The organism is Nonomuraea sp. NPDC003709 (genome assembly GCF_040610775.1).
Classification (GTDB): Bacteria; Actinomycetota; Actinomycetes; order Streptosporangiales; family Streptosporangiaceae; genus Nonomuraea; species Nonomuraea angiospora_A.
The window spans coordinates 57,672-512,086 of sequence record NZ_JBEXMW010000007.1 but is presented as its reverse complement, the minus strand read 5'-3'; the positions used below and the strand labels follow the sequence as shown (position 1 = coordinate 512,086).

The window sequence follows — 454,415 nt, the reverse complement described above, 5'->3', positions numbered from 1 at the left end:
AGTTGCCCGAGTTGCCCGGTCCCGGTGACGTGGGGGACACCCGGGCCGTGGCCGAGGACGTACGGCAGGCGCTGGCGCGACTGCCTGCCAGGCAGCGGACGGCCCTGGTGCTGCGGTTCTTCGCCGACCTGCCGGAAGCCGAGGTCGCCGATCTGATGGGCTGCGCACCGGGGACGGTCAAGACCCACACGCATCGCGGCCTGCAGGCGATGCGGCGGCTGATCTCTCCCGACACGCTGGTCAACCGAACCGAGGACGAAGGGAGTGGGATCCGGTGAGACACCGACACGAGGAGCCGTCCATGAACGAGCACGAACTCCGCACGCTGCTCAGCAAAGCGACCGAGGACCGGCCGGCGGGCATCGACCTCATGCCGGCGATGCCGAGGCGCCGGCTGGCCAGGGTCCTGGTCCCGATCGCAGCGCTGGCCGTCGCCGCCGCGGTGGCCGCGGTCGCGGTGGTGCTGCCCGCGACCCAGTCGTCGGCGCAGGCCCAGGTGATCGCCGCGGTCGAGAACACCAGCCAGGAGAGCTACCGCATCCATGTCACGTCCGATACCAAGGTGTTCGACGGCGCCATCGACCCCGTCCGGCGGATGGGCGTCATCACGAGGCAGGACGGGGCCGAAACCCGGTTCGTCGGAGACCTGATGTACATCCGGGAGAGCGGCGCCGCGACGTGGCTGGTCTCGCCGCGCCCCGACACCGAGCTGGCGGGCGCGCCGCCGGTCATCGCCCTGGTCAAGCTCGCTCCCATCGACCCTCATTCGGCGCTGGAGCGGCTCCGTACGGCCACTGACGTCCGCGAGGCCGGCACAGCCTCCGGGCAGGGCTGGGCCGGGCAGCGGTTCGCGTTCTCGCTGGAGGCCGGGGGCGGTGCCGACGTGAAGGCGGGCACGGCGGAGGCGGCCACGGGCACCGTGGACGTGGACGACCAGGGCCGGATCCGGCACCTGGAAGTCGCCTTCGGCGATTCCGGCAACCGGAACGTCATGGACTTCAGCGACTTCGGCACCCCCGTCTCGGTCACCGCTCCGCCCACCGACCAGGTACGGCGGCAGCCCGCCGGCCAACCTGGCAAGCCGACCGACAGGGCGCGGCAGGAATCCGGTGACAAGCTCGGCGAGCCCACCGCCAAGACATCCTGACCGGCCACGCGCTCGGCCCGGTCACGTCGATGTCACACTCATCGGCATGGAGAGCTCTCAGGAAGCGAACACCGCCTTCCAGGGAGCTCTCTTGACCACCGCCTATGTCGTCACCGCCCTCCTGACCATCGCCGCCAACACGTTCTCGGGCTTCGCCGCCATCACCCGGCTCGAACCGATCATGCGGACGCTGGGCCCCGCCCTGAAGACGGCGGGAGTGCCCGAGTCCTGGCTGGTCTTCCCGATCGGCGCCCTCAAGGTCGCGGGCGCGCTCGGGCTGGCGCTCGGGCTCCTCGGCGTGCCGCTGATCGGCACGGCCGCCGCGGCCGGGCTCATCCTCTACTTCGTCTGCGCCCTCTACACCCACCTGCGCGTCAGCGACTTCTCGCCGATGTTCTTCCTGGCGATCGGGTTTCTCGGGCTGGCGGCGGCCACGCTGGCGCTGGACCTCCTGCGGTGAAGCGGCGGCTACGAGTCTGCCGTCGCCAGCTCGGACAGGTTCATCGCCATCGCGTGGTGGACCGCGGGGACCCAGTCCAGCGCGCGCAGGGCCGTGTTGCGCAGGGAGCGCAGCGGGCCGTTGCCGACCGTCGCGATCCTCGTCATCCGGTGGGTGAAGGCGACCACGTCCTCGGCGACGGGACGGCGCTCGGTCCCGTACGTGTCCAGGATCGTCTCGGGAGCGCCGTCGCGCAGCACGGCGGTGAGCTTCCCGGCCAGGGAGAGGGCGTCCTGGATGCCGGTGTTCATGCCCTGGCCGCCGGCCGGGCTGTGGACGTGGGCCGCGTCGCCGGCCAGGAAGATCCGGCCCGCGCGGTAGCGCTCGGCCAGGCGGTGGTGGACGCGGAACCGCGAGCTCCAGACGAGGTCCGTGACCGTGGCCGGGTTGGTACGCGGCCCGCGGGCGTCGAGGAGCGACTGGATGTCGGCGATGCCGGGACGCTCCGGAGCCTCCTCGACCGTCGCGACGATCCGGTGGCGGCCGCCCGGCAGCGGCGCGACGACGGTCACCCCTTCGGGGGCGAAGTAGAGAGCGACCTCGTCGGTGGGACCCGCCCAGTCGAGGCGGACGTCGGCGAGCACGAACGACTGGGCGTAGGTGTCGCCCGTGAACGCGATCCCGGCCTGCTCGCGCACCGTGCTGTGCATGCCGTCGGCGCCGACGGCGTACGAGGCGCGGATCTGGCGGCCGTCGGACGTCGTGGCGGTGACCCCGGCGGCGGTCTGCTCGACGGCCGTGACCGCGTACGGGCGGTGGACGGTGCCGCCCGCGGCCCGGAGCCGGTCCAGCAGCACCTGCTCGGTGATGTCCTGGGGCACCAGCAGCGTGTACGGGAAGTCGGTCGGCAGCTTGTCGAAGGCCACGGTCAGCAGGACCCGGTCGCGGTCGCGTACGGTGAAGCGGGGCACGGTGACCCCCCTCGACACCAGCTCGTCGCTGACGTCGATCGCGCGCAGCACCTCCAGGGTGCGGGCGTGCACGACCGCGGCCCGCGAGGTGTTGGCGCCGCTCGCCGCCTTGTCCACCAGGACGGCGTCCACGCCCTGCCGGGCCAGCGAGGTGGCCAGGGCCAGGCCGGCCGGGCCCGCGCCGACGATCAGGACGTCCGTGCCGGCCGGAAGTTGTGCGTTCATACCGCGAAATCCCCTTGTCTCAGTAGTAGTTGCGCATCAGTTCGGTCGCCCAGGCCGGCTGTACGGTCTCGCCCTGCGGCCCGAACTCCGCCATGTAGGGCTTGAGATCGAGGACCGGGCTGCCGTCGATGGCGTCCAGACCGCGTACGCGCACGTCGAGGCCGTCCACGGCGAGCAGGCGGCAGCGGGAGACCCCCAGCCTGTTCGGCCGGTTCTTGGCCCGCTGCGCGAAGATGCCCACCGGCGGCCAGTCCGGATTGCCCCTCGGGCGGCGGGCCGCGGTGTGCACCGACTCCGGGTCCACCAGGTGGAAGAGGAACACCACCTCCAGGTGCGAGAACGCGTCCAGCCCCGCCAGGGAGTCCGGCTGGAACTGCGTCCCGTCGAGGCGGATCACCGCTTCCTCGGTGTTCCAGTCGTCGTCGAACGCCTCGGTGCGCCCGCCCACGACGGTGCCCACCGGTTGCAGGGTGACGGCGTGCTCCACGGCTTCCTCCAATGTCGGGTTTCCGCTCACGACCGTACGGGCCGGGGCTCGCGGGTGAATAAGTCACGATGACCGGGTTGCTCGCGGGCGGCGGAGGCCGCTTAGGTAGGGTCGGGGCATCATGATCGGGCGAAACGCCGAGATCGCCCTACTCAGCGGGCTGATCGCCGAGTCCGGGACCGGCCGGGGCAATGCCGTCGTCGTGTACGGAGAGGCCGGGATCGGCAAGTCGGCGCTGCTGGCGGAGGCCGCGCGGGCGGCGGGCGACGACGTGCTGGTGCTGCGGATCACCGGCGTGGAGGCCGAGGCCGAGCTGCCCTTCGCCGCCCTGCACCTGCTGCTGCGGCCGGCCCGGCACCTCGTCGCGGGGCTCCCCGAGGCGCAGCGGGCGGCCCTGCTCGGCGCGTTCGGCGAGAGCCAGGGCGGGGCCCAGGACCGCTTCCTCGTCGGGCTCGCGGTGCTGACCCTGCTCGCCGAGCTCGCCGAGGAACGTCCCCTGCTGTGCCTGATCGACGACGTGCAGTGGCTGGACCGCGCGTCGGCGGACGCGCTGGTGTTCGCGGCGCGCAGGCTGGGGGCCGAGCGGATCACCATGATCCTGGCCGCCCGCGACGACGGTGCGCAGCCGCCCGTGCAGGGCGTCCCGGAGCTGCGGCTCGCCGGTCTCGGCCGGGCGGACTGCGAGCGGCTGCTCGCCGGGTCGGCCGCCGATCTGGTGCCCGAGGCACGGGACCGGGTGATCGAGGAGGCCGAGGGCAACCCGCTCGCGCTCCTGGAGTTCGCCGCGGCCCTCGTCCCCGAGCAGCGGGCGGGCCGGCTGGCTCCGCTGCCCCTGCAGGCGCCCAGGCTCCCTCTGCCCGGACGGCTCGAACAGTCGTTGCGTGCCGCCATCCGGCGGCTCCCCGAAGCCACGCAGCTGCTGCTCCTGGTCGCCGCGGCCGAGGGCTCGGGCAGCCTGGAGCTCGTCCTGCGGGCCGCGGAGGGCTTCGGGGCCGGGCTGCCCGACCTGGAGCCGGGCGAGCGCCACCACCTGGTACAGATCTCCGACGGCCGGCTGCGCTTCCGCCATCCCCTGGTCAAGACCGCCGCGTACCACGAGGCGCCGCTCGCCCGGCGGGTGGCCGCCCATCGCGCGCTGGCGGACGCCCTCGACGGCGACGAGCACGCCGACCGCAGGGCCTGGCACCTGTCCGCCGCCGCCGTCGGTCCCGACGAGGAGATCTCGGACGTGCTGGCGGCGGCCGGAGAGCGGGCCCGGCAGCGGGGCAGCCACGCGTCGGCCGCGACGGCGTACGAGCGGGCCGCGCAGCTCACCGTCGATCAGGGCCGGCGGGCCCGCCGGCTGGCCGCCGCCGCCGAGTCGGCGATGGGCGCCGGGCAGCTGGCCCGCGCCGGCGCCGCGGCCGACCGGGGCCGGCGGCTGACCGGGGACCCCGTGGTGCTGGCCCGGCTGGTCGCCGTGCGGGCCGCGGTCGACTCCGAGCACGGGAGCCCGACGCCGGCGGCGCTGATCGACGCGGCCGCCGGCATCGCCCGCACCGCGCCGGCCGACGCCGCGTCCCTGCTCGCGACCGCCGCCGCCGAGGCCTGGTTCGCGGGTGACCACGCCGCGCTCGGGCGGGCCGCGGAGCTGCTGGAATCCGTCGTGCCCGGCGACGACCCCGTGGCCGGAACGGTACGCGGCATGGAGCGGGTGGCAGCCGGCGACCCGGCCGCGGGGCTGCCGCTCATGCGCGCCGCCATCTCGCCGCGCGCCGCCACGGACCCGGTCGCCGGTACGTACGCGGTGTTCGGCGCGTTGATGACCGGCGACGACGAGGCGGCCTGCGAGCTGGCCGCGGCCCGCGTGGCCGCCTGCAGGGAGCAGGGCCTGATCGGCGCGCTGCCGCATGCTCTGCAGCTCCTCACCCAGGCGCAACTCCTGCGGGGAAGGCATGCGGAGGCGGCGGAGTCGGGCGCCGAGGCCTGGCGGATCGCCCACGACACCGGGCAGGCGGGGCGGCTGCGGCACCTGCACGGCATCCTGGCGTGGCTCGCCGCCGTCGAGGGCGAGGACGACACGTGCGTACGGCTCGCCGGCCAAGCCGACGGCGCCGCACGGGAACGCCACGGATCGGGGTGGGGCGGCTGCGCGCTGATCCTGCTCGACCTGGTACGAGCGCGGTACGACGCGGCGGCCGAGCGGATGGCGCGGATCCTCGACGGCCCGCTCGGTCACACCGTGATCGTCACCTTCGCCATGGCCGACCACGTCGAGGCCTGCGCCCGGCTGGGCGACCCGGGCCGGGCGGCCGAGGCGTTCGCCCGGTTCGACGCCTGGGCGGCGGCCAGCGGACGGCCGGGCGCCGCCGCCGTCGCGCATCGCTGCCGCGCTCTCCTCGCCCCGCGCGGCGAGGCCGAGGCCCACTACGGCGCGGCGCTCGAGTGGCACGCCCGGGGCGGGCGGGTGTTCGAGCACGCCAGGACGGAGCTGCTGTACGGCGAGTGGCTGCGGCGGGCCCGCCGGCGCTCCGACGCCGGGGCGCAGCTGCGATCGGCGATGGGCCGCTTCGCCGCGCTGGGCGCCGCTCCCTGGGCCGAACGGGCCCGTACGGAGCTGGCCGCGACCGGCGCCCGCGCCGACCTGCCGGAGCTCGGCGTGGCGGCGAAACCGCTCGACGCGCTGACCCCTCAGGAGCTGCAGGTCGTCCGGCTCGCCGCGACGGGCGCCACGAACCGGCAGATCGGCGCGCAGCTCTTCCTCAGCCCGCGGACGGTGGGATTCCACCTGTACAAGGCGTACCCGAAGCTGGGGATCTCCTCGCGCGCCGACCTGGCGGGCCTCGACCTGGGCCGTCCCGCCTAGGGCCGGCGCCCCGACCGTACGATCACCGTCACCAGCAGGGCCAGGGCGAACGCCGCGCCCAGCATGAAGAGGCCGAACCCGGCCAGCAGGTTCCAGTTGCCCAGGTCGGACAGGACCGGGAGAGTGGGGTCCACGTAGTACAGGACGATCCACGCGACGCCGACGAACCAGGACACGCCCATTGCCGCGGCCAGGCGGCGGGCCAAGCGATTGGTCGGCGCGACACGAGCTTGGAGATCGGACACCGGCATCACCCCTGTTCGGTGGATCCAGCGTAACGCGATCAGGAGCAGAGCAGGCGGGCGATCGTCAGGTCGGTGATGAGGACGTTGACCCAGCCGCCCTCGATCGCGGCCTTGATCGCGGAGAGCTTGCGCATGCCGCCCGCGACCCCGACCCGGCGCTCGACGGCGCGGAAGGTCGGCGCGTCGATGCCGATGACGCGCTGGTCGAAGCCCGAGTCGACGGGTTTGCCCGTGGCGTCGAAGAAGTGCAGGCAGACGTCGCCGACGGCGCCGAGCCCGCGCAGCTCCTCCTGGTCGGCCTGGCTGACCGCGTTGCCGCTGCTGAGCAGCAGGGGCGAGGGCTCCAGGCTGCCGATGCCGACCAGCACGACGGTCAGGTCGTGCCACTGCGCCTGCACGTCCTTCACGCTGGGGTCCTCCAGCAGCGCGTCGCGGATCGCGGTGGTCGCGACCACTCCGGGCAGGGGCACGAAGATCGGCCGGGCGTAGGTGAGGTTGGCCAGGCGGGCGACCAGCCGGGTGGCGTGCACCTGCGCCTCGGGGCTGCCGACCCCGCCGACCAGCTGGATGACGCGGTCGGCGACCTGGGAGTTCTTCTGCGGCAGGCGTTCGACCGTGGCCAGCAGGGTCTCGCTCCAGGAGGAGATGCCGATCACGTCGCCGCCGGTGAAGGTGACGCCGAGATAGGCCGCGGCCGCCGAGGCCAGCGGCGGGATCACGTCGTCCTGGTAGTCCTCGACGTCCACGACCACGGCGTCGCGCAGCCCGTAGCGCCGCTGCAGCTCCTCCTCCAGCTCGGTGTGCACCCCTTCGGGGAGCGTGACCACCGTGCGGACCATGCCCCGCGTGACCGCCTCCTTGAGCAGGCGGGACACGCGGGGCTGGGAGATGTTGAGCGTGGCGGCGATCTCGGGCTGGCGCATGTTCTGCTCGTGGTACATGCGCGCGACCCGGGCCAGGAGGCGCAGGTGATCCTTGGTCGTGTCGCGCCTACGTTCCGCGTTCTGGACCACCGCGTACTCCTTTCTATTCACTCCTGAATGAAGCCTATTGTCCGAACCACCGTGGCGGAGACGCCGGCGAGGTCACTTCCTGGCGAACACCCCGAACTCGTCGGCGTTGTCGGCCGTGACGAGCTCGCAGTCGATGGACTGCTTCTCGTCCTTGCCCGTCTTGCCGGTCTTGATGAACTGGTCGGCCTGGTCCACGGCGCTGGTGGCGCCGAGCGCGGCGGGCTGCAGCCCGGTGGCGTGCATCTCGCCCGCCTTGATGGCGGCGATGGCGTCGGGGCTGCCGTCGAAGCCGACGACCACGACCTTCTTCAGCAGTCCCGCGGCCTTCAGCGCCGCGACCGCGCCCAGGGCCATGGTGTCGTTGCCGGCGATGACGCCCTGGATGTCGCGGCTCTTCTGGATGATGGTCTCCATCTTGGTGAACGCCTCCTGCTGGTCCCAGTTGGCGCTCTCCTTGGCCACCGGCTTCATGTCCGGGTACTGGGAGATCACGTCGGCGAAGCCCTTGGAGCGGACGCTGGCGTTGGTGTCGGACTCCTTGCCGACCAGCTCGACGTAGTTGCCCTTGCTCTTCATGGCCTCCACGAACGACTGCGCGACCAGCTGGGCGCCCTGGGAGTTGTTGGAGACGATCTGGGCCTTGGCGACGCCGGTGGCGTTGATCTCCCGGTCGATCAGGAAGACCGGGATGCCGCCCTGCGCGGCCTTGCGGACCGGCCCGATGGAGGCATCGGCGCCCGCGTTGTCCAGGATGATCGCCTTGGCCTGGCGGGAGATGGCGGCGTCGATCAGCTCGCTCTGCTTGTTGGGGTCGTCGTCGTGGGAGGCCACGGACGTCTGGTAGCCGAGCTTTTCGGCCTGCGCCTTGGCCGCCTCGGCCTCTGCCTTGAAGAACGGGTTGTCGTGCGACGGGGTGATGATCGCGATCAGGCCGCCGGCGGCCGCGCCGCCGCTGCTCGCGGACGCGCTGGTGGCGGGTTGTTCCGCGCTGCCGCAGGCGGCCAGCGTGGTGCAACCGAGCAGGACGGAGAGTGCCAAAGTGACGATGCGGGTGGGGGGCATGGTGTCTCCTTGTCGTTCAGTCGTGCTTCTTGCTTGCGGCGACCGCCGCCGCGGCGGCTCCCCGTCGCTTGAATCGCTGCTGGCCCTGGTCGAGCATCACGGCGAGGATGATGACCGCGCCCTTGATGAGGATCTGCCAGAACGTCGACACGCCCAGGATCACCAGGCCGTCGGCGAGGAAGCCGATGACGAACGCGCCGACCAGGGTGCCGCGCACGGTTCCCCGGCCGCCGCTGAGCGCGGCGCCCCCGATGACCACCGCCGCGATGGCGTTGAGCTCGTACGTCTCCCCGGCCTGCGGGGCGGCCGAGGTGAGCTCCGAGGCGATGATGAGCCCGGCGACCGCCGCGCAGGCCCCGGAGATCACGTACACGATCGTCTTGACCCGCCGGATCGGCACGCCGGACAGGTCCGCGGCCCGCTCGTTGCCGCCGGTGGCGTACAGCCAGCGGCCGAACGGGGACTTGGCCAGCAGCAGCACGGCCGCCACGGCCAGCAGGATCATGATCCAGATGGAGGTGGGCAGGCCGAGCGGCCGCCCGCTGCCGAGCAGCTCGAAGCCGGTGTTGCCGAGCGCCGGGTTGCCGCCCAGGTTGGGGTAGGTGGCGCCGTTGGAGATGAGCATCGCCGCGCCGCGGGCCACGTACAGCATGCCGAGCGTGGCGATGAACGGCGCCACGTTGAAGCGGGTGACGAGGATCCCGTTGATCAGGCCGACCGCCATGCCGACCGCGACGCACAGCACGATCACCACCCACACCGGCGGGTAGGCGATCACGCCGCCGACGTGCAGACCCTGCAGGAGCTCGCCGGCGACCACCCCGGACAGGCCCACGATGGAGCCGACGGACAGGTCGATGCCGCCCTTGAGGATGACCAGCAGCATGCCGAGCGCGATCACGCCGTTGATGGCGACGTGCTTGGTCATCGTGATCAGGTTGGGGACGGTGAGGAAGGAGTCCGACAGCAGGCCGAAGATGACGATGAGCACGGCGAGCGCGATGAAGGCGCGCAGCTCGAAGGCCACGTTCAGCAGCGAGAGGCGGCGGGCCCGGGTGGCGGCCTGCTCCGGGGCCGCGGTGGTCGCCGTCGCCGTCATGACGAACCGTCCTGGGTTCCGCCGTCGGACACGCGCATCAGTTCCTCCCGGGTCAGCTCGCCGCGCCGAAACTCGCCGACGAGGGCGCCGCGGGCGAGCACGAGCAGCCGGTCGGGGATGTGCAGGGCCTCTTCGGCGTCGGATGTGGTGAACAGCACGGCCAGGCCCCGCCTGGCCTGGGCCGCCATCAGCTCGAAGATGTCGGCCTTGGCGCCCACGTCCACGCCGCGGGACGGCTCGTCCAGCAGCAGGACGCGCGGCCCGGTCAGCAGCGCCTTTCCGATGATCACTTTCTGCTGGTTGCCGCCGCTCAGCGACCCGATGGCCGCCTGGGCGCCGCTGGTCTTGACGGTGACGTCGGCGATGGTGCGGGTGACGGCGGCGCGCTCGCGCTCGTGGGAGACGAACAGGCCGCGGACGAACGTGCCGAGCGCGGACAGGGACAGGTTCTGCCCGACCGACATGGTCTGGACGAGGCCGTCGCGCTGGCGGTCCTCGGGCACCAGCACCACGCCCCGCTCGATGCGGTCGCGGATCCCGGCCTCGTGCAGGGGCGCGCCGTCCAGCAGGACCTCGCCGGAGGACGGCCGCAGGCGGCCGGCCAGCGTCTCCAGCAGCTCGGTGCGCCCGGAGCCCATCAGCCCGTAGACGCCGACGATCTCGCCCGCGCGCACGCTGAGCGACAGCCCGTTCACGGCCAGCCGGTCGGGGACGGCCGGGTCGGCCACGGTGAGCCGGCGCACGGCCAGCGCCTCCTCGCCGAGCACCGGCTCCCGGCTGGGGAACAGCGTGTCCTGGTCGCGGCCGACCATCTGCTCGACGATCCAGCGGATGTCGACCTCATCGGCCCGGGCCGTGGCGACCAGCCGCCCGTCGCGCAGCACCACGACGTCGTCGGCGATCTCCAGCGCCTCGTCCAGGTGGTGGGAGATGTAGACGACGGCGACGCCCGCGGCGGTCAGCTCCCTGATCACCCGGAAGAGCACGTCGACCTCGGGCGCGGTCAGGGCCGAGGTCGGCTCGTCCATGATGAGGACGCGGGCCTGCTGCAGCAGCGCGCGGGCGATCTCCACCAGCTGCTGCTGGCCGAGCCGCAGGTCGCCGACGAGCCGGTCCGGGTCGACGTCCTCCTCCAGCCGGTGCAGGACCGCGGCCGTGGCCTCGCGCTGTGCCTTGCGGTCGATGGAGCCGTACGCGGTGCGGACCTCGCGGGCCAGGAACAGGTTGTCCTGGATGCTGAGGTTGGGGCAGAGGCTGAGCTCCTGGTGGATGATGGAGATGCCCTGGTCGGCCGCGTCACGGGAGGAGTGCAGCCGCACGGGCCGCCCGTCGAGCTCGACATGGCCGGTGGTGGGCCGTTCGATCCCGGCCAGGATCTTCATCAGGGTCGACTTGCCGGCGCCGTTCTCGCCGAACAGCGCGGTCACGCGGCCGGGCGCCACGTCGAAGTCGACGCCCTTGAGCGCGTGCGTGCCGCCGTACACCTTGGTGACCTCGCCGGCCCGCAGGACCGGGCCGCTCATGAGATCGCCACCGGCGTGATCGTCACGGTCTGGGGTGTCAGCAGGGTGAACGCCCCGGTGACGGAGATCTGCTTGCCCTCCAGCCCGGCCGCGTCCAGCCCTTTGAGCAGTTTGTCGCGCAGCTGGTTGTTCAGGGCGGTGGCGGCGTCGGCGTACTCCACCTGGTTGGTGAACTGGCCGAACGTGATGAATCCCACCGCGTCGCGCAGCGCGGTGCCGTTGATGGCGGGTCCGATCTGCACGGAGACCCGGGTGCCGTCCGGCAGGCCCTTGACGGTGACGGGCAGCAGCCCGGACCTGGCCGCGCCGGCCTCGCCCGTCACCTTGACGGCGAAGGTGTAGGGGCCGGTGCCCTGGCGCTTGCCGTACTTCTGGCTCGCGGCGTCCCTGTCGGCGGCCAGGGCGTCGAGCAGGACGGGCAGGTCGACGGCGGCGCTCTTGACGGCGGGGACGATCTTGGCCTCGTAGTTCTGGGCCCCGAACGCGGCCGGGTCGAACTTCTTCGGAGCCGCCGCGGCCGCGGTCTCGGCGGTCCGGTACTCGGTGCTGACGGCCATGAGGACGACCAGCACGGCGACGGCCGCGGTGGTGATCCAGCGGATCGGGACGCGCCGACGGGGGGTCGGCGCCGTTGCTGTCATGTGCTGCTCCCTTCACCGGAGGGGCGGGATCTGCGCACGGCCTCGTGCCAGGCGGCTTTCCTGGCCGCGCGGTCCGTCTCGTCCAGGGCGGGCTCGAACCGGTCCGCGGGTCGCGGGCGCCGTTCCAGCTCGCCGAGCGTCCACAGCTTGGCCGCGAGCCCGGCGGCGTCGGCCACGCCGAGGCATGACAGGTCGTGCTCGCCGGAGCGGGCGACGGCCCGGCCGCTGACGTCGGCCTGGAACTGCATCAAGCGGGCGCTGCGGGTGAGCCCGCCGTCGGCCATGAGCACGCTCACCTGGCCGACGGCCTGATCGACGGCGGCCACCACGTCCTCGACCTGGAAGGCGACCGCCTCCAGGGCGGCGGCGACGAGCTGGGCCCGGCGGGTGGCGAGCGTCAGCCCGATGATGACGGGGCTCGCGTCCGGGTCCCACCAAGGGGCGCCGAGGCCGCCGAAGGCGGGCACGAAGTGGACGTTGCCCGGGTCTGCGGCCTCGGCCAGCAGCACGTCGGCGGGCACGTCGAACAGCTCCGCCAGCCAGCTGACGGTGCGACCGGTCGCGCGGATGTTGCCCTCGACGGCATGAACAGGACCGTCCCCGAGGTCCCAGGCGATGCTGCGGCACAGGCCGGGCGCCTCCGGAGGGCCGCCGATGGCCATCACCGAGGAGCCGGTGCCGTAGGTGGCCTTCACCACCCCGGGCCGCCAGCCGGCATGGGCGAACATCGCGGCGTGCGAGTCGCCCATGACCGCCAGCACCGGCACCCCGTCGGGCAGCGGCGCGAGGTCGCGGACGGCGGGGAAGGCGCCGCAGGAGGCGACCACCCTCGGCAGCACCTCGGCCGGCACCCCGAACAGCTCCAGCAGCCGCGGGTCCCACTCCCCGGTCCCGACGTCGAGCAGCTGGGTGCGCGAGGCGTTGCCGACCTCGATGACGTGCTCGCCGCCCAGGCGGCTGAGCAGCCAGGAGTCGACGGTGCCCAGGCACAGCTCGCCCGCCCGGGCCCGGCGCCGGTCCGGATCGTACGCGTCGAGCAGCCAGCGGGCCTTGAGCGCGGAGAACATCGGGTCCAGCGGCATCCCGCTCACCGACCGCACCAGGCCGGCGGCCCCGGTGGCGGCCAGCTCGTGGCACTGGGCGGCGGTGCGCTGGTCCTGCCAGCTGATCAGCGGCCCGACCGGCTCGCCGGTGCGGCGCTCCCACAGCACCAGCGACTCGCGCTGGTTGCTGAACCCCACGCCGGCGACCCGGGCGGCCTGGTCGGGGCCGACGCACTCGGCGACCGCCCGCCGTACGCTCTGCCACAGCTCGTCGGCGGACTGCTCGACCCAGCCGGGGCGGGGCTGGCTCTCGGCCACCGGTACGACGGCGCGGGAGACGACGCGGCCGCCCTCGTCCACGAGCAGCGCCTTGGTGGAGCTGGTGCCCTGGTCGATGGCCAGGATGAGCGGGCTAGCCATGGCGCAGCAGGTCCTTGACGGCGCTGACGATGCCGTCGGCGGACAGGCCGAAGTGGTCGAGCAGGAAGGCGGTGTCGCCGGTGGGGGCGAACACGCGGGGCACGCCGAGGATGCGCATGGGGACGGGGTGGCGGGTGACGACGGTGGCGGCGACGGCCGCGCCGAGCCCGCCGCTGACGGTGGCCTCCTCGGCCGTGACGATGCCGCGGGTCTCCCGCGCGGCGGTCACGATGGCCTCCTCGTCCAGCGGGTCGAGGAAGGGCATGTTGAGAACCCGCAGGTAGACGCCCTCCTCGCGGAGCCGGGCGGCCGCCTGCAGCGCGCGGGAGGTCAGCGAGCCGATGGCGATCACCGTGGCGTCGTCGCCGTCGGCGAGCAGCACCGCCCTGCGCGGCTCGAAGGGCGCGCCCTCCGGCGTGACCACGGGCACCTTGAACCGCGGGATGCGCACGTAGCTGGGCCTGCCGGAGGCCGCCGCCCAGCGGACGGCGGCGCGGGTCTGGACGGAGTCGGCCGGGACGATCACGTCGAGCCCGGCGACCGCGCGCATCCAGGACAGGTCCTCGATCGAGTGGTGGGTGGGGCCGAGCTCGCCGTAGGCCATGCCCGGGCTCTGCCCGCAGAGCACGACGTGCGCCTCGCTGTAGGCGACGTCGGCCTTGATCTGCTCCAGGGCGCGGCCGGTGAGGAACGGCGCCGCCGCGCACACGAACGGGATCTTGCCGGCGTTGGCCAGCCCCGCGCCGACTCCGACGAGGTCCTGCTCGGCGATGCCGACGTTGATCAGCCGGTCGGGGAAACGCTCCCGGAAGCCGACGAGGTTGCTGGAGCCCACGGAGTCGTTGCAGACGGCCACGATCCGCTCGTCCTCGGCAGCCAGGGCCAGGAGCTCCGCGGCGAAGTCCTGGCGGCAGTCGAAGGCGGTCTGCTGGTCGGTCACGGTCATCGTGCCAGCTCCGCGAGGGCCGCTTCGACCTGGTCGGGGCTCGGCACCTTGTGGTGCCACTCCACGCGGTCCTCCATGAACGACACTCCCTTCCCCTTGATCGTGTGGGCGATGACGGCGACCGGCCTGCCGGTCGACGAGCCGCTCATCGCCTGCAGGAGGGCGAGGTGGTCGTGGCCGTCGACCTCGCGTACCTCCCAGCCGAAGCTGCGCCATTTGTCGTCCAGCGCCCCCAGGGCGTTGGTGTCCTCCGTCCTGGCGCCCTGCTGCAGCCGGTTGCGGTCGATGACGGCGGTCAGCGACGACAGGCCGTGGTGGGCGGCCGCCATGGCCGCCTCCCAGTTGCTGCCTTCCTGCAGCTCCCCGTCGCCGAGCACGACGAACGTGCGCCAGTCCGCGCCGTCGAGCTTGGCGGCCAGCGCGCACCCGGTGGCCACGGGCAGACCGTGCCCGAGCGCGCCGGTGTTGGTCTCGATGCCGGGGACCTTGATGCGGTTGGGGTGACCGTTGAGCGCCGACAGCGGGGCCATGAAGGTGTCCAGCTCGGCCTCGGGGAAGAAGCCGCAGTGGGCGAGGGTCGAGTACAGGGCGGCGGCGCAGTGTCCCTTGCTCAGCACGAAACGGTCGCGCCCGCTCCACCGCGGACGTTCGGGATCGACGGACAGCACGCCGTAGAAGCAGGTGACCAGGATGTCGGTGACCGACAGGTCACCCCCGACGTGCCCCAGCTGGGCACGGTCGATCATGCGGATGATGCTCCGGCGCACCTCCGTGGCCAACTGGTCCAGCTCCGCGGCCGCGGTGTGCCGGTCGGCCCGGCGAATCCGCTCGGCCGCCTGGCGATAGACGGCCGAACGCGTCGGATCGGCAGCAAGCAACATCATCACCGGGCCACGTCTTGAATATCTATTCCAATATGACTAGGCATATTTTGAAGCTAAGGCCGCCATCGCGTTCATGTCAATGAGGTGCGGAAGCTTGCGACTCGCCTGCTTCTTGACGGCTGTATGTCGCCGACGTTACATTCCGCTCGAATAGACAGGCGGTATTGAATAGCTATTCAATCGCCTCCAGCCCTCTGGAGAGGCAATGAACATCCCAAGCAAAGCGGCAGCTCTGGCAGCGTCTGCGCTGCTCCTGACCGCCTGCAGCGGCCGAGTCCAAGACAACACCAGCGCGACCAGCGGGGGGCAGGTCAAGCTGAGCTGGTGGATGGTCACGCAGAACGCGGACACGGCGAACGCCGCGTTCAAGTCGATTATCGGCGACTTCGAGAAGCAGAACCCGAACATCAAGGTAGATCTTCAGTACCGCGCCGTAGATGCGCACAAGGACGCGCTGCGCACCACGGCCGGCAGTAGCTCCGGCCCGGACATCTACTACAACTGGGCCGGGCCCGGCCTCGGCGGCGAGCTCGTCAAGTCGGGCGTGAGCCTCGACCTGAGCAAGTACTACCAGCAGTACAAGTGGGCCGACCGGTTCAACCCGTCGACCCTGGCGGCGTACAAGCAGTACGGCGGCTACCACGGAGTGCCCTGGACGCAGCGCACCGAGGTCGTCTACTACCACAAGGACCAGTTCGCCAAGGCGGGCATCAGCGCGCCGCCCACCACGTACCAGGAGTGGGCCACGGCGGCGCAGAAGCTCAAGGACGCCGGGCTCACGCCGATCACCATGGGCGGCAAGGACAACTGGCACGTCATGCGCCTGCTGGACACGTTCATCGAGACCAACTGCGGCGCCGAGCTGGGCGACAAGCTCAACACCCGCGCGACGAGCTGGGCCGGCCAGCCGTGCGTGGACAAGTCCTTCGAGCAGCTCAAGCAGTGGTCGGGCAACTACTTCAACAAGGGTTTCGCCGGCCTGCCGGTGGCCGAGGCGGGCGCGATGTTCCACTCGGGCAAGTCGGCCATGCAGCTCGAGGGTGACTGGTTCACCCAGCAGAACATCGACGCCGGCGACGACCAGAACAACGTGGGCGTCTTCCCGATGCCCACGGGCACCGACCGGCTCTACGGCTTCTCCGAGGGCATGTACATCAGCAAGTCGAGCAAGCACCCGGACGAGGCCGCCAAGTTCCTGGACTTCTTCACCTCCGCCGCCGTGGAGGGCAAGTACCTGGGCGTCTTCTCCTCGGTCCCGGTGAACAAGGACACCAAGGGGGAGAACCCGCTCGCGCCGATCAACACGCAGATCGCCGAGCTGACCGGCAAGGCCAAGGGGTTCTTCCTCAACAACGACCAGAACTTCCCCACCGACGTGACGACCGAGTACTGGCGCATCCAGAACGGGGTCACCAGCGGCTCGATCGCCCCCAAGGAGGCGGGCGCGCTGCTGCAGAAGTTCATCGACACCCACAAGGACTGACCAGCCGTGACCGGCCGGGGGGACCGCTCCCCGGCCGGTCCGATCACCCGAGGAGGAGCGGCCTTGGCCACCGTGTCCACCGCCCCGACCACGTCACGACCCACCCACCCCTCGCACCGCCCCCGCACGCCACGCCGCGGCCTGCCCATCCTGGGCGCGCTGCCGTTCCTGGCGCCCGCGCTGGCGCTCTACGGGATCTTCCTGCTGTTCCCCATCGTCTCGGCGATCTACCTCAGCTTCGTGCGGTGGAACGGCTTCCCCACCGTGCCGCAGATCTGGGCCGGACTGGCGAACTACCAGGACATCTTCACCAACGACACGGTCTTCCACACCGCCCTGCGCAACAGCGTCATCTGGGTCGTGCTCTCGCTCGTCGTGCCCACGGTGCTCGCCCTGCTGCTCGCCCTGGCGCTCAACAACCGGCTCCTCGGCCGCAACCTGCTGCGCTCGGCGTTCTACATCCCGGCCGTGCTGGCCTCGATCGCCGTGGCGACCATGTGGACGTGGATCTACAACCCGAACTCCGGCCTGGTCAACAGCACGTTGACGTCCCTCGGCCTGTCGTCGTGGATCCAGGACTGGCTCGGCGACCCGCAGATCGCCCTCTACTCCGTCTTCGTCGCCTTCGTCTGGCAGACGACGGGCTTCTCGATGGTGCTGTTCCTGGCCGGGCTGCAGACGGTGCCGGCCGACCTGGTCGAGGCGGCCAAGCTCGACGGCGCCTCCGCCTGGCAGACCTTCCGGAACGTCACCCTCCCGGCGCTGCGGCCGACCTTCACCGTCGTCCTGGTGCTCACCGTGATCAGCTCGCTCAAGGTGTTCGACCTCATCGTCGGCATGACCAACGGCGGCCCGGCCCAGTCGAGCCAGGTGCTGGCCCTGTGGTCCTACAGCCAGTCGTTCATCAACCACAACTTCGGAGGGGGCAACGCGCTGGCCGTCGTGCTCCTCGTGATCACCCTGGCGCTCGTCCTGCCGTACCTGATGTGGACCTTGAAGGAGGACGAGCGATGAACGCGGTCCGCCGTGCCAACTACCCGCTCATCGGGCTGTGGATCGCGCTGGTCGTCTGCGCGCTCATCTGGCTCGCGCCGTTCGCCTTCATGGTGCTGACCTCGCTGAAGTCCACGGCCGACATCGGCCGCTCGTCCATCTGGGCGCTGCCGGAGGTGTGGCGGTGGGACAACTACGCCGCCGCCGCGGAGCGGGGCGAGCTGTGGACCGTGGCCAAGAACAGCGCCTACATCGCGCTCATCAAGGTGCCGCTCGGCCTGATGATCTCGGCCGCGGCGGCGTTCGCCATCGCGCGGCTGCGCTTCAAGCGGCAGCGGATCCTGCTCATCGTGATCACCCTGGGCGCGATGGTGCCGGTGCAGGTCGCCATCGCCCCGATGTTCACCACGCTGTCGAGCATGGGGCTGCTGAACTCCACCAACGGGATCATCCTGCCCTACCTGGCCTTCGGCATCCCGTCCCAGGTGTTCTTCCTGTACGGGTTCTTCCGCTCCCTGCCCCGCGAGCTCGACGAGGCCGCCCGCATCGACGGCTCGGGGAACTGGCGCCTGTTCGTACGGGTCATCCTGCCGCTGGCCAAGCCCGCGCTGGCCGCGCTGTTCATCCTGGACTTCGTCGCCACCTGGAACGAGTACGGGATGGCCCTGGTGCTGCTGCAGGACCAGGACGCGCGTACGGTGCCGCTGGCGCTGCAGGCCTTCCAGTCGCAGTTCGCCTCGAACTACGGGCAGCTCAACGCCTTCATCATCATGTCCATCCTCCCGGTCCTCATCGTCTATCTGATGTTCCAGCGCTTCTTCACACAAGGCGCCCTCGCCGGCGCGATCAAGGGATAGGAGACCATTCCGTATGGCAGCAGAACCACTGTTCGGCGCCGGGCTCTGGCACTTCGGGCAGTTCCGCGACCGTTATGCCACGGACGGGTACGGCCCGCCCGTCTCCACGCTGGAGGCGATCGACCGCGCGGGCCAGGTCGGCAGCCTCTCCGTGGTCGACATCAACTACCCGTTCAACCCCGCCGACCTCGACGTGGACCAGCTGGAAGACCGGCTGAAGGCCAACGGGCTGCGGGCCATCGCGCTGACGCCGGAGATCTACACCAGGAAGTTCGCCCGCGGCGGCTTCACCAACCCCGACCCCGAGATTCGGCGCGCGGCCATCGAGCTGGTCAGCGAGTCCGCCGACCTGGCCCGCCGCCTCGGCTGCGACTACGTCAAGCTCTGGCCCGGCCAGGACGGCTGGGACTACCCCTTCCAGGCCGACTACAAGGCGCTGTGGCAGATGTCCATCGACGCCGTCCGCGAGCTGGCCCAGCGCCACCCCGATCTGCGCTTCGCCATCGAGTACAAGCCGCGCGAGCCGCGTAACCGCATGACCTTCTCCTCGGCCGCCCGCACCCTGCTGGCCATCGAGAAGATGGACGTGCCCAACGTCGGCATCCTGCTGGACTTCGGCCACTCCCTGTACGGCCTCGAGTCCCCGGCCGACGCGGCCCAGCTCATCCTCGAACACGACCGGCTCTACGCCATCGACGTCAACGACAACTTCCGCGGCTGGGACGACGACATGGTGGTGGGCTCCATCCACCTCGTCGAGACCTTCGAGTTCTTCCACACCCTGCGCCAGGCCGGGTGGCAGGGCGTCTGGCAGCTCGACCAGTTCCCCTTCCGCGAGGACTCGGTGGAGGCCGCCCGCGCCGGCATCGAGGTCATGCGGACGATCTGGCGGGCCCTGCAGGTCCTCGACGTGGACGCCCTCGCCGAGGCGCAGGCCCGCCAGGACGCCCTGGCCGCGCAGCGCATCGCGCGCAAGGCGCTGCTCAGCGCCCAGGTGGACGGCTGATGGGCGACGTGACGCGCGTCGGGGGAGCCTGGCGCGAGGTGGAGATCACGCTCACCGCCTCGGCCGACCTCCCCGACGCCTACACCGCCGTCGAGGTGTGGGCGGACTTCACCCACGACACCGGGCTGTCCCTGCGCAGGCCGGCGTTCTACGACGGCGGCCGCACGTGGCGGATCCGGTTCAGCTCGCCGCTGGCGCACGGCCGCTGGCACTGGACCACCGACGCGTCCCTCGACGACCGCGGGCTTCGCGGGGCGGCCGGGATCATCGAGGTGGACGCCGCCGAACCGCCCGCGCACCGCTTCCGGCGGCACGGCTTCTGGACCATGTCGCCGGGCGGGCGCAGCCTCGTGCACGCCGACGGCACCCCGGCGATCATGGTCGCCGACACCGCCTGGGGTCTGCCCTGGCGGGCCACCGAGGAGCAGGTGCGCACGTACGCGGCCGACCGGCAGGCCAAGGGCTTCAACGCGGTGCTGCTGATGTCGGTCCAGCCCGACATGCGGGCCGTCGGCCCGCGCGACCGCTCCGCCGACGAGGGCTTCGACGTCGCCTTCGAGGACCTGCCCGGCGGGCACGTCAACGCGCTCAACCCCGCCTACTTCCAGTATCTGGACCGGCTCCTGGACATCCTGGTGGAGCACGAGATCGTGCCCGTGCTCCAGCCGGTCTTCCAGGGGTTCGGCTGGAAGGGGCTCGACGTGGCCGGCACGGTCGTACCTCCCGAGGAGTACGCCCGCTACTGCCGCTACCTGGTGGCCCGCTACGGCGCCCGCCCCGCGATCTACCTGGTCGGGGCCGACGGCTCCGGCCGCGAGCCGCAGATCGCGGCCGGCGGCGCCGAGGTCCACGCCTGGGACTGCTACGCCCAGCCCACCGGCATCCACTACCGCCCGCACGCCGACAACCGGGCCTGCCAGGACGCCGACTGGCTGGACTTCCAGTGGTGCCAGACCGGCCACGGCGGCGAGCACGTCCCCGAGCGGGTCGCGGTCATGCGGCGCGACACGCCCGTCAAGGCCGTCGCCAACGGCGAGCCCACCTACGAGCAGACCCGCAGCGTCACCAACGCCGCCGGCTGGTGGCAGGGCCACGAGGCGTGGAGCAACCTGTGCGCGGGCGGGGCCATGGGCGTCGTCTACGGCGCCGCGAACATCTGGCAGTGGAAGCTGCACGCCGACGAGCCCGGCCACGCGCCGTACTTCCTGGCCCCGTCGGGCGGCTGGCGCGAGTCCCTCGACTTCGAGGGCTCCACGTACGTCGGTCTGCTCGGCAAGATCCTGGACGGCCTGCCCACGACCGACATGGAGCCGGACTGGGAGACGTTCATCAGCCCGCGCTCCCTGCGCGTGCCCGGCCGAATGCACGTGGTCTACCAGGAGCACGGCGGCGCGCTGCGCCCGACGAGCGAGGACGGCCTGCCGACCGCCTACCGCGTCGTCGACCCGCGCACCGGCGACGTCGTCGCGAGCGGCCGGCGCCGGCCCGGCGAAGCCGTCGAGGACGAGCGGCAGGTGGCCCGCGTGGTCATCTTCTGCGACGAACAGGACGGATGATGACCCGCCGCCACGCCTTGGAGGGGGTGTGGCGGCGGGGATCAGGCGATCGCCTGGTAGGCGGTGGTCCAGAAGTCCTTGTGGAGGCGGGGGGTGTGGACGGAGTCCATCGCGCTCTGGGTCAGCAGGATGCCGACCAGGTCCTCGGCCGGGTCGGCGTACCCGGTGGTGCCGAGTCCGCCGTCCCAGCCGAACTGGCCCGGCGAGGCCAGGTCGCGGCGGTGGGTGCGGACCGCCAGGCCGAACCCGTATCCGCCGTGCCGGCCGAAGTGGTCGCCGAACGCGTCCTTCTCGACCTTCTGCCCCGGCGTCAGGTGGTCCGTCGTCATCAGCTCGACCGAGGCCCGCGACAGGACGCGCGCGCCACCGAAGGCGCCCTTGCCCAGGAGCATGCGGAAGAAGGCGTGGTAGTCGTCGACGGTCGAGACCAGCCCGTCGCCGCCGGCCTGGAAGAGCGGCGGGCGGCTGTATTTACCGCCGGCGGCCTCGTCCCAGACGACCGGTTCGCCGTTCTCGGGGTTGTGCGCGTAGCTGGTGGGCAGGCGGTGGATCCGGTCGGCGGGCACGTGGAAGCCGGTGTCCTTCATGCCGAGCGGCCCGAACAGCCGCTCGCGCAGGAACTCCTCCAGCGGCTGCCCGCTCACCCTGGCCACGAGCACGCCGAGCACGTCGGAGCCGACGTGGTACTGCCACAGCTCGCCCGGCTGGCGCATCAGCGGCAGCGTGCCGAGCCGGCGGATCCACTCGTCCGGCCCGAAGTCCGGCGAGGTGGTGTCCAGGCCGAGCTCGCGGATCGCGGTCTGGATCGGGTACGTGTCCGGCGCGGCCAGCACCACCCCGAACCCGAAGGTGAACGTCAGCAGGTCGCGCACGGTGATCGGCCGGGCCGCGGGGACCGTGTCGTCCAGCGGCGCGTCGATGCTCCTGAGCACCTGGCGGTCGGCCAGCTCGGGCAGCCACTCGTCGACCGGGTCGTCCAGCCGCAGCCGGCACTCCTCGACCAGGATCATCACCGCGGCGGCCGTGATCGGCTTGCTCAGCGACGCCATCCGGAAGAGCGTGTCACGCCGCATCGGCTCGGTGCCGCAGGCGTGCAGGGTCCCCAGGGCCTCGACGTGCGTCTCGTCGCCCCTGCCGACCAGCGCGACCAGCCCGGGTACGCTCCCGGACCCGACATGTCCGGCCAGCACGTGCCGCATCCGGTCCAGCCCCGCCTGTGACAGGCCGGGCCGCTCGTGCACGTCCCACCGGCCCTTGGTGTCCCAGGTGCCCTTCATGTCCCAACTGGTGTTCGTGGACATCGTCATCTCCCCGCGCTGCGTACGGCGTTCCCTCTTGCGAACACTGTACTCAGAAGGAACGGTGTGCGCAACGAGGAAACGCCGTACGGCGCGCGGGGCGGTCAGGCGATCCGGAGGCCCGCCGGGCTGAAGATCGACGCGGCGAGGCTCTGGACGAACCGAGCGAGCAGTGCCTCAAGGAGCATCATCGCGGCCTTGGCGAGCAGGGAGGCCAGGAATTCGGACAACTCTCTACCTCTTCATTGAAACTACGCTTCAAGTCACATTGGGGTAGAAAGATGTATATACGGTGAGAAACCGGATGTCCATAGGGTGAACTCCAGATGACTATCCCTGGGCGTTCGACCGTTCGATCATGGTGGTCACCCAGGCCGTGGCCCCGGCGCACCCGAGCGCGATCCCCCACGCCAGCGGCCCCACCGGCTGGCAGCCGAAGAGCTGGCTGAGACCGGGCACGGAGACGATCACGCCCAGCGCCGCCAGGGACGACACCGAGGCGAGCACCACCGTGCGATCCCCGCCGCCCAGCGCCAGCGTCTGCAGCAACTGCGCCGCCACCAGGCCGATGAGCCCCACCGTATCGGCCCGGCCCCGGGTGCCGGTCATCCGGGCCAGCACCCAGGCCGCGCCCGCCGCCACGGCCGTGGTGATGGCGCGCAGGTAGATGTCCCTGGTCAGCGCGGCTCCCAGCGACGCCTCCGGGCCCTCGGCCAGGAGTTTCTCCGGGCTCGCGGCACTCGGCGGCCGGATGGCCACCGCCATCGCGGGCAACATGTCGGTGAGCAGGTTGACCAGCAGGAGCTGGCGGGCGTTGAGCGCGCTGCGCCCGGTGAGCAGGCTGGAGCCGAGGGTGAAGGCGATCTCCCCGACGTTGCCGCCGAGCAGGATGCCCAGCGCGTCGCGCACGGAGGTCCACATCGCCCGGCCCTCCACGATCGCGTCGATGATCGTCTCGATGCGGTCGTCCACCACGACGATGTCCGCGGCGGCCCTGGTGGCCGGCGCGGCGCGCGACCCGAGGGCCACGCCCACGTCGGCGAGCCGGATCGCGGGCACGTCGTTGGCGCCGTCGCCGGTCACGGCCACGACCTTGCCGGCCTTGCGCCAGCAGGTGACGATCCGGGCCTTGTGCTCGGGCGTGACCCGGGCGAACACCGCCACCTTCGGCAGTTCCTCGGCCAGCGCCTCGTCGTCCAGCTGCTCCAGCTCCGGGCCGGTCATCACGCGCAGGCCGTTCAGGACGCCGATCTCCGCGGCGATGGCCTCCGCGGTGCTGGGGTGGTCGCCGGTGAGCATGGCGACCCGCACGCCGGCCCGCATCAGGTCCTCCACGCTGCGCTTCGCCGTCGGGCGCACCGGGTCCGCCAGGCCCAGGAACCCGAGGAAGCACAGGTTCTCGATGCGGGACTCGTCGAGGTCGGCGCGGCTCGAGGCGGGGCGCTCGGCGACGGCGAGCACGCGGTAGCCGCGCAGGGCCAGCCGGTCCACCTCCTCCTCCAGCTGCCGCCTCATCCGATCGTCCAGCGGTACGGTCTCCCCGTCGACGACGATGCTCGTGGAGCTGGTGAGCACGATCTCGGGAGCGCCCTTGACGCTCAGTAGCTGTCCCGCCTCCGACCGGCCGAGGACGGCGTGGTAGCCGCGGGCCGGCTCGAAGGGGAGCTCGTCCACGCGGTGCCACGTACGCAGGCCGTACCTCGGGGTGACGCCGAGCTTGCCGGCGCCCTCCACGATCGCGCGGTCCGTGGGGTGCGGGATGGCCCGCCCGCCCTCGAACCTGGGCCCCGCGCGCAGCGCCGCGCCCACGATGGCCCGCAGCTCCGGCGTGGCCTCCTCCACCGACTGCTCGGCCCGGCCGTCCGACACCCGCCGCAGGCTGATGTGGCCTTCGGTGAGCGTTCCCGTCTTGTCGAAGCAGAGCACGTCCACGCGGCCCAGCGCCTCGATCGTGGACGGGTTGCGCACCAGCGTGTTGTGCGCCGACAGCCGCTTGGCCGAGGCCAGCTCGGCCGCGGTGGCGACGAACGGCAGCCCTTCGGGGACCGCCGCCACCATCATGCTCACCGCCGGGGCGAGCGCCTGCGACAGCGGCGAGCCGCGTACCAGCTCGACGACCATCAGGAGCAGGCCGGAACCGAGAGCCGCCGGGAGGATCCGGCGGCTCAGCGCGCGCAGGCGCAGCTCGACCCCGCTCGGCGGCGGGCCCTCCTGGCTGAGCCTGGCCGTCCTGCCCGCCTCGGTGGCCGCTCCGGTCGCCACGACCACGGCGTACCCGTGGCCCGCCGCGACGGTCGTGCCCTCGTAGACCATCGAGGTGCGGTCCGCGACGGCGGGCGCCGCGGTCGGCGTGTCCGTCTTGGAGACGAGCTGCGACTCGCCGGTGAGGGTGGACTCGTCGATCTCCAGCCCGGCCGCCTGGATGAGCCGCCCGTCCGCCGGTACGGCGTCGCCGGCGCGCAGCTCGATCACGTCCCCGGGAGCCAGGTCGTCGGCGAAGCCCGCCACGGCGCCCGTGGGCCGGCGGATCCGTACCCGGATGGCGGTGGTCTCGGTGAGGCGATGCAGCGCCCGCGCGACGTTGCGCCGCTGCGCGCCGCCGAGGACGGCGTCCACCACCATCACGCCGCAGATGAGCACGGCGTCCAGCGCGGAGCCGAGCCCGGCCGACACGCCCGCGCCCGCTGCGAGGACCGGGCTCAGCGGGTTGGCCAGCTCGTGCAGGGTCGCGCTGAGCAGGGATTCGGGGCCCGCCGCAGCGGGCCGCGCCGGGCCCGTCCTGCGGCGTGCGGCCTCCGCCTCGCTCAGCCCCTCGGGCGAGGTGGCGAGCCGGGCCAGGACGTCGCGGGCCGCCATGGCGTGCCAGGGCGTGTGGTCGGCGAGGATCGGCGCGGGCCTGCTCCCGGCGCTGCGCCCCATCCACTCACCGACCGTGAGGGTGGCGAGCGCGGTGCAGTCGCGTGCCAGGTTGGCGCGTCCGATGGCGAGCGTGGCGGGGCCGAGGAGCGCCAGGCCGGTGCCGACGACCGAGCCGGCGGCCGCCACGAGGACCCCGCGGACGCTCGCCTTCCTGGCCGACGACAGGCACTGCAGCAGCAGGTGCACGCCTTCGAGCCCGCCCATCACGTCGGCGTCCCAGGGGACGCGCCGCGCCCCTTCGAGCACCCCGATGCCCAGGTCGGCCTGGCGCAGCCCGCTGCGCCCCCGCTGCGAGACCACGGCCACGGCGTGGCCCTCCGACTGCAGCGCCCGCACGGACGCGCCCAGCCGCGGCCCGTTCTGGACCACGCGGTCCATGCGCAGCCGCTTGGCGAGGGCGGGCTCCCCGCCGGCCAGGACCATGTCGCAGGTGCCCCGTGCCGCCGCGACCAGGGCCTCGGCGAGCGGATGCAGCTCGGGGACCAGCTGGACCAGGGCGATCGGCGTCCCGTCGCGTTTGACCATGACGGTGGTACGGTCCTGCGCCCCATGGGGCTCGACGCTCCACCCGTCGCGCTCGCGCCGGACCGAAGGGTCGGCGAGGTCGATCAGCGCGTAGAGCCGGGTGTACAGATCGTCGCCGTCCACGTCGGGGCCGAGCGAGGTCACGTCGTCGATCGCCCACGCGCCCGTGGTGAGCAGGGCGGCGTCGAGGACCACGGTGTCGATGCGATCCATGCGGACGAGGACGTCGCGGTTGAGCACGATCGTGTCGCGCCCGGCGAGGCCGCGCGCGACGGCGCTGGCGAAGGCCTCCCTGCCGAGGTTCGCGGCCTTGGGGATGCCGGCGATCAGCACGGACAGGCCCCGCTCGCGGTCGCTGCTGAGCACCGTGGTCAGGCCGAGCCCTGCCAGCGACACCGCGCTGGCGGCGTCGGCGTACCGCTCCACGGGCCCGCGGGGCAGCCGGCCCGGGCGCGGCGGCGCGGCGGCCCTGGTGTGGCGGTAGGCCCCCGTCACGGTCGCGAACTGCTCCTCGCGCTGTTCCCACGCCTTGAGCCCGGCACGCGAGTCGACGTACCGGCCGGCCGCGGCGACCGAGTCGATCAGCAGGGACATGGGCCGCATGGCCAGCGTGTGGGAGACGACCCGGGTCATCGCGATCACCGCGTCCGCGCCGGGCTTGCCGATGCGCTCCTCCAGCTCCCTGCGTACCAGGGGAGTGTGCTCGGCCAGCGAGAGGAGGCCGGGCACCGCCGCGGACAGCCGTGGGACACGGGCCAGCCGGCCGGCCAGGGCGAGCCCGGTGCCGGCCAGGTGCAGGCCGAGGCTGACTACGGAGCGGTCCTGCTGCTCCACGCCGTCCCGGGCGGGGGCCGGGGAGCCGTCCCCGTCCTCGGCCTCGTCGAGCTCCTCCACGACGGCCACGAGCTTGTCCATGTCGTCCGTCGTGACGTCGCAGGCCACGAAGACGCAGCCGAGCGCCCCGTTCACCTCGGCGCGCGGCACTCCCACCGCTTTGAGGCGGCCTTCCAGCTCGCGGGCGCGCCGCTCGGTGCGCGGGCCGCCGATGGTGCGCAGCTCGATACGAGCTCCGCCCGGGCACGGCTGAACCCGGCGGGAGCGCGGGAGGACGCTCCGCACCGGCTCCGGGAACATGTTGCGCAGCGTGCCAGCGTTGAGCAGGCCGAACAACGCCATGTGGTCTCCCGTCTACGGCGTCGTGGTCACCTGCTCGGTGCGGTGCTCTTTCGCCTGCTTGTCGAGCTCGAAGTCGAGGTGGTCTACCTGGTGGTGGTGCCGGAGGTCCCGGTCGCCTTGCGCGTGGTGCTTCTCGTGGTGCGGGTGCTCGTGGCGGCCCTGCGCCTCGTGGTGGTGCCGGTCGTCGTGGCCGGCTTGGCGGCGGCGCCTCTGGTCGTGCTCCGGGTGGTGCCGCCGGTGGCGGCGGTCGTGCCGCCGGTCGTGGCGGCCCTGCGCCTCGTGGTGGTGCCGGTCGTCGTGGCCGGCTTGGCGGCGGTGCCTCTGGTCGTGCTCCGGGTGGTGCCGCCGGTGGCGGCGGTCGTGCCGCCGGTCGTGGCGGCCCTGCGCCTCGTGGTGGTGCCGGTGGTCGTGCCGCCGGTTGTGGCGGCCCTGCGCCTCGTGGTGGTGCCGGTGGTCGTGGTCCCGGCAGCGCCGCGCCGGGTGGCGGTCGTGGCGCGCGTGGTCGTCCCGGTCGTGGCCCGCCTCCTCGGGGTCGTGGTCTCCTGGGCCGCGGGCTCCCTGGTCGGTGTGGTGGTCGCGCGCTGCCTCCCGAACGCGGCCCGCGGCAGACCCCGCCGGGCGAGGATCGTCCCGGCGCCGATGGCGGCCGCGACGGGCCATTCGAGCACCCCGACCGCGGCGAGCGCGCCGAGCGCGCCGTAATAGGCCATGCGTTCGGGCGGAGGGAGGAACGTCCGGGCGACGTCGACGTAGTGACCGAGCTCCTGCTTGCTGACACGTGGCATCGGGATGTTCGGCATCTGCATCCGTGGCATCTGCATCCGCGGCATGCGTGGCATCTCGATGTGTGGCATTTCTATGTGTGGCATCCGCATTTCGGGCTGCCGGACCTGGATGCCGAGCATCGGCAGGTCCAGGCTGAACCGCTTGGTGCCATTCCCGTCGGGTCCGGCGGTCGTGCGCCCTCGCGGCTGGGTGACGGCCATGATCCCTCCTAGCAGGACGCGAATTCCTTATATGTCCCTATCCACGGCACGGGTCCTCTAATTCCGGACGAGAGAGATTTGGGGATTTTTGCTGTCCCTTATCTGTTCCTTGGCTAAAGACCGGGTCAGGACGAGGATGATCGTGCGCCCGCGAATCCCTCGACGACGCGGCGGACCTTGCCCAAGGCCTCGTGGTCGCCGAGGCGCAGTGCTGTGTTCGCCGCCATGAGCACCGCGTCGATCTGGAAGGCCGCGAGCTCGGCGTCCAGGTCGGCGATCTCGCCGGCGGCCACGGCGCCGCGCAGCTCGCCGGCGATGAGCGCGAGCCAGTCGCGGTGGTGGCCGACGAGCGCGTCGCGCACCGGCCCCGGCCGGCTGTCGAAGTCGGGGAGGTTCGCCGCCCAGAAGCAGCCGCCCGCGAACAGGGGAGTCTCGGCGTAGGAGATCCAGCGCTCGGTGAGCGCGCGCAGCCGGGCCACGCCGTGCGGCACGTCCGAAACCGGCTGGATGACGGCGTCGCGGAACGCCTCGCGCGCCGAGGCGACGGTGGCGAGCTGCAGCTTCTCCTTCGTTCCGAAGAGCGTGGCGACCCCGCTCTTGCTGAGCCCGAGGTCGGTGGCCAGCCGGCCGATGCTGAGCCCGTTGAGCCCTTCCAGCGACGCGACGTCCACGGCGTGGCGCGTGATCGTCTGCCTGGCCCGCGCGCCGCGCAGGAGGCGCTGGTCGGAGATCCCGGCCGTCGCGGGGGCGGGTTGCTCTAGCTCGCTCATGAGCCCTCATCATGTCACTTGCTATTAAGTACGAACGATCGTACGTTTTGTTCGTGACTATGACAACAACGCCTCGCACCGTGGCCGCCACGCCATGGGGCGCCGTGTCGATCGTGCTGGTCGGCGCGTTCATGGCGCTTCTGGACTCGTACATCGTCATCGTCGCGGGACCGGCGATCCAGGCCGACCTGGGCGCCTCCGGCGGCGAGCTGCAGTGGATCCTGGTCGGCTACCAGCTCACCTACGCGGTGTTCCTCGTCACCGGTGGCCGGCTCGGCGACCTGTACGGCCGCAAGCGGACCTTCGTCGCCGGCATGGCCCTGTTCACGCTGGCGTCCGTCGCGTGCGCGCTCGCCCCGGCCGCGCTCGCCCTCATCGCGGCCCGTCTCGTGCAGGGCCTGGGGGCCGCGCTGATGCTCCCGCAGGTCTACGCGGTCATCACCGTGCTGGTCCCGGAGCAGGGCAGGCACCGCGCGTACGGGGTGCTCGGAGCCGTCATGGGGCTCGCCACCGTCGGCGGCCAGCTCGTCGGCGGCCTGCTGATCGGAGCCGACCTGCTCGGCTCCGGCTGGCGCCCCGTGTTCTGGATCAACGTCCCGATCGGCCTCGTCGCGATCCTGCTCGCGGCCAGGCTCCTGCCGGAGTCGCGGGCGCCGCTCGCGCGCCGGCTCGACCTGCCGGGGGTCGTCGTGCTCAGCGTCGCGCTGTTCCTCCTGGCCTTCCCGCTCATCCAGGGCCGGCAGGCGGGATGGCCCTGGTGGACCTGGGCCTGCCTGGCCGCGGCCGTCCCCGCTTTCGCCCTCTTCGTCCTCGTCGAGCGCAGGACCGCCACTCCGCTGGTGCGGATCTCCCTGTTCCGCGCGCGGTCGTTCGCCGTCGGCATCCCTCTCGTCCTGACGATCTACGCGCTGCTCTCGTCGTACTACCTCGTGCTGTCGATCTCCCTGCAGGACGGGCTCGGCATGCCGGCCCTCGGGGCGGGGCTGGTCTATGCCCCGGCCGCCCTCACCTTCTTCGTCTTCAGCATGGTCGCCGGACGGCTCGTGCCCAGGTACGGCCGTCGCGTCCTGGAGTTCGGGGCCGTCGTGCTCGCCATCGGGTACGCGGTCACGGCGGCCGTGCTGATCGGCGGCCTGCCGTTCACGCCGGCGGTCGTCATCCCGACGCTCATGCTGCAGAGCGTCGGGGGAGGGCTGCTCATCACGCCGTCGCTCAACGCGGTGCTGGCCCGGACGGACCCCGCGGACGTGGGCATGGCCTCCGGCGTGCTGTCCACCGCCCAGCAGGTCGGCAACGCGCTCGGCGTCGCGCTCATCGGAGTCGTGTTCTTCCACGCCTTCGACCCCGCCACCGGAGACCGGGCCGCCGCGGCGGCCCACGGCCTGGGGATGTCCTCGGTGTTCACCTTCGCCGTCGCGAGCGTGGCGGCGGTCCTGGTGTACCTGCTGCCCGCCCGGAAGGATTGACCGGCGTGCTTCAGGAGGGCCCCCGCGACCACGGCCGGCCGGGTGTCACTCCGATATCAGGCGGGCGGGGAAGCCGCCGGTCGCGATGGGGCCCCAGCGGTCGATGTGGACGCGGATCAGCGACTTGTCCTGGCGCCGCATGGCGGCCCGGTACTCGTCCCAGTCGGGGTGCTCGCCGGCGATGCACCGGTAGTACTCGACCAGGGCTTCGAGGGCGTCGGGCATGTCCAGCACCTCCGCGTGCCCGTCGACCTGGACGTACGGGCCGTTCCAGTCGTCGGACAGCACGCAGATGGACACCCGCTCGTCGCGGCGGGCGTTGCGGGCCTTGACCCGGTCGGGATAGGTGGAGACCACGATCCGGCCGTCCTCGTCGACCCCGCAGCTGACGGGTGACAGCTGCGGCCGGCCGTCCTTGCGGGTGGTCGAGAGCAGGCCGTGGTGCCTGGGGCGGAGGAACTCCAGCAGCTCGGGCAGGTCGACGTGGCGTGCGGTGGCGATGTTCGGAGCCATCTCATGTGCCTTTCGGTCATACGAAAACGCTTCGATCCTTTCATCCGAAGCGGCGGCCGCCGGGCCGGAGGTGTTCCCCGGCGTGATAACCCGCCCGGTCGGGGCATCAGGGAGGCGTCGGGGCAAATCGGGAGGAGTCGGGCATGTGCGGCATCTGCGGCTGGGTTGACTTCGAGCGGGACCTGATGGGCGAGAGGGCCACCGCGCAGGCCATGACGGACACGATGGCCTGCCGCGGTCCTGACGACCAAGGGCTCTGGATGGCGCCGCACGCCGCCATCGGCCACCGGAGGCTGGCCATCATCGACCTCCCCGGCGGCCGGCAGCCCATGGTCGCCGACGAGGACGGGCTGGGGCCGGCCGTCCTGACGTACAGCGGAGAGGTGTACAACTACCGCGAGCTGCGCGAGGAGCTGGCCGCCCGCGGGCACCGCTTCCGCACCCAGAGCGACACCGAGGTCGTCCTGCGCGCCTACGTCGAGTGGGGTGAGGACCTGGCCGCCCGCCTGAACGGCATGTACGCCTTCGCCGTCTGGGACGCCGAGCGCGAGGAACTGCTGCTGGTCCGCGACCGCATGGGGATCAAGCCGCTGTACTACTACCCGACCGCCCACGGCGTGCTGTTCGGCTCGGAGCCCAAGGCGATCCTCGCCAACCCGCTCGCCCACCGGGTGATCGACGCCGACGGGCTCCGCGAGCTGGTGGCGTACGTCAAGACGCCGGAGCACGGGATCTTCAAAGGCATGTACGAGGTGCGCCCCGGCCAGCTCATCCGGGTGAGCCGCGACGGGTGCAGCAAGCGCCGCTACTGGCAGCTGGAGTCCCACGAGCACCAGGACGACGTCGACTCCACCGTCAAGACGGTGCGCGACCTGCTGGAGGACATCGTCCACCGCCAGCTCATCAGCGACGTGCCGCTGTGCGCGCTGCTGTCGGGCGGTCTCGACTCCAGCACGATCACCGCGCTCGCGGCCAAGGGCCTGGCGGAGCAGGACCTCGGGAGGGTCCGCTCATTCGCCGTGGACTTCGCTGGCTACACCGAGCACTTCAAGCCCGACGCGACCCGTTCGACGCCCGACGCGCCGTACGTCCACGAGGTGGCCGAGCACATCGCCGCCGAGCACACCGACATCGTGCTGGACTCGCGGGAGCTGATGAACCCGGCCGTGCGGGCCGCCGTGCTGCGCGCCCGGGACCTGCCGATCGGCATCGGTGACATGGACAGCTCGCTCTACCTGCTGTTCGAGGCGATCAGGGGGCACTCCACGGTGGCGCTGTCCGGGGAGTCGGCCGACGAGGTGTTCGGCGGCTACCGGTGGTTCCACGACCCCGCGGCGGTGGCGGCCGACACCTTCCCGTGGTTCATTGGCGGCCTCACCGACCGCCTGGGGGTGGAGCAGCTGTTCAAGGAGGACCTGGAGCGCACGCTCGACGTCACCGGCTACCAGGACACGAGCTACCGCCAGGCCATGGCCGAGGTGCCCGAGCTGCCCGGCGAGACGGGGCACGAGCGGCGCATGCGCGAGATCAGCTATCTGCACCTCACCCGGTTCGTGCAGATCCTGCTCGACCGCAAGGACCGGATGAGCATGGCCGTCGGGCTGGAGGTCCGGGTGCCGTTCTGCGACCACCGGCTGGTGGAGTACGTCTTCAACGCCCCCTGGGCGATGAAGACCTTCGACGGGCGGGAGAAGAGCCTGCTGCGCGCGGCCGCCGCGGACCTGCTGCCGGAGTCGGTGCTCCAGCGCGTCAAGAGTCCTTACCCGGCCACCCAGGACCCCGCCTACGAACAGGCCCTGCGCGAGGAGGCCCGCGCCCTGCTCGAGCGTGACACGCCCTGCGCCCAGCTGCTCGACCTGGACAAGGCGCGTGCGCTCGTCGACCGCCCCGTGGGCGACTCCAGCTCCCTTGCGGCCCGCGCCTCGCTGGAGCGGCTGCTGCAGCTCGACGCGTGGCTCAGGGAGTACCGGGTCCATCTCGCGCTCTGACCGCCGGCCGAGACGCGGCACGCCGTTCGACGCCCGAGTGAGAGGGGAGCCGCTCGGGACGAAGACGGCGCTACCTGCCGATCAGGAGGTCGGCGTGGGCGTCGGGGTCGGGGTCTCGGAGACCGATGACGTCGGATCGGGGGTCGGGGTCTCGGTTACCGTCGGAGTGTCGGTCGGTGTCTCGGTCGGCGTCGTGGTCGGAGTCGGGCACGCGGTCGGGGTCTGCCACGCAGGCGTGCCTGGCCACCACTGCCATGCCTGCTTCCAGCCCTTGTACGACCAGATCCGCTTGGTGGGCCGCGACAGGTCGTAGACGGTGGCGGCCGTGGCTGTGGCTGTGGCTGTGGCAGTGGCTGTGGACGTGGCCGTGGACGTGGCAGTGGCTGTGGGCGTGGACGTCTGGTCGGCACCGATCGCGGTCACCGACACCCAGTCGTCCTGCTTGACCGCGCTGTTGCCGCGCCGTCCGGCGACGGTGTGCGTGTTGTCGTCGATCGCGTACGTGCGCTCGAAGCCGTCCTGGCTGCGCACGGTGATCGAGTCCTCCGCGACGGCGGTCGCCTGCCCGGTCTGGGCGAACAGGGTCACGGTGCCGCAGCCGTCCTTCGTCGCCACCGCGAACTCGCCGTGCATGGTTCCGACGAACGCCGACGGGTTGATCGGCGCTATGTCAGGAGGTTCCGTGGTGGGCGTATCCGTGGGAGTTTCGGTCGGAGTGTCAGTTGGTGTTTCGGTCGGTGTCGTGGTCGGTGTCTCCGTGGGCGTCTCGCTGATCGTCGGCGTGGGGGTCGGTGTGCCCGTCGGCGTCGTTCCCGACGCCGCCGAGGCGGCTCCGATCCCGCCCGTCGTCGCCAGCACGACGGCGGCGGCGACGATCAGCGGTCGTGGGACGCGCCTGCGCGGCCCGTCCGTTTCGAATGACAGTTCCTCGTGTGGTTGGTCAGTCGGTGGCACCTTGTCCTCCACATCGGGTTTGTCCGATTAGAACCCCCACGGACTAAGCCACGTGTAAGCCGGCGCCGGGGGATCCGCCCGCACAGCGCTGCCCGCATCCGTCGCCTTCATGCGCCAGATGGTGGACACCTCTTCAGATAGTTAGGTGTGAAATGCGAATATCAGAGTCGTTTGTCCCTTAAGTGATAGGCGGGAGCATGGCAGACGAACACGGCAGGAAGGCGCTCGTGGTGCGCGGCGGCTGGGAGGGTCACGTCCCGGTCGAGGCCACCGAGCTCTTCGTGCCCTTCCTCGAGAAGCAGGGGTTCGAGGTGCATCGGGCGGAGTCTCCTGCGCCGTACGCGGACTCCGCGTTCATGTCCGGCATCGACCTCATCGTGCAGTGCTACACGATGGGCACGATCGAGAGGGAGGAGCTGAGCGGGCTGGAGGCCGCGATCCGCGCGGGCACCGGGATGGCCGGCTGGCACGGCGGCATCGCCGACTCCTACCGCAACTCTTCCGACTACCTGCATCTCATCGGCGGGCAGTTCGCCTGCCATCCCGGCAAGGACCCGGCCGAGCGGGAAGGCACACAGGCCGACAACTTCGTGCCGTACACCGTCAACATGCTGCCCGAGGCGGCCACGCACCCCATCACCGAGGGCATCGCCGACTTCGACCTCGTCACCGAGCAGTACTGGGTCCTGGCCGACGACTACATCGACGTGCTGGCGACGACGACGCAGCAGGTCCGCCCGTGGGATCCCTGGCACCGGGAGGTCACCTCGCCGGCGATCTGGACCCGCCGGTGGGGGAACGGGAAGATCTTCGTCACCACCCCCGGGCACAGCCTCGACGTCCTGCAGAACGACAGCGTGCGCACCATCATCGAAAGGGGAATGTTGTGGGCCAGCCGGTGAACGTCGGCGTCGTGGGGTGCGGGGCGATCTCGGCCCAGTACTTCCAGACCATCGACCGGTTGCCGCAGCTGCGGCTGGTGGCCGTGGCCGATCTGGATCTCGACCGGGCCCGGGAGGCGGTGCGCCCCTATGAGGGGGTCGACGTGCTGAGCGTGGCGGAGCTGCTGGCGGACCCGCGCGTGGACGTCGTGCTCAACCTCACCGTCCCCGCCGCCCACGCCGAGGTCGCGCTGCAGGCCATAGCGGCCGGCAAGGACGTCTACGGCGAGAAGCCCCTTGCCGCGACGGCCGCGGACGCCACGCGCGTGCTGGAGGCGGCCGCAGCCGCTCAGGTACGCGTGGGGTGCGCGCCCGACACGGTGCTGGGCACGGGTACGCAGACCGCGCGCAAGGCGATCGACGACGGCCTGATCGGCAGGCCGATCGCGGCGACCGCGACGATGATGACGCCCGGCCACGAACGCTGGCATCCGAACCCCGACTTCTACTACGTCCCCGGCGGTGGCCCGCTCCTGGACATGGGGCCGTACTACATCACCAGCCTGGTGACGCTGCTCGGGCCGGTGGCGCGCGTCATCGGCGCGGCCAGCCGTACGCGTGCCAAGCGCACCATCGGCTCGGGCCCCCGCCAGGGCGAGGAGATCCCGGTCACGGTCGACACCCACGTCACCGGGGTGCTGGTGCACGCCTCGGGCGCGCTGTCCACGCTGGTGATGAGCTTCGACGGGGCGGCGACCAAGGCGCCCAACATCGAGGTGCACGGTGAGCAGGGCTCGCTCGTCGTACCCGACCCGAACCGTTTCGACGGCCAGGTCCTGATCTCGGGCAAAGACGGCTGGCAGGAGCTTCCGGAGTCGGCTGGCTATGTCGGGGCCGGGCGCGGCGTGGGGCTGCTCGACTTCGCGGCGGACCAGGATCTCCGCGCGGGCGGCTCGCTGGCCTTCCACGTGCTCGACGTCATGGAGTCGCTGCTGGCCGCGGCGGACTCGGGTACGGCGGTGACCATCACGAGCACCTGCGAACGTCCTCGTCCCGTGGCCCTCCATTCGAGCGTGTCGTAACCGGGAGCACCCGATCGGGCACTTACCGTTAGAACATGGACACCGTGGATCTCGCGCGCTGGCAGTTCGGGATCGTCACGGTGTACCACTTCCTGTTCGTGCCGCTCACGATCGGGCTGTCGGTGCTGGTGGCGATCCTGAACACGGCCTGGGTGCGCACCGGCAACCCGGCCTACCTGCGCGCCACCAAGTTCTGGGGCACGCTCTTCCTGATCAACTTCGCCATGGGCGTGGTGACGGGGATCGTGCAGGAGTTCCAGTTCGGGATGAACTGGAGCTCCTACTCCAGGTTCGTCGGTGACGTCTTCGGCGCCCCGCTCGCGCTGGAGGCGCTGCTGGCGTTCTTCCTGGAGTCGACGTTCCTGGGGCTGTGGATGTTCGGCTGGGACCGGCTGCCCAAACTGGTGCATCTCGCGTGCATCTGGACGGTCGCGATCGGCAGCATGGTGTCCGCCTACTTCATCCTGGCCGCCAACTCGTTCATGCAGTGGCCGGTGGGCTTCACCGTCGACCGGCGGGCGGAGCTGGCCGACTTCGGGGCCGTGCTGACCAACAAGGTCCTGCTGGCCACCTTCCCGCACACCATCCTGGGCTGCTGGCTGGCCGGCGGGGTGATCCTCATGGCCGTCTCCGCCTGGCACCTGGCCAGGAAGCGGGACGCCGACGTCTTCCGCCCGTCCCTCCGGCTCGGCGCGGTCGCGGTGCTCGTGGGCGCCGTCGGCACCCTCGGCTCCGGCGACGTCCTCGGCAAGATCATGACGCAGACGCAGCCGATGAAGATGGCCGCCGCCGAGGCGCTCTACGAAACCCGGCAGCCGGCGCCGTTCTCCCTGTTCACCATCGGGACGCTCGACGGCACGAGGCCGATCTTCGCGCTGGAGATCCCGGGCCTGCTGTCCCAGCTGGCCACCGGCTCGTTCGACGGCAAGGTGCACGGCGTCAACGACCTCCAGCGGGAGTACCAGCGCAGGTTCGGCCCGGGGGACTACCGTCCCTACATCCCGCTCGCCTACTGGTCCTTCCGGCTGATGATCGGCTTCGGCATGCTCGCGGGGCTGGTGGCGCTCGTCCTGCTCTGGCTGACCCGCGGCGGACGCGTACGCGGCAAGGGCTGGATCTGGCGGGTCGCCGTGTGGTCCGTCGTGCTGCCCTTCCTCGCGCACAGCTTCGGCTGGATCTTCACCGAGACGGCCAGGCAGCCGTGGATCGTCTTCACCCAGATGAAGACCGTTCACGGCGTCTCGCCCAGCGTCGGGGTGGGCACCGTGCTCACCTCGCTGATCGTCTTCACCCTCTTGTACGGCGTGCTGGCCGTGGTGGAGGCCGGCCTCATGATCAAGTACGGCCGGATGGCCCCGCCGTCCGGCGACAGCACCGAGCCAGGCGAGCCGTCGCCCGCCTACTAGTCGCCCGCCTACCAGGGGAGAGATCGCGGCATGGAGCTCACCGACGTCTGGTTCGTGGCGATCGCCGTGCTCTGGCTCGGCTATTTCGTCCTGGAGGGGTTCGACTTCGGCGTCGGCATGCTGCTGCCCGTCGTCGCCAGGAACGACGCGGAACGCCACGCGATGATCGAGACGATCGGCCCTGTCTGGGACGGCAACGAGGTGTGGCTGATCACCGCGGGAGCGGCCACGTTCGCCGCCTTCCCCGAGTGGTACGCCTCGCTGTTCAGCGCGTTCTACCTGCCACTGCTGGTGATCCTGGTGGCGCTGATCGTGCGCGGGGTGGCCTTCGAGTACCGCGGCAAACGCGACTCCCTGATCTGGCGGCGGCGGTGGGACGCCGGCATCGTGGCGGGCTCGTTCGTGCCCGCGCTGCTGTGGGGCGTCGCCTTCGCGAACATCGTGCGGGGCCTGCGGCTCGACTCCCGCCACGAGTACGTGGGCACGGTGGCGGACCTGCTCAACCCGTACGCGCTGTTCGGCGGGCTGACGACGCTGGCGCTGTTCGCCACGCACGGGGCCGTGTTCCTGGCGCTGAAGAGCACCGGGGAGATCAGCCGGCGCGCGGTCGCGGTGGCGGTGCGAACGGGCGTCGTCGCGGCGGTGCTCGCGGTGGTCTTCCTGGCCTGGACGCAGCTCCAGGGCGGGAGCCCCGCCACGGTCGTCCTGGCGGTCCTGGCCGTCGTCGCCTTCGCGTCCTCGCTGGTCGCCGTGGGCCGGGGCCGCCAGGGCTGGGCGTTCCTGCTGTCGGCGGTCGCCATCGGCCTGACCGTGATCAGCCTGTTCACGGTCCTCTATCCCGACGTCCTGCCCTCGACGATCAACCCGGCCTACAGCCTGACCGCCCGCAACGCGGCCGCGACCCCGAAGACGCTCGGCCTCATGACCTGGGTCGCGGCGATCTTCCTGCCTCTGGTGCTGCTGTATCAGGGCTGGACGTACTGGGTCTTCCGCCACCGGATCGGCGTCGGCTGACGTCCATCACCTGGCGGCGACCTGCGCTTGATCATCGCACGCGGCCTCGCCACGGATATCATCATCGGAGCCGGGGAGGAGAAGGAGCCCTCATGAGCGAGATCGCCGACCGCTATCGGACCCGAGCCGACATCTTCGCGGCCAAGATCGCCGCAGTCGCTCCCGGCCAGTGGTCCCACCCGTCCCCCTGCGCGGAATGGACCGCCAGAGACGTCGTCGGCCACATCGTCGACATGCACGCCGCGATGCTCAGCCCGCTCGGCAGGTCGCTCAGCCCCGCGCCGCCCGTCGAGGAAGACCCGGCCGCCGCCTTCGCCTCAGCGCGTGCGGACGTCGAGCCGCTGCTCACCGACCCGGCCGCCGCCGCGCGGGAGATCGACACCCCCGGCGGGCGCATGTCCGTCGAGCGGCACATCGACCAGGTCGTCAGCGCCGACATGGTGCTCCACGGCTGGGACCTCGCCCGCGCGACCGGCCAGGACGACACGATCGACCCGGCCGAGATCGAGGAGATGTGGCCCGCCGTCCAGCGGATCCCCGAGGAGATGCGCATCCCCGGCGCCTTCGGCCCGGGCGTCGTCGTCTTCGGCCCCGAGGTCGCGGTGCCCGGCGACGCTCCGCTCCAGCATCGCGTCCTCGGTCTGCTCGGCCGCGACCCCCACTGGTCCGCCTGACCGGAGCCCCGCGATCACCTCGCGGGCGTGTCCGGGGTGCGCGTGACCTTCGAGCCCAGCCAGGACACGAGCCCGGTCAGCGACTCGGCCGTCTGACTGATCACGTAGAACAGCTTCGGCGGCACGTGCGGGAGCAGCGCGGAGTGCCGGTGGCCGAGCAGCGTGAACATCTGCCCCGGCGGCAGGTCGATGTAGCGCGGCAGGTTCTCGTACCACTGGGCGCTGCGGTGGGCACTCTTCTGGGTGCCCTGGATCGCGGTTTTGCGGTCGCGCTCGTAGCGGGCGAGGGCGGCCGGCAGCGTCGCCTCCTCGTACAGCGCGTTGACCAGGCCGGCGGCGTCCCCGAGCGCGAGGGCGGTGCCCGCGCCGATGGAGTAGTGCGTGGTGTGCGCGGCGTCCCCGAGCAGGACGACGTTGTCGCGGTGCCACGTGCGGCAGGTCAGGGTGCGGAAGTTCAGCCAGTGCGAGTTGCCGTCGGGGTGCGCCCGGCCGATCAGCGGGTGCCCGTCCAGGATCTCGGAGAAGAGCTTCTCCAGGACGGCCAGGCTGTCGGCCTCGTCTGCCTCGTGGAACCCGAGCCCTCGCCAGGTCGCGGGGGAGCACTCGACGACGCAGGTGCTGTGCGTCTGGCTGAATCCGTAGCCGTAGCACCAGATCCAGCCGTGCGGGGTCTCCGTGAAGGCGAAGGTGAAGTCCTTGAAGATCCGGGTGGTGCCGAGCCAGGTGTAGAAGTTGTTCCCGACCGCGAACTCGGGGCCGAAGTGGTCGGTGTGGCGCCGGCGCAGCGTGCTCTTGACGCCGTCGCCGGCGACGATGAGCTCGGCCTCGGGCAGCTCGTGCTCGCCGGTGATCTCGCGCTCGAACTCGACGCGTACGCCGAGCGCGCGGGCCCGTTCGACGAGGATGTCGAGCAGGAGGTGCCGGCCGATGCCGTAGCCCTCGTCCCCGTGATCCACGCTCACCGTCGCGCGGTCGCGGATGTGCGCGACCCAGCTGTCCCAGTGGACCGAGTTCGCGCGGATGGCGCTCGCGGACTCGGGGTCGGCGGCGAGCAGGTAGCCGAGCAGCTCGTCCCAGTAGGTCACGCCCCAGCCGTACGTCGATCCGGCCGGGTTTCGCTCGTAGACGGTGATGTCGTGGGACGGGTCCACCCGCTTCATCAGGATGGAGAAGTACAGATTGGCGGGTCCGCCACCGACGCAGGCGACCTTCACAAGAGCCCCCGAATTACCCAAGGTAACCTATTTGTCGCTAAGAGTAACAGGGCTCGGTCGGTTGCCTGGGAGCGGGGGCGTTCCGGAGATCAGGACGAGCGCGTCCGCTCAGAGGATCAGCTCGTACTCGATCTGCTCGATCGGGTTGCCGTCGCCGAAGTCGTGGCCGCGGACCCCGCCGGACTCCGTGAAGCCGCTCTTGGCGTAGAAACGGCGGGACTGGGGCGTGCCACGCAGCGTCCACAGATGGATCCGCCCGAAGCCCTCCTCGCGGATCCTGTCCAGGGACGCGGTCATCAGGGCACCCGCGATGCCGGTGCCCCAGCCGTCGGGGTGGCCGTAGAAGCCGAAGATCTCCGCCGACTCCGGGTGCGCCGGTGAGGCGCCGAAGTAGGAGAACGCCAGCGGTCGCCCGTCCAGCGCGGCCAGCAGGATGATGTCCTTGTTCTCGGCGAGCACGCCGTGCCATTTGCCGCGCCGGTGGCTCACCGCCTCGTCGAAGAACTCCGTAGGGAAGAACCCGGCATAGGCGGCCTTCCATGACTCGGCGTGGATCTCGCCCACCGCGTCCCCGTCGCCGGGAGATGCCGGGAACACGTTGATTGCTCCGTTCATGGGAAAACGCTATCGCCGCGTGCGACCCTGCGGATGGCGTCGATGAGCCCGCGCCACGTCGGGGCGGTGCTGGTTGGCAGCAGAGCCCCTGATGAGCAAGGCCGAAAGCGACACGATGCCCGGCTATTCGGACAAGCCGGCCGGTCACCGCTTGCCCGGCCTCCGGCCGCCGGGCTGAACTGGCACCGGTCAAGCAGGGCGCCACAACCCCCATCGACGACGTTCAGGAGTCCGGCAATGCCTGTTCACGAGCCACCTACGGGAAAGGCGCGCCTGGCCGGGCGCTTCATCTGGCACTACATCGAGATGGTCATCGCGATGAGCCTCGGGATGCTGCTGCTCGGCCTGGTGTGGAGCGCGGTCCTGCCGGGGGACACCCGGTTCGACGTCAGCACGTTGATCATGGCCGCCGACATGACCATCGGCATGGCGGTCTGGATGCGGGTGCGCCGCCACGGCTGGGCCGCCGTCGGCGAGATGAGCCTGGCGATGTTCGCGCCGTTCCTCGTGCTGCTCGTCCCGTACTGGTTCGGCGCGTTGCCGGACCACCTGGTGATGTCGATCGGGCACACGCTGATGTTCGTCCTCATGGCCGTGGCCATGCTGTGGCGGCGCGAGGAGTACCTCCACCATCACCACCGCCTGCGCGTCCCGTGGAAGTGGGTCAGAAGGACGGCCGCGGTGCTGGCCGTGCTGCTGATCCCCGCTTCGGTCTCAGCCGTGAACACCATCGGCAAGTTCGGCGACCTGTACCGGGCGCGCTCGGACGCGGTGTCGGCCCAGCCGGTGGCCAAGGCCCATGATCCGGCCAAGCCCACGGTGGCCTTCCTGGTCGGCGGCAAGGGCTCCAACGTGGCCGACCTGCTCGGCCCGTACGAGGTGCTGGCGGGCACCGGCCGGGTGAACACCTACGTCGTCTCGGCGGGACCCCGGCTGGTGCCCCTGACCGGCGGCCTGGACATCGTGCCGGACCTGACGTTCGACGAGCTGACGCGGCTGATGAGCGAGCGGGGCGACAGCCTCGACGCCGTGGTGATCCCGGCCCTGCAGCCGCCCGATCCGGCCGAGTCCGCCTCGATCAGGGCCTGGCTGCGGCAGCAGTCGGCCGTCGGCGCGCTGACCGTCAGCGTCTGCGCCGGCGCCCGTACGTTCGCCGCGAGCGGGCTGCTGGACGGCAGGCCCGCCACCTCCCACTGGCTGCGGCTGTCCGGGCTGCGGAAGGATTTCCCCGACGTCAAGTGGACGGGCGGCACGCGGTACGTCGACGACGGGAACGTGATCACCACCGGCGGCGTGCTGTCGGGGGTGGACGGCGGTCTCCGGATCATCGAACGGCTGCTCGACGCGGACACCGCGCGTGCGGCGGCGCAGCGGGTCCACTGGCGCCACTACCTGCCCGGCAGGCCCACGCAGATCCCCCAATCCGCTCTGGAGCCGTCGGACGTGGTCGTCGCGCTCAACGCCTCCTACCAGACCGGGCCGACGACCATCGGCGTCCAGCTCACCGAGGGTGTCGGGGAGCTGGAGCTCGCCTCCGCGTTCGTCTCCTACACCGAGGAGTCCATGGTCGGGCGCACCGTCGCGGTCGGCGACGGCGTGATCCACTCCAAGCACGGACTGACGTTCGTCCCGCGTTCGACGGTCGCGGCGGCCGACCTCGACCGCCTCCTCGTGCCGGGGCTGGCCGCCGCGAGCCGCCGCGCGGCGGCCGCCACGGGGCCGCGGCCCGAGTACCTCCACGTCAACCCGGAGTTCGCGTTCGACCCGGTGCTGCGCGACCTCGCCCGCACCTACGACGTGCAGACCGCCCGGTTCACCGCCAAGACGCTGGAGTACCCGGTGCTCGACGTCAAGCTGACCGGCAGCGCCTGGCCGTGGTCCGCCACCCTCGTCCCCGTGCTGCTCGCCCTGCTGGGCGGCGCCGCCGCCGTCGCGACCGGCATGGTGTCCCGCCGGATCCGCGCCCGACGCCCGGAACCGTCCGACGCGCCGGCCCCCGAGGAGCCGCCGGTGACGACGGCTCCCGAGCGCTGACCCCCTCCGCCTGGTATCGGTTCAGGCCGAAATCCGCCTCATGGCCGGGCGAGCCGGAACAGGCGCTCGTTGATCTTGTAGTAGAGGTTGCCGGAGCGGTCGGCCGTCAGCCCTTCCATCCCCGCTTCCGTCCGCAACACGGTCACCGCCTTGGTCGACTTGTCGATCGAGAAGATCTGGTCGCCGGCCGTGCCGTACACGCGGGCCGGGTCCTGGGGCACGGTCAGCAGCACCCCGTCGCGCCAGGCCGCGCTGGGCTTGGCCGTGTAGTCGGGGTCGGCGAACAGCCGTTTGACGGTGATCGCGTCGGGCCGCGCCGGATCGAGGGTGAACAGCGAGCCGCCCGCCAGCCCCCACAGCTCGCCGTCCACCGCCACCAGGGCCGTGACGGCCTTGGGCGCCGTCAGCGGGAGCGGATGCGTGCGCACGGCGCCGGTGGCGGGGTCGTAGGAGAACAGCGTGGCCGACGCCCCCGGGGCGTAGACGGGGTCGACGCCCAGGGCGCCGCGCGTGGAGGTGCCGCCGAACACCTTGCCGCCCGCGTACGCCAGCGAGACGACGGCCTGGTCGGGCAGCACGCACAGGGTCCGCCCGGCCGTGCCCTGCTTCCAGACGGTGAGGGCGCCGCTGCGTTTGCCGTACTTCGGCACCGTGCCCATGTAGACGGTGCCGTCCGGCCCGCCGGCCAGCGCGTACGGCCGGTCCTGCGGGGGCGGGCCCTTGCCCGGCTCGCAGTCGTCGGCCTTGTCGCCCGCCTCGCCGCCCGTGTACCTGAGCGTGGGCGGCCACGGGCCTCCGGGCTGGTAGCTGTAGATCCGGGCCGAGGGATAGACGCCGATGTAGAGCAGGCCGTCGTGGGCCAGCAGGCTGTCGGTCTGGTTGAGCCCGTTGAGGGTGGGCCTGTCAGGCCGGTTGTCGTCGCCGTCGCCCCGCAGCGGGTCGTAGACGCCGGTGCCGCCGGTCAGGTAGCCGCCGGTGTAGACGCGGCCGTCGGGTCCCGCGCCGAGCGCGTTGATGGCGGCGGGCAGGACGGGGGTGCCGGTCACGAGGTTGCTGCTCCAGCGCCCGCCGGCGGGCTCGTACTTGAAGATCCTGGTGCCGTCCGTGGCCGCGCCGAGGCCGACCAGGGTGCTGCCCGACCAGGTGTAGCCGGTGACGTCGAGTCCGGGCCGCACGGAGGTCGCCTGCACGGTCCGGGCGGCGATGTCGTACGAGTGCAGCAGGCCGTCCTTGACGAACCAGACCAGGCCGTCGCGGGCCGGGGAGTGGTGCAGGTCAACGTCGGTGATCGCGGCGTCGGTGGCGGCCGAGTAGGAGCCGTCGGCGTCGCGGACGACGCGCAGGACGAGCAGGGTGCGGTCGATCCAGGCGAACAGCCTGTCGCCCGTCCAGGTGAGGCCGCCCACCATGGAGTTGTGGGCGTAGGCGGCCGGAAGGAGGCTGTCCACCCGGCCGGTGACGTTGTCGTACCTGATCAGGGCCGCATTCGTGCCGGTGCCGAGGTAGGTGGCGTTCGCGGCCGGGTCGTGGGCGAGGCTGCGCACGTACTGGGCGCCGGCCACAATGGGGACGCTGCCGATCGTGGTGAAGGCGCCGTTGTCGTACTTGAAGTAGCGGCCGTCGTTGTAGGTGCCGCCGTACACCTTCCCGCCCGCTCCCGGCTCCAGGTCCCAGATGAAGGAGTAGCCGCCCTCCGCCCGGCCGAGGTCGGTGATCGTGGACTGGCCGGGGACGTGCCGGTAGAGCTTGGAGTTGGGGTAGGTGCCGAGGTAGACGCTGCCGTCGGTGGCGGTGGCCGCCGCCCAGCCGCCGACGGTGGGCGTGGCCGCGCTGTCGGGGATGGTGAGCTTCTGGGTCACCTTCTCGGTGGCCACGTCGATCACGGCCAGCTGCGGGTTGGCCTCCGCGGTGCCGGTGTAGACGGCGTACGCGCTGCCGCCCGCGAACGTGGTGGCGTTGGGCACGCTGCTGTCGATCTGCACGCCCAGGTCGGTCACGTCCTTGGTGATCAGCACCTCGTCCCAGTAGGCGGTGCCCACGTCGGCCACGCCCGAGTAGATGAGGGCCGAGACGGTGGCCGTACCGGCGGGCGCGACGCCCGAGGCCGTGACGCGGTTCCAGCGCCTGCCCGTCGCCGGGGCGTTGCCGCCGCCGGCCAGCAGGTTGCCGGAGGCGTCACGGAAGCGCAGATACAGGTACGCGGTGCCGCTGTCGGCCCACACCTGGGCCTGCAGGGTGTAGCGGGTGCCCGCGGTGGCGGGCACCCCCGGCATGCTCTCCCTGCCGTAGGCGGCGGCCGGGTCGGCGTCGGTGACGCGCGCCGTGCTGCGCCCGTCCCAGGACACGGCCTCGACGCCGCCCGCGGTGTGCGAGCCGCTCCAGCCGGCCAGCCCTTCGTCGAAGCCGTCGTTGGCGATCCGCAGGTCGGCCGCGAACGCGGGCGTTCCTGGCGGCGCCGCGAGCAGTGCCGCCAGGAACGCCGCCGCCACCGCTCCGCGCGTGAGCCGGGGCCACCTTACGTGCCCCTCCACGGGAATCCGCACGGCACCACCTCCGGGGTCGTGTTCGTTTACGCTCAATTCCGGTCCCGACCGTAACCTTATGGGCGGGGCCCGTCAATGGCGCCGGCCATCCCCCGTGAGAGCTACCTGAATCGTCCGCTCATTGGTGATTCGCCGGACGCCATCGCGCTCATACCGTCTTCGCCAGGGCCGCCGATCGCGCGGCCGACGTCAACGGAGGTCACCATGAGCACGCCAGCCACAGTCCCCGGCGACGGTCGGATACGCAGGATCGCCCGCTTCCCCCTCACCTGGATGCTGATCGGGCTGCTCGGCCTCATCGTGGTGTCGGCGCTGACCGGGGGCGGAGCGCCGGTGCTCGCCTTGGTGGGCGCGGTCGCCGCGGTGGTCGTCTACCAGGCGGTCATGCGCTTCGTCGCGGGGCGGCCCGCTCCGGAGATCGCCAGAGACGGGGCCGGACGGGAGGCGCTGTCCGGTGCCGGGATCGGCCTGGGGTTCGTGCTCGGCTCCGTGCTCCTGATCGCGGCGGCCGGCGGCTATTCGTTCTCGTGGTCGTCGGGGAACGTCCTGCCGGTGGTGTTCACGGCGGTCGGCGCGGCGGTCACCGAGGAGCTGATGTTCCGCGGCCTGGCGTTGCAGGCCCTGGAGGCGCTGTGGGGCAGCCGGGTGGCGCTGGCGATCACCGCGTTGCTGTTCGGCGGCATGCACCTGGCCAACCCGGGAGCCAGCCTCTGGAGCTCGCTGGCGATCGCCGTCGAGGCCGGCGTCCTGCTCGGTGCCGCGTACCTCTGGCGGCGCAGCATCTGGTTCGTCGTGGGACTCCACTTCGCCTGGAACGCCACCGAGGGACTGCTGGGCATCCCGGTCTCCGGCCACGTGTCGCCCGGTCTGCTGACCGCCGAGGTCTCGGGTCCGGCGGTGCTGACCGGGGGCGAGTTCGGGCTGGAGGCGTCGATCGTGCCCGTCCTGCTGAGCTTGCTGCTCGCCGTACCCATGCTCGTCCTCGCGCACCGGCGCGGCGGATTGCTCCCTGCGCGGCGTGGGGGTCGTTAGGCTTGCCCGGTGTTCGCGAACGCCGCCCGTTCCGCCCGCTTATGGTCAGACCGGTGGCGAGCTTGCCACCTGTCCGTGAAGGACACCGCGCTCGCGGCGGCGCTCATGCTGCTGACGTCCGTGCCGACGATGTCCGCCATCGGGGCGCAGCTCGGCGACCTGCCCAAGCGCCCGCTGGACGCGCTGGCCGTGGCGCTGGCCGTGGCCCAGTCCGCGCCGCTGGTGGTACGCAGCCGATGGCCCGCGGGCTGTCTCGCGATCATCGGCGCCGCCTTCGCTGTTCATCAGGCGCTGAGCTACCCGCAGACGTTCGCCAGCATCGGGCTCTATCTGTCCCTGTACGCCGCCGGCGCCTATCAGGTCCGGTTCCGCCGCGGCCTCGTCGCGGTGTCGACCGTGGGCTATGTCCTGCTGGTCGTCGTGCTGCACGGCCTGGGGTCGCCCAACGGAGTCCCGGCGTTCCTCGTGTTCTATCTGACGTTGGCGGTGATCTGGATGACAGGTGCCGGGATGCGCCGGTGGCGGGCTGACGAGGCCGAGCGACGGCGCCTGAGCGCGGAGGTGGCCGCGGCGGCCGAACGGGCGCGCATCGCCCGCGAGCTGCACGACGTGGTCACCCATCATGTGACCGCCATGGTCGTCCAGGCCGACGCGGCGCAGTTCCTGGTCGGCAGCGCGCCGGAGCGCGCCGGGGTCGGACTCGCCGCCATCAGCGACACCGGCCGGCGGGCGCTGACGGAGCTGCGTTACCTGCTCGGAGTGCTGGAGGCCACCGGCGATTCGGCGGTCGCGGGCCGCGCGCCGGCCCTGGGCAAGATCGGCGACCTGGTCGAACAGGCCCGGCTGGCCGGCCAGCCCGTCGAGCTGACCGAACGCGGCGACCAGCGGCCGCAGTCCGTCGACGTGGAGCTGGCCGCCTACCGGGTGGTGCAGGAGACGCTCACCAACGCGATCAAATACGCGACGGGTCGGCCCACCGCGGTCACGGTCCACCACCACGACGACCACCTCGAGATCGAGGTGATCACCGACGGGCCCGCCGACGCCGCCCCGGTCGTGCCGTCGGGCGGGCGAGGTCTGGACGGGCTGCGGGAACGCGTACGCATGCTCGACGGCGAACTGGCGGCCGGGCCCCGCCCCGGCGGCGGGTTCGGCGTCCGAACCCTCATTCCGTACAGGAGCAGTCCATGACCGACACGCCGATCCGGGTGCTCATCTGCGAGGACCAGGCACTGGTGCGCGCCGGCTACATCACCATCTTCTCCGTCCAGCCGGACATGGAGGTCGTCGGGGAGGCCGCGGACGGCCGCGCGGCCGTCGAGGCCGCCCGGCTGCTGCGCCCGGACGTCATCGTGATGGACATCCGGATGCCCATCGTGGACGGCATCGAGGCCACCCGGCGGCTGGCCGGCCCCAGCACGGAGGCCCCGGCGAAAGTGCTGGTCGTCACCACCTTCAACGTCGACGAGTACGTCTACGAAGCGCTCAAGGCCGGCGCCAGCGGCTTCCTGCTCAAGGACGCGCCACCGGCGGAGCTGGTCAACGGCGTGCGGACCATCGCCCGTGGCGACTCCCTCCTGGCGCCCGCCGTCACCCGCACGCTCATCGGCCACTTCGCCGAACGGCTCCGCCCCGCCGACCCGTCCCGCCCGGCCAGGGACGAGATCGTGCGCACGCTGACCCCCCGCGAACTCGAGGTCCTCGAACAGATCGCGGGCGGCCTGTCGAACGCGGAGATCGCCGAGAAGCTGTTCATCACCGCCGAGACCGTGAAGACCTACGTGTCGCGGATCCTGGCCAAACTCGAGCTGCGCGACCGCGTGCAGGCCGTCGTCCTCGCCTACCGGGTGGGGCTGGTGTCCGGCACGGACTGAGCTGCCACTTTGATTACGCAGGGTTATTTTCGCAGCTAGGACGGGCACAACGTCAGGAGTGCCCGCCTGGAGGAGCCCAATGCCGACCGTCGTCCGGTTCACCGCCGCCGCTCTGCTGGTCGTACTCGCCGCTGCCTGCGCCGACTCGCGTACCACGCCGTCAACGCCGCTGTCGGTGGCGACGGATACGCTGCCACCCACGACGGACACCGTGTCTCCCGTGCCGACCGCCTCCGTCCGGCCCTCGTCCACCGGGCATCACCCGGCCGACGGGAGCAGCCTGGCGTCCTGCAAGGACGCCGACTGCGAGGTCGAGGTACGGGCAGGCGACCGGCTCCGGATCGACAAGCGGTTCGGCGTGCAGCGGATCACCATCAGCTCGCTCGACCCGGACGAGGCCACCATCGCGCTCCTGGGCTTCACCGGCGGGCTGCAGGCCGAGGGGGCGAACGTCAGCATCTCCAGCAGCTGCGTCAACGGGCGCTGCCGCGACGAGGGCAAGCTGTCCCTGGCTCCCGGCAGGTCCGCCCGCATCAACAACCTGCGGCTGGAAGTGCCCTACCTCTCCCGCGACCACGCCATCCTGCGCCTCACCCCCAGGTGAGGCGCCGGGCTTTCGGCTCCTCAGCTCAGAGCACGATTGACGGCCGCGACGTACTTGTAGAAGGCTTTCGTGCGGTTGGCCGGGTTCTCGATCCAGGCGCGATTCAGCTTGCCTTCCTTGAATAACCGCTCCCGCTGACCCCGGCTGATTTCCAGCTGCACCCCCATGCCCCTGCGGTTTCTGTTCGCGATGTTCCGGGGGCTGTCGCCGCCGATTTCGTCGGGTACGGACGCCGAGACGGGGAACCCGGCGGCGCGCAGCTCGGCCGTCACCTTTTTGATCAATGTCGTGTCGCGCCCGCCGACGTAGGTGGTGGCAGCGGTGCCCGCCGCGGCGTGCCAGGAGATGGTGTAGTCGACGGCGGCCACCACCGAGAGCGCCTTGGGTTCGTCGAAGTGCGTAGAGGTGATGTGCAGAGCGCTGTTGCCGCTGTCCTTGATGCCGACGAATGAGTAGTAGGCGTGCTTGCGTCCCGCGGCCTGGTCGGCGAGCTGGGACGTCGGCGCCTCAATGGCGCCGCCGTGGATGGCGATGTGCGCCACCTTCGCTCCGCCGGGGACGCGAAGGACGCGGCGATAGTCCCGGCCCTCGGTTTCATGGGCGGAGAGCTCGGCGTAGTTGGCGTAGACATCGCTCGCGGACACGGCGTGAGCGGCGGGAGCGAGGCCGATCACGAGCACGCTCGCGACGGCGACGGACACGATCTTCTCCACGTGGCACCTTTCGACGATCTTCTTGACCGCCATCATGCCGCCGTCTTCCCCGGGAGCCAGACCTTCACCACCGGATGGAACGGCACCTGGTCCGCGACCCCGCCCACGACACCCACCGGCCACCTCAGAAGAGTCCGCACGTCAGGTCGTGCTCCAGCGTGCGGGCGTAGGACTCGACGCCGGCCACGATGTCGATCGTGTCGGGGTCGAGCAGCCACTGGGTCTGCAGGCCGTCGAGAGTCGCGATGATCTCGGCGGCCTTGGCCGCGGGGTCGATGTCCTGACGGGCGAGCCCGGCGGCCTGGGCCGACCGGATGCTGTCGGCGACGATGGCGCGCATCGCGCGGTAGCGGTCGACGAAGTGCCGGTGGCCGGGCGCGCCGGGCTCCAGGCTCTCGGCGACCAGCACGGTGAACAGCTTGGCCAGCCCCGCCCGCTCCTTGTTGCGGCGCGCGAACTCCGGCATGGCCCGCAGCCGCCCGGAGGGCTCCATGCCCAGGAGCTCCATCGCGAACGCCTCGCTGTCGAGGTCGCGCCGTTCGATCACGGCCAGGAGCAGTCCCGCCTTGCTGCCGAAGTGATGCAGGAGGCCGGGCTCGCTGATGCCGGCCCGGGCCGCGACGGCGGGCAGGGAGGTGCCGCGGAAGCCGTCGCGCGCGAACATCTCCGCGGCCACGGCGATGATCTCCTCTCGCCGTAAGCGCGCGCGTTCCTGTCTGCTGGGGTCTTGCCTACTTCGGGCCACGGTGTTAAATCTAACCCATCACTTACCGAGTGCTCAGTAAGTGAATTCCCCCAGAAGTAGCGAGGTGTGACTCATGTCATCGAGGCGCCGACGCATCACAGGGTTAGTGACCGCGGGAATCCTGCTGGCCGGGCTGGGCACCTGCCAGCAGGTGCAGGCCGCGCAGCGGGAGCCGGTCATCCTGATCCACGGCTGGAACGGGTCGCCGACCGAGTTCGCTCAGATGGAGGCGGCGCTGGAGCAGGCCGGCCATCCCGCGTACACGATCGACCTCCCCGGCGAGGAGAACATCGCCAACGCGGGAGCCATCAGGGACCTGGTGGCACAGGTACGGCAGGAGAACGGCGGCGGGAAGGTCAGCCTAGTCGGGCACAGCATGGGAGGGCTGTCGGCGCGCTATTACCTGAAGTCCCTCGGCGGCGCCGATGCCACGCTGAGCTACGTCTCGATGGGCACCGGGCAGCGCGGCTACTGGCCGGCCTGCCTCCTTCCGGCGAACCAGGGCGGGCAGATGTGCCCGACCAGCACCTTCATCAGCCAGCTCAACAGCGGCGACCCGACGCCCGACCCCGTCCGCTACACGCTGCTGGTGAGCTCGCTCGACGAGACCCGCAATGACGTCATCGACGGCGTGTGGTGCAAGGCCGAGTTCCCCGGGGTGGCGCATGCCGACGAGCCGAAGTCGCAGGTGTTCATCGACGGGGTGATCAGCGCTCTGGACGGGACCTGCCCGTCCTGATCCCGGTACAGCTGGCTGTACCCCAACGCTCCAGCGCACGGGATCGATCAAGGATGCCGTGCGCCGACATGCTGGGTGATGTCCGAAGCGGACGACCCCCACCAAGAAATCAGGAGCGTTTCCCATGTCGCGTACCTCTTCCGAGTCGAAGTCCTCCCGGCGCGTGCGGGTCCTCGCCGCGGCGGCGCTGGCGGCGCTGGCGGGGCTGGTCGTGGCGGGGACGCCGGCCGCCGCGGCCACCGGGCTCGGCCGCACCGCGAACGTCGTGCGGCAGAGCCCGGACGAGAGCCTGTCCGCCGAGCTGGCCGAGGTGCGGGACGAGCTGAAGCGCAACCACCGGCCCGACGCCGTGCAGCGCAAGCTGGACGCGCTGGTGGAGAAGGACAAGTTCCCGGCGGCGCTGGCGGCGGTGCAGGACGGCAAGGGCCGGACCCGCCACTACACCGCCGGGGTCGCGGACCTGACGACCAAGGAGGAGGTCCCGGTCGACGGCCGGGTGCGGATCGCGAGCAACACCAAGATGTTCACCGCGGTGGCGGTGCTGCAGCTGGTCGGCGAGGGCAAGGTCGATCTGGACGAGCCGATCGAGGCATACCTGCCGAAGGTGGTCCGCGGCAAGGGCATCGACGGCAGGAAGATCACGGTGCGGCAGCTGCTGCAGCACACCAGCGGCCTGCCGAACTACACCCGCTGGATGCCGAGCATCTTCGAGAGCCGCAACGTCTACCGCTCGCCCCAGGACCTCCTGGACATGGCGTTCGCGCACAAGGCGTCGTTCGCGCCGGGCACGAGCTGGGAGTACAGCAACACCAACTACGTGCTGGCGGGCCTGCTGATCGAGAAGGTCACCGGCCGTCCGGTGGCCGAGGTGATCACGGATCGCATCATCGAGCCGCTCGGGCTGCGTGACACGTACTGGCCGGGCAAGGGGGACAGGACGATCCGCGGGCGTCACCCGCAGGGGTACGGGTCGGAGCAGCCCGGCGGCAAGCTGAAGGACATCACGAACCTGGACCCGTCGTGGGGATGGGCGGCCGGCCAGCTGATCGGCACCCCGAGCGACCTCAACCGCTTCATGACCGCCCTGATGGGCGGCAAGCTGCTCAAGCCGGAGCAGCTGGCGGCGATGAAGCACACGATGAAGGCGCCCGGGTTCCCGGCCGGCTGGGAGTACGGGCTGGGCCTGATGAAGATGCCGCTGAGCTGCGGCGGCGTCACCTGGGGCCACGGCGGTGACATCGACGGGTACGAGACCCGCAACGGGGTGACCGAGGACGGCCGCGCCGCCACCGTCGCCGTCACGGCGCTGCCCCCCGACGAGGAGGCCCACCAGCACGTGATCGAGGCCATGGACACCGCGCTGTGCGCCAAGCGGTAGCCGGTCCTTGACGAAAGCCGCCCGGATCCTGTCCGGGCGGCTTTCGTATGTCGGGATTTACCGTGGCCCGATCATTCGTGTCAACTCTCCCTGCAGACTTTCTTCGGTCGCTGATGAAAATTTCACGAATGCGAAACTTTATGGCCGGGAAGTTCGGGCAGGTTATGCGTATACAGCGCGTTTTGGACCGATCCTGTGAGTGGCGTGACATTGACATATGTGCTTGATCTCAAGAATCTGCTTGGGAGCGCTCCTATAACTTTCAACAGTCAGGAAAGGGCATTTGCCGTGGATCTGTTGGACAAGAATCAGGGGCTCTTCCTGGCCCTGTACCGGATCGTGCTGGGACTGCTGTTCGCCTGCCACGGCGCGGCGACGCTCTTCGACGTGCTGGGCGGGGCGCAGGGCCCGGTGCCCACCTTCGGACAATGGCCCGGCTGGTGGGCCGCGGCCATCGAACTGGTCGGCGGCATCCTCGTCCTGCTCGGACTGGGCGCCCGCGTCGCCGCCGTCCTCTGCTCGGGCACCATGGCCTACGCCTACTTCGTCGTGCACCAGCCTCAGGCGTTGTTCCCGATCGAGAACGGCGGTGAGAAGGCGGCGCTCTTCTGCTGGGGCTTCCTGCTCATCGCCGTCCTCGGGCCCGGCCGCTGGGCGCTGTCCACGCTGCTGACGCCTTCGCGGCAGCTCGCCCACGACGGGGCTGAAGTCACTCGGTGAGGAACAGCTCGACGACGGGCACGGCGACGTCGGGGCGCTGTACGGGCAGGTCGAGGGTCAGGACGTCCGGCGACGCGGCTCCCATCGTGGTGAGGCCGGCCTGCTGGCCGGGGTCGATGACCCGCGTACGGATCTCCGACGCGTCGTGCAGGAACTGGGCGTACTTCACCCGCCCGGCCAGCCCCGGCAGGTGCAGGTGGCCGAACGGCCAGGCGAACAGGTGCAGGTAGAGCCGGTCGCCACGCTGGGTGTAGCGGCAGTCGGGAGGCGCCGTGAAGCCGCTGGGACCGCAGCCGTAGATCGAGCGGGAGTTCAGCCGCATCCAGGCGCCGATGTCGGCGAGCGTCCCGCGCGCGCGGGGGTCGATCTGGCCGCGCCCGTCCGGGCCCACGTTGAGCAGCAGGTTGCCGCCCTTGGCGACGCTGTCGACCAGCATCCGTACGAGCAGGTCCGGAGACTTGTAGTCGAGGTTGTCCCGGTCGTACCCCCAGCTGCCGTTGAGCGTCTGGCACGCCTCCCACGGCACCTCGTGCCCGTCGACGACCATCGGCCCGGCGGGCTGGTACTGCTCGGGGGTGACGAAGTCGCCGGGGATGTCGAGCCGGTCGTTGACGATGACCTCCGGCTGGAGCTCCCTGACCATCGCGAGCAGCTCGTCCGAGCGCCAGTCGTCGGCGCCCTTGCCACCCCAGTTCCCCGGCCTGCCCCGGTAGGAGAAGTCGAAGAACAGGTAGTCGATCCGGCCGTAATCGGTGAGCAGCTCGCGCACCTGGGCATGCAGGTAGTCGGCGTACTTGGAGACGTCGCGGCCCGCGGCGGCGGCCTTGAACGCCTCGTCGTCACGCTGGGGATGCAGCGAGTCGACCGGGAACTCGGGATGGTGCCAGTCGATCAGGGAGTGGTAGAACCCGACCTTCAGACCCTCGGCGCGGACGGCCTCCACGAACGGCGCGATCAGGTCCTTGCCCCAGGGCGTGCGCGTCGCCTTGTAGTCGGTCTGCGCCGAGTCCCACAGGCAGAAGCCGTCGTGGTGCTTGGTCGTGAGGACGATGTAGCGCATGCCGGCCTCCTTGGCCAGCCGCGCCCATCGCGCCGGGTCGTACAGGTCGGGATCGAAGTGGTCGAAGTAGCGCTGGTAGTCCTCGTCGGTCAGGCGCTCGCGGTTCTTCACCCACTCGTGCCGGGCCGCCAGAGAGTACAGACCCCAGTGCACGAACATGCCGAACCGGGATTCGGCGAACCAGGCGTGGTGCTGCACGATGTCCCTCTTCTTCAAGTGTTCAGCGTCCGCCGAGACCGCTGGTCGCGATCCCGCGTACGAGATGTTTCTGCAGGATGATGAGCAGCGCCGTGGTCGGCGCCATGGAGATCACGGCCGCGGCCATGATGAGGTTCCACTGGGTTCCCTGCTGCCCGAAAAAGAGCTGCAGACCCAGCGGGACCGTGGCCTTCTCGTCCACCGAGTTGATGATGATCAGCGGCCACAGGAAGCTGTTCCAGTAGTTGATGAACGTGAAGACCGCCAGCACCGCGAGCGCGGGCCTGACCAGCGGCAGCATGATGCTGGTGAAGACGCGCACCGGCCCCGCGCCGTCGAGGCGGGCGCTCTCGGCGAGCTCCTCGGGGATGGTCAGGAAGAACTGGCGCAGCATGAACGTCCCGAAGGCGGTGAACGCCCAGGGGAAGATCAGCGCCTGGAACGAGTCCACCCACCCGAACCAGCGCATCAGCATGAACATCGGCACGACCAGCACTTCCTGGGGGATCATCAGGGTGGCCAGGAAGACCAGGAAGACGCCGTCGCGACCGCGCCAGCGCAGTCGCGAGAAGGCGTACGCCGACATGCTCGACGCCACCAGCACCACGAGGGTGCCGCAGACGGCGACGGCGAGCCCGTTGACCACGAAACGCGCGAACGGCAGGAACTCGAACGCCTCGCTGTAGTTCTCCCACCGGATCACCGACCCGAACAGGCTCGGCGGCGAGCCGAACACCTCGTCGGCGCGCTTCAGCGACGTGGCCACCATGTACACCAGCGGCGACACGAAGGCGGCGGCCACCAGGTAGAGGGCGGCGTGCGAGACGACCAGCCGGACCCTGTGCGCCCATGGGGAGGCCGGGGCGGCGTGCGCGTGCTCAGACATCGTAGGTGACCCATCTGCGCTGGCCGGCGAACTGCATCGCGGTCACGCCCAGGATCAGCACGAACAGGATCCAGGCCGCGGCGGAGGCGAGTCCGAACTGGTAGACGGAGAAGCCCTGGTTGTAGACGAACATCATGAGGGTCTCGGTGTCGATGCCGGGCCCGCCGCCGGTCATCAGGAACGGCTGGGTGAAGACCTGGAACGACGTGATGAGCGTCATGGTCGTGGCGAAGAACATCGCCGGGGAGATCATCGGCAGCGTGATGCGGAAGAACAGCCGCCAGGGCCCCGCCCCGTCGATCTGCGCCGCCTCCACGAGCTGCCGCGGGATGGCGTCCAGGGCGGCCGAGAAGACCAGCATGTTGTACCCGAACCCCTGCCACACGCTCATCGCGACGACGGCGAACATGGCCCAGCCCTGCTCGCCGAGGAAGTTCGGCGCGTGCACGCCGGTGGCGGCGTGCAGCGTGCCGTCGATGAACCCGTTGGGCTGGTAGATCATCCGCCAGACGATCGCGTTGGCCACCATCGGCGTGACCACGGGCAGGAAGAAAACCACCCGCAGCGCCTGGCGGCCCTTGATGCGCGGCGAGATCCACACTGCCAGCCCCACCGACACGATGAGGTTGAGCGGCAGGTAGAGCACCACGAACAGCAACGTGTTGAACAGCGTCCGCCGGAACACGGGATCGCCGAACAGCGTCGCGAAGTTCCCCAGCCCGGTGAAGACGTGCTCGCCCACCGCGGGCCATCGGAAGAAGGCGATCACCAGGGACATCACGATCGGGAAGAGCGTGAACAGCGTCAATCCGATCAGGCTGGGCCCGGCGAACAGGGCGGCGACCCTTCCGTCGCCGCGCCGGCGGCGGGCACGCTGTCCGCGTGCTACCGCCGCTCGCCCGGGTATGGCGTCGTTGTACACGTCACTCCCTGTGGATGGTTGCGCATGCTCGTTACGCCGGTGCCTGCTGCTGGACCTGCTTGAGGACGTCCGCCGCCGTGCCCTGCCCGTTGAAGACCGGCACGCCGTACTGGGCCAGCAGCTTCGACACCTGGTCCCAGCTGGACGTCGTGCGGAACGGCGTCGCCGAGGCGTTGGCGGCGTCGAGGACCTCCTTGGCGCCCTCGAAGGCGTTCTCGTACCACTTGTTCTGGACGGACTTGCGCGCCGGGTAGGCGCGCCCGATGGTGGCGAGCTGCCCGAGCACGTCGGCGCTGGTCATCACGCTGATCGCCTTGAACGCCTCGTCGGGGTACTGGCACGACTGGGAGATACCGAAACCGGAGCCGGCCGAGTAGGTCTTGGACCCGCCGGGACCGGCGGGGATGGTGGCCAGGCCCACGCCGAACTTGGCCTGCTCCTTGAGCGACAGGACGGCCCAGGGCCCGTTCACCTGCATCGCCACGTTGCCGTTGAGGAACTGGGTGTCGGGGAAGTTGTTGTCCACGCCGGGCACCTTGGGCGCGACCCCGGCCTTGGCGACCAGGTCCGCGTACCACTGGAAGCCGGTCGCCATCGGCTCGGAGGTGAGGGTGAGCTTGCCGGACGCGTCCACCGGCTCCGCGCCGGTCTGCGACAGGATCATCGAGAACATCGGCAGGTCGATGGGGTAGGCCACGAAGCCGTACTTGCCGCCGGTGGTCAGCTTCTTGGCCGTGGCCTCGAAGTCGGCCATGCTCCAGCCGACCTTCGGCGCCGCCACGCCGGCCGCCTTGAACATGTCCTTGTTGTAGGTGACGATCAGCGAGCCGACGTCGTACGGCAGGGCGTACTGCTTGCCGCCGGAGGCCAGCCCGGCCATGATCGAGGAGTCGAAGTCGCCTGTGTCCAGGCTGTTCTTCTTGATCAGCTCGTCCAGCGGAAGCATGCCGTTGACGTAGCCGCCGGTGCGCAGGCTCTGCATGGAGACGATGCACGGCGCGCTGCCGCCGGCCAGGCGGGTGCCGAGCTTGGTGAAGTAGTCGTTGAACGGAGAGGTCTCCAGTGTGATCTTGATGTTCGGGTATTTCTTGGTGACCTCGTCGGCCACCTTCTGCCAGGCGTCGCGGTCCTCCGTGCCGGAGGCCCACATCGACCAGGTGAGCGTCACCGCTCCGTTGGTCGCCTTGCTGCCGCCTGATGATTGCTGACCGCCGTTGTCCCCACAACCGGCGGTGAATCCCCCCGCGATGACCACCGCTACGGCGACTGCCAATGATCGCCGACCGCCATGCATCCGCCTGCCCATCGCAGCTCCACTCAATAAGCTCGGGGCCGAGTTAATAATTGTGAAACTTAGGCGTCGCGCTCTGTAGTGTCAATGAGATCGAGGTGGAAATATCCGATGACTGCTCCTCGAGTCGCCCCTCGCGGAGATCTGACCCGCGTCGAGATCCTGGCGCTGCTCGGCACCGCGGGCGCCCTGGACCGCCGCCAGATCGCGGCCCGCCTCCGGCTCGGCGACGCGACCGTGCACGAGCACACGCGACGTCTCCTGGCCTGCGGCTACCTGCGGACTCTCGCCCCGCAGGCCGGGGCCGTCGGCAGGCCCCGCATCCCGCTCCAGGTGGTGCCCGAGGCCGCCGCGACCATGGGTGTACGGGTGGCCACCGACCATGTCGTCACCGTCGTCGCGGGTCTGGACGGTCGCGTGATCACATCCGATGTATCACCCTTCGACTGCCGTTCCGATCCGATCCCTCAGCTGCTCGCGGTGATCAACCACCGGCTGGCCGACCCCACCTTGGGGCCCAGGTTGCGGGCCGTGGGAGTGGTCACTCCGTCCTCTGTCGATTCGGCCACCGGCTATATACGTGTATGTCCCCGATTCGGCTGGAGCGAACTTCCCCTCGGCGAACGGCTGCGCGCCGAACTGCCGATCCCGGTGCTGGTCGACAACGATCTCCGGGCGAGCACCACCGCCGAGCTCCTGTACCGGACGGGCCGCGAGCACGACGACTTCCTGGTGCTCGGCATCGGCGACGGGGTGGGGCTCGGCGCGGTCCTGCAGCGGCGGGTGCACCGCGGCCCGAGCGGGCTCTCCGGCGAGTTCGGCCACACGCCGGTCGCCACCACCGGACCGCGCTGCGCCTGCGGTGCCCGAGGCTGCCTGGAGACGCTCACCAGTGACGGCGGCATCCTGCGGGCCGCGCGCCGCGCCGGCCTCGCCGAGGCGGCCACCACCATCGAGGAACTCCGCGCGCGCTGGGTCTCCGGCGGCGAGCCGGGGCTGGCGGAGGTCCTCGCCGGGATCGGCACCGTGCTCGGGCGGGCCGTCGCCGGCGTCGTCAACCTGCTCGGCACGCCCACCATCGCGGTCATCGGCGAGAACCACGTCCTCTGGCCGGGGCTGGAGCCGGGGTTCCTCGCCGCGATGCGGACCAGCCGGGTCACCGCCGCCCACCGCGTTCAGGTGATCGTCCGTCCCTGGAGCGATGCCCAGCACGCCCTGGGCGCCGCCGGCCTGGCCCTCGCCGCCCCGGAGACCCTCGGCTGACCGTTCGCCTGACCGTTCGCCTGACCACGGCGAACGGTCAGGAATGGAGAAGCGCCGGTCACCGGGCCGCAACTAGCGTCGTCGCCATGGACTTCACCATTCACCAGACGTTCCTCCCGCACAACGACCCGGAGGCCTCCCTGGCCTTCTACCGCGACAATCTGGGCTTCGAGGTCCGCAACGACGTCGGCGACGGCACGATGCGCTGGATCACCGTCGGCCCCGCCGGCCAGCCCGGCACGTCCGTCGTCCTGCACCCGGCGGGCGCCGAACCCGGCATCACCGACGACGAGCGCCGCACCATCCTCGAGATGATGGCCAAGGGCACCTACGCCCGCATGATCGTGGCCACCGCCGACCTCGACGGCGCCTTCGCGCGGCTGCGGGACGGCGGGGCCGAGGTCGTCCAGGAGCCGACCGAGCAGCCGTGGGGGATCCGCGACTGCGCCTTCCGCGACCCCGCGGGCAACATGATCCGCGTCAACGAGCTGGGCTGAGGGGCACCGATGACACAGCAGCAGCAGCGCAGGAGCGGTACGCCCGGGCCGATGTCACGGTGGATCCAGCGGAAGATGAACGCCCGGATGAGCCGCAAGATCCGGCGTGGCCAGGGCTCGTTCATGGGCATGGACGTGCTGATCCTGAACACGGTGGGCCGCCTGAGCGGGCAGCCGCGGCAGTCGCCCCTGGCGTGGTTCGCCGACGGCGAGGACGCCTGGCTGATCGTCGCGTCGGGCGGCGGGGGCCGGCACCCGGACTGGCACGCCAACCTGATGGCGCACCCCGAGCGGGCGTCGGTCGAGCTCCCCGGCCGCGACGCCGTGCCGGTGACGCCGCACCGGCTCGACGGCGCCGAGCGCGCGCAGGCATGGCAGCGCATCACCGCCGCCCAGCCCCGCTACGCCAAGTACCAGGCCAAATCCGACCGCGAGTACCCGGTGATCCGGCTCACCCCGCGGTGACGTCACCCCTTGAGGCCGGTGGTCGAGATGCCCTCGGTGATGCGTCGCTGGAAGATCAGGAAGAAACCCAGGATGGGGATCAGCGACAGCACCGCCATCGCGAGCATCGGCCCCCAGGTGGAGCCGCCGCTGGAGTCGAGGAACGCCCTGAGCGCCAGGGGCACCGTGTACGTGGACACGTCGCTCAGATAGACGAGCTGGCTGAAGAAGTCGTCCCAGGTCCAGATGAAGGTGAAGATCGCGGTCGTGATCAGCGCCGGCCGGGACAGCGGCAGGATGATCCGCCAGTACACCAGGACGGGCCCGCACCCGTCGATGCGGGCGGCGTCGTCCAGCTCGCGCGGCAGCGACCGGATGAACTGCACCATCAGGAAGATGAAGAACCCGTCCACCGCCAGGAACTTCGGCACGATGAGCGGCAGGAACGTGTCCACCCAGCCCAGATACTTGAACAGCGTGTACTGCGGCACGATCAGCACGTGGATGGGCAGCATGATCGACCCCAGCATGATCGCGAACCAGAGCTTCCTGAACCGGAAGCTCAGCCGGGCGAAGGCGAAGGCCGCCATCGAGCACGACATCACGTTCCCGGCCACGGCCGCCGCGGCGATGACGAACGAGTTCGCGAAGAACCCGCTGAAGGGCACGCCCAGCGCGGTCCACCCGGTGGCGTAGTTGTCCGCGACCACGGTCTCCGGCACCAGCCCGGGATCGGTGAAGATCTCGTCGTTGGGCTTGAACGAGGAGCTGATCAGCCAGAACAGCGGATAGAGCATGACGAGCGCCCCCACCACGACCAGCAGGTGGAGGGCCCAGCGGCGGCTAGTCGGCATAGTGCACCCAGTACTTCGAGGAGCGGAAGGCCAGCGCGGTGAAGGCCGCGGTCACCAGCAGGAGCACCCAGGCCAGCGCGGAGGCGTAGCCCATCCGGAAGTTCCCGAACCCCTCCTGGTAGATGAAGAGCGTGTAGAAGAGCGTGGAGTCGGCCGGTCCGCCGGTGCCGCCGCTGATGATGAAGGCGGGGGTGAAGGCCTTGAAGGCGTTCACGGTCTGCAGCACGAGATTGAAGAAGATGATCGGGCTGAGCATGGGCAGCGTGATGCGGAAGAACGCGCGCACCTTCCCGGCGCCGTCCACCGCGGCGGCGTCGTAGAGCTCGGCGGGGATCTGCTTCAGCCCGGCCAGGAAGATCAGCATGGGGGAGCCGAACTGCCAGATGTGCAGCAGGACCAGCGTGTAGATCGCGTACTGGGGTGTGGAGATCCAGCTCGGCCCCACGATCCCGAAATAGCTCAGGGCGTCGTTGATCAGGCCGTCCGCGCCGAAGATCTGCCGCCACAGGATCGCCACCGCGACGCTGCCGCCCAGCAGCGACGGCAGGTAGTAGGCGGCGCGGTAGACGCCGATGCCCCGCACGGGCCTGTTCAGCAGCACGGCGACCAGGAGCGCGAAGGCGCCGGACAGCGGCACGGAGAACACGACGTAGATCAGCGTGACCCGTACGGCGTTGACGAAGTGCGGGTCGTCGGTGAGCATCCTGGCGTAGTTGTCCAGCCCCACGAAGGACGGCGCGGTGAGCAGGTCGAAGTCGGTGAACGAGAGGGCCAGCGAGGCCAGGATCGGCCCGCCGGTCAGCAGGAGCAGCCCGGCGAACCACGGCAGCAGGAACAGGTAGGCCGCGCGTCCCTCTACTTGAGCACTCGTCGAGCTTCTTCGAAGAATCGGGACACCCCCTGCTCGATCGTGAGCTTGCCGAAGCCGATCTGCTGGTTGATGTTGGTGAGCACCTTGTTGTGCAGCTCCCCGGCGCCGAGCGGTTGCGGCGGCGGCAGCGGGCCGACCTGGTCCTTGATCGAGTCGATGTAGTCGTAGACCGGCTGCTCGGACGGCGACGCCTTGGGCCGCAGCGCGGCGCGGATCGGGGTCGCGGGCGGGATGCCGCGCTCCGACCCGAGCTGGCCGGCCACGTCCGGGTCCGCGACGAGCGCGTTGACCAGGGCCACCGCGTCGTCCTTGGCCTTGCTCCCGGAGCTGACGGTCAGCAGCATGGACGGTTTGTAGTACTGGCCGGGCTTGTCGCCGGTCGGGAGGGTGTGGACGCCGACCTCGTCCTTGGTGAGCGACATGTAGGCGGTGAGCTGGTTGGACCAGGCGAAGTCCATGACCGCCTTGCGGGTGGCGACCAGGCTGTTCTGCACGTCGCCCGCCGCGGTGGCCTGGACGTCCGGCGGCGTGGCCGCGCCCGCCTTGCGCAGGCCGTCCCAGAAGGTGAACCACTCCTTGAGGTCGTCCTCGTCGTAGGCCAGCCTGCCGTCGGCGGTGAAGAACATCTTGCCCCGCTCCAGCAGCCAGTTCTCCAGCGCGCCGCCGTCCTGGGCGCCGTCCTCGGTGCCGAAGACGCCCTTCCCGGCCAGCTTCTTGACCAGCTCGCCGTACTCGGGCCAGGTGAAGGTCTCGGGGATCTCCACGCCGCGCTCGGCCGCCAGGGTCTTGTTGACGATGAGGGCCGTGGAGTTGATGCCGAAGTTCACGGCGTACTGCTTGCCGTCGATCTTGCCGGCGTTCACCACGTCGGGGTCGAAGCCGGACAGGTCCAGGCCCTTGCCGACGTACGGGCCCAGGTCCAGCAGGCTGCCGCGCCTGGCGTACTCGCCGAGGTAGGAGTAGTCCATCTGGATCACGTCGGGGGCGTTGCCGCCCGCGGTCTGGGTGGCCAGCTTCTCCCAGTAGCCCTCCCAGCCGGAGAACTGGGTCTTGATCTGGATGCCGGGCTTCTTCTTCTTGAACGCGTCGATGGCCTTCTGCGTCGCGGTGTGCCGCGTCGTACTGCCCCACCAGGCGAACTGGAGGCCGGCACCCGAGCCTCCGCCTCCGGCGCAACCGGTCAGGGCGAGGGCGGCCGCGGTGACGCCGGCCTGGAGGAATCCACGTCTGCTGAGCTCTCTCATGCGGGGGGTCCATCCGTTATCAAATATTTAACTGGGGACGTTAATTGGCGGGTAACACGACGTCAACGCCACAGGTCAATCGGTTGCGGCTTCGAGACGATCCGACCTCTGGGGGTCTTGACCTTGCCGCTTTCCGGAAATACCGTTCATTGGTGCCCGATACGTCCGATCTATTTGCGGCGAGCGAGCCGTCCAGGCGCGAACTTCTCGGCGCCGCGCTGGCCGCTCCCGCGCTCGGCGGCGGTGGCGGTCCGCTGCTCCATGACGAGATCGACTGGGAACGCTTCCTGGCCGACGCCGACCTGGTGTGGAAGCGGATGCCGCAGACCTGGTACGAAGGGCCGTTCCTGGGCAACGGCTTCCTCGGCTCCGGCGTCTACGCGCAGCAGGACGCCAACGCCGTGCGCTTCACCGTGCAGCACAGCGAGGTCCAGGACCACCGCCCCGAGTACGGCGCGCTGTTCGGCCTGGCCCGGCTGCCCGTCGGCCACCTCACGCTGGAGCCCGTCGGCGCGATCACCGGCGTCGACTGGCGGCTCGACCTGTGGAACGCCGAGCTGACCGGCGCCATCACCACCTCCTCCGGCAGCCTGGAGATCAGGGCGTTGATCCACAACGACCGCTCCGTGCTGGCCGTCGAGGTCTTACCCAGCGACGGCGAGCGCGACTTCCGGTGGACCTTCCACCCCGAGGAGGCCGTCAGCCCCCGCGCCGACCCGATCTTCAACCGGCCGCCTCCGCCCGGCTACACCGCCAACCCCGCCCCGTCCGTGACCCGCCACGACGACCTGGAGCTGATCACCCAGCCGCTGCTGTCCGGCGGCGGGCACGCGACGGCCTGGCGAGAGGTGCGGCGCGGCGCACGGCGTACCCTCTACGCCGCGGTCGCCTGGTCGTTCCCGCGGGACACGGCGGGCGACGAGGCGGTCAGATCGGTACGATCCGCGGCCCGGCTGCCCGTCGAGGCGCTGGCCGCCGACCACCGGCGCTGGTGGCACGGCTACTACCGCAAGAGCTTCCTGTCGCTGCCCGACCAGCGGACGCAGAGCTTCTACTGGATCCAGCTCTACAAGGTCGCCGCCGCCGCGCGCGGGGACGCGCCGCCGATGGCGACCACCGGCCCGTGGCTGGAGCCGACGCCGTGGCCGGCCACCTGGTGGAACCTCAACGTGCAGCTCGAATACTGGCTGATCCACGGCTCGAACCACCTGGAGCTGGACGCGGTCACCAGGAGCCTGTCGCGGTACCGGCAGAACCTCATCGACCAGGTGACGTTCCCCGAGGACTCCGCGGGCATCCCGCGTACCACGGACATGACGCTCGACAACGGCTCCGGCCTCGGCAACAGCGGCTACCCGGTGGGCGTCCCCGGCCAGGCCACCCCCGTGCCCGAGGTCGGCAACCTGACCTGGGCGCTGCACAACGTCTGGCTGTCCTACCGGCACACGATGGACACCCGGATCGTGCGGGACGTGCTGTTCCCGCTGCTGCGCCGGGCGATCAACTACTACCTGCACTTCCTGGAGCCGGGCTCCGACGGGAAGCTGCACCTGCCCGCCACGTTCTCCCCGGAGTACGGGGTCAACGCGCCGGACACGAACTACGACCTGGCGCTGATCCGCTGGGGCTGCCGGACGCTCGTCGAGTCGGCGCGCCTGCTGCGCGTGCGCGACCCGCTGCTGCCGAAGTGGCAGGACGTGCTGGCGAACCTGGCCGGCTACCCGATCGACGAGAACGGCTTCATGATCGGAGCGGGCGCCCCCTTCGCCAAGTCGCACCGGCACTACTCCCACCTCCTGATGATCTATCCCCTGTACCTGGTCACGTGGGAGCAGGAGGACCAGCGCGCGCTCATCGAGAGGTCGCTCAAGCACTGGATCAGCTTCGAGGGCGCCCTGCAGGGCTACAGCTTCACCGGCGCGGCCTCGATCTCCGCGCAGATGTCGCGCGGCGACGACGCCCACTTCTACCTCGACGAGCTGCTGCGCCGCTTCGTCCAGCCCAACACGATGTACAAGGAGAGCGGCCCCGTCATCGAGACGCCGCTGTCCGCCGCCCAGTCCGTGCACGACATGATCTGCCAGAGCTGGGACGGCGTCATCAGGGTCCTGCCCGCCATGCCGGCCGCCTGGCCCGACGTCACCGTGCACAACTTCCTGACGCAGGGGGCGTTCCTGCTGTCGGCCGCCCGCCGCGGCGGCCGTACCGACTTCGTACGGCTGGTCTCGCTGGCCGGGGCGCCGTGCCGCGTCCGCACCGGCATCGACGGCCCCTTCACCGTACGGAGCGACGGCCGCAAGGTGCCGTGGCGGACGCTGCCCGGCGGGGACCTCGAGCTCGACCTGCGCCGTGGCGAGGAGGTCCTGATCCAGGCCCGGGGCGACGCGGTCATCCGCCCGGTGACCCCGGCGAACCAGGCCCGCTGGGGCCTGCCGGCCTAGGGTCTGATCCGTCCGCATTCCGGATGGTTCGCCCGTACAATCCCCATCGGGGGTGGGCGATGGCGACACGTTCCAGGGGCACCACCGCGTTACTCGCCGTCGCGGCGGGAGGGGTTTGGCTGCTGGTCGTCAACGCCCTGGGGGCCAGCCCGGGCGCCATCTGGCGGCACAGCCCGATATTCGTGCTCGGCGCGCTGGCCGGCGTCTCCTTCCTCGCGGGCGGGATCGTGGCCTGGCGCGAGCATCCGCGTAACCAGGTCGGCCCGCTCATGGCCGTGCTCGGGGTCGCCTGGATCCCCCAGCAGGTGCTGTTCTTCCCCGGACAGCAGCTGTGGGCGCTGTCGCTGTGCGGCCTGTGGGCGGGGATGGCCTGCCACCTGTTCCTCGCCTTCCCCACCGGCCGGCTGGACCTGGTGTCGTACAAGGTGGTGACCGGCCTGGCCTACGTCCTGGCCCTCGTGCTGCCCACGGCCAAGGCCCTCATGCGCCTTCCGATGCCCGTGCCGCTCCGGAATTTCACCGACGCGCTCGACGCCTCGTCCTGGCAGCTGACCGTCCTCATGTCGGGCATGGTGCTCGCTCTCAAGGCCAAGCGCTGGCGTCAGGCCAGCATGGCGCAGCGCCGGGCGGTCGCGCCGGTCACCGGCGCGTCGATGGTCGCGACGGTCGCCTTCGCCGTGGACCGGATGGCCGAGCTCTTCGGCCCGAACCCGCTGCAGGCCCCCATCACGCTCGTCATGCTGGTGTCCTTCATGGCGGTCCCGATGGCGTACCTGGTCGGCCTCATGCGCAGCCGGATGGACCACGGCCGGGTGGCCGATCTCGTGGTACGCCTGAGCAGGCGAGAACGGCGGGGCACGCTGCGCGACGAGCTGGCCGCCACCCTGCGGGACCCCGGGCTGGTCGTGGGCTACTGGACGGCCGAGCAGGACAGGTACGTGGACGCCGACGGCCGCCCGGTCGACCTGAACCCGGGGCCGAGCAGGGTCGTCACCCGCGTCGACCAGGGCGAGGCGCCGCTCGCCGTACTCGTGCACGACGTCGCCCTCCTCGAACAGCCCCTTCTCGTCGAGGCCGCGTGCGCCGCCGCGGCGCTCGCCCTGGAGAACGAGCGGCTCACCGCGGACCTGCGGGCCCGCCTGCGGCAGCTCGCGGCCTCGCGGCGGCGGATGTTGCAGTGGGGCGAGGCCGAGCGCCGCAGGTTCGAACGCGACCTGCACGACGGCGTGCAGCAGCGGCTGCTGTCGGTGGCGATGACGCTCGGGCTGGCCGAGGCCGGCACCGACCCCGGGCGGGCCGCGCCGCTCATCGGCGAGGCCAAGACGGCGGTGCTGGCCGCGCTGGACGACCTGCGCGCGGTCAGCCACGGCATCCACCCGCCGGTGCTGACCGAGCGCGGCCTGTCCGGCGCGGTCAAGGAGCTGGCCGCGGTCGCCCCCATGGCCGTCACCTGCGACCTGGCGCTGGACGAGCCGCTCCCGCAGGCCGTGGAGAGCGCGGCCTACTACATCGTCAACGAGGCCCTGGCCAACGTGACCAAGCACGCCGCCGCGTCGAAGGCATGGGTACGGCTCGCCCTGGTCGGCCGCCGCCTCCTGGTCGAGGTGGGCGACGACGGCGTGGGCGGGGCCGATCCCGCGCTCGGCTCGGGGCTCGCCGGGCTCGCCGACCGCGCCGAGGCCAACGGCGGCAAGCTCACGATCGACAGCCCACCGGGGAAGGGAACCGTGCTGAAGGTGGTCCTGCCGTGCGCGTAGCGATCTGCGAGGACTCCACGCTGTTCCGCGAGGGCCTGGCCCGGCTGCTGACCGAGGCCGGGTTCGCGGTGGCGGCGTCAGTCGAGCACGCCGACGAGCTGCTCGCCCATGTGGCGAAGGACCCGCCCGACGTGGCCGTGCTCGACATCCGGTTGCCGCCCACGCACACCGACGAGGGCCTGCGCGCCGCGGTCACGCTGCGGGAGCGGCATCCGCAGGTGGGGGTGCTGGTGCTGTCGCAGTACGTACGGGTGAGCTACGCGGTCGAGCTGCTCGGCGGCCGCACGGAGGGTGTGGGCTACCTGCTGAAGGACCGGGTGTCGGACCTGGCCGAGTTCGCCGCGGCCATCCGCCGGGTGGGGTCGGGCGGGTCCGCGCTGGACCCGGTCGTGGTCGAGCAGCTCGTCGGCCGCCACCGGCAGCCCGGCGACCCGCTGCGCATGCTCACCGAGCGGGAGCGCGCCGTGCTGCGGTTGATGGCCGAGGGGCGTACGAACATGGCGATCGCCGAGCTGCTGGTCATCGCCGAGCGCACCGTGGAGAAGCACTGCACCAGCATCTTCGTCAAGCTCGGCCTGGAGGCGAGCCCGCACGACCACCGGCGGGTGCTCGCGGTGTTGCGCTATCTGAACGCCTGAGGGGTGCGGATAACCGTACCTACCGGTGGGTGCCAGCCGGGTTCCGCTTCCGGTGGCCATCGCGAAGGATCGGATCAACGGAAGGAGCATGCTCATGGTGGCAGTGGACGCCGGGGTCCGGCGGCTGCTGGCGGACTCCGGGGAAGCACGTACATGGGTGAGCCCTCGGGCGGACCTGGTCATGGCGTTGCTCGGAGTCTGGTACGGCGTCGGGCTGATGATCGACGCCTGGGCGCACAGCACCCTGGCCGAGTTGGAGACGTTCTTCACGCCGTGGCACGCGGCGTTCTACTCGGGGTTCGCGGCGGTGTCGGGGTGGATCATCTGGCAGGTCTACCGCAACGTGCGCACCGGCCGAAGCGGGCTGGCCGCGGTGCCGAACGGGTACCTGGCGGGGTTGCTCGCCATCCCGGGGTTCGCCGCGTTCGGGTTCGCCGACATGATGTGGCACACGTTCCTGGGCATCGAGCAGACCATCGACATCCTGTTCAGCCCGTCCCACCTGGGGCTGATCCTGACGATGATGCTCATCATCACGACCCCGCTCCGCTCGGCCTGGAGCGCCCCGGACATCGGGGAGCGGCCCCGGCTGTCGCGGCTGCTGCCGGCGCTGATCGGGCTCGGCTTCGGCGCCACGCTGGTGTCGCTGTTCGTGTCGTACGGCAACGCCATGCAGCGCAGCCCGAACGGCATCGTCCGGGACTTCTCCGCCCTGGAGGGCAACGGCGCCGACATACTGGCCGCATCGATGATCATCACGAACATCATGGTGCTCGCTCCCGTGCTGTTCCTCCTGCGGCGCTGGCAGCTGCCGTTCGGGAGCGCGACCGTGCTGTCCGCGGTCGGCATCCTGATGCCGGGCGCGCAGACGGCCTTCCGCAACCTGCCGATCCTGCTGACGTTCGTCGCCGCCGGGCTGGTGAGTGATCTGCTGATCCGGTGGCTGCGGCCCTCGCGGGAGCGCCGGGGCGCCTACTGGGCCTTCGCCGGCCTGTCGGCGTTCGCCACCTGGTCCCTGTACATCGCGGTCGCCTCCGTGTTCGCCGGGCAGCTGCCCGTCGTACCCGAGCTCTGGACCGGGGCCCCGATCGTGGCGGGTCTGGTCGGCCTGGCCCTCGGCGCCCTGTTCCTTCCGAACGCGCTGCCCGCGGAGACCGGCGAGTCCGGCGCCCGGCGGGCATGATCCGGCTTCTCTGCCTGGTCGGCCTGCTGGTGGTGCTGCTGGCTTCGCCGGCGGCGGCGCACGACGTCAAGGCGGGGTCGGACCTGCGGATCGCGCAGACGATCGCGGGCGCGGAGCTGACCCTCGTGATCAAGGCCACGACCCGGGTGCCGGGGCCGCTGCGCGTCGAGGTGATCGGGTTCCCGTCCGCCCCGACGCTGGACCTGCGGCTCCGGTCGGTGACCGACGGGCGGGTCGTGACCGGCACGGTGACGCCGGGCCGCCCCGCCCAGCTGCGGGTCGAGGAGACCGGGCCGCACGAGCTGACCGTCGGCGCCGGGGGCGAGAGCGCGGTGATCCCGTTCCGGGTCCTGGTGGACCGGGGTTCGGGGTGGGAGTTCCTGATCTACGGCGGCCTGTTCGTGGCCGGGCTGCTCCTGGTGGGCGGGCTGCTCACCGGCGCGTTCAACCGGCGCGGCCGGTCGGCGTTCGTGGTGACCGCGGTCGCCGCGGCGGGGCTCGCGGTGGCCGCGCTGATCGTGATCCTCGACCCCTGGCTGCCCGCCCGGTCGCCGGACGGCGCCGAGCCGCGTCCCACGGACTCACTGCTCGGCCGACCGTACGTGCAGCGGGTCGTCACCACGATCCCCGCCGCCCCGGCGGTAGGCGAGGAGTTCGTGGCGCGCGTGGAGCTGTTCGACGGGTCCACCGGGCGTCCCGTCGACGACCTCACCATCCACCACGAGGCCATGGCCCACCTGGTGGTCACCAGCGAGGACGGCCGTTACTTCCGCCACGTCCATCCGCTGCGCACCGCGCCCGGCCGCCTGGAGGTACGGCTGCGCGCCGACCGCCCCGGCCGCTATCTCACCTACGTCGAGCTCGAACGCACCGACTCCGGCGGCCAGCTCCTCACCGGCTCTTTCACGGTCACCGGCGCGGCGAAGCCCGCGGCCGCGTCCGACCCGGCGATCCAGGACGCCGCCGCCGGGACGGTCACGGTGACGCCCGCCGCACCGCAGGCGGGACGGGCGGCCACCGTCGAGGTGGCCACCAGCGGCACGCCGCGGCCGTGGCTCGGGATGGCGGGTCACCTCATCGTGCGTGGCGCGGACGGCGAGTTCCTCGGCCACGTCCACGAGATGGGGACGCCCGGCAGCCGGCTGCGCTTCACGTTCAGCTTCCCCGCGCCGGGCCGCTACCTCGCCTGGGCGCAGTACGCGACGGACCGCGGCATCACCACCGTGCCCTTCACCGTGGAGGTTCCCCGATGAAGCAGGTCAAGGGCCTGAGGCTGCTGATCCTCGGCGGGCTCGTGGCGGTCGTGGTGGCCGCGTTCGTCATCGCCCGCACCTCGGGCCCGGACCCGGTGACCACGACGGGAACCCGTTACGCCGTCACCGTCACGGCCGACCGGAGCGCGGTCGACATCCGGGTGGACAGGGGCGAGGCCGACACGGTCATCGTCGCCGCCGTGATGACCACCATGGGTCACGCGGTGCCCGAGGTCACCGCCAGGAAGGCCGCCCCCGGCCACTTCGTCGCCGAGGGTGACCTGTTCCTCATGAACGGCGCGTGGGAACTGTCGGTCCGCCTCGCCGGCCGCTCCGGCGAGGAGACCCTCACGCTCAACACTCTCGTCACCGACTAGCTCTCCGGGCCCTTCGGCGAGTTGTCGCAGGACGGTGACGAGGGTCACGGTTGCCCTCCGGCGAGCTGTCGCAGGACGGTGACGAGGGTCACGGTTGCCCTCCCGCGAGTTGTCGCAGGACGGTGACGAGGCCGGCCGTGTCGGGCACGGCCCGGAAGAACTCGGCGTCGGCCCGCTCCACCTCCTCGACGGCTCGCCGGGCCAGGTCGGCGCCCTGATCGGTGACCCGCAGCAGGCGGGCGCGGCTGTCGGCGGGATCCGGCTCACGGACGAGCAGGCCCTTTTCCTCCAGCTTGCGCACGACCTGGGAGGTCATCTTGACGTCGGTGTCGGCGAACGTGGCGACGGCGAGTTGATTGGGCAGCTCGCCGTGCCGGTTCAGCCACTCGGTGCTGGCCAGCAGCACGAACTGGACGTGCGTCAGATCGAAGGGCGCCAGCGCGGCGGCGATGGCCCGCTGCCAGCGCAACGTGGTCCGCCAGAGCAGCAATCCCGGGCTGTCGTCGGGCGCGAGCGCCATCTCAGGACGCCTCGGCCAGCTTGATCAGGGCGGCCATGGCGTCGGGGACGTCGGAGGTGACCATCGGGCCGATCTCCTCGGCGCCCGGGCCGGTGATCTCGACGCGGTGGGTGACGCGGGTGCCGGTACCGGTCTCCGCCAGCCGGTGGATGAAGCGCAGGGTCAGCTCTCCGACGACGGTCTCGTCGGTGAACAGCTCGCCGGTGACCAGCTCGACGATGCGGAAGCGGACGGTGTCCTGGCCTTCGGGGGTCATGGTGCCCTCGGTGCCCACCTCGAAGGGGCCCTCCAGGTCGATCTGGAGGAGGCTGGTGTCCCATGCGGTCCAGCCGTTGACGTCGGCGTAGAGGGCCCAGACGGCCGCGGCGGGGGCGGGGGTGTCCAGCGTGTGCTCGTAGGCGTACATGCCGCGTTCCTCCTGGAGGGTTTGATCCGTGCGCAGACTATCTACGCGTAGACTATATCGCCCGGAGCTGGCGGGTGATGGAGGGGTCGGTGATGGCGGTGTCGTTCGCCAGCAGGAAGGCCTTGCTGAGGATGAGCGCCAACCGGCCGTCCTCCTCGAACGGAAGGAACAGCCCGGCCTGGGGGGCTCTTGCGGCGACGATGCACAGGTAGGCGTCGTTGGGTTCCATCAGGATGTTCGCCGACCCCAGGTGGATCTTGTAGGTGCGCAGATCACCGCGTACCACCAGGAAACGGTCGGTCATGGTGCAGCGGTCGGCGATGGTCGTACGCCCGATCAACCGGGACAGCGCGTCGCGGCGCACCTCGGCGGAGGGCGGCAGGGCCGCGAACGAGCCCGTCCGCCAGTAGTCCCGCAGGTGGTCCGGCCCCTGGTCGGCCCACTGGGGATCGCTCGTGATCGAGGCGACGCCCACGAACAGGTCCACGTCCCGCATGGCCTCGCTGAACACCAGCGCGGGAACCTCGGTCAACGGCGCCTGCTGCCACCTGCCCTCGGTCAGCCGTTGGAAGTGGACCCGGCCGGTGCTCGCGTGGTGCTCGTCGTACAGGCCGTGGTCGAAGTACACCCGCCACCGTCCGCTCGCCAGCACCCGATGGGCCGCACCCTGGTAGCCGTCGTCCCACTGCCCGAGGAAGGGCGACTGCCAGCCGCGCTGTTTGAACAGCGCCCGGAGCCTGCGATAGTCCACCACGTGCCCGTCGAACCGGCAGGAGTGGATCCCGGTCTCCTCCTCGGCGGGCGTGAGCAGGTAGACCTCGCGGAAGGCCTGCTTGAACGGCTGGCGCAGCTCCTTGCCCTGCACCACCTCCCGCCAGGCGCGGACCTCCTCCACCGACGCGCGGGCCGGATGCCACAGCCGTACGGGCACGTCCGACACGCTCATCCCCAGCTCGCCGCGCCACACGCCGGGCGAGACCTCGAACTCCCAGATCAGCCGGTCGACGACCGAGCGGCCCTCCAACTGCCGGTAGGGCGCGGCCTCCTCGCCGGTGTATCCGGCTTCCAGCGCCCTGAACAGGGTCGTCTGCTGCTGCATGGTCTGCTTGGCCAGCTCGCGCAGCCGCTTGACCTCGTCCGGGTGCTCCCGCCTGACCGCCGCCGGGACCGCTTTCAGCTTCCTGTCGCCGTGCCACCACGACAGCTCGACCTCGCCGTCGGTCGAGATCACCGCCGTGTGCTCGCCGAACGCCTGCCGTACGCGCCCGTCGGGCAGCCTGAACGCCACCTCCAGCCGCTGGCCCAGGGCGGGCTCGATGCGCTTGAACATGCGATCCAGCTGCTTGGGCACCCCGGCGTGCCGGGTGAGCTGGCGGGCGGCGCGCAGCGCGGAGATCGCCTCGGGCGTCGGGTGGTCCCGCACCGCGCGGGCGATCTCGAACAGCAGTGCCTGGGAGGGCAGGGTCTTGGCCTGGGTGGGCGCCACCGCGATCCCGCGCGCCAGCGGGTCCAGCAGGCCGGGCAGCCAGGGCTCGTCCCGGTAGAGCGCCAGCCGTACGGCCCGGCCGAGGGTCGACTTCTCGTCGTCGCCGAACGCCTTCTCCGCCGTGTAGGGAATCTCGCCGGCGTGGATCGCCGCGACGCGGGCCTGGGCCGCCTCCAGCGCCGTCCGGGCGAAGTCGGGGTAGCCGGCCAGGGCGTCGAGCCATTCGATCACGCCGGGCAGCGGCTCCTCCCACCGCACCCGCGTCGCCTCGGCGAACAGCGCCCGGCGTTCGACGTCCCAGCCGAGCAGCAGGTCCGTCTCGGCGACCGCGATCGGCCCGCACCTCTCGGCGAGCCGGGCGCTCACTTCGGCGTCCATGCCCGCCAGCCCCGCCGCCACCAGCACGGGGAAGCGTCCGTACGACCATGGCCCGTCCTCCGGCAGCAGGAACTCGACCAGCTCGCGGGCCGGCGCGGCCAGCTGCTGCCTGGCGCGCTCGTCGATCGCGTACCGCCCCGGTGCCGAGCCGGCGACGCCGGTCAGCCCGACGTTCAGCTGGGAGGCGTCGGGCCAGCGCGTGGGGTCGTTCGCGGTCCCGTTGATCAGATTGAGCAGGCGCTGCGCGAGGGGGGAGAGGGGCATGCCGGTGGGTCCTGTCAGAAGTGGATCTGGCGGGTGATGGACGGGTCGGTGATGGCGGCGTCGGCGGCCAGCAGGAACGCCTTGGACAGAATGATCGACAACATGCCGCCGTCCTCCTCGAAGGGCAGGAAGACCTGGTCGCCGGTGCCGTGGGGGACGATGCACAGGTAGGCGTCGTTGGGCTCCATGAGGATGTTGCCCGAGCCGAGATGGATCTTGTACGTGCGCAGGTTGCCGCGTACCCGCAGGAACCGGTCCGCCAGGGTGCAGCGGTCCGCGATGGCCAGGCGGGGCAGCAGCCCGGCCAGGGCGTCACGCCGGACCTGCGCGCTCTCGGTCAGGTCGCCGAAGCTGTAGGACTGCCAGTAGTCCCCGTGGCCCTCGGGGTCCAGGCCGGTGGAGGTGACGCCGACGGCCAGGTCGGCATCGCGCAGCGCCTCCGACAGGGTGAGCGCCGGGACCTCGGCCGGCGGGACCGGCCAGCGGCCGGTGTCGGCCGGCGGGACCGACGAGGTGCCGGAGCGGAAACGAAGGTCGCCGCTGACGCAGATGGAGGCGGTGGTGCCGTAGCCGTCGCGTTCGTAGGAGTGCTCGTCCAGGTAAAACTCCCAGGTGGCGGTCAGGCCGCCGGGCAGCTCCTTGACGGCCTCGCACTGCTCGGACCCTCCGGCCGCGTCCCAGTGGCCCAGCGACATGCCGGTCCAGCCGCGCTCGGTGAGCAGCGCCTTGGCCTGGCCGTACCGGAGCAGATGGCCGGAGAAGCGGCGCGAGCGGTCGTGCGTCGCCTCCTCGGCGGGAGTGAGCAGGTAGACCTCGCGGAAGGCCTGCTTGAACGGCTGGCGCAGGCCGATCGCCAGCAGGTGGTCCCGCCAGGCGCGGACCTCCTCGGGAGTGTGGGAGATGGGATGCCACAGACGGACCGAGGTCTCCGGGCGGGGCCGGACGCGGCGCCCGGCCGGATCGGTCAGCTCCCACGCTCCGCCGACGCGGGCGGGAAGCCCGGCGGAGCCCTGGACGACCTCCCAGATCAGGGTACGGGCGAAGGCGCCGGTGACCGGGTGGTCGAGGTAGAACTCGCACACCTCCTGCCAGGGCCACCTCCGCCCGGCCGCCAGCATGCGCTCGACGCGGAGCCGTTCGGCGGGGACCGTCTTCTTCAGCTCCTTCGCCGTGGCCCTGAACTCGGCCAGCAACTCCCGGTCGACGCTCTTGGGGACGGTCTTGCGGCCGTTGCAGGTGATCGCGCCGGTCACGGCCAGGGTCAGCCCCTGCTCGGTCCGCGTGCCGTCGTGGCCCAGGCCGAAGGTGGGGACAGTGCGTTCGACCAACTGCTCCGGAGACAGCCCGGTCCGTACGGCTATTTCGTGGAGGATCTGCTTGACCTTGGTCAGGACGCTCTTCCTGCGCACCTTGGCCTGGATGCGGGCGAGCTGGGCGACCACCTCCATACCCCCGCGCCGGGCCAGCACGCCGAGGGCCGCGTTGGCCACTCGCTCGCTGCGGGAGTTCGGGCCCGATCCGCCCATCCCGATGCTGGTGGCCAGGGCCACGTCACCCAGGAGCCCGGTCACCCAGGGCTCGTCGATCAGCTCGCAGGTCCAGATCATCCCGCGCAGGAGCTCGGCGGTGCGCTCGTGGAGATAGGTGACGACCTCACCGTAGCCGTTGTGCCAGAGCCCTTCACGGTAGGCGGGCACGCGGCCCAGGATCTCCCGGATCAGCTCGGTGGCGTGGGGCGTGAGCAGCTCACCCGCGCGTGCCGTCCACTGCGGCGCCGGGGTGGGAGTGATCGCGGTGGCCCAGTGTCTCACGAGCGGGAGGGCATCGGGCTCGCCCAGCCGCTCGCTGTACTCCTCGCGCAGCAGCGCGGCGAAGCCGTCGCACTCGGGCAGGAGGGAACGCGTGGCCGCGGCGGGGTCGCCGGCGAGGTGCTCGGCGATGAGACCGTCCAGCAGCCGCTTGGCCGTCCAGCCGGCCGAGAGCGGGAGCGCCTCCATCTCCCGCTGCGCCTGCATGAGGAGCGGCAGGAGCGGTTCGCGCTCGCTCGCCGGCAGATCCTTGATCGAGGACATCGGAATGCGGTAGACGAGGTCCTTCCGGGGCTGCTCCGGTTGGGCGAGTGTGGTCCGCCACAGCAGCTCCCGCTCGTGCGGGGACCAGCGCAGCTTGCGCTGGGCCAGCCTGGTGAGGAGCGTCTCGCCGGCGATGCTGCCGTCGGTGGCCAGCGTGAGCAACTGCGCCCACAACGCCGCCGTCCGCCATTCGGCCTCGCCCCATCCGACGGAGAGCTCCTTCAGCAGCGCCTCATCGACGAAACGGTAGGTCTCCTGAGGGCGCAGAGTGGCGTCGAGCCCGCGGAACAACTCCAGCGCGGCCTGCCCCAATCCGCCTCCACCTCCGCCTCCGCGCTCGGCTTCGTCGAGCCGGCTGCGGACCTCGGCCGGGAGGCCGTCGAGAACGCCCACGTCAGCCTCCGACCAGCGGGACGAGCTTGACGAAGGAGACGACGGGGTCGGCGATCAGGTCGATCTCATCGTCCAGCTCCAGGATCTGCCGGTCACCGACCAGCAGCAGGAAGCCGTTGCGGGCGAACGCGGCCTCGGCGGTGTCGGCCTGCTTCTCCCAGTCCAGCCTGCGCGCGCTCCGCATCCGGTAGCCGTTCAGCTCGACCTCGGCGTCGGTCGGTCTGACCAGACCGCGGAAATGGTGGGAGGGGGAGGCGTTGTAGCGGGCCACCTCCTCGCGTACGCGCAGCCGTACCAGCTCCCGGGCCGAGATCCGCTCGGGCAGCTCGGGCACGGAGAACTCCTCCAGAGCCCGGCCGGTCGCGGTCTCGTCGCGAAACGTCACTGATGCCATCGGACACCTTGCTTCCATGAAGATCAGGCGGTGCGGCAATCTATAGCAGCGGCGAACGACAGAAACCCCGACGGCGGCGGGCTCGCTGTTCGAGACGTGCGCCGTCTTCCCTGAGGGCTGAAACCACCAGAGCCGCCCCCACAACGGGAGCCGCGCTCTCATATGGGCATGCTGGGCCGACCCCACGCGAAGAGCACCGAGCTGCTCGCAAACGCCACAGGAATAGCCAGGACCACATGGAGCAGCAGCAAGCCCGCGATCGCGGAGGAATTGTCCGCAACGCCACCCGGATAAATTAGGATCTTTCTACTTTCCCCGTGAAAGAGGTCGACCGTGCGCGTGTGGAGGCTGTTCGCGGACTGGTTCTGGCGCATGGACAGCTCCCTGGGTGGTGCTGCGGAACCGCACCGCGGTCAACGCTTCTCCGCGGCCCACCCGCTGCTCCTCGGCCTGGTCATGGGGCCCGCCTTCGGCGCGCTGATCGGCAGCCTCCTGCTGATCAGCGCCCTGGCCGGCTTCGGTGGCCCCCTCACCGCGACCACTCTGCTCTTGTCCCTCGGCCTCTCGGTTTTCATCGGGGTGTTCTTCGTAGGCATGGGTTACTTCGAACGCCTGCGCCAGCGCCATTATGGCCACTACCGGGAGCCATAGCCCTTTAGGACGTGCCAAATTGTCAACAGCCGAAGCTTTCGCGCCAAAGAACCAGTGGGCTATTGCCGCCCTGGCCCTTTCGATCCTCGGGCTGGTCACGCTCGCCGTACCAAGCGTGGCCGGGGTGATACTCGGACACATGGCCCTCTGGCGGGCGAATCATCTCAACGGAAATCGAAGAGCCGTTTCCATCACGGCACTGATCCTCGGCTACGTGGGTATCTCCATCTACGCCACGATCTTCATCCTGTGGACCATCCTCCTGTGGAACTTCTGACCCGAGCAGCCCCGGTGGTGTCTACTGGTCGTCCGAGCGCTGCCGCTTCTACGCTCCCTCCGTGGCAGACATCGGCTATCTGGACGCCCTGCAGATGTGGTTCTCGGGCAACAGCGCCTTGCAGGACTCCACCATGTACGGCCTGGGCATGCTGTGGTGGGGGCGATTCGGGAAGATCGCCGCATTCCTCGGCGGAATGACGGTCGTCCTCGACATCCTCGGCCCAGAACGGATCCGTGAATACGGCGGACGCCTCCGAGCCGTCCCCCGGTCCCGCACCCGGGGAACACTGACAGCTTTGGCCACGGCAGGGGGCGCGATCGTTGCCGGTGCCATGGGGGCCGCTGCCGAGATCGCCACAGGGCTCGGCAAAGGTCTGCTCGCCCTGGCGGTCCTGATCGCGACGATCGTCCTCGCCGTCGGCTGGGTGGCGATCTCGACCGCCAGGAGCAAGCTGTTCGAGAACACCCTCAAAGGCGTGGCCTGGGTGCTTGAGCATCCGAAGTCCCTGGTGTGGTGGCGCGTGATCAGCCTCCTCGGCCTGGTCGTCGGCTTCCACTTCGACCTGCTCGCCTCATGACGCCCGCGTCGGCTCAGCCCGCGGTGGCCTTGGCGTAGTGGAACACCTCGGGTGGAAGCGGGTGGTCCAGGCGCCAGACGAAGCGGATGGGTCGCTCGCCCTCGTGGCTCACGTACCGCATGGGCCCGGCGTAGGTGTACGGCGGAGCACCAAGCCCTTCGTCACGTTTGGACTGCCGTACCAGGAGATGGACCGTGGATTCACCCGTCAGATAACGGCGGGCAGTGGCGGCGGAGGCCCGCAGCGTGCTCTGCGACTCCCACTGGAACAGCTCCTCGCTGATCGCCCGGTCGTGGTAGAGCGTGGTGGGGGAGTAATGGTCCTCGGCCTTGTCGACGGTGACGAAGAACAGGTCCGCCCGGTGCTCCTGAACGTACTTGACCCCTTCCCGCATGTGCGCGGGCCGGTCGATGCCGAAAGCGGCCAGCACCTCGTTCTTGCTGTAGCGGGCATGGACGTGCAACGGCACGACGGCGTCCAGCCGCAGGGCGACGTGCCGGATTCCCGAGCGGAGCACGTCCGCCAGTTCCCCGAGCTCCGCGGCACGGGCACCGGTGAGCCGCGCGAAGCGGGCCTCCATGCCGGAGACGGGCTCGGTGCCGCCCCACAACATCGCATCGAGCATGGCCATGAGGCGTAGATCGCGCGGAGACCGGGGAGCCCGGCCGGTCAACACGTCGCTCACAAAGGTCAGACGCTCGACGTCGTCGATGTGCAGCATCCGGCCCAAGGCGTGCCCGAGCCCTTCGTCCGGCGCCACGGCGTCGAACCCCGCGGCGTGCCGAAGGGCGGCCCAGCCCTGGCGGCGCCGGTAGAGGTCCTCCACATCCAGCCCGGTCTCCCGCAGGAACGCGGGCATGCTGACGTCCCCCAGCTCGCGGAGCTCGCGCGCCAGATCCCGCCAGTTCAGGCTGAGCGCCTGCCGTACGTTCTCGAGGACGAGCCGCCGCACGTCACGATCCAGATCGATCACGCAGCCGGCGGGCAGCGTCGGAAACCCCCGCTCGATCTCCCGCGCGACGCCGGTACGGCTCGCGCCCGTGAGCGCCCGCCGCATCCCGATCCCGGCTCTTGGCGACGCCCAGCAGCTCCTCGGCGGCCTCCAGGAGTTCCTCGGGCGAGGCGGCCTCGGGCACCAGGTCGTCGATGAGGTCCGCGACCTTGTTGACGATCTCCACCTGCCGCGCCAGCCGTACCGCGTCGTTCTCGCCCCGTACGGAGCGCAGCGCCCGGCGGGTGAGCGCGGCCAGATGCCGGGCCAGCGTCTCGTGGGAGTCGGCGATGTCCAGCGCCCGCCGGTCGATCAGGTCGCGATCGGGTACAGCACGCAGCAGGCCGTCCAGCTCACGAGTGATCAGATGCTGGTAAACGCCCGGCTGGAGATCGCTCACTCGGTGACTATAGGGCGCGGCCGGCCACCGCGACAGGCGGATAATCGCTCTACACTGGCCGATCGTGGACTGGATCGAGCGGGTCGCTGAGATCCGGCGCTGGACCAGAGGCGGCGAGCGCGCACCGCACAAGCCGCTCCTCCTCCTGTACGCCTTGGGCCATTTCCAACGGCACGGCAACCGGCCCATCACGTTCAGCGCCGCCGAGGCCGAGCTCAAGAAGCTGCTCAAGGAGTACGGCCCGCCCCGCGACACCAGCCCCGGCTACCCCTTCCACCATCTGACGAACGACGGCCTCTGGCTGGTCGACACCCGCCACGGCCCGGGCTCCCCGGGCCCTGAGCTGGGCCGCCTTCGCGACAGCCACGCCGCCGGCCGCCTCCACCCCGACCTGGCCCGCGCCCTGTCGGAGGAGCCCGGCCTGCTGGGGCGAATCGCCCGCCACCTCCTGGACGCCAACTTCGCCCCATCCCTGCATCCGGACCTGTGCCTGCTGACCGGCCTCGACCTGGAATCCGGCGAGGAGCTCAGGACACCGCCGGTCCTGCGCCGTGACCCGGGCTTCCGCGACCGGGTGCTCATGGCGTACGAGTACTGCTGCGCGTTCTGCTCCTACGACGGCTGGCTGGACGGCGCGGCGGTGGGTTTGGACGCGGCACACGTACGCTGGTGGGCCTTCGACGGACCTGACGACCTGACCAACGGGCTGTGCCTGTGCGCCATCCACCACAAACTGTTCGACAAGGGCGTCCTCGGCCTGACCATCGACCGCACCATCGCCGTCTCCGCCAGGTTCGTGGGCCGGTCACAGGCATCCCACGACGTGGTCCTCTCCCTGTCCGGCCACCCCGCCCGAAGCCCCCAGCCCGGCCTGGACGCGGTGGAGCCTGACCACATCAGCTGGCACAGCCGCCAGGTCTTCCGCACCCCCGCCCGCGGCTGACACCACCCTGGTCTTCATGCGCAGGCACACGGCATGACGAAGCCACCGGACCCGACAGCCACCGGAGCATCAAGATCCTGCCCCACTCGTCCGGCGCCATAGACGGTTCCCTTCATCCAGCGCGGACCCAACACGCGCCCGCGCTCCCTGGCTGCCTTTCCTCCGGGTCGCGGCCGCCGGGTGCGCTTGATCCCGGGCAGCAGCAGGCACGTCACGGGGGCCTCCGAGCCTCGCCCACGCACACGCCGTTGTCGAGCACCCCACACCCCGCGACCTGCACCCCGCAACCTGCACCCGCAGCCCAGCGTCCGCAACGCCGTGATCCTCTCCCCCTGGCTGCCCATCCACGGTCACCCGGTCACCTCGGCACGTCCGATCTACGCCGGTTCATGCGAGCAGACGGTAGCGATCAGCTCGATCGCCTTCCTGCCGTCGCGGATCCGAAACAGGGCGCCACGACCGGCGCTTTCGCCCCGTCATTCCTCGCGTGAGGGCACAAGCTCGTGCTTCGATGTTGCTTTGCCAGCACATCGAATGAATCGCACGATGAGAGGTCACCCATGCCAGATCTCAACGACCCGACCGCCACGTTCCAGGAGTTCGACCGTGACGGGGACGGATACATCACGCGCGAGGAGTTCACGCTCGCCATGAACGCGCGCGGCGAGCAGGTCACCACCACCGAGCTCGACTCGATCTTCAAGGTCTCGGACGAGCACGACGGGGACGTGGACGGACGCATCTCGTTGACGGAGTTCCTGGTGGCCTGGAACAAGTAACGACACGCTCGCCGACCCCTAAACGATCAGTGTGCTGGTTCAGAACATAGGAAACTCCAGCCGGGTGTGGCTGCGGCACCACCATCAGCGGACGGTGTCGCGAGCCACGATCAGCCGCTACCTGACGCGGCATGGCCTGGTCGTCCCCAAGCCGAAGAAGCGGCCTCGCTCGTCCTACATCCGCTTGAAGCGGCGCTGCCGAACGAGACCTGGCAGGCCGACTTCACCCACTACCGGCCGGCCGACGGCAGCGACGCCGAGATCCTCAACTGGCTGGACGGCCACCCCCGCTACGCCTTGCTCGTCACCTGCCGGCGCCGGGTCACAGGGCCTATCGTGCGCGACACCTCAGCCAAGCCGTCGCCGCCCATGGCGTGCCCGTCCCCACGCTGACCGACAACGGCAAGACGATGAAGAACTGGCTGCCGTCACCTTGCACGTGGACGGCCGGCTTCACCATATCGGCGTCGCCCGAACCCACGTCATCCTCCTGGTCGCCGACCTGCACGTTCGCGTCGTCGAGGCTGTCACCGGAGAGCTTCTCCGTAAGCTGACCATCGACCCCAGCCGCGACTACCAACTCCAGGCAAACCCCAAAACGACGAAATCCCCGAACCCGCAAGTTCGAGGGTTTCCGATGTCCTGAGACACCACAACCCTGAACGATCAGAATTCGAACCTGCGGTCCCCGCTTTAGGAGAGCTCTAGCTGTACGGGGGCAGGGGTTACGTCGTTTCCATGACTCCGGCTCTCAGTTACGGGGCGATGTAGTGGTTCATGAACCGGTGTATTTGGACAGGCATACGGATCTCGACGGCGTGGGGGAGAATCATCGCGCTCTTGAACGTGTGCGCTGAGGAGGGATAGCTGAAGTGGCGGCCGCAGGGGTGCGCGGCGGCGGTTTTCACGTGCCACACACTCGCGCGCAGGGATAGCGAGTCGACTAGCCACAGTTGGTAGTCGTCGCGGTGTTCGGCCAGGTGGGTGATGTAGTGAGTGAGTACGGTTTGCGCGACCGCTTCGGCCGTGTCGGCCACGATGATTCCCTGGGAATGCTCGCTGGGAGCGGGGTGCCAGCCTTTTGCGTGCTGGTCGGTGTATTCGACCAGGTAGGCGTATTCATCGGCAGTGTCGGCCGCATCCGGCCTGCCCAGTTGTTCGGCCGCCTGGGCCGATAGTCGAGCCCAGTCAGCGATGCCGGCGTACAGCACCGCCTGCTGGTTGATTTGCGGAGCGTCTTCGCTCGCGGCGCTCTCATCCAGGCGCGGCATGTTGAGCAGGGCCGCCACCTGGTAAAGCCGGCGGAGAGGAACCAGGCGGTCCCACGCGTCGGTGAGATCGTTCGTCACGGCCTTCAGTGTGAGGGGTCGTCAAACGAACGGTCAGGAGAAGACCAAAAGATCTTCCATGGCGCCTTCCAAGAAGTCCTAACAGGATGATTTTGTTGTGCTTTGATCTCCAGCCGGAGCCGAGCGAGAGGGAGCGCGGGTGGCGAAGCTGAAGCCGTGGGGGTCAGCGACGAGCTGTGGGCGATGCCTGCGCGGCAGATGCGCTCGACCTCTCTCGGGCCGCAGTGGACTCTTCCCAGATCAGGGTGGCAGCCCGGCCCGTCCCGGTCGATCGCGGACGGGCCAGCAGCAAGCGCCACCTGATCACCGACACCACCCTTGCCGTCATCCTCACCGGTCCAACCGCAACGACGTCACCCAGCTCATCCCGCTCCTGCAGGCCATCCCGGAAGTACGCGGAAAGCGCGGCCGTCCGCGCCGGCGCCCCCGACGCCGTCCTCGCCGGCCTGGGCTCCGACCACGACAAGTATCGGCGCCTGGTGCGCGCACTACAGATCGGCCGACTGATCGCCCGCCACGACACCGCACATGGCTCCGGCCTGGGCAAACACCGCTACATCGTCGAGCGGACCTACGCCTTGCTGCACGCCTTCCGACGTCTGCGTGTTATGCCATATGGGCTGATGCGGCGACACGGGAGAGCTCGTCAAGGGCAGCACTGCGCGCTTTTGCCCCAGCGACCTCATGTCGACTGATGCGATCCTCCTTTCACGGTGGGCGTGATCGGGGTGGATTGTCGTCGGCGACGCTTCTGCGCCTGCGGGGCCAGGTTCTGCTCCGACGCTCCCGGGCGTTCGATGCGGGTGGGGTTGCCGCGTACGAGCTCATCATGGATGCGCCAGCGGGCGGTGGTGACGGCGCGTCCCGCCGCCTCGTCGCCATGCTCGATGCGCTCTCGCAGCAGCCGCATGGCGATGCGGCGGTTGAGGCTGAACTGCCGCTCGGTGTCGACCACGACGACGATCCCCGTGGGCCGGTGGGTCGCCCGTACGGCCGTGCTGGCCTTGTTCCGATGCTGACCGCCGGGGCCGCCGGTGCGGCAGGCGACGATGTCGACGTCCGTTTCCGCGAACGTCGTACGCGGGGTGTCGACCTGGCACGGCTCGGCGATGACGTACCAGTTCTTGCGGCCGGTGCTGGCCCGGTACGGGCTGGGGGCCTGCCAGCACAGAGTTCCGGTCCACGAAGCGGCGAACGCCTCGGCGCCGTCACCTGCGATCCGGACGAGAACCGATCGATAGGTGCCGGGCCGATCACCGGGAACAGTCTGGGCCCGATGGGTCTCCAGACCCTGCCGGGTGGCGTCAGTTTCCATGCGGTGCAGCAGCTGCGCCAACGCCCAGGCACACTCCTGCGGGCCGCGCCCGGCCGACAGCAGCAGGTGGACGCTCACGGCCGCCCCCGCTTGCGGCGCTGCTCCCGATGGTCCCTCTGGGGCGCCGACCCGAGGTCGGGCGTCTTGTAGGTGACCAGAGGGATCGTGGTGGCCACGGGCGTGGCCAGGCCATGGTCGACGAGGTCGGCGATCACTTGCTCAATGCGTTTGTAGGCCGTCGGCGCCTCCTCGAAGAGCAGTTGCCGGTCGCCGCACACCACCAACGACCCCATCGGCGTACGGCGCAGCTCCTCGACCGTGTGCTTGGCCCGACCCCGGCGCAGAGCGTCCGCACGCGACATCTTGCGGCCCGCGCCGTGCGCCACGGAATGGCCGGCGTCCGGCCCGGCGTGACCGGCCACCAGGTACGACGGGGTGCCTCGCGTACCGGCAATGAGCACGTCGCGGCCGTCACCCGGCGCCGCCCCCTTGCGGTGCAGGTAGATCCCGTCGCGGACCTCGACGAGGTTGTGGCACTGGTCGACGATCGGCTCGGTGGGCTCGAACCCCAGAGCATGGGCGACCCGGGCGGCCAGCAGCCGCCGATTGAGCGATCCCCAGCGTACGGCGTCGTCATGCATCGCCAGATAGGCGCCGGGATCTGGGGCGGGGCCCGCACCATGGACCTCGGTGTGCGCCCGCAGGATCCGTTCCCCCAGCCCACGGGAACCACTGTGGACGATGAGAACCAGGTCACCGGCGGCGAGTTCGAGCCGGCTCGCGTGGTCCGGCTCGAAAACGGTCCCGATGCGCGCCAGCTCGACGAAGTGGTTCCCCCGGCCGACCGTCCCGAGGCCCTCAACGTACCCAGCGGGAATATCACCCTTCACCACGGCCCAGGCCGGGTCGTCGGCATCCTGCTCAGGGTCCAGCGCGCGATCGAGATCGGGAAACCGGGCGGCAAGCTTCTCGGGTACGGCCCGCTTGAGCTTGACGGGGAACACGGCGATGCCACAACCGATGTCGGAGCCCACCAGGAACGGGTACAAGATGGTCGATGCCATAGCGGCACCGATGGGTGCGCCCTTGCCCGGGTGCAGGTCAGGCATGGCAGCGACGTGCATCATCCCGTCGAGGGCGGCCACCTGATGGCACTGCGCGACGGCATCGGACTCGATCCAGCTCGTGGGGGAGGCGAACACGGTGACGCTGGCCGACGTGGCCGTCGGCAGGAACTCCTGCCGGGAGTGTTGTTGAGACAAAGACGCTCTCTTCGCTGAACAGGTTATGGGCAGGCGGCATCACGGCGCGAGTCGGCGCCGCGGCATCTCAAATGGCGGGGTGCGTCCGTCAGAGCATCATGGACACCACATTCCCCTGAGCCCACCACGCGGGGCAAGCGATTTTCGGGTCGTACGGGCCTGTACGCCTGTGCGGGTGACACGCTGAGACCATGGTGGATGAGTAGATTCTCATGCCGCGATTCGCGCCCTCTCATCCACGTGTCAGCGCATGCCTGATATTGAGCGGGACCTTATCCAGGGCAATGGAGGACTGCCAGCGGATACGTAACCAATGTGGTTTCTGGACAAGTGTGGCTGATGAAATTGAGGAGTATGAGCCGCCTCAGGATCCTCCGCCGAAGAGGAGAAGAGATCATGGAGAGAGCAGCCCATCGGGGCCGTTCGTAGTGTCCATTCACAGGGCCCCGTGATCTGGTACCAGGCGAGCGCGGGGAGCGGCGGTAGCCAGGACTTGCCCTCGATGGCGTCGACTGCGCTGATGCCGTGGGCGGCGGCGGAGTCCAGGTAGCCTTCGAGCCTGGCGCCAGTGGGCGAAGGTAGGCAGTTCACCCTGGATGGCAGGATCAAACCATGGACGAGAAGACGGAAGGGCAACTGCGTGTTATCCGCAAAGTCATCGCGGTTCTGCAGGCAGTCGATATCTCAGCGTGGCTGTTCGGGGGCTGGGGACTCGATGCGAGGATCGGCGGGATCACGCGCGAGCACGGCGACGTTGAATTCTGGGTTGAGCGTATTCACGCCGAGCGATCGAAGGCAGTGCTCGTAGGAGCCGGCGCCACGGCGCTGACGACTCAGCCACCAGAGGAGGCCTGCGAGTTCACGCTGGACGATGTGCCGTTCAGCACCGCTTACTTTGACCGGTGGCCGGACGGATCGTTCAGTCAGCCCCTTGGGCGATGGTCCGACTGGCTGTTCCCGCCAGGATCCTTCGGCGACGAGCCCGTGATACTCGATGGCACGCCGGTGCCGGCCATGAGCGTCTCCGGCATGCTCGCCATGAAGGAGCAGTTCCCACACCTGCGCAACGGCCGGCCGTGGCGGCAGAAGGACATCGCCGATATCGAGATACTCCGGGGGCTGGCCTCCGGGGAGAGGACCAGCGGTCACATTTAAGCGGCCTGACCAGCGCAGGCCGCCATGTGGACCAGGTATAGCGGATATCCTCGGTGGACAGTTGAACCGCTCCGGGACTGATGGAGGCTCTGGTGTGCCCCGGGTTGAGTGGAGGTGGATTGATGCGACTACGCATGACCCAGGCGCTAATGGGCCTGCAGAAGAAAATTCCTCTCTCCGATGACAACCGATCCGGGGGACAAGTATCAAGGCAGGTGGAAAACGCTGCATAACCCCTGGCCACGGGCGCGACGCCGCGTCACGATCACGGCGTCAGTAGAGTGAAGGCAATGTTCGTGCGACCGCATCATTGAAGCGGTCGAGCAGTGGTTCGAGGCGCTTGCTGTGCTGTTCTGCCTCATCCATGCTCTTGGACCAGATCGAGTCCCCGGCTGCTTTTTGGAGCTCCATGGCCAGCGAGCGGATCTCTTCGTTGAAGACCCGCGCCCGGGATGACTTCAGCAGCACCAAGGCCGTGGACCATCCGACAGCCGTAGGTGTCTCCCATCGCCGGGCCGGCCACTGCCCCGTCTCTTTCGCAATGGCGATGACCCTGTCGAGCTCCTCGTACGCCGATTTGATCAGATCAGCTGCCGCGGTCTGAAGCGTGAGGATGCTGTCCCTCTGGAACGTGTCGCGTGCTGATCGGCGTTCGCGCTCGTGCTGTCGTTCGCTTTGCGCTGCCTCGCGCTTGCTCTTCTGATGCTCTGCATAGATTGTCACGATTGCCGTGATGATGGAGCCCACCAGGACTCCTATTAAGCCGGAAAGGGCCTCACTCATGTTGGCTCTCTTCTGTCGGGTGTGATCAACGGCGACTTCGGCAGGCTGACAGCAAAGCCGCCCGGCTTACTGGTCGGTCATGTGGAAGTCCAGCAGGTGCACCTCTCGCAGAATGTTGGCGTATGTATTGAAAATGTGCACGAAGCCAGCGTGATCAGGCTTCCCCGTGTACTGATCGCAGGACGGCCATTGCCTTGATGACGTCGGTGACCGCATGGTCGGCATGATGCTCTTGGCCTGACCAGGTTCCCTATTGATCCAAATAGTGCGCGGTCCTACCATCTGGGCGCCCTGGATATCAGCTATGAGGTTGTCGCCGATCATCCAGCCGCCCTTGCCTCCACAACGCTGAGCAGCTATGCGGAAAAGATCGACCTCGGGCTTGCGAATACCCTCGGCTTCTGAAACGGCATGACCGTCGATCACGTCGGCCAGCCCGGTCCGCCGTAGCTTGCCGAGTTGGCTGTCTGGCATGCCGTTCGTGGTGACGCCCACTCGCCATCCCCGCGTCCGCAACTCCGCCAGGCCGGTCGGCACGGCCGGGTAGCACTGCACGAGGTAGGGCATACGCCTCCGGCAGGCAGCCAGGAGTTCCTTGACCGGCGCGGCCAGCTTGTAGCGTTCGCGAACCCTGGCGAAGTAGATGTCTCGATGAGGATGCACGTCACGGTCCAGAGCGACGAGCCAGGCAACGTCCTCAGGTCCTAATCGCCGTTGTTCAGCGAACTCCTCGGCCCGTCGCAGGAAGCCTGCATCGAGGTCAATGAGCGTTCTGTCGAGATCGAAGAGGGCGAGGAGTTGCACGGCCTCCAGCCCAAAGACGATCACCGGTGCTGCAACAGGGCCGTCAGAGAAATCCCTAACTGACCTCGGGAAACGCCCCAAGATCATCCCATGTATATCCCGTGATCACGGTCCTACGGCTGCACACGGGGTGCCCTCGGCGACCTGTCGCAGGCCTGGAAGGCAAAAGACCTGCCGCTAAGAAGCCGCAGGTCAGAAGGCGAACCGCCTGGTGGAGAAGAGTGCCCCCGGCAGGATTCGAACCTAATGACTCTGTACGACCCCGAGTTTCGCCGACTCGGGCACTCGCCCCAGAAGCCTCGATTCGAATCGGAGCTTGACTCCTGACCGCAGGCCGTGCGGATGGGGCGAGGGTCTGGCGGGTGGCGGTCGACGGGGACCGAGTGAATGCCTGAGTCGATACCGGACCTGGAGTCCTCTGCTAAGGCCGTGCACCTTGGTCCCTCTTGACCGCCACCCGTCACTCACTTCTTTCGCCAAGATCGTGGCGTGAGCCAGCCGCAGGAGACACCACTCGTATCTACCCGGGCACCCAAGCCCTTGCGCAGAACGCGGACCTGCGGCGGGCTGGGGCCACGAACTGCTGATCGGATGTCGAGCCGTCGAGCTCTCTCATTAGGGCGTGGCGTGCCCCTGCGCGGCTCACCCGGGCCAAGGACCGAACGAAGGAGACGCCGGTGACGGTGACATGCGGAATCGACTGGAGCGAAAGACACCACGACGTCGCCCTGGTCGATGAAGGCGGCAAGCTGGTGGCCAAACGGCGCATCAGCGACGATGCCCACGGCTGGCGGGTCCTGGTCGAGTTGCTGGCCGAGCACGGCGACCGTCCCGACAACCTGATCCCCGTCGCGATCGAAACCGGGCGTGGGCTGCTGGTGTCCTGCCTGCGAGCCACCGGGCGCAAGGTGTATGCGATCAACCCGCTGGCTGTGGCCCGTTACCGCGAACGTCACACCGTCGCCCGGGCCAAGTCCGACCACGCCGACGCCATGACCTTGGCCAACATCCTGCGCGTGGACGCCGACCACCACCGGCCGCTGCCACAAGACTCCGAGCTGGTCCAGGCGATCGCCGTGCTGGCCCGGGCGCAACGAGACGCGGTCTGGAGCCGTCAGCAGCTGGCCAACCAGCTGCGATCCCTGCTGCGGGAGTACTTCCCCGCGGCGTTGCATGCCTTCCACGTCAAGAACATCGGCCTGATCTCCCGCGAGGCTCGTGCCGTCCTGCAGGCGGCGCCCACGCCCACCGCGGCCGCCAAGCTAACCGCCCGCAGATTGCACGCCCTGCTGCGCGCCTCGGGCCGGCAGCGCAACATCGCCACCTGGGCCAACAGGCTGCAGGCACTGTTTGGCGAAGAACACCTTCACCAGCTCCCGCTGGTGGAGGAAGCGCTCGGCCGCCAGGCCCAGGCGCTCCTGCTCCAGCTGGATGCAGCATGCCGCGCCGCTGACGATCTCGCCGACGCCACCAACGAGGCATTCCACCAGCACCCAGACGCGGCCGTCATCACCAGCTTCCCGGGCCTGGCCGACCTCACCGGCGCCCGGGTGCTCGCCGAACTCGGCGACGACCGCTCCCGCTTCGCCGACGCCCGCGCGCTGAAGGCCTACGCCGGCGCAGCCCCGATCACCCGCGCCTCGGGCAAGAGCCTGGCCGTCCACCACCGTAAGGTGAAGAATCAGCGCCTGGCCGCCGCCGGGTACGTGTGGGTCTTTGCCGCCCTGCGAGCACCGGGGCCCAGGGAGCACTACGACCGGCGACGCGCCGAAGGCGACCGGCACTCCAGCGCGCTACGCAACACCTTCAACCGGATGCTTGGCTGCCTGTTCCACTGCCTGCAAAAAAGCAAGACCTATGACGAGCTCACTGCCTTCCCTCCTCGTCCATCGATGCGACTCAACCAAGCGTCCTGAGCGTCGGCCAACCCCTCTACCAGCGGTAATGGGACGAAGCGGCACGCGAACTCCATACCGGCGTCCGCGCCATCACCATGAACACGGTGGTGCCATGCATCAGCGCTGTCGGGGTCGGCGGTGAGCTGGAAGAACGTCGTGTGCCGCGGATGGCCGTTATCTTCACGAGGTCTGTGGTCCACCGCAATGGGCCCGACGATGGCGACTTCGGTCAAGCCGGTCTCCTCGGCGACTTCCCGCAGGACGGCCTGTTCCAGGCTTTCATCCGGCAGGACCCCTCCCGCCGGCACTTGGGTGCCGGCTTCGGGCGCGCCGACATGATCGAAGACAAGGAGCTCCGGGGTGGACCGGTAACGGAGGACGTAGGCAGCGACGCGGATTCTTGGACCAGACATCCCTCCATAATCCCAGGCACCGATCTTGAAGGGTTCGCCAGAGCCAAGGACTTGACACTCTAGGCAGATCGGATGTCTGCGGCACCCGCTTTAGGAGTCCGATGAGCAACAGAGCCCAATCTCGCTGTCTACCTGCAGTTTTGTGCTTGACATCGGGGGACGTGGCCCTCTCTGGGAGCACATTGGGAACGATCACGCGTGCGCCCTGGGATGACGCGTTAACCCTTCCGGCCGCGGTGGGATTAGTGGCGGGTTGGAAGTGCGCCCGTCCACCAGCCGAGAGCTTGCAGGTCGGTGGCCAGCCAGTGGTAGGCGAGGTCGGTGGCGGCCAGCTCGTTCCCGGTGGGCAGTTCGCTGAGGTGGCTAGCCGGGCGATGGAAGCTGGATCGGCGGTGTCGGAATGCCGCAGCAGAGGCGTGGTCGCGCAAGGGCTGCGGCGATTGGGTGAAGGTGAAGTCCGCGCGAGGGGTCTGTGGCGAGGATGCGGGATCGGGTTTGAGGGCATACCAGATCGCGTCGTCGTCGCCCGGGTCTTGCACGTCGATGATGATGTTGCCCTCGGCACGAAGAGGCAGGCTGCTGAACAGGCCGAGCGCGGAGCCAAACGCGGGAAAGTTGGTGGTGACGAGATCGTGGTATCCGGTGAGAGCGTCCTGGAACACGTGAGTGACGATTGTGCGGGTCAGGTCGGGTGAATACTGCCGCCACCGCCAGCGCGTGGTGCCGGAGGGGGACAGGTCTGGAGCGGGGCGTGGAGATGTTAGGTCGTCGTGGTGACGGGACAGGCGGGCCTGCATCCAGCGGATGTCGTCAGAGTCCAGCCGCGCGGTGCCGCTGCTCCAGGTCGAGCGGACGGAGCCATTGACCTTGACCATCATCTCCTCGATGGCCGTGGTGAGCTCGTCAAGTGGGATGCGGCTGGGCACGGTACGGCGGTAGAAAATACGAATGATGTGCTGGGCAAGGCCCCATTCGCGTTCGGTGGCCAGCGGTGAGGTGTCGGGGACAGGGAGCCGCTGCTGCCGCACCAGACTGGCCAAGGCGTTGCGTAGGCGGTCGCGGGCCCAGTACCAGCGGCCAAGAGGACCGGTCGGCAAGCTGAACGACGTCCACCTGTTCCAGCCGTGGCGCCGGATGTCGCTGTGAATCTCGATGTTGTGGGCGACCAGATCGGGGGCTACCTTAGCGTTGGCCTCTGCGAGGATCAGGCCGGCGCCATACACCGGATCTTCGACGATCCTCGTTCCCCATTGGACGAGCAGGCCGTCGTGATGGCGGGACAGTTGCGTTCCGCAGTCTCCAAAACCCGCGAGCAGCGCTTCAACGGCGTCGCGGAGCCACCTACCAGCGCGCACCGAGGGATCAGTCTCGTTTGGGCGGGCCGGGGCTGTCTCCCACGGGCGGGGGCTGGCAGACGGCGGGGTGAGTTGGGAGCGGGCGACCTCGTCGAGGAGCCAGGAAGCGGCGCCGGGGTTCGTGCGGGCAATCCTTGCCACGACCTCGTCGCCGCCATGCGGGTCTTCGGTGAGGAACTGGGTGAGGGGGTAGCGCCAGAGCGGGAACGCCGCGCCGGATGCGGCGGTTTCGACCTCGATGATGCCGGCGCGGAGCGCTTCGGCGCCGAAGTGATGTTCGAAGACGGGCAGCGTGAACCGTAGACCGTCGTTGTCGGCGACAGCCAAGCCGCTGTCGGTGAGCGCCCACAGTTGCGGCTCCCGCGCGCCCAAAGCGGTCACCGGAACGGCGGCTTGGGTGGCGATGGCGCGGGCGGCCAGTCGGGTGAGCAGATCCCAGCTCTGTTCGAGGTCCTGAGGGCGTTCGCGCTCGAGGATGGTCGTGGCCAAGTCGGCCAGTAACCGCGAGGGCGATACCTTGGCGGTGCGGCCAGTGGCGAGGCGGGCGGCGAGGGCGAGCGCGAGCAGGGGACTGGTCAGCAGGTCGTCGATTTCCGGCGTCCAAACGCCGCGCAAGCCGTCGGTGACGATGAGGTCGACGAGCTCAGCTCCTTGGGCGGGCGGCCAGGGGGCCATGTCAACGCGCTCGTCCTCGGTCACGATGGGCCCGGGCCGGCTGGTCGCCAGGATCCGCATACGCTCCCAAATCCCCACGAGGTCTCGGGCCTCGTCCAGCAGCCGGTTGGCGTCTTTGACGGGAAGCCAGGTTACGTCTTCGAGAACGACCCGGAGGGGCCGGTGGGGGTCGCCGCCGAGCGCTTCAGTGACTGCGCCCGCCAGGCCCTTACCACCGAGGGTGCGGGCCTCCAGCCACAGCGGGATCCCCACCTCATCGCGGTCGGCGCAGATGTCCAGACCGTCCTGCCACCAGCGAGCTGCCCGCTCGCTCTTCCCCGTGCCCATCGGCGCAACCAGTACCCGCAGTTGCCCCTCTGGTACAACAACCGGTGCTGCTGGCCGTTCCTGCATCCAGTCCAGCACCGCCTCCCTCCGAGAAGGTGGGACGATAACCAGCCGGCGCTTCCTGCGCGCCTTCGCCTCCCGGAACGCCACGTCCAATGCCTGAGCCCGAGATCTCGAGCGCGCGGTGAACGGCATCAAAGGGGAGACCGCTTCAACCAGTTCCTCCAAGCCGAACGACATCTGGGAAACCTCAGCGACCTCCTCTTCGGTCAGCACCACCGCCGCAGCAGTGGACTCGGCCTCCGCGATCTGGCGGCGTTTCCAATGGCGCAACAGATCCGCAGGGAACAGGTCAGGGCTGCTGTCGATCTCCTCGTGGTGAGGCAGACACATAAGGATCAGATTGTCGAAGCTCCGGTTCTCCTCAGCCGTCATGCCGGCATCCCATCGCGCGGCGTTTTCGCTGCGGGCGTGAATGTGGGCGATCTCGACGTTCAGGTTCCGGAGGCCGGTCCCTTCGCTCGTCCGGTACAGCGGCTGTTGGCACCCCTTGTAACCGCACCGCACCGCACTCCCAAACAGTTCGCGCACGGTACGAGCGTCCGGGGCGGGGTGTTTGATCGGCTTGCGGCGCGCAGGGTTACTCACACGCCTAGTCTGCCGCTGGCGGACAGTCAAGGGCGGTCCCGATGCCGAACTACTTGCCTTTCGTTGCAAGCTGCGCCGCATGTTTCAGCCGCTCTCTTGACCATCCTCCCGGGCTGTCTCCAGCACGGCCAATACGGCCCCCAAGACCCCCGACCGCCCGACAGCCGGGCCAAAGCCTTGCGCGCCTCACTGTAAGGGCCAGCGATATGCCTAAATACACATTCAGCACAAGGCAGACAGTGGGCACCACAGCGTGCGCTACAGGCCACCTACTCGATTCTGATATGCCTCACCGGGATGACACCAGAGACTCCAGTGCAGAGCCGCTAGCCCGGTGAAGGGTCGGTGTCGATCGAGTAACACGTGTTGTCTTGAGGTCGCTGAGCGACACACGAACTGCTAGGAGCATTCATGCAGGTAATGACGGATGGTCCGGCAGAACGATTCTGGACTGGATCGTTGATCAGATAGTGCCCCTGAGTTAGCGTCGGGGTGGAACTCTGAGGAGGCTTCAATGCCCGACTTCAGGACGGTCGGTGTCGAGCCGGACAGCCTCACTTCGTTGTCCGCTGAGGCGTTGCGTCGATTAGTGATCGCCATCGCTACGGATTTCGGACTGACCTTTAAGGTAGTCGTGCCCAAGGGTGATCACGAGGACCTCGTGTTCACCAAGAGGGTCTTCCTATCCGATCGAGAGGTCCTGATTCGAGTTCTGCACGTGCCTGCACACTGGAGCCATGTTGAAGCCGTGAGCACTGATGCGGCTCGCGAGGGATGCGCGGATGCGTTACTCGTGGCAATGCGGTTGGATGATCAGACGCTTGCCGAAGACGATCGGGTGCTTTCAGTGGAGCGGCTCGCTGGCCTTCTATCGAGATCGGCCTTAGTTGTCCCCAATGCGGAAGGTGAGCCTACGGTCGACAGGACCGGCTACAAGTCGATAAAACAGCTCGCTGAAGCATTTATGCTCGATCGTATTGGGTTGTTATGGTTGCCAATTTTTGCTAAAAACCGACTACCAGCTGAATTAGAAGGGCAAGGGAAGCCTGAGGATCTGTTTGAAAGGTACTTCTTCAGGCTTGCAACCACCGCTCTCGGCTTGCAAGGCAAACGATTTGGGACAGCAAGTCGAGGACGTCGCGTCGGTGACGCGCTTCTCACCAGGCTCAGGGCTGAGCACCTTGTTCTGACTGACTGTAAGGCTGCAGCAGCAGGTTATGTCATGGATGTCGATGATGAGCGGCGTCTTCTTGAGTATGTCAAATCTCCTCAAGAATGGCTCGGGGAAACGCTGCCTGTCTCATGCGTTCTAATAATTAGCAGCGAGTTCCCGGGAGTTGATGGCCCAAGGCATCCCTTCTATGTCCGGAGAGAGAAATTCCTCCAAGTCGGATCGAACCTTGCCTACCTGCGGGCAGACGATTTGGCGGCGGTTACACGCCTGCTGCTAGAAGAAGCTAGTGACGACACCTCGATCGCGGGGCGAATTAACTGGTCCGAGATCCTTAGCGAAGGTCTGATCCAACGAAAAACGCTGCTCGATGGCATAAATCTTGCTAAGCAAGGGTTGCAGCTAGCCGAGGAGGGCTGACGACCAATGGGAACCTCAACGAGTCGCAGCTCACCCAGAGGCAGTCTTAGGTGGGGGGCCGCTCGTGCAGTTTTGGCTTCCAATGCAACCCCGGAACGGATCCTGACGGAGCTATTTCAGGCCGCTCGTGGCGATGATGAGTGGCTACTGATGTTAACGAGCCCAGCACTGAACTCTTACGCCACGGCTGCTCACCGTGCATGGTCTGAGATGGGAGATCTCCTCTCCGAAGAGGCTGGGCCGGCGCAGGCTGTACGGATATACATCGACAAAGTACGTGCGGATGGACTAGAAGCTGGAGGAGGCGGAGTAGCCCTTCCGCTTGCTGAGCGAGCGCTCTCACGAGTGTTGTTTGCAGCCGCTCGACAGGTGCCAGACGATGTAGACGCGGCGGATGCATGGCGAGCCGCAAGGAGTGTGTCCGCGGAATCTATGGTCGCAGAGTTTCTTGGAGAAGCTCTTAGACAAGTAGCTCATTACCTAGTATCACGAGATCTACCGGCTATAGCTCTGGCGCGAGATCGAGTGCAGATAACGGCAGGTGAGGCTAACGATCTAACGAATAGTGTTGGCGCTGTCGCGGTGGAGTCTGCAGCAGCAGGAAAAAATATGCTCCTTGAGCAGGGCTCGTCAGCATGGCCTCAGGCGGTAAGGGTTTCTCTGTCAGCTGCGATCCGGTCGCAGGGCGATGGACCGGACGATGCCTGATTACAAAGTTGTAGTCAACGCATGCGCGGCGCCTTCATTTACAAATCTGACTCAAGTGCGCTGTGGTACGGGGCCAGGCATCACGCATAAGTACAAATACGACCGGCTTGTAGAGGGCTTTCCTGAGAGGCTCAGCTCTCGTCAGCAGGATTGGGCAGATGTCTTAGGAGCGATATATGCGATAGATTTGAGATGTAAGCGTGGCGAAGGTGTCGACTGGCATAGAGATATTGAGGCATGGATCCCCGTGCGTGATCCCGATCTATGGAACAGTCTCACTCCCCAAATCGTGAACGTGTTTGCTGCGCTAACGTATGACCGACTAAAGCCGAACTTTGTGCTGGGCGTCGATATGGGCCAACCTCCACGACAGTCGCGAAAAGCTTTCCCTGACGCGGACGGTGTTGCACTTCTTTCTGGCGGTGTCGACAGTTTCGTGGGTGCCGCGCTTCTCCTCGACGGAGGATCAAAGCCATTACTTGTGTCGCATATGAATACCTCTTCGGCTAGTGCTGCTATCAATGCAATTATGCCGACCTTGCGTAGGATGGGGGCGCCAGCGCAGCCCGTCTCTGTGACTGCCGGTAATGTAGAGAGAGATCGTAGTGGCGAGAGCAGCCAACGCGCTCGCTCAATGCTATACATGGGCGTAGCTTGTCTGGTCGCAGACGGTATGGGTCTGCACGACGTGTGGCTGAATGAAAACGGTGTTATGGCTGTTAATGTTCCCCTCACGGCTGCACGGTCGGGTTCCCTAAGCACTAGAACTGCAAGTCCTCGTGTTCTTGCTCAATTCTCCAAGTTAGCCTCGGCCGCGCTCGGGACAGCGATTACCGTGTCGAATAAGCTGGTTGCACTCACCAAGCCCGAGGTAACCGCACTTGCGGGCGAATTGCGCATCAATCCGATGCTGATGCATACGGTAAGCTGCTGGCAGATCGGGCACAACCCCGAGCATTGCGGACGGTGCGTTCCGTGTTTAATACGCCAAATAAGTCACGAATACTGCAATACGGCAGACCGCAGCTACCTTACCCGCCCCTTTGATGCAATTCCAGAGGGCGTCCCATGGGGTGCCACTGCAAAGGACAACGTATTTCATCTCCTAATGCACGCGGTAGCTTTAGGCCGTGCAGATGAAGATGATCTAGTGCTTGATCAACCGGAGCTTTTAGATGCGGGTCCAGGCCTATCGGTGGGCCAGAGTATTGATATGCATAAGCGGTGGGCCGACCAGTGCCTGACCGTCGCCACTAGCCATCCCTACTCCCGTTCCATTCTTGAGGGGAACGTGTCATGAGGATATCGGCAAGTCAGTTGCGCGATGCGGCGACCAACCCTAAATATCGCCTTCCCAAGAAGTCTGGTGGCGGCCCTTCAACAGATTCTGCTCTGCGGAAGGTGCTTCGGATCGTCCATGAGAACGGGCCCCAGGCTGCGATAGATGCTTTAAGTCAAGCTCTGGCTGCAGATTACTGGCAGGACAAAGGAAAACCTATGGCACTTACTGCGCATGAGTGTCTTCGCAGCTATATCGATCTGGCCGAAGATGACGAGAGGATATGGGCGCCTGGTAACCGCCAAGAGGTAACTATCGATGGCGACGTGGTTGCTGCAGGGATCGATGGGCTACTTGTCTGTGATGATGGGTATTGGGGGCGAATGGTGATACCTGGCCCACTTCCTGCTCCGCTTACGGATGCCCAGCGTGCCATCTTGGCGTGTCCTGCGACACTGGCCCTCATAAACGAGTTGGAGGGCGGCCTTTTCGATGAGCGTCCGGTCCTTGGGGTGGAGGTCTGGGAACTCCGACGAGGAATAGCGGGGAAGGTGGATCGTGCTGCTGCTGAAGCTGCGCTACCTAATGTGCAAAGAATCTTGGACCGCTTACGTGAATGAAGAGCTTCTGCACTCTGATAGCCGATCCCTGCACTGAGGACCGATGGACCGGCAGCGGCGGTCCCTGACGGACGATGCCCAGGCCGTCGCCATGTGGCTGATGCTTCGGCCCTGCCAACAGGATGCTGTGAGGCTACGGTACGGCTGTCCAGGACCAGGGCCTTGGTCCACGCTCACCACGTAGACATGCCAACCTCAGCATCACTTCGTCGCGCCGAGCGGGATTCTCCGCAGCCACTTGAGCGGCCATGCAAGTCATACGAAACTCGCGGATGTCCCGCAGCGTCTCGAATCCGTCCCACGAGGTGACGTCGTGCTCGTACGTCCGGACGAAGGCGTCGTAGTCCTCGGCGGTGATGCCGGCCAAGGTGAACGCCTTCACCGCGGTGGAGGTCAGGTCCCATTCAGGCGGTCCAACTGAGCAGCGCTCCAGGTCGAGCAGCACCACCTCGCCGCCGTCGGTGCTCACCACGTTGCCGATCCACGCGTCGCCGTGCACGACGGTCTCCGGCAGGCCCTTGGGCAGCTCTGCGTACCGCGCCTCCAGCTCAGCCAAGCGGGCGCGCATCCAGTCCCGGTCCGTCTCGTTGAGGGTGACGGCACGGTCGATCCGCTCAGCCAGTCGTACGAACGGATCCAAGCGGCCGATTTCGAAGCCAGTCGGTGGCGGGAGGTCATGGAGGCGGCGCAGAGCGGTCGCGACCATCGGCGCCGTACCGTGCCGGTGGGGCGGTAGCTCTCGCCACCAGGTAACCGCTCGGCCGTCGACCTCGATGGGCTGGTCCACATCTGGCCACGCCCGGACGGCTGGTACCTGGTTGGCTTCGAGCCAGCGAGCCACCGCCACTTCGCGCGCCGCGGCGCCGAGCTGGCCGGCGCGGGAGACGCGGGCGACGATGCCGCCGGGGAACCGGTACAGGGCGTTCTCCCCGAGCCGCATCAGCTCTGCATCGGTCGGGTCGAGCCCGATGCGGCGGCTCGCCATGCCGAGCACGGCCCAGGCGGACCTCTCGGCGTCGCTGATCCGGGTCATGCGTGGAGGGCCTCCCGGATACGGTGGCGCAAGACGGCTACGGGCGTCCGGTTCCTGTGGGGGAGGGCGAGCCTGGCGAGGTCCTTCATGTCGTCCTGGGCTCGACGAGAACGCACCGTCCCCGCGTCAGTGACCGCTCGCCCTCCGATAGAGGCGGCTTCCTCGGGATCTCCTGTCGCCATGGTGAGTGAGGCCAGCTTGATTCCGCTGATCGCGCGAGAGCGAACATAGGCTGCGCTGTGCCCGGCCACCGCGCTGGCCAGCCTCGTGGACGCCTCGCCCAAGTACGTCTCGTTGACCGCTTCGCCAGGGGACGTGCCATGTGTCGCCCACTCGTCGACGACCAGGTCGAAGAGCGCGTGCCCAGTGTCGCCCGAGTGCTGCGCGGCGTCGTAGTAGCGCATCCAGGGCTTCTCTTCGCTGGGACGGATGCGGCCGAATTCCGCGTCCGCCTCCTCGACGGCCCTCCAAGCCTCCTGCGCCCGACCCAGTTTGGCGAAGGCTCGCGCCTGGGCCGACCGCAGCATCGCGCGCTCGGCTGGGGTCAGCCGGTCCGCCCGCACCATGGCGAACTCCACCAGCGTCAGCCCGTTGTCCGCGTCACCGCACCAGATGGCCTGCCGCGCCATCGAGGAGAGCACCTTGGCCCGGAGATGCCAGTCGTTCGCCTGCTCCGCGCACGTGAGTGCAAGGGTGAACATCCTGCGGGCGTCCTCGTGCGCGTAGGCGTCGAACGCCATGAACGCCGCCGCGTGTGCCAGCCAGCCGACCGCGGAGTACAGAGGATCGTGCAGCTTGGTCGGGCAGCGGGATTGCTTCAGGAGTCCTACTGCGAAGCGCAGTTGGCCGGCGACCGCTTCGCGGACCAGACAGCCGCCGTAGGTGTGATCCCAAGTGGTGAAGACGTTGGCGATGGTTCGTAGCTCGGCGATGTCGGAAGGTTGTACGACTGGAGGTGCGGTGATGGCCTGGGCAGGCATGGCCAAGTCGGCGAGGGGGACAGCGGCGGCCGCCCCCAGAGCAGTGCGAATGAAGCCTTTCCGATCCACATCTGTCACGGTAACGACCGAGCTGGTACGTCGCGATCGAGTGAATCCGAGGTCCCGGTCATGTTCGGCGCCGAGAATGGTACGGAACGCCTCCCGATAGTCGCGGTTGGGCCAGCGCACTTCGCCGCGTTCCAGCTTCCCCACGTACTCCTGTGACAGGCCGCCCTGACGTTGGCGATTTTCGAACAACCAGGCGTTGACCAGGTCTGCCAGCTCCTGGCGCGAGGCGTGCTCGCCAGGGTCGGCAGGGGACGGCAATCGTTCTCGCGCCTGCTGCAAGCGCAGATTGGGCTCGGACATTGGCTGTCTCCCTCCGTCCGCATCGTCGCACAGCAGCCTGCCTGAAGGGTCGCCAACCTGACCGCGATCTGACCGTGGCCTGACTCTTGACTGCCTGGCTATCTGGTGTTCCCGCCCGAGTCGTGCGAATCCACAGTGGAAGCAAGTCGTCACCGTACGTTAGGAGCGGCACACGATGCAGACCCTTGACGCGGAACCCCACCACGTCTTCACCCAGCCCGCCATGACGCCCGTGTTACCGGGTGAGTTGGTCCTGGTCACCCTTCTCGTGTCACTCGACCAGGGCCGGACGTGGCGGGTCAGTGGCACGCTCAAGCTCCCCACCGTCCGGTACGAGACCGCAGCACGGCTCTTCCTCATGACCGCAATGAGCATGGCGGCCGAGGATGATGCCACGAACGTGGTGTGGCAGGCACATGCGTGGGCCATTGGCGAAGGCAAGGAGATCCCTTCCGACACGCCTCCGCTCGTGTCGCTACGCAGCGATGGTCAGCCCTCGAATGCAGACCTTCCCCGTCGGCTTCCACCCCCCTGACACCTGCCCGAGGGAATCTAATGACCACCAACTCTCCGCCGATCAGGAGCGGCCTACGGTTCGTCCCGGATGAACTCGGATGGGCGTGGGCCGCCCACCTGCAGCGCCACACCTGCGGCTGGTGGCTTGTGCTCTGGGAGCCCGGCAGCCAACACTTCACCGCCTTCTACCTCGGCGACACGACCGAGGGCGGCGCCTACCGGACGGCCGACACTCCCCAAGGGCTGTGGGAACGGATTCTTGCGTTCGACCCCATGCGACCTCATCTCGACCTTGAGGGCAATGCCACGGGCGACTCCGCGTGGCAACTGCGGGTGGGCGGGCCGGCGACGAACGTGCCGAGCGGTCCCGACCCCGTGACAGCCCACGCTACGGAGGGCGCTCTTTCGCCCTCACGACCGCACCCGGTCCACCGCGCCGGCCGCACGAGCACGGACCGCGACCGAAGGATCCCCTATGACACCTGAGCACGTGCAGACCTTCCACGAGGTGTGCATAAGGGTGCTGCGGCCGACGACGACGAGTCCCGACCGCCGGATCTCCATGCGGGGCACCACCTCAACCGAGCTAGCTCAGTACTGGCTGCAGGTCCTCCTGGTGCGGGAGGCATATCGACAGATCACCCACACTGACCGGCCCTTCAGCGCAGAGGTACTCCAAGCGTTGGATCCGGGTTACCGGTGGCGAGTCGAGCGACGCTGTCCGGAGCGCCTGCTGGAGGGGGCGACGTGACCGCGCGTACGGCCGACGGGGCGCGCTTCAGGCCGCCGGGCGGGTGGGACTACTGGACGGTCGTCATGTGCAAGCCCGACGCGACCGACCGCAGGCTAGTCAGGCCGATCCTCGAATGGATCGCCGGCACCGTGACCATCGTCCAGACTCGCGAAGTGGTCGTCACTGCCCAGCAGATCTTCGCTCACTACGCCGACATGCTGGAGTTGCAGCACCGCTTCCCGTTTGACGTCCGTGCCGACCTGATCGACCACTATGTGGGCTCGACCGTGACCGTGGCACTCGCCCGTGGCTACACCAGCGACACCGCGCAGCGCGTACGGGACTTGCTTGGCCACTACGACCCGTCCCGCGCGCCATCCACCACTATCCGCGGCTACTACGGCAACGACAGCGCCGAGAAAGCCGCCGCCGAGGGCCGGTTCATCCGCAACCTCGTCCATACCAGCGACAACTCCGCCGATGCCGCAGCCGACTTCATGATCTGGTTCGACGAGGCGTACCGGCGCATCCTCTCCCAGGAGGCCCACGCACGATGAGCGAGCCCGTCTTCATCGCCGCCGACAGAAGTCGGGACAGAAACCTGGAGCAATTGGTGACGTACGTTGAGGCTCACACCGAAGAGAAAGGTGCAGCTGAATCAAGCCGTCTAGAAAACGACACATGGCCATGTCCCGGATTTGCTCCCCACCCGCCCCGCCGGACTGGCGGCCAGAAGATTCCCCTCAAGTGGGCCGCGGACGGGCCAGCTCAGAGCCGGACGCTCGAATACACCTGCTCATGCCTCACGATCTTTTACGAGTTCCTGGCGTCTGGCGGCAATTATTGGATCCGCCGTACGGACCAAACCATGGCACTGCGGGAGTCATACGCTGGTCCGTGGCGTCGCCGAGCGGCAGAACGCGTGTGGGAGAAGATTCTCGCGGGCGAGGCGAGCTTATGTTCCTCCCCCAGGTCGGGAGCAGTAAGTCAGCATGCGTGACCGTGGTAGCCCCTGCCGGGGCTCTGTCGTCCTAGCCTTGTGTCTGTTGTTGCTCGGTTAGGGAGCCCCATGAGTCAAGGCAAAGCTCAGCCCGCGTACGCCACGCTGGCCAATGATCTCCGCCAGCGGATCGCGACGGGTAAGTACCCACCGGGCGCGATGATCCCATCGGAGGCGACTCTGATGGCCGAGTTCGGCGTGGCCCGTGGGACGGTACGCCAAGCTCTCGCAGAGCTCGAACGCGAGGGCCTGGTCGTCAGCCAAATGGGCCGAGGCCGCAGGGTTCAGGGTGAGGCGACCCCGGATGCGCAGCCGAGCACCCGCTATGAAGACGTGGCCAACCAGCTCCGCGCCGCCATCAAGGCCGGCGAGTTTCCTCCTGATGCCCGTCTGCCTGGGGAACCTGTCCTCGCCGGAAGGTTCGGCACGGCACGCATCACGGTACGCAAGGCTCTGGAACTGCTTCAGCAAGAAGGCCTGATCGTCGTCGTCCCCAGCAAGGGCCGTTTCGTGGCCACGAAGCCGCCACCTCCCGATACGAACAGCGAGGGCTAGTCCATGACGGAGACCCACACCGCGAGAGGCTTCTCCCTGCAGCACGCGCATAAGGCGCTCGTCGCGGCCTGCGCGCACGTTGGGTTGGACAGCGAAGACGCGCTGCCCTTGCGTGTAGGGGAGAACAAGCTGTTCCGTCTCGCGTCGGCTCCGGTGGTGGTGAGGATCGCGAGGAGCGTGGATCTCCTGGCTGATGTCCACAAGGAGGTGGCCATCGCGCAATGGCTCGAAGCGGTCAGCTTTCCTGGTGTTCGGCTCTTTCCCGACTGTCCTCAGGCGATCATCTGCGAGGGCCGCGTGGTGACATTCTGGCTTCACGTGGACAGCGGCGGCCCGTCTCCCGACTTCGGAGACCTGACGGTGGTGCTGCGGGAGCTGCACGGCTTGTCCAAGCCGGTGAACCTCGTCTTGCCGCTCTTCGACCCGCTGGGGCGTGTAGAGGATCGCTTGGACTGCGCTCAGAGCGTCTCGGACAGGGATATCGAGTTCCTGCGTCAGCGAATAAAGGAGCTCTACGCGGAGTACAACGCGTTGGAGTTCGCCCTGCCTGCCGGCCACATCCACGGCGATGCCCATAGGGGCAACCTGATGCGCCGCACGGATGGCAGTGTGATCCTTATCGACTTCGAGAGGTTCGCGTTCGGCCCACGCGAGTGGGATCTCAGTACGGCTGTCGGAATTCCCTTCCAGGGTTTCCGGTGGATCGAGGACGAGGAGTATGCACAGGCTGTGGAGGCCTATGGCTTCGATATCGCAGGGTGGCCTGGCCTCCACACGATGCGCCGCATTCGCGAGGTCGCCATGACCACGTGGCTCATGCAAAACGTGGACCACAGCCCCGACATCCGCGCCGAATTCGACCGTCGCATGGCATCGCTGCGGCATGACGACTTGCCGCGCGTCTGGCGCCCCTTCTAAGGGCCCTCCACCAGAACGCTCTGATGGCCCGCATCATGCGATGGCGGGCGCTGCGACGGAGCCCCACGGCTATACGGCGGTGGCGGTCTCCGAGCGTGCGCGGGCTAGTCGCGCCTCGGCGTAGGTCTTGAAGTCGCGTACGAGCGGATCGTTCTGGTAGTTCATGAGCTGGCTCATGAACTCCCGCACGTAGCGCCTGGTGCGAGCCGATCGGAGATCGGCCACCGTGGTCACCACTTCACGTGCCACCGCGATGCCCTGTTCCAGGTCGCCGCCGGCTATATGACTCGTGGCGAGAATGGTCCGTACGAACGACAGACTTCGGACGTAAAGGGTCTCCGAGAGTGCCACGCTCTCCAGCACGCGATCGCGCGCCCGGTGATGATGTCCCAGGTCGCGATAGCAATGCGCGAACTCAGCCGCCAGCTCGGCCTCGTCGAAGTACTTGAGCCAGACCGGATCGTCCTCGGCATTCCGGCGCTCGAACCACCGCTCTGCCTCGCCCAGCGCGCGACTGCAACCGGCCTCGTCGCCCTGGGAGGCCAGCGCGCGAGCCTCCATCGCGTTGAACAGGGCCATGGCTGTAGGCGTGGCCGCACCCTCGGCGCCCATGCGAGCCGAACGGGCAAGGTTCGCTGCCATGCCGTAGTGGCCGAGGTAGTTCGCCTGGTGGCTCATGCCCGCCAGGATGCGGCCACCAAGCATCCGATTCCCAGCCTCGCGGGCCAGCATGAGCGCCTTGGTCATGTACTGCTGGGCCAGGCCGTGACGTCCGGTGTCATAGGCCATCCACGCGGCCAGTCGCAGCATGGCCGCCGTCTCCGAGAGGAACTGCCGGCCGAGCACCGTGTCCGGGCGGACATGCTTGAGCAGCGGCTCTATCTCCATGGCGATGTACTGGACGACCGTGGATCTGGCGTGTCCGCCGCCGAACCGATAGTCGAGCTTGGCGAACAGAGCGGTTGTTTCCCGTACGGCCTCGACGCTGCCTGCAGTGATCAGCCGCCCGCCGGCGTGTGGCCGAACCCCACTGCCAGGGGCCACCAGCCACGTGACCATGGAGTCGTTCCAGGCGTTCGAGGACACATCGCGCTCGACCACCTGGGGATTCCCCGACAGGTCGCCTGAGATCAGCACCGTCACGCCGTCAGCGAAGGAATCGGCCTGTTTCTGGGGGCTCGCTACGAATGGTGTGGCTTCGGCGTACATCATGCCGATGTCGCGCACGCTGACCCGCTCGCCGAGCTTGCGGCTGAGCGCCTCAGCTATGAAGTGCGGGGTCGTGCCGCGGGGGTGCATTCCGTCCAGCCAGCGTTTCACCGACACGTGATCACAGCGGATGTCCTCGCCGTGGCCGGCGGCCACGTCCTGTACTCGTCGTGCGAGCCCCTTGTTTGAGACGTCGGCCCTCGCCATCACCGCCGCGAGCTGGTGGTTCGGCTCTCGGAGCTTCATGGCACCCCCGGCACGACAGAGGGCTGACAACCCTGAGTGATCGCTGTATCGCTGTCAGTTTGCACCCCCTCCGCGCCGCCGTGCACCCCCCTTTGCTGAATTGCACCGCCCTTTGAACGCTGCCGCACCCTCTGACCTGCGCGGTTTCCTTGTGCCACGAACACGGCGAGCCCCGAAAGGAGCTTGACGGACTCGCCAGTCCTGTTCTATACCTGTACAGGACAGGACTTCAATAAAGGGCCTGTCACCAGGAAGAACAGGCCAGCCAAGACCAAGAAGGGATCACCACATGCCTGTTCTTCGACCCCGACGCTTCCTGCCCACGGTGCTGATGATCCTCGCGGCCTTCTTCGTGGTCACTCAGCCGCACAAGGCCGCGATAGCGGTGAACACAGCCGTGGACGGCATCCAGACGATCGCCAAAGCCATGACCACCTTCAGCAACGGTCTCGGCTGAACCACCAAACAGAAGAAGCCGGGGCGTGGCCCAAAGTCGCCAAACCTGATCCACGCCCCGGCACCCCTTAGAGAGGTGTCTCCATCATGACCTACGGGTCGAACCACGCACTGCCCAAGTCCGACCTCCAGCCGATCACCTGCCTGTACGCGCAGTGGGCCTGTCTCGTCTGCGGCGGCATCGAGGAAATCGCATCCGACGAGGAGGCGCCGGTCCCGCCGATCTGCCCCTCGTGCCACAGGCTCGCGGTCGCCGAAGCGCTGGCCGCTCTGCGGGGGGTGCGGCGATGACCAATCCAACGGCGGCCTCCCTCAGCGGTAGGGAACTTTCGAACCTCCGGGACGAGCTGCTCAACTCCAACCCAGCCTGCGAGACCAGCGACGCGGAGCTGTTCACCGGTCCCGACCTGTTTGAGGAAGAGCCGGAAGAGGAGCGGAGAGCGCGTGAGGCCAAGGCCAAGACCGTGTGTGCCAGGTGTCCTGCGCGGACTGCCTGCCTCATGTACGCGCTCGCCGTACGCCCGAAGGACGGCATCTGGGCCGGTCTGACCGCCGCCCAGATCCGTGCCGCCCGCAGGAGGGCCGCCTGATGGCGCGCTTCCAGTGCGCTGACTGCGGCGATCGCTCGCGCAGCGCCTACCGCTGCCGCCGCTGCGGGACCAGCCGCCAGGTCGAGACCTGCGCCTCATACGGCACGCGCGGACTGCCCGGCTGTCGCCTGTGCCGCATCCTCGCCCGTTCCCGGTCCGGCCTCTGAAAGGAGGAGCCATGCACCACACAACCCGCCTGTCGCCGTGGCCTGCCAAGCACTGCCCGCGCTGCACGGCGCAGCTCGACGGCGGCCCCGTGCAGTTCTACTGCGCGCTCTGCCGCCGAGCGGTGTTCGCCGCCGACATCAACAACGAAATGCACGCCCCGCTGAGGAGGGCCGCATGATCTCAGTCCTGCTCTACCTGATCACGTTCGGCGCCGGATGGCTCGGCGCCGAGCTGGTGCGCATCGCTCAAGAACGCCACCGTCTACGCCAGGTCGTACGGTCCGCGGTCCTGGTTGCGGGATCGCCTGACATGGCACTGCGCAGGTGGTCCAGCCATGTGGCGAACTGGTGCACCCGGCCCGACTGCCCGCGGTGCCGGAGGCGGTGGGGCCGATGACCGCAACCGACGCCATGAGCTACGGGCCGCGCCCGCTGAGCGAGGGCGAGCACACCGCCGTCTCGGTGACCACCGTCGCCGTAGCCGCCCTGGGCCTGCTCGGATTCGTCATCAGCTTCGCCACCGTGGCCAGAGCGGCCGCCCCGTCGTTCGGCGCGATGGCCTGGATGGTGCCGCTCGGCATCGACCTGGGCATCGCTGTCTTCTCCGCACTGGACATCGTGCTGGCCCGGCTCGGCATGCGGATACGTCTGCTCAGGCTGGTCCCATGGTCGTTGACGGGCGCGACCGTGTACCTGAATGTGGCCGGCGAGGACACCCTGTTCGGGATGGTCGCCCATGCCATGCTCCCGCTGCTGTGGGTGGTGGCCGTGGAGGTGGGCGCGTACGCCGTCCGCAAGCGCGCCGATCTGGCCAGACCTGACCGTATGGAGTCCATCCGGCTCTCCCGCTGGCTGCTGGCCTTCCCGTCCACCTTCGCCCTCTGGCGGCGGATGGTCCTGTGGGAGATCCGCTCTTACCCGAACGCCCTCAAGCGGGAGCGCGACCGTATCCTCACCCGCACCGACCTTCAGGACCAGTACGGCTGGCTGTGGCGGTTCAAGGCCACTCGTCGCGAGCGCGCCCTGTACCGGCTCGGCGAGCTCGTGCCTGAGGGAGTACTGCTCCCTCCTCCGGCCGAACGCCCCGCCCTACCTTCCCCTCAGGTGCCCAAGCCCGTCACCAGAACGACACGGAAAGGTGGACGACGTCGCCGTGCACCACGTACCGACGTGGACGACCTGATGCAACTGGGCTGGCAGGTCGCCGCCGACCACGAGGTCCAAGGCGTACAGCTCACCCGCGACCGGCTCCGCGACGCCATCAGGCAGACCGGTCGGTCGATATCCACCGACCGCGCCGGAACGCTGCTGGCCCGCCTGCGGACGGAGGTACCTCCCGAACGGTCCTCGACCGCCGGACGGACCGCCGGCACCGACCCGGACCGACCGGATGGCCCGACCGCCGTCGGGACGCCGCCTGACCGCGAATCGGTCCTGACCAACACGCAGGGCGCGGCCCCCACTCCGCCAAGAACAGTGGCCGCGCCCGGCAACCCCGCAACCGTCAAGGCACACGAGGTGTACTCATCATGACCCACGATCCGCACGAGTCCGACAGCCGTCCGGTACCCGGGCGTGAGCTGGACGGCTTCGAGTGGCCGGTCCGCCCGGAGCCAGCAGGGGATGGCGCAGCCGAGGTCGTTCCGCTCGACTCCCGGCGCCGTGTCCGTCCGCATGAGGACGCCACTCCGGCCGATGAACCGGAGGACGAGTTCTTCGACCGCGAGACGGTCGCAATCGCCGACCGCGTTCTCGGACCGCCAGTCGACCTGCCGGACGAGGACACGATCCCGCCGACCACGCGGGCCGCACGGCGCCGGGCACCGATCATCCCGGTCTGGCTGCGCACCTGGCAGTCCGTCCGTGCGATGGCCGTCTGGCAGACCCGTGACGCCGCATACATCCTCGGCTACCACGCCGCACGGTCGCCGAAGTACCTGGCCAAGATGCTGTGGTACGCCCTTCCCGGCCTGTTCACCGGTATCGGGCGCTTGCTGCACTGGGCGACGGCGGAAGAGGGCAACTGGGCACTGCGGCAGTACGCCGCCGACCGCAACGACGCCGAGACATGGCTCAAGCTCGACAAGCAGCGCCAACGCCAATCCCGCTGGCGCTGGTCGGTCCTGATCGCGTCCGGCGGACTGACTTTGGGTGGCTTGCTGGTCGTCCTGGTGGCCGGCGTGCCTGGCTGGGTGCGCCTCGCCGCCGCGGCCCTGGCCATACCGATGTTGGCGCGCGTCGGACGACCGAGCGACAAGCCGATCACCGACCGCGTGAGCGAAGCGCCGCGCTACCGCAAGCTCACCGCGGAGCTGGTACGGCGGGCGTTGCTGTCCTGCGGGATCTCCGGCATCACCCAGGCAGTGAGCAAGGATCCGAACGCCATCAGCTTCCCGCAGGAGATTCACCGCGACGGCCCTGGCCATCTCGCGATCGTGGATCTGCCCTACGGCGTGGAGGCAGCCGAGGTGGTGGCTCGCCGGGGACGGCTGGCCTCGGCGATGCGGCTCCCGCTCGATCAGGTCTGGCCTGAACCGGCCGCCGGCCATCCCGGACGGCTGGCCCTGTGGGTCGGGTACGAGCCCGCCTCGCAGATGAAGCAGCCGCCCTGGCCGCTGCTGCGCGACGGCCAGGTGGACGTCTTCAAGCCGTTCCCGTTCGCCACGACACCGCGCATGGAGACCGTCAACGCCGAGCTGGTGTTCCGCAACTGGCTCGTGGGTGGACAGCCCGGCTCCGGTAAGACGTTCGGGCTCAGGCTCGCGGTCCTGGCCGCCGCCCTCGATCCACGCGCCGAGCTGCGCATCTACGAGCTGAAGGGAGTAGGCGACTTCAAGGTCCTGGAGCCGGTCTGCACCGAGTACGGCAACGGCTTCGACGACGAGACGATCGCCCGCTGCGCCGCGATGTTCGCCTGGCTGTACAAGGAGTGCGAACGCCGCTCCAAGCGCATCGCCCACTACCACGCCCTCGGCAAGGCACCCGAGAACAAGGTCACTCCCGAACTGGCCTCGCTCAAGGGCTCTGGGCTGCATCCGCTGATCGTGGCCGTGGACGAGATCCAAGAGCTGTTCTTGCACCCGCAGTACGGCAAGGAAGCCGGAGAGATCTGCGAGAAGGTCATCAAGCTCGGCCGCGCCCTCGGCGTGATCCTGCTCCTGGGCACGCAGATCCCGGACAAGGACAGCCTGCCGACCGGTATCACCCGCAACGTCAACACCCGCTACTGCATGAGCGTCGCCGACCAGACCGCCAACGACATGATCCTCGGCACCTCCATGTACAAGCAGGGCTACCGCGCCACGGTGTTCCAGCCGGTGGTGGAGGCCGGATGGGGCATCCTCGCGGGTCTCGGCAAGCCCGCCGCCCGCCGCTCCTACTACCTCGACACCAACGACGCCGACAAGGTCATCGAACGCGCCAAGCGGCTCCGCGGCCTGGCCGGCACCCTGCCCGAGCCCGGCACCCAGGCCCGCGAGGACGCACCCGTCTTCGACGTCCTGGCCGACCTCGCCGAAATCTGGCCGGTCGGGGAGAACGCGGCCTGGAACGAAGCCCTGTGCACCCGCCTGACCGAACTCCGACCCGGCGTCTACACCGGCTGGAAGTCCGAACAGCTCACCAGTGCCCTCAAGCCGTACGGCCTGCGCGTGGGTGACATCGGCCGCCGCATCGACGGCAAGCCCGTCACCCGACGCGGTATCCGCCTGGACGACCTCACCGAGGCCATCGCCGAACGTAACCGCCAGAAGCGTTCCGGCTGACCCGTCAGGAGGCTGCTAGCGATAGCACCTGACCTTGCTATCGCTAGCAGCCCCGCTAGCACCAGAAACAAGCCTTGGCCAGGCGGTTAGCACGCTAGCGGCCTTCCTCGACCACACCCAAGAACCGGCCCAGGAGGCCATCGTGCACCCTGCCCTGCTCGCCGCTATCACCACGATCATCAGCACACTCTGTTACGCCTCACGATGCTACGTCAGCCCGTTCGGCCGCTGCCGCAAGTGCCAGGGCAAAGGCCGCATCCCGCACCGCCGAGGCACCCGCTACTGCCGCCGCTGCGACGCCACCGGCCTGCGCCTACGCCTCGGCCGCCACGCCTGGAACTACTTCCGCCGCCTCCACCAGGACGGCCGCTGACCATGAACGGCCCCGGCGCACAGCCACCAAGCACGACGCCGGGGCCCATGCCCCAACCGATCACGGGCCCCGCAGGGCCGACTCAAGGAGCAACCACCAGCATGACACCTCATCCGTCCCGCCAGACGCTGACCTACGCGCTGGCCGCCGCCGCCCGAGGCTGGCACGTCTTCCCGCTCATGCCGGGGGACAAGGTGCCGCTCAAGGGTTGGAAGTGGAAGGAACACCACACCATCGACCCCGACATCATCCGACGCTTCTGGACCGGCACCGCCTGCAACATCGGCATCGCCACCGGCCCGTCTGGCCTGGTCGTCATCGACCTCGACACCCCGAAGAACGACGAGCAGCCGCCATCACCGTGGAACCAGCCCGGCGTCAACGACGGGGCGGATGTCCTGGCCCTGCTGTGCGAGCAGGCCGACCAGCCGCTACCCCTGGAAACCTTCCAGGTCCGCACCCGGCGCGGCGGAACGCACCTGTACTTCACCGCCCCGCAGGGCCTGACACTCGGCAACACCTCCGGGGCCAAGGGCCAAGGACTCGGCTGGCTGATCGATACCCGCGCCACCGGCGGCTACGTCGTCGCGCCTGGCAGCTACGTCGATCTCCCGGACGGCACCGGTACCTACGACGCCATCCACACCGCCGCCCCCGCACCGCTGCCGTCCTGGCTGGCCGAACGACTCACCCGACCCGAACACACCTCTCACCCCGTGCAGGTCTCCGACGTTCTGGCGGCGCTGGGCGACCAGTCCACCGGCTACGCCCTGGCCGCACTCCAGAACGAGCTGCAGCACGTCCTCGACGCCAGGTCGGGCACCCGCAACCACACCCTGAACGCCGCCGCCTTCGCCCTCGGCCAGCTCATCGCCACCGGCCTGCTCCCGCACCGCCTGACCGAGGACGCTCTGCACACCGCCGCCCAGGCCACCGGCCTGTCTCCCCGAGAGGCAACCGCAACCATCCGCTCCGGCCTGAACGCCGGAGCACGCCAGCCACGCCGGGGGATCGCATGACCAACCCACTCGACGCCAACACCATCCTGGAGAACCTCGACGCCCATGCCACCATCACCCGCCTCCACCGCGACCAGTCCGGCGACCCGGCCCTCGGCCTACCGGTCCCGCCACCCGCCGCCGACCCGGCCATGTTCTACGGCCTGCCCGGCGAACTGGTGAAGGCCGCCGACCCATCCACCGAAGCCGACCCCGTAGGCGTCCTGGTCTCCGCCCTGTCCGCGTGCGGCGCGGTCATCGGCCCTGGCCCGTTCGTCCAGATCGGCAACACCCGCCACCCGCTCCTGATCTGGCCCTTGCTGTTCGGCCGCACCGGCTCCGGCCGCAAGGGCCAGGCCACCGACACCGCCGAGATCTTCCTGCATCACGCCGGGATCGGCTACGGCGACCTCTGCGTCACCGGCCTGTCCTCTGGCGAAGGGCTGATCGAGCGCATCCGCGACCCCGACAGCCCGGACGACTCCGGCGGCACCATGGACAAGCGCCTGTCGGTCACCGAGCCGGAGTTCTCCACCGTCATGGCCCGCGCCAAGCGCGAGGGATCCACCCTCGGCACGATGCTCCGCCAGGCATGGGACGGCCGCACGCTCGCCGTACTGACCCGCAACGCCTACCGCGCGACCAACCCGCACATCGCGATCATCGGCCACATCACACCCAAGGAGTTCCGCATGCGCCTGGCCGAGGCGGACATGGCCGGCGGCTCCTACAACCGCTTCCTGCCCATCTACGTCGAGCGCTCCAAGCGCCTGCCCATTCCGGAAGGCGTCGCACCCGACCTCCTTGCCAGCCTCAGCAGCCAACTGCACGACGCCGTCAAGGCCGCCCGCCAGATCAAACGCATCGCCCTGGACGAGAACGCCCGCGCCCTCTGGTCGGCCGAGCTGTACGAGGAGTTCACCGCCGCCGACGACGAAGACCACGCCTGGACCGAGTTCACCCGCCGCTCCGCTCCGTACTGCCTGCGCATCGCCGCCCTGTACGCGGCCCTGGATGCCCGAACCCACATCACCACCACCGACCTCGGAGCCGCCGCTGCGCTGGTCCGCTACTCCATCGCCTCAGCCGTGTTCGTCCTGGACAAGCAAATGCGCGACCCGAAGATCGACCGCATCCGCCGCGCCCTCGACCAAGCCGCCGACACCGGCCTGACCCGCTCGGAGCTCTCCGCCCTGTTCAGCCGCAACGTGCCCAAGCAGACCCTCGACGAGCTACTGACCAGCCTCACCGCCACCGGCCAGTACGAGACCTTCACCACGCCCACCGGGGGCCGACCATCCGTCCGCTACCGCCGCACCAGCCCCGACGAAGAAAGAAGAAACAAGCCCTCATGAGCTGCACAACCCACCACGCGGCAGCAGAGACGCGATCGCCGCAGGACCGACCTTCTTTCGTCGGCCATGAACAAAGCCGATCACCACCATCCCAGCCCCAGCACGTACCGGCCCGTTCTTTCTTCTTTCTTCGTCCTGATCACCACCCGGCCCACAGCCACCAAGCACGGGGCCGAACACACCCAACCGCCTGAACCGGCAAGGAGCCGCACTTGGCCACCGGCACCACCCAACGAGGAATGCTCACCCTCGCCGACCTCTGCACCGAACTCCAGATCTCCCGCTCCACCTTCTACGACTGGCGAGCCAAAGGCCGTGCCCCGCGCTGCCTCAAGCTGCCCAACGGCGATCTCCGCATCCGTCGCACCGACCTGGACCGCTGGCTCACCACGATGGAAGAGGCCGCCTGATGAAGGACATCACCTACAACGTCCGCGTCTACGCGATCGAGATCCGCAAGAACGCGGCCGGCAAGGTCACCTCCTACCGCGTGGCCTGGCAGACCACCACGAAGACCTGGAAGCGCTCCTTCAAGAACGCCGCCCAGGCCGACACCTTCCGCGGCTCCCTGCTCACCGCCGCCCGCAGCGGCGAAGCCTTCAGCACCCTCACGGGTGAGCCCGTCTCCTGGGGACGCACCGACCGCCCCGAGATGAGCTGGTACGACTTCGCCTGCAAGTTCGCCGACATGAAGTGGAAGAACGCCGCCGCCAAGTACCGCCAGGACATCGCCCGCGCCCTCACCGCCGCCACACCCGCCATGTACACCACCACGCGAGCCAAGCCAGATGATCGAGTCCTGCGCTCAGCGATGCATCGCTGGGGCTTCAACACCAAGCAACGTCAGGAGGCACCCGAGGAGGCCGCCGCCGCGTTGAGCTGGCTGGCCGACAACACCAAGCCGCTCTCGGCGCTCATCGACGATGCCGGTCTCGTCCGCGACCTACTGGAGTCCGCCACATCTCTGCTGGACGGTACGCGCGCCGCTCCCAGCACCGTGCGCAAGCACCGCATGCTGCTGTCCAACGCCCTCGACTACGCCGTAGAACTCAAGCTCCTGCCCGCCAACCCACTCAAGACACTGAAGTGGAAGCCGCCGGCCAACGCCTACGAGGTGGACCGGCGTAGCGTCGTCAACCACACCCAGGCCAAGGCGTTGCTCGCGGCCGTGGCTGCACAGAAGCCGAGCGGCGAACGTCTCGCGGCGTTCTTCGCCCTCATGTACTACGCGGCCCTGCGTCCGGAGGAGGCCGTCAACCTACGCCGAGACAACGTCACCCTCCCGCCTCTCTGCGAGAACGCGGAGAAGGGCGAGATGGAGGAATCGGCCAACGCCTGGGGGGAACTTCACCTCGTCAAGGCCGCACCGTACGCCGGTCGGGACTGGACGGACAGCGGCAAGGCGCGAGAGGAACGCGCGCTCAAGCACCGCGCTGTCGGGCACAGCCGTACGGTGCCCATCCCGCCACCTCTGGTGCGGATCCTGCGAGCCCATCTCGCAAAGTTCGACCAGGGACCGCAGGGCCGCCTGTTCTACGGCGTCAAGGTGAGCGAGCTGCCATTCATCACCTACCGCCGCGCCTGGAAGGCCGCCCGCAAGACAGCCCTCACAGAGAAGGAGTTCGCCTCAGCTCTGGCCGCGCGACCATACGACCTACGTCATGCCTGCGTGTCCATGTGGCTCAACGCTGGCGTTCCTGCGCCGCAGGTGGCGGAATGGGCCGGGCACAGTGTTGACGTGCTCCTGCGCATCTACGCCAAGTGCATTGTCGGTCAGGATGAGGCGGCCAGGGCCCGAATCGCTGATGCCCTTGCAGAATAAGACGGCGAGTGGGAGTCCGATGAAAGTGTCGGACTCCCCTCGCCACTCATGCCTACCCAGCTAAATCACATTGATCACGGTAGCCAGAGACCACTTCCGGTGGTCTTCATCGTAGCCAGCCATTCCCTGAGAGTGGTCGGATTGACTTCTCTCACTGGATAGCTTCTGGTTTTTGCTACTTCTCGCGCTCCAGGCAGCCATTCAGCCGTAGCTACCAGTAGCCCCTGCTTGGCGCCTTCCCACTCTACGTCTGCCGCCAACGCCTTAACGACGACTTTCTGGATCTTATGCTTCTCGCGTTTGCACTGCACAATGATTGTTGGTGTCGCGCCCTCATCTCTCGCTCCAGATTCCCATATCCTTAGGTCGACCCCATTATCATTCCTGCCCGCACCAAGTTCGACCTCAAAGCCCTGTCGATAGAAGTGTTCGGCCGTAAGAGCTTCGAACTTCCTCCAATTGATATCGCCGATCTGATCGAAATTAGCGACTAGATAATCTATGAAGCGCTGGTCAAAAAATCTACCATATGTGGCCATAGTAGATTCTGAATCGAAGAGCTCGGAAAGTTCTAGCGAATCTCCCCAAACCTTCTCGGAGGCGCCCAGTCTGATTACACTTCTGGCGTATCGAAACGCTATTTCGTCCAGAGCTACCGAGACCGCGCCTGCCAGCGCCTGTCCTGCAAGTTCTCGGGCTTCTTCGATGAGTTCGCGAGTACGATTTGGCTCGACGTGGATTGGATTGATGATCACAGCTAGTGGAGACGGGCCCAAATCTACCGGGTGGGGCTGTCTGGCGGGATAATATATGCGCCCAATCACGAACTCGGCTGCTTGGACTGCTAGGTCCAGGTCGCCGAGTCGTTCCTTGATCCCGGCGACTATTGGTTGGTCGGTTGCCCGCAGAGCGCCATGGAATCCGAACTTTTCCAGCACGGCCGCCATTAGCGTGCCGTTCACGACTTTATATTCGGCACTAGTTCCTAGGTGCCGCTCCACTCGGTGCAAGTTCTCCTTAGTCGCTAGCTGTATTTGTTCTCTAGTCGCTGCCAAGCCGAGACTGATCCCAATCACTTCTGACAGGCGCTCTATATAGGAGCGATCGTTCACCCAGTCCCAGGGTTTACCCATGGCGATCCTCCCGGATTCATCTTCGTCATGGAAGCATCTGTCGCTTATCGCTCGCCTTCCTCTGAAGGAAATCGTCTTGTTGCGACTGTTTTGCGGCATCGCAAATCGCAGTTATAGCGATCTAAGTGGAAGTGCAAGGCGGATGGCAGGTGCTTGCCTATGTTGGTGTGGGACGCGAAATCTTGAGGCCGATTGATAGCGGCGGATCGAGAGGTTTCTTGCCGATTGGTCAAGTGTCGTCATCATCTTCCGAAGCAGTGGGGGGATGTGCGGTGACGGGATGAGCGGCAGAACCCAAATAGCCGTACTTTGCATACCATGCTGCTCGACGCAACTCTGCCTCTTTACGGTCTAAGTCGCGCAGCCGGCGTTGCGCTAGGTCCGATGCGTAGGCGTACTCGCTGGTAATTGCTCTTGCTAACCATGCTCGCGATTCGACTATCCGGCCTTGATCCGCCTCTAGCCCACCAAGGTCAACCATTGCTACGGGTGAAATTTCTGCATGCCCGAATTCGGCCGCTAGCCCATACCAGTGGCGAGCTTGATCTACTCGTTGGAGGCTTGCCTCTAACGTGCCGAGGTCGAGCATAGCCTTCGGTGCTTGTTCAGAATGGCCGGTTTCGATGGCTCGCAAGAACCACTTGCGGGCCTCCTCCATCTGTCCAAGTCTCCCTTCCATGTGGCCGAGGTTGACCATCGCCTTTGGGGCTTGCTCAAGATGGCCGGACTGAACCGCCTGTTCATACCAGTGACGAGCCTGTTCCACCCGCCCCTGTTCCTCTTCCAAGTGGCCCAGGTTGAACATTGCTGTCGGCGTGTGCTCAGAGTGGCCGGAATCAATCGCCCGTACAAACCATCTGCGGGCCTCCTCGATCCGGTTTTCCCTTCTCTCTAGGATGCCAAGGTTGACCATCGCCTCTGATGCATACTCAGGATGATTGGTCTCCGCTGCGCGCACGAACCACTCGCGAGCCTGGTCTACTTGATCGTGGTCCGCCTCCAGCATTCCCAGGTGTTCCATGGCGCGGGGTGCTGAGTCGGGGTGCCCCGACTCCACCGCGTTAGCCCACCAGCGGCGAGCTTCCTCTACCCGCTCTCGCCGCGCCTCCAATAGGCCGAGATGGATCATCGCCGCTGCCGCGTGCTCGGGATGGCCAGCCTCAACTGCTCGCACCAGCCAGCGGTAGGCTTCGTCCGTTGGCCCTTGCGTTCCTTCGATGACGCCGAGGTTGACCATCGCCTTCGGTGCGTACTCAGCATGACCCGACTCCGCAGCTCGCAGGAACCACTCGCCAGCCTTTTGCGTCCGTCCCTGCTCGTTCTCCACGATGCCGAGGACCACCATGGCTTGGGGTGCAGAGTCTTGGTGGCCGGACTCCACCGCCCGCAAGAACCATTCACGGGCTTCCTCCACTTGGCCCTGCTCCTCATGCAGGATGCCCAGGTTGTACATCGCCCTCGGGGAGTCAGGATGACCAGATATAGCAGCGCGCGTCAACCACTGACGGCAATGGCCGGAGTCCTGCGTGGCGTAGAAGTGATCAGCGATGGTCATGAGTACGGGCAGGGTGATGTCATCGGCTGAGAGGCGCTCCAGTAGCTTGGCTGCAGCCTCGATTTCGCCGTGGTCGAGTGCTGTGTAGCCGAGTTTGAGCAGGTTGCCGTCGTCAAGGTGATGGAGGGCGTAGTCCCATAGGTGCGGAGCAATACGCCAACCGATCGGCTCGTCTTCTGCGGCGACTACAGCTAATAGGCAGTGCGGCCTGTACGGGGCGGTGGCACTGAGCAGTTGCGGACGGCCTGCGGAGGCGGGCGCCTTCGCCCATTCCAGTGCGCGAACGAAGTTGTCGGCTGGAAGCCGAGTGCGTGACGGTAGGCATGTCAAGTGGCGCCGGTAGTCTGCCCACAGCTTCTGAAGAACCTGTCTGGTTAGCCGCTCTGGGATCTGCGCGCGGTGCCAGTCTGTGGCTGCACGCAGCAACGCCACACGGTCGGTCGCCTGTTCGGAGTCGCCGGTTGTCAGCGCGTTGCGTAGTTGCTTCAGAGAGACCATCAGGCGACCCATCAGCACTTCGGTTGCCACGTCATCTATGGACGGCTGCAGAGCCTGGTAGCTGGATTCGGCGCGGATCAGTTCACGCTCGCCAGGTGTGATCACTCCCAGGACGAGGTGTACGGTGCGCTCGGCCAGAACATGCATCACATGGGAGGGCAGCCGGGCCGCTGGTTCCCCGTGTAGACCGGTGATCTCCTCGGTGTGCAGTGTGACCAAGATTCCGACCCGAGGCGGGAGCTTGGCCAGCAGTGTCTCAGTGAGTTGGCCTAGATGCTCCAAGCTGATGGCGTCTAGCCATACCACCACTCCGGCCTGCGGTTCCACCCACTCGGCGGCCCGCTCTAACATCGCCGCCAGCGTCAATTCCTGCTCGCGTTCGAAGGCGGCCACCTTCCATTGCGGTATGTGGATCTGTGCCGCATGAGCCAGCGCGTGCGTAGTGCCGGCGAGGCGCTCTCCCTGCACCACCACCACACGCTCTCGTCCACCGGCGAGAGCATCTAGCGCCTGACCGAGCTGTCTGTCGATCGGTCGGTTGATGTGTGGAGCCATCCGATCAGGACGGGCGAAACGCGAGTCGGCAACGCCAAGCTGAGCAAGACTGACGCGCTCCAGCGGTAATGGTCGCCCACGCGGATCCGCCAGCCGCAGCCTCCCGGCCGGTTCGGACCGGGACCTCCAGCTATCCCAGGCACCAGTTGCTAAGGCTGCGGTCAGTGCGGCCGCTCCCCATCCCCAGCTCCACCCGCTGTCGTCGAGCACCTGATTGCCCAGGATCGCGACCGCCAGCAGCAGCACAGCGCTGCCATATCCGCTCCACCGTGTCGACCGCCGAGAGAGCATCGTCAGGCCGCCTTCCTGCTTGAACCCGACCCCGAGTGCCATCTCCATTCTCTTTGCTACGCATGGGCGAAGTCCCAGAGTCTGTGAGAGCTGAAACTGCCCTGGGAAGGCATTGGGAAGGGGTGGCCGCAAGCGATCGACGGCAGTCGGACACCACCGGACACACCAAAAAGCCCTCAACCGACGTTTCCGCTGGTCAAGGGCGCTTTGCTGCTGGTCGAACCTGGTGCCCCCGGCAGGATTCGAACCTGCGGCACCCGCTTTAGGAGAGCGGTGCTCTATCCCCTGAGCTACGGAGGCGGACTCTCGTAAGCCTAGCGAAAGTCTGGCACTGCGTGGGACGTGGAGCCGGGGTGAGTTTGGTGGGGTTGGTTATGGGTGCTCTGAGCTGCGGTAAAGGCATGGCAAGTGGTTGGAATCTTGTGGATCCGGCGTGGATAGCGTCTGCCTGTGACCAGGAGGCGATGCAAGCAGGCGCGGCGGCGGCCTGTCGTGTTGTTCGGGGCGTTGTTGGCGCCGGCGATCCTTGCTGGAGGGTTGTTGGCTGGGGAGATGCGGGGGTTTGAGGGGAGTGTCCCGGCGGTGGTTCGGGAGCGGGTCGTGCGGGCGGGGTTTGGGCCGATGGTGGTTCGGGCGCCGGCGCATCCGGATCGGCTGTACGAGGGGAGCGTGCCGGCTCCCGTTCGTGTGGTGAGTCGGCCGCGGGCTGTTGTCCCGGCGGCGGTGCCGCCTGTCGGGGATGTGGAGCCTGGGGTGGAGGAGCCTGTTATGCCGGCTCCGGTGCGGACTCAGACTCAGGTGGGGTGTTCGGGGGAGTGGGTGAACACCTGGCTGTGGGATCTGTGCCGGGACGAGGAGGAAGGGGTGGGGTTGAAGGTCGGTGGGAGCTTGGTGCCTGGCATCTGATAGGCCCTGTTTCGGGTGGCGGGATCTGGCTGGTCGTGGGGGGTGGGCGGACAGAGTGCGCTTTTTGTCTCATAACAGCTCTCCCGAGTTCGGTCCGGGCACTCGGGGGGCTGTAGTAACGTGCGTGCCTGACCCAGGTAACGAGTTTGCAAACGGAGGAGTCGAACGTGCCAGCCCCTCGATCAGCGGGTCTGATCGCGGTAGTCATGGCGGTGGCTTCTCTTTTCGTGCCTTCCGGGCAGGGGCGCGCTCAGGCGCAGGTGGCGCAGAAGCAGGAGCGGCAGGCGCCGGGCGACCTGGCGGCTCTGCGCAAAGAGGCCGAGCGGTCGGCCAAGGAGCTCGAGGACGCCACCAAGGCACTGGAGAAGCGGCGGTCGGACATCGCCGCCTCCGAGAAGCAGCTGAAGACCAAGCTGGCGGCTCTGCAGGATCTGGAGCAGCGGGTCGCGGTGATGCGGCAGCCGGTGTCGCAGATGGCCGAGCTGCTGTACGAGCAGCCGATCATGGCGGACGGGATCGTGCCGTTCCTGTCCGGGACCGCGGACGAGACGACGCTACGGGCGCTCAGCGACGTGACTCAGATCGTCTCTGTACGGCAGCAGGCCGTCGAGCAGACCAGCGTGCTGTACCAGCAGGCCGAAGGGCTGGCCGCGGAAGCGCAGGAACTGCGGGCCGGCAACCTGCTGGCCGAGGCACAGCTGGCGGTTGAGGTGGACACGCTCCGGCAGCGTTCCGACAAGATCGTGAAGTCACTGACCGCCGCGCTCGTGAAGATGGGCATCAAGATCGACAAGGTTGGGCGGGCGGCGCTGGGATGCAACCCGTTGCGGGCGGCGACGGCCAACGACTATCCCAACGGGCTGATTCCGAAGAGCATGCTCTGTCCGTTGCAGCAGAAGGGTTTCAGTCTGAGGGCCGACGCCACCATCGCGTTCGTGAGCCTGAACGAGGCCTATCGGAAGCGGTTCGGGAAGAGCATATGCGTCACCGACGCCTATCGGAGCCTGGCCGAGCAGCAGTCGGTCTACTACCGGCGGCCGGGTTTCGCCGCCGTGCCGGGGCGGAGCAACCACGGGCTCGGGCTGGCCGCGGACCTGTGTGGCGGGGTGGAGAGGTCGGGGTCGGCGGAGTTCGTCTGGATGGAGAAGAACTCGAAGAGGTACGGGTGGTTCCATCCCTCCTGGGCCTACACCGGCCCGTTCGAGCCATGGCACTGGGAGTACGATCCCAAGATCGATTCGCTGCTCTAGCTCCCTAGGCGACCTGTGAGCTGCAGAAGGCGCAGCGGGACGCGGCCTTGGGGATTTCCGACAGGCATTCGGGACAGTCGCGGGTCTTCGATCCGATCTTGGCGACGCTGCGGTCTTTGAGGTGCGTGTACGGCTTCACCAGCAGGAAGTAGACCACCGCGGCGACCATCAGGAACGAGATGACCGCGTTGATGAAGTTGCCGTACATGAAGTTGGACCGGCCGACCGTGACCTTGAGTGAGGAGAAGTCGGGCAGGCCACCGAACGCCGAGATCAGCGGGGTGAGGAGGTCGGCCACGAACGACTGCACGATCGAGTTGAAGGCCGCCCCGATGACGACCGCCACGGCCAGGTCGATGACGTTCCCCTGCATGAGGAACCTCTTGAATCCGCTCATGGGGAAAATCGTAGCTGAGCGATTACGTTGAGTTAGCTTTGATGGTGATCGAAAGGTGGCCGGTCGTCTGGGCGGAGGCGAGTTCGGCGGCTTGGGTCGGGGTGGTGGCGAGCACCACTAAGGCGCCGTGAGTTTCGCTCGTCGTCTTGGGCGTCCGCGGGATCGTGATGATCCGTACGTCCTCGGCTACTGTGCGGGCCGGATGGACTTCCTCGTCGGATGCCAGGATGGTGATCGTGGCTCCTGGGGTGAGGAGGCTCGCGGTTGCGGCGTCGGCGATGCGGACCGGGGTGGCGACCATGCCCGGTGGGAGCCGGTAGGCGTGGAGAAGGCGGACATCTGTCAGCGGCTCGCCCTTGCGCATGGGGCTCGCCAGGATCTGGCCCGCCGCGGCTGCGCGTACGGCACCTGTGGGTGGATGGTTGAGGGCCACCGGGGTCAGGTCGGCTGGGCCGAGAGGGCCGGGAGACAGGTCGCGGGCCGCGACCAGGACCGTGGGGGCCGGCTCGGGGCGGGTGGCGATGAAGGCCGACATGACGGCCAGGGCGGCCAGCGCCGCCGCGACGAGGCGGCGGCGACGGCCGTAGCGGATCAGCCAGGCCCGGATCACGGCAGCTCGAAGGGGAGCTTGATGCCGTCAAGCGTCGCCCCGCACGGGCAGGTGCGCTCGTCTGGGAGGGCCTGTACGGTCTCCGCCACCAAGGTGCGCATGCGGGTGACGTTTTGCGCGAAGAACTCCAGGACCTCGTCGTGCGTGACGCCCTGGCCGGCTTCGACGCCGGCGTCATGGTCGGTCACCAGGGAGAGCGAGGTGTAGCAGAGGGCCAGCTCGCGGGCCAGGACGGCCTCGGGGAAGCCGGTCATGCCGACGATCGACCACCCGTTGCCCGCGAACCACTGGGACTCCGCTCGCGTCGAGAAACGCGGGCCCTCGATGACCAAGAGGGTGCCGCCGTCGACCGTCTCCCAGCCGGTCGAGCGGGCGGTTTCCACCGCGACGGCACGGCCTGAGGGGCAGTAGGGGTCGGCGAAGGAGACGTGGACCGCACCGTCCACGTCGTAATACGTCTGGACGCGGCCTGAAGTGCGGTCTACGAGCTGGTCGGGGATGACCATGGCGCCGGGGCCGTACTCGGCTCTCAGCGAGCCTACGGCGCTGGGGGCGAGCACCTGGCGCACGCCGAGCATGCGCAGAGCCCAGAGGTTGGCGCGGTAGGGGATGCGGTGTGGGGGGAAACGGTGATCTCGCCCGTGTCTGGGGATGAACGCCACCGAACGGGTGCCGATGCGTCCGACGGTGACGACGTCGCTCGGGGGGCCGTAGGGGGTGGAGAGCTTGATCTCTTCCGCGTCGTCGAGCAGCGAGTAGAAGCCGGAACCGCCGATGACGCCGATGTCTGCGCGAGGGACCATGGCCGAGAGAGTAGCCGGATCGGGGACTGGCCAGGGTGAGCCGAATTCCGTTCTGTGGATAACTTGATTCCTGCTGCTCGAGGGTCCCGGCTTCGGGGGGTCGGGAGCGCCGGTGGATCCGAGAGGTTCCAGCAGGGGGAGGGCGGGGTGGCTGGTGCGCGGGGATTCGGGATCCCTGGTGGGTGGAGGCCGCCTCAAATTTCTGCCGTCGGCGGCGGTGCACATGCGGGCGGGATTACTGGGGCCGTCGACGCCGATGAGGGCGAGGAGATCCGCGTGGGCTGGGCATGGGTGCGGTGGCGGCGCAAGTGTGGCCCGGCTGAGAGTGACGTGGGCCCGCGTGAGAGTTAGGTGTGGGGGCCGACGCCTGTGCCTCGCTGTGGTGGTGTGCGGCTTTGGGCCTCAGGTGAGATGCCCGTGTGAGGCGTGCATGCGGGGCCGACGCATGCACATGGCTGCGGTGATGGACGGTGTGGTCCCCGCGAGGTGCGGGTGTGAGGCCGACGTGGGCCTACACCAGGCGCACGTGCGGGGCCGATGTCGGTCCCATGTGAGATCCAGTGTGGGCCTGTGTCCCAGGTCGGTGCGCGCACGCGGAAACGTACGCGCGCGAAACCCACCCAGGTGTCCATGGCCGCGGCGGTCGGCGCTGGGCGGCCAGGTCCTGGGGGCGGCTACCGAAAAGATCCGCGGGAGGCCGCGGTCGCTGACGGGAGGGTCAGTTGGACGCTGCGGCGGGGGCGGCGGCAGGGGTGGACGTGCTCGTGTCCGCGGACTTGCTCTCCGCGGGCTTCGACGACGAGGAAGAAGAGGGCGTCGTGGAAGTCGAGTTAGACGACGAGCGGTTGTCGGTCCGGTAGAAGCCCGAGCCCTTGAACACGATGCCGACAGCCGAGAAGACCTTCCGCAGGTTCCCCTCGCAAGCAGGGCAAATCGTCAACGCGTCGTCAGTGAACTTCTGAACGACCTCGAGCTGCTCGCCGCAGTCGTTGCAGGCGTACTGGTACGTCGGCACGCGCTCCTCCTTAAGGTCTGGCACTCGAGGGATGCGACTGCTAATGGTAACCGATTAGGTCAAACGCCTATTCCAGTCCCCGCTCTCCGTACCAGCCCGCCAGCTTTCCGCTGCGGCTCACGGCGCGCAGGCGGCGTTCGACCTGGTCACGGCAGGAGGCGGTGGTGACCAGCAAGATCTGGTCCTCCACCTTGATCCTGGTATTTCCGGTGGGGACGAAGGATTTGCCGTCGCGGACGATCAGGGTCACCTGCGCCCCGGCGGGCAGGCGGAGCTCGAAGATCTCCACGCCGTGCAGCCGCGAGCCGGGAAACACCTTGACCTGCAGCAGGTCCGCCTTGAGCTCTTCGAGCGGCGCCGCCTCCACCTCCAGGTCGTGCGCCTCCCCGGGCGCCGCCACCCCGAGCAGCCTGGCCACGAAGGGCAGTGTCGGCCCCTGCAGCAGCGTGAACACGATGACGATCACGAAGACCTCGTTGAAGATCTCCTTGGACCCCTCCACGTTCGACGCCCAGGGGATGGTGGCGAGCACGATCGGGATCGCGCCGCGCAGCCCCGCCCACGACAGGAACGCCTGTTCGCGCCAGCTCACCCTGCCCGCCCGCAGCGCCCACGACAGCAGCGAGCTCACCATGACCGAGAGCGGCCGCGCCAGGAGCACCAGCACGGTGCCGGCGATCAGGCCGGGCACGATGGACGACGGCATCTCCTTGGGGCTGGCCAGCAGACCGAGCATGACGAACAGCCCGATCTGCGCCAGCCACGCGGCCCCCTCCGCGAAACCCCTGGTCGCCGCCCGGTGCGGCAGCCGCGAATTGCCCAGGATCAACGCCGTCAGGTAGACGGCCAGGAACCCCGAGCCGTGTATCAGCACGGCCCCGCCGTACGAGACGAATGTGAGCGAAAGCACGGCGAGCGGATAGAGGCCGGAGGCGGGGAGCGCGACGCGGCGCAGCGCGTACGCGCCCGCGGGGCCGACGGCCAGGCCGACCGCGGCGCCGATGATCAGCTCGACCGTGGTCTCGATGAGGAACGTTCCCGGGGACGCCGAAGAGCGCCCGGCCCCGCTGAGCAGCATCACGGCGATCACCGTGGGGGCGTCGTTGAAGCCGGACTCGGCCTCCAGCACGCCCGCCAGCCGGGGCGGGAGCGGCAGTCTGCGCAGCACGGAGAAGACGGCTGCGGCGTCCGTTGAGGCCAGCACCGCGCCGAGGATCAGCGCCGTCGTCTGGTCTATGCCGAGAAGCGCCTGTACGACCAGCGCCACCACGACGATGCTGACCGTCACGCCCACGGTCGCCATGATCACGGCCAAGGGGACAGAACGCCGTACGTGAGACCAGTTCGTGGTAAGTCCACCCTCGGCCAGGATCACCGCCAGCGCCGTGAGGCCGATCTGCTGGGCGAGCTGGGGGTTGTCGAAGGGGATCCCGAACCCGGCCTCGCCCAGGACCAGGCCGAAGCCGAGGAACACGAGCAGGCTGGGCAGGCCGGTGCGGTGCGCGACGCGTACGGACGCGATGGCCGCGATGACAATTGCGGCACCAAGAAGAAGCCAGACATCTAGTGTCATCTGGCCCCCTCTCGTACCTGCGGTCACATAAGCCTAGTGAGTCCCTCCGGGGTCGCGGCAAAACGGACGTGCCGGTCATGAGGCTCCGCCGGGATGCCGTCGATCAGCTCGCCGTCGTGCAGCAGGGCGACCGTCGGGACGTTGGGGCCCACCCTGGCCAGGGCACGATCGTACGAGCCGCCGCCGCGCCCCAGACGTACACCCGTCGCCCTGTCCACCGCCAGGGCCGGGACGATCACGAGGGCGGCGGTGCGGATGGCGTCGACGCCGCGGCGGGTGTCGACCGGCTCCATGATCCCGAAGCGGCCCGGGGTGAGCGAATCCGGCCCGTCGTACACCGCCCAATCCAGGTCATTGTCCTCAAGCAGGACGGGGAGGATAACGGTGGCTCCATGTTTCCAGAGAGCGAACACGAGCCCGTGCGTATCCGGCTCCGACCCCGTCGACCAGTAGCAGGCCACGAGACCGGCCATCTGGACCCACGGCTGGTCGAGCAGCGTTTCGCGGATCTTGATGGAGTTTGCCCGCTGTTGTTCGGGGGAGAGGGAGGTACGTGCCGAGCTCAGCTCGCGACGCAGGTTCAGCTTGTCCACAGATACCTCCACTAGGGTCTACTCATGGCTGACTTCGACCCTGTGACGAAAGCCGTCGTGCCCGCCGCGGGTCTGGGCACCCGGTTCCTTCCGGCGACCAAGGCGACACCGAAGGAGATGTTGCCCATCGTCGACAAGCCCGCGATCCAGTATGTCGTCGAGGAGGCAGCCTCCGCTGGGCTCCTCGACGTCCTCATGGTCACCGGCAAGAATAAACGCTCCATCGAGGATCACTTCGACCGCGCGTTCGAGCTGGAGGAGGCCCTTGAAGCCAAGGGCGACGAGCACCGGTTGTCCCAGGTACGCGAGCCGGCCTCGCTGGCGACGCTCCACTACGTACGTCAGGGCGAGCCCAAGGGGCTCGGCCACGCGGTGCTCTGCGCCAAGCAGCACGTCGGCGGTCACCCCTTCGCCTGTCTGCTCGGCGACGACCTGATCGACTATCGCGATCCGCTGCTCAAGCGCATGATCGAGGTGCGTGACACGTTCGGGGGGAGCGTGATCGCACTGATGGAGGTGCCCAAGGAGCAGGTCTCCCTGTACGGCGTCGCGACCATCGAGGCGACCGCCGACGACGACGTCGTACGCGTGACGGACCTGGTGGAGAAGCCGCCGGCCGACGAGGCGCCGTCCAACTGGGCGATCATCGGGCGCTACGTGATCGACCCCGCGGTGTTCGAGGTGCTGGAGAACACGCCGCCGGGGCGCGGGGGCGAGATCCAGCTCACCGACGCGCTGCGCATGCTCGCCGGACGCGGGTCCGGGGACGGCGGACCCGTGCACGGGGTGCTGTTCAGAGGGCGCAGGTACGACACCGGCGACAAGTTGGACTATTTGCGGACGGTGGTGAAGTTCGCGGCGGGCCGGGAGGACCTGGCGCCCGATTTCGTGCCGTGGCTGCGGGAGTTCCTCGATGAAATCGGTTGACGAGCATCTGGCTGAGATCCTGGCCACTGTTCGTCCGCTGGCGCCGCTGGAACTGGAGTTGGAGCAGGCGCTGGGGGCGACGCTGGCCGAGGAGGTTGTCTCACCGGTGCCGCTGCCGCCGTTCGACAACTCGGCCATGGATGGCTATGCCGTACGGTCAGCCGATATTTCGGATGTTCCGGTTACGTTGCCGGTGACGGACGATGTGGCGGCCGGGTCCGAAGAGCTGCGGGCCGTGGGGCCCGGGCACGCCGTACGGATCATGACCGGTGCTCCCATGCCCGCCGGGGCCGATGCCGTGGTGCCGGTCGAGTGGACGGACGGGGGGACGGTCACCGTACAGATCTCCCGCCCGGTGAGCGCCGGCAACGCGATCCGGCTCGCGGGCGAGGACGTGCAGGCCGGCGAGGTCGTGCTCAAGCCGGGCACGGTGATCGGGCCCTCCCAGCTCGGGATCATCGCCGGGGTGGGGCGGCGGCGGGTCTGGGCGCGGCCCCGGCCCAGGGTCGTCGTCATCTCGACGGGCGCGGAGCTGGTCGAGCCGGGTAGTCCACTGGCTCCCGGGCAGATCTGGGACTCCAACAGCTTCACGCTGACCGCCGCCGTGCGGGAGGCCGGAGGCGAGGGGTTCCGGGCGGGGTCCGTCGGGGACGATCCGCGCGTACTTCTCGATCGGCTCGACACCCACCTGATGCGGGCCGATGCGATCATCACCAGCGGTGGCGTGTCCATGGGCGCGTACGAGCCGGTCAAGGAGGCTCTGTCCCCGCTGGGAACCGTCCGGTTCGAGAAGGTGGCGATGCAGCCGGGGATGCCGCAGGGGTTCGGCGTGCTGGGGGAGGACCAGGTGCCGATCTTCGCGCTGCCCGGCAACCCGGTGTCGTCCTATGTGTCTTTCATGCTGTTCGTACGTCCGGCGCTCGACAAGATGCGCGGGCTCCCGGCGGACATGCCGGAATCGGTGACCGCCCGCCTGACCAGGCCGGTGCGCTCGCCCGCCGGACGGCGGTCGTTCCTGCGCGGCGTGCTGGCCTCGGACGGCACGGTGTCGCCGGTGCACGGGCAGGGCTCGCATCAACTCGCCGCCCTGGCCTCGGCGAACGCGCTGATCGTGGTGGCGGAGGACGTGACCGAGATGCCCGAGGGGGCGACTGTCGAGGTGATCAGGCTGTGAGCGACTCGGGGCTGACCCATGTGGATGAGACCGGGGCCGCTCGCATGGTGGACGTCTCCGCCAAGGACGTGACGGCTCGCACCGCCACGGCGACCGGGCGGGTGCTGCTGTCGGGCGAGGTCGTGGAGCTGCTGCGGTCCGGCGAGGTGCCCAAGGGCGACGCGCTGGGCGTGGCGCGGATCGCGGGGATCATGGGGGCGAAGCGGACGCCCGACCTGATCCCGCTCTGCCATCCGATCGCGGTGCACGGGGTGAAGGTCACGCTGGACGTCGAGGACTGGGGCGTGGCGATCACCTGCCGGGTGAAGACGGCCGACCGTACCGGCGTCGAGATGGAGGCGCTGACGGCGGTCTCCGTGGCCGCGCTGGCGCTGATCGACATGGTCAAGGCGGTCGATCCGGCCGCGGTGATCACCGATGTCCGGGTGGAGGAGAAGCTGGGCGGCAAGACCGGACGCTGGACCAGGGAGCCGGAATGATCCGCGCACTCGTGATCACGGTGTCGAACCGGGCGTCGGCCGGGGTTTATGCGGATAAATCCGGGCCGCTGCTCGTTGACCTGCTGCGCCGCGATGCGGGCTGCGAGGCCGTGGAGGGCCCCTTGGTGGTGCCCGACGGAGAGCCGGTCGAAGGAGCGCTCCGTGACGGGGTGGCGCAGGGGTTCGACGTCATCGTGACCACCGGGGGGACCGGGTTGACGCCTATGGACCTGACCCCGGAGATGACCGCCCGAGTAATTTCTCGAGAAATTCCCGGTATAGCCGAGGCCATTCGGCTGGCGAATCGGGAAAAGGTCCCGACCTCGATTCTGTCCAGAGGGCTGGCCGGCCAGGCGGGCGCTACCTTGATCGTTAATTTGCCCGGATCGTCGGGCGGCGTACGCGATGGCGTCGCCGTACTCGCGCCGATTCTTCAGCATGCGGTCGATCAGATCCGGGGAGGCGATCACCCGCGCTGATCGCGGTTCCCTGATGCGTGGCGACATCATGCCCGATGGGGGGATGATGAGTGGGTGGATCGACTTCGTGGCTGGCCGGTGACCCTGAACGAAGGTCCGGTAGGCCTCCGGCCGCTGCGGCTGAGCGACGTGCGCGTGTGGCGCGAGACCCGGCTGCGAAACGCCGACTGGCTACGCCCCTGGGAGCCCAGCAATCCCGAGACACCGCTGTTCAGGACCGGGCTCGGCCCGTACGTCTCCATGGTCGGCACCCTGCGCCGCGAGGCCCGGCAGGGCCTGGCGATGCCGTGGGTGATCACGTACGGAGGGCGCTTCGCGGGGCAGCTGACCGTGGGAGCGATCGTGTGGGGCGCCGCCCGTTCCGCCCAGGTCGGCTACTGGATCGACGGCGCGCTCGCCGGGAAGGGGATCACCCCCACCGCCCTCGCCATGGCCGTTGACCATTGCTTCTTCACCACGGGGCTGCACCGGCTGGAAGCGAACATCCGTCCCGAGAACCAAGCCAGCCGACGGGTGGTTGAGAAGCTCGGATTCCGGGAAGAAGGCATTCGGCGGCGCCAACTCCACATCGACGGGGCCTGGCGCGACCACATTTGCTACGCGTTGACCGCTGAGGACATTCCTGGCGGCCTGCTCGTGCAGTGGCGTCGCGCGCGTGAGTCAGCTGCTCACGGGGGGCCTTCCGTCGAAGAGGTTTGACGATCTCGCGACACACCGCACCGAATGCTCGTCAATTAGTGACACGCGGTCTTACGGTGCGTGACGTGAGCACATTGAAGGCGCGACGAGCACACTCGCGTCTTTGTGCTGCCCGGAGGTGCCCATGAGTAGCGCCTTCCTCTATCTGGTCATCGTCGTGATGTGGCTTTGCGTCCTGATCCCGATGTGGCTGCGCAAGGACAAGACGAACCTGGCCGAGCTGGCCGAGCTCGAAGAGCACTACACCGGCGAACACCAGCTTCCCGATCTCGACAACCTGGACCCATCGGACGCGGACGAGGACGACGGGTCGTCTCCTGCCGAGGTCGAGAAGGTCGATGTGCGCCAGTTCCGGCTCCGGCGCCGCGCCATCATCGTGGCCCGCCGGCGGCGGCTACTGTTCTTCACCACGCTGCTGGTGCTGGCCTCTGTCGTGACGGCCGCGGTCAAGATGATCCCGTGGTGGGGCGTGGCTCCCTCGGTCGTCATCATGTTCGCGTACATGGCGTTCCTCCGCATCGCCGTACAAGTCGATAGGGAACGCCGCGAACGGGGCCGTCAGGCGCGCGCTGAGCGCCTGCGGCGCGCACGTGAGCGGCGGCGGGCCGCGGAGGAGGCCGCCCAGGCTGAGGTCATCGATCTCGCGACGCTGCAGGCGGACGTTCTGTTCGATCAGTACGCCGAACCGCCCAGGCGGGCGGTGGGCGACTGAAACGGTGGCGCGAGGACCCCTCAGAGTTTGCTAATCTGGTCGAGTCCTTGGGGATGTAGCGCAGTCCGGTAGCGCACTTCGTTCGCATCGAAGGGGTCAGGGGTTCGAATCCCCTCATCTCCACCAGGAAGATGCAGGTGAGAAGGGCCTTCGGAGCAATCCGGAGGCCCTTTTCTCATGTCTGGAAGTCGATGGGAGCCAATCGGGGAGCCATCTCAGTCGGATTCTCTGCGGCGGTTCCGAGGCCCGGTCGCTTGGTGATCTTGCGGAATGCCGGCCCGCACGTTCGAGGCGTTCGGTGGGGCACCCGTGCAGAGGACCAGGTGATGATCTTGGCGGACGTGGTGTTGCCGGGGTGCCTCGGCGTACGACGTGGGTCTTGGGTCCCCGGTCCGCAAGGCCAGACGCATACCGCGGACGGGTGATCGGACTCCCCATCGAGGTTGCAGGGCAGGTGTCGTCAAGCCTGCCCGAAGTCGGTGCAGTGTGCGATCGTCGCATCGTCCGCCGCTACCGCGTGATGTGCCTCCGCCTGCCGGACCCGGCGAATGATTTCGTCTGCTCCGCTCGACGCCAGGACGGCCATGACCCCTGGCCAGTCGGTGAGCCCGAACCGGTCCACGATGCCGCTGGCGCCATTGCTGAGGAGCACGACGCCGGCATCGGTCAGGTCCGAGATCGGACAACTGCCGGTGATGGCCTCGTCCGCCGCCCGCGGGTCGTCCTTGGCCACCCAGAAGCCGCCCGGTTGGTTCCGGTTCGAGCGTAAGTCGTTGAGGATCCGGTGGTACTCGTCACTGCCTTTGGCGGCGGTCTCCAGCGCGGGCTCGTACGAGCGGCTGATCACGACCTCCCGGGGATCGGAGACGACGAGCGGCGCGCTGTCTGCTTTGTCGAGCACGACGTACGCGTCGCCGAGCACCAGATACTCGACGAGGCCATTGGACACGCGCAGGAGGGCTACCGCCGCCGACGGGCTTATGCGGTTGGCGACGTCGCAGGTGTCCCGATGATCGTCCGTCACCTGCTCGATGGCATCGGCGAGCACTGCCGGAAGGTCGAGGTCCTGTGCGAGTGACAGGAGACCGAGGAGACCGCCTCCCAAGCGGTTGGCATACCAGGCCACGCCGTGCCGGCAGATCGATTCCGTGCCGGGGATGCCGGCGCCGTCGACCAACACGGCCGCCGTCGGCAGGGCCCCGGTGAAGTCCTCGTTCGCGCGGTCGGCCCGCCCCGCGGCAGCGCTCGCCATGGCCACCCGCATGTCCTACCGCCGCCCTCCCGCCGATCAAAGCGTCCACCGTAACAATCGCCGGCCCGCTGAAAGATACACATCTGCTGCCGGGGAAGCTTCTGCGGGTCCGTGGAGCGGCGAGCCCGTGTGCTGGGCTCCAGCCGGCCCGCGTCCGCCGTGTGACGGACCACGGATTGCGACGCTCTTCTCCGTTTTCCACCATCCCTTGCCGAATGACGAGAAGATCACGCGCATGTACTTACGCCGTCACCGCCTTCCCTCAGGAGCAACCCTGTGACCACGACACCGATCGACCTCGAGGTCGGCGCCATCATCGATGCCTACCGGACCTGCGAGTTCGCCACCCTCGGGGCTGACGGCACCCCGCTGACCTGGCCCACTGCGGCCTGGCGCCGGGCAGATGGCACGCTGCTCGTCACCACCAGCCTGGCCTTCGCGCAGAAGGCGCTCAACGTCCGCCGGGACGGACGCGTCGCACTGCTCTTCTCCGACCCCACTGGCAGCGGCCGCGCCGATGCGCCTCCGGGGCACCGCTGCTGGTGCGGACACGGCCAAAGGCCACCACCGACGGCTTCACCATTGCGACGGACGCCGCCGATGACATCGTGCCGGGCACGGCCAGCCTGCTCGTGCACCGGCACGACGAACGACTCAACGCCATGCACAACGCGCTGATCCGCGGCGAACTTCACGCCGACGGCGACCAATGGACGATGGTCCCGCGGAAAGTGATCGAGCCGGCCGGATCCGGCCGCATCAGCGACGCGTTCCCCACCCTGCGCAACGCCCGCCGCTCCACACTCCGCTACCTGGAGCGGCGCGGCCTGGCCCGGCCTCGCGTTCGGTGGGACCAGTTCCGGCTGCTCGCCACATCCAGCAACGACGCATAACGCCGACTGGGCAGGACGGCAGGGTCACCGGCCCTGCAGTCCGCAGCCCTCGCCGGGCGTCGGTGAGGAGCCGGCGAAACGCCGGATTCGGGTCGGCGCGACGGCGTCGCAGGGCTCGAGTGCCTGCGATGAGGACGACGGAGACGGCGCGGCGGCGGGTGACCGGCGCGAGAGCAGGTATCCCGTCAGCGCGGCGAGCAGGCCGGCCAGACCGGCCGCCGCGAAGCCGCCCGCCGGCACGGACGCGTCGATCGCCATTCCCACGACCGGGGAGCCGAGCGCGAACCCCGCGCTCGCCGCCGAGGACTGCAGGCCGGTCGCCTCACCTCGTACACCGGCCGGCGTCAGCCGGCTCACCGCGTCGGAGACCGTGGAAAGGGTCGGTGCGGTGAGCAGCCCGGCACCGATGACGGCCATGCACAGCCAAGGCCAGTCATGGGCGAGTCCGGCCGGAATCGTCACCAGCCCGAGCAGGCTGAGCAGCAGCCAGGTGGGCATCGGCCGGGGCAGCGCTCCGTACACCAGACCGCCCACGACGGACGACACCCCGAGCACGGCGATGACCACGGCCGCCCACGAGACCTGGTCGGCTTCTCGAAGAGTGGCGACGATGGCCAGGTCGACGCCGCTGAGCAGCATCGCGACGCCGAACCCCATCGTCAGAACAGCGACCATGCGCGCTCCCAGCCACTCCCGGCGCCGGGGCCGGCCCGCTGCCTCGCCGTCCACCTCGTCCCCGGCCCGCAGCGGCGGGTTGAGCAGGGCGATCCCTGCCCCGCCGGCGACGATCGCGGCGCCCACTCCCCATGCCACCACGCCGGGGGACACCGTCGCCGCGCACAGGATGACCACCGCGGGCCCCACCATGTACGACAGCTCGCCCGCCACCGACTCCAGCGCGAACGCTGCCCGCCGCTGCCCTGCCGTCGTCATCGCGGCGATCGCCTGCCTGGTAACCGATTGGATTGGCACCATCAGCAGACCGGCGGCGAAGGAGGCGCCCAGCAAGATCACGTACGGCAGCACGGGCACGGTCAGCCAGAACACGAGCTGCGGCACAACCGTGGCCAGCAGCACGGTCCGCAGGCCCCGCCGGTCGATCATCCGCCCCAGCAGCGGCCCGCCCAGCGCGACACCGGCGGTGAGCGCCGCCACCACGGCTCCCGCCGCCGCGTAACTCATGTCGAGGGCAACGACGACGTACATCGTCAACGCCATCGCGTCCGCCGTGATCGCGGTACGAGCGAGCAGCGAGACGCCAAGCAGCGGCGTCATCCCCGGCACTGCGAGCACCTGGCGAAATCTGGTCACCGTTTTGACGCTAGATCACCCGTTGCGCCATAGGAAGTCGTTAATTCATTGGAACCGACATAATGAACGCTTATGGCACGCGATCTCGAGACCACACTGCTGCGATCGTTCGTCACCGCCGTACGAGCGGGCAGCATCAGCCGTGCGGCGACGGCGCTCGGCCGCACCCAGCCCGCGCTCAGCCAGCAGTTGCGCAAGCTCGAGAGGGATGTCGGCAGCCCGCTGCTGCACCGGGCGCCGTCCGGCGTCTCGCTGACCCGGGCAGGCGAGGAACTGCTGCCCTACGCCGAGCGCATTCTCGCGCTGTCGGCACAGGCACTCGCCGAAACGGGACGTACGCTCACCGGGCATTGCGGGGTGGGACTCCTCGAAGATCTCGCCGCTTCCCGCCTTCCTCAGGCACTCGCCGACCTCGCACGGCTGCACCCCGACGCGACACTGGAGGTCCTCAGCCTCTCCAACACGGCGATGCGGGAGGCCTATGACACGGGCCGTGTCCAGCTCGTGCTCGACGAGGCCGCGGTTCTTCCCTGGCCGCCGCGCTGGACGGTGCGTCTGCCGCTGGTCTGGGCGGTCGGGCAAGGTGTCGCCACCGACGCCGATCCGCTGCCGGTGGTGCTGTTCTCGAACGCGTGCGCCTGGCGAACGTCCGTGCTGGAAACGATGGAAGGCACAGGGCGCCGCTGGCGAGTGGCGTTCGAGAGCAACAGTCTCGCCGGAGTACTCGCCGCGCTACGGGCCGGGCTCGGAGTCGCGGCGCTCCTGCCCGCCAACCTCGAGCCGGCCATGGCCTGCCACGACGCGGCCGCGTTGCCTGCTCTGCCGGACGTCGAACTCGGACTTGCCCGCCACCCCGGTACCGAAGGTGATGCGCTGATCGACGCTGTGGAGACCGCCCTGCGGCGGATGCTCTGAGCCGTAAGCCTGTCCCCGCCGGCCGCCGGGAGGTCTCAAGGGACCGCATCGAGGGTGGCGCGGCGTACCGGCGGTTCCGTTACCGCTGGACGTCCGACACCCTGCACTCCGAGGGCGACTCGCCTTCCGCCCGGTCGGGGAGGACGAGGAAAGCAGGTCGGGCGCGTTCTGGGCTGAGGTGGCATGGAGACGGCCGCATGTGGAGATCGCGTGATGGCCCGCCGACGCCACTCCTGATCGCGAGGTGTCACTGGACTGCTAGGGACTAACTGATCAGGCTTCTGATCGCCGCGGCGACGGCGTCGGGCTGAGTTTCCGGTAGAAAGTGCCCACCCGGCAGCATCAGGGTGCGGACATCCGGCGCCCAGCCGTGCCAGATCGCCGAGGGGTCGAACGGCAGGACCATGCCGCCGGGGTCCTGCCAGATCGCCAGGGTAGGAGGCTTGACGCGCCGGTCGGCCTGCCGATCCTCGCTGTCGTGGGCCGCATCGACGAAGGCGCTGGCCCGGTAGTCCTGGCAAATGGCGTGGATCGTTTCCGGATTGCGCGTCGCGGCCAGGTACGCCTCACGGACGTCGGCGTCGAATGTGCCGGGCTCGGCCCAGACATCGAGGAAGTGGCCGAAGAACGTGTCGGGGTCAGCGCCGATCATCCGCTCGGGCAGGTCGTTGAGCTGCGCGAGGAAATACAGGTGGAAGCCGAAGACGCCACCCACGCCCGCCAGCGACGCCCACATGTCGACAGTGGGGATGACGTCGATCACGCCGAGGTGAGCGACGGCGTCGGGGTGATCCAACGCGGCGCGGAAGGCGACCAGCGCTCCACGGTCATGACCGACCAGGCTGAAACGGTCGTGGCCGAGCTGCCGCATCAGTGCCACCATGGTCGCCGCGGTCACACGCTTGGCGTACTGTTCGTGGCCACCCTCCGGCTTGGCGCTGGCCCCGTAGCCGGGCAGGTCGGGGCAGATGACGCGGAAGCTATCTGCCAGCGCCGGAGCGACATGCCGCCAGGTCAGATGGGTCTGTGGGAAGCCGTGAAGCAACAGCAGCGGCGGTCCCTCTCCTCCTGAAGCCACATGGAGGTCAAGGCCGTCCACCCGGACCGTGTGTTCGTCGAAGCCTGAGATCGTTGTGGGCATCGGCTCAGGCTGCCATCAGCAACCGACAATTCTTCGCCTCATCATCGCCGGCCTCCAGCCTTCGACCCAAGTCAGCTGGGTGAGCGAGTACGGCTCGCTCACGCCGCCCAGGGCGGACAGCCGACGCGTCTACGACGTCCGCTTGTAAGCCTTTGGTCACTTCCTACCAAGTATGGGGGTAGATCGACGAAGGGAGCATGGCCGGTGCGTCGTAAACAGGCGGAGTTCGCCACAGACTCTGCGGCGTTCGAGGCCTTCTACCGGCGGCACGTCGAAGGGATCACGCGATTCCTCGCCCGCCGGGTCGATGACCCCCATATGGTCGCGGACCTGGTGGCGGATGTGTTCCTGGCGGCGATGGAGTCCGCTCACACCTACCGGCCGGGACGGGGCAGCGAGGTCGCGTGGCTGTACGGAGTAGCGCGCAACACGCTCACCGTGCTCGGCAAGGCCGCGACCGGTGAGCCGTGATTCGCCTACTCCCTGCCGCAGTACGCCGGGCTGGTGCTGGTCTGCGCGGTGAGTGGCCTGGCGCGAGGACTGGCCGCCACGCGGCGAGTACGGCGCCGGGCCCTTCTGTCCGATTGAGGCAGGGAGGAAGCGGTTTTCACCGTACGGGCGTGCCCGTGGGGAACTCCTCGATGCCGAGCACCAGCAGCAGTTCCAGCCGCTCGCGGGATTCGGCGTCCGCCGGGGTGAGCACCAGCAGTTCCTGACCCTGATCGGGGGTGACCAGGGTCTCGCAGTCCATCACCAGGCGGCCCACCCGCGGGTGCAGCAGGGTTTTGCGGTCGCCGCGCCGTACGGCCACCTCGTGCTCGGCCCATAGCCGGCGGAAGTCGGCGCTCGCGGCCTGCAGCCGGTCGACGAGCCCGGCGACCACGGGGTCGCCGGAGCGGCGGCCGGCCGCCGCGCGCAGGTCGGCCACGAACTGACGGGCCCGATGCTCCTGCTCCTCGGGCGGGCAGACGGCGCGCGTGGCGGGGTCGGTGAACCAGCGGTAGACGACGTAGCGACGGTCGCCGGAGAAGCCGGTGTGGTCGCCCGTCAGCAGGACGGCCGCGCGGTTCTGGGCGAGGATCTCGCCCAGGTCGGACAGCACGAGGGCGGGGGTGTCGCCGAGCAGGTCGAGCATGCGGATCAGGCCGGCGCGGGCCAAACGGGCCACCCCGTCGGCGGGCTGCGGCCGGTGGCCGGCCAGGTGGAACAGGTGGTCGCGCTCGTCGTCGGACAGGCGCAGCGCCCGGGCCAGCGCGCCGAGCATCTGGGTCGAGGGCTGGCTGCTGCGGCCCTGCTCGAGGCGTACGACATAGTCGACCGACATGCCGGCGAGCAGCGCCACCTCTTCCCGGCGCAGGCCGGTGGTGCGGCGGCGGGGGCCGTCGGCGAGGCCCACCTCGGCCGGCCGGATCCCCTCGCGGCGGCGGCGCAGGAAGTCGGCGAGCTGGTCACGTTGCATGGCTTCATACTGCCTCGCGGCCGGCGAGCCGAGCCAGGGAGCGGCTCTCCCACGATGAACGCTCCGCTCCCGCCCGTCCCGGTTCGGGCGCATGGTTGGGGACGACATCGAGAACGAGGGAGAACGTGATGCAGAGACGAACCCTGGGCCGCACCGGACCGGCCGTTTCCGCGCTGGGCCTGGGCGCGATGGGCATGTCGGGCGCGTACGGCACGGCCGACCGGGCGGAGAGCATCGCCACCGTGCACGCCGCGCTGGAGGCCGGCGTCACGCTCATCGACACCGGCGACTTCTACGCCATGGGCCACAACGAGTTGCTGCTCGCCGAGGCGCTGCGCGGCCGGGATCGCGACAGCTACCGGCTGAGCGTCAAGTTCGGCATGCTGCGGGGGCCGGGCCACGAGTTCGGCGGGCATGACGGCCGTCCCGAGGCGGTGAAGAACTTCCTGGGCTACTCGCTGGCCCGGCTCGGCACCGACCACATCGACATCTACCGTCCCGCCCGGCTGGACCCGGCGGTCCCGATCGAGGAGACGGTGGGCGCGATCAAGGAGCTGGTCGAGGCCGGGTACGTACGGCACATCGGCCTCTCGGAGGTCAACGCGGCGACGATCCGCCGGGCCCACGCCGTCCACCCGATCGCCGACCTGCAGATCGAGTACTCGCTGATCTCCCGCGCGGTGGAGGCGGACGTCCTGCCCACACTGCGGGAGCTCGGCATCGGCCTGACCGCGTACGGCGTGCTCGGCCGCGGCCTCATCTCCGGGCACTGGACCGCAGGCCACACCGCCGGCTCCGGTGACAGCCGCGGCTTCAGCCCGCGCTTCTCCAGCGGGAACGTGGAGCACAACCTCGCCCTCGTGGACGCTCTGCGCCGGGTAGCCGAGGCGAAGGGCCGCACCGTCGCCCAGCTGGCCATCGCCTGGGTGGCCGCGCAGGGCGACGACATCGTGCCGCTGGTCGGCGCCCGCACCCGCGAGCGGCTGGCCGAGGCGCTGCCCGCGATGGACCTGAACCTCACCGCGGACGACCTCGCCGAAATCGAGAAGGCGGTGCCGCCGGGCTCGGCGCGCGGCGACCGATACCCGTCCGTGTTCATGTCCGGCCTCGGCGTGGGCAACTGATCGCGCGATCACGCCCCATCCGCTCCACAAGAGGCTTTTGCCGGAGTAGATCGCGTGCTACTTTTTGGACATACGTCCAGGGCGATCGTCCAGGGCGATTGACCAGGAGTGTGGACGAGTGGGCGCGACGGCGGCGGAACGGGGGCGGGAGGCGCGTCGGCGCCTGCTGGGGGTGGCGGCCGAGTTGATCGCCGAGCGAGGCTGGTCGGCGGTCAGTACGCGGATGCTGGCCGACCGGGCCGGAGCGGCCCCCGGTGTGGTGCACTATCACTTCTCCTCCGTCCAGGCCCTGCTCGCCGAGGCCGCGCTCGGCGTGATGCGCGCGCTGATCGAGCAGATCGGCGCGGGCCTGGAGCAGGCGCACACGCCCGGCGAAGCGCTGAAGCTGATGGTGGCTTTCCTGAAGGACTACGACGGCCGGGATCCGACCTCGCTGCTGTTCGCCGAGACGTACCTGGCCGCCGGCCGGGACGAGAGCCTGCGCCGCTCAGTGGGTGCGGTCGTCGACGAGTTCCGGCGACTGCTGGCCGGCCTGCTGGCCGAGCAGGGGGTGGCCGTGCCCGAGGCGACCGCCGCGGTGCTGGCCGCCGCGTTCGACGGCATCATGCTGCACCGCGCGCTCGGCCCGGGACCGGACGCCACGGAGCTGACAACCGTCCTGGAGCGGCTCATCACGCCCGCCGAGTAAGGAATGGTGAAATGTCGTGAAAGTGGTCATCTGTGGGGCCGGAATCGCCGGACTGGCCCTCGCCCAGTGCCTCGACAGCTTCGGGGCCGAGGTCGTGGTTCTGGAAAAGGCGCCCGGCCCTCGTACCCAGGGTTACATGATCGACTTTTTCGGCCCCGGCTACGACGCCGCCGAGGCCATGGGTGTGCTGCCGCGCATCCGGGAGCTGGGCTACCGGATCGATGAGATGACCTACCGGGATCACCACGGCCGCCGGCGCTCCGGCGTGCGGTTCGCCCGGTTCGCCAAGATCGTGAACGGCCGGCTGACCAGCATCATGCGCCCCGACCTCGAACGTGCTCTGCGCGAACACCTCTCCGACCGCGTCGATGTGCGTCACGCCACCACCCTCACCCGCATCGACAACCGCGCCGACGGCGTCACCGTCACCCTCACCGACGACAGCACCATCGAGGCCGATCTCCTGGTAGGCGCCGACGGCATCCACTCCACCGTCCGCGACCACGTCTTCGGGCCCGAACGGCAATTCCTGCGATACCTGGGATTCCACACCGCCGCGTACTCGTTCGACGACGCCGACATCCACGCCCAGGTGGCCCGGCAGTTCTGCCTGACCGACACCGTCAACCGGCAGATGGGCCTTTACGGGCTGCGAGACCGGCGCGTGGCGGTCTTCACCGTGCATCGCACCCCCGACCCCACGCTGCCGGCCGATCCACGTGCGGCGATCCGCCACGAATACGGCGCCCTCGGCTGGGTCGCGCCACGCGCTCTGGCCGCCTGCCCACCGCCGGAGCAGGTCTACTACGACCAGGTAGCCCAGATCGACATGCCGGCCTGGAGACGGGGCCGCGTGGTGCTCATCGGCGACGCCGCCTACGCGGTGTCCCTCCTCGCCGGCCAGGGCGCCTCCTTGGGCATCACCGGCGCGTACGTCCTGGCCGAGCACCTGTCCCGTACCGACACCCTTGACACCGCGCTGGAACGTTACGAGCAGGCACTGCGACCGGTGGTCACCGACAAGCAGCAGGTAGCCCGCGACGGGACACGTTGGTTCATCCCCGCCACCACCCGGCAGCTGCACCTCCGGCGAGCCGCACTCAAACTGGCCCGGCTCCCGGTCATCGACCGGTACGTTGCCGGCGCCCTCGCCGGCAAGTCCACCGCAATCATCACCAACCTGCGCGCGACCGGTGCCGTTTCGGGGGTCAGCCGGCGCTGAGGAGGGCGAACCGCTCGGCGAACGCGGACATCTCATCGCGCTGCTGTTCCGGATCCGCCGAGGTGGGGCCGACCACGACGCGGGTCACGCCTTGCGCGGCGAAGGCCTCGACCCGTTCGGCGGACATGTCGATCGACCCCCATCGGGTGTGCTCCAGCGCGCCGGGGTCACGGCCGGCCTCCGCGGCGGTGGCCCGGGCCAGCTCCCACTGGATCGCGCGTTCCTCCGGGGTGAGGGCGCCGCCGGGGAAATAACCGTCGCCGCGCCGACCGGCGCGCCGCGCGGCCGCCCGGCTCGACCCGCCGACGTGGATCGGCAGGTGGGTGCCCGAGTACGGCTTCGGGTAGCTGGTCACGTCGTCGAAGCCGAAGAACTCGCCGTGGAAGCTGACGCCCTTCTCGTCGCCTCCCCACAGCAGCCGCAGCACGTCGATGGCCTCGTCGGTACGGCGTCCGCGGGTGCCGAAGTCGACTCCCATCGCCCTGGCCTCGCCGGGCAGCGTGCCCAGCCCCACGGTGAGCAGCCGCATCCGTCCCTTGGACAGCACGTCGATGGTCGCCAGCCGCTTGGCCAGGACCACGGGGTGGTGGTACGGCAGCAGCAGCACGGCGGTGCCGAGCAGGATGCGACGGGTGGCCGCCGCGACGAAGGCCAGGCAGTCGAGCGGATCGGGGAAGGGCAGGGCCGGCGGGAGCTCGAAGGGGCCGACCGCGGCGCCGGGATACAGCACGACGTGCTCGGGCAGGTACAGCCCCTCAAAGCCGCAATCCTCGGCATGGCGGGCATACGTCACGAGCCCGTCGGGGTCGAGCCCGTCGGCCGTGGAGTAGCTGATCGCGAATTTCATCGTCATCCTCGAGGTCAGAGTCCGCGGGCACGCTACATCCTTGACGTCAGTGTCAGGGCAAATGCGTGGCCGGCGCCGTGCTCACCGGAACACGACGGCGAGGAGCCCGGGAAAGCGTTCCTCGAGATCGTCTCTGCGCAGGGTGAGGTAGTTTCTGCGTCCCGAGTGGCGCAGGCGGATCACGCCGCTCTCCCGCAGGACCCGCCAGTGATGCGTGAGGGTGGATTTCGGCGCTCCGGTCTCGATCGCCCCGCAGTATGTCTCCTCGCCGGAGGCGAGAGCACGCACGATCTTCATCCGGACCGGGTGCCCGAGTGCGGCGAGTACGTCTTCCAACTGCAACTGCTCGGTCGTCGGATGCAGAAGAGCAGCCATGGTCCGATCGTACGGTACCGCCGTAGTCGGCTAATGTACGGTACTCCCGTACATTGGGAGGATCACATGCCGAAAGCACTGTCCGACGCCGAGCTGGCACGGTCGTTGCCGGGCGGGTTCGTCAGCAGTCACGCCGACGTCAACGGGACTCGCCTGCACTACGTGACGGGCGGGCGGGGCAGGCCCTTGGTGCTGCTGGGCGGATGGCCGCAGACGTGGTGGGAGTTCCACAAGATCATGCCGCCGCTCGCCGAACGCCACCAGGTGATCGCCGTCGATCTGCGCGGCATGGGCGGCTCGGACAAGCCCGCCTCCGGCTACGACAAGAAGACGATGGCCGCTGACATCCTCGGACTCGTGCGCCGGCTGGGCCACGACCGGGTGGACATCGCCGGCCACGACATCGGCGGCATGGTCGCCTACGCCTTCGCCGCGAACCATCCCGCTCACGTCCGACGCATCGCCCTGCTGGACATCGCCCACCCTGACGAGCGCTTCCACACCTTCTCGTTGCTCCCTCGGCCCGGACGCCAGCAGGTCGACGGCGACATCCACGCCGGGCCGGGCCGCTTCCTGTGGTGGTTCGCCTTCAACCAGGTGCCCGGCCTGCCGGAACGCCTGCTCGCCGGCCGGTCCCGCGAGCTGATCGACTGGATGTGCGACTACCTGGTCGAGGATCCCGCCGCCATCGGCGACCACGACCGCGACATCTACGCCCGCGCCTACTCCACACCGGACGCGATCCGGGCGGGCAACGCCTGGTACCGGGCGTTCGGGCAGGACATCGCCGACGAGAAGACCTACGGCAGGGTGACCGTTCCGCTGCTGGGCCTGGGTGGCGGAGAGGGAGGTCACCTGCTCCTTCAGGCGGTGCTGCCGGACAAGGGCACCGACGTCGAGGTGGTGCTGGTGCCGGACAGCGGCCACTACATCCCCGAGGAGCAGCCCGAGATCGTCGTCAAGCACCTGACCCGATTCTTCAACTGAAGCCGCCCGGCGAGACTCCGCCCGATCTCGGCGGGCGACCTAGCGGCTGATCTTGAAACGTTCGGCGTGCTCTGCCACCCACTGCGCGAACGTACGCGCCGGACGGCCGATCACCCGTTCGACGGTGTCGTCCACGGTCGTGGCGGAATCGCTGGGGGTGGCATACCAGCCGATGACATACTCGGCGTCCGCACGGGAGACGCCGGTGGCCATCAGCCTGTCGACGGCCTGTTCATGGGTGATGGGCATGAAGGCGATGTCGCTGTCGACGGCCCGGGACAGGAGAGAGAGCCGCTCGCGCGGGGTCAGCGCCTCGGGACCGGTGAGGTTGTACGCGCGTCCCGCATGGCCGTCGTCGAGCAGCGCGACGGCCGCCACGGCCCCGATGTCGGCCTCGTGGACCAGCGCACTGGGAAAGTCGTACGGCTCCCGGACGACTCCCTCGGCCCGGATCGATCCGGCCCAGGTCAACGTGTTGGACATGAACTCCTGCGGCTCCAGACGCGTCCATTCCACGCCCGAGTCGGCCACGGCCTGCTCGACGGGTCCCACCCAGCCGCCCCACACCACGGTGATGCGCCGGACACCTGCGGCGACCGCCCGCTGGACCAACTCGGGACCGACCTCGGCGAGTCCCGTCGTCACCGTGAGGTGCAATCGGCCGGCGCCGTCGAGGGCGGTGTCCAACATCGCCGGTTCGTGGTGCGTGCCGGCCACCAGCTCCACCCCGGCCGGCAACTTCCCGGCCGCCGCGGCCGGATCGCGGGTCAGCGCCCGAACGGGCTCTCCGCGGCGGAGCAGCTCCGTCACCACGTGGCGGCCGGTGTTCCCGGTGGCACCCGTGACAAGTGTCGTCACAGTCGAACTCCTTTCGTCCGTCGCCGACGACGCTAGAAGCTGAATCGCACTTGAGGTCAAGGAAGTCCGGGGAGGTGATCCGCCGAGCACCGATAGGGTCAGAACGCGCAAATCGATCAGAGGGGCTTAAACGGAACCTTGATCGGCCCGCTCGCACGACAGGAGAGACATTGATGTACCCCCCGTCCGGCTCCGGGCCGGGGTTCCATCCCCCTCAGCCGCCCACCGGGCATCCCCAGCCGTACCCGCCCGGCCCCTACCAGCAGCCGCCACCGCCGACCGGGCCGGTGCGGCCCCGGCGCAGCGCCTGGCGGGTCCTCGTGGGGCTGGTCGTCGCGGGCTTCGGTCTGCTGGCCGTGCTCGGCGGTGGCGCGCTCATCGCGCACGCCTACTCCAACAGCCGGCAGGTCATCCACAACTCGGCGTACTCCAAGGAGCTGTGGCGCAACGTGCCCGTCGAGAAGCTGTTGCCGCCGCGGCTCGGCCGGGAGCACCCCGACAAGGGCTACTCCTCCCCGAACGACGAGCGCGGCTGGACCAGGGCCGCGATCTCCTCCGACACCTCCTGCCGGGCGGCGCTCTCCGGCGAGCTGGCCCGGGTCGCCACTGAGCGGGGCTGCGTCGCGGCCGTGCGCGCCACGTACGTGGACGACACCGGAGGCACGGCCGCCACCGTGGCCCTGGTCGCCTTCCGCGAGTCGCAGCCCCGCGTCGACCTGGAGGGCATCGTGCGTGAGGCGCAGCGGAAGCCGGACCACGCGGTACGCGCGCTCGCCGCGCCAGGCACCCAGTGGAAGGACTCCGCGCGCACCGGGAACGGCGGAAGGACCGTTGGGGACGTGCCCATGTTCGTGGCGGTCACCACGGGGCCGGCGGACGGCCGCAGGCCCGGACGGCTGCCCGAACCGTGGGGCAGGAGGGAGTACCCGCAGCGGGAGGACCGTGAGGCGTGGGCGTACACCGCGCAGGGGCTCGCGGAGAGCCTGGCCACCCGGCTGTACGCGGAGGCCCGGAAGGTGGGGGCATGATTCGCAGGCTGACCTGCGCGGCCGTCATGGTCGCCGGACTGGTCGCGGCCACCGCCGCGCCGGCTGTGGCCGAGGCGCCGCGGGGCTGGGAACAGCAGATCATGAAGGTGCCGGCCGCGCAGCGGCTCGGACAGGGCAAGGGGATCACCGTCGCGGTCCTGGACACCGGGGTCGTGAAGAACCATCCGGAGTTCCGCGGACGGGTGACGAACGGCCCCGACTTCATCGGCGGCGGCGCGAAGCCCGGGCAGTCGTACTGGGGCGCGCACGGCACCGCCATGGCCTCCAGCGTGCTGCGGGTCGCCCCGCAGGCCCGCGTGCTCTCGGTACGGGTGATCTGGGACCGGGAGGACCCGGCGCGCAAGCGCGCGGAGTCCGCCGCCAAGTCCGGCGGCACCGCCGCCGACAAGGAGAGCATCAAGGCGGCCACCGCGCTGGCCAAGGGCATCCGGTACGCCGTCGACAAGGGCGCCCGCGTGATCTCCATGTCCCTCGGCACCGACGAGTGGGGCCTCGGCAGCGGTTACGACGAGACCACGGCCGCGGCCGTCGACTACGCCCTCGGCAAGGGGGCCATCCTGCTGGCCAGCGCGGGCAACGGCGGATCCACCGACCCGCTGGAGGTCGACGCGAACAACGTCGTCTCCTACCCGGCCGCCTACCCGGGAGTGATCGCGGTGGCGGCGATGGGGCCGGGCGGCGCGCGGGCGGACTTCTCCCAGGTGCACACGTACAACACGATCACCGCACCCGGCGTGGACATCTACGCCGCCGACAACCGCGGCGGCTACCGGGCGGGAGACGGCACCTCCCCGGCCTGCGCGCTCGCGGCGGGCACCGCGGCGCTGATGCTGTCCCGCAATCCCGATCTGACGCCCCGGCAGGTACGCGACATCCTGGTGCGGACCGCCAGGAAGCCGCCGTCCGGCTACAACGTGTTCCTCGGCTTCGGGCTGATCGACGCGGCGGCGGCGGTGCGGGCGGCGGGCGCCGCCAAGGACACGAAGATCGAGGCGGCCCCGTACAAGGGGAAGGAGTACCTCGGCGGCGGGCCGGTCGCCGCGCCGACCACCAACCCGCCGATCGACATGACCTATGTCGTCGTGGGCGGCGCGGCCGCCGGTGTGGGGCTCCTGTTCCTGCTGGTCGCGGTGCTGCTGATGCGCCGGCCCCGCGCACGCCCCGTGCCCGGCGCCTGACCTGGCGAACCCGGTGACGGGGCGGGCCACCGCATGCCGTCATAGCGAGACGAGACGGTCCGTCTTGACGTAGAAGCGGAGTGCCTGTATACCTTGTCATCACGAGACGGACCGTATCGTCTCATGATAGTGAGGAGTCCGTGTGACGACTGCCCGAGTCTGGTTCATCACCGGCGCGTCGAGGGGCCTGGGCAGGGCCTTCGCCGAGGCGGCGCTCGCCGCCGGAGACCGCGTCGTGGCCGCCGCCCGCGACCTCGGCCCCCTCGCCGACCTCGCCGCCGCCCACCCCGACAGCCTCGTACGGCTGACGCTGGACGTCCGCGACCGCGCGGCCGTCCAGAAGGTCGTGGACGAGGCCGCGGCGGCGTTCGGCCGCCTCGACGTCGTGGTCAACAACGCCGGCACGCTGCTGTTCGGCATGGTGGAGGAGGCCACCGAGGAGCAGATCCGCGCCCAGTTCGAGGTCAACTTCTTCGGTGCGGTCTGGGTGGCCCAGGCCGTGGTGCCGCACCTGCGGGCGCAGGGGTCCGGCCACATCCTGCAGGTCACCTCGATGGGGTCCGGCGGCGGATTCGCGTCCGTCGGGTTCTACGCGGCGAGCAAGTCGGCGCTCGACTCGGTGAGCCAGGCGCTGGCGATGGAGGTGGCGCCGTTCGGGATCAAGGTGACGATCGTGCAGCCGGGCGGGTACGGCACGGACCTGTTCACGCGGGGCACCACGCTCGCGGAGCGGCGCCCGGAGAACGAGCCGCTGCACGCCCAGCTGGCCGAGATGTGGGGCGAGGACGCCGGTCCCGACCCGAGCACCGCGGCGCCGGTGATCATGGAGCTGGTCGAGCTGGCGGAGCCGCCGCTGCGGCTGATCGTCGGCGGCGCCTCGTACGACATCGTCCAGCAGATGGAGCGGGCCCGCACGGAGGAGTACCGGGCCTGGGAGCACCTCAGCCGCAAGGCGCCGGGCTGACCACCCCACCCCGTTTGTTCATGCTCGAAAAGGAGGCATGCCTTTTGCGTACCGCTGCCCAACTCGCACTCACCGAGGTCACCAAGCGTTACGGCATCCGCGTCGTCCTGGACCGGGTGTCGCTCACCGTCAGACCCGGCGAGCGGATCGGAGTGATCGGCGACAACGGGTCAGGCAAGTCCACGCTGCTCAGGCTCATGGCGAACGCCGAGCGGCCGGACAACGGCGAGCTCCTGGCCGTCGCGCCCGGCGGCGTCGGACACCTGCCGCAGTCACTCGCGCTGCCGCCGCACGCGACGGTGGCCGACGCCGTCGATCTGGCGCTGGCCGATCTGCGAGGGCTCGAGGCCCGGATGCGGGCGGCCGAACGGTCGCTCGAAGAGGCGGACGCGGAGGCGTACGCGGGGCTCGTGGCGCAGTTCGAGGCACGGGGCGGCTACGAGGCCGACGTCCGGGTGGAGATCGCGCTGCACGGGCTCGGGCTGCCCGGGCTCGACCGGAGCCGCCCGCTGGGCACACTCTCCGGCGGCGAACGCGCCAGGCTCGCCCTGGCCGCCACGCTGGCGTCCGATCCCGAGCTGCTGCTGCTCGACGAGCCGACCAACGACCTGGACGACCAGGCCGTGGCCTGGCTCGAACAGCGCCTGCGCGCCCACCGGGGCACGGTCGTGGCGATCACGCACGACCGGATGTTCCTGGAGCGGGTGACCACCGCCATCCTGGAGGTCGCCGACGGGCAGGTGCGCCGCTACGGCGACGGCTACGCCGGGTACCTCGTCGCCAAGGCCGCCGAACGCGCCGCGCAGGCGCGGGCCCACGAGGAGTGGAAGACGGAGCTGGACCGGCACGCCACGCTGGTGGCGGCCAACGCGGGCCGGCTGGCCGGGATCCCGCGCAAGGTCGCCAAGGCGGGCATGGGCACCGGCGCCTGGCGGGCGCGCTCGCGTACGCACGGGGCCGCCGGGCGCATCCGGCAGTCCCAGCAGCGGCTACGGTGGCTCGCCGAGCACCCGGCGCCGCCGCTTCCCGAGCCGCTGCGCTTCGCCGCCACCCTCGCCACCGCGGGGGCCGCTTCCGAAGCCGAGGTGGCCGCGCTCGACGGCGTGGTGGTTGCGGGCCGGCTTCGCCTCGGCTCCCTGGCCGTCGGCGCCGGTGAGCGGCTGCTCGTCACCGGACCGAACGGGGCGGGCAAGACCACGCTGATGCGGGTGCTCGCCGGGGAGCTGCGTCCGGACGCGGGCGAGGTCCGGCGGGCCGGCCGGGCCGGGTTCTTCCGGCAGGACGAGGGGGACCTCGGCCGGGTCGGGCCGGCGGACCGGACGGTGTTGCGGGCCTACGCGGACGGGCGTCCCGGGAGCCTGGACGAGCACGCGGACGCGCTGCTCGCCCTGGGGCTCTTCCGGCCGTCGGACCTCGGGCTGCGCCTGGGGGAGCTCTCCTACGGGCAACGGCGCCGGATCGAGCTCGCCCGGCTGGTGAGCGAGCCCGTGGACCTGCTCCTGCTCGACGAGCCGACCAACCACCTGTCGCCGATGCTCGTGGAGCAGTTGGAGGAGGCGCTGGCCGCCTACCGGGGCGCGCTGGTGGTCGTGACGCACGATCGGCGTCTGCGGGCCGCGTTCACCGGCTCCCACCTGGAGCTGGGCGCGGCCGATCGCGGGGTCAGCGGCGGAACGAGCCGGCGTTGAACACCATCACCTTGCCGCCGTCTCCGTCAGCGGTGCCAGACGTCGTAGCCGCGGTTCTGGTACAGGTACGCGGGCGTGAACGCCGACTTCCCGCTGATCAGGCCGAAGTGGATGCCGTACGCGGTCCCGGCGTAGTACCAGGGTCCGCCGGAGTCGCCTGCCTCGCTGATGTTCTTGTCCATGACCACCATGTGCTTCATGCCCCCGGCGGAGACGTCGCGGCGGGCGACCTTGGCGCAGCTCCCGCCGCTGGTTATGCCGAAGTGGCAGATACGCGTGCCTATGGAGGGCATGGCCGAACGGTCGTCGGCGTACCTCGTCTTGTTCCAGTCGTGGTAGAACGTGCGGCCCGCGGTCTTGGAGCCGACGGTGTAGTAGGAGAGGTCGCCCCAGTCGCCGACCGCCCACCAGACGCGCTTCACCGTGGTCGAGCCGCCGTGGGTGCTGTGGTTGGAGTACGTGCGGGTGGGGTAGTTCCGCGCGCAGTGGCCGGCGGTCCCGTGGCGCTTGGTGTTGCTGTGGATGTACTTCAGGTTGAAGCCCGAGGTGCAGTTGCTGAGCGAGCCGCCGCCCCGCATGTACCTGTCCTGCGGCTGCGACACCTTGTCGACCAGGGTGACCTGGGCCTGGATCCCGGCCTCCGACGCCTGCCGGGGCAGCAGGCCCTGGGCGGAGAGGGGCGTGCTCGACTGCGCCTCCACGACGACGGTCCCGGTGCGTACGTCGTAGGAGGTGGCGGCGTCCTGCACGGCGGGGTTGGCCAGGACGGTCGCGTGGGTGGCCGTGCCGGCGGCGGACAGCTCCTGCTCGGAGAAGCCGCGGTCGCCGACCAGGTCGACGCGTACGGGGAGGGTTCTGGCGAGTTCGACCGCCTTGGCCGGAACCTCTCCCTTGAAGCCGAACCAGGCGCTGTCGTCGTACTTGACCGCTCCGGCGAACTCGGCGGGGAAGCCGGTCTCGAGCTCCGCGGCCACCTTCTCGAACTGCGGCTGCCAGGAGATCGCGTCGATCGCGGCGGCCAGCCCGATGCCCTCGGCGGCGGCGATGCGCGTGAGGTCCTCGATCTCGCCCGCGTGCAGGTCGTCCACCATGACGTCAGGGGTGTCCACGGGACCGTCGGGCTGGGCGGCGGCCGAGAAGGTCTGCTTGGCGGCGGTGGCGCTGATGTAGTCCTTGACGGCCTGCTCCAGGGGGACCCCGTCCTGGGCGGCCTGCTGCTTGATGGCCTCCAGCGTGGGGCGGGCCGGCTTGGGCTGGTCCTGGGCGGCCAAGGTGACGCCGGTCGCGCCGGGCTCGGCGGACGCGGACCCGGCAGGTAAGCCGACGAGCGCGAAGGCTAGCACGGCACCGGTGCTGATGCGGCTGACATGGGAGAACGAGGGCATGCGCAAGCTCCTGCACTGTCGTCGGAGGAACGGGATGCATGCCCACGATACACAATTCTAGAGCGCGTGCTCCATTATTTTCCGCTGAACACCGGGAGTGGGGCGAGTACGGTGGCGTACTCGCCCCCTCTGTCACGGCGTCACCCGAAGGTCACGACGAGGCGGCCGTCCGAGGCGAAGGACCAGTGCAGGGCGCCGCTGTAGGACGAGCACCGGGACCCGTTCGAGCCGGACCAGAACTGGTTCGAACTGTCGGAGTTGCCGACGATCCGGTCGTTGGTGCCGCTGCCGCTGCGGCACGAGGTGTTGTTGCGGAACACCGAGGTCCCGGCGTCGAACGAGTAGTTGCGCTCGGTGTTGTCGATGCTGACGTTGTCCGACACCGTCATCGTGCCGGGGTTGCGGTTGTAGGTGAAGCCGTGCTTGCCGTTGCGGTACGCGATGCTGCGCCGGATGGTGTGGTTGACCGCGATGTCCTCGCCGCCGAGCTTGTAGCCGTTGCGGTCACCGTTGCCGGCCTGGCTGCCGTCGCTGAGCGTGCCGTTGTTGTACGACAGGGAGTCCTCGATGGTCACCGGGCCGATGGCGCCCGTGTCCGTCTTGGTGTAGAGGTCCCAGCCGTCGTCGATGTTGTTGCGGGACACGCAGTAGCGGAAGACGTTGCCGGAGCCGACGGTGAGCTTCGCGGCGAAGCCGTCGGCGTCCTCGCCGTCGGAGTCGGCGTTGTCGTGCGACAACGCGCTCAGGATGAGGTTGTTGGACGGCCACTGGTCGCGGGGCGTGTCGGAGGCGATCCGCGAGAGCTGCAGCCCCGTGTCCCGGTTGAACCGCGTCTCCGTGCGCTCGAAGATGTTGTTGCTGCCGCCGACGAAGATGCCGTTGTCACCGGCACGCTCGACGACGATGCCGTAGATGTGCCAGTACGACCCGTTCACGGCGAGTCCGCGGTTGGCCGGGTCCTCGCTCTGGGCGGAGAAGTTCAGGATCGGGGTCTCGCCCGGGTAGGCGGACAGTTTCTTGCGGGCGCTCGAGGTGCCGTTGTTGCCCGCCGCGATGGTGACCGTCTGGGAGAAGTTGTAGGTCCCGCCGCGTGCGTAGATCGTCCCGCCGGCGGTGATGCGGGTGATCGCCGAGGTGAGGGTCGTCGGGTCCGACTGCGTCCCGGTCGCGCCGTCCCTGCCGTTCGGCGCCACGTAGAGCGTGCTGCCCGTCGGCGGGGTCGTGCCGCCCGCGTCGACGTCGATGTAGTCGAGGTTGGCCAGGCCGTTCGAGGTGGTCGGGTTGAACTGGATGGTGTTGCTGCCCGCCCGCACCGACACGGTGAGCGTCTTGGTGACCCAGGTGTCCCACGTGCCGGTGCCCTCGTACGAGACGTTCTGGACCGTCGACCCGTTGACGATCAGGTCGGCGGGGCGGGCGGTCGTGGTCCCGTTCGCGAACCGCACGCTCAGCGTCGCCGTCCCGGCCGCGCCGGCGTTGACGGTGAACTGGGCGGAGGCGCCGGTGGCGTTGTTGCCGTTGCAGAATCCGCTGCCGGAGTAGCCGGACCAGTTGCTGTCGATGGTGCCGGTGCAGACCGCGGGCGAGCTCTCCGCCTCGTACCGCGTCGGCGCGGCCTGTGCGGCGGTCGGTGACAGTGCGACGAACGCGCCGGCTAACAGGCCGGCGCACGTGAGGATGGCTTTCAGGCGCATCATCGTTCTCCAAGGTGTCGGGTACGGAGGCGCGGGCGAAACGTCGCCACAGTAGGAAAGCGCTTTCCTCGGCGTCAATGCGCCACTGCAAACGCGTCAATCCCGAAACCATCGCCGCTGGCCAGGGATTTACCGCTGGCTCAACCGCCGGTGAAACTTTCATTCAGCCCGAGAAGCGAGGCCCCGCGGCAGGAACGGGCACTACCATGCTGCCATGCAGCACCTTTGTGCCTGACCAGCGGATGCGCCGACGACGTCATCCCTTTCCGGTCCTTCTCCGGAAGGACGCACCGCTGGAGTCACCGAGTGTTCCCTGCATGGCGCCGATCTTCCGGCGACCTCTTCACACTGCTGCGCGGCAACGCCGATTTCCGACGCCTCATCGGCGCCTGCGCGCTGAGCCTGACGGGCGACTGGTTCGCCTTCGTCGCACTGAGCGGTTTCGTCTACCACAGCACCGGCTCGCCGGGGTGGACGGCGCTGCTGTTCGCGATCAACTCCCTTCCCGGAGTGCTGCTGTTCCCGTTGATCGGCCCGCTCACCGACCGGGTCGACCGGCGACGTCTTCGGATCCTCTGCGACCTGGGCTCGGTGGTCCCGGTGGGCGGGCTGCTGGTCGCCTTCCACACCGGCTCGGTGCCGCTGGCCCTGGGATGCCTGGCCGTCCTGTCGGTGCTCGCCGCGATGGCCGGTCCCATCCCCGAGGCCGCGCTGCCCAACCTCGTCACCGGCCGGGACCTCTCACTGGCCCAGACCGTGCTCGGCAGCCTGTACTCGGCCGGCCTGCTCGTCGGAGCCGGACTGGGAGGCCTGGTCACCGCCGCCTGGGGAACCTCGGCCACGCTCCTCCTCGACGGAGCCTCGTTCATCGTCTCCGCGCTGCTCGTCGCGCGGATCAAGCGGCCCTTCTCCAGCGCCGTGTCGACGCGCCGGATCCGGATACGCGCTGACACCGCCGAACTCTGGCGGTTCCTGCGAACCACCCCCGTGGCCGCGGCCCTGCTGTGGCTGACCGCGGGGCTGCGTCTCTGCTACGGAATGGTCGGACTCCTGCCCGTCTACGCCCTCGATCGCTTCCATGTCGGCGACGCGGGAGTCGGCGTCCTGTACCTGGCGCAGGGCCTCGGCGCCGTGCTCGGCCCGTTCGCGGGCAGGCGGCTCGCCGGCGGCTCGACACGTCGGCGGCTGTACGTGGCGGCGGCGGCCCTGGCCCTCTTCGGCCTCGGATACCTGGTCCTCGCCCACGTCTCCGGACTCGGCCCGGGAATGGCCGCGGCGTTCGCCGGCCACCTCGGGGTGGGCGCGTGCGCGATCCTCGCCCTCAACGGCCTGCAACTGGCGACGCCTGACCATGTCCGGGGACGCGTGATGGTGCTGGTGTTCAGCCTCTCGGCGGCGTTCCAAGGCGTGTCGACACTCGCGGTCGCGCCCATGACCGCGGCCATCGGCATGGCCGACACCACCCGTCTCCTCGGGCTCCTGGCCGTCGCGTACGCGATCGTCTGGGCGGCACGCGTCCGGCGCTGACACCGGCGGCGCCGGTCCTGCTCAGGGCTGGGAGCCGGGTGGCAGGGCGAAGGGATCTTCGGGGAGGAAGCAGCCGTAGTCCTGCAACGGCATCGGATCCTCGAGCACGATCCGCTGGAGCTCGCCCGCCGGTGACAGGCCGTCCGGACGGTCCGGCACGCGCCGGCCCGGCCGCAGCCCGCCGCGGCCGAGCGACGTCTCCGGCGCGTCCGCCGCGAGCTGCCCGAACCGGTCCAGCAGAACGTGTACGGCGTCATAGACGTCGCGGACGTTCTCGGCGGCGTCATCCTCGCCCGCCTCGGGGCAGAGGTCGCGGTACGCGGCGCGGGCCGCGGCCAGGAAACGCTCCGGATCCACGATCACCACGTCCCGGCGCGTCCGTACGCTGATCGTCATACCCGCCGCCGGAAGCGTCTGCTCATCCACCGTCCGACGGTATCCCGCCGCCCGGTCCCTGCCGAGCCTCCGCAGCCGGCCCGGCAAACCGCATGCGGCCTTCGACGAGGCCGATCCCGGGAGGGCGCCGATCGGGGCCGGCCGGAATATCGCCGTCCGCGCCCGGGCTGACCCGGTCATGACCGAGATTCTGGTGACCGGGGCGACCGGGAACGTGGGCCGGCAGGTGGTGGCCGGGCTGGTGTCCGCCGGTGGTTCCGTGCGGGCGTTGGTGAGGGATGCGCGGGCGGCGCGGCTTCCAGGGGGAGTGGCGGCCGTGGAGGGGGACCTGGGTGTGCCCGGCACGCTGGAGCGGGCGCTGGCGGGTGTGGAGACGGTGTTCCTGGTCTGGCCCTTCCTCACCGCCGACGGCGCCTCCGCCGTCCTGGAGGTGATCAAGAGCCGGGCCCGCCGGGTCGTCTACCTCTCGTCGTCGGGGGTGGACGACGAGGCGCAGCGGCAGGGTGACCCGATCAACCAGCTGCACGCCGACATGGAGGGCCTGATCGAGAGGTCCGGGCTGCGGTGGACGATCCTGCGGTCGAACACCATCGCCTCCAACACCCGGGGATGGGCGGCGCAGATCCGTGCCACCGGCGCCGTACGCGGGCCGGAGATCGCCGCCACCGCGGTGATCGACCCGCGCGATGTCGCGGAGGTGGCGGTACGGGTGCTGGCCGGCGACGGGCACGACGGCGCAACGTACGTGCTGACCGGGCCGCAGGTGGTGGGCCGGGCCGAGCAGGTGCGCGCGATCGGGGAGGCCATCGGGCGCCCGCTCCGGTTCGAGAAGGTGGCCGTACAGGCCGCGCGTGAGCAGATGCTCGCGGACGGGAGGCCGCCGGCCCTGGTGGAGGCCCTGCTGGCCAGCGCGGAGGCGCGGCCGCGGTCGGAGCTGATCACCTCGACGGTGGAGGAGATCACGGGGGCGCCGGCGCGTACGTTCGGGCGATGGGCCGCCGACCACGCGGACGAATTCCGCTGACCGCAGGCCGCTTCAGCGGCACCCGCTGTACGCCGCGCGTGTCGGCGTACAGCATCGTGAACTCCCAGGAACGCGTCCACGGGGGACGGCTCGGCATCGATGTCCCGGCAGAGGGAAATGTTCTCCTCCTGCCAGGCGCATTCGGTTCACGCGATGCCGAGGCCGTCCGTCTTCGGTTGAGCCGGGCCGGTGCGGGGTGCTCGCCGTTCCATGTCGAAGTCCCTTCGCCCCGTCCCTCTGACGATGAGGCCAGAGGCGCGTCAGTTGCCGAGGATCTGGTTGACCAGCGACGAGACCCCGGCGGTGTCCAGGAGCGTCACGGGCTGCTCCACCGTGAGATCGCCCGGCGACTCGAACGTCCAGGTCCCGGTGGCCGGGGACCAGGTCGGGAACCAGCTGGTCGGGGACCAGCTGGTCGGGGACCAGGTGCTCGTCGTGGCGCAGGGCATCGCGCCCAGCCAGAGCGAGTCGACGACCTGCGTGAGTCCCAGGGCGGCCAGCAGCGACGAGGACGACGTGCTCGTCGTCGTCGTGCACGGCGCCGCGGGTGCGGGGCCCAGCAGCCCGTCGACCAGGCCGACGACGCCGCCGGCCTTGTACGTGGGGGTGCTCTGGCTGCACGTCGTCGTCCGGTTGACCCAGGTCAGGCCGTCGACGGGGCTCGGGCGCCCGGACCACGGCGGCCCCAGCGGCGACTCGTTGAAGACCGATTCGGCCAGGGCCTGGAAGTCCTCGGTCCAGGACGACTGCCCGTTGTAGCTGACGACGTTGTTGTTGCCGCACAGGACCGTGTCCACGGCCCCCTCTTCTGCGGCGGCCGGCCCGGCGGCCAGCAGCAGGCCGGAAGTCGCGGCGAATGCGGCAATGGCGTGCTTGTACATGGTGCTCCCTGCGGATGGTAATCCGGTTATCCGCAGAGATCATTACCCTTAGTGGTGGTTGGATTACTTCATAGTTGTATCTAGCCCTCTTTACCGGGAGGTCCTATTCTCACGTCTCGTGAAACTTCTCATGTTCGCGGCGCTTACGGGCGCCCTCATGATGCCCTTAGCGGGTACCGCTACCGCCCAGGCAGCTGCATACCCCGTCAAATCCTCCCAACTAACCGCCAATCCGCTCTATAAGGCAGGCGCACTGCCGACGACCACCTGTGCGGAGCCGTCGCTCAAGCCGAACAATCGCAAGCAGGCCCGCGCCTACCTCGACGCGGTCATCGCCTGCCTGGAAACCACCTGGGAACAGCACCTCACGAACGCCGGCCTGACCTACAGGCCGGTCAAGGTGCGGCACATGGACCGGATTCCGAAGAAGTGGTGCGGCTATGACATCGAGAAACTGAATTCCCAGAGCTGGTACTGCGACAGCACCGAGACACTGGTCTTCCAGCTCGGCAAGGACTGGCTCGACGAAGCCGACGACCTCTGGCTGTTCGAGACGGCGGCCTCCATGTACGGCTACCATGTGCAGAAATTGGTCGGTATCGCCAAGGCCTACGACAAATTGCCCTATGACAAAAAGACGGAGCTGTATGAGCAGCAGCGCCGCGTGAGTCTCCAGAACGAATGCTTCGCCGCCGCCTTCATCAAGAGCGTCTGGCCGATCGAGGGCAGGAACCTGAGCGACTGGAACGCGCTCGTCAACTTCCGGTGGAGCGAGGACCCCGCCGAGGTGCGTGAGTTCGGCAGCCGGGCCGCGGTGCGCCACTGGCTCAAGCGCGGCTTCACCGCCGGTGACCCCGGCTCGTGCAACACCTGGTCGGCCCCCTCGTCCAAGGTCGCCTGACGGTACGGCCGCGGTGGTCCACCGGGTCCACCGCGGCCGTCTCGATACGATCGTTCCATGTATCCCCCCATCGAGCCGTACGACCACGGCCTGCTCGACACCGGTGACGGCAACCTCGTCTACTGGGAGGTCTGCGGCAACCCGGAGGGGAAGCCCGCGCTCGTCGTCCACGGCGGCCCCGGATCGGGGTGCAAGACGGGGGTGCGCCGGCTCTTCGACCCGGAGCGCTACCGGATCGTCCTGTTCGACCAGCGAAACTGCGGCCGCAGCCGCCCGCACGCCAGTGACCCGTCCGTCGACCTGAGCACCAACACGACCCACCATCTCGTCGCCGACATGGAGCGGCTGCGCGAGCACCTCGGCATCGACAGCTGGCTGCTCTACGGCGGCTCGTGGGGCTCGACGCTGATGCTGGCCTACGCCGAGGCCCATCCGGCGCGGGTGTCGGAGATGGTCATCGTGGCCGTCACGACCACGCGCCGCTCCGAGATCGACTGGCTCTACCGCGGCGTCGGGCGGTTCTTCCCGGAGGAGTGGGAGCGCTTCAGGCAGGGCGTCCCCGAGGCCGACCGCGACGGTGACACCTTCGCGCTGCTGGCGGCGTACTCGCGGCTCCTGGCCGACCCCGATCCCGAGGTCCGCGCGAAGGCGGCCAGTGACTGGGTCACCTGGGAGGACGCGGTGATCTCCATGGAGCCCAACGGCAAGCCCAACGCCTACAGCGACCGCCCGGCCGAGGCGGTGATGGCGCTCGTCCGGATCTGCTCCCACTACTTCTCCAACGCCGCCTGGCTGGAGGAGGGCGTGCTGCTGCGGGAGGCGGGGCGGCTGGCCGGGATCCCCGGCGTGCTGATCCACGGCCGTCTCGATCTGGGCGGCCCGCTGGAGACGGCCTGGGAGCTGGCGAAGGCCTGGCCGGACGCCAAGCTGGTCGTCGTGGACGACTCCGGGCACACCGGCAGCGGCACGCTCTCCAAGGAGTTGTCCGCCGCGCTCGACGGCTTCGCCGGGCGGTGAGGGGGCGGGACCCGCGGCTCGCGATCGTCTGGGGCGTTAGGACGGCGCCAGTGGTGACCATCGCCTCGCCGTCGGTCGATTCCGTACGGGTGAGCCGCGGGTCCGCAGGGGACAGCGCGCTGACAACCGCGTGCCCACTCGCTGACCTGCAGCAACAGTAGCTTCGCCGACTGTCCGGACACCACCGAATTAAACGCCCGTGCGCGGAGGATTCCCCCGCCGGCCACTCTGGCGCTGTCTCGAAAACGTCTCACATAGTGTCTCAATATTATGCGGACAGGTGGCGGTAGAGGGTGGCGCGGGAGACGCCGAGGGCTCGGGCGATCTCGGCGGCGGTGTGCCGGCCCGAGGCGTGCATGCGCCTGGCCCGCTCGATGGCCTCCGGCGTCATCGCCCCCGGCCTGCCGCGCCGGCGCGCCTCCTGCGCCGGAGGCTCGGGACGGTCCTCCAGCAGGCGTTCCACCCCGGACAGCACGGCCGGGCGGAGCATCTCCGCCGGCAGGTCGGCGAACATCACGACGGGGTCGCTGAGCATGCCGAACGCCTGGGCCGCCCGGATGCGGTCCACGTGGTCGGCGAGCGGGCCGGCGATGAGGTGCTGGGCCAGGTAGGCGGCGTCTCGAAAACGGTCGAAGACCGATCCCTCCGCGGCCAGCGCGAGGTCGCGCATCTGCAGCCTCAGCAGGTCGCGGTGCGTCAGCCAGACGTCGAGCAGGCCCTCGATCACCGCCCACCGCTTCTGGCGCTCGTCGCTCCCCGGCGCGCGGTTGGCCGCGTCGATCGCCGTCTCCATGTCGGCCAGCAGCGGCTCGGCCAGGGCCGCGATGATCTCCTTCTTGCTGGGGAAGTGGTAGAGGACCGCCGTCTTGGTCAGCTCGAGCCGCTCGGCGATCTCGCGGATCGAGGTGGCGTGATAGCCCTGCGCGGCGAACAGGTCCTGCGCCACCTGGAGGATCCGCGAGCGAGTGTCGTCCGTCACGCCGCCGATTCTAGACCTTGTCTGACCGTTGGTCGGGAGCCTATAGTCCTGAACTGACCAACGGTCAGGAGAGGCGGAGGCATGACTGAGGTTCTGGTGGTCGGGGCGAGCATCGCCGGGCAGACGCTGGCGTACTGGCTGGCCCGGCACGGGATGCGGGCCACGCTGGTCGAGCGGGCGCCGCGGCTGCGCACGGGTGGCAACGGGGTGGACCTGCGGGACGAGGCGACCGAGGTGGCCGAGCGGATGGGGATCATGCCGCGGGTCAGGGCCGCGGCGGCGGACGTGCGGGGCATGAAGTTCGTCGACGCGGCGGACCGGGCCGTGGCCCGCGTGAACATGAGCCGGAACGGCGAGATCGAGATCATGCGGGGTGACCTGGTGGCGCTGCTGCACGAGGTGGCCGGGCCGGAGGTGGAGTACGTCTTCGGCGACTCCGTCCGGTCGATGGAGGAGGACGGCGGCGGCGTGACGGTGTCGTTCGAGTCAGGCGCGACGCGGCGGTTCGACCTGGTCGTCGGGGCCGACGGGCTGCACTCTTCGGTGCGGCGGCTGGCCTTCGGGCCCGAGGAGGGGGCCCTGCGGCACATGGGGCACTACTTCGCGTTCGCGAACGCGGACTCCGCGCTGGGGGAGGACCGGTGGGTGACGATGTACAACCTTCCGGGCAAGATGGCGGGGCTCTACCGGTCGGGCAACCACGCACAGGCGAAGGCGTACTTCATCTTCAGGTCGGAGCCGCTGGCCTATGACCATCGCGACGTCGAGCAGCACAGGACGCTGCTGACGGAGGCGTTCGGCGGCGAGACGTCCTGGCGGGTGCGCGAACTGCTCGACGGGGCCCTCGCCGACCCCGACTTCTACTTCGACGCGCTGAGCCAGGTGCGCCTGCCTTCATGGTCGTCGGGGCGGGTGGCGCTCGTGGGGGACGCCGCCTACTGCGCCTCCCCGGCGTCGGGAGCCGGGGCGGAGCTGGCCGTCGTGGGGGCGTACCGGCTGGCCGAGGAGCTCGCGGGCACCTCCGACCACCGGGTCGCCTTCCGGCGGTACGAGGAGGGGCACCGCGAGCTGGTCAGGCGCAAGCAGCAGATCGGGCCGAACGTCCGCATGATGGTGCCGAAGACCCACCTGGGCATGTGGGCGCGCAACGGGCTGGCCCTGGGGATGGGCCTCGTCGCCCGGAGCTCATAGGAGGGGTTACACGGGAGGCACCAGGACGAAGTAGCGATCGAGCCGGCTCTTGTCGCCACGTACGTCGAGGCCGTCGGCCGGGATGCGGTTCCAGAGGAACAGCATGAGGTTCGACGCGCTCCCGGCCAGCTCGACGTCGAAATCGCCGCCGTCCGCACCGGAGGACAGCCGTACGTCCGGGCCGTCGAAGTGGACCGCCCAGTCGCCTTCGCCGTCCGTGCGACGGAAGCGGAAGCGCTCGCCCGCTCCGGCGGGCGCCTGCGTCCACTCCCGCCGTGCGGGCACCATGACCTCGAACGTCTGCGTGACCGCGTCGGCCGCCACGTCCTCGTGGATCGGGCGTGGGACACCGAGGGCGTTCTCGGCGTCCCAGCGGTGCACGGCGGCCTCGATGGTCTGCACCCGCACCCAGAACCCGACGGCCTGCTCCTTCGACCACGTCCACGCCGGATCGCCGGGGTCGCGCTCGTCGAACAGCGCCGCCAGCCGGGCCGCCCCTTCCTCGAACCAGTCGAGCACCCCGTCCGGGATCGGCCCGAGGTTGGGCGCGTGCTGCGGATCGGGCCACCCCGTGAGGTCCTGCGGCAGCCCGGCGAAGGACAGGTCGGAGCCGTCCGGCGGTCCGTCGCGCCGGTCGTCGATGATGCTGAACACGCCCCGGTGCACGGAGCCCAGGTGGATCAGCAGATCGGCGACCGACCAGCCGGGGCAGGACGGCACCGGCGGCGCGGCGCCGGTCTCCGCCGCCTGCCGGGCGGCGTCCTGGAATGCTCGGACCTCTCGGCGAAAGCGCGAAGCGGGTTCCATTCCCCTCACTGTGCCCCAGCCGGCTGGTCCCGCTCCACCGGCTTCGCCGATGACGGCCGCCCGACGGCGTGGGCGACGGCGGCGGTGACCAGGGCGGCGGCCACCAGCAGGGCGCTCACCCACAGCGGCGAGCGCAGCCCGAGCCCGGCTCCGATGGTCAGGCCGCCCAGCCACGGGCCGAGCGTCGCGCCCACGTTGAGCGCCGCCGTGGCGAACCCGCCGGCCAGGGTGGGGGCGCCGGTGGCCGCGTACAGCACCTGCGAGATCAGCGTGGAGCCCACGGCGAACGAGAGCGTCCCCTGGACGAAGACGAGCACGAGCGCGGGCACCGGCGCGCCGGCCGTCAGCGCGAAGAGGGCCCACCCGGCGGCCAGCGCCGGCCCGCAGATCACCAGGAGGCGGGTCGGCCGCCGGTCGGCCACCCGCCCGCTGACGGTCACCCCGGCGAACGAGCCCAGCCCGAACAGGGCCAGCATCAGGGGCATCCAGGAGGACCCGATCCCGGTGTCCCCGGTGAGCAGAGGTGCGAGGTAGGTGAACGTGCAGAAGGTGCCGCCGTTCACCAGGCCGCCCAGCACGAGGAAGACCAGCAGCCGCGGCCGGCGCAGTGCCCGCAGCTCCCCGCGGGCCCGCGGACCGGCCGGGCCGGGGGCGCCGGACGGCACGGACTTGAGCACCGCGACGATGGCCGGGACCAGCGCGACGGCCACCGCCCAGAACGCCGAGCGCCACCCCCACACCTCGCCCAGCAGCGCGCCGCCCGGCACGCCCGCGACGCAGGCGATCGTGACGCCGCCGAGGAGCACGGAGGTGGCGCGCCCCTTGGCGTCGGGAGGCGCGAGCGCGACGGCGGTCGCCATGGCCACCGCCAGGAACCCGGCGTTGGCCAGCGCCGCGATCACCCGCGTGCCGAGCAGCACGCCGTAGCTGGTGGTGAGCGCGCCCACCACGTGCACGACCAGGAACGTGACCAGGAAGGCCAGCAGCGCGAACCGCCGTGACCAGCGCAGGCTGAGCACCGCCATGAGCGGCGCCCCCACCACCATCCCGACGGCGAAGGCCGAGGTGAGCAGCCCTGCGGCGGGGATGGACACCTGCAGGTCCCGCGCGATGCCCGGGATGAGCCCGGACAGCATGAACTCGGACGTCCCCTGGGCGAAAACCGCCAGTCCGAGCAGGTAGACAGCGAAAGGCATGAGAGAACTCCGCGACCGTATCGAGGATCGACAAGGAAGCGGGCAGGCCGGAAGAAGGTCCTGCCCCGCTGGGGAATCGGCCGCATCACGAAGAACCGCACGGCTCGCGGAGAGCCCGGCGTCAGCGCGAGACAGCCACCGGATGACCGGTGGCTAGCGTCTTGACGCCTCGGGGCTGGACATGAGGGCGAACGTAGCAAGGTCGCGGAGACCTACGCAAATGATTTGCTATCTTGGACTAGTCGTTCCAAGATGGGCGCGGAGGTGCCGATGCCGGACGTGAAGCATTTCGATCCCGACGCGGTGCTGGAGCAGGTGGAGCGCCTGTTCTGGCAGCGCGGCGCCGCCACCACGGGCATCGCGGAGGTGATCGCGGCGACCGGCCTCAGCCGCTCCAGCCTGTACGCGACCTACGGCGGCAAGCAGGACCTGTATGTGCGGGCGCTGCGCCGCTACGTCGAGCAACGCTCGCAGCCGATGTTCCAGACCCTGGCCGACGACGGGCGCGGCCTGCCCGCCGTCGAGGCGTTCTTCGACCGCCTGATCCGGATCAGGTGCGCGGGCGAGCATGCGCGCTGGGGCTGCATGGCGACCAACGCCAACGCCGAAGGCGCGGACCCGGCCGTGCGCCAGGTGCTGGACCAGCACCACGACCGGCTCCGCACGGCGATGCGCACGGCCCTGGAGGCGGCCAGGGCCCAGGGGCAGCTCGCCGACGGCCTCGACCTCGACGCGACCGCGGAGTCCCTGACCCTGCTGGCCTACGGGGTCAACCTCCGCTCGCGCGCCGGCGCGGACCCGGCAGCCCTGCGCAGGGGCGCGTCCGCCGCACTCGACTCTCTCAGAAGGGACCGGTCATGAAACCGCAGGTAGTGATCTTCGACGTGAACGAGACGCTGACCGACATGGAGCCGATGCGGGGCAGGTTCGAGGAGGTGGGGCTGTCCGGCGAGCAGATGGGGACGTGGTTCGCGAGCGTGCTGCGAGACGGGTTCGCGCTCACGGCGGCGGGCGGTTTCGCCGAGTTCGGCCGGATCGCCGACGACGTGCTCAGGGAGATGGGGGCCGGGGACGAGGCGGTGCGCCACGTGCTGAGGGGGTTCGCCGAGCTGCGGGTGTATCCCGACGTCCCCGAGGGCATGCGGCTGCTGCGCGAGGGCGGCATCCGCCTGTTCACCATGACGAACGGGGCGGCGGCCATGACCGAGGGGATCCTGCGCCGCGAAGGGCTGTCGGACCTGGTGGAGGCCACGCTGGACGTGAGCGGCCCCCGCGCGTGGAAGCCCGCCCGCGCGGCCTACGAGTACGCGGCCGGTCAGGCCGGGGTCCGGCCCGACCAGGCGGTCCTGGTCGCGGTGCACCCGTGGGACATCGACGGGGCCCAGCGGGCCGGGCTGTCGGGGGCCTGGCTGGAGCGGCGCGGCACGCCGTACCCGAGCGTGATGAGCGCCCCGCGCCTGTCGGCCCCTGACCTGGTCTCGCTGGCCAGGCTTGTCACTGCCTAGGGAAGAAGTCCGCGCCCTGGACGTACTCCATCGCCTTCGTGAAGACGGGGTCGGTCATGCGGTGCTCCATCTCCTCGGGAGAGAGCTCCTCGACGCGCGCCTGGATCCACCACAGGTTGCCGAACGGGTCACGCACCCGCCCGACCCGGTCGCCCCAGAACAGGTGGGTGATCTCCGTCACCGACGTCCCGCCCGCCTCGATGGCCCGGCGGTAGATGGCGTCGGCGTCGGCGTCGGGGACGTACAGGCGCAGGAAGGCAGGCGTGGGCGGCCAGCCGGGAGCCGAGTCGAACATCATCACCACGGCGTCCCCGATCCGCACCTCCGCGTGCCCGATGCGCCCCTCGTCGTCGGTCACCCGGGACAGCTCGACGGCGTCGAACGCGGCCGCGAGGTAGTCGATGAGGCCCGCGGTGTCGGCCCCGATGATCCACGGCGTGACGGTGGTGTATCCCTCCGGAATGTTCATGCCCGCAGGCTATTCGGGAAGTAGGCCAGATCATGTCCTACTTGCGTTGGCGAGCAGGAAATCCAGCACCAGAGGGCTCGCGACCTCCCTGAACTCCTCGAAGTACGCGTGCCGCGCCCCTTCGATCATCCGCAGCTCCGCCCCGGGGATGCGGCCGGCCAGCAGCGGGGCGTTGGCCGCCGGGTTGAACACGTCGTCGGTGCCGTGCACCACCAGCGTGGGCGCGGCGATGGAGGGCAGCGCGGCCCAGCTGTCGTGCCCGGCGCTGGCGGCCAGGTGGCGGCGGCGCGCGTACGCGGGCATGCCCGGGTCGCCGACCGTGTGGTGGGGGCCCGGGTGGGTGGCCAGCCAGGCGGGCGTGTACATGAGCTCCAGCAGCGCCCGCTCGGCGGCCGCCCGGTCCGGCTGGGCCAGCGACCTGCGCACGTCGTTGTCCCGTTCGAGCCCGTGGACGCCGCCCGGCGAGCTGCAGCCGAGCACCAGCGACCCGACCCGCTCGGGATGGTCGGCCGCCAGCCACTGGGCCACCCGCCCGCCCATCGACGTCCCGTAGACGTGCGCCTTCGCCACGCCGAGCTCGTCGAGGACGGCCAGCACGTCGGCGGCGAACCCGCGGGTGGTGTACGGCTCGTCGGGTTTGTCGCTGCCGCCCGTGCCGCGGTAGTCGAAGGCGACGGTGCGGAACTCCCGCTCGAAGTCCGGGCGTACGGGATCCCACCAGCGGTGCTCGTTGGCCTGCCCCTGCAGGAGGACGAGGGGTTGCCCGCCGCCGCGGACCTGGTAGGACAGCTTGACGCCGTCCACGGCTGTCGCAAATGGCATGTCTGGCATCGTAGGGGGCCGGTGAGCGGGTGCGGGTCTAGCCGGTTTTCGCCTCGACGTACCATTCGCGGCCGAGCAGCAGGCCGAAGACGGGCGCCGGGAGCCGCACGAGCACTCTCGCGACGGCGGACAGCCGGCCACCACCGCTGATCTGGGAGAGGTGGGCGGCCAGCGCCCGCTGCTTCTGCCCGGCGTAGCGGCGCACGTCGATCCTGTGGGTGATGGCCTTGCCGGGGCTGTACGCCTTCGCCAGCTCGCGTTCGTCGTAGCGGAGCGGGATCCGGAGCAGGTGGATCAGGCGTACCAGCCGGACGGCGGTGTCGCGCGGGACCGTGGCCTCCAGCACGCGGGGCACCCCGGCCAGCTCGGCGGCCCGCTTGCCGACCTCGTGCACCTTGACGTGGTCGCGGTGGCCGTACCCGCCGTTGGGGTCGTAGCTGAGCAGGAGGTCCACCTTCTCCTCGCGCAGGATCGCGGCGAGCCTGGCCGCGGCCTCCTCCGTGCTCGCGCGCACGAACCGCATCCGGTCCGGCGGGTCGGGATACAGGTCCTTGCCGTGCCCGCTGTCGGCGTAGCCCAGGTGCTCGACGCGCGCCATGCCCAGCTCGGCGGTGGCGGCGCGCAGCTCGTTCATCCTGGTCGTGCCGCCCTCCGCGACGGACTTCATGACGCCGTCGGTCGCGACCACGACGATCACGCGGTGGCCCTCGGCGGCGGCGCGGGCGAGCGTGCCGCCGGTCAGGAGCACCTCGTCGTCCGGATGCGCGTGAAAAGCCAGGAGTGTCGCCATAGCCGGTCACCCTATATTCCATTGACGGAGTGAGTACTCACTCCGTACCGTGATGGTCATGACGAACCCGACAGGCCGGCGACGCGCGCCGGCGATGAGCCCGGAACAGCGCCGCGAGATGATCGTCCGGGCGGCGCTTCCCCTGGTGGTGGAGTACGGCACCTCCGTGACCACCGCCCAGGTCGCCCGCGCCGCGGGCATCGGCGAAGGCACGATCTTCCGGGCCTTCGGCGACAAGGAGACCCTGCTCGCCGCCTGCATGGCGGCGGCGGCGCGGCCCGACGACACGCTCGCGCACGTGGCGGCGATCGCGCTGGACGTGCCGCTGGAGGAGCGGCTGATCGAGGCCGCGGAGACGCTGCGCGGCTACCTGGCCCGGATGGGCGCGGTGGCCGGTGCCCTGGCCGCCTCGGGCGGCCTCCGCCGCGACCCCCGCCTCCTGGGCGCACCCTCCGAAGCCTCCGGGCAGGGGAGCGGCGCGCCCTCCGAAGCCTCCGGAGACGCGCCCTCCGGCGCCTCCGAAAGGCCGCAGGAGGGCCCGGGGCGGGCCCTCTCGGGGCGGGAGGCGTCGATGGCGGCCACCCGCGAGGTGCTGTCCGGGCTGTTCGAGCCTGAGCGCGACGACCTCAGGCTGCCCCCGGAGCGGCTGGCCGAGGCGTTCCAGTTCCTGATCCTGGCGTCCGGGCGGGGCGGGTCGTCCCCGCTCACCTCTGAAGAACTGGTCGACCTGTTCCTGCACGGCGCGCTGAAGGGCGGCGAGGCCGGGTGACGGACCTCTACGAGGACCTCCCGGCCCGCAGTCGCACGGCGGTGACGTACGCCCTGCTCGGCTGCGCGTTCCTGAGCATGCTGGACGGCACCGTGGTCGGCACCGCCCTGCCGCGCATCGTCGAGCAATTAGGCGGGTCGGGCTCATGGTACGTGTGGCTGGTCACCGCGTACCTGCTCACCTCCTCGGTGACCGTGCCCGTCTACGGCCGCCTGTCCGACCTGTACGGCCGCCGCCGGCTCCTGCTCGCCGGCCTGGCCGTTTTCCTGGCGGGATCCCTGGCCTGCGGCGTGGCGGGCTCGATGCCGTTCCTGATCGCCAGCCGGGCGTTTCAGGGCCTGGGCGCGGGCGCGCTGCTCACCCTGGGCATGGCCATGATCCGCGACCTGCACCCGCCCTCCCGCGCGGAGGGCATGATCCGCATGCAGACCCTGCTGGCCGCCATGATGATCGTCGGACTGGTGGGCGGCCCGCTGCTCGGCGGCCTGCTGGCCGACCACGCGAGCTGGCGCTGGGCGTTCCTGATCAACCTGCCCCTCGGCGCGGCCGGAGCCGCCATGATCGCCGTGCTGCTGCCCGAGCGCCGGCTCCCCGGCGCCGCGCCCGGCAGGCTCGACGTGGCCGGGATCGTCCTGCTCACCACCGGCCTGTCGCTGGTCCTGGTGGGGCTCAGCCTCAAGGGCAACACCGCTCTGGGGTGGGCCGACCCCGCCGTGCTCGGCACCCTGCTGGCCGGTCTGGCCCTGCTGACCGCCCTCGTGCACGTCGAACGCCGGGCCGCCACCCCGGTGCTCCCGCTCCGCCTGCTGCGCCGCCGCACGTACGCCGCCCTGCTCGCCGGCGGGTTCTTCATGCAGTTCGCGGTCCTGCCCGTCGGCGTGCTCCTGCCGCTCTACCTCCAGCACGTACGCGGCTACTCGGCCACGGCCTCCGGGCTGGTCCTGCTCCCGTTCCTGATCGGGATGACCGTGGGCAACCGGATGACGGCGGTGCTGATCCTGCGTTCAGGGCATCCGAAACCAGCGCTGCTGACGGGCGCGGCGCTGGTCACGATCGGCACGGGCGCCTTCTTCGCCCTCGGGCCGGACACCTCGCCGATCCTGACCGGGGTATGGCTGCTGCTCGCCGGCCTCGGCACGGGCCCCGCCATGGGCGGGATCACGATCGCCACGCAGAGCAGCGTCCCGCACGCCGACATGGGCACCGCCACGGCCGGATCGGCGCTCACCAAGCAGCTCGGTGGCACCTTGAGCCTGGCCTGCACGCAATCCCTGCTCGCCGGGCCCAGGGTCACGGCCGGTGGGGTGGGGGCGACGGTGGCGTGGATCGGTGGGGTGGCGGGGGTGCTGGCGTTCGCGGCCCTCCTCGCCATGCGCGACACCGCCGTCACGGCCCCGGCCCGCTCGTAGCGACCCGCCGTACTTCGGCTGGGATCCTTCGGAGGGGAACGGGCTCGGCGGGGGAGAGAGGGGCGGCCATCTCCTGGTGGCCGGAAATTCGTGTCGGGGTGGGAATGTTCGGGGGGCGGGTGTGGTTACATAGATCGTGGCCGGTGTGTCCAGTGTCCCCGGGCCTCACCTATTGCCTTCGCGGAATACCGTTCGGCTGGAGCCGCGTTGTGCCTTTCGCCGAGAGGCGACCTGCACACCGGTTCGCATACGTTGAGCGCCCGCCCTCCTCGGAGGGCGGGCGCTCAATACTTTCCGCTCAATACTTTCCGCTCAGTACTTTCCGTAGTACGGGTCCGTGACGCCTCCAGGCGAGCTCAGCGCCTCCATGTCGACCCCGGTCAGCCGGGCCCCGGCCTGGTAGGCGCTGTCCAGGAACTCCAGCACGGACGCGACCGGATCACCCATCGCGCGCACGTCGTCGTACCGGAGGATGGCCAGGTGGCTGCCCCGGGCGGGCAGCCACTCGGCCTCGACGGGCCGCAGTGGCTCGAGTTCCAGGCCCTTGGGCTCCGGCGCGGTGTAGGAGTAGAACGCCGGCCACGGCCGCTCCTTGTCGCCGAACCAGAACCCCGCGCTGATGACCTCCCAGCTGTACGCCTCCCGCGTGACCGGGTCGGCGTCGGGCGAGACCCGGACCACGCGGCCGGTGAAGCGCGTCACGGCGATGTCGAACGTGTGCCAGAAGTGGTGCACCGGCGAGGTCTTGCCGGCGAAGTCGGCGGCGAAGCGGTCGAGCAGCTGCGCCACCTGCGACAGGATCCGCCAGTAGCGGTTGATCAGGACGGGGTCGTACCGGGCGTGCAGGGTGTCGTCGGCGAACGGCGTGTCGTCGCCCAGGTCGAACGGCACGGCCCAGATCTCCGGCCGGATCCCCAGCCCCGCGAGCGTCTCGAAGAGCCGGTCGTGGAACGACGCCACCGACCGCCCGATCAGGCTGAACTCCGCGCTGCGCCCGTCGAGCACGTCCACCACCAGCCGGTGGCGCACCAGGTCGAAGTCGATGCTGAACAGCGGTTGCTCGCTCAGCCCGCCCATCGGGCGCGTGGTGAGCCCGCGCCCGGTCGGGTGGAAGGGCACCTGCCACCAGTGGTTGCGCCGGTTGCTCGACGACAACCGGATCTTCCCCACGATCTGCGCGAACCTGTGAAAGGTCTCCTTGGCCTCCGCCCACTCCGCGAGCGGCATTGCTGGGAACAGCTCCATGAGACCAATGGTAACTACTGTATGTAATGGAACAGTTCCCAAGGGTCATGCGCAGAGAAGACTGTGACGCCGTGGTCGTGTACGAGCGACCTCAGGCGTTCCTGGCTCGACATGCGGCGCTCGGCGTCGACCTGGGCGCTGACCTGCACGAGGTCCATCAGCGGGTGCGGTTGGGGCTCGCGGTCCAGTTCGCCGTGGTAGAAGTACGCGTCCCCGGCGTGCAGCAGCCAGCGCTCGCCGTCGTTGACCGCCACCCCGGCGTGCCCGCGGGTGTGCCCGTCCAGCGGCACGAGCAGGAAGTCCTCGCCCAGCCCCGTCAGCGGCCGCACCCCGTCCACACCCAGCCACCGGGTGCCCGTATCCGGATAAGTCACCCATTTGGGTGAGTGGGCCCAGTGGCCCGGGCGGTAGCGGCGGTTCGGGGCCTGGGCGATGGCGTCCTCCAGCTCGACCTCCATGACGTGCACCTGGGCGTGCGGGAAGTCGGGCAGGCCGCCGCTGTGGTCCACGTCCAGGTGGGTCAGCACGATGTGCCGTACGTCGAGCGGGTCGTAACCGAGCGCGGCGACCTGCCGCACGGCGGTCTCGTCGGGCGAGAGCAGCGGCTCGACGAGCTCCGCCCACTCGCGCTCCAGCATCTCCTCGGGCTTGGCCACGTCGTCGAGGCCCAGCCCGGCCTCGACCAGGACGAGCCCGGAGGCGGGCGTCTCGATCAGCAGCGCGTGGCACACCGCGGGCGCCGCCGGCTGCCCGTCCGGGGATTCGATCTCGCGCATGGAGCCGACATTCAGGTGGTGAATTCGCATGCGCACTAGACTGCGACTTGAAGCGCGGTTCAAGTCAAGGGGCCAGGTCGTGGAAGACACGTTGATCGACATAGGCGAGGTGGCCAGGCAGAGCGGGCTGGCCGCGTCGGCGCTGCGGTTCTACGAGCGCAAGGGGCTCATCCAGGCGGAAGGACGCAACGGCCTGCGCCGCGCGTACCGACCCGAGACGCTGGAGCGCCTGGCGCTGATCACGTGCGCCCGGGACGCGGGGTTCACGCTGTCGGAGATCGCCGAGTTCCTGCGCGCCAGGCCGTCCGACGCGAGGCTGCGCGAGCGCATGGCGGCCAAGGAGCGCGAGGTGTCCGAGCGGGTCGCGCAGCTCACCCGGCTGCGCGACAGCCTGCGGCACGCGGTGACCTGCGACCACGACCCGCTTGTGGAATGTCCTGAGTTCAAGCAGGCCGTGGGCCGCGTGCCGCTGGGCTGAGCACGCTCGTCAGCTCGGGTTGACGTACTTTCTCGGTCGCAGGGCGTGGGCGCGCAGGGCCGCCAGGGCGGCGAGCTGGCCGGAGCGGTCCATCCGCACCGCCAGCTCGTCGCTGAAGGCCAGCCCCAGCGCGGTGAGCTGTGAGATCAGGTCGGCCACCGGCGCGGCGACGTCCTCCACGGTCGTGGTGGGATGCCAGCCCTCGCCGCCGACCACTTCCGCCACCCGCTCGCGCAACTCGGTGGGTGACATCAGCGTGCCGTCGGCGATCAGCATCAGCGCGGCCTCCCGCGCCGACACCTCGAACTCGTGCTTCCCCCTGGCCAGCAGCAGCCTCGTGACCGCCGACCACATGGCCGACTTGGACTTGAGCAGCCGCCGGCCGTAGTCGGTGATGGCCAGCTTCGTGCCGTCGCGGCTGATCGCGCCGAGCTCCCGCTCGGCCAGCTCGCGCAGCCTGAGCGCCTCGGGCGAGGGTGCCAGCCGCAGCGGCAGGCTCTCCTCCGAGGCGGCCAGGGTGAGGAGACGGTGCAACGGGGGCAGGGGCTGCGGGGTGATGGGCGCGTGCAGGCGCACCTCGAACGGCTGGGCCAGCTCGCGCCTGGCCGGGCCGCGGCCCAGCACCCAGCGGTTGAGGCGTTCGCCGTGCACCCGGTTGAGCCAGCTGTCGCCGCCCAGCTCGGAGCGGGGCTCGGTGAGCCAGCGGCGGGTCAGGGCGGTGCGATCGACGGTCTCACCGGCGACGATCGCCAGTTCGAGGGCGGCGGAGCAGGCGAGGTGCGCGCCCAGCTCCTCGGGCCCCATGATCATGCTCCACTGCAGTTCGGGGACGTCGGGCGGGAGCACGCCCGTGGCCTCGAGCGCCTGCTGGTAGGCGCTGGTGCCGGCGTCCTCGCCCTCGCGGGCGTAGGTACGGAGGATCTGGAGGGTCGTGGGTGACACGCACAGAGCGGCGTAGCGCTCCATCCCGCCGAGCTGGAGCAGCCGGCCCAGCGAACGTGCCAGTCGTTCGTGGTCGCCGCCCACCTTGAGCGGCAACGTGTACCAGAGGAACTCGCAGACGTCGAGCTGGGTCACCGTTTCCAGCGGCTCTCCAGCCGTCAGCCATTCGACGGCGGTCCTGGCCTCCTCGGCCAGCTCCGGCTGAGAGCGCTCCAACTCGGCGAGAAGGGCGGTGACATCCGGTGCACTCATGCCTCGAAGTTTGCCGTATCGACCCCGGGCCTGACGATGGCCGAATCCGGTGCGTATTGGGTCTTGCACAGCGATAACCCTAAGAAACCACTATGGGGCGGATGGTAAGCAGATCATATCCACCGTTTCTCGAACAACATGCGGGCCTTCCACTCGGTGTACGGGATGAGTTCGGCGGACAGGATCGGGTGCAGCCACCAGAAGTTGATGAGCGCGAGCAGCGTGAACGCGCCGACCACGGCGGCCCCGACGGTACGCCGTACCGGCATCGCCCCCGTGACCGTCGGTTTCGACGACCCGATCAGCAGCCCCGCGCACAGCGTGATGGCCAGCACCATGAACGGCACCATCGGGATGGCGTAGAACAGGAACATCGTACGGTTGTCGGCTACGGCGAAGTAGATCCACGGCACCAGGCCCATGGCGTACGACAGCAGCACGGCCCCCGCCCGCCAGTCGCGCGAGGAGACGTACCACGCGATCAGGGCCACCAGCGCGGCCACCGCCCCGAACCAGATCACCGGCGTGCCCACGCCCAGCACGGCCTCGGAGCAGTCCTTGACGCCGCACGTGTTCTGCTTGCCCTCGTAGTAGAAGGCGACCGGACGCAGCAGCAGCGGCCACTGCCAGGGCTCCGACATGTACGGGTGCGAGGTCTCCAGCCCGCTGTGGAACGTGTAGACCTGCCACTGGTACTTGATCCACGACCGCATCGAGTCGACCACGAAGAAGATCGGGTTGCCCGCGGAGGTGGCCTGGTTCCAGTCGCGCCCGTAGCCGGTCGCGTTGGCGAACCAGCCGATCCAGGTGGCCATGTAGGTGACGAACGGCACCACGGCGAACGCCAGGAACGCCTGCGGCACGTCCTTGTTGAACGCCCCGACGTACGGATGCCGCAGCCCGACGGCCCGGCGGGCGCCGAAGTCCCACATCACGGACATGATCGCGAACGCCACGGCGAACGCCAGCCCCGACCACTTGACCGACATCGCGAAGGCCAGGCAGACTCCGGCGGCGATCCGCCACCACCTGATCCCCAGCGAGGGACCGTGCGGCGAGAGCGGCGAGTTCTCGTACCAGGTCGCGAGCCGTTCGCGGGCCTGGTCGCGATCGACCACCAGGCAGGCGAACGCGGCCAGCACCCAGAACATCAGGAAGATGTCCAGCAGCGCCGTGCGCGAGAGCACGTAGTGCAGGCCGTCGAGGGCCAGCAGCAGGCCGGCGAAGCAGCCCAGCAGCGTCGACCGCGTCATCCTGCGGGCCACCCTGGCCAGGATGAGGATCGACAGCGACCCGATCAGCGCGGCGGCGAAGCGCCAGCCGAACGGATTGAGCCCGAACAGCCACTCGCCCGCGCCGATCATCCACTTGCCCAGCGGCGGGTGGACGACGTAGGAGGCGCACTTGTCGAGGGTCTCGGACGTGCACGACTGCCAGATGTCGGTGTTGCCGGCGATGATCGCCTTGTCGGCGTCCTTGATGGTGGTCCGCTCGACACCCCAGGTGATCAGCGAGAACGCGTCCTTCATGTAGTACGTCTCGTCGAACACCACGGCCTTGGGATGGCCCAGGTTGATGAAGCGCAGGACGGCGCCGAAAAGGGTGACCAGGATCGGGCCGATCCAGCCCCACAGGATGCTGCCGTGCATGGGAGGCACGAGCCGTTCGCGTACGGACATCATCTTGGCCTTGGGAAGGCTGTCGCCGACCTCCGAGCTCTCGTTGGCCTGGTATGGGGAATCGGTCACCGCCATTCGGACATCGTACGGGCCCCAAGCCGATCGCAAACGCAGAAACACGGTTATTTGGGATGCCCTGCCACAATGGTCAGGTGACTGGAGACGGCAGGTTGGTGCTGGCAGGAGCCCCCATCGGCCAGGCGGGTGATGTCTCGCCGCGGCTGCGCGAGGCGCTCGGGAGCGCCGACGTGGTGGCCGCCGAGGACACCAGGCGGCTGCGCAGGCTCGCGACCGAGCTGGGCGTGGAGATCGAGGGCCGGGTGGTGTCCTACTACGACCAGAACGAGGTGGCGCGGGCCAAGGAGCTCCTGGAGACCCTGAAAGAGGGCCGCACGGTCGTGGTCATCACGGACGCGGGCATGCCGGGCGTCTCCGACCCCGGCTACCGCCTGACGCGCCTGGCGGTCGAGGAGGGCATCACGGTCACCGCGCTGCCGGGCCCGAGCGCCGTCACGACCGCACTGGCCGTGTCCGGGCTGGCCAGCGACCGGTTCTGCTTCGAGGGCTTCCCGCCGCGCAAGCCGGGCGAGCGGGCCCGCCGCCTGGCCTCCCTGGCGGCGGAGGAGCGCACGATGGTCTTCTTCGAGTCGCCGCGCCGGCTGGCGAGCTCCCTGGAGGCCATGGCCGAGGCGTTCGGCCCCGACCGGCAGGCCGCCGTGTGCCGCGAGCTGACCAAGACGTACGAGGAGATACGGCGGGGCGGGCTCGGCGAGCTGGCCGAATGGGCGGCGAAGGACGTCAAGGGCGAGATCACGCTCGTGGTCGCCGGATATGCGCCGGGGGAGGACGAGCCGGACCTGGACGAGCTGGTCGCCGAGGTGGACCGCAGGGTCGCCGAGGGCGTCCAGCGCAAGCTCGCCGTCGCCGAGGTGGCCAGGCAGGCGGGCATCCCCAAACGCGAGCTGTATGACCTGGTTCACAGGAGATCCCCTACGCCATAGGGTGCGCATGGTGAGGAACTGGGGGGTTTCCGCTCAGCGACTGGTCCCGCCGATGCCGGGGACACCCATGCTGGGCTGGGTCGGGCCGATCCTGGTCGCGCTGTTCGGCGGCCTCCTGCGGTTCATCAGGCTCGACGAGCCCAAGGCCGTCGTCTTCGACGAGACGTACTACGCCAAGGACGCGTACTCGCTGATCACGCACGGCGTCGAGCGGACCATGCTCGGCGACGCCAAGGACCCGATCGCCGACAGACGCCTCATCACCGGCAACCTGGACATCTTCAAGCAATGTCCGCAGCCCGACGACTGCGCCTCGTTCGTGGCGCACCCGCCGCTGGGCAAGTGGATGATCGGCGTGGGCGAGTGGCTGTTCGGGATGGACCCGTTCGGCTGGCGCTTCGCGGCGGCGCTGATCGGCACGCTGTCCATCCTGATCATGGCCAGGGTGGCGCGCAGGATGACGCGGTCGACGCTGCTGGGCTGCCTGGCCGGGCTGCTGCTCTCGCTCGACGGCCTGCACCTGGTGCTGTCGCGCACGGCGCTGCTGGACATCTTCCTGATGTTCTGGGTGCTGGCCGGGTTCGCCTGCCTGGTGACCGACCGGGACTGGGCGCGGCGACGGCTGGCGGACTGGCACGAGCGCGGGCCGATCGGCGAGCTGGGGCCGCGCCTGGGGCTGCGGCCGTGGCGGCTCGCGGCCGGGCTCTGCCTGGGGGCGGCGTGCGCGGTGAAGTGGTCGGGGATCTTCTTCCTGATCGCGTTCGCGGTCATGAGCCTCATGTGGGACCTGGGGGCCAGGCGGGCGCTGGGGCTGCGGCAGCCGTACCGGGGGGCGTTCTCGTACGACCTGCCGGGCGCGTTCGCGGCCATGGCGCTCGTGCCCGCGGTCACCTTCGTGGCCTCGTGGACCGGGTGGTTCGCCACCTCCGGCGGCTGGGGGCGCAACTGGACGCAGGCCACCTCGTCCGGGCCGGTGTTCTTCGTGGTCGACTCGGTGCGGTCGTGGCTTGAGTACCAGGTGCAGGTGCTGGGCTATCACAGCAACCTGCACGAATACCACCCGTACATGTCGGAGCCGTGGCAGTGGCCGCTGCTGATCAGGCCCGTCTCGTTCCACTACCCGTCGGACATCCCGCCGTCGGCGTGTGGGGCCGACAAATGCTCACAGGCCGTGCTCGGGGTCGGCACTCCCGCCCTCTGGTACGCCGCCGTGCTGGCGCTGGTCGGCCTCGTCGCCTGGTACGTGGCCACGCGCGACTGGCGGGCGGGGGCGGCGCTGCTGGGCGTCGCGGCCGGCTGGCTGCCGTGGTTCTACTACGCCCTCGCCGACAACCGGACGATGTACCTGTTCTACATGATCCCCGTCGTGCCGTTCATGGTGCTGGCGCTCGTACTGGTGGCGGGGCTGGTGCTGGGCAGGCAGGACGCCCCCGCGCCACGGCGGGCGACCGGGGCCGCGCTGGTGGGGGCGTTCGCGCTCATCGTGGTGATCAACTTCTGGTGGCTCTATCCGGTGCTGACCGCCGAGACGATCACACACGCAGACTGGTGGGCTCGGATGCTGATGCGTTCTTGGGTGACCGCCGCGCCCAAGTGACGCCGCGGCGCAGCGTGATCGCCGCGGCGACGCAGGCCAGCGGGACGGCCGGGAGCACGTACCGGTAGTCGAACTCCGCCGTCGCCGCCGGGGCCAGCAGCAGCCCCACCGCGCCGAGCCACGGCAGCGCCACCGGGCCGCCGAACTTGCGCCACCTGACCGCGACGCCGTACAGGCCGATCAGCAGGATGCCGCCGAGCATGATGCCGCGCAGGTAGAACACCTTCTGGTAGCCGCTCATGATGTCGGCCCACGGGTGCACGATGCGGGTCTCCGGCGGGCCCTGCTCGTAGCTGAACGCGTCGGTGTCGGTGCGGCCGCCCGCGTACGACGACCACTTCGGCAGCCGCTTGGGCTGGCCGCTCTCGTCCGGCTCGACGTACGGCTTGAACTCGTACATGCCGTATGTGGACGGATCGGGGAACATCGGCCGGCCCCAGTGGAACGAGCGGAAGAAGTCACGCGTGACCACCTTGAGGTAGTCGCCGGGCTGCGACAGGATCGCCCGCGTGGCGAACGCGCTGGCCGCGTCGTTGGTGATCTCGCTCCACTTCTTGTTGATGCCCCATCGGTGCAGCACCTCGCCGGTGCCCGTGCCGTCGCCGTTGCCCTGGCCCCACAGGTACCACTGCGCGTAGTCCTTGCGCTGGCTGACCGGGTCGTTGATGCACAGCAGGAGGAGCTGGACCTCCTTGTACTTGTCGATCTTCATCTTGTTGCAGTCGGCGAAGATGGCCGTGCGCATGTAGAGGATGAGACCGTCGCTGTTGGTCATCGCGAACTTGCCGTACGCGGAGGCGAACCAGCCCATGTACGCCATCACCGGCACCGCGCAGGCCGTGATCACGGCGACGATCGGGCGCCAGCCGGTCCGCTTGACCAGCAGGTAGAGCACCACCAGCGCCAGGATCGGCAGGCCGATCGAGCGGGTCAGCCACGTCACCGCCAGCAGCAGGCCGACGACCGCGCCCGCCTGCCACGACAGCCGCCGCTTCCACAGCACCAGCGTGATGACGCCCACCACGAGCAGCGTGAACATGCTGTCGGACATCACCAGCTGCTCGAGCTGGATCTGGTACGCGTCCAGCAGCACCGGCGCCGCCGCCAGCGTGGCGCCCCACTTCGGCAGCCGGAACTTGATCCGCAGCAACGCGTAGATCAGGCAGGCCGTGGCCAGGCCCATCAGGTGCTGCGTGAAGATCACCAGTGCGAAGCTGTGGAACGGCTTGAGCAGCATGAGCCAGAAGCTGTAGCCGTCGGGCCTGATCGGGTGCGGCCGCGGGTGCAGCGCCACCGAGACGTACTCGTAGGAGTCGTTGAACCACATGGCCGGGCCGTAGCCGAGCATGGTGATGAGCCGCAGCACGGCGCCAACGCCGAAAACCGCGGCGAACACTCGATGCCGGCGCACGAACGACAGCCAACGAGCTGCCCGGCCAGGAGCGGAGTGGTCCACAGGGGTAATCTCCGCGACGCTCACCATGCTGTAAAGAATGCCAGTCGTTTTTGGGTCTTGACCCGAGCACGGTTGGGCACAGGGCATGATGGTTCACTGGAAGAGTCTTAACTGAAGGGTAGACACGTGGAACTGACGGTGGTCATGCCCTGCCTCAATGAGGCGGAGACCGTGGAAGTCTGTGTACGCAAGGCGCTGGCGTGCATGGAGGAGCACGGCATCGAGGGCGAGGTCCTGATCGCCGACAACGGCAGCACGGACGGCTCACAACAGCTTGCCCGCGACGCCGGAGCCCGCGTGGTCCACGTCGACGAGAAGGGCTATGGCAACGCCCTCATGGGCGGAATCAGGGCGGCGCGCGGCAAATACGTCATCATGGGCGACGCCGACGACTCCTATGACTTCACCGCGTTGCTGCCGTTCGTCGAGCAGCTGCGTGACGGCGCCGACCTGGTGATGGGAAACCGCTTCAAGGGCGGCATCGCCCCGGGCGCCATGCCCCCGCTCCACCGCTACCTCGGCAACCCGGTGCTGTCGTTCGTCGGCCGGCTGTTCTTCCCCTCGGCCATCGGCGACTTCCACTGCGGGCTGCGCGGGTTCCGGCGCGACTCGATCCTCAAGCTGCAGCTGCAGACGGGCGGCATGGAGTTCGCCTCCGAGATGGTGGTCCGCTCCACGCTGTCGGGTCTCGACGTGCGCGAGGTGCCCACCACGCTCTCGCCCGACGGCCGCTCCCGCCCGCCGCACCTGCGCTCGTGGCGCGACGGCTGGCGCCACCTGCGCTTCCTGATGCTCTACAGCCCGAAGTGGCTGTTCTTCTACCCCGGCGTGCTGATGATGGTCATCGGCCTCGTCGCCGGGACGGCGCTGACGTTCGGCCCGGTGGAGATCGGTGAGCTGGCCTTCGACGTCGACACCCTCGTCGGGTCGTCCGCCCTGGTCGTGATCGGCTTCCAGGCGGCCCTGTTCGCCGTGTTCACCAAGGTCTACGCGGCCGAGGAGGGCTTCCTGCCCGAGTCGCCGCGCATCCGGCGGCTGATCGACATCGTGAGCCTGGAGAAGGGGCTCGTGGTCGGCGGCCTGCTGGCGCTGGCCGGTGTGATCGGCCTGGTGATGTCGCTGTTCCACTGGCAGGTGCGCAGCTTCGGCGAGCTTGACCCGCGCGAGTCGCTGCGTATCGTCGTGCCCTCCGCGACCGCTCTGGTCATGAGCTTCCAGACGATCTTCGCGGCGCTGTTCATCAGCATCCTCGGCATCCGCCGCACGCGCGAGACCTCCATCGACGTGGCCGCCAAGGCCGCCGAGGAGGCCGCGGAGGCGGTTTCCCTGGAGGAGTCCAAGCGCTAGGCGTTCCCTACGGCGGGGTCCAGAGGGGCCCCGCCGACACGGGGGATTCGGTCCGAGACGGACAGGGAGCCCCGTAGGCTAAGGACTATGTCCCAGCACATCTTGACCGCCGTCGCGTGGCCGTACGCAAACGGCCCCCGCCACATCGGGCACGTCTCCGGGTTCGGCGTGCCGTCCGACGTCTTCAGCCGCTACCAGCGGATGGCGGGCAACAAGGTGCTGATGGTGTCAGGCACCGACGAGCACGGCACGCCCATCCAGGTGCAGGCCGACAAGGAAGGCGTGACCGCCAGGGAGCTGGCCGACCGCTACAACCGCGTCATCGCCGAGGACCTCACCGGGCTCGGGCTCTCCTACGACCTGTTCACCAGGACCACGACGAAAAACCACTACGCCGTCACACAAGAGATCTTCAAGGGCCTCTTCGACAACGGCTATATCTTCCCCAAGACCACGATGGGGGCGATCTCCCCCTCGACCGGCCGCACCCTGCCCGACCGCTACATCGAGGGCACCTGCCCCATCTGCGGCTACGACGGCGCGCGCGGCGACCAGTGCGACAACTGCGGCAACCAGCTCGACCCGATCCAGCTGATCAACCCCAAGAGCCGCATCAACGGCGAGACGCCCACGTTCGTCGAGACCGAGCACTTCATGCTCGACCTGCCCGCCTTCACCGAGGTCCTCGGCTCCTACCTGCAGTCCAAGCAGGGCGAGTGGCGGCCCAACGTGCTGAAGTTCGCGCTCAACCTGCTCGGCGACCTGCAGCCGCGCGCGATCAGCCGCGACCTCGACTGGGGCGTGCCGATCCCGCTCGACGGCTGGCGCGACCAGCCCAACAAGCGGCTCTACGTGTGGTTCGACGCGGTGATCGGCTACCTGTCGGCGTCCATCGAGTGGGCCAGGCGCTCGGGCGACCCCGACGCGTGGCGCCAGTGGTGGCAGAACCCCGACGCCCGCGGCTACTACTTCATGGGCAAGGACAACATCGTCTTCCACGCCGAGATCTGGCCGGCGATGCTGTACGGCTACAGCGGGCAGGGCGACCGCGCCGGCACGCCGGGCTCGCTCGGCGGGCTCCAGGTGCCGTCCGAGGTGGTCTCCAGCGAGTTCCTGACGATGGAGGGCAAGAAGTTCTCCTCGTCCAGGCAAGTAGTAATTTACGTAAGAGATTTCCTGGCGCGTTACGACGCCGACGCCCTTCGCTACTACATCGCGGTGGCCGGACCGGAAAACCAGGACACCGATTTCACCTGGCAGGAGTTCGTCAACCGCAACAACGGCGAGCTGGTCGCGGCCTGGGGAAACCTGGTCAACCGGTCGATCTCGATGGCGGCCAAGAACTTCGGGGCCGTGCCCGAGCCGGGCGACCTCACCGACGCCGACCGGGCCCTGCTGGAGCGCTCGCGCAAGGCGTTCGCGCCGGTGGGCGAGGAGCTGAGCAGGTCGCGCTTCAAGAACGGGATCAACGAGGCGTTCGACGTGGTCCGCGAGGCCAACAAATACCTGGCCGAGCAGGAGCCGTGGAAGCTCAAGGAGGACCCGGAGCGGCAGAAGTCGATCCTGCACGTCGCGCTCCAGGTCGTCGACGACGCCAAGACGATGCTCACGCCGTTCCTGCCCAGCTCGTCCAACAAGGTCTTCACCATGCTCGGCGGCGAGGGCGTGTGGTCGGGCATGCCGGAGATCCGCGAGGTCGACGAGGACGGCGGCACCCCCTACCCGGTGATCACCGGCGAGTATGACGGGGCGGCCCGGTGGGAGCACCGGCCGATCAAGCCGGGCACGCCGCTCGCGCCGCCCGTGCCGCTGTTCAAGAAGCTCGACCCGAAGGTCGTGGACGAGGAGCTGGCCCGGCTGGGCGAGTGACCTCGTAGGCCCCGTAGTCCTTGAGGCTGATGGCGCCGGCGGTCTTCCTGACCGACTTCGCCATCAGCCCCTTCCACGGCAGGTACGGCAGGAGCCGGTAGTTCTGGTTCATGAACCAGGCCATGAACCTGTTCTCCGGGACCATGAACTTGCTGACGCCCACGGCCGACCGCTGGCACCCCTCGGCGTAGGCGCGCACCTCCCGCTCGTAGCCGGCGAAGGCGGCGCGGTGGTCGCCGCCTGCCGCGGCCAGCTCGCCCGCCAGCACGTACGCGCTCACCATCGCCAGCCCGGTGCCCATGCCGGACAGCGGCGAGGCGCAGCACGCGGCGTCGCCCAGCAGCACCACCCGGCCGCGTGACCAGGAGTCCAGGCGGATCTGGCCGATCGAGTCGAAGTAGAAGTCGTCCGTCCGCCGCATCCTGCGCATCAGCTCCGGGACCTCCCAGCCGACGCCCTCGTACGCCCGCTCCAGGAGCTCCTGCTGGCGGGCGACGTCGTGCCGGTCGTGGTCGAGCGGCGGCGAGCCGAACCAGAACACGGCCTTGGCCTCGGCGTTCCCCCTCGCGCTGTAGATCGCGGCCATCTTGCCCGGGACGTTGTAGGCGTGACCGCTGTGGTCGAGCCCGAGATAGTTGTCGATCGTGAACACCGCCGAGTAGAGGCCCAGGTACGACAGGTAGTCCCGCTCGGGACCGAAGGCCAGGGATCGCACGTTCGAGTGCAGGCCGTCCGCGCCCACCACGAGGTCGAAGCGCCTGGCCGGGCTCCGCTCGAAGGTGACCGTCACCCCGTCCGCGTCCTGGTCGACGGCCGTGATGGAGTCGCCGAAGACGTACTCGGTGTGGGCCTGGGTGGCGTCGTACAGGATGCGGGCCAGGTCGCCGCGGAGGATCTCGATGTCGCCCGCGAACAGGTCTTCGGGCATGGCCACGAGCTTCCTGCCGGCCTCGTTGACGTTCCACATGGCGCCCATGTGGGTCTGCTCGCGTTCGACGGCGTCCAGGATGCCCATCTTGCGAAGGACGGTCAGGTGCGCCTCGCCGCGGAAGTCCACGGCGTAGCCGCCCTCACGGAGGGTGGGGGCGCGTTCGACGACGGTGGTGCGGTGGCCGTACCGGGTGAGCCAGAGGGCGAGCGCGGGGCCGGCGACGCTCGCGCCGGAGATCAGGATGTCCATGCCCCTGACCCTGCCGATCCGGTCTCACCGCGTCCTCACCGGACTCTCACCACGGGGTCGGCTGATCGGTGACGGCGGCGATGGCGCTCAGCGGTGAGCGGTCGACGACCTCGTCGGGCACCCCGGCGAGCGCCAGCGCCTCCCGGTGGGAGAGCCGCGCGCCCGCCCGCCGGGCCCGCGCGTAGGCCTGGTCGCCCAGCGCCGCCCGCACCCGCTGCGCGACCTCGGGCTCCTGGGGCAGCTCGATGCCCCGCATGGCGACGGCGGCCCCCAGCAGCGTGGCTGCCCGCTCGGCGTGGTCGTCACCGAACGCCAGCGCGGCCAGCGCCTCGAACGCCCGGGCGGTCTCGGGCAGCGCGCCCGACTCGATCGCGCCCGCCACCGCCCGCTCGTAGGACTCTCTGGCCGTCTTCCGATCCCCTTCTGCCTCGGCCACCCGGCCCAGGCCGACGTGGAGCCGGGCCAGGTTCCCCGCCGATTTGACCCATGCGGGGTCCGACTGCCGCAGCGCCCGTTCGTACAGCTCCCGCGCCCGTGCCAGGTCGCCTTTCGCGGCGGCCACGTCACCGAGCCCGCGCAGCGCCGAGGCCAGGTACGTCGGCAGGCCCACCCGCCCCGCCAGCTCGGCGGCCCGCTCGTAGTCGGCCCGCGCCCCGGCAGGGTCGGTCGCGATGCGGTGATCGCCCCGGTTGCACAGCAGGTCGGGCAGATCCTCCTCGGCCCCGAGCTGCTCGGCCAGCGCGATCGCCTCCTCCACGCGCGCCACGGCCGTCGCGTCGTCGCCGCAGGTGCCCGCCAGCCACGAGAGCCCGTCCAGGGCCAGCGCCATGCCCCAGCGGTCGCCGAGCACCCTGAACTGGTCGAGCGCCGCCGTCAGATCGGCCTCCGCCGAGGCGAACTCCCCGGCGGTCATCTGCGGATAGGCCCAGATGAACCGGGCTATCGCCCGCTCCCACGGGTCTCCGTCCCGCGCGGCCCGCCGCAGCACCGTGAGCGCCACCGTCGGATCGATCGAACCCGCCGTGATCATCGGCCACAGGAACGTGACGAGCGGGTACCGCCGCGCCCCGGAGCCGTCGGTGACCATCGTCTCGGCCAGGCTCTTGTGGCTCTCCCAGGCGTCCCTGCCGGTGCTCCCGGCCAGCGCGGACAGCAGGCACAGCACGTACGCCTCGCCCAGCTCCGGATCCGGCGCGGGACCCGCCGCCTCCAGCAGCGCCACCGCCGGGGCGGTCGCGGCGGCCCGCATGCCGCGCATCCACAGGTAGGACGACTGGGCCGCCAGCAGCCGCATGCCGAGCGCCACCTCCCCGGATTCCGCCGCCCAGCGCAGCGCCGCCTGCAGGTTGTCGTGCTCCGCGGCGAGCAGGTCGAGGTGGTGGAGCTGGTCGGCGCCGCGCAGGTGCGGGTCGGAGCGCTCGGCCAGGTGGAGGAAGTACGCGGCGTGTGCTTTCCGTACGGTGTGCGCCTCGCCGGCCAGTTGCTCGGCGCAGAACGCGCGGATGGTCTCCAGCATGCGATAACGGCCGCCGCCCGGCTGGAGGAGCGATTTGTCGGCCAGGGAAACCAGGAGGTCCTCGGCGTCCGCCAGCCCGCACACCTCGGCGGCGGCCGTGGCCGTGGCGCCGCCGGAGAAGACGGTCAGGCGCCCGGCCATGGCCTTCTCCCGGTCGGTGAGCAGCTCCCAGCTCCACGCGACGACCGCGCGCAGGGTCTGGTGCCGGGGGTCGGCCGTCCGGCTGCCGCGCGACAGCAGGCTGAACCGATCCTGGTCCGCCAGCCGGACGGCCAGCTCGTGGGCCCCGTGCGTACGCAGGCGTGCGGCGGCGAGCTCGATGGCCAGGGGGAGGCCGTCGAGTGCCGCGCAGATGCGCTCGACCGACTCGTCCGGGGTGAAACCCGGGCTCGCGGCGGCGGCCCGGTCGGTGAAGAGCCGGACGGCGTCGGCGGGGGCGAGCGGGTGCACCGGCCAGACGTGCTCGGCCGTGATGGCCAGCGGCTCGCGGCTGGTGGCGAGGACGCGGAGGTCGGGGCAGGCGGAGAGCAGGCGTTCGGCGAGCTCGGCGGCGTCGTGGACGACGTGCTCGCAGTTGTCGAGGACCAGCAGCATCGGCCGCCCGGCCAGCGCCGCGACCAGCCGGTCCGTCGGCGCTGACCGCTCTCCCGGCCCGATGGCGCGGCCGCCCAGCAGGCCGCTCTCCCGCACGCCGAGCGCGCCGAGCACGACCTGCGCGAGATCCACACCTACCCCCGCCCCCGCTGCACCCAGTCCCGCTGCGCTCGTCCCCGCTGCCCCCGGTCCCGCCGCGCTCGTCCCCGAGGTGCTTGTCCCCGACACGCCGGCGCGCGCTGAGGCCAGTTCGACCAGCACCACCTCGGCCGGCTCGCGGGTATCGCCCAGCGGCGGCTCGGCGAGCGACCGGGCGACCTCGACCGACAGCCGGGTCTTGCCCGCGCCGCCCGGCCCCAGCAGGGTCACCAGGCGCGCGGAGCCGAGCAGCGCGGACACCGCCGCCACGTCGGCCTCCCGTCCGACGAAGCTCGTCAGCCTGGCGGGCAGCGCGCGCCGCACCGGCGCGACAGGATCGGCCGCCCCGCGCAGCAGGCGGCCGTGCAGGTCGGCCAGCTCGGACGACGGATCCGCGCCCAGCTCGTCCGCCAGCAGCCGCCGGGTGTCCTCGAACACCACCAGCGCCTCCGCGGGCCGCCCGTCCGCCTGGAGGGCACGCATGAGCTGGCCGCGCAGCCGTTCCCGAAGGGGATGCCGCTCGATCAGCTCGCCCAGCTCCGCCACGACCTCCCGGTGAGTGCCGCGCCGCAGATCGGCCTCGATCCGGTCTTCGAGCGCGGCCAGCCGCCGCTCCTCCAGGAAGGCCCCGTGCTCGGGGTCCAGGTCCGCGACCGCCGAGCCCCGCCACAGCGCCAGCGCCTCACGCAGCAGCCCCGCAGCCCGGACGGGGTCCCCGCCACCCTCCAAGGCGTCCCGGCCCGCGTCGGCGAGGCGCAGGAAACGGTGGGCGTCGATGTCGTCGGGCGCGGCGAGCAGCCGGTAGCCGAGCTCGGTCAGCTCGATCGCGACCCCGTCCCGCCGCAGCCGGGACACCTGCGAGTGCAGCGCGTGCACCGCGTCGCCGTGGGCCCGGTCCCCGTAGAGGACGTCGACGAGCCGATCCCGGGTGACCACCTCCCCGGGGCGGAGCAGCAGCAGCGCCAGCAGCGCCCGCCGCGCGGGACCGCCGAGCGGCACCTCGCCCCCGTCCGCGCGCCAGGCCGTGGTGCTGCCGAGGATGCCGAACCGCATGGACGCTACTTTAGAACTCGTGACCAAGCTTCCCGCCGCTCCCGAGCCGCTTTCCGCACCGGTGTTCGACAGCCACTGCCATCTCGACATCATGGTCGGCAACAGGCAGGCGTCATCCGGCGATCCGGTGGCGCAGGCCGCGCAGGCGTCGGAGGCCAGCGTTCGGAGCATCCTGGAGGACTCCAGGGCGGTCGGCGTGACGCGGCTGGTCACCATCGGCTACGACCTGAGATCTTCCAGGTGGAACGCCGACGTGGCGGCCGAGCAGGAGGGCGTGTACGCCGGGGTGGCCATCCACCCGAACGAGGCCCACGAGGCCACGGCGGAGGTCCTGGCCGAGATCGAGAGCCTCGCGCGGCGGCCGGAGGTGCGGGCGGTGGGGGAGACCGGGCTCGACTACTTCCGTGACTGGGCGAGCAAGGAGGACCAGCACGCGAGCTTCCGCGCGCACATCGAGATCGCCAAGCGCACCGGCAAGGCGCTGGTCATCCACGACCGCGACGCGCATGACGACGTGCTGAGGGTGCTGACGGAGGAGGGTGCGCCGGACAAGGTCGTCTTCCACAGCTTCTCGGGCGACGCCGAAATGGCGAAAAAGTGTGTCGAAGCCGGATATTTCATGTCTTTTTCCGGGCCTGTGACGTACAAGAACGCCGCCTACCTCCGCGAGGCCGCCCAGACCGCCCCGCAGGAGCTCATGCTGGTCGAAACCGACGCCCCCTACCTGCCGCCGGTCCCGCACCGCGGCAAGCCCAACGCCCCCTACCTCATCCCCCTCACTTTGCGCTGCCTGGCGGAGGTCAAAGGGGTCCATCCGGATCAGTTGTGCGGGGCGATCAGTGCCAACGGAGTCATGGTCTTCGGCGAGTGGTGACCATCTTTTGCTGAACCCGCGGCTGCGGGGACGAGCGCGACGCTAACGTTCGGGCGGTCCTGACCGTTACCGGAATCGGGCGGCCCGTGGCCGCACCCGGAGGTGCTTCGTGCGAGGTAAGAGGCGCGCGCCTCGTCCCCCGATCCCGTGGCGTTCGCCGTGGACGCCGGTCGTGTGCCTGGCGGGCATGGTGGCGCTGGGGGCGCTCGTGTCGGTGTCGTCCCTGGTCAAAGAGGTCGTCGTGATCGTCGACGGCAGGCAGTCGCAGGTCCGCGCGTTCGCGGGGACCGTGCACGACGTGCTCGCGGAGGCGGGGGTCTCGGTGGGGTACGGCGACCTCGTACGACCTCCCGCCCACGAGGACGTCACCGACGGATCCACCATCGAGGTTCGCCACGCCCGCCCGATCACCCTGACCCTGGACGGCCGCACCAGCCGGCACCTGGTCACCGCCACGAACGTCGGCGACGCCCTCGCCGAACTCGACCTCACCCCGGCCGCCGGCAAGCTCTCCGCGCCGCCGGACGGCGCGGTGCCGCTGTCGGGGATGGAGTTGACCGTCTACACCCGGCGCAGGGTGTACGTGGTCGCCGGCACGAGCCGGATCGCCTCGCGCACCACCGCCAGGACGGTACGCGAGGTGCTCAGGCAGAAGCGCATCCCGCTGCGCCACGGCTACGTGGTGAACCCGCCGCTCGGCAGCTTCCCCAAGGACGGGACGGTCATCACGGTCACACCATCGCACACCGTACCGATCCGCCCGGAGGTCCTGCGGCTCAACTGGCAGGCCCTGGCCGTGTGCGCGGCTCAGGGCGACCCCCAGGCCTACAACCCGGACGGGCCGTACTACGGGATGTACCAGTTCAGCCTGCCCGTGTGGCAGGCCGCAGGCGGGATGGGGATCCCCAGCACGTGGCCGGCGGAGGAGCAGACGTACCGGGCGCAGGTCCTCTACCAGCAGATGGGCAGCCGCTGGCAGACCCAGTGGCCGAACTGCGCCGACCGCCTCTTCGACCCGGCCCAGCAGGGGTCATCCCGATAGGGACACCCCGAAATCCGCGCCCTTGGGCGGCTGGATCGGCTGGAGCGTCTCGGCGTTCCGCCCGGCCACCGCCACCCTCCCGTACGGCCGCGCGTCCGGCTGCCCCACGAACAGCTTGTTGCCGCTGAACGCCACCGACCACCCGGACAGCCCGTCGCCGGTCGCCAGCTGCCGATCCTCGGCCGCGTTCTTCCAGGAGACCACCCGGACACCGCCCCCGTACGGGGCGCCGATGGCCAGCCTGCCGTCCGTCGACGCCGCCATCGAGAACCCGAACGCCTGCTTGCCCCCCTGCGTCACCCTCCGCGTCGGTTTCCTGCCGGGGTCGAGCAGCTGTACGTACCCGGGGCCGGGGGAGCTCACCGCGTACCCGGAGCCCTCGCCGTACACCACCGAGTAGCCGTACCTGTCGCCGGAGACGTCCGTCGGCGAGTCCAGCTTGAACGAGGTGATCTTGGGTGCCAGCACGTCGTCGATGAAGACCACGGACCCCGAGTCGATCTTGCCGGTCTCGACCTGGCGGCCGGCGCCGTCGTCGTTCTCGTACGGGACGCCGACGACCAGCTCGTTCTTCGGCCCGAACGCCATCGACCAGCCGAACTGGTCGCCGACCTCGCTGTTGCCCCGCACGTCGTCGGACTCCTGGCTGATCCTGCGCAACTGGCCGGTGCCCTGGCGTACGTAGATCGCGCCCACGTCCGGGAGCCGTCCTTCGTCCTCGTACGGCGCGCTGATCGCCAGCAGGTCGCCGCGCGCGGCCAGCGACCAGCCGAAGTGCGCGAAGCGCTGGGGCTGGGCCGCCGTCAGCCGCTGGGGAGGCGTGGCGCCGCCGCCGTAGACGACGTACGCGGCGCCGGCGTCCTCGGTGCCGTCCACGTCCGCGTACGGCGCGCCGATCACCAGGTCGGCGCAGGCGTCGGCGTCGACCTTGGCCAGCCGTACGGACCAGCCGAAGGCGTCGCCCCTGGCCAGGTCGGGAACGGTGACGGGGACGACCTTGTCGCCCGACAGCACGCTCACCGAGCCCTTCTGGTCGTCCGCGAACGGGTCGCCCACGGCGACGTCGTCCACGCCGTCACCGTCGAAGTCGGCGGCTCCGGCGCAGGCCGCCGCGCCGGTGTGCATGAGCGGTGTCCCCGTCGCGAGCATGAGCGCGATGAGCGCGGATCGGATCATCACAGCGCGACCTCGATCTGCTTGCCGTTCTCGAGCATGGTCGCCGTCAGCTTCACGGGTTTGCGGTACATCGCCAGGTCGAACACGAACGCGCTGTCCACCCGCCCGCCCGGCAGGATGGCCGGGGGCAGGGTGAGGGCGGCCGGGTCGTGTTCGCCGCCCCGATCGTCGACCATGGTGACGACGGGCTGGATCAGCTGCCTGCGCTCGCCGCCGGGGTTGAGCATCGTCCAGCGGATCACGCAGAGCTGGCCCTGGGTCGCGGTCTTACCCTCGTACTCCTTCAGCCCGCACTCCGGCGCCGACGCGACGATCGCGACGGGGTCGTCGAAGTTGGCGCCCAGCGCGAAGCGGCGGCCCACGTCGTTCGGGCCGGCGGTGCCGGTCGTCTGGGACGGGGTGCCGGGGGTGGCGGTGGTGGGCGTGTTGCGGGCGGAGGTGACTATCAGTACGGCCACCGTCACGACGATGGCCAGCACGGCGGCCGCGGCGGCGATGAGCCACCGGGTGCCCTTCGTCCTGGAGCCGCCGAGGGTGTCGGGTTCGTCGTTGCCCGCCAGGGTTTCGGGCGGCCGGGTGTTGTCGCCGGGCAGGCTGCCTTGACGCGGCTGCACCTGGGCTTCCGGGCCACCCGAGCGAGCCTGCTCCTTCTTCTTGGCCAGGGCTTCGGCCTGAGCCTGCTCCCGCTGCCGCGCCTGCGCCTCCCAGCGCGCGAACTCCTCCTTGGCGGCCTCTTCCTCCCTGCGCGCCAGCTCCTCGACCGACGGCTGAGGGGGCGCGCCCGCGTTTCCGAACGAGCCCGGCACACTGGGCGCACCCGAGGCGCTGGAGGCGCCAGGGAAGCTCGGGTTGGGAGGGCTGACCGGGTTGGCCGGATTTGCCGGATTACCCGCATTGCCGGGGATGCTCGGGGTTCTACCAGTGGCATCGCTCGGCGGCGGTGTCGTGAAAGTCGCCGTGATATCCGGCTCATCCACGACATTCTGCGGCGGCTGCCATTCGTTGAGCATCTCGGTCGCGACCAAGGTGGGCGGATCGGCGGGGCGCGCCGGCGTACTGCCTCCCACCAGGGCGATCAGGAGATCCTGCGCCGACGGGCGCACTGTGGGGTCCATGGAGGTGGCCCGCCGTACTAACTCGTTGAGCGGCGCGGGCAGCACGCCCAGCTCGGGCGGGGCGTTCAGCACGCGCGTGGCCAGCGTGATGGGGTCGCCGCGGCCGAACGGGTGCCGTCCGTTGCCCGCGTATGCCACCAGGCAGCCCCAGGCGAAGATGTCGGCCGCCGGGCTGACCACCTCGCCGCGCACCTGCTCCGGGGCCCACCATCCGGGGCTGCCCAGCAGTTCGCCGGAGAGCGTGAACCCGGTCTCCCGGTCGAGCGCCCTGGCGATGCCGAAGTCGATCACCCTGGGCCCCGACAACGAAAGGATCACGTTCGCCGGTTTCAGATCTCTGTGCACGAGCCCGGCCACGTGGATCGCCGCCAGCGCCGCCGCGACCCCCAGCGCGACGCCGTGCAGCGGCCCCGGTTCGAGGGAGCCGTATTTCGCGATCTGGTCCGAGAGCGGGGTGCCCGCGATGTACTCGGTCACCATGTACGGACGTCCGTCCCCGGTGTTGCCGTTGTCCAGCACCTGGGCAGTGCAGAACGACGCCACCCGGCGAGCGTTCTCGACCTCCGCATGGAACCTGGCCGCGAAACCCTCCTGGTTGGCGAACTCCGCCTTGACGACCTTGAGCGCGACGAATCGACCCGTCGGTGCCCGCGCGAGGAACACGGTTCCCATCCCGCCCTCGCCGAGCCGGCCGAGCAGCCGGTACGGTCCGATTTCCCGCAAGTCCGTCGGGCGGAGCGGCGCGGCGCCCGTTGGCTCCATGAGGGACGTCCCTTCCTGTTCCACGCCATCCTCTCCTTTGGTCTCCCCAAGCGCCATCGATGGTTCTTCGATGCGAGAGACTGGTTGGATGATGAGGCTGTTGGGCCCTGCAGAAATACGTATTTTGGCGGACAAGCTAGATCTTCGTCCGACAAAAAAGCTAGGCCAGAACTTCGTGATCGACGCAGGAACCGTCCGGCGCATCGTCCGCGTGGCCGATCTTTCGGAGAACGACGTGGTCATCGAGGTGGGGCCGGGCCTCGGCTCGCTCACCCTCGCCCTCCTGCCCTCCGCCGCGCACGTGGTGGCGGTCGAGATCGACCCGGTGCTGGCGGGCCAGCTCCCCATCACGGTGGCAGACCGCGGCGGGCTCGACAAGCTCACGGTCGTGAACGCGGACGCCATGCGGATCACCCCGGACGATCTGTCCGGATTTGCCCCCACCGCCCTCGTCGCCAACCTCCCCTACAACGTGGCCGTCCCGGTGGTGCTCCACCTTCTCGAGGTCCTGCCGTCCCTGCGCAAGGGTCTGGTCATGGTCCAGTCGGAGGTCGCCGACCGCCTCGCCGCCGGCCCCGGCTCGAAGGTGTACGGGATTCCGTCGATCAAGGCCGCCTGGTACGCGGACGTACGCCGCGCCGGCCCGGTCGGCCGTACCGTCTTCTGGCCCGTCCCCAACGTCGATTCCGGCCTCGTCTCCATGGTGCGCCGCGAGCCGCCCACGACGAGCGCGTCGCGCAAGGAGGTGTTCGCGGTGGTGGACGCCGCCTTCGCCCAGCGCAGAAAGACCCTGCGCGCGGCCCTGGCGGGCTGGGCGGGCAGCGCGGCCCAGGCGGAGGTGGCACTGAGAGCGGCTGGCGTTGACCCCTCGGCCCGCGGGGAGCAACTGGACATCACATCCTTCGCCCGCATAGCCGAACTCAAGCCCTAACCCCCTCCCAACGTCCCCCTCCCATCCGGCACCCTGCCCACCCCCCGGGACTCTCGGGCTACCCGGGCCACGCGGGCCACCCGGGCCCTGGGCCCCCGTGCCGCCACCCCCCACCTCACCCTCCGGCCTGGCACCTCCGGCCTGGCACCTCCGGCCTGGCACCTCCGGCCTGGCACCTCCGGGCCACCATCCCCCACCTCACCCTCTCGCCCGGTACCCGGCCCGGCCCGGCACCTCACCTCACCCTTCCGCCCGGGTGCTGGTGCCCTGCCCCACCGTCCCGGCAGGTGCCTAACCAGCCGTTCTGGGATGCCCCACGGCGCCCCTTCCGTCCGGTGTCCAACCCCGCGCTTCCATCCGGCGACTCAACCGACTTTCCAGCTCGGCGTCCAACCAGCCCTCCCGACCGGTGCCCGACCCACCCCGGCCGGTACCCCCTCCCGGCCAGCACCCCATTCACCCGCCGTGCACCGATCCAACGTCGTTGTCCACAGCCCCACCCACCCAGCCTCCCGTTTTCCACAGAATCACGCTCGGCCCAACCCCACCTCCCGCCACCGAATGATCCTGGCCTCCACACCCACCACACGGTCAGGAGGCCACCATGATCACCCTCCCCACCTTCCTCAGGCTCACCCTCGGCGGCGTCCTCTTCGGCGGGCTCATCGCAGTCCTGACCCCCCTCCCGACCTCCGCCCAAGCAGCGGCGACCCGGCCCCGGCCCCAACCCAGGACCCTGACCCCCCTCCCGGCTTCGGCCCAAACCGCAGCAACTCGTCCCCAACCCAGGACCCTGACCCCCCTCCCGACCTCGGCCCAAACCGCAGCAACCCGGCCCCGACCCAGGCATCTGGCCACCGTCCCGACCTCCGCCCAAACCGCAGCGACCCCACCCCAACGCAGGATCCTGACCATCAACCCCGAAGCCGAGCCCCTTCAACGCACCTCAGGCGGGAGAGCCACGGATCCCACAACCAGGCTCGATTCACTCCTACGCACCCCCGGCGGCAGGATCACCACCCTCACAAGGGGCCAGATCGCCGTCTCAGCCGCCCTGGACCAATTGGGAGTCTCCTTCTCCTGGGGTGGCGGCTCAGCGAAAGGCCCCACCATCGGCATCGGAAGGGGCGCTGGCACAAGGGGCTTCGACTGCAGCGGCCTGACCCTCTACGCCTGGTCGAAAGCCGGCATCGCCCTCACCCACTACACCGGCGCCCAGTTCCGCCAGGGCCGCAGGATCCCGTTCCGCGCGCGACGTGCAGGCGACCTGCTCTTCTTCGGCGGCGGCACGGGCGACCCGACCCATGTGGCCCTGTTCCTCCGGGATGGCCTCATGATCCACGCCCCCAGAACCGGCGACGTGGTCAGAAAGACCAACTTCCTGGCCTCGCCGTATTTCCGCTCCGTCTACCGCGGCGTCGTACGTCCAGGCTGAGCACAGACCTTCACCAGCTCGCCGACCAACCCGGAGAGCAACTCCTGATCTTCCTGTCTGGACGGCTCGTACTCCGTGAGCCCCAACCCCGCCACCTCGAACCGCTCGGCAACGGCGGCGACGAGCGAGAGCAACTGTTCAGGCTGCAGCCCACCTGGCGTAGGACACCCCACACTTCGGAAGACCAGAGGATCGAGCACATCGAGATCGATATGAACGTAGACGACAGGCTCGCGCCCCTCAGGGCCGTCATCCCCGAGCGCCCCAGCACCACAGCCCTCGATCGTCGCGACCAGCCCCGCGCCGTCCACCACCGGAAGATGCCGGACCCCATGCTCCTCGACAAAGGCGGCCTCACCCGAATCGAGGTCCCGCACTCCCACGAGCACGATCCGCCCAGGCGCCACCGGCTCCCGAGCCACCAGCCCCTCGGGCCCTTCCCCGGTGAGCGCCCGCAGCACCATCCCGTGGTAGGCCCCGGAAGGCGACGACTCAGGCGTGTTCAGATCCCCGTGGGCATCGAACCAGACCACAACGAGCCGATCCCCATACCGCTCCCGAGCCGCCGCAACCGGCTCGAGCTCAACCCCGCAATCCCCGCCAACGGTGACCAGGAGCCCATGTTGAGCCTGCCCGACCGCCGCACGAACCTTCACAGCCGTCGAGCGAAGATCGTCATCAACTTCGACACGAACCCGCTGATCCGCCGCCCCCACCATCTCGGCCAGCAACTGCGCCCCTTCCCGCAGGCGCTCAGCCGTGGGAGCCCCGGACCCCCGCCACTGCCCCACCTCAACCACCGTCACCCCGGCCACCGCGGCCCCCTCGTCACCTCAGCCTCATTGGTCACCCACGGGAGACCAGCTGCTCAGGCCGATACCCCGCAAACCAACGCTACGCGGGAGGACGAGAGTGCCACCAGGGCGGCGTCCTGGACCGGTCCGTGGGCGCCAGCGCTACGTGGGAGGACGAGAGCCAGACCAGGGCTGCATCCAAGACCGGAGCGTGGGCGCCAACGCTATGCGAAACCGAGCACAGACCAGGGCGGCGTCCTAGACCGGGGCGTGGGCGCGGACGCTATGCGAGAGGCCGGGGGTCAGACCAAGGTGGCGCCCTGGACCGGACCGTGAGCAGCCACGGCCGTGTGTGCGGCGCCGGTGGTGGTCAGGCTGAGGGCCAGGTCGCGGGCGTGGAGGGCGTCGATGGCCAGGAAGGCGCACGTCGGGCCCGACCCCGAGACGATCGCGCCCAGGGCCCCGTGCTGACGGCCGGCGTCCAGCGTGGGCGCGAGTTCCGGCCGCAGGCTGAGCGCGGCCGGCTGGAGGTCGTTGCTCAGGTGGGCGCCCAGGGAGTACGCGTCGCCCGTGCCCAGCGCCTCCATCAGGGAGCCGTCCAGCTGAGGCCACGGCACCTCGGCCCCTTCGGCTGCCCTGAGCCGGTCGCACTCGGCGTAGACGCTGGGCGTGGAGAGCCCGCCGTCCGCCAGCGCGAACACCCAGTGGAACGTCCCCCCGGTGGGCAGCTCGCTCAGCTGCTCACCGCGACCGGTGCCGACCGCCGTGCCCCCGAGCAGGGAGAACGGGACGTCGCTGCCGAGGTCACCGGCGATCTCCATGAGGTCTTCGAACGGCAGCCCCAGACCCCACAGCTCGTTGCACGCCACCAGAGCACCGGCGGCATCGGCGCTGCCGCCCGCCATCCCGCCCGCCACGGGGATGTCCTTCTGGATGATCAGATCGACGCCGTACGTGCGACCCGCGTGCTTGGCAAGCGCCCGGGCAGCCCGGATCGCCAGGTTGCTCTCGTCGGTCGGCACCTGGTCGGACCACTTCCCGTTCACCGCCACGGTGATCGACTCGGACTCCTTGGCCACCACCTCATCGAAGATCGATACTGCGTGGAAGACGTTCACCAGGTCGTGGTAGCCATCTTCCCTGAGCGGGCCGACAGAAAGCTGTACGTTGACCTTCGCGGGCACACGTACGGTCACCGAACTCATCGATCTTCTGCCACTCTCATCACTTGCCGGGGTCAAGGACACTCGATGTTATCGAGGCCCGCCGCCCTGACATGCGGTTCTCGAAAGATGACCTCGGGAACGCCCAACTCATCAACACGCAGAGTCAAGTTCGTAGACATTTGCCCCAGATCCTCGCTGGAGCATGGGCGTTCCCGCGATGGACGTCTCCTGTGACGAGGACGGCCTACGACGCACGCTCCAGCAACGGCCGCCCGATCGCGGCCTCAGCGCCTCTTGCGATAAGCGCCTCATCGCGGCGTGGACTCCTGCGACGCACGTCTCCTTCGGTGACGGATGCTCCCTATCGGATGTGAACGCTTCCTGCGATGGCGATGCCTCATGGGATGTGGGCGTCTCCTGCGATGCGGGTGCTACGTCGTGATGTGAGCGCCTCGTGCGATGGCGATGCCTCATGGGATGTGGGCGTCTCCTGCGATGCGGGTGCTACGTCGTGACGTGAGCGCCTCCTGCGATGGCGATGCCTCATGAGACGTGGACGTCTCCTGCGATGACGGGTACCGACAGAGACGTGGACTTTCCCCGGGATGGACGTCTTCTACGACGACCGGGACGTCTTCTACGACGACCGGGACGTCTCCTACGACGTGCGTCTCGTGAGCGGGTCGTGCGTGTGTACGGCTGGCCGGAAGTGCTGCCGGGCGTTACGAGGTGCGGAGGCGGGCGAATCGTCGGGCGTCAGGTGGGCGGGGAGCCGATACCCTGGGGAGGTCATGAATCTGGTCAATCTTGAGTCGGTTTCCCATGCGTACGGGCCCAAGCCGCTCCTCAGCGACGTATCCCTGGGTGTCGAGGCAGGCGAGCGCATCGGTGTCGTCGGTCGTAACGGGGGCGGGAAGACGACCCTCCTGTCCGTGATCGCGGGAGCGGTACAGCCTGACAAGGGGCGGGTCACGCATAACCGGGGCCTGCGGGTCGGGTTCCTGTCGCAGCAGGACACGCTCGACGCCGGCACCGCCGTGCGCGAGATCGTCCTCGGCGAGCGGGCCGAGCACGAGTGGGCGGGGGATCAGCGCGTACGCGAGATCCTCGCCAACCTGATCGGCGATCTCGACCTTGACGCCAGGGCCGGCGATCTGTCCGGTGGGGAGCGCAGGCGTACGGCGCTGGCGCAGTTGCTCATCGACGACCATGACCTGATCATGCTGGACGAGCCCACGAACCACCTCGACATCGAGGCCATCGCCTGGCTGGCCGGGCATCTGGCGGCGAGCAAGAGCGCGCTGGTGGCCGTGACGCACGACCGGTGGTTCCTCGACGCCGTGTCGAGCCGTACGTGGGAGGTCGTGGACGGGCGGGTCGAGCGTTATGAGGGTGGCTATGCCGCTTACGTGCTCGCGAAGGCCGAACGGGCGCGGATCGCGCAGGCCGCCGAGGAGCGCCGCCAGAACCTCATGCGCAAGGAGATCGCCTGGCTGCGTCGTGGTCCGCCTGCCCGCACGTCCAAGCCGAAATTCCGCATCGAGGCCGCCCAGGCTCTGATCGCGAACGAGCCTCCGGCGCGCGAGACCGTCGAGCTGATGAAGTTCGCCGCGGCGCGCCTCGGCAGGACCGTTTACGATCTTGAGGACGTCACGCTGCACGCCGGCGGGCCGGACAGCGGGCCGCTGGTGCTCGACGATCTCACGTGGCAGTTCGGCCCGGGAGACCGCATCGGGCTGATCGGGGTGAACGGCTCCGGCAAGTCGTCGGTGCTGCGCCTGCTCGCCGGCACGGTGGTGCCCGACTCCGGGCGCGTGATCAAGGGCAAGACGGTACGCCTCGCGCACCTGTCCCAGGAGCTGGCCGAGGTGGATCCGGCGCGGCGGGTGCTGGAGTCGGTGGAGGAGGTACGCAAGTACCTCCAGGTCGGCAAGCGGGAGTGGACGGCCTCTCAGCTGCTCGAACGCCTGGGGTTCAAGGGCGAGGCGCAGTGGAAGGTCGTCGGCGACCTGTCCGGCGGTGAGCGGCGGCGGCTGCAGCTGCTCAGGCTCCTCATGGACGACCCCAACGTCCTGCTGCTCGACGAGCCCACCAACGACCTCGACATCGAGACGCTCAACGAGCTCGAGGACCTGCTGGACGCCTGGCCCGGCACGCTGGTCCTGGTGAGCCACGACCGCTACTTCCTGGAGCGGGTGACCGATCGCTGCGTGGCGCTGCTCGGTGACGGCAAGCTCTCGCTGCTGCCCGGCGGGGTGGACGAATACCTCGAACGCCGCGCGGCCGGCACGGCCCTGACCGCCCGCCTCGGCACCTCGGCCAATGCCACGATCGCGCAGGCGCCCAGTGCCGCCGCCGCATCGGGGGGCGTCGCGGGTACGTCCACGCCCGATGAGGGGCTGTCGGCCAAGGAGGAGCGCGAGCTGCGCAAGGAGCTCAACCGCCTGGAACGCCAGCTCGACAAGCTGAGCGACCAGGAGTCCCGCCTCCACGCGGCCATGGCCGACGCGGCCAGCGACTACGAGAAGCTGGGCTCCCTTGACGCCCAGCTGCGCGAGATCAACACCCAGAAGGACACGATCGAAGCGGAGTGGCTCGAGGTGGCCGACCGCCTGGGCGACTGAGGCTTCCCGTCACACGGGGGGCGGAGCGGCCTGGGGCTGTCGATCGTGTGGGTGGCTGGGGCTTCGTGTCGCCCGACGTGGAGTGGCTCGAGGCGGTCGATCGTGTGGGTGGCTGGGGCTTCGTGTCGCCCGAGATGGAGCGGCTTGGGTTGGTCGATTGCTCGGGTGGCTGAGGCTTCGTGTCGCACGGGGCGGAGTGGCGTGGGATGGCAGACCGCTTGGGCGACTGTCGCTTTGCGTCACCGGAGGTGGAGTGACTCGAAGGACTGATCGCTTGGGGCGGTCGATCGCTAGGGTGACTGACGCGCCGCAGCACACCCGCCCGATGGAGGGCGGGTTGGGGTCGTATGAGCAGGGATGCCTGCCGGGCGTAGAGCTGGTGGGCTAGTGGGGGGAGTCGAAGGGGGCGAGGAGGGTGCGGAGGAGGCCTGAGAGGGCGCGCTGATCGTCGGAGCCGAGGCCGGACAGGAGCTCGTGTTCCCGCCGCAACAAGTCCGCGAAGGCCGCGTCCACGCGGGCGAGGCCCGGGTCCGTCAGGGACACCAGGACGCCGCGCCGGTCCTCGGGGTCGGGCCGGCGGCGCACCAGGCCCGCCTGGGCGAGCCGGTCGATGCGATTCGTCATCGTCCCCGAGGTGACGAGCGTGGCCCGCAGCAGGGTGCCGGGGCTGAGCTCGTACGGCTTGCCGGCCCGCCGCAGCGCCGTCAGCACGTCGAACTCCCAGGGCTCCAGGTCGTGCTCGGCGAACGCCGCCCGCCTGGCCCGGTCGAGATGCTTGGCCAGCCGTGACACCCTAGAGAGAACCTGGAGCGGCTCGACGTCGAGGTCGGGACGCTCTGCGCGCCAAGCCGCGACGAGGCGGTCCACCTCGTCTCTAGCATCCTCCGTCATGACACAAGAGTGTACTGTCTTGACATCGAGATATCTCTCTCGATATCAATTATCTTCATGTCAAGAGATATTTGGGACCCGGTAACATACGCGGTCTACGCCGACGAGCGGTCGCGGCCGTTCATCGAGCTGATCTCCAGAGTGGGGGCGGTCGACCCCGATTATGTCGTGGACGCGGGCTGCGGCAGTGGTGAACTCACCGTTGAGCTGGCCAATCGCTGGCCCCGCGCGACCGTGGAGGGCTACGACTCCTCGCCCGCGATGATCACCAAGGCCCGCGGGCTGGGGTCCAGGGTGCGGTTCGCGGTGGCGGACGTGGCCACGTGGCGTCCCGACCGGCCGATGGACGTGATCGTCTCGAACGCCGTCCTGCAGTGGGTGCCGGAGCATCGCGAGGTGCTGGAGCACTGGGTCGAGGATCTGGCCCCGGGGGGCTGGCTGGCGTTCCAGGTGCCGGGCAACTTCGGCGCGCCCAGCCACGTCGCCATCCACGAGTTGTGCGCGTCCCGCGCCTGGTCCGACAGGCTCGACGGCGTCCTCAGGGCGCACCCGGTCGACGACCCGATCGACTATCTGGACCTGCTCAACCACGGCGGTGCGCAGGTGGACGCGTGGGAGACGACCTACATGCACGTGCTCCAGGGTGAGAACCCGGTGCTCGACTGGGTCTCCGGCACCGCCCTGCGCCCGGTCTTCGACCGGCTCGACCCGGGCGAGCAGCGGCGGTTCAAGCAGGACCTCGCCAGTTTGCTCGCCGAGGTGTACCCGGCCAGGAGCTACGGGACCCCCTTCCCGTTCCGGCGGATCTTCGTGGTGATGCAGAAATGATCCAAGCGCTGCACCACGTCCAGCTCGCCGCGCCCAGGGGCAGCGAACCGGAGCTGAGGCGCTTCTATGAGGGTGTGCTGGGGCTGCGGGAGGTGCCCAAGCCGCCTGAGCTGGCCAAACGCGGTGGGGTATGGTTCAAGGGCGAGGGTATGGAGGTCCACCTCGGCATCGAGGACGACTTCAGGCCCGCGCGCAAGGCACATCCTGCCTTCCTGGTGGACGACCTCGACGCGTACGCCCCCGGCATGGAGCCCGACCTTCTCTTCCCCGGCTACCGGCGGATCTATCTCTCGGACCCCGTCGGCAACAGAATCGAGCTCCTGCAGGTCGTGTGATGTTCACCTCAAAGTGGCATGATGTTCCGAAATCGGACTCTTGCGAGGTGTAGTGGGCATCGAGATCGAGGACAAATTTGACGTTCCTCCCGACTACGCGATTCCGGACCTGAGCCGTGTGGCCGAGGTCATGGGGCCGAAGAGCCATCAGCTGGTGGCTCTCTATTACGACACCGCCGACCTGCGGCTGGCCGCGCGAGGCGTCACGCTCAGGCGGCGACGAGGCGGCGACGACGCCGGCTGGCACCTGAAGCTGCCCAAAGCCAAGGGGGTACGGCAGGAGATCACCCGTCCCCTCACCCGCAGCGCCAAGGTCGTGCCCGCGGAACTGGCCGAGCTCGTCCGCGCCTACACCCGCGGCGCCCCGCTCGTGCCGGTCGCCGAGCTGGACACCCGCAGGAGCGTCACCGTCCTGCTCGACGGCGACGTCAAGCTCGTCGAGGTCGCCGACGACCGCGTCAAGGGCACGGTGTACGGGGATGAGCCCACGATCGTACGGTGGCGCGAGGTCGAGGCCGAGCTGCTCGCCCCCGATCGCCAGGGCGTTCTCGCCAAGGTCGGCAAGCGCCTCAGGAAGGCCGGCGCGACGCCCTCGGCGGCCACCAGCAAACTCGCCAAACTGCTCGAACCCGCCCCGCTCCCCAAAGCCCCCACCGAGCCGGACACGGCGGGCGAGGTCGTCGTCGCCTACCTGGCCGGGCAGGTCAACGCCCTCCTCGCGCAGGATCCGCGGGTCCGCAGGGCTGAGGACGACGCCGTGCACCAGATGCGCGTGGCCGCCCGCAGGATGCGCAGCGCGCTCAAGGCGTTCAAGAGCGTCATCGCGGACACCGCCCAGGTGCAGGACGAGCTGCGCTGGCTCGGCAACGTGCTCGGCGAGGCCCGCGACCTGGAGGTGATCAGGGCCAGGTTCGCCAAGGAGCTGGCGAGGCTGGAGCCCGAGCTGGTCCACGGCCCCATCCAGACCCGGCTCGGTACGGATCTGTACGAACGCGAGCAGGAGGCGTACGGCCGCATCAAGGAGGCGCTCAGCGGCGACCGCTACTACACCCTCCTCAACGCGCTCGATCAGCTCGTCTCCGCCCCGAAGCTGGAGAAGGCGGCGGCCAAGCCCGCCCAGAAGAAGCTCAGCGCCATCGCGGCGGCCGGCTGGAACCGGGTGACGAAGGCCTACGAAACCGCTCAGGCCATAGAAGACCCGGAACGTCGTGAAATAGCCATGCACGACGTGCGCAAGGCCGCCAAACGCGCTCGCTACACCGCCGAAGCGCTCCAACCCACTCTCGGCGCGAACATGGGCAAGCTGGCCAAACTCTCCGAGAACGTCCAGGAGATCCTGGGCACGCACCAGGACGGCGTGGTGGCGCAGGAGACGCTGGCGAAGGAAGCCGAGAGCGCCCGCCAGGCAGGCGAGGACACGTTTACGTACGGAGTGCTCATCGGCATCGAGCGCAGCGCGGCCGAGCGGGCGTACGCGGAGTTCCCCAGAGTCTGGGCAGAGACGGTCGGGGCGGTTATGAAGGTTCTATGAGGAACCTTCCCACCATCCCCTTCGAACGCGGCAACCTGCTGGAGGTGCCCGCCGCGTACCGCGACCTGCGGGCCGAAGCGGGCATCGCGAAGGTACGCACCCAGACGGGCGACGAGGTCTGGCTGGTCAGCGGCTACGAGGACGCGCGCAGTCTGTTCAACGACCCCCGGCTCGGGCGCTCGCATCCCGAGCCGGACAAGGCCGCCAGGCTGTCGGGATCGGCCATACTCGGCGGCCCCCAGGGCGACATCGCCACGGAGAAGGCCGAGCACGACCGCATGCGCAAGCTGTTCATGCCGTCCTTCTCGGCCCGCAGGATGAAGGCGCTCAGCGACCACGTCGGCTCGCTCGTGGACGAGCGGCTCGACCACCTGGCCAAGCTGACGCCGCCGGTCGACCTGCACGCCGAGCTCTCCTTCCCGCTGCCCGTGCTGGTCATCTGCCAGCTTCTCGGGGTGCCGTACGAGGACAGGGAGTACTTCGGGGGCGTGTCGTTCCGCCTGGGCGACATGCTGGACCTGGAGAAGGGCCAGGCTGCGCGCGATGAGCTGAGCGCGTACATGGCCGGGCTCATCGAGCGCAAGCGGCGCGAGCCGGCCGAGGACGTGCTGTCCGACCTGGCGAACGAGCTGGACGACGACGGGAAGATCGCCGAGCTCGCCGGCGGGCTGCTGTTCGCCGGCCACGAGACCACGGTCAACCGCATCGACTTCGGCGTGCTGCTCCTGCTCGCCAACCCCGGCCAGCGCGACCTGCTCATCGCCGACCCGGGGCTGGCGCCCGGCGCGGTCGAGGAGATCCTGCGGATGGCCACGCCGAGCCTGCACGGCCTGCCCAGGTACGCCCACGAGGACATCGAGATCGGCGGCCACACGATCCGCCGGGGCGAGGCCGTGGTGCTCACCCCGGGTGCGGCCAACCGGGATGAGCGGATCTATCCGGATCCGGATGTGTTCGATATCCGCCGTCCGTCGGCCGACCCGCATCTGAGCTTCGGGTACGGCCCGCGCTTCTGCATCGGCGCCAGCCTGGCCAGGGTCGAGCTGGTGGCGGTGTTCGGCAGGCTGTTCCAGCGCTTTCCCACCCTGCGGACGGCCGTACCCGTCGAGGAGCTGCCACGCAGCGAGGGGAGGATCGCCGACGGCTTCGCGAAGCTGGAGGTCACCTGGTGAGCGGCGCTGGCGGTCAGGCCGCGTAGCGCTCGACGCTGACGACGTGCCCGCCCGCCCGCTGCAGCACGGCGAACGCGCCCTTGCGCAGGTGCAGGTCCTTTCCGCTCAACGTCCTGATCAGGTCGGGGAGCACCTTGCGGTGGCTGCACACGGCCGCGGGCACGGCGATCTCCCTGACCATGGCGGGGGTCTTCTGCGGGTCCTGCCCCTCCTCGCTGAGGAGGGGCTCCAGCTTGAGTTCGGCCCCGTACGGCTCCAGGGTCTGGACACATCGGGCACTGGGGGAGCTGATCAGCAGCTCGGGCCGGTAGGCGGGCAGCGCGGTGGCCAGGTGCGCCGCCTGCGACCGGCCGTCGGTGTCGAGCGGGCGCAGCTCGTCGTCGCCCTGCCACGCGTTCCTGGAGCCGGCCGAGCCGTGCCGTACGAGGACGAGGGGCACGGTCTCGAGCGGCGCGGCCTTCAGCGCGCGCAGCAGCCCCACATCCCATTCGTACGTCAGCAGCCGCCTGGCCTCCTCTAACGGCAGCCAGCGCAGTTCGTCCACCTCGTCATCGGGGGAGAACCCGTCGTCGGCGGCCACCCGCGCCGTCCAGTAGTCGACCCGCTTGAGCCGCCCGGAGCTGAGGTAGTGGACCGGTGGCAGCGCGCGGCCGAGCAGCACGGTCAGCCCGGTCTCCTCCCGCACCTCGCGCAGGGCGGCGGCGATCACGTGCTCGCCGGACTTCAGCTTGCCCTTGGGGAAGGTCCAGTCGTCGTAGTTGGGACGGTGGATGACGGCGACCTCGGGGCGGCTCTCCTCGCCCCTCCAGACCACGGCTCCGGCGGCGCGGAGCAGGTCAGTCATCAACGGTCCTCCAGCGGCGCGTGCTGATGAGATGGCTCTGCGGGTCCTCGCCCGGGTGGCGGGCCCACGTGCCGTCGGAGTGCAGCACCCACGCGTTCGTGGTCTCGGCCATGGCCAGGTCCATCAGCTCGATGAGGTAGGCCTTGTGCTGCGGCGAGGTCACCTTGACCAGGGCCTCGACGCGGCGGTCGAGGTTCCTGCGCATGAGGTCGGCGCTGCCGATCCAGATCTCGGGCCGGCGGCCCAGGCCGAACTCGTACACCCGGGAGTGCTCAAGGAAGCGCCCCAAGACCGACCTTACGCGGATATTTTCGGACAAATCTGGAATGCCTGGGCGGAGGCTGCAGATGCCCCGCACCCACAGGTCCACCTGGACGCCCGCCCTGGACGCCCGGTACAGGGCGTCGATGATCGGCTCGTCCACCAGGGAGTTCGTCTTGATCCTGATCCGTGCCGGGCGCCCCGCCTCCTGGTGGGCGATCTCCCGCTCGATCCTGGCCAGCAGCCCGCTGCGCATCGAGTGGGGCGCGACCAGCAGCCGCCGGTAGGCGGAGTGGTTGGAGTAGCCGGTCAGGTGGATGAACAGGTCCGTCACGTCCTCGCCGACCAGCGGGTCGGCCGTGAGCAGGCCGAAGTCCTCGTACTGCCGGGCGGTCTTGGGGTTGTAGTTGCCGGTGCCGATGTGGCAGTAGCGGCGCAGCTCGCCCGAGGCCTCCTGGCGGACCACGAGCGCGAGCTTGCAGTGGGTCTTCAGCCCGACCACGCCGTAGACGACGTGGCAGCCGGCCCGCTCCAGCTTGCGGGCCCAGGAGATGTTGGCGTGCTCGTCGAAGCGGGCCTTGATCTCCACGACCACGACGACCTGCTTGCCCGCCTCGGCCGCGTCGATCAGCGCGTCCACGATGGGGGACTCGCCGCTGGTGCGGTAGAGGGTCTGCTTGATCGCCAGGACCCTGGGGTCGGCCGCGGCCACCTCGATGAAGCGCTGCACGCTGGTGGCGAACGAGTCGTACGGGTGGTGCAGCAGCACGTCGCGCTCGCGCAGGATCGAGAAGAGGTCGTCCTCGGCGCTGATCACCTCGGCGGGCACGAACGGCCGGTAGCTCAGCTCGCCCCGGTCCAGGTCGGCGATGGCGTGCAGGCCCGACAGGTCGAGCGGCCCCTGCAGCCGGTAGATCTCGTGCGGCGCCAGCTCCAGCTCCTCGATCAGCGGCGCCAGCACCTCCGGGGTGATCGTGTCCTCGACCTCGAGCCGCACGGGCGGGCCGAAGCGACGCCTGAGCAGCTCCTTCTCCAGGGCCTGCATGAGGTTCTCGGTGACGTCCTCGTCGACGTCGAGGTCCTCGTTCCTGGTGACGCGGAAGACGTGGTGCTGGAGGATCTCCATGCCCTTGAAGAGCTGCCCCAGGTGGGCCGCGATGACATCCTCAAGAGGGACGAACCGGTCCTTCGAGGCCTGCACGAACCGCGGCAACTGCGACGGCACCTTGACCCTCGCGAAGACCGTGTGATCGGTCGCCGGATTCCGCACCAGGACCGCGAGGTTCAGGCTGAGCCCGGAGATGTAGGGGAAGGGGTGCGCGGGGTCCACGGCCAGCGGCGTCAGCACGGGCCTGATCCGCTCCCTGAACAGCTTGCGCAGCTCCGTACGCTCCTCGCGGCCCAGCTCGTCCCACCGGACGATCTCGATGCCCTCGGCGGCCAGCTGAGGGGAGATGTGGTGGTGGAAGGCCGCGGCGTGCCGGATGGCCAGATCGTCCGCGATCGTGGCGATCCTGGCCAGCTCCTCGCGCGGCTTCAGCCCGCTCTTGGTACGCAGCAGCAGGCCCGTGGCCATGCGCCGTTTCAGGCCCGCGACCCGTACGCGGAAGAACTCGTCGAGGTTGCTGGCGAAGATCGCCAGGAAGCGCACCCGCTCCAGGAGGGGGGTCGATGGATCTTCGGCCAGATCGAGCACGCGCTCGTTGAACTGGAGCCAGCTCTCTTCGCGATTGAGAAACCGCTCCTGAGGCAGGGGCAGGTCGTTGGCGGGTTGGAACGGTTCCGCGGACATATGGCCTATATTGCCCCGTTTGGTTGAACAGAACGTTAACGCGGTCGCAACGGCTTATCCCGGAAAGTCAACCACGCTCTACCCAATCGTCACTCAAGACATCCCCCCTGTTCAAGCCCACCGCCGGACAGTCTTCCCACATCCGCCCCTCCCGCCGACGCCTTCCGGACCGGGGTCCTGAGGGCGGATTACTCCTGGTGGTCCGCCTGTTCGAGGCGGGCGGTGCGTTCGGCGAGGCGGGCCTCGCGCTGGCGGATCTTGTCTTCGCGCTCCCGCGCCTTCTCCGCCTCCTTCAGCACCCGCTCGCGCTCCTTCTCGGCCTCCTTGAGCAGCCGCTCCCGCTCCTTGAGGTCCCGGACCCGCGCCTTCTCCGCCTCCTTGAACTCCCGCACCCGCGCCTTCTCGGCCTCCCTGAGCTCCTTGTCCCGCGCCTTCTCCAGCTCGCGCAGCTCCTTCTCGCTCGTGCGCGGCTTGGCGGGGACGGAGGCCGGGGCGGGGACGGAGACGGGCTGGTCGCGGGTCGCGGCGGTGATCGCCGGGTCGGGGTTGAGCCCGGTCAGGCCGTTCCAGGCCAGGTTGACGAGGTGGGCGGCCACCTCCTCGCGGCCCGGCTTGCGTACGTCGAGCCACCACTGCCCGGTCAGCGCGACCATGCCGACCAGCATCTGGGCGTACATCGGCGCGAGCTTGGGGTCGTAGCCCCGGGCCGCGAACTCGTCGGCGAGCACGTCCTCGACCTGGCTGGCGATCTCGCTGATCAGGCTCGCGAACGTGCCGGTGCCCGAGGCGGCGTGGGAGTCGCGCACCAGGATGCGGAAGCCCTCGCTGCTCTCCTCGATGTACTGGAGCAGCGCCAGCGCGGCCCGCTCCAGTTTGATCAGTGAATGGGACGCGGCCAGCGCCTCGGTGATCATGATGAGGAGCTTCTGCATCTCGCGGTCCACGACGACCGCGTAGACGCCTTCCTTGCCGCCGAAATGCTCGTAGACCACGGGCTTCGACACCTGCGCGGTAGCGGCGATCTCCTCGATAGAGGTCCCGTCGAACCCCTTCTCCGCGAAGAGGGTGCGGCTGATGCTGATCAGCTGCTCTCTGCGCTCGCTACCGGACATGCGCCTGCGAGATCGGGGTTCGGTCACGGTCTCCATAATGACGGCCACGGGTGCGCGGCCGCTCACCGGCTGATCTACGTCAGGCAATGCGCTTCGCCGCCAGGCGTTCGGGGGTGGGCCAGCGGACGTCGTACACCCAGCCCAGCTTCTCGAAGATCCGGATGGACCCGGCGCTCAGGTCGATCTGGCCCTTGAGCGCCCCGTGCCGGGCGCAGGTCGGGTCCGAGTGGTGCAGGTTGTGCCAGGACTCGCCGAAGGACGGGATGGCCAGCCACCAGACGTTGCGCGACTTGTCGCGCACCTGGAACTCCTCCTCGCCGAAGACATGGCAGATGGAGTTGATCGACCAGGTCACGTGGTGCAGCAGGCCGATGCGGATGAGCGAGCCCCAGAACAGCGCGGTCAGCGCGCCCTGCCAGGACCAGGTGACGAGCCCGCCGATCACGCCGGGGAGCACGATGGAGGTGATGGCGATCGTGCCGAACCACTTGTGCAGCTTCATGACGTCGGGGTCCTTGACCAGGTCGGGAGCGTACTTCTCGCGGTTGGTCCGCTCGCTCTCGAACAGCCAGCCCATGTGGGCGTACAGGAGGCCCTTGGACAGGGACTTGAAGCCGGGGCCGAACCGCCACGGCGAGTGCGGGTCGCCCTCCTTGTCGGAGAACTTGTGGTGCTTGCGGTGCGTGGCCACCCAGTCGAGTACGGACATCTCCAGCGACAGGCTGCCCGCGATGCCCAGCGCGATCTTCAGCGGCCGCTTGGCCTTGAACGAGCCGTGGGTGAAGTAGCGGTGCAGCCCCACGGTCACGCCGAGCCCGGAGACCACGTAGAAGACGAAGGAGATGACGATGTCCGACCAGCCGAGACCCCATCCCCACGCGAACGGCACCGCGGCCGCGAGCGCGATCAGCGGCAGCCCGACGACGAGCGTGAAGGTGACCAGTTCTGCCTTGGATCGGGGCTCGGGTTCGAATTCGGGCTTCGGCGTCGGGGAAGAACGCTCGGCGACAACGGTCATGGACGACCTCCAACGGCATGTATGAGGATGTATGTCCGGGCTACGCCACCGTAACCTACGCTAGCGTAAGTAAGGAAGCCCTAAGCCGTTAATGGGGGGAACGTGACGCTCTGCAGAACAAGGTGGGTGGGGTTCGCGCCTTGCGCCTTTTAGGGCGGTCTGTTATACGGTCGGCGTGCCGCGTACCTGCCGTTACCTGGGACTTCGCGCCCGAGCCGGGTGTGGGACGCAATTACGGGCGCGCGCCGGGGTTCGGGATCGGTATCGTAGGGATGTGTCGGACGCCACGTGTCCGATCTGTCCCGGATCGTCTAATCGGCAGGACAAGTGGTTTTGGTCCACTTTGTAGGGGTTCGAGTCCTCTTCCGGGAGCTGTGACCTGCTCCCCCGGCGAGAATGTTCGGGGTGCGTCCAGGTATCCTCACGGTGTCGGGAGGGTAGCGGTGCGGTAGACGTACCAAATGCCCTGATCCGTCCAGTCACAGGGAGCCTCAGTCCGTGAGTGTGCCGCGCCCGGCAGCCGTCATCGTCCTCGCCGCGGGCGAGGGTACCCGGATGAAGAGCCAGACCCCCAAGGTCCTGCATGAGCTATGTGGCCGTTCGCTGGTCAACCACATGCTCGCAGCCGCCCGCGACCTCGATCCGCAGCAGCTGATCGTCGTCATCGGCCACGCGCTGGAGCAGGTCGGCGGCCACCTGGCCGCCACCAGCCCCGACGCGCGCGCCGTCGTCCAGCATGAGCAGCGTGGCACCGGCCACGCGGTCCGCACCGTGCTCGAAGAAGTCGGTGTGATCTCCGGCACCGTGCTGGTCACGTACGGGGACGTGCCGCTCATGCGCCCGCGAACCCTCGCCGAGCTGCTCGAACGGCACGAGGCCGAAGGCAACGCGGTCACCGTGCTGACGGCCAACGTGCCCGATCCGACCGGCTACGGGCGGATCATCCGCGACGAGAGCGGCGCCGTGCTGGAGATCGTCGAGGAGAAGGACGCCAGCCCGGAGCAGCGCGCGATCAAGGAGATGAACTCCGGGATCTACGCCTTCGACGGCTCGCTGCTCGCCGACGCCGTCAAGCGCGTGTCCACCGACAACGCCCAGGGTGAGGAGTACCTCACCGACGTCCTGGCCATCCTGCGCGGCGACGGCCATCGGGTCGGCGCCTGCGTCGCGGGCGACTTCGTCGAGGTCGAGGGCGTCAACGACCGCGTGCAGCTCGCCGCCGCCCGCAAGGTGCTCAACCTGCGCCTGCTCGAAGACCACATGCGCGCCGGGGTGACGATCATCGACCCCGGCAGCACCTGGATCGACGTCGGCGTGCGGATCGCGCCCGACACGGTCATCCACCCCGGCACCCAGCTCCACGGCGACACCGTGATCGAGACCGGCGCCGAGGTCGGCCCCGCCACCACGCTGACCGACACCCGCGTCGGCGAAGGCGCCATCGTCCGCAACGCCGTCTGCGACAGCGCCGACATCGGCCCCGAGGTCAGCGTCGGCCCCTACGCCTATCTCCGCCCCGGCACGGTGCTCGGCCGCAAGTCCAAGGCCGGCACGTTCGTCGAGATGAAGAACACCAAGGTCGGCGAGCGCTCCAAGGTGCCGCACCTGTCCTACGCGGGGGACGCCACGATCGGCGACGACGTCAACATCGGCGCCTCCACCGTCTTCGTCAACTACGACGGGGTCAACAAGCACCAGACGACCATTCGCGACGGGGTGTTCGTCGGCTGCGACACCATGCTCGTCGCCCCGGTGACGGTCAATGACGGCGCCTACACGGCGGCGGGCTCGGTGATCGTCGACGACGTGCCTCCCGGCGCCATCGGCGTGGCGCGTGCGCGGCAGCGCAACATCGAGAAATGGGTCTTGCGCAGGCGCGCGGGCACGAAGTCGGCCGCGGCCGCCCAGCGGGCGCTGGCCGAGCAAGAGCAGCAGGAGAGTGGCAAATGACCGAGCTTGTCGAGGTCATCAGTAAGCACAGCAGCACGGTCATGGGACCGACGAAGGAGGTCTCATGAGCAGTATCAAGCAGCCGGGCGAGAAGAATCTCATGCTCTTCTCGGGCCGGGCCTACCCTGAGCTCGCCGACGAGGTGGCTCATCACGTCGGCGTCTCCCTCACCCCCACCAAGCTGATCGACTTCGCCAACGGCGAGATCTACGCGCGCTATCTGGAGTCCGTACGCGGCTGCGACGCCTTCGTCATCCAGAGCCACACCGCGCCCATCAACAAGTGGATCATGGAACAGCTGATCATGGTCGACGCGCTGAAGCGGGCCTCCGCCAAGCGCATCACCGTGGTCATGCCGTTCTTCGGCTATGCCCGCCAGGACAAGAAGGGCCGGGGCCGCGAGCCCATCACGGCCCGGCTGATGGCCGACATGTTCAAGACCGCGGGCGCCGACCGGCTCATGTCGATCGACCTGCACACCTCCCAGATCCAGGGCTTCTTCGACGGCCCGGTCGACCACCTGTTCGCGATGCCGGTGCTGGAGAGCTACCTCAAGAACAAGCTCGACCTGGAGAACACCACCGTCGTCTCGCCCGACACCGGCCGCGTCCGGCTGTCGGAGCGCTGGGCCGACACGCTCGGCACGCCGCTGGCGTTCATCCACAAGCGCCGTGACCTCGACGTGGCCAACCAGGTGAAGGTCAGCGAGGTCGTCGGACGGGTCCGCGGCCGCACCTGCGTGCTGATCGACGACATGATCGACACCGCGGGCACCATCTGCAAGGCCGCCGACGCCCTCTACGAGCAGGGCGCCACCAACGTGATCACCGCCGCCACCCACGCGGTCTTCTCCGACCCGGCCGTCGACCGGCTGAAGAACTCCCGGATCTCCGAGGTCATCGTCACCAACACGCTGCCGCTGGCGGAGGCCAACAGGTTCGACAAGCTGACGGTGCTGTCGATCGCGCCGCTCATCGGCCGCGCGATCACCGAGGTCTTCCAGGACGGCTCGGTCACGAGCTTGTTCGAGGGCGATACGTAAGCTGTGATGGATCCGCAGCGAAGCGAGGACATCCATCACAGCCTTCCGAGCGGAGCTCGGCAGACAGCGCTGTAGACTGGCCCGGTTGCGCTCGTAACGCCTTCCGCTAGGGCGGGTGAGGGAGAGCGCCGACACCCACCAGACTCCAAGCATCCCTAGGAGATGTCATGTCCGAAGTACGTATCGCCGCCGAGCCGCGCAGCGAGTTCGGCAAGGGCGCCGCTCGCAAGATCCGCCGCGCCGACAAGGTGCCCGCCGTTCTTTACGGTCACGGCATCGACCCCAAGCACCTGACCCTGCCCGGCCACGAGGTGCTCCTCGCGCTCCGCACGCCCAACGTGCTGATCCGCCTCCAGGGTGAGGGCGTCGACGAGCTGGCCCTGCCCAAGGGCGTGCAGCGCGACCCGATCAAGGGCTTCGTCGAGCACGTCGACCTGCTGCTGGTCAAGCGCGGCGAGAAGGTCACGGTCGAGATCCCGGTCACCACGGTCGGCGACGTCCACACCGACGGCCTGCTCGACCAGCAGCTCGTTTCCATCGCAGTCGAGGCCGAGGCCACCCACATCCCGACCGGCGTCGAGGTCGACGTCGAGGGCCTGGAGATCGGCACCGCCATCACGGCCGCGCAGCTCTCGCTGCCGAAGGGCGCCACACTGGCCGCCGACCCCGAGGCCGTCGTGCTCCAGGTGAGCGCCAAGCCGGTCGAGGCTCCGGAGGAGGGCGAGGAGGCCGCCGAGGCCGCCGCTGAGGGCGAGACCGCCGAGGCCGCCGCCGAGTAACGGTCCGATTCGTGAACGGGGCGGCCGGACTCGAGCCGCCCCGTTCCGCTGTAAGGGGTGCAGATGGATCGCTGGCTGATCGCCGGCCTGGGCAATCCCGGGCCCGAATACGCGGGCAACAGGCACAACGCGGGCTTCATGGTGCTCGACGAGCTCGCGGCCAGGGCCGGCGGGCGGTTCAAGGCGCACAAGAGCAGGGCTGAGGTGTGCGAGACCAGCACCGCGATCCTGGCCAAGCCCATCACCTACATGAACCTCTCCGGCGGGCCCGTCAAGGCGCTCTCCGACTTCTACAAGATCGGCCCGGAGCGGCTGATCGTCGTCCACGACGAGCTCGACGTGCCGTACGGCGCGCTCAGGGCCAAGCTCGGCGGCGGCGACAACGGCCACAACGGCCTCAAGTCGATCACCAAGGTCCTCGGCACCCGAGACTACCTGCGGGTCCGCTTCGGCATCGGGCGCCCGCCCGGGCGCATGGACGCGGCCTCCTTCGTGCTGCGGGACTTCGCCACCATGGAGCGCAAGGACCTGCCCTTCCTCGTGGACCGGGCGGCCGACGTCGTGGAGTCGCTGATGTCCCGCGGCCTCGAAGTCACCCAGAACGACTTCCACCGGTCTGATCTGCATATTTCGGGCCCTCCACGCTGATCGCCACATAGGTCCGTTCGCCGGTCCCCTGCCTCTCCCGCAGCTACCATCTGTGACTGTCCGTTCAGGAATGGTCACCTGGAGGCATGCGTGCGGGGTGAGGGCTTCATGGCCGTCGTCGGACCGGGCCATGTGGCCTCCTGGCGAGTCAGCCCACGCACGCCTACCTGGGTCCGCTCCTACCGCTTCCGCGCGGTGCTGGGCGACCTCTGCGGGGCCTGGGTGGGGTCCGGGCTCGCCTTCTACGTTCGCTTCGGCGAGCTCACGCCGTACGTGCTGCCGTACCTGCTGGTCAGCCTGGCCCTGCCGGTGGTGTGGGCGTTCGCGGTGGCGCTCAACCGCGCGTACGAGCCGCGCATGCTCGGCGTCGGCTCCGAGGAGTTCCGCCGGGTCGTGCAGTCGGGTGTCGCGCTGACGGCGGCCACCGCCATCGGCTCCTACCTGACCAAGACCGACGTCGCCCGGGGCTACGTCGTGCTCGCGCTGCCGCTGGTGACGTTGCTCACGCTGCTCCTCAGGTACGCCCTGCGCCGCTCCCTGCACCGGCGCAGGGCGGCGGGGGAGTGCATGCGCAAGGTGGTCGCCGTCGGGCACGAGACGTCCGTCGAGGAGCTGGTGCGGCTGTTCCGGAAGGAGCGCTACCACGGCATGGACGTCGTGGCCGCCTGCCTGCCGGGGGGTGTGCCGGGCGACTTCGTGGGCGAGGTGCCGGTCGCCGGCGACCTCAGCGACGTGCCGATCGTGGTCGACCAGTTCCGCGCCGACACCGTGGCTGTGCTGGCCTGTCCCGAGATGGACGGGCAGGCGCTGCGGCGGCTGGCCTGGCGGCTGGAGCGCACCCACACCGATCTGGTGGTCGCCCCGGCGCTGATGGACGTGGCGGGCCCGCGCACCATGATCAGACCGGCCGCCGGGCTGCCGCTCCTGCACGTGGAGCACCCCGAGCTGGGCGGGGCCAGGAAACTGGTCAAGAACATCTTCGACCGGCTGGTCGCCACCGCGCTGCTGGTGCTGCTCGCGCCGCTGCTGGTGGGACTGGCGGTGGCCGTACGCGTGACGAGTCCGGGGCCCGCGCTGTTCAGGCAGACCAGGGTCGGCAGGGACGGGCGGCTGTTCACAATCCTGAAGTTCCGCACCATGCGGCGCGGCTCCGAGCAGCAGAAGATCACCTTGGTCAGCGACCGCGACGGCGTGCTCTTCAAGATCAGGAACGATCCCCGGGTCACACCGCTGGGCACGCGAATGCGCCGCACCTCGCTGGACGAGCTGCCACAGCTCATCAACGTCGTACGCGGCCACATGTCGCTCGTCGGCCCCCGGCCCCCGCTGCCGGAGGAGGTGGCGCGCTACGGCGACGACGTGCGCAGACGGCTCCTCGTACGCCCCGGGATGACGGGCCTGTGGCAGGTCAGTGGTAGATCTGACCTATCGTGGGAGGAATCCGTCCGCCTCGATCTGCGTTACGTGGAGAACTGGTCCCTCACGCTCGACCTCCAGATCCTGTGGAAGACTTGGTCGGCCGTCGCCCGCGGGCAAGGAGCTTATTGATGACGATTCGCGACGACCACGCACTCGCCGCTGATCTGGCCACCGAGGCGGGCGAGCGGCTGCTGCGCATTCGCGAGCGCACCGGGTTCGGCGACTCCTCCGCCCTGCGCGCGGAGGGCGACCGGGCCTCTCACGTCTTCCTCATGGAGTCGCTGGCCAGGCTCCGTCCCAGTGACAGTGTCCTGTCGGAGGAGGCCACCCGCGAGGAGCGGCTCGACCCGCGCCGGCTCAGCGCGTCCCGGGTGTGGATCGTGGACCCGCTCGACGGCACGCGCGAGTTCGCCGAAGAGGGCAGGTCCGACTGGGCCGTGCACGTGGCGCTGTGGGAGGGCGGCAGGCTGACCGCGGGCGCCGTGGCGCTGCCCGCCCAGGGCCGCACGCTGGCCACCGCGGAGCCTCCCGGGCCGCGCTCCTTCGACGGGGGGCGGTTCCGCATCGCGGTGAGCCGCACGCGCCCGCCGGAGTTCGTGCAGAAGCTGGCCTACCTCCTCGGAGCCGACCTGGTCCCCATCGGGTCCGCCGGGGCGAAGATCTCGGCGGTGCTCACCGGCGAGGTCGAGGCGTACGTACACGCCGGGGGCCAGTACGAGTGGGATTCCGCCGCGCCGGTCGCCGTCGCCCAGGCCGCCGGGGCCCACGCGAGCCGGATCGACGGCTCCGAGCTGACCTACAACCAAGCCGACCCGTCACTACCGGATATCCTGGTTTCCCTACCTGAGCTAGCGACATCGCTGCTCAGCGGGATTCGGGACCTGCACCGCTAAAACCGCCGGAGGAAGCTCCCATGCTCCAGCGCGACTACACGACGTCGCAGCTCGACGTGCTCGAAGCCGAAGCCATTCACATCATGCGCGAGGTTGCGGCCGAGTTCGAGCGTCCCTGTCTGCTCTTCTCCGGAGGCAAGGACTCGATCGTCATGCTCCGCATCGCGGAGAAGGCGTTCTGGCCCGCGGCCATCCCGTTCCCGCTCATGCACGTCGACACGGGCCACAACTTCGACGAGGTCATCGACTTCCGCGACCGCCGCTCCACCGAGCTCGGCGCGCGGCTGATCGTGGCCAGCGTGCAGGACTCCATCGACGCCGGACGCGTGGTCGAGGAGACCGGGCGGCGCGCCTCGCGCAACCGCCTGCAGACCACCACGCTGCTCGACGGGATCGAGGAGCACGAGTTCGACGCGGTCTTCGGCGGCGCGCGCCGCGACGAGGAGAAGGCCCGCGCCAAGGAGCGGGTCTTCTCCTTCCGCGACGACTTCGGCCAGTGGGACCCGAAGAACCAGCGCCCCGAGCTGTGGAACCTCTACAACTCGCGCATCCGCAAGGGCGAGCACATCCGCGTCTTCCCGCTGTCCAACTGGACCGAGCTCGACGTCTGGGACTACATCAGGCGCGAGGGCATCGAGATCCCCTCCATCTACTTCGCCCACACCCGCAAGGTGTTCGAGCGCGACGGCATGCTGCTGCCCGACTCCGAGGTCGTGCAGCGGGGTGACGACGAGCCGCTGTTCGAGGCCGTGGTGCGCTACCGCACCGTGGGCGACATGACGTGCACGGGCGCCGTGCAGTCCACGGCCGCCACGGTCGAGGAGATCATCGAGGAGATCGCGGCCACCCGGATCACCGAGCGCGGGGCCACCAGGGCCGACGACCGCGCGTCGGAGGCCGCGATGGAGGACAGGAAGAGGGAAGGCTACTTCTAATGGACATTCTTCGCTTTGCCACAGCGGGAAGTGTCGATGACGGTAAGTCCACCCTCATCGGACGGTTGCTCTTCGACTCCAAGGCGATCTTCGAGGACCAGCTGGAGGCGGTCGAGCGCACCTCGCGCGACCGGGGCACCGAATACACCGATCTGTCGCTGCTGACCGACGGCCTGCGGGCCGAGCGGGAGCAGGGCATCACGATCGACGTGGCGTACCGCTACTTCGCGACGCCCCGGCGGAAGTTCATCATCGCCGACACGCCCGGCCACATCCAGTACACCCGGAACATGGTCACCGGCGCCTCCACGGCCGACCTGGCGATCATCCTCATCGACGCCCGCAAGGGCGTGCTGGAGCAGTCGCGGCGGCACGCGTTCCTGACCACGCTGCTGCGGGTGCCCCACCTGGTGCTGGCCGTCAACAAGATGGACCTGGTGGGCTACTCGCAGGAGCGGTTCGACGAGATCAAGGAGGAGTTCACGGCGTTCGCGTCCAAGCTGAACGTCGCCGACCTCACCTTCATCCCGATCTCCGCGCTCAACGGCGACAACGTGGTCTCGCGCTCCGAGAACATGCCGTGGTACCTCGGCACGTCGCTGCTGCACCACCTGGAGAACGTCCACATCGCCTCCGACCGCAACCTGGTCGACGTGCGTTTCCCGGTCCAGTACGTGATCCGCCCGCAGCGGGCCACCGAGCAGGCCTTCCATGACTACCGCGGCTACGCGGGCCAGGTCGCGGGCGGCGTGCTGAAGCCCGGCGACGAGGTGGTGCACCTGCCCTCGGGCCTCACGACCCGCATCGCCTCGATCGACACCTTCGACGGGCCGGTGGAGGAGGCGTTCCCGCCCATGTCGGTGACGCTGCGCTTCGAGGACGACCTCGACATCTCGCGCGGCGACATGATCGCCCGGCCCAACAACCAGCCGCAGGTGGCGCAGGAGCTGGAGGCGATGATCTGCTGGATGGCCGACGGGCTCAAGCTGACGCCGCGCTCCAAGCTGACGATCAAGCACACCACCCGTACGGCCCGTGCCATGGTGCGCGACCTGCACTACCGGCTCGACGTCAACACCCTGCACCGCGACGAGGAGGCGGCCTCCCTCGGCCTCAACGAGATCGGGCGGGTGTCGCTGCGGATCACCCAGCCGCTGTTCGTGGATGACTACGCGCGTAACAGGCTCACCGGCGGCTTCATCCTCGTGGACGAGTCCACGAACGGCACCGTCGGCGCCGGCATGGTCATCGACGCCCGTTAGGTAGATCTTTCCGGGTTCCCCGACCCTCGGTTACTCTCCGCGATAGGGTCTTCGCGTTCCGTGTTCACGACGTGAAGGCCCTTTTTCGTGACCGACCGCGAAAGCACCACCCGGGTCATCTACCTGGGCGGCCTCGGGCGCAGTGGCACCACACTGCTCGAGCGGCTCCTGGGCGAGCTGCCGGGAGTGGTCGCGCTCGGTGAGGTCGTGCACCTCTGGGAGCGGAGCGTGCTCGCGGGGGAGCTGTGCGGGTGCGGCGTGGCCTTTCCCGACTGCCCCTTCTGGCGGCAGGTGGGGGAGCGGGCGTTCGGCGGATGGAGCCCGGCGCTGGCCGGGAAGGTCCTGACGCTGCGGAGCCGGGTCGACCGCACGCGCAGGATCGCGCGGATCGCGCATCCCGACCTGGCCGAGTACGTGCAGGCCTACCGGCTCCTCTACGAGGCCGCGGGCGCGCCGGTCGTGATCGACTCCAGCAAGCACGCGTCGCTGGCCTGCTGCCTGGTGGCCGCCGGGGTGGACGTACGGATCGTCCACGTGGTCAGGGACCCGCGCGCCGTCGCCCACTCCTGGGCCAGGACGGTGCGGCGCCCCGAGGACGGGCGGCCGATGACCCGGTGGCGGCCCGCCCACACGGCCGTCCACTGGACGGCCCAGAACGCCGCGCTGGAGCTCCTGCCGGGACGCGGGGCCCGCGTCACCAGGGTCCGCTACGAGGACCTCCTCGCCGCGCCCGGGCCCACGCTCAGCTCCCTGGCGCTCGGGCTCGGCCTGGCGGAGCCGGAGCTGCCGTTCCTGGACGGCCGCACGGCCTGGCTCGGCCCCTCTCACACCGCGTCCGGCAACCCGATGCGCTTCCACGTGGGGCGGATCGAGCTGCGCCGGGACGACGCGTGGGTGACGGGCCTGCAGGACGGCGACCGCCGGGTGGTCAACGCCCTCACATGGCCGCTCAGGGCCCGCTACGGCTATCGGGGGTTCGCATGACTCCCTCCGTAGGGGTGGTGATCCCCACCCGTGGCGACCGCCCGGCGCAGTTGCGCGAGGCGGTGGAGTCGGCGCTGGCCCAGGACTACCCCGGGCGCCTGTCCGTGGTCGTGGTCGCCGACGGCGCCGCCCCTGGGGACATCGAGGTGCCGCCCTCTGTCCCGGTCCTGCCGAACACGCTCACCCCGGGCCTCCCCGGCGCCCGCAACACCGGCATCGCGGCCTGCGACACCGACCTCGTCGCCTTCTGCGACGACGACGACGTGTGGCTGCCCGGCAAGCTCGCCGCCCAGACGCGGGCGCTCGCCGAGCGCGGCGGCGAGTTCGCGAGCTGCGGCATCGAGGTGGAGTACGGGCACCGCCGCGTGGCCCGCCTGGCCGGGTGCGACACGGTGACGGCGCACGACCTGGTCCGCTCGCGCATGGTGATGGTGCACTCGTCGACGTTCCTGTTCGAGCGCGGCGCGCTGCGGGTAGACGAGAGCGCGCCGGGCGGCCAGAACGAGGACTGGGACCTGGCCCTGCGCGCCGCCGGACGCCGGCCGATCACCCATGTGGACCGCCCGCTCGTCCGGGTGCGCTGGGGTGGGTCCCACTATGTCGCCCGATGGGCGGACCGCATTGCCGGGCTCGACTGGATGCTCGCCCGGCACCCCGAACTGGCCGTGGACCCGCGCGGCGCGGCACGGGTCTACGGCCAGCTGGCCTTCGGCCACGCGGCGCTCGGCCACCGCCGCGAGGCCGTCCGCTGGGCCGTGCGCGCCATGGGGGCCCGGGCCGGGGAGCCGCGCGCCCCGATCGCCCTGGCGGTGGCGGCCGGCCTCATCTCCGCGCCGGCGGTTCTTTCCGCACTTCACCGTAGGGGGCACGGCATTTGACTCGCACCGAGACCACCACCCCGCACGTCCCGCTCCAGCGCCTCCCCGAGGCCCCGCGCCAGGACGCGACCCCGTCTCCACCCACCCACCCCGACGGGCCGCCGCGCGCGCGGGCGGCGGCGTCCGTCCGCTGGTGGGATCGGGTGCGGGTGGGCGGGATCGGGGTGGACGCGCTCACCGAGGACGAGGTGGTCCGGTGGGTGGAGGCCGAGCTGGAGGCCGGCAGGGGCGGCCGGATCGTCACCCCGAACGTCGACATCTGCCGCGCCGCCGCCACCGACCCCGCACTCCGGGAGCTCGTGTGCACCGCCGAGCTGGTGGTGCCCGACGGGATGCCGCTGGTGTGGGCGGCCAGGCTGCTCGGCACCCCGGTGCCCGAGCGGGTCACGGGCGCGGACCTCATCTGGTCGCTCAGCAAGCTCGCCGCCCGCCGGGGCTGGCCCGTCTACCTGCTGGGCGGCCCTCCCGGCGTGGCGCGCAGGGCCGGCAAGGAGCTCACGAGCTGTCATCCCCGGCTGCAGGTGTGCGGGGTGCACGCGCCGCCGTACCACTTCGACACCACCCCCGAGGGGAGCGCGCGCGTCCGGAGGATGGTGGCCGCGGCCCGGCCGAGGGTGGTGTTCGTCGGGCTCGGGTTCCCCCGGCAGGACCGGCTCATCGCCGACCTGAGGGAGGAGCTGCCGGAGGCGTGGTTCGTGGGGTGCGGGGCGGCGATCGCGTTCGCCGCCGGCACGGTCTCCAGGGCGCCGGAATGGATGCGCAGGGCCGGGCTGGAGTGGGCGTACCGGATGGGCTGCGAGCCGGGGCGGCTGGCGCGCCGCTATCTGGTCGACGACCTGCCGTTCGCGGTACGGCTGCTGGGAGGCAGCCTGGTCACCCGCCTCATGAGGTGAGGGCGCGGACCCGGGCCGCGTCCCGCGGGCTGAGCCCCCGGGCGGCGTCGTCGAGCGCGCGGCGGGAGTCCATGGGGCGGTAGGCCGTGCGGGACAGGCCCGACCAGGCGAACCCCGTGCCCGTCCCGGACGGGCCCGTGCAGGCCCGCGTGATGCGGCGTTCGGCCGCGGGCGTCCATGGCAGGCCGGCGTAGGCGTACAGGCCGCGGAAGCCGGTCAGCGGGTCGGCGGCCAGCGACTCGTACGAGGTGACGCGGACGCCGGGCGTGCGGTCCAGGATCGCGCGGGTCGCCCGCCACAGCGCGGCCGCCTTGGCGAGGCGGTCCTGGGAGCCGACGAGCGCGCGCAGCTCCAGCAGCTCGGGGTGGTCGCGGACCAGGAGCGGCTGTTCGAGCAGCTCGTGGAAGTAGACCGTCCAGCCGAGCCGCTGCCAGCTCGCCACGAACGACACCGGATCCCGCACCAGCGCGATCACCCGGCAGCCCAGGGAGGCGGCGAACCAGCCCGCGCTCAGCACCGCGAACGGGTCGTCCAGCAGCGCCCGGCGGCCCGTCAGGCGGCCGACGGCGAAGGCGGTGCCGTAGCGGAGCAGGCGGGCCAGGTCGTACGGGGAGCGGTTCGCGCGCAGCTCGGAGAGCCAGCGGTAGCGCAGGGCCACCGTGTCGCGGAAGGCGGGCAGCCAGTCGGCGGCGTTGTCGTCGCAGATGTACTGGAATCGGTGGGTCACGGTGGCCCTGAGCACCCCCGGGCAGCGGCCGGGCGGGTGCTGCGGGTTGAGCGGCTCGTTGACGTAGACCAGGTCGCCGCCGGCGGCGAGCATCTTGCCGGTCCAGCTCGTACCACTCCTCGGCAACCCCGTCACCAGGACCGTCATATGCCCCTCCGTGTCCATGGCCTCCACTCCGTGGAGGCGGCTCGGTCGCTCAAGTCCGTTGCCTTCCCTCGTCGCTCTGGTCGCTGCGCTCCCGACGCTCCTCAGCCCAGGCAACGGCGCTCCCTCGCAGCGCAGGCAGGGTGTGGCGGCCGAAGGGGTGGAGGCCGTAGCGGCGGTGCAGTTGCCACAGCGGGAGGAGGTTCTTGACGAGCACGCCGCCCGACCAGCCGATGACCGCCCCGAACGCGCCGTGGACGGGGATCAGGGCCACGTCCAGCGCCACCGTGCAGGTGATCGCCGCCACCAGGTTGAGCAGGCTCGTGCCCGTGTGCCCGGCGGCCGTCAGCACGACGTCGACCATCCCGCAGGCCGTCGCCACCATCATCGTGCCCGCCAGCACGAGCGCCACCGGGACCGCGGACCCGTACGTTGGGCCGAAGAGCCGCAGCAGCCACGGCGCCAGCGCCGCGTACGCCAGCCACACCGGCCACGTCAGCAGCACCAGCCAGATCGTGGCGGTCTGGTACAGCTCACCGGCCCGCGCCCGCTCGCCGTCCGCGAGCGCGCTCACCAGCCGAGCCTGTACGGCCTGCGCCAGCCCCTGGCTCGCGAGCTGCCCGACCACCTTGAACCGGGTGGCGGCCGTGTAGACGGCGGCCTGCGCGGGCCCGCCGAGCAGCGCGACGACCACGATGTCCAGCCGCTGGAACACCGCCTGGATCGCCCCCGCGACCGACCGGGGAGCCGTGTGCCGCCACAGGTCGCGGGTCGTCCCCGGCAGGTACGGGCTCCGCGGCACCCGCCCCCGCAGCTCCGCCCAGGCGATGACCGCCACCAGCGCGTACGGCGCCCCCCACGCCACCGGCAGCCACGAGACCGCCCCCGCCAGCGCGGCGCAGGTGACCAGCGCGAGCTGCGAGAAAGGCACCAGCAGCCCGTCCACGAGCACGGTGGGCCGCATGGCCCCGAACCCCCGCGTGGCGGCCAGCAGCACGTCCCCCACCACCATGACGGGCAGGATCGCGGCGAGAGGCCCCAGCCGCGGGTAGAGCACGACCCCCGCGACGCAGGAGGCCACCACACAGGGCACGAGCGCCGCCCGGATATATCCGGATATGCCGAGATAGTCGTACGTCTTCGCCCGCGCGATGAAGAACACGAGCCCGTTCCCCGCGTCCAGCTTGGCGATCCCCGCCGCCATGAGGGCCATCGCGGTGACCGTGAAGAACGCCCCGGCGTCGGCCGGACTGAACGCCCTGGTCACGACCATCACGAGCACGAACTGCGCGACCGCCCCGCAGCCCGCTCCCAGCACCCCCGCGATCCCGCCACGCCGCAGCCGCCGGTCCGCGACCGCGGTCACCGCCGCCACGAAGGCTCCCCGCCCAGCCACCGCACCAGCCGGGCGTCGTACGGCTCGAAGTGGTCGCGCAGCTCCCGCGCCAGCACCCGCGGCACCGGCCGTGGCAGGGGGCGGCCGTTGTGCCGCTCGAACAGCGGATAACCGAGATGCGGCACGCCCAGGAACGCCAGCACCCGGTCGTACGCGGTCTCCGGTTCGGCGAAGAACCGATGGCTGTCGAGCACCAGGATCCGTTCGCGGCCGACCAGGGCCTCCAGCCGGTCGAGCTGGTCGGCGTAGCGCCCGCGGGCCACGTAGGCGTGGTGGCGGTGGGAGTGGTGCAGGGAGAAGGGCGACTCGCGCAGCGCCTCCTCGGCCCCCGCCAGCCGCTCGGGCTCCAGCTCGATCGCGTGCTCGAGCAGCGACTCCGTCTCGTAGCCCCTGGCCAGCTCGTGGGCGTGGGCCGAGCAGGCGCGTTCGACCGGATCGCGTACCAGCACGATCAGCCGCACCTCGGGCAGGTCGGCCGCGATCCGCTCACCGGCCAGCGGATGGAACAGGTAATAGGGGGACGACTCGAACGCCAGCGCCCGCGAGCCGTACCGGTGCTCGACCAGCCCGGCGCTCATCCGCAGCGGGAAGTGCGCCTGATACCAGTGCTGTCCCCGCGCGTAGCCGACGTCGAAATAGTGCACCCCCTTGTGCAGCACCGGCTTGAGCAGCAGCGGATGCTGGGCCAGCGCCCGGTACAGCGAGGTGGTGCCGCACCGCTGCGCCCCCGCGATCAGGAACGACGGCAGCACCCGCACCCCCGACGTGATCCTCCCCGTGGCGCGTGACAGCGACAGCACCGACCGTTTCATGGTCTTCACGTGAGCAGCTCCTCGTGGTCGACGACCGGGTTGAGCCAGGTGTCCGGCGGCCCGAGCGGCGCGTGCCCGTCGGCGGCGTGCCGGTCGGCCAGCGCGATGAGATAGCGCAGCGCGGTCTGCCTGGCCACCACGGCCGACACCCCCAGGGGCGCGAGCTCGCGGAAGGCCCGCGCCACGCACGCCCGCGCCGCGACCCGCGGGGACATCCTGCGCAGGGCCCGCTGGAAGAAGTGGTGCACGGCGTCGAAGCCGTAGGGCACGCCGAGCTCGTACCGCTCCCAGTCCCACACCAGCAGCCGGCCGTCGGGGGATGGGCACATGTTCCACGGCGCGAGATCCCCGTGCCAGGCCGCGCGCGGCCCGCCGGTGGCCGCGATCTCCCTGACCGCGTCGACCAGCAGCGGCCGCGGCACCCGGCCGCGCCGCACCGGCAGCGGCGACAGCGCCAGCACCGCCAGCCCCCGCCAGCTGCCGTGGTGCAGCACGGCGGGCGGCACCACCGTGTCCAGCTCCAGCTCGGCCAGCCTGCGCAGGGCCGCCGCCTCGGCGGTGATCAGCGCGCGCGCCCGCGCGCTGTCGCCGATCTTCACGAACGCCAGCAGCCGCCCGCCCGAGCGGGCCTCCAGGACGGGCTTGCGGTTGGCCCGCGCGGCCGGCCGCACGTGCAGGACGGTCTCGACGGGCTGCCCGAAGACCTCACCCAGGTACGTGGCGATGGACCCCTCACCCGGCACGACGACCGGGGACCAGGGATGCCACCAGCGGCGCGGCACCATGCGGCGGGGCACGGCGGTGTGCGGCAGCACGGTGTACGCCCGGGGCGACCCCGGCCCCGGATAGAGCAGCCGCACGGTCTTCTCGAGATAGTCGAGCCGGATGGCGGCGTCGCTCACGTGACTTCCCCTCGGCTGTTGCGCCACAGCAGGGCGAACGAGATGAGATAGAGGCTGAGCGGGGTGACCAGGCCGTCGTAGACGAACATGTAGAGCAGCACCAGCCCCATCACCAGCACCCCGGCCAGCCCGATCGGGCTGCGGTCGGCCCAGTGGCGCCGGATCGCGCCCGCGAAGAACGCCACGTAGAGCACGGCCCCGGTGAACCCCTGCGTGATGATCAGCAGCCAGAGCTGGCCGTCGCTGCCCAGCGGCGGGTGCCCGCAGCCCTCGCACCACTCGGTGCGGCCCGTGGTGATCGTGCGATGGTTGCCGGTGGCGTTGCGCGTGTTGCCGTAACCGATGAGCGGCGAGTGGCCGGCGGCCGCGACGGTGGCCGTCACGGTGAAGGCCCTGATGTCGTTGGAGTGCGGCCGGTCCAGCCGCTGCGCCACCAGCGGCGCGAGCGGGCTCAGCGCGAACGCCACCGCCGCCACCGCGACGGCCCCGCAGAGCGCCGCCCTGGTCCGGCCGCGCACCCGGACGATCAGGTACGCCACGGCCAGGCCGAGCCCGATCCACAGGCCGCGGTTGAGCGAGTAGACGACGGGGATCGCGGCCAGGGCGACCACGGCGGCCACGAAGGCCTTCCGCCGCCGCCCCCCGTACACCCACCATCCGACCACGAACCACACCAGCAGCACCGACACGTTGCTGCCCCACGCGTTGGCCCACTCGAACGGCGCCTCCGGCCTGGGGGAGGCGAAGCCCAGCACCTTCTGCGTCTGGGCGGCGGTGGGGTGGATGAGGTTCTGCACGAACGAGTTGGAGGCCACCCAGTCGGGCAGCAGCAGCTCCACCGGCGAGGTGAACGCGAACGACGGGACGAACACGCCGAGCAGCCCGCCCGCGACCGTCGTGACGAACAGCACGCCGAGCATCCGCACCAGGCGCAGCTGCGGCAGCTCGCGCTCGGTGAGGTTGCCCAGGTAGAGCACCATGATCAGGATGGCGGTGTAGAGCGCCAGCCGCATGGCGTAGCCGACGATCCGGCCGGGCCCGATCTCGCCGTACGTGCCCGGCGGCATCTCCGACAGCATGAGCCCGCTCACCAGGTAGCCGGCGATCAGCAGCAGCCACAGCCCGAACCCGCGCGGCACCCTGATCGGCCGGCGCCGCCACAGGATCACCGCCATCGGCACCGCCACCACGATCACCGACAGCCCGCCGAACCCCAGCGCCCACCACACCGGATAGCCGACGAGCAGCGCCGCGATCGGCCACGCGGGCCCTCTCACGTCGGCTGGCCGGGGCGCCGCGGGTGCATGGGCATGGGGGTGGTCTCGCCCAGGTCCAGCTCTCCCGTGGCGACGAGCTTGCCGAGCGGGGTGTGCGTGCGCGGCTCCAGCAGCGGCACGAACGACGGCAGCGCGTCGGTCACCGTCACCACGCCGATGACGGGTACGTCGTGCCTGGCGAGCCGCCGTACGGCGGCCGCGACGTGGACCGAGGTGGCCCGCCCGAGCCCCACCAGCAGCAGCGCCGCGTCGGCCCTGGACAGGTCGCGTACGTCGCAGCCGTCGAGCACCGTCAGGGGCATGCTGACGGCTACCGGGTCGGCGGACTCCTCCAGGTCGGGCGGCAGGATCCGGACCAGCAGCCGCTTGCCGGGACACGCGGCCACCGCGGCGCAGGCCAGCTCGTGGGCCACGCCGGGCTCGCGCGGGCTCGACAGGTCGCCCAGCACGGGCAGGCCGGTCAGCCGTTCGACGTCGGCGACCGTGCGCAGCCGCCGGTCGAGCCGGTCACGGGCGTAGGCGGCGGCCGAGCCCGCGAGCAGGCCCGCCATGAGCCCGGTGCCGAGGTAGAGGGGCAGGCTGGGCGAGCTGGGCGCGGTCGGCGGGGTGGCCTGGCTGATGATCGTGCCGGGGGTCACCGCGACCGTCCTGAGCCCGTCGTACCTCAGCGCGAGCCCGGCGGCCTGCCGGTTGAGCACGCTCTCCCGCTGCGTGGCGATCGTGTGCTCGGGAGTGCCTTTGGACAACCCGGCGAGCTGCTTGATCACCGCGTCGAGCGCGGTGTTGACCTGCTTGAGCTTGCCCAGCACCACCTGCTGCTGGGCGGTCAGCGCGGCCAGCGCGCTCTCGCGGCGATTGGCCAGGTACGCCTGGGCGTACGCGCGGGACTGGGCCGCGGCGACGCCGGCGTCGGCGGCCGTCACCGAGATCCACAGCACCGCCGAGTTGGGCGGCACCGAGACCTCGACGGGCTCCGGGGTCTCCACCCGCAGCGTCCTGGCCGCCCGCGCCGCGACCACGGCGGACTGCGCGACCTGGGCCTCGGTGTCGAGGTTGAGCGCCTCGCGCTGGCGGCTGGTCACCTGGTTGGCCGGCTCCTGCGGGCCTACCGGCATGACGAGCACCTGCGTGGTCGCGGTGTAGGCGGACGGCGTGAGCCGCATGAGCGCGAGGCCGGCGGTGCCGCCGAACACGACGCAGCCCACCAGCAGCAACCATCGCCTGCGCAGCAGCGAGAGATGCTCGTCCAGGTCCGTGCCGGAGCTCATTGGGGAGGGTCTCCTGGAATTGCGTCGAGATGTGCGCCCACTATAGGGCGGACGATTATCAGCCAAGCCTAATACCCAAGATTTTCTGCAGAACGGCACAAGGTAAAGGCGGCTATAAAAGGAAATGTCCGGAAAATTCCTTGGGTCATATACCCATCGCGAGCTGCCGAGACACGGCACACTTGCTGAAGTTCCCGGAACGGCATGGCAAGGATCCGGTTTGATAGGCGGGGGTCGTTCGACGAGGGGGTTGAAAGGCTTTGCAGCTACGGGGAATTTCTCATAACACCACCAACGCGGCGGTTATTCTGGCCGCGATCGTGATGCTGGCCGCCTGTTCCACGGCGGAGGGCTCCAACGCGCGCGCGCCCGTGGCGATCAAGGAAGCCTCGGGCTCGCCCTCCTGCACGGCCACCTCCAGGCTCATCCCGTCCTGCGGCGCCTGGTGGGGCCTCGCGCCGGAGGTCTTCAGCGGCGCCCCGCTGGATCAGGCCCTGCACAGCGCCGAGTCGCGCATGGGCGCCGCGGCCGACGTGGTGCACGTCTACCACCGGGGCAGCGAGCTGTTCCCCACGCCCGCCGAGATCAGGCTGGCCCGCGACCCGGCCAGGCCCCGGCTGCTCATGGTCAACTGGAAGCCCTCGCTCGACCACACCTGGGCCGAGATCGCCGACGGGGCGCTCGACGCCCGGATCGACCGGCTGGCCGGATACCTCAGGCGCACCTTCCCCGAGCGGTTCTTCCTCACCCTCCACCACGAGCCGGAGAACGACGTGGACGAGTCGTCGGGCTCGGGCATGCAGGCCACCGACTACGCGGCCATGTTCCGGCACGTCGTGGCCAGGCTGCGGGCCGAGGGGGTGAAGAACGCCGTCATGGTCATGACGTACATGGGGGCGCCCAACTGGGCGGCCGAGCCGTGGTTCGAGGACCTCTACCCGGGTGACGACGTGGTCGACTGGGTGGCCATGGACCCGTACGCCGACGGCAAGGTCGAGGACTTCGAGGGGCTGGTGAACAAGACCCGCAAGGAATTTCCCGACTGGCCGGGGTTCTACCGGTGGATGCAGGCCCGCTTCCCCGGCAAGCCGGTCATGGTGGCCGAGTGGGGGGTGTTCGAGCGGAGCGACGACCGGGGGTTCAAGCGGGCGTTCTACGAGTCGGTGCGGCGGCAGATCAAGCGATATCCGCAGATCAAGGCGCTGCTGTACTTCGACTCGCCGCAGGCGCCGCGCGGCGACACCAGCTTCGACACCGGCTCGGGGGCCGACCGGGCGTTCACCGAGCTGGCTCGGGATCCTTACTTCCGCTCGACACCCGTCCCGAGGCCGTGATCCGCCACCCCACGACCGTGACCGCGGCGGCGGCGACGAGGGCCCAGACGGTGAGGGTGTTGCTCACGTTGAGCAGCTTGAGCGCGGAGGCGAGCAGGACGATGGCCAGCAGCGCCCGGATCAGGCCGCCGGGGGCGCGCGAGGAGATCCGGGCGCCGAGGTAGACGCCCGGGATCGAGCCGATGAGCAGCGACAGCGTGAGGTCCAGCTGGAAGTCGCCGAACAGCAGGTGCCCGAGCGCGGCGGAGGCCACCAGCGGCACGGCCTGGACGAGGTCCGTGCCGACGAGCTGGTTGGCCTTGAGCGCCGGGTAGAGGACGAGCAGGGCCACGATGATCAGCGATCCGGATCCGACGGAGGAGACCCCCACGACCAGTCCGCCCACCGTACCGACCAGTAGGGTCGGAATTGGGCGCACGACGATCTCATGGGCGCTCGACGTGCCTCCCCGCGCGCCGAGCCAGCTCTTGAGCGCCATGCCGGCCACGGCCAGCAGGAGCGCCACGCCGAGCGCGTACTTGACCGCGTCGGTGACCGCGAACGCGCGGGCCAGGAACACCCCGCAGAAGGCGGCCGGCACCGAGCCCGCGCACAGCCAGCCGACCAGGCGCAGGTTGACCGTGCCCCGGCGCAGGTGCACGGCGCTGCCGACCGGCTTCATGACGGCCGAGGCGACCAGGTCGCTGGAGACCGCGGCCAGCGGCGGGACGTTGAAGAACAGCATCATCATCGGCGTCATGAGCGCCCCGCCGCCCATCCCGGTCAGCCCGACCACGATCGCGACGAGGAAGGACCCGAGGATCAGGGGGAAGTCGATCACCGAACCCAGCCTCCAGACCGCAGCGTCCCCAGGACCTGGGAGACGGCCGCGTCGATCGAAATGTGCGTGGTGTCGATCACCAGCTCGGCGTCGTCCGGCTCCTCGTAGGGGTCGGAGACGCCGGTGAACTCGGGGATGAGGCCGGCGCGCGCCTTGGCGTACAGGCCCTTGCGGTCGCGCCGCTCGCACTCCTCCAACGGCGTCGCGACGTGCACGAGCAGGAAGTCGGCCCCGACCGACTCGACCATCTCGCGCACCTCCTCGCGGGTGGCCGCGTAGGGGGCGATGGGGGCGCAGATGGCCAGGCCGCCGTGGCGGGCGGCCTCGGCGGCGACGAAGCCGATGCGGCGGATGTTCAGGTCGCGGTCGGCCTTGGAGAACGTCAGGCCCTTGGACAGCAGGTGGCGTACGACGTCGCCGTCGAGGTAGGTCACCGTGCGGCTGCCGAGCTCCAGCAGCGCGTCGCGCAGGCCGCGGGCGATCGTGGACTTGCCGGAGCCGGACAGGCCGGTGAAGAAGACCACGAGGCCGCGGCGGTGCGGCGGGCCCGGGATGTGCACGGGGTCGGGGCCGGCCAGGTGCTCGGCGGCGCCGTAGGCGGTGGCGACGTGCTCGCGCAGCTCCAGGTCGATCTCGGGCTCCTCGCGGGGTGCCAGGGGCACCGAGACGACCATCGTGTCCGCCGGCAGCTTCTCCTTGGCCCGGAGCGCGGCGCGTACGACCGCGGGGCCCGGCTCGCCGTACGAGAGGGGGAGCAGCATGATCAGCGCGTCGAGCTCCTTGGCGGTGGCGACGATCTCGGAGAGGTCGTCGAGAGGCCCCCGCATGGTGACGGCGAGCGCGGGACGCCCGCCGAGCTCCGCCCTGACCTCGGCCGGAGTGCGCCGCAGGCGCGCGAACGGGCCGTGTTCGGGCGTGCCGAGGCCCTTGACCGGCCCCGAGGTCAGTCCGTCGGGCTCCTGGGCGGCCACCGTGAGGGCGGCCAGCGGCAGGCCCTCGGGGTCGAGCAGCGTGACCTCGTCGCCGGGCGAGAGATCGGCGGACACGTGGAGCGTGACGGATGCGGGCCACGGCGTGCCGTCGGCGAGAGTGCCCCGCTCGTGCACCGCGTGCAGGTCATCGTGGCCCAGGAACCCGGTCAGCGGCTCGAAGGCGCCGGAGAGCAGCAGCTCGAGGTCGGCCAGCTCGCGCGCATCGGGGGTCCACTCCACGGCTCCAACATCCCAACTATTCCGATTGAATTGGTAGGGATGGAGTCTACCGATTGATGCAAGTGTGCCGCTAGAGGACCCGGGCGAAGTGGTGTTGCGGCTTCCTGATCACCATGGTGATCTCGTCATGGGTGGCAGGGTAGCGGCCGTTGCTCAGCTTGGAGGCCAGCGCGACCGCGGCGACGGTGAGCTTGCGCCGGCGGGCCGGGCCGCTGGTGTTCCGCTGGTCGTCGGTGATCATGAGGCCCCGGCTGAGGCAGAAGGCGTAGATGCCGTCGCTCGACGCCAGCGGCTCGTACACGCTGGGCAGCGGGCCCGGCGTGCCCGGGGTGACGAACATGCGCCAGAACACGCGGCGCAGCAGCGACGGCGTGATCCGGTCGAGCAGCCCGTAGGCCGACTTGCGGTCGCGCATCCGCAGCAGCACCAGGCCGCCCGGGCGCAGGGACTGCAGCAGCCGGTCGAAGACCAGCTCCGAATGCTTGATGCGCTCCAGCAGGAAGGACAGCTGGATCACGTCGTACGACCTGGGCGGCAGCGGCACGCAGCGCAGGTCGCCCAGCGACCACGACACCAGGTCGGCCCGCTCCCCGAGCACCGCCCGGATGGCGGGGATCTCCTCGTCGGCCCCGGTGGCCCTGGTCTCGATCTCTTCCAGGTTGAGCGGTTCGTCGTGCGCGCACCCGGCGACCAGCACGTCGAGCCGCCTGCCTGGCAGCCCGGACCAGTGCTCGCGGACCCGTTGACCGAAGATGTCGCCCCGCTGGGCGACCGATCGCACCTCAGACATGTCACCTACAGTAATCACTCGAACGGTTTCAGTGAGCCATTTCCTCGCTAGCATCCTTCCCCGTGAACGGCGAGGTTTACGTAGGAAATGCGGGCGTAGATGCGGCCATGGACCGGGGCTGGTTGCTGGGTCATTTCAAACCCCTCGGCGACCCAAGGCACAGTGACGACGTGGAGATCAAATGGGGGGTGCACACGCCCGGCGAGGAGCGCGCGGAGTGGGTCAAGGGGGAGGCGCGCACGGCCCTGCTGGTCCTGATCAGCGGCCGGTTCCGGGTGGAGCTGCCGGGCCGCAGCGTGCTGCTGGCCGAGCCGGGTGACTACGTGGTCTGGGGCAAGGGCGTCGACCATTCGTGGCGCGCGGAGGAGGCCTCGACCGTGCTCACCGTCCGCTGGCCGTCCGTGGCCGGTTACCGGGTCGGCTGAGCTGCGCCTGCGAGTACCCTTGGAGAGAACCCCCGCGACCTGACCCGGCCGGGGGTAGTCGTGTTGCCGTCGTGGGGCTGTGGGCGTATCTGATGAGTCTTTCCGGGCTACTTGACCTTGTTCGCGCCGACCCGAAACTGACCGCCGCTCTCGAAGAGGGCGGCGATGTCGCGCTGGTCGCGCCCGTCGCGCTGCGGCCGTTCGGCGTGGCCGCGCTGGCCACGCACGACCAGCGGGCCGTGCTGGCGATCACCGCGACGGGCCGCGAGGCGGAAGACCTCGCCGCCGCGCTGACCAGCCTCATCGAGCCCAGCTCGGTGGCCGTGTTCCCGGCCTGGGAGACGCTGCCGCACGAGCGGCTCTCGCCGCGCAGCGACACCGTGGGGCAGCGGCTGGCGGTGCTGCGGCGGCTGGCGCACCCGATCAAGGGTGACAGCGCGGCCGGGCCGCTCAGCGTGATCGTGGCGCCGATCAGGGCGCTGCTGCAGCCCATCGTGAAGGGGCTCGGCGACCTGGAGCCCATCAGGCTGCGCGCGGGCGACGACGCCGACCTCGACGAGGTCGTCGACCGCCTGGTGACCAACGGCTACCACCGCGTCGACATGGTGGAGAAGCGCGGCGAGGTGGCCGTGCGCGGCGGGCTGCTCGACGTGTTCCCGCCGACCGAGGAGCACCCGCTGCGGCTGGAGTTCTGGGGCGACACGGTCGAGGAGATCCGCTGGTTCAAGGTGGCCGACCAGCGCTCGCTGGAGGCGGCCGAGGAAGGGCTGTTCGCGCCGCCGTGCCGCGAGCTGCTGCTGACCGACGAGGTCAGGGCCCGGGCGGCGGAGCTGGCCGAGGAGCACCCGGCGCTGGCCGAGGTGCTCGACCAGCTCGCCGAGGGCTCGCCGGTCGAGGGCATGGAGGCGTTCGCGCCCGTGCTGGCCGGCGAGATGGACCTGCTGCTCGACCACCTGCCGGTCAGGTCCGCGGTGTTCGTGTGCGACCCCGAGCGGATCAGGGGGCGGGCCGAGGAGCTCGTACGCACGTCGCAGGAGTTCCTGGAGGCCTCCTGGATCAACGCGGCGGCCGGCGGCGAGGCGCCGATCGACCTGGGCGCGGCGGCCTTCCGCACCCTGGAGGAGATCCGCGACCACGCCGACGCGCTGGGCCAGCCGTGGTGGACGATGGCGCCGTTCGGCGGCGGGGTCGAGCTCGACGCGCAGGACTCCGAGGCCTACCGGGGCGACACCGCCAAGGCGCTGGCCGACATCAAGGGCTGGCTGGCCGAGGACAAGGCCGTCGTGCTGCTCAGCGAGGGCCACGGGCCGGCCGAGCGGATGGTCGAGCTGCTCAAGGGCGTCGACGTGCCCGCCAGGCTGCGGCAGTTCCTGGACAAGGCGCCCGAGCCCAAGGTCGTCCACGTCAGCACGGGCCTGATCGAGCACGGCTTCATCACGTCCAACCTGGCCGTGCTCACCCACCTCGACCTGGTCGGGCAGAAGGCGTCCACCAAGGACATGCGGCGCCTGCCGTCGCGCCGCCGCAACATGGTCGACCCCCTCCAGCTCAAGGTCGGCGACCACGTGGTGCACGAGCAGCACGGCGTGGGCCGCTACATCGAGATGGTCCAGCGCACGGTCCAGGGCGCCACCCGCGAATACCTGGTCATCGAATACGCCAAGGGCGACCGGCTCTACGTGCCGACCGACCAGCTCGACGAGGTCACCCGCTACGTCGGCGGCGAGGCGCCCACGCTCAACCGCATGGGCGGCGCCGACTGGGCCAAGGCCAAGTCCCGGGCGAAGAAGGCGGTCAAGGAGATCGCGGGGGAGCTGATCAGGCTCTACTCCGCCCGCATGGCCTCGCCGGGCCACGCGTTCGGGGACGACACGCCGTGGCAGCGGGAGATGGAGGACGCCTTCCCGTACGCCGAGACCGGCGACCAGCTGGAGGCCATCGACGAGGTCAAGCGCGACATGGAGCGCGGCATCCCGATGGACCGGCTGATCTGCGGCGACGTCGGCTACGGCAAGACCGAGATCGCGGTGCGGGCGGCGTTCAAGGCGGTGCAGGACGGCAAGCAGGTGGCCGTGCTGGTGCCGACGACGCTGCTGGTCCAGCAGCACATGTCCACCTTCACCGAGCGGTTCTCCAGCTTCCCCGTCACGCTCAAGCCGGTCTCCCGGTTCCAGACCGACGGCGAGGTCAAGGGCACGCTCGAAGGGCTCAGATCGGGCGCCGTCGACGTCGTGATCGGCACCCACCGGCTGCTCAGCCCCGAGGTCCGCTTCAAGGACCTGGGGCTGATCATCATCGACGAGGAGCAGCGGTTCGGCGTCGAGCACAAGGAGGCGATGAAGCACCTGCGCACGCAGGTCGACGTGCTGGCCATGTCGGCCACGCCGATCCCGCGCACGCTGGAGATGGGCCTGACCGGCATCCGCGAGATGTCCACGATTCTCACGCCGCCGGAGGAGCGGCACCCGATCCTCACGTTCGTGGGGCCGTACGAGGAGAAGCAGATCGGGGCGGCGATCCGGCGCGAGCTGATGCGCGACGGGCAGATCTTCTTCGTGCACAACCGGGTGGCCTCGATCAACCGCGTGGCCGCGCGGCTGCGCGAGCTGGTGCCCGAGGCGCGCATCGCGGTGGCGCACGGGCAGATGAACGAGCACCAGCTCGAGAAGATCATGGTGGGCTTCTGGGAGCGGGAGTACGACCTGCTGGTCTCCACCACGATCGTCGAGTCCGGGCTCGACGTGCCCAACGCCAACACGCTGATCGTCGACCGGGCCGACAACTACGGCCTGTCGCAGCTGCACCAGCTCCGCGGGCGCGTCGGGCGGGGCAGGGAGCGCGGTTACGCCTACTTCCTCTACCCGCCGGAGAAGCCGCTGACCGAGACCGCCCACGAGCGGCTGGCCACGATCTCGCAGCACACCGAGATGGGCGCGGGCATGTACGTCGCCATGAAGGACCTGGAGATCCGCGGCGCGGGCAACGTGCTCGGGGCCGAGCAGTCCGGGTTCATCGCGGGCGTCGGCTTCGACCTGTACGTACGGCTGATGGCCGAGGCCGTGCAGGAGCAGAAGGCCAAGCTCGAAGGCGGCGAGGCGCAGGAGGAGCAGCAGGACGTCAAGGTCGAGCTGCCGATCAACGCCCACATCCCGCACGACTACGTCACCTCCGAGCGGCTGCGGCTGGAGGCGTACAAGCGGATCGCGGCCATCGCCGGCCCCGCCGACATCGACGAGGTGCGCGCCGAGCTGACCGACCGCTACGGCAGGCCGCCCGCGGAGGTGGACAACCTGCTGGAGGTGGCCAAGTTCCGGATCAAGGCGCGCCAGGCGGGGCTCACAGACGTGACGCTGCAGGGCCAGAACATCAAGTTCGGCCCGGCCCGGCTGAGGGAGTCGCAGCAGGTCCGGCTCGACCGGCTGTACAAGAAGGCGATATACAAGCAGGCGGCCGAGACGCTGCTGGTGCCGGTGCCCAAGACCAAGCCGCTCGGTGGGCAGCCGCTCCGGGATCTCGACCTGCTCAAATGGTGCGGTGACCTGGTCGAGGCGATGTTCCTCGAGCCAGCGCGGGTAAGCTAGCGGCGGTTTTCGGTCGGAAAGGGACGCACGTGAAGTCGATACGAGTGGCTGTGGCCGCTGCCGCGGTGGGCATCGCCCTTACCGCCTGCTCTTCCCCCATGCAGGCCGGCGCCGCGGCCGTGGTGGGCAAGGAGCGCATCTCGACGGGTCAGCTCAACAGGGACGCGGAGGCCTACAAGGCCGCGCTGAAGCAGAACAAGCTGGACGAGACGGCGCTCGGCGTCCCGGTCAGCCAGTACGTGCTCCAGCGGCTGGCCGACATCAGCGCCGCCAAGCAGCTGATGGCGCGCAACAACGTCCAGGTGACCGACAAGGAGATCGACGCCAAGCTCCAGGACCCCGGCCAGTACCAGTCGCCCCAGATCAACCTGCTGGCCCTGGGCGTCGCGCCCAGCTACGCCCGCGAGTACGCGCGCACGGCGGTCGGGATGGCCAAGCTGCAGCAGCAGGCCGGCCAGGGCGGGCTCGACAAGCTCCGCCAGGACTTCGCCTCGATCAAGACGATCTTCAACCCCCGCTTCGGTGTGGTCAACGCCAACCCGTCGCAGGAGAACCCGTCGCTGTTCGTGGACGCCGGCAGGTTCGGCAAGGCCACCCCGCAGCAGGCGCCTCAGCAGCAGCAGCCGCAGGGCTGAGCCGTGCCGCTGACCGTCGTCACCACCTCGCCCAGGGTCCCGCCGGGCCTGCTGAGCCATCAGGCCTGGCAGGTGCTGCGCTCGGGCCCGGTGCTGACCGGGTCCGCCGCGCATCCGCAGCTGCCCTACCTGGCGGAGGCGGGGGTGACGGTCGAGGTCGTGGAGCCCGACCCGCGCGGGCTGGCCGCGCGGGCCGTCGGCGAGAGCGTGGTGTGGCTCGCCTCGGCCTCCGAGAAGGAGGACGAGGAGTTCATGCGCGCGGTCGGGCACGCCGCGATCGCGCTGGAGGAGCCGCCGCTGATCGAGGTGGTGCCGGGCTCGTACGACCTGCCGGGGGCGCGGGTGCTCGACCTGGTCGCCGTGATGGACCGGCTGCGGACCGAGTGCCCGTGGGACCGCAAGCAGACGCACGAGTCGCTGGTGCCGTACCTGCTCGAAGAGGCGTACGAGGTGCTGGAGACCATCGAGCAGGGCGACTACCCGGCACTCCGCGAGGAGCTGGGCGACCTGCTGCTCCAGGTGGTCTTCCACGCGCGGGTGGCCGCGGACTTCGACATGGACGACGTGGCGGCCGGGATCGTCGAGAAGCTGGTGCGCCGCCATCCGCACGTCTTCGGCTCGGTACGCGCCGAGAGCGCCGACGAGGTCAACGACAACTGGGACGCGATCAAGGCGGCCGAGCGGGCCGCCAAGGGCCGGGAGTCGGTGCTCGACGGCGTGCCCATGGGGCAGCCCGCGCTGTCGCTGGCCGCCCAGCTGGTGCGCCGGGCCGAGCGGGCCGGGGCGCCCGACGCGCTCGCGGCGGCCGTCGGGCAGGGGGTGGCCCGGGAGCTGTTCGACCTGGTCCGCCGGGCCGCGGAGGCCGGTCTCGACGCCGAGGCCGAGCTGCGGGCGGCCGCCCGTACGTACCGGGACCGGGTGCGCGCCTGGGAATCGGCCTGACCCTGCGGTGCGCGGTGACCGTGCGGTCCCGCGTCCGGGTGTACCGATAGGCTCTGATGGCATATCGCCTTTCACTTAGGAGCGCAATCCCGTGGCTACCATCGAGGTCGTATACGCCCGCGAGATCCTCGACTCCCGAGGCAACCCCACGGTCGAGGTCGAGATCGTGCTCGACGACGGCAGCACCGGCCGCGCGGCCGTGCCGAGCGGGGCGTCCACCGGCCAGTTCGAGGCGGTCGAGCTGCGTGACGGCGGCAAGCGTTACGGCGGCAAGGGCGTGGAGAAGGCCGTCCTCGCCGTGACCGACGAGATCTTCGAGGAGATCAACGGCATCGAGGCCGAGGACCAGCGCATCATCGACCAGATCATGATCGACCTGGACCGCACGCCCAACAAGGCCAAGCTCGGCGCCAACGCCATCCTGGGCGTCTCGCTGGCCATCGCGAAGGCCGCCGCCGACAGCGCCGACCTGCCGCTCTTCCGCTACGTCGGCGGCCCCAACGCCCATGTGCTGCCCGTGCCGATGATGAACATCCTCAACGGCGGCGCCCACGCCGACACCAACGTGGACATCCAGGAGTTCATGATCGCGCCGATCGGGGCGGAGACGTTCCGCGAGGCCGTGCGCATGGGCACGGAGGTCTACCACGCGCTCAAGGGCGTGCTCAAGGAGAAGGGCTACGCCACGGGCCTGGGCGACGAGGGCGGCTTCGCGCCCAACCTGCCGTCCAACCGCGACGCGCTCGACCTGATCCTGGTCGCCATCGAGCGGGCCGGCTACGTGCCGGGCGAGGACGTGGCGCTGGCGCTCGACGTGGCCGCCTCCGAGTTCCACAAGGACGGCGTCTACACGATCGACGGCAAGGGCCTGTCGGCGCAGGAGCTGATCGAGTTCTACGCGGACCTGGTCGCCAACTACCCGCTCGTCTCCATCGAGGACCCGCTCGACGAGGAGGACTGGGCCGGCTGGAAGGCCATCACCGAGGCGCTCGGCGACAAGGTGCAGCTCGTGGGCGACGACCTGTTCGTCACCAACCCCGAGCGGCTGGAGCGCGGCATCAAGGAGGGCACCGCCAACGCCCTGCTGGTCAAGGTCAACCAGATCGGCACGCTGTCGGAGACCCTCGACGCCGTGGACCTGGCCCACCGCAACGGCTACAAGTGCATGATGAGCCACCGCTCCGGCGAGACCGAGGACACGACGATCGCCGACCTCGCGGTCGCGGTCAACTGCGGCCAGATCAAGACCGGCGCCCCGGCGCGTTCGGACCGGGTGGCCAAGTACAACCAGCTGCTGCGCATCGAGGAGCTCCTCGACGACGCCGCCCGCTACGCGGGTCGCGCCGCCTTCCCGCGCTTCCGGCGCTAGTTTCGAATACGGCGCGCGTGAGGCGGTTTGATCGCCGAGCCGCCTCCGCGCCGTATCCATGAGCAGGGGGTGCAGCAATGGCGAAAAGGCCGCAGCTGACCGGGCGGGCCGCCATCCTGGCCGTCGTGGTGTGCGCGATCGCGATGAGCCTGGCCTACCCTGTCCGCGAGTACATCAGCCTGCGCCGCAGCATCGCCGAGCATCGGGCGGAGAAGGCCAGGGTCGAGGCGGAGAAGCAGACGCTGCTGGAGCGCGACCGGCAGAGCGACGATCCCAACTGGATCAAGAAGACGGCCAAGGAACGGCTGCACTACTGCGGGCCCGGCGAGAAGTGCTACGTGGTGATGGACCAGCAGCAGATCAAGGAGCCGGCGACCGTGCAGCAGGCGCCGGCGCCGCCGCCGTGGTACCAGACGCTCTGGGAGTCGGTGGAGGCCGCCGACAAGGGCACCGGCCGCCGGGCCGTGACGGGGAAGGAAAGTGTTGGACGGTAAAGACGTCGAGACGGTGCGACTGCAGCTCGGGCGGCCGCCCAGGGGGCTGCGCGGGGTGGCGCACCGCTGCCCGTGCGGCAACCCCGATGTGGTGGAGACCGCGCCGAGGCTGCCCGACGGCTCGCCCTTCCCGACTCTCTACTACCTGACCTGCCCCAAGGCGGCCTCGGCCATCGGCACGCTCGAAGGCTCGGGGCTGATGCGGGAGATGCAGGCCCGGCTGGCCACCGATCCCGAGCTGGCCGCCGCCTACCGCGCCGCGCACGACGACTACGTCGCCAGGCGCGACGAGGCGGCGAAGGAGGAGGGCATGGAGCCGCTCCCGCGCGACATGCAGAGCACGGGCGGTATGCCGCTGCGGGTCAAGTGCCTGCACGCGCTCGTGGCGCACGAGCTGGCGGCACCGGGGAGCAACCCGTTCGGCAGGGAGGCGCTCGACGCCCTCCCCGACTGGTGGAGTGACGGACCATGCGTGTAGCCGCCGTCGACTGCGGCACCAATTCCGTACGCCTGCTCATCGCCGACGTGGGCGACGATCTCATCGACGACGTCGAGCGGCGGATGGAGATCGTCCGCCTCGGCCAGGGCGTCGACAGGACCGGCAGGCTGGCCCCTGACGCCCTTGAGCGCACGTTCAAGGCCATGAGGGTCTACCGGGAGCTGATCGACCGGCACGGCGCCGTCAGGACCCGTGTGGTGGCCACCAGCGCGACCCGGGACGCGGCCAACAGGCAGGAGTTCGTGGACGGGGTCCGCGAGATCTTCGGGGTGGAGCCGGAGGTCGTGTCGGGGGCGGAGGAGGCCGAGCTCTCGTTCGTGGGGGCGACCAAGGGGCTGGTCCGGCTGTCGCCGGAGACCGAGATGCCGCAGGGGCCGCTGCCGCCGTACCTGGTGGTGGACATCGGCGGCGGGTCCACCGAGTTCGTGGTCGGCTCCGAGCACGCCGAGGCGGCGCTGTCGGTGGACATCGGCTGCGTGCGCCTGACCGAGCGGCACCTGAAGGACGCTGGCGACCCGCCCTCCGCGCCCGCGCTGGAGGCCGTGGTGGCCGACATCGAGGCGGCGCTCGACAGGGTCGAGGCGGAGGTGCCCGTGCAGCGGGCCCGCACGCTGGTGGGGCTGGCGGGTTCGGTGACGACGGTCGCGGGGATGGTGCTCGATCTGCCCGCTTACGACTCGGCCAGAATTCACCACTCGCGGATTTCGGCCGGGCAGGTACATGAAGTGACGCGGCGGCTGCTGGCGATGACCCATGGTGAGCGTGCCGAGGTTCCGGTGATGCACCCAGGAAGGGTCGACGTGATTGGCGCCGGCGCGCTAATTCTTGACCGGATCGTCCGTCGTTTCGCGTTTTCGCAGGTCGTGGTCAGTGAACACGACATCCTTGACGGTATCGCCTGGTCTATCGCCCGATAGCTGAAGAAATCCGGACATTTCAGGTCTATGGCCTGTGTTGAGCGTGCAATCAGTATTGTGGTTAGGTAAAGGGGCATTACGGGGGCTTTGCCATATTGCTGTGCACGGAAGGTGCCGGCGTGGCGACCGTTCCCGAGCGCGTCTCTTCCCTCAAAGGAATGGAGCACTCTCACATGAAGTCTGTTGGGTTAGCACGTAAGGCGGCGGCGTTCGGCGCGTCCGCCGCGGTGCTGGCCGCCCTGGCCGCGGGCCTGGTCGCCAGCCCCGCCCAGGCGGCGACGGCCGCCACCACCAAGGCCGCTCCCAAGGTCTCGGTGTCGACGCCCGCGGTGTCCGCGGGCGACTACGAGGGAGCCTGCCCGGTCAAGGTCAACTTCTCGGCCAAGATCAAGGTTCCCGTCCGGGGCAAGACGGAGCTGGCCTACCGCTGGCTCCACGGCGACGGGTCCAAGGGCAAGGTCAAGGTGCTCAAGCTCTCGGGCAAGGGCACCAAGTCGGTGACGGTCAGGCAGTCCATCACCTTCAAGGAGAACGTCAAGGGCTGGGAGGCCGTTCAGGTCCTCGGTCCGAAGAAGGTCACCTCGAAGAAGGGCTACTTCTCCGTCTCCTGCGAGGAGCCGAAGGACGTGGGGCGTACGCAGCTCGACGTGTCGGTGTCCGCCCGCGCATGGGCCAGCCCTGACTCGTACTCGGGCGTCTGCACCCCCGGCGACAAGATCGACTTTGTCGGCCTGATCGAGGCCAACCGCCCGACGTGGGTTCGCTACCGCTGGATTCTCAACGGTGAAGTGGCCGACTACGGCAGGGTCAAGGTCTACGACACGCGCAAGGTCGGCTTCGGCATCTCCCCGCGTCACAGCCAGCGCGGCTGGGCGCAGCTCGAGATCCTGAGCCCCGAGGGCGCCTCCTCCAACCGGGCCTACTACAAGGTCTGGTGCAAGGACGCGGAGGCTCCGGCCCCCGCCCCCAAGGTCTCGGTTTCGAGCGCGACGGTCTCCGGTACCCGGCTTGACATGTGCAACGACGGCCGTGGCCCCGGGGTGGACTTCAAGGCCACGCTGACCAGCACCGGCCCCACCACCGTGCAGTACTACTGGGTCGTCGACGGCGTCCGTGACCACAGCACGCTTGAGCGTACGGTCAACGGCAGCCTCGACGTGACCTGGGGCATCGGCGGAACGCAGAACTCCACCAAGACGGAGGGCACCGTAGAGCTCGTCGTCACCAGCCCGAACGCCGCGTCCTCGGGCGTCGCCTCTTACTCGGCGACCTGCCCGCCCAAGTAGGCCGCAGCCTAGGCTGATCGGACCGGGTGGCAGCCCTCGCGGGCGCCACCCGGTTTTCTCGTTGCCACTATTGTGCTTTGCACAGTAGTGTGCATTACGTGGATAGCAGCCAGCTCCTCAAGGGCGTGCTCGACCTGGCCGTGCTCGCCGTGCTCAACGAGCGCGACGGCTACGGCTACGACGTCGTGCGCCGGCTGAGGGAGGCCGGCCTGGAGGAGGTGGGCGACGCCTCGGTCTACGGCACGCTGCGCCGCCTGTTCAAGGCCGGGGCGCTGACGTCGTACGTGGTCGCCTCGGACGAAGGGCCGCACCGCAAGTACTACGGACTCAACGAGGTCGGCCGGAGCATGTACGCCACCTCGGCCAAGACCTGGACCTCGTTCTCGGCGACCATGGCATCCCTGCTCAAGGAGGGACAAGCATGACCCCCGAACAGTACGCACAGGCCGTACGGGATGCCCTGGCAGACCATCCCGAGCGCGGCGAGTTACTCGAAGACCTCGACGACCACCTGGCCGAGATCGCGGCAGAGTCGGAGCTGCCGCTGGAAGACCGGCTGGGCCCGCCCGAGGCCTACGCCGAGGAGCTGGCGGCCGCGTACGGAGACCGCCCCGAGAGCGGCGGGAAGCGCCGCATCGACCCGCGGGCGTGGGCGCTGGGCGCGCACACCCGGCTGATGGGCCAGGGGCCGTACCGGAGCTTCGTGGGCTTCCTGCCGGAGCTGCGCCCCGGGTGGTGGGTGCTGCGCGGTTACCTGCTGGCCCTGCTGCTGCTGGCGCTGACCGGCGAAGGTGGCCTCGTCCCGTCCGACCTGGCCGGCTGGGCGCTGGTCGCGGCGGGCGTCTGGATCTCGGTCTGGATGGGCAGGCGGCGCAGGGGACGGCTGGCCACGGGGCTCATGGGGGCGCTCAATCTGGTCGCGGCGCTGACGTTGTTCGCCGGGCTGGTGGAGGCCGCGTCGTACGGCGGTCCCGAGCGGACGGGCGTCGTCATGGTGAACCCGTCGCCGGTGTGGGTGGACGAGGCGTCGTCCAACGACCGCGTCTACAACATCAAGCCGTACGCCAAGGACGGCACCCCGCTGAGCGACGTCTACCTCTACGACCAGGACGGCAAGCCGCTGACCACCAACCCAGAGGACTTCGGATACAGGGTGGACAAGTCGTGCGGCGAGCCCATACGCAACCGCTACCCGCTGCCGCTGGTCGAGGAGAACGTGGTGGACACCGAGGGCGCCGTGAAGCCGTCCGTGTGCCCGACCCCCACGCCCGGTCCGAAGCCCGCCAAGTGATCGGGCACCATCGGTGTCATGAGCTTCGTACCTCCTGGCACCGGCTGGCCGGAAGACCCGGCGACCGCTGACACCCCGGTCGCCCACGACCCCGCGGACGTGCGCCGCCTCGCCGCCACCAGTGACACCCTCGCGGAGCTCACGGCCGGACAGTCCGTCTGCCGTGCCTGTCCCCGCCTGGTGGAGTGGCGCGAGCAGGTCGCCGAGGCGAAGCGGCGCGCGTTCGCGGACGAGACGTACTGGGGCCGCCCGGTCCCCGGCTGGGGCGCCGAGCGCCCGCGGATCCTGCTGGTCGGCCTGGCCCCGGCGGCCCACGGGGGCAACCGCACCGGGCGGATCTTCACCGGCGACCGCAGCGGCGACTGGCTGTTCGCCTCGCTGCACCGCACCGGCCTGGCCGCGCAGGAGACCAGCACCCACGCCGGGGACGGGCAGCGGCTCATCGACACGCGGGTGGTGGCCTCGGTGCGCTGCGCGCCGCCCGCGAACAAGCCGCTGCCCTCGGAGAAGGCCGCCTGCTTCCCGTGGATGGCCAGGGAGGTGGCGCTGGTGGCGCCGTACGTACGGGTGGTCGTGGCGCTCGGCGGGTACGCCTGGCAGGCCGTGTGGCCCGCGCTCAAGGACGCCGGCTACGAGCTGCCGCGCTCCAGGCCGCCGTTCGGCCACGGGGCCGAGGTGGAGGTCCGCCATGCCGGCGCCCCCGTCACGCTGATCGGCTGCTACCACCCCAGCCAGCAGAACACGTTCACCGGCCGCGTGACCGCCCAGATGCTCGACGACGTCTTCACCAGGGCCAGGTCACTGGCTGTGTGACGCGTTCCACCACCCCCGGGTTGGATTCATCAAGCGCGCTTGACGTAAGCTTGTGAATGCTTTCACAAGCACTCCACGAGGGATGGGGCCTCAGGATGAACAAGCACATCTTGATCGTCGGCGGCGGATACGTCGGCCTGTACACAGCGCTTCGGCTGCAGCGCAGACTCCAGCGTGAGCTGCGCGGCGGCGAGGCACGCATCACGATCATCGACCCCCAGTCCTACATGACCTACCAGCCCTTCTTGCCTGAGGCGGCGGCGGGTAACCTCTCGCCCCGGCACGTGGTGGCGCCGCTGCGGCGGATCCTGCCCAAGGTGCGGATCCTCAACGGCAGGGTCACCGAGGTCGACCACGCCGAGCGCACCGTCACGTTCCAGCCGCCCGAGGGCGCGCCGCGCCAGGTGGCCTACGACGTGATCGTGATGGCCGCCGGATCGATCTCGCGCACGCTGCCCATCCCAGGCCTCACCGACATCGGCATCGGCTTCAAGGCCGTGGGCGAGGCCATCGCCCTGCGCAACCGCGTGCTGCACCTGCTCGACGTGGCCGAGTCGACCGACGACCCGGAGGTGCGGCGCAAGGCGCTCACGTTCGTCGTGGTCGGGGCCGGGTTCGCGGGCGTCGAGGCGCTCGCGGAGCTCGAGGACATGGCCAAGGACTCGACGCGCTACTACCGCAACATCAAGCCGTCGGACCTCCGCTGGGTGCTCGTGGAGGCCTCGAACCGGGTGCTGCCCGAGGTCGGCCCCGAGATGGGCAAGTGGACCCTGGAGCAGCTGCGCGAGCGCGGCATCGACGTCAAGCTCGAGACCCGCCTGGAGTCCTGCACCGACGGGCACGTGATCCTCTCGGACGGCTCGGAGTTCGACGCGGAGACCCTCGTGTGGACCGCGGGCGTCAAGCCCAGCCCCGTGGTCAACGACAGCGGCCTGCCGCTCGACGAGCGCGGCCGGATCAAGTGCACCGCCATGCTCACCATCGCCGGCACGAACGACGCCTTCGCGGCGGGAGACGCCGCGGGGGTGCCCGACGTCACGAACCCCGGCCAGTACTGCGCCCCGAACGCCCAGCACGCCGTCCGCCAGGCCAAGGTGCTGGCCGACAACATCGTCCGCCACCTGCGTGGCCAGCAACTGGTCGAATACCGCCACAAGTATGTCGGATCGGTTGCCGGTTTGGGCCTGCATCAGGGCGTCGCCAATGTCTATGGCGTCAAGCTTCGCGGATTCCCTGCGTGGTTCATGCACCGGACCTACCATCTGTCGCGGGTGCCGACGCTGAACCGCAAGGTCCGTGTCGTCGTCGACTGGACCCTGGCCCTGTTCTTCAAGCGCGAGACGATCTCGCTGGGTGAGATGGAGCACCCACGTGAGGACTTCAGGGCCGCAGTCGCGACGACCCGTCGCTAGCCCAGGAACGGCAAGCGCCCCGGCGAACCTCGCCGGGGCGTATTCGGCACCCCTGGTCGCAAGCGGAAGGGGTAGCACGGATGGGGCTCTCAGCGGTGACCGTGCTCGGCGTCGACCGGCCCGGCGTGATCGCCGCGGTCACCGGTTCGCTCGCCGATTGCGGAGCGAACATCCAGGACTCGACGATGACGTTGCTCGGCGGTCACGTGGCGATGATGCTGCTGGTGTCGGGCGATCTGGACTCGGCCGAGCTGCTGAAGCGTCTGTGCGCGCCCGATCTCGTGGTGACCGCCTCCGCCATCGAGGCCCAGCGGCACTTCTGCGAGGAGGGCGGCGGTCTCGGTTACGTACTGACCGTGCACGGGCCCGACCGGCCCGGGATCATCTCGGCCATCAGCGCCGTGCTCGCCGCTGACCGGGGCAACATCACCGGGATGAGCACCAGGCTCACCGGCCGTCTCTACGTTCTGATCGCGGACGTCGAGCTACCGAAGGAGGTGGACGTGGCGGCGCTCATGCGCAGGCTGGCGGCCGTCGGCGCCGGACTCGACTCGGAGATCACCTTCCGCCCCGTCGAACCGGACCTGCTGTGAACGGGCAGGAGGACAGATGAACGGATGGGGCGGCGAGCCTTGGGGGGCGCCCGGCGGCCGTGATGTGCTCGGCGGCCGCGTGGGAACCCCGCGCGAGGTCCTCGGCGCCCCGCACCCGCTCCTGTCCGCCGCCGCCGAACCGGTCGACCCCACCGCCCCCGAGGTCGTGGCCGCCGCCGCCGATCTCCTGGCCACCCTCCGCCGGGAGACCGCCACGACCGGGCTGGCCGCCCCTCAGATCGGCCTGAGCTGGCGCCTGATCGCCTTTGATGCCGGACTCCACCCCAGGAGCCGTTCGTGGGCCGGAGAGCTCGTTCTGGCCAATCCACGCCTCGCCAGAGCGTCCCACTGGGACCCGGGGCGCGAGGGCTGCACGTCCATCACGGGGCTCACGGCAGATGTCCTCCGCGCCACCCGTATCACCGTACGTGGGCATTTGCCAGGTACGGGGGAGCCCGTCACCATCGAAGCGGACGCCTTCGAAGCCCGCTGCATTCAGCACCAACTCGACCATCTGGACGGTCTACTCTTCTTGGACAGAGTGCCTGGAGCCCTCTCACTTCACCGCAGACTTCACAGTTGTGACGCCTGATGCGAAGTTGTGCTCCTCTTAACCATGGTCTGTTTCGTATGATTGCGGCGCCCCCGTAGCCCAATGGCAGAGGCAAACCCCTTAAAAGGGTTGACGTGCGGGTTCGAATCCCGCCGGGGGCACTTGCCGTCTTCATCGCCTTTGGGTTCCTGACCTGGAGGTTTACCGCGATCGTCGGACGGGCCTGTTGCGGCCGATATCGAGTTGTTACGGTGTCGCGCCGCCTCCGGGCGCTTCGCCCCTGCTGGAAGGGGCTGTGGGCGACGACGCCGGACCGGTTGAGGCCGACGTGGAGCGGCCGAGTAAGCTCAGGTGGGCGTCGTTTACTTTTCGCCTTCGGCATATTGACAACGGGCTGTCTTTCTGCCTCTCCGGGCTTCTCCCGAACGTTTCTTTCTGTGAATGCTTGACTACGCCATTACTGCCGGTCTTTTCTCGTGGACGCACAGTAAATAGGACGCGCCGAGACCCTGGGGCCGGGGCTGCGGATGATCTTGAAGGGCGAGCTCGATGACCTTGGGAACTCTGGGCCGGGCACGTTCGTTGGGAAGCTGCCGAAGTCCCGAATGAACATCGATCTAACACGTCAGTTGACCAAGGTGTCGCCGCGCCCCGTAGGCTCGGCGTCACAGGAGGCAGCGATGGAGAGCAAGAACCCCGTTTTCAGCAGGTCGCGGCAGCAGTCCGCGGGCTGGGCCGGACCGTCCCCGTCCCCAGACCAGCTGCAGAACATGTACGACGCGCCGTCGTACGCGCAACCCACTCGGCCCGCGTACCGCACCATGACGCTAGACGACGTCGTCGTGCGCGGGTTTCTCACCCTCGGGGCTCTCGTCGCGGCCGCCGCCGCGGCCTGGGTCCTCAATGTCCCGCCAGTGGTCGCCATCGGCGCCGCGGTCGTCGCGCTGATCCTGGGGCTGATCGCCTCGTTCACGCAGAGCACCAACCCGGCGCTCATCCTGGGGTACGCCGTCTTCGAGGGCGTGTTCCTGGGCAAGATCAGCTCTGTCTTCGAGGGCATGATCAGCGGCATCGTGCTGCAGGCCGTGCTCGGCACGGCGTTCGCGTTCGGCGCGGTGCTGACGGTCTACTCGTTGCGGATCATCCGCGTCACACCCAAGCTCGTGAAGTTCGGCCTCGCGGCCGGCATCGCGGCGCTCGGGCTGCTGCTCGTCAACCTGGTCCTCGGCTTCTTCGTCGACGGCGGCCTCGGCCTGCGCACCGACAGCCCGATCGGCTGGGCGTTCAGCATCGTCATGATCCTGATCGGCTGCTTCTTCCTGCTGCTCGACTTCGACTCGATCGAGCAGGGCGTGCGGGAGGGGGCGCCGGAGAAGTTCGCCTGGCAGTGCGCGTTCGGTCTGACGCTGAGCCTCGTCTGGATCTACCTCGAGGTGCTGCGGTTCGTCAGCTATTTCACCAGTAGTGACTGATCGTTAACGTCTGCGTCACCCCCGAGGGCTCCGCCGTTCCGGCGGGGCCCTCTCCTTGTGTGACCGAAAATCTACGTGCCGTCACAAAATGATGCCTGGTTGGGGGCTTGCCATTCGGACGCTGGTGTTGCAGGGTCGAGCAAAGGACCCTTATTCGCGGAGGTGCCCATGTCCTTGAACCACTCACCGGAGACGCAGACAAAGCTGATCGCAAGAGTCCCGTCCATAACGGGGCGCGAACTCCCAGAGTGGTTCCAAGCCATCGACAACGGCCCGGCTTTCCTGAGGTGTGACGAGCGGGCCAACTGGCTTGCCGACGAGCACGGGCTATCCCACGGCTACGCTGCCGCGATCGTGCACGAACACGAGCGGCACCGCCGTAACCGCATGGGCTTCATCTAAGCCCATCCATCCTCGCGCCCGTGCCCCAGGCGCGGGCGCGTCCTCATGGCCGTCATCATGAGGAGATGGACCTCGACAAGGCACTCGCCTTCCTCCGCACCCACCACCGCGCCGTCCTGCTCACCAAGCGTCGCGACGGGCGCCCGCAGATGTCCCCGGTGACCGCCGGCGTCTCGGGCGGCCAGGTCATCGTCAGCACCCGCGAAACGGCCGCCAAGGTCCGCAACGCCCGCCGCGACCCGCACGTCTCGCTGTGCGTCTTCACGGACGGCTTCTACGGCGAATGGATCCAGGTGGACGGGACGGCCGACATCCAGTCGCTCCCGGACGCCATGGAGGGCCTGGTCTCGTACTATCGCGACATCTCCGGCGAGCACCCGGACTGGGACGACTACCGCGCCGCCATGACCCGCGAACGCCGCGTCCTCCTCCGCATCACCCCCCACCACGCCGGCCCGGACACCCACGGCTGACCACCTCCCCCGGCCACGGGAACGCTTGATCAGGTGCCCGGTCGGCGGGGCGGGGCGCGGTGATGCTCGGCGCTCAGGACGCGATGGCGGCCCACCGGATGGCGTACGGCGGTGGCGCCGCTGTGCGGCATGCGCGGGCGCTGCGGCGGGTCGTTTGGGCGCCGGGTCGGCGGAGCGTTGTGCGGTGGTGCTCGGCGCAAGAACGGGCGGTGGGCAAGGTGGGGGAACGTAACCGGGCAACCATGGGCTCGCGTAGCGGCGCTCAGCCGGTGAAGGGTCAGAGGCCGTTTCCCTGGAGGGCCCTGCTCATGGTCGCGCTCGCACGGGGCTCCGCTGGTCACGCAAGCTGCCGCTCTCCGCCCCAGGCTCGCCGCTCCGTCAGCCGGAGTGCGGCGGGTGGTTGCCCGGGCAGCGCGTAAAAAATGGATGGGAAGTGGTCAGAGGCGTTCGAGGATCATGGCCATGCCCTGGCCGCCGCCCACGCACATCGTCTCGAGCCCGATGCTCTTGTCGTGGTGCTGCAGGCTGTTGATCAGCGTGGACGTGATCCGCGCCCCCGTCATCCCGAACGGGTGCCCCACCGCGATCGCCCCGCCGTTGACGTTGAGCCGGTCCAGCGGGATCCCCAGATCCCGGTAGGACGGGATCACCTGGGCGGCGAACGCCTCGTTGATCTCCACGAGGTCGACGTCCTCGATCGCCATCCCCGCCCGCGAGAGCGCCTGCTTCGAGGCCTCCACCGGCCCCAGCCCCATGATCTCCGGGGACAGCCCGGTGACCCCGGTCGAGACGATCCGGGCCAGCGGCGTGATCCCGAGCTCGGCGGCCTTGACGTCGCTCATCACGATCACGGCCGCCGCCCCGTCGTTCAGCGGGCAGCAGTTGCCGGCGGTCACGGTCCCGTCGGGCCGGAAGACCGGCTGGAGGGTGGAGACCTTCTCGTACGTCGTCCCCGCCCGAGGCCCGTCGTCCTTCTCCACCACCGTCCCGTCCGGCAGCGTCACCGGCGTGATGTCCTTGGCCCAGAACCCGTCGGCCAGCGCCTTCTCGGCCAGGTTCTGCGAGCGCACCCCGAACTCGTCCTGCTCCTGGCGGGTGACCCCCTTGAGCTGGGCGAGGTTCTCGGCGGTCTGCCCCATCGCGATGTAGATGTCAGGGACGACGCCGTCCTCGCGCGGGTCGTGCCACACCTTCCCGCCCTCGGCGAAGGACTTGGTACGTGACAGGGCGTCCAGGAAGACGGGGTTGTGCGTGTCGGGCAGCGAGTCGGAGTTGCCCTTCGTGAACCGGGACACGGTCTCCACCCCGGCCGACACGAACACGTCCCCCTCGCCCGCCTTGATCGCGTGGAAGGCCATCCGCGTGGTCTGCAGCGACGAGGAGCAGTAGCGCGTCACGGTCGTGCCGGGCACGTTGTCCAGCCCGAGCATCACCGACACCACCCGGGCCATGTTGAACCCCTGCTCGCCCCCGGGCAGCCCGCACCCCAGCATGATGTCGTCGATGGACGAGGGATCGAGCTGGGGCACCTTGGCCAGCGCCGCCTGGATCATCTGCACGGTCAGGTCGTCGGGGCGGATCTCCTGGAGCGAGCCCTTGAAGGCCCGGCCGATCGGGGAACGCGCGGTCGCGACGATGACTGCCTCGGGCATGGCCCCTCCTTTGTCGGGTGCTACAGATAGAACTATATTCCGGTCCTATCCGTACATGCCGGGCGCGGTGGAGGTTTGGTCGTTGATGGCGTGGATGGCCCCCTGCTCGTCGCGCCACAGCCGCCACCCGTCCTGGCTGCCGGTGAACCAGGGAGGCGGCACGACCGCACCCTTGACCTGCTTGCCGGTGGCGAGGTCGTACTCGCAGACGGCGGCCGTCGAGTAGAAGCCCGGCGCCTGCCCGCGCAGCGGCAGCGGCTTGGGGTCGGTCACGCAGAAGGACCAGCCGTGCTGCTCCTCCACCGGCACCGGCTTGCCCGAGACCAGGTCGAACGCCGTGCCCTTCGCGTCGTGCTTGAGGAAGCCCAGCTTGTCCATCCGGTCGGGGAAGGCCAGCCACCAGCCGGACCCGGGCACGTCGGCCGCGGTGACCTGCCCGACCACCCGCCCGCTCTCCGAGTCCAGCCGGGCGAAGCCGCCGTAGGCCCCCTGGCGGTCGACGGGGCGTACGACGGGGGCGTAGCCGGGGCTGCCGCTCGGATAGACGCGTACGACCGAGGGCCGCATCCAGTTGATCGTCCCGTTGGCGATCTTGACGGAGAAGAGGCCGAAGGCGGAGACCTTCTTCGTCTGGGGGTTCGTGTAGGGGGCGACGTAGCCGACCAGATTGTCACCGGTCGCCCCGAACGCCCACCCGCCCGACATGTCGATCCCCGGGCCGAGCGCCTGCTCGATCGGCTGCTGCCACTGCAGCTTGCCGGTCTTGAGCTCGTACGACTCGATCATGGGGCTGGCGGCCAGCCTGAGCAGCAGGACCCGGCTCGGGTCCGACCACTCCACCTCGGAGATCCCCGGCAGCTTCCACAGGGTCTTCCCGGTGGCCGGGTCGAGCACCACCATGCGGGCCTTGGCCAGGGCCGTGTGCTCCGACACGCAGACGTACGGCCCGCACCGCTGCGGCCCGAACGTCGAGTGCACCGGCCTGCTCCACTTCTGCGCCCCCGAGCGGGCGTCGCGGGCGATGAGCGTGGCGTTCCAGTGGCCGCTCTTGGCCGGGTCGAGCGCGACGACCACGCCCTGGCCCGGGGACGTCTCGACGACCGCCGGGGCCGAGACGCCCATGCCGGGCAGGCGGCCGGCGATCGTGGCCGGGTAGGACCACAGCCGCTTGCCGTCCCGCAGGCCGACGGCGACGGTCTCCAGCGAGCCGTCGGGCTTCATGGAGGTGGCGGCGACGACCCCGCCCGCCACCGCCATCCGGCTGACGGCGTTGACCTGGGTGTTCTGCCAGGTCGGGAAGTTCGGGGTGGTGGCCGCGTCGCTGCCGGAGCAGGCGGCCGCGGAGAGGACTCCGACGAGGGTTCCGGCGAGGGCGACGGTCGGTTTCCAGAGGGGTCGCTGCACGGGCAATCCACTCCAAAGGGGACGAGGAGTGGCGACGCGGGCGCGCAGAGTAACCGACACTGGCACTCGGCGGGCCTTGACGGGGGACGTCAGGCGTCGTCGAGCGTCTCGCCGAGCCGGGACGTCAGACGCCGGGCGTCATTGAACGTCTCGCCGAGCCGTCGGCGGAACAACGTCGCCCACTTTCCGTGCAGGCCCGTCGCCCGTCCGTCGACCCGGGTCGCGGTGACCTCGGTGCCGGGCTCCTCCGCGGCCGTAGCCGCCGCAAGGTAGATCGGTTGTAGTGCTTCGCCGCGTGCGGGGCGCGGCTCAGGCCACAGCCCCAACGCAGCGCACACTGACGGTAGCACCGCGTAAGCGGCCTGCGCGTAACCTCGGGCAGATGGATGGAAACGATCCGGTCCGAACATTTCTGCCGGATTTGTTGCGAACTCGGGGCCCAGGAGGTCGGCGAACGCCACCGTACGGCCGCCCGCGTCCACCACCGCCACCGTCTGCGCCGCGGCGAGCTGGCGGCTCCACCGCCGCGCCACCCAGCGCAGCGGCTGCCCGATCGGCCGCACCGTGCCGAGGTCGGGACAGGTGCCCACGACCACCTCGACCCCCGCGTCCCGCAACCGCCGCACGGCTTTGGCCAGATGGCGTACGGCGACGGCGGGCGGCGTCTGCGTGATGATGTCGTTGGCCCCCACGAAGATCACCGCGATGTCGGTCTCCATGGCCAGGGCCTTGTCCACCTGGTCGCCCAGCTCGGACGAGGGCGAGCCCGACTTGCCGACGACGAGCAGGTGTACCGGGCGTTCGGCGACCGAGGCCAGGCCGTGCGCGAGCAGCGCGCCGGGCGTCTGGGCGGGGTCGGTCATGCCGAGCCCGACCGACGTGGAGTCGCCGAGCATGGCGATCTTGAGCGGCTCGCCGGGAAAGTCGCCGTACGTGCCGTCGGAAGGCGGCCCGTCCAGGCCGTGCGGCTGCCCGATGGCCCGGCGCGCGAGCAGCCCTTCGGCGACCAGCAGCCCGTACGCCGTCGCGCCGAGGGCCGTGAGCCCGCCACCTCCGAGCGCCGCGGCCGTGGCGATCTTGCGTGCCGCGCGCGCCATACCAGCTGGCCAGACCACCGTACGTGCCCTCCTAGTCGAACTCAGCGGTAGCGTTTGCTTGAAAACTAGCCGAGTGCCGGCCACCCCCACTGGATCTCGGCCACTGGCAAGCTGACCAAGCTTCGGTAAAGAAGGTGAACACCGCGGTGCGCGTTTACGATTCCCTGGTTGATCTCATGGGGAACACTCCGCTCGTCCGGCTGCACAAAGTCAACGCGGGGTTGTCCGCGCAGGTGCTGGCCAAGGTCGAGTACTTCAACCCGGGCGGCTCGGTCAAGGACCGCATCGCCGTACGGATGATCGAGGCCGCGGAGGCGTCCGGCGAGCTGCGTCCGGGAGGCGTGATCGTCGAGCCGACCTCCGGTAACACGGGGGTTGGCCTGGCGATCGTGGCCCAGCAGAAGGGTTACCGGTGCCTGTTCGTGGTGCCGGACAAGGTGGCCCAGGACAAGATCTCGGTCCTGCGGGCCTATGGGGCCGAGGTCGTGGTCTGCCCGACCGCCGTCTCGCCCGACCATCCCGACTCGTACTACTCGGTCTCCGACCGGCTGGCCCGCGAGGTGCCGAACGCCTGGAAGCCCGACCAGTACTCCAACGTCAACAACCCCGACTCCCACTACCACTCGACGGGTCCGGAGATCTGGGAGCAGACCGAGGGCCGGATCACCCACTTCGTCGCGGGCATCGGCACCGGCGGCACCATCAGCGGCACCGGCCGCTATCTCAAGGAGGTCTCCGGCGGCCGCGTGAAGATCATCGGAGCCGACCCGGAGGGCTCGGTCTACTCCGGCGGCAGCGGCCGGCCGTACCTGGTGGAAGGGGTGGGCGAGGACATCTGGCCCGCCACGTACGACACCAAGATCTGCGACGAGATCATCGCGGTGTCCGACAAGGACTCCTTCACCATGACCCGCAGGCTCGCCCGCGAGGAGGGACTGCTGGTTGGTGGCTCCTGCGGGATGGCTGTCGTGGCGGCGCTGCGGGTGGCGGCCACGGCCGCGCCCGACGACGTGATCGTCGTGCTGCTCCCCGACGGCGGGCGCGGCTACCTGTCCAAGATCTTCAACGACGACTGGATGGCCGACTACGGCTTCCTGACCACGTCGTCCGAGGAGGGGCTGGTCGCCGACGTGCTGGCGCGGAAGGGAGCGGGGCTGCCGGAGTTCGTGCACGCGCATCCGCACGAGTCGGTGGGCACGGCCATCTCGATCATGCGGGAATACTCGGTGTCCCAGCTCCCGGTGATGAAGGAGGAGCCGCCGGTCATGGCGGCCGAGGTGGTCGGCTCCATCGTCGAACGCGACCTCCTCGAAGCCCTCTACCACGGCAGACTCTCCTCCGACGACCAGATCGGTGATCACATGTCGGCGCCACTACCCATGATCGGCAGTGGTGAACCTGTGGCCCGTGCGGTCGAAGCGCTGGAGAAGGCCGATGCGGCCGTTGTGCTGGAAGACGGCAAGCCCTCGGGCATGATCACCCGCCAGGACCTGCTCGCCTTCCTCGCGAATCACTAGGGCTTTCTGATCGACTCGATCACGGTGCCGAGCCCCTCGTGGCCCCGGCCCTCGGCGTCGGCGCGCTCGAACAACGCCTTGAGCGCGCCCGGGACCGTGGTCTCCAGCCCGGCGTCGGCCAGCGCCTCCACGGCGTGGCCGATGCCGACGGCCTGCATGTGCAGGGAGTTCAGCTCGCCCGGATACTTCCCGGCCGCGAACTCCTCGGCCAGGATCTTGGCGTACCCCATGGGTCCGTCACCGCCCAGCTGGGTGAACAGGTCCCGGGCGAACGGCAGGAACTCCGCCGGCGCGGTGCCCGCCGTGCGCAGCATCGCCATGGCGTGCATGAAGCTGGTCAGGCTCGACCAGAAGATCAGGAGCTGGGCCTGGTAGTACATCATCGCCAGCGCCCGGTCCGCCCCGACGTAGGTGACCTCGCTCAGCGCCTCCAGCGTCCCGGCGTGCCGGTCGAGGACGTCCTTGGGGCCGCTGTAGAAGGTGTACGCGCCCGGCTGCCCGATCCCCGGCGGCGGCACCATGATGCCCGCCGTGATCAGCGTGCCGCCGCGCTCCTCCACCCACCGGGCCGCTCGGCGCAGCGCCTCCGGGGTGTCGGAGCTGAGGTTGACCACCACCTTCCCGTCCAGCCTGGCGTCGCCGAAGCTGTCGTACATCGCCTGGTAGCTGATCTGGCTGACCACCAGCAGCTCGCCGTCCGCCGCGCTCGCCGCCTGCCTGGCGCCCTGGGCGACCAGCGGCGCCGTCCTGCTCGCCGTACGGTTCCAGACCGCCACCTCGTGTCCGGCGGCCAGGAACGTCTCGGCCATCTTCGAGCCCATCGGGCCCATTCCCACGACTGTCACTTGACTCATGCCCGACACCCTCGGACACGCCGCTACGGAAATCCTTCGGCCCCGCCACGGGTTGAGTACTGACGTGGTGCGATTCGGGGTGCTGGGACCGCTGGAGGTCCGGGCCGAGGACGGCAGGCCCGTCCCGGTGGCCGAGCCCAAAGTACGCGCGCTCCTGGCCGACCTGCTGGCGCACGGGGGCGGGCCGGTCTCGGCGGGCCGGCTGATCGACGACCTCTGGGGCGCCGCGACCGGCCGCAACCCGGTCGGCACCCTCCAGGCCCGCGTCTCCCAGCTGCGCCGGGCCCTCGGCGACCCCGGCCTGGTCGTGCACGGGCCCGCCGGATACCGGCTGGCCGCCCACGATTGCGACGCCGGGCGATTCCGTTCCCTCGTGGAGCGCCGGTCCCCTGATCCGCGCACGCGCGCGGCCGAGCTGGAGCAGGCGCTGGCGCTGTGGCGCGGGCCCGCGTACGCCGACTTCGCCGACGCCGCCTTCGCGCTCCCGGAGGCCGCGCGCCTGGAGGAGACGCGCCTCGCGGCCCTGGAGGAGCAGGCGGAGGTACGCCTGGAGCTGGGCCGGCCCGTGGACCTTGGCGACCTGGTGGCCCGCCACCCGCTGCGCGAACGGCTGGTCGCCGCCCACATGACGGCGCTCTACCGGGGCGGGCGGCAGAGCGAGGCCCTGGCCGCCTACGAGGGCCTGCGCAGGCGGCTGGGGGAGGACCTGGGGCTCGACCCGTCACCGGCGCTGGCCGATCTCCACCAGGCCATCCTGCGCCAGGACCCCGGCCTGACGCCGGCCTCCTCGGTGGCGCCCGCCACCAACCTGCCCGCGCCGCTCACCGACCTGGTCGGCCGGGAGGGGGAGCTGGCCGACGTCCGTGCGCTGCTCGCCGCCTCCCGCCTGGTGACCCTCACCGGGCCGGGCGGCGTCGGCAAGACCAGGCTCGCCCTGGCCGCCGCCGCCGACGCGGGGCCGGACTTCCCCGACGGGGTGTGGCTGGCCGAACTGGCGGGGGCGGCCGAGCCCGCCGAGGCGGTCGCGGCCGTGCTCGGCGTGCGGGACGACGACGCCGCCCCGCTCGCGCCCAGGCTGGCAGGAGCGCTGGCGGGCAAGCGCATGCTGCTCGTCCTCGACAACTGCGAGCACCTGGTGGAGCAGGCGGCCGAGCTGGCCGCCGCCCTCCTGCGCACCGCCCCGGGGCTGCGCGTGCTGGCCACGAGCCAGGAGCCGCTGGGTGTGACGGGCGAGTCCGTACGCGCGGTGCCGCCCCTGCCCGAACCCGAGGCCGTACGGCTCTTCACGGCCCGGGCGAACGTCCCGCCGAGCGAGACCGTGGCCACCATCTGCCGACGCCTCGACGGCATCCCGCTGGCGCTCGAACTGGCCGCCACCCGTGTACGCGCCCTCGGGGTGCGGGAGCTGGCCGACCGGCTGGACGACCGGTTCAGGCTGCTCAGCGCGGGCATGCGGGACGCGCCGGCGCGGCAGCGCACGCTCCGGGCGATGATCGACTGGAGCTGGGAGCTGCTGAGCGAACCAGAGCGCGTCGTGCTGCGGCGGCTGGCCGTGCACGCCGACGGGTGCACGCTGGACGCGGCCGAGGAGGTGTGCGCCGAGCCCGGCGTGGACGTGCTCGACACCGTGGCCAGGCTGGTCGACCGGTCGCTGGTGGTGCGCGTGGCCGGGCCGCGCTACCGGCTGCTGGAGTCCGTGACGGCGTACTGCGTGGAGCGGCTGCGCGAGGCGGGCGAGTACGACGCGATCAGGGAGCGCCACGCCCGCCACTACACGGCCCTGGCCGAACGGGCGGACCTCAAGGGGCCCGGGCAGCGGGAATGGCTCGCCCGGCTCGACGCCGAGAGCGCCAACCTCCGGCTCGCCCTCGCGGGGCCGGAGCCGCTGCGTCTGGTCAACGCCCTGGCCTGGTACTGGTTCCTGCGCGGCCGCCTGCGCGAGGCCCGCCGCTCCCTGTCGGTGGCACTGTCGGCGGTCCTGGGGACGCCCGCCGCCTCCGGAGCGGAGGGGGCGCGGGCGTCGGCCTGGCTGGCCGGGATCGAGTCGCTGATCGGCGAGCCCGGCTCGCCGATCCGGCGGGCCGAGCTCGACCCGGCGGGCGCGGCGCTGGCCGACTGGTTCCCGAGCCATGCCGGGTGGGCCTACGGCGACCGGCGAGCGCACGAGGCGGCGGCGGAGCGAGCGCTGGCGGTGTACCGGGAGCTGGGCGATCGGTGGGGTGAGGCGGCGGCGCTCTGCCTGCGCGGGAAGCTCGCCGTCGTCCGGGGCGACCTGGCGGCCATGGAACGGGACGGCGAACGGGGCCTGGCGGTCTTCAGGGAGCTCGGGGACGGGTGGGGGCAGATCGAGGCCATGGACGTGCTCGACCGGGCGGCGGAGATCCGCGGCGACTACGCCAGGGCGGCCCGGCTGCGGGAGGAAGGGCTGCGGCTGGCGGAGGAACTGGGGTTCGAGGTGTCGTTCAAGGTGGCTTCCCTGGGCCGGATCGCGATGTTGTCCGGTGACTACGAGCGGGCCGACGATTACCACGAGCGGGCCAGGCGGCTGGCGGTCGAGCAGTCGCACAAGTCCGCGGAGGAACACGCCGTGGTCGGCCTGGCCCTGAGCGCCCGGCGGCAGGGCAGGTACGAGGAGGCGGAGTCGTACCTGCTGCCCTTGCTCGACTGGCTGCGGAGGGTGCGGGGGACGCCCGGGATCGCGTTCATCATGGCGGAGCTGGGCTTCGCGGCCGAGCAGCGCGGAGCCGCGGCGCTCGCGCTGGCCAGGCATCGCGAGGGGTACGAGGCCGCGCGGGAGACCGGCGATCCCCGGGCGATCGCGCTGGCGTTGGAGGGCCTGGCCGGAGCCCTGTCGATCGACCAGGAGCTCGGGCCGGCGTCGATCGACCAGGAGAGTGGGCCGGCGGAGGCGGCCAGGCTGCTCGGGGCGGCCACGGCCATGCGGCGGGAGGTGGGGGCGCCCCTGCCGGTGGGCGAGCGGCTGGACGTGGAGCGGATCGGCGGGCGGCTGCGGGCCGTCCTGGGCGGCGAGGCGTTCGAGCGGGCCCTACGGGAGGGGGAACTCGGCGACCACCTCCCAGGCACCCTCGGCGGACGGGCCCGCGTAGAGCCTGCCGCCCAGCGCCTCCACCCGCTCGGCCATCCCGACCAGCCCGAACCCGCCGCCGAGGCGCGACACCTTCGGATCTGACCCCGACCCGAAGTTCCGCACCCGCAGCACCACCACCCTCTCGAAGCGCCGCAGACCCGCCTCGACCCAGGCGGTACGGGAGGCGTGCTTGCGGATGTTGGTCAGCGACTCCTGGAGCACCCGGTGCAGGGTCGTCATGACCTCGGGCGGCAGCGTGCGATCGTCCAGCCCCTGCCCGATCTCGAACGCCACCTTCGGCCCTTCGGCGGAGAACCGCTCGGTCAGCATCCGCAGGTCGGCCAGCGTGACGCCGGGTTTGCGGGCCGCGTCGTCCTCGGTGCGCAGCACCGTGACCATGCGCCGCATCGAGGTCAGCGCCTCGGACCCGGCCGTGGCGATCGCGTCGAGCGCGGGCGCCACCGCCTCCGGCTTGGTCTCGGCGACCGTACGCGCGGCCTGGGCCTGGACCACGATGCCCGTGATGTAGTGGGCGACCAGGTCGTGCAGCTCCCTGGCGAGTTCGAGGCGTTCGGCCCGCCGTACCGAATAGACGGCCTCCGTGCGGCGCTCCTGCTGGAAGCGGAGGTAACCGCCGACCCCGGCCGCCGTCGACCACCCCGCGAACAGCAGGAACGAGAACGCCAGCCCCGAGTCGTTGTACTTGCGCCCGACGGCCTCGGCCAGCAGCACGGTCAGGCCCACGCACGCGAGCACGGCCGCCCGCCGCACCGGCTCCACGTGCCGCAGCACGCCGATGATCAGGACGAGCAGCGATCCCGTCTCCGCCATCCCGGGCGCGCCCCGCAGCTCGGTGCTGCCGATGACGATCGACACGCTGAACGACAGGGCCAGCATGATGCTGAACCCCTCGATCCGGTAGCGGCGCCGCAGCACCACGGCCGCGATGCCGGCCGCGCCGCAGAACGGCACGAGCCACTGGACGCCTCCGGTGAGGCCCGCCAGCACGAGGTCGAGCATCAGCATCATGCCCAGCCAGCCGATCATCGCGATCTCGCTCAGCCGCCGGATCCAGTACACGATGCGCTTGCTCTCCACCACGGCCTCGAGCCTAGGCCGGAAGTCGGACATCTCGTATCAGCCGTTCGGCCGAGACGGGTGGCCGGAGACCAGTCCTTCAGCGGAGGCGGGAGCCATGGGGTGTCGCCGATGCTGGGAGATGTCGGAAGGGGACAGGAAATGGTTGCCATCGGATTCGTGCTGCTGGGTCTCGGGCTGCTGGTGGGGGTGCTGCTCGCGCTGGCCGACCCGGTGCTGCTCTCCCGCATCAACGGGGAGCCCGCGGAAGGCGGCAGCGGCCGGTTCATCGAGGCGGATGTCGTACGGCTCCGGCCTCGCTCGGAGGGCCACGAGTCCAGGGCGGCCTGAGGACCTGGCTCGCGCGGGCATGGTGCGCGAGCCATCGCGGGGCCGTTGGGGGACGGTGCCCGCGAGCGGCCCGCGATCCGGAGGGGACGGATCGCGGGCCGACTTCCATTAACGTGGCGGGTATGAGCAACGGTTTTGAGACGCTGGCCATCCACGCAGGTCAGGAGCCAGACCCCACGACGGGTGCGGTGGTGCCGCCGATTTACGCGACCTCCACCTACAAGCAGGACGGCGTGGGCGGTCTGCGTTCCGGATATGAGTACAGCCGTTCGGCCAACCCCACCAGGACCGCGCTCGAAGAGGCGCTGGCGGCGGTGGAGAGCGGCGTGCGCGGGCTCGCGTTCGCCTCTGGGCTGGCCGCCGAGGACACCCTGCTGCGCACGGTGTGCAAGCCGCAGGATCACGTCGTCATCCCGAACGACGCGTACGGCGGGACGTACCGGCTGTTCGCCAAGGTTCACCAGCGCTGGGACCTGCACTACGACCCGGTCCCGCTGCACGACCTCGACGCCGTCGCCGCGGCGATGACGCAGAAGACCAAGATCGTATGGGTCGAGACGCCCACCAACCCGTTGCTCGGCATCGCCGACATCGCCGGGCTGGCGCAGCTGGCCCACGACAACGGGGCGCTGCTGGTGGTGGACAACACGTTCGCGTCACCGTACCTGCAGCAGCCGCTCCAGCTGGGCGCGGACGTCGTCGTGCACTCGACCACCAAGTACGTGGGCGGGCACTCCGACGTGGTCGGCGGGGCGCTGGTGACCGTCGACCGCGGCCTCGGGGAGGAGCTGGCCTACCACCAGAACGCGATGGGCGCGGTGGCCGGGCCGTTCGACGCGTGGCTGACGCTGCGCGGGCTCAAGACCCTGGGCGTACGCATGGACCGCCACTGCGACAACGCCGAACGCGTCGTCGACCTGCTGCTCGCGCACCCGCGGGTGACCCAGGTCCTCTACCCGGGGCTGTCCGAGCACACGGGGCACGAGGTGGCGGCCAAGCAGATGCGGCGGTTCGGGGGCATGGTGTCGTTCCGCGTCGCCGGGGGCGAGGCGGAGGCCGTGGAGGTGTGCAACCGGGCGAAGCTCTTCACGCTCGGGGAGTCCCTGGGCGGGGTGGAGTCGCTGATCGAGCACCCGGGCAGGATGACGCACGCCTCGGTGGCCGGATCGGCGCTGGAGGTGCCCGCCGACCTGGTGCGGCTGTCGGTCGGCATCGAGACCATCGACGACCTGCTCGCCGACCTCACCCAGGCGCTCGCCTGAACGGCTGCCCGGGCCTCTGGCCAGGCACCCGCTCGCCTGAACGGCTGCCCGGCCTCTAGCCGGGCACCACCATCAGGAACAGGATCACCAGCCAGATCACGGACACGAGCCCGCTGATCGCGGCGATCCTCCCGATCTGCACCTTCGCGTCGTCCTCGGGGCTCTCGCTGGAGAGCGCCCGCAGGGCGGTGCGCAGGTCGCGGTCGATGATGACGAGCAGCACGGCGGCCACGATGAACAGCGTCATCGAGGCCGTCATGTACCACTTGCCGAGCAGCCCGCCGCCGAGCACCGCGCCGAGCGCCACCCCGAACGCGAACACGCCCAGGGTGCCGAGGCTGTAGATCCTCGTCATGCGCTGGATGATCTGCAGCGCGGGCACGTTCTTGTTGCGGATGACGCGCGGCGCGGTCATCGTCGCGGCGGTGACCGGGCCGATGGTGAAGATCGCGAAGGCGATGTGCAGCCAGAGAAGCAGGGACGACATGCCCGAGAGACTAGTCCCCGGTGATCTCGGCAGCGGACTCGACACTCTCTTTGCTCTTTTCGGAGCACCACATGATCATTTCTGTGGCCGCGACGGCGACGACCATCAGGACGATGAGTAGAACCGTGGCTATCATGGGCACCCCTCCTTCCCCGTATCTGACGTAAATATCGTCCGTAATGACTAGACGGCTGTGCAACGGAATAAGTTCGGCGCGGGTATGGTTGGTCACTGTCATTTTTTCTTACTGTTAGGGCACAAGGGGGTGCCGTCCGTGGCCATCAGGCATGTCAAGCCGTACTCCGACGAGTGGCTGCAGCAGCCGACGAGCTATGTGCGGCAGGTCATCGGCGTACTGGGACCTGAGGTGGCGGACTGGTGGGAGGGCCCCTGCGATCCGCGTGACGCGACGCTGAAGCTCGCGGACGGGGCCGTCCTGGTCTGGGACGAGGAGAGCGGCTGGCGGCTGGGCACGTTCGTCTCGGGCGGCCGTGGGGCCCACACCGAGCTGACCGGCATCCGCTACCTGGGCCACGGCCTCCTCCCCAAACCGGAACGCGTCCCCTCGGCCCTCAGCGACGCCAGGGCGGGAGTCGGCGCCAGCTCGGCCTGGCGGCCCTGCTACCGATCCCACCGCAACTGCCACGACGGCTTCGACGTGGCCCTCGACTTCTACTCCCGCCTCATCGACGCCTGACCCTCAACCGCGCGGGCCTTCGCGGGGTGGACGCGCTTCGCGCGGATGCGGCTACGGGCTCCTCTTACGGGGGAGCCAAGCTCCCCCGGACCCCCTTGCCGGGGTCTCCCGACCCCCGGCGGTCGGCCGGTTACCGTCGGGTCGTGGCGTCATCCTGGAAGCGCGCCACGTTCGATGCCGGCCTGGTGGGTAAGGCCGCTCTCCCACCCGTTGACCGATTGGGTGGTTAACCTGCTGGAGCCCGCCCTAGCGGCTGAGCAGGCACGTCGCCGGCCGTCTGGACAACGGCGAGGTCGGATTGCGGAGGTGTCGGCGTACCCTTTGGCGTGCCGTGAGTACAGGTAACCGGGCTCTGACGCTGATCTTGTGACGTGGCCATCGGGCGATAGCCGGCTCAGGAGGCTCCCGCATTCTGCCGTGCGGCCAGGAAGTCAATGAGTTCGGCCTGTTGCTCGCTGTTGAAGGCACGTTTGGGGAGGAATGCCGCGAGCTGCCTGTTCACGAAGAACAGCCAGAACTCTGGAGTTGTCACGACTTGTCCGAACATAGACCACTGCATCGTGGTGCTGTACTGCTCGGTTCGGCACTCGTACCCTTCGCTGGTCACCCGAATCGTCGTAGGCACGCACATGTAGGCGAGCTGTCGCGCGGCGAGCCGGCGGATCGCCCGGGTCGCCGCGAAGGGAGCCGCGACCGCTGCGACGAGCATGCCCACACCCACGAAGACGGCATCGGCCCAGATGCAAGCGAGTCCTGCCACGACCAGGACCGAGGGAAGGAAACGATAGACCGCGGTGAGCTGCCGTTTGAGACCTTGGCGTAGCGCCCGCGCCACTTCGTCGGGAGCGGGTTCATAGCTGATCGTGAAGTCCACCAGTACTCCTTCGCCTGAGCTGCCGATCATCATTCACTGACCAGCACCACGTCGCAAACCCTCACGCCTGGTCAGCGAGGAGCCGTTCCAGGTCACAAGATCAGCGACAGAGCCCGTTTACCTGGGCGCGCCACGACGGAGCCGCCCGGGACCCACGACGGAGCCGCCCCCGAGACCCGAGGCGGCGCCGTGGTGACCACACCAGCCCTCCTTGTCGTAAGATCAGGCGACTTCATGAGGGTGGTAGGGCTGTGGACATCCGTGTGCTGGGCCCGCTGGAGGTCGTCGGCGACGACGGGCGGTCGTGTCAGATCGGCTCGCTGAAGATGCGGGCGCTGGTGTGCGGGCTGGTGCTGGCGGAGGGCCGGCCGGTGGCCCCGAGTGCGTTGATCGACCGGTTGTGGGGCGAGGAGCCGCCGGCCGAGGCGATGGCGTCGCTGCACTCGTACGTGTCCAACCTGCGCCGCCTGCTGGAGCCCGGACGCCGGGCCAGGGCGCAGAGCCGGTTGCTGACGTTCGGGCCGGTGGGTTACACGCTGGCGATCGATCCGGAGCAGGTGGACTCGACGCGGTTCCTGCGCCTGGTCGGGCAGGCCGAGCAGGCGACCGAGCCCGCCGAGGCGGAGCGGCTGGCGGGCGAGGCGCTGGCGCTGTGGCGCGGCGAGCCGTACCAGGAGCTGGACGACCAGGCGTACGTGACCGCCGTCAGGGCGCGGCTCACCGAGGCCCGGGAGCGGGCCCGCGAGCTGCGGGTGAGCGCGGTCATCCAGCAGGATCGCCACGGCGAGTTGCTGGGCGAGCTGGAGGCCCTGACCTACGAGCACCCGCTGCGCGAGCGGCTGTGGGCGTTGCGGGCGCTGGCGCTCTACCGGAGCGGTCGCCAGGGCGAGGCCCTGGAGACGCTGCGCACGGCCCGCCGGATCCTGGCCGAGGAGCTCGGCATCGACCCGGGCGAGGAGTTGCGCGCGCTGGAACGCGACATCCTCGACCAAGCCCCGGCCCTGTTCCCCCACCGGCCGCCGCAGCCGCCCGAGCCGCAGGTGGCCGAGAGAGGGATCACAGGTCGGCAGGAGGAGCTGGCCGCGCTGGACGGGCTGCTGGAAGCGGCGGCGGCGGGCCGGACGGGGTTCTCGCTGATCACCGGGGAGCCGGGGATCGGCAAGACGCGGCTGGCCGAGGAGCTGGTGAGCCGGGCCCGTGCCAGGGGTTTCACGGTCGCGGTGGGGCGGTGCGCGGCGACGGAGGGCGCGCCGGCGTTCTGGCCGTGGGTGACGGTGCTGGAGCGGCTGGCCGACACGCTGCCGCCGCTGCCCGCCGACGTACGCGCGAACCTGCCCGGAGTCGGCTCCGCGACCGGGACCGACCCCGAGGGCGCGAGGTTCCGCACCTACGGAGCGGCGGCACAGGCGCTGACCGCGGGCCGGCGGCCGGTGCTGGTGGTGCTGGACGACCTGCACTGGGCGGACCGGTCCTCGCTGCGGCTGCTGAGCTACCTGGCCGAGTACGTGCTGGACGGCAGGCTGGCCGTGGTGGGCACGGCACGCGACTGGCCGCCGCCGGAGGGCGCGCTGGCCGAGGCGTTCGAGGCGCTGTCGCGCCGGCAGGCGGTACGGCTGCCGCTGTCCGGCCTTTCGCCGTCCGACCTGGCCGAGCTGACCCCGGCGGGCACGGACGTGTGGGCGATCAGGGACCGTACGAACGGCAACCCGTTCTTCGTCACGGAGCTGATGCGTTACCTGGAAGCCGGATCGCCGGGCCGCGGCACGCTGCCGCTGGGCGTGCGGGACGTCGTGCTCGGCCGGGTGAACCGGTTGCCCGAGCCGTCCGCCGAGTTGTTGCGGGTGGCGGCGGTGGCCGGGCGGGAGTTCGACGTGACGATCGTGGCCGAGGCCGCCGGGCTCGACCTGGACGCGGCGCTGGACCGGCTGGAGCCCGCCATGGCCGCCGCCCTGGTCGCGGAGGGGCGGCCCGGGCGGTTCCGGTTCGTGCACGCGCTGGTGCAGGAGGCGCTCACCGAGGTGGTGCCGGTGCTGCGGCGGGCCCGGCTGCACGCCGCCGTGGCCGCCGCGATCGAGACGCGTACCGGCGGCTCCGCCTCCGACCGGCTGGCCGCCGCGGCCCATCACTGGTTCGAGGCGATTCCCGCGGGCCACACCGCGCGTGCCTGGCGGGCGGCGTGGCGGGCGGCGGAGGAGGCCAAACGGCTGCGCGCGTACGACGTGGCCGTCGAACTGCTGGAGCGGGCCGGCCAGGTGGCCGAGGACGACCCCGAGCTGGGCCCGGCCGAGCGGATGGACCTGCTGTTCGCGCTGGCCGAGGCCAGGTTCGGGGCGGGTGACTCGGTGGGGCAGGAGGCCGAGCTGACGCGGCTGCGCCGCCTGGCCAAGCAGGAGGGCGACCGGCGGCGCTGGATCGAGGCCGCGACCGGGTACGGCGGCCGCATCCTGCAACCCTGGAAGGTCTACGGCGACTACGACGCCGATCTGCTGGCGGACCTGACGGAGCTGGCCGCCGACGAAGGGCTGGAACCGTCGGCCCGGGCCCGGGTGCTGGCCTGCCTGGCGCTCCAGGCGTACTACCAGCCGGGGTGCGACCCCGTGGAGCGGGACCGGTTGAGCGCCGAGGCGGCGCGGCTGGCCCGCCAGGAGAACGACGCGACGCTGCTGGGCCGGGTGCTGTTCGCCCGCTACTACGCGCTGCTCGACCCGGATTCGGTGCGTCAGCGGCTGGAGGCGGGGGAGGAGATGGCCCGCGCCGGGCTGGAGGCGGGCGACGACGAGCTGCGCACGATCGGGCTCACCTGCCAGGGCGGCACGCTGCTGGAGCTGTGCCGGGTGCCGGAGGCCCTGGACGTGCTGGCCGAGGCGGAGCGGCTGATCGGCCGTACGCACATGCCGTACCTGCGCATCATCCTGGCCTGGCTGCGGCTGGGCCTCCTCGTCAACCGCGGCGACCTGGAGGCGGCCGAGTCGCTGCTCGCGGACACCGCCGCCGAGCAGCACGCCACCTCGATGTGGGGCGTGGAGTCCACCACGGCCGGCGCCACGTACCAGGTCGCGCTCATGCGCCTGCGCCGCGGGGCGGCGGACGCGGTGCCGCCACCGGGGGATATCTCGCACGACCAGCTCGACCAGTTCAACCGGGACGGGCTCGCCCACCACCTGATGGTCAGCGGCCGGCTGGAGGAGGCACGGCAGGTGCTCGGGCCGTGGGAGCGGCAAGCACCGATCCCGCGCACGTTCGTCTACCTGTTCTGGCTGGTCGTCCGCTGCGAGCTCTGGGCGGGGCTGGGCGACCGGCAGGCCTGCGCCGACCTGTACGAGGAGGCGTCCCCGTACGCCGACCGCATGGGGATCGCCGGGCTGAGCATGCTGATGTGGCCGGTCAGCCGGTCGCTGGCGCAACTGGCCGAGGCACTGGGCGATGCTGAGGCGGCGCGGCGGCATGCCGAGCACGCCGAGAGCGTGGAGCGCGAGCTGGCTCACCCCCACAGGTAGGCCGTGCGCCGCCGGTAGCTACCGCCGGCCAAGGTGTTGAGCAGCACCATCGGCCGGGGCGAGGTCCTGCGCAGATGAGCCTCGACATCGGGCGGCAGCTCGGAGGTGATCCAGCCGACCAGCGTGATCAGCTTGCGGAAACCGTACTGCTTCATGATCGTCTTGTGCCCCTCCGCGTCCTCCTCCGGGGTGATGTGGGCCATCATCAGCGGGATCCCGTCGGTCTCCTCGTGCGCCAGGTGCGCGCCGAGCGTGTCGGCCAGCGCGCGCAGGGCGGTCATGAGCCGCTCGCGCCGCTCCTCGGACGGGCCGGCGTCGAACGCCTGGAAGGCGTCGGTGCTCTCGCGGATCCAGTGGTCGCATGCCTCGTGCTCGGCCTCCAGCGCGTCGATCGTGCCGACCGCCTGCGGCGCCCGCTCCCGCAGCCGCGGCCAGACCGTCTCGTCCTCGGCGGTGTGGTGGTGGTGCAGCACGAACAGCACCCACGCGTGGTGCTCGCGCAGGGCGGTGATGCGCCGGCGGTCGCCGAGGCGGACCCGGCCGATCGCGGTGATCAGGTGGCCGAGGTCGCGGCGGAAGCCGTAGTGCGCCAGGTACATGTTGGTCATGTCGAGCGGCCCCGGCGCTGCGGCGGCCTGACCGGGCAGCGTGATCTGCGGCACGTTCGGGTGTGCGGCGGTGCGCATTGTCGTGCTCCTTCTGGTTTGTCAGGGTGCCGTCATCGTGGCCTCCCGGTCTTGGGCGGTTCTTGAAGGCCGATCTCAAGAACGGCCCAAGACACCGTCATTAGCGTGCGCGGGCATGACCCTCACGCTCCCCACCACGACGTTCCGGAGCTCCGTGGTGTGCGCCTACACCTCGCTCACCCGCGACGGGCGGCCCATCACCTGGCCCGTCACCCCGTACACCGGGTCCCGCGGCACCATCGACGTCAGCACCGGCCTGACCTATCCCGACAAAGCCGAGCGGGCGCGCCGCGATCCGCGTGTCGCGCTGCTGTTCGAGGGCGATCCGGTGGTGCTGGTGCAGGGCCGCGCCACCGTCCGCGACGCCGACCTGCAGGCCAACACCGACCGGTACGTCCGCGAGTCCCAGGCCAAGATCCCGGACGCCTTCGCTGGGCTGCCGTGGTTCCTGGTCAAGCGCCTGACCTGGTACTTCGCGCGGATCTACATCGAGGTGACCCCTGAGCGGATCACCTGGTGGCCGGGCGGCGACCTGACCCGCGACCCGCTGACCTGGACCTGCCCGCCCGGCACCACGGCCCCCGCCTCGGACCCGGCCCCGCCGGGTTCCCGCCTGCCCGGCCGCTCCGCGCCGCCCGCCGACTGGCGCCCGTATGCCCGCCGGGCCCGCGACCTGGGCCGGCCGATCGTGTCCACGGTGGCGGACGGCCGGCCTGTGACCGTGCCCGCGCGCGCCTTCACCCGCACCACGACCGGGTACGAGCTGGATCTGCCTTCCGGCGTGGCCGCCGTGCCCGGGCCGGTCTGCCTGACCTTCCACCGGCACGATTCCGGCATGCGCTGGCAGGAGAACGTCGTGCTGCTCGGCACCGCCGCCGTCCACGGCGACGGCCGGCTCACCGTCGCGATCGACCGCGCGCTGCCCGACTGGAGCCTGCCCGAGGACCGCCGCCTGCGGACCCGCTCCTTTCTCGGCCGCGGCAGGCAGCTGCGGCGCCGGCTCCGGGCCGAGGCCGCCCGCCGCGCCCAGCCGGCGCCGAAAGTCCGCCTGCGGGCGGATCATTCGTAGCGCGCCCGGCGCCGTGGTGCGTGGCCAAGCTGCCACCAAGCCCTTACCAAGGCCGGGGTCAAGCGCTCGCCAAGAGCGAATTCCTATGTTCGTCCATGCGACCACGACGGACGACAGGCCGTTCCGAACGGAACGCGTCGCGCCGGCAACTCGGCGCAGAGACTCGACCACGGCAAGGAGAAACATGCGAATCACTAAATCCGCGCAGATCGTCGCGGCGGTCACGCTGGCCACGGCGGGATTGGTGAGCGTCACCGGTCCGGCCTGGGCCGGCGCGGCCTACGAAGAGTTCCAGAGCGGTAAGAGCCTCGGCGCGCAGACCAGTGGGTACGTGCCGGTGAAGTGCCCGTCCACGCTGCCGTACATCGTCGGGGTCGCCGGCGAGACGACGATCAGCTCAGAGGCGGACGCGCAGCACACGAGCCTCACCAAATTCGAGATCGACGACGCCAACCGGTCGGTGAAGGTCTACTTCTCCAATACGCAGTCGTTCGCGGATGCGGCCCATCACCCGATCGACGTCTCGCTTACGGTCACGCTGACCTGCTCGACCGAGAAACCGGCACAGCCGCCTGTGCCGATGGTCAAGCAGCGGGTGGATGTGAACCCTCTTGGAACAATGGGAACCTTCATCCTGTGCCCGCCGAGTCATCCCAAGCTCAGGAACGCCATAGAGACCCATGAGCCCGGGCTGGTGAATGTGGGACTCTCGGACACTCCGGGAAGTCCTGGTGCCTCTGCCAGCTGGCGCAACGATGACGCCCTCTACTACAGACGAGGTGTGCTTCACGCGTACTGCACGACGTGACGAGGCGGTCGGCACGGGCACGCCGGCGCCCCTCAGGTCGTGGGAGAGGGTGGGGCCGGGGCGTGGAGGGTCAGCATGATGTGCTGGTCCTCGCCGTGCCGCACCGTGCCGGACCGCTGGAAGCCGACCTTCTCCAGGAGCCGGACCGAGCCGGTGTTGCCTTCGTACGGGTCGGCGTAGAGGGGACGGGCCTTCTCCTGCTGGAGGAAGAGCGTCAGGGCCCGGGTGCCGACGCCGCGGCCCCAGAACTCGCGGCCGAACCAGTAGCCGATGAAGCGCCGCTCCTCCTCCCACCAGGCCACGATGTTTCCGGCCGGCTCGCCGTCGACGAGGACCGCCTGCACGAAGACGGTGGGGTCGGCCAGGATCCGGGTGGCCCAGTGGTGGAGGAAGCGCTCCCGGGGGCGGGGCGGGAACCTGGACCTCCGGACCGCCTCCGGGTCGTGCTCCTGCGCCAGGAAGACCTCCAGATCGGCCTCCACGACGTCTCTCAACCGCACGTCATCGCCTGTGTTCGGTCGCTCGCTCATGGCGAGCGAGTCTGGCATACGGCACCGACAAACTCAGCGGGCGCGGCGCAGGCGGAGGAAGTCGTTGACCACGTACTCGCCCAGGCGCTCGGCGCTAGGCGAGAAGACGCGGCCGCCGTTCCTGCGGGCCACCTCGTCCACGAACTCCTTCAGCCGGTCGTCGGCGGCCAGCATGAAGACGTTGATCGTCGCCCGCCGCCGGGTCATCTTGTCGACCTCGGCCAGCGTGAGCTCCAGCGTCTCGTGCGACGGCGGCCACTCGAACGCCGATCTGCCGTTGCGCATGAGGTGGGCCGTGGGCTCGCCGTCCGTGACCACCAGCACCACCGGCTCGAAGTCGGGGTGGCGGTCGAGGTGGCGGCCGGCGATCAGGAGGGCGTGGTGCAGGTTGGTGCCCTGGACCATGTCCCAGTCGAGGCCCGCCAGCTCGTCGGGCTGCAGCACCCTGGCGTAGTTGGAGAAGCCGATGATCTGGACCGCGTCCTGCGGGAACTTGGACGCCACCAGCGCCTGGAGCGCCAGCGCCGTCTGCTTGGCGGCGGCCCAGGTGCCCCGCAGGGCCATCGAGTACGACAGGTCCACCAGGAGGCAGACGGCCGCGGCGGTGCGGCGCTCGGTCTCGGCCACCTCGAAGTCGTCCACCGAGAGGCGGACCCCGACGCGCCCACCGGAACGGCCGGTGCCCGGGGCGGCGACGCCGCCGCTGCGCACGCCGTTCACCAGCGTGCGGACCACGTCGATGGGCTGCTCGTCGCCGAAGCGCCACGGCCGGGTCGAGCCCGTCAGCTCCCCGGCCGAACCCGCGTCGTGCTGGTCGTGGTCGCCGCGGCGGCCCGCGTCGAGGGAGGAGAACACGCGGCGCAGCGCCGTCTCGCCCAGGCGGCGGACCGCCTTGGGGGTGAGCTCCAGCTTGCCCCGGCGGCGCAGGAGGTAGCCCTGCTCCTCCAGCTCGCGTTCGATGCGCTTGAGCGCCTCCAGGTCGTCCACGGCCGAGCGGCCGAGCGCACGGCGTACGGCGGACTCGTCGATGTCGTCCAGCCTGGCGCCCGGGTAGTCCTGCCGCAGGGCGGTCTCCAGCTGGGTGAGGTCGGCCAGCTCCTCCAGGGCCGTGACCGCGTCGCCCATGCCCAGGGGCTCCTCGCCGGTGAGGCGTTCGGGGGCGTTCCACGCCAGGTCGGGGCGGCGGGCGTAGAGGGCCTCGCCGAGGCGGCGCATCTCGTCGGAGAGCCCGGCCTGGTCGAGGGTCTGGTTGATCAGGCCGGCGAGCTCCTCGCGCTGGCGCGGGGTCATCGAGGCCAGCATGCGCTGCGTGGCGGCGGCGCGGCGGGCCAGGATGTCGACGAGCTCCTCGAGGTTGCGCGGCTTTTCGGGGAACAAATCGCCATATTTCCCCATAAAGTCTTCAAAATTGGCCTGGGTGTGCTGGCCGCGGGAGTCCTTGTCCAGCATCTCGTTCAGGTCCGCCATCATCTGGCGGACGCGTTCCATCGCCTCGGGGTCAGGGTTGGCGAGAGCGTCCCGCAGGCCCCTGAACTGGCTGTCCAGGACCTCGCGCCGCAGCAGGTCGCGCAGCTCCTCGAACGTCTGGCGCGCCGCCGACGAGCGCCACTCGTACGTGCTCAGCTCCTGGATCGCGCTGGCCGTGTCCTCGGGCAGCGCGTCGAGCCCGGTCTCCCGCAGCCGCGCGTCGTCGGACGGGTCGGGGAACAACTCGGCCCGCTCCTGCCCGATGGCCTTGTCGAGCAGCGCCCGCGCCTTCTCCAGCGTGCCGTCGAGCCGTCCGCGCTCGCGCAGGTCGCGCCGGCGCCGGCGCACCTCCCTGAGCATGTCGTCCAGCCCGCGGCGGTCCTGCGCGCCGGGCAGGCCGCGCTTGAGCAGGTCGCGCAGGGCGTGGACCGGCGTCGAACCGGACAGGATCGCGTCGCCCATCTCGTCGAGGGCCGCCCGCACGTCGTAGGGCGGGGCGAGGGGATCGGGGCCGTCGTGGTACTCACCATAGCGAAAGGCCATCACGCACCCACGCTAACCCGATCCGCCCGTTTACGCGTCCCCGAAGACCTCCCACACCTCGTTGACGCCGCCGGCCTCGGGCGTGTAGTCGATCTTCACCAGTACGGGGTGCTCCACCGTCTTGAGCGCCTTGGTCAGGTCCGCCGAGGTGCACGACTTCTTGCCGAGCCCCTGCTTGTCGGCGTTGACCGGCTTGCCCGCCAGCCATCCGTCCCGGCAGCGCGCGGTGGCCCGGTAGAAGCTCGTGGCGTGCGTGTACCCGAGCTTGACGGTCTTTCCGCCGGTCGTGAACAGGACCGTCGTGTCGTTGACGCGCTTGAGCGTGCCGCGGGCGGTACGCGCACCCGGCCACTCGGTGACCAGGAACTCGTTGATCTTGACGGCGTCCGTGCCCCGGTATTCGACGCGGAGCGGAACGGGCCCGCGGGCCAGCCCGTCGGTCAGATCCCCGGGTTCGCAGGCCGTCCGGCCCAGCCCCTTGGCGTCGAGGGCCACCTGGCCCTCGGTCTCCTTCAGGTCGCACGCCACCGTGACCCGGCCGAAGGAGGCGCCGGTGTAGTCGAGCCGCACCTCCTGTGCCCCGGCCACCGGCTTGAGCCGGTAGCTCCGGAACTCGCCCTTCCGCACGAAAGTGGCTGACTTGGGGACGATCCGCAGGTGCCCCTTCCCGTCGGCCCAGGCGTACCCGTACACGACCTTGGGCGCCGTGGCCTCGGCGGAGGCGGGCACGGCGATGAAACCCATGGCAAGAGCGGTGGCACAGGCAAGCAGGCGCATGGGCGGCCTCCCGGTCGGCGTGATCAGCTATCCACTATGACGCGGAAGACCGCCGATATGTTCATGTGCGGTAGACGCTCACTCCGTCAAGGTCTTCCTTGGACAGGCGCCGCATGAGGTAAAGACCCTCCAGCGCGAACTCCAGGGCTGCTGCCGCGTGCCCTGGCGACTCCTCGCCCGCGCCCATGCCGAGCCTGGACATGACCTTCGCCAGGCCCGTGACCGGGCCCATCCGGTGGAGCAGCTCGCCGGCGGGGACCAGCTCGCCCGACTCCACCTGGGTGCCCTCGGAGAACTTGTCGATGATCGCCGACAGGTCCATGCCGCCCAGCCGGGTCCTGAACGTCTCCGCCGTGGCCCGGCGCAGCAGGTGGGCGAGGATCTCGGTCTCCCTGCCCTCCTCGCTCACCTCGAACTCCACCTTGCCCCGCAGGCTGTGGACCACCGAGGCCAGGTCGACCACGCGCGTGACGGCCTGCTCCTCGCCCTGCAGCGCCGCCCTGCGCACGGCCGAGGCCGCGGCCGTCTCGGCGGCGGCGATCGAGAAGCGCGCCGACACGCCGGAACGGGCGTCCACCGCCGTGGACTCGCGTACCAGCCGGGTGAACCTGGCGATGACCTCGATCAGGTGTTCGGGGACGTCGGCCCCGATGTCCGGCACGGACTCCTGGCGGATGAGCGTCAGCTCGTCCTCGACGGTCAGCGGGTAGTGGGTGCGGATCTCGGCGCCGAAGCGGTCCTTCAGCGGGGTGATGATCCGGCCCCTGTTGGTGTAGTCCTCGGGGTTGGCGCTGGCGATGAGCAGGATGTCGAGCGGGAGCCGCAGGTTGTAGCCGCGTACCTGGATGTCGCGCTCCTCCAGCACGTTGAGCAGCGACACCTGGATGCGCTCGGCCAGGTCGGGCAGCTCGTTGACGGAGAAGACACCGCGGTTGGTACGGGGGACGAGGCCGTAGTGGACGGTCTCGGGGTCGCCCAGGGTGCGACCCTCGGCGATCTTGATCGGGTCGACGTCGCCGATCAGGTCGCCCACGGAGGTGTCGGGCGTGGCGAGTTTCTCGCCGTAGCGCTCGTCGCGGTGCTTCCACGCGACCGGCAGCTCGTCCCCCAGCTCCCGCGCGAGGGCCTGGCAGCGCGTGCAGGCCGGCGCGTACGGATGGTCGTTGATCTCGCAACCTTCGACGACTGGGGTCCATTCGTCCAGCAGACCGGTGATGGTGCGGATGAGCCGGGTCTTGCCCTGGCCGCGCTCACCGAGGAGGACCAGGTCGTGCCCGGCGAGCAGGGCCCGCTCCAGGTGTGGCAGGACGGAGTCGTCGAAGCCCACGATGCCGGGGAATCGTGGCTCGCCTGCCCGCAGCTTGGCCAGCAGGTTCTCCCGGACTTCGGCTTTGACGGTGCGATGAACGTGGCCGCTCTCTCGCAACTCGCGGAGAATACGTGGCTGATGCACGGGAACGAGACTACGTCCCCCGCGAGCAATGCGGCAGAGAGTTTCGCATCTGGCGCAGATTTCGGATCTCGACCATTGCGTGACGTTTCGTGCGCGTGCTTGTCCTTTTAGTGGGGAGAATCGGGCCTAGGGAACTTTGACATGTCGAGGGAGGCGAGACTCGTGGCCGTTATGACTAGCCGCTTCGCCGACGGCCTCGCCGTGGGTTCCGACCTGGTGGGGGCCGCGGAGACCGCCGTGGGCCAGGCCCTGTCGAGGCTCAGTGGCCGGGCCGACCTGGTCTGTTTCTTCATCTGCGGCGATGATCCCGAGGACGTCGCGCGGGCCGGTGAGGCCGCTATGAGGCTCGCGCCCGACGCGCACGTGGTCGGATGCAGTGCCACGGGGGTGATCGGCGACGGACAAGGGGTCGAACTGCTGCCCGCGGTGAGCGCGTGGGCGGCGACCTTGGACGGCGCCCGGCTGACGACCTTCCAGCTGGAGACCCTGGCGGCCGAGGACAGGTTCGTGGTGGTCGGGCTGCCCGAGCGGGGCGCCGATGATCATGTGGCGATCCTGCTGGCCGACCCGTACACGTTTCCGACCGACGCCTTCGTCGAGCGCTCCGTCGATGTGCTCGGCGACCTGCCGTTGATCGGCGGGCTGGCCAACGGGTTGCAGGGACGGGGCTCCGTACGGCTGTTCGCCGACGGCGAGGTCTACACCGAGGGCGCGATCGGCGTGCTGATCAGCGGCCCGGTCAGGATCAGCACCGTCGTCAGCCAGGGCTGCCGCCCGATCGGGCCCAGCATGGTCGTCACCGCGTCGGAGGACAACCTGCTGCTGGAGCTGGCCGGACAGCCCGCGCTGGCCCGGCTGGAGGACATCGTCAGCGAGCTGGACGAGGACGACCGCGAGCTGGTCGCCTCCGGCCTGCAGATCGGTGTGGCCATGGACGAGTACGCCGAGCGCCACGAACGCGGCGACTTCCTCATCAGGGGAGTCATCGGCATCGATCCCGAACGCGAGGCCGTGGCCATCGGCGACATCGTGGAGATCGGCAGGACCGTGCGCTTCCAGGTACGCGACGCGGCCACCGCCGACGAGGACCTGTACGACCTGCTGGACGCCCATCGGGAGCAGCTCGGCAAGGTGGACGGGGCGCTGCTGTTCTCGTGCAACGGACGGGGCTCGGCCATGTTCGGCACGGCCGACCACGACCCGGTCGCCCTGCGTGACACGCTGGGGCCCATCGGCATGGCCGGCTTCTTCGCCGCCGGCGAGGTCGGGCCGGTGGCGGGTCACAACCATGTGCACGGGTTCACGGCGTCCGTCCTGGTTTTCTCCAGCCCAGGCCCGTGACATGCGCCTGAAGGCCCGGCGGCCCCGTCTGCTCGGGAGGGCCGCCGGGCCTCAAGCCGCCCGGGGCGGCCTCGGGGAGGCTCCGGGCCTGGCCGCCAGGGCCGGGCCGGCCCTGGCGCGGGTGGGTTACTCGGTCGCCGAGTCGGTGCTGGGACCCTGGCCCTCGTCCCCGGTGTTGGTGCTGGGACCCTGGCCCTCGTCCCCGGTGTTGGTGTGGAAGCCGCCCCCGCCGTCCTGGGCGTCGGGATCGGGCATCGCGGTCGGCTCGCAGGGCGAGACCGGCCCCTTCACTATGGTGAGCGACATCCCGAACGGCGGCTGGTCGTCGCCGGCCTTGCTCTTCGAGACGGCCATCACCAGCGTCGAACCCTCCGGCACCTCCCCCTTCTCGATCATGAACGAGGTCACGCCGCTCGACCGGCCGAAGCTCACCGCGAACTCGCCCGGACCGTTCCCCTTCGCGCCACGCGGCATCTTGCAGGTCTGCCCCTCGGGCAGGTAGTCGACGATCGCCTTGACCCCGGCGTCGGCCAGGTCGGCCTGCAGCCCCTCCGGGTCGTTGAACTTGTTGATCTGCACGGTGATCACCCCGTTGGCTCCCGTGGTCACCGCGTACGCCGGGCTGCCGCCGAGCCCGGACAGCACCACCGCCGTCGCGGTGGCGGCCGCCGCGACCCCCGCCAGCGCGGCGGCCAGCCCCACGTAGCGCCGCCGGGAGCCGCCGCGCCTGGCCGGTGTCACAGTCGTCGTCACGTCGTCCTCCGCCGTTCTCGTCGTGATCTCTTCCTTGAGTGCACTGAGAAGGCGCTCCTCGAAATTGCTCATGCCTGTCCCTCCACGTACACAGGTGCCGACGGCGAAGCGACATCAAGGGCCCGCCTTGCCCGGTGCAACCTGACTCGTACGGTCACCTGCCGGATCCCCAGGACCTCGGCGACCTCGGCGACGGTGAGCTGGTCGATCGCGACGAGCTCCAGCACCGCGCGCTCGCCCTCCGGCAGGCCGCGCATGGCCTCCAGGGAGCCGCGCATCCGGCGCTCGGCGTCGATCCGCTCCTCCATCCGCACGAGGTCGTCGTCGTCCATCAGCCGCCGGCCGGCGACGCGGCCGGTCGCCCGCGCCTCCCGGGCGGCCTGCCGATGCCGGGCCGACACGACGTTGCGCGCGACGCCGTACAGCCAGGCGATCTCGGTGCCCCGGCCGGGCGCGTAGGTGTGCGCCGAGTCAAGCACCGCCAGGAAGATGTCCGCCGTCAGGTCGGCGGCGAGGTGAGGGTCGCTCACCCGCCGGACCACGAAACGCATGACGGCATCGACGTGGCGGCGATAGAAGGCCTCAAAGGCCGCAGGGTCTTCGTTGAGGCGCACTGGCCTCGCTCCCTTCGTCGTTCGCCTTACATCCGTACTTGGACCGAGCGACGAGAAGCGTTTCCCCGCAGGTCAGCTGGGGCGGCGGGGCTGGAAGAGCCAGGCGTCGAAGAGCGGGCGGAGGTTTTTGCCCGACAACTGCTCGGAGAGGGCGATGAACTCGTCCGTCGTGACGTGACCGTAGCGGTGGTCGGCGGTCCACGTCTTGAGCAGCCTGAAGAAGGTGTCGTCGCCGATCGCGTCGCGCAGGGCCTGCAGCGTCATGGCGCCGCGCGTGTAGACCGACGCGTTGAACAGGTCGGAGGGCTTGGCCCGCCCCGGCGGGTAGGCCCACATCGGGTCGTCGGCCGGGCGGGCGTGGAGGTCCTTGAAGATGGCCTGCGCGGTCTTCGTGCCCTTGTGCTCCTGCCACAGCCACTCCGCGTACGTGGCGAAGCCCTCGTTGAGCCAGAGGTCCTTCCAGCGCTTGAGGGTGAGGCTGTCGCCGAACCACTGGTGGGCCAGCTCGTGCGCGATGATGGTCGCGTCGGGCTCGAAGCCCCCGTAGAGCGGCTTGGTCTGGTTTTCCAGCGCGTAGCCGGCCATGTAGTCGTCGATGACGCCGCCGGTCGAGGAGAACGGGTAGGGGCCGAAGACCGTCGACCAGTAGTCGGTGATCTCGCCGGAGAGCTGGTAGAGCTTGTCGAGCGAGCTCTTGAACTTGGGATCGACGGCGGCGTACTCCGGGATGCCGCCGGGAGTGCGGCCCTGGCGCAGGTCGAACTTGCCGAGCGTGGCGGTCGCCAGGTAGGTCGCCATCGGGTGGAGCTCGCGCCACCGGTAGGTGGTCTTGCCGCCGGCGGTCGTGGGCCGGCCCTGGAGCTCCCCGTTGGACACGGCGGTCAGCCCGGCGGGCACGGTGATCGCGAAGTCGAACGTGGCCTTGTCGGCAGGGTGGTCGTTGTTGGGGAACCAGGTCTTGGAGCCGTTGGGCTCGGAGGCCACGAACGCGCCGTCCGGGGTCGGGATGAACCCGTACGTGCCCAGGTTGTCGCTGTCCTCGGCGGCCTTGGGACGTCCCGCGTAGACGACCTTGACGGTGAAGCGGGACCGGTTGCCGAGCGGGCGGGAGGGGGTCACGGTGAGCTCGTCGCCCTTCCGCCTGAACCTCGCCGCCGCGTTGTCGACGGTGACCTGGCGCACGTCGTAGCCGGCCAGGTCGAGGTTGAAGCTCGACAGGTTTTGAGTGGCGGCGGCCTGGATGGTGGTCCGCCCTTCGAGCTGTTTGGTCTTCGGGGTGTAGTCGACGGCCAGGTCGTAGTGGGAAACGTCGTAGCCGCCGTTGCCGTCCTCGGGGAAGTCGGGGTCGCCGATGCCGGCGGCGCCCGGTCGGTAGTCGGTGACGGCGGGCGGGTCGTCCGCGCTCGCCGCTCGGCCGTCGGTGGGCGCACAGGCCAGCACACTCAGCGTGGCCAGCAGTGCCACCCCGCGTCTGTCGAAACGCATTGGCAACACGCCCCTTCGGATCGTGACCAAAATCTTACGCTGAGTCAGGCATTCACCACGACCGTCCTGGCGGCCTTGTCATGTACCGCCTGTTTGCGAGCGTCGAAGAGGATCCAGCCGAGGTCTACGAGCGAGCCTACGCAGCAGACCCAGGCGAGCGCGGTCTCGACGATCTGTCTCACCGCGGCCTGCGCCACGGTGATCCGCGCGCCGTTCTCCTGCACGACCCGCATGCCGAACAGCCTTTTGCCGAGGGTCTGGCCGTTCCAGAAGGCGTGCAGGAGCCAGAAGTACAGGAAGGCCACGAGTCCGGCCAGGAAGGTGTGCTCCACCGGGTAGCGGTCCCAGGCCCCTCTGCTCCGGTCCCAGACGTACTCCCAGCTCGACCAGGTGAAGGGGGCGGAGATGACGTTGACTATGAGCCAGTCGAGGACGCCGGCGAACAACCGTCGCCAGCGTCCCGCCAGCCCCGGTGGTGATCCCATGATGTCCTGATGACCACCACTAAGTCGGGACAAACTAAAGGTTGCCCCTTCGTTCCTGTTCCCGCTCGATGGCTTCGAACAGCGCCTTGAAGTTGCCCTTACCGAATCCCAGCGAGCCGTGCCGTTCGATCAACTCGAAGAAGACCGTGGGCCTGTCCTGCACCGGCTTGGTGAAGATCTGCAGCAGGTAGCCGTCCTCGTCGCGGTCCACGAGGATCTTCCGCCGCTTCAGCTCCTCGATCGGCGCTCGCACCTTGCCGATGCGCTCCCGCAGCTCGGGGTCGTCGTAGTACGAGTCGGGCGTGTCCAGGAACTGCACGCCGGCCGCCCGCATGTGGTCGACCGTGGTCAGGATGTCGTTGGTGGCCAGGGCGATGTGCTGCACCCCGGGGCCGCCGTAGAACTCCAGGAACTCGTCGATCTGCGACTTCCTGCGGCTGACGGCCGGCTCGTTCAGCGGGAACTTGACCTTGCGCGTGCCGTCGGCGACGACCTTGGACATGAGCGCCGAGTACTCGGTGGCGATGTCGTCACCGACGAACTCCGCCATGTTCGTGAAGCCCATCACCTTCCGGTAGAACTCCACCCACTCGTCCATCTTGCCCAGCTCGACGTTGCCGACGCAGTGGTCGATCGCCTGGAAGAGCCGCCCGCCCTTCGTCGCCGGCGGCGCCACCAGCGGCTCGGCGGCCACGTAACCGGGCAGGTGGGGGCCGCCGTAGTTGGACCTGTCGACCAGCGTGTGGCGCGTCTCACCGTAGGTGGCGATGGCCGCGACCTGCACCTTGCCGTGCTCGTCCTCCATCGTGTACGGCTCCGCCAGCCCCTCGGCCCCGTGGGCGACCGCGTACGCGTACGCCGCCTCCACGTCGGGCACCTGGATCGCCAGGTCGATCACCCCGTCGCCGTGCTCGGCCACGTGCCTGGCCAGATCCGTGCCCGGGCGGACCGCGGCCCGGAACTCGAACGTGGCACCGCCCGAGACCAGCACGTACGCGACCTCGTCCCGGCTGCCGTTCTCGGGCCCGCGGTAGGCCACCAACCTCATGCCGAACGCGGTCGAGTAGTAGTGGGCGGCCTGCTTGGCATTGCCCACGGCGAACACGACGGCGTCCATGCCGTTGACCGGAAAGACATCATTCATACTGGCAACTCTCGATATCCCTGAGCTCAGTGCGCAAGAGTTACTTCAATCGGTGGACAACCTGCCTAGCGGCGCGCCGAGATATCCGGTAAATCTGTACAGTATGACGATCGATGAGCTGGACGCCAGGTTGATCACCCTCATGACGGAGGAGCCCCGCCTGGGGGTGCTCGAGTTCTCGCGCCGGCTCGGCGTGGCTCGTGGCACCGTTCAGGCCCGGATGGACCGGTTGATCGCCAGGGGCGTGATCACCGGGTTCGGGCCGGACGTGTCGCCGGAGGCGCTCGGCTATGACGTCACCGCGTTTGTCAGCATGGAGATTAGACAGGTCGCCGGGCACGACCCGGTGGCCGACCGGCTGGCCGCCATCCCGGAGGTGCTGGAGGTGTACACGATCACCGGCGACAGCGATCTTCTCTGCCGCGTGGTGGCGCGGACAAATGCCGATTTGCAGCGGGTTATCGACCGAATCGTTGATGTACAGGGTGTGCTCCGGACTAATTCGATCATCGCCCTGGACACCCCGGTTCCCTATCGAGTGCTGCCGTTGGTCGCCGATGTTCCGCGCCGCGGTGACCGGTAGCCGTACTATCGCTAGGGGACGAGGCACCGTTATCGATCGTTTAGCCTTGACATTCGCCCAGCGCATGAGGGGTGACAAGGGGGGGTCGAGGGTGCGGAGCGGCGGTGGCAACGGGATGCGAAAACGACGAGTACTCCGACTTCTACTGATTTCATTTGGCGCGGGAATCCTCGTACTCGTCGGGCTTTTCGCCGTCGCATGGGCGCTGACGCCTATTCCCGATTCCACGCAGAAGCAGGCCACCGCGCAGGGTTCGGTGATCTATTACCGCGACGGCAAGACCGTGCTCGCCCGCCAGGGCATCGACCGCAAGAGCGTCGAGCTGGCCAAGGTGCCCAAGCACGTGCAACAGGCGGTCATCGCGGCCGAGAACCGCTCCTTCTACGACGACGGCGGCGTCTCGGTCAAGGGCACCGCGCGGGCCGTCTGGTCCACCGTCACCGGGCAGCAGCTCCAGGGCGGTTCGACGATCACCCAGCAGCTCGTCCGCAACTACTACAGCGGCCTCAGCCAGGAACGTTCCGTCACCCGGAAGTTCAAAGAGATCCTCATCGCGATCAAGGTCGACCAGTCCAAGTCGAAGGACTGGGTGCTCGAGCAGTACCTCAACACGATCTACTTCGGCCGTGGCGCCAACGGCGTCCAGTCGGCCGCCCGCGCCTACTTCGGCAAGGACGTCGGCCAGCTCAGCGTGGCCGAGGGCGCCTACCTCGCGACGGTGATCCAGCAGCCCAGCCGCTTCGCCGACCCCAAGGGCCCCGACCTTGCGGCGGCCCAGGAGCGCTGGAAGTCCGTGATCGACGCGATGGGCCAGACCGGCATGCTGACGCCCGCCCAGGTCGCCGACCAGCGCTTCCCCAAGCTCACGGCGCCGAAGAAGCCGTTCGAGCTCAAGGGGCAGGCCCAGTACATGCTGGAGCAGGTGACGGCCGAGCTCAACCGGCGCGGCTACTCCGACGAGGACATCAACGGCGGCGGGCTGAAGATCGTCACGACGTTCGACAAGAAGCTCATGCAGGCCGCCCAGCGGGCCGTCAAGGACGTGCTGCCCGACGCCACGCCCAAGAAGGTCCACACGGGGCTGGCGGCCGTCGATCCGGCCACCGGTGAGATCGTCGCGTTCTACGGCGGCAGCCCCGCGCAGTCCCAGTACGACAGCGCGTTCTCGGCCAAGGTCCAGGCCGGCTCGACGTTCAAGCCGTACACGCTGGCGGCGGCGCTCGACAACGGCTTCGACCTGTCCACCAGGGTCGACGGCAACTCGCCGATGCGCGTGGCGTCCGACCCGAAGCCGATCCCCAACGACAGCGACCGCTCCTACGGCGAGATCGACCTGGTGCAGGCCACCCAGAACTCGGTCAACACCGCCTTCGTGGACCTCGGCCAGAAGGTCGGCCTGGACAAGGTCGCCGCCGTCGCCGAGAAGGCGGGCATCCCCAAGACGCAGCTCGAGAAGCAGCAGAGCTACGCGTCCTTCCCGCTCGGCGTCTCCTCGGTCAGCGCCGTCCAGAACGCCTCGGGCTTCTCCACGTTCGCCAACAAGGGCGTGCACATGGAGGCCCACGTGGTGATATCGGTCACAGACGCCGAGGGCAAGAAGAAGACCGTCGAGCCGGTCCCGACGCGGGTGGTCGGCGAGCAGGCCGCCGGGGACGCCACGTACGCGATGCAGCAGGTCGTCAAGTACGGCACCGGCACCGGCGCCCGGCTCTACGACCGCCCGGTGGCCGGCAAGACGGGCACCACGGACAAGTCGAAGAGCGTCTGGTTCAACGGGTTCACCCCGCAGCTCGCCGTCGCCGTCGACATGTTCAGGGAGGACAACGCCACCGTCACGATCCCCGGGTACGGCACGCAGTTCGGCGGCCAGCTCCCGGCGCAGATCTGGCGGGCGTTCATGACCGAGGCCATGGCGGGCAAGCCGGTCGAGGAGTTCCCCGAGCCGTCCGACTACGGCTGGGGCCCCGACTACTCGTCGCCCGACCAGAACCAGGACGGTCCCCAGCAGGAGTACACGCCGCCGTCCGACCCGAACGACTGGTTCGACAACACGCCCGAGCCCGACATCACCGCGCCCCCGTCCACGGACGGCCCGCCGGTGACGGATCAGCCGAGCGACAACGGGCCGCAGCAGGACCAGCAGCGGCCCGACGAGCAGACCGGCCCGCCGTCCACGCAGCAGCAGACGCCCGACCAGCCCACGACCGGAGGCGACACGATCAACGACGCCACCACGGGCCGCCCGCAGTCGGGTTAGCGCGCCGCGCCCAGCTCCGCCCGCAGGTCATCGACCGTCGTCACGGGCAGGCGGCAGGTGAACCCCTTGCACACGTACGCGGCAGGCGCCCCGCCGACCAGCCCGCGCCCCTCCAGCAGCTCCGGGAAGTCGCCGGGGCCGCGGGCGACCACCAGCCCCGGCACGTCGGCCAGCAGCGCCTCTCTGTGCAGCTCCGCCGTGCGCGGGTCGTCGGCCGGGCCGATCACGGCCACCTCCACGGGCCCGTCCAGCGCCGCCCGCGCCACGGCGAGGCCCCAGCCCGCGAACCTGGCGTGCCCCGTGGCCAGCACGGACACCGCGCCGAGCGCGGCCTGGGCGGCCTCCCTGTGCCGCGTGGAGCCGGTCAGGGCGCCGTAGGAGAGCAGCGCGCCCGCGGCCGCGAACTGGCCCGACGGTGTGGCGTTGTCCGTGGGGTCCTGCGGCCGCTGGAAGAGGCGTTCGGAGTCGTCGGCGGTGTCGTAGAAGCCGCCCGTGTCGTCGGCGAACCTGTCGAGCACCGTGTCCAGCAGCGAGCCCGCCAGCCGGAGCCACCTGGCCTCGCCGGTCACGCCGTACAGGGAGATCAGGCCCTCGGCCAGGTTGGCGTAGTCCTCGAGCACTCCGGCGTTGGTGCCCGCCCGGCCGTCCTTGGAGGTCCGCAGCAGCCTGCCGTCCGCCACGTGGGTGCTCGCGAGCAGGTCGGCCGCGGCCGTGGCCGCCGCCACGAGGTCGGGACGCTCGAACACCATGCCGGTCTCCGCCAGGGCCGCGATGGCCAGGCCGTTCCACGAGGCCACGACCTTGTCGTCGCGCCCCGGGCGTACGCGCCGGTCCCTGGCGGCCAGCAGCCGCTCGCGGACGCTCGCGTAGCGCGCCGGGTCGTCGGGATCGCGCGGGAGCTGCAGGACGGACGTGCCGTGCTCGAACGTGCCGGTCACCTCGAACAGCTCCTGCGCCCAGCGCCCGTCGTCCTCGCCGAGCACCTCACGCAGCTCCTCGGGCGTCCAGACGTAGAACTTGCCCTCCACACCCTCGCTGTCGGCGTCGAGCGCGGAGGCGAACCCGCCCTCCCCGGTGCGCATCTCCCGCAGCAGCCAGTCGGCCGTCTCCAGCGCCACCCGCCGCGCGAGCTCGCCGCCGCCCGCCTTCCACCAGTGCGTGTAGACGCGCAGCAGGAGCGCGTTGTCGTAGAGCATCTTCTCGAAGTGCGGCACGACCCATTCCGCGTCGACGCTGTAGCGGGCGAACCCGCCGCCGAGCTGGTCGTACAGGCCGCCGCGGGCCATCGACCCGAGCGTCTCGCCGCTCATCTCGCGCTCGCCCGAGCGCAGCAGAAACTCCAGCACCATGGACGGCGGGAACTTGGGCGCCCTGCCGAAGCCGCCGTTGACGCCGTCGAACTCCTGGCCCAGGTTGCGCATGGCGAGCGCCAGCGTCTCCTCCTTGGGCACGGCCCCGCTGGGCAGCGTGGTGTTCGTGGTGAGCGCCTCCACCACCTTGGCGCCCTGCTGCAGCACGGACTGCCGGTCGCCGACCCACACGTTGTGGACCTCGGTGAGCAGGCGCTGGAAGTGGGGGCGCGGGAAGTAGGTGCCGCAGTAGAACGGGTGGCCCTCGGGAGTGGCGAACACCGTCATCGGCCAGCCGCCCTGGCGCGTCATGGCCTGGGTGGCGCCCATGTAGACGGCGTCCACGTCCGGCCGCTCCTCGCGGTCGACCTTGATGTTGACGAAGTGCTCGTTCATGAGGCGCGCGGTGCCGGGGTCCTCGAAACTCTCGTGTGCCATTACGTGACACCAGTGACACGCTGAATAACCGACGCTGATCAGCAGCGGCACGTCCCGCCGCCTGGCCTCCGCGAACGCCTCCTCACCCCAGGGGTGCCAGTCCACGGGGTTGTCCGCGTGCTGCAGCAGGTAGGGGCTCGTGGCGTCTTTCAAGCGGTTCATCAGGACCTCCACTGATCAGCCTAGTCCGCCCCCGCCCCGGGCCTCTCCCGCCGCACGGCCCGCCCGCTGCCCCGGTGCTCGGACGGGGCGCTCGCCGAACGAGAGCCGGGGGCGGCTGACTGGGGAGGCCGGGACGGGCTAGGTTACGGGGCGTGGATATGGACTTCGTCTGCGCACACGCCGGCCGCCCGGTCGGCGCCGTCACCCGCAGGGACGTGGCACGCGCCCTGCTGGCCGTTCCCTCAGGGGTGGCGCTGGTGGCGCTGCCCGACCTGCGGCGCGCGATGATGGCGGCGGGCAACCCGCTCTCCCGCCCGTTCTGGGAGTCCGCCAAGACCACGCTCAGCTCGATCGAGGCGGGTGTCGCCACGGTCGGCGACGTGCAGCGCTGGGTCGAGTCCACCGGCACCGAGCCGATCCTCATGACGCCCAGCTACTTCGTCTGGCCGGAGGAGGACGAGCGCGGGCCCGTGGCGGTGGAGATGTTCGGCCGGCTGGTCGCGTACCTGGAGGAACGGGTCGAGGCCGGTGAGATCGACCCCGACGCGCTGGCGGAAGGCGATCGGGCGGCCCGCGGCGCGTACGAGGAGCTGCAGGAGCGCTGGCTCGGCACGCCGCTGGCGGACGGCAGGGTGCCCGGGTTCGCGGTGAGCGACGAGCTGGACGAGGAGTCGTTCGCGATCTGGGACGAGGAGGAGGCGTTCGCGCTGTCGGAGCTGCAGCGGATCGTCGCCGGCCTGCCCGCGCAGCCCGAGCTGCCCGCCGGCGAGCTGGACGCGGCGGCGGCGCGCCTGCGCACGCTGCTCGCCCTGCCCGGCTACCCCGCCAACGTGCTGCGGGCCTGCGCCGGGTTCGAGGAAGGCCCGATGCCGGACGACGACGGTGAGCTGTGGCTGGCGGTGGCGGCGGGCATCGCGGGGCCGATCTCGGACCTGTCGGAGAGCGGGGACCTGCTGGAGGAGTTCGTCGACCTGGACGGGGAGCTCACCCTGGAGGACGCGACGCTGGCCAACCTCTGCGCGATCCAGCACGCCGACTGGCTGGCCGGGGTGGCGGCGCTGGCGAGGCTGGGCCCGGGGGTGCTGGCCTCGCCCGAGCGGATGGCGCGGCTCATCGCCGAGTCGGAGGACATCGACGTCGACGAGCAGGACACCGACGATCTCAACGCGACCGAGAGCCTGTTCGGCTCGGTGGTGAGCCTGTGGGGCTATCTCGGCATCGTGGACAAGGACGAGGTGCTCACTCCGCTGGGCTGGTGGGGCCTGCCCAAGGCGCTGGAACGGGCCTGGTCACGCGCTGCCGAATGAGCTGTCGACCAGGTGCTGGAACTCGGGGTGACGCTTGATGTACTTCGCCACGTAGGGGCAGAGCGGCACGACGCGCAGGCCGGTGTCGGCGCTCGCCTGGAGCGCGAACGCGACCAGCCTGCTCGCCAGCCCCTGCCCCTCGTACGCGGGCAGGACCTCGGTGTGCGTGAAGACGATCTTGGTGGGCAGCAGGCGATAGTCGGCGAACCCGGCGACCTTGCCGTCCACGAGCACCTCGAACCGGCTCTCCGTCGAGTTGTCGACAACTTCGATCGGCATCTACTCGGCCTTCTTGTCGTCCACGTCGCCCTCGTGGGGGACCTGGATCTTCGACATCTGCTTGTTCATCGACTTGACCAGGAAGTACAGGGCAAAGCCGAGGAAAGCCACGACGAGGAAGCCGAGCAGGCCCGGACTCACATCACCTGCTGCTAGAACGTTCACAGTTCCAGTCTGCCACTGGGGGAGCGTGGTCCCGTCAGTGGCAGGCGGGAGAGACGTCCTCGGCGTGGATGCCCGCGAACAGGTCGTCCTCCGGCAGCTCCGTGTCCACCAGCGAGCGCGCCAGGTGGTAGTCCTCGGTCGGCCAGATCTCCTGCTGCAGCTCGCGCGGGCAGACGAACCACCAGCTGTCGGGGTCGATCTGGGTGGCGTGGGCGATCAGGGCCTGGTCGCGGATCTCGAAGTAGTCGCCGCACGGCACCCGCGTGGTGACCGGCCACTTGGCCGGGCGGTCCTCCCAGCGGGAGATCCAGTCGGCGTACGGGGAGCCGAGGCCACGCTCGGTCATCGCCTCGTGCAGCGCCTCGAACCGCTCCTTGGTGAAGCCCATCTGGTAGTAGAGCTTCAGCGGCTGCCACGGGTCGCCCGTGCCCGGGTAGCGGTCGGGGTCGCCGGCGGCCTCGAAGGCCTCCACCGAGACCTTGTTGGTCATGATGTGGTCGGGGTGGGGGTAGCCGCCGTCGTCGTCGTACGTGATGATCACGTGCGGCCTGAACTCCCGCACGGCCGCCACCAGCGGCGCCGAGGCGTCCTCCAGCTTCTGCGTGGCGAAGCTGCCCTCGGGCAGCGCCTCGTCCTCGTTCTCCGGCAGCCCGGAGTCGACGAAGCCCATGAAACGCTGCTGCACGCCAAGGATCTCGCGGGCCCGGTCCATCTCGGCCTTGCGCACCGCGGCGATGTTCGCCACGATCTCGGGCCGATCCATCTTCGGATTGAGCACGGAGCCCCGCTCACCACCCGTGAGCGTACAGACCAGCACTTCCACACCTTCGCGCACGTAACGCGCCATCGTGGCGGCGCCCTTGCTCGACTCGTCATCGGGGTGGGCGTGGACGGCCATCAGCCTCAGCGGTGCACTCACGGGCTCGATGTCTCCTCAGTAGGGACCGGTCACTCGCCCAGAGAGGTTAGTTTCTGCTGGGCGGTCGCGAGGGCACACCCCCCGCGGGCGACAATTGTCTCGGATAACGCTCAGGGAGTGCAGGGAGATTCCGCCATGGCGACCAGAGATGTCGAGAACCAACCAGTTCTCGGCACACCCGACGACTTCCCCGACCGCCCCAAACGAGGCGGGCGGCTGGTCGTCCACGTCGTGATCGGCGTGCTGGTGGCCATCATCGCGGGTGGCTGGGGTTACGTGATGTGGTCGATGACGGCGGGCGGTTCGGAGGCGCCGTCGCAGGTGGTGACGTTCAACGTCGTCAGCGCGAATCGCGCGGAGATCACCTTTGAGGTGTACAAGCCAGACGATAGGGTGGCTGTCTGCCGGATCAGGGCGCTGGACGTCTATCACGCGGAAGTGGGCAGCAAGGAAGTAAGAATCCCGGCTGGCGGGGGTAGTAAGCAGATCAAGGAAAGCCTCGACACCAGTGGTGAGGCCACTTCCGTCCACATCCAGTACTGCAATCTCGTATAGTGAGACGTTTGGGGAAGCGGTGGAGCGGTTGACTTGTTAGCCTTTCGCAATTCAACCACACGTAACCTCAAGTGATCTCAGGGCCCCCTAGGCAAGCAAGGAGAACCCGTGGCCGACTCTCGCGATGAGAACGTCACATGGCTGACGCAGGAGGCGTACGACCGCCTGAAGGCGGAGTACGAATATCTCTCTGGCCCCGGGCGCGTCGACATCGCCAAGAAGATCGAAGCCGCCCGCGAAGAGGGCGACCTGCGTGAGAACGGCGGCTACCACGCCGCCAAGGACGAGCAGGGCAAGATGGAAGCCCGGATCTTCCACCTCCGGCAGATCCTCGACAACGCCCAGGTGGGAGAGGCCCCCAAGGCCGAGGGCGTGGTGGGCCCCGGCATGACCGTGACCATCCGGTTCGTCGGCGACGACGACGAGGTCACCTTCCTGCTCGCCTCCCGCGAAGAGAGCGGAGCGCCGATCGACGTCTACTCGCCGAAGTCCCCGCTGGGGGCGGCGATCAACGGCAAGAAGATCGGGGAGAAGGCGACCTACTCCATGCCCAACGGCCGCCAGAACACGGTCGAGATCCTTGAGGCAGTGCCGTACATCGGCAACTGACACCCCCGCAGGACGACCGCCGGGCCCACGCTGGCCCGGCGGATTTTTCGCATGCGTCAGGGATCCGGCAGGACCTCAGCTTCCTGGTCAACTCTCGTAAGCGGAGCAACACGTACAAGCTGGTGCCGTTCATCGTGGTGGCGCTGGTCGCGGTGCTGACCGCCGACGTGCTGCTGCTCGCGCGATCCGGGCAGGACGTCGGTCCCGTACGCGCCCAGGCCACGCTCAAGCAGACGCCGCTGGCGCAGCGCCGGCCGCAACAGCAGCAGGGGCAGCAGCAACCGCCACCAGTCACCACCGTCCAGCCGGTGGAGCCGCTGAAGAAGCTGCACAAGCCCAACCTGTTCGTGCTGACCAGCAAGCCGTTCACCAACGAGCTGTTACGGAAGGTGGCCAAGCTGCGCGGGGTGCGGGCCCTGGAGCTGGCCGACGCGGCGTCCGTCATGCTCGACGACAAGCGGGTGCAGACGCTGGCGGTCAATCCGTCCACGTTCCGCTCATACACGCCGAAGGTGACGGCTTCGTCCGACGCGCTCTGGCAGAACGTCGCGGCGGGTGACGTGGCGGTCTCGTTCGTGCTCGGCAACGACGGCGGGCTCGCGCTGCACCGGCGCGTGGCCAGCCCGGCCGGGGCGCTGCGGATCGGCGCGTACGCCACCACCGGGTTCGGCGCGGTGGACGCCGTCGTGTCCAAGAACGTGGGGCGGACCTTAGGACTCCCGCACGACAACGCCCTCATCGTGAGCGCCCCCGAGACCAACTCCGAGACCCTGCGCAGGGCCATCCTCAAGCGGCTGCCCAAGGGCACGCAGGTGGCCATGGTCAACCCGGTCCTCCCGCAGCCGCAGACCCCGACCCGTACCTGGCCTTCCGGGTCGTTCATGACGGGCGAGCAGATCACCGTGGCGCTGAAGGCCGCCGCCTCCAAGCTCGGCCGGCCGTACGTGTGGGGCGCCGAGGGGCCCGACACCTTCGACTGCTCCGGCCTGGTCCAGTGGGCCTTCGCCCAGGCGGGGGTACGGATGCCCCGGGTGACGCACCAGCAGTGGGTGACCGGGCCGCAGGTTCCGCTGTCGCAGGCGCAGCCGGGCGATCTGATCTTCTGGCGCCTTGACCCGACCAACCCCGACTACATCTCCCATGTAGCGATTTATTGGGGTAACGGGAAGATGATCCAGGCGCCGCGCACCGGTGATGTCGTCAAGATCTCGCCCGTGCACACCCGCAACCTGGCAGGCGTCGTCCGCGTAAGCCCAGTCGCCGCCGCCAAGGTCCGCTAACCCCGCCCGTCCCCCGACCAGCCCGGCCCCGACCAGCCCGGCTCCGGCTCCGATCAGCCCGGCTCCGGCCCCGGCCGCCCGGCGCCGCACGCCGCCGACGCGCGCACGGTGTCGCACCACATGGGGCCGCGCCACGATGCTGCGGGCGGGTGGCGGCACGGCGCGCTCGGGCAGCGACCGACGGCCCGCCCCCGATGCGCCCCCGCCGCCGCGCGCCTGCGCTGCGTCGTTGCGTCCGCGCCGTGCTGCGCCGCCGTGCATTCCTAGGCCCACCCGCGAGGCCCGCAAGACCGACAGCGCGCCCCCGCGCCCGCGCCCGTCGCTCCGTGGGTGATCAGGCCCCCCGTGAGCACCCTCGCGGCGTAGCCCTTCCGGGGCGGGTGGGGCCGGAGGTGGGCAGGAGGGGGGAGGGGGCGGTGGGGTGCGTAAACGCGGTCCCGGAGGCGTGCATTTCGCGTGCAACTGTGTAATGGTGATTACATGGCAACAGACGACGACACCGCGCAGATTCACGGCTGGTTCACCGGACGGCTGCCCGAGGGCTGGTTCACCGGTGCGCCCGAGATCGTCAGGGACCGCGAGGAGATCGCGGTGCTCGGCACCCTCCCCGACCCCCCGGACGACGTGCCGGAGGCCGAGCGGGCCGCTCTGGTCGAAGGGCTGGCCAGGAGGTTCAGGGAGGAGACGCGCGAGCGGCGGATCGAGATCGCCCGGGAGGCCGAGCGCAAGTTCCGGCAGAAGGTGTCCTGGGGTGTGGTCTGCGGCGGCGAGACTGTGATGTTCACCACACTCTCCGTGCCCGTGATGACCCGGCTGCGTCAGACGGAGCGGCAGGTTCTGGACACGCTCGTGGCCGCGGGAGTGGCCAGGAGTCGCAGCGACGCGCTCGCCTGGTGCGTACGTCTGGTCGGCAAGCACACCGACACCTGGCTCGCCGACCTGCGGGACGCGCTCCAGCACGTCGACCGCGTTCGCTCCGAGGGACCTGCCATCAATTCCTGAGACCACGCAGCGGAAACGGGCGTGGAAATGGACTAAACCACTGGGGAAATTGGTTTAGACCATCGGAATTGGACTGGACCACTGCATGTTAATTCTCTTTTAAATCTGCTCGGGCTGGGTAGGCTCCCCCAATCGTCAGGGCCGCTGCCTGCGGCGACGGTCAGGCCAACAGGTCTATGCCAATTGGCTTTCATGCCGCTTCGTCGTTAATGATGACTGGGCCCTGAGACAGTGGAGGAGTCGCAGTCGTGTCCGTTTCCGTGGAAGTGCCCGCACCGACCAGCAATGGCGAATTGGCCGCGTGGGTGAACGAGATCGCCGCCCTGACCCAGCCAGACCGGATCGAGTGGTGCGACGGGTCCGAAGAGGAGTGGACGCGCCTGACCAACCTGCTCGTGGATCAGGGGACGTTCACGCGACTCGCCGCCCGGCCCAACAGCTTCTACGCCAAGTCCGACCCCAGCGACGTGGCCAGGGTCGAGGACCGTACCTTCATCTGCTCCGAGCGCGAGGAGGACGCGGGCCCGACCAACAACTGGATCGCGCCCGACGAGATGCGCCGGACGTTCCGGCAGCTCTTCAAGGGCTGCATGCGCGGCCGCACGATGTACGTCGTGCCGTTCTGCATGGGCCCGCTCGGCGGCGAGATCTCGCAGCTCGGCGTCGAGATCACCGACTCTCCGTACGTCGCCGTCTCCATGCGGATCATGACCAGGATGGGGGACAGGGCGCTCCGCCTGATCGAGCAGAGGGGCGAGTTCGTCAAGGCGGTCCACTCCGTCGGGGCGCCGCTGGAGCACGGTCAGCAGGACGTGCCCTGGCCGTGCAGCTCGACGAAGTACATCAGCCACTTCCCCGAGACCCGCGAGATCTGGTCGTACGGGTCCGGCTACGGCGGCAACGCCCTGCTCGGCAAGAAGTGCTACGCCCTGCGCATCGCCAGCGCCATGGCCCGCGACGAGGGCTGGATGGCCGAGCACATGCTGATCCTCAAGCTCACGCCGCCGTCCGGCGAGACCCGCTACGTCGCGGCCGCCTTCCCGAGCGCCTGCGGCAAGACCAACCTCGCCATGCTCCAGCCCACGATCCCGGGCTGGAAGGTCGAGACGATCGGCGACGACATCGCCTGGATGCGCTTCGGCGACGACGGCCGCCTCTACGCGATCAACCCGGAGGCCGGCTTCTTCGGCGTCGCGCCCGGCACCGGCCAGGTGACCAACGCCAACGCGATCAAGACGCTCTGGGGCAACAGCATCTTCACCAACGTCGCGCTCACCGACGACGGCGACGTGTGGTGGGAGGGGCTGACCGAGGAGCCGCCGGCGCACCTGACCGACTGGAAGGGCCGTTCCTGGACGCCCGGCGGCGACGAGCCGGCCGCCCACCCGAACGCCCGCTTCACCACTCCCGCCGCCCAGTGTCCGACCATCGCACCCGAATGGCAGGACCCCAAGGGTGTGCCCATCTCAGCGATCTTGTTCGGCGGTCGCCGCGCCACCGCCGTGCCTCTGGTCACAGAGTCGCTGAGCTGGGAGCACGGCGTCTTCCTCGGAGCCAACGTCGCCTCCGAGAAGACCGCCGCGGCCGAGGGCAAGGTCGGTGAGCTGCGCCACGACCCGTTCGCCATGCTGCCGTTCTGCGGCTACAACATGGGCGACTACTTCGACCACTGGCTGGAGATCGGCCGCCGCAAGGGCGCCAAGCTGCCGCGGATCTACTACGTCAACTGGTTCCGCAAGAACGCCGAGGGCACGTTCATCTGGCCGGGCTTCGGCGAGAACAGCCGCGTGCTCAAGTGGATCGTCGACCGGCTCAACGGCGAGGCCAAGGCCGTGCCGACGGCGATCGGCCTGCTGCCGGCCGACCTCGACACCAAGGGCCTGGACCTGACCGAGGAGGACCTGCGCACGCTCCTGTCGGTCGACAAGGAAGTGTGGCGCGAGGAGGCGTCGCTGATCCCGGCCCACTTCGACAAGTTCGGCTCGCATCTGCCGAAGGAACTGTGGGACGAGTACAACGCCCTGCTGGACCGCCTCGGCTGATCCCCTCGTGCGCTACGGCGGCTCCGTCCGACTCGACGGAGCCGCCGACGAAATTCGAATAATCTAAATGAGCAGAACGAAACCTTTACCGCTGCCTTACGCGTCCTTCCGATAACCAGCCTTATTCGGCTGTACGGAGGGAGGCCTAAATGGACCTGTTCCTGCTGATCCTTTCGGTGGCTCTGGCCGCGACTGCCTTAACCACCGCCTCCGCATTCAAACGCGAGCGCGCCGTCCCGACGACGTCCCGTACTCGCGCCATGGGCCGGAAACTGAGCCACTACGAGATCGCCTATCTGGCGGGTGGCCCGGAGCAGGTGGCCGGCACGGCCATCGCTCTCCTGACCGGCTCGGGAGATCTGCGCGTGGCACGCGGGGGGCACGTGCACAACGTCCACGCGCGGTCGGTGTCGCGGGACCCCGTCGAGCAGGTGGTGCTGGCCACCGTCGCCGACCGTTCCGGGCTCCCGGCGTCCGCGCTCAAGACCGAGGTGCGCAGGAGCCTGGCGATGGACGAGCTCAAGCGCCACCTCACGGACGCCGGCCTGGTCCTGCCCGGTGACCGCGCCAGGCGGCTCGACCGGCTGGCGGCCGGCCTTCAGGTGGTGTCGGCGCTGGCCTTCGCGGGGGTCGTGGCGGACGTGGTCACCGTGCTCACCGAGGGCACGAAGCCGCTCCTCGCGTTCTCGCTGATCGCCCTGGCGATCACCGGCGCCGGCGCGGCCGCCGTGATCGCCAACCGCCGGAAGTCCCGTCGGCACAAGCTGACCGCCCACGGGGTGGAGCGGCTCGGCAACGCCAGGAAGACGCACCCGCTGGGCTCGGGCGGCGGGCGGGTGCACACCGCGCTGTACGGTCCGGGCGCGCAGGTGAAGGCCGACCTGCGCGCGGCCAGGGCGGCCCGCCGGCCCAGGCGGCGGGCGACGTACGGTGGCGGATACAGCGGATACAGCGGATCCAGCGGATGCAGCAGCAGCGGCGGAGGAGGCTGCGGCAGCTCGTCGAGCTGCGGTGGCGCGAGCGGCTGCGGTGGCGGCGGTTGCGGGGGAGGAGGGAGCTGACATGGCCGAGCCGGGAGCACGGCAGCGTACCGGGGTCGAGCTGGGGGTGGGGATCGGCTGGCGGGCCGAGCTGGACCTGTCCATCGAGCGGATGCCCGGCGTCGACTTCCTCGAGGTCGTCGCCGAGAACCTCAAGCCCGCCGACCTCCCCGAGTCGTTACGCGTGCTGCGCGCCAGGGGGCTGCCGGTGGTCCCGCACGGGGTGTCGCTCGGCGTCGGCGGCGCCGAGCCGCCCTCCCCGGCCCGGCTCGCCCACCTGGCCGCCTGCGCGGAGGCGCTGGACGCGCCGCTGGTCAGCGAGCATCTGGCGTTCGTACGGGGCGGCGGCATCGAGGCCGGGCACCTGCTGCCCGTGCCGCGCACCCGCGAATCCCTGCGGGTCATCACCGCGAACGTGCGCAGGGCCCAGGACGCGCTGCCGGTGCCGCTCGCCCTGGAGAACGTCGCCGCCATCTTCGGCTGGCCGGACGACGAGCTGACCGAGGCCCAGTTCCTCGCCGAGCTGGTCGAGCGCACCGGGGTCGGGCTGCTGATCGACGTGGCCAACCTCTACACCAACCAGTTCAACCTGGGGTTGTCGGCCACGGACGCGCTCGACGCGCTGCCGCTGGAGCACCTCGCGTACGTCCACGTGGCCGGCGGGTACGAGCACCACGGCATCTGGCACGACACGCACACCACCTCCGCGCCGGAGCCGGTGCTCGACCTGCTCACGGAGCTGTGCGCCCGCGCCACCCCGCCGGGAGTGCTGCTGGAGTGGGACGACGAGTACCCGAGCGACGCCGCCCTGGGGAACGAGCTGGCCAGGATCCGCACGGCGATGTCCGCGGCCGGGGAGCCCGGATGACGGACCGGCGCCCCTCCCCGGCCCCCGAAGCCCCGGCCGCGGTGACGGCTGACGTCCCCTCGGCGGTGGCGGGCGCCGAGGGGCTGGGGACGGCGCGGCGGCGGCTGGCCGAGGCGCAGGGGCAGGTCGTGGCGGCGCTCGTCGCCGGCGCGGAGCTGCCCCAGGGGTTCGACCCGGAGCGGATGCGGGTGCAGGCGTCGAGCCTGGTCGCCAAGCGTCGCGGCATCGTGGCCAGGATCCGGCCCGACGCCGCCGCCGCGGCCGGCTCCGACCTGCCCGCGGAGTTCGCCGCCTACGCGCGGTCCCGCAGCGAGCCGCCGCCCAACTACCGCACCGACGCGGACGACTTCGCCGCCTGGCTGCGCGAGCGCGGCCGCATGCCCGATCCGCCGCCCAAACCCCATTGGTGGTCGCGATTCCTGCCCTGAGCGTGGCCGCAACCGGCCAGGGGTGGATCAGGGATAGCCGGTTTAGCAGGCATTCGTCCGGAAACCGTCAGAGAATGGGGGGATTGCGTTGTGTCGACGGCTCTTATCTGACCGTCACGCCAGTGGCATGCAAGGACAGCATCGGCTCGCCGTACGAGGTCACCCTCGAACTGCGTCGCGACGGCACGCCGTACGGGAGCGTCGGAGAGCGGTGCGGCTGGCTGCTCGCGCGCCTGGCGCGCGGGGTGGACGAGGCCCGGCAGGGACGCGGAGCGGCCAGGCGGTGGACCGACCCCGACGACAGGTTCCCTGACGAGGACCCGGACAGCGAGCTGTTCTCCTTCCGCTACCGCACCAGAGCGGGCCTGGTGGGCGGCGGGGAGCTGCGCTGCCAGCTCAGGACCATCCCCGTGTGGCAGGCAGCCAAGGGCGAGTGGCGGCTGACCAGAAGGGCGTACGTGGAGGCGTGGGGCTCGACGGGCGTGGGCATGCGGGCGGTGCTGACGTCGTCGGAGCTGTCGGTGTTCGTCCGGAGCCTCGTGGATGAGGCGGAAGGATGTCTGGAAGGTAGAGATCTGGCGAGGAATCCGCTAGACGGAGCAGGCACGGGCGATTCGCGGTGATAATTGCCTGTTGGGTCATGCGACCGAAGGCAACCGCTGGGGAGGCACTCCGTGGGCCTGCGCGATCTGGTCTACCGGCTGTATGAGCACAGGCTGGAGTCCAAGCTGTCGAAGGACATCATCCCCCGGCACGTCGGGGTGATCATCGACGGCAACCGCCGCTGGGCACGCGCGATGGGCATGCGTGACGTCGCCAGCGGCCACCGCAAGGGCGCGGACAAGATCTCGGAGCTGCTCAACTGGTGCCGTGAGACGGGCGTCGAGGTCGTCACCGTCTGGATGCTGTCCAACGACAACCTCAACCGGCCGAAGGAGGAGCTGGAGCCGCTGCTGCGCATCATCGAGGACGTGACGCAGGAGCTGGTGGACGAGGGCTGGCGGATCAGCCCGGTCGGCGCGCTGGATCTGCTGCCGGATCGGACGGCGAATGTCCTGAAAAACGCAAAGGAAGCATCATCACACCGTCCAGGCCTGATTGTGAACGTTGCAGTTGGGTATGGAGGAAGGCGTGAGATTGCCGATGCGGTGCGCTCACTCCTCCAGGAGCAAGCGAGCAAAGGGGCAAGCATCGAGGACCTCGTCGAGGTGCTCGATGTGGAGCACATCGCGGAGCATCTCTACACTCGCGGCCAACCCGACCCGGATCTTCTCATCCGGACCTCGGGCGAGCAGCGCCTGTCCGGCTTCATGCTCTGGCAGAGCGCTCACTCTGAGTTCTACTTCCACGAGGCCTACTGGCCTGACTTCCGCAGGGTGGATTTCCTGCGGGCGCTGCGCGACTACGCTGCGAGACACCGACGTTACGGTTCATGACGCGACAACGGGGCATTCAGAACGTAACGTAGTAAATGTCCGACCGCAGGCCGGACATTTCGGAGAGGGCCCGCCTTTGCACCAAGATCTGCCGAGGGGGGCCGGTACCCGGCGCCGACGGCAGCTCGCGGTCGGGGATGTGGGACCGGTCCGAATCCCGCCTCGTCTGCAGGGCGCTCGCGCTTATGGGCGCCCGGGGGAGAACGTGTGGCAGTGTCCTCGAGCAACCCTACTCACCTGTCGGCCAAGCGCACGTATGTGCTGGACACGTCGGTCCTGCTGGCCGACCCGGCGGCAATGACACGCTTCGCCGAGCACGACGTGGTTCTTCCGATCGTGGTCATCACCGAGCTGGAGGGGAAGCGCCATCATCCCGAGCTCGGCTACTTCGCCAGGAAGGCCCTGCGCTACCTCGACGACCTGCGCATCCAGTACGGCAGGCTCGATGAGGCGATGCCCACGGGGGACGGCACGATCAGGGTTGAGCTCAATCACAGCGATCCGTCGATTCTGCCCGTCGGGTTCCGCCTGGGCGACAACGACACCCGCATCCTGACCGTGGCCCGCTCGCTGGCCGCCGAGGGCTGCGACGTGGTCCTGGTGTCCAAGGACCTGCCGCTGCGGGTCAAGGCGGCCTCGATCGGCCTGGCGGCCGAGGAATACCGCGCCGAGCTCGTACACGAGTCGGGCTGGACGGGGATGGCCGAGGTCCAGGTGACCGCGGAGGACGTCGAGGTGCTCTTCGACCAGGGCAGCGCCGACCTCGAGGAGGCCAGGGACCTGCCGGCGCACACCGGCCTGCGGCTGCTGTCGGCCAAGGGTTCGGCGCTCGGCAGGGTGCAGCCGGACAAGTCGGTGAAGCTCGTACGCGGCGACCGCGAGGTGTTCGGCCTGCACGGCCGCTCCGCCGAGCAGCGCATCGCGCTCGACCTGCTGATGGACCCGGAGATCGGCATCGTCTCGCTGGGCGGCCGGGCCGGCACCGGCAAGTCGGCGCTCGCGCTCTGCGCGGGCCTGGAGGCGGTCCTGGAGCGCCGCCAGCACCGCAAGGTGGTCGTCTTCCGCCCCCTGTACGCCGTGGGCGGCCAGGAGCTCGGCTACCTGCCGGGCACCGAGGGCGAGAAGATGGGCCCGTGGGCGCAGGCGGTCTACGACACGCTCGGCGCGATCACCTCGCCCGAGGTGATCGAGGAGGTGCTCGACAGGGGCATGCTGGAGGTGCTCCCGCTGACGCACATCCGAGGCCGGTCGCTGCACGACGCGTTCGTGATCGTGGACGAGGCCCAGTCGCTGGAGCGCGGGGTGCTGCTGACCGTGCTGAGCCGGATCGGCGCCAACTCCCGGGTCGTGCTCACCCACGACGTGGCCCAGCGCGACAACCTCCGCGTCGGCCGGCACGACGGCGTGGTCGCGGTGGTGGAGAAGCTGAAGGGCCACCCGCTCTTCGCGCACGTCACGCTGACCAGGTCGGAGCGCTCTCCGATCGCGGCGCTGGTGACGGAGATGCTCGAGGACATCACGATGTGATCACTTGAGCTCGCCGCAGGTGTGCTGCCCCTCCGACTTGGAGGGGCGGTTCACGTTCTCCCGGACGATCTTCACCATCTCGTACGCCGCGTCCTGCTGGGCCGTGCAGACGATCTGCGCCATGCCGAGCCTGGTGAGCGTGCCGTCGCCCCTGACGTAGACGGTCAGCGTCGAGGTGCGGGGCAGCTGGACCTCGTCGCGCTGCACGGGGTTCAGCGAGTCCTTGATCCCCAGGTACGTGAACCCGCGCAGCGCGGTGTCCCGGCCGCCGTCCAGAGGTTGCGAGGAGGCCGCGAAGAGCGCGCCGAGCAGGCTGGCGACGGTGTCGTTCTCGACGTCGGCCGCCTCCAGGGCGAGCTTGCCGTTCCTGATCAGGAAGATCGTCTTGGACGGCGGCGGGATCTTGATGGTGGGCGCGTTCCCCCTGTCCTGGACGTCCGTGGGCGAGATGCCGCAGGCCGTCAGGGCGAGCAGGAGAGCGAGGACGAGAGCGCGGGTCATGAGTGCGGGAGCCAGACCGTGAAGAGCGTGCCGGGATTCTGCAGGCGTACGGAGATCGTGCCGCCGTGGAGGTGGACGTTCGCCCTGGCGATCGCGAGGCCGAGGCCGCTGCCCTGGCTGCGGGCCCGGCCCGCGCCGGCCTTGAAGAAGCGGTCGAAGACGTGCGCCAGCGCCTCGCGCGGGATGCCCTTGCCGTGGTCGCGCACCTTCACCTCCAGGCCGTTCTCCGTGCCTCTGGCGCTCACCATGACGGGTCGCTGCCCGTGCTTGAGCGCGTTGCCGACCAGGTTGGCCACGATGACGTCGAACCTCCTCGGGTCGAGGTTCACCGTCAAGCCCTGGGACGCCTTCACCTCCACCTGATCGGTCCAGCCGCGCACCTCCAGGCAGTCGGCGATGGCGTCGGCCACGTTCACCGGCTCGACGTTGAGCGTGGCCGTGCCCGCGTCGAAGCGGCTGATCTCGATGAGGTGCTCGACCAGCTCGCGCAGGCGCTCGATCTCCCTGAGGACCAGCCGGACGGCCTCCGCCGGCGCGTCCGGCAGCCGGCCCGCCTCCTCGGAGAGCATGTCGGCCACGGCGGTCATGGCGGTCAGGGGTGTGCGCAGCTCGTGCGAGACGTCCGCCACGAACCTGCGTGACATGGCCTCCAGCGAGCGCAGCTCGGACACGCTCAGCTCCAGTGCCGCGGCCGCGTCGTTGAACCTGGAGGTCAGCTCGGCCAGCTCGTCCTGCCCGTGGACGGGCAGGCGCGTGTCCAGCCTGCCCTGGCCGAGCGCCTGCGCGGCCGCGCTCAGCCGCCGGACCGGCAGCAGCACCTGCCTGGCCGACAGCAGCGCCACGACCAGCGCGATCAGCACGATGGCGGCGCCGGCCTGGGCGAGCGTGGCCCTGAGCGTGTTGAGCTGGTTCTCGTCGCCCCGCATCGGGAAGAACGCGAACGCGCGCAGCCCGGTGGCCTGGGGAGCGCCGTCGACGTCACGGTAGACCTCGGCGCCGACGATGAGCCAGAGCTGGTTGCGGATGACCTTGCGCTGGGTGACCACGCTCTGCTTGGCCCGGCCGTAGAGCTCGTTGGGCACGTCGCTCAGGGTCATGGGCCCCTCGGTGGAGACCAACGTGCCGTACTCGACGATCACGCTGCGGCCCGGCCCGCTCAGCGCGGCGGCGACCCGGTCCAGCTCCTTGATGGTCGGCGCGGCCTCGCCGGGCGCGAGCTTGCCGATGGGGAACGTGATGCCGCCCAGCTCTCTGATCACGAGGTCGAGAGAGGTGTTCTCCTCGCGGGTCACGAGCGCCGTCTTGGCCAGCTCGAAGCCGATGGTGGCGACCAGCAGCGAGGCGGTCACGGCGACGAGCGTGAACGTGATGACGAGGCGGGCGCGCAGTCCCGTGGGCAGGGGGATCACGGAGGGCTGAAGCGGTAGCCGAACCCGCGCACCGTGTGGATGAACACGGGCTCGGCCGGCCTCGGCTCGATCTTGGCCCGGATCCGCTGCACGCAGGCGTCCACCAGCCGCGAGTCGGCGATGTGCGTGTGGTCCCAGACCTCGCGCAGCAGGTAGCGGCGGTTGAGCACCTGGCCCGGGTGCCGTACGAGCTCCAGCAGCAGCCGCAGCTCGGTCGGCGTCAGGTGGATCTCCTTGTTGGCCAGCATGACCTTGAGCGCGCCCCGGTCGATCACGAGGTCGCCGAAGGTGATGCGATCGGAGGCGGCGGACTCGGCCCTGCGCAGGATGGCGCGGATGCGCGCGTCCAGGACCCGGGGCTCGACCGGCTTGACCACGTAGTCGTCCGCGCCGGCCTCCAGCCCGACCACCACGTCCAGGTCGTCGCCGCGGGCCGTGAGCAGGATGACGGGGAGCTGGTCGAGCTTGCGTACGCGGCGGCAGACCTCGATCCCGTCGATCCCGGGGAGCATCACGTCGAGGATCGCGATCTCCGGGCGGCGGGCCCTGATGTGGTCGAGGGCCTCCTCGCCGGTCGCGTAAGAGGTGACGGAATGCCCCTGACGGGTCAGCGCCAGCTCGAGAGCCGTACGGACCGAGGGGTCGTCTTCAACCAGGAGGATGCCTGCCACGCACAAATTATTATTCCATGTCCCGAATGCCCGAACTAAGTCACCAAACTGTGACGTGTCACAGATGGGACACGGAAGTGGTCGAGGCACCCTGGAAGCGGCCCCCTTCGGTTTGCGGGCCTCCGAGGGCGAGCCGTCCTTTGTGTGAGCAATATCACACTATTTCGGAAACGCCACGGTTACCAGCAAGTTAGCCAACGGGGTCCCAAGCGATTCCCGCGTTTCGGTTGCGAACCACCCCCCAGTACAGGGCAAGCTCATGGTTCGTGAGCCCTGGTCCGCAGTTGAGTGAGCGCCCGCCGAAGGAAGAGTTTCCCCCGGCGCGCCGGCCCAAGAAGCGCCTGAGCGCGAAAGCGGTGGTCATTACCGCCGTCTCGCTGGTGGTCGTGGTCGGCGGTGGCGGTTTCGTCGCCTACCGTGCCATGGAGAACGCCAAGAGGCCGGCCGTCACGCCCTTCACGCCCGAGCAGCTGGGCGCCATCGCCAGCGGCAGCTTCTACACGCCCGACCCCCAGAACGACGCGCTCAAGAACGCCGCCGAGCAGGCGTACAAGGCGGACAAGCTCAAGGACGGCCGGACCTCCGCGGGCAAGAACCCCGACATCGACTGGGTGGTGCCGAAGAAGGCGCCGGGCGGTGACGGGTTCCCCTCCATGAACTTCCCGCCGGGCAGCATCCCCTCGCCGGGCAGCAGCAAGGCCACCGCCAAGGCCATGCTCGCCTCCATGGGCTGGGGCGACGACCAGTGGGGTTGCCTGGAGCGGCTCTGGCAGAAGGAGAGCGGCTGGAACTCGCGGGCGATGAACCGCTACTCAGGCGCGTACGGCATCCCGCAGTCCCTTCCCGGCAGCAAGATGGCCAGCGCGGGCGCCGACTGGCAGACCAACCCCGCGACCCAGATCAAGTGGGGCCTCGGCTACATCAAGGGCCGCTACGGCACGCCCTGTGGCGCCTGGGGACACTCACAGTCGGTGGGTTGGTATTAGAGGGTCAACTTTCCCTCTTTAATCGGCAAGCCGCCGCGCCCGAACGTGCATGCGGGCCCACTCTGGCCGCATGGGTGTCAAGGTCAGCGTGATCGTCAATGTCCACAATCCGGGCGCCACCGCCGACGCGTGCATCCGCTCCGCCCTGGAGCAGACGATGCCCCCGGACGCGTACGAAGTGATCTTCGTGGACGACGGCTCCACGGACGGGATCGGCGAGCGCCTCGACACCATCGCCACGACCCGTGACAACGTGAGCGTCCTGCACCTGCCGCACACCGGGACGCCCATGCGCGGCCGCAACGTGGGCCTCGCGGCCGCCGCCGGCGACTACGTCTACTTCCTCGACCAGGGCGACCGCCTGGAGAAGGACGCGGTCGCCCGCATGCACGAGCGTGCCGTGGAGACCGACGCCGACGTGCTGGTCGGCCGCCTGATCCGCGACTTCGGGCCGCCGATGGCCGCCTTCGAGCGCGGCACGGCCCGCGCCGACATCCTGCGCGACCGCCTGCTCCAGCTGCTCGTGCCGCAGCAGCTCTACCGCCGCGCCTTCCTGGAGGAGCACGAGCTGGGGTTCACCGTGCCCGGCGGCAGGATGGCCGAGCAGGCGTTCGTGATGCGGGCCTACCTGCACGCCAAGGTCATCGCCGTGCTGGCCGAGCACGTCTGCTGCCACCTCGGCGACCGGCTCGGGGCCGAGGACGAGCCGCGGGCCATGGTCAAGGAGCTCGACGGGCTGCTCACCGACATCGAGACCTGCGTGGGCGAGGGCCGCCAGCGCGACCGCATGCAGGCCCACTGGTTCCGGTACGCCGTCCTGCGCCCGCTGCTGACCGCCAGGTTCGCCGACTCGTCGGTGGACCGGGGCCTGCACTTCCGGGTGGTGCAGGAGCTGGTCGAGCAGCGGTTCCCGGAGCGGCTCGACCGTTACCTGCCCGTCCAGCTGCGCGTGGTGGCCGCGTACGTGCGCATGGGGCGCCTGGACCAGATCGTGCTCCTGTCGAACTCCTCCAAGCGCGCCGGGCTCCGCGCCGACCTGACCGAGATGCGCTGGGACGCCCACGTACTGGTGCTCGCGCTGACCGTGGAGGTTCTGGCGGGCGACGGCACGCCCGACAGGTACCGGGAGGACGGCGAGCGCCTGCACTGGATCCCGCCGCGCTCGCTGGAGACCAAGGCCCTGGACGAGAGCGTCACCGACGTCACCGAGGCGGTCGAGCGGGCCCGCGTCGAGCTGTACGTGCGCCACGCCGAGACGGGAGTGATCCACTTCCTGCCCCTGACCCAGCACGTGGAGCGCATCCAGGACGGCCGCCGCCGGATGCGCGTGCAGATCAGGGGCGAGGCCCAGCTGGACGTGACCGCCGCCGCGGTCGGCGAGCCGCTCAGGCCGGGCCAGTGGGAGGTGCACGTCCGCATGTTCGGCGGTGCCAACCAGGCCAGGAGCCGGGTCGGCAGCTCGGCGGGCCCGCTCAACTGCCTGGGCGTGCTGGCCCAGCGGCCAAGGACGCGCCTGGTGGTGCCGTGCTGGACCGACCACGGCGACCTGGGCCTGGCGGTCGAGCCGCGCTCGTTCTCCGAGTCGATCGCCCTGGTGTCGCGCGGGGTGGAGGTCAAGCGGCTCGACGGGCACGCGTACGTCGTGCTGCCGGTGCCGTACGTGCCGCCGAGCGGGGGACCCCCGCTGGAGCTGGTGCTGCGCAGCACCGGGCGGCGCGGCCGCGAGGTGTGCGCGCCCGCCCTGGTCGAGGCCGGGGTGCCGGGCCGGCTCGCGGGACAGCTCGTGGCCAAGGTGCCGGTCAAGCGGATGATGCCGCCACCCGACCAGCTCGGCCCCGGCGCCTGGCTGACGTCGCTGCGCACGGCGGAGGAGGAGATCGGGCTCAGGTTCGCGCTGGAGGTGCGCAGGGGCAAGATCCTGGTACGGCCCGCCGCCGCGGTCGATCCGGGGCGGCGCTCGCCCATGGGCAGGGACACCGTCCTGTACCGCATCGGCAGGCGGCTGCCCGGCGCGCGTCACATGGTGCGCCTGGCGCGCGCGGGCAGGCACCGCTACCTCAAGGACTGACCCAGCCCTCCAGCTCCTCGAAGGCGCTCCTGAAGACCGGCAGCATGGGCTTGAGGCGGTCGGGGTAGACGTCCACCAGGCTGTCCAGGTGGTTGCCGCCTTCGACGCGGTAGTAGCGGAACGGCCGGTGCGGGCCGACCATCTTCGCGTAGACGTCGGAGTCGCGGGAGATCGGCAGCAGCGTGTCGAGCGTCCCGTGGATGGTGATCAGCGGCTTGGTGATGCGGCCGGTCAGCGCGATCTTCGCGACGGCCGCGTACGGCTTGCGCCGGTCGTAGTCGTAGTCCGCCGCCGTGCCCTGGTAGGACGGGTCCAGCTCCTTCTGGTAGAGCTGCTGGGTGAGCTCCCAGTAGTACTGCCGGTGGAACGGCCACAGGAACTCCGAGCCCGCCGCGAACCCGGCCGCCCGCACCCCGGCCTCGTCCGGGTACGCCTTCAGCGCGGGCGGCAGGAAGTTCAGCAGGTTGTCGCCCTTGACCCGCCAGAGCGTGCCCTCCCAGTCCACGCCGCCGTCGTAGAGCCAGCCGCGGTTCTCCAGCTGCCATCTGACCAGGTAGCCGCCGTTGGAGATGCCCGCCACGAACGTGCGCTGGGGCTTCCTGCCGTACCGCTGCCTGACGACGGCCTTGGCGGCCACCGTGAGCTGGGTGACCCGGTGGTTCCACTCGGCGATGGCGTCGCCGGGATCGCGGCCGTCCTCGTGGAAGTTCACGCCGACGTTGCCCTTGTCGGTGGCGGCGAACGCGTAGCCCTTGGCCAGCACCCAGTCGGAGATCGTGTAGTCGTTGGCGTACTGCTCCCTGTTGCCGGGGGTGCCGCCGACGACCAGGCCGCCGTTCCAGTGCTCGGGGAGCCTGATCACGAACTGGGAGTCGTGGTTCCAGCCGTGGGTGGCGTTGGTGGTGGAGGTGTCGGGGAAGTAGCCGTCGATCTGGATGCCGGGCACGCCCGTCGGGTTGACCGTGGCGGCCGAGTGCAGCCCGGCCCAGTCGGCCGGGTCGGTGTGGCCGGTCTTCGCGGTGCCCGCCGTGGTCAGATCGTCCAGCGTGGCCACCACGGCCTGCTCCGCGCCCGGCACCGTGAGCTGCGGGGCCGGGGTGAGCAGGCTCGCCACTAAGGTGAGCGCGACGAGCATCACGCCTCCCCGAGGTGAGCGGTCAGCAGGCGCAGGAACTCTTCGGGGTGCTCCAGGTGCGGGCTGTGGCCGCAGTCGTCGATGACGGCCTCGCGGTACGGGCCGTAGCGCTCCAGCACGGCCCTGGTCTGGGTCACCATGGGCTGGGCCGGGGTGCCGGGGGAGCCGGGCACGACGCCGAGCGCGCCCAGGTGGGCCAGGTCGAAGAACGACGTGTCGGAGACGATCACGTCGTCGGCGCCCCTGATCCACAGGACGGGCGGCTTGGGGTCGATCTCGTGGAGGTCGTCCAGGCGGAAGTGGGTGGGGGCGATGGCGTTGAGGATGCCGAGCTTGCCGGGGGCCACGCCGGGCCACTGCTCCGAGGCGGCGGCGTCGCCCGGGTAGTTGGCCTCGCCCACGCGGGTGGTGAGCATCGAGCGTACGTAGAAGTCCTCGTCGGCGACCTCGGGGTGCTTGACGTACGAGGAGCGGAAGACGCTGCGCGGCGACGTGGGGGATTCGTCCGACATGTCGCCAGCCTTGAGCCGGGCCACGAAGTCGGGGTTGGCGGCGCCGGCGCCCGCTCCCGTGCCGTCGGGGTGCGTGAGGCGGCCGTCCGGACCCTCCGTGCCGCCGAAGCCGTACGGGGAGATCGGGTTGACCAGGGTGACGCTCCTGACGACGGCCGGCCGGTCGCGCAGGACCTGCAGCACGATGCCGCCGCCCAGGCTCCAGCCGACCAGGTGCACCCCGTCCAGGCCCAGCGCCTCGACCAGCTCGATCAGGTCGTCGGACCAGTCGCGCAGGCCCCTCGTGGCATCCACGGGCGCGGGATCGCTCTCGCCGAACCCGCGCAGGTCGACCGCGAGCGGGCGGTAGCCGCCGGGCAGCGCCGCCATGCTGTCGCGCCAGAAGGCGGCCGAGGAGACGTTCCCGTGCACGAACAGCACCGGCTCGCCGGTGTCCCTGCCCTCGACGGTCAGGACGTTCTGGGTGAGTCTGGGCGTGGTGACCTTCATCGCGCGTGGATCCTTTCGGCCAGGTCGCTGCCCTGGGTCTCGCGGGCGGCGTAGACCGCGCCCAGCGTGAGCAGCGCCGCCAGACCAAGGTAGACCGAGATGGGCAGGCTGCTCGAGTACGACTTCAGCAGCGCGACCGCGATGATCGGGGCCAGCGCGCCGGCCACGATCGCCGACAGCTGCGCGCCGATGGAGACGCCGGTGTAGCGCATCCTCGTGCCGAAGAGCTCGGAGAAGAAGGCCGCCTGCGGGCCGTACATCATGCCGTGGAAGAGCAGGCCGACGGTGATGGCGAGGGTGATCACCAGGAAGTTGCCGGTGTCCACGAGCGGGAAGAACGCGAAGATCCACACTCCGATGCCGGCGGCGCCCGCCAGGTAGATCGGGCGGCGGCCGATCCGGTCCGACAGCGCGCCCCACATGGGGATCGTGACGAAGTGGATGGCCGAGGCGATCAGCACCGCGCTCAGCACGGTGGAGTTCTCGATCTTGACTGACTTGGCGTACGTGATGACGAAGACGGTGAGCAGGTAGAAGGAGATGTTCTCCGCGAGGCGCGCGCCGATCGCGGTGAGCACGTCCTTCCAGTGGTGCCGCAGCACGCCCACGATGGGCGGCGCCTTCTCCGGCGGCGCCTCCTGGAACACCGGCGACTCGGTGATCGTCAGGCGGATCCAGAGGCCGATCAGCACCAGCACGCCCGACAGCAGGAACGGCACCCGCCAGCCCCACGCCAGGAACGCCTCGTCCGACTGCCAGGCGGCCAGCGCCGCCAGCACGCCGGTGGCCAGCAGGTTGCCGCCGGGAGCGCCGGCCTGCGGCCAGGAGGCCCAGAAGCCGCGGCGGGCCGTGTCGCCGTGCTCGGAGACGATCAGCACCGCGCCGCCCCACTCGCCGCCGAGCGCGAAGCCCTGCACGAGCCGGAGCGAGGTCAGCAGCAGCGCCGCGGACGGGCCCAGGGTCTCGTACGTCGGCAGGCAGCCGATCAGGAACGTGGCCGCGCCCATCGTCAGCAGGCTGACGACCAGCAGCGTCTTGCGGCCGATCCGGTCGCCGAAGTGGCCGAAGACCAGGCCGCCGAGCGGACGGGCGACGAACCCGACGGCGTAGGTGAGGAACGCCAGCAGCGTGCCGGTGAGCGGGTCGGACTCGGGGAAGAAGAGCTTGTTGAAGACGAGGGCGGCTGCCGAGCCGTACAGGAAGAAGTCGTACCACTCGATGGTGGTGCCGATCAGGCTCGCGGCGACGATCTTCTTGATGGAAGTGGCCATGCCGGTCACGGTAAGGAGTGACCGGCGTCACTTATATGGGGCCGGGGCCCACAGTCTATGGGGTGGATGTGTGGCCGAGCCGGTGCAGGCGGAGCGCGAGCTGGATCTCGAGCGCGCGTTCCGGCTCCAGCCAGCCGTCGCCGAGCAGCTTGCCGATCCGGTCGAGCCGCTGCGTGACGGTGTTGACGTGGATGTGCATGGCCTCGGCCGTACGGGAGGGCGAGCCGCCCGAGCCGAAGTAGGCGGCCAGTGTGTCGGCCAGCGCGGTGCCCCTGCGGGCGTCGTAGTCGATCACGGCGCCGAGCACCCGCCCGACGAAGCCGCGCACGTCACGGCCGTCGCCCACGAGCAGCCCGACGAACCCCAGCTCGGCCGCGCTCGCGCCGTCACCCGCCCGTCCGAGCGCGATCAGCGCCTCGGCGCACCTGCGTGCCTCCTGGTAGGCCACCGCTACGTCGCCCGCCCCTGGCTCGCCGACGCCCGGCGGCCGGGCCGGCTCACCGGGGAGGCAGACTTTCGACGCGCCCGCCGTGGCGGGCACCTGCAGCGACGCGCTCAGCTCGGCGGCGACGCGCTGCGCGATGCCGCCCGCGTTGACCCCCGGCAGCAGCAGCACCACCTCGCCCGCCCGGCCGGCCGCCAGCCCGTGCCGCAGCGTGGCCTGCGACGAGGCCCAGAACGCGGCCCGTTCCCGCTGGCCCTCATGCCGCACCACGACCACGACGTGCGGCGCCGAGAGATCGACGCCCAGCCGCCGGGCCCGGTCGGCCAGGCCGGGGGAGCCGGGCCGCGAGATCAGGTCGTCGAGCAGCTCGCCCCTGACCCGGCCCTCGGCCTCCGCCACGCTCCGGCGGAACAGCAGCAGCAGCGCGCACACCAGCGCCGCCCGCTCCAGGATGCGCCCGTCGGCGTCGTCGCTGCGCAGGATCAGCGTGCACAGCGGCTCCCCGCCGACGTCCACCGACGCGATCAGCAGGTCGCCCCGCCGCACGGTACGCCCCAGCGCCCTGGACGCCTGCGCCGACTCGAACACCCCGGCGTCCAGCTCGCCCACGTCACCCGTGAGCGGCCGCCCCAGATCGTCCAGCACGGCCAGTGAGCCGCCGAGCACGTCGGTCACCACGGCCGCCACGTCCTCGATCCCGCCACCGCGCAGCACCAGTGAGGTCATCCGGTCGTGGGCCAGCGCGGCCCGCTCCACCGCCTCCCCGTGCGCCCTGGCGGTCCTGTGGGCCTGGGAGAGCTCCTCCAGCGCGTTCCTGGTCTCCTGCAGCAGCCTGGCGTTGTCGATCGCGACGGCGGCGTGCGCGGCCAGGCTGGCCAGCAGCGACACCTCCTCCTGGTGGAACGGCCGCGCGCTGCGGTTGGCCGCCATCAGCACGCCGATCACCCGCTGCCCCAGCCGCAGCGGCACGCCCAGGATCGCGACCAGGCCCTCCTCCGTGACGGCCTCGTCGATGTGGTGCTTGTGCCGGAACCTGGCGTCGGCGAAGTAGTCGGCCGTCGAGTACGGGGTGGCCGTCTGCGCGACCAGGCCGCCCAGCCCCGCCCCCATGGCCAGCCGCAACGCCCTGAACTTGGCCGAGATCGACCCGTCGGTGACCCGCATGTACGTGTCGCCCTGCTCGGGGTCGTGCAGCGTCATGTACGCGACGTCGGTGGCCAGCAGCTGCCTGGCCCGGTGCACGATGGCCTCCAGCACGGCGTCGAGGTCGCGCAGCGCGGCCAGGTCGCCGGCCGTGTCGTAGAGGGCCGACAGCTCGGCCTCGCGCCTGGCGCGCCGCTTGAGCAGGTCACGCACCTTGAGCGCCTCGACCTTGGCCTGCTCCAGCTCCTCGATCGTGGCCGGGTCCGCGCCCCGCGCCCTGGCCTCGATGATCGGCCCCTCGAACTCGACCGCCGACGCCTCCCGCGCGAGCAACTCCAGGAACTGCGTGCTCATGGCCTCACTCCGCTCGGCGGCTCGGCCGCTGGGATCCGTAGCACTAGTGCGCCGTCCAGCCGCCGTCCATGGGAAGGGAGACGCCGGTGATGAACGACCCGGCGGGGCCGCAGAGGTAGGCGACCAGCTCGGCCACCTCCTCGGGCTCGATCAGCCGCTTGATCGCGGCGGGCTGCAGCATGATGTTCTCGACGACCTCGTCCGGCTCGATGCCGTGCACTTTAGCCTGGTCGGCGATCTGCGCCTCGACCAGCCCCGTCCGTACGTAGGCGGGGCAGACGCAGGTGGAGGTGACCCCGTGCGGCGCCCCTTCGAGCGCGACGACCTTGGAGAAGCCCTCCAGCCCGTGCTTGGCCGTCGTGTACGCCGACTTGAACGGCGAGGCACGCAGCCCGTGCACGGACGAGATGTTCACGAACCGCCCCCAGCCCCTGGCGTACATGCCGGGCAGCACCTGCCGGGCGATCAGGAATGGCGCCTCGACCATCACCCGCAGGATCGCCGAGAACACCTCGGGCGGGAAGTCCTCGATCGGCGAGACGTGCTGGAACCCGGCGTTGTTCACCACGATGTCGACCGGCTCGTCAGGCAGCGCCGCCACGAACCCGGGATCGCTCAGATCGGCCACCACCGCCACCCCGCCGATCTCGGCGGCGACCTTCTCGGCGGGCTCGGCCCGCAGGTCGACGACCAGTACTTTCGCCCCGTCGGCGGCCAGGCGCCGGGCGCAGGCCGCCCCGATGCCGCCCCCCGCCCCCGTCACAAGCGCGGTCCGCCCCGTCAGCTCCTTCGCCATACCCGGAACCCTAGGCGGTGGCCGCGCCCCGACGCATGGGTGCCGGCGACATAGATCCGCGCCGCCCTATGTGGATCACGGCGTCTGCTATCTTGAACGCATGACCGCGTATTCGTCCCAGTGGTGGCCCGCCTCCTAGGCGGACCTCCCAGCGCATACGCACCGGCCGCCTCGACGAGGCGGCCGATCGCATGTCGTACGCGCCCCCGTCGAGCACTGACGAAAGGGCGCTCACCATGACCACCACCTGGCCAGCACTGCTCTCCACGCTGCTCGACGGCAGGTCCCTCACCTCCCTCCAGGCCAAGTGGGCCATGGAGCAGATCATCGGCGAGACGGCCACGGACGCCCAGATCGCCGCGTTCGCGATCGCGCTCCGGGCCAAGGGCGAGAGCGTGGCCGAGGTGTCCGGGCTGGCCGACGGCATGCTCCTGAAATCGGCCGCGATCAGGGTCTCCGGCGACCCCGTGGACCTGGTCGGCACCGGCGGCGACCGCGCCCACACCGTGAACATCTCCACCATGGCCGCCATCGTCGCCGCCGCCGCGGGCGTCAAGGTCGTCAAGCACGGCGGCCGGGCCGCCTCCTCGCTGGCGGGCGCGGCGGACGTGCTGGAGGAGCTGGGCGTGGTCATCGACCTGCCGCCGGCCGCGGTGGTCAGGGTCGCGGACGAGGTCGGCATCACGTTCTGCTTCGCGCCCGCGTTCAACTCCGGGCTGAGACGCACCGCCGGGCCGCGCCGCGAGCTGGGCGTGCCCACGGTCTTCAACTTCCTGGGCCCGCTCACCAACCCGGCCCTGCCGGCCGCCCAGGCGGTCGGCGTCTTCCACCAGGGGATGGCGCCGGTCATCGCGGGCGTGCTGGCCCAGCGCGGCTGCTCCTCGCTGGTCTTCAGGGGCGACGACGGGCTCGACGAGCTCACCACCACGGGCCCCTCCACGATCTGGGTCGTACGCCGGGGCACGGTCACGCCCACCGCCTTCGACCCGGCCGACCTGTCGATCCCGCGGTCGCGCCAGGACGACCTGCGCGGCGGCGACGCCCGGCACAACGCGGCCGTGGCACGGGCCGTGCTCGCGGGCGAGCGGGGCCCGGTGCGGGACGTCGTCCTGCTCAACGCGGCCGCCGCCGTGGTGGCCGCCGAGGGAACGCCGCCCGCACCCGACCTCACGCCCGCCCTGGGCATGGCCTACAAGCGGGCCGCGGAGGCGGTCGACTCCGGCGCCGCGCTGTCCCTGCTCACCCTGTGGGCGCACGCCACGCAGGCCCAGGCGTCAGCGGGTCACTGAGGCCGGGTCATCGACAACACATCGAGCGCGGCGTCGAGCTGCTCCTCAGTGAGGGTGCCGTCGGCCACGTGGCCGCGCTCGATGACCACCTCGCGGATGGTCTTGCGCTCGGCCAGGGCCTGCTTGGCGATCTTCGCGGCCTCCTCGTAGCCGACGTACCTGTTCAGCGGGGTGACGATCGACGGGGACGACTCGGCGTACTCGCGCAGGCGCTCGACGTTCGCCGTGATGCCGGCGACGCAGCGGTCGGCGAGCAGCCGCGACACGTTCGCCAGCAGCCTGATCGACTCCAGGATGTTGCGCGCGATGATCGGCAGCTGCACGTTCAGCTCGAAGTTGCCGGAGGCGCCGGCGAACGTGATCGCCGTGTCGTTGCCGATGACCTGGGCCGCGACCATGGCCGTGGCCTCGGGGAGCACCGGGTTGACCTTGCCGGGCATGATGGACGAGCCGGGCTGCAGGTCGGGCAGGTTGATCTCGGCCAGCCCGGCGCGCGGACCCGAGCCCATCCAGCGGAGGTCGTTGGCGATCTTGGTCAGCGAGACGGCCACCACCTTGAGCTGGCCCGACAGCTCGACGATCGAGTCCTGCGCGCCCTGGGCCTCGAAATGGTCACCGGCCTCGACGAACGGGATGCCGGTGGCCTCGGCCAGCTTGGCGATGGTCGCCTGAGCGAAGCCCGGCGGGGTGTTGATGCCGGTGCCCACGGCCGTGCCGCCCAGGGGCAGCTCGAGCACGCGCTCAAGGGCCGTCGCGACCCGCAGGACGCCGTTCTCGACCTGGGTGGCGTACCCGCCGAACTCCTGGCCGAGCCTCACCGGGGTCGCGTCCATCAGATGGGTGCGCCCCGACTTCACCACCCCGTCGAACTCGATCGCCTTCTCCCGCAGCACCGCCGCCAGATGCCTGAGCGAGGGCAGCAGGTGGAAGGTCACCTCCGTCGCCGCCGCCACATGGATCGAGGTGGGGAAGACGTCGTTGGACGACTGGGAGGCGTTCACGTGGTCGTTCGGGTGCACGGGACGGCCGAGGCGCTCCTCGGCCAGCGTCGCGATCACCTCGTTGGCGTTCATGTTGGACGAGGTGCCGGAGCCGGTCTGGAAGACGTCGATCGGGAAGTGGGCGTCGTGCTCGTTCTCGGCGACGTCGGCCGCCGCCTGGGCGACGGCCTCGGCCAGGTCCTTGTCGATCACGCCCAGCTCGCCGTTCACCTCGGCGGCCACCGCCTTGATCAGGCCGAGCGCGGCTATGTGGGACGGCTCGAGACGGCGTCCGGAAACCGGGAAATTCTCCACTGCCCGCTGGGTCTGCGCGCGCCACCTGGCGCCTGAGGGCACGCGCACCTCGCCCATCGAGTCATGCTCGATTCTGAACTCGCTCATGACTTCCAGTCTGACCCACGACCGCCTTACGGCCGCGGCGCGGGTCAGCTGGAGAAGAGCGCGACGATGAGTACGGCGATCACCACGGCGGCCGCGGCGGCCACCGCCATGAGCACCAGCATGCCGTTGCGGTTGCCCGAGGGCTGCTCCGGCTGCCCGGCGATGGCGAACAGGTCGGTCCCCAGGCCCTTGCCCTGCCGCGGGACCTGCTGGCCCCCAGGCGGGGGCGGCGGCTGCTGGGGGCCCGGTTGCCGGGGGGCGGGCTGGCGGCCCGCGGGCGGCGTGGTGGGCGGATAGACCTGCTGGCCGGGCGCGGGCGGGAGCTGGATGCGCGTGGTGACGACCGCGCCCTCGTCGCCGGGCCCCTGCGGCGGCCTGCTCTGCTCCGGAGCCGGCGGGAACGGGCCCTTGGGACGCTGGACGCTGACCGTCCGCTCGGGGTCGAACCCCGCTTCAGGAGAGGCTGCGGCTCCTTGAGGGCCGGATTGCGGCTGGCGCTGAGGCGCGGCGTTGCGCGGAACGGTGGGCGTGCCGGGGCTCGTCATCGGCCCGTGCGGCCCCGACGCCGGCCCCCGGCCCGGGCCACCGGGCACCTGGCCGCCGGGCACCGGGCCACCGGGCACCGGGCCGCCTGGCGCGCCGACGGGCCCCCTGGGCGCCTGCGCGCCCGGACCCTGGCCTGGACCTGGACCCTGGCCTCGGCCGGCGGGACCCGGGCCCCAGGGCGGCTGGCCGCCGGGAGCGCCCGCGCCTCCGGGCCCGTACGGCGCAGGGCCGGCCTGGGGGACCGGGGGCTTCTGCACAGGGTTCGTCTGGGCCTGGCCCGGATTCTGCTGGGCCGGATCCTTCTGGGCTGGGTTCTTGCCGGCGAACGGGTCGGGCAAAGCGGCCTCCTGCGCCATGAGAGCCTCAGCCGTGATCGCCGGCATGTCGCTCGTGGGGGTGTCGGCGACCATGCGCAGCAGGGTCTCCGCCTTGGCAGCGTTGAGGCGCTGCCGGTAGTCCTTGTTCAGCAGCCCGTTCAGCACGGGCCGCAGCTGACCTGCCTGCGTGGGCGGGTCGGCGCTCTCGGTGAGCAGCGCCGCCAGCGTCTCCGCGATCGTGGCCCGCTCGTACGCCGGGCGCCCCTCGACGGCGAAGTAGAGCGTCGCCCCGAGCGACCAGATATCCGACTCGGGGCCGGTGTACTCGCCCCTGGCACGTTCCGGGGCCGTGTAGCCGGGCGAACCGATCACCATGCCCGTTTTCGTCAGCCGCGAGTCGCCCTCGGCCTTGGCGATGCCGAAGTCGGTGAGCACCACGCGCCCGCTCTCGGTGATGAGCACGTTGCCCGGCTTGACGTCGCGGTGGGTGATCCCCTGGGCGTGCGCGGCGCGCAGCGCCCCGAGCAGGTCCACGCCGATCTCCGCCACGAGCCGTGGTGGCAGCGGCCCCTCCTCGTCGATCACCTGCTCCAGCGATCGGGCCTCGATGAGCTCCATGATGATCCACGGGCTGTCGTCCTGGATCAGGACGTCGTGGATGGACGCCACCGAGGGATGGTTGATCCGCGCGGCGATGCGGCCCTCGCGGACCATGCGTTCGCGCAGCTCGGCCCGCTGGTCGTCGGTGAGTCCCGGGTCCTGGCGGATTTCCTTGACCGCCACCTCGCGCCCGAGCGCGCGGTCGCGGGCGCGCCACACGGTGCCCATCGTGCCCCGGCCGAGCGGGGCTATGAGCTCGTAGCGCTCCGCGAGCAGGCGTGTCTGCTGTTCCGGCATGAGAAGAAGATATCGATTCTCGCTTGGGAAGTGCTTTACCCTCGCTTGCGAAGTTCTCTTGGCCAGAACCGCCGAGGAAGGCACAACTTTATCACCGTCGCTTTGAAACGGGCATAAGCGGACGGCGTCGGCCGCGCTTCGACGCGCTTCCTGTGCACGCCCTCACCGGGCTTGCGCTCCTGCCTGGGCACCGGGACAGACAGCGCTGTCGTGGAGACGTCGGCCCTGTGAAGCCCACGATGCGTGGGCCTGCGTGTGAAAGACGGCGGGTTGATGGTCGGCCCGGAACGTACGGGCTTGCGCGGGGCCAGCGGCTCCTCGGCCGAGCCTCCGGCGGCCACCCTGGCCAGCATGAGCGAGGCCCGTACGGAGTCGAGCCTGGTCGCGGGGTCGATCCTGAGCAGCGCGTCAAGCACGGGGGCCAGCGGCCCGGCCTTGGTCATCGGGATCGGCTCGCCACTGGTCAGCGCCGCGAGCGCGGCGGCGGCCGTACGGCGCCCGTGCAGGCCCCTACCCTCGACGGCGGTGTAGAGGGTCGCGCCGAGCGACCACAGATCGCCCGCCGGGCTGGCCTTCGAGCCCAGCACCCGCTCTGGAGCGATGTATCCCGCGGACCCCAGGACGATGCCCGCCTGGGTGATGGAAACGTCACCTTCCAGTGCGGCCAGACCGAAGTCGGTGAGCACCGCGCGGTCCTCGGTCACCAGCACGTTGCTCGGCTTGACGTCGCGGTGGAGGATCCCCTTGGCGTGCACAGCGCGCAGCGCCCCGAGGATCTGCCGGCCGATCTCGGCGGCCCTGCGCGGGTGGAGCGGTCCCTGCTCCTGGATGAGCTGCTCCAGGGACTTGGCCCGCAGCAGCTCCATCACGATCCACGGCCGGTCGTCCTCGGTGACCACGTCGAAGACGGTGATGACCGAGGGGTGCGCGACCATCGCGGTCGCCCGGCCCTCGCGCTCGGTGCGCGCGCACAGCTCGGCACGCAGCTCCTCGTCGAGCACATTGGGCAGGCGCACTTCCTTGACCGCCACGTCGCGGTCGAGCAACTCGTCATGTGCCCGCCAAACGGTGCCCATGCCGCCGCGTCCGACCGGCTCCATAAGCCGGTAGCGCGCGGCGAGTAGGTAACCGGAGGGCGCACGCATGCCTGGCAGCTTACCTATTTGTGTAAACCGACCAGTAGAGGCGCGGCCGATAAATTGTTGCGAACTTAAGTCAACCCGCCTGACTCGTGACGTCAGCAAACCTCCTGGCCAGATCGGCCCAGTTGATGAGGCCCCGCAGATTCTCGGCGCAGTCCGGGCGCGCGTTCCGATACAGAGGGTGGCCGGGGAGGTTCCCGGGCCGGCGCCGGCGAGGCGTGGCCGCGGGGTCCTGCCGTCTCTTGGCAATGTCGAGGGAGTCAGATTGGTCCCGCCTCGCGGACGGCCTTACCCACGGCCCGCACGGGCCTGCCGTACCGGCTTTCCTGAACGCGTTTGCGCAGCTCGGCGGCGATGTGTGTCGTGCGGCACACTCGCGGGCCCGTTAAATGTGCATGATGCAAGGCAGGGGACTTTCAGGTGTACGGCAGGCTGACGGACAGGAACTGAGGGGCCCTGTCAGCGAGTTGTAAGGGTCCCGTAAGGGGGCGGGGGCATGGTACAGCCATGAGAGAGGGAGTTCTCCCACAGGCCCGCAAAGTGTCGGTGCCCGGCGTCAGAATGAGGGCGAACACCAAGGTTCCACCACTAACGACAGGTCGTTGAGGGACGTGATGAAGATGCGCCAGACCCAGGTTCGCACCCGGCCGAAGAAACCGAGCGGGATCGCTCTGGACCTTCGCACGCCGTCGGGGCGCAAGCTGCCCTTTTGAAAGCCATGAATCAGGAGCGCAATCTGAGAGGTGCGCGATGTGCTGTCACTACCCCGCTTGCCCGAGTGCCGACTCACCCGACCGTGAGGCCTCACACGTGATCGCGGCCCACCCCGACCAGGGCTGGAGCCTGCTCTGCAACGGCGTCGTGCTGTTCGACGACACCGGTCTGCTGCTGCCCGACGGCACCGTCGTGGCGCCGCACCGGGCCCCGGTGGCCGCCTGAGCCGCACCTCGCCCGCGCCAGGGGCGCATCCGGCTCACTCGCCGCCACCCTCAGCCCACCGCCTCCCCGGCGACCCGGCCTTCCGGGGTGACACCGCCCCCCGGGGCCGGCGACTCTCGCGCCTGGCTCGCCCGTCCGCCGCCATGGCCCCGCCCCACCGGCGGTCGGCCGCGCCGGTGGGTGGAGCCTCAAGGGATCAGGCGGTCAGCGGCGGCCGATCGTCAGCACGGGGCCGGTGCGGTCGGTGAAGAAGTCGTCGCCCTTGTCGTCCACCACGATGAACGCCGGGAAGTCCACGACCTCGATCTTCCACACCGCCTCCATCCCCAGCTCGGGATATTCCAGCACCTCGACCTTCTTGATGCAGTCCTGCGCCAGCCGGGCCGCGGGCCCGCCGATGGAGCCGAGGTAGAACCCGCCGTGCTGCTGGCAGGCCTCCGTGACCTGCTTCGACCGGTTGCCCTTGGCCAGCATGACCATGGAGCCGCCGGCCGCCTGGAAGCGCCCCACGTACGAGTCCATCCGCCCGGCGGTCGTCGGCCCGAACGAGCCCGACGCGTACCCCGAAGGGGTCTTGGCCGGCCCGGCGTAGTAGACGGCGTGGTCCTTCAGGTATTGAGGCATCTCGCCGCCGTTGTCGAGCAGCTCGGCGATCTTGGCGTGGGCGATGTCGCGGGCGACCACGAGGGGACCGGTCAGGGAGAGGCGGGTCTTGACGGGGTATTTCGTGAGCTCGGCGAGGATCTCGGGCATGGGGCGGTTGAGGTTGATCTGGACGACGTCGTCCGAGAGGTGCTCGTCCGTCGTCTCCGGAAGGAACCGCGCCGGGTCCGTCTCCAGCTTCTCGAGGAAGACGCCCTCAGGGGTGATCTTGGCCAGCGCCTGGCGGTCGGCCGAGCAGGAGACCGCGATGGCCACCGGGCAGGAGGCCCCGTGCCGGGGCAGGCGGATGACGCGTACGTCGTGGCAGAAGTACTTGCCGCCGAACTGCGCCCCGATCCCCAGCTTCTGCGTCAGCTCGAAGACCTTGGCCTCCATCTCCAGGTCGCGGAACCCGTGCCCGGACGCCGACCCCTCCGTGGGGATCGAGTCGAGGTAGCGGGCGCTGGCGTACTTGGCGGTCTTCAGCGCGTACTCGGCGGAGGTGCCGCCCACCACGACGGCCAGGTGGTACGGCGGGCAGGCCGCGGTGCCGAGCGAGCGGATCTTCTCCTCCAGGAAGGCCATCATGCGCTTCTCGTTGAGCACGGCCTTGGTCTCCTGGTACAGGAACGACTTGTTGGCCGAGCCGCCGCCCTTGGCCATGAACAGCAGCTTGTACTCGTCCGGGTGGCCGTGCGGGTCCTCGGCGTACAGCTCGATCTGGGCGGGGAGGTTGTTGCCGGTGTTCTTCTCGTCCCACATGTTCAGGGGCGCCATCTGCGAGTAACGCAGGTTGAGCTTGGTGTACGCGTCGTACACGCCCCGGGAGATGTGCTCGGAGTCGAGCCCGTCGGTCAGCACGTGACGCCCGCGCTTGCCCATGACGATCGCGGTGCCGGTGTCCTGGCACATGGGCAGGACGCCACCGGCGGAGATGGAGGCGTTCTTGAGCAGGTCGAGCGCCACGAAGCGGTCGTTGCCGCTCGACTCGGGGTCGTCGACGATCTTCCGGAGCTGGGCGAGGTGCGAGGCCCGCAGGAAGTGGGAGATGTCGTGGATGGCCGTCTCGGTCAGCAGCCGCAGCGCCTCCGGCTCGACCTCGAGGAACGTACGCCCGGCCGCCTCGACCTTCCGCACCCCCTCCGACGTGATCAGCCGATACTCGGTCTCATCGGCTCCCAGCGGCAGCAGGTCGGTGTAGTCGAACTCGCCCATGTCCATCCTTTCGGTCCCCCAAGAGATTACGCGCCTCCGGGAGATCCCACTTCGCTGACCGCCTGCGACCGTCCGGCGGTCAGGCCGACCAGGATGCCGGCGATCACCAGGCCCGCGCCCAGCAGGTCGTACGCGGTCGGCATCGCCACGCCGAGCACCGCCCCCGTCACGATCGCGCCGACCGGGATGATCCCCGCGAAGAGCCCGGCCCGGCCGGGGCCCAGCTTGGGCAGCGAGCTGTACCAGAGGAAGAACGCCACCACGGTGACCACGGTCGCCAGGTACGCGAACCCGAGCGCCTCCGCCCACGTAGGCGGCCGGAACATCCCGGCGCCCTCGTGCGCCAGCCCGATCACGGCCAGCAGCGGCACGGCCAGCGCCGTCGAGTAGGCCGACACCCTGATCGCCCCCAGCCGCGGCAGCAGCGGAATGGCCAGCATGGAGAAGCACACCTCGCCCACGAGCGCTCCCAGCGCCCACAGCAGGCCGGTCAGGTTGCCGCTGCCGAGCCCCGTGGCCAGCGTCGCCCCGGCCACCACCACGCAGGCCCCGGCCAGCAGCCGCGGCGCGGGCCGCCCGCCGGCCAGCGCGAGGGCCAGTGGCACGGTGCCGAGCACGGTCCCGACCAGGGCCGGTCCGGCGGCGCTGGTCGACTCGATCACGCAGACGTTGAAGATGACCAGGCCGAACAGGGTGAGCCCGGCGAGGCAGAGCAGCTCGCGCGGCGTGAGGCGGACGAACCGCAGGCCGAGCGCTCGCGTTATGACAAGCAGGATGACCGACGCCACGAGATACCGAACGGCCTGTCCGCCGTATATGGGATAGCCGTCCACCAGTCCCGACACCCCGGCCAGCGTCCCGACGAGGAACATGGCCGAGGCCGCACCCACGATGCCGTTTCTCATGCGAAGGATGCTAGAGAGACAATGGTTCGCGTAAACAGTCCAATGTCCCGCCAGAAGACAGGACCAATATGGCTGACCTCCATATCCAGATAAATCGCGATAAGGGGGGAATCGCCGGGCAGATCGCCTCCGAGCTGCGCGACTCCATCAGGGGCGGCCGGCTGACGCCGGGCACCCGCCTGCCCGCGACCCGCGACCTCGCCACCGACCTCCAGGTCTCCAGAGGCGTGGTGGTGGAGGCGTACGAGCAGCTCGTCGCCGAGGGCTTCCTGGTCTCCCGGGTGGGCGTCGGCACCCAGGTCACCCCCAAGACCGCACCCCGGGCCGCCCCGCGGCAGAAGACGCCTCCCCGGCCCAAGCCGGTGCGCCGCGCGTCGAGCGCCCCCGTGTGCGCGCCGTACTACGGTCATCGCCCCACCTCTCCTGACCTCAGCCACTTCCCCCGCGAGCGCTGGCTCGCCGCCGTCAGGCACGTCCTGACCACCGTACCCTCGGAAGCCTTCGATTACGGGGACCCTGGCGGGGTGCCTGAGCTGCGAGAAGAGCTGGCCGGCTATCTCCGGCGGGTCAGGGCGGCGGACGTGCGCCCCCAGAATCTCGTCATCGTCGGCGGCGTGGCGCAGGGCCTGAGCCTGGTGCTGCACGTGCTGAGCCGGCAGCGGCCGATCCGGCTCGCCGTCGAGGACCCGACGAGCCACCGCCAGGCCCCCCTGCTGCGGCGGGCGGGCGCGCACCTGGTGCCGGTGCCCGTGGACGAGGAAGGCCTGGACGTGCGGAAACTGAGCGGCGACGCCGTCCTCGTCACCCCGGCGCACCAGTATCCGACCGGCGTGGTGCTCTCGCCGCCGCGCCGGGCCGCCCTCATGGAGTGGGCGTACGCGGGCAACCGGGTGATCCTGGAGGACGACTACGACGCCGAGTTCCGCTTCGACCGCGACCCCGTCGGCTGCCTCCAGGGCCTGGCCCCCGACCGGGTGGTCCTCTCGGGCAGCGTCAGCAAGGCCCTGGCGCCGGGGCTGCGGCTCGGCTGGGTGGCCGCGCCTCCCGACCTGGCGGAGGCCGTCCGCCGGGCGCGGGGCGAGCTGGACCTGGGCTCGCCGGTCGTCGAGCAGTACGCGCTGGCGCACTTCCTGCGTACCGGCGGCTACGACAAGCACCTGCGCAGGATGCGCCGCGAATACCGCCGCCGCAGGGACGCCCTGGTCAGGGCGCTGGCCGAGGAGCTGCCGGAGGTGCGGGTCAAGGGCATCGACGCGGGCCTGCACGTCTACCTGGAGCTGCCGGCCGGCTGGGACGAGCTGAGGGCCGCGCGCGTCGGGCAGGAGCTCGGCCTGTCCGCCGAGCCCGTGGGGCCGATGCGCGAGTCGGCGGGGCCCGCGGCCGTGGTGGTGGGGTTCGCGCGACTGCCGGCGCACAAGGCGCTGGACGCTGTACGAGGCTTGAAGGTCAGAATGTCAGGACAAAATGTTGACTGAGGCAGAAGGGCTCGCTTAGAAAGAAAGCCTGGTCCTGATTGGAGGCGTCATGCGTGTGGGACTGCTGGGTCTGGGCAGAATCGGAGCTTTTCACGCCGCGACCCTGGCCGCGCATCCGCTGGTGGACGAGCTGATCGTGGCCGATCCCGTGCGCACGTCGCCGTACGGCAGGCCGGGGGACCCGTTCGAGTCGGACGCCGTGGTCATCGCGACCCCGACCGGCACCCACGCCGAGCTCATCGTCAAGGCGTGCGAGAAGGGCATCCCGGTCTTCTGCGAGAAGCCGGTCGCGGGCACCGTGGACGAGACCGTCAAGGTGCTGGAGGCGAGCGCGGGCAACCGGGTGCAGATCGGGTTCCAGCGCAGGTTCGACCCCGGTTACGCGGCGGCGGCGGTCGCGCTGCGCGCCGGTGAGCTGGGGGAGCTGCACCGCGTTCACCTGATCACCGCCGATCCCGCGCCGCCGCCCGCCGCGTACATCGCGACCTCCGGCGGCATCTTCCGCGACTGCCACATCCACGACTTCGACATCCTGCGCTGGGTGACCGGCCGCGAGGTGACCTCCGTGTACGCGACCGGGGCCAACCGCGGCGCCGCGTTCTTCGCGGAGGCGGGCGACGTCGACAACAGCGCCGCGCTGCTCACCCTGGACGACGGCACGCTGGCCACCCTGCAGGGCTCCCGCTACAACGGCGGCGGGTACGACGTGCGCATGGAGCTGGCCGGCACCAGGCGCACCCAGGCCGTCGGCCTGAGCCCGCGCGCCCCGCTGCACTCGGCCGAGGGCACGCCGAGTCCGCAAGATCCCTGGCCCGATTTCGTCACCCGCTTCGAGACCGCCTACCGCAACGAGATCGACGGCTTCCTGACCAGCGAGCAGAGCCTCTGCACGATCGAGGACGCCCTGGAGGCGCTGTACGTGGCCGAGGCCGCCGATCTGTCGCTCCGCGAGCGCCGTACCGTCGAGGTCGCCGAAGTGCGGCGGTGAGGCCGCTCAGGCGGCGGAGGGGTTGGGGGTCTGGCGCCTGGGCTCGAAGCCCGGGGCGAGGGCGATGATGACGGCGGCCAGCACGAGCGGCGCGGCGAACGCCCACCGCAGGCCCGCCGCGTCCGCGATCCCGCCCACGAGGGCCGTGCCCACGACGAAGCCGATGTAGTTGAAGAGGTTCACCCGGGCGATGGCCACCCCGGTCCCGGCCGGGTCGAGCTTGCCCGCCGCCGAGAACGACTGCGGCGCCACCACCGACAGCCCCACCCCGGTCAGGCCGAACGCGACGATGGCCAGCGGCTGGGTCGGGGCCGCGACGACGCCGAGGAAGCCCAGGGTGGCGATCAGGCCGCCGATCCTGACGATGGCCGCGGGCCCGTACCGCCGGACCGCGAGGTCGCCGCCGAGCCGGACGGCCAGCGTGGTCGCCTGGTACGCGGCGTAGGCCAGCGGGACCACCTGCGGACCCGCCGAGAGCACGTTCTTCATGAACAGGGTGTTGAAGCTCGACACGGCGGAGTCGCCGATGTACAGGAACCCCATGGCCAGGCAGAGCGGGATGATCGGCCGCCAGGGGAATCCGCCCGCGGCGGCGTCGGCGGGGGCGTCCTCGACCTTCTCCTCCTCCGGCGAGCACAGACCGCGTCCGAACACGAGCGAGCCCGCCAGCGCGAACACCATCGGGACCGACATGATCACCGGGAGCGGCAGGGTGGCGGCCACCGACGCCCATCCAGCCGCGAGCATGCTGAACACGCTCCACAGGCAGTGGAAGCCGTTCAGGACCTGCACGCCGTACCTGCGCTCGACCGCCACGCCCTGCATGTTCATGCCCGCGTCCACCGCGCCCAACGCCACGCCGAACACCAGGAGCACCGGCACCAGCAGCGGCACGCTGGGCGCGAGCCCGACGAGCACCACGGCGAGCGCGACCACGGGCTGGGCGACGCGCAGGAGCAGCCTGCTGCCGAACCGGGCGGCGAACGTGCCCGCCGCCACGCTGCCGACCCCCGCGAACACGGGCACGATCAGCAGCAGGAGTGTCAGCGCGCCCTCGTCGAGGCCGTGCTTGGCCTGCAGGTTCGCGACCTGGACGAGCAGCGAGGCGAAGGACAGGCCCTGTACGGCATAGACGACGTACGTGGCGATGCGGGCCTGACGATCACGCGAGGACGGCACGACGGCCTCCTGATGGGGGGAATCAAACGTGAGGCTGGGTCAGGTTAGCGGCCCGCCACTCCGTTCCGCCAGCCCACAGACCCTGGCATCGACCTGCTTTTCGAGCAGGCGTCCGGTTTGCTCCGTCGTGTCCAGCCGCTTGGCGGCGGCCCAGACGCCGAGCGCGAGCAGGGCGCCCACCTCCGTGACGGCCATCCCGCGCTCCACCAGGCCGAGCGGCATGACGCGCCACCACGCCAGCCCGTTGCGCGCCCCGATGAACATGGCCGCCGCGATGCCCGCCACCCACAGCACCGAGCAGATCCCGAGCCCGAAGGCCACCAGCGTGGCCCGCGACCGCTCGCGGTGCCGCCAGGGCCTGGCGATGATCACCGCGGCCAGCGGCAGGCTGAGGAAGGCGATGAAGCTGCCCACCCGGTGGACGCTCCCGCTCAGGCTCGGGCCGACCGACCAGTCGTGCTTCTCGAACCACGCCGTCATGAACAGCCCCACGCTCCACCCCATGAGCGCGACGGTGCCGAAGACCCCCGCCAGCCGCTGGCGTGCCAGCGACACCCCGATGGCCGCCGATCCGACCGCGAGCAGCCCCACCGCCAGCCCGAAGATCCAGCCGTCGGGGCCGAGGCCGTGCTCGCTGATGGTCCGCCTGATCGGGTTCATCTCGTCGAGGCTGGTCAGCTCCAGGCCCAGGATGACCACTATGCCCGCGCCCGCCACACCGAGACCCCATCGCGCCGGTTGATGCACGCACACACCTCCCTTTTGCCGGGATCAACGGCGTGGAAGGGCCTGGGATTCCTCAGGCCTTGAGCCGCGCCCCTCCGTCGACGGTCAGGACGATGCCGGTCGTGTACGCGTTGCGCACCACGTACTCGATCGTGGCCGCCACGTCCTCGGGCCGGCCCACGCGCCGGACCGGCAGGCTCTCGGCGGCGCCCTCCATGAACGCGGCCCGCGCCTCGTCGCCGATCTCCGACCACCAGTCGGTGTCGATCACGCCGGGGGAGACCGCGTTCACCCTGATGGGGGCCAGCTCGACGGCCAGGCCGGGCACCGCGGCCTCGATCGCCCCGTTCACCGCCGCCAGCGTGGCGATGCCGGGCAGGGCCGCGCCGGCCGAGGCCGCGGTCACGAAGGTGATCGAGCCCTCCGGGTTGAGCACGTCCAGCGCGGCCTGTGCGGTCAGCAGGTGCGGGACCAGCTTGTTCCGCACCGCCTCGGTCAACCCCTCGCTGGTCAGCGAGCTCAGCGGGCCCGCGCCGCCGCGGCCCGTCACGGTGACGATCAGGTGGTCGACGGTGCCCAGCCCCTCGAACAGCGCCCGCATCGCCCCGGTGTCGCGCGCGTCCACGACCTGCCCACTCACTGGGCCCCGCGCCTGGTCGCCGAGCTGCTTCAACGCCGAACGCAGACGCTCCTCCGAGCGGCCCGTGACGACCACCTCGGCGCCGCCCGCGGCCAGCCGGGCCGCCGCCGCCAGACCGATGCCGGACGTGCCGCCGACGATCACTACTCGCATCTTCGTCGTCCTCTCATTACGAGACATCTTGCCTCGAATATAAAACGAGGCACCGTGTCTTGTAAAGTGGGCGCATGGTTGGCAGACCACGCAGCGAAGCGGCCAGGAAGGCGATCCTCCGGGCGGCCCTCGACCTGTGCGCCCGCGACGGATACCAGAACGTGACCATGAAGGGCATCGCCCAGATCGCGGGCAGCGGCAGGCAGACCGTCTACCGCTGGTGGCAGACCAGGGCGCAGGTCCTGCTGGAGGCCCTGACCGACGTCCTGGCCGAGGAGGTGCAGGGGCTGCCGGACACCGGGGACGCGCGGGCCGATCTGGTGACGTTCCTGGAGCAGACGTTCGCGCTGGCGCGGGGGGTCGCGGGGCAGGTCGTCGTGGGGCTGATGGCCGACGCCCAGTCCGACGCGGAGCTGGCCGCCGAGCTGCGGGCGAAGCTCATCGAGCCCCGCCGCGCCGCCCTGCGCGCGGTCCTGGCGCGCGGCGCCGTGCCGGATGACGTGGACCTGGAACTGGCCGTCGATCTCGTCTTCGGCGCGATGTGGTACCGGCTGCTCAACCGCCACGCCGAAGTGAATCAGGAACTGGCCGAGGAAATCGCCGGACTTCTGGCGCGCATCAACTGATTCTTGCGACTTACGGAGCGCATCTGCTGATTTGGCACGAGCGATTATCGCGAGCGCCGGTTATCGTCGGATGTGTGAACGAACGCGCGCAATCGTGGCTGCCGAAGCTGCAGGAAGTCGGAGAGCGGCTGGCCGAGGAGTGGGTGTCGGCCCGGCGGCCGCACGCGGCGAGCGACGCGCCGCAGCCCCACGAGCTCCGCGCGTCCGACGCCGATCGCGAACGCATCGCCCAGGTGCTGCAGGACGCGCACGCCGACGGCCGGATCACCCTCGACGAGCTCGAGGAACGGCTCGGCGTGCTCTACTCCGCGCGCACGCTGGGCGAGCTGGCCGCGCTCACCGAGGACCTGCTACCCGCCGACCAGCAGCCGCTCAACCTGGACGGCCGCCCCGTGTCGGCCATCTTCAAGCAGGAGCAGCGCGGCGGGCGCTGGGTCGTGCCCGCCGAGCTGGACGTGACGGCCATGTTCGGCACCACCAAGCTGGACTTCCGCGACGCGATCCTGCAGAACCGGCAGATCATCATCAACGCCACCCTCGTCTTCGGCGGGCTGGAGATCCACGTGCCGGAGGGGCTCGAGGTGATCAGGGTCGCCAAGGGCAAGTCCGTACGGCTGACCAAGCAGCCGACCGAGCCCGGCGCGCCCGTCGTCGAGGTGCGCACCACGAACTTCGCGGGAGACGTGAAGGTCAAGGAGCCACCCCGCCGCAAGCGCCGCCGCTGAGTCCTCAGCCGGCCGTGTAGAAGTTGATCGCGCTGTACGCGCGCAGCTTCCAGAGCTGGTGCTCGCTCTCGATCTTGCGGATGGTGCCCGACCGGCCGCGCATCACCAGCGACTCCGTCACCGCCGCGCCGGCGCGGAACCGTACGCCCTGCATGAGCTCACCGTGCGTGATGCCGGTCGCCGCGAAGAACACGTCGTCGGACTTGACCAGGTCGTTCGTCGTGAGCACCTGGTCGAGGTCGTGCCCGGCGTTCACGGCCTTGGAACGCTCGGCGTCGTCGCGCGGCCAGAGCTTGCCCTGGATCACGCCGCCCAGGCACTTGAGCGCGCACGCGGCCACGATGCCCTCGGGCGTGCCGCCGATGCCCAGCAGCAGGTCGATGCCGGTGCCCCCGCGGGCCGCCATGATCGCGCCGGCCACGTCGCCGTCCGTGATGAACTTGATCCGCGCGCCCGCCTCGCGGATCTCCTTGACCAGCCCCTCGTGCCTGGGCCGGTCCAGCACGACCACGGTCACGTCGGAGGGCGAGCAGTGCTTGGCCCTGGCGACCGCGTTGATGTTCGCGGACACGGGGGCCTCGATGTCGACCACGTCGGCCGCCTCGGGGCCCGTGACCAGCTTCTCCATGTAGAACACGGCCGACGGGTCGTACATAGAGCCGCGCTCGCTCACCGCGATCACCGACACCGCGTCCGGCATGCCCAAAGCCGTCAGCCGGGTGCCGTCGATGGGGTCCACGGCCACGTCGCAGTCGGGGCCGCTGCCGTCGCCCACCTGCTCCCCGTTGAACAGCATCGGGGCGTGGTCCTTCTCGCCCTCGCCGATGACCACCACGCCGTTCATAGAAACCGTGTTGATCAGCTGGCGCATGGCGTTCACCGCCGCGCCGTCGGCGCCGTTCTTGTCGCCCCGGCCGACCCACCGGGCCGCCGCCATCGCGGCCGCCTCCGTGACGCGCACCAGTTCCAATGCCAGGTTGCGGTCGGGGGCGTGCTCGCCCGTGGCGAGCGCGGGCGGTACGGATGTCTGATCGGACATGATGGGCAGCCTCCTAAGGGGAATCTACGTCGATCGTAGTTGTCCCCCTCTTCCCGCCCAGAGGCGGATAATCTGCCCATCTCCTGCCCGAGATGACCGCTTCCTCGCAGCAGGGGCGGGTCGGGGGTGACATCGGTAAGCTTCGACAGGGTTGCCCTGCCATCACGGAGAACGGATTTTGCGCCATACGCTGTGCGCGCCAAAGATCTTGCCTCCACCATGGAGCCTGGAGGAGATCGCATGAGCGAAGTGGAAAACGTGGCCGCCCAGCCGCGGACGTCCGAGCGCGGCGCCGCCACCCGCAGCTCGCTGCTCGCCGCCGCGAGGGAGGTCTTCGTCTCCAACGGGTTCGCCGAGGCGGGCGTGACCGACGTGGTGGCCAGGGCCGACGCCAGCGTGGGCAGCCTCTACCACCACTTCTCCGGCAAGGCCGACCTCTACCTGACGCTGTTCGAGGAGTTCCAGGCCAGGCAGACCCAGCGGACGAAGCAGGCCGCCCGCTCGGCCCGCGCCGCCGGCGAGAGCGACCCGATGCGCGTGTTCATCAGCGCCGCCCGCGCCTACCTCGACGGGTGCCTGGAGGAGCGGGAGCTGGCCGACCTGTTCCTGCGCGGCGACGGGCCGCCCGGCTTCGACGTGGTCATGCGCGACCGGCTGCGCAAGTGGGCGCAGCTCAACGCGGCGCTGTTCGAGGACGAGAGCGCGCTGGTCGTCGTCGTCACGGGCGCTCTGGCCGCAGCCGTGTCCGAGGTCGTCCGCACGGGTGATCGCGGCCTGGCCGAGGAGGTGCTGGCGATCATCGGCCAGATCCACCCGGCCACGTCGGCGACCGCCTCCTCCAACGGGTAACCTCGCCAAGTGTGCGGTTCACCCAGGGTTTCTACGGTTACGCGGTAGCGCTGTTCGTCTGCCTCGCGGCGGTCGGGCTGTTCCTGCTGGTCGCCCCGCAGAGCCGGGAGCAGCACATACCGCGGCTCGAATACTCGATCACCGTCGCCAACTTCGGCCACTCGGTGCCGTACGGCGTGTGGGCGCCGCAGAAGGACCCGGCGGGCTGGATCCCCAACAGCAACAAGATCGCCAAGGGTGAGAACGGCGCCCAGGTCCTCTTCCTCGGCTACGCCACCGCCAAGCGCGAGCACGCGATGTTCACGCAGAGCAACGAGCAGCCGGCGGCCGGGTTCGCCAGCCGCATGGCCAACTCCGACAAGGCCGTCGGCACGCAGCAGGTGGACGGGGTGCAGTGGGAGCAGCGCTTCCGCGAGGACAAGAAGCAGCGCTCGCTCGTCCGCGTGCTGCCGGAGGTGACGCTCGTGATCTCCGGCACCGCCGACTGGCCGGAGCTCGCCGAACTCGCCTCCGTCCTGCAGCAGCGCCCCAAGGGCTGACAGGGCCGCCTGGTCTGCGGATGTCGGTCGCCCCGTCTAGGGTGGTGGTCGTGGCAGGAGACGAGAAGGCACCCTCATACGAGCAGGCCCGCGAGGAGCTGACCGAGGTGGTGCGCCGGCTGGAGACCGGCGGGCTCACCCTGGAGCAGTCCATCGAGCTGTGGGAGCGCGGCGAGAAGCTGGCTGCGGTCTGCGAGGAGTGGCTCCAGGGGGCCAGGGTCAAGCTCGCCGCCGCCATGGCGCGCCGCTCCGAGCCCTCGGGGGGCAACTCCGACGACGCCCCCTTCTGACGCCCCTGGAGGGGTCAAGCGGTCTCGCGGGGGGCCAGCCAGCGGTAGCCGTGGTCGGTCGTCCTCGCCAGCCAGGCGTTGGTGGTGCTCAGCCCGCGATCGTTGAGCTGCGCGTCGTGGATCCCGTACGCCCGCCGTGGCCCCACCGCCCGTACGAAGTCGATCGCCTCGACGGTCTTCAGCCACGACCCCTGCAGCGGCACCAGCAGCGTCTCCACCGGCTCGTCCGGCACGTGCACCGAGTCGCCCGGGTGGTAGAGCACGCCGTCGACCAGATAGCCGAGGTTCGGGCAGTCCGGCAGGCCGCCGTAGATCAGCGCGTGCCGCCCGCCGTGCGCCCGCACCCGGAAGCCCGCCGCCGAGAACTCCTCGCCGGCGCTCACCGGCGTGTACGGCAGCCCGTCCAGCCCCGCCCCCGCCGGCGCGAACACCGGTACCCCGGCCCCGAGCAGCCGTAGCACGTCCACGTGATCGCTGTGTTCGTGGGTGACGAGCACCGCGTCGGCCCCGTCCAGCGCGGACGGCTCGCTCCAGATCCCCGGGTCGATGACCAGCACGCGGCCGTCGAGCTCCAGCCTTACGCAGGCATGCGTGAACTTTGTTAGCTTCACACCCCCCACGCTAGGTCATCAGGCAGAGCAGGTTCCCCTCGGAGTCCCTGAACGCGGCCATCCGGATCTCCCGGCCCCGTGCGCCGAACGTGCCGTCGTCGGTGAAGATCAGATGCGGCTCCTCGACCATCGCCACGCCGTGCGAACGCAGCCGGGCCACGTCCGCCTCCAGGTCTTCGGAGGCCAGGTAGAGCACCGTGGAGGGCGCGCCTTGCTCGATCAGCAGGCGGACGCCGTCGAGGTCGAAGAAGGCCAGGCCGGGCGGCCGGTAGGTGGCGATGTGCCGCAGGCCCAGCACGTCGCGGTAGAAGGCGGTGGCCCTGTCGAGGTCATCGGCGTGCTGGGCGACCTGCACGAGTCCTCTCATGTGCCGAACGTAGACCCCGGATCGCTCACGTGTCCGCGGTTTCGTCCGGCTCCTCCGCGCGCACGGTCAGGCGGTCGTCGCTCAGGCGGATCGTCAGCAGCGAGCCGGGGGAGACGTCCTTGGCCAGGCGTACGACCTCGCCCGACGGGTGCTGGACGATGGCGTAGCCGCGCTCCAGCGTGGCCGCGGGGGACAGCGTGATCAGGCGGGCCCGCAGGTGGGTCAGGTCGTCGGAGGCCCGGTCGAGCGAGCCGGACAGCGAGCGCCTGGTCCGGTCGCGCAGCGACTCGACCTGCTCGGCCCGGCGCTCCAGCTCGCGCACCGGGTCGGCCAGCGAGGGGCGCGAGCGCACCGACGTCAGCCAGGACATCTCGCGGTCGAGCCAGCCGCTCACCACCCTGCGGCCCCGGTCGCGGAGCTGGCGCACCATCGAGAGCTGCTCGCCGACGTCGGGCACGACCTTCTTGGCCGCGTCGGTCGGGGTGGACGCGCGCACGTCGGCCACCAGGTCGAGCAGCGGGCTGTCCTGCTCGTGGCCGATCGCGCTCACCACGGGGGTGCGGCAGGCGGCCACCGAGCGTACGAGTGTCTCGTCGGAGAACGGCAGGAGGTCCTCCAGAGAGCCGCCGCCGCGGGCGATGACGATCACGTCGACCGAGGAGTCGGCGTCGAGCTTGCGCAGCGCCTCGGTCACCTCGCCCACCGCGTAGGGCCCCTGGACGGCCACCTCCTCGACCTTGAACCGCACGGCCGGCCAGCGCCTGCGGGAGTTTTCCAGCACGTCGCGCTCGGCCGCGGAGTCGCGGCCGCAGATGAGCCCGATCGTGCCGGGCAGGAACGGCAGCCGCCGCTTCCGGTCGGCGTTGAACAGCCCCTCGGTGGCCAGCAACTGCCTGAGCCGCTCCAGCCGGGCCAGCAGCTCGCCCACGCCGACCGGGCGGATCTCCAGCGCGGTGAAGGCGAACGAGCCCCTGTTGACCCAGAAGTCGGGCTTGACCTGCATCACGACCCTGGCGCCGTCGGCCGGCCTCGGCACGGCGGCCTCGTAGACCCCGCGCGGGGTGGTGACCTTGGCCGACACGTTGGCGACCGGGTCGCGCAGGGTCATGAAGACCGTGCCGCCACGAGCGCTCAGGTCGGTGATCTGGCCCTCGACCCAGACCGTGCCGAGTCTGCCGATCCAACCGCCCACCATCTGCAGGACCGTACGGATCGGCAGGGGAGCCTCGGGTGAGGTCTTCTCGCTCATGCCGGAAGACTACGGGGTCGGTACGACCTACTCTCCGGCCTGCAGCTTCGCCAGGCGGTTCTCGAACATCTTGATCACCTCGGGCCGGGACTTCGTGGCCTTCTCGAAAGTGAGGAAGTCGCTGATCTGCTCGGCGGTCTTGCCACGCATCCTGGCACGCAGGGATGCGACGGTGAGCTCGGAGTAGCCGGGCAGCGGCTCGGCCAGGTCCACGGGGGCGGCGGCGACCGGCTCGGGCGCGGCGGCGGGCTCGGGGGCACGGGCGGGCTCCGGCGCGGCCGCGGGCTCCGGGGCCACGGTCGCCTCGGGGGCCGCGGCGGGCTTCTTGGTGGTCCTGCGGGTGCGCTTCGGCTTGGCCTCGACGGCCTCCTCCGCGACAGCCTCCACCTTGGCGGCCTCGTCCTTGACGACCTCTTCCTTGACGGCTTCCTCCGCGACGGCGGCCTTGGGCTCGGCCTCCACGACGGCGGCCTTGGGCTCGGCCTCCGCGACGGCGGCCTTGGGCTCGATCTCCTCCGCGACTGCCGCCTTCGGCTCGGCCTCCACAGCGGCGGCCTTCGGCTCGGCGACCTCGGCGGGCTCGTCCGTGACGGTGGCCTTGGGCTCGGGCTCGGCGGGCTTCTCCGCGACCGCGGGCTCGGCGGCCTTCGGGGTCGCGGCGGGCTCCTCCGTGACCACGGGCTTGGGCGCCTCCGCCGCGGCGGGCTTGGGCTCGGCGGCGGGGGCGGTCTCGGGGTTGGCGGTGGCCGCCGACTCGGACTTGCCCGCCGGAGCGAAGATGACGGGGTCGGGCTTGGTCTTGGCGACACCGTTGGGCTCGGCGGCGCTGGGCCGCGGCGCGAAGATCACCGGCTCCTTGCGGGCCGGCTTCTCCTCCTCCGCGGCCGGAGCCGCGGCCACCTGCTCGGCGGCGGAGGGACGCGAGTCGTGTGACTCCTCTTCCTCCTTGTTGCCAAGGCCCTTGATGGAGTTCTTCACCCGGTCGACGACCAGCAGGGCCTGCCCGGCCGCGCTGAGCGTGGTCTGGATGAACAGGAGCGGAAGGTCCTTGGCCTTCTCCTTCAGCTCGTCCTTGTTGGTGACGGTCTTGGCGATGTTGCGTATCACGTCGCTGAGGGACATGACGTCTCCCTGGGAGGTCAGTAATGGACGGCCAGTTTGGCAAACCGCGGGCAACCACGCACGCGCAGGCCTGATGGCCGCTCCACGTAGCATAGAAAGTATGGAGCCGCAGACCCCCACTTCCCGCCGAGTACTCGTAGCCAAGCCACGCGGCTACTGTGCCGGAGTCGATCGAGCCGTGGTAGCGGTCGAGAAGGCCCTGGAGCAGTACGGTGCGCCGATCTACGTACGCAAGCAGATCGTTCACAACACCCACGTCGTCAAGACTCTGGAGGCCAGGGGCGCCATCTTCGTCGACGAGACCGAGGAGGTGCCCGAGGGCGAGATCGTGGTGTTCTCGGCCCACGGGGTGTCTCCGGCGGTGCACGACGAAGCGCGCCGGCGCAGCCTGCGCACCATCGACGCCACCTGCCCGCTGGTCACCAAGGTGCACAACGAGGCCAGGCGGTTCGCGAGCCAGGACTACGACATCCTCCTGATCGGGCACGAGGGTCACGAGGAGGTCGAGGGCACCTCCGGTGAGGCCCCCGACCACATCCAGCTCGTGGACGGGCTCGACGCGGTCGACAAAGTCCAGGTCAAGGATCCGAGCAAGCTGGTCTGGCTGTCGCAGACCACGCTGTCGGTCGACGAGACCACCGAGACGGTCACCCGGCTCAAGGAGCGCTTCCCCACGCTGATCGACCCGCCGAGCGACGACATCTGCTACGCCACGCAAAACCGGCAGGTCGCGGTCAAGGAGATCGCCGCCGAGGCGCAGCTGGTCATCGTGGTCGGCTCGGAAAACTCCTCCAACTCCAAGCGCCTGGTCGAGGTGGCCAAGGACTACGGGGCCGAGGCTTCTTACCTCGTCGACAACGCCACCTTCATCCGCGACGAGTGGCTCGAGGGCGTCACCACGGTCGGCGTGACCAGCGGCGCGTCCGTTCCGGAGGAGCTGGTCGACGAGGTGCTGGCGCGGCTGGCCAAGCATGGGTTCGACGACGTGACCCAGGTCGAGTCGGTGCAGGAGAGCATGCGCTTCGCCCTGCCCCACGAGCTGCGCAAGGACCTGCGGGTCTCCTAGTCGTCCCCGCGCGGCGTCCCGTAGACCTTGGGCTCGAAGTAGCCCTCCGGCTCGGGCACGAACGGCTGGCGCGGGCGCGGCATCTCCGCGCCCGCCTTCAGCTCCTCCCGCAGCTCGCGTACGTTGTCGCGGAGCCCGCGCCGCCACGCGACGCCCAGCACGACGGCCGAGCCCGCGAACAGCCACGGTGCGCCCTGCGTCAGCGACGTGTAGAGCCCCAGCGCCAGCGACTGCACGATGGACACCGAGCCGAACGCGCGCCCCAGCTCGACGAAGAGCGTGGCGCAGAAGAACACCAGCGGCGGCGTCACCACCAGCGACAGCAGCTCGCGCCGGTTGACCAGGAGCACGCCCAGCAGGCTCGCCAGCACGAAGGTCGCGCCCACGACGTACTGGATGTCGAGCAGGGTCGCCAGCACGTAGCCCGCCAAGGTGGCGACCAGGGCGAGCGCGATGGCGCCGCGAGCGGTCAGCCTGACCGCGGAACGCCTCTTCTCACCCAATGCCCCACCCCCGATTTATTGCGACCCGTTGGCCAACTTACCGTTCGAGTGGGAAAGCAGAGGCGAGGTTTCCAGCAGTTCGGGGGATGCCAGGGGTCTGGGCAGGCCTTCGAGCATCTCAGGAGAGTCGAGATCGCCGTCCACGACGCCCAGATCGTGCAGCTTGCGCGCGGTGACCAGGACGCGGCTTTCGAGCGATCCGACCGACTTGTTGTACGCCTCCACGGCCCGCGTCAGCGCCCTGCCGAGCGAGTCGACGTTCCTGCCGAGGGACGAGAGCCGTTCGTACAGCTCCTTGCCCAGCTCGAACACCGCCCGCGCGTTCTCGCTCAGCGCGGCCTGCTGCCAGGCGTAGTGCGCGGTGCGCAGCATCGTGATCAGCGTCGTCGGCGTGGCGATGTGGACCCGCCGCGTCATCGCGTATTCCAGCAGCCCGGGATCGCGCTCCAGCGCCGGGGCCAGGAACGCCTCGCCCGGGATGAACAGCACCACGAACTCCGGCGACGGGTTGAACCCCTGCCAGTAGGACTTGGCCGCCAGCCGGTCGATGTGCTCGCGGACATGCCGGGCGTGAGCGTCGAGCCGGACCGTGGCGAGGCTCTCGTCGGACGCCTCGGCGGCCTCCAGATAGGCCGCCAGCGAGACTTTGGAGTCGACCACGATGTTCTTGCCGCCGGCGAGCCTGACGACCATGTCGGGGCGCATGGGGCCCTCGGTGACCTGCTCGTCGAAGTCGCAGTGGTGCTGCATGCCGGCGATCTCGGCGACCCTGCGCAGCTGGAGCTCGCCCCACCTGCCCCGCGCCTCGGGCCGCTGCAGGGCCCTGACCAGGGCCGTGGTCTGGGAGCGCAGCTGCTCGTTGCTCTGCCGTACGAACTCCATCTGCTTGACCAGCTCGGCGCGCGCCGCGCGCTGGCCGGACTCGGTGTCGCGCAGCTGCGACTCGACGCGGGCGAGCGCGTCCTTCAGCGGCTCCACCAGGTGCTCGACGGCCTGCTTGCGCTGGTCCAGATCGCCCGTGGCCTCGGCGCGGCTGGCGGCCAGCCTGGTCTCGGCCAGCTCGAGGAAGCGGATGTTGTTGACGTCGAGGGCGCGCGTGGACAGGGCCTGGAAGCGCTCGGCGAGCTGCTCCTCGACGTAGACCAGCTTGTCGGCGGCCGACTTGGCCCGCGCGTCCGCCTCGGCCACCCGCACCGCGGCCCGCGTCCTGGCCACCAGGAACCCGATGACGAGCCCGGCGGCCAGACCTACGAGAAGCGAGACGACATCCACATGATCGATGATGCAGGACTCCGGCGCGCCGATCCGACCCGACACGCTCGTTACGCTCAGCACGTAAACTTAGGCTCCGTGAGTCTCTCAATCGGTATCGTCGGTCTGCCCAACGTCGGCAAGTCCACGCTCTTCAACGCGCTGACGAAGTCCGGCAACGCGCTCGCCGCGAACTACCCGTTCGCCACCATCGAGCCCAACGTGGGCATCGTGGGCGTGCCCGACGACCGGCTGCCCAAGCTGGCCGAGATCTTCAGCTCGGCCCGCATCCTGCCCGCCAAGGTCGAGTTCGTCGACGTCGCGGGCCTGGTCAAGGGGGCCTCGGAGGGGCAGGGCAGGGGCAACCAGTTCCTCGCCAACATCCGCGACACCGACGCGATCTGCCAGGTGGTCCGCGTCTTCAGCGACCCCGACGTCACGCACGTGGACGGCGACATCTCGCCCAAGCGCGACATCGAGACCATCAACACCGAGCTGATCATGGCCGACCTGCAGACGGTCGAGAAGGCCATCCCGCGCCTGCAGAAGGAGGCGCGCAACAACAAGGACAAGAAGTCCGCGCTGGAGGCCGCCGAGGCCGCGCTGAGCGTCCTGGAGACCGGCAAGACCATCTTCGAGAGCGGTCTCGACCGCGAGGAGCTGCGCGAGCTCCACCTGCTGACGGCCAAGCCGTTCCTGTACGTGTTCAACCTCGACGCCGACGAGCTGGGCGACTCCGCGCTCCGGGAGCAGCTGGCCACGCTGGTCGCGCCCGCCGAGGCGGTCTTCATGGACGCCAAGATCGAGTCGGAGCTGGTCGAGCTCGACGAGGAGGAGGCGCTGGAGCTCCTCCAGTCGGTCGGCCAGGAGGAGTCGGGGCTGCGGCAGCTCGCCAGGGTCGGCTTCGACACGCTCGGCCTGCAGACGTACCTCACGGCCGGGCCGAAGGAGACCAGGGCCTGGACGATCCCCAAGGGCGCCACCGCGCCCGAGGCGGCCGGCGTGATCCACACCGACTTCCAGCGCGGCTTCATCAAGGCCGAGGTCGTCTCCTTCGACGACCTGGTCGAGGTCGGCTCCATCGCCAACGCCCGCGCGGCGGGCAAGGCCCGCGTCGAGGGCAAGGAATACATCATGCGCGACGGCGACGTGGTGGAGTTCCGCTTCAACGTCTGAGCACGGCCCGGGCCGGGGTGTCCCGTGGGAAATCACGGAAAGCCGCCGTTCGTTACGGTACGTTACCGATGGTGACGGCGGCGATGCCCCCTCAGACGTCTCATCCCGGGAATCGGTAGGACGTCTGATGCCGGGACAACTGATGCGTCAACCACTTTGGGCCCCCGCGCGTCGAATCGTCACGGCGTTCACGCTGACTCGGGAGGCCCTCAATGATCCGCCGCATCATCCGGAAACGACGTCCCACGCCCACTCTGGCCGGCATCAGCCTTGAGGAGGAGCTCGCCCTGATCAGGGTCGAGCTCATGTACGGCCTGCGCGTCAACCGCGAGGCGTACCTCCGCAGGAAGGTCGACGAGCGCAACGAGATGGCGACGCGGATGCGCGAGCGGGACGCCGCCGAGATGCTGGCGGACCTGCGCGGCTCCCTGGAGCGGGCGGTGCAGCCGACGGTCGTGTCCCTGGACCGGTCGGCCCAGCAGACGGTCGTGGACCTGCACAGCAGGCGTCAGCCGCGCCCCACCCAGGATCCGGAGCCCGCCTGACGGCCCTGACTCCGCTCCGCGATCCATACCGAATCCGCCTGGCGAGAGTCCATGCCCGGTAGGACAGGAATCCGTGGCTGTCGCGCTATGCCAATTTAGGTATCTGGGCTGGTCAAAAGCTGTTTCCACCGGGAAGTCTCAGGAATCGGCAATGAGGCCTGCCCACCGACCCGGTTTGCCGTCAGGACGGTCATGCCGCAGCATGGGCGTGGCTTTCCTGGAACAATGGCGGAGACCGGATAGGGTGACTACTTCACCGCGGATGATGGGGATCGGCAACGGACGACACCGCGCCAGCCGGGGGGATCGGCGCGAGCGGAGGCGTGATGGCTCGTAGGTCTACCGTCCAGCACGATCCTCGGATCGCTGGCGACCCCGAGCTTTCCGCGCGCCTTGACACGGCTGACTTCGACGCGCCGCCGCCTCGCAGGCCGCGGCGCGGCGGCTGGTCGGGCGGAGGCGGGCGGTGGCTCGTATGGACCGGCCGTGTCATTCTCTGGGCAGTTATCGTGGTTGTCGTCGTGAATGGGGTTCGTGCCCCATTTGAGCGATTTACCCAACAAACGAGCGCGACGCCCAATAGCGTTGCGCCTGCTCACCATGGTTTTCCGGCCGACCGGGGCATGGCTTTCGCCGCCCAGTTCGCCGGGGTCTATCTCAATTTCAGCCCGGACGACGCCGCGAGCAGGTCGCGCAAGCTGGGCGCTTTCCTGGCCGAGGGCATGGATCCGCAAATGGGCTGGGACGGCTACGGCAAGTTCGCGGCCGTCGCCATCCAGCCGTACGACATCGAGGCGAGCGACGCCCACAACGCCCTGGTCAGCGTGGCCTTCCAGTCAGGCCCGCGCAGGTTGATGCTGTCGGTCCCGCTCTACTACTCGGGCGACGAGGCCGGCGGCAGGTTCGCCGTGGTCGGCCGTCCCGCGGTGCTGCCCGCCCCGGGCCCGGCCGACGTGCCGCAGGTCGCCGCGCCGGAGACCGACGAGGCCACCGCGAGCGAGCTCAAAGAGCAACTGAAGGGTTTCTTCACCGACTACGCCTCCGGCGACGCGGCCGGGCTGCAGCGTTACGTCGCCGCGGGCCGGACTCTGCCGAGCTTCGGCGGCACGTTCACGTTCAGGGAGCTGAAGAAGGTCGTGGTGCCTGTGGGGGGTGCCACCCGAGAGATCCAGGCGGTCGTGGTGTGGGTCGTGCCGAACAGCGAGACACCCGCCACCCCCGACGCCACCGATCCCGCGGCTGTGGGCGGCACGCTGGAGATGGCCTACCGGCTGACCGTCGAGAAGCAGGGCGACAAGTGGTTCGTCGCCGACATTCGCGGCGCCGGCCGGGTCATTGGATAGAGGCACGGCCACGCCGCTCATCGGTACCCCCCGGGAGGACAAGAAGTGACCCTGAAGACCGTTCTGCTCCACCTGATCGAACTGACGCCGACGCCCCCGGCGACCGGCCCGGACACCGGAGGTCTCGCCAACTTCCTGCGCGGGTTCTTCGCCCCGCTGTTCCTCGTCGTCGTCTCGGTGGTCGCGCTCTTCTTCCTCTTCACCCGCGAGATCACACGTTTCGTGCAGTTCCTGATACTGGCTGTGGCCATCGGCGTGATCTTCTACGTTCCCAACATCATCGAGGTGACGGCGAAGGCGATCGCGGGCGCTCTGGGCATCAAGTAAAGGGTTGAGACCGCTCCGCGGCGGTCATGTACGAGCGGGTGGAGAGGAGGACCGGCGTGGACCTGCCCACATATACGAACATCTGGCGGATCGAGAAGCGGCTCTACAAGCTGTACGACCTACGGCTGCCGATGCCGCTGCCGATCGTCTGGATCGGCGTTTTCGTCGGGGTGTTCGTTCCGTGGTCGCTCCTGCTGGTCCTGGTGGGCGTGCCGGTGGAGATGCCGTGGCACGTGCTGTACCTCGTGCCGCCCGGGATCGTGACGTGGCTGTCCACCCGTCCGGTCATCGAGGGCAAGCGGCTCACCGAGCTCCTCGAATCCCAGCTCCGCTACCTGGGCCAGCCGAAGGCGTGGTACCGCCTCGCGCCCATGTCGGAGCCCGAGACGATCACGTTCTCCGGCCGCGTCTGGCGCACCACCCCCGCGCGGGCCAAGTCGAAGGCGCCCCGCAAGGCCCGCCAGCCGCAGCGGCGGCGCGAGGGCCAGCGGATCGCCGGTCCGCGCCAGGTCCGCCCGGCCGTCGCGGCCGCTGCCGCCGCCGCTTCCCAGGCTCCCGTGGCGGAGCCGACCACCGGCCGCTGGGGCACCCGCCGCGGCACCGCGCCCGCCCTCAAGGCCCGGGTACGCGAGACGGCCCCGCCTTCGGCACCGAGGTCCGGGGTCGGTGCGTTGCGGCGCGAGGAGGCCCTTCCAGGCGGCCCTGGACGCCGCCAGGACGCCCTGCCGCCCGGCGGCCATGAGAGCTCCGAGCCTCCCACCCGGGAATTCGTCGACGCGCGGGATGCCGCGGCTCGGGATCGCGGGAACGCCGGGGACGCTGCGGCTTGGGATCGCGGGGACGCGCGGGATGCCGCCGGCCGTGAACGCACGGGGCGGGGAGAGGCCGCCGCCGCTCTGGCCGACGTCGGGGACCAGGAGCCCGCTGTCGAGACGCGGGGCCGCGAAGCCGCGGCCGGGGTCCGGGGCCAGGAGGTCGCGGGCCGGAACGGGGACGTACAGGGGCTCGGCTCCGGATTGCCCGACGAGTCGCGTGCCGACCGTGGGGCGGCCGGGGCGGTCAGCGAGACGGAGACCCACAAGCCTGCCGCGGGGAAGCCCATCGACACCGAGGCGCTGCGGCGGCTGCGCCGGCTCGCGGCGAGCGCCGACGCCCCCGCCGAACCTTCGGGTCCCGCGGAGGGCGAGCGGCGGGACCGGGAGCGGGACGAGGAACGACGCGGGGAAGTCCGCGGGGAGGGTCGCGGGGAACGGCGCGAGGAAGGACGTGGGGAAGGCCGCGAGGAAAGGCGCGGGGAACGGCGCGAGGACGAGGTCGCGCGGGACCAGCACCGGAAGGGGCAGCCGCCGCGGCTGGGCCCGTCGCTGGTGCTGTCCGGCCCGCAGCGCGTCTGGCCGCCGCTCAACCCCGACGCCAAGCCGTTGCCCCGCCCCGCCGCCACCAGGCCCGGCACAGAGTCCCCCGACACCACATCCACCGCCCCGCCCCAGCAGGACACGGCACCGATCACAAGGGCCGACACGCCGGGTGCGCCGAGCGATGAGCCCAGCACGACGGCCGACGCGCAGGGCGCGCCGAGCGCGACGGCCGGAACTTCGGGTCCGAGCACGACGGCCGACGCTCCGGGTGCGCTGAGCACGACGGCCGGAGCCTCGGGTCCGAGCACGGCGGCCGACGCTCCGGGTGCGCTGAGCACGACGGCTGACGTGCCCGACGCATCGGGCGACACGCCGGGTGCGGTCGGCGACGCGCCGGACGCGGGCGTGCCGCAGTCGGTGGCCGAGGTCACGGATGCGCGGGGTGGCGTGGACGCGTCGGCTATGGCGGATGACGGGCTGAAGGGCGACGCACCGAAGAAGGCCGACGCACCGAAGAAGACCGACGCACGAGAGAAGGCCGACGCGCGAGAGAAGGCCGACGACGTTACGGCCGACGATGCTGCCGAGATGCGCGACGGCGTAAGTGCGCCGAGTGCGCGGGTCGCGGCGCCGAAGGGCGATACGCCGCAGCCGGTCGCTGAGGCCGCCGAAGTGCCCGGCGCTGCCGATACGCAGGCGCCCGATACGCAGGCGCCCGATGCGCAGGAGCCGGGTGCGGCCGATGAGCGGCCCGAGCGGTCCACGGCTGACCGGCCCGAGCGGTCGACGGTGCGGCGACTCGCGGCGAAGGGCGATGCGCCCGGCGCGGGCGTGCCCGGCACGCGTGGTGACCGGGGTGCGGCGGTTCCTGGCACACGTGGTGACCGGAGCGGGTCCTTCCCCGGCACGCGTGGTGACCGGGGTGCGGGTGTGCCCGACGCGCGCGGTCCGGCGGCCGGTGATCGGCGGGTGGCGGCGAGCGCCGAGGACGGTCGGGTCGCGGCGGCGAATGCCGGTGACTCCCGGAGCGCGGCGGCGAAGGCCGGTGACGGCCGGGGTGCGGCGAGTGCCGGTGACGGTCGGGGTGCGGCGAGTGCCGGAGACGGTCGGGGTGCGGCGAGTGCCGGTGACGGTCGGGGTGTCGGGGCGCCGCAGGAGCGTGGGGGCGAGTTCGTCGCTCCCGTGCCCGTCCCCCGCCCAGGTGAAGGCCGGGTGCGGCGGGTCGAGTCCGTGGTGGGGCGGGACTCCGGCGGGTGGCGGAGGATCGCGCAGGTGGTCGTCGGCGGAGGCGGGGTCCGGACCGACGGGTCCGAGATCGACGAGGCCAGGGCCAGGGGCGTGTTCGGCGGCAGCCGCAGGATCGTGGTCCTGGGCTGCACCGGCGGCGCCGGTCAGAGCACGACGGCGCTCATGCTGGGCCACACCTTCGCCAGATACCGCGATGACAGGGTCGTGGCCGTCGACGCCAACACCGGCGGCGGCACCCTGACGAGCAAGATCCAGCCGGAGACGCCCGAAACTCTCACCTCGCTGCTGTCCGGGCTCGACCGCGTCAGCGGGTATCTCACCATGCGTGGGTACACCACGAGGACCGCCTCGGGGCTCGAGGTGATCAGCGCGGACAGCGACGCGGGCGCCGAACAGCGGCTGGCGGACCGGTCGTTCTTCTCCGACCATCGGTTGGGCGAGTCCATGCGCCTGCTGGACCGCCACTACAAGCTCGCCGTCATCGACCCGGCCGCCGCGCTGGCGGCCAGACTCCTGCCGTACGCGGACCAGCTCGTCCTGGTGGTCCCCGCGAGCGAAGAGGCGTCGGAGGCGGTGGCGATGACGTACGAGTGGCTCGACGGGCACGGCTGCGCGGAGCTGCGCAGGCGTGCGGTCATGGTGGTCAACGGCGTGAGCAGGCGTTCGATGGCCGACGTCGAGCAGGCGGAGTCGGTGGCCAGGGGCAGGTGCCGGGCCATCGTCAGGGTCCCCTGGGAGGACGGTCTGGCGCCCGAGGGCGCGGAGGTCGTCGACCCGGGGCAGTTGCGCACGGCCGGCAAACGGGCCTATCTCGCCCTCGCCGGCGTCGTGATCGCGGGCTTCGCGGCACAGGCACAGACCGTCCGACCGAGCGAAGAGGAGTTGGCGAGTGACCCCCCGGGCACGAGAATCGGTGAGCGATAAGTGAACAAGCGAGCAGGTCTGGCCCGTTCATGCGCCGAGGGGGCGGCATGAGCAGGGCGGCACGAGCGCACCAGCGCCTGGCGGTCCGGTATTTCGACGACCGCATCCTGCTCACGGACACCTCCGCATGGGCGTACTTCCGCCTTCCGACGGTCAGCTACGAGTTCGTCACACCCGACGAACGCGAGGCCCTGGCCACCAACATCACGATCGCGCTGGCCGCGATCAGGATGCCCGACGCCGAGGTCCACCTGAGGGTCGCGCACCGCACGTACCCCGCCGCCGAGTGGGCCATGGCGCTCAACGCCACCTCCGACGAGGGGCCCGGCTGGCGCGACTACCTGGAGGAGATGTACCGGCACGTCTGGGCGAAGGACTTCTGGTCCAAGGAGGTCTTCCTCGGCGTGCGGCTCGGCCCGCGCGGCAAGCAGCTCGGCGCCGGCGTGCTGTCCCAGCTCTTCGGCTTCTACCAGAAGACCGAGAAGGCGCTCGGCATGGAGGACGACCACGTCCCCGACAGCGAGATCGGGCGCTGGACCGAGCAGGCCGAACGCCTCGGCAGGGCGCTCACGTCGAGTGCCCTCTACGCCAGGCACGCCACCTCCGTCGAGGTGGCGTGGTTGTTCCAGCACGCGGCCTCCGGCGCGCTCGGCGACCCGCCGCCGTCGGCCAGCCCGAAGCGGCGCTGGGGCAAGGGCGAGATCGAGTCGCTGGTCGAGGGGGAGATCCACAACGGCAGGTCGCTGCTGCGCATCGTGCAGCCGCAGGGCGACTCGTACGTGGCCTACCTGTCGTTCGCGAGGTTCCCCGACCTCATGCCGTTCCCGGACGGCGAGCCGTGGATGCACTTCGCGGACCAGCTCGCCTTCCCCGTGGAGATCTCGTCGCGGATGCGGCTGATCCCGCCGGTCAAGGCGTCCAAGGACGTCGCGCGCAAGCTCGCGCACGCCCGCGACATGGACCACCACATCCGCGAGGCCGGCGCGGAGGCGCCGCTGGCGCTGGCCGAGCAGATCGACGCGGCCCGCATGCTGGAGCACGGCATCACGAAGGAACGGCTGCCCTTCGTGTACGGCTGGCACCGCCTGATCGTGTCGGCCCCCACCGAGGACATCTGCGTGCAGCGCGTCGAGGCGGTCGTCGAGCACTACCGCGACATGGGCATCGACGTGGTCAACTCGACGGGCGACCAGTTCTCGCTGTTCTGCGAGACGCTGCCGGGCGAGAAGGTACGCGTCAACGCCTACGCGCAGCGGCAGCCGTTGCGTACCATCGCGGGCGGCATGGCCACCGCCACCGTCGACCTCGGCGACCGGCTGGGCGACGGCACCGAGGGCTGGCTCGGCCCGTACATCGGCGAGACCGTCGGCAGGGCCCGCAGCATCGTGCACTTCGACCCGCTGCTGGCGGCCTCCCGCAACCGGCCGACCGCCATCGCGATCACCGGCGAGCCCGGCGGCGGCAAGACCACGCTCGCGCTGCTGATGATCTACCAGATGGCGCTCAGGGGCGTGACGGTCGCGGTGATCGACCCGAAGGGCGACGCCGAGTCGCTGGTGCGGCTGCTGGAGAAGCGGGGCCGCAAGGCCCGCATCATCCCGCTGGGGTCGGCGGCGCCGGGGCTGCTCGACCCGTTCTCGTTCGGCGACGACATCGCGGCGAAGAAGACCATGGCCACCGAGACGTTGAGGCTGCTGCTGCCCCGCATGTCGGAGGAGCGCGAGTCGGCCATGATCCAGGCGGTGGCCGCGGTCTCCAACGCGCCCGACCCGTCGCTGGGCAAGGTCGTCGACTTCCTGGAGCAGGCCGACGACCCCGCCTCGAAGAACCTGGGCGCGGTGCTGCGCTCCATGTCGGAGATGCACCTGGCCAGGCTCTGCTTCGACCCCTCGGGCGGCGACCAGATCGACAGCGAGGGCTGGACGACCGTGTTCACGCTGGGCGGGCTGACCCTGCCCGACGTGGCCACGACCAGGGACGACTACTCCTACGAGCAGCGGCTGTCGGTGGCGCTGCTCTACCTGGTCTCCCAGTTCGCGCGCAGGCTGATGAACGGCCTCGACCGGCGCGCCCCCAAGGCGATCTTCCTGGACGAGGCGTGGGCGATCACCTCCACGCCCGAGGGCGCCAAGCTGGTGCCCGAGGTCAGCCGGATGGGCCGCTCCCGCAACACCGCCCTCGTGCTGGTCTCCCAGAACGCGGGCGACCTGCTCAACGAGCAGGTGACCAACTGCCTGTCGTCCGTCTTCGCGTTCAGGTCCACCGAACGGGTGGAGGTGGACCACGTCATGTCCCTGCTCGGGGTGGAGCCGTCGGAGGAGCACAAGGCCGTGCTGCGCTCGCTCGGCAACGGCGAATGCGTATTCCGCGATCTGGATGGCAGGGCGGGGCGGATCGGAGTAGACCTGATCTCCGAGGATCTTCTCCGTTGGCTCGACACGAACCCGACGCACGACAAACCCGACGGCAGCGGGCATGATGATCTTCAGGGGGGCGTGGGCAGGGCGCAGGAGGTACGGTCATGAAGATCCGGCTGTCTCGACGGCTCGCACTGGCACTGGCGCTCGTCACGAGCATTCTCGTGATGCCGATCGTGGTGGGCGGGCTGTCGGCCCCGGCCGCCGCGGCGCCCTGTGACCTGTCGGGCCCGCTCAACCCGGAGATGGTCGGCGGCGGCACCGACGGCCTGATCCAGGCGCCGGCCGTCGAAGGCCAGCCGCAGACGCCGACCACCAACTACTCCCAGTTCGGCATGAGCGGCCAGTTCTGGCACACCCACGACCTGGGCTGCTCCGACTACGTGGCCGTGCTCGGCAACATGTGGGCCAACGGCATCTTCACCGCGGCCAAGGCCATCGACCGGCTGACGATCACCACGTACCAGGCGGCGGCGACGGAGGGACCGCTCCAGGCGATCAAGGACGTGGTCGACGACATCATCACGAACCTCTCCAAGGCCATGTACTGGCCCTTCCTCCAGCCGATCGTCATCCTCGGCGCCATCTGGCTGGCCTGGTACGGGCTGATCCGCAAGCGCGCCACCACGACCGCCGAGGGCGTGATCTGGATGGTGCTCGCGGTCACCGTGGCGGTCTGGTTCCTCAGCCGTCCCGGCGACTTCACGGGCCTGGGCAAGGTCGTGACCGACAAGACCGGCGAGGTCGTCAACTCGGCCTTCTCCGGCCTGCCGGGCGCGGGCGGCGCCTCCTGCCTGCCGCCGCCCGGCGGCGGCGACGCGAAGGTCCAGGCCGGCGGCTACGCCCAGACCGGCACGCCGGGCGTCGACCAGAACGCCGACGCGCTGTGGTCCACGCTGGTCTGCAAGCCGTGGCTGGTGGGCCTGTTCGGCACCGCCGACCCGCAGCAGCCGATCGTGCGCGACTGGGGCCGCAAGGTGCTGGAGATGCAGTCGGTCCCGCGGGCCGTGGCCGGCCAGCCGGCGCCCGACGTGGGCGCCCGCCAGTCGGAGTACGCCTCGCTGGCCGACAAGCTCAAGAACGACCCCGTCTACACCGTCTTCTCCGGCCGTGACTGGTCCAACCGGCTCGGCGTGGCGGTCGGCGCGTTCATCGCGGCGATCGTGGCCGGCCTGCTCATCTTCCTGGTGGCGGTCTCGCTGCTGGTGCTGAAGGTGGGCTTCCTGCTGCTGCTGATCCTCGGGCCCGTGTTCCTGCTGATCGGCGTCCATCCGGGCAGCGGCCGGATCGTCGCCATGCGCTGGGTGGAGATGCTCGTCGGCACGCTGCTCAGGCAGGCCGTGCTCACGCTGGTGCTCAGCGTCCTCGTCTACGGGTACGCGCTGATCATCTCCACGGCCATGCCATGGGGTCTGCAGGTGCTGTTCATGGCCCTGTTGACGATCGCGGTGTTCTTCTACCGCAGGCCGTTCCAGCACCTGTTCGCCTCGATGAACGGCCACACGGTCACCACCCGCATGCTGGGCGAGGCGGCGAGCTCGTCGGTCCTCGAGCGGTCCGCGGGCGCGCTGCCGCCGGTCGCCTCGGCCAGGATCGGCCGCTGGGGGCTGCGCAAGGCCGAGCCTCTCATCAGGGCGGCCGGCGCCGCCAACGCGGCGGGCGCCGCGGCCACGGCGGCGGCCACCGCGGGGCAGGCCCGGGTACGCGCCGAGGAGGGCGAGGGCGTTCCCTCGGGCACCCGCGTACCGGCCACGGCCGCGCCGCTGGACACCGACCAGCAGGGCGGCAAGGCGGGCGCCAGGGCTCCGATGGAGCCGCGCAGGGGTACGGCGCCGCCGCTCAACCTGGGCACGACGCCCACACGCACGCGCGGTCCCGCGGCGGGCGGCCCCCGGGTGGCCGGCGCGGCCGGTGGCACGGCCTCCAGCGGCTCCAGCGGCTCAGGTGGCTCGGGCGGCGGCTGGTTCGGCGGCCGGTCCGGCGGCGGCTGGGCGTCCCGCGGCGGTTCGGCGTCGGGGTCGCGTACTTCGTCCGGCGGGTCGCGCGGCTCCCGGTTCGGCGGCTCGGGCGGCACGCGTTCGCGCGGGAGCGGCGGCGGGCTGTTCGGCGGCGGCTCAGGTGGCTCCGGTGGTTCCGGCGGCGGATCGCGTGGCGGTTCGGGCGGCGGTTCGGGCGGCGGTTCGCGTGGCGGTTCTGGTGGCGGGCTGTTCGGCGGCGGCGGTTCGAGGTCCAACGGCGCCACCCGGTCGGGCGGCGGCTCCAGGCCGTCCGGAGGCTCGTCCGGCCCCCGGATCTTCGGCTCGGACGAGCCCTCGTCCCGCTCCGAGGCTCCTCCCCTCTGGCTGCGCGGCAGCCGCAACGGCGGCTCCGGAGGCGACAGCCCGGATGTGCCGTTCTGGCTCAAGCCGAACAACCCGGACAAGGACTGAACGAACATGGTGCAGGGAGGTGACAGGCGGGGGGTGGCCTTCGCCGTCGTCGTCGTGGTCATCGCCGCGGTCGGCATCTACCTGACCATGTGGCCCGACCCGGAGGAGCAGGCCGTGCCCAGTCAGGAGCCGGCGAGGGTCGTCAGCGCGCCGGCTCCGTCGAGCACGCCGCTGGCGACCGCGAGCGCCGCCCCGTTCGACATCTACTCGTTCCTGCCGATGAGGAAGGAGCAGCTGGCCGCGACGGCGGACCTGGCCGAGCGGTTCACCGCCGACTACGGCACCTTCAGGTACGACGAGGACCCGGCGGCGTACGCGACCCGCGTGAAGGCGTACACGACGGCCGAGCTCGGCAACGAGCTGACCAGGACCATGACCTCGGCGGGCACCGTCGAGCAGAACCGCAACGACCAGATCGTCTCCAAGGCCACGGCCAGGCTGAAGGAGATCAGGCAGATCGAGAAGAACTCCATCATCTTCGTGGTCGCCTCGGCGAGGCAGGTCACCGCCAAGAGCGGTAACCAGACGGCTCAGGAGGAGTACGCGGTCACGGTGACCCAGTCGGGAGCAGACTGGCGGATCTTCGACATCCGGCCTGCCACGGAGGGCCAGGAGGGGGACACCTCGGGGTGAAGCTCTCACGTACCCGGCTGGCGCTGATCATCGGCGCCGCCGGCGTGCTGCTCCTGGTGGCGGTCGTCGTGTCGCCGATGCTGCTGATCTCGATGCCGTCGTTCCTCAGCGACGGCGGCACCTCGCCCGACTGCAACGACAACACGCAGGTGGAGGAGGTGTCCGACTCGGCGACGTCGGACATCCCTTCCGAATACCTGGAGTTCTACAAGCAGTACGGCAAGAAGATCGGCGTCCAGTGGAACATCCTGGCCGCCGTGGGCAAGCGCGAGACCGACCACGGCCGCTCCAACCTGCCGGGCGTCAAGAGCGGCACCAACTACGCGGGCGCGGCCGGGCCGATGCAGTTCCTGATCTCCACGTGGGGCGGCAAGGCCAGGGTCGCGATGTCGTCGAAGTTCACCGGGTACGCCTCCGACGGCGACGGCGACGGGGTGGGCGACATCTACAACCCGGCCGACGCGATCCTCGGCGCCGCGCGGATGCTCAAGCGCAACGGAGCCCCGGAGAACGTACGGCAGGCGCTGTTCGTCTACAACCGGGCCTGGTGGTACGTGGACCAGGTCGAGGCGATCGCCAGGAAGTACGCCAAGTCGGGCGACGTCAAGGTGCCGCCCCAGGCTTCGGAGGAATGCGACGACTCGCTGGTGGAGGCCGCGCCGAGCGACATCGTGGCCAAGATTTTGGAATACGCGCTGGCGCAGCGCGGCAAGCCGTATCTGTGGGGTGGGACGGGGCCCGACGCGTTCGACTGCTCGGGCGTCATCTTCGCGGCGTATCGGGAGGCGGGGCTGATGATCCCGCGTACGACGTTCGGGCAGTGGCCGTTCGGCGTGAAGGTTTTAGACGGTCAGGAACAGCCCGGTGACCTGGTGTTCTTCAACGCCGGTCCGGGCACGTCCGCCGACAACCCCGGCCACGTCGGGCTCGTCGTGTCGAAGGGCAAGATGCTGGAGGCCCGGTGCCGGCTGTGCGGGCCGATCAAGGTCACCAGCTACAAGGCCCGGGACAACCGCCTCGGTTTCACCCGCCCCCTGCAGAACCCCGACGTGCTCGAGCAGTTGAAGAAGCTGCAGAATCCTACCCTGTGAATGATTTCGACACGGTCGTGGTGGCCGCGGTGATCGTCGCGCCGGGCGCTCGGGTGCTGGCGGCCCAGCGCGCCGAGCCTCCGGCGCTCGCGGGTGGCTGGGAGTTCCCTGGCGGGAAGGTGGATCCCGGTGAGAGCGAGACGGCGGCGCTCGTCCGCGAGTGCCGCGAGGAGCTCGGCGTGGAGGTCACGGTGGGTGAGCAGGTGGGCGGGGACTGGGAGCTTTCCGAGGGGTACGTGCTGCGCGTCTGGCTGTGCTCGCTGCCCTCGGGGATCCCGGAGGCTCGGGAGCACCTGGCGCTGCGGTGGCTGGGGCCCGGCGAGTACTACTCGGTCGAGTGGCTCGGGGCGGATCTGCCCGTGATGAAGACTGTGGAGAATCTGCTCCTTTCGCGGGATTAGGCGCCTCTTCTGTGTGACAGAATGACTACCAAGAGTGACATCTGTCGCAACGGGGGAGTTGGGAGTGATGCGGCGTGGCTGGATCATTGCGGGTGCACTGATCCTTGCGGCTGTGCCCTCCGTGCCTTTGGCGGCCTCCCGGGTGTCGCTGGTGCTGGAGCGCGTGAGCACGCCCGGGGTGTGGATCAGGACGGGCGACGTCCAGCGGTTCCGGGTGCGGCTGAACGGGATGGCCGACGGGGTCAAGGTGGCGATCGCGGCCAGCCCGGCGGCGGCGTTGACGCAGGTGTCCTGCGCCTCGGCGGCGCCGGGCACGCCGTTCGCGCCCGCGCCCGCCGCGGAGGCGGGCCTGGGGGCGGCCCGGGGCGGCGTGCGGGCCGCGCGGGCGCTGGCGGCCCAGGCGCTGAGCGTCACGGGCGGCTCGGTGCTGCCGAGCACGGTCCCGCCCGGGACGCGGGTGTGCGAGCTGGGCGACCTCGCCGGTGAGCGGGAAGTGGACGTGACGCTCACCACGCCGTCGGGGGCGAAGCAGGTGGTGCTCGCGGCGGTGGCCGGGATGCGGGCCGACGCGGGCGGCCCGCTGACGACCAAGACCAAGACGGCCGCCACCCGCGTCATGGACGAGGAGGCGGGCTTCAGCGGCCCGGCGGTCCGCGTGAGCCCGGAAGAGCCTCTGCCCGGCGTGCCCGGCGCGGCTCCGGGGAAGAGCCGCGAGTACGCCGAGGCGAAGGAACGACTCCTCGCTCAACTGCAACAGCCCGCCCCGCCCGCACGGGCCTGGGCGAAGGTGCAAGCCGACGCGGAGGCGCCAGAGGTCGCCGGGGCGCAGGCCAGACGCCGGTTGCTGGCCGGGGCCGGCGTGCTGCTCGAGGGGCAGTGGCCCGCCGAAGCGGCCGCGCCGCGGCGTGAGGCGGCCGGAGGGACCGCGCGCCGGCTGAAGGGCGGCGTGCCGCAGGTGCCCCGGCAGCCCCAGATGATGCCGCAGTGGCCTCAGGGCGTGCCGGGCCTTGAGCTGCCCCAGGCTGCGCCGCAGGCGCCCGAGCTGGCTCAGGCCGTGCCGCAACTGCCCCAGGGCCTGCAGCGGCTGCCTCAGGCCGCGCCGCAGTTGCCCCAGGGCCTGCAGCGGCCTCAGGTCGCGCCGCAGCTGCCTCAAGGCCTCCCGCAGGTGCCTCAGGGGCTGCCGCAGGTGCCGCAGTTGCCCCAAGGTCTGCCGCAGGCTCCTCAGGGCCTGCAGCGGATGCCGGAGGCCGTGCCGCAGCCGGTGCCCGGCGCTCCGCCCGCGCTGGTCCTGCCCGGCGCGTCGCCCCCGTTCGGGGGCGCGCCTCTCCTGCCCGGCATGGCGGCGCCGCAAGCCGCTCCAGGAGCGGCCGGGCAGCCCGCGCGCGGCGCCGAAGGCGTGGTCCCGCTGCCGTGGAATGTGGCCGCGGCGCGGAAGCACGCCCGCCCTGTCGCATGGGCGAGCCCGCTGGACGGTCCGAAGGGGCTGCCGGTCGTCGCCGGAGGCATCGGAGCGCTGCTGGGAGCCCTGTGGTTGATTGGCACGGTGCAAAGACGCCGAAAAAGCAAAACGTAGGTTAATTCGGGCTTTACTGTTACTTTGACCCGACTAGTATTCCCTTGACCAAGGTTCCGGGATACGCGGAGGGCACCGGTGGCACGCACGCGAGCGACGGCCGCGTCCGCTGTCGTCCTGGCGCTGGGCCTGGCCGGCGTCGGAGCGACACCGTTCATCGTACAGAGCGCGAGTGCGTCCGTGTCGGCGTACCAGCCGGTCGAGCCCTGTGACATCGGCGAGGTGTGCGACACCTCGCCGGAGACCACCGTCACGGTCACCGAGACGGCGGGCACGCCGGAGCCCGAGGAGCCGGAGACGACGATCACCAAGACCGTCACCTCGACTCCGACGAAGGCGAGCAAGACCCCCAAGCCGACCAAGAGCACGACGCCTCCGGCGACCACCAGCGCACCGCCGCCGCAGAACCAGAACCCCCAGCCGCTGCCCACCCAGACGGTCGAGACGCCCCCGACCTCCGCGCAGAGCACCCCCGAACAGTCCATCGACATTCCGGAGGTCGCGTCCTCGGAGCCGGTCACGGCGCCGTCGGTGCAGCCGAGCGACACGCAGCCCGCCTCCGCCGAGGAGGTGCCGCTGGAGTTGAAGAACGCGGCGCCGGAGTTCGACCAGAAGTCGCTGACGCAGAAGCTCAGCATCCCCGCGCTGGTGCTGGTCCTGCTCGCGCTCTTCGCAGTCCTGATCTTCGAGGGACGCCTCCGCCGGATGGCCCACGCGGCCGCCGTGCGCAAGGCCGGGCCGCCGATGGGCCGGCCGGACATGCCTCCGCCTCCTCCGGGCGGCGGCTACCCCGCGGGGCCCGGTTACTACGCGACGGCGGGCTTCCCCGCGCCCGGCTACCCGGGCGGCACGGCGTACGCGCCGATCATCAGCTTCGTCCCCGTGCAGACGTATCCGAGCGGCCCGGTCCCCGGCTACGAGGAGCAGCAATACCCGCCCCAGGGCTACGCGCAGGAGCCCCCGCCGCCGCCGGTGGCGGAGCCCATGGTGCTGCACCCGGACGAGTTCGACTCCTTCAACCACGAGCCGCCCAAGCCCAAGGAGTTCCGCGACCCGTTCGAACCGCTGGTCCCGGCGGACCCGCCGCCGGCGGACATCCCGCCGGGCGGCGGCGACCCGTACGAGGTCCCCGGCCAGGAGCGCCCGCTCGGCGCGGTCTCGGCGTCGGAGTCCGGCGACTCGGAGCCGTGGCAGGGCGGCCAGTCCCTGTTCGACCCGCCGGACCGGACCCAGGAGCAGCAGGCGTACGACCCGCCGCCCTACCTGGCGCCCGACGCGGAGGCGACCGCCGTCCAGCCGCTGCCGCCGGAGCCCGGGCAGCCGGAGCAGACCAAGGAGATGCCGGACCCCAAGCGCAGGCGCTGGGGCCGCAAGAAGTAGCCGGGAAACGAAATGAGGGGGGCTGGAGATCCAGCCCCCCTCATTCGTACGTGCCTACTTGGCGCGCTTGAAGATCTTGTTGCCGAGCCACACCAGCGGGTCGTACTTGCGGTCCGCCACGCGCTCCTTCATCGGGATCAGCGCGTTGTCGGTGATCTTGATGTGTTCGGGGCAGACCTCGGTGCAGCACTTGGTGATGTTGCAGTAGCCGAGCCCGTGCTGGTCCTGCGCCGCCTCCTGGCGGTCGGCCACGTCGTACGGGTGCATGTCCAGCTCGGCGATCCGCATGAGGAACCGGGGACCGGAGAAGTCGGCCTTGTTCTCCTCGTGGTCGCGGATGACGTGGCAGACGTTGTTGCACATGAAGCACTCGATGCACTTGCGGAACTCCTGGGACCGCTCGACATCGACCTGCTGCATCCGGTACTCGCCGGGCCGGACGCCGGCCGGCGGCGTGAAGGACGGGATCTCCCGCGCCTTCTGGTAGTTGAACGACACGTCCGTCACCAGGTCCTTGATGACCGGGAACGTCCGCATCGGCGTGACCGTGATGGTCTCGTCCTCCTCGAAGGTGGACATCCGGGTCATGCAGCCCAGCCGCGGCTTGCCGTTGATCTCCATGCTGCAGGAGCCGCACTTGCCGGCCTTGCAGTTCCAGCGCACCGCCAGGTCGGGCGCCTGCGTGGCCTGCAGCCGGTGGATGATGTCGAGGACGACCTCGCCCTCGTTCACCTCGACGGTGAAGTCCTCGAGCTGGCCCTCACCGCCCTCACCCCGCCAGACCTTGAACTTCGCCTTGTAGCTCATTTCGAAATCCCGTCGAACTCGGTCATCTCTTCGTCGGTGAGGTACTTCTTCAGCTCGTCCCGGTCGAACAGGGTGATCAGGTCGTCGCGCATGCTCGACTGGAGCTTCTCCTCGACCTTGACCGTGGAGCCGTCCTCGGTGGAGCAGACGAGCAGCTTGCGGCGCCATTCCGGGTTCATCCCGGGGAAGTCGTCGCGGGTGTGCCCGCCGCGGCTCTCCTCGCGCAGCAGCGCGGCGCGCGCCACGCACTGCGAGACCAGCACCATGTTGCGCAGGTCGATCGCGAGGTGCCAGCCGGGGTTGTAGATGCGGGACCCGGCCGCGCCGACCACCTGGGCGCGCTCCTTGAGCTTCTCCACGACCTGGAGCGCCTCGGCGACCTCCTCGGCCTTGCGGATGATGCCGACCAGGTCGTTCATCGTCCTCTGGAGCTCGTGGTGGACCTCGTACGGGTTCTCGCCGTCGCGCCCCAGCGGCTCCAGCGCCTCCTGGCGGGCCTCTTCCACGAGCTCGGGCAGGACCCGGGGACGCGCCTCCAGCGAGTCGATGTACGCCGCCGCGCCCGCGCCCGCCCGGCGCCCGAACACCAGCAGGTCGGACAGCGAGTTGCCGCCCAGCCGGTTGGAGCCGTGCATGCCGCCGGACACCTCGCCCGCGGCGAAGAGCCCGGGCACGGCCGCCGCGCCGGTGTCGGCGTCCACCTCGACGCCGCCCATGATGTAGTGGCAGGTCGGGCCCACCTGCATGGGCTCGGCGGTGATGTCGACGTCGGCCAGCTCCTTGAACTGGTGGTGCATCGACGGCAGCCGCTTCTTGATCTCCTCGGCGGGCAGCCGGGTCGAGACGTCGAGGAAGACGCCGCCCTGGGGTGAGCCGCGGCCGGCCTTCACCTCGGCGTTGATCGCGCGGGCCACCTCGTCACGCGGCAGGAGCTCCGGCGGGCGCCGGTTGTTGGCCTGGTCGGTGTACCAGCGGTCGCCCTCCTCCTCCGTGGTCGCGTACTTGTCCTTGAAGACGTCCGGGATGTAGTCGAACATGAAGCGCTTGCCCTCGGAGTTGCGCAGCACGCCGCCGTCACCGCGGACGGACTCGGTGACGAGGATGCCGCGCACGGAGGGCGGCCAGACCATCCCGGTGGGGTGGAACTGGATGAACTCCATGTTGATCAGGTTCGCGCCGGCGAGCAGGGCCAGGGCGTGGCCGTCGCCGGTGTACTCCCAGGAGTTGGACGTGACGACGTACGACTTGCCGATGCCGCCGGTGGCCAGGACCACGGTGGGCGCATCGAAAAGCACGAAGTTTCCGGTCTCGCGCCAGTAGCCGAACGCGCCCGAGATCCGCTCCTCGTCCTTGAGCAGCCGTGTGATCGTGCACTCGGCGAAGACCTTGATGTAGGCCTCGTAGTCGCCGTGCTTCTCGTAGTCCTCCTGCTGGAGGGCGACGACGCGCTGCTGCAGCGTGCGGATCAGCTCCAGGCCGGTACGGTCGCCCACGTGTGCGAGCCGCGGGTACTCGTGCCCGCCGAAGTTCCGCTGGCTGATCTTGCCGTCCTTGGTGCGGTCGAACAGCGCGCCCCAGGCCTCCAGCTCCCAGACGCGGTCGGGCGCCTCCTTGGCGTGCAGCTCGGCCATCCGCCAGTTGTTGAGGAACTTGCCGCCGCGCATGGTGTCGCGGAAGTGCACCTGCCAGTTGTCGGCCGGGTTGACGTTGCCCATCGCGGCGGCCGCGCCGCCCTCGGCCATGACGGTGTGCGCCTTGCCGAACAGCGACTTGCACACGATCGCCGTCTTCTTGCCCTGCTGGCGGGCCTCGATCGCGGCCCGCAGGCCGGCGCCGCCCGCGCCGATGACGACGACGTCGTATTCGTGACGCTCTGTGTTAAGCGAGTTATCCACTGAAGCTGGTCCTTACGCGTACGGGAAGGCGATGATGCCCTTGGCCACCAGGCGGACGTACAGGTCGGCGCCCATGACGGAGAACATCGAGGCCCACGCGAGGGGTTGGTGCTTGGCGTTGAGCTTGGACACGAACGTCCAGGCCCGGTAGCGCAGCGGGTGGCGAGAGAAGTGGTTGAGCCTGCCCGCGGTGATGTGCCTGCAGGAGTGGCACGACAGCGTGTAGGCGTTGATCAGGACGGCGTTGACGACCAGGATCCAGGTGCCCAGGCCGATCGGCTTGTGGACGAGCGCCAGGACGGCGTCGTAGGCCAGGATGAGGCCGATCACGATGGCCGCGTAGAAGAAGTAGCGGTGCACGTTCTGCAGGATCAGCGGGAAGCGCCGCTCGCCGGTGTACTTGCCGTGCGGCTCCTGGACGGCGCACGCCGGAGGCGAGAGCCAGAAGGAGCGATAGTAGGACTTGCGGTAGTAGTAGCAGGTAAGCCGGAAACCGCCCGGCAGGCCGAGAATGAGCAGCCCCGGCGGCAGTGCGTACCAGTCGCCGAACGGCGCCAGGCCGAACAGCCGGGCCCCCTCGGGACACGACGTCGCCAGACAGGGCGACGAGAACGGCGCTATGTAGGGATCGACGAAATAGCTGTTGTCGATGATCGCCCACACGCCGTAGACAAGGAATGAGCTGAGCCCGAGGAACGTCAGCAGCGGAACAAGCCACCATCTGTCGGTACGCAGGGTGCGCACCTTGACTTGCGCTCGCTGCCTTCTGACCGGAGCGTCGGGCGTAGTCTGGGTCATCGCGGACCTCTCCACCTCCCGCGGACCCGTGTCGCGCAGGGGGTCCGTGGTTTTCGTATTCGCTGGGCGCGCGGCGGCGAGCGACGGCTCAGGCGCGCGTTGGTGGGGGATACGTTACGACGACAGCATGCGAATTTGTGAGCGGGGTCACTCACAATTTCGATGCTTAGCTGTGATTCCTGTCACGTACGCCCGTCAGGGGCGCTGCCCTTGGGCGGGCAACTTAACCACAGTCACGAAAAAATCGTCTATCTGCCGGACAACCCGGATAAATTGCTCAAAATCCACCGGTTTGGACACATACGCGTTGGCATGCAACCGGTAACTGTGCAGGATGTCCTCCTCCGCCTCAGAGGTCGTCAGGATCACCACCGGGATCGTCCGCAACCCGGCGTCGGCCTTGACCTCGGCCAGCACCTCCATGCCGCTCATCCTCGGCAGGTTGAGGTCGAGCAGGATGAGATCGGGCCGCGGCGCGTCGGTGTATCCGTCCTCGTTACGCAGGTACGCCATCGCCTGCTCACCGTCGTTGACCACGTTGAGCCGGTTTCGCACCTTGTTGAAGTCGAAGGCCTCCTTGGTGAGCAGGATGTCACCCTGGTCGTCCTCCACCAGAAGCACCTCGATGGGGCGCCCCTCATTCATCGTCGTCTCCCGCGGCCGGCAGTGTCCAGCGGAACGTCGTGCCCTGGCCCTCGGCATCGCCGTCGAGCCAGAGCTGTCCGCCGTGGTACTCGACGATCTTGCGGCAAAGTGCCAGCCCGATGCCAGTACCCGGATAGACGTCGCGGGGGTGGAGTCGCTGGAAGATCAGGAAGATGCGGTCGGCGTACTTGGGCTCGACCCCGATGCCGTTGTCGGAACAGCTGAACTCCCACATGTCGCCGGACCTGGTGGCCCCGATGTGGATGCGCGGGGACGCCTCGGAGCGGAACTTGATCGCGTTCTCGACCAGGTTCTGGAACAGCTGCGTGAGCTGCACCCGGCTGCCCCTGACCGCGGGCAGCTCGTCCCTGGTGACCGTGGCCTCGGTGTCCTCGATCGTGGCCGACAGGTTATCCAGCGCCGTGTCGAGCGCCTTCCCCGCGTCGACCGTGGTCCGCCCGCCGGTCACCCGGCCGACCCTGGAGAAGTCGAGCAGGTCGTTGATCAGCAGCTGCATGCGCTTGGCGCCGTCGACGGCGTAGTGGATGTACTGCTTGGCCCGATCGTCGAGCTGGGAGCCGTAGCGCTGCTCCAGCATCTGCGTGAAGCTGGCGACCTTGCGGAGCGGCTCCTGGAGGTCGTGGCTGGCCACGTACGCGAACTGCTCCAGCTCCCCGTTGGACCTGCGCAGCTCCTCGGCCTGGTCGTCGGCCGTCCGCCAGGCCGACACGATGCGGCCGCGCATGGAGTCGACGTGGCTGGACAGCTCGGCCAGCTCCGCCGGCCTGTCGACGTGCAGGACGTGGTCGAAGTCGCCGGCCGCCACGATGCGGACCTGCTGGGTCAGCTGGTCGATGGGCTTCAGCACGACGTACCGGATGACGAAGGCCAGCGCGATGCCGAACGCGAGCATCACCGCGAAGAGCACGATCAGCGCCAGATTGAGCTGGTCGAGCTGCTGCTCGACGGCGGGCACCTGGGCCAGCGCGCGAGCCCGCGCGCTGAACATCATCGCGACCACGATCCCGGCCAGGAGCACGACGCCGGCCACCAGCCCCATGACCAGGAACCAGCGGGCCACGGGCAGCCTGCCCAGCCCGGTCGGCTCCTTGGGGGGAGGCAGCGGGTTGATGCTCATGGTCTCCTCCTCCGGACCAGGACCACGGCGAGGTCGTCGCTCAGCGTGCCCACGTGCTTGATGAGCCGGTCGAGGTCGATGGCGCCGTGCTCGCGTACGAGATCGAGCAGGCCCTCCACGCCGAGCAGCTCCTGGCCCTCGCCCACCACGGCCTCGATCAGGCCGTCGGTGTAGAGCATCATGGACCACTCGTCGCCCAGCGGCACGTCGATCATCGACCACGCCGCGTCCGAGAAGATCCCGAGCGGCGGCCCGGAGGGCGTGCCGTCGACCACCTGGACGGCGCCGTCGCGCACCAGCACCGGCGGCGGGTGCCCGACCACGCGCATCCTGGCGTGCCGCAGGTCGGGGCTGATCGTGGCCATGCACAGCGTGGTGAAGATCTCGGGGGTCTTGCGCTCGGCCCGCAGCACGGCGTCCATCGTGCGCAGCAGCGTGTCGTCCGTCTGACCGGCGAGGACCAGCGTGCGCCAGGCGACGCGCAGCGCCACGCCGAGCGCCGCCTCATCGGGGCCGTGCCCGCACACGTCGCCGACCACGATGTGCACCGAGCCGTCCGGCGTCTGCACGGTGTCGAAGAAGTCGCCGGCCAGCGTGCCGCCGCTGCCCGGCAGGTAGCGGGTGACGTGCTCGATCGCGTCGGTACGCAGCAGAGGGCCGGGGAGCAGCGCGCCCTGCAGCCTGGCGTTCTCCTTGGCCGTCAGCTCCGCCTGCACGAGGTCGAGATGGGCCAGGTCGGCCCGCTTGCGCTCCATCGAGTACCGGATCGCCCGAGCCAGCAGCCGCTCGTCGATGTCGCCCTTGACCAGGTAGTCCTGCGCGCCGGCCTGGACGGCGGCCACGCCCACATGCGAGTCCCTGAGCCCGGTGAGCACCAGCACGGCGGTGTGCGGCGCCAGCGCGAGCACCGCTTCCAGGGCCTCCAGGCCGCTCGCGTCGGGCAGCGAGAGATCGACCAGCACGCACTGGATCTGGGACGTCAGCTTGGCCCTGGCCTCCTTCAGGCTGCGCGCCCAGAAGATCTTCGGCGGCGCGGGGGCCTGCTTGAGCAGCTCCTCGACGAGGAAGGCGTCGCCGTCGTCGTCCTCGATCAGGAGGAGCGTCAGCGTCTCCGAGAGATGTGCCGTCAAAACGCCTCACCGGTGAGTCGGGCTGTCCAGGTCATTCTGCGATGAGATCCACCCCTTGCGGAAGCGTTCCCTCGTGACCGGCCTCCACGACGAACGACAGCAGGGTCTCCCTGAACGCCTGGGCGGCCCTGGTCGGCTCGACGTCCTTGCGCTGGGCCAGCGCGATCGTACGGCTGAGCCCCGGCGGCGCGAGCGGCGTGCCGGACAGCCCGGGGCGCCCGTCGAGCACCATCGAGGGCACCACGGCCACGCCCAGCCCCGCCTCCACGAACCGCAGCACGGCGTCCATCTCGCCGCCCTGCACCGCGAACCTGGGCTCGAACCCGGCCTGCCGGCAGGCCGCCAGCGTGGCCTCCCGCAGGTCGTAGCCGCGCCTGAACATCACCATCTGGCGCCCGCGCAGGGCCTCGATCTCCATGTACGGGCCCTTCGGCCGCTCGTGGGAGGGCGCGGCCACCACCAGGTTCTCCCGCAGGATCTCCTCGGTCACCAGCGAGGGGTCGTCGCTCTGCAGCGGCATGATGATCAGTGACAGGTCGAGCTGCCCCCGCGCGAGCGCCCTGACGAGGTCACGCGAGCCGCCCTCCTCCACCAGCAGCTCGATCCCCGGGTACGCGCGGTGGAAGCGGGCCAGCGCGTCGGCCATCAGCCCAGCGCAGAGCGACGGCGTGGCGCCGAGCCGCACCCGGCCCCGGCGGAGCCCCGCGAGCTGGGCCACCTCCTGCCTGGCGGTGTCGGCGTCGGCGAGGATCCTGCGGGCGAGCGGCAGCAGCGCCTCACCGGCCGGCGTCAGCGTGACGTTGCCCCGGGCCCGGGAGAACAGCGGGGCGCCCAGATCGGCCTCCAGAGCCTTGATCTGCTTGCTGAGCGACGGCTGCGCGACCCTCATGCGCTCGGCCGCCTGGGTGAAGTGCCTGGCCTCCGCGACCGCCACGAAGTACGCGAGCTGCTGCAACTGCATGTGATTTTCCTCGCACCGAGCGGCGTCGTTTCCGTGGGGCGACCGTACAAACCAGACATCATAGCCGGTGGCTATCGAAACCAGGCCCGTGATGACTTGGACGGATGATTGCTGGATACCTAGCGTTTGAAGGCGTGACTGCCACGATAGAGCGCGGCGCAGCCACCGCGCCTGTTACCGCTCCCAAGAACGCTCCAACGAGCAGGAGGCCCGGCGGGTTCCTGCGCTCGTCGAACGGCAAGAAAGCCGTCATGGCCGTCACCGGGGCCGTGATGGTGCTCTTCCTCGTCCTCCACATGCTCGGCAACCTCAAGATCTTCCTGGGCAAGGACTCGTTCAACGAGTACGCCCACGCGCTGCGTACGCTCCTGGAGCCGATCGCGCCCTATCGGACGGTGCTGACCATCCTCGAGGTCGGCCTCGTCGTGTCGGTCGTCCTGCACATGTGGGCCGCGATCTCGCTGGCCCGCCGCGCCCGCCAGGCCAGGCCGGTCAAGTACGTCGCCAAGAAGTCGCAGGCGAACGGCTACGCGACGCACATCATGCGGTTCGGCGGCCTCACGATCCTGCTCTTCCTCGTCTGGCACCTGCTGGACCTGACCTTCGGCGTCGTGAACCCCAAGGGCTTCGACTCCGCGCCCGCCGACCGGATGATCGCCGGCTTCGACGCGTCCCGGTGGTGGGTGACCCTGATCTACGTGGTCGCCGTCGTCATGGTCGGCCTGCACCTGCGGCACGGCATCTGGAGCGCCTTCCAGACCCTCGGCTGGGCCAACCGCACGCGGAACAAGGCCCTCCGGCCGGTCGCCGGGCTGGTGTCCGCCGTGCTGGTCATCGGGTTCCTGGCGCCGCCGCTCGCGATCACCTTCGGAGTTGTGAAGTAATGAAGTTCACGGAAGGCCCGGAGATCCGGGACACCAAGGCTCCGGCCGGGCCCATCGAGGAGCGGTGGGAGAAGCGGAAGTTCGGCGCGAAGCTGGTCAACCCCGCCAACAAGCGCAAGCTCAACGTGATCGTGGTCGGCACCGGCCTGGCGGGCGGCTCGGCCGCGGCGACGCTGGGTGAGCTGGGCTACAACGTCACGTCGTTCTGCTACCAGGACACGCCGCGCCGCGCGCACTCCATCGCGGCGCAGGGCGGGATCAACGCCGCCAAGAACTACCGCGGCGACGGCGACAGCATCTACCGGCTCTTCTACGACACGGTCAAGGGCGGCGACTTCCGCGCCCGCGAGTCGAACGTCTACCGCCTGGCCCAGGTCTCGGTGAACATCATCGACCAGGCCGTGGCCCAGGGCGTCCCCTTCGCCCGCGAGTACGGCGGCCTCCTCGACACCCGCTCCTTCGGCGGCGCCCAGGTCTCCCGTACGTTCTACGCCCGCGGCCAGACGGGCCAGCAGCTCCTGCTGGGCGCGTACCAGGCGCTGGAGCGGCAGATCGCGGCCGGGACCGTGACCATGCACACCCGGCACGAGATGCTCGACGTGATCGTCGCCGACGGGCGGGCGCGCGGCGTCATCGTGCGCGACATGGTGACCGGCGAGATCGAGCGACACCTCGCCGACGCCGTGGTGCTGGCCACGGGCGGCTACGGGAACGTGTTCTTCCTGTCCACGAACGCCAAGGGCTGCAACACGACGGCGATCTGGCGGGCGCACGAGCGCGGCGCGTACTTCGCCAACCCCTGCTACACGCAGATCCACCCGACCTGCATCCCCGTCTCCGGCGAGTACCAGTCGAAGCTGACGCTGATGTCGGAGTCGCTGCGCAACGACGGCCGCGTCTGGGTGCCGCTGCGCAAGAACGACACCCGCGCCCCCGGGGACATCCCGGACGAGGAGCGCGACTACTACCTGGAGCGGATCTACCCCGCCTTCGGCAACCTGGTCCCGCGTGACATCGCCTCCCGCGCCGCCAAGAACGTCTGCGACGAGGGCCGCGGCGTCGGCCCCGGCGGCCTGGGCGTCTACCTGGACTTCCGCGACGCCATCGGGCGTCTCGGGCGCGACGCCGTGGAGAAGAAGTACGGCAACCTCTTCGAGATGTACGAGCGCATCACCGGCGAGAACCCGTACGACGTGCCGATGCGCATCTACCCGGCCGTCCACTACACGATGGGCGGGCTGTGGGTGGACTACGACCTGCAGTCCACGATCCCGGGCCTGTTCGTCGTCGGCGAGGCCAACTTCTCCGACCACGGCGCGAACCGCCTCGGCGCCTCGGCGCTGATGCAGGGCCTGGCCGACGGCTACTTCGTCCTGCCGACCACCCTCGGCGACTACCTGGCCGCCGGTCCGTTCGGCGACGTGGACGAGGAGGCCGTGGCGGAGGCCGAGATCAAGGTCCGGAACAAGATCGACCGGCTCCTGGCCGTGAACGGCACCCGTACCCCCGACTCCTTCCACCGCGAGCTGGGCAAGCTCATGTGGGACTACTGCGGCATGGAGCGCACCGAGGAGTCGCTGCGCAAGGCGCTGGAGCGCATCCCCGAACTGCGCGCGGAGTTCTGGCAGAACGTCAAGGTCAGCGGCACGGCGGAGGAGCTGAACCAGGTCCTGGAGAAGGCCGGCCGCGTCGCCGACTTCTTCGACCTGGCCGAGCTCATGTGCCTGGACGCCCTGGTCCGCACGGAGTCCTGCGGCGGCCACTTCCGCGCCGAGTCCCAGGACGCCGACGGCGAGGCGCTGCGCGACGACGAGCACTTCGCGCACGTGTCGGCCTGGGAGTCCACGCCCGACGGGCCGGTGCTGCACAAGGAAGCGCTCGAGTACGAGTACGTCAAGATGAGCCAGCGGAGCTACAAGTGAATCTGACCCTCAAGGTTTGGCGCCAGAGCGGCCCTACCGATGCCGGCCGGATGGTGACCTACCGAGTCGAGGACGTCTCCCCGGACATGTCCTTCCTGGAGATGCTGGACGTCCTCAACGAGCGTCTCATCCTGGAGGGCGACGACCCGATCGCCTTCGACCACGACTGTCGCGAGGGCATCTGCGGCATGTGCGGCATGGTCATCAACGGCGTCGCGCACGGCGAACAGCGCGCGACGACGACGTGCCAGCTGCACATGCGCCACTTCGAGGACGACGCCACGATCACCATCGAGCCGTGGCGCGCCGCCCCCTTCCCCGTCGTCAAGGACCTGGTCGTGGACCGCAGCGCCTTCGACCGGATCATCCAGGCGGGCGGCTTCGTCTCGGTCCCGGCCGGCTCGGCCCCGGACGCCCACAGCATCCCCGTACGCAAGGAGGACGCGGACTCGGCCTTCGACGCGGCGACCTGCATCGGGTGCGGCGCGTGCGTGGCGGCCTGCCCGAACGGCTCCGCCTCCCTGTTCACCGCCGCCAAGATCACCCACCTGAGCCTGCTGCCCCAGGGCCAGCCGGAGCGCCTGTCCCGCGCCAAGGCCATGGTGGACCAGATGGACGCGGAGGGGTTCGGCGGCTGCACGAACACGGGCGAGTGCACGGCGGTGTGCCCCAAGGGCATCCCGCTGGACACCATCGCCCGCATGAACACCGACTACCTCAAGGCCAACGCCAAGTAGTAGGTTGCGCGGCTCCACCCAGTGGGCCGCCTGATGCCCGCCCCGAGCAAAAGGGCTTCCCCAAGGGGGCGCTTCGCGCTCGGGGCTCAGGCTGTTTCCATAGAGGCGCCTATCGGCGCACCCCACGCCTTCGGCGGCTGGTCAGGCCCGCCCGTTGCCCGGTTACCGGCTGGGCCTGCTGGAGCCCGCCCCGGACCAAGGTCCTCGCCCCGCAGGGGCATACCTTGCAGCGATTCGACAACGCATTGGCCTGGTCTTCGGCTGTACGCGCGGTAGCCGTACGGATATAAGCACTGAGACCGCTGATCTTCGTGGGTGGCAATCAGGAAATTCAAACCAGCCCATTCGCAGATGTCTCAGCCGTAGGCCGAACTATGATAGTCATGCCTATCATAGTTATGCCCATGATTACCTGGATGGTGGTGGCGGCATGCTTCGTAAGCCGGAGCGCCTGTTCGGGCGTGACGCGGAGTGGGAGGAACTGGCTGATTTCGCCAGTGCCCCCGCGAACGGTGCCACCTTGGGGCTGGTCTACGGGCGTCGGCGTCAGGGCAAGACTCTCATGCTCGAACTGCTCGCCCAGGAAACCGGCGGGCTGCTTTTCGCCGCCACCCAGCAGACCGAGGCACAGAACCTGGCCGATCTCGGCGCCGCCTACGCCGCCTATCGCGGGCTGCGGCAGCCGGTCTCGTTCGGCAACTGGCGGGAAGGGCTCGACGAACTGCTCAGGCTCGGCGAGGAGCGGGCGATGCCCGTGATCGTCGACGAATTCCCCTACCTGGTCTCCGCGACCCCGGCGCTGCCGTCGTACCTGCAGCAGGCGTTGAGCCCGACGGGATACGCGAAGGAGCACACTCGTACCCGTCTGATCCTCTGTGGCAGCGCGGTGACCACGATGGCTCAGTTGCTGGGTGGAGGTGCGCCACTACGAGGCCGAGCGGTGCTCGAGCTGATCGTGCGGCCTTTCGGGTTTCGCGATGCCGCTGCCTTCTGGGGCCTGACCGGTGACCCGGAGCTGGCTTTCCGGGTGCATGCCCTCGTCGGCGGTACCCCCGCCTATCTGGAGATGTGCGGTGGGTCAGGTCCGGCTGATCTGGACGGGTTCGATCGATGGGTGCAGCGGCGGTTGCTGAATCCCGCCTCGGCGATGTTTCGGGAAGGTGGGCTGCTGCTCCGGGAGGAGCCCTCGATTTCCGACCCCACCTCGTACGCGGCCACGCTGAGCGCCATCAGCGCGGGCAACCAGCGTCGCTCGGAGATTGCCGCCGCCCTCGGCCGTCCCGTGAGCGCGTTGGCACATTTGCTCAACGGGTTGCGGAGCATCGGCCTCGTCGAGCAGGTCGACGACGCGTTGCGTGACAAGCGAAGCGTTTTCCGGATCGCCGAGCCGATCGTCCGCCTGCACCAGTTGATCACGCAGCGCCGCGAGCCCGAGCTCGTCAGTGGCCAGGCCGCCCGCGTCTGGCGTGCCAACGCCGACACGGTTGCCTCGAAGATTTACGGTCCCCACTTCGAAGACCTCGCCCGGGAGTGGTGCTTCCTCCATGCCTCCGGCGACACGCTCGGTGGGATGGCCAGTGCCGTACGCCCGAGCGAAATCCCCTGCCCAGCGCACCGCAAAGGACATGAACTCGACATCGTGGTGACCGAGACCAATTCCTTCGCCACCGATCGGATCATCGCGATCGGTGAGGCCAAGGCCACGCTCGCACCTATGGACGTCCCTCAGCTTCAGCGGCTGGATCACCTGCGCGCGCTGCTTCCAGACACCCGGATCGGCACGCAGCCCAAACTGCTGTTGTTCGCACGCTCCGGATTCACCGGCGATCTGGTGGAGGCGGCGCGCGGGCGCGCGGACGTTGAGCTCGTGGACCTGAATCGCATGTATTCAGGGGGCTGACGTGCGCGCCGCCCGTCCGCCCCAGGGCTCGCGGTGAGAGCATCGATGTGCCTCGCGGGGCGGCCATCCCGCCGGCGGGGGGAACGATCAGAAGCGGAACATCTCGGCGAACCGATCGAGTAGCGCGGGATCGCCTTCTATGCGCACGCTGCCGTCGTGGAGTACTTCGTCGGGGGTCTTGCTGCGACTCATCAGTTCGCGAATGGGGTGGCCGGTGAGCCGTTCGATGACGAGGTCGGGGGCGGGGTGCGGGCCGATGCCGACGGTGAGTGCTCCATCGATGATCTGCAGGCGGAGCGTGAAATCGCCCATGCGGACCTCGTAGCCGACGGTGACTCCCAGGGCTGCTTCCGGCCGGTAGGTGGTGCGGAAGGACATGGCGACCGATTCGGCGGTGACGAGCTCGCCGGGGCGAGGCTCGGTGAGTGTCCGCGCGCCCCAGCGGCCCAGCGCGATCAGCGCTGGTTCGAGGTCGCGTCCGTAGTCGGTGAGCTCGTAGACGACCGCGCGTTCGGGATGCGGTAGCGCGCGACGGGTGGCCAGTCCTGCCTCTTCGAGTTGTTTGAGGCGGGCCGACAGGATGTTGGTCGGGATGGCGGGCAAGCCCTTGTGCAGGTCAGTGAAGCGCTTGGCCCCGGTGAGGAGGTTGCGGATGATCAGCATGCTCCACCGTTCGCCGACCATCTCCATCGCGCGGGCCAGGCCGCAGAACTGTCCGTACTCCCGGGACGCCATGATGCAGATCTTACATCATGCTTCAATTGACAAACCGTACTTGTAAAAGACAAGCTTGCTGCTCGGAGGGCCTTCCCCGTGAAATGGAGAAACGCATGTCGTTCCAGGCGTACCTCGACAACATCGAGGACAAGACCGGACTGACTCCACGTGAGTTCATCGCTCTGGCGAAGGAGCGCGGCTTCGACGAACCGTCCGTGAAAGCCGGCGTGATCATTGACTGGCTGAAGCAGGACTACGACCTTGGACGTGGGCACGCGATGGCGTTGGTGCACGTGATCAAAAAGGGGCCGAAGATCGACGCCAAACACGTCGGCGGCTCGGGTTCCCATCGCGATGAGTCCGACACGCTATGGCTGGACGGCAAGAACAACCGGCCCTGACGAGGCGTCTGGGAGCCGCACCTGCTCGCAACCGCAAAATCACCCTGTCCTCGATAATGGGTGGGAAATCCTTCCTGGTCACGCCACACTGATCAAGAACCAGTGAGGAGATTTCATCCCATGCCTAACCAGCCCGCACCGAACCTGCTGTCGTGGGCCAGCGAGATCGACGAAGGCGCGATCACGCAGGCCGCGCGCACCGCCCGCCTGCCGTTCGTCTCCGGCCACGTCGCTCTCATGCCCGACGCGCACGTCGGCATCGGTGCGACGGTCGGCTCGGTGATCCCCACGGAAAACGCGATCATCCCGGCCGCCGTCGGCGTGGACATCGGCTGCGGCATGGTGGCCACCGAGACGACGCTCACGGCCGCCGACCTGCCCGAGACCCTCGCCGCCCTGATGCCGATGGTGGAGCACCGCATCCCCGCCGGCGTCGGCAAGGGGCACGAAGACCCGGCGGTCGACCGTGCGCTCAGCGACCTCGGGCTCCCGCACACCGACCTCACCCCCAAGCAGACCAAGAAGGTGAGCGACCAGTTCGGCACGCTCGGCTCGGGCAACCACTTCGTCGAGGTCTGCCTGGACGAGCGGGACCACGTCTGGACCGTGCTGCACTCGGGGTCGCGCGGCATCGGCAACCAGCTCGCCCAGCTGCACATCACGGGCGCGAAGAAGCTGATGAAGCAGCAGGCCGCCGGCCTGGAGGACCCGGACCTGGCGTATCTCGTGCAGAGCACGCCGGAGTTCACCGCGTACATCGAGGACATGCTGTGGGCGCAGCACTACGCCATGGCCTCGCGGGCGCGGATGGACCGGGTCCTGATCAACGCCCTGTTCAGGGTCGTCGGCAAGGGCGAGCGGGTCCGCACTATTAATTGTCACCACAACTTTACCCAGCAGGAGACCCACTACGGCAAGACGTTGTGGATCACCCGCAAGGGCGCGATCAAGGCCGACACCGGTGACGAGGGCGTGATCCCGGGCTCGATGGGCACGCGCTCGTACATCGTGCGCGGTCGCGGTAACCCCGAGTCGTACAACTCGTGCTCCCACGGCGCGGGCCGCCGCATGTCGCGTACCAAGGCGAAGCGGGAGCTGTCCGCGGCTTCGCTCAAGGCGGCGATGGGCGGCCGCACCTGGAACGCGGATCGGGCCGCCGCGCTGGTGGACGAGCACCCCGACGCGTACAAGTCGATCGACCAGGTGATGGCGGACCAGCAGGATCTCGTGGAGGTCCAGCACACGCTCCGCCAGATCTTCAACTACAAGGGGTAGGACACTCGGTTCCCCGCCGAGCCGATCATCTTCAGCGTGAGCTCGTGGAGTCGTTCCGCGGCGGCCGGGTCGAAGGACCCGGGGTCCAGGGCGATCCGGCGCTCTCGCATGAAGGCGCTGAGCGGCTCGGCGGGCGGGTCGTCGATGCGGGCGACGATCGGTTTGATGCCCTCCTCGACCGGCAGCCCGTGCTTCTTGAGCGCCTCCACGTGCGCGGCGGTCGCCGCGTCGTACTCGCCGGCGACGCTCGTCGAGACGCCTCCGGGATGCATGAGGACGTAGCGGGTACGGCTGCCGTGCCGGGCGGCGAAGGCCACGCCCAGCAGGTCGTTCGCCTTGCCGGCCTGGAACTGGGCGGCCATGCCGTCGTACCCGCGTTCGAGCATGAGGTCGTGCCAGCGGATGAGGCCGGTCGGCTGTCCGGGACCTGAGACGTTCACGACGAGGCGGGGCGCGGTGAGGCCGTGGCTGAGGAGGAAGCGGCTCAGGTAGTCCAGCGCGAACGTTCCCTCCAGGCCCTCCGCCGTCACGAACCGGTGCGTGCGGAAGTAGCGCGCGCACAACACGAGCGCGTCCACGACCGGGAGTTCGGCGTTGATTTCGGCGATCACCCGCCGGTTCTCGCTGATCAGGCTCAGGTCCGCCGGGATGAACACCGCTCCGGGCAGCGCCTTGGACCTGTCGCGGCCGATGACGGCCACGGTGTCGCCCCGTTCGAGGTAGGTGCGGGCGAGGGCCCGTCCCATGCCGTCCGTGCCGCCGCTGATCACCAGTGTCCTCATGACGCGCTCCTCGCGGGCTCAGCTTCCGGTACGGCCTCCGTACGGGGCCGGCCCGGCAGCAGCGGGACGGTGGCCAGGATGATCACGATCACCGCCACGACGAGCCAGAAGATGCCGTGGAAGCCGGTGATCACGTCTCCGGAGGTCTGGAGGATGAGCGTGACCACGGCGACGCCGAGCGCCGCGCCGAGCTGGTTGAGCATGTAGAGCACCGAGCTGCCCTGCGCCACCATGGACGGCGGCAGGGCCCGGTAGAGGGAGCCCATCGTGGGCGCGCTGAAGCACCCGCTGCCCAGCCCGATCGTGAACGCCGCCAGCGCCGGCCAGATCTCGGCCGTGTCCGCGCCGATCCGGGTGAAGGCCAGCGCGCTGAGCCCGGCCAGGAGCGCGCCGCCGGTGGCCAGGCCGCGGGCGCCGAGGCGGTCCGAGAGCCGCCCGGCCAGCGGCATGGCGAGCGCGCCGCCGAGCCCCAGTGGCGCCATCAGCAGCCCGGCGGCGAGCACGCCGTGCCCGTGGGCCTGCTGGTAGTACAGGGGCAGGGCGAACAGGGCGGCGAAGAGGGCCAGCCCGCCGAGGCCCATGATCGCGACGCTGGCGGTGAAGCCCCGGCTGGTGAACAGCCGCAGGTCGATCAGAGGCGGCGTCCTTCGGGGTGCTCGCCGTCCGGCGTGTACGGCGTAGGCGAGCAGCAGCGCCAGGCCCGCGCCCAGCGGGAGCAGCGCCTGCCAGGCGGTGAACGCCCCCTGTTCGGCCGTCTGCGACAGGGCCAGGACGACGGCCGCGAACCCGGGCCCGAGCAGCGCCAGCCCCGCGACGTCGAGCCGCGCCGACGACTCCTCGGACGGCTCGTCGGCGGGGATCACGCGCCGCGCGAGCAGCAGCGCCACCAGGCCGACGGGCACGCTGAGCAGGAACATCCACCGCCACGACAGGCCGGCCAGCACGGCGCCGCCCGCGATCGGCCCGAGCACGGGCCCCAGGGACAGGACCACGCCCATCAGGCCCATCACCCGCCCAGCCCGGCGCGGCCCGGCGGCGCGGGCCAGCAGGATCAGCACGAGGGGGTCGAGCAGCCCGGCCCCGAACCCCTGCACCACGCGGAACACGATCAGGGCGCCCACGTCCCAGGCCACCCCGGCCCCGAGCGATCCGGCGAGGAACAGCGCCAGCCCGGCCAGCCACAGCCGCTTGCCGCCGAAGCGGTCGACGGCCCAGGTGGTGAACGGGATGGTGGCCGTCACGGCCAGCAGGAACCCGGTGGACGTCCAGCCGATCGTGCTCAGCGAGGTCTTGAAGGTCGCGGCCAGGGTGTCGATGGCGACGGCGGCCATCGTGCTGTTGAGGATGCCCAGCAGGCCGCCGAGCAGGATCACGCCGATCATGCCCAGCAGCCGTGCGTCCAGCCGGTCGTCCGGCGAATTTGAACTCATGGGTTCAAACTAGTTACCTCATGCGTTCGCTCGCAACCCGTACGTCCATGAAGTTGAACTGGCGGGTACAATTCGGAGGCATGGCCACCACCACGCGCGGGCGTATCGACAAGCGGCAGGCGATCCTGGAGGGCGCGTTCGCCGTGTTCGCCCGGCTCGGCTATGCGCAGGCGTGCGTGCAGGACATCGCGGACGAGGCGGGTGTGGCCAAGCCGACGGTCTACAACCACATGACGGACAAGGCCACCCTGTTCAGGAGCGCCATCGAGGCCGCCGCGCAGATGACGCTGAACGCCCGCCTGGCCGCCCTGGAGTCGCTGGCCGACCCGGGCGAGGACCTGCGTGCCACGCTGGAGGGTGTCGCCGACGAGCTGCTGCGCCTGCACACCGACGGCCGCTCGTGCGCGCTGCGCCGGCTGCTCTACTCGGAGATCCTTCGCTTTCCCGACATCCTCGACATCGTCAAGGAGAGCGGCCCGGACCGCCTCAACCAGGCCCTCGCCGATCGGATGGCCCGGCTCGCGCTCGCGGGGCGCCTGCGCGCCACCGATCCCGACATCGCGGCCGAGCAGTTCATGGCTCTGCTCATCGGGCCGCTGGAGGCCCGTTCCCAGATGGGCACCCGTACGATCCCGGAGGGCGAGCTGCGAGAGCTGGCCCGCGCCGCGGTCCGGGCGTTCCTCGACGCCTGGGGTGCTGACTAATCTCGCCGACAAGGTCCCTTGTCGGTAGCGGGCAAGCTATATAGTCTGCCGCGTGTGGTGGAACGAGACGACTATGCGGCCATCCGCGATCGGATCATCGGGCTCTCCCACACCCATGGCTTGCGCTGCGACTGGGCGGAAACGACGAAACGCCAGCGATTCCTCCTGCTGTGGGACGCCGAGGGCCGGGTCGCGGCCCGCGCGATCGTCCCGCTCTACCCTGGGGAGACCCCGCACCTGGTGGACTCCCTCGAACGGGGGCTCGCGCACCTGTTCGGTGACGACTGGCTGGAGGATCCATGACCGCGGACCGCGTTGACGTTCACATCACTCTGGCGGGCAGCCTGTGGCTGGCCCAGGTGGACGGCGTGGCCGGCGGCATGTCCGCCCGCACGTTGAAGGAGCTGCACGGGGACGTCGCCGAAGGGCTGCCGTTCCTCTTCGCCGACCGTCCGCAGGCGCCCAAGCCCGTCTACCACTACGCGCTGCCCGGCCTGTCGGAGCAGGACCTCGACGACTTCGCCGCCCTCCAGCGCCAGGCCGCCGCGATCGCCGAGGACTACACGCGCACGCTCAAGAAGCGCGTCAAGCACATGCACGAGCTCGGCCTGTCGGACGGGGACATCGGCGAGCTGCTCGGCCTGACCAAGCAGCGCATCCAGCAGATCCGCAGCAGCGCGAACGACGAGTCCCGCCAGGTCTCCTAGAGCGGCGGCCCGGCATGCGAACGGCGCCCCCTCTCGCGAGGAGGCGCCGCCGGGAAACGGGGACTACCTGACCCAGAGGTAGTACCAGCCGGTGCCGTTGAGCGAGCACTTGTACTCGTTCCAGCCCTCACGCTTGTACGACTGGCCCATGTCCACACACTTGCTGTAGCTGGTGTATTCGCCGATGTATGTCCAGCTGGCCGCCTGGGCGGGGGCGGCGACGCCGATGGCGGCCAGCGCTGCGATGCCCGCGGCGACGATACCTGCACGAACGCGCATGCGTGATCTTTCCTTCCTCCGGGGGTTCCGCATACAACGATCATGGACGGCCCTACAAGACCGCTATAGAGCGGCCACAAATTCGTCAGGAGGACAGCGCCTGGTAGGCGGCCAGCAGGAAACCCATGCCACGGTCGTCGCCCTGGCTGAGCATCCGGTTCATCACGTAGGCCACCGTCATACGGGCGTCGAGGTCGATCACGACCAGCGAGCCGCCCATCCCGCCCCAGAAGCACGTACGCGGCTCCAGCAGCCCGTAGCCCATGCCGTACCACATCCGCGTGCCCAGGACCCGGTCGAAGCCCCGGAACTGCTCCTCGACGGCCCGCGCGCAGCCCGCCTCCGACAGCAGCCGCACGCCGCGCAGCGTCCCGCCACAGGCCAGGACCGACTGCACGAGGCCGACCGAGCGGGCGTTGCCGTGCCCGTTGCCGGCCGGGATCTCGGCGCGCCGCCAGGGGGTGGTGTTGGCCTCCTCAGGCCGCAGCGCGGGATTGGCGGGCAGGTCGGGAGGGGCTTCCATGGGTGTCGGGGGCGGGATGACGGGCGCGACCCTGGGGTCGTGCTCGGCGGCGAGGCCGATGTGGAAGTCCGCTCCCAGCGGCCCGGCCACCTCCTCGGCGAAGAAGGCGCCCAGGCTGCGCCCGGTGACGCGGCGGACGACCTCCCCGACCAGGAAACCCTGGGTGATCGCGTGGTATCCGGCCTCGGCGCCCGGCTCCCAGCGCGGCGCCTGCCCGGCCAGCCGCGTCGTGGCCAGCCGCCAGTCGTAGAGGTCCTCGACCGTCATCGGCTCGTCCCAGCTGGGCAGGCCGGCGGTGTGGGAGAGCAGGTGGCGTACGAGCACCCGCTCCTTGCCCGCGGCGGCGAACTCCGGCCAGTAGGCGGCGACCGGCGCGGCCAGGTCGAGCTCGCCCCGGTCGGCGAGGATCAGCGCGCACAGCGCCGTCATCGGCTTGGTGGTGGACCAGACGTTGGTGATGGTGTCGCGCTCCCAGGGGACGGTACGGGCCGCGTCGGCGTACCCGCCCCAGATGTCCACCACCGGCTCGCCGTCCACGTGGACGGCCACCGAGGCGCCGACGTCGTCCTTGTCCAGGGAGGCGGCCAGCAGCTCGCGCACCTCGCCGAAGCGGTCCTCGCACACACCATGGATCTCGGCCATGGACGGAAAGTAGCCCGGCTCCGCGCGGGCGGGCCACGGATTTTTTGGCATACTCCTGGTCATGGTCGTGCTCGAGACGGAACGACTTGTCATGAGGCCGCTGACGGGCGATGACTTCGACGACTACGCCAGGATGCTCGCCGATCCCGAGGTCGCGGACGGACTGGCGGAGAGCGTGGGGACCTCCCGGGCCGACGCCTGGCGGAGCCTCGCCACGTTCATCGGGCACAGGGAGATCCGCGGCTACTCGCATTGGGCGCTGGTCGAGAAGGCCACGGGCCGGTTCGCCGGGCGGGCGGGGCCCTGGCGGCCCTACGGCTTCCCGGGGCTGGGAGTCGGCTGGTGCCTGGCCCGCGACCACTGGGGCAAGGGCTATGCCACCGAGGCGGCACGGGCGGCCCTCGACTACTGCTTCGGCACGCTCGGCGCGACGGAAGTGATCTCTCTCATCCTGCCCGGCAACGCGCGGTCCGTCTCCGTCGCCGAACGCATCGGCCACTCCCACCTGCGCGATACCGAGTACCGGGGCCAGCCGGTCCACGTCTACGGCCAGCGTCGGTAGGCTGCGCCGCATGGAGGTCGGCGAGCTGCTGGGGTCCGGGCGCACCGCGGACGTGTACGCGATCGACGACGAGCGGGTCCTGCGCCGCTACCGGATACCGATCGACGCGCGGCGGGAGGCGGCGGTCATCGCGCACGTGGCCGGCCACGGATACCCGGTGCCCGAGCTCTACCCCGACGCTGGGGCGGCCACCGAGCTGGTGATGGGGCGGCTGTCGGGGCCGACGATGCTGCGGGCGCTGTTCGACGGGGAGATCACGGCCGAGGAGGCGGGCGGGATCATCGCGGGGCTGCTGCGGCGGCTGCACGAGATCCCGGCGCTGGCGTCCGCCGATCCCGGCGACCGGGTGCTGCATCTGGACCTGCACCCCGACAACGTCATGCTGACGCCCCTGGGCCCGGTCGTGATCGACTGGTGCAACAGCCAGGACGGGCCGCCCGGGTTCGACTGCGCGATGTCCGCGGTGATCTTCGCGCAGGCGGCCGTGGACGAGGTCGAGTTCGCCGAGGTGGCGCGGCGGGGCCTCGTCGCGCTGGTCTCCGGGCTGGGCTCCGCCATGGACTTCGGCGAAGGGCTCGACCGGGCCGGGGCGCGCCGGGCCGCCGACAGGGCGCTCACCGAGCGGGAGGCCGGGCTGATGGACGCGGCGGTGGAGCTGATCCGCGGCCTGCGGCTCCCTGGGGCGGGCTGAGGCGCCGTTACTCCGTCCAGGCGGCCGTGGTTTCGAGGCGTTCGTACCAGAGCTTCTCGGCCGCCCCGCCGGGCTCCCAGCGGGCGCAGAAGTCGATCAGGTCGCGGCAGCGCGCCACCATGGCCTCCCGGCGCTCCTCCCACGAGGGGACGGGCCCGTCATAGGCGGCGAAGAAGCGCGAGAGCAGCGGAACGTGCTCCGGGTGGTGGCTGCGGATGATCCACTCGCACCACGCGAGGTCCTCGACCGGGCGCCCGGGGTGGGCCCACTCCCAGTCGAGGATCGCGGTCGTCCGGAACGTGGCCGGGTCGAACAGCATGTTCTGCGGGCCGAAGTCGCCGTGCACGATGCCCAGCCGGTGGATGCCGGACAGGGCCCGGCCGCACTCGGCGAGCACCTCGGCGCCGTGCCCCTCGTCGATGAGGTCCTGGCCGTGGGCGCCGGAGACGAAGCGGGTGGTCAGGCTGGTCGAGGTGACCTGGTGAACGCGGGGAACCGGGAGCCGGCCGCGCAGCCGGCGCAGGTATCTGCTCTCCGTGCCCAGCCGGAACGCCGCCTCCGGGCCCTGGTAACACTTCACGACCAGGGCGCCGTCGCCGACTGTGCTGTTGGTGTACCCGTGCTTCACAAGGGTCGATTCTGGCCTACTCCCGCCCCTGCCAGACGCCTCGGCACGCTATCGGGTGCGACTCCGATACACGATGTAAGGACGGAACAAATAGCCCAACGGGGCGGAAAGAGCATGCACCAGGCGGCTGAACGGGAAAAGTACGAACAGTGCCATCCCGATGAGTGTGTGCACCTTGTAAAGGACGTCGGCCTGACGCATCGCGGCGGCGTCCGGCTGGAGGATGAAGATGCCGCGGAACCAGGGCGCGACCGTGGTCCGGTAGCTGACGTCGCTCGGCACGTACCCCGCGACCGTCGTCACCACGCCCGCCACGATCGAGGCGGCCAGCACCGCGTACATCGCCTTGTCGTTGGCCGTGGTCGCCATGAACACCGGGCCGGTGGCGCGGCGGCGGTAGATCAGCAGGGCCAGCCCCACCAGCGTGACCAGGCCCGCGAGCCCGCCCCAGACCAGGGCGTTCAGGTGGTAGGCGGCGTTGGACACGCCGATCGCGTCGGTCCAGCTCACCGGGATGAGCAGGCCGGTCACGTGGCCGACGATCACGAAGACCAGGCCGTAGTGGAACAGCGGGCTGGCCACGCGCAGCAGCGGGCTCTCGTAGAGCTGGGACGAGCGGGTCGTCCAGCCGAACTTGTCGTACCGGTGGCGCCAGATCAGCCCGCCCACGAAGACCAGCAGGGTCAGGTACGGCAGGACCACCCAGAGCGTGCTCTCCGCCCAGCTCACAGGTAACCTCCCACGGTCTCGGCCGGCGGGCCTGCCTGGGCCAGGCGCGTGGCCTGGAGCCGCTCGGCGGCGGTGATCGGCGGCAGGGCCGCGCACACCGCGCCGATCACGTACGCGTACGGCGAGTCGCAGTCGGTCAGGGCCGTGAGCAGCAGCTCCAGCCCCAGCCTGTGCTCCCTGAGCAGTTCGGCGCCCGAAGGATCGAGCGCGGCGAACTCCAGCAGCACCGGCAGGAAGTCGGGCAGTTCGTCGTCCATCAGCTCCCACCCGGCCGCCCGGTAGCGCTGTTTCAGCGCGGCCAGCGACCGGCCGCGGCGGCGGGTGTCGCCGTCGGTGTAGTAGGTGAGGTAGAGGCAGCAGCGCCGGTGCAGGTCGAACGTCTCCACGTAGTGCGCGGCCAGCTCGCCGGGCCCGAGGTCGGAGACGCGTGCCAGGAACGTCCCGAAGTGCGGCTCGGCGGCCTCCTTGATGAGCGGGAGCCGGTGCCAGAACCGCTCGTCGGGATAGGCGAGGAGGTGGGCGGCGGCCTGCCAGACGACGGCCCCCACGACGGCGCTGCTCATGGTCTTCTCCTCTTGGTCGGGAACAGGCCGGCCGGGGTGCCGCGGCCGTCCCAGTTGAGCAGGTTCACCCGGTCATGGGTGACCTCGTCGCTGGTCTGGCGCTGCTTCAGGCTGTGGAAGGTCTCCACCGACACCGGGACGGGCCGGCCCGACGCCTCGCCGAACGGGCCCTGCATCCCGGGCCCGCCGTCGTAGTCGAGGCTGCAGCCGCCCTCCTCCACGATCCCGGGCGGGATGTTCCCGTAGGCGGTCGGGATCACGTACCGCTCGTCGTACTTGGCCAGCGCCAGCAGCCGGTACATGTCGCGTACCTGCTCCTCCGACAGGCCCGTCTCCGCCAGGACGGGCGGCTCGCCCAGGTTGACCGAGCGCATGTACGAGCGCATCGCCGCCAGCCGGCGCAGTGCGGCGGTCACGGGCGCCGGGTCGCCGGCGGAGAACAGTTCGGCCAGATAGCCGACGGGGATGCGGAGCGACTCGATGGCGGCGAACAGGTTGACCGCGTCCTCGCCGTCGTGGCCGCCTTCGGCGAGCGCGTCCACGACGGGGGAGAGCGGCGGGACGTACCAGACCATCGGGAGGGTGCGGTACTCCGGGTGCAACGGCAGCGCTATCCGGTATTTCTTGATCAGGTCGTACACCGGGGATCGCCGCGCGGCCTCCACCCAGTCGGCGGGCAGGTCCGCGGCGTCCACCGCCGGGTCGTACGGGTCGATGAACAGGTCCAGCTGGGCCTCGTACAGGTCGCGTTCATTGGCCACCGAGGCGGCCGCCGCCACGCGTTCGGCGTCGTACAGCAGGACCCCGAGGTAGCGCAGGCGCCCGACGCAGGTCTCCGAGCAGACCGTCGGCAGCCCGACCTCCACGCGCGGGTAGCAGAACGTGCACTTCTCCGCTTTGCCGGTCTTGTGGTTGAAGTAGATCTTCTTGTACGGGCAGCCCGTCACGCACATGCGCCAGCCCCGGCACTTGTCCTGGTCCACCAGCACGATGCCGTCCTCGGCCCGCTTGTACAGGGCGCCCGACGGGCACGAGGCCACGCACGACGGGTTGAGGCAGTGCTCGCAGATGCGCGGCAGGTAGAACATGAACGCCTGCTCGAAGGAGAGCTTGACCTGGTCCGACACCTTGGCGAGCACGGGGTCGGGCGAGGGGTCGCCGCCGAGGTCGTCGTCCCAGTTGGCGCTCCACTCGATCTTGGTGGGCTGGTTGCTGATGAGCGACCTGGGCGGCGCGACGGGGACGTCCTCGGAGAGGGGCGCCTTGATGAGGTTCTCGTAGTCGTACGTCCAGGGCTCGTAGTAGTCCCGGAGCGCGGGCATGAGGGGATTGGCGAAGATGGTGAGCAGCTTGTGGAGGCGGCCGCCCGCCCTGAGCTTGAGCCTGCCCTTCCTGTCGAGCGTCCAGCCGCCGCGCCAGCGTTCCTGGTCCTCGTAGCGCCTCGGGTAGCCCTGGCCGGGTCGGGTCTCGACGTTGTTGAACCAGACGTACTCGACGCCCGACCGGTTGGTCCAGGTCTGCTTGCAGGTGACCGAGCAGGTGTGGCAGCCGATGCACTTGTCCAGGTTCATCACCATGGCGATCTGGGCCATGATCGTGGCCATCAGAAGCGCACCTCCTGTGATCTGCGGCGGATGGTGGTGATCTCGTCGCGCTGGTTGCCGGTGGGGCCGAAGTAGTTGAAGCCGTACGAGAGCTGGGCGTAGCCGCCGATCATGTGGGTGGGCTTGATGAGCACCCTCGTCAGCGCGTTGTGGATGCCGCCCCTGCGGCCGGTCGCCTCCGACTTGGGCACGTCGATCAGGCGCTCCTGCGCGTGGTACATGTACACCGTGCCCTTCGGCATGCGGTGCGAGACGATCGCCCTGGCCACGACCACGCCGTTGCGGTTGACCGCCTCGATCCAGTCGTTGTCCGCGATCCCGAGCCCGGCGGCGTCCTCGACCGACATCCAGATCGTCGGGCCGCCTCTCGACAGCGACAGCATGAGCAGGTTGTCCTGGAACTCGGAGTGGATCGACCACTTGCTGTGCGGGGTCAGGTAGCGCAGCGTGCCCGCCTCGCCGAACAGCGCGGCCAGGTCCAGCGGCGGGCGGTAGATCGGCAGCGACTCGCCGTACTCGTGCATCCAGTCGTGGTCGAGGAAGAAGTGCATGCGGCCGGTGAGCGTGTGCCAGGGCTTGCCGTTCTCGACGTTGATCGTGAAGGGGGAGTAGCGGCGCTCGTGCGACTCCTTGCCCGACCACTCGGGGCTGGCGGCGACCTGCACCGGTCTGGCCTGGGTGTCGGAGAAGACGATCCGGTGCCACACGTTGACCAGGTCCTCGAAGTCGGTGCCCGTACGCTCGGCGAGCTGCCTGAAGCCCTGCGCGGCCAGCCTGCCGTTGCTGACGCCCGACAGCGCCAGGATCGCCTCGCACGCCTTGGCGTCGGTGTCGAGCTCGGGCCGGCCCTTGGCCGCGCCGCGCGGCACCAGGCCGCACGCCTGGCCCAGCCAGGCCACCTCCTCGTCGGGCATGAACGTCACGCCCTTGACCGGGATCCCCAGCTTCTCCGTGAGGGGGCCGAGCGCCGCCAGCTTCTCGGCGATGGCGCCGTAGTCGCGCTCCACCACCTTGAGCTCGGGCCCGCCGCCCGTCGCGAGCTCGCCCGGGGTGTCGTGCTGGTACGCCGTCGCGACCACGTCCCTGCGGATGCCGAGGTGCTTCTCGCCGAGCTTGCTGAAGGTGCGAGCGATGGCATGAAAGGCTGAAAAATCGGTCTTTGTCTCCCAGGGTGGGCTGATCGCCGGGTTGAACGCGTGCACGAACGGGTGCATGTCCGTGGACGACAGGTCGTGCTTCTCGTACCAGGTGGCGGCCGGGAGCACGATGTCGGAGAAGATCGTCGAGGACGTCATCCTGAAGTCGAGCGTGACCAGGAGGTCCAGCTTGCCGCTCGGGGCCCGGTTGTCGGGGTCCTCCAGGTTCGAGATGGCGCCGAGCAGGTGGTGCTGGAAGTACTCGCTGCCCTTGGCGGAGGAGCCGAGGAGGTTCGAGCGCCAGAGCGTGAGCACGCGGGGCCAGTTGCGCGGGTCGTCCGGGCGTTCGGCGGCGTAGCCGAGCCGGCCCGAGCGGAGCTCCTCGCGCGTGTACGCGATGGGGTCGTCGGCGTCGCCCAGCTCCAGGGGGTTGCGGTCGAACGTCGGGGCCATCGGCATCCAGCCGTTCCTGACGGCCTCCGCCACCAGGTCCACGGTGCGCTTGCCGCGGAACTTGCCGGGGCCGAGGGGCGAGGCCAGGTCGCCCGCGTCGAAGTGGTCGTAGCGCCACTGGTCGGTGTGCAGGTACCAGTACGGCGTGCCCGGGACCTGCCGCGGCGGCCGCGCCCAGTCGAGGGCGCCCGCCAGCAGCGCCCAGCCGCCCAGCGGCCGGCACTTCTCCTGGCCCACGTAGTGCGCCCAGCCGCCGCCGTTGCGGCCCTGGCAGCCGGTCAGCAGGAGGAGCGACAGGAACGCCCGGTAGATCGTGTCGCCGTGGAACCACTGCGTGGTGCCCGCCCCGAGGATGAGCATGCATCTGCCCCGGGTCGACTCGGCCGTCCTCGCGAACTCTCTGGCGATCTTCGCCGCCCTGCCGGCGGGCACGCCGGTGATCTCCTCCTGCCAGGCCGGCGTGTACGGCTCCCCGGCGTCCTCGTAGCCCGCCGGCCAGACACCCGGGAGCCCGTCGCGCGCCACCCCGTACTGGGCCAGCAGCAGGTCGAACACCGTGGTCACCAGGTGCTCCCCGACCCTGGTCACCGGGACGCCCCTGCGTACCGAACCGCCGCCGTCGAAGCGGGGCAGCAGGACCTCGGCCGGCTCGCCCCCGTACAGGGTGAGCTTGGGTTCGGTGCCGAGGTCGAGGTTCCAGCGGCCCTTGCCGGACTCGGTCCAGCGGAAGCCGGCCGAGCCGTTCGGCACGACGGGCTCGCCGGCCTCCGACATGAGCACGGTCTTCCACTCGGCCGCCTCCTCCTGGGAGCCCAGGTCCTTGGCGGTGAGGAACCTGCCGGGCACATACGCGCCCGCGCGCTCCTCGAGCCGGACGAGGAACGGCAGGTCGGTGAAGCGCTTGACGTAGTCGGTGAAGTACGGCGTCGCGCGCTCGACGAAGAACTCCTTCAGCAGCACGTGCCCCATGGCCATGGCCAGCGCGCCGTCCGTGCCGGGCCGCACGCTGACGAACTCGTCGGCGAACTTGGCGGCGTCGCTGTAGTCGGGGGAGACCACGACGACCTTCTGGCCCCGGTAGCGGGCCTCGGCCATCCAGTGCGCGTCGGGGGTGCGGGTGACCGGGACGTTCGCGCCCCACATGATCAGGTACGCGGCGTCCCACCAGTCGGCCGACTCCGGCACGTCGGTCTGGTCGCCGAACACCTGGGGGGAGGCCACGGGCAGGTCGGCGTACCAGTCGTAGAAGGAGAGCATGGCGCCGCCGATCAGCGACAGGAACCGCGAGCCGACCGCCTGGGAGACCATCGACATGGCGGGGATGGGGGAGAAGCCGGCGATCCGGTCGGGGCCGTACCGCTGGATGGTGTAGACGTGGGCGGCGGCGATCATCTCGGTGGCGAGGTCCCAGGTGACGCGGACGAGGCCGCCGGTGCCTCGGGCGGACTGGTAGCGACGCCTTTTCAACGGGTTTTTCACGACATATGCCCATGCGTCCACGGGGTCGCCGTTCAGGCGTTTCTTCGCTTCCAGGTACATCTCGACGAGGACGCGCCGGGCGTACGGGTAGCGGACCCGGGTCGGCGAGTAGGTGTACCAGGAGAAGGCGGCGCCGCGCGGGCAGCCGCGCGGCTCGTACTCGGGGCGGTCGGGGCCCACGCTCGGGTAGTCGGTCTCCTGCGCCTCCCAGGTGATGATGCCGTCCTTGACGAACACCTTCCACGAGCACGAACCCGTGCAGTTCACGCCGTGCGTGGAGCGGACCACCTTGTCGTGACTCCACCGGTCACGGTAGAAGATGTCTCCCTCGACGCCGCCTTTCAGGTAGAGGGTATGCAGATCGGCGCTGGTGACCGACCTGCGCAGATAGCGACCGGTCTTCAGCAGGAGCTCCTCCGCACTCATACCCCCACTTCATCACAGATGGTGACCCTCTGTTACACAGGGTGTATGTCTGAGCTTCGTAAAGGTCAGGTGTCGAACCTGGCCCTGGCCACTGCGGCGTTCGCGGTGACGTTCTGGGCGTGGAACCTCATCGGGCCCCTGTCCGGGAGCTACAGCAGGCAGCTGGGGCTGTCGCCGACCCAGACCTCGCTGCTGGTGGCGATCCCGGTGGTGGTGGGGGCGCTGGGGCGGATCCCGGTGGGGGTGCTCACCGACCGGCTCGGCGGGCGGCGGATGTTCGCGGTCATCTGCTTCGTGTCGATCGTGCCCGTGCTGTTCGTAGGGTGGTCTGGTTCGTTTGGGTGGGTGCTGTTCTGGGGGTTCCTGCTGGGGATTCCGGGGACATCGTTCGCGGTCGGCATCCCGTTCGTGAACGCCTGGTACGAGCCCGCGCGCCGGGGGTTCGCGACCGGGGTCTTCGGGGCGGGCATGGGTGGCACGGCGCTGTCCTCGTTCTGCACGCCGCGGCTGGTGGAGGAGTTCGGGCGGGCGGGGGCTCATGTGCTGATGGCGGCGGTGCTGGCGCTGATGGGGGTGATCATGCTGGGCGGCAGCCGGGACTCGCCCGCGTGGTCGTCGGCAAGGTCCTCCGCGGGGTCCTCCGCGGGGTCCTCCGCGGGGTCCTCCGCGGGGGTGCCGGCCGGATCGGTCGCGGGGGCGGTCGCGTCGCGTGGGATGCGGGAGGCGGTGCGGATCAAGGCGACCTGGCAGTGCGCATTCCTCTATGCGGTGACTTTTGGCGGCTTCGTAGCCTTTTCCACCTATCTCCCGACATTGCTGCAGAACGTGTACCGCTTCGCTCAGACCGATGCCGGGCTGCGTACGGCCGGGTTCTCGATCGCTGCCGTGCTGTCGAGACCGCTGGGCGGGGCGCTCTCCGACCGGATCGGGCCGGTCAGGGTGCTGTTCGTCGCGCTCGGCGGGACCGTGGTGATGGCGCTGGTGCTGGCCCTGAGGCCGCCGCCCGAGGTGCCCGCCGGGGTGGGCTTCGTGCTCATGGCGTTCTTCCTGGGCCTCGGGACCGGCGGCGTGTTCGCGCTGGTGGCCAGGCTGGTCGAGGCGTCCAGGGTGGGGACGGTGACCGGGCTCGTCGGGGCCGCCGGAGGGCTGGGCGGGTACTTCCCGCCGCTGGTGATGGGGGTCGTCTTCACCGCGACGGGGGCGTACACGGTGGGGTATTTGCTGCTGGCGGTGACTGCGTTGGCGGCGCTCACGTACACGTACCGGGCATTCCGGACGCTCTAGTGGCGGGTTTTCGTACGTTCCAGCTGCTCGAAAACCGTTTGCCGAGCCGGGGTGCGCCTTGTCAACCTTGTCAGGCCATGCGATCCCTTCCTGAAGCCGATCCCGGCGTGCCCGACATTCGCAGCCCGTTCCGCTATCTGTGGTGGAACGCGCGGCGGCAGTCGGCACACCTTCTCGTGGGCATCGGCTTCGCCACCCTGTGGTGGCTGGTGCAGGCATTGATGCCGGCGGCGCTCGGGAAGGGCATCGACGCCGTCACCGCCAAGGACACCGGGGGGCTGCTGCTCTGGGCGTCGGTCCTGTTCGGCCTGGGGCTGATGCAGGCGTTCACCGGGATCATGCGGCACCGGATGGCCGTCTACAACTGGCTGGCCGCCGCGTACCGCACCGTGCAGCTGACCGCCAGGCAGTCCGCCCGGCTGGGCGCCACGCTGCCGAAGCGGCTCTCGACCGGTGAGATCGTCAGCGTCGGCAACTCCGACATCGCCCACATCGGCAACTCCATCGACATCCTGCTGCGCGGCATCGGCTCCATCGTGGCCATCGTCACCGTCACGGTGATCCTCATCTCGACCTCGCTGCCGCTCGGGCTGCTGGTCCTGTTCGGCGTGCCGCTCATGACCGCGGCCGTGGGGCCGCTGCTCAGGCCCCTGCACAGGCGCCAGGCCAGGCAGCGCGAGCTGTCCGGCGACCTGTCCACCAGGGCCGCCGACATCGTGGCGGGCCTGCGGGTGCTGCGCGGGATCGGCGGGGAGCAGGTGTTCGCCGACCGCTACCGGGCCGAGTCGCAGCGGGTCCGGCGGGCCGGGGTGAGCGTGGCCGGGGTCGAGTCCGTGCTCGAAGGCGCCCAGATCGTGCTGCCCGGCGTGCTCATCGCGGCCGTCACCGGCGTCGGCGCCTCGTTCGCGGTCGCCGGGGAGATCCCCACCGGTCAGCTCGTCGCGTTCTACCTCTACGCGGTCTTCCTGATCGGCCCCATGCGGACGCTCACCGAGGCCGCCGACAAGCTCACCAAGGGCCACGTGGCAGCCGGACGCGTGATCCGGATCCTGGCCATCCAGCCCGAGGTCACCGGTGGCACCGGCACCAGCGCGGGCGGCGTCCTGCGCGACTCCTACAGTGGCGTGACCCTCCAGCCCGGCTGCCTCACGGCGGTCGCGGCGGACACCCCCGATGACGCCATCGCCATCGCCGACCGGCTCGGCCGCTACGCCGACGGCGACGTCACGTTCGGCCCGGTCGACCTGTCCACGCTGCCCATCGACGAGGTCCGCGCCCGCATCCTGGTCGCCGACAACGGTGCCCGGCTGTTCACCGGCCGCCTGCGCGACGAGCTCGACGTGCGCGGCGAGGCCTCCGACGCGCAACTGCGCGAGGCCCTGCACGCGGCCTGCGCCGAGGACATCGTGGAGGCGCTGCCCGACGGGCTGTCCGCCACGGTGGCCGAGGCGGGGCGGGAGTTCTCGGGCGGGCAGCAGCAGCGGCTGCGCCTGGCCCGGGCGCTGCTGGCCGACCCGGAGGTGCTCATCCTGGTCGAACCCACCAGCGCCGTCGACGCCCACAGCGAGGCCCGCATCGCCGAACGCCTCGCCAAGGCCCGGGCCGGCAAGACCACGCTGATCTGCACGACCAGCCCGCTGGTGCTCGACCGTACCGACCACGTCGTCTATGTGCAGGACGGGCGGGTGCTCGCCGAGGGCACGCACCGGCAACTGCTGGACAGCTCGCCACATTACGCCGCCACCGTGACCCGCGGAGAGGACTGACCTCATGCCCCGGACCCACGGGAAGCGCTGCCCCCTGCCCACCCTCGGCTCTCGACTCCGGGACGGATGGGATCACCGGCGGGCACGGTGCACATTCGGAACGCTCGCTCGCTCGTTCGTTCGGAAGGGGTGAAGCAGGATGGCCCGCGAGATCTTGCCGGTCGCCGATCGAAAACAGGTGCGCGCCTACGCCAGGCGGCTCACCCTCCGCTATCCGCGACAGCTCACGATCGCGCTGACCCTGCACGGCCTGGCAGCCGTCGCGGGGCTGGCGGTGCCGTGGCAGCTCGGCGGGCTGGTGGAGGACGTCCAGTACGGCGTCGAGGTCAACGTCGCCGTCGTGGCCGCCGCCATCGGAGGCTTCCTGCTGCTGCAGGGTGCGCTCATGCGGTTCGCGGTGCTGGCCTCCGCCAAGCTCGGCGAGAAGGTGCTGGCGGAACTGCGCGAGGAGTTCGTGGACCGGGTGCTCGGGCTGCCGCTGTCCACCGTCGAGCGGGCCGGGTCCGGCGACCTGATCACCCGTACCTCCCGCGACGTGGACTCACTGTCCCGCACCGTACGGAACGCCGTCCCGGAGACGCTGATCGCCCTGGTCACCTTCCTGATCACGATCGGCGCGCTGCTGCTGGTCAGCCCCCTGCTGATGCTGCCGATGCTGATCGCCGGGCCGGTGATCTGGGTCTCCACGCGCTGGTACCTGAAGCGGGCACGAGACGGCTATCTCCGCGAGAACGCCGCCTATGCCGACATGACGGAAGGGCTGGCCGAAACCGTCGAGGGCGCCCGTGCCGTGGAGGCGCTCGGCCTGCAGGCGCGCCGCCGATCGCGTACCGACGACGACATCAGCCGCTCCTTCGCCGCCGAGCGCTACACGCTCGGGCTCCGCACGGTGTGGTTCCCCGCCGTCGAGCTCGGCTACGTGATCCCCGTCGTGACCACGCTGCTGGTCGGGGGCCTGTTCTACACCAATGGCTGGGTGGCGCTCTCCCAGGTGGCCACCGCCACGCTCTATGCGCAGCAGCTGATCGACCCGCTGGACAGGTTCCTGATGTGGATCGACGAGCTGCAGGTGGGCGGGGCCTCCATGGCCCGGCTTCTGGGCGTGGCCAACGTCCCCGACGACCGTGCGGCCGGCTCCTCGCGGCCCTCGGGCGAGCTGCTGGAGGCGTCCGACGTCCGGTACGCGTACCGGGAGGGCCGGGACGTGCTGCACGGCGTGTCCCTGACCGTCCGGCCCGGCGAACGACTCGCCATGGTGGGCCCTTCGGGGGCCGGAAAGTCCACGCTGGGCCGGCTGCTGGCGGGCATCCACGGACCGCGTACCGGCTCGGTGTCCGTGGGCGGGGTCCCGCTCGTGGACCTGCCGCTGGACGAACTGCGAGGGCACGTGGCGCTGGTGACGCAGGAGCACCACGTGTTCAAGGGCTCGCTGCGCGACAACCTGCTGATCGCCCGCCCGGACGCCTCCGACGCGGCCGTACGCCAGGCGCTCGAAGCAGTGGATGCCCTGGGCTGGGTCCTCGCCCTGCCCGCGGGCCTGGAGACGGAGGTGGGCTCCGGAGGCCTGGCGGTGTCACCCGCCCAGGCGCAGCAACTCGCCCTGGCCCGCCTGGTGCTCGCCGACCCGCACACCCTGGTCCTGGACGAGGCCACCTCCCTCATCGACCCCCGAGCGGCCCGCCACCTCGAACGCTCGCTGGCCGCCGTCCTCGACGGCCGCACCGTGATCGCGATCGCTCACCGCCTCCACACGGCCCACGACGCCGACCGGGTGGCGGTCGTGGAGGACGGCCGGATCAGCGAGCTGGGCTCCCACGATGACCTGGTGGCGGAGGGCGGCTCCTACGCCGCCCTCTGGACCAGCTGGCACGGCACTCCGACCACCACCCGCTCCTGAACGAGGATCGTCACGTCGGCTCCCCGGCTTGGCGTCCGCAGGCGAGGAAGTCAGAGGAGTCGCGCGATCTCGGTTGCGGCGAGCCGTACGCGTGGGGCGATCTCGTTCTCATCCCGCGTCCCGATGGTCACCACGCCCACGCTTGCGTCGGCCGGGCGCCCTGCTGCGATGATCGGGGCAGCGATGCCCCATGCCCCTGGCTGTAGCTCTCCTGCCGTGACCGAGTAGCCGGTGGCGCGGGCCTGCGTTATCTCCGAGCGCTCCCCGGGGAGGGGCGGGCGGCCGGCCAGGATGGCGATCCCTGAGGCGCCGCGGTTCGCCGGATGCCGAGTGCCGGCGCGATAGCTGACGTGGATCTGCGAGACGCGCGGCTCGGTCACGGTCAGAACGACCGCCTGGCTCTCGTCGATGTCGAGCACCGTGATGAAAGCGGTGGCGTTGCAGGCGTCGGCGAGCACCTGGAGTGCTGCGGAGGCCGCGCTGCGGAGCCTGTGCTGGACGGCGGCGTTGAGTTCGACGATGCCGAGGCCGAGGGTGAAGCGGGTGCCGACCCGGGCGGCCAGCCTGTGGTTGCCGAGTGCTGTCAAGTGACGGGAGACGGCGTTGCGATGGATCCGGGCGAGCTGGGCGAGTTCGGTGATCGTCAACCCGTCCGGATGGTCCTTGAGAATCTCCAGGAGTCGCAGGCCGGTGTCGATCGTTTTCGAGCCGGTCGTGGAGGCAGCCGGGCCTTGCTGGTCAGGGGCCGGGTCTTGCTGGTCAGGGGTCATTCGATGCCTAGGGAAGGTGCGGGGGTGTAGCGCAGGGGCAGGTGCTTGATGCCGCCGATGAAGTTCGACACCAGCCGGACGGGCGGCCCGGCGAGTTGCACGTCCGGCAGCCGCCAGAGCAGCTCCCGGTAGAACACGCGGAGTTGCAGCCGGGCGAAACGGGAGCCGAGGCACACGTGCGGTCCGTCGCCGAACGACACGTGGTCATTGGGCGAGCGCGCGATGTCGAAACGCGTCGGGTCGGGGAAGCGGCGCTCGTCGAAGTTGGCGGCAGCATGGAAGACGACGACCTTGTCGCCTGCGGCGATGCGCCGTTCGGCCAGGACGGTGTCGTGTACGGCGGTGCGGCGGAAGCTGAGGACGGGGGGATGCCAGCGCAGCGTCTCCTCGATGGCCGAGTCGAGGAGTTCGGGGTGGTCCAGCAGGCGACGATGCTGGTCAGGGTGGTCGAGCAGGGCGAGTATCCCGCCTGGCAGAGCCGAACGTACGGTGTCGTTGCCCGCGATCACCAGGAGAAAGAAGAACATCGACAATTCGGGATCGGTGAGACGCCGCCCGTCCACCTCGGCCGTGGCGAGCGCGGTCATGACGTCGCTTGCCGGATTCCGGCGTTTGTAGGCGGCGAGTGAGTGAGCGTACTCGAACATGTCGGTGAGCATGGCGGGGGATCGTGGATTGACCGGTTTGCCATCCGGGCCGTGGACGGCGCTTGCGTGATCGGGATCCTGGTAGCCGATCACGCGGTTCGTCCACTCCAGGATCCGGCCGCGATCCTCGGGCGGGATGCCGAGGAGATCCGCGAGGTTGTGGATCGGGTAGTCATCGGTCACGTCCGCCGGCAGGTCGCACTCGCCTCGCTCGGCGATCTCGTCGATGAGCAGCCGTGCTCGTGCCGCGATACCGGTGGTGAAGCGTTCGATGCGCCTGGCGGTGAACACGCCGGAGACGATCCGCCGGAGCCAGCCGTGCTCCGGCGGATCAAGGTTGAGCATCATCTGCCGGATGAACGACAGGTCGGCGGGGTCCGGGTCGCGGATCTGGGTGGCGCCGAGCCAGGAGCTGAACTCGGTCGGCGTGCGAAGTACGCGCACGACATCCGCGTGACGGGTCACCGCCCAAAAACCGGGCCCCGCCGGCCAGTTCCCAACCTGGTGCTCCTCCTGCCAGCGCACGGGGTCGTGGTCACGCAGCCAGCGATACGTCTCGTGCGGGATGCCCTGTGCGTAGATACGCGGGTCGAACACGTTGGCCGTCGTACTCATGCCGGTCACGGGCAGCCCCTCCAAGAGATCGTCAGGCGGCCAGGAAGCGTTCGATGGCGGAAACCAGAGCCAACGGCGTCTCGTCCATCGCGTAGTGGCCGGCGTCCGCGAATGTCAGCAGTTCGGCGTTCGGGTACCACTGCAGCCATGTAGCCCGCATGACCTCGGCGGACAGCGCGGGGTCGTGTTCGCCGGCGACGACGAACACTGGCGTGGTGGCTCCGACCACCTCGGAGTGGAAGTCGGTGCGGGCCCAGGCGTCCAGGTAGGCCCGGTAGGCGGTCACCGTGGACTTCCGCAGCGAGTTGTCGACCATCTCATCGAGCCAGGCATCCGGAAGCCGGTTGCCGGTGGTCAGATCGATGATCGCGCGACGGTTGGCGGGCTCCTCGGCGGAGCCGGAGAACAGCGCCCACCCCTCGTTGTCGAACGGCACGCCCGAGGCCGGCACCGGAGAGATACCCACGAGCTTGCGGACCCGGCCGGGCGCGTCCAGCATCACCCGCTGCATCGCCGTCCCGCCCATCGAGTGACCGATCAAGGAGAAGGTCTCCCACCCCAGCTTGTCGGCGAGCGCCGTCACATCGGCGGCGATCTCAGCGAGAGTGTATTCACCAGTGAGAGCGCGAGCCTCGCCGTATCCCCGGTAGTCGGGGAAGGCGTAGGTGAAGGCCTCGCCGTTCAGGTAGGGCTGAATCTTCCCGAAGGAGCCGCGATCTCCAAACCAGCCATGCAACGCGATCACGCGATGGGGCCCGGAACCGAGGACGTCATGGGGAAGGACGACGGGGGACATGACGGATTCTCCTTAGCGTTCGTGGCGTCGGATGCGGGGCAGTCGCCGGATGCCGTGGCGGGCGGCATCTCACCCGCACGTCCGGTGCCGCCGACGCAGTCCAGGCTGAACCAGACGTACTTGCCGTTTGCATGCTGGACGGTGCCCCACCGGTCGGCCTGCGCCTCAACCAGGAACAGCCCACGCCCGCTTTCGGCGAGGAAGTCAGGGGCACGCCGCGTCGGGAGGGTCGGATCGTGGTCGCATACCGCCAGCCAGATCGTGGCGCCCCCCACTCGAACGTTGATCCTTATGTCCGGCGATCCGCAAGCGGGCGGGACCGCGTGTTGGACTGCATTTGTGACCAGCTCGCTGGTCAGTTCAGCGATCGTCGCCTCATGCGCGGGAGAGAGAGGCAGATCCCAGGAGGCGAGCATCGTCGACACCCAGCGGCGGGCGATGGATGACGCGATCGGCGAGCGCGGCAGATCGCACCAGCGGGAGAGCAGCCGGCTCTGAAGTTCGGTGGCGACATTCACGGCGCCCCCGGTGTGATTGGCGGTAAATGACAGGTCAATACGCCACCGGGGCATTGCGTGACGTTCCTGTCGTCGGACGCTTCCGATCCCACGCCGCCCTGCATGGGCCGCCTTGAGGCGGCTGCGGCGCGTCCGAACTCGGGTTTCAAGCGATGCATCGCGAACACGGCGTCGGCTTCTCCGGATGCCCAAATATTGGGCGTGATGGTCAAAAAGTGGGCGTGCAGCGAAGAAAGCATCGGTCGAAACAAAGCCGTTGTCAACGCGAATGCCGCAAGATGTGGATCTTTCTGTTGATGGCGCCACGTCCAGCGGTGAAGGCCCGCGCAAAGCCCGCAGTGACTCCTTCGAGGACCGCGCGCTCGTTCTCCCCGGTCAATGCCGGTGACGTGAGATCGAACGGGGCGTGGTGGCGCGGGCTACTTCGTAGACAAAGGGAACGACGCGACGTGCGGGGACGGCGTACTCGCCCAGATCCTCGGGTTCGGGGCGGGCGCCGGTCATCAGGGACGACGGATTCGTCTGATCTCATCGCCGCCGTTATGCGTCCTTGCCGGATGCCGGCGTGGCATCCCAGCGGTCGTTCTTTCTTTGGCGGCTCCGTTCCTGCTGGCGTCGTCGCCGTTCGTCTCATCGTCGACGGCTGATCGGGTGGGGGCCGCTGGTTCGGGAGACGTCGGACGCCGCGACAACGGTGCTGGTCGCCCGCCCGCAAGGTGTGCCGGTGGAGGTGCTCAGCGAACGCACCGAGAGCCGGACGGTGTGCGCCACCCCTCAAGCCCTCAAGCCCTCAAGGCACCATGACCGCAGAGCTAAGCGTCCGTGGGTTTCCCGGTAGCCGACAAACTCACCCCCTGGCGGCCCCGACGCTGCTGCTGTATTCGGCCAACGAAGGCGACGACCTCGCTTGGCGCAAGTATGGCCCCCTCAAGGACGCGGGCGTACATGGGCCATCGCGCCACACCAACGGTGCAGAGAGCACGGTTGCTGCGCCCCAACCGGCCCTCGGCCTGGAGCATCTCGTGAAGCCATAACCCTCCCGGCGACGTACACGTGTGGCGAGGGTCTGAGCGCGACGCCGGGACTTTAGTGGTTAGGCCTATGCGCGCGCCGGGACGTTGGGTGGTGCTGCGTTGGATGTCGGGTGGTGTGGCGGTGTTCGCGTTGCAGTCGGGTGTTGGGCGGTGGGGGCTATGCGCAGTGCCGGGACGTTGGGTGGTGCTGTGTTGGATGTCGGGTGGTGTGGCGGTGTTCGCGTTGCACTCGGGTGTTGGGCAGCGGGGGCTACGCGCCGCGCCGGGACGTCGGGCGGTGAGGTGGTCTATGCGCTGCACCGGAGGCGTCAGACGGCGACGCGCGGGTGCTGGGCAAATGGGGGCTCATGCTACGGGCACCCAGGTCGGGCCGCTGTCGTCGGCGGTGCGGTCGACCTGGGGGGTCATGCTACGGGCACCCAGGTCGGGCCGCCGTCGTCGGCGGTGTGGTCGACGCGGCCGAACACCACGTCGGCGAAGTGCACGCCGAAGCCGATCGTGTCCGGACGCTGCAGCTCGTTGACCAGCCGGTGCCGGTGCACCGTCGACTCCACGGAGTCCAGGTCCGAACCGGCGAACCAGTCGGGATGGCGGATCTGGGCTGAGGAGTGCAGAGCGTCGCCGAACGCGATCAACCGCTGGCCGCCGGACGTGATCGTGTACGTGGCGTGCCCGAAGGTATGCCCGGGAGCCAGGGCCACCCGCACTCCCGGGAAGATCTCCTCGTCGTCCCGCACGGTACGGACCCGGGGCGCCAGCGCGGCGAGCATCTCGTCGGTCGTCCCCTGCTCGAGGCTCAGCTGCCGCTGCTCCCATTCGGGCTCGGAGATCAGGTAGTCGGCCTCGGTGAACGCGGGACGGCTGCTGCCGGGTGCGGGGTGCCAGGCCCAGCCGAGGTGGTCGAGGTGCAGGTGAGTGAAGGCCACCGCCTCGATCTCGTTGGGCCGCCGACCCAGCTTGGCGAGGTTGTCGAGCAACTCACCACCACGGATGGAGCCGATCTTCGGGTTCTCCGGATCGTCGGGTACGGACACCGGCCCCACTCCGGCATCGATCAACAAGGCCCTCTCGCCGTACTCCACCAACAGCGCACCGATGCTGCCCACGAGGTTCCCCGTGTGGTCGAGGAAGGCGGCGTTGTCCTTCCAATCCTGCTCTGTCGTCTCCAGCAACCACCCATATGGCTTGAGCTGCACCGCGCCGTCAGGCACATAGCTGATCTTGAGCTCACCGAGCTGCAGGGAACGGACAGAGGACGGCCGACGCAGACGCTCTTCGTAGCTGTACATGGCAGAGAAACTTACAACTAGAACTATTAAAGCTGCAAATATACATGCTTGAGCTATCCTGTCCCTGTGAAGTCGCCCGAGCCCGCCACAACTGCCAGCTCTGCCACCACCAGCGGTGACGCCGCCAGCCCTGCCACCACCAGCGGTGACGCCGCCAGCCCTACCGCCACCAGCCCTACCGCCACGAGTGGTGATGCCGCCAGCGATGACGCCACCAGGCTTGCCACCGCCGGCGGTGACGCTACGAGCGGTGACGCCGCCAGCCCTGCCACCACCAGCGGTGACGCCGCCAGCCCTGCCACCAGGAGCGGTGATGCCGCCAGCGGTGACGCCGCCAGGCTTGCCACCGTCGGCGGTGACGCTACGAGCGGTGGCGCTACCGGTGTGGATGTCACGCGTGTGGACGCCGCCAGTGGTGGCGCTGCCGGCAGCGCGGAGCGTGCTCTTGCCGAGCGGAACCTGTGCGGCCTCGTCGGCGCGTTGGCCAAGCAGATCGAGGGCCATATCAGGGAGCGGGCGGCCGCGCTGGACCTGACGGCGGCCCAGGCGGTGGCGCTGCGCGAACTCACCGGCCCGATGACCATGCGCGACCTGGCCGATCGGATGAGTTGCGAGCCGTCGAACGCCACCTTCGTCGTCGATCGGCTGGAGGAGCAGGGCATCGTCGAACGGCGCCCTCATCCCGGTGACCGCCGGGCCAAGCGACTCGTCCTGACCTCCGAAGGCGTCGCACTCCGCGAGCGACTGATCGACCTGCTCACCGAGGCCTCGCCCTTGGCCCGGCTCACTTCGGAAGAGCAGGCCGCCCTCAACGACCTCCTCACGCGGGTGGTGCGATAAGCGGGTGGCGCGATAGCCGGAGTCCGGTGATCGCGCGGCGGCCGTGCGATGCGTGCGGTGTGGGACGTCGTGGGGGAGGGCGTCCGATTGTGGGGGTCAGGGTTGTGGGGTCAGCATTCTGTTTTGGTGGGGGGCATGGTGCGGTCGGTGAAGTAGCGGTTGATGTGGTCGCGGGCGCAGGGGTTGGCGCCGTAGAGCGTGTGGCCGGGGCCGTTGTGGCGGATGGTGGCGCTGCCGGGCACCTGGGAGAGGACGCGGGTCACCGCGTCGGACTCGCCCCAGGCGCCTGCTCCCAACATGGGTGGGAGGCCCTTGGGGAGAGGGGTGGGCGGGTTGGTGACCGGCTGGGGCCAGCCGATGCAGCCCAGGGTCGCTGAGGCGAGGGTGTTGGCCGTGCCGGTGTTGGGGGCCACGCGTTGCAGGCGCTTGATGGCGGCGGTCATCTCCTTGCGGTTGGCGAAGCGGGGCCAGTCGGCGCATTCGGTGACGCCGGTGGCCTGGTCGGGGTAGCGGGCGCCGCGTTGCGGGACGAAGTCGGAGGCGTCGCCGTCGGCGGCCTTGCGGATCGCCTGGGCCAGCTTGGGCCAGGCGGCGGTGCCCTGGCGGGCCAGGCCCAGGGCGAAGCTCTGGAGGTCGCGGGTCTTGTAGGCGACGTTGGCGGTCTTCGTGGGGATGGGGGTGCGGTCGGCTCGGGCGATCAGTGTGCGCCAGAGGGCGGGGACGTCCGCGCAGTCGTTGGAGGCGCACCAGGTGAAGAAGCGTCGCAGGAACTGCTCGTTGGACTTGGCCATCTCCTCCAGCTCACGCTCCCAGCCGGCGGCGCTGTGGCTCCACGTGCCGTCGAGGACCATCGTGCGGATCCGGTCCGGGAAGAGGCGGGCGTAGTCCTGGCCGTAGAAGCCCGCATAGGAGGCGCCGTAGTAGTTGAGCTTGTCGTCGCCGAGGGCCTTTCTGATGGCCTCCATGTCTCTGGCCTGGTCTGCCGAGCTCATGTTGGCGAACAGCTCGGGGTCCTTGAGCCGGCAGGCCTCGGCGTAGCCGCGGTTGGTGTCGGACAGGCGGCCGAAGTCGGCGTCGTCGCGGGGTGAGTCGGGGATGGGGACACGGGTCCAGGCGCACTGCAGGCCCGTGCTGAGGCCCCCGAACTGCTCGCCGTAGCCGCGGGTGTCCCACGTGACGATGTCCATGCGTTCGCGGAGCTTGGTCCACCAGTCGGAGGCGGCGGACTGCGTGACGCCGATGCCGGGGCCGCCGGGGCCGCCGTAGGCGATCAGGACCGAGCCTTCGGACTTGCCGGTGGCCTTCAGCCGGCCCAGCTTGAGGGTGATCTTGCGGCCGTCCGGCTTCTGCCAGTCGGCCGGGACCTGGAGGTCGCTGCACTCCATGCCGATCTTGTCATTGGGGCAGGTCTGCCACTGCTGTGGCCCGCCGGCGGTGGCCGCCGCGGACGCCGAGGTGGTCGGCAAGGTCCCCATGCCCAGCAAGGCCAGGGTGATGGTGAGGGGCTTGAGCATGGCGTTCACGATGCCGGAGGGGGAGGTGGAAGCGCGTCGGACCAGGGTTTGGTCTTTTGGGGGTGCGGGTCCTACCAGGGGTTGTCAGACCGCTGCCCGCCCCGACCGGTTGGAGAGGATCTGCAGGGACGCTCGGCCCAGCGCCCGCCGGGCTCGGCCTGAAGCCGAAGGCGGCCAGGACGGGCCCTCGTGGGTGGGATGGGTCTGGCGGTGGTGGGGCGGGTCTTGCGGTGGTGGGGTGGCGTTGTCACGATCGACGGCGTGGGCAGATGGCAGTGGGTCTGGGAAGGCGCACTCGGGGTTGTCACGGTGCTGGGGCTGGGGATGGTCCTGTTCACCGCTCCTGGCGGGCACCTGCTGAACATCCTCGCGTCCTCCGCGCCGCTCGGCCTGGTCGCCGTGGCGCTCTCCTTGTCGATGCGCGCCGGCACGCCCAACCTGGCCGTGGGGTCGGTCGCCGCGCTGTCCGGGGTGCTCATCGCCTCCGTCGTGGTCGTCCTCGGCATGCCGCTGGTCGTCGGGGTGCTCCTCGTCATCCTGCTCGCCGCGCTCTCGGGGCTGGTCATGGGGGCGTTCACGGTGCTGCTGGAGGCGCCGGCCTGGGCGGTCACGCTCGCCGCCGCCGTGGTCTGCGACGCGTTGTCGCTCGCGTTCACCCAGGCCAGGACGATCCTCCTGCCGGCGGCGCCGTCGCTCTCGCCCGTGGTGGGGTTCGCGGTGTTCGCCGTCGTCTCGGTGGCGGGCGGGCTGTTGTGGGCCCGGCGGGAGTTCCGGCAGTGGCTGACCAAGGGGTGGGCCGGCCCTCTCGTCGGGCTGGCCGGATCCTGTGTGCTCGCCGCTTTGGGTGGGTTCGTGCTGCTGTTGCGGCTGGGAGCGGCGCAGCCGGGCTCTCAGGGGCTGTTCACCATGGTGTTCGCGCTGGCGGCCGTTCTCCTGGGAGGCACGGGCCTTCCGAGCCTTTCGAGCCCTTTGAACGGCACCGGCGCGGTGAGCGCGGTGGCCGACGGGGGACGTGGGGGCGTCGCCGGCACCCTGCTCGCCGTGCTCATCCTGGCGATCGTGCAGGGTGAGCTCACCCTGCTGGCGGTCCCCACGTACGTCATCATGATCGTCCTGGGTGGCGTCGTGATCGCCGGCCTGGCCGTGTCCCGAGCGCTCGACGCCTTACGTCAGTGAAGCCCCGTGCCGGTAAGGCGCCGTCCCGGCAACGCCTCGTGCTGGTGAAGCCTGGCGTCGGTGAAGCCCTGTGCTGGAGAGCACGCGCCGGTAGAGCACACGCCGGTAGAGCACGGTGCCGGTAGCCCCGAGCTAGTGAAGTCCCGAGCCAGTGAAGTCCCGAGCCAGTGAAGCTCCCGCGTCAGTGGGTCAGCCCAGTGACTTCTTCAGGAAGTCGACCTGGAGCAGCAGCAGGTTCTCCGCCACGACCTCCTGGGGCGTCATGTGCGTCACCCCGGAGAGCGGGAGCACGCTGTGCTGCCGGCCCGCCGCGAGCAGGGCGGATGACAGGCGCAGCGTGTGAGCGGCCACCACGTTGTCGTCGGCCAGGCCGTGGATCAGCAGCAGCGGGCGTTCGAGCTTGGGCGCGTCCGCGAACAGCGAAGAGTTCTCGTACACCTCGGGCTGCTCGTCCGGATGGCCCAGGTATCGCTCGGTGTAGCACGTGTCGTACAGCCGCCAGTCGGTCACCGGCGCCCCCGCCACCGCCGCGTGGAACACGTCCGGTCGCCGCAGCACCGCCAGCGCGGCCAGGAAGCCGCCGAACGACCAGCCGCGAATGGCCACCCTCGTCAGGTCGAGATCGTCGGGATACTGCTCGGCCACCCCCTGCAGGGCGTCGATCTGGTCGTCGAGCGCGGGGGTCGCCAGGTCGTTCAGCACGGACCGCTCGAACTCGGGGCCCCGGCCAGGGGTGCCGCGCCCGTCCGCGACGATGACCGCGAAGCCCTGCTCGGCGAACCACTGGCTCTCCAGGAACGCGCCGCGCCGGTTGAGCACGCGCTGCGCGTGCGGCCCGCCGTACGGGTCCATGAGGACCGGCAGCTTCGCGGAGCCCTGCTCGTGCCACGAGGGCAGCACCACGGCGGTGGCCAGCTCGCGACGGCCCGAACGGCCGAGCGAGACGCGCAGGTCGAGCCCGGGCCGCTCGGCGAACGACGGGATCGGCACCGCCATGCCGTCGCGCCGCACGACCGTGGTCGAGACGCCCTCGGCGTCGAGGCTCTGCTCGGTCAGGACGCCCACGCCGCCCGACATCCGCCCCGAGAACACCCCGGAACGGGTCGAGACGGGCAGCAGCGAATGACCGTCCCACGTCCACAGGTGAACCTCGGTCGGATCGCCGCTCGCGCTGAACAGCACGCTGTCGTGATCGACGTCGAGCACCGCCCGCACCTGCAGCGTGGGCGGGGTGACCGCGCGGCCGCCCACGAACAGCCGGTTGCCGCCCTCCGAAGCGGCCACCCACACCAGCGACCCGTCGTCGAGGTGGGCGGGCACGCCGGACACGATGTCGACCCAGGCCGGATCGGCGTCCTCGCGCACCAGAGCGGACGCGCCCGTCGCCGGGTCGACCGTGAACAGCCGCATCGTGCGCTGGTCGCGCGTCAGGGTCACGATCGACAGCGCGTGGGAGTCCCAGGCCGCCGTCGTGAGGTATTCCTCCTCGTACGGCACCGCGACCCGCGACCCGTCGAGCCCCAGCACGAACAGCTCGGTGACCGCGTTGGGCGTGCCGGCGGCCGGATAGCGCTGGGCCGACGCGGGACGGTCGGGGTTGGCCGGGTCGGCGATGTGCCAGACGTGGACCGGGGCCTCGTCGGAGCGTTCGACCAGCAGCGCGTCGCCCGACGGCGCCCACCAGTAGCCGCGCATCCGGCTCATCTCCTCGGCGGCGATGAACTCGGCCAGCCCGTACGTCACGGTCTCCGACTCCGGCGTGGCCAGCGCGCGGTCCTCGCCGGACGCGAGGTCCTGGACGCGCAGCGCGCCGCCGGTGACGTACGCGACATGCCCCCCGCCGGGGGACAGACGCGGATCGATGACCGCGCCCGGCGTGTCCAGCCGGCGCGCCTGACCGGTCGCGAGGTCCACGACGTAGAGAGCGCCGGACAGGGCGAAGGAGGCCCGCGTGACGTCCGTGTCGGTGGCGTACGCGACCACGCCGCCCGCCGCCTCCCGGCTGCGCTCGCGCCTGGCCCGCTCCTCCGGCGGCAGGTTCTCCTCGTCGGCGTCGAGCGCGCGGGGGTCGACGACCAGGCGCTCGACGTGGGTGTCGGTGTCGAGCTCCCACAGGCACGTCACCGGATCGGTGCCCGATTTCGTGCGGAGGAAGACCACCCGGCCGCCGTCCGGAGTGATCGTGAAGCTCCTGGGCACTCCGAGGGTGAACCGGCGGGTCCTGGCAGACAGTCGCGGGAAGCTCTCGCTCATGCGCCCAATCCTGCCACCGCCGATGAGGAACCTGCGCAATGGCGTCCGGAGCCCGTCGGTACGCTCATCCCTATGACTGATCGACGGCTCCTCCTCGTACACGCCCATCCGGACGACGAGTCGATCGGCACCGGGGCGACGATGGCCAAGTACGCCGCCCAGGGAGCCCACGTCACGCTCGTGACCTGCACTCTCGGCGAGGAAGGCGAGGTCATTCCCGCCGATCTCGCCCACCTGGCCGCCGACCAGGACGACGCGCTCGGGCCGTACCGGATCGACGAGCTCGCCGCCGCCTGCCGGGCGCTCGGCGTCGAGGACCACCGCTTCCTGGGCGCGCCGGGCCGCTGGCGGGACTCGGGGATGATGGGGGTGGCGTCCAACGACCACCCGAAGGCGTTCTGGCGCGCCGACCTCGACGAGGCGGCGGGAGAGCTCGTCAAGGTCATCCGGGAGGTACGCCCGCAGGTCCTCGTCACGTACGACGACAACGGCTTCTACGGGCACCCTGACCACATCCAGGCGCACCGGGTTTCGCGCAGAGCGTTCGAGCTGGCCGCGAAACCGGACTTCGGCGAGGGCGAACCGTGGCAGATCGCGAAGTTCTACCACACGGCCCTCGCCCGATCCGTCATGCGGCGCACGACCGAGGCGCTGCGCGGGTCGGACGTCGGCTTCCTGGTGGAGGACGTGGAGGACATGCCGTTCGGCAACGCGGACGAGGACGTCACCACCGAGATCGACGCCCGCCCGTGGATCGGCGCCAAGATGGAGGCCATGCGGGCGCACGCCACGCAGATCGTCGTGGACGAACCGTGGTTCGCGCTGTCCAACAACATCGGCCAGGAGGTCCTGGGCGTCGAGCACTACCGGCTGGCCATCGGCGTGCCCGGGCCCGCCGTGCCCGGCCCGCCCATCGAGGCGGGCGGTCTCGGCGAACCGCACACCCGCGAGAACGATCTCTTCGCAGGCATCCACTAACCTCGTGCGACATGGAACATCGCAGCCAGGTCGAGTCGGCGCTGGGCGGAGCGGCGTACGGCATGCTGTTCGTGCTCGGCGTCGTCATGGGCGTCGTGGGCGGCTTCACGCATGCGGTGCGGCAGATGGGGCCCGTGCCGATCGCGGCGGTCGTGTGGGTGCTGGCGTTGTTCGCGGTGTGCCTGGGGGCGGGCAAGCTGATGCGGGGCAAGCTTGGGGCTTTCATGGCGGCGGTCGGATGGCTGCTGGTCACGATGCCGTTCACGCTGAAGCTGAGCGCCGGCGATCTGGTGATCGCGGATGGTCCGCCCGGGTACGTCTACCTGTACGGAGGGTTGACGGCCATTGTGGTGGCCTATCTGCTTTCGCCCTCGTCAGAGGGGGGATCGTGGCTCTTGCATGGGTACCCTCAGAAGAACTCTATGTAGCGGCATAAAGTAGCGTTCGTGCATTCCATCGAGCGGCCAGTGGACCCTGAGACTTACCGCAAGGTCGTCGGTCGCTTCGCCACTGGAGTCGCGATCGTCACCACCCGGCTGGACGATGTCGATCATGCGATGACGGTGAATTCGTTCACCTCTGTCTCCCTTGATCCGCTCCTCGTGCTGTTCTGCGCGGAGAAGGTGGCCCGGTTCCACGACGCGGTGCTGGAGGCGGGGGTGTGGGGGGTCTCGGTGCTGCCCGCCTCGATGGAGGACGCCTCGCGCTTCTTCGCCCACCGGGGCCGGCCGTTGAACGGGCAGCTCGCGCGGTGGCCGCATCACCTGGGGGAGTCGGGGGTGGCGGTGTTCGACGGGGCCATCGCGACGGTGGAGTGCGTGACGACGGCGGTGCACGACGGCGGGGACCACTCGATCGTGGTGGGCGAGGTGACGGCCCTGGACACGCCTTCGGACGGGGCGCCGCTTCTGTACCACGAAGGGCAGTACAAGACCCTCTGGCGGGCATGAGTCGGGCCAGGCACGTGGCCTGGCCCGCTCACTTGCTCGCTTCCCGGCTGGCTACTGAGTGGTAGCGCTGGTCGATTCCGACGGCGTGGTGGTCGCAGTCGCCGTCGGGACGCTGGTGCCGGTCGGCGTCAGCGTGTCCGGCGGGGTCTCGGAGGGGAGCTCTGTCGGCGTCTCCTCCGCCGGCGGCGGACAGGTGGGGATCCCCGGCGCGCTCTCCGTCGGTGTCACGGAGTCGGTCGGGCTCGTGGTGGATGTCTCGGTCGGGCCGGTGGTGGGTGTCGTGGTCGGGGTTTCGGTCGGAGTTCCGGTAGGAGTTTCGGTCGCGCTGTCAGTCAGGGTCGGGGTCGGCGCCGGCGGGTCGGTGACCGGCGGGGACTCCGTGCCTGTGGCGGTGGGCGTCACCGTGTCCGTCGGGCCGGTCGTCGGCGGAGGGGTCTCCGTCGGGCCGGTCGTCGGCGGTGGCAGGGTCTCCGTCGGCTCGATGCTCGGCTCGACGCTCGGCTGACAGGTGAACGTCACCGTCTGCGTGACCGTCGGCCCCGGCTCGGTGACCGTGATCCGCTCCTTCACCGTCACCGTCGGAAGGGGCGTCATGGTGACTGCCGGTTTGCCCTTTTTCTTGTACGTGCCCCGGCCGAGCCGCTCCGTGGACTCTCCCGAGCCCTCGGTCACCGGGAAGTCGACGCTGGTCGTCTTGCAGGATCTGCCCTTGCAAACCCGCTGCTTGATCGAGAAGAGAGCAGCTTGCGCGTCTGTGATCGATACATTCAGGTAGGAGACGCCTCGCCTCTTGACTACCTTCGTCGTGGCGGTGTACTCCCCGATCGTGGGAGTCTCCGTGGGTGTCGGACTCGTGGTCGGGACGGTGGTTAACGCCACGTTTGCGCCGAGAGCGCCTGGTCGGTTGTCAGTGGATCGTAGGGGATCGGTTGCTGACGTCTGGGTGATCGCCACTCCGCCGGCTCCTGCCAGTGCGACGGTGCCGAGCAGCGCGCCCAGGATGGAGAATCTCATAATCCTGCTCTTGTGGGAGATTTCAGGACGGGGATCATTATTCCGACTTGTCAAGATTGGTCAAGGCTGAGACGCATGGACAGGCGCTTCCGGTTCCGGCGGGTGGCGAACTACGTGAACCTCGCCACGCCGCTCGGTCTGCTGATCTCGATCATCGGTGGCGCGACCAGGAACCCCGGCCCCGACGGGCTCATCCTGGCCTTCGGCTACCGCTACCGCTTCCCCATCGCGGGGGCGTTCACCGTGGGAAACGTCGTCCTGACCAGGTGGGACGCGCTCCCCGATCAACTCGTCCGCCATGAGGGCCGGCACGCCACCCAGTGGGCCTGGTGCGTCGGCCTCCCCATGCTGCCGCTCTACCTGCTGTCGATGCTCGTGTCGGTGATGGTCTGTGGCAACCAGGCCACGTACAACCTCTTCGAGCGCCTGGCCGACCTGGAGGACGGCGGCTACCCCCGCGCCCGGCTGTGGTGGCGGCGGCGCAGCGGCGGCGAGTGAGGCCGGGGCGCGTGCCCCTGGTGTCAGGGGAGCGGTCCCTGCGGTGTGGCGGCGAATGAGGCCGAGGGGTCTCAGTGGGGCGATCCCTGCCGTGCGGGAGCGCGTCTTGGCGAGCCCTTCAGGCGGCCCAGCATGAGCGAGGCGATGGCCAGGCCGGAGATGGCGCCGGCGCAGAGGACGGAGGCGGTGGAGGGGGACACGGGCTCGACGCCTGCCAGGGCGAGGGCCGAGACGGCGGTGGCGGTGGCCACGTAGAGCCAGGTGGCCAGGCGGATCCAGCGGACGCGGGAGCCCTCGGAAGGCAGCGTGCGGGACAGCAGCCAGGACAGGGCCGGCAGCAGGAGGACGCCGTGCATGAAGATCGCGTGCGCGGGCTTCAGGGTCGTGGCCACCGTGTACGCGAGCTGCTGGTTTCCCGTCACCACCTCGACGACGCCACGGGCGATCATGACGGCGCCGAACGCCATGGCGGCGAGGAGCGTGGCGAAGCCCGCGCGTACGGCCAGGCGCATGCTCGGGGCGAGGCCCGGATCGGGACGGAACGCGGCGATCGTCATGACGAGCCCGATGGCGACGAGGACGCCGCCGCCCGCCGCCAGGGTCCTCGCGACGGCCGTGTCGAAGGCGGTCTCCATGTTGAAGTGGGACGGGACGCCTCGCCACGCCTGGAGGGTGATCAGGGCCACCTCCAGCGTGGACGCCACCGCGAAGGCGCCGACCACGAGTGGGCGGGCGCGGAGCCGCACGAACTGGGAGACCCAGGTGAGGGTCAGCACGCTCAGCCCGAACGACACGCCGAACGTGAACGGCTTGCGCCACGACACCGCGCCCTCCCACGGCCCGCCGTCCACGACGAACACGCCCAGGTGAACGAGGCCCGCGAGCACCAGCAGGACTCCGATGAGGTACCAGAGGCGATTCATGCCGCCATGGTGGCAAGGCGGCGGGGGCCGGCGCGTCGGCCCAGGGTTTGGATCGCCTCTACAACCCCGGTCGTACGACCCGGGCGGTCAGGGGGTGAGCTTGAGGGTGTGGACGGCCGCCTTCTTGATCGACTCGGGCTTCGCGTACATCGGCAGCAGGTCGCCCTTGGCCCAGGCCTCCGCCTGATCCCAGTAGTTGTCGTGGAAGGCGTGTCCGGAGGCGCCCGTCAGGTTGATCCATCGGGACTTGTCGGTGTCCGACAGGTCGACGATCATGCGCATCGACGGGACGGCGGTGATCTCGTACCCCTTCTGGACGTTCCACCCCGTGGCGTTCACGGCGTCCTTGCCCCCCGCCACGGCCAGCGGCCCGCGGTTGAACAGGGCCTCCACCGGAGCTATCCCCGAGGTCCCCAGCGAGCCGTTGACCAGCTCCAACTGGTGCAGGTCGCCCCAGCGCCAGGACTTGACCTCGGGCCCGAGCCGGTCCGACAGCTCCTGGTACGCCGAGGCGAGCGCCTGGCGGAGGATGTCGTCGCGGGTCTCCTTGATGTTCTTGGTGGTCACGTCGTCCCAGAAGGGGTCGTCAGGAGCGTCGAGCAGGCGTCTGACGACCTCGTACCAGCGGTCCCCTCCGGCCGGCCGCGCCGCCTCCGGCAGGTCGTCGTCGAACGTCAGCGTGAGCACCTGCCGCCACACCGCGTTGAAGTAGGCGGCGGCGGTGGAGTCGAGGCCCTGCATGCGGTCCCACGTCTTCAGCAACTGCCTGGCCTCACCGCTGGGCCCCGCCAGGTCCACCCGCATCAGGGCCGGGATCAGCGTCTCGGCGAAGCCGTTGTACGTGTCCTGCTGGATCGCCGACATGGTCGCCGTGTCGATCGGGCCCTTCTTGAGCGCTTCCTTGATGCGGTCGCGGATGCGTTCGGAGCGGTAGCCGTGCGCCCAGTCCTTGGTCAGCAGGGGTTTGTACCGCTCGGGGTCGATGACGGCGTTGTTGGCCGTGACGATGAACCCGTCGGCCGGGTTCTCCACCGAAGGTAACTGGTCGTACGGGATGGGGGCCGTCATCCAGTCGTACTCGCCCGTCCATCCCGGGACGGGCCACGTGCCGTCGCCCTTGGCCCGCACGGGGATGCGCCCGGGCGCCTGATAGCCGATCTTGCCCGTGGTGTCGGCGTAGATCAGGTTCTGGGACGGCACGTCGAACAGCGCCGCCGCCGCCCTGAACTCCTGCCAGTCGCCCGCCTTGTTCAGCGCGAAGACGGCGTCGGCCGTCCGGCCCGGCGTCAGCGCCGTCCACTGCAGCGCCACCGCGTTGGCCTCGCCGCTGGGCTTGGCGCTGCCGATGACGTCGTTGATCAGCGGCCCGTGCCGGGTGCTCCTGACCGTGATCGTGACCGGGGCGCCGCCCGCGACCTTGATCTGTTCCTTCCTGGTCTCCAGCTTCACCTGCTGGCCCTTGTACAGGTACGTGTCGCCCTGCACCTGCTCCAGGAAGAGGTCGGCCACGTCGGGGCCCAGGTTGGTGAAGCCCCACGCGATCTTGTCGGTGCGCCCGATGACCACACCCGGCACGCCCGAGAACGTGAACCCGGTCACGTCGTACGGGCACGCCTCCGTGATCTTCCTGCAGTGCAGCCCCGCCTGGTACCAGACGGAGGGCATCTGCGGCGACAGGTGCGGGTCGTTGGCCAGCAGCGGCTTGCCGCTCTTGGTGTACTCGCCGGAGACCACCCACGAGTTGGACCCGATGCCCTCGCGGTCCTCCGTGCCCATCGTGCTCGGTACGGCGTCCAGGGTCTTGGCGGCCTGGGCGATCGCGCGGTCGGCGCGCTGCTGGGGCTCGGCGTGTTGGTTGAAGCGCCCCTGGTCGATGGTGCCTTCGGTGACGATCGGGCTGTGGCGGTCGTACGGGTAGCCGGGGTAGAGCTGCTCGACGCGCTCCTTGGGCAGCTTGGTCAGCGCCAGCGCCCGGTCGATCTCGTCCTCCATGTTGGAGCGCAGGTCCCAGGCCATGGCCTTCAGCCAGGCCACGGAGTCGGCCGCGGTCCACTTCTCCGGCTGGTAACCGCCGTTCTGGATCTTCAGGATGGAGTATTCGAGGCTGCGGTCGGAGGCGTTCGGGTTGGCGCTGAGCCAGGCGTTCACGCCCCTCGCGTACGCGTCCAGGTAGTCCCGGGTGTCCTGGGCCAGGTCGGGGAGCTCCTCCTCGGCGACCTTGCGCCAGCCCATGGTCCTGATGGCCTTGTCGTTCTCGACGGTGGCCTTGCCGTAGAGCTCCGAGAGGCGGCCGGAGGTCAGGTGGCGGCGGAAGTCCATCTCGTAGAAGCGGTCCTGGGCGTGGACGAACCCCTGAGCCGTGAACAGGTCCGCTGCGGTGTCGGCGTAGATGTGCGGGATTCCGTATTTATCCCGATAAATCTCCACATTCCCGTTTAGGCCCGGCAGCCGCAGCGATCCGTCCACCTGCGGGAACGACTTCCGCACCGTGTAGACGAGGACCCCTGCCAGCACCAGGACCAGCGCGAGCACTACGGACAGCACCCGGGCGAACCACCGCAACGGCCGCGGCATCCACGCGTAGGGCCTCACCGACACCTCCATCTCCGCCGAACTGGCACTAAGTCTGTCAGCCCGAGATCACTACTCCGGCCGCCTTCCGCAACCCTGGGAGGAGGACTTGAGGGGCCTGATTACGGGCGATCACCTCGCCCTCACTCGCCGCGTCCGCCGAGCGGAGGACGGCGCGGGGGTGTTGCGCGGGCGGCCCCGGCGCTCCCTCGTGAGAGTGAGTGAGAAATCGGTCGCACCGGCGATCCGCGGCGGCAGCGCTGATCGACAGGATGGGCGCATTCCACCTGCACCCCTCTCACTTGGAGATGCTCCGATGAAGCTGTCAGCCGCCGGTCTCGCCCTCGCCACCCTCCTCGTGGCGACGCCCGCTCAAGCGGCCGCCACCACCCCGGCCCCCACCACCTCGGCCCCCTCGACGAGTGCCTGTCCGCCACCGGCCGTGGTCCGGCCCGATCCGGCCGCGCCGGTCCCTCCCGTCAACGCCACCGCGCTGGAGCAGTCCATCAAGGACCTGCCCGCGGCCGACGCCACCGCCGCGATCGTCCGGGTGAGCGGTACGAAGGGCTCATGGCGGGGCGTGACCGGCGTGGCCGACATCACCACCCGGCGCAAGGCCTCCGCGCACGTACGCTTCCGGGCGGGCAGCGTGACCAAGATGTTCACCACCGCGGTCGTGCTGCAGCTCGTGGCCGAGGGCAAGGTCTCACTCGACGGAACCGTCCAGGACTACCTGCCCGGCCTGCTGCCCGACTCCTATCCCGAGGTCCGCGTCGGTCAGCTGCTCAACCACACCAGCGGGCTGCCCGCGCCCGAGCTGCCCGGCACGTTCGACTGGGTCTACCGGACCCGGTTCAAGACCTGGACGCCGGAGGAGTACGTCGGGCTGGCCGTGCGCAACCCGATCGAGTTCGCGCCCGGCACCAGGCAGCACTACCTCAACACCAACACGTTCGTGGCGGGCATGCTGATCGAGAAGATCAGCGGACGCTCGTACGAGCATGAGGTCACGTCCAGGATCCTTCGCCCGCTCGGCATGCGGGACAGCTACCTGCCCGGCACCTCGCCCCGCATCCGCGGCCCGCACCACAAGGGCTACCAGTCCGTGCCCGCGGGCTTCGACGGCGCCATCGCCTACGGAGCGGGCCACGTGGTCGACATGACCGAGACCAGCGTCACCTCGACCTGGGCCTCGGGCGATCTCATCACCACCGCCGCGGACCTGGAGAAGTTCGTCAAGGCGCTGTTCTCGGGGAAGGTCGTGCCGGCCGCGCAACTGGAGCCGATGTTCACGGTCCCGGACGTGACGATGTACGACGAATGCGGCAACCAGCCGGCCGTCTACACCTCGGGCATGACGCGGCTCGTGCTGCCGGGCGGGATCGTCGCCTACGGCAAGACCGGCGCGCGGTACGGCTACGCCGCCGGCGTCGGCGCGACCCGTGACCTGAGCCGGGTTCTCGTCTACTCGGTCAACTCCACCGACGCCAAGGCATCGGGCCAGAACGACAGAACGCTGCGCATCGCCCTGGCCGCCTTCTCCCGATGAGCCGCCGGTGCATGGCGCATCGTGCCCGAGCGGGATCCGCGGCGGTGGCCGGCGGGGCCGGCGTTGGGTGGGGGTCAGGTCCAGGTTTGGCCGTCCGGGGTGTCCGCGACGCGTACCCCCATCTCCGCCAGCTCCTCCCGCAGCCGATCCGCCTCCTCCCAGTCGCGGGCCTCCCGCGCCCGGTCCCGCGCCTCCAGGAGCTCCCCGGCCCCGGGAGGCAGTACCCGCGCCTTGCCGATCTCCGTCGAGAGGTCGAGCCCCAGCACCTGGTCCAGATGCAGGAACGTCTCGAACTTGGCCCCGGGCGCGACGGACTCGTCGCGTTCCAGGTCCCGGAGGATCCGCAGCGCGGACGGCGTGTCCAGGTCGTCGGAGAAGGCGGCCTCCACCCGTTCCGCGTAGTCCGCGGCCATCGGCCCGCTGGGTGACTCCGACCACTCGGCCACCCGGGCGCGCCACCGCCGCACCGTGCGGTCGGCGGCTCGCAGGGTGTCCCAGGTCAGGTTCAGCTGCTGCCGGTAGCGGTGCTCCAGGAACGCCATGCGTACGGCGAGCGGGTCGAGCCCGGCCGCGGCCACGTCCGACAGCAGCACCACGTTCCCCGTGGACTTGGCCATCTTGCGGCCGTCGAACAGCAGGTGTTCCCCGTGCACCCAGTGCCGCACCACCTCGTGCCCGGTCGCCGAGTTGGACTGGGCCCGCTCGTCCTCGTGGTGCGGGAAACGAAGGTCGATCCCGCCGATGTGGATCTCGAAGCTGGAGCCGAGGAAGCGGAGCGACATGGCCGAGCATTCCACGTGCCACCCGGGGAAGCCGCGGCCCCAGGGTGAATCCCACGTGAGGTCTCCCGAGGAGGGCTTCCACAGGGCCCAGTCGGCGTGGAAGCGCTTGCGCGGGTCGACGGCGTCGATGCGGTGGGCGGGCTTGAGCGAGTCCAGGCGATTTCCTGAAATTTCGCCGTAAGTGGGGAAGGTCTGGACATCGAAGAACACCGACCCGTCCGGCACCTCGTACGCGTGTCCCCGCTCGATCAGCTTGGCGATCAGCTCGATCATCAGGTCGACGTTCTCGCTCGCCCGGGGCGTGTGCTCCGGCGGGCGGAGGTTGAGCGTCGAGGTGTCGTTCCTGAAGGCGTCCTCGTAGAAGCGGGCGAGCTCGCCCACCGAGCGCCCCTCCGCCCGTGCCTGCTCCAGGACCTTGTCGGAGCCGGCGTCGGTCAGGTGGCCCACGTCGGTGATGTTCTGGCAGGCCAGCACGCGTACCCGCCGCCGTTCGAGCACCCGCCTGATCAGGTCGGACAGCAGGTACGTACGGAGGTTGCCCACATGCGCGTGGCGGTAGACGGTCGGCCCGCACGTGTACATGCGCACCGCCCGCCCCGCGGCGATCTCCTCGACCTGCCGGGCGCGCGTGTCGTAGATCCGGAGCATTCTCCGAGCCTAGCCGCGTCAGCCCCCCAGGAAGCCGAGGATGTCCCGGTCGCCGCGCTCGCGCAGCCTGCCCAGCACGTCCTCGCGCGCGGCCGTGTCGGGCATCCCCATCCTGGCCCCGATCAGCCGCAGCCCCTCCAGCTCCGAGCTGACGGGAGCGGTGTAGCCGATGAGGTAGAGCGCGCGGTTCACGGGCGGCATCCCGACGGGCGCGGCCGGCAGGTAGCGGGTCAGCAGCTCGCCGCCGTCCGACACGGTCAGGAACACGTGGTCGCCCTCGCTCGCCTTGAAGTCGGCCAGCACGTTGCGGATCGACCCCATGGTCGGCTGGTTGTGCCAGCTGATCACCACGTCACCGGACGGGGTGGAGGCGGTGAGCTGCCCGCCCGGCGCCATCCCCAGGTAGGCGGCGAAACCTGTGGGCAGCGGCGAACCGGACCCGCGCAGGTGCTCGGCGTTGACGTCCACCCGGTGCCACCAGCGGCCGTCGCGGGAGCGGAAGCTGCGCCGCGTCTCCGAGACGTCCTTGCGCGGCTGGTACGGCTCCGCCTCCCCGGTCGGCGAGGTGCCGGCCACCCGGATCCAGCCCCGCTGCGTCCGCTCGAAGCCCGGCCCGCCCGAGTACGCCCGGACCGAGCTCTCGCTGACCTCGTACTTGGCGGTCAGGTTGGTGACGATCGTGCTCACCGAGGCCTCGCCGCCGGCCCGCTCGATCTCCCTGGCGATCATCTCCCTGATCCCCAGGTACTCGTCGCCGCCCCATCGCGTCAGGCCGTACTTGTTGCGGTCGACCCGGCGGAAGCGTTCGTCGGCGGTGAGCTGGTTGCGGATGCCGACCAGGCTGTAGTCCTCGCCGATGCGTTCCTGGATCTCCTCGGGTGACAGCGGCGCGCCCGCCACCGCCAGCACCGCCTCGGCCTTCTCGTTGATGCTGCGCGGCCACGGCACGACGTGCTGGCCCAGCACGCGCAGCTGCGGCACCGCCAGGATCCACCGCTCGGCCACGTCCTCGCGCACGCCGAGCTGGGTGACCATGGCCACCGCCTCGCCGAGCGGCCGCGGCCCGTCGGCGAACAGCTGCCGCGTCTTCTCCCGGAGCTCGTCGGCCCCGCCCGCCACGAGCCACCCGTCGGACTGCTCGTAGCCGGTCAGCAGCGTACGCACGAACCGCCACGCCGGGATCCCCAGCGAGCGCAGCTCGGCCCGGTGCCACGGCACGGCGGCCTGCAGGTCGTCGGCCGGGACCGCGGAGCCGAGCCGGCCGCGCAGCCAGGAGACGTGCGCGACGAGGGCCGACGCGTCCGGCTTGCCGAGCCAGGCCTCCACGTGGTCGCGCAGGTCACGTTCGATCTGCCGGATCCGCTCCCGCGTGACCGAGAAACGCTGGGCCAGCTCGTCCAGCGTGGCCCGCTGCGCGGCGTAGAGCCGGTCGCGGGCGATGGCCCGCTGCCGGTCGTCCAGCGCCCCGAACAGGTCGTCGATCAGCTCGGGCAGCGGCCGATCCGGCCTGGACGGCGCGGGCGCGGCCTCGGGCGCCGGTTCGAGCAGCCGCTCGAACACGCCGGTGAACAGCTTCTGCACCACGTCCTTGCCCAGCGTCTCCGGCGTCCGCTCGGCCTCGGCGGGGTCGGAGAAACGCAGCAACGGGAGGATGTCGCCGACCATCAGATGACCCCAGCAGGCCACGGCGAGGTCGGCCAGGCGGCCGGCCACGGCCTGCGTCCCGACCATGGCGCACGCGCGATCGAGGGGGATCGCCTGCCACCAGGCCTCGGGCAGCTGTGGCTCCTCCACGATCGGCGCGATCTGACCAGGGGAGGTCCATCGCAGGGGTGGCGCGAGGTCGCTCAGGCTGAGGTTCATTGACGTCCAACCGGCAAAGGGAAGATATATCCGCAGTTCAGACTATGTGATTAGAGTGACAAAAACGGGCTGCCTCTTCCGGAATGGGAGATATAGAGCATCGCACGAGCCCGCGTGCAGGCGACGAACAGTATGCTCCGTTCACGTTGCAGGGCACGAGCCCGAGCGTCGGGTTCCTCGGGCGGCGGCTCGGGCACCACGCCCTCCGCCACGCCGATGAGCGCCACCCGCTCGAATTCCAGCCCCTTGAGATGTTGGAACGTCGTGGCCCGTACGTCCAGCCCGTCCAGCGCCCGCCTGGCATCCCGCACGAGCCGCGGATTGCGCGCGCCGACGGCGATCTCGTCCGCGGGCACACCGTCCGCCAGCCACGATTCGACCGTGCTCCGCAGTCCGGCCAGCTCCGACTCCGGAGTCTCGTACGCCCTCACGATGGGCCGGTCGCCGTTACGCGCCGAGTGGAAGCCGTACATGTTGGTCGTGCCCTTGACCAGGCCGCTGGCCGGGCCGCCGCGCAGCCGTACCACGAAGGACAGCAGCTCCTGGGACATCCGGTAGGAGAGCCGCAGCGTGTGCTGGACGGCGGGGATGCCGACCGCGCCGAGCGCCACCCGCGTGTCGGTGATCCGCTGGTGCGGGTCGCCGACCACGAACAGGTCGTCGCGGGCCCGCGGCACCGCCGCGCGCAGCAGCCGCCACTGCGACGGGCTGATGTCCTGCGCCTCGTCCACGACGATGTGACGGTACGGCTTGCGCCCCGGGTCCACGTCGTCGAGCAGGTCGCCCGTCGCCAGGGAGAGCACCCGGAGCGCCTCGTCCGTGAGCTGGGCCAGCGTCCGCGCCCCCGGGCCGACCAGCGCGGGGCGGCGGCCCTCGGCGTCGGCCACGATGCGCAGGGCCAGGCGTTCGGTGTTGCCGACCTCGACCCGCTTGCGGACGACCTCGTCCTCGACCAGCAGGTCCAGCTTCGCCGACAGGTCCTCGGCCAGCGCCTGGGAGAACGTCACGAGCAGCACGGGCCCCGACCCGTGCGCGGCCAGGTGCGCGGCCCGCTGGAGGGCGACGACCGTCTTGCCGGTGCCCGCCCCGCCCACGACCAGCACCGGCTGCTCGAAACGGGCGGCCCTGGCCAGCCGGTGCTGCGGCGGGTCGAGAAATGTGCACCAGGCAGGCAGCCCGAGCACCCGGTCCAGCTCCACCTTGTCCGCGACGAACGCCGCCCGGTCGGGGCTGCGGCGCAGCGCCGCGTGCAGGTCCTCGGGGTCGATCGGCCCGGTGTCCTCGTCGGAGGCGCGCCAGGCGTCCAGCTCCCGCCACGCCTCGGCGAGCGTGCCGCCGCGGGCCAGTACGGCGAGCGGGACGTGCTGGGTCGGCGGGAGCAGGGGTTCGAGCGCGGCCACGTCGGCCTCGGTCGTGATCAGCCTGAACAGCGGCAGCGCGTGCACGTCGAGGCCGAGCCCCATCAGGTCGCCGTCGCAGATCGGGTCGTACAGCCCGGATGACCTGGCCGATCGGCGTAACGCGGGCTCGACGCGTTCGAGCGCCTCGGCGTCCCACTCCTCGACCACGCCGATCACCGGGTTGACCCCGAACCTGAAGCGTCGCGCGTACGACCAGGCCTCGGGGTCGGGCAGCACCGTACGCAGCCAGTACACGTCCCGCTGCCGCACCACCACCCCGCGATGGCCCTCGGCCAGCCGCAGCGTCGCGACCCGCGGATCCCGGCAGCCCCTGACCCGCTGGGGGTGCGGGGCGCCGGCCACGTTCAGCAGGAACCGGCGCAGCGCGACAACGGCGTCCCTGCGCACCGGCTGGGCCAGTGCGCTGAGCTCCCTGGGAAACTCAGGGCCGATCGCGAGCCGCGGCACCGGCTCAGTCCAGGAGGGCGAGCAGGTCGCGGTCCCCGCGTTCGCGGAGCCTGGTGAGCAGGTCGGGGAGCGCGACCGGTCCCGTCATGCCGATCCTGGTGGCGATCACCCTGGCCGCCTGATCTCGGGTGCCGCCCGGGGCCGTGTACCCGACCAGCCGGAGCGCCTTGGTGATCTTCTCGGCGCCCTGCGCGGCGACCGGGAGGTGCCGGGCCCTGAGCACGCCCTCGTCCGACAGCGTCAGGAACAGGTGCCCGCCCTCTCGCGCGCCCACGTCCACCAGGAGGCGTTCGATGGATTCGAGCACCGGCTTGCCGTGCCACGTCATGGTCAGCTCGCCCGCGGCGCTCCTGACCGTCCGGCTCTCGCCGGGGGACAGGCCCAGGTAGGAGGCGAACCCCGTCGGCAGCGTGCACTCGCCGCCGCCCAGCTGCTCGGCCGTCACGTCGATGCGCAGCCACCAGCGTCCGTCGGGCTGCCTGAAGCAGCGCCTGGTCTGCGAGACGTCCTTCAGCGGCTGGTACGGCTTGTGCTCCCCGGAGTCGCCGTTGGCCTCCTCCACCTGCGAGGGGGCCGGGGTGAACGCCTGGAACTGCGGCGGGCCCGGGGGAGGGGGCGGCGGCATCTGGGGCGAGCCGAACGCCGACTGCGGCTGCAACTGGGGCTGCGGCTGGGGGGACAGCGTCGCCAGCACGAACTGCCAGGCCGGGACCTCCAGGGCGCGGATCTCCACGTTGTGCCATTCGGCCGCGCCGATGAGCTGCTCCTTGTGGGCGGCCGGGCCCAGGGTCCTGCGCAGCTCCTCCAGATGGGCCCGGTACGGGGCCGCCTCCTCGCTCGACAGCCAGTGGTCGAGGCGGGTACGGAGCTCGTCCTCGGTGGCGGAGATCTCGGCCGGGGGGACGGCGAAGAGCTTGGCCAGCTGGTCCACGGCGGAGGGCTCGTCGGTGAAGACGCGGTTCTGGGCGACGGCCCAGCTCTTGTCGTCGAGCCCGGCGAACGCGGCCTCGATGAGGTCCGGCAGCTGCCCCTGCGACGGGGCGGGCTCCTGCTCGGGGGCGATCGCCTGGGCGGGCTCCGGCTCGGGCGCTTCCTGAGCAGCCGGTTCGGGAGCGGGCTCGGGCTCCTCGGCGGCGTCGAGCACGGGCTGCGGCTCGGACTGCGGCTCGGGCTGCGGTTCAGGTTGCGGCTCAGGGTCGGGCGCCTCGTCGGCGGCCGGCTCGGCGTCGGCGGCCGGCACCGGCTCAGCGACCTCGGCCGCGCCCTGCTCCGAAGCGACGCCCTCGGGCTCGCTCTCGTGCGAGGCGACGGCCTCGGGTGCCTCCTCATGCGAGGCGGCCTCGGGCGCGTCCTGCCGGGGCTCGTCCTGGTGGGGCGCGTCGGCCTCGGGCGCGCCTTCGTGCGAAGCGACGGCCTCGGAGGCGTCCTCCTGGGGAGCGGCGCTCTGGGGCACGTCCTCGTGACCCGCGGCGTCCTCCGGTGCGACGGCCTGGGGCTCGTCCTCCTGGGGAGCGACGTCCTCGGGTGCGCCCTCGTGGGACGCCACGGCCTCCTCGTCCGCCGGGCGCTCGGCCTCGGCGGCGTGCGGGGCCTCGGCGGGCTCGGGAGCGGCCGCGTCCTCGTCGGGCTCGGGGTCGTCGATGACGGACCCTGCGGGGACGAAGTGGGCGGCGGGCTCGGGTTCGTCGATCACCGACCCGACGGAGGCGAACCGGACCACGGGGTCGGGCTCCTCGACCGGCTCGGGGGCCGGCTCCTCGGCGGAATGCGACGACGGCGCGTCGGCGGGGACGAGCGCGGGCTCGGCCACCGCGGCGGGCGGGTGCTCGGCCGGCGCCGCCTGCTCGCTCGCGGCGGGAACCGGCGCCGGGTGCGCGGGCTCGGCCGTCCGCGGGTGCGCCAGGCGTACCAGGACCGCCGAGAACAGCGTGTTCAGCACCGGCCGGGCCTGGATGAAGGGCTGGTCCACCAGCTCCCTGCTGGTCAGCTTCAGCAGCCCGGCCCACGATCCGGCCCGGTCGAGGGCGATCGCGACGGCGGGCTCGTCGGCCTCCTCCGGGTCCAGCACGTACAGCGCCGGCAGGACGTCACCCACCGCCGCAGCGGGCCAGTGCTCCAGGGCGATCTCCGTCAGCAGCTCGCCCAACGACTCGGGGCCGATGGCCGCCAGGACGTGTGGCATGGGCAGACTGCGCCACCACGCGTCGGGCAGCTCCGGCTGCCCGGTGAGCAGCGTGATCGTCGTGGCGTCGCTCCACCTCAACGGTGGTACGAGGTCGCTCAGGCAGAAGTTCATCCCGTTCCGTTCACCAGCCCCTCACGCCGCCGCCGCAGCGGTGCAGCCATAATCTCGCCGCCCACGGAACAGACCATAGTCCGGCAAATCAGCCCTACGCATCATGTACAACGCATCAACGCCGAACAGCGGCAAAGCGTAGACGCACGTAGTCGGCCATCCAGCCAGTCTCCCTGCGAAGCGCGGGCGCGGCCAACTCGTTCACACGATGAAGCAGGGGCTCCACGATCTCCGGCGGGAGTCCTTCGAGCACCGACGAGGCGAACATGCGCACCCAGTCGGCGGCCCCGCCGGGGCACTCGTCCAGGGGGGTCGGCCGGTCGAAGTATTCCAGCAGCCTGACCACGAACCCCTCCTGCTCGAGGCGGCGGGCGTACTCGGCAGGCGAGGGAAAGTACCACGGAAGATCGGGTTCGCGCAGGCCGTACTCGCGCCAGGCCGTCAGCATCGCGGCGGTCAGCTCGGCGCAGTTGCCGGCCCCGCCCATTTCGGCGACGAAACGCCCGCCGGGCGTCAGCGCCTCGCGCACGCGCGCGATCACCAGCCCGGGGTCGCGGCTCATCCAGTGCAGCGCCGCGTTGGAGAACACCGCGTCGTACGGGTTCACGACGTTGAAGTCGTGCCCGTCGCCGACGATGAAGTTGATCCCCGGGTACTGCGCGAGGGCCTTCTCGATCATCGCGGGGGAGCCGTCGATGCCCAGCACGTCCGCGCCCCTGAAGGCGATCTGCGAGGTGAGCACGCCCGTGCCGCAGCCGAGGTCGAGCACCCGCTCGCCGGGCCGCGGATCCAGCAGGTCGACCAGCGGCGCGCCCTGAGTGGAGACGTAGCCGAAGCTGCTGTCGTAGGCGCGACTGTTCCACCGCTCCAAGCTCGGTGTGTCATATCGCAAGACGATCAGCTCACATTCGATCAGACAACGGGCCCCCCTGGCCGTGCTGTCTGCTCACTTTAGAGCCTGAACGTCCCTACGACATATCAAGTCACATCGGACTCATCCGACACTCTTCGTCCATTCCCGGCTGAGATACGCCTTCGCCGCGTCTGCCTGCGGGATTGTCATGAGGACCGGCGGGCCCGGAGCCTTGGGAAGTTTCGCGGCCTGCTCGGTGTCGAGCGTGCCCTTCATGAGCATCGCCTCGCTGCGCGCCGGGCGGGCGAAACCCTTCTGGAAGAGGTTCTGGCCCTCGTTCGAGAACAGGAACTCCTGCCACAGGCGGGCCGCGGCCGGATGCGGGGCCGCCTTGTTGATGGCCTGCATGTGGAAGCCGCCGAGCGGCGCGTCCTTGGGGATCGTGACCTTCCACGCGTCGGAGTGGGCGGCGCTGCGGGCCGCGTTCAGGTGGTCCCAGGCGATGACCGTGTTGGCCTTGGCCAGGTCGGTGAGCCGCCCGGCCTGCTTGAGCTTGGCGAACAGCGCCACCCCCTGCGACGGCTGCGGCACGCCCGAGCGCATGGAGGCGGCCATCACGCCGTCGAACGCCCCGTCCGAGCGCAGCGGGTCGCCGTCGAGCGCGACCCGGTAGCCAGAATTGAGCAGGTCGGCGAAGGAGGCCGGGGGCTTGACCTCGCGCGGGTCGTACCCGATGGACATGAAGCCGCCGTAGGCGGCGTACCAGGCGCCGGACGGGTCCTTGACGTCGTCGGGCAGGTCCTGCCAGCCCTGCACCTTGTACGGGGCGAACCGGTCGGCACCGGAGACGGCCACGTCCAGGGTCAGGTCGAAGACGTCGGGCTTGAGCTGCGCGGCGGCGTCGAGCTCGCGCTTGCTGCCGGCGGCCGGCTCCAGTTCGTTGACCTTGAGCCCGTACTTGTCGGCGAACGTCTCGATGATCTCGCCGTAGTTCACCCAGTCGTGGGGCAGCGCGATCACGTTGAGCTGGCCCTCACGCTTGGCGGCCTCGACCAGCCGGTCCATGGTGGCGAAGCCGGCCTTCATGGAGCTCGCCTGGACGTTGACCGGCGGCAGGTTCTTGGGCTGGGAAGAGGTGGAGTGGGTGGACGACGCGCCGCATCCGGCGCTGGCGAGGATGGCTGCTGCGGCGGCGCAGGTACGTACGGTCACACAACGAATACTTACCGTTACATTCGTTCAGGTCGAGGAGGCGCGGCCGGAACGACCTTGGCGGCCACCAGCGTCTCCTCCGGGATCTCCACCACAGTGCCGTCTCGTTTGCGAACTTTGAGTAGTCCGTCCTCCCACGACACGAGGATGCCCACCGCATCTCGAAATCCCCCGGGAACGCGCCTACGGGTGGTGATGCGTGCACCTATATCCTGACTTGTGATCGCGATGATGAGACGTGCGGCCACGACTTTGCCACCCTCCGTTTCGGCCAGCTGGCAAGCACGGCAATACTAGGGCGTAGCAAACCGCGGTCAGAGACATGCCATGGTGCGGAGAAGAAGGAGCTCGAGGTGACCTACGTCATCGCGCAGCCTTGCGTGGACGTCCTGGACAAGGCGTGCATCGAGGAGTGCCCCGTCGATTGCATCTACGAGGGCGAGCGCATGCTTTACATCCACCCCGACGAGTGCGTGGACTGCGGCGCTTGTGAGCCTGTATGCCCCGTCGAGGCGATTTTCTATGAGGACGACCTTCCCGAGCAGTGGAAGGACTTCTACAAGGCGAACGTGGACTTCTTCGAGGACCTCGGCTCGCCCGGTGGAGCCTCGAAGGTCGGGAAGATCGACAAGGACCACCCGGTGGTGGCTGCCCTGCCGCCGCAGGGTGAGGACCACTAGCCGACCCTGTCACGCCGGGTACGGGGGCATCCGGGCCGGATGCGCCCCGTCGGCGTGCGCTTTTTGAGTACGGCACGCACAACCCTGGAGAACCGTGAACAAGTTGCCCGACTTCCCCTGGGACCGGCTGGAGCCGTACAAGGAGCGCGCGCTCGCACATCCCGACGGCATCGTCGATCTCTCGATCGGCACGCCCGTCGATCCCGTGCCGCAGATCGTCCAGGACGCTCTCGCGCAGGCGGCCGACAGCCCCGGCTACCCCTTCACGCACGGCACCAAGGCGCTGCGCGAGGCGGCGGCCGGGTGGCTGCGGCGCAGGCACGGCGTCTCCGTCGACCAGCAGGACGTGCTCCCGCTGATCGGCTCCAAGGAGTTCGTCGCCTGGCTGCCCACCTACCTGGGCGCCGGGCGGGTGGTCTTCCCCGAGCTGGCCTACCCCACCTACGACGTGGGCGCCCGGCTGGCCGGGGCGGTGGGCACGGCCTCCGACAGCACGCTCGCGCTCGGTCCCGAGCGCGTCGACCTCATCTGGGTCAACTCCCCGGGCAACCCCACGGGCCGGGTGCTGCCCGCCGAACACCTGCGCAAGGTGGTCTCCTGGGCCCGTGAGCGCGGCGCCGTCGTGGCCTCCGACGAGTGCTACATCGAGCTCGGCTGGGAAGAGGAGCCGATCTCGATCCTCCATCCCGACGTCTGCGGCGGCTCCCACGAGGGGTTGCTCGCGGTCCACTCGCTCTCCAAGCGCTCCAACCTGGCCGGCTACCGCGCCGGGTTCGTGACGGGAGATCCCGTCCTGGTCAAGCGACTGCTGGAGACGCGCAAGCACGCCGGCATGATCATGCCCCAGCCCGTACAGGCCGCCATGACGGTCGCGTTCGGCGACGACGAGCACGCCGACCTGCAGCGCGAGCGGTACGCCGCCCGCCGTGCCCTGCTGCGGCCCGCGCTGGAGCGGGCGGGGTGGCACATCGACCATTCGACGGCCGGTCTCTACTTCTGGGCGTCGAACGGGCAGAGCGCCTGGGATCAGGTCGGGAAGCTTTCCGAAATCGGCATTTTGGTCGCGCCCGGCGAGTTCTACGGATCGGCAGGTGAGCGGCACATCCGTATCGCGGTTACCGCGACTGATGAGCGGATCGGTGCGGCGGTGCGCCGCCTCCAGTAGGATCGCCCGTCATAGCCGGGCAATCCGGCTGATACGCATAAATTGATAAGGGCTTTTGCCGAGGCAGACCGCGAGTGGAGCGAGCTGATCGATGAGCATGACCTCCATGGTCGTACTCGGGCTGAGCATCGCCACCGTCCTTCTGTTGCTTGGGGCTTTTCTGGCCACCATGCGGCAGGACAGGAAGGGCCGTACGAGCGCGCCGCCGGTCGAGGTCGCCCCCATCGAGACCCCGCTGCCGGCGCCGGTGATCGCGCCCGGGCATGCCGGCACCGACTACACCGACCCTCGCACGATCCGGGTCGGCGACCGGATCGAGGTGCATGGATCTCCCCGCCGGGTGCTCGGCGCGTTGTTCGTCTCCTGGCAGGGACAGCAGTGGGTCGAATACCTCCTGCGGGACAGCGCCCGCCGCTTCCAGTGGCTCTCCGTCGAGGCGCACGAGGGTGATACGCCCCATCTGGAGGTCCAGCTCTGGACGGACGTGCCCACGCAGGGGATGGTTCCGGCCAAGAGCACGCTGGTGATGGAGGGCGTGGAGTTCTCCCCGATCGAGCGGGGCACGGCGGCGTTCCGGAGCGAGGGCGACACCGGCCATCCTGACCGGGGCCTGCTGGACTTCGCGGACTATCGCGCCTCGGACGGGCGGTTGCTGTCGTTCGAACGCATCCAGGGGCAGTCGTGGACGGCCAGTTACGCCCAGCCCCTGCCGCCGGGCTCGATCACCATCGTCCGCCGCGCCTCCTGACCCTGCTCAGGAGAGCTCGACCTGGGTGGTGCCGGCCTTGCCACCGCTCTGCCAGTTCTCGAGCTTGACGTCGTTCTTCCACGTCGCCCCCGCGTACCCGACCTGGCGCAGCGCGTACTTCTGCGAGAAGGACACCGACCAGGCGGCGATCAGCCAGCCGCGCCGCTCCGAGGTGACGGCCGTGCTGCCGAGAGCCCTGGCCAGCTGCTTGCGGGCCTCGGCGGTACGGGGCTGCGGCGCCGGGGTCTTCTTGCCCGGCGGATACCAGCAGTGGACGGCGCGCGGGACACGCCCGGTGAAGGCGGCGGCGAGCAGTTTGGCCTCCGGCTCGTGCTGCGCGTACGCGTAGCCGCCCGCCGAGCGCTGCACCTCCTGGGCCGCTTCGGCCACCGGGATCTTGCGGTAGTTCTTGACCTTCACCAGCGCGGCGAAGAACTTGTTCGTGGCGTAGACGGGGTCCATGAGCTGCTTCTTGGTGCCCCAGCCCTGCGACTCCCGCTGCTGGAACACGCCCACCGAGTCACGGTCGCCGTAGCCGAGGTTGTAGACCTTGGATTCCTGCAGCGCCGTGGCGAACGCGATCACGACGGCCCGCTCGGGCAGCCGGCGGCGGGCCGCGACGGCCGCGATGGTGGCGGAGATCTCGGCCTGCTCGAAGTCGAGCTCGCGCTCGCCGAGCGGGGTGCGCACGGTGCAGTGCGGCTCCGGCGCCACCGCCAGCGGCTTGGTCTTCTTCAGCAGGTGGAAGAGCCCCACGGAGATGCCCACGGCGAGCACGACGACGATGATCGCGATGGTGATGACTCCACGGGAGAAGCGCAGGCGCACCCTGAAGAACCTACCCGTGGCGGATAAGCTCCGTGGCCATGAGTGACGTGAGCACCACCTCACCGATTTCCCCGGTGGTGGACGAGTTGTGGGACCGCCGGGCGGAGCTGTCGCCGGCCGACGCCGAGGCGCGCCGGCTGATCGTCGGCGCCGTCGACCTGCTCGACAGGGGCGAGGCCAGGGCCGCGCGCCTGGAGGGTGGCGAGGTGGTCGTGGACGAACGCGCCAAACGGGCCATCCTGCTCAGCTTCAAGGTGCTCGGCATGGCGCGCTCGCAGGTGGGCGACTTCCAGCACCACGACCGGGTCCCGCTCAAGAGCTCGCTCGACGGCGTGCGCGTGGTGCCCGGCGCGATCGCCCGCTGGGGCTCGTACCTGGCGCCCGGGGTGGTGCTGATGCCGTCGTTCACGAACATCGGCGCGTACGTGGACGAGGGGACCATGGTGGACACCTGGGCCACCGTCGGCTCGTGCGCGCAGATCGGGAAGAACGTCCACCTGTCGGGCGGGGCGGGCATCGGCGGCGTGCTGGAGCCGCCCAACGCCGTGCCGGTCGTCGTCGGGGACGGCGCGCTGATCGGCAGCCGCTCGATGATCGTCGAGGGCGCCCGGGTCGGCGAGGGCGCGGTCGTCGGCGCCGGGACGATCCTGTCCGGCTCGATCCCGGTGATCGACGTGCAGACCGGCGAGGAGCTGGCCCGCGGCCACGTCCCCGCGTGGTGCGTGGCCGTCGGCGGCACCCGGCAGAAGGAGTTCCCCGGCGGCACGTTCGGCCTGCCGTGCGTGCTGGTGCTCAAGCGCCTGGAGCCGGGGCAGCGACACGACAAGGCGGCGCTCAACGACGTGCTGCGCGAACACGGAGTGAACACCTGATGCTTGATCTCACGCAGGACGTACGCGCGCTGACCGCGGCGATCGTGGACATCGAGTCGGTGAGCGGCGACGAGCGGGCGCTGGCCGACGCGGTCGAGCGGGCGCTGTCCGCGCTGCCGCACCTGAAGGTCGACAGGTCGGGCGAGACGGTCGTGGCCCGCACCGAGCTGGGCCGGTCCGAGCGGGTGCTGATCGCCGGGCACCTCGACACCGTCCCCATCGCCGGCAACCTGCCCAGCCGGGTGGAGGGCGACCTCCTCTACGGGTGCGGCACGTCCGACATGAAGGCCGGCGTGGCGGTCGCGCTCAAGCTGGCGGCCACCGTCCCCGCTCCCAACCAGGACGTCACGTACGTCTTCTACGACTGCGAGGAGGTCGAGGCCGAGCGCAACGGCCTCAACCGCGTGGCCAGGGACCACCCCGACTGGCTGGCGGCCGACTTCGCGGTGCTCATGGAGCCGACCGACGGGACGATCGAGGGCGGCTGCCAGGGCACGCTGCGCGCCGAGGTCACCGTCAGGGGCAAGCGGGCCCACAGCGCCAGGTCGTGGTTCGGGGTCAACGCCATTCACGGGATCGAGCCGGTCCTGGCCAGGCTGAACGCGTACGAGGCGCGGCTGCCGGTGGTCGACGGCCTCGAATACCACGAGGGCCTGAACGCGGTCGGCGTCCGGGGCGGGGTCGCGGGCAACGTCATCCCCGACCTGTGCGTGGTGTCCGTCAACTACCGGTTCGCTCCCGATCTGACGATCGAGCAGGCGCAGGAGCACGTACGCGAGGTCTTCGACGGGTTCGAGGTGAGCTTCGTCGACGCCGCGCCCGGGGCCAGGCCGGGGCTGACGCACCCGGTGGCGGCGGCCTTCACCGAGGCGGTCGGCGGCACGCCGCGCGCCAAGCTGGGCTGGACGGACGTCGCCCGCTTCTCCGCGCTGGGGGTGCCCGCCGTGAACTACGGTCCCGGGGATCCGAACCTGGCGCACCAGCAGGGCGAGTACGTGTCGCTGTCGAAGATCGTCGAGAGCGAGCGGGCCATGCTCAACTGGCTCACAAAATGAAAGTGGCCTTCCTCGCCGGCCATTTGGCGGGGAAGACCACTTTCAGTCCCGAGCAGCACCCTCGTGCAGTTAGACGCAGGGGGGTCGAAATCCGGTTCCCTGGTTTTTCCAAGATTTTTTAGAGACTGGGTTCACCGGCCTGACCTGCGGTGTTCGTGCTCAGGACGCCCATCTCGCCCGAAGAGGGCTAGCGTGACCAGCATGGAACAGTCACGTCCTGAACGCCGTCAGGGCCAGGCGGTCGTACGCGGCCGCCTGGTGCCCAGCTCCACGCACGACCAGCGCCTGCTCGCCCGCCAGGGGTCCTCCGACTGGGTCCACATGGACCCGTGGCGGGTGCTGCGGATCCAGGCCGAGTTCGTGGAGGGGTTCGGCCAGCTCGCCGAGCTGCCGCCGGCGGTCACGGTCTTCGGCTCGGCGCGCACCGCGGACGGGGCGCCCGACTACCGGCAGGGCCGCGCGCTCGGCCAGGCGCTGGCCGAGGCGGGCTACGCGGTGATCACGGGCGGCGGCCCGGGCGTCATGGAGGCGGCCAACCGGGGCGCGAGCGAGGTGGACGGCGCGATGTCGGTCGGGCTCGGCATCGAGCTCCCGTTCGAGCAGAGCATGAACGACTATGTCGACCTCGGCATCGAGTTCCGCTACTTCTTCGTGCGCAAGACGATGTTCGTCAAGTACTCGTGCGGCTTCATCGCCCTGCCCGGCGGCTTCGGCACGCTGGACGAGCTGTTCGAGGCGCTGACGCTGGTGCAGACCCACAAGGTCACCTCCTTCCCCGTGGTCCTGATGGGCTCGGAGTTCTGGGGCGGGCTGCTCGACTGGATCAAGAGCACCCTGCTCGGCACCGGCAAGATCGCCGCCCAGGACCTCGACCTGATCACCCTCACCGACGACGTGGACGAGGCCGTGCGCATCATCGTGGACGCCGACCTGGCCCGCTCCAGGCAGCGCGAAGAGGAGCTGGAAGCCGCCGCGGTCCAGTACGCCGAGCCCCAGTAGGCTTCCTGGATGTGAATATCTGCGTCTACTGCGCCTCCAGCCTGAACATCGACAAGAAGTACATCGATCTGGCCGGACACGTGGGCGCCGAGCTCGCCAAGCGGGGTCACACCCTGGTGAGCGGCGGCGCCACGGTCTCCTGCATGGGCGCGGTCGGCTCGGCCGTCCGGGCGGGCGGCGGCCGCACGATCGGCGTGATCCCGCAGGTACTGGTGGACGTCGAGGTGGCGGACGAGGAGTCGGACGAGCTGATCGTCACCACCGACATGCGCGAGCGCAAGGGGATCATGGACGCCCGCTCCGACGCGTTCCTCGTGCTGCCCGGCGGCATCGGCACGCTGGAGGAGCTCTTCGAGATCTGGACCGCGCGGGTGCTCGGCATCCACGACCGGCCCCTGGTGATCCTCGACCCCTGGGGTCTGTACGACCCGCTCAAGCAGCTGATGAACCACCTGTACGACGAGGGCTTCACCCGGCCCGACGTCTTCGACGCGATCTCGTGGACCTCCACGGTGGAGGAGGCGTTCGCCCACCTGGAGGCGCGTCCGCAACCGGTCCGGCCCAGCGTCGCCGAACTCGGCGAGGCGGTCGGCTGACCGGCGCGCTCACCGCCCGGAGACGCACGGACTGCGGCAAGTGCGGGACCTCATGCCCCGATGGTGTGAGTACGATGCCAATGTGCTGGTCATTCTCGCCATCGCCGCCATCGCCATCTTGGCGTGTGTGGTCTTGGTCTCCCTCGGTAGGGGCGGTGAGCTGACCGAGTTCCCGCCGGATGTGCCGCCTCTCGACCTGCCCGAGCCCGGACAGTTGACGGCGGTCGACTTCATGGCGCTCCAACTTCCGGTCAATCTGGTCGGCTATCACACGGCGAGCGTCGACGAGACCCTGCGCAGGGCCGCCAACGCGATCAGCGCGCGTGACACGCGGATCGCGGTGCTGGAGCAGCGGGTCTCCGAGCTGCTGTCGAGCCGGTTGCACGCGCGCCAGGAGATCTACGCCGCGCCCGGGGCGGGGCTGCGTACCGACCACGCCCCAGAAGCCCCGGCGGTGGCGCGCGAGCTGCCGGAGTCCGGCGATCCCGTGGAGGTGAGCGGCGCCACGGTGTCCTGGGACGGCACGCCGGACCTGCGGCGGGCGCCGGAGGACCCGGAGTGGCGGATCCCGCCGGGCGACGGCGAGCCGGCCTCGGAGGCCGCTCCGGACGAGCAGGCCCAGGCGGAGTCTCCCGACGGCGAGACCGCGGCGGCCGAGACCGCGGCGGCCGAGACCGCGGCGGCCGAGGAGGCCGCCGCCGTTGTCGAGCCCTCCGCCGACGAGAAGCCGGACGAGAAGCTCGTCGAGACCGTCGAGGATGACGTGGTCTCCGAGCCGGTGGACGAGTCCACGGACGGCGCTGAGACCACGCAGGCCGCGCCACTGGCCAAGGACGGGGACGGACGCCCGTGACGGAGCTGATCCGGTGCTCCTGGACGGGCATGGCGGGCAACGCGGCCTACATCGCCTACCACGACGACGAGTGGGGCCGCCCGCTCACGGGTGACGACGCGGTCTTCGAGCGCGTGGCCCTGGAGGCGTTCCAGTCGGGCCTGTCGTGGCTGACGATCCTGCGCAAGCGGGAGAACTTCCGCGCGGCCTTCGACCGGTTCTCGATCGCCAAGGTGGCCGCGTACACCGAGCAGGACGTGGAGCGCCTGCTCGGCGACGAGGGCATCGTGCGCAACCGGGCCAAGATCGAGGCCGTGGTCGGCAACGCCAGGGCCGCCATGGACCTTTCCGAGGGCCTGTCGGACCTGGTGTGGCGCTACGCCGACCCGGAGGCCCCCGTGCCGAAGAGCATGGCCGACGTGCCCGCCACCACGACCGGCTCCAAGGCGCTGGCCAAGGAGCTGAAGAAGCACGGCTTCAGGTTCGTCGGCCCGACCACGGCCTACGCGTTGATGCAGGCCATCGGCCTGGTCAACGATCACATCGAGGGCTGCGTGGCCCGTTCGCGCTGAGCTCGAAGGTGTGGGTCGCGCCGAGTGACCCGCCGAGCTCGACGGTCACGGCGGTCCTCTCCCCGGCCCGCGCCGTGACGGTGTCGTCGGCCCTGATGAGCCCGCCCAGCGGGTGGTCGAACGTGATCGTCACGACGTCCACCGTCCGGCTCGGGTCGGCCACCGCCACGGCCACCCGCCCGCCGGCGCGCCGCACGATCACCACGCACGGCGCGTCCACCGCGATCTCCCCGACGGTTCCGGCCGTCCAGAACACGGCCGCGAGCAGCCCCCGCGCCCGCACGGCCTGCAGCTCGGCGGTGTTGGCGGCCACCCGCACGGGACGCCGCCCGCGGTACCTGCGGGTCTGCTCGCGCGCCGCGCCCGGCAGCACCGTGTACGCGTAGGAGGCGTTCACGGGGTCGATGCCGTGGTCGATCCAGAGGCTCGCGTAACGCCGCGTGACGGGCTCGACCGCGCCGCCGGTGTCGTCGCCCGCGTTGATGTCGCGCCACCTGCCCGTACGCGTCTCCACGGCGCACTGAGCGCCGTCCAGCACGTAGCCCGCGACTCCGGGCAGGTGCGCCCAGCCGTCGCCGACGTGCGGCCGCGCGTCCGTGGCCCGGTTCTCCACCACGGTCACGACCCCGCGCCCGTCCGAGCCGGTGATGCCGCTGCCGAGCGCCACCACGGCCGCGTCGAGGAAGAACCACGACTTGCGCGCCCGCAGGCTCGCGCCCTCGCTCGTCAGCTCCATGACGGCGGCCCCGTACCGGCCGTCGAGCACCGCGCCGCCGGCCCACGCGCCGGGCGGGCAGTGGGCGCGGAAGGAGAGGTTCGCGCGCTCGCGGTCGTCGACGGTGGTCCCGGGCAGCCGGTACGGGTCCACCGTCGGCCAGAAGCCCTCGCCGAACTGGCCCAGGTCGCTCGTGTAGAGGTAGGTCATGCCGTCGCCGGTGTACCAGCCGTGCAGGTTCTCGCCGTTGATCGCCTCGTACGCGGCGATCCGGCGCGACGAGAGGCTGAGCGCGAACGACCAGGTGGGCCGCCGGTGCACGATCCGGTCCATCGAGGGGAACACGAAGTGCCCGACGGGCCCGGGAGCGGCCTCGACGTTCACGTCGCGCAGCACCGCGACCGCCCGCCGGGTATCCGGCACGTCCGCGTGCTCCAGGTAGGGGCGGGCCTTGCCACGCTCGATCCACCCCTTGGCCAGCTCCCGGAAGCGGCCGGCGTACGGCTCCGGCGCGCTCTGGGCCAGCAGCAGGACGGCGCCGATCAGGCCATGGCCGGCCACGGCGTCGGAGAACGCCTGCCGCGTGGCCGCCCGCCCCCTGACCGTGTCCATCAGCAGCCCGTCATGGACGAACGGCGCGTACGACCGCTCGACCGCGTCCAGGACCACGGGCAGGCCCGGATCGCGGACCTGCCACGGCGAACCGTCCAGGAGCGCGAGCGCCTCGGCGACGGCGATGATCAGCGACAGGCCGTAGGAGCCGGTGTACGCGACGCACTCGTGCTGGATGAACGACCCGTCGCGGTAGAAGCCGTCGCCGGACCCGACGTGGCGGAAGACGCTCCTGAGCCCGCCGTCGCGCACGTCCGACAGGCCGTCGCGGGCCAGCGCCAGCTTGTCCGCGCTGCGTCCCGCGATGCCGCGGAAGGCGATGATGGAGGCCTTGTCGGCCCGGTTGGCGCCGCTCTCGCCCGCCTGCGGGTTGCCGGCCCTTCGGTCGGCATCCGGGCAGAACCGGTCCACGGCCGTCAGGTAGGCGTCGAGCCTGGCGCCGTCGAGCCGGTCGCCGAGCAGCACGCACAACCGGCTCAGGTGGGCGGGCGTGCCGATCTCCCAGAACCACCAGTTGCCCGTCTCGGGGAGCCGCTCGTTGTAGTGGTGCTCGTGGAGCACGTCGAGCGCGTCCACCACCCGGGCCGCGACGGCGTCGTCGCCGTGCTGCGCGGTGCCGGGCGTGGCCCAGGCCGTGGCGATGCGCCGAAGGCGGCCGTAGCCGCCCGTGACGTTGCCGGGGCCGCCGGCCGGCGGCAGGTCCGGCCACAGCGTTCCGGGCGCCATCGAGGCCAGCAGGCCGCCGGCGGCCCCGCTCAGCCTGGCCAGCGGCCCGGCGTAGACCGGATCGGAGACGTCGATCCCGCCGCCGGTGAGCAGGCCGAGCGCGCCCGCGCGGAGAACGTCGAACGCGGGCACGCCTCCGGCGGCGGCCTCCTGCGCGGCCGTCTCCTGCGCGGCCGCCTCCTGCGTGGCCGGGTTCGGTGCGGCCGGGTCCGGTGCGGACGTCACTCGGCGCGGAACGTCGGGCGTTCCTTGGCGAGGAAGGCGCGGGTGGCGTTCAGGTGATCCAGGGTGGCGGCGCATTCGTCCTGGAGGTCGGCCTCCATGGCGAGCGAGTCGGGCAGCGAGTGGGTCGCGGCGTAGGCCAGCGCCCGCTTGGTGGCGGCGTAGGCGAGGGTCGGGCCGTGCGCGAGGCGTACGGCCAGCTCGTGGGCGGTCTTCAGGACGTCGTCGGCGGGCACCACGCGCGTGACCAGGCCCAGCTCCAGCGCGCGGGCCGCGTCGAGCGGCTCGCCGAGCAGCAGCAGCTCGGCCGCGCGGCCCCGGCCGACCAGGCGCTGCAGCGTCCAGGAGGCGCCCGAGTCGGGCGCCAGGCCGACGCCGGCGAACGCCAGCGCGAACTTCGCCTTCTCCGAGGCAACCCGCAGGTCGCAGGCGAAGGCCAGGGACGCGCCCGCGCCCGCGGCGACGCCGTTGACCGCGGCCACCACCGGCTTGGCCATGGTGGTGATCAGCTCCACGATCGGGTTGTAGTGGACGCGGACCGTGTCGGCCAGGCCGCGGCCCGCCTCCAGGTTGTCGGCGTGCTCGCGCAGATCCTGGCCCGCGCAGAAGGCCCGGCCCGAGCCGGTCAGCAGCACGGCCCTGATCGCGGCGTCGCCCGCCGCGCGGCGCAGCGCGTCGAGGAGCGCGTCTTTCGTCTCGGCGGTCAGCGAGTTCATGGCGTCGGGGCGGTCGAGCGTGATGGTGGCGACCGTGTCGGCCACGTCATAGCGGATCAAAGTAACTCCCTCTCGACGAACGCGGCGGCCGCGGGCAGCAGCCGGGCGGCCTCCTGCTCGAAGTACGCCCTGGCCTTCTCGCCCGGCCAGCCCGCGGGCAGCAGCTCCGGCGGCAGGCCCGGGTCGCGGAACAGGAAGTTGCGCCAGCCGTGCACGAGCCTGCTCCTGGTGGCGAACACCTGGTCCGCCGGTGCTCTCTCGGGCAGCGTGCTGATCAGCGTGACAGCCTCGGCGAGCCAGTGCTCGTACGCCTCGCCGATGGCGGTCAGATCCCACGCCCTGGCCACCAGCTCCCGCGGGTCGCCCTCCAGCGCCGAGTCGAACCTGTCGGCCCGCACCCCCTCGCCGTCGAGCAGGTTGTCCAGCTCGATCGAGGATCGTGGACCGATCCACGTCGTCTCGGACAAGGACGCGTACCCGAGGAAGGCCAGGTCGGCCCTGAGCCGCTCCCTGCGCGGCCGCTCCTTCACCGGCGCGAAGACGATCACGTGCCACCGGCCGTGCCAGGTCAGCGTCCCGGCTCGGTAAATTCTGAGCGCGGCCTCGTCCAGGCGCCGGCCGCATTTCGGGGTCAGCCCGTAGCCGGCTCCCTGCGGCAGTTTCACCGGCCGCAGCCACCCTTGGCGCACCATTCGTGACACAGCGGTGCGGACGGCGGGAGGGGCTATTTCCAGGGGTTTCATGAGCCTTACGAGCGAGGCGACGGACGCCTGTCCACCGCGCGAGCGCAGGTGGTCTCCATAGAGATCGAACAGAGCGGCGCGAGCGTGCACGAAGTCCAGTTTGGACGCCATCGCACGGCTCGACAACGCATTCTGGGAGGAGATCGTTACCCATGAGCGCTCTCGATGCGGGAGAATAGGACATCACAGAAGACGTGAATGCGCCGACCACCCCTCACGGGCGGTCGGAAATCGCGGGCCGCGGGAGCCCAAGGCAGGAAGGGATGCACGCATGGCGGCGATGAAGCCGCGGACCGGCGATGGTCCGCTCGAGGTCACCAAGGAAGGGCGCGGCATTGTCATGCGGGTCCCCCTGGAGGGTGGCGGCCGGCTCGTCGTGGAGATTTCCGCCGACGAGGCGAAGGCGCTCGGCGAGGCGTTGAAGAACGTCGTCGGCTGAGAGCTCCCGAAAGACCACCTTTTCCACGACCCTGGCGTAATCCGGCGCCAGGGTCGCTGACGTTCGAGGAGAGAATCCGTGCCCATCGAGACCACTGCGTCAGTGGTCGCCCAGGTTCCCGACGGAGCCGAGCTGCTGGCCGTTCCCTTTGACTCCACCCTCAGCCCCGAGGTCGAGCTGCACCTGCCGGTGTCCGACCTGCTGGCCCACTACGAGGCCAAGGGGGAGGCGGGGGAGATCGTCGAGGTTCCTGTGGCCAGGGGCGGCGGTGTCGGCCGCGTCCTGCTCTACGGAGTGGGCGACGGCTCGCCGCGTGCCCTGCGCAAGGCCGGCGCCGCGCTCGCCCGCAGAGCCAGGGGCAGGGACACGCTGACCGTGGTCGCGCCCGACGGCGACGTGGCGGCGTTCGCCGAGGCGGCGCTGCTCGCGGCGTACTCGTTCAGGATCGGCAACGGGGGCAAGAAGCCGGTGCGGGCGCTGGCCCTCGCGGGCGCGGACGCGGCGCAGGTGCGGCGCGCTCAGGTCGTGGCGCAGGCGGTGGCGCTCGCCCGCGACCTGGCCAACACGCCTTCCTCCGTCAAGAACCCCGCGTGGCTGGCCGAGCGGGCCGCCGAGGTCGGGGTGCCCGCGCGGATCTGGGACGAGGAGCAGCTGCAGGCCGACGGGTTCGGCGGCATCCTCGCGGTCGGCAGGGGCTCGGCCAGCCCGCCCCGCCTCATCCAGCTCTCCTACACCCCCGCCGAGCCCACCGACCGGCACGTGGTGCTGGTGGGCAAGGGGATCACGTTCGACTCGGGCGGGCTGTCGCTCAAGCCCAACGAGAACATGAAGACCCAGAAGACCGACATGGCGGGCGGCGCGGTGGTGATCGCCGTGCTCGGCGCGCTGGCCGAGCTGGGCGCTCCCGTACGGGTCACCGGGCTGATCGCCTCCGCCGAGAACATGCCCTCGGGCACGGCGCAGCGGCCCAGCGACGTGATCAAGCATTACGGCGGGCGCACGGTCGAGGTGCTCAACACCGACGCCGAGGGCCGGCTGGTGCTGGCCGACGCCCTCGCCTACGCCGACGCCGTCCTCGACCCCGACGAGGTCGTGGACATCGCCACCCTCACCGGGGCGATCACGGTGGCGCTCGGCCGCAACGTCGGCGCCGTCTACGCCTCCGACGACGCGCTGGCCAAGCGGCTCCTGGACGCCGGGCAGGTGAGCGACGACCGGCTGTGGCGGATGCCGCTGATCGAGGACTACACGCCCGCGCTGGAGTCGTCGATCGCCGACCTGGCCAACGTCGAGGCCGGGTCCAGGTTCGGGGCCGGGTCGATCACGGCGGCGCTGTTCCTGCGGGAGTTCGCGGGGCGGCGGCCGTGGGCGCACCTCGACATCGCCGGCGTCGGGCGCAGCACGGTGGACGAGGGCACCCTGACCAAGGGCGCCACGGGGTTCGGCGTCCGCCTCCTGCTGGAGTGGCTCACCCGCGCCTAGCAGCCGCCTCGCTCGCGGCTGGGCGGCCCACCGGGGCCGGCCGGCTCGCGCAGGCGGCGCTCCGCCCGAGTGGCTCGCCTGCGGCTAGTCGGCGATCTTGATGGCGGCCAGCAGGCCGTCGCCCAGCGGCATGAGCACCGAGCGCAGGCGGTCGTCCGACTGCACCAGCTTGCCCACCTCGCGCAGCGCCACCGTGTCGGTGTCGCGTTGCGCGGGGTCGGCCACCCGGTTGTGCCACAGCATGTTGCCGAAGGCCACGATGCCGCCCACGCGCAGCAGGCGGACCGCCTCGGCGAGGTAGTCGGCGTACTCCTGCCTCGCGCCGTCGGCGAACACCATGTCGTAGCCGCCGTCCGACAGCCGCGGCAGCACGTCGAGCGCCCGGCCCGAGATGAGCCGCACCCGCCCGCCGGAGAAGCCCGCCTCCGCGAACGCCTGTCTGGCCAGCCGCTGGTGCTCGGGCTCGACGTCCACGCTCGTGAGCGTCCCGTCCGTACGCATGCCGCGCAGCAGCCACAGCCCCGAGACGCCGCAGCCCGTGCCGATCTCGACGACGGATTTGGCGTTGACGGCGGTGGCGAGGAAGCACAGTGCCGCCCCGCCGCCGGGAAGGATGGGTGTGGCCCCCATCTCCAGCCCGCGCTGTCGCGCCGTATGCAGGAGCTCATCTTCCTGATGGAACTGCTCCGCATAGGCCAGAGTGGCCTCCACCGGGTTGGTCATCGGCCGCCTCCCCCGCTTTCGTGCGATTGGTCCACGTGATTGGCACCGATCGCAGCCTAGGGGAGACACGCCAGGACGGGAACTCAGGAGGGACCTAAGGCGTTGCAGGTTTAAACGGGCTTTGCCGGTCCGGAAGGCAGGCAGTGCGCACGAAGGGACGAAACCAGGCACTATGGCGGTAGCGGTGGTCCCAAAGAGAGGAGTTCTGGTGGACGAAAGCGACCACCAGGCGGATGCTCCCGTGTCGTCTGATTGGACACCTCCCACATGGGAGGAAGTGGTGCGGACTCACTCCGCACGCGTGTATCGGCTGGCATACCGGCTGACCGGCAATGTCCACGACGCGGAAGACCTCACCCAGGAGGTCTTCGTCCGCGTCTTCAGGTCGCTGTCGAGCTACACCCCGGGCACGTTCGAGGGGTGGCTGCACCGGATCACGACGAACCTGTTCCTCGACATGGCGCGGCGCAAGCAACGCATCAGGTTCGAGGGGCTGGCCGACGACGCCGCCGAGCGGCTGCGTGGCCGTGAGCCGTCCCCGGCGCAGGCGTTCGACGACGCCCACCTGGAGCCCGACATCCAGGCCGCCCTCGACGCGCTCGCCCCCGAGTTCCGGGCCGCGATCGTGCTGTGTGACATCGAGGGCCTTTCTTACGAGGAGATCGCGGCCACGCTCGGCGTCAAGCTGGGTACGGTCCGAAGCCGTATTCACCGTGGCCGGGCGCAGTTGCGGGAGGCGCTCGATCATCGAGCCCCCCGTAATTCTCAACTCCCCCCGACCGTGATCCGTGGGGAGGAATTCTGATGGCTCATCTTGGAGAACGCGTGTCCGCGCTCGTGGACGGCGAACTCAACCACACCGAGCGCGAGCGCGCGCTGGCTCATCTGACCTTCTGTGCCGACTGTCGGCAAGAGGTCGAGTCGGTGCGGGCGCTGAAGTCGCGCCTGCGCTCCCTGGAGGGGCCGGCGATGCCGGCCGATCTGACGATGTCCCTGCTCCGGATGGCGGAGCCGGGCGGCCCGCTGCCGCCGAGGGAGCGCCCTTTTCCGTCCCGCACCTTCGGCGGGGTGCCCATCCCTGGGCCGCACACCATCGCTCCGCTGGACAACCGCCCGCGGAGGGACGCCACTGGTGGGGCCTCGGGCCCTGGTCGCGGCGGTAGGCGGCGTTCGACGTACGTGGCCGTAGGGGTGGTCTCCGCGGCCGTCGCGCTCGGCACCTTCTTCGCGGCCACCGGCGTCGGACAGAACAACCCGGCACCGCCGGTGGAGCTGTTCCAGCAGCCGCGCACCTCGCCGGCGGGCGCGCCCTCCACCGCCACTCCTTGACCTGGGGTTGACCTCCGGTCATGCCTGGGAGACTTGGACTTGGCGTACTTGGCAGCGTGCTGGGCATACGATCTGGGTTCGGGATTTGTCACAAGCGATTCCTGACAAATGCTTTATGACCCTCGTATGCCGCAGAAGCGAGGATTGCGGTGGCCGAGCCAAGGAGTGGTGAGACTTAGATGACCGACGAGACGCGCCCCACCGAAGGACGCACGCCGTCGGACTACCCCGAACCACAGGGGCGGCCGGACTTCCTGCCCGCGGACGACTCGCCTGACCAGGCCGGCCGGTTGCCTGAGCCGCCCGCCTCGTTCGGCACCTCTTGGGGCGACCCGTCGGGTCGCCCCTCTTCGGGTGTCCCCCCGTACGGTGGCCCGACCTCCGGCGCTCCCACGTTCACCAGTCCCTCGTTCGGCTCCCCGAGCTCCTACGAGAGTCCTTCGTACAGTCACGAGGGCAGCGGCCCGTCGTTCAGCGCCTCCTACGACAGCGGCTCCGCGTTCGGAAGCCCTTCCTACGAGAGCACCGGTCCCTCCTACGGGAGCGGCCCCTCGTATGGGAGCGCTCCGTCCTACGGGAGCGGTCCGTCCTATGGGAGCGGTCCGACATATGGCGGCGCGCCGGACAACGGGACGCGTGCCTACGAGGGCCCGCTGTTCGGCGGCCCTTCCCCGTCCGGTCCCACCGGCGCCAACACTCCGCCGCCACCGCCCCGTCAGGCGCTTCCCCTGGGCGCGGGCTGGGCGCCGCCGCCTCCCGGCGCGGAAGCGGGCTCCTCGGGGGGCAGGCGCGGGCCGAGCACGGTCCTGCTCGTCTCGACCGCCGTGGCCATCGCCCTGGTGGCCTCGCTGCTCGGCAGCGTCGGCACCTACCTGCTCACCAAGCCGAGTGGCGGCAACGACCCCGGCTACAGCCTCGGCCCCCTGCCGACCGGCGGAGCCGCCAACCGCGAGCCCGGATCGGTGGCGGGCGTGGCCGCGCGGGTGCTGCCCAGCGTGGTCTCGATCGAGGCCGGCACCACCACCGAGGGCGCGACCGGGTCCGGCTTCCTGATCAAGAACGGCTACGTGGTGACCAACAACCACGTCGTCGCGCTGGCCGCCAAGGGCGGCGAGATCCGGATCATGTTCAACAACCGCAAGACCACCCCGGGCAAGATCGTGGGCCGCGACCCCGGCTCGGACCTGGCCGTGATCAAGCCCGAGGACACGTTCGGGACGCCGGAGATCACCCTCGGCAACTCCGACCAGGTCGTGGTCGGCGACCCGGTCATCGCGATCGGCTCCCCGCTGGGCCTCACGGGAACGGTGACGACGGGCATCGTCAGCTCGCTCAACCGCCCGGTCATCGCGGGCGACGAGACGGGCTCCGGCACGGAGGAGCCCGCCTACATCAGCGCCATCCAGACGGACGCCGCCATCAACCCGGGCAACTCGGGCGGCCCGCTGGTGAACGGCAAGGGCGAGGTCGTCGGCGTGAACTCGGCCATCGCCACCCTCGGCCGCTCGGTGAACAGCCAGAGCGGCAGCATCGGCCTGGGCTTCGCGATCCCGGTCAACCAGACGCGGCGCGTGGCCGAAGAACTGATCACCACCGGCAAGGCCAAGCGGCCCAGGATCGGCGTTGTCCTGGACAAGGACTACAAGGGCCAGGGCGTGAAGATCGCGTCGTCTCCCAGCGGCGGCCGCCAGCCGGTGGACGTCAACGGGCCGGCGGACAAGGCCGGGCTGAAGGCGGGCGACGTCATCCTGGAGATCGACGGGCTGACCCTGCAGGACGGGAACGAGCTGATCGCCCTGATCCGCAGCAAGGCGCCGGGCGCCAAGATCACCATCAAGTACCAGCGCGCCGGCCAAGAACGCACCGCCACCCTCACCGTGGTCGCCGACGACGAGCCCACCCCGACGCCGTCCTGATCCGCCCGGCCGTCCTTGGCGGCGGCCCTGTGCGTTTCTTCACAGCGGCGCGGGTGCCCACCACCCGCGCCGCCTTTGGTTTCCGTCCTTCGGTTTTTGAAGGCCGCGCACGGTGGGGACGGCCCGCGCCGCCTTTGGTGTCCGTCCTTCGGGTTTTTACGGCTGCGCACGGCAGGCACCACCCGCCGACGTGGGTAACCGGCCCTCCAGGGAGACGCTCACCAGCTTCCCGGCCGCGCCGCCGTAACGGGCGGTGCGACTGGCTGGGTGGTAGACGCGTTGACCAGGGCCGAAGGGGTGCATGCGGGGAATGTCGGTGATATGACCGAGGGTGGACGACCGACCTACCCCCGGGAGCCCTTAGTCTGTGGATAGGCCGGGGTTGTCCTCGGAGTGATTGGACTGCGGTAGGAGCTCACGGTGTTCGGACTCGGGTGGATGGAGATCGGAGCGCTGATCGTCATCGCGCTGCTCGTCTTCGGTCCCGACAAGCTGCCTCAGGCCGCATCTCAGGCAGGCAAGACGCTACGCAACCTGCGCCGGATGGCGAACAACGCGCGTGACGACCTGCGTTCCGGGCTGGGCCCGGAGTTCGCCAATTTCGACCCCGCCGACCTCAACCCGAGGAACTTCGTCCGCAAGCACCTGCTCGACGACCTCGAGGACGACTGGAACGACAACAACCGGCCTCGGGAGCTGGAGCCCGCCACGACGGCTCCGTACTCGCCCGAGCCGGTGGACGAGCTCGGATACGGGGAGATTCCCCCTTACGACTCAGAGGCCACCTGACGGGCCAGGGAAGGCTCCTCGCCGTCCATACGGCCCGCGGCCTCCCGGACGGCGCACGAGGGCTCAAACAACCCGCCACCCGTCCCCCTGGGGGCAGGGTCGCCCACAAGCGCTCATATGGCCCTCTGAGGGTCCTCCGCGCCCTCTCGGGCGCGCCTGGTCAACGCTCTTGACCACCCAGCCGGTCACGCCTGCTCGTTGCGGCGGTGCGCCGGGGAAGCCGGTGAGCGTTCCCCTGGAAGGCCGGTCACCCGAGTCGGCGGATGGCGCCCACCGTGCGCAGCCGTAAAGGACCCGAAGGACGGGCACCGAGAGCGGCGCGGATGATGTTCGCCGTGCGCAGCCGTAAAGGACCCGAAGGACGGGCACCGAGAGCGGCGCGGATGATGTTCGCCGTCGCAGCCGTAAAGGATCCGAAGGACGGGCGCTGAAAACGGCGGGAGCGCTGCCCGCTGTGTGCAGCCGGACAGGACCCAAGGGTCGATGCGCGCAGCCGGACAAAGCTCAAGGACGGCGTGGATGCTCGCCGTTCGTAGCCGTGACGGACCCCATGGGGGACTGAGAACGGCGCCCGCCCAGAGGACGGGCGCCGGAAATCAGGCAAGCGCCGGAAATCAGCGGTTGGGGGAGAGGCCGAGTTGGAGGCCCTTGAGGCTGGTGGAGCGCTTGCTGAGGGTGGAGGCGATATTGCGGAGTTCGGCCGCCGCCGGTGCGTCGGGATCCGTCAGGACCAGCGGCTTGCCCTCGTCGCCGCCCTCGCGGAGCCGGAGGTCGATCGGGACCTGGCCCAGGAGCGGGACGCGGGCGCCCAGCGTGCGGGTGAGCGCGTCGGCGACCGTCTGGCCGCCGCCCTCCCCGAACACGGCGATGCGCTCGTCGCAGTGGGGGCACGGCAGCCAGGCCATGTTCTCGATGACGCCGGCGATCTGCTGGTGCGTCTGCGCGGCGATCGACCCCGCCCGCTCGGCCACCTCCGCGGCGGCCATCTGCGGCGTCGTCACGACCAGGATCTCCGCCGTGGGCAGTCGCTGCGCCACCGAGATCGCGATGTCGCCCGTGCCCGGGGGCAGGTCGAGGAGGAGGACGTCGAGGTCGCCCCAGTAGACGTCGGCCAGGAACTGGTGGAGCGCCCGGTCGAGCATCGGCCCGCGCCAGACCACCGGCGTGTTGCCCTCCGGCTTGAACATCCCGACCGAGATGACCTTGATGTCGTGGGCCACCGGCGGCATGATCATGTCTTCGACCTTGGTGGGCCGCTCGGCGGCGCCCAGCATGCGCGGGATGCTGTGGCCGTAGATGTCGGCGTCGACGATGCCGACCTTCATGCCGTTGGAGGCCATCGCGGCGGCCAGGTTGACCGTCACGGACGACTTGCCGACCCCGCCCTTGCCGCTGGCCACCGCGAACACGCGGGTCAGCGAGCCCGGCTGGTTGAACGGGATCTCCTTTTCCGGCCCCCGGTTGCCCCGCAGCTTGGTCTGCAGCTGCTTGCGCTGCTCGGTGCTCATGACATCGAGCTCGATCTGGACGCCCGCCACGCCATCGAGCGCGGCGACGGCGTTGGTGACGTCGCGGCGGATGGTGTCCTTCAGCGGACAGCCCGCCACGGTGAGGAAGATGCCCACGCGCACCACGCCGTCGGGAGCGATATCGATGCTCTTGACCATGTCGAGGTCCGTGATCGGGCGACGGATCTCGGGGTCGATGACGTTGGCGAGAGCCGCCGTCACCTGTTCCTGGGTAGGTGCCATCGAAGTCTCGGCACGAGGGAGTGCCGTCCCTCCTTTGTCGGTATATGTGTGACAGGCGCAGGACGCCAGTGAGGATGCCCCTCCATGGTATGAACCGGCGGCCTCACTGAGTTAATCCGTGCTGTTAGATGTCTGTGCAACAACGTCCTAAGGTTACTCCGTGACTCTTCTGCGCGACGAGGGCCTGACCGCCGAGGAGCTGGCGGTCTGGCGGATGATGCAGCGCGCCCAGGTGCGCATCACCCGGCATCTGGAGGCGGAGCTGCTCGTCGCCCACGACCTGCCGCTGGCCTCGTACGAGGTGCTCGTGCAACTGGCCGAGGCGCCGGAGCGGCGGCTGCGCATGAACGATCTCGCGGGCCGTGTCCTGCTCTCCCGCAGCGGCCTGACCAGGCTCATCGACCGGCTGCAGCGGGACGGGCTGGTCTCGCGGGAGGCCTGCGCGAACGACGCCCGCGGGCTGTTCGCCGTGCTGACGGACGCCGGCGCGGAGCGGCTGGCCGAGGCCACCCCGACCTACCTGCGCGGCGTCCGGACCCAGTTCCTCGACCTGCTGGGCGCGGGGGAGATCACCCGCGTCCGGGCGATGGTCGCCAAGCTGGACCTCAGCGACTCTCCTTGAGCTCCTCGGCGAGGCGTCCGAGCTCGGCGCGCAGGTAGTCGCGCGTGGCCAGCTCGTTCAGCGCCAGGCGCAGCCCCGCGATCTCGCGGGTCAGATACTCGATCTCGGCCTGGTTGCGGTCGGCGGTCTCGCGGTCCTGCTCGTACTGGATGCGGTCCCGGTCGCCCTGGCGGTTCTGGGCCAGCAGGATCAGCGGCGCGGCGTAGCTGGCCTGCAACGACAGCATCAGCGTCAGGAAGATGAACGGATACGGGTCGAACTTGAGGTTCGGCGGCGTGAACGCGTTCCAGATGACCCAGATCGCGACGACCACGGTCATGTAGACGATGAAGCGCGCGGTGCCGAGGAAGCGGGCGATCTGCTCCGACAGGCGGCCGAACGCCTCCGGGTCGTAGTGCGGCCGCAGCGAGCGGCGCAGAGCCCGGGGCTCGTCAAGCCGTTCGGTCGTCATGATCGTCGGTCCCCTCACGCCAGTCCTCGGGCAGGATGTGGTCGAGCACGTCGTCCACCGTCACCGCGCCGACGAGCCGGCCCAGCTCGTCCACGACCGGGGCGGCGACGAGGTTGTAGTTGGCCAGGTAGCGGGTGACCGCGCGCAGCGTGAAGTCCGGCCTGATCGGGTCGATCGACGGGTCGATCACGCCGCCCAGCAGCGTCGACGGCGGCTCGCGCAGCAGCCGCTGGAAGTGCGAGACGCCCAGGTACGTGCCCGTCGGCGTCTCGGTGGGCGGCCGGGCCACGTAGACCTGCGCCGCCACGGCGGGCGTGAGGTCCTGCTGCCTGATGTGGGCCAGCGCCTCGGCCACCGTGGCGGTGGGGGGCAGGATGACCGGTTCGCTGGTCATCACGCCGCCCGCGCTGGTCTCAGGGTAGGTCAGCAGGCGCCGCACGGGGGCGGCCTCCCCGGGCTCCATCAGGGCCAGCAGCTTGGCCGCCTGGTCCTCCGGGAGGTCGTGCAGCAGGTCGGCCGCGTCGTCGGGGCCCATCTCCTCCAGCACGTCGGCCGCCCGCTCGGGCTCCAGCGTGCCGAGGATGGAGATCTGGTCGTCGGGCGGAAGCTCTTCGAGCACGTCGGCGAGCCGCACGTCGTTCAGGGCTCGGGCGATCTCGATGCGCCGCTTGCTCGGCAGCTCGTGCAGCGCGCTGGCCATGTCGGCGGCCCGCAGCGACTCGAACGCGGAGATCAGCCCGGCCGCCCCCTGGTCCTTCTGCAGCCTGTCGAACCCGGAGACCTCCTCCCACTCGACGATCCGCGGGTCGCGCCGCCTGCCCTTGTAGAGGGCCACCTGGGTGATCTCCCAGTGGGACGGCTTGATCTCCTCCATGGCCACGTCGTAGACGGTCATGGGCTCGCCCTCGTGCGTGACGCCCAGGTCCAGCATCTCGCCGATCACCAGCGTCTCGGTGGCGCGCTGCTCGAACCTGCGCATGTTGAGCCGCCCGGTGAAGACCACGGCCCCCGTCTCGATGCGGCGTACCCGGGTGATGGGCAGGAACACCCTGCGGCGCGGCTGCACCTCCACCACCAGGCCGTGCACGTTGGGCCGGAGGCCGATGCGCAGGCCGACCACCACGTCCCTGACCCGGCCGATCTGGTCGCCCGCGGGGTCGAAGACCGGGGTGCCCGGCAGCCGGGCCACGAAGATCTTCACGTGGCCAGGCTAACAGTGCTGCCCCATTGCGCCCCGCACGCCTCTCATGTCAGTATCAAACGTGCTTAACGGTGATTACTTCCGAGGTGGTGGGCGATGAGGTACGCGGGGCTCGGGCTGGCCTTCGTGTCCTCCTGGTGTTTCGCGTTCTCGGGTCCGATGGCCAAGTACCTGATCACCGCTGGGCTGGCGCCGATCGAGGCCGTCTGGACGCGGATGGCGGGCGCGGGGCTGCTGCTGCTGGCCGTGCTGGCCGTGGTGAAGCCCCAGGCGCTGCGGATCCCCAGGTCCAGGCTGCCGTTCTTCGGGCTGTACGCGGTGATGGCGGTGGCCGGGGTGCAGTCGCTGTATTTCGTGGCGATCACGCGGCTGCCGGTGGGGATCGCGCTGCTGCTGGAGTTCATGGCGCCGGTGATGGTGGTGGCCTGGGTGCGGTTCGTACGGAAAGTACGGCTCGCGCGGGCGGCCTACATCGGGGCGGTCGTCGCGGTCCTGGGCCTCGGGATCGTGGTCGAGGCGTGGCAGGGGATGCGACTGGACGCGCTGGGCCTGGTGCTCGGCTTGCTGGCCGGGGCGTGCTGCGCCGGATATTTCCTGATGAACGATAGCTTCGGCGACGACGTTGACCCGCTCGGCCTCATCGCCTGGGGGATGGCGGGGGCGGCCGTGGTGCTGATCCCGTTCGCCCGGCCGTGGGACATCCCGTGGGTGGCCTTCACGGCCACCGTCGCGCCGGAGGGCGGCCGGACGCTGCCCGTGCTGGGCGCGTACCTGTGGATGGTGCTGGTCGCGACCGTGATCGCGTACATCCTGGGTGTGAACGCCGTGCGGCGGCTGTCGGCCGCGGTGGGGGCCACGGTCGCCTCGCTCGAGGTCATCGGCGGCGCGGTGGTGGCCTGGGCCCTGGTCGGCGAGACGCTGGGCGTCTTCCAGATCGTGGGCGGCCTGCTCGTGCTGTCCGGCGCGCTGCTCGCCCAGACCGCCACGGCGAGCCCCTCGCCGTCACCGGCGGCGGAGGTCGAGGCGGAGCCCGTCGCCGTCAGAGGCTGACCCTCGCGGCCCGTCGCCGCCGAAGGCCGACCCTCCAGGCGCGGCCAGGAGCCGGCCTCGTCAGCGGCGGTCGGGGGTGAGACGCAGGACCGTGGAGTCGCGGGCCCAGCGCTCGGTGAGGTGCTCGCTGTCGAGGGCGTTGAGCCGCTCCTTGGCCAGCGCGGCCACGGCGTCGGCCGCCGCGGCCTGGTCGACGACCGCGACCGCGGCCTCGAACTCCACCAGTCTGGCGCCGTTGTCCTTGCTGCGCAGCGTGACGTGGACCCGGTCGAGCGCGTCGATGCCGGGCAGCGCCTGCTCCTCGCCGCCCGTCACCAGGTAGATCGCGCCGTCGTGCCAGGTGTGCCAGGCCAGGCGGGGGCGGTCGAGGGTGAGCCAGAGGATGCCGGACTTCTTGGCGCCCTCCTCGATGGCCGCGGTGTCGTCGCTCACAGCTTCGACTGTAGTCCGTTCAGCGCGAGGACCCGAGCCGCTCCGAGGGGAACGAGCCGATCTCCCAGGTTTCCCGCGAGATCGAGGCCCGCATGGGAGCGACCTGGCCGGGCCAGTAGCGTGTGCGCATGCGCTCACGCCGTTCCGTGCTCGCCGTGCCAGGCAGCAACCCCAGGTTCCTGGAGAAGGCCCAGACCCTGCCCGTCGACGAGGTCTTCCTCGACCTCGAGGACGCGGTCGCGCCGCTGGCCAAGGAGGAGGCGCGCAAGAACATCGTGACCGCGCTCCGCGAGGGCGACTGGTCCGGCAAGACGCGCGTGGTCAGGGTCAACGACCTCACGACGCACTGGACGTACCGGGACGTGATCGAGGTCGTCGAGGGGGCGGGGGAGTTCCTCGACTGCCTGATCCTGCCCAAGGTGCAGGACCCGACCGAGGTCGTCTGGCTCGACACGCTGCTCACCCAGATCGAGAAGACCATGGGGTACGAGGTGGGCCGCATCGGCATCGAGGCGCAGATCGAGAACGCCCGCGGCCTGGTGAACGCCGACGCCATCGCCGGCTCGTCCAAGCGCCTGGAGGCGCTCGTCTTCGGGCCGGCGGACTTCATGGCGTCGATCAACATGCGGACGCTCGTCGTCGGCGAGCAGCCGCCCGGCTACGTCGAGGGCGACGCCTACCACTACATCCTCATGCGGCTGCTCATGGCGGCCAGGATGCACGACCTGCAGGTCATCGACGGGCCCTACCTGCAGATCAAGGACGTCGAGGGCTTCAGACGGGCCGCCAGGAGGTCGGCGGCGCTCGGGTTCGACGGGAAGTGGGTGCTGCATCCCGCCCAGGTGGACGCGGCCAACGAGGTCTTCTCGCCGTCGCAGGACGACTATGACCACGCCGAGCTCATCCTGGAGGCGTACGAGTACTACACCTCGGTCGAGAAGCGCGGCGCGGCCATGCTGGGCGACGAGATGATCGACGAGGCCTCGCGCAAGATGGCGCTCGTCGTGGCGGCCAAGGGGCGGGCCGCCGGGCTGCGGCGTACGAAGAGCTTCACACCTTGATGCCGATGGCGGTGAAGAACCAGAACGACGACGTCAGCCAGAGCCCGATCAGCGCGGTGAACGCCAGCCCGCCGAGCACCGGCAGCGTCCAGCCGGGCGCGTCGTGCTTGGGCAGGGCCAGCATCTTCGCCGTGAACACGCCGTAGAAGAAGCAGCCGAGCAGCGAGTGCGCGAGCACTCGCGGCACGTCGTACTGCAGGCCCAGGGCGTAGAGGCAGTGGAAGGCGACGGGGATCGTGAGCAGGAACGCGATCCGCCCCGACCAGCGGTGCACGCCGGGCGGGATCGTGACCCCGAGCCTGCCCCACATCGACAGGGCCGAGACGACCTGCACGATCGCGAGCACGAACGCCCCCGTCGTCAGCCACGCCTTCATCGGCAGCGCGCCGGAGAACCCGGCCACGCCCACGGCGAACCCGGTGGGCGTGTGCACGCGCCCGTAGACGCCGAGCGCGAGCGCCGCCAGGCCGCCGGCCAGCAGCGGAACGAGGAGCGGGGTCAGGCCGCGGGACTGCTGGGGTACGGCGGTCATTGCATCTCCTCGATGAAGCCGTCCACGTCCTCAGGCTGGATCGTGGTGTCGCCGACGGTCACGGGCGCTGTGGGCCGGTCGTCCCGCAGCTGGGGGATCGGCACCTGCGTGTCGCCCTCGAACGCGGCGCCGACCTGGGTGTAGCCGCCTCCGGGGTTCTTCAGCACGATCCAGCCGGCCCGGAGCTTGGCGCCCCTGACGAGCGCGGTGGCGCGGTAGAGGCCCGACGGTTTGACCACCGTGGGCGCGACGAAGGTCCACTTCTTGCCGCCGAACGCGACCGAGCCCCTGGCCCGGCCGCCGCCCAGCTCGGCGGTGACCTTGGCGCTGCCGAGGCCGGTCAGTTGCAGCTCGCCGTCGGACTCGCTGCCCTTGAACCAGGCCTCGGCCTTGCCGTCGCAGAAGTAGGCGACGGCCTTGCCGTCTCTGATCGAGATCGCGATGAGGCCGCCGTTGCCCTTGACGTAGCCTCCGTAGTCCGCCTTCGCGATCTTCTTCGGTTCTGTTCGCTGAGGCGAGGGCGTGGCGTCCGCCTCGGCCTCCGATGAGCGTGACGGGGCCGCGGTGGTCTCGCCCGCCGACGGTGCCTCCGCGGCGGTGTTGGCGGCCTCGTCGTTGGCCGCCGGTGTCGCGGTGACGCTGGCGACACCCAGCCCCACGGCGAGCACTGCTCCCGCCGCGAGGGTGATGACAGGTCCCAGCCTTGACATGGACTGCTCCCAGGGTCGAAATGCCGTACGTCTCCGAGCATCCGCCTAAATCGGTGGGCCGTCTGTGAACTATTGCGCATCGCGCGGACAGAATGGATAGATGCAGGAGAATCCAGGGCACCAGCCGCCCGTCTACGGCATGCAGCCGCCGGTCCACCCGTATCAGCCGCCGCCCTGGTTCCTGCCGACGCCCATCGGTGCGAGTTACGACCACCTGGCGCGGAATGTCGCGGCCCGGCCGTGGCGGGCGATCGTGGGCACGCTGGTCGTCGCCACCGGGTTCGTCGGGATCGGCGCGGTGGTGGTGTGGGCCGGCCTGGTGATGTCGCTGCTCCTCGGGATCCCCGCGCCGCTGGAGGCCGAGGGGCAGTTGTTCGGCGATCCGGTGTTCTCGCTGGTCGTGGTGTTGCTGTCGCTCGCGCCCGTGCTGCCTCTTGTGTACGGCACCGCGGCGCTCGTCCAGCGCAGGCGCCCCGGCACGCTCTCGTCCGTGGCCGGGCGGCTGCGCTGGCGCTGGCTGCTGACCTGCGCGGGCCTGGCGGTGCTGGCCCTGCTGCTGGGGCAGGGCGCGCAGGCGCTCGCGCTGACGGCGGCCGGCGAGGACGCCGACCTGTTCGGCTGGGGCGGATGGTCGGGGTTCCTGCCCGCGCTCGTCGTGATCGTGCTGCTGGTGCCGTTCCAGGCGGCCGCCGAGGAGTACGTCTTCCGCGGCTGGTTCGTGCAGGCCGTCGGGGCGCACATACGGAATCCGGCCTGGTCCATCGTGCTCGGTTCCGCGCTGTTCATGTCATTGCACGGCTATTCGTGGGCGGGGCTCGTGGACGTGTTCGGGTTCGGGGTCGTGATGGGCTTTCTCACGGTGCGCACCGGAGGGCTGGAGTCGGCGATCTCCCTGCACGTGCTGAACAACCTGCTGGCCTTCGGGCAGGCCGCCGCGGCCGGGCACCTGGCCGACGCGCTGGACCAGGGGAAGGTGCCGGTGCCCTGGCAGGCGTTGTCCGGAACGGTGGTGCAGCTCGGGGTGTATGCGTTTGGTGTGTTGTATCTAGCCAAAAAACAGTCAATTAAGACTATCTCGTAATAAATCGGTCCTGGGGTGCCGGGAATCTCGCTAGAGAGGTCTCGCTATTCCGGCTGAGTCATGCTGGTCTGGTCCTGTGGAACGGACCAGCGTCCTGGTTTCCACCCGTACGACGTTCGACCCATAGGAGGTACGGCGCGTGGCCTCCGGCCCCAGCGAACCGCCACGGCGACCGCCGGAAGACGACGAACCTCGTCCCGAGGGCGCCTCTGAACCGCATTCCTCCGATGAACCGAGGATCAGCCATTCGCCGCCGGGTCCCACCGATGATCGGGCCAGGGGTTTACCGCTGAGCTCGCCCTGGGGCATGCCGCCGTTCGCCGCCCCCATCCCGGACGAGGAGCCGCAGGAGCCGCCCAAGGGGCGCCGGCCGTACAGCTCGCCGACGGCCGAGCCCGAGGTCGAGCCGCGCCGCCGCCCCCGCCGCGTCGTCAACCGCCCGGACAAGCTCGTCGCGGGCACCCCGCTCCATCCGCCGCAGGGGGCGCCCGAACGGTCCGAGCCGGACGCGGAGCCCGCCCCCGAGCGGTCGTCCCGGCCCGCGCCGCCGTACCGGCTGGTGTATCCCGTCCCGGAACGCGCCGAGGCCGCCGCGCCCGCGGAGGAGCCGACGGAGTACGACGAGACCCCAGAGACCCCAGAGACCCCAGAGGTCCCAGAGGTCCCCGAGGCCCCGGAACAGGACGGCGAGCCCGAGGTGCGGCGCGTCGGACGCCCGCCGGCGGGCCGCCCCACGAGGCCGGACCTCCTCGTCGCCACCGACGGGGCGCGCCAGGGGTCGAGCGGCCGGCACCACAGAGGCCCGGCACCCTCCGCCGTGCGCAGGTCCAGTCCCGTACGCCGCCGCAACAGGTCCACCCCCGTCGCCCTGACCCTGGCCGTGGCGATCCTGGTGGCCGCCGGCGTGCTCGTGTGGCAGTGGACCTCGGACGAGGCCCCGGGGCTGCGGCTGGAGGCGGGCACGGGGCGCTCGGGGGACGAGCTGTTCACCGTGCCGGCCGCGGGCGAGGGCGCCAACCAGAAGCTCAACGACATGACGTCCGTGGGCCGCGCGGTCGTGGCGGTCGGCAGCGACACGACGAGCCCGACCCCGCGCCCGCTCTTCCTGTTCTCGCCGGACGGCGGCAAGACCTGGCAGCTCGGCCAGGTGAACGGCGCCTCCACTCCCACGGTCCAGCGGGTCGTCGGCGGCGGCGGGCGCTGGCTGGCCAGCGGCGGCGACGGCGTGTCCGGCGAACGCGGCCTGTGGACCAGCACCGACGGGTTCAGCTGGACGGCCGTGGAGGCGGCGGGCCTGGCCGCGTTCAGGGCCGGTGACCAGATCAACGACATCGCCAGGACCGCCTCCGGTTTCGTGGCCGTGGGACGCACGACGGGAGACGACGGCGGTTCGGGCCCCGCGGCCTGGCGCTCCGCCGACGGCCGGACCTGGGAGCGGGTGGAGACCCGGGAGCTGGAGGTACGCGAGATCAAGGCGGTGGTCGCCAAGGGCGACACGGTCGTCGCCATCGGAGACCCCGCGGTCGGCGAGGGATCGCGGGTGCTCCGATCGGCGGACGGCGGGCGGGACTGGCAGGCGACCGCGTTCCAGCTGCCCGAGGTCGCGCCGCGCACCGGGATGGTGGCCGTGTCGCCCAAGAGGTTCGTGCTGGTGCCGACGCGCTTCCCCACGTTCACAGGTGACCTGCGCGTCTACTGCTCGCCGACCGGGGCGCAGTGGTCGCAGTGCGGCTCCATCGGCGGCCTGGGCGGCGAGAGCACGGGCGTGGAGACGTTGATCTCCTATCCGTCGGGCATCGCGGCGATCACGCAGGCCGGCCTGGGCCGCTACTCGGTGCTGACCAGCGCCGACGGGCGCTCCTGGAGCAAGCGGACCGACCTCGGCAACCTGCCGGGCGCGACGCTGCGCGGGTTCACGATCGCCGACGGCGGCACCCTGTTCGCCGGTGGCGACCAGGCGGTGTCCGACGTCGACAACCAGCTCGTGCTCATGGCCGCGCCCCCGCGCGACGGTGCCTCACGCGTCCAGCTCGGCCAGGTCGAGGGCCTGACCAGGATCGCCCGCGAGACCAACGCGCTGGCCGGCTTCGCCGGCCGGTACGTCGCCGTCGGCTCGGCCTCCGGCGACGCGGGCCTGTGGACGATCAGGGACTGGGTGAGCTGGAAGTCCATGAGTCTCGGTGGCCCGGGCAAGCAGACGCTGGAGGACGTGGCGCACGGCAGCCGCGGCTGGCTGGCCGTCGGCTCTACCGAGACGAACGTGGCCCTCACCGACCCGCTCCTCGTCACCTCCGCCGACGGGGAGAGCTGGAAGAAGGTGAACGTCACCGGCGACCTGGCCCGCGACCCGAACGCCCCCTCCCTGGAGACCCACGTCGTGACGGCCGGCAAGGAGGGCTACGTGCTGGCCGGCGAGGCCAAGGACCAGATGGGCGCGACGAGCGCCGTCATGTGGTTCACCCCCGATCTGCGCAAGTTCACCAGGTCGAAGAAGCTGCCGCAGGGCGGCTCCGGGGTGCGGATCTACGACGCCGTCGCCACCGGGGACGGCGGCTACGTGGCCGTGGGCGGCTCGGGCGGGGCCGACCAGGAGAGCAGCGTGGTCTGGCACTCCTCGGACGGCGTGAACTGGAGCGCGCGCAAGCGCGTGGTCCCGCCGGACGCCACGTCGGCCGGGCTACGACGGGTCACGACTTATCGGGACAAGCTGGTGGCCGTCGGCGCGGCCGTGTCGGGAGGTTCGCGGCGTGCCTTCGCGGCGGTCTCGGACGACGACGGCTCGACCTGGCAGACGGCCTGGCTGCCCGCGGACCAGGCGGCGGCGGTGTACGACCTGGCCGCGGCGGACGAGGGGCTGGTGGCCGTGGGCTGGCACGGCGTGCCGGGAGAGGGCGACAGCGCGGCCTGGACCTCGCAGGACGGCCTGTCGTGGAACCGCATGGCGCTGACCAAGGACCGGCTGGCCGGCCAGGGGGCGCAGTGGCTGACGGCGGTGGCCGTGTCGGGGTCGGAGGTCGTGGCGCTCGGGCGGTCCACCACGTACAACGCCGACCACCTGATCCTCTGGACCTCCAGCCTCACCTCGAACCGGTAGGACCGAGCGGCGCCACCTCAGGCGCCGCTCCAGCCGGGGCCGGGCGGATGGGGCCGTGTCAGCGGGGCAGCACGCCCCAGTCGGTCAGCGACTCCAGGAGGCCGGCGGTGAGCGGCAGCCGCGCCAGCTCGTCCGTGCCGCACCAGCGCACGTCGTCGGCGTCGTCCCCGGCCACGGGCACGCCTCCCGTCACGGTGGCGAGGTAGTCGCGGATCACGTACGTGGCCCCGCCGAGGCCGGGGCGGTCCACCGTGCCCGCCAGGCGGCCCACCTCCACGCGCAGCCCGGTCTCCTCCAGCACCTCGCGCCGCACGCCGTCGGCGTCCGTCTCCCCGGCCTCCAGGCGGCCACCGGGGATGGACCACAGCCCCTTGCCCGGCGGACGTCCCCGCTTGATAAGCAGCAACCGGTCAGAGGAGTCGAAAATAATCGCGCCGACACAATTTACGCGCACATGACCAAGATTACGACGGGACAACGGGAAGCGGCCTTGACGGGCCGGTGCCGGAGAAAGCACCGTGGGTAGTTGTGAGAGCGGCTCCAACCTGTCCACGGTGCTTTGGCCCGCTTCACGGGCCGAGTGCGTGGTCGAGCGCCTACCGATGCGACGCGCACGGTGATGTCCTGCCCTACCAGCCTCCGTGGCCGCCGACCGGTACGGCGCTGGAGGCCATCCGCAAGACCGCCGTGGTGCCCGTGTGGCTGCCGTGGCCGTTGCCCGCCGGCTGGCTGGTGACCGGCTTCGGAGAGGTCGGTGACGAGCGCACCGGCGCCCGGGCCAGCGTGGTCGCGCTGACGGGGCCGTCGCTGACGGAAGGCCCCGCCGACCTGCTCGTCATCGCGGAGGAGCCGGGCATCGGGCTCGGCGCGGCGTTCGCCGGGCTGGACGGCCCCGACCCGGGCGAGGGGTTCGACTCGGGGCCGCCGAACGCCAAGATCGGCGTGCTCGGGCATCCCACCGCGCTGTGGTGCGTGGACGGCGCCGACGACCGGGCCGTCTACGCGGGCGAGGCGCTCGGCAACTGGCTGTGGGCCATCGCGTGGCCGGCCGACGCCGGCTGCATGATCGCGCTCGCCGAGCTGTCGTTGCTCGACGTTCGCGATCACGAGCTGGACGTGCCGTTCGGTGCGTTCTCGCCCCGGCTCGAGGATTAGGCGCGCTTTCACGCTCCTGATTCGCGCTCTGATGCAGACGGGCTAGAGTTCGGAGGCGTGACAGCGCGTATCGAGCGAGTGGTGACCGAGGGCGTCGTCGACATCGACGGCACCGAGCACAAGGTCGAGAACAACACCTGGATCATCGGTGACGACGACGAAGTCATCGTCATCGACCCGGCGCGTGACGCCGAGAAGATCCTTGAGCAGGTGGGCGAGCGGGAAGTGCTGGCCGTCATCTGCACGGCGGGCCTGCCCGACCACGTCTCCGCGGCCATCGAGGTGGCCAGCCGGGACGAGGCCGTGGTCGCCCTGCACCCCAAGGACAAGCCGCTGTGGCGGGAGACCTGGCGGGAGACCTGGCCCGACATCGACATGGAGGACGACGGCATCTTCGGTGTGGCCGACGTCCAGCTCGACGTCATGGAGACGCCCGGCATCTCACCCGGCGGAGTGTCGCTCTACTGCGAGGGGCTCGGGGCCGTCTTCACCGGCAAGGCCCTGCAGGCCGACGGGCCCGGCAAGCTGGGCGGCGAATACCCCGCCCTGCCCGACCAGCTGACCTCGATCGGCGGGCGGCTGTTCACGCTGCCGGCCGACACGCGGGTGCTGGCCGCCCACGGCGACGAGGTCACGATCGGCGACCTCGAGCCGCACTTCGACGACTGGGTGTCGGGCTCGCTGACCCGTACGGAAAGTGCCGACGACGGCCCCCTGACCGACGGGACCAAGCTCTCCGGGATCAAGCTCGACCCCGACGACGAGTGACGCGAGGGAGCGCCGCCGCCTGGACTGAGGAGCGGCGGGAGCGCAGCGACCAGAGCGACGAGGGAAGGCGGCGGCTCCGGAGCGACCGAGCCGCCTCCACGGAGTGGAGGCCATGAACACGCGAAGCGCCTTCACGAGGTGGAGGCCATGAGCGCGGCTCAGGGGCAGCTTCCGCTGGACGGGATGCCGCGGCGGCTCTACTCGTGCACGCCGTCGCGGTTGAACGCGTGGCTCGACTGCCGCCGCCGCTACCGGTTCAGCTACCTGGACCGGCCGCAGCCGTCCAAGGGCCCCGCGTGGGCGCACAACAGCGTCGGGGCGAGCGTGCACAACGCGCTGGCGGGGTGGTGGCGGGAGCCGTACGACCGCAGGACCCCGCTGACGGCCGCCATCCTGGTCACGAACGGGTGGATCGCCGAGGGGTTCAGGGACGTCGAGCAGTCGGCCCACTGGCTGGGCCGGGCCCGCGACCTCGTCTCCGGATACGTCGCGACCTTGGATCCCGGTGACGATCCGGTGGGCGTCGAGCGCACGGTCGCGACCCGTACCAAGGTCATGGCCCTCTCCGGCCGCATCGACCGGCTCGACCGGCGCGGTGACGAGCTGGTCGTGGTCGACTACAAGACCGGCCGCCGGCCGCTCACCGAGGACGACGCCCGCTCGTCCCTCGCCCTGGCCGTGTACGCGGTCGCGGCCTCCACGATGATGCGCACGCCCTGCCGTACGGTCGAGCTCCACCACCTGCCGACCGGCGAGATCCTGGAGTGGCGGCACACCGAGGAGTCGCTGGCCCGCCACATCGGGCGCGCCGAGGACGTCGCCACGGAGGCGTCGGCGGCCGACGAGCGCTACCGCGCGCTCGTGCCCGCGCCCGCCAAAAAGGGTTCCGCCGCCTCGCGCACCGCTTCGGGAGAGCGGCCGAACGTCGGGCCGGCGGCGGTGCCGGACGAGATCGACGAGCTGTTCGCGCCGAGCCCCGGCCCGATCTGCTCCTGGTGCGACTTCCGCCGCCACTGCCCGGAGGGCCGGTCGGCGGCCCCCGACCGCAACGCGTGGGACGGCCTCGCCGAGTGACCCGCCTGCCGGGGCGAGCGGCGGAGGGGACCGCTCGCCTCGGCTGATGGCTTTTGCCGAGGGATGCCCAGTTTCCCGCAGAGAACAGTGGTAATGACGGGAAAGTGGCACCTATCGGGCGGTTACCCGCGGCAGTGGCGCTGGGCACACTCTTCAACCCCCTGAACTCGTCCATGATCGCCGTGGCCCTGGCCAGCATCGAGGCCGAGTTCCACGTGGGCATCGCGGCCGTGACGTGGCTGGCCGCCGGGTTCTACCTGGCCGGCATCCTCGTTCCGCCCGTGATGGGCACGCTGGCCGACAGGCTGGGCCCGAGGCTGGTGTTCTGCGCCGGGCTGGTGACGATGGCCGTCACGGGCGTGCTGGCCGCGCTGGCCCCCTCGTACCCGGCGCTGGTCGGGATCAGGCTGCTGCAGGCGTTCGGGAGCTGCGCGACGATGCCCGCCGGGATGGCGATCGTGCAGGCCGTGATGCCGGGCGAGGACGGGAGGCCGCCGCCGCGCGTGATCGCGACGATCTCCATGGTGCTCACCGCCAGCGCCGCCGCCGGTCCGGTGCTCGGCGGGTTCCTGGTTTCGTTGTGGGGCTGGCGGGCGATCTTCCTGGTCAACGTCCCGCTCGCGGCGGTCGCGCTCACCGCGGCGCTGCGCTGGCTGCCCAAGGTCCGCGTGGACGGCGCCAAACACACCCTGCTGCCCCGGCTGAGGCCCGGGCTGCTGGCCACGTGCGGCCAGTTCGCCCTGGTCAACGTGGTGTTCTACGCGGCGTTCTTCGTGGTGCCGCTGTGGGCGCAGCGCTCGGCGGGACTGCCCGCCCACATCGCCGGCCTGCTGGTGCTCCCCATGGCCGGGCTGGCGATCGTCATGACGCCGGTCGCGGTGGCGCTGGCCGCGCGGGCGGGGATGCGGACCGTGCTGGTGGCCAGCGCGGCGCTGCTGCTCGCCGGCTCCTGCCTGGTCCCCGCCGTCGGCCCCGTCTGGCTGGTGCTGGTGGCGGCGGGGCTGCTGGGGGTGGCGTCGGCGCTCAGCCAGTTCGGGCTGAACTCGCTGGTCTTCGTGCACGCAGACAGGAGCGAGACCGGGGTCGCCGTGGGGTTCTTCCAGTCGTCCAGGTACGTGGGCGCCGCGACCGCGTCCACCCTGCTCGGCGTGCTGTTCGGCGGCGGGGGCATGGGCCGCAGCGGATGGACGATGGCCGCCGTGTCGGCGGTCGTGCTGGTGGGCGGCACGCTCCTGCCGGTCAGGCGGCCGGCTCCCGCGGCCACCGGCGGGGATCGGTCAGGCCCTTGAGCCCCTTGCTCACGTCGTACCCGGCCGCGCCGAGACGCTCCCTGGCGGACCGCAGCATCTCCCTCGTGGCCGGCATGAACGCGTGGTCGTGTACCGGCTCCGGCAGCGAGTTCATCCCCAGCCTGAACGCCCTCAGCGCGGCCGCGACGGTCGAGCGCGGCACCTCCGGCAGTGCCCCGTACATCCGCCTGGCCCAGTCCGGCAGCGTGTAGTAGCACAGCGCGCCGAACGGGAAGTAGGCGGGCTTGCCCGCGGACAGGAGCCTGAGCTCGTGCGGCAGCCTCGGCCACATCAGGAAGCGCACGGTCGAGGCCGCCTCCTCCGTGACGCGCAGACTGGCGCGCGCCTGCTTGAAGTAGGCGTCCATCTCCGCGCACGAGCCGGGCACGTCCTCGGGGTGCAGGCCGACGTACGCGGCGCTCTTGCGCTGCTCGTGGAGGTAGCGGTCGGCCTGGCGCTCGGTGAGGCCCAGCCCGCCGCGCCTGGCCACCTCCAGGTACGACGACACCTCCGCGCAGTGCACCCACAGCAGCAGCTCGGGATCGTCCACCCGATGGGTCCGGCCGGTGTCGGGATCGTGGATGCGCAGCGCCTTGTGGATGCCGCGCACCCGCCTGCCGATCTCGTCGGCCTGCTCCGGGCTGCCGAACGTCACCCGCCCCACGAAGTCGGCCGTGCGGCGCAGCCGCCCGAACGGGTCCTCCTGGAAGTTGGAGTTCTGCCAGACACCGCGCATGGCCAGCGGGTGCAGCGCCTGCAGCATGAGACCGCGTACGCCACCCACCCACATCGACCGGTCGAGATGCACCTGCCACGTCGCGCTCTGCGGTGGCTGCGCGACGATGTCCTCGATGTTCGCCATAGTAAGTAAAGAATTACATGGCATTGGACCTGGTGTCCAAATAGTGTTTCTCGGCCGCGTTCCAGAACCTCACCAGCGCCGCCGCCGTCGTCTCCGGCGCCTCGACGGCGGGCGAGTGGACGGCTCCGGGCACGACCACGGACTCGGCCCCGAGCCTGGCCGCCATCTCCGACTGCGCGTCGGGCGGCCACCCGTCGTCGTGCTCGCCGTACAGCACCAGCGTGGGCACCTCGACCTGGCGCAGCTCGTCGGTGCGGTCGTGCATGCTCAGCACCTGCTCGGCCATGCAGGCCAGCGCGGTCGGCGAGTTGGTGAGCAGGCGCTTGCGCAGGAACGCCAGGATCTCGTCGGACACGTCGTTGGACAGCGCCTCGGGCTCCAGCCGGTGGTGCCACACGTGCTCCAGGCCGAACGCCTGGACCTCTTCCATGATCTTGCGGCCGTTGACCGCCCGCTTGCCCTCGATGCCCGAGGGCCCGGACCCCATCAGCGTGAACGACGCGAACCTCGTGCGCCCGTCGATCACCGCCTCCCTGGCCACCAGGCCGCCGAAGGAGTGGCCCACCAGATGAACGGGGTCGCCGCCGCCGATGAACTGGGCGAGCGCGTCGACGTCGGCGCCGAGCGCGGGGCAGGTGTAGGCGGCGGGATCGTCGGGGCCCGGCGTCTCGTACTGGCCGCGCAGATCGACGGCGATCACCCTGCGTCCCGAGTGGGCCAGGGTCATCAGCACCGCGAGGAAGTCCTCCTTGCTGCCTGTCAGGCCGGGGACCAGGAGGGCGGGCCAGCGCTCAATCACACCACTGACCGGGAGGGCCTCCAGGACCGCGAACGTGCCCTGTGGCGTTTCGATCTTCTGTGGTGCGACGCCAGGAGGCAGATCGAGGAATCGCGGCGTACTCACGTGGGGCAACAATACCCAGAGGTCAGCGGCTCGACACCGTCATGGGCATCACGCAGGGCAAATGCGGCTCCTCGCCGGAAGCCCCCCGGACGCGCCCAGAGCGCCTCAGGAGGCCCGCGGGCCTCTAACCCAGAAGGCGCGCACCCGATGCGGGTACGCGCCTTCCAGGCGGTGCTCAGACGGCGCTCAGCCCGTGCGGCGGCGGTTGCCGCCCCCGCCACGGGGCTGGCGGCGCTGCTGCTTGCGCTCCGTGGCCGCCGACGGGGCGATGTCGTCGTCGTCCGAAGCCAGGTCGGGCGACTGGAAGATCACCGTGAACGGGTTCGGCGGGACGATCCGCTCCTGCTCCGTGCGTACCGGCGGAGGCGGCGTCGAGAGGAAGCTCGGCGCCGGCTCGCTGACGACCGGAGGAGCGGGCGGGGCCTCGGCGACCGGCACCGGGTCGGCGGCGCGGCGGGAGCGGGTGCTCTTCGCCGGCGCCTCCTCGACGGTGTCGGCCTCGGGGGCCGCCGTGACGGCGGTGGCCCGCCGCGACCGGGTGGCCTTGACGGGTGCCTCGGGGGCCTCGGCGAGCGCCTGCTTCGGCCGGGTGGCCTTGACGGGCGCCTCGGGGGCCTCGGCGAGCGCCTGCTCGATGGCAGACGAAGCCGCCCCCCTCCGCGTACGCGTCCGCTTCGGCTCGGCGGCCGCCTCGATCTCGTCCGTCGAGAAGATCGCGGGAGTCTCCTCCGTCTTGGCATCCACGAGCTCGACCTCCTGAGTCTCGACGGCTGCGGTCTCAGCCAGCTCCTTGCCGCCACGGGTGCGGCGGCGCTGGCGCGGCGTACGGGCAGGGCGCTCTTCGCGGCGCTCTTCGCGTTCGTCGCGGCGACGGCCGCCACGAACACGTGCCCTGCCGGTCTCCCCGAGATCCTCGAGGCGCTCCGCGGACAGCCCCGCACGCGATCGGCTCGCGTGCGGCAGGACGCCCTTGGTGCCCTCGGGGATGTTCAGCTCGGAGTAGACGTGCGGCGAGGTGGAGTAGGTCTCCTCGGGATCGGCGAAGTCGAGCCCGAGCATCTGGTTGATCATCTTCCAGCGGGTCAGCTCCTCCCACTCCACGAACGTGACCGAGATGCCCGTGCGCCCGGCCCGGCCGGTGCGGCCGATGCGGTGCACGTACGTCTTGTCGTCCGTGGGGCAGTCGTAGTTGACCACGTGGGTGACGTCGTCGATGTCGATGCCGCGGGCCGCCACATCGGTGGCCACCAGCACGTCGATCTTGCCGTTGCGGAACGCGCGCAGGGCCTGCTCGCGCTGGCCCTGACCGAGGTCGCCGTGCACGGCCGCCACGGCGAAGCCGCGCGTGTCGAGCTGTTCGGCGACCATGTCGCAGGCCCGCTTGGTCTCGCAGAAGACCATCGTGAGCCCGCGGCCCTCGGCCTGCAGCAGCCGGCCGACGATCTCGATCTTGTCCATGCGGTGCGCGCGCCACACGAGCTGGCGGACCTGCGGCGTGGTCTCTCCCTCGCCGCTCTCGTGCTCGGCGCGTACGTGCGTCGGACGGTTGAGGTACTTACGGGACAGCGTGACGATCTCGCCCGGCATGGTCGCCGAGAACAGCATCGTCTGCCGCTGTCCGGGGATCAGGTTGAAGATCCGCTCTACGTCGGGCAGGAAGCCCAGGTCGAGCATGCGGTCGGCCTCGTCGAGCACCAGGGTCGTGACCTGGCTCAGGTCGAGGTGCTTCTGCTTGACCAGGTCGAGCAGGCGTCCGGGGGTGCCGACGATGACGTCGACCCCGGCCTTGAGCGCCTCGATCTGCGGCTCGTACGCGCGCCCGCCGTAAACGGTCAGAACCCGGGACCCGAGCTTGCCGGCGGCGGTGACGAGGTCTTCGCTGACCTGCGTGGCCAGCTCGCGGGTCGGTACGACGACGAGCCCGCGGGGCTTCTTGCGGTTCTTGCGCGGCTTGCCGATGCTCTGGAGCATGGCGATGCCGAACGCGTAGGTCTTGCCCGTGCCGGTGCGCGCCTGGCCGATGAGGTCCTGGCCGCTCAGGGCAAGCGGGAGAGCCATCTCTTGGATGGGGAACGGTGTGACGATGCCCTCGGTCTCAAGGGCATCGGCGATCTCAGGTGTGACTCCGAGGTCTCGGAAAGTCGTCAGCGTGGCCTGCCTCAGTTCTCAAATGAAGGCGGGCCTGCCGGGACCGACGGGCATGAAACAGCCCTCGTTACGTGGGTCCTCGCGGTAGAGCCAGCCCTCTCGCGTCATCAGCGACCGCGCACCCGGAAGTGGGGGTATTCGGGAGAAACCCCCGAATTTACACAGTGCGGTCGCACTTTCACAGAGCAGTGTACTCGATACCACAACGTTGGCCGAGCTTACGTATGTTCCCGAAGATTCACGGAAGTACGCTGCCTCCCATGAAGGAGTCTCCAGGAGTCGTCGATCTGCTCGGGGTGCTCGCCTACGCCGAGCTTAGTGCGTACGCGCGGATGACGGAGGACGCCGCCACGCTGGCGCCCTCGCTGGCCGACCGCGCGGCGCTGAGCGAGCTGGCCGTGACCGAGTACGCCCATTTCCGCCTGCTGCGTGACCGCCTGGCCGAGTTCGGGGCCGATCCCGACGAGGCGATGTCGCCGTTCGTCGGCGCGCTCGACGCCTGGCACACGCAGACCAGGCCGGCCGACTGGCTGCAGGCGCTGGTCAAGACGTACGTCGGGGACGGGATCGCGCTCGACTTCTACCGCGAGGCGGCCAGGCACCTCGATCCCTCGATCGCCAAGCTGGTGGACGAGGTGCTGGTGGACGAGGGGCGCTCGCAGTTCGCGGTCGAGCGGGTCAGGGCCGGGATCGAGGCGTCGCCCGCGGTCGCCGGACGGCTGGCGCTGTGGGCGCGCCGGCTGGTCGGCGAGGCGCTGAGCCAGGGGCAGCAGGTTGCCTCGGCACGGCCCGAGCTGGCGCTGTTGCTGGTGTCGGGGGAGGGTGCCGCCGATATTTCCCGACTTTTCGCGACGTTGACGGAGGCCCACAACAAACGCATGGCCACCCTGGGCCTCTGACCGCCCCCGAACACGGCCCCCGAAACCACCGGGACGGCGATGGTTGCCGCGCGGGCCATGGCCCGCGTTGCCCCACCCCCACCGCTCCACCGGAGCCGAGGTGGGTGTGAGGGCCGTTGTTCGGGTCGCGCCATCCGGTCGCTCCGCTGGCGCTGAGGTGGGTGTGAGGGCTCGTGTCGCGCTGCCCCGGCCGCTCCAGTGGCGCCGAGGTGGTTGTGGGGCCGTTGCGCCGCTCCCCGCACGCCTTCTCGCCGACGCAGCGCTGAGGGCGTGCTTTTGGGGTGGCCGGTGGGTGCGCGCTGCCCCGCGAGCCCGGGGCGATCGGGCGCGGTCGCCATGCGCCGACCTCTCGCGGCCGCATTGCCCCACAGGTGCGGGGCGATCGCCGGGGGTGGTGGCAAGCCCTGGGAGGGGTACGGCGGGTGAGCCGTACCCCCAGGTCAGGAAACTCCTAGAGGGTGCCGCCGAACCCGACGGGCCGGGACTGGTCCTCACCGATCTCAATGAAACCGATCGAGGCCACCGGCACCACCACCCGCCTGCCCTTCACGTCGGTCAGGGCGAACACGCCACGCTCGACCGACAACGCGTTCCTGATCTCCTCTTCGACCTGCTCAGCGGAGAGTTCGGTCTCGACAACGATTTCGCGGTGTACGGAGCGTACGCCGATCTTGACTTCCATCGTGGCTCCCTAGTCGACGGGTTGGCTCACTCCCATCGTGGCGGCTCGAAGCCGGGAAGGGGCCAATGATCGCGCCCAGCGAACGGGTTATGCCGTACGCGGAAAACCGCTGATGCCGCGCCAGGCCAGCCGAGCCATGAGTTGTTCGGCCGCGTCCTTCGGGATCGAGCCGTGCTGGGTCACCCAGTAGCGGGCGCTCACCTCGGCCATGCCGACCAGCCCGACGCCGAGCAGGTGCGCCTCATCGCTGGTGCAGCCGGTGTCCTCCTGGATGAGCACGGAGACCATCTCCGCGCACTCCTGCAGCGAGCGTTCCACGCGCTGCCGCACCGGTGCGACGTTGCGCAGGTCGGACTCGAACACCAGCCGGAACGCCTCGCCCTGCGTCGAGACGAAGTCGAAGAACGCGCTGAACGTGGCCTGCACGCGGAGTTTGTTCTCGTGGGTGGAGGCCAGCGCCTCCCGGCAGCGGTTGACCATGTCGTCGACGTGGAGGTCGAGCAGCGCCAGATAGAGCTCGAGCTTGCCGGGGAAGTGCTGGTAGAGCACCGGCTTGCTGACCCCCGCACGATCGGCGATCTCGTCCATGGCGGCCGCGTGATAGCCGTTCTCCACGAACACTTCCTGCGCGGCGCTCAGGAGCTGCCGGCGGCGGGCGAGTCGGGGCAGCCGGGTGCCCCGGGGCTTCGCGTCCGGGGTTGCGGTCACGCGGGTCTCCATAGGTCTCTCAGCGGGCTGTGCGGACATCCTACGTGCGGGCAGAGCAGATGTTCATTGCCTTGCTCCGCTCCCCGGTCCGGGCAACGGCGCTCCTCAGCGCCACGAGGCGGGCTCGGTCGCCGCGGAGCCGTACTCAGCGATATTCGTCGTCGTCGAGATCCACCACGCGGTCCTGATCGGCCGCGTCGGCGGGGTCGACGTCGAGCGGCAGCTCGCGGCGCTGCCTCCCGGCGCTCTGGCGGATCTCGAAATGCTGCTCCGCGGCGTCTGCCTCGGGCGTCTCGATCGACAGCTCTGCCTCGTCCTGGTCGTAGGAGAGCTCGTCCCCGCGTGTGTCCATCTCCGACATCTTCTGGTCCCCCTCTTGGTGCGGACGGCACCAGCCTACGCCCGGCCGAAAAGGTCGCCGCGTTTCTCCACTCTGGCGAGTACGTCGGCCGCCGTGAACACCAGCTCCTCGGGCCGTTCGCAGCCCTCGACCTCCGTCCACCTCAGCGGTGTCGAGACGGTCGGCAGCTCCCTGGCCCGCAGCGAGTAGGGCGCCACGGTGGTCTTGGCCGGGTTGTTCTGGCTCCAGTCGATGAACACCTTGCCGGGCCTGGCCTTCTTCGTCATCACGCTGACGACCTGCCGGGGGTGCTCCTTCTCGAGGAACTGGGCCAGCCTCTTGGCGTACGCGGAGGGCTCCTCGCGGCCGTCCCAGTCCGCGTACAGCTGCATGCCCTTGTTCCCGCTGGTCTTCGGCAGGGCGGTGAGCCCGTCGGCCGCCAGCACCTCGCGCAGCATGAGGGCCACCCGGCAGCACTCCACGATGGTCGCGGGCGGGCCGGGATCGAGGTCGAACACGAGCGTGTCGGGCGGCAGCGCCTCGCCGTCCTCGTCGACGCGCCACTGGGGCACGTGCAGCTCGAGCGCGGCCAGGTTGGCGTAGTAGACGAGCGTGGGCAGGTCCTCGATGACGGCGAAGTCGATGGCCTCGCGGTTCTTGGTGCTGCCGGGGACGGGGAGTTTGACCCGCCTGACCCAGTCCGGGGTGTGGTCGGGGGCGTTCTTCTCGAAGAAGGACTGGCCGCCGACGCCGTTCGGGTAGCGCTTGACGGTCAGGGGTCTGCCCCGGAGGTGGGGGAGGAGCACGGGGGCCACGCGGCTGTAGTAGTCGATGACCTCGGCCTTGGTGAAGCCGTACTCGGGGTAGAGGACCTTGTCCAGGTTGCTCAGCGTCAGCGCTCGCCCGTCGACCTTTACCGGCACCTTCGCCGGGCTGTTCACAGCGTCACCTCCGAGGGGAGCTTGTCGGGGCGCAGACCGCGCCACACGGGGTGGCGCAGCCGCTGCTCGTCGGTCCACATCGTGTAGGCCACCTCCCCGACCAGATCCGGCCTAACCCACCGATTTCGCCACGGGACCGCGTTGCTGAACGGGCTGTGCGGGATCTCCAGCGGCCCCATCCGCCGGTGGAGCTCGTCGAGCACGGTGTCGGTGAACCCGGTCCCGACGTGCCCCACGTACGCGAGCCCCCGATCGGTGAACATCCCCATCACCAGCGAGCCGATCCCGCCCGCCCGGCGCCCCTTGCCGGGCTTCCAGCCGCCGATCACGACCTCTGTGGTACGCAGGTGCTTCACCTTGATCCACCACGGGGACCGGGTGCCCGGCCGGTAGGAGGAGTCCAGCCGCTTGGCGACCACACCCTCCAGGCCCTGCTCGGAGGTGGCCGTGAGCAGGTCGGAGTCGCCGGGGAAGTACGGGGGCGCGCCGACGTCCAGCTCGTCGAGCAGCGCCCGCCGGTCGCGGTAGGGCAGGTCGAACATCGGCGTGCCGTTGAGATAGAGCAGGTCGAACGGCATGTACGTGATGGGGTACAGCTCCAGCATGACCGGCTCGGGATCGGTCAGGTGCATCCTGTGCTGCAACCGCTCGAAGCTGGGCCTGCCGTGCTTGTCGAGCGCGACGACCTCGCCGTCGATGATCGCGTTCTTGATCCCGAAACCGGATATTTCCGGATACCTCCGCGTGTATTCGACCCCGTGCCGCCCCGTCACCCTCAGTCCGCCGTCAAGATGGACGACGGCGCGGATGCCGTCCCACTTGACCTCCAGTCCGTACCTCTCGCGATCAGGGGGTAGTTCCCCAGGTACGGCCAGCATCGGTTCGACGGGGTATGGCATTGGTTGCCCCATGACGGGTATGTGCCCATTGGCGAACGATTGAGAGCTGAGGAGTGACCATGCGCAGCATCTGGAAGGGTGCGATCTCCTTCGGCCTGGTCACGATACCCGTCAAGCTCTACTCCGCCACCGAGCAGAAGGACGTGACGTTCCACCAGGTCCATCGCGAGGACGGCGGCCGGATCCGCTACAAGCGCGTGTGCACGCAGGACGGCGAAGAGGTGCCGTACTCCGACATCGCCAAGGGCTACGAACTGCCGACGGGCGAGATCGTCGTGCTCACCGACGAGGACTTCGAGGATCTGCCGCTGAGCACGTCCCGCAGGATCGACGTCCTCCAGTTCGCCCCGGCCGAGCAGATCGACCCGATCTACTTCGCCAAGTCGTACTACCTGGAGCCCGACGCGCAGGGGGCGAAGCCGTACGTGCTGCTGCGCAACGCCCTGGAGAGCTCGGGCCAGGTGGCGGTGGTCAAGGTGGCGCTGCGCCAGCGCGAGTCCCTGGCCACGCTGCGGGTACGGGACGGCGTCTTCGTCCTGGAGACCATGCTCTGGCCCGACGAGATCCGCACGCCGGACTTCGGCTTCCTCGAGGAGGACATCGAGGTGCGGGCTCAGGAGCTCCAGATGGCCGAGTCCCTGATCAGCACCATGGAGTCGGACTTCGACCCGGGCGAGTACCACGACACGTACCGCGAGGCGCTGCAGCAGGTGATCGAGGCGAAGGTGGCGGGCAAGGAGGTCATCCCAGCCCGCGAGGAAGAGGAAGCCGGACCGGCGGTCGATCTCATGGCCGCGCTGCGCGCCAGCGTGGAGGCCGCGAAGCGGGAGCGGGAGGGTGGGGCCGCCAAGCCCAAGAAGGCCGCCGCCAAGCCCAAGGACGAGGAGAAGGCTCCCGCCAAGCGCAAGCCCCGCAAGACGGCCTGAACACCTTCAGAACCTCTCTCAGCGGTTCCGCATGCCTCCGTAAGGGAGGCGCTCCACGGCCTCGCCGACGCTTCTCACGTTGAGCCCCGGGCCGCCTTTCTAACCGCGAGGTGGCGTTTTCGTGCTGCCCTCA

Annotated in this window: 422 protein-coding genes, 4 tRNA genes and 3 pseudogenes (1 of these 429 only partly in view); 233 read left to right on the top strand and 196 right to left on the bottom strand. The window is 70.1% G+C overall.

Features of this window, described 5'->3' with window-relative positions; genetic code table 11:
* The 3 genes from ABZX61_RS24230 to ABZX61_RS24220 form a co-directional block, all read left to right on the top strand.
* On the top strand, nt 1–278 hold the 3' portion of the coding sequence (locus ABZX61_RS24230; RefSeq protein WP_355197763.1) for a SigE family RNA polymerase sigma factor. Its footprint begins 244 nt before the window's first position; the window shows 278 of its 522 coding nt (coding positions 245–522); the start codon falls outside the window, past its left edge; its stop codon occupies nt 276–278.
* 23 nt (nt 279–301) lie between these two features.
* On the top strand, nt 302–1,147 hold the full coding sequence (locus ABZX61_RS24225) for a hypothetical protein (RefSeq protein WP_355197761.1): 846 nt from the start codon (nt 302–304) through the stop codon (nt 1,145–1,147).
* Between the two features lie 91 nt (nt 1,148–1,238).
* A complete protein-coding gene (locus ABZX61_RS24220; protein ID WP_355197759.1) occupies nt 1,239–1,607 on the top strand; it encodes a DoxX family protein in 369 nt (122 codons plus the stop codon).
* 8 nt (nt 1,608–1,615) lie between these two features.
* Here ABZX61_RS24220 and ABZX61_RS24215 read toward each other — a convergent pair whose 3' ends face one another.
* Nucleotides 1,616–2,782, bottom strand: a complete 1,167-nt coding sequence (locus tag ABZX61_RS24215) for an FAD-dependent monooxygenase (RefSeq protein ID WP_355197757.1) — start codon at nt 2,780–2,782, stop codon at nt 1,616–1,618.
* Nucleotides 2,783–2,801: 19 nt separating this feature from the next.
* Complete coding sequence (locus ABZX61_RS24210; RefSeq protein WP_350726122.1) at nt 2,802–3,269, bottom strand: SAM-dependent methyltransferase; 468 nt, start codon at nt 3,267–3,269, stop codon at nt 2,802–2,804.
* Between the two features lie 121 nt (nt 3,270–3,390).
* On the opposite strand from ABZX61_RS24210, the gene ABZX61_RS24205 reads away from it, so the two are divergent.
* Complete coding sequence (locus ABZX61_RS24205; protein WP_355197754.1) at nt 3,391–6,114, top strand: AAA family ATPase; 2,724 nt, start codon at nt 3,391–3,393, stop codon at nt 6,112–6,114.
* Here ABZX61_RS24205 and ABZX61_RS24200 read toward each other — a convergent pair.
* From ABZX61_RS24200 to ABZX61_RS24160, 9 genes are all read right to left on the bottom strand, one after another.
* Complete coding sequence (locus ABZX61_RS24200) at nt 6,111–6,359, bottom strand: cell division protein CrgA (protein WP_355197752.1); 249 nt, start codon at nt 6,357–6,359, stop codon at nt 6,111–6,113. The two genes, ABZX61_RS24205 and ABZX61_RS24200, sit on opposite strands and share 4 nt — an antisense overlap.
* Nucleotides 6,360–6,397: 38 nt before the next feature.
* Complete coding sequence (locus tag ABZX61_RS24195) at nt 6,398–7,372, bottom strand: sugar-binding transcriptional regulator (RefSeq protein ID WP_355197750.1); 975 nt, start codon at nt 7,370–7,372, stop codon at nt 6,398–6,400.
* A 72-nt stretch (nt 7,373–7,444) separates the two neighbouring features.
* On the bottom strand, nt 7,445–8,434 hold the full coding sequence (locus ABZX61_RS24190) for a D-ribose ABC transporter substrate-binding protein (protein WP_350726115.1): 990 nt from the start codon (nt 8,432–8,434) through the stop codon (nt 7,445–7,447).
* Between the two features lie 16 nt (nt 8,435–8,450).
* Nucleotides 8,451–9,533, bottom strand: coding sequence for an ABC transporter permease (locus tag ABZX61_RS24185; protein ID WP_355197748.1), 1,083 nt, complete (start codon nt 9,531–9,533; stop codon nt 8,451–8,453).
* Complete coding sequence (locus ABZX61_RS24180; protein ID WP_355197746.1) at nt 9,530–11,056, bottom strand: sugar ABC transporter ATP-binding protein; 1,527 nt, start codon at nt 11,054–11,056, stop codon at nt 9,530–9,532. The genes ABZX61_RS24185 and ABZX61_RS24180 overlap by 4 nt, the downstream gene beginning before the upstream one ends.
* Nucleotides 11,053–11,697 (bottom strand): DUF2291 domain-containing protein, encoded by a 645-nt coding sequence (locus ABZX61_RS24175; protein ID WP_355197744.1) that lies wholly within the window; start codon nt 11,695–11,697, stop codon nt 11,053–11,055. Before ABZX61_RS24175 ends, ABZX61_RS24180 begins: the two co-directional genes overlap by 4 nt.
* Nucleotides 11,694–13,160 carry an FGGY family carbohydrate kinase gene (locus ABZX61_RS24170; protein ID WP_355197743.1) on the bottom strand — a complete coding sequence of 489 codons (1,467 nt, stop codon included), beginning with the start codon at nt 13,158–13,160 and terminating at the stop codon, nt 11,694–11,696. Before ABZX61_RS24170 ends, ABZX61_RS24175 begins: the two co-directional genes overlap by 4 nt.
* Nucleotides 13,153–14,106, bottom strand: coding sequence for a transketolase C-terminal domain-containing protein (locus tag ABZX61_RS24165; protein ID WP_355197741.1), 954 nt, complete (start codon nt 14,104–14,106; stop codon nt 13,153–13,155). The genes ABZX61_RS24170 and ABZX61_RS24165 overlap by 8 nt, the downstream gene beginning before the upstream one ends.
* Entirely contained in the window at nt 14,103–14,990 is an 888-nt protein-coding gene (locus ABZX61_RS24160; RefSeq protein ID WP_355197739.1) for a transketolase, read from the bottom strand. The genes ABZX61_RS24165 and ABZX61_RS24160 overlap by 4 nt, the downstream gene beginning before the upstream one ends.
* 205 nt (nt 14,991–15,195) lie before the next feature.
* Between ABZX61_RS24160 and ABZX61_RS24155 the strand changes: the two genes are divergently transcribed.
* The 5 genes from ABZX61_RS24155 to ABZX61_RS24135 all read left to right on the top strand — a co-directional run bounded on the left by ABZX61_RS24155 (nt 15,196) and on the right by ABZX61_RS24135 (nt 20,885).
* Nucleotides 15,196–16,473: an ABC transporter substrate-binding protein gene (locus tag ABZX61_RS24155; RefSeq protein WP_350726099.1), complete on the top strand. Its 1,278-nt coding sequence runs from the start codon at nt 15,196–15,198 to the stop codon at nt 16,471–16,473.
* A gap of 72 nt (nt 16,474–16,545) precedes the next feature.
* Entirely contained in the window at nt 16,546–17,487 is a 942-nt protein-coding gene (locus ABZX61_RS24150; RefSeq protein ID WP_355197849.1) for a sugar ABC transporter permease, read from the top strand.
* A complete protein-coding gene (locus ABZX61_RS24145; RefSeq protein WP_350726097.1) occupies nt 17,484–18,323 on the top strand; it encodes a carbohydrate ABC transporter permease in 840 nt (279 codons plus the stop codon). Before ABZX61_RS24150 ends, ABZX61_RS24145 begins: the two co-directional genes overlap by 4 nt.
* Before the next feature lie 13 nt (nt 18,324–18,336).
* Nucleotides 18,337–19,329, top strand: coding sequence for a sugar phosphate isomerase/epimerase family protein (locus tag ABZX61_RS24140; protein WP_350726095.1), 993 nt, complete (start codon nt 18,337–18,339; stop codon nt 19,327–19,329).
* Nucleotides 19,329–20,885 (top strand): DUF4038 domain-containing protein, encoded by a 1,557-nt coding sequence (locus tag ABZX61_RS24135; protein WP_355197737.1) that lies wholly within the window; start codon nt 19,329–19,331, stop codon nt 20,883–20,885. Before ABZX61_RS24140 ends, ABZX61_RS24135 begins: the two co-directional genes overlap by 1 nt.
* Before the next feature lie 41 nt (nt 20,886–20,926).
* On the opposite strand, the gene ABZX61_RS24130 is transcribed toward ABZX61_RS24135, so the two are convergent.
* The 3 genes from ABZX61_RS24130 to ABZX61_RS24120 form a co-directional block, all read right to left on the bottom strand.
* A complete protein-coding gene (locus ABZX61_RS24130) occupies nt 20,927–22,186 on the bottom strand; it encodes a serine hydrolase domain-containing protein (protein ID WP_355197735.1) in 1,260 nt (419 codons plus the stop codon).
* A gap of 101 nt (nt 22,187–22,287) precedes the next feature.
* Nucleotides 22,288–22,413, bottom strand: a complete 126-nt coding sequence (locus ABZX61_RS24125; RefSeq protein WP_350726089.1) for a hypothetical protein — start codon at nt 22,411–22,413, stop codon at nt 22,288–22,290.
* 100 nt (nt 22,414–22,513) lie between these two features.
* The gene (locus ABZX61_RS24120; protein WP_355197733.1) at nt 22,514–26,803 is read right to left on the bottom strand and encodes a cation-transporting P-type ATPase; all 4,290 of its coding nucleotides are present in this window, start codon (nt 26,801–26,803) and stop codon (nt 22,514–22,516) included.
* Nucleotides 26,804–26,845: 42 nt separating this feature from the next.
* On the opposite strand from ABZX61_RS24120, the gene ABZX61_RS24115 reads away from it, so the two are divergent.
* Both ABZX61_RS24115 and ABZX61_RS24110 read left to right on the top strand, forming a co-directional pair.
* On the top strand, nt 26,846–27,505 hold the full coding sequence (locus tag ABZX61_RS24115; RefSeq protein WP_355197731.1) for a hypothetical protein: 660 nt from the start codon (nt 26,846–26,848) through the stop codon (nt 27,503–27,505).
* 50 nt (nt 27,506–27,555) lie between these two features.
* On the top strand, nt 27,556–27,801 hold the full coding sequence (locus ABZX61_RS24110) for a hypothetical protein (RefSeq protein WP_355197729.1): 246 nt from the start codon (nt 27,556–27,558) through the stop codon (nt 27,799–27,801).
* Between the two features lie 113 nt (nt 27,802–27,914).
* On the opposite strand, the gene ABZX61_RS24105 is transcribed toward ABZX61_RS24110, so the two are convergent.
* On the bottom strand, nt 27,915–28,559 hold the full coding sequence (locus ABZX61_RS24105) for a TetR/AcrR family transcriptional regulator (protein ID WP_355197727.1): 645 nt from the start codon (nt 28,557–28,559) through the stop codon (nt 27,915–27,917).
* 59 nt (nt 28,560–28,618) lie between these two features.
* Here ABZX61_RS24105 and ABZX61_RS24100 point away from each other — a divergent pair, with 59 nt between their 5' ends.
* Nucleotides 28,619–30,025: an MFS transporter gene (locus ABZX61_RS24100; RefSeq protein ID WP_355197847.1), complete on the top strand. Its 1,407-nt coding sequence runs from the start codon at nt 28,619–28,621 to the stop codon at nt 30,023–30,025.
* Between the two features lie 45 nt (nt 30,026–30,070).
* Here ABZX61_RS24100 and ABZX61_RS24095 read toward each other — a convergent pair whose 3' ends face one another.
* Nucleotides 30,071–30,538 carry a PPOX class F420-dependent oxidoreductase gene (locus tag ABZX61_RS24095; RefSeq protein ID WP_350726078.1) on the bottom strand — a complete coding sequence of 156 codons (468 nt, stop codon included), beginning with the start codon at nt 30,536–30,538 and terminating at the stop codon, nt 30,071–30,073.
* A gap of 143 nt (nt 30,539–30,681) precedes the next feature.
* Between ABZX61_RS24095 and asnB the strand changes: the two genes are divergently transcribed.
* A complete protein-coding gene (gene asnB / locus ABZX61_RS24090) occupies nt 30,682–32,526 on the top strand; it encodes an asparagine synthase (glutamine-hydrolyzing) (protein ID WP_355197725.1) in 1,845 nt (614 codons plus the stop codon).
* 81 nt (nt 32,527–32,607) lie between these two features.
* Here asnB and ABZX61_RS24085 read toward each other — a convergent pair whose 3' ends face one another.
* Complete coding sequence (locus ABZX61_RS24085; RefSeq protein ID WP_355197723.1) at nt 32,608–33,159, bottom strand: hypothetical protein; 552 nt, start codon at nt 33,157–33,159, stop codon at nt 32,608–32,610.
* A 518-nt stretch (nt 33,160–33,677) separates the two neighbouring features.
* Here ABZX61_RS24085 and ABZX61_RS24080 point away from each other — a divergent pair.
* From ABZX61_RS24080 to ABZX61_RS24060, 5 genes are all read left to right on the top strand, one after another.
* The gene (locus ABZX61_RS24080) at nt 33,678–34,382 is read left to right on the top strand and encodes a ThuA domain-containing protein (RefSeq protein WP_355197721.1); all 705 of its coding nucleotides are present in this window, start codon (nt 33,678–33,680) and stop codon (nt 34,380–34,382) included.
* Nucleotides 34,367–35,443 (top strand): Gfo/Idh/MocA family oxidoreductase, encoded by a 1,077-nt coding sequence (locus ABZX61_RS24075; RefSeq protein WP_355197719.1) that lies wholly within the window; start codon nt 34,367–34,369, stop codon nt 35,441–35,443. The genes ABZX61_RS24080 and ABZX61_RS24075 overlap by 16 nt, the downstream gene beginning before the upstream one ends.
* Before the next feature lie 35 nt (nt 35,444–35,478).
* Nucleotides 35,479–36,849 carry a cytochrome ubiquinol oxidase subunit I gene (locus tag ABZX61_RS24070; RefSeq protein ID WP_355197718.1) on the top strand — a complete coding sequence of 457 codons (1,371 nt, stop codon included), beginning with the start codon at nt 35,479–35,481 and terminating at the stop codon, nt 36,847–36,849.
* Nucleotides 36,850–36,879: 30 nt separating this feature from the next.
* A complete protein-coding gene (cydB, locus tag ABZX61_RS24065; protein WP_355197716.1) occupies nt 36,880–37,863 on the top strand; it encodes a cytochrome d ubiquinol oxidase subunit II in 984 nt (327 codons plus the stop codon).
* 92 nt (nt 37,864–37,955) lie between these two features.
* The gene (locus ABZX61_RS24060) at nt 37,956–38,537 is read left to right on the top strand and encodes a TIGR03086 family metal-binding protein (protein ID WP_350726063.1); all 582 of its coding nucleotides are present in this window, start codon (nt 37,956–37,958) and stop codon (nt 38,535–38,537) included.
* A 14-nt stretch (nt 38,538–38,551) separates the two neighbouring features.
* Here ABZX61_RS24060 and ABZX61_RS24055 read toward each other — a convergent pair whose 3' ends face one another.
* Complete coding sequence (locus ABZX61_RS24055; RefSeq protein ID WP_355197714.1) at nt 38,552–39,751, bottom strand: FAD-dependent monooxygenase; 1,200 nt, start codon at nt 39,749–39,751, stop codon at nt 38,552–38,554.
* A 108-nt stretch (nt 39,752–39,859) separates the two neighbouring features.
* Nucleotides 39,860–40,366 (bottom strand): GNAT family N-acetyltransferase, encoded by a 507-nt coding sequence (locus tag ABZX61_RS24050; RefSeq protein WP_355197712.1) that lies wholly within the window; start codon nt 40,364–40,366, stop codon nt 39,860–39,862.
* Nucleotides 40,367–40,603: 237 nt separating this feature from the next.
* Here ABZX61_RS24050 and ABZX61_RS24045 point away from each other — a divergent pair, with 237 nt between their 5' ends.
* Nucleotides 40,604–42,400, top strand: coding sequence for a DJ-1/PfpI family protein (locus tag ABZX61_RS24045; RefSeq protein WP_355197710.1), 1,797 nt, complete (start codon nt 40,604–40,606; stop codon nt 42,398–42,400).
* A 38-nt stretch (nt 42,401–42,438) separates the two neighbouring features.
* Here ABZX61_RS24045 and ABZX61_RS24040 read toward each other — a convergent pair whose 3' ends face one another.
* On the bottom strand, nt 42,439–44,943 hold the full coding sequence (locus tag ABZX61_RS24040) for a hypothetical protein (RefSeq protein ID WP_355197708.1): 2,505 nt from the start codon (nt 44,941–44,943) through the stop codon (nt 42,439–42,441).
* A 204-nt stretch (nt 44,944–45,147) separates the two neighbouring features.
* Here ABZX61_RS24040 and ABZX61_RS24035 point away from each other — a divergent pair, with 204 nt between their 5' ends.
* The 4 genes from ABZX61_RS24035 to ABZX61_RS24020 all read left to right on the top strand — a co-directional run bounded on the left by ABZX61_RS24035 (nt 45,148) and on the right by ABZX61_RS24020 (nt 48,453).
* Complete coding sequence (locus tag ABZX61_RS24035; protein WP_355197706.1) at nt 45,148–45,975, top strand: CPBP family intramembrane glutamic endopeptidase; 828 nt, start codon at nt 45,148–45,150, stop codon at nt 45,973–45,975.
* Between the two features lie 75 nt (nt 45,976–46,050).
* Complete coding sequence (locus ABZX61_RS24030) at nt 46,051–47,166, top strand: histidine kinase (RefSeq protein WP_355197704.1); 1,116 nt, start codon at nt 46,051–46,053, stop codon at nt 47,164–47,166.
* The gene (locus ABZX61_RS24025) at nt 47,163–47,849 is read left to right on the top strand and encodes a response regulator transcription factor (RefSeq protein ID WP_355197702.1); all 687 of its coding nucleotides are present in this window, start codon (nt 47,163–47,165) and stop codon (nt 47,847–47,849) included. The genes ABZX61_RS24030 and ABZX61_RS24025 overlap by 4 nt, the downstream gene beginning before the upstream one ends.
* Nucleotides 47,850–47,928: 79 nt before the next feature.
* The gene (locus ABZX61_RS24020) at nt 47,929–48,453 is read left to right on the top strand and encodes a hypothetical protein (protein WP_355197700.1); all 525 of its coding nucleotides are present in this window, start codon (nt 47,929–47,931) and stop codon (nt 48,451–48,453) included.
* 20 nt (nt 48,454–48,473) lie between these two features.
* Here ABZX61_RS24020 and ABZX61_RS24015 read toward each other — a convergent pair whose 3' ends face one another.
* Both ABZX61_RS24015 and ABZX61_RS24010 read right to left on the bottom strand, forming a co-directional pair.
* A complete protein-coding gene (locus ABZX61_RS24015) occupies nt 48,474–49,166 on the bottom strand; it encodes a poly-gamma-glutamate hydrolase family protein (protein ID WP_350726045.1) in 693 nt (230 codons plus the stop codon).
* 124 nt (nt 49,167–49,290) lie between these two features.
* Nucleotides 49,291–49,842: a TetR/AcrR family transcriptional regulator gene (locus tag ABZX61_RS24010; RefSeq protein ID WP_355197698.1), complete on the bottom strand. Its 552-nt coding sequence runs from the start codon at nt 49,840–49,842 to the stop codon at nt 49,291–49,293.
* A 175-nt stretch (nt 49,843–50,017) separates the two neighbouring features.
* Here ABZX61_RS24010 and ABZX61_RS24005 point away from each other — a divergent pair, with 175 nt between their 5' ends.
* The 3 genes from ABZX61_RS24005 (at nt 50,018) to ABZX61_RS23995 (ending at nt 52,748) form a co-directional block, all read left to right on the top strand.
* Nucleotides 50,018–50,650, top strand: a complete 633-nt coding sequence (locus ABZX61_RS24005; RefSeq protein ID WP_355197696.1) for an alpha/beta fold hydrolase — start codon at nt 50,018–50,020, stop codon at nt 50,648–50,650.
* Nucleotides 50,651–50,774: 124 nt separating this feature from the next.
* Nucleotides 50,775–52,028 carry a serine hydrolase domain-containing protein gene (locus ABZX61_RS24000; RefSeq protein WP_355197694.1) on the top strand — a complete coding sequence of 418 codons (1,254 nt, stop codon included), beginning with the start codon at nt 50,775–50,777 and terminating at the stop codon, nt 52,026–52,028.
* A 288-nt stretch (nt 52,029–52,316) separates the two neighbouring features.
* Nucleotides 52,317–52,748, top strand: a complete 432-nt coding sequence (locus tag ABZX61_RS23995; RefSeq protein ID WP_355197692.1) for a DoxX family protein — start codon at nt 52,317–52,319, stop codon at nt 52,746–52,748.
* Here ABZX61_RS23995 and ABZX61_RS23990 read toward each other — a convergent pair.
* The 4 genes from ABZX61_RS23990 to ABZX61_RS23975 are packed head-to-tail and all read right to left on the bottom strand — an operon-like array spanning nt 52,738 to nt 56,982.
* Nucleotides 52,738–54,024: an alpha-L-fucosidase gene (locus ABZX61_RS23990; protein WP_355197690.1), complete on the bottom strand. Its 1,287-nt coding sequence runs from the start codon at nt 54,022–54,024 to the stop codon at nt 52,738–52,740. The two genes, ABZX61_RS23995 and ABZX61_RS23990, sit on opposite strands and share 11 nt — an antisense overlap.
* A 4-nt stretch (nt 54,025–54,028) precedes the next feature.
* Nucleotides 54,029–54,892 carry a carbohydrate ABC transporter permease gene (locus ABZX61_RS23985; protein ID WP_355197688.1) on the bottom strand — a complete coding sequence of 288 codons (864 nt, stop codon included), beginning with the start codon at nt 54,890–54,892 and terminating at the stop codon, nt 54,029–54,031.
* Nucleotides 54,885–55,814, bottom strand: coding sequence for a sugar ABC transporter permease (locus tag ABZX61_RS23980; RefSeq protein ID WP_355197686.1), 930 nt, complete (start codon nt 55,812–55,814; stop codon nt 54,885–54,887). The genes ABZX61_RS23985 and ABZX61_RS23980 overlap by 8 nt, the downstream gene beginning before the upstream one ends.
* Before the next feature lie 31 nt (nt 55,815–55,845).
* On the bottom strand, nt 55,846–56,982 hold the full coding sequence (locus ABZX61_RS23975; RefSeq protein WP_350726027.1) for a sugar ABC transporter substrate-binding protein: 1,137 nt from the start codon (nt 56,980–56,982) through the stop codon (nt 55,846–55,848).
* Between the two features lie 234 nt (nt 56,983–57,216).
* Here ABZX61_RS23975 and ABZX61_RS23970 point away from each other — a divergent pair, with 234 nt between their 5' ends.
* The 3 genes from ABZX61_RS23970 (at nt 57,217) to ABZX61_RS23960 (ending at nt 59,330) form a co-directional block, all read left to right on the top strand.
* Nucleotides 57,217–58,368 carry an ROK family protein gene (locus ABZX61_RS23970; RefSeq protein ID WP_355197683.1) on the top strand — a complete coding sequence of 384 codons (1,152 nt, stop codon included), beginning with the start codon at nt 57,217–57,219 and terminating at the stop codon, nt 58,366–58,368.
* A gap of 86 nt (nt 58,369–58,454) precedes the next feature.
* The gene (locus ABZX61_RS23965; RefSeq protein ID WP_350726024.1) at nt 58,455–58,865 is read left to right on the top strand and encodes a VOC family protein; all 411 of its coding nucleotides are present in this window, start codon (nt 58,455–58,457) and stop codon (nt 58,863–58,865) included.
* Nucleotides 58,866–58,874: 9 nt separating this feature from the next.
* A complete protein-coding gene (locus ABZX61_RS23960) occupies nt 58,875–59,330 on the top strand; it encodes a nitroreductase family deazaflavin-dependent oxidoreductase (protein WP_355197681.1) in 456 nt (151 codons plus the stop codon).
* Nucleotides 59,331–59,332: 2 nt separating this feature from the next.
* Here ABZX61_RS23960 and ABZX61_RS23955 read toward each other — a convergent pair whose 3' ends face one another.
* From ABZX61_RS23955 to ABZX61_RS23945, 3 genes are read right to left on the bottom strand one after another with little or no spacing between them, the layout of a single operon-like run.
* Nucleotides 59,333–60,163: a carbohydrate ABC transporter permease gene (locus tag ABZX61_RS23955; protein WP_350726020.1), complete on the bottom strand. Its 831-nt coding sequence runs from the start codon at nt 60,161–60,163 to the stop codon at nt 59,333–59,335.
* Nucleotides 60,153–61,052, bottom strand: coding sequence for a sugar ABC transporter permease (locus ABZX61_RS23950; RefSeq protein WP_355197845.1), 900 nt, complete (start codon nt 61,050–61,052; stop codon nt 60,153–60,155). Before ABZX61_RS23950 ends, ABZX61_RS23955 begins: the two co-directional genes overlap by 11 nt.
* A complete protein-coding gene (locus tag ABZX61_RS23945; protein ID WP_355197679.1) occupies nt 61,019–62,278 on the bottom strand; it encodes an extracellular solute-binding protein in 1,260 nt (419 codons plus the stop codon). The genes ABZX61_RS23950 and ABZX61_RS23945 overlap by 34 nt, the downstream gene beginning before the upstream one ends.
* Nucleotides 62,279–62,430: 152 nt before the next feature.
* Here ABZX61_RS23945 and ABZX61_RS23940 point away from each other — a divergent pair, with 152 nt between their 5' ends.
* From ABZX61_RS23940 to ABZX61_RS23915, 6 genes are all read left to right on the top strand, one after another.
* Nucleotides 62,431–64,719, top strand: coding sequence for a glycoside hydrolase family 95-like protein (locus tag ABZX61_RS23940; protein ID WP_355197678.1), 2,289 nt, complete (start codon nt 62,431–62,433; stop codon nt 64,717–64,719).
* Nucleotides 64,720–64,778: 59 nt separating this feature from the next.
* Complete coding sequence (locus ABZX61_RS23935; RefSeq protein ID WP_355197677.1) at nt 64,779–66,476, top strand: sensor histidine kinase; 1,698 nt, start codon at nt 64,779–64,781, stop codon at nt 66,474–66,476.
* A complete protein-coding gene (locus ABZX61_RS23930; RefSeq protein ID WP_350726012.1) occupies nt 66,467–67,114 on the top strand; it encodes a response regulator transcription factor in 648 nt (215 codons plus the stop codon). The genes ABZX61_RS23935 and ABZX61_RS23930 overlap by 10 nt, the downstream gene beginning before the upstream one ends.
* Nucleotides 67,115–67,208: 94 nt before the next feature.
* Complete coding sequence (locus ABZX61_RS23925; RefSeq protein ID WP_355197675.1) at nt 67,209–68,297, top strand: hypothetical protein; 1,089 nt, start codon at nt 67,209–67,211, stop codon at nt 68,295–68,297.
* Complete coding sequence (locus ABZX61_RS23920; RefSeq protein ID WP_355197673.1) at nt 68,294–69,550, top strand: hypothetical protein; 1,257 nt, start codon at nt 68,294–68,296, stop codon at nt 69,548–69,550. Before ABZX61_RS23925 ends, ABZX61_RS23920 begins: the two co-directional genes overlap by 4 nt.
* Nucleotides 69,547–69,927 (top strand): hypothetical protein, encoded by a 381-nt coding sequence (locus ABZX61_RS23915; protein ID WP_355197671.1) that lies wholly within the window; start codon nt 69,547–69,549, stop codon nt 69,925–69,927. The genes ABZX61_RS23920 and ABZX61_RS23915 overlap by 4 nt, the downstream gene beginning before the upstream one ends.
* An 88-nt stretch (nt 69,928–70,015) precedes the next feature.
* Here ABZX61_RS23915 and ABZX61_RS23910 read toward each other — a convergent pair whose 3' ends face one another.
* From ABZX61_RS23910 to ABZX61_RS23890, 5 genes are read right to left on the bottom strand one after another with little or no spacing between them, the layout of a single operon-like run.
* Nucleotides 70,016–70,447 (bottom strand): MarR family transcriptional regulator, encoded by a 432-nt coding sequence (locus ABZX61_RS23910; protein ID WP_355197669.1) that lies wholly within the window; start codon nt 70,445–70,447, stop codon nt 70,016–70,018.
* 1 nt (nt 70,448) lies between these two features.
* Nucleotides 70,449–70,853 (bottom strand): SRPBCC family protein, encoded by a 405-nt coding sequence (locus ABZX61_RS23905; RefSeq protein ID WP_355197668.1) that lies wholly within the window; start codon nt 70,851–70,853, stop codon nt 70,449–70,451.
* A 52-nt stretch (nt 70,854–70,905) separates the two neighbouring features.
* Nucleotides 70,906–72,981: a DUF4132 domain-containing protein gene (locus tag ABZX61_RS23900; RefSeq protein ID WP_355197666.1), complete on the bottom strand. Its 2,076-nt coding sequence runs from the start codon at nt 72,979–72,981 to the stop codon at nt 70,906–70,908.
* A 14-nt stretch (nt 72,982–72,995) separates the two neighbouring features.
* Nucleotides 72,996–75,446: a DUF4132 domain-containing protein gene (locus ABZX61_RS23895; RefSeq protein WP_355197664.1), complete on the bottom strand. Its 2,451-nt coding sequence runs from the start codon at nt 75,444–75,446 to the stop codon at nt 72,996–72,998.
* Between the two features lies 1 nt (nt 75,447).
* On the bottom strand, nt 75,448–75,840 hold the full coding sequence (locus tag ABZX61_RS23890) for a hypothetical protein (protein ID WP_355197663.1): 393 nt from the start codon (nt 75,838–75,840) through the stop codon (nt 75,448–75,450).
* A gap of 333 nt (nt 75,841–76,173) precedes the next feature.
* Between ABZX61_RS23890 and ABZX61_RS23885 the strand changes: the two genes are divergently transcribed.
* The 3 genes from ABZX61_RS23885 to ABZX61_RS23875 all read left to right on the top strand — a co-directional run bounded on the left by ABZX61_RS23885 (nt 76,174) and on the right by ABZX61_RS23875 (nt 77,348).
* Nucleotides 76,174–76,491, top strand: a complete 318-nt coding sequence (locus tag ABZX61_RS23885) for a hypothetical protein (RefSeq protein WP_355197661.1) — start codon at nt 76,174–76,176, stop codon at nt 76,489–76,491.
* Nucleotides 76,492–76,510: 19 nt separating this feature from the next.
* Nucleotides 76,511–76,768: a DUF4190 domain-containing protein gene (locus ABZX61_RS23880; protein ID WP_355197659.1), complete on the top strand. Its 258-nt coding sequence runs from the start codon at nt 76,511–76,513 to the stop codon at nt 76,766–76,768.
* 61 nt (nt 76,769–76,829) lie between these two features.
* The gene (locus tag ABZX61_RS23875; RefSeq protein ID WP_355197657.1) at nt 76,830–77,348 is read left to right on the top strand and encodes a hypothetical protein; all 519 of its coding nucleotides are present in this window, start codon (nt 76,830–76,832) and stop codon (nt 77,346–77,348) included.
* 13 nt (nt 77,349–77,361) lie between these two features.
* Here ABZX61_RS23875 and ABZX61_RS23870 read toward each other — a convergent pair whose 3' ends face one another.
* Nucleotides 77,362–78,321, bottom strand: a complete 960-nt coding sequence (locus ABZX61_RS23870; protein WP_355197656.1) for a DUF3427 domain-containing protein — start codon at nt 78,319–78,321, stop codon at nt 77,362–77,364.
* On the bottom strand, nt 78,302–78,739 hold the full coding sequence (locus tag ABZX61_RS23865) for a hypothetical protein (protein ID WP_355197654.1): 438 nt from the start codon (nt 78,737–78,739) through the stop codon (nt 78,302–78,304). The genes ABZX61_RS23870 and ABZX61_RS23865 overlap by 20 nt, the downstream gene beginning before the upstream one ends.
* Nucleotides 78,740–78,803: 64 nt before the next feature.
* On the opposite strand from ABZX61_RS23865, the gene ABZX61_RS23860 reads away from it, so the two are divergent.
* Both ABZX61_RS23860 and ABZX61_RS23855 read left to right on the top strand, forming a co-directional pair.
* Nucleotides 78,804–79,682 carry a phosphorothioated DNA-binding restriction endonuclease gene (locus ABZX61_RS23860; RefSeq protein ID WP_355197652.1) on the top strand — a complete coding sequence of 293 codons (879 nt, stop codon included), beginning with the start codon at nt 78,804–78,806 and terminating at the stop codon, nt 79,680–79,682.
* A gap of 560 nt (nt 79,683–80,242) precedes the next feature.
* Entirely contained in the window at nt 80,243–80,461 is a 219-nt protein-coding gene (locus ABZX61_RS23855) for an EF-hand domain-containing protein (RefSeq protein ID WP_350725988.1), read from the top strand.
* A 755-nt stretch (nt 80,462–81,216) separates the two neighbouring features.
* Here the strand turns inward: ABZX61_RS23855 and ABZX61_RS23850 are convergent.
* Nucleotides 81,217–81,810 (bottom strand): hypothetical protein, encoded by a 594-nt coding sequence (locus tag ABZX61_RS23850; RefSeq protein ID WP_350725984.1) that lies wholly within the window; start codon nt 81,808–81,810, stop codon nt 81,217–81,219.
* Nucleotides 81,811–82,001: 191 nt separating this feature from the next.
* Between ABZX61_RS23850 and ABZX61_RS23845 the strand changes: the two are divergent.
* Nucleotides 82,002–82,415: pseudogene (locus ABZX61_RS23845) on the top strand (transposase); the annotation flags it as partial.
* 77 nt (nt 82,416–82,492) lie between these two features.
* Here ABZX61_RS23845 and prfH read toward each other — a convergent pair.
* Nucleotides 82,493–83,203 (bottom strand): peptide chain release factor H, encoded by a 711-nt coding sequence (prfH, locus tag ABZX61_RS23840; protein WP_355197649.1) that lies wholly within the window; start codon nt 83,201–83,203, stop codon nt 82,493–82,495.
* Complete coding sequence (locus ABZX61_RS23835; RefSeq protein ID WP_355197647.1) at nt 83,200–84,387, bottom strand: RNA ligase RtcB family protein; 1,188 nt, start codon at nt 84,385–84,387, stop codon at nt 83,200–83,202. The genes prfH and ABZX61_RS23835 overlap by 4 nt, the downstream gene beginning before the upstream one ends.
* Nucleotides 84,388–84,999: 612 nt before the next feature.
* Here ABZX61_RS23835 and ABZX61_RS23830 point away from each other — a divergent pair.
* A complete protein-coding gene (locus ABZX61_RS23830) occupies nt 85,000–85,542 on the top strand; it encodes a hypothetical protein (protein ID WP_355197645.1) in 543 nt (180 codons plus the stop codon).
* A 273-nt stretch (nt 85,543–85,815) separates the two neighbouring features.
* Here ABZX61_RS23830 and ABZX61_RS23825 read toward each other — a convergent pair whose 3' ends face one another.
* Both ABZX61_RS23825 and ABZX61_RS23820 read right to left on the bottom strand, forming a co-directional pair.
* Nucleotides 85,816–86,289 (bottom strand): hypothetical protein, encoded by a 474-nt coding sequence (locus ABZX61_RS23825; protein WP_355197643.1) that lies wholly within the window; start codon nt 86,287–86,289, stop codon nt 85,816–85,818.
* Nucleotides 86,290–86,391: 102 nt separating this feature from the next.
* Nucleotides 86,392–87,153, bottom strand: coding sequence for an HAD family hydrolase (locus ABZX61_RS23820; protein ID WP_355197641.1), 762 nt, complete (start codon nt 87,151–87,153; stop codon nt 86,392–86,394).
* A gap of 653 nt (nt 87,154–87,806) precedes the next feature.
* On the opposite strand from ABZX61_RS23820, the gene ABZX61_RS23815 reads away from it, so the two are divergent.
* The gene (locus tag ABZX61_RS23815) at nt 87,807–89,045 is read left to right on the top strand and encodes an IS110 family transposase (RefSeq protein WP_355197639.1); all 1,239 of its coding nucleotides are present in this window, start codon (nt 87,807–87,809) and stop codon (nt 89,043–89,045) included.
* Here ABZX61_RS23815 and ABZX61_RS23810 read toward each other — a convergent pair.
* Together ABZX61_RS23810 and ABZX61_RS23805 are read right to left on the bottom strand one after the other, a co-directional pair.
* The gene (locus ABZX61_RS23810) at nt 88,985–89,440 is read right to left on the bottom strand and encodes an NUDIX domain-containing protein (RefSeq protein WP_355197637.1); all 456 of its coding nucleotides are present in this window, start codon (nt 89,438–89,440) and stop codon (nt 88,985–88,987) included. The two genes, ABZX61_RS23815 and ABZX61_RS23810, sit on opposite strands and share 61 nt — an antisense overlap.
* 242 nt (nt 89,441–89,682) lie before the next feature.
* Nucleotides 89,683–92,388 (bottom strand): hypothetical protein, encoded by a 2,706-nt coding sequence (locus ABZX61_RS23805; RefSeq protein ID WP_355197635.1) that lies wholly within the window; start codon nt 92,386–92,388, stop codon nt 89,683–89,685.
* A 571-nt stretch (nt 92,389–92,959) separates the two neighbouring features.
* Here ABZX61_RS23805 and ABZX61_RS23800 point away from each other — a divergent pair.
* From ABZX61_RS23800 to ABZX61_RS23790, 3 genes are all read left to right on the top strand, one after another.
* Complete coding sequence (locus ABZX61_RS23800) at nt 92,960–94,036, top strand: hypothetical protein (RefSeq protein WP_355197633.1); 1,077 nt, start codon at nt 92,960–92,962, stop codon at nt 94,034–94,036.
* A gap of 700 nt (nt 94,037–94,736) precedes the next feature.
* Nucleotides 94,737–96,044, top strand: a complete 1,308-nt coding sequence (locus tag ABZX61_RS23795) for a 7-cyano-7-deazaguanine synthase (protein WP_355197631.1) — start codon at nt 94,737–94,739, stop codon at nt 96,042–96,044.
* Complete coding sequence (locus tag ABZX61_RS23790) at nt 96,041–96,643, top strand: hypothetical protein (RefSeq protein ID WP_355197629.1); 603 nt, start codon at nt 96,041–96,043, stop codon at nt 96,641–96,643. Before ABZX61_RS23795 ends, ABZX61_RS23790 begins: the two co-directional genes overlap by 4 nt.
* A gap of 133 nt (nt 96,644–96,776) precedes the next feature.
* On the opposite strand, the gene ABZX61_RS23785 is transcribed toward ABZX61_RS23790, so the two are convergent.
* Nucleotides 96,777–97,628: an aminoglycoside phosphotransferase family protein gene (locus ABZX61_RS23785; protein WP_355197843.1), complete on the bottom strand. Its 852-nt coding sequence runs from the start codon at nt 97,626–97,628 to the stop codon at nt 96,777–96,779.
* 44 nt (nt 97,629–97,672) lie between these two features.
* Nucleotides 97,673–99,025 (bottom strand): hypothetical protein, encoded by a 1,353-nt coding sequence (locus ABZX61_RS23780; RefSeq protein WP_355197628.1) that lies wholly within the window; start codon nt 99,023–99,025, stop codon nt 97,673–97,675.
* A gap of 175 nt (nt 99,026–99,200) precedes the next feature.
* On the opposite strand from ABZX61_RS23780, the gene ABZX61_RS23775 reads away from it, so the two are divergent.
* The 6 genes from ABZX61_RS23775 (at nt 99,201) to ABZX61_RS23750 (ending at nt 102,747) form a co-directional block, all read left to right on the top strand.
* Nucleotides 99,201–99,560, top strand: coding sequence for a hypothetical protein (locus tag ABZX61_RS23775; RefSeq protein ID WP_355197626.1), 360 nt, complete (start codon nt 99,201–99,203; stop codon nt 99,558–99,560).
* 20 nt (nt 99,561–99,580) lie between these two features.
* Nucleotides 99,581–100,027, top strand: coding sequence for a hypothetical protein (locus ABZX61_RS23770; RefSeq protein WP_355197624.1), 447 nt, complete (start codon nt 99,581–99,583; stop codon nt 100,025–100,027).
* A complete protein-coding gene (locus ABZX61_RS23765; RefSeq protein WP_355197622.1) occupies nt 100,017–100,292 on the top strand; it encodes a hypothetical protein in 276 nt (91 codons plus the stop codon). The genes ABZX61_RS23770 and ABZX61_RS23765 overlap by 11 nt, the downstream gene beginning before the upstream one ends.
* Complete coding sequence (locus ABZX61_RS23760) at nt 100,289–100,831, top strand: nucleoside-diphosphate kinase (RefSeq protein ID WP_355197620.1); 543 nt, start codon at nt 100,289–100,291, stop codon at nt 100,829–100,831. The genes ABZX61_RS23765 and ABZX61_RS23760 overlap by 4 nt, the downstream gene beginning before the upstream one ends.
* Before the next feature lie 512 nt (nt 100,832–101,343).
* The gene (locus ABZX61_RS23755) at nt 101,344–101,829 is read left to right on the top strand and encodes a GntR family transcriptional regulator (RefSeq protein ID WP_355197618.1); all 486 of its coding nucleotides are present in this window, start codon (nt 101,344–101,346) and stop codon (nt 101,827–101,829) included.
* A 3-nt stretch (nt 101,830–101,832) separates the two neighbouring features.
* Complete coding sequence (locus ABZX61_RS23750; protein ID WP_355197616.1) at nt 101,833–102,747, top strand: aminoglycoside phosphotransferase family protein; 915 nt, start codon at nt 101,833–101,835, stop codon at nt 102,745–102,747.
* A 69-nt stretch (nt 102,748–102,816) separates the two neighbouring features.
* Here the strand turns inward: ABZX61_RS23750 and ABZX61_RS23745 are convergent, their stop codons facing one another.
* Nucleotides 102,817–104,112: a hypothetical protein gene (locus tag ABZX61_RS23745; RefSeq protein WP_355197614.1), complete on the bottom strand. Its 1,296-nt coding sequence runs from the start codon at nt 104,110–104,112 to the stop codon at nt 102,817–102,819.
* Nucleotides 104,113–104,491: 379 nt separating this feature from the next.
* On the opposite strand from ABZX61_RS23745, the gene ABZX61_RS23740 reads away from it, so the two are divergent.
* From ABZX61_RS23740 to ABZX61_RS23685, 12 genes are all read left to right on the top strand, one after another.
* Nucleotides 104,492–104,659, top strand: coding sequence for a hypothetical protein (locus ABZX61_RS23740; RefSeq protein WP_355197612.1), 168 nt, complete (start codon nt 104,492–104,494; stop codon nt 104,657–104,659).
* 86 nt (nt 104,660–104,745) lie between these two features.
* Nucleotides 104,746–104,949, top strand: coding sequence for a hypothetical protein (locus tag ABZX61_RS23735; RefSeq protein WP_355197611.1), 204 nt, complete (start codon nt 104,746–104,748; stop codon nt 104,947–104,949).
* Nucleotides 104,946–105,248 carry a WhiB family transcriptional regulator gene (locus ABZX61_RS23730; RefSeq protein ID WP_355197609.1) on the top strand — a complete coding sequence of 101 codons (303 nt, stop codon included), beginning with the start codon at nt 104,946–104,948 and terminating at the stop codon, nt 105,246–105,248. Before ABZX61_RS23735 ends, ABZX61_RS23730 begins: the two co-directional genes overlap by 4 nt.
* 178 nt (nt 105,249–105,426) lie before the next feature.
* Nucleotides 105,427–105,594 carry a hypothetical protein gene (locus ABZX61_RS23725; protein WP_355197607.1) on the top strand — a complete coding sequence of 56 codons (168 nt, stop codon included), beginning with the start codon at nt 105,427–105,429 and terminating at the stop codon, nt 105,592–105,594.
* Nucleotides 105,591–105,812: a hypothetical protein gene (locus ABZX61_RS23720; protein ID WP_355197605.1), complete on the top strand. Its 222-nt coding sequence runs from the start codon at nt 105,591–105,593 to the stop codon at nt 105,810–105,812. The genes ABZX61_RS23725 and ABZX61_RS23720 overlap by 4 nt, the downstream gene beginning before the upstream one ends.
* A complete protein-coding gene (locus ABZX61_RS23715; RefSeq protein ID WP_355197603.1) occupies nt 105,809–106,948 on the top strand; it encodes a DUF2637 domain-containing protein in 1,140 nt (379 codons plus the stop codon). The genes ABZX61_RS23720 and ABZX61_RS23715 overlap by 4 nt, the downstream gene beginning before the upstream one ends.
* Entirely contained in the window at nt 106,945–109,179 is a 2,235-nt protein-coding gene (locus ABZX61_RS23710; protein WP_355197601.1) for a cell division protein FtsK, read from the top strand. Before ABZX61_RS23715 ends, ABZX61_RS23710 begins: the two co-directional genes overlap by 4 nt.
* A gap of 142 nt (nt 109,180–109,321) precedes the next feature.
* Nucleotides 109,322–109,552 carry a hypothetical protein gene (locus ABZX61_RS23705; protein WP_355197599.1) on the top strand — a complete coding sequence of 77 codons (231 nt, stop codon included), beginning with the start codon at nt 109,322–109,324 and terminating at the stop codon, nt 109,550–109,552.
* Between the two features lie 101 nt (nt 109,553–109,653).
* Nucleotides 109,654–110,571: a bifunctional DNA primase/polymerase gene (locus ABZX61_RS23700; protein ID WP_355197597.1), complete on the top strand. Its 918-nt coding sequence runs from the start codon at nt 109,654–109,656 to the stop codon at nt 110,569–110,571.
* Nucleotides 110,568–111,905: a hypothetical protein gene (locus tag ABZX61_RS23695; protein ID WP_355197595.1), complete on the top strand. Its 1,338-nt coding sequence runs from the start codon at nt 110,568–110,570 to the stop codon at nt 111,903–111,905. The genes ABZX61_RS23700 and ABZX61_RS23695 overlap by 4 nt, the downstream gene beginning before the upstream one ends.
* Before the next feature lie 212 nt (nt 111,906–112,117).
* Complete coding sequence (locus ABZX61_RS23690) at nt 112,118–112,315, top strand: helix-turn-helix domain-containing protein (RefSeq protein WP_355197593.1); 198 nt, start codon at nt 112,118–112,120, stop codon at nt 112,313–112,315.
* On the top strand, nt 112,315–113,727 hold the full coding sequence (locus tag ABZX61_RS23685; RefSeq protein ID WP_355197591.1) for a tyrosine-type recombinase/integrase: 1,413 nt from the start codon (nt 112,315–112,317) through the stop codon (nt 113,725–113,727). Before ABZX61_RS23690 ends, ABZX61_RS23685 begins: the two co-directional genes overlap by 1 nt.
* A 74-nt stretch (nt 113,728–113,801) precedes the next feature.
* Here ABZX61_RS23685 and ABZX61_RS23680 read toward each other — a convergent pair whose 3' ends face one another.
* From ABZX61_RS23680 to ABZX61_RS23670, 3 genes are all read right to left on the bottom strand, one after another.
* Complete coding sequence (locus ABZX61_RS23680; RefSeq protein WP_355197589.1) at nt 113,802–114,689, bottom strand: restriction endonuclease; 888 nt, start codon at nt 114,687–114,689, stop codon at nt 113,802–113,804.
* 400 nt (nt 114,690–115,089) lie between these two features.
* Nucleotides 115,090–117,801 (bottom strand): tetratricopeptide repeat protein, encoded by a 2,712-nt coding sequence (locus ABZX61_RS23675; RefSeq protein WP_355197587.1) that lies wholly within the window; start codon nt 117,799–117,801, stop codon nt 115,090–115,092.
* A gap of 182 nt (nt 117,802–117,983) precedes the next feature.
* Nucleotides 117,984–118,059: transfer RNA gene (locus ABZX61_RS23670), tRNA-Arg, on the bottom strand.
* Nucleotides 118,060–118,877: 818 nt separating this feature from the next.
* Here ABZX61_RS23670 and ABZX61_RS23665 point away from each other — a divergent pair.
* Nucleotides 118,878–119,915, top strand: coding sequence for a D-alanyl-D-alanine carboxypeptidase family protein (locus tag ABZX61_RS23665; RefSeq protein ID WP_355197585.1), 1,038 nt, complete (start codon nt 118,878–118,880; stop codon nt 119,913–119,915).
* Between the two features lie 4 nt (nt 119,916–119,919).
* On the opposite strand, the gene mscL is transcribed toward ABZX61_RS23665, so the two are convergent.
* From mscL to ABZX61_RS23635, 6 genes are all read right to left on the bottom strand, one after another.
* Nucleotides 119,920–120,312 (bottom strand): large conductance mechanosensitive channel protein MscL, encoded by a 393-nt coding sequence (mscL, locus tag ABZX61_RS23660; protein WP_355197583.1) that lies wholly within the window; start codon nt 120,310–120,312, stop codon nt 119,920–119,922.
* A gap of 22 nt (nt 120,313–120,334) precedes the next feature.
* The gene (locus ABZX61_RS23655; protein ID WP_355197581.1) at nt 120,335–120,922 is read right to left on the bottom strand and encodes an RcpC/CpaB family pilus assembly protein; all 588 of its coding nucleotides are present in this window, start codon (nt 120,920–120,922) and stop codon (nt 120,335–120,337) included.
* The gene (locus tag ABZX61_RS23650) at nt 120,919–121,725 is read right to left on the bottom strand and encodes an S-methyl-5'-thioadenosine phosphorylase (protein ID WP_355197579.1); all 807 of its coding nucleotides are present in this window, start codon (nt 121,723–121,725) and stop codon (nt 120,919–120,921) included. The genes ABZX61_RS23655 and ABZX61_RS23650 overlap by 4 nt, the downstream gene beginning before the upstream one ends.
* 718 nt (nt 121,726–122,443) lie before the next feature.
* Complete coding sequence (locus tag ABZX61_RS23645; RefSeq protein ID WP_350725965.1) at nt 122,444–122,740, bottom strand: FmdB family zinc ribbon protein; 297 nt, start codon at nt 122,738–122,740, stop codon at nt 122,444–122,446.
* 67 nt (nt 122,741–122,807) lie between these two features.
* Nucleotides 122,808–124,313: a potassium/proton antiporter gene (locus tag ABZX61_RS23640; RefSeq protein ID WP_355197577.1), complete on the bottom strand. Its 1,506-nt coding sequence runs from the start codon at nt 124,311–124,313 to the stop codon at nt 122,808–122,810.
* Nucleotides 124,314–124,336: 23 nt separating this feature from the next.
* Nucleotides 124,337–124,906, bottom strand: a complete 570-nt coding sequence (locus tag ABZX61_RS23635) for a 5-formyltetrahydrofolate cyclo-ligase (protein WP_355197575.1) — start codon at nt 124,904–124,906, stop codon at nt 124,337–124,339.
* Between the two features lie 24 nt (nt 124,907–124,930).
* Between ABZX61_RS23635 and galU the strand changes: the two genes are divergently transcribed.
* From galU to ABZX61_RS23600, 7 genes are all read left to right on the top strand, one after another.
* Entirely contained in the window at nt 124,931–125,833 is a 903-nt protein-coding gene (galU, locus tag ABZX61_RS23630) for a UTP--glucose-1-phosphate uridylyltransferase GalU (protein ID WP_355197573.1), read from the top strand.
* On the top strand, nt 125,820–127,007 hold the full coding sequence (glp, locus tag ABZX61_RS23625) for a gephyrin-like molybdotransferase Glp (RefSeq protein ID WP_355197571.1): 1,188 nt from the start codon (nt 125,820–125,822) through the stop codon (nt 127,005–127,007). Before galU ends, glp begins: the two co-directional genes overlap by 14 nt.
* Nucleotides 127,004–127,486 (top strand): cyclic pyranopterin monophosphate synthase MoaC, encoded by a 483-nt coding sequence (gene moaC, locus ABZX61_RS23620; protein ID WP_355197569.1) that lies wholly within the window; start codon nt 127,004–127,006, stop codon nt 127,484–127,486. The genes glp and moaC overlap by 4 nt, the downstream gene beginning before the upstream one ends.
* Nucleotides 127,483–127,965 carry a MogA/MoaB family molybdenum cofactor biosynthesis protein gene (locus ABZX61_RS23615; protein ID WP_355197567.1) on the top strand — a complete coding sequence of 161 codons (483 nt, stop codon included), beginning with the start codon at nt 127,483–127,485 and terminating at the stop codon, nt 127,963–127,965. Before moaC ends, ABZX61_RS23615 begins: the two co-directional genes overlap by 4 nt.
* Before the next feature lie 54 nt (nt 127,966–128,019).
* On the top strand, nt 128,020–128,664 hold the full coding sequence (locus ABZX61_RS23610; RefSeq protein ID WP_192788162.1) for a GNAT family protein: 645 nt from the start codon (nt 128,020–128,022) through the stop codon (nt 128,662–128,664).
* A gap of 124 nt (nt 128,665–128,788) precedes the next feature.
* On the top strand, nt 128,789–129,376 hold the full coding sequence (locus tag ABZX61_RS23605) for a hypothetical protein (RefSeq protein WP_355197565.1): 588 nt from the start codon (nt 128,789–128,791) through the stop codon (nt 129,374–129,376).
* Nucleotides 129,377–129,425: 49 nt separating this feature from the next.
* Nucleotides 129,426–129,502 (top strand) — tRNA-Ala (locus ABZX61_RS23600).
* Nucleotides 129,503–129,836: 334 nt separating this feature from the next.
* On the opposite strand, the gene ABZX61_RS23595 is transcribed toward ABZX61_RS23600, so the two are convergent.
* Entirely contained in the window at nt 129,837–130,640 is an 804-nt protein-coding gene (locus tag ABZX61_RS23595; protein ID WP_355197563.1) for an integrase, read from the bottom strand.
* A 264-nt stretch (nt 130,641–130,904) separates the two neighbouring features.
* Here ABZX61_RS23595 and ABZX61_RS23590 point away from each other — a divergent pair.
* Nucleotides 130,905–131,117 (top strand): annotated as a pseudogene (locus tag ABZX61_RS23590) (pyridoxamine 5'-phosphate oxidase family protein); the annotation flags it as partial.
* A gap of 53 nt (nt 131,118–131,170) precedes the next feature.
* The gene (locus ABZX61_RS23585; protein WP_355197853.1) at nt 131,171–131,521 is read left to right on the top strand and encodes a hypothetical protein; all 351 of its coding nucleotides are present in this window, start codon (nt 131,171–131,173) and stop codon (nt 131,519–131,521) included.
* Nucleotides 131,522–131,545: 24 nt separating this feature from the next.
* On the opposite strand, the gene ABZX61_RS23580 is transcribed toward ABZX61_RS23585, so the two are convergent.
* Nucleotides 131,546–132,832 (bottom strand): MFS transporter, encoded by a 1,287-nt coding sequence (locus ABZX61_RS23580; protein WP_355197561.1) that lies wholly within the window; start codon nt 132,830–132,832, stop codon nt 131,546–131,548.
* Between the two features lie 72 nt (nt 132,833–132,904).
* Here ABZX61_RS23580 and ABZX61_RS23575 point away from each other — a divergent pair, with 72 nt between their 5' ends.
* Nucleotides 132,905–133,747: a LysR family transcriptional regulator gene (locus tag ABZX61_RS23575; RefSeq protein WP_355197560.1), complete on the top strand. Its 843-nt coding sequence runs from the start codon at nt 132,905–132,907 to the stop codon at nt 133,745–133,747.
* Nucleotides 133,748–134,012: 265 nt separating this feature from the next.
* Here the strand turns inward: ABZX61_RS23575 and ABZX61_RS23570 are convergent, their stop codons facing one another.
* Complete coding sequence (locus ABZX61_RS23570) at nt 134,013–134,888, bottom strand: alpha/beta hydrolase (protein WP_355197558.1); 876 nt, start codon at nt 134,886–134,888, stop codon at nt 134,013–134,015.
* A gap of 204 nt (nt 134,889–135,092) precedes the next feature.
* On the opposite strand from ABZX61_RS23570, the gene ABZX61_RS23565 reads away from it, so the two are divergent.
* Nucleotides 135,093–135,359, top strand: coding sequence for a sigma factor (locus ABZX61_RS23565; RefSeq protein WP_355197556.1), 267 nt, complete (start codon nt 135,093–135,095; stop codon nt 135,357–135,359).
* 136 nt (nt 135,360–135,495) lie between these two features.
* Here the strand turns inward: ABZX61_RS23565 and ABZX61_RS23560 are convergent, their stop codons facing one another.
* Entirely contained in the window at nt 135,496–136,347 is an 852-nt protein-coding gene (locus tag ABZX61_RS23560; protein WP_355197554.1) for a helix-turn-helix transcriptional regulator, read from the bottom strand.
* Nucleotides 136,348–136,475: 128 nt separating this feature from the next.
* Here ABZX61_RS23560 and ABZX61_RS23555 point away from each other — a divergent pair, with 128 nt between their 5' ends.
* The 3 genes from ABZX61_RS23555 to ABZX61_RS23545 all read left to right on the top strand — a co-directional run bounded on the left by ABZX61_RS23555 (nt 136,476) and on the right by ABZX61_RS23545 (nt 139,381).
* A complete protein-coding gene (locus ABZX61_RS23555) occupies nt 136,476–137,471 on the top strand; it encodes an aldo/keto reductase (RefSeq protein WP_355197553.1) in 996 nt (331 codons plus the stop codon).
* A 118-nt stretch (nt 137,472–137,589) separates the two neighbouring features.
* Nucleotides 137,590–138,159, top strand: coding sequence for a TetR family transcriptional regulator (locus ABZX61_RS23550; protein WP_355197551.1), 570 nt, complete (start codon nt 137,590–137,592; stop codon nt 138,157–138,159).
* 16 nt (nt 138,160–138,175) lie between these two features.
* Nucleotides 138,176–139,381 carry an FAD-dependent monooxygenase gene (locus ABZX61_RS23545; RefSeq protein ID WP_355197549.1) on the top strand — a complete coding sequence of 402 codons (1,206 nt, stop codon included), beginning with the start codon at nt 138,176–138,178 and terminating at the stop codon, nt 139,379–139,381.
* Here the strand turns inward: ABZX61_RS23545 and ABZX61_RS23540 are convergent.
* On the bottom strand, nt 139,368–140,228 hold the full coding sequence (locus tag ABZX61_RS23540) for an LLM class F420-dependent oxidoreductase (protein WP_355197547.1): 861 nt from the start codon (nt 140,226–140,228) through the stop codon (nt 139,368–139,370). The genes ABZX61_RS23545 and ABZX61_RS23540 overlap by 14 nt on opposite strands.
* Before the next feature lie 81 nt (nt 140,229–140,309).
* Entirely contained in the window at nt 140,310–140,603 is a 294-nt protein-coding gene (locus ABZX61_RS23535) for a helix-turn-helix domain-containing protein (protein ID WP_350725932.1), read from the bottom strand.
* A 66-nt stretch (nt 140,604–140,669) separates the two neighbouring features.
* Here ABZX61_RS23535 and ABZX61_RS23530 point away from each other — a divergent pair, with 66 nt between their 5' ends.
* Nucleotides 140,670–141,590 carry an alpha/beta hydrolase gene (locus tag ABZX61_RS23530; RefSeq protein ID WP_355197544.1) on the top strand — a complete coding sequence of 307 codons (921 nt, stop codon included), beginning with the start codon at nt 140,670–140,672 and terminating at the stop codon, nt 141,588–141,590.
* A 39-nt stretch (nt 141,591–141,629) separates the two neighbouring features.
* On the opposite strand, the gene ABZX61_RS23525 is transcribed toward ABZX61_RS23530, so the two are convergent.
* Nucleotides 141,630–142,448 (bottom strand): NmrA family NAD(P)-binding protein, encoded by an 819-nt coding sequence (locus ABZX61_RS23525; RefSeq protein ID WP_355197542.1) that lies wholly within the window; start codon nt 142,446–142,448, stop codon nt 141,630–141,632.
* A gap of 173 nt (nt 142,449–142,621) precedes the next feature.
* On the opposite strand from ABZX61_RS23525, the gene ABZX61_RS23520 reads away from it, so the two are divergent.
* From ABZX61_RS23520 to abc-f, 4 genes are all read left to right on the top strand, one after another.
* The gene (locus ABZX61_RS23520) at nt 142,622–143,476 is read left to right on the top strand and encodes a hypothetical protein (RefSeq protein ID WP_355197540.1); all 855 of its coding nucleotides are present in this window, start codon (nt 142,622–142,624) and stop codon (nt 143,474–143,476) included.
* Nucleotides 143,473–144,675: a S8 family serine peptidase gene (locus ABZX61_RS23515; protein ID WP_355197538.1), complete on the top strand. Its 1,203-nt coding sequence runs from the start codon at nt 143,473–143,475 to the stop codon at nt 144,673–144,675. Before ABZX61_RS23520 ends, ABZX61_RS23515 begins: the two co-directional genes overlap by 4 nt.
* 142 nt (nt 144,676–144,817) lie before the next feature.
* Nucleotides 144,818–145,639 carry an SDR family NAD(P)-dependent oxidoreductase gene (locus ABZX61_RS23510; protein ID WP_355197536.1) on the top strand — a complete coding sequence of 274 codons (822 nt, stop codon included), beginning with the start codon at nt 144,818–144,820 and terminating at the stop codon, nt 145,637–145,639.
* A gap of 20 nt (nt 145,640–145,659) precedes the next feature.
* Entirely contained in the window at nt 145,660–147,327 is a 1,668-nt protein-coding gene (abc-f, locus tag ABZX61_RS23505; protein ID WP_355197534.1) for a ribosomal protection-like ABC-F family protein, read from the top strand.
* A gap of 26 nt (nt 147,328–147,353) precedes the next feature.
* Here abc-f and ABZX61_RS23500 read toward each other — a convergent pair whose 3' ends face one another.
* A complete protein-coding gene (locus ABZX61_RS23500; RefSeq protein WP_355197532.1) occupies nt 147,354–148,712 on the bottom strand; it encodes a hypothetical protein in 1,359 nt (452 codons plus the stop codon).
* 140 nt (nt 148,713–148,852) lie between these two features.
* On the bottom strand, nt 148,853–150,409 hold the full coding sequence (locus tag ABZX61_RS23495; RefSeq protein ID WP_355197530.1) for a carbohydrate-binding protein: 1,557 nt from the start codon (nt 150,407–150,409) through the stop codon (nt 148,853–148,855).
* A 303-nt stretch (nt 150,410–150,712) separates the two neighbouring features.
* On the opposite strand from ABZX61_RS23495, the gene ABZX61_RS23490 reads away from it, so the two are divergent.
* A complete protein-coding gene (locus ABZX61_RS23490) occupies nt 150,713–151,933 on the top strand; it encodes an MFS transporter (protein WP_355197528.1) in 1,221 nt (406 codons plus the stop codon).
* 21 nt (nt 151,934–151,954) lie between these two features.
* Here the strand turns inward: ABZX61_RS23490 and ABZX61_RS23485 are convergent, their stop codons facing one another.
* Entirely contained in the window at nt 151,955–152,359 is a 405-nt protein-coding gene (locus tag ABZX61_RS23485; protein WP_350725915.1) for a hypothetical protein, read from the bottom strand.
* A gap of 148 nt (nt 152,360–152,507) precedes the next feature.
* Here ABZX61_RS23485 and ABZX61_RS23480 point away from each other — a divergent pair, with 148 nt between their 5' ends.
* The gene (locus ABZX61_RS23480; protein ID WP_355197526.1) at nt 152,508–153,353 is read left to right on the top strand and encodes an NAD(P)H-binding protein; all 846 of its coding nucleotides are present in this window, start codon (nt 152,508–152,510) and stop codon (nt 153,351–153,353) included.
* 260 nt (nt 153,354–153,613) lie between these two features.
* On the opposite strand, the gene ABZX61_RS23475 is transcribed toward ABZX61_RS23480, so the two are convergent.
* Nucleotides 153,614–154,234, bottom strand: coding sequence for a hypothetical protein (locus ABZX61_RS23475; protein WP_355197524.1), 621 nt, complete (start codon nt 154,232–154,234; stop codon nt 153,614–153,616).
* A 118-nt stretch (nt 154,235–154,352) separates the two neighbouring features.
* Here ABZX61_RS23475 and ABZX61_RS23470 point away from each other — a divergent pair, with 118 nt between their 5' ends.
* A complete protein-coding gene (locus ABZX61_RS23470; RefSeq protein WP_355197522.1) occupies nt 154,353–155,135 on the top strand; it encodes a neutral zinc metallopeptidase in 783 nt (260 codons plus the stop codon).
* Nucleotides 155,136–155,192: 57 nt separating this feature from the next.
* Nucleotides 155,193–156,152, top strand: coding sequence for a prolyl aminopeptidase (gene pip, locus ABZX61_RS23465; RefSeq protein ID WP_355197520.1), 960 nt, complete (start codon nt 155,193–155,195; stop codon nt 156,150–156,152).
* 268 nt (nt 156,153–156,420) lie between these two features.
* On the opposite strand, the gene ABZX61_RS23460 is transcribed toward pip, so the two are convergent.
* Nucleotides 156,421–157,131 (bottom strand): TetR family transcriptional regulator, encoded by a 711-nt coding sequence (locus tag ABZX61_RS23460; protein WP_355197518.1) that lies wholly within the window; start codon nt 157,129–157,131, stop codon nt 156,421–156,423.
* 81 nt (nt 157,132–157,212) lie between these two features.
* Here ABZX61_RS23460 and ABZX61_RS23455 point away from each other — a divergent pair, with 81 nt between their 5' ends.
* Nucleotides 157,213–158,322 carry an FAD-dependent monooxygenase gene (locus ABZX61_RS23455; RefSeq protein ID WP_355197516.1) on the top strand — a complete coding sequence of 370 codons (1,110 nt, stop codon included), beginning with the start codon at nt 157,213–157,215 and terminating at the stop codon, nt 158,320–158,322.
* Between the two features lie 6 nt (nt 158,323–158,328).
* On the opposite strand, the gene ABZX61_RS23450 is transcribed toward ABZX61_RS23455, so the two are convergent.
* Both ABZX61_RS23450 and ABZX61_RS23445 read right to left on the bottom strand, forming a co-directional pair.
* Complete coding sequence (locus tag ABZX61_RS23450; RefSeq protein ID WP_355197514.1) at nt 158,329–159,129, bottom strand: maleylpyruvate isomerase family mycothiol-dependent enzyme; 801 nt, start codon at nt 159,127–159,129, stop codon at nt 158,329–158,331.
* A gap of 5 nt (nt 159,130–159,134) precedes the next feature.
* Nucleotides 159,135–160,325 carry a Cmx/CmrA family chloramphenicol efflux MFS transporter gene (locus ABZX61_RS23445; RefSeq protein ID WP_355197512.1) on the bottom strand — a complete coding sequence of 397 codons (1,191 nt, stop codon included), beginning with the start codon at nt 160,323–160,325 and terminating at the stop codon, nt 159,135–159,137.
* 270 nt (nt 160,326–160,595) lie between these two features.
* Here ABZX61_RS23445 and ABZX61_RS23440 point away from each other — a divergent pair, with 270 nt between their 5' ends.
* Both ABZX61_RS23440 and ABZX61_RS23435 read left to right on the top strand, forming a co-directional pair.
* Entirely contained in the window at nt 160,596–161,186 is a 591-nt protein-coding gene (locus ABZX61_RS23440) for a TetR/AcrR family transcriptional regulator (protein ID WP_355197510.1), read from the top strand.
* Nucleotides 161,183–161,830, top strand: coding sequence for a haloacid dehalogenase type II (locus ABZX61_RS23435; RefSeq protein WP_355197508.1), 648 nt, complete (start codon nt 161,183–161,185; stop codon nt 161,828–161,830). Before ABZX61_RS23440 ends, ABZX61_RS23435 begins: the two co-directional genes overlap by 4 nt.
* On the opposite strand, the gene ABZX61_RS23430 is transcribed toward ABZX61_RS23435, so the two are convergent.
* From ABZX61_RS23430 to ABZX61_RS23420, 3 genes are read right to left on the bottom strand one after another with little or no spacing between them, the layout of a single operon-like run.
* Nucleotides 161,820–162,299 carry a VOC family protein gene (locus ABZX61_RS23430; RefSeq protein ID WP_355197506.1) on the bottom strand — a complete coding sequence of 160 codons (480 nt, stop codon included), beginning with the start codon at nt 162,297–162,299 and terminating at the stop codon, nt 161,820–161,822. The two genes, ABZX61_RS23435 and ABZX61_RS23430, sit on opposite strands and share 11 nt — an antisense overlap.
* A gap of 30 nt (nt 162,300–162,329) precedes the next feature.
* Complete coding sequence (locus ABZX61_RS23425; RefSeq protein WP_355197504.1) at nt 162,330–163,121, bottom strand: alpha/beta fold hydrolase; 792 nt, start codon at nt 163,119–163,121, stop codon at nt 162,330–162,332.
* A 37-nt stretch (nt 163,122–163,158) separates the two neighbouring features.
* Nucleotides 163,159–163,911 (bottom strand): PIG-L family deacetylase, encoded by a 753-nt coding sequence (locus ABZX61_RS23420; protein WP_355197502.1) that lies wholly within the window; start codon nt 163,909–163,911, stop codon nt 163,159–163,161.
* Nucleotides 163,912–163,969: 58 nt separating this feature from the next.
* Here ABZX61_RS23420 and ABZX61_RS23415 point away from each other — a divergent pair, with 58 nt between their 5' ends.
* Nucleotides 163,970–164,680, top strand: coding sequence for a TetR/AcrR family transcriptional regulator (locus ABZX61_RS23415; protein WP_355197500.1), 711 nt, complete (start codon nt 163,970–163,972; stop codon nt 164,678–164,680).
* Nucleotides 164,677–166,089 carry an MFS transporter gene (locus tag ABZX61_RS23410; RefSeq protein WP_355197498.1) on the top strand — a complete coding sequence of 471 codons (1,413 nt, stop codon included), beginning with the start codon at nt 164,677–164,679 and terminating at the stop codon, nt 166,087–166,089. The genes ABZX61_RS23415 and ABZX61_RS23410 overlap by 4 nt, the downstream gene beginning before the upstream one ends.
* Nucleotides 166,090–166,401: 312 nt before the next feature.
* Here the strand turns inward: ABZX61_RS23410 and ABZX61_RS23405 are convergent, their stop codons facing one another.
* On the bottom strand, nt 166,402–167,334 hold the full coding sequence (locus ABZX61_RS23405; protein ID WP_355197496.1) for a DUF5996 family protein: 933 nt from the start codon (nt 167,332–167,334) through the stop codon (nt 166,402–166,404).
* A gap of 14 nt (nt 167,335–167,348) precedes the next feature.
* Nucleotides 167,349–168,110 carry an MBL fold metallo-hydrolase gene (locus tag ABZX61_RS23400; RefSeq protein WP_355197494.1) on the bottom strand — a complete coding sequence of 254 codons (762 nt, stop codon included), beginning with the start codon at nt 168,108–168,110 and terminating at the stop codon, nt 167,349–167,351.
* A gap of 79 nt (nt 168,111–168,189) precedes the next feature.
* On the opposite strand from ABZX61_RS23400, the gene ABZX61_RS23395 reads away from it, so the two are divergent.
* Nucleotides 168,190–168,588 carry a MerR family transcriptional regulator gene (locus tag ABZX61_RS23395; protein WP_313043208.1) on the top strand — a complete coding sequence of 133 codons (399 nt, stop codon included), beginning with the start codon at nt 168,190–168,192 and terminating at the stop codon, nt 168,586–168,588.
* 9 nt (nt 168,589–168,597) lie between these two features.
* Here ABZX61_RS23395 and ABZX61_RS23390 read toward each other — a convergent pair whose 3' ends face one another.
* Together ABZX61_RS23390 and ABZX61_RS23385 are read right to left on the bottom strand one after the other, a co-directional pair.
* Nucleotides 168,598–169,782 carry a hypothetical protein gene (locus tag ABZX61_RS23390; protein WP_355197492.1) on the bottom strand — a complete coding sequence of 395 codons (1,185 nt, stop codon included), beginning with the start codon at nt 169,780–169,782 and terminating at the stop codon, nt 168,598–168,600.
* A 113-nt stretch (nt 169,783–169,895) separates the two neighbouring features.
* Entirely contained in the window at nt 169,896–171,536 is a 1,641-nt protein-coding gene (locus ABZX61_RS23385; protein ID WP_355197490.1) for a phospholipid carrier-dependent glycosyltransferase, read from the bottom strand.
* Nucleotides 171,537–171,613: 77 nt separating this feature from the next.
* On the opposite strand from ABZX61_RS23385, the gene rsmI reads away from it, so the two are divergent.
* A complete protein-coding gene (rsmI, locus tag ABZX61_RS23380; RefSeq protein ID WP_355197488.1) occupies nt 171,614–172,462 on the top strand; it encodes a 16S rRNA (cytidine(1402)-2'-O)-methyltransferase in 849 nt (282 codons plus the stop codon).
* Between the two features lie 52 nt (nt 172,463–172,514).
* Nucleotides 172,515–174,059, top strand: coding sequence for a phospholipid carrier-dependent glycosyltransferase (locus ABZX61_RS23375; protein ID WP_355197486.1), 1,545 nt, complete (start codon nt 172,515–172,517; stop codon nt 174,057–174,059).
* Here ABZX61_RS23375 and ABZX61_RS23370 read toward each other — a convergent pair.
* Entirely contained in the window at nt 173,995–175,470 is a 1,476-nt protein-coding gene (locus ABZX61_RS23370; RefSeq protein ID WP_355197484.1) for a hypothetical protein, read from the bottom strand. The genes ABZX61_RS23375 and ABZX61_RS23370 overlap by 65 nt on opposite strands.
* Before the next feature lie 171 nt (nt 175,471–175,641).
* Here ABZX61_RS23370 and ABZX61_RS23365 point away from each other — a divergent pair, with 171 nt between their 5' ends.
* Both ABZX61_RS23365 and metG read left to right on the top strand, forming a co-directional pair.
* Nucleotides 175,642–176,862 (top strand): glycosyltransferase family 2 protein, encoded by a 1,221-nt coding sequence (locus ABZX61_RS23365; RefSeq protein WP_355197482.1) that lies wholly within the window; start codon nt 175,642–175,644, stop codon nt 176,860–176,862.
* An 87-nt stretch (nt 176,863–176,949) separates the two neighbouring features.
* Nucleotides 176,950–178,731 (top strand): methionine--tRNA ligase, encoded by a 1,782-nt coding sequence (metG, locus tag ABZX61_RS23360; RefSeq protein WP_350725869.1) that lies wholly within the window; start codon nt 176,950–176,952, stop codon nt 178,729–178,731.
* Here metG and ABZX61_RS23355 read toward each other — a convergent pair.
* Both ABZX61_RS23355 and ABZX61_RS23350 read right to left on the bottom strand, forming a co-directional pair.
* Complete coding sequence (locus ABZX61_RS23355; protein WP_355197480.1) at nt 178,676–179,911, bottom strand: FAD-dependent monooxygenase; 1,236 nt, start codon at nt 179,909–179,911, stop codon at nt 178,676–178,678. The genes metG and ABZX61_RS23355 overlap by 56 nt on opposite strands.
* Nucleotides 179,912–179,957: 46 nt before the next feature.
* Nucleotides 179,958–183,212, bottom strand: a complete 3,255-nt coding sequence (locus ABZX61_RS23350) for a BTAD domain-containing putative transcriptional regulator (protein ID WP_355197478.1) — start codon at nt 183,210–183,212, stop codon at nt 179,958–179,960.
* Here ABZX61_RS23350 and ABZX61_RS23345 point away from each other — a divergent pair.
* Both ABZX61_RS23345 and ABZX61_RS23340 read left to right on the top strand, forming a co-directional pair.
* On the top strand, nt 183,211–184,086 hold the full coding sequence (locus ABZX61_RS23345; protein WP_355197476.1) for a TatD family hydrolase: 876 nt from the start codon (nt 183,211–183,213) through the stop codon (nt 184,084–184,086). The two genes, ABZX61_RS23350 and ABZX61_RS23345, sit on opposite strands and share 2 nt — an antisense overlap.
* A gap of 109 nt (nt 184,087–184,195) precedes the next feature.
* Entirely contained in the window at nt 184,196–185,128 is a 933-nt protein-coding gene (locus ABZX61_RS23340; RefSeq protein ID WP_355197474.1) for a ubiquitin-like domain-containing protein, read from the top strand.
* Here the strand turns inward: ABZX61_RS23340 and ABZX61_RS23335 are convergent.
* Both ABZX61_RS23335 and ABZX61_RS23330 read right to left on the bottom strand, forming a co-directional pair.
* Nucleotides 185,117–186,304 carry a hypothetical protein gene (locus ABZX61_RS23335; protein ID WP_355197472.1) on the bottom strand — a complete coding sequence of 396 codons (1,188 nt, stop codon included), beginning with the start codon at nt 186,302–186,304 and terminating at the stop codon, nt 185,117–185,119. The genes ABZX61_RS23340 and ABZX61_RS23335 overlap by 12 nt on opposite strands.
* Entirely contained in the window at nt 186,304–188,181 is a 1,878-nt protein-coding gene (locus ABZX61_RS23330) for a protein kinase (protein WP_355197841.1), read from the bottom strand. Before ABZX61_RS23330 ends, ABZX61_RS23335 begins: the two co-directional genes overlap by 1 nt.
* Before the next feature lie 70 nt (nt 188,182–188,251).
* Here ABZX61_RS23330 and rsmA point away from each other — a divergent pair, with 70 nt between their 5' ends.
* Nucleotides 188,252–189,112, top strand: coding sequence for a 16S rRNA (adenine(1518)-N(6)/adenine(1519)-N(6))-dimethyltransferase RsmA (rsmA, locus tag ABZX61_RS23325; protein WP_355197470.1), 861 nt, complete (start codon nt 188,252–188,254; stop codon nt 189,110–189,112).
* Between the two features lie 1,063 nt (nt 189,113–190,175).
* Nucleotides 190,176–190,547, top strand: coding sequence for an NlpC/P60 family protein (locus ABZX61_RS23320; RefSeq protein ID WP_355197468.1), 372 nt, complete (start codon nt 190,176–190,178; stop codon nt 190,545–190,547).
* Here ABZX61_RS23320 and ABZX61_RS23315 read toward each other — a convergent pair.
* Complete coding sequence (locus ABZX61_RS23315) at nt 190,520–191,278, bottom strand: arginase family protein (RefSeq protein ID WP_355197466.1); 759 nt, start codon at nt 191,276–191,278, stop codon at nt 190,520–190,522. The two genes, ABZX61_RS23320 and ABZX61_RS23315, sit on opposite strands and share 28 nt — an antisense overlap.
* A 365-nt stretch (nt 191,279–191,643) precedes the next feature.
* A complete protein-coding gene (locus ABZX61_RS23310) occupies nt 191,644–192,546 on the bottom strand; it encodes a 4-(cytidine 5'-diphospho)-2-C-methyl-D-erythritol kinase (RefSeq protein WP_355197464.1) in 903 nt (300 codons plus the stop codon).
* Nucleotides 192,547–193,298: 752 nt separating this feature from the next.
* Between ABZX61_RS23310 and ABZX61_RS23305 the strand changes: the two genes are divergently transcribed.
* Nucleotides 193,299–195,131, top strand: coding sequence for an ABC-F family ATP-binding cassette domain-containing protein (locus tag ABZX61_RS23305; protein ID WP_355197839.1), 1,833 nt, complete (start codon nt 193,299–193,301; stop codon nt 195,129–195,131).
* Nucleotides 195,132–195,515: 384 nt separating this feature from the next.
* On the opposite strand, the gene ABZX61_RS23300 is transcribed toward ABZX61_RS23305, so the two are convergent.
* Nucleotides 195,516–196,022, bottom strand: coding sequence for a MarR family transcriptional regulator (locus ABZX61_RS23300; protein ID WP_355197462.1), 507 nt, complete (start codon nt 196,020–196,022; stop codon nt 195,516–195,518).
* A 57-nt stretch (nt 196,023–196,079) separates the two neighbouring features.
* Here ABZX61_RS23300 and ABZX61_RS23295 point away from each other — a divergent pair, with 57 nt between their 5' ends.
* Genes ABZX61_RS23295 through ABZX61_RS23280 form a run of 4 tightly spaced genes read left to right on the top strand, consistent with a single transcriptional unit; the run spans nt 196,080 to nt 199,888 of the window.
* A complete protein-coding gene (locus ABZX61_RS23295; RefSeq protein ID WP_355197460.1) occupies nt 196,080–196,850 on the top strand; it encodes a trans-aconitate 2-methyltransferase in 771 nt (256 codons plus the stop codon).
* Complete coding sequence (locus ABZX61_RS23290; protein WP_355197458.1) at nt 196,847–197,185, top strand: glyoxalase; 339 nt, start codon at nt 196,847–196,849, stop codon at nt 197,183–197,185. Before ABZX61_RS23295 ends, ABZX61_RS23290 begins: the two co-directional genes overlap by 4 nt.
* Nucleotides 197,186–197,237: 52 nt before the next feature.
* On the top strand, nt 197,238–198,716 hold the full coding sequence (locus ABZX61_RS23285; protein WP_355197456.1) for a CYTH and CHAD domain-containing protein: 1,479 nt from the start codon (nt 197,238–197,240) through the stop codon (nt 198,714–198,716).
* Complete coding sequence (locus tag ABZX61_RS23280; RefSeq protein ID WP_355197454.1) at nt 198,713–199,888, top strand: cytochrome P450; 1,176 nt, start codon at nt 198,713–198,715, stop codon at nt 199,886–199,888. The genes ABZX61_RS23285 and ABZX61_RS23280 overlap by 4 nt, the downstream gene beginning before the upstream one ends.
* 13 nt (nt 199,889–199,901) lie before the next feature.
* Here ABZX61_RS23280 and ABZX61_RS23275 read toward each other — a convergent pair whose 3' ends face one another.
* From ABZX61_RS23275 to ABZX61_RS23260, 4 genes are all read right to left on the bottom strand, one after another.
* Nucleotides 199,902–200,732 carry an NUDIX hydrolase gene (locus ABZX61_RS23275; RefSeq protein WP_355197452.1) on the bottom strand — a complete coding sequence of 277 codons (831 nt, stop codon included), beginning with the start codon at nt 200,730–200,732 and terminating at the stop codon, nt 199,902–199,904.
* Entirely contained in the window at nt 200,725–202,785 is a 2,061-nt protein-coding gene (locus ABZX61_RS23270) for an RNA degradosome polyphosphate kinase (RefSeq protein ID WP_355197450.1), read from the bottom strand. The genes ABZX61_RS23275 and ABZX61_RS23270 overlap by 8 nt, the downstream gene beginning before the upstream one ends.
* 188 nt (nt 202,786–202,973) lie before the next feature.
* Complete coding sequence (locus tag ABZX61_RS23265) at nt 202,974–203,933, bottom strand: TetR family transcriptional regulator (RefSeq protein ID WP_355197448.1); 960 nt, start codon at nt 203,931–203,933, stop codon at nt 202,974–202,976.
* 43 nt (nt 203,934–203,976) lie between these two features.
* The gene (locus ABZX61_RS23260) at nt 203,977–204,915 is read right to left on the bottom strand and encodes a fatty acid desaturase (RefSeq protein WP_355197446.1); all 939 of its coding nucleotides are present in this window, start codon (nt 204,913–204,915) and stop codon (nt 203,977–203,979) included.
* A gap of 300 nt (nt 204,916–205,215) precedes the next feature.
* On the opposite strand from ABZX61_RS23260, the gene ABZX61_RS23255 reads away from it, so the two are divergent.
* The 12 genes from ABZX61_RS23255 (at nt 205,216) to ABZX61_RS23200 (ending at nt 216,598) form a co-directional block, all read left to right on the top strand.
* Nucleotides 205,216–205,287 (top strand) — tRNA-Gln (locus ABZX61_RS23255).
* A 126-nt stretch (nt 205,288–205,413) separates the two neighbouring features.
* The gene (gene glmU, locus ABZX61_RS23250; RefSeq protein ID WP_355197444.1) at nt 205,414–206,865 is read left to right on the top strand and encodes a bifunctional UDP-N-acetylglucosamine diphosphorylase/glucosamine-1-phosphate N-acetyltransferase GlmU; all 1,452 of its coding nucleotides are present in this window, start codon (nt 205,414–205,416) and stop codon (nt 206,863–206,865) included.
* A 64-nt stretch (nt 206,866–206,929) separates the two neighbouring features.
* On the top strand, nt 206,930–207,907 hold the full coding sequence (locus tag ABZX61_RS23245; RefSeq protein ID WP_350725830.1) for a ribose-phosphate diphosphokinase: 978 nt from the start codon (nt 206,930–206,932) through the stop codon (nt 207,905–207,907).
* A gap of 167 nt (nt 207,908–208,074) precedes the next feature.
* The gene (locus ABZX61_RS23240; protein ID WP_355197442.1) at nt 208,075–208,686 is read left to right on the top strand and encodes a 50S ribosomal protein L25/general stress protein Ctc; all 612 of its coding nucleotides are present in this window, start codon (nt 208,075–208,077) and stop codon (nt 208,684–208,686) included.
* A 63-nt stretch (nt 208,687–208,749) separates the two neighbouring features.
* Nucleotides 208,750–209,334, top strand: a complete 585-nt coding sequence (pth, locus tag ABZX61_RS23235) for an aminoacyl-tRNA hydrolase (protein ID WP_355197440.1) — start codon at nt 208,750–208,752, stop codon at nt 209,332–209,334.
* 108 nt (nt 209,335–209,442) lie between these two features.
* The gene (locus ABZX61_RS23230; RefSeq protein WP_355197438.1) at nt 209,443–210,882 is read left to right on the top strand and encodes a sugar transferase; all 1,440 of its coding nucleotides are present in this window, start codon (nt 209,443–209,445) and stop codon (nt 210,880–210,882) included.
* Entirely contained in the window at nt 210,882–211,646 is a 765-nt protein-coding gene (locus tag ABZX61_RS23225; RefSeq protein WP_355197436.1) for a 3'(2'),5'-bisphosphate nucleotidase CysQ, read from the top strand. Before ABZX61_RS23230 ends, ABZX61_RS23225 begins: the two co-directional genes overlap by 1 nt.
* A 20-nt stretch (nt 211,647–211,666) precedes the next feature.
* The gene (cysD, locus tag ABZX61_RS23220; protein ID WP_350725820.1) at nt 211,667–212,581 is read left to right on the top strand and encodes a sulfate adenylyltransferase subunit CysD; all 915 of its coding nucleotides are present in this window, start codon (nt 211,667–211,669) and stop codon (nt 212,579–212,581) included.
* Entirely contained in the window at nt 212,581–213,843 is a 1,263-nt protein-coding gene (gene cysN / locus ABZX61_RS23215; RefSeq protein ID WP_355197434.1) for a sulfate adenylyltransferase subunit CysN, read from the top strand. Before cysD ends, cysN begins: the two co-directional genes overlap by 1 nt.
* 87 nt (nt 213,844–213,930) lie before the next feature.
* The gene (locus ABZX61_RS23210; protein WP_355197432.1) at nt 213,931–214,827 is read left to right on the top strand and encodes a sulfotransferase; all 897 of its coding nucleotides are present in this window, start codon (nt 213,931–213,933) and stop codon (nt 214,825–214,827) included.
* The gene (locus ABZX61_RS23205) at nt 214,824–215,705 is read left to right on the top strand and encodes a glycosyltransferase (RefSeq protein ID WP_355197430.1); all 882 of its coding nucleotides are present in this window, start codon (nt 214,824–214,826) and stop codon (nt 215,703–215,705) included. The genes ABZX61_RS23210 and ABZX61_RS23205 overlap by 4 nt, the downstream gene beginning before the upstream one ends.
* The gene (locus tag ABZX61_RS23200; protein ID WP_355197428.1) at nt 215,702–216,598 is read left to right on the top strand and encodes a WecB/TagA/CpsF family glycosyltransferase; all 897 of its coding nucleotides are present in this window, start codon (nt 215,702–215,704) and stop codon (nt 216,596–216,598) included. The genes ABZX61_RS23205 and ABZX61_RS23200 overlap by 4 nt, the downstream gene beginning before the upstream one ends.
* On the opposite strand, the gene ABZX61_RS23195 is transcribed toward ABZX61_RS23200, so the two are convergent.
* The 6 genes from ABZX61_RS23195 to ABZX61_RS23170 are packed head-to-tail and all read right to left on the bottom strand — an operon-like array spanning nt 216,588 to nt 223,124.
* The gene (locus tag ABZX61_RS23195; protein WP_355197426.1) at nt 216,588–217,472 is read right to left on the bottom strand and encodes a sulfotransferase; all 885 of its coding nucleotides are present in this window, start codon (nt 217,470–217,472) and stop codon (nt 216,588–216,590) included. The two genes, ABZX61_RS23200 and ABZX61_RS23195, sit on opposite strands and share 11 nt — an antisense overlap.
* Before the next feature lie 49 nt (nt 217,473–217,521).
* Nucleotides 217,522–218,844: a polysaccharide biosynthesis C-terminal domain-containing protein gene (locus tag ABZX61_RS23190; RefSeq protein WP_355197424.1), complete on the bottom strand. Its 1,323-nt coding sequence runs from the start codon at nt 218,842–218,844 to the stop codon at nt 217,522–217,524.
* Nucleotides 218,832–219,677 carry a sulfotransferase domain-containing protein gene (locus ABZX61_RS23185; RefSeq protein WP_355197837.1) on the bottom strand — a complete coding sequence of 282 codons (846 nt, stop codon included), beginning with the start codon at nt 219,675–219,677 and terminating at the stop codon, nt 218,832–218,834. Before ABZX61_RS23185 ends, ABZX61_RS23190 begins: the two co-directional genes overlap by 13 nt.
* Before the next feature lie 5 nt (nt 219,678–219,682).
* Nucleotides 219,683–220,579: a hypothetical protein gene (locus tag ABZX61_RS23180; RefSeq protein ID WP_355197422.1), complete on the bottom strand. Its 897-nt coding sequence runs from the start codon at nt 220,577–220,579 to the stop codon at nt 219,683–219,685.
* On the bottom strand, nt 220,576–221,856 hold the full coding sequence (locus tag ABZX61_RS23175) for a hypothetical protein (RefSeq protein ID WP_355197420.1): 1,281 nt from the start codon (nt 221,854–221,856) through the stop codon (nt 220,576–220,578). Before ABZX61_RS23175 ends, ABZX61_RS23180 begins: the two co-directional genes overlap by 4 nt.
* Nucleotides 221,853–223,124: a Wzz/FepE/Etk N-terminal domain-containing protein gene (locus tag ABZX61_RS23170; RefSeq protein WP_355197418.1), complete on the bottom strand. Its 1,272-nt coding sequence runs from the start codon at nt 223,122–223,124 to the stop codon at nt 221,853–221,855. Before ABZX61_RS23170 ends, ABZX61_RS23175 begins: the two co-directional genes overlap by 4 nt.
* Before the next feature lie 323 nt (nt 223,125–223,447).
* On the opposite strand from ABZX61_RS23170, the gene ABZX61_RS23165 reads away from it, so the two are divergent.
* Nucleotides 223,448–224,458 (top strand): hypothetical protein, encoded by a 1,011-nt coding sequence (locus ABZX61_RS23165; RefSeq protein WP_355197835.1) that lies wholly within the window; start codon nt 223,448–223,450, stop codon nt 224,456–224,458.
* Here ABZX61_RS23165 and ABZX61_RS23160 read toward each other — a convergent pair.
* From ABZX61_RS23160 to ABZX61_RS23150, 3 genes are all read right to left on the bottom strand, one after another.
* Nucleotides 224,403–225,278: a sulfite exporter TauE/SafE family protein gene (locus ABZX61_RS23160; RefSeq protein ID WP_355197416.1), complete on the bottom strand. Its 876-nt coding sequence runs from the start codon at nt 225,276–225,278 to the stop codon at nt 224,403–224,405. The genes ABZX61_RS23165 and ABZX61_RS23160 overlap by 56 nt on opposite strands.
* Nucleotides 225,275–226,489, bottom strand: a complete 1,215-nt coding sequence (gene cysC, locus ABZX61_RS23155; RefSeq protein ID WP_355197415.1) for an adenylyl-sulfate kinase — start codon at nt 226,487–226,489, stop codon at nt 225,275–225,277. The genes ABZX61_RS23160 and cysC overlap by 4 nt, the downstream gene beginning before the upstream one ends.
* 70 nt (nt 226,490–226,559) lie before the next feature.
* Nucleotides 226,560–227,279 (bottom strand): methyltransferase type 12, encoded by a 720-nt coding sequence (locus ABZX61_RS23150; protein ID WP_355197413.1) that lies wholly within the window; start codon nt 227,277–227,279, stop codon nt 226,560–226,562.
* A 170-nt stretch (nt 227,280–227,449) separates the two neighbouring features.
* Here ABZX61_RS23150 and ABZX61_RS23145 point away from each other — a divergent pair, with 170 nt between their 5' ends.
* From ABZX61_RS23145 to ABZX61_RS23055, 19 genes are all read left to right on the top strand, one after another.
* The gene (locus ABZX61_RS23145; RefSeq protein WP_355197411.1) at nt 227,450–227,704 is read left to right on the top strand and encodes a signal peptidase I; all 255 of its coding nucleotides are present in this window, start codon (nt 227,450–227,452) and stop codon (nt 227,702–227,704) included.
* Between the two features lie 92 nt (nt 227,705–227,796).
* Nucleotides 227,797–231,285, top strand: a complete 3,489-nt coding sequence (gene mfd, locus ABZX61_RS23140) for a transcription-repair coupling factor (RefSeq protein ID WP_355197409.1) — start codon at nt 227,797–227,799, stop codon at nt 231,283–231,285.
* Between the two features lie 29 nt (nt 231,286–231,314).
* Nucleotides 231,315–231,920: a SurA N-terminal domain-containing protein gene (locus tag ABZX61_RS23135; RefSeq protein WP_350725791.1), complete on the top strand. Its 606-nt coding sequence runs from the start codon at nt 231,315–231,317 to the stop codon at nt 231,918–231,920.
* A gap of 3 nt (nt 231,921–231,923) precedes the next feature.
* Complete coding sequence (locus ABZX61_RS23130) at nt 231,924–232,862, top strand: MazG family protein (RefSeq protein ID WP_355197407.1); 939 nt, start codon at nt 231,924–231,926, stop codon at nt 232,860–232,862.
* Nucleotides 232,863–232,953: 91 nt separating this feature from the next.
* Nucleotides 232,954–234,231: a phosphopyruvate hydratase gene (eno, locus tag ABZX61_RS23125; RefSeq protein ID WP_350725787.1), complete on the top strand. Its 1,278-nt coding sequence runs from the start codon at nt 232,954–232,956 to the stop codon at nt 234,229–234,231.
* A gap of 77 nt (nt 234,232–234,308) precedes the next feature.
* Complete coding sequence (locus tag ABZX61_RS23120; RefSeq protein ID WP_350725786.1) at nt 234,309–234,725, top strand: septum formation initiator family protein; 417 nt, start codon at nt 234,309–234,311, stop codon at nt 234,723–234,725.
* A complete protein-coding gene (locus tag ABZX61_RS23115; RefSeq protein ID WP_355197405.1) occupies nt 234,715–235,203 on the top strand; it encodes a DUF501 domain-containing protein in 489 nt (162 codons plus the stop codon). The genes ABZX61_RS23120 and ABZX61_RS23115 overlap by 11 nt, the downstream gene beginning before the upstream one ends.
* On the top strand, nt 235,194–236,141 hold the full coding sequence (locus ABZX61_RS23110) for a Ppx/GppA phosphatase family protein (RefSeq protein WP_350725782.1): 948 nt from the start codon (nt 235,194–235,196) through the stop codon (nt 236,139–236,141). The genes ABZX61_RS23115 and ABZX61_RS23110 overlap by 10 nt, the downstream gene beginning before the upstream one ends.
* 173 nt (nt 236,142–236,314) lie before the next feature.
* The gene (locus tag ABZX61_RS23105; protein WP_355197403.1) at nt 236,315–237,427 is read left to right on the top strand and encodes a hypothetical protein; all 1,113 of its coding nucleotides are present in this window, start codon (nt 236,315–236,317) and stop codon (nt 237,425–237,427) included.
* A 98-nt stretch (nt 237,428–237,525) separates the two neighbouring features.
* Nucleotides 237,526–237,852, top strand: coding sequence for a PadR family transcriptional regulator (locus ABZX61_RS23100; protein WP_355197401.1), 327 nt, complete (start codon nt 237,526–237,528; stop codon nt 237,850–237,852).
* Complete coding sequence (locus ABZX61_RS23095) at nt 237,849–238,718, top strand: hypothetical protein (RefSeq protein WP_355197399.1); 870 nt, start codon at nt 237,849–237,851, stop codon at nt 238,716–238,718. Before ABZX61_RS23100 ends, ABZX61_RS23095 begins: the two co-directional genes overlap by 4 nt.
* A gap of 18 nt (nt 238,719–238,736) precedes the next feature.
* Complete coding sequence (locus ABZX61_RS23090) at nt 238,737–239,531, top strand: uracil-DNA glycosylase (RefSeq protein WP_355197397.1); 795 nt, start codon at nt 238,737–238,739, stop codon at nt 239,529–239,531.
* A gap of 95 nt (nt 239,532–239,626) precedes the next feature.
* Nucleotides 239,627–240,943 (top strand): NAD(P)/FAD-dependent oxidoreductase, encoded by a 1,317-nt coding sequence (locus ABZX61_RS23085; protein ID WP_355197395.1) that lies wholly within the window; start codon nt 239,627–239,629, stop codon nt 240,941–240,943.
* Nucleotides 240,944–241,023: 80 nt separating this feature from the next.
* Nucleotides 241,024–241,536: an ACT domain-containing protein gene (locus tag ABZX61_RS23080; protein ID WP_350725772.1), complete on the top strand. Its 513-nt coding sequence runs from the start codon at nt 241,024–241,026 to the stop codon at nt 241,534–241,536.
* Between the two features lie 16 nt (nt 241,537–241,552).
* Nucleotides 241,553–242,128, top strand: coding sequence for a peptide deformylase (locus tag ABZX61_RS23075; RefSeq protein ID WP_350725770.1), 576 nt, complete (start codon nt 241,553–241,555; stop codon nt 242,126–242,128).
* A gap of 49 nt (nt 242,129–242,177) precedes the next feature.
* A tRNA-Leu gene (locus tag ABZX61_RS23070) sits at nt 242,178–242,250 on the top strand.
* Nucleotides 242,251–242,769: 519 nt separating this feature from the next.
* Nucleotides 242,770–243,561, top strand: a complete 792-nt coding sequence (locus tag ABZX61_RS23065; RefSeq protein WP_355197393.1) for a Bax inhibitor-1/YccA family protein — start codon at nt 242,770–242,772, stop codon at nt 243,559–243,561.
* Between the two features lie 168 nt (nt 243,562–243,729).
* The gene (locus tag ABZX61_RS23060) at nt 243,730–243,963 is read left to right on the top strand and encodes a DUF4287 domain-containing protein (protein WP_185068609.1); all 234 of its coding nucleotides are present in this window, start codon (nt 243,730–243,732) and stop codon (nt 243,961–243,963) included.
* Between the two features lie 65 nt (nt 243,964–244,028).
* A complete protein-coding gene (locus ABZX61_RS23055; protein ID WP_350725766.1) occupies nt 244,029–244,436 on the top strand; it encodes a PPOX class F420-dependent oxidoreductase in 408 nt (135 codons plus the stop codon).
* Nucleotides 244,437–244,873: 437 nt separating this feature from the next.
* Here ABZX61_RS23055 and ABZX61_RS23050 read toward each other — a convergent pair whose 3' ends face one another.
* From ABZX61_RS23050 to ABZX61_RS23040, 3 genes are all read right to left on the bottom strand, one after another.
* Nucleotides 244,874–246,088: an acetyl-CoA C-acetyltransferase gene (locus ABZX61_RS23050; protein ID WP_355197391.1), complete on the bottom strand. Its 1,215-nt coding sequence runs from the start codon at nt 246,086–246,088 to the stop codon at nt 244,874–244,876.
* A gap of 45 nt (nt 246,089–246,133) precedes the next feature.
* Entirely contained in the window at nt 246,134–247,492 is a 1,359-nt protein-coding gene (locus ABZX61_RS23045; protein ID WP_350725763.1) for a PQQ-binding-like beta-propeller repeat protein, read from the bottom strand.
* Between the two features lie 89 nt (nt 247,493–247,581).
* Complete coding sequence (locus tag ABZX61_RS23040; RefSeq protein WP_355197389.1) at nt 247,582–248,589, bottom strand: SGNH/GDSL hydrolase family protein; 1,008 nt, start codon at nt 248,587–248,589, stop codon at nt 247,582–247,584.
* Nucleotides 248,590–248,735: 146 nt separating this feature from the next.
* Here ABZX61_RS23040 and ABZX61_RS23035 point away from each other — a divergent pair, with 146 nt between their 5' ends.
* Complete coding sequence (locus ABZX61_RS23035) at nt 248,736–250,106, top strand: cystathionine beta-synthase (RefSeq protein ID WP_350725759.1); 1,371 nt, start codon at nt 248,736–248,738, stop codon at nt 250,104–250,106.
* Here ABZX61_RS23035 and ABZX61_RS23030 read toward each other — a convergent pair.
* Complete coding sequence (locus ABZX61_RS23030; RefSeq protein ID WP_355197387.1) at nt 250,103–250,960, bottom strand: NAD(P)-binding domain-containing protein; 858 nt, start codon at nt 250,958–250,960, stop codon at nt 250,103–250,105. The two genes, ABZX61_RS23035 and ABZX61_RS23030, sit on opposite strands and share 4 nt — an antisense overlap.
* A gap of 64 nt (nt 250,961–251,024) precedes the next feature.
* Here ABZX61_RS23030 and ABZX61_RS23025 point away from each other — a divergent pair, with 64 nt between their 5' ends.
* Nucleotides 251,025–254,150 (top strand): BTAD domain-containing putative transcriptional regulator, encoded by a 3,126-nt coding sequence (locus ABZX61_RS23025; protein ID WP_355197385.1) that lies wholly within the window; start codon nt 251,025–251,027, stop codon nt 254,148–254,150.
* Here the strand turns inward: ABZX61_RS23025 and ABZX61_RS23020 are convergent.
* A pseudogene (locus tag ABZX61_RS23020) lies at nt 254,073–254,879 on the bottom strand (histidine kinase); the annotation flags it as partial. The gene ABZX61_RS23025 and the pseudogene ABZX61_RS23020 sit on opposite strands and share 78 nt — an antisense overlap.
* 408 nt (nt 254,880–255,287) lie before the next feature.
* Between ABZX61_RS23020 and ABZX61_RS23015 the strand changes: the two are divergent.
* Both ABZX61_RS23015 and ABZX61_RS23010 read left to right on the top strand, forming a co-directional pair.
* The gene (locus ABZX61_RS23015; protein WP_350725753.1) at nt 255,288–255,476 is read left to right on the top strand and encodes a hypothetical protein; all 189 of its coding nucleotides are present in this window, start codon (nt 255,288–255,290) and stop codon (nt 255,474–255,476) included.
* Between the two features lie 122 nt (nt 255,477–255,598).
* Nucleotides 255,599–256,738: a cystathionine gamma-synthase gene (locus ABZX61_RS23010; protein ID WP_355197383.1), complete on the top strand. Its 1,140-nt coding sequence runs from the start codon at nt 255,599–255,601 to the stop codon at nt 256,736–256,738.
* A 55-nt stretch (nt 256,739–256,793) separates the two neighbouring features.
* On the opposite strand, the gene ABZX61_RS23005 is transcribed toward ABZX61_RS23010, so the two are convergent.
* Entirely contained in the window at nt 256,794–257,225 is a 432-nt protein-coding gene (locus tag ABZX61_RS23005; protein WP_350725749.1) for a hypothetical protein, read from the bottom strand.
* A gap of 10 nt (nt 257,226–257,235) precedes the next feature.
* Nucleotides 257,236–257,463 (bottom strand): hypothetical protein, encoded by a 228-nt coding sequence (locus ABZX61_RS23000; RefSeq protein WP_355197381.1) that lies wholly within the window; start codon nt 257,461–257,463, stop codon nt 257,236–257,238.
* Nucleotides 257,464–257,499: 36 nt separating this feature from the next.
* Between ABZX61_RS23000 and ABZX61_RS22995 the strand changes: the two genes are divergently transcribed.
* On the top strand, nt 257,500–257,922 hold the full coding sequence (locus ABZX61_RS22995) for a DUF6292 family protein (RefSeq protein WP_350725745.1): 423 nt from the start codon (nt 257,500–257,502) through the stop codon (nt 257,920–257,922).
* Nucleotides 257,923–258,316: 394 nt separating this feature from the next.
* On the opposite strand, the gene ABZX61_RS22990 is transcribed toward ABZX61_RS22995, so the two are convergent.
* Nucleotides 258,317–258,796, bottom strand: a complete 480-nt coding sequence (locus ABZX61_RS22990; RefSeq protein WP_355197379.1) for a YcxB family protein — start codon at nt 258,794–258,796, stop codon at nt 258,317–258,319.
* A gap of 251 nt (nt 258,797–259,047) precedes the next feature.
* Here ABZX61_RS22990 and ABZX61_RS22985 point away from each other — a divergent pair, with 251 nt between their 5' ends.
* The gene (locus ABZX61_RS22985) at nt 259,048–262,293 is read left to right on the top strand and encodes a BTAD domain-containing putative transcriptional regulator (RefSeq protein ID WP_355197377.1); all 3,246 of its coding nucleotides are present in this window, start codon (nt 259,048–259,050) and stop codon (nt 262,291–262,293) included.
* Here ABZX61_RS22985 and ABZX61_RS22980 read toward each other — a convergent pair.
* Nucleotides 262,278–262,979, bottom strand: coding sequence for a hemerythrin domain-containing protein (locus ABZX61_RS22980; RefSeq protein ID WP_355197375.1), 702 nt, complete (start codon nt 262,977–262,979; stop codon nt 262,278–262,280). The genes ABZX61_RS22985 and ABZX61_RS22980 overlap by 16 nt on opposite strands.
* 115 nt (nt 262,980–263,094) lie before the next feature.
* Between ABZX61_RS22980 and ABZX61_RS22975 the strand changes: the two genes are divergently transcribed.
* Nucleotides 263,095–264,048, top strand: coding sequence for a hypothetical protein (locus ABZX61_RS22975; RefSeq protein WP_355197373.1), 954 nt, complete (start codon nt 263,095–263,097; stop codon nt 264,046–264,048).
* Nucleotides 264,049–264,232: 184 nt separating this feature from the next.
* Nucleotides 264,233–264,856: a hypothetical protein gene (locus tag ABZX61_RS22970; RefSeq protein WP_355197371.1), complete on the top strand. Its 624-nt coding sequence runs from the start codon at nt 264,233–264,235 to the stop codon at nt 264,854–264,856.
* A gap of 32 nt (nt 264,857–264,888) precedes the next feature.
* Here the strand turns inward: ABZX61_RS22970 and ABZX61_RS22965 are convergent, their stop codons facing one another.
* The 4 genes from ABZX61_RS22965 to ABZX61_RS22950 all read right to left on the bottom strand — a co-directional run bounded on the left by ABZX61_RS22965 (nt 264,889) and on the right by ABZX61_RS22950 (nt 269,626).
* Complete coding sequence (locus tag ABZX61_RS22965; protein WP_355197369.1) at nt 264,889–265,386, bottom strand: GNAT family N-acetyltransferase; 498 nt, start codon at nt 265,384–265,386, stop codon at nt 264,889–264,891.
* A 33-nt stretch (nt 265,387–265,419) separates the two neighbouring features.
* A complete protein-coding gene (locus ABZX61_RS22960; RefSeq protein WP_355197833.1) occupies nt 265,420–267,396 on the bottom strand; it encodes a hypothetical protein in 1,977 nt (658 codons plus the stop codon).
* 30 nt (nt 267,397–267,426) lie between these two features.
* Nucleotides 267,427–268,173: a hypothetical protein gene (locus tag ABZX61_RS22955; RefSeq protein WP_355197367.1), complete on the bottom strand. Its 747-nt coding sequence runs from the start codon at nt 268,171–268,173 to the stop codon at nt 267,427–267,429.
* A 61-nt stretch (nt 268,174–268,234) separates the two neighbouring features.
* The gene (locus ABZX61_RS22950) at nt 268,235–269,626 is read right to left on the bottom strand and encodes a sigma 54-interacting transcriptional regulator (RefSeq protein WP_350725727.1); all 1,392 of its coding nucleotides are present in this window, start codon (nt 269,624–269,626) and stop codon (nt 268,235–268,237) included.
* Nucleotides 269,627–269,797: 171 nt separating this feature from the next.
* Here ABZX61_RS22950 and ABZX61_RS22945 point away from each other — a divergent pair, with 171 nt between their 5' ends.
* The gene (locus ABZX61_RS22945; protein WP_192793806.1) at nt 269,798–270,967 is read left to right on the top strand and encodes an FIST N-terminal domain-containing protein; all 1,170 of its coding nucleotides are present in this window, start codon (nt 269,798–269,800) and stop codon (nt 270,965–270,967) included.
* A 126-nt stretch (nt 270,968–271,093) separates the two neighbouring features.
* On the opposite strand, the gene ABZX61_RS22940 is transcribed toward ABZX61_RS22945, so the two are convergent.
* The 5 genes from ABZX61_RS22940 to hppD form a co-directional block, all read right to left on the bottom strand.
* On the bottom strand, nt 271,094–271,792 hold the full coding sequence (locus tag ABZX61_RS22940) for a hypothetical protein (RefSeq protein ID WP_355197365.1): 699 nt from the start codon (nt 271,790–271,792) through the stop codon (nt 271,094–271,096).
* On the bottom strand, nt 271,789–272,334 hold the full coding sequence (locus tag ABZX61_RS22935; RefSeq protein WP_350725723.1) for a sigma-70 family RNA polymerase sigma factor: 546 nt from the start codon (nt 272,332–272,334) through the stop codon (nt 271,789–271,791). Before ABZX61_RS22935 ends, ABZX61_RS22940 begins: the two co-directional genes overlap by 4 nt.
* 72 nt (nt 272,335–272,406) lie before the next feature.
* A complete protein-coding gene (locus ABZX61_RS22930) occupies nt 272,407–273,819 on the bottom strand; it encodes a M1 family metallopeptidase (RefSeq protein ID WP_355197363.1) in 1,413 nt (470 codons plus the stop codon).
* 44 nt (nt 273,820–273,863) lie between these two features.
* Nucleotides 273,864–274,304, bottom strand: coding sequence for an RDD family protein (locus tag ABZX61_RS22925; RefSeq protein WP_355197361.1), 441 nt, complete (start codon nt 274,302–274,304; stop codon nt 273,864–273,866).
* Between the two features lie 34 nt (nt 274,305–274,338).
* A complete protein-coding gene (gene hppD, locus ABZX61_RS22920; protein ID WP_355197359.1) occupies nt 274,339–275,448 on the bottom strand; it encodes a 4-hydroxyphenylpyruvate dioxygenase in 1,110 nt (369 codons plus the stop codon).
* Nucleotides 275,449–275,551: 103 nt separating this feature from the next.
* Here hppD and ABZX61_RS22915 point away from each other — a divergent pair, with 103 nt between their 5' ends.
* Together ABZX61_RS22915 and ABZX61_RS22910 are read left to right on the top strand one after the other, a co-directional pair.
* Nucleotides 275,552–276,031, top strand: coding sequence for an Lrp/AsnC family transcriptional regulator (locus ABZX61_RS22915; protein WP_350725715.1), 480 nt, complete (start codon nt 275,552–275,554; stop codon nt 276,029–276,031).
* 256 nt (nt 276,032–276,287) lie between these two features.
* Nucleotides 276,288–278,288: a transglycosylase domain-containing protein gene (locus ABZX61_RS22910; RefSeq protein WP_355197357.1), complete on the top strand. Its 2,001-nt coding sequence runs from the start codon at nt 276,288–276,290 to the stop codon at nt 278,286–278,288.
* On the opposite strand, the gene ABZX61_RS22905 is transcribed toward ABZX61_RS22910, so the two are convergent.
* Nucleotides 278,285–280,237, bottom strand: a complete 1,953-nt coding sequence (locus ABZX61_RS22905; RefSeq protein ID WP_355197355.1) for a thioredoxin domain-containing protein — start codon at nt 280,235–280,237, stop codon at nt 278,285–278,287. The two genes, ABZX61_RS22910 and ABZX61_RS22905, sit on opposite strands and share 4 nt — an antisense overlap.
* Nucleotides 280,238–280,395: 158 nt before the next feature.
* Here ABZX61_RS22905 and ABZX61_RS22900 point away from each other — a divergent pair, with 158 nt between their 5' ends.
* Complete coding sequence (locus ABZX61_RS22900) at nt 280,396–281,544, top strand: hypothetical protein (protein WP_355197831.1); 1,149 nt, start codon at nt 280,396–280,398, stop codon at nt 281,542–281,544.
* On the opposite strand, the gene ABZX61_RS22895 is transcribed toward ABZX61_RS22900, so the two are convergent.
* Genes ABZX61_RS22895 through mca form a run of 3 tightly spaced genes read right to left on the bottom strand, consistent with a single transcriptional unit; the run spans nt 281,527 to nt 282,907 of the window.
* Nucleotides 281,527–281,823, bottom strand: coding sequence for a GNAT family N-acetyltransferase (locus ABZX61_RS22895; protein ID WP_350725709.1), 297 nt, complete (start codon nt 281,821–281,823; stop codon nt 281,527–281,529). The two genes, ABZX61_RS22900 and ABZX61_RS22895, sit on opposite strands and share 18 nt — an antisense overlap.
* A complete protein-coding gene (locus ABZX61_RS22890) occupies nt 281,824–281,988 on the bottom strand; it encodes a hypothetical protein (RefSeq protein ID WP_192788033.1) in 165 nt (54 codons plus the stop codon).
* Between the two features lie 34 nt (nt 281,989–282,022).
* Nucleotides 282,023–282,907 carry a mycothiol conjugate amidase Mca gene (gene mca, locus ABZX61_RS22885; protein WP_350725707.1) on the bottom strand — a complete coding sequence of 295 codons (885 nt, stop codon included), beginning with the start codon at nt 282,905–282,907 and terminating at the stop codon, nt 282,023–282,025.
* A gap of 135 nt (nt 282,908–283,042) precedes the next feature.
* Here mca and ABZX61_RS22880 point away from each other — a divergent pair, with 135 nt between their 5' ends.
* The 11 genes from ABZX61_RS22880 (at nt 283,043) to ABZX61_RS22830 (ending at nt 293,694) form a co-directional block, all read left to right on the top strand.
* Nucleotides 283,043–283,462 (top strand): DUF4307 domain-containing protein, encoded by a 420-nt coding sequence (locus ABZX61_RS22880; RefSeq protein ID WP_355197352.1) that lies wholly within the window; start codon nt 283,043–283,045, stop codon nt 283,460–283,462.
* Nucleotides 283,463–283,570: 108 nt separating this feature from the next.
* Complete coding sequence (greA, locus tag ABZX61_RS22875) at nt 283,571–284,071, top strand: transcription elongation factor GreA (protein ID WP_148437100.1); 501 nt, start codon at nt 283,571–283,573, stop codon at nt 284,069–284,071.
* Between the two features lie 122 nt (nt 284,072–284,193).
* Entirely contained in the window at nt 284,194–285,351 is a 1,158-nt protein-coding gene (locus tag ABZX61_RS22870) for a C40 family peptidase (RefSeq protein WP_350725703.1), read from the top strand.
* A 480-nt stretch (nt 285,352–285,831) separates the two neighbouring features.
* A complete protein-coding gene (locus ABZX61_RS22865) occupies nt 285,832–286,353 on the top strand; it encodes a hypothetical protein (protein ID WP_355197350.1) in 522 nt (173 codons plus the stop codon).
* A gap of 248 nt (nt 286,354–286,601) precedes the next feature.
* On the top strand, nt 286,602–288,395 hold the full coding sequence (locus ABZX61_RS22860; protein WP_355197348.1) for a phosphoenolpyruvate carboxykinase (GTP): 1,794 nt from the start codon (nt 286,602–286,604) through the stop codon (nt 288,393–288,395).
* A gap of 149 nt (nt 288,396–288,544) precedes the next feature.
* The gene (locus ABZX61_RS22855; RefSeq protein ID WP_355197346.1) at nt 288,545–289,456 is read left to right on the top strand and encodes a TIGR04222 domain-containing membrane protein; all 912 of its coding nucleotides are present in this window, start codon (nt 288,545–288,547) and stop codon (nt 289,454–289,456) included.
* A gap of 1 nt (nt 289,457) precedes the next feature.
* The gene (locus tag ABZX61_RS22850) at nt 289,458–290,303 is read left to right on the top strand and encodes a DUF692 domain-containing protein (protein WP_355197344.1); all 846 of its coding nucleotides are present in this window, start codon (nt 289,458–289,460) and stop codon (nt 290,301–290,303) included.
* Nucleotides 290,300–290,731, top strand: coding sequence for a hypothetical protein (locus ABZX61_RS22845; RefSeq protein WP_355197342.1), 432 nt, complete (start codon nt 290,300–290,302; stop codon nt 290,729–290,731). Before ABZX61_RS22850 ends, ABZX61_RS22845 begins: the two co-directional genes overlap by 4 nt.
* A gap of 122 nt (nt 290,732–290,853) precedes the next feature.
* Complete coding sequence (locus ABZX61_RS22840; protein ID WP_355197340.1) at nt 290,854–291,354, top strand: hypothetical protein; 501 nt, start codon at nt 290,854–290,856, stop codon at nt 291,352–291,354.
* Nucleotides 291,355–291,405: 51 nt separating this feature from the next.
* Nucleotides 291,406–292,167 (top strand): isoprenyl transferase, encoded by a 762-nt coding sequence (locus ABZX61_RS22835; RefSeq protein ID WP_350725689.1) that lies wholly within the window; start codon nt 291,406–291,408, stop codon nt 292,165–292,167.
* Nucleotides 292,168–292,374: 207 nt separating this feature from the next.
* Nucleotides 292,375–293,694 carry a PhoH family protein gene (locus ABZX61_RS22830; RefSeq protein WP_355197337.1) on the top strand — a complete coding sequence of 440 codons (1,320 nt, stop codon included), beginning with the start codon at nt 292,375–292,377 and terminating at the stop codon, nt 293,692–293,694.
* Here ABZX61_RS22830 and ABZX61_RS22825 read toward each other — a convergent pair whose 3' ends face one another.
* Genes ABZX61_RS22825 through ABZX61_RS22815 form a run of 3 tightly spaced genes read right to left on the bottom strand, consistent with a single transcriptional unit; the run spans nt 293,695 to nt 296,275 of the window.
* Nucleotides 293,695–294,195: a hypothetical protein gene (locus ABZX61_RS22825; RefSeq protein WP_350725685.1), complete on the bottom strand. Its 501-nt coding sequence runs from the start codon at nt 294,193–294,195 to the stop codon at nt 293,695–293,697.
* Nucleotides 294,192–295,604 carry a HAMP domain-containing sensor histidine kinase gene (locus ABZX61_RS22820; protein WP_350725683.1) on the bottom strand — a complete coding sequence of 471 codons (1,413 nt, stop codon included), beginning with the start codon at nt 295,602–295,604 and terminating at the stop codon, nt 294,192–294,194. Before ABZX61_RS22820 ends, ABZX61_RS22825 begins: the two co-directional genes overlap by 4 nt.
* Nucleotides 295,601–296,275, bottom strand: a complete 675-nt coding sequence (locus ABZX61_RS22815) for a response regulator transcription factor (RefSeq protein ID WP_355197335.1) — start codon at nt 296,273–296,275, stop codon at nt 295,601–295,603. Before ABZX61_RS22815 ends, ABZX61_RS22820 begins: the two co-directional genes overlap by 4 nt.
* A gap of 284 nt (nt 296,276–296,559) precedes the next feature.
* Between ABZX61_RS22815 and ABZX61_RS22810 the strand changes: the two genes are divergently transcribed.
* A complete protein-coding gene (locus tag ABZX61_RS22810; RefSeq protein ID WP_355197333.1) occupies nt 296,560–297,261 on the top strand; it encodes a lytic transglycosylase domain-containing protein in 702 nt (233 codons plus the stop codon).
* Between the two features lie 70 nt (nt 297,262–297,331).
* Entirely contained in the window at nt 297,332–299,329 is a 1,998-nt protein-coding gene (locus tag ABZX61_RS22805; protein ID WP_355197331.1) for a glycosyltransferase family 2 protein, read from the top strand.
* On the opposite strand, the gene ABZX61_RS22800 is transcribed toward ABZX61_RS22805, so the two are convergent.
* The 5 genes from ABZX61_RS22800 to ABZX61_RS22780 are packed head-to-tail and all read right to left on the bottom strand — an operon-like array spanning nt 299,319 to nt 305,474.
* A complete protein-coding gene (locus ABZX61_RS22800; protein ID WP_355197329.1) occupies nt 299,319–300,464 on the bottom strand; it encodes a tannase/feruloyl esterase family alpha/beta hydrolase in 1,146 nt (381 codons plus the stop codon). The two genes, ABZX61_RS22805 and ABZX61_RS22800, sit on opposite strands and share 11 nt — an antisense overlap.
* Complete coding sequence (locus tag ABZX61_RS22795) at nt 300,464–301,465, bottom strand: alpha/beta hydrolase (RefSeq protein WP_355197327.1); 1,002 nt, start codon at nt 301,463–301,465, stop codon at nt 300,464–300,466. The genes ABZX61_RS22800 and ABZX61_RS22795 overlap by 1 nt, the downstream gene beginning before the upstream one ends.
* Nucleotides 301,462–302,736, bottom strand: a complete 1,275-nt coding sequence (locus tag ABZX61_RS22790; RefSeq protein WP_355197325.1) for an MFS transporter — start codon at nt 302,734–302,736, stop codon at nt 301,462–301,464. Before ABZX61_RS22790 ends, ABZX61_RS22795 begins: the two co-directional genes overlap by 4 nt.
* Before the next feature lie 55 nt (nt 302,737–302,791).
* Nucleotides 302,792–304,678: a GAF domain-containing protein gene (locus ABZX61_RS22785; protein ID WP_355197323.1), complete on the bottom strand. Its 1,887-nt coding sequence runs from the start codon at nt 304,676–304,678 to the stop codon at nt 302,792–302,794.
* A 43-nt stretch (nt 304,679–304,721) separates the two neighbouring features.
* Nucleotides 304,722–305,474, bottom strand: a complete 753-nt coding sequence (locus ABZX61_RS22780; protein ID WP_350725667.1) for a 3-hydroxybutyrate dehydrogenase — start codon at nt 305,472–305,474, stop codon at nt 304,722–304,724.
* A gap of 236 nt (nt 305,475–305,710) precedes the next feature.
* Here ABZX61_RS22780 and trpD point away from each other — a divergent pair, with 236 nt between their 5' ends.
* Nucleotides 305,711–306,763: an anthranilate phosphoribosyltransferase gene (trpD, locus tag ABZX61_RS22775; protein ID WP_350725665.1), complete on the top strand. Its 1,053-nt coding sequence runs from the start codon at nt 305,711–305,713 to the stop codon at nt 306,761–306,763.
* On the opposite strand, the gene ABZX61_RS22770 is transcribed toward trpD, so the two are convergent.
* Genes ABZX61_RS22770 through ABZX61_RS22760 form a run of 3 tightly spaced genes read right to left on the bottom strand, consistent with a single transcriptional unit; the run spans nt 306,757 to nt 311,050 of the window.
* Nucleotides 306,757–308,145 carry a class II fumarate hydratase gene (locus tag ABZX61_RS22770; protein ID WP_355197321.1) on the bottom strand — a complete coding sequence of 463 codons (1,389 nt, stop codon included), beginning with the start codon at nt 308,143–308,145 and terminating at the stop codon, nt 306,757–306,759. The genes trpD and ABZX61_RS22770 overlap by 7 nt on opposite strands.
* Nucleotides 308,146–308,189: 44 nt before the next feature.
* A complete protein-coding gene (locus tag ABZX61_RS22765; protein WP_355197319.1) occupies nt 308,190–309,905 on the bottom strand; it encodes a serine/threonine-protein kinase in 1,716 nt (571 codons plus the stop codon).
* 35 nt (nt 309,906–309,940) lie between these two features.
* Complete coding sequence (locus ABZX61_RS22760) at nt 309,941–311,050, bottom strand: serine/threonine-protein kinase (RefSeq protein ID WP_350725660.1); 1,110 nt, start codon at nt 311,048–311,050, stop codon at nt 309,941–309,943.
* 747 nt (nt 311,051–311,797) lie between these two features.
* Here ABZX61_RS22760 and ABZX61_RS22755 point away from each other — a divergent pair.
* Nucleotides 311,798–311,986 carry a DUF5999 family protein gene (locus ABZX61_RS22755; protein WP_350725658.1) on the top strand — a complete coding sequence of 63 codons (189 nt, stop codon included), beginning with the start codon at nt 311,798–311,800 and terminating at the stop codon, nt 311,984–311,986.
* A 204-nt stretch (nt 311,987–312,190) separates the two neighbouring features.
* Here the strand turns inward: ABZX61_RS22755 and ABZX61_RS22750 are convergent, their stop codons facing one another.
* Both ABZX61_RS22750 and ABZX61_RS22745 read right to left on the bottom strand, forming a co-directional pair.
* Nucleotides 312,191–313,843: a fumarate hydratase gene (locus tag ABZX61_RS22750; protein ID WP_350725656.1), complete on the bottom strand. Its 1,653-nt coding sequence runs from the start codon at nt 313,841–313,843 to the stop codon at nt 312,191–312,193.
* 26 nt (nt 313,844–313,869) lie between these two features.
* Nucleotides 313,870–314,748, bottom strand: coding sequence for a DMT family transporter (locus ABZX61_RS22745; protein WP_350725654.1), 879 nt, complete (start codon nt 314,746–314,748; stop codon nt 313,870–313,872).
* Between the two features lie 68 nt (nt 314,749–314,816).
* Here ABZX61_RS22745 and ABZX61_RS22740 point away from each other — a divergent pair, with 68 nt between their 5' ends.
* The gene (locus ABZX61_RS22740; protein WP_355197316.1) at nt 314,817–316,223 is read left to right on the top strand and encodes a PLP-dependent aminotransferase family protein; all 1,407 of its coding nucleotides are present in this window, start codon (nt 314,817–314,819) and stop codon (nt 316,221–316,223) included.
* A gap of 49 nt (nt 316,224–316,272) precedes the next feature.
* The gene (locus ABZX61_RS22735; RefSeq protein ID WP_355197314.1) at nt 316,273–317,211 is read left to right on the top strand and encodes a Gfo/Idh/MocA family oxidoreductase; all 939 of its coding nucleotides are present in this window, start codon (nt 316,273–316,275) and stop codon (nt 317,209–317,211) included.
* Nucleotides 317,212–317,217: 6 nt separating this feature from the next.
* Here ABZX61_RS22735 and ABZX61_RS22730 read toward each other — a convergent pair whose 3' ends face one another.
* The 3 genes from ABZX61_RS22730 to ABZX61_RS22720 are packed head-to-tail and all read right to left on the bottom strand — an operon-like array spanning nt 317,218 to nt 319,909.
* A complete protein-coding gene (locus tag ABZX61_RS22730; RefSeq protein WP_350725648.1) occupies nt 317,218–318,390 on the bottom strand; it encodes an MFS transporter in 1,173 nt (390 codons plus the stop codon).
* Nucleotides 318,391–318,429: 39 nt separating this feature from the next.
* The gene (locus ABZX61_RS22725; RefSeq protein WP_355197312.1) at nt 318,430–319,137 is read right to left on the bottom strand and encodes a DUF998 domain-containing protein; all 708 of its coding nucleotides are present in this window, start codon (nt 319,135–319,137) and stop codon (nt 318,430–318,432) included.
* A gap of 52 nt (nt 319,138–319,189) precedes the next feature.
* Nucleotides 319,190–319,909 carry an SDR family oxidoreductase gene (locus tag ABZX61_RS22720; RefSeq protein WP_355197310.1) on the bottom strand — a complete coding sequence of 240 codons (720 nt, stop codon included), beginning with the start codon at nt 319,907–319,909 and terminating at the stop codon, nt 319,190–319,192.
* A 74-nt stretch (nt 319,910–319,983) separates the two neighbouring features.
* Between ABZX61_RS22720 and ABZX61_RS22715 the strand changes: the two genes are divergently transcribed.
* Both ABZX61_RS22715 and ABZX61_RS22710 read left to right on the top strand, forming a co-directional pair.
* Entirely contained in the window at nt 319,984–320,535 is a 552-nt protein-coding gene (locus ABZX61_RS22715; RefSeq protein ID WP_355197308.1) for a TetR/AcrR family transcriptional regulator, read from the top strand.
* A 74-nt stretch (nt 320,536–320,609) separates the two neighbouring features.
* Nucleotides 320,610–321,260, top strand: coding sequence for a DUF1707 domain-containing protein (locus ABZX61_RS22710; RefSeq protein ID WP_350725641.1), 651 nt, complete (start codon nt 320,610–320,612; stop codon nt 321,258–321,260).
* A gap of 4 nt (nt 321,261–321,264) precedes the next feature.
* On the opposite strand, the gene glpX is transcribed toward ABZX61_RS22710, so the two are convergent.
* Nucleotides 321,265–322,299, bottom strand: a complete 1,035-nt coding sequence (gene glpX, locus ABZX61_RS22705) for a class II fructose-bisphosphatase (RefSeq protein ID WP_355197306.1) — start codon at nt 322,297–322,299, stop codon at nt 321,265–321,267.
* 240 nt (nt 322,300–322,539) lie between these two features.
* On the opposite strand from glpX, the gene ABZX61_RS22700 reads away from it, so the two are divergent.
* From ABZX61_RS22700 to ABZX61_RS22690, 3 genes are read left to right on the top strand one after another with little or no spacing between them, the layout of a single operon-like run.
* Entirely contained in the window at nt 322,540–323,148 is a 609-nt protein-coding gene (locus ABZX61_RS22700; protein ID WP_350725637.1) for a TetR/AcrR family transcriptional regulator, read from the top strand.
* A gap of 11 nt (nt 323,149–323,159) precedes the next feature.
* A complete protein-coding gene (locus ABZX61_RS22695) occupies nt 323,160–323,687 on the top strand; it encodes a DUF4245 domain-containing protein (protein ID WP_350725635.1) in 528 nt (175 codons plus the stop codon).
* 20 nt (nt 323,688–323,707) lie between these two features.
* Complete coding sequence (locus ABZX61_RS22690) at nt 323,708–323,977, top strand: exodeoxyribonuclease VII small subunit (protein WP_350725634.1); 270 nt, start codon at nt 323,708–323,710, stop codon at nt 323,975–323,977.
* Nucleotides 323,978–323,991: 14 nt separating this feature from the next.
* Here the strand turns inward: ABZX61_RS22690 and ABZX61_RS22685 are convergent, their stop codons facing one another.
* The 4 genes from ABZX61_RS22685 to ABZX61_RS22670 are packed head-to-tail and all read right to left on the bottom strand — an operon-like array spanning nt 323,992 to nt 327,326.
* Entirely contained in the window at nt 323,992–324,588 is a 597-nt protein-coding gene (locus ABZX61_RS22685; protein ID WP_355197304.1) for an MBL fold metallo-hydrolase, read from the bottom strand.
* Nucleotides 324,589–324,598: 10 nt separating this feature from the next.
* Nucleotides 324,599–324,955, bottom strand: a complete 357-nt coding sequence (locus ABZX61_RS22680) for a VOC family protein (RefSeq protein ID WP_350725630.1) — start codon at nt 324,953–324,955, stop codon at nt 324,599–324,601.
* Between the two features lie 25 nt (nt 324,956–324,980).
* On the bottom strand, nt 324,981–326,204 hold the full coding sequence (xseA, locus tag ABZX61_RS22675) for an exodeoxyribonuclease VII large subunit (RefSeq protein ID WP_350725628.1): 1,224 nt from the start codon (nt 326,202–326,204) through the stop codon (nt 324,981–324,983).
* 27 nt (nt 326,205–326,231) lie between these two features.
* Nucleotides 326,232–327,326: a hypothetical protein gene (locus tag ABZX61_RS22670; protein WP_355197301.1), complete on the bottom strand. Its 1,095-nt coding sequence runs from the start codon at nt 327,324–327,326 to the stop codon at nt 326,232–326,234.
* Between the two features lie 100 nt (nt 327,327–327,426).
* On the opposite strand from ABZX61_RS22670, the gene ABZX61_RS22665 reads away from it, so the two are divergent.
* A complete protein-coding gene (locus ABZX61_RS22665) occupies nt 327,427–328,392 on the top strand; it encodes a 4-hydroxy-3-methylbut-2-enyl diphosphate reductase (protein ID WP_350725625.1) in 966 nt (321 codons plus the stop codon).
* Here the strand turns inward: ABZX61_RS22665 and ABZX61_RS22660 are convergent.
* Nucleotides 328,389–328,895, bottom strand: coding sequence for a DUF6542 domain-containing protein (locus ABZX61_RS22660; protein WP_355197299.1), 507 nt, complete (start codon nt 328,893–328,895; stop codon nt 328,389–328,391). The two genes, ABZX61_RS22665 and ABZX61_RS22660, sit on opposite strands and share 4 nt — an antisense overlap.
* A 15-nt stretch (nt 328,896–328,910) precedes the next feature.
* Nucleotides 328,911–330,176, bottom strand: coding sequence for a DNA recombination protein RmuC (gene rmuC, locus ABZX61_RS22655; protein ID WP_355197829.1), 1,266 nt, complete (start codon nt 330,174–330,176; stop codon nt 328,911–328,913).
* 69 nt (nt 330,177–330,245) lie between these two features.
* On the opposite strand from rmuC, the gene ychF reads away from it, so the two are divergent.
* The 12 genes from ychF to ABZX61_RS22595 all read left to right on the top strand — a co-directional run bounded on the left by ychF (nt 330,246) and on the right by ABZX61_RS22595 (nt 346,991).
* Nucleotides 330,246–331,322, top strand: coding sequence for a redox-regulated ATPase YchF (ychF, locus tag ABZX61_RS22650; protein WP_350725621.1), 1,077 nt, complete (start codon nt 330,246–330,248; stop codon nt 331,320–331,322).
* Nucleotides 331,323–331,534: 212 nt separating this feature from the next.
* Complete coding sequence (locus ABZX61_RS22645) at nt 331,535–331,867, top strand: hypothetical protein (protein WP_350725620.1); 333 nt, start codon at nt 331,535–331,537, stop codon at nt 331,865–331,867.
* 623 nt (nt 331,868–332,490) lie between these two features.
* Nucleotides 332,491–333,210, top strand: a complete 720-nt coding sequence (locus tag ABZX61_RS22640; protein WP_355197296.1) for a conjugal transfer protein — start codon at nt 332,491–332,493, stop codon at nt 333,208–333,210.
* A gap of 51 nt (nt 333,211–333,261) precedes the next feature.
* Entirely contained in the window at nt 333,262–333,537 is a 276-nt protein-coding gene (locus ABZX61_RS22635) for a hypothetical protein (protein WP_225963718.1), read from the top strand.
* Between the two features lie 56 nt (nt 333,538–333,593).
* The gene (locus ABZX61_RS22630) at nt 333,594–337,067 is read left to right on the top strand and encodes a TcpE family conjugal transfer membrane protein (protein WP_355197294.1); all 3,474 of its coding nucleotides are present in this window, start codon (nt 333,594–333,596) and stop codon (nt 337,065–337,067) included.
* Nucleotides 337,068–337,114: 47 nt separating this feature from the next.
* Nucleotides 337,115–339,592: an ATP-binding protein gene (locus ABZX61_RS22625; protein ID WP_350725616.1), complete on the top strand. Its 2,478-nt coding sequence runs from the start codon at nt 337,115–337,117 to the stop codon at nt 339,590–339,592.
* Entirely contained in the window at nt 339,589–341,913 is a 2,325-nt protein-coding gene (locus ABZX61_RS22620) for a type IV secretion system protein (RefSeq protein ID WP_355197292.1), read from the top strand. Before ABZX61_RS22625 ends, ABZX61_RS22620 begins: the two co-directional genes overlap by 4 nt.
* Nucleotides 341,914–341,919: 6 nt before the next feature.
* Complete coding sequence (locus ABZX61_RS22615) at nt 341,920–342,546, top strand: hypothetical protein (protein ID WP_355197290.1); 627 nt, start codon at nt 341,920–341,922, stop codon at nt 342,544–342,546.
* Entirely contained in the window at nt 342,543–343,637 is a 1,095-nt protein-coding gene (locus tag ABZX61_RS22610) for an NlpC/P60 family protein (RefSeq protein ID WP_355197288.1), read from the top strand. Before ABZX61_RS22615 ends, ABZX61_RS22610 begins: the two co-directional genes overlap by 4 nt.
* Nucleotides 343,634–344,038: a (deoxy)nucleoside triphosphate pyrophosphohydrolase gene (locus ABZX61_RS22605; RefSeq protein WP_355197286.1), complete on the top strand. Its 405-nt coding sequence runs from the start codon at nt 343,634–343,636 to the stop codon at nt 344,036–344,038. The genes ABZX61_RS22610 and ABZX61_RS22605 overlap by 4 nt, the downstream gene beginning before the upstream one ends.
* A gap of 112 nt (nt 344,039–344,150) precedes the next feature.
* The gene (locus tag ABZX61_RS22600) at nt 344,151–345,611 is read left to right on the top strand and encodes a hypothetical protein (RefSeq protein WP_355197284.1); all 1,461 of its coding nucleotides are present in this window, start codon (nt 344,151–344,153) and stop codon (nt 345,609–345,611) included.
* A gap of 78 nt (nt 345,612–345,689) precedes the next feature.
* Nucleotides 345,690–346,991, top strand: a complete 1,302-nt coding sequence (locus tag ABZX61_RS22595; RefSeq protein WP_355197283.1) for a hypothetical protein — start codon at nt 345,690–345,692, stop codon at nt 346,989–346,991.
* A 54-nt stretch (nt 346,992–347,045) separates the two neighbouring features.
* Here the strand turns inward: ABZX61_RS22595 and ABZX61_RS22590 are convergent, their stop codons facing one another.
* The 7 genes from ABZX61_RS22590 to ABZX61_RS22560 form a co-directional block, all read right to left on the bottom strand.
* A complete protein-coding gene (locus ABZX61_RS22590) occupies nt 347,046–347,798 on the bottom strand; it encodes a succinate dehydrogenase/fumarate reductase iron-sulfur subunit (RefSeq protein ID WP_355197281.1) in 753 nt (250 codons plus the stop codon).
* Nucleotides 347,795–349,693 carry a fumarate reductase/succinate dehydrogenase flavoprotein subunit gene (locus ABZX61_RS22585; protein WP_350725600.1) on the bottom strand — a complete coding sequence of 633 codons (1,899 nt, stop codon included), beginning with the start codon at nt 349,691–349,693 and terminating at the stop codon, nt 347,795–347,797. The genes ABZX61_RS22590 and ABZX61_RS22585 overlap by 4 nt, the downstream gene beginning before the upstream one ends.
* A 12-nt stretch (nt 349,694–349,705) precedes the next feature.
* Entirely contained in the window at nt 349,706–350,491 is a 786-nt protein-coding gene (locus ABZX61_RS22580) for a hypothetical protein (RefSeq protein ID WP_350725598.1), read from the bottom strand.
* A gap of 195 nt (nt 350,492–350,686) precedes the next feature.
* Nucleotides 350,687–351,136 (bottom strand): response regulator, encoded by a 450-nt coding sequence (locus ABZX61_RS22575; protein ID WP_350725597.1) that lies wholly within the window; start codon nt 351,134–351,136, stop codon nt 350,687–350,689.
* Complete coding sequence (locus ABZX61_RS22570; protein ID WP_355197278.1) at nt 351,129–352,274, bottom strand: ATP-binding protein; 1,146 nt, start codon at nt 352,272–352,274, stop codon at nt 351,129–351,131. The genes ABZX61_RS22575 and ABZX61_RS22570 overlap by 8 nt, the downstream gene beginning before the upstream one ends.
* A complete protein-coding gene (locus ABZX61_RS22565; protein ID WP_355197277.1) occupies nt 352,271–353,404 on the bottom strand; it encodes a fused response regulator/phosphatase in 1,134 nt (377 codons plus the stop codon). Before ABZX61_RS22565 ends, ABZX61_RS22570 begins: the two co-directional genes overlap by 4 nt.
* A gap of 31 nt (nt 353,405–353,435) precedes the next feature.
* Nucleotides 353,436–354,365, bottom strand: coding sequence for a LysR substrate-binding domain-containing protein (locus ABZX61_RS22560; RefSeq protein ID WP_185068521.1), 930 nt, complete (start codon nt 354,363–354,365; stop codon nt 353,436–353,438).
* 134 nt (nt 354,366–354,499) lie between these two features.
* Here ABZX61_RS22560 and ABZX61_RS22555 point away from each other — a divergent pair, with 134 nt between their 5' ends.
* The 4 genes from ABZX61_RS22555 (at nt 354,500) to ABZX61_RS22540 (ending at nt 359,808) form a co-directional block, all read left to right on the top strand.
* Complete coding sequence (locus ABZX61_RS22555; RefSeq protein ID WP_350725590.1) at nt 354,500–355,249, top strand: succinate dehydrogenase cytochrome b subunit; 750 nt, start codon at nt 354,500–354,502, stop codon at nt 355,247–355,249.
* Nucleotides 355,249–357,171: a fumarate reductase/succinate dehydrogenase flavoprotein subunit gene (locus ABZX61_RS22550; RefSeq protein ID WP_355197274.1), complete on the top strand. Its 1,923-nt coding sequence runs from the start codon at nt 355,249–355,251 to the stop codon at nt 357,169–357,171. The genes ABZX61_RS22555 and ABZX61_RS22550 overlap by 1 nt, the downstream gene beginning before the upstream one ends.
* Complete coding sequence (locus tag ABZX61_RS22545; RefSeq protein WP_350725586.1) at nt 357,168–357,908, top strand: succinate dehydrogenase/fumarate reductase iron-sulfur subunit; 741 nt, start codon at nt 357,168–357,170, stop codon at nt 357,906–357,908. Before ABZX61_RS22550 ends, ABZX61_RS22545 begins: the two co-directional genes overlap by 4 nt.
* A 430-nt stretch (nt 357,909–358,338) precedes the next feature.
* Complete coding sequence (locus ABZX61_RS22540) at nt 358,339–359,808, top strand: ATP-binding protein (protein ID WP_355197272.1); 1,470 nt, start codon at nt 358,339–358,341, stop codon at nt 359,806–359,808.
* An 87-nt stretch (nt 359,809–359,895) separates the two neighbouring features.
* Here the strand turns inward: ABZX61_RS22540 and ABZX61_RS22535 are convergent, their stop codons facing one another.
* Nucleotides 359,896–360,543: a winged helix-turn-helix transcriptional regulator gene (locus ABZX61_RS22535; protein WP_355197270.1), complete on the bottom strand. Its 648-nt coding sequence runs from the start codon at nt 360,541–360,543 to the stop codon at nt 359,896–359,898.
* 95 nt (nt 360,544–360,638) lie between these two features.
* Between ABZX61_RS22535 and ABZX61_RS22530 the strand changes: the two genes are divergently transcribed.
* Nucleotides 360,639–360,926 carry a DUF4287 domain-containing protein gene (locus ABZX61_RS22530; RefSeq protein WP_355197268.1) on the top strand — a complete coding sequence of 96 codons (288 nt, stop codon included), beginning with the start codon at nt 360,639–360,641 and terminating at the stop codon, nt 360,924–360,926.
* Nucleotides 360,927–361,046: 120 nt separating this feature from the next.
* A complete protein-coding gene (locus tag ABZX61_RS22525) occupies nt 361,047–362,201 on the top strand; it encodes an RtcB family protein (RefSeq protein ID WP_355197266.1) in 1,155 nt (384 codons plus the stop codon).
* On the opposite strand, the gene ABZX61_RS22520 is transcribed toward ABZX61_RS22525, so the two are convergent.
* Both ABZX61_RS22520 and ABZX61_RS22515 read right to left on the bottom strand, forming a co-directional pair.
* Nucleotides 362,189–362,983, bottom strand: a complete 795-nt coding sequence (locus tag ABZX61_RS22520; protein WP_355197264.1) for an SDR family NAD(P)-dependent oxidoreductase — start codon at nt 362,981–362,983, stop codon at nt 362,189–362,191. The two genes, ABZX61_RS22525 and ABZX61_RS22520, sit on opposite strands and share 13 nt — an antisense overlap.
* Nucleotides 362,980–364,413 carry a DHA2 family efflux MFS transporter permease subunit gene (locus ABZX61_RS22515; RefSeq protein WP_355197262.1) on the bottom strand — a complete coding sequence of 478 codons (1,434 nt, stop codon included), beginning with the start codon at nt 364,411–364,413 and terminating at the stop codon, nt 362,980–362,982. The genes ABZX61_RS22520 and ABZX61_RS22515 overlap by 4 nt, the downstream gene beginning before the upstream one ends.
* A gap of 80 nt (nt 364,414–364,493) precedes the next feature.
* Between ABZX61_RS22515 and ABZX61_RS22510 the strand changes: the two genes are divergently transcribed.
* From ABZX61_RS22510 to ABZX61_RS22500, 3 genes are read left to right on the top strand one after another with little or no spacing between them, the layout of a single operon-like run.
* The gene (locus ABZX61_RS22510) at nt 364,494–365,117 is read left to right on the top strand and encodes a TetR/AcrR family transcriptional regulator (protein ID WP_355197260.1); all 624 of its coding nucleotides are present in this window, start codon (nt 364,494–364,496) and stop codon (nt 365,115–365,117) included.
* A 54-nt stretch (nt 365,118–365,171) separates the two neighbouring features.
* Nucleotides 365,172–365,420 (top strand): hypothetical protein, encoded by a 249-nt coding sequence (locus tag ABZX61_RS22505; protein ID WP_185068507.1) that lies wholly within the window; start codon nt 365,172–365,174, stop codon nt 365,418–365,420.
* Nucleotides 365,417–365,824 (top strand): hypothetical protein, encoded by a 408-nt coding sequence (locus ABZX61_RS22500; protein ID WP_350725575.1) that lies wholly within the window; start codon nt 365,417–365,419, stop codon nt 365,822–365,824. The genes ABZX61_RS22505 and ABZX61_RS22500 overlap by 4 nt, the downstream gene beginning before the upstream one ends.
* A 63-nt stretch (nt 365,825–365,887) precedes the next feature.
* Here ABZX61_RS22500 and ABZX61_RS22495 read toward each other — a convergent pair whose 3' ends face one another.
* The gene (locus ABZX61_RS22495) at nt 365,888–366,103 is read right to left on the bottom strand and encodes a hypothetical protein (protein WP_192787963.1); all 216 of its coding nucleotides are present in this window, start codon (nt 366,101–366,103) and stop codon (nt 365,888–365,890) included.
* 85 nt (nt 366,104–366,188) lie between these two features.
* Nucleotides 366,189–367,268, bottom strand: a complete 1,080-nt coding sequence (locus ABZX61_RS22490; protein ID WP_355197258.1) for a serine hydrolase domain-containing protein — start codon at nt 367,266–367,268, stop codon at nt 366,189–366,191.
* A gap of 61 nt (nt 367,269–367,329) precedes the next feature.
* Here ABZX61_RS22490 and ABZX61_RS22485 point away from each other — a divergent pair, with 61 nt between their 5' ends.
* Together ABZX61_RS22485 and ABZX61_RS22480 are read left to right on the top strand one after the other, a co-directional pair.
* On the top strand, nt 367,330–367,830 hold the full coding sequence (locus tag ABZX61_RS22485) for a GNAT family N-acetyltransferase (RefSeq protein ID WP_350725569.1): 501 nt from the start codon (nt 367,330–367,332) through the stop codon (nt 367,828–367,830).
* Between the two features lie 10 nt (nt 367,831–367,840).
* Nucleotides 367,841–368,521 (top strand): phosphotransferase, encoded by a 681-nt coding sequence (locus ABZX61_RS22480; protein WP_355197256.1) that lies wholly within the window; start codon nt 367,841–367,843, stop codon nt 368,519–368,521.
* 7 nt (nt 368,522–368,528) lie between these two features.
* Here ABZX61_RS22480 and ABZX61_RS22475 read toward each other — a convergent pair whose 3' ends face one another.
* The 5 genes from ABZX61_RS22475 to ABZX61_RS22455 are packed head-to-tail and all read right to left on the bottom strand — an operon-like array spanning nt 368,529 to nt 375,539.
* A complete protein-coding gene (locus ABZX61_RS22475) occupies nt 368,529–369,149 on the bottom strand; it encodes a phosphotransferase (protein WP_355197254.1) in 621 nt (206 codons plus the stop codon).
* A 48-nt stretch (nt 369,150–369,197) separates the two neighbouring features.
* Nucleotides 369,198–369,878, bottom strand: a complete 681-nt coding sequence (gene narI / locus ABZX61_RS22470) for a respiratory nitrate reductase subunit gamma (protein ID WP_355197252.1) — start codon at nt 369,876–369,878, stop codon at nt 369,198–369,200.
* Nucleotides 369,875–370,441 carry a nitrate reductase molybdenum cofactor assembly chaperone gene (narJ, locus tag ABZX61_RS22465; RefSeq protein ID WP_355197250.1) on the bottom strand — a complete coding sequence of 189 codons (567 nt, stop codon included), beginning with the start codon at nt 370,439–370,441 and terminating at the stop codon, nt 369,875–369,877. Before narJ ends, narI begins: the two co-directional genes overlap by 4 nt.
* A complete protein-coding gene (gene narH, locus ABZX61_RS22460; protein WP_355197248.1) occupies nt 370,438–372,045 on the bottom strand; it encodes a nitrate reductase subunit beta in 1,608 nt (535 codons plus the stop codon). Before narH ends, narJ begins: the two co-directional genes overlap by 4 nt.
* Nucleotides 372,045–375,539, bottom strand: coding sequence for a nitrate reductase subunit alpha (locus ABZX61_RS22455; protein WP_355197246.1), 3,495 nt, complete (start codon nt 375,537–375,539; stop codon nt 372,045–372,047). Before ABZX61_RS22455 ends, narH begins: the two co-directional genes overlap by 1 nt.
* Nucleotides 375,540–375,584: 45 nt before the next feature.
* Between ABZX61_RS22455 and ABZX61_RS22450 the strand changes: the two genes are divergently transcribed.
* The 3 genes from ABZX61_RS22450 (at nt 375,585) to ABZX61_RS22440 (ending at nt 380,486) form a co-directional block, all read left to right on the top strand.
* Nucleotides 375,585–376,823 (top strand): MFS transporter, encoded by a 1,239-nt coding sequence (locus ABZX61_RS22450; protein WP_355197244.1) that lies wholly within the window; start codon nt 375,585–375,587, stop codon nt 376,821–376,823.
* Between the two features lie 77 nt (nt 376,824–376,900).
* Nucleotides 376,901–378,589 (top strand): ABC transporter ATP-binding protein, encoded by a 1,689-nt coding sequence (locus tag ABZX61_RS22445; RefSeq protein ID WP_355197242.1) that lies wholly within the window; start codon nt 376,901–376,903, stop codon nt 378,587–378,589.
* A gap of 139 nt (nt 378,590–378,728) precedes the next feature.
* Nucleotides 378,729–380,486: an ABC transporter ATP-binding protein gene (locus tag ABZX61_RS22440; RefSeq protein ID WP_355197240.1), complete on the top strand. Its 1,758-nt coding sequence runs from the start codon at nt 378,729–378,731 to the stop codon at nt 380,484–380,486.
* A gap of 50 nt (nt 380,487–380,536) precedes the next feature.
* On the opposite strand, the gene ABZX61_RS22435 is transcribed toward ABZX61_RS22440, so the two are convergent.
* From ABZX61_RS22435 to ABZX61_RS22415, 5 genes are all read right to left on the bottom strand, one after another.
* Nucleotides 380,537–381,256: a helix-turn-helix domain-containing protein gene (locus ABZX61_RS22435; RefSeq protein WP_355197238.1), complete on the bottom strand. Its 720-nt coding sequence runs from the start codon at nt 381,254–381,256 to the stop codon at nt 380,537–380,539.
* The gene (locus tag ABZX61_RS22430; RefSeq protein ID WP_355197827.1) at nt 381,253–382,518 is read right to left on the bottom strand and encodes a cytochrome P450; all 1,266 of its coding nucleotides are present in this window, start codon (nt 382,516–382,518) and stop codon (nt 381,253–381,255) included. Before ABZX61_RS22430 ends, ABZX61_RS22435 begins: the two co-directional genes overlap by 4 nt.
* Before the next feature lie 31 nt (nt 382,519–382,549).
* The gene (locus tag ABZX61_RS22425) at nt 382,550–383,314 is read right to left on the bottom strand and encodes an alpha/beta hydrolase (RefSeq protein WP_355197236.1); all 765 of its coding nucleotides are present in this window, start codon (nt 383,312–383,314) and stop codon (nt 382,550–382,552) included.
* Nucleotides 383,260–383,832 (bottom strand): ATP-binding protein, encoded by a 573-nt coding sequence (locus ABZX61_RS22420; protein ID WP_355197234.1) that lies wholly within the window; start codon nt 383,830–383,832, stop codon nt 383,260–383,262. Before ABZX61_RS22420 ends, ABZX61_RS22425 begins: the two co-directional genes overlap by 55 nt.
* A 1,438-nt stretch (nt 383,833–385,270) precedes the next feature.
* Nucleotides 385,271–386,155 carry an MBL fold metallo-hydrolase gene (locus ABZX61_RS22415; protein ID WP_355197232.1) on the bottom strand — a complete coding sequence of 295 codons (885 nt, stop codon included), beginning with the start codon at nt 386,153–386,155 and terminating at the stop codon, nt 385,271–385,273.
* 66 nt (nt 386,156–386,221) lie between these two features.
* Between ABZX61_RS22415 and ABZX61_RS22410 the strand changes: the two genes are divergently transcribed.
* Nucleotides 386,222–386,995, top strand: a complete 774-nt coding sequence (locus ABZX61_RS22410) for a MarR family transcriptional regulator (protein WP_355197230.1) — start codon at nt 386,222–386,224, stop codon at nt 386,993–386,995.
* Nucleotides 386,996–387,105: 110 nt separating this feature from the next.
* Here ABZX61_RS22410 and ABZX61_RS22405 read toward each other — a convergent pair whose 3' ends face one another.
* Nucleotides 387,106–388,509, bottom strand: coding sequence for an alpha/beta fold hydrolase (locus ABZX61_RS22405; RefSeq protein WP_355197228.1), 1,404 nt, complete (start codon nt 388,507–388,509; stop codon nt 387,106–387,108).
* 261 nt (nt 388,510–388,770) lie between these two features.
* Between ABZX61_RS22405 and ABZX61_RS22400 the strand changes: the two genes are divergently transcribed.
* On the top strand, nt 388,771–389,685 hold the full coding sequence (locus ABZX61_RS22400) for a hypothetical protein (RefSeq protein WP_355197226.1): 915 nt from the start codon (nt 388,771–388,773) through the stop codon (nt 389,683–389,685).
* 189 nt (nt 389,686–389,874) lie between these two features.
* Here ABZX61_RS22400 and ABZX61_RS22395 read toward each other — a convergent pair whose 3' ends face one another.
* The gene (locus ABZX61_RS22395; RefSeq protein WP_355197224.1) at nt 389,875–391,938 is read right to left on the bottom strand and encodes a prolyl oligopeptidase family serine peptidase; all 2,064 of its coding nucleotides are present in this window, start codon (nt 391,936–391,938) and stop codon (nt 389,875–389,877) included.
* Nucleotides 391,939–392,010: 72 nt separating this feature from the next.
* On the opposite strand from ABZX61_RS22395, the gene mshB reads away from it, so the two are divergent.
* The 3 genes from mshB to ABZX61_RS22380 are packed head-to-tail and all read left to right on the top strand — an operon-like array spanning nt 392,011 to nt 393,866.
* Nucleotides 392,011–392,916, top strand: coding sequence for an N-acetyl-1-D-myo-inositol-2-amino-2-deoxy-alpha-D-glucopyranoside deacetylase (gene mshB / locus ABZX61_RS22390; protein WP_350725538.1), 906 nt, complete (start codon nt 392,011–392,013; stop codon nt 392,914–392,916).
* 11 nt (nt 392,917–392,927) lie between these two features.
* The gene (locus ABZX61_RS22385) at nt 392,928–393,344 is read left to right on the top strand and encodes a DUF6113 family protein (RefSeq protein WP_350725536.1); all 417 of its coding nucleotides are present in this window, start codon (nt 392,928–392,930) and stop codon (nt 393,342–393,344) included.
* Between the two features lie 39 nt (nt 393,345–393,383).
* Nucleotides 393,384–393,866: a flavin reductase family protein gene (locus ABZX61_RS22380; RefSeq protein WP_355197222.1), complete on the top strand. Its 483-nt coding sequence runs from the start codon at nt 393,384–393,386 to the stop codon at nt 393,864–393,866.
* A gap of 51 nt (nt 393,867–393,917) precedes the next feature.
* On the opposite strand, the gene ABZX61_RS22375 is transcribed toward ABZX61_RS22380, so the two are convergent.
* Complete coding sequence (locus tag ABZX61_RS22375) at nt 393,918–394,880, bottom strand: hypothetical protein (protein ID WP_355197220.1); 963 nt, start codon at nt 394,878–394,880, stop codon at nt 393,918–393,920.
* 75 nt (nt 394,881–394,955) lie between these two features.
* On the opposite strand from ABZX61_RS22375, the gene ABZX61_RS22370 reads away from it, so the two are divergent.
* Entirely contained in the window at nt 394,956–395,378 is a 423-nt protein-coding gene (locus ABZX61_RS22370; protein ID WP_350725532.1) for a hypothetical protein, read from the top strand.
* Nucleotides 395,379–395,449: 71 nt separating this feature from the next.
* Here ABZX61_RS22370 and ABZX61_RS22365 read toward each other — a convergent pair whose 3' ends face one another.
* Both ABZX61_RS22365 and ABZX61_RS22360 read right to left on the bottom strand, forming a co-directional pair.
* A complete protein-coding gene (locus ABZX61_RS22365) occupies nt 395,450–396,301 on the bottom strand; it encodes a hypothetical protein (protein ID WP_355197218.1) in 852 nt (283 codons plus the stop codon).
* Between the two features lie 87 nt (nt 396,302–396,388).
* Entirely contained in the window at nt 396,389–398,875 is a 2,487-nt protein-coding gene (locus ABZX61_RS22360; protein ID WP_355197825.1) for a penicillin acylase family protein, read from the bottom strand.
* A gap of 313 nt (nt 398,876–399,188) precedes the next feature.
* Between ABZX61_RS22360 and ABZX61_RS22355 the strand changes: the two genes are divergently transcribed.
* Nucleotides 399,189–400,421, top strand: a complete 1,233-nt coding sequence (locus ABZX61_RS22355; RefSeq protein ID WP_355197216.1) for a serine hydrolase domain-containing protein — start codon at nt 399,189–399,191, stop codon at nt 400,419–400,421.
* 74 nt (nt 400,422–400,495) lie between these two features.
* Here ABZX61_RS22355 and cysS read toward each other — a convergent pair whose 3' ends face one another.
* The 7 genes from cysS to ABZX61_RS22320 all read right to left on the bottom strand — a co-directional run bounded on the left by cysS (nt 400,496) and on the right by ABZX61_RS22320 (nt 410,191).
* Nucleotides 400,496–401,851 carry a cysteine--tRNA ligase gene (gene cysS / locus ABZX61_RS22350; protein WP_355197214.1) on the bottom strand — a complete coding sequence of 452 codons (1,356 nt, stop codon included), beginning with the start codon at nt 401,849–401,851 and terminating at the stop codon, nt 400,496–400,498.
* Between the two features lie 18 nt (nt 401,852–401,869).
* Entirely contained in the window at nt 401,870–403,714 is a 1,845-nt protein-coding gene (locus ABZX61_RS22345) for a sigma factor-like helix-turn-helix DNA-binding protein (RefSeq protein ID WP_355197212.1), read from the bottom strand.
* 50 nt (nt 403,715–403,764) lie between these two features.
* Nucleotides 403,765–405,582, bottom strand: a complete 1,818-nt coding sequence (locus ABZX61_RS22340; RefSeq protein ID WP_355197210.1) for a UvrD-helicase domain-containing protein — start codon at nt 405,580–405,582, stop codon at nt 403,765–403,767.
* Nucleotides 405,583–405,586: 4 nt separating this feature from the next.
* A complete protein-coding gene (locus ABZX61_RS22335) occupies nt 405,587–407,878 on the bottom strand; it encodes a hypothetical protein (RefSeq protein ID WP_355197208.1) in 2,292 nt (763 codons plus the stop codon).
* Nucleotides 407,879–407,993: 115 nt separating this feature from the next.
* Nucleotides 407,994–408,770, bottom strand: coding sequence for a methyltransferase domain-containing protein (locus ABZX61_RS22330; protein WP_355197206.1), 777 nt, complete (start codon nt 408,768–408,770; stop codon nt 407,994–407,996).
* A 102-nt stretch (nt 408,771–408,872) separates the two neighbouring features.
* Nucleotides 408,873–409,943: an ABC transporter substrate-binding protein gene (locus ABZX61_RS22325; protein ID WP_355197204.1), complete on the bottom strand. Its 1,071-nt coding sequence runs from the start codon at nt 409,941–409,943 to the stop codon at nt 408,873–408,875.
* A gap of 17 nt (nt 409,944–409,960) precedes the next feature.
* Entirely contained in the window at nt 409,961–410,191 is a 231-nt protein-coding gene (locus tag ABZX61_RS22320; protein ID WP_355197202.1) for a hypothetical protein, read from the bottom strand.
* A gap of 105 nt (nt 410,192–410,296) precedes the next feature.
* On the opposite strand from ABZX61_RS22320, the gene fdxA reads away from it, so the two are divergent.
* The 3 genes from fdxA (at nt 410,297) to ABZX61_RS22305 (ending at nt 412,536) form a co-directional block, all read left to right on the top strand.
* The gene (gene fdxA, locus ABZX61_RS22315; RefSeq protein WP_080047500.1) at nt 410,297–410,623 is read left to right on the top strand and encodes a ferredoxin; all 327 of its coding nucleotides are present in this window, start codon (nt 410,297–410,299) and stop codon (nt 410,621–410,623) included.
* 94 nt (nt 410,624–410,717) lie between these two features.
* Complete coding sequence (gene dapC, locus ABZX61_RS22310; protein WP_350725514.1) at nt 410,718–411,788, top strand: succinyldiaminopimelate transaminase; 1,071 nt, start codon at nt 410,718–410,720, stop codon at nt 411,786–411,788.
* A 91-nt stretch (nt 411,789–411,879) separates the two neighbouring features.
* Nucleotides 411,880–412,536, top strand: coding sequence for a DUF4178 domain-containing protein (locus ABZX61_RS22305; RefSeq protein WP_350725512.1), 657 nt, complete (start codon nt 411,880–411,882; stop codon nt 412,534–412,536).
* 6 nt (nt 412,537–412,542) lie between these two features.
* Here ABZX61_RS22305 and ABZX61_RS22300 read toward each other — a convergent pair whose 3' ends face one another.
* Entirely contained in the window at nt 412,543–413,364 is an 822-nt protein-coding gene (locus tag ABZX61_RS22300; RefSeq protein ID WP_355197199.1) for a hypothetical protein, read from the bottom strand.
* Nucleotides 413,365–413,402: 38 nt separating this feature from the next.
* Between ABZX61_RS22300 and ABZX61_RS22295 the strand changes: the two genes are divergently transcribed.
* From ABZX61_RS22295 to ABZX61_RS22270, 6 genes are all read left to right on the top strand, one after another.
* On the top strand, nt 413,403–414,236 hold the full coding sequence (locus ABZX61_RS22295; protein WP_355197197.1) for a 2,3,4,5-tetrahydropyridine-2,6-dicarboxylate N-succinyltransferase: 834 nt from the start codon (nt 413,403–413,405) through the stop codon (nt 414,234–414,236).
* Nucleotides 414,236–415,291 (top strand): succinyl-diaminopimelate desuccinylase, encoded by a 1,056-nt coding sequence (dapE, locus tag ABZX61_RS22290; RefSeq protein ID WP_355197195.1) that lies wholly within the window; start codon nt 414,236–414,238, stop codon nt 415,289–415,291. The genes ABZX61_RS22295 and dapE overlap by 1 nt, the downstream gene beginning before the upstream one ends.
* Before the next feature lie 201 nt (nt 415,292–415,492).
* The gene (locus ABZX61_RS22285; protein WP_355197193.1) at nt 415,493–416,290 is read left to right on the top strand and encodes a TIGR00730 family Rossman fold protein; all 798 of its coding nucleotides are present in this window, start codon (nt 415,493–415,495) and stop codon (nt 416,288–416,290) included.
* 11 nt (nt 416,291–416,301) lie between these two features.
* Nucleotides 416,302–416,886, top strand: coding sequence for a TIGR00730 family Rossman fold protein (locus ABZX61_RS22280; protein ID WP_350725504.1), 585 nt, complete (start codon nt 416,302–416,304; stop codon nt 416,884–416,886).
* Nucleotides 416,887–416,968: 82 nt separating this feature from the next.
* Complete coding sequence (locus tag ABZX61_RS22275; RefSeq protein ID WP_355197191.1) at nt 416,969–417,739, top strand: hypothetical protein; 771 nt, start codon at nt 416,969–416,971, stop codon at nt 417,737–417,739.
* Between the two features lie 29 nt (nt 417,740–417,768).
* Entirely contained in the window at nt 417,769–418,290 is a 522-nt protein-coding gene (locus ABZX61_RS22270; protein ID WP_355197823.1) for a DNA-3-methyladenine glycosylase I, read from the top strand.
* Here ABZX61_RS22270 and ABZX61_RS22265 read toward each other — a convergent pair.
* From ABZX61_RS22265 to ABZX61_RS22255, 3 genes are read right to left on the bottom strand one after another with little or no spacing between them, the layout of a single operon-like run.
* Nucleotides 418,250–420,568: a polysaccharide lyase 8 family protein gene (locus ABZX61_RS22265; RefSeq protein WP_355197189.1), complete on the bottom strand. Its 2,319-nt coding sequence runs from the start codon at nt 420,566–420,568 to the stop codon at nt 418,250–418,252. The two genes, ABZX61_RS22270 and ABZX61_RS22265, sit on opposite strands and share 41 nt — an antisense overlap.
* Nucleotides 420,565–421,341 carry an enoyl-CoA hydratase-related protein gene (locus ABZX61_RS22260; protein ID WP_355197187.1) on the bottom strand — a complete coding sequence of 259 codons (777 nt, stop codon included), beginning with the start codon at nt 421,339–421,341 and terminating at the stop codon, nt 420,565–420,567. Before ABZX61_RS22260 ends, ABZX61_RS22265 begins: the two co-directional genes overlap by 4 nt.
* On the bottom strand, nt 421,338–422,135 hold the full coding sequence (locus ABZX61_RS22255) for a PaaX family transcriptional regulator C-terminal domain-containing protein (protein WP_355197185.1): 798 nt from the start codon (nt 422,133–422,135) through the stop codon (nt 421,338–421,340). The genes ABZX61_RS22260 and ABZX61_RS22255 overlap by 4 nt, the downstream gene beginning before the upstream one ends.
* 160 nt (nt 422,136–422,295) lie before the next feature.
* Here ABZX61_RS22255 and ABZX61_RS22250 point away from each other — a divergent pair, with 160 nt between their 5' ends.
* Both ABZX61_RS22250 and ABZX61_RS22245 read left to right on the top strand, forming a co-directional pair.
* Nucleotides 422,296–422,463: a DUF3117 domain-containing protein gene (locus ABZX61_RS22250; protein ID WP_020545024.1), complete on the top strand. Its 168-nt coding sequence runs from the start codon at nt 422,296–422,298 to the stop codon at nt 422,461–422,463.
* Nucleotides 422,464–422,541: 78 nt separating this feature from the next.
* The gene (locus tag ABZX61_RS22245) at nt 422,542–423,945 is read left to right on the top strand and encodes a leucyl aminopeptidase (protein ID WP_355197183.1); all 1,404 of its coding nucleotides are present in this window, start codon (nt 422,542–422,544) and stop codon (nt 423,943–423,945) included.
* Between the two features lie 84 nt (nt 423,946–424,029).
* On the opposite strand, the gene ABZX61_RS22240 is transcribed toward ABZX61_RS22245, so the two are convergent.
* Nucleotides 424,030–424,668 carry an O-methyltransferase gene (locus ABZX61_RS22240; RefSeq protein ID WP_350725493.1) on the bottom strand — a complete coding sequence of 213 codons (639 nt, stop codon included), beginning with the start codon at nt 424,666–424,668 and terminating at the stop codon, nt 424,030–424,032.
* Between the two features lie 172 nt (nt 424,669–424,840).
* On the opposite strand from ABZX61_RS22240, the gene sigE reads away from it, so the two are divergent.
* The 4 genes from sigE to ABZX61_RS22220 all read left to right on the top strand — a co-directional run bounded on the left by sigE (nt 424,841) and on the right by ABZX61_RS22220 (nt 428,702).
* On the top strand, nt 424,841–425,473 hold the full coding sequence (gene sigE, locus ABZX61_RS22235; protein WP_350725491.1) for an RNA polymerase sigma factor SigE: 633 nt from the start codon (nt 424,841–424,843) through the stop codon (nt 425,471–425,473).
* Complete coding sequence (locus ABZX61_RS22230) at nt 425,473–425,997, top strand: anti-sigma factor (protein WP_350725489.1); 525 nt, start codon at nt 425,473–425,475, stop codon at nt 425,995–425,997. Before sigE ends, ABZX61_RS22230 begins: the two co-directional genes overlap by 1 nt.
* Nucleotides 425,998–426,176: 179 nt before the next feature.
* Nucleotides 426,177–427,913 (top strand): trypsin-like peptidase domain-containing protein, encoded by a 1,737-nt coding sequence (locus ABZX61_RS22225; RefSeq protein WP_355197180.1) that lies wholly within the window; start codon nt 426,177–426,179, stop codon nt 427,911–427,913.
* Between the two features lie 420 nt (nt 427,914–428,333).
* Entirely contained in the window at nt 428,334–428,702 is a 369-nt protein-coding gene (locus ABZX61_RS22220) for a sec-independent translocase (protein WP_350725486.1), read from the top strand.
* A 614-nt stretch (nt 428,703–429,316) separates the two neighbouring features.
* On the opposite strand, the gene ABZX61_RS22215 is transcribed toward ABZX61_RS22220, so the two are convergent.
* Nucleotides 429,317–430,453 (bottom strand): Mrp/NBP35 family ATP-binding protein, encoded by a 1,137-nt coding sequence (locus tag ABZX61_RS22215; RefSeq protein ID WP_350725484.1) that lies wholly within the window; start codon nt 430,451–430,453, stop codon nt 429,317–429,319.
* 160 nt (nt 430,454–430,613) lie between these two features.
* On the opposite strand from ABZX61_RS22215, the gene ABZX61_RS22210 reads away from it, so the two are divergent.
* Nucleotides 430,614–431,075, top strand: a complete 462-nt coding sequence (locus tag ABZX61_RS22210; protein ID WP_355197178.1) for a MarR family transcriptional regulator — start codon at nt 430,614–430,616, stop codon at nt 431,073–431,075.
* On the opposite strand, the gene ABZX61_RS22205 is transcribed toward ABZX61_RS22210, so the two are convergent.
* Nucleotides 431,059–431,526 carry a DUF1003 domain-containing protein gene (locus ABZX61_RS22205; RefSeq protein WP_355197177.1) on the bottom strand — a complete coding sequence of 156 codons (468 nt, stop codon included), beginning with the start codon at nt 431,524–431,526 and terminating at the stop codon, nt 431,059–431,061. The genes ABZX61_RS22210 and ABZX61_RS22205 overlap by 17 nt on opposite strands.
* Nucleotides 431,507–432,727, bottom strand: coding sequence for a CBS domain-containing protein (locus ABZX61_RS22200; RefSeq protein ID WP_355197175.1), 1,221 nt, complete (start codon nt 432,725–432,727; stop codon nt 431,507–431,509). The genes ABZX61_RS22205 and ABZX61_RS22200 overlap by 20 nt, the downstream gene beginning before the upstream one ends.
* A gap of 96 nt (nt 432,728–432,823) precedes the next feature.
* Here ABZX61_RS22200 and ABZX61_RS22195 point away from each other — a divergent pair, with 96 nt between their 5' ends.
* Nucleotides 432,824–433,777 carry an EamA family transporter gene (locus ABZX61_RS22195; RefSeq protein WP_355197173.1) on the top strand — a complete coding sequence of 318 codons (954 nt, stop codon included), beginning with the start codon at nt 432,824–432,826 and terminating at the stop codon, nt 433,775–433,777.
* A 60-nt stretch (nt 433,778–433,837) separates the two neighbouring features.
* Here the strand turns inward: ABZX61_RS22195 and ABZX61_RS22190 are convergent, their stop codons facing one another.
* Nucleotides 433,838–434,209 (bottom strand): hypothetical protein, encoded by a 372-nt coding sequence (locus ABZX61_RS22190; protein WP_350725475.1) that lies wholly within the window; start codon nt 434,207–434,209, stop codon nt 433,838–433,840.
* A 128-nt stretch (nt 434,210–434,337) separates the two neighbouring features.
* On the opposite strand from ABZX61_RS22190, the gene ABZX61_RS22185 reads away from it, so the two are divergent.
* Complete coding sequence (locus tag ABZX61_RS22185) at nt 434,338–435,270, top strand: CoA ester lyase (RefSeq protein ID WP_355197171.1); 933 nt, start codon at nt 434,338–434,340, stop codon at nt 435,268–435,270.
* On the opposite strand, the gene ABZX61_RS22180 is transcribed toward ABZX61_RS22185, so the two are convergent.
* Nucleotides 435,260–435,802, bottom strand: a complete 543-nt coding sequence (locus ABZX61_RS22180; RefSeq protein WP_350725471.1) for a DUF6529 family protein — start codon at nt 435,800–435,802, stop codon at nt 435,260–435,262. The two genes, ABZX61_RS22185 and ABZX61_RS22180, sit on opposite strands and share 11 nt — an antisense overlap.
* Nucleotides 435,799–436,512: a hypothetical protein gene (locus ABZX61_RS22175; protein WP_350725469.1), complete on the bottom strand. Its 714-nt coding sequence runs from the start codon at nt 436,510–436,512 to the stop codon at nt 435,799–435,801. Before ABZX61_RS22175 ends, ABZX61_RS22180 begins: the two co-directional genes overlap by 4 nt.
* Before the next feature lie 100 nt (nt 436,513–436,612).
* Here ABZX61_RS22175 and ABZX61_RS22170 point away from each other — a divergent pair, with 100 nt between their 5' ends.
* Nucleotides 436,613–437,593: a CPBP family intramembrane glutamic endopeptidase gene (locus ABZX61_RS22170; RefSeq protein ID WP_355197169.1), complete on the top strand. Its 981-nt coding sequence runs from the start codon at nt 436,613–436,615 to the stop codon at nt 437,591–437,593.
* Between the two features lie 307 nt (nt 437,594–437,900).
* Complete coding sequence (locus tag ABZX61_RS22165) at nt 437,901–440,687, top strand: hypothetical protein (RefSeq protein WP_355197167.1); 2,787 nt, start codon at nt 437,901–437,903, stop codon at nt 440,685–440,687.
* A 58-nt stretch (nt 440,688–440,745) separates the two neighbouring features.
* On the opposite strand, the gene ABZX61_RS22160 is transcribed toward ABZX61_RS22165, so the two are convergent.
* Nucleotides 440,746–441,141 (bottom strand): NUDIX hydrolase, encoded by a 396-nt coding sequence (locus tag ABZX61_RS22160; RefSeq protein WP_355197165.1) that lies wholly within the window; start codon nt 441,139–441,141, stop codon nt 440,746–440,748.
* Nucleotides 441,142–441,188: 47 nt separating this feature from the next.
* Here ABZX61_RS22160 and ABZX61_RS22155 point away from each other — a divergent pair, with 47 nt between their 5' ends.
* The 4 genes from ABZX61_RS22155 to ABZX61_RS22140 all read left to right on the top strand — a co-directional run bounded on the left by ABZX61_RS22155 (nt 441,189) and on the right by ABZX61_RS22140 (nt 444,973).
* A complete protein-coding gene (locus ABZX61_RS22155) occupies nt 441,189–441,842 on the top strand; it encodes a DUF6758 family protein (protein ID WP_355197163.1) in 654 nt (217 codons plus the stop codon).
* 57 nt (nt 441,843–441,899) lie between these two features.
* Nucleotides 441,900–442,610 (top strand): MBL fold metallo-hydrolase, encoded by a 711-nt coding sequence (locus tag ABZX61_RS22150; protein ID WP_355197161.1) that lies wholly within the window; start codon nt 441,900–441,902, stop codon nt 442,608–442,610.
* A 147-nt stretch (nt 442,611–442,757) separates the two neighbouring features.
* Nucleotides 442,758–443,684: a PD-(D/E)XK nuclease family protein gene (locus ABZX61_RS22145; protein ID WP_350725458.1), complete on the top strand. Its 927-nt coding sequence runs from the start codon at nt 442,758–442,760 to the stop codon at nt 443,682–443,684.
* A gap of 104 nt (nt 443,685–443,788) precedes the next feature.
* Nucleotides 443,789–444,973: an MFS transporter gene (locus ABZX61_RS22140; RefSeq protein WP_355197159.1), complete on the top strand. Its 1,185-nt coding sequence runs from the start codon at nt 443,789–443,791 to the stop codon at nt 444,971–444,973.
* On the opposite strand, the gene ABZX61_RS22135 is transcribed toward ABZX61_RS22140, so the two are convergent.
* The 3 genes from ABZX61_RS22135 to ABZX61_RS22125 form a co-directional block, all read right to left on the bottom strand.
* A complete protein-coding gene (locus ABZX61_RS22135) occupies nt 444,924–445,835 on the bottom strand; it encodes an oxygenase MpaB family protein (protein ID WP_355197157.1) in 912 nt (303 codons plus the stop codon). The two genes, ABZX61_RS22140 and ABZX61_RS22135, sit on opposite strands and share 50 nt — an antisense overlap.
* A 13-nt stretch (nt 445,836–445,848) precedes the next feature.
* Nucleotides 445,849–446,739 carry an alpha/beta hydrolase gene (locus ABZX61_RS22130; RefSeq protein WP_350725453.1) on the bottom strand — a complete coding sequence of 297 codons (891 nt, stop codon included), beginning with the start codon at nt 446,737–446,739 and terminating at the stop codon, nt 445,849–445,851.
* A 186-nt stretch (nt 446,740–446,925) separates the two neighbouring features.
* The gene (locus ABZX61_RS22125) at nt 446,926–448,797 is read right to left on the bottom strand and encodes a DEAD/DEAH box helicase (protein ID WP_355197155.1); all 1,872 of its coding nucleotides are present in this window, start codon (nt 448,795–448,797) and stop codon (nt 446,926–446,928) included.
* Between the two features lie 350 nt (nt 448,798–449,147).
* On the opposite strand from ABZX61_RS22125, the gene ABZX61_RS22120 reads away from it, so the two are divergent.
* Entirely contained in the window at nt 449,148–449,786 is a 639-nt protein-coding gene (locus ABZX61_RS22120; RefSeq protein ID WP_350725449.1) for a ferritin-like fold-containing protein, read from the top strand.
* A gap of 451 nt (nt 449,787–450,237) precedes the next feature.
* On the opposite strand, the gene ABZX61_RS22115 is transcribed toward ABZX61_RS22120, so the two are convergent.
* From ABZX61_RS22115 to ligD (ABZX61_RS22095), 5 genes are all read right to left on the bottom strand, one after another.
* A complete protein-coding gene (locus ABZX61_RS22115) occupies nt 450,238–450,468 on the bottom strand; it encodes a DUF3107 domain-containing protein (protein ID WP_355197153.1) in 231 nt (76 codons plus the stop codon).
* A gap of 87 nt (nt 450,469–450,555) precedes the next feature.
* On the bottom strand, nt 450,556–451,176 hold the full coding sequence (locus tag ABZX61_RS22110) for a TetR/AcrR family transcriptional regulator (protein ID WP_313043020.1): 621 nt from the start codon (nt 451,174–451,176) through the stop codon (nt 450,556–450,558).
* 145 nt (nt 451,177–451,321) lie between these two features.
* Nucleotides 451,322–451,528 carry a hypothetical protein gene (locus ABZX61_RS22105; RefSeq protein ID WP_355197151.1) on the bottom strand — a complete coding sequence of 69 codons (207 nt, stop codon included), beginning with the start codon at nt 451,526–451,528 and terminating at the stop codon, nt 451,322–451,324.
* A gap of 44 nt (nt 451,529–451,572) precedes the next feature.
* On the bottom strand, nt 451,573–452,457 hold the full coding sequence (ligD, locus tag ABZX61_RS22100) for a non-homologous end-joining DNA ligase (RefSeq protein WP_355197149.1): 885 nt from the start codon (nt 452,455–452,457) through the stop codon (nt 451,573–451,575).
* Nucleotides 452,454–453,356 (bottom strand): non-homologous end-joining DNA ligase, encoded by a 903-nt coding sequence (ligD, locus tag ABZX61_RS22095; protein ID WP_355197147.1) that lies wholly within the window; start codon nt 453,354–453,356, stop codon nt 452,454–452,456. The genes ligD (ABZX61_RS22100) and ligD (ABZX61_RS22095) overlap by 4 nt, the downstream gene beginning before the upstream one ends.
* Before the next feature lie 59 nt (nt 453,357–453,415).
* Between ligD (ABZX61_RS22095) and ABZX61_RS22090 the strand changes: the two genes are divergently transcribed.
* Nucleotides 453,416–454,282 carry a Ku protein gene (locus ABZX61_RS22090; protein WP_350725439.1) on the top strand — a complete coding sequence of 289 codons (867 nt, stop codon included), beginning with the start codon at nt 453,416–453,418 and terminating at the stop codon, nt 454,280–454,282.
* The last annotated feature ends 133 nt before the right edge of the window (nt 454,283–454,415 follow it).

Coding starts and splice junctions, on each gene's coding strand:
- ABZX61_RS22455 (WP_355197246.1), bottom strand. CDS start 375,539: ATGAGTGCGGAGGAGCTCCTGCTGAAGACCGGTCGCTATCTGCGCAGG.
- ABZX61_RS22765 (WP_355197319.1), bottom strand. CDS start 309,905: ATGCCGGAACAGCAGACACGCCTGCTCGCGGAGCGCTACGAGCTCATA.
- ABZX61_RS22440 (WP_355197240.1), top strand. CDS start 378,729: ATGGCCCGCGAGATCTTGCCGGTCGCCGATCGAAAACAGGTGCGCGCC.
- ABZX61_RS22940 (WP_355197365.1), bottom strand. CDS start 271,792: ATGAGCAATTTCGAGGAGCGCCTTCTCAGTGCACTCAAGGAAGAGATC.
- ABZX61_RS23300 (WP_355197462.1), bottom strand. CDS start 196,022: ATGACGGAGGATGCTAGAGACGAGGTGGACCGCCTCGTCGCGGCTTGG.
- ABZX61_RS23240 (WP_355197442.1), top strand. CDS start 208,075: ATGTCCGAAGTACGTATCGCCGCCGAGCCGCGCAGCGAGTTCGGCAAG.
- narJ (WP_355197250.1), bottom strand. CDS start 370,441: ATGAGCAGCGCCGTCGTGGGGGCCGTCGTCTGGCAGGCCGCCGCCCAC.
- ABZX61_RS23735 (WP_355197611.1), top strand. CDS start 104,746: ATGACCTACGGGTCGAACCACGCACTGCCCAAGTCCGACCTCCAGCCG.
- ABZX61_RS23515 (WP_355197538.1), top strand. CDS start 143,473: ATGATTCGCAGGCTGACCTGCGCGGCCGTCATGGTCGCCGGACTGGTC.
- ABZX61_RS23440 (WP_355197510.1), top strand. CDS start 160,596: ATGCCGGACGTGAAGCATTTCGATCCCGACGCGGTGCTGGAGCAGGTG.
- ABZX61_RS23800 (WP_355197633.1), top strand. CDS start 92,960: ATGCCCGACTTCAGGACGGTCGGTGTCGAGCCGGACAGCCTCACTTCG.
- ABZX61_RS22285 (WP_355197193.1), top strand. CDS start 415,493: ATGGAACAGTCACGTCCTGAACGCCGTCAGGGCCAGGCGGTCGTACGC.
- ABZX61_RS24170 (WP_355197743.1), bottom strand. CDS start 13,160: ATGGCTAGCCCGCTCATCCTGGCCATCGACCAGGGCACCAGCTCCACC.
- ABZX61_RS22135 (WP_355197157.1), bottom strand. CDS start 445,835: ATGGCGAACATCGAGGACATCGTCGCGCAGCCACCGCAGAGCGCGACG.
- ABZX61_RS23265 (WP_355197448.1), bottom strand. CDS start 203,933: ATGGAGACCGTGACCGAACCCCGATCTCGCAGGCGCATGTCCGGTAGC.
- ABZX61_RS24100 (WP_355197847.1), top strand. CDS start 28,619: ATGACAACAACGCCTCGCACCGTGGCCGCCACGCCATGGGGCGCCGTG.
- ABZX61_RS22745 (WP_350725654.1), bottom strand. CDS start 314,748: ATGAGAAACGGCATCGTGGGTGCGGCCTCGGCCATGTTCCTCGTCGGG.
- ABZX61_RS23415 (WP_355197500.1), top strand. CDS start 163,970: ATGACGAACCCGACAGGCCGGCGACGCGCGCCGGCGATGAGCCCGGAA.
- ABZX61_RS24085 (WP_355197723.1), bottom strand. CDS start 33,159: ATGCACGGCGAGTTCGCGGTGGCGACGAAGGACGGCTGCGGCACCGTG.
- ABZX61_RS22250 (WP_020545024.1), top strand. CDS start 422,296: ATGGCGGCGATGAAGCCGCGGACCGGCGATGGTCCGCTCGAGGTCACC.
- ABZX61_RS23455 (WP_355197516.1), top strand. CDS start 157,213: ATGACTGAGGTTCTGGTGGTCGGGGCGAGCATCGCCGGGCAGACGCTG.
- ABZX61_RS23555 (WP_355197553.1), top strand. CDS start 136,476: ATGCAGAGACGAACCCTGGGCCGCACCGGACCGGCCGTTTCCGCGCTG.
- pip (WP_355197520.1), top strand. CDS start 155,193: ATGTATCCCCCCATCGAGCCGTACGACCACGGCCTGCTCGACACCGGT.
- trpD (WP_350725665.1), top strand. CDS start 305,711: ATGACCACCACCTGGCCAGCACTGCTCTCCACGCTGCTCGACGGCAGG.
- ABZX61_RS23305 (WP_355197839.1), top strand. CDS start 193,299: ATGAATCTGGTCAATCTTGAGTCGGTTTCCCATGCGTACGGGCCCAAG.
- ABZX61_RS23540 (WP_355197547.1), bottom strand. CDS start 140,228: ATGAAATTCGCGATCAGCTACTCCACGGCCGACGGGCTCGACCCCGAC.
- galU (WP_355197573.1), top strand. CDS start 124,931: ATGGCTGACTTCGACCCTGTGACGAAAGCCGTCGTGCCCGCCGCGGGT.
- ABZX61_RS23400 (WP_355197494.1), bottom strand. CDS start 168,110: ATGCGCGAGATCGAATCCCCGGACGGGCAGCCGGCGGCGCCCGCGGTG.
- ABZX61_RS23570 (WP_355197558.1), bottom strand. CDS start 134,888: ATGCCCACAACGATCTCAGGCTTCGACGAACACACGGTCCGGGTGGAC.
- ABZX61_RS22335 (WP_355197208.1), bottom strand. CDS start 407,878: ATGAACTTCTGCCTGAGCGACCTCGTACCACCGTTGAGGTGGAGCGAC.
- cysS (WP_355197214.1), bottom strand. CDS start 401,851: ATGCTCCGGATCTACGACACGCGCGCCCGGCAGGTCGAGGAGATCGCC.
- ABZX61_RS22480 (WP_355197256.1), top strand. CDS start 367,841: ATGGAGGTCGGCGAGCTGCTGGGGTCCGGGCGCACCGCGGACGTGTAC.
- ABZX61_RS23405 (WP_355197496.1), bottom strand. CDS start 167,334: ATGGAGCTGTTCCCAGCAATGCCGCTCGCGGAGTGGGCGGAGGCCAAG.
- ABZX61_RS22700 (WP_350725637.1), top strand. CDS start 322,540: ATGAGCGAAGTGGAAAACGTGGCCGCCCAGCCGCGGACGTCCGAGCGC.
- ABZX61_RS22240 (WP_350725493.1), bottom strand. CDS start 424,668: ATGACCAACCCGGTGGAGGCCACTCTGGCCTATGCGGAGCAGTTCCAT.
- ABZX61_RS23110 (WP_350725782.1), top strand. CDS start 235,194: ATGCGTGTAGCCGCCGTCGACTGCGGCACCAATTCCGTACGCCTGCTC.
- rsmA (WP_355197470.1), top strand. CDS start 188,252: ATGCGAGAGACTGGTTGGATGATGAGGCTGTTGGGCCCTGCAGAAATA.
- ABZX61_RS22975 (WP_355197373.1), top strand. CDS start 263,095: ATGACCCTCACGCTCCCCACCACGACGTTCCGGAGCTCCGTGGTGTGC.
- ABZX61_RS23170 (WP_355197418.1), bottom strand. CDS start 223,124: ATGAGCTCCGGCACGGACCTGGACGAGCATCTCTCGCTGCTGCGCAGG.
- ABZX61_RS22105 (WP_355197151.1), bottom strand. CDS start 451,528: ATGGACACACGCGGGGACGAGCTCTCCTACGACCAGGACGAGGCAGAG.
- ABZX61_RS22355 (WP_355197216.1), top strand. CDS start 399,189: ATGAAGCTGTCAGCCGCCGGTCTCGCCCTCGCCACCCTCCTCGTGGCG.
- ABZX61_RS23245 (WP_350725830.1), top strand. CDS start 206,930: ATGAGCAGTATCAAGCAGCCGGGCGAGAAGAATCTCATGCTCTTCTCG.
- ABZX61_RS22425 (WP_355197236.1), bottom strand. CDS start 383,314: ATGTCCCCCGTCGTCCTTCCCCATGACGTCCTCGGTTCCGGGCCCCAT.
- ABZX61_RS23075 (WP_350725770.1), top strand. CDS start 241,553: ATGAACGGATGGGGCGGCGAGCCTTGGGGGGCGCCCGGCGGCCGTGAT.
- ABZX61_RS23715 (WP_355197603.1), top strand. CDS start 105,809: ATGACCGCAACCGACGCCATGAGCTACGGGCCGCGCCCGCTGAGCGAG.
- ABZX61_RS23945 (WP_355197679.1), bottom strand. CDS start 62,278: ATGAGAGAGCTCAGCAGACGTGGATTCCTCCAGGCCGGCGTCACCGCG.
- ABZX61_RS22625 (WP_350725616.1), top strand. CDS start 337,115: ATGAGCAGGGCGGCACGAGCGCACCAGCGCCTGGCGGTCCGGTATTTC.
- ABZX61_RS23390 (WP_355197492.1), bottom strand. CDS start 169,782: ATGAGTGCACCGGATGTCACCGCCCTTCTCGCCGAGTTGGAGCGCTCT.
- abc-f (WP_355197534.1), top strand. CDS start 145,660: ATGCTCGAAAAGGAGGCATGCCTTTTGCGTACCGCTGCCCAACTCGCA.
- ABZX61_RS23010 (WP_355197383.1), top strand. CDS start 255,599: ATGAGCAACGGTTTTGAGACGCTGGCCATCCACGCAGGTCAGGAGCCA.
- ABZX61_RS22520 (WP_355197264.1), bottom strand. CDS start 362,983: ATGAGGACACTGGTGATCAGCGGCGGCACGGACGGCATGGGACGGGCC.
- ABZX61_RS24155 (WP_350726099.1), top strand. CDS start 15,196: ATGAACATCCCAAGCAAAGCGGCAGCTCTGGCAGCGTCTGCGCTGCTC.
- ABZX61_RS22790 (WP_355197325.1), bottom strand. CDS start 302,736: ATGGCCACTTCCATCAAGAAGATCGTCGCCGCGAGCCTGATCGGCACC.
- ABZX61_RS22445 (WP_355197242.1), top strand. CDS start 376,901: ATGCGATCCCTTCCTGAAGCCGATCCCGGCGTGCCCGACATTCGCAGC.
- ABZX61_RS24070 (WP_355197718.1), top strand. CDS start 35,479: ATGGACACCGTGGATCTCGCGCGCTGGCAGTTCGGGATCGTCACGGTG.
- ABZX61_RS24095 (WP_350726078.1), bottom strand. CDS start 30,538: ATGGCTCCGAACATCGCCACCGCACGCCACGTCGACCTGCCCGAGCTG.
- ABZX61_RS22145 (WP_350725458.1), top strand. CDS start 442,758: ATGAGCGCGGCTCAGGGGCAGCTTCCGCTGGACGGGATGCCGCGGCGG.
- ABZX61_RS22785 (WP_355197323.1), bottom strand. CDS start 304,678: ATGAGCACGCAGTTCCTGGAGTTGCTCGCGCGGGAGGCGTCGGCGGTC.
- ABZX61_RS23295 (WP_355197460.1), top strand. CDS start 196,080: ATGTCAAGAGATATTTGGGACCCGGTAACATACGCGGTCTACGCCGAC.
- ABZX61_RS23225 (WP_355197436.1), top strand. CDS start 210,882: ATGACGATTCGCGACGACCACGCACTCGCCGCTGATCTGGCCACCGAG.
- ABZX61_RS23750 (WP_355197616.1), top strand. CDS start 101,833: ATGACGGAGACCCACACCGCGAGAGGCTTCTCCCTGCAGCACGCGCAT.
- ABZX61_RS22255 (WP_355197185.1), bottom strand. CDS start 422,135: ATGGCGTCCAAACTGGACTTCGTGCACGCTCGCGCCGCTCTGTTCGAT.
- ABZX61_RS22735 (WP_355197314.1), top strand. CDS start 316,273: ATGCGTGTGGGACTGCTGGGTCTGGGCAGAATCGGAGCTTTTCACGCC.
- ABZX61_RS22365 (WP_355197218.1), bottom strand. CDS start 396,301: ATGAATCGCCTCTGGTACCTCATCGGAGTCCTGCTGGTGCTCGCGGGC.
- ABZX61_RS23450 (WP_355197514.1), bottom strand. CDS start 159,129: ATGGAACCCGCTTCGCGCTTTCGCCGAGAGGTCCGAGCATTCCAGGAC.
- cydB (WP_355197716.1), top strand. CDS start 36,880: ATGGAGCTCACCGACGTCTGGTTCGTGGCGATCGCCGTGCTCTGGCTC.
- ABZX61_RS23480 (WP_355197526.1), top strand. CDS start 152,508: ATGACCGAGATTCTGGTGACCGGGGCGACCGGGAACGTGGGCCGGCAG.
- ABZX61_RS23520 (WP_355197540.1), top strand. CDS start 142,622: ATGTACCCCCCGTCCGGCTCCGGGCCGGGGTTCCATCCCCCTCAGCCG.
- ABZX61_RS22865 (WP_355197350.1), top strand. CDS start 285,832: ATGGCAACAGACGACGACACCGCGCAGATTCACGGCTGGTTCACCGGA.
- ABZX61_RS22535 (WP_355197270.1), bottom strand. CDS start 360,543: ATGGCGTCCCGGGAGTACGGACAGTTCTGCGGCCTGGCCCGCGCGATG.
- ABZX61_RS23195 (WP_355197426.1), bottom strand. CDS start 217,472: ATGACGGTCCTGGTGACGGGGTTGCCGAGGAGTGGTACGAGCTGGACC.
- ABZX61_RS23495 (WP_355197530.1), bottom strand. CDS start 150,409: ATGATGCGCCTGAAAGCCATCCTCACGTGCGCCGGCCTGTTAGCCGGC.
- ABZX61_RS23965 (WP_350726024.1), top strand. CDS start 58,455: ATGGACTTCACCATTCACCAGACGTTCCTCCCGCACAACGACCCGGAG.
- mfd (WP_355197409.1), top strand. CDS start 227,797: ATGAGTCTTTCCGGGCTACTTGACCTTGTTCGCGCCGACCCGAAACTG.
- ABZX61_RS23185 (WP_355197837.1), bottom strand. CDS start 219,677: ATGAAACGGTCGGTGCTGTCGCTGTCACGCGCCACGGGGAGGATCACG.
- ABZX61_RS22715 (WP_355197308.1), top strand. CDS start 319,984: ATGGTTGGCAGACCACGCAGCGAAGCGGCCAGGAAGGCGATCCTCCGG.
- ABZX61_RS23290 (WP_355197458.1), top strand. CDS start 196,847: ATGATCCAAGCGCTGCACCACGTCCAGCTCGCCGCGCCCAGGGGCAGC.
- ABZX61_RS22755 (WP_350725658.1), top strand. CDS start 311,798: ATGTGCTGTCACTACCCCGCTTGCCCGAGTGCCGACTCACCCGACCGT.
- ABZX61_RS23810 (WP_355197637.1), bottom strand. CDS start 89,440: ATGTCTGGTCCAAGAATCCGCGTCGCTGCCTACGTCCTCCGTTACCGG.
- ABZX61_RS23785 (WP_355197843.1), bottom strand. CDS start 97,628: ATGGCGAGCCGCCGCATCGGGCTCGACCCGACCGATGCAGAGCTGATG.
- ABZX61_RS23595 (WP_355197563.1), bottom strand. CDS start 130,640: ATGCGGGTGGCCATGGCGAGCGCTGCCGCGGGGCGGGCCGACCGCGCG.
- ABZX61_RS23310 (WP_355197464.1), bottom strand. CDS start 192,546: ATGAGTTCGGTGACCGTACGTGTGCCCGCGAAGGTCAACGTACAGCTT.
- ABZX61_RS22965 (WP_355197369.1), bottom strand. CDS start 265,386: ATGAGCGAGCGACCGAACACAGGCGATGACGTGCGGTTGAGAGACGTC.
- ABZX61_RS22645 (WP_350725620.1), top strand. CDS start 331,535: ATGATCCGCCGCATCATCCGGAAACGACGTCCCACGCCCACTCTGGCC.
- ABZX61_RS22525 (WP_355197266.1), top strand. CDS start 361,047: ATGCCTAACCAGCCCGCACCGAACCTGCTGTCGTGGGCCAGCGAGATC.
- ABZX61_RS24165 (WP_355197741.1), bottom strand. CDS start 14,106: ATGACCGTGACCGACCAGCAGACCGCCTTCGACTGCCGCCAGGACTTC.
- ABZX61_RS22180 (WP_350725471.1), bottom strand. CDS start 435,802: ATGACCGCCGTACCCCAGCAGTCCCGCGGCCTGACCCCGCTCCTCGTT.
- ABZX61_RS23575 (WP_355197560.1), top strand. CDS start 132,905: ATGGCACGCGATCTCGAGACCACACTGCTGCGATCGTTCGTCACCGCC.
- ABZX61_RS22930 (WP_355197363.1), bottom strand. CDS start 273,819: ATGCGTTTCGACAGACGCGGGGTGGCACTGCTGGCCACGCTGAGTGTG.
- ABZX61_RS23780 (WP_355197628.1), bottom strand. CDS start 99,025: ATGTCCGAGCCCAATCTGCGCTTGCAGCAGGCGCGAGAACGATTGCCG.
- ABZX61_RS22670 (WP_355197301.1), bottom strand. CDS start 327,326: ATGTCCCTCAGCGACGTGATACGCAACATCGCCAAGACCGTCACCAAC.
- ABZX61_RS23345 (WP_355197476.1), top strand. CDS start 183,211: ATGGACGCTACTTTAGAACTCGTGACCAAGCTTCCCGCCGCTCCCGAG.
- ABZX61_RS23050 (WP_355197391.1), bottom strand. CDS start 246,088: ATGCCCGAGGCAGTCATCGTCGCGACCGCGCGTTCCCCGATCGGCCGG.
- ABZX61_RS23775 (WP_355197626.1), top strand. CDS start 99,201: ATGCAGACCCTTGACGCGGAACCCCACCACGTCTTCACCCAGCCCGCC.
- ABZX61_RS22515 (WP_355197262.1), bottom strand. CDS start 364,413: ATGAGTTCAAATTCGCCGGACGACCGGCTGGACGCACGGCTGCTGGGC.
- ABZX61_RS23700 (WP_355197597.1), top strand. CDS start 109,654: ATGACACCTCATCCGTCCCGCCAGACGCTGACCTACGCGCTGGCCGCC.
- ABZX61_RS23065 (WP_355197393.1), top strand. CDS start 242,770: ATGGAGAGCAAGAACCCCGTTTTCAGCAGGTCGCGGCAGCAGTCCGCG.
- ABZX61_RS23385 (WP_355197490.1), bottom strand. CDS start 171,536: ATGGCGGTGACCGATTCCCCATACCAGGCCAACGAGAGCTCGGAGGTC.
- ABZX61_RS24050 (WP_355197712.1), bottom strand. CDS start 40,366: ATGAACGGAGCAATCAACGTGTTCCCGGCATCTCCCGGCGACGGGGAC.
- ABZX61_RS23960 (WP_355197681.1), top strand. CDS start 58,875: ATGACACAGCAGCAGCAGCGCAGGAGCGGTACGCCCGGGCCGATGTCA.
- ABZX61_RS23430 (WP_355197506.1), bottom strand. CDS start 162,299: ATGAACATTCCGGAGGGATACACCACCGTCACGCCGTGGATCATCGGG.
- glp (WP_355197571.1), top strand. CDS start 125,820: ATGAAATCGGTTGACGAGCATCTGGCTGAGATCCTGGCCACTGTTCGT.
- ABZX61_RS22680 (WP_350725630.1), bottom strand. CDS start 324,955: ATGAGAGGACTCGTGCAGGTCGCCCAGCACGCCGATGACCTCGACAGG.
- ABZX61_RS24045 (WP_355197710.1), top strand. CDS start 40,604: ATGCCTGTTCACGAGCCACCTACGGGAAAGGCGCGCCTGGCCGGGCGC.
- ABZX61_RS23085 (WP_355197395.1), top strand. CDS start 239,627: ATGAACAAGCACATCTTGATCGTCGGCGGCGGATACGTCGGCCTGTAC.
- hppD (WP_355197359.1), bottom strand. CDS start 275,448: ATGAATGATGTCTTTCCGGTCAACGGCATGGACGCCGTCGTGTTCGCC.
- ABZX61_RS23790 (WP_355197629.1), top strand. CDS start 96,041: ATGAGGATATCGGCAAGTCAGTTGCGCGATGCGGCGACCAACCCTAAA.
- ABZX61_RS22125 (WP_355197155.1), bottom strand. CDS start 448,797: ATGGCTCTCCCGCTTGCCCTGAGCGGCCAGGACCTCATCGGCCAGGCG.
- ABZX61_RS22945 (WP_192793806.1), top strand. CDS start 269,798: ATGACTAGCCGCTTCGCCGACGGCCTCGCCGTGGGTTCCGACCTGGTG.
- ABZX61_RS24145 (WP_350726097.1), top strand. CDS start 17,484: ATGAACGCGGTCCGCCGTGCCAACTACCCGCTCATCGGGCTGTGGATC.
- sigE (WP_350725491.1), top strand. CDS start 424,841: ATGGCGGTAGCGGTGGTCCCAAAGAGAGGAGTTCTGGTGGACGAAAGC.
- ABZX61_RS23905 (WP_355197668.1), bottom strand. CDS start 70,853: ATGTACGCCTACGAGCACACGCTGGACACCCCCGCCCCCGCCGCGGCC.
- ABZX61_RS22090 (WP_350725439.1), top strand. CDS start 453,416: ATGCGCAGCATCTGGAAGGGTGCGATCTCCTTCGGCCTGGTCACGATA.
- ABZX61_RS23535 (WP_350725932.1), bottom strand. CDS start 140,603: ATGGCTGCTCTTCTGCATCCGACGACCGAGCAGTTGCAGTTGGAAGAC.
- ABZX61_RS22415 (WP_355197232.1), bottom strand. CDS start 386,155: ATGTACAGCTACGAAGAGCGTCTGCGTCGGCCGTCCTCTGTCCGTTCC.
- ABZX61_RS23720 (WP_355197605.1), top strand. CDS start 105,591: ATGATCTCAGTCCTGCTCTACCTGATCACGTTCGGCGCCGGATGGCTC.
- ABZX61_RS22360 (WP_355197825.1), bottom strand. CDS start 398,875: ATGCCGCGGCCGTTGCGGTGGTTCGCCCGGGTGCTGTCCGTAGTGCTC.
- ABZX61_RS23675 (WP_355197587.1), bottom strand. CDS start 117,801: ATGGCACTCGGGGTCGGGTTCAAGCAGGAAGGCGGCCTGACGATGCTC.
- ABZX61_RS22230 (WP_350725489.1), top strand. CDS start 425,473: ATGGCTCATCTTGGAGAACGCGTGTCCGCGCTCGTGGACGGCGAACTC.
- xseA (WP_350725628.1), bottom strand. CDS start 326,204: ATGAGCGAGAAGACCTCACCCGAGGCTCCCCTGCCGATCCGTACGGTC.
- ABZX61_RS23280 (WP_355197454.1), top strand. CDS start 198,713: ATGAGGAACCTTCCCACCATCCCCTTCGAACGCGGCAACCTGCTGGAG.
- ABZX61_RS22740 (WP_355197316.1), top strand. CDS start 314,817: ATGGCTGACCTCCATATCCAGATAAATCGCGATAAGGGGGGAATCGCC.
- ABZX61_RS23795 (WP_355197631.1), top strand. CDS start 94,737: ATGCCTGATTACAAAGTTGTAGTCAACGCATGCGCGGCGCCTTCATTT.
- ABZX61_RS23435 (WP_355197508.1), top strand. CDS start 161,183: ATGAAACCGCAGGTAGTGATCTTCGACGTGAACGAGACGCTGACCGAC.
- ABZX61_RS24060 (WP_350726063.1), top strand. CDS start 37,956: ATGAGCGAGATCGCCGACCGCTATCGGACCCGAGCCGACATCTTCGCG.
- ABZX61_RS23925 (WP_355197675.1), top strand. CDS start 67,209: ATGGTGGCAGTGGACGCCGGGGTCCGGCGGCTGCTGGCGGACTCCGGG.
- ABZX61_RS22760 (WP_350725660.1), bottom strand. CDS start 311,050: ATGCGTGCGCCCTCCGGTTACCTACTCGCCGCGCGCTACCGGCTTATG.
- ABZX61_RS22450 (WP_355197244.1), top strand. CDS start 375,585: ATGTCTGAGCTTCGTAAAGGTCAGGTGTCGAACCTGGCCCTGGCCACT.
- ABZX61_RS23260 (WP_355197446.1), bottom strand. CDS start 204,915: ATGACCGTTGTCGCCGAGCGTTCTTCCCCGACGCCGAAGCCCGAATTC.
- ABZX61_RS23005 (WP_350725749.1), bottom strand. CDS start 257,225: ATGTCGTCCCTGCTTCTCTGGCTGCACATCGCCTTCGCGATCTTCACC.
- ABZX61_RS23935 (WP_355197677.1), top strand. CDS start 64,779: ATGGCGACACGTTCCAGGGGCACCACCGCGTTACTCGCCGTCGCGGCG.
- ABZX61_RS22770 (WP_355197321.1), bottom strand. CDS start 308,145: ATGAGCGAGTTCAGAATCGAGCATGACTCGATGGGCGAGGTGCGCGTG.
- ABZX61_RS22880 (WP_355197352.1), top strand. CDS start 283,043: ATGGCGACCAGAGATGTCGAGAACCAACCAGTTCTCGGCACACCCGAC.
- ABZX61_RS22195 (WP_355197173.1), top strand. CDS start 432,824: ATGAGGTACGCGGGGCTCGGGCTGGCCTTCGTGTCCTCCTGGTGTTTC.
- ABZX61_RS22665 (WP_350725625.1), top strand. CDS start 327,427: ATGGAGCCGCAGACCCCCACTTCCCGCCGAGTACTCGTAGCCAAGCCA.
- ABZX61_RS23420 (WP_355197502.1), bottom strand. CDS start 163,911: ATGGCGACACTCCTGGCTTTTCACGCGCATCCGGACGACGAGGTGCTC.
- ABZX61_RS22590 (WP_355197281.1), bottom strand. CDS start 347,798: ATGAGCTACAAGGCGAAGTTCAAGGTCTGGCGGGGTGAGGGCGGTGAG.
- ABZX61_RS23335 (WP_355197472.1), bottom strand. CDS start 186,304: ATGATCCGATCCGCGCTCATCGCGCTCATGCTCGCGACGGGGACACCG.
- ABZX61_RS23830 (WP_355197645.1), top strand. CDS start 85,000: ATGGACGAGAAGACGGAAGGGCAACTGCGTGTTATCCGCAAAGTCATC.
- ABZX61_RS23350 (WP_355197478.1), bottom strand. CDS start 183,212: ATGCGGTTCGGCATCCTCGGCAGCACCACGGCCTGGCGCGCGGACGGG.
- ABZX61_RS22435 (WP_355197238.1), bottom strand. CDS start 381,256: ATGACCCCTGACCAGCAAGACCCGGCCCCTGACCAGCAAGGCCCGGCT.
- ABZX61_RS23615 (WP_355197567.1), top strand. CDS start 127,483: ATGATCCGCGCACTCGTGATCACGGTGTCGAACCGGGCGTCGGCCGGG.
- ABZX61_RS23445 (WP_355197512.1), bottom strand. CDS start 160,325: ATGCCTTTCGCTGTCTACCTGCTCGGACTGGCGGTTTTCGCCCAGGGG.
- ABZX61_RS22895 (WP_350725709.1), bottom strand. CDS start 281,823: ATGCCGATCGAAGTTGTCGACAACTCGACGGAGAGCCGGTTCGAGGTG.
- ABZX61_RS23900 (WP_355197666.1), bottom strand. CDS start 72,981: ATGCCCCTCTCCCCCCTCGCGCAGCGCCTGCTCAATCTGATCAACGGG.
- ABZX61_RS22800 (WP_355197329.1), bottom strand. CDS start 300,464: ATGCTCGTCGCGCTCACCTTAGTGGCGAGCCTGCTCACCCCGGCCCCG.
- ABZX61_RS23890 (WP_355197663.1), bottom strand. CDS start 75,840: ATGGCATCAGTGACGTTTCGCGACGAGACCGCGACCGGCCGGGCTCTG.
- ABZX61_RS24180 (WP_355197746.1), bottom strand. CDS start 11,056: ATGAGCGGCCCGGTCCTGCGGGCCGGCGAGGTCACCAAGGTGTACGGC.
- ABZX61_RS23725 (WP_355197607.1), top strand. CDS start 105,427: ATGCACCACACAACCCGCCTGTCGCCGTGGCCTGCCAAGCACTGCCCG.
- ABZX61_RS22375 (WP_355197220.1), bottom strand. CDS start 394,880: ATGAGATTCTCCATCCTGGGCGCGCTGCTCGGCACCGTCGCACTGGCA.
- ABZX61_RS23090 (WP_355197397.1), top strand. CDS start 238,737: ATGAGCTTCGTACCTCCTGGCACCGGCTGGCCGGAAGACCCGGCGACC.
- ABZX61_RS23120 (WP_350725786.1), top strand. CDS start 234,309: ATGGCGAAAAGGCCGCAGCTGACCGGGCGGGCCGCCATCCTGGCCGTC.
- ABZX61_RS23910 (WP_355197669.1), bottom strand. CDS start 70,447: ATGGCGCTCGCGCCCGACGACAGCCCGGGATTGCTGCTCTGGCGGACC.
- ABZX61_RS24225 (WP_355197761.1), top strand. CDS start 302: ATGAACGAGCACGAACTCCGCACGCTGCTCAGCAAAGCGACCGAGGAC.
- ABZX61_RS22490 (WP_355197258.1), bottom strand. CDS start 367,268: ATGGCCGAGATCCATGGTGTGTGCGAGGACCGCTTCGGCGAGGTGCGC.
- ABZX61_RS23730 (WP_355197609.1), top strand. CDS start 104,946: ATGACCAATCCAACGGCGGCCTCCCTCAGCGGTAGGGAACTTTCGAAC.
- ABZX61_RS22855 (WP_355197346.1), top strand. CDS start 288,545: ATGGACCTGTTCCTGCTGATCCTTTCGGTGGCTCTGGCCGCGACTGCC.
- ABZX61_RS23230 (WP_355197438.1), top strand. CDS start 209,443: ATGGCCGTCGTCGGACCGGGCCATGTGGCCTCCTGGCGAGTCAGCCCA.
- ABZX61_RS23695 (WP_355197595.1), top strand. CDS start 110,568: ATGACCAACCCACTCGACGCCAACACCATCCTGGAGAACCTCGACGCC.
- ABZX61_RS22170 (WP_355197169.1), top strand. CDS start 436,613: ATGCAGGAGAATCCAGGGCACCAGCCGCCCGTCTACGGCATGCAGCCG.
- ABZX61_RS23740 (WP_355197612.1), top strand. CDS start 104,492: ATGCCTGTTCTTCGACCCCGACGCTTCCTGCCCACGGTGCTGATGATC.
- ABZX61_RS22345 (WP_355197212.1), bottom strand. CDS start 403,714: ATGAACCTCAGCCTGAGCGACCTCGCGCCACCCCTGCGATGGACCTCC.
- ABZX61_RS23205 (WP_355197430.1), top strand. CDS start 214,824: ATGACTCCCTCCGTAGGGGTGGTGATCCCCACCCGTGGCGACCGCCCG.
- ABZX61_RS22970 (WP_355197371.1), top strand. CDS start 264,233: ATGCGAATCACTAAATCCGCGCAGATCGTCGCGGCGGTCACGCTGGCC.
- ABZX61_RS22550 (WP_355197274.1), top strand. CDS start 355,249: ATGAAGTTCACGGAAGGCCCGGAGATCCGGGACACCAAGGCTCCGGCC.
- ABZX61_RS23475 (WP_355197524.1), bottom strand. CDS start 154,234: ATGTACAAGCACGCCATTGCCGCATTCGCCGCGACTTCCGGCCTGCTG.
- ABZX61_RS24130 (WP_355197735.1), bottom strand. CDS start 22,186: ATGTCCACGAACACCAGTTGGGACATGAAGGGCACCTGGGACACCAAG.
- ABZX61_RS23150 (WP_355197413.1), bottom strand. CDS start 227,279: ATGTCTGAGGTGCGATCGGTCGCCCAGCGGGGCGACATCTTCGGTCAA.
- ABZX61_RS23275 (WP_355197452.1), bottom strand. CDS start 200,732: ATGACTGACCTGCTCCGCGCCGCCGGAGCCGTGGTCTGGAGGGGCGAG.
- ABZX61_RS22825 (WP_350725685.1), bottom strand. CDS start 294,195: ATGACCCGCGCTCTCGTCCTCGCTCTCCTGCTCGCCCTGACGGCCTGC.
- ABZX61_RS22900 (WP_355197831.1), top strand. CDS start 280,396: ATGGACTTCGTCTGCGCACACGCCGGCCGCCCGGTCGGCGCCGTCACC.
- ABZX61_RS23710 (WP_355197601.1), top strand. CDS start 106,945: ATGACCCACGATCCGCACGAGTCCGACAGCCGTCCGGTACCCGGGCGT.
- ABZX61_RS22795 (WP_355197327.1), bottom strand. CDS start 301,465: ATGAAGGTCACCACGCCCAGACTCACCCAGAACGTCCTGACCGTCGAG.
- ligD (WP_355197147.1), bottom strand. CDS start 453,356: ATGCCATACCCCGTCGAACCGATGCTGGCCGTACCTGGGGAACTACCC.
- ABZX61_RS23650 (WP_355197579.1), bottom strand. CDS start 121,725: ATGGTCCCTCGCGCAGACATCGGCGTCATCGGCGGTTCCGGCTTCTAC.
- ABZX61_RS24080 (WP_355197721.1), top strand. CDS start 33,678: ATGGCAGACGAACACGGCAGGAAGGCGCTCGTGGTGCGCGGCGGCTGG.
- pth (WP_355197440.1), top strand. CDS start 208,750: ATGGATCGCTGGCTGATCGCCGGCCTGGGCAATCCCGGGCCCGAATAC.
- metG (WP_350725869.1), top strand. CDS start 176,950: ATGTCCCAGCACATCTTGACCGCCGTCGCGTGGCCGTACGCAAACGGC.
- ABZX61_RS22750 (WP_350725656.1), bottom strand. CDS start 313,843: ATGGGCGAGTTCGACTACACCGACCTGCTGCCGCTGGGAGCCGATGAG.
- ABZX61_RS24185 (WP_355197748.1), bottom strand. CDS start 9,533: ATGACGGCGACGGCGACCACCGCGGCCCCGGAGCAGGCCGCCACCCGG.
- ABZX61_RS24020 (WP_355197700.1), top strand. CDS start 47,929: ATGCCGACCGTCGTCCGGTTCACCGCCGCCGCTCTGCTGGTCGTACTC.
- ABZX61_RS23000 (WP_355197381.1), bottom strand. CDS start 257,463: ATGACAGTGACCAACCATACCCGCGCCGAACTTATTCCGTTGCACAGC.
- ABZX61_RS22850 (WP_355197344.1), top strand. CDS start 289,458: ATGGCCGAGCCGGGAGCACGGCAGCGTACCGGGGTCGAGCTGGGGGTG.
- ABZX61_RS23095 (WP_355197399.1), top strand. CDS start 237,849: ATGACCCCCGAACAGTACGCACAGGCCGTACGGGATGCCCTGGCAGAC.
- ABZX61_RS23500 (WP_355197532.1), bottom strand. CDS start 148,712: ATGCCCTCGTTCTCCCATGTCAGCCGCATCAGCACCGGTGCCGTGCTA.
- ABZX61_RS24175 (WP_355197744.1), bottom strand. CDS start 11,697: ATGACAGCAACGGCGCCGACCCCCCGTCGGCGCGTCCCGATCCGCTGG.
- ABZX61_RS22385 (WP_350725536.1), top strand. CDS start 392,928: ATGGAACATCGCAGCCAGGTCGAGTCGGCGCTGGGCGGAGCGGCGTAC.
- ABZX61_RS23425 (WP_355197504.1), bottom strand. CDS start 163,121: ATGCCATTTGCGACAGCCGTGGACGGCGTCAAGCTGTCCTACCAGGTC.
- ABZX61_RS22845 (WP_355197342.1), top strand. CDS start 290,300: ATGACGGACCGGCGCCCCTCCCCGGCCCCCGAAGCCCCGGCCGCGGTG.
- ABZX61_RS22115 (WP_355197153.1), bottom strand. CDS start 450,468: ATGGAAGTCAAGATCGGCGTACGCTCCGTACACCGCGAAATCGTTGTC.
- ABZX61_RS22805 (WP_355197331.1), top strand. CDS start 297,332: ATGGGTGTCAAGGTCAGCGTGATCGTCAATGTCCACAATCCGGGCGCC.
- ABZX61_RS22225 (WP_355197180.1), top strand. CDS start 426,177: ATGACCGACGAGACGCGCCCCACCGAAGGACGCACGCCGTCGGACTAC.
- ABZX61_RS22185 (WP_355197171.1), top strand. CDS start 434,338: ATGCGCTCACGCCGTTCCGTGCTCGCCGTGCCAGGCAGCAACCCCAGG.
- ABZX61_RS22215 (WP_350725484.1), bottom strand. CDS start 430,453: ATGGCACCTACCCAGGAACAGGTGACGGCGGCTCTCGCCAACGTCATC.
- ABZX61_RS23105 (WP_355197403.1), top strand. CDS start 236,315: ATGAAGTCTGTTGGGTTAGCACGTAAGGCGGCGGCGTTCGGCGCGTCC.
- ABZX61_RS23270 (WP_355197450.1), bottom strand. CDS start 202,785: ATGTCCGCGGAACCGTTCCAACCCGCCAACGACCTGCCCCTGCCTCAG.
- ABZX61_RS22500 (WP_350725575.1), top strand. CDS start 365,417: ATGACCGCGGACCGCGTTGACGTTCACATCACTCTGGCGGGCAGCCTG.
- ABZX61_RS24035 (WP_355197706.1), top strand. CDS start 45,148: ATGAGCACGCCAGCCACAGTCCCCGGCGACGGTCGGATACGCAGGATC.
- mshB (WP_350725538.1), top strand. CDS start 392,011: ATGACTGATCGACGGCTCCTCCTCGTACACGCCCATCCGGACGACGAG.
- ABZX61_RS22120 (WP_350725449.1), top strand. CDS start 449,148: ATGAAGGAGTCTCCAGGAGTCGTCGATCTGCTCGGGGTGCTCGCCTAC.
- ABZX61_RS22270 (WP_355197823.1), top strand. CDS start 417,769: ATGGCGGGCAACGCGGCCTACATCGCCTACCACGACGACGAGTGGGGC.
- ABZX61_RS22495 (WP_192787963.1), bottom strand. CDS start 366,103: ATGCGCGTTCGTGCAGGTATCGTCGCCGCGGGCATCGCAGCGCTGGCC.
- ABZX61_RS22395 (WP_355197224.1), bottom strand. CDS start 391,938: ATGAGCGAGAGCTTCCCGCGACTGTCTGCCAGGACCCGCCGGTTCACC.
- ABZX61_RS22615 (WP_355197290.1), top strand. CDS start 341,920: ATGGTGCAGGGAGGTGACAGGCGGGGGGTGGCCTTCGCCGTCGTCGTC.
- dapE (WP_355197195.1), top strand. CDS start 414,236: ATGCTTGATCTCACGCAGGACGTACGCGCGCTGACCGCGGCGATCGTG.
- ABZX61_RS23855 (WP_350725988.1), top strand. CDS start 80,243: ATGCCAGATCTCAACGACCCGACCGCCACGTTCCAGGAGTTCGACCGT.
- ABZX61_RS23030 (WP_355197387.1), bottom strand. CDS start 250,960: ATGAGTCAAGTGACAGTCGTGGGAATGGGCCCGATGGGCTCGAAGATG.
- ABZX61_RS23530 (WP_355197544.1), top strand. CDS start 140,670: ATGCCGAAAGCACTGTCCGACGCCGAGCTGGCACGGTCGTTGCCGGGC.
- ABZX61_RS23970 (WP_355197683.1), top strand. CDS start 57,217: ATGACTGCTCCTCGAGTCGCCCCTCGCGGAGATCTGACCCGCGTCGAG.
- ABZX61_RS22955 (WP_355197367.1), bottom strand. CDS start 268,173: ATGCGCCTGCTTGCCTGTGCCACCGCTCTTGCCATGGGTTTCATCGCC.
- ABZX61_RS24215 (WP_355197757.1), bottom strand. CDS start 2,782: ATGAACGCACAACTTCCGGCCGGCACGGACGTCCTGATCGTCGGCGCG.
- ABZX61_RS22915 (WP_350725715.1), top strand. CDS start 275,552: ATGACGATCGATGAGCTGGACGCCAGGTTGATCACCCTCATGACGGAG.
- ABZX61_RS22560 (WP_185068521.1), bottom strand. CDS start 354,365: ATGCAGTTGCAGCAGCTCGCGTACTTCGTGGCGGTCGCGGAGGCCAGG.
- ABZX61_RS24000 (WP_355197694.1), top strand. CDS start 50,775: ATGTCGCGTACCTCTTCCGAGTCGAAGTCCTCCCGGCGCGTGCGGGTC.
- ABZX61_RS22430 (WP_355197827.1), bottom strand. CDS start 382,518: ATGAGTACGACGGCCAACGTGTTCGACCCGCGTATCTACGCACAGGGC.
- mscL (WP_355197583.1), bottom strand. CDS start 120,312: ATGAGCGGATTCAAGAGGTTCCTCATGCAGGGGAACGTCATCGACCTG.
- ABZX61_RS23355 (WP_355197480.1), bottom strand. CDS start 179,911: ATGGACATCCTGATCTCCGGCGCGAGCGTCGCCGGCCCCGCGCTCGCC.
- ABZX61_RS22905 (WP_355197355.1), bottom strand. CDS start 280,237: ATGAACCGCTTGAAAGACGCCACGAGCCCCTACCTGCTGCAGCACGCG.
- ABZX61_RS23080 (WP_350725772.1), top strand. CDS start 241,024: ATGGGGCTCTCAGCGGTGACCGTGCTCGGCGTCGACCGGCCCGGCGTG.
- ABZX61_RS22175 (WP_350725469.1), bottom strand. CDS start 436,512: ATGTCAAGGCTGGGACCTGTCATCACCCTCGCGGCGGGAGCAGTGCTC.
- ABZX61_RS22485 (WP_350725569.1), top strand. CDS start 367,330: ATGGTCGTGCTCGAGACGGAACGACTTGTCATGAGGCCGCTGACGGGC.
- ABZX61_RS23640 (WP_355197577.1), bottom strand. CDS start 124,313: ATGACACTAGATGTCTGGCTTCTTCTTGGTGCCGCAATTGTCATCGCG.
- ABZX61_RS23765 (WP_355197622.1), top strand. CDS start 100,017: ATGACACCTGAGCACGTGCAGACCTTCCACGAGGTGTGCATAAGGGTG.
- ABZX61_RS22575 (WP_350725597.1), bottom strand. CDS start 351,136: ATGAATGAGGGGCGCCCCATCGAGGTGCTTCTGGTGGAGGACGACCAG.
- ABZX61_RS23605 (WP_355197565.1), top strand. CDS start 128,789: ATGAGTAGCGCCTTCCTCTATCTGGTCATCGTCGTGATGTGGCTTTGC.
- ABZX61_RS23055 (WP_350725766.1), top strand. CDS start 244,029: ATGGACCTCGACAAGGCACTCGCCTTCCTCCGCACCCACCACCGCGCC.
- glpX (WP_355197306.1), bottom strand. CDS start 322,299: ATGTCCGATCAGACATCCGTACCGCCCGCGCTCGCCACGGGCGAGCAC.
- ABZX61_RS22570 (WP_355197278.1), bottom strand. CDS start 352,274: ATGAGCATCAACCCGCTGCCTCCCCCCAAGGAGCCGACCGGGCTGGGC.
- ABZX61_RS23060 (WP_185068609.1), top strand. CDS start 243,730: ATGTCCTTGAACCACTCACCGGAGACGCAGACAAAGCTGATCGCAAGA.
- ABZX61_RS23915 (WP_355197671.1), top strand. CDS start 69,547: ATGAAGCAGGTCAAGGGCCTGAGGCTGCTGATCCTCGGCGGGCTCGTG.
- ABZX61_RS22165 (WP_355197167.1), top strand. CDS start 437,901: ATGCCGCCGTTCGCCGCCCCCATCCCGGACGAGGAGCCGCAGGAGCCG.
- narH (WP_355197248.1), bottom strand. CDS start 372,045: ATGGCCACGATCATGGCCCAGATCGCCATGGTGATGAACCTGGACAAG.
- ABZX61_RS23165 (WP_355197835.1), top strand. CDS start 223,448: ATGCTGGCCGCCTGTTCCACGGCGGAGGGCTCCAACGCGCGCGCGCCC.
- cysD (WP_350725820.1), top strand. CDS start 211,667: ATGCTCCAGCGCGACTACACGACGTCGCAGCTCGACGTGCTCGAAGCC.
- ABZX61_RS22370 (WP_350725532.1), top strand. CDS start 394,956: ATGGACAGGCGCTTCCGGTTCCGGCGGGTGGCGAACTACGTGAACCTC.
- ABZX61_RS23560 (WP_355197554.1), bottom strand. CDS start 136,347: ATGCAACGTGACCAGCTCGCCGACTTCCTGCGCCGCCGCCGCGAGGGG.
- ABZX61_RS23015 (WP_350725753.1), top strand. CDS start 255,288: ATGGTTGCCATCGGATTCGTGCTGCTGGGTCTCGGGCTGCTGGTGGGG.
- ABZX61_RS22925 (WP_355197361.1), bottom strand. CDS start 274,304: ATGGGATCACCACCGGGGCTGGCGGGACGCTGGCGACGGTTGTTCGCC.
- ABZX61_RS22960 (WP_355197833.1), bottom strand. CDS start 267,396: ATGGCCTTTCGCTATGGTGAGTACCACGACGGCCCCGATCCCCTCGCC.
- ABZX61_RS22620 (WP_355197292.1), top strand. CDS start 339,589: ATGAAGATCCGGCTGTCTCGACGGCTCGCACTGGCACTGGCGCTCGTC.
- ABZX61_RS24135 (WP_355197737.1), top strand. CDS start 19,329: ATGGGCGACGTGACGCGCGTCGGGGGAGCCTGGCGCGAGGTGGAGATC.
- ABZX61_RS24025 (WP_355197702.1), top strand. CDS start 47,163: ATGACCGACACGCCGATCCGGGTGCTCATCTGCGAGGACCAGGCACTG.
- ABZX61_RS24120 (WP_355197733.1), bottom strand. CDS start 26,803: ATGGCGTTGTTCGGCCTGCTCAACGCTGGCACGCTGCGCAACATGTTC.
- ABZX61_RS24190 (WP_350726115.1), bottom strand. CDS start 8,434: ATGCCCCCCACCCGCATCGTCACTTTGGCACTCTCCGTCCTGCTCGGT.
- ABZX61_RS22205 (WP_355197177.1), bottom strand. CDS start 431,526: ATGACGACCGAACGGCTTGACGAGCCCCGGGCTCTGCGCCGCTCGCTG.
- ABZX61_RS22405 (WP_355197228.1), bottom strand. CDS start 388,509: ATGCTCAAGCCCCTCACCATCACCCTGGCCTTGCTGGGCATGGGGACC.
- ABZX61_RS23955 (WP_350726020.1), bottom strand. CDS start 60,163: ATGCCGACTAGCCGCCGCTGGGCCCTCCACCTGCTGGTCGTGGTGGGG.
- ABZX61_RS23920 (WP_355197673.1), top strand. CDS start 68,294: ATGATCCGGCTTCTCTGCCTGGTCGGCCTGCTGGTGGTGCTGCTGGCT.
- ABZX61_RS24105 (WP_355197727.1), bottom strand. CDS start 28,559: ATGAGCGAGCTAGAGCAACCCGCCCCCGCGACGGCCGGGATCTCCGAC.
- ABZX61_RS23770 (WP_355197624.1), top strand. CDS start 99,581: ATGACCACCAACTCTCCGCCGATCAGGAGCGGCCTACGGTTCGTCCCG.
- ABZX61_RS23685 (WP_355197591.1), top strand. CDS start 112,315: ATGAAGGACATCACCTACAACGTCCGCGTCTACGCGATCGAGATCCGC.
- ABZX61_RS23755 (WP_355197618.1), top strand. CDS start 101,344: ATGAGTCAAGGCAAAGCTCAGCCCGCGTACGCCACGCTGGCCAATGAT.
- ABZX61_RS22780 (WP_350725667.1), bottom strand. CDS start 305,474: ATGGCGAAGGAGCTGACGGGGCGGACCGCGCTTGTGACGGGGGCGGGG.
- ABZX61_RS22980 (WP_355197375.1), bottom strand. CDS start 262,979: ATGCGCACCGCCGCACACCCGAACGTGCCGCAGATCACGCTGCCCGGT.
- ABZX61_RS23375 (WP_355197486.1), top strand. CDS start 172,515: ATGCCGGGGACACCCATGCTGGGCTGGGTCGGGCCGATCCTGGTCGCG.
- ABZX61_RS22640 (WP_355197296.1), top strand. CDS start 332,491: ATGGCTTTCGCCGCCCAGTTCGCCGGGGTCTATCTCAATTTCAGCCCG.
- ABZX61_RS22530 (WP_355197268.1), top strand. CDS start 360,639: ATGTCGTTCCAGGCGTACCTCGACAACATCGAGGACAAGACCGGACTG.
- ABZX61_RS22510 (WP_355197260.1), top strand. CDS start 364,494: ATGGCCACCACCACGCGCGGGCGTATCGACAAGCGGCAGGCGATCCTG.
- ABZX61_RS23040 (WP_355197389.1), bottom strand. CDS start 248,589: ATGGCGCGCGCGGCACGCAAGATCGCCACGGCCGCGGCGCTCGGAGGT.
- ABZX61_RS22295 (WP_355197197.1), top strand. CDS start 413,403: ATGAGTGACGTGAGCACCACCTCACCGATTTCCCCGGTGGTGGACGAG.
- ABZX61_RS23985 (WP_355197688.1), bottom strand. CDS start 54,892: ATGTCTGAGCACGCGCACGCCGCCCCGGCCTCCCCATGGGCGCACAGG.
- asnB (WP_355197725.1), top strand. CDS start 30,682: ATGTGCGGCATCTGCGGCTGGGTTGACTTCGAGCGGGACCTGATGGGC.
- ABZX61_RS22690 (WP_350725634.1), top strand. CDS start 323,708: ATGTCGGTCGCCCCGTCTAGGGTGGTGGTCGTGGCAGGAGACGAGAAG.
- ABZX61_RS23330 (WP_355197841.1), bottom strand. CDS start 188,181: ATGGAGCCAACGGGCGCCGCGCCGCTCCGCCCGACGGACTTGCGGGAA.
- ABZX61_RS24205 (WP_355197754.1), top strand. CDS start 3,391: ATGATCGGGCGAAACGCCGAGATCGCCCTACTCAGCGGGCTGATCGCC.
- cysN (WP_355197434.1), top strand. CDS start 212,581: ATGGACATTCTTCGCTTTGCCACAGCGGGAAGTGTCGATGACGGTAAG.
- ABZX61_RS24160 (WP_355197739.1), bottom strand. CDS start 14,990: ATGATGTTGCTTGCTGCCGATCCGACGCGTTCGGCCGTCTATCGCCAG.
- ABZX61_RS22305 (WP_350725512.1), top strand. CDS start 411,880: ATGAGCATGACCTCCATGGTCGTACTCGGGCTGAGCATCGCCACCGTC.
- ABZX61_RS22720 (WP_355197310.1), bottom strand. CDS start 319,909: ATGCGAGTAGTGATCGTCGGCGGCACGTCCGGCATCGGTCTGGCGGCG.
- ABZX61_RS22580 (WP_350725598.1), bottom strand. CDS start 350,491: ATGACCCAGACTACGCCCGACGCTCCGGTCAGAAGGCAGCGAGCGCAA.
- ABZX61_RS22540 (WP_355197272.1), top strand. CDS start 358,339: ATGCTTCGTAAGCCGGAGCGCCTGTTCGGGCGTGACGCGGAGTGGGAG.
- ABZX61_RS24140 (WP_350726095.1), top strand. CDS start 18,337: ATGGCAGCAGAACCACTGTTCGGCGCCGGGCTCTGGCACTTCGGGCAG.